Below are 461373 nucleotides of genomic sequence, written 5' to 3' on the forward strand. Positions count from 1 at the left end.
GGTGAGCAGACCATCCTCGATTACCTGATCCAGCCGCTGAACCGGGCCAAGGAGGCACTGGTTTCAAGTCATGCAAAGTACCTGTAGGAGCAGCCTTGTGCTGCGAAGAGGCCATAGCTGGCGAAGATGATCTTTTGCCTTGCCGGCCTCTTCGCAGCACAAGGCTGCTCCAGGGCACCGCGCATGCGCTCAGGACGCCGCCGAGGCCTCTTCAGCGTCCTGCTCACGGCTGGCATAACGCTGCGCCAGCACCGCGCAGACCATCAGCTGGATCTGGTGGAACAGCATCAGCGGCAGGATCATCGCGCCAATACCACTGCCCACGAACAACACCTGGGCCATGGGCACACCCGTAGCCAGGCTTTTCTTGGAGCCGGCAAACAGGATGGTGATGCGGTCCTCCAGGTCGAAGCCCAATGCCTTGCCAAGCACACGGGTGCCAAACAGCACCACCGCCAGCAGAATCCCGCACACGGCGAACAACCCGGCCAGGTGCTGCGGCGATACCGTGTGCCACAACCCCGTGACCACGGCTTCGCTGAAGGCGGTGTATACCACCAGCAGGATCGAGCCCTGGTCCACCACCTTGAGCCAGCGCGCATTGCGCTTGACCCAGGCGCCGATCCAGCGCCGCGCAATCTGCCCGGCAACGAACGGCACCAGTAGTTGCAGAGTGATCTTCAGCACGGCATCCAGGCCAGAACCGGTGTCACCACTGGCGCCCAGTAACATCATCACCAGCAAGGGGGTCAGGAAGATGCCCAGCAGGCTGGACGCCGCCGCGCTGCAAATGGCTGCAGGCACGTTACCGCGGGCCAGCGAGGTGAAGGCGATGGCCGACTGCACCGTGGCCGGCAAGGCGCACAGGTAGAGCACGCCCAGGTACAACTCGTTACCCACCAGCGGCACGAACAGCGGCTTGAACGCTAGGCCAAGCAGCGGGAACATCACGAACGTGCAAGAGAACACCAGCAGGTGCAGGCGCCAGTGCCCGGCACCGGCAATGATCGCCTCGCGCGACAGCTTGGCGCCATGCAGGAAGAACAGCAGGCCGATGGCCAGGTTGGTCAGCCAGCCGAAATACACCGCACCATCGCCCGAGCAAGGCAGCACGGTGGCGATCAGAACCACCCCGAGCAAAGCCAGGGTGAAATTATCGAATAACATGCGCAAATACTTCATCACAGTGTCCGTCTTGTCATTGTGCAAGGGCAGACGATAAGGTCTACGGCTTTTCGGCGCTAACGCCGGAACCCCCATCGGTATCGCTCAACGGACACGTTCCGCACAAGGACCCGCTCATGCCCCTCTCCCGCCCGGCCGCCCTAGCGGCTGTCATCGCACTGGCTCTGGGCCACACCGGCGCCCAGGCCAACGACCAATTACAGGCCAAGGTCGACCAGATCATCCGCCCGTTGATGCAGGAGCAAGGTATCAGCGGGATGGCCGTGGCGATCTACGCCCGCGACCACGCGCACTATTTCAGCTATGGCGTGGCCAGCAAGGCCGACAAGGTGCCCGTCAGCCGAGACACGCTGTTCGAGATCGGTTCGCTGAGCAAGACCTACACCGCCACCCTGGTCGCGCTGGCCAGCGCCGAGGGCAAGCTGGAGCTTGAAGCCCCGGCCAAGCGGTATCATCCTGCACTTGCCGGGGCTCCCCTAGGCGACGCGACGGTGCTGGAACTGGGCGCCTACAGTGCCGACTGCCTGCCCTTGCAGTTCCCCGATGCGGTGCAGACACCGCAGCAGGTCGTCGATTTCTTCCGCCATTGGCAACCCCGTGCCAAACCCGGCACCCAGCGCTGCTATTCGAACCCCAGCCTTGGGCTGTTCGGTGACCTGGCCGCCCGCGCGCAGCAGCAACCGTTTTCTACCCTGATGACCGAGGGCCTGCTGGCGAAAATGGGCCTGAAAAACACCTACCTGCAAGTCCCGGCCAGTGCTCAGGGCCTTTATGCCCAAGGTTACGACGCCGCCGACAAACCGGTGCGCGTCGGCCCCGGCCCGTACGCCGACGAGGCCTACGGCATCAAGACCAGCGCCAGCGACCTGCTGCAGTACGTGCGGCTGCACATGCAGCCGCAGGGCCTGCCACCGGCACTTGCAAAAGCAACCGCCATTACCCAGCAGGGCTACTTCCAGGTCGCCAGCATGACCCAGGGCCTGGGCTGGGAGCGTTATCCCTACCCAGTCACGCTGGGCACCCTGGTAGATGGCAACAGCGCGCGGCTGATCCGTGAACCGCAAGCAACCAAGCGCTTGCAACCGGCCCTGCCGCCGCTGCCAGCGGCCTGGTACAACAAGACCGGTGCAACCAACGGTTTCGGTGCATACGCCGCATTTGTGCCCAGTGAAAAGCTGGCAGTGGTGTTGCTGGCGAATCGCAATTACCCGAACGAAGAGCGGGTTCGTGCAGCCTTCGAGATACTGTCCGGGCTGTAGTGCGAGCAGCGATTGTTGAACAAAACGACAGAAATGTAGTGCTTAAAAATATTCACTACAAAATCATTGACGCCGCTCATCGCCCTTGTGCATGATGAAGCCGTCTCCCTGATCGGGAGCGGTGGCAAGGGTGTTCCAGACGGCTTGCGCGGTAACGCAGGCCGTCCGTGGAGAGGGAACTGTCCAAAAGGCAGCGTGAGAAAGCCCCTGTTGCGATGCTGCTGTAGCAGCGTTGGTAGTGCGCTACACCGTGGTAGCGCCAACTGTGAAAATCACCTACGAATGGGTAATGGGGGCTTTATGATGAACTTGAACAATAATCCAACTATCGATCAACTGGCGCAGCTGTTCGCCGTACGCAAGGACAGCCTTGACGACCATTTGCTGTGGGTCACCCAAACCGGTGAGGTGCGGCTCGACCGCCTGCCACCGAACACTATTGAAGATGAATTTGAAGAGCACCTGCCCAGCATGTGTGCCCGCTTCAAGGTCTACCGCCGTGGCCAGGGCTACGTCGGCAAGAAGGCCGCCGCCGACACCGAGTTCGTTGGCCGCGTCCTGCAGACCCTGCAACAAGAATGGCCCGCCGCCCGTGAGCGGCAGGCAGTCAAGGTGATCGAACCGCTCAACTGAGGGTTCTCACCCTTAACCAAGCCCGGCCCGCATAGGCCGGGCTTTTTCATGCCTGGCGCCGCTGGCGGCGGCTTTGCGGCAATGGCAAGGCCCCGGTAGCCATCGCACGGGCACGGTCGACGCCCCACACCAGAGCGCGGGTCATGGTCTCCCCTGGCCGCGCTGGGTAGTACTCCTCCAGCAATGCCCGCCCATCCCCGGCATACAACCCTAGAAACAGCTGGGTCGCCCCCAAACGTGACAAGCGCACCTGCACATCCAGCGTGGTGCCGTCACTGAGGACTTCGTCGTGGCTGCGGCTGTGCAAATGGGCGTCGGCCCACTGCCAATAAGTCTCTTCCCTGACTCGCATGAGCATTCAATCCTCCGTCGCTGGAATGCCACGACAGAAAACCACAACCACTGCCAGCCGGCGAGCGCTACCCCGCATTGCCATGAGGCGGATCAACAAAGCGCAATAAAAACCCCGCCATTGGGCGGGGTTATGTACTGGGGCGGGATCACTTCTTCAGCGGAACCCGCGGCATGAAGCGGCCTTTTTTACTGCGCTGCAGGTGTGCAGGCTGGAGCTGTTCGGAATCATCCAGCGTCATGTGGGCGAACCCCAGGCGGAAGGCCGCCTGGCCGCAACGCACTTGGCTGTTGATGGGGAACGCATCGTTCAGGTCTTCGAAAAAGGATTCGCTCATGCCCTGTCTCCCTCCAGTGGCAGTCGCGCCGGCAACCAGAAGAGTCGCCCAGAAAACGCGGCCTGTGAAAAGGAGACTAGCTGGTCATTTGCGGACCGCCCGGACAAGAGCCTTGCAGCCGACCAGTGGCAGACCGCTCTACTTCAGGCGCACCGCGGTGCCGGTGGCAAATACCACCACCATGCCACCCTGCACCGACGGCATGCTGATCTCGAAATCCACACCCACTACCGCGTCGGCGCGCAACTGAAGTGCCCGCGCCTTGAGTTCTTCGGTGGCCTGCTCGCGTGCTTCACGCAGGGCGCTCTCCAAGGTTTGCGAGCGGCCGCCGAAAAAGTCGCGAAAACGCGCAAAGAAATCGCGTACGAAGTTGATGCCCTGCACCGATTCGGAGCTGACCACGCCCAGGTATTCGGCAATCGGGCGCCCTTCTAGCTGGCTGGTGGTGGAAATGATCATGAAAGCGCTCCGTTGGCCTGGATAAAGAGAGCGATTCTAACAGAGCGCCGAGCAGCCTATTTGCGCGGTTTACGCGCTGACTGCCCGCAACCTTTGCCCAATACGCGCGCCGAACACGTTCACCAGCAACCCCGCCATCACCAGCAAGGCGCCCCAGCCCTGGATGGCGGTCAGGCGTTCGCCCAGCAACAGCGCCGACGAACTCAAGCCAATCACCGGTACCAGCAGCGAGAACGGTGCCACCTTGCCGGCCGGGTGGCGCGACAGCAGCTTGCTCCACAGGCTGTAGCCGAGCATGGTGGCGACAAAGGCCAGGTACACCAGGGCAAGCACCGAGCTCCAGCTGATGTTGGCCAGGGCATGGCCAATGCGCTCCGGCCCTTCCAGCCACCAGGACAACGCCAGGAACGGCAGTGGCGGTATCAGCCCGCCCCAGATCACCAACGCCACCAGGTCAACCGAGCCAAAACGCCGCGTGATGATGTTGCCCATGCCCCACATGGCACCTGCGCACAAGGTCAGCACCAGCGCCAGCAGGGGCACATGGCCGCCATCTTCGCTGCCAATCAACGCCAGGCCGCTGGCCGCTACCAGCAACCCCAGCACACTGGCCAGGCGCAGCCGTTCACCGAGGAACAGTGCAGCGAACCCCAGCGTGAAGAACGCCTGCGACTGCAGGATCAGCGAGGCCAGCCCAGGCGGCATGCCGCTGTACATGGCCTGGAACAGGAAGGCGAACTGCCCCAGCGAAATTGTCGCGCCATAGGCAATCAACCAGCGCCAGGGCAGTTTCGGCCGCTTGACCAGCAAGATTGCCGGAAACGCCACCAACAAGAAGCGCAGCGCCCCCAGCAACATCGGCGGCAAGCCATCGAGGCCTACCTTGATGACCACGAAGTTGACTCCCCAGGCGACGATCACCACCAGGGCGATGAGCAGGTCCTTGAGCGGCATTGCGACTTCCTTCTACAGGCTTTTTGGACATATTTCGTTACAGCATAAGGCTATTCCTCAAAAGCGGACCAGCACAGTTATGCCCCAGGGTTGCACAACAGTGACTGTTACTGACCTCCAGTACGGGCTCAACTACAGGAGAACATATGTACTCCCCCTGTATACACGAAGTGCCCTTTAGTTACTTGCTCGCCCAGGCATTGAAGCGTTGCTCCAGCTCTTCGCCATGGTCGACCCAGAATTCCACATTCATCGCCAGCGCCCCTTGCAGGTTCTGCGGCGAAGTGGGTACCCAGCTGGCCAAGGCCGGGTCCAGCCTGGCAGCTGCCTGGGTGTTGGTCGGCCCATAAGGAATCTGCTGCACATACCGTACCTGGGTATCCGGCTGGTTGGCATAGGCGATCAGCCGCTTGGCCTGGTCGACATGCCGCGAGCCTTTGATGATGGCCCAGTAGTCCATGCCATACAGGCTTCCAGGCCATACCACGGCCAGCGGGCTACCTTGTTGCGCCGCCACGGCGATGCGCCCGCTGTAGGTCGAAGTCATTACCACATCACCTGCCGCCAGCCACTGCGCAGGCTGGGCGCCGGCGTCCCACCACTGGATATAGGGCTTGAGTTCGCTGAGCTTGGCGAACGCACGTTCAACCCCGGCCGGCGTCGACAGCACCTTGTAGACGTCCTCCACCTTCACCCCATCGGCCAGCAGCGCGAACTCCAGGTTGTACACCGCACGCTTGCGCAAGCCGCGCTTGCCCGGGTACTTGTTCACGTCCCAGAAGTCGGCCCACGAGGCCGGTGCCTCAGCCAGCTTGTTGCGGTCGTAGGCGATGGCCACGCTCCACACCAGCGCAGCCGAACCGCAGTCCTGAGCTGCGTCGGGGATCAGCTCGGCGCCATGGCCCAGGCGCTGCCAGTCAAGGTGCTCGTAGACCCCCTCTTCACAGCCGCGCATCAAATCCGGCCCCTCGATCTGCACCACGTCCCAATCGACGTTGCCGGTGTCGGCCATCACCTGGATCCGCGCCATCTCGCCGTTGTATTCGCTCTGGATCAGCTTGCTGCCATCCTGGGCACTGAAGGGCTTGAAGATGGCCTCGTCCTGGGCCTTCTGGCCGGCGCCTCCATAGCCCACCACGACCATCTGCGGCGCGGCGTGCGCGCTGCCCAGGCCAAGGGCAAACAACGTTGCGCAAAGACCAGGAACACGGGGTATTACCTGCATCGTAGCTTCCTCCTGCCGGTGCCCCAAGGGCCCGTTTTCTTGTTGTTGTGAGGTCACACCCTCGCGGTGAGGGTGATCAAAACCTAGTCGCGCGCCAGTAAAAAAACAAGTTGATTTTTTACTGGAGCTACACTTTCATAAACAAAATAAGAACAACACCGCACCGGAGCCGCCTGTATGCAAACCGCCTTCCCTCACTTGTTCGAAGCTTTGCAAATCCGCGGCAAACGCTTGAAGAACCGCATCATGTCCACCGGCCACGACACCTGCCTGCCCACCGACAACTTGGTCAACGACAAGCTGATCGCCTACCAGCGCGACCGCGCAGCCGGTGGCGTCGGCCTGATCGTGCTGCAGGTCGCGGGGGTGCATGACAGCGCCCGCTATACCTCGCATGTGCTGATGGCCACCGACGATGCCTGCATCGACGGCTACCGGCAGCTTGCCGAGGCCTGCCATGCACACGGCACCGTGGTGCTGTCGCAACTGTTTCACCCCGGGCGGGAGATCATGGAGTCGGCGGACGGCCTGCTAGCGGTTGCCTACTCCGCGTCGTCGGTGCCCAACGAACGCTTCCGGGTGATGCCACGTGCACTGGACCAACCGATGATCGACGACATTGTCCAGGGCTACGCCAGTGCGGCCCGGCGCTTGCACCAGGCCGGGCTGGATGGCGTCGAGGTGGTGGCCAGCCATGGCTATCTGCCCGCGCAGTTCCTCAATCCGCGGGTGAACCTGCGCAGCGACGGCTACAACGGCAGCCTGGAACAGCGCCTGAGGTTCCTGCGTGAAGTGCTGGCCGCCGTGCGCGCCGCCACCGACGAGCAATTCATCATCGGCCTGCGCATAAGCGCCGACGAGCGCGACAGCCAAGGGCTGAGCGAGGATGAGTCGCTGGCCGCTGCGGTTGCCCTGCAGGGCCAGCTCGACTACCTGCACATCGTCGCTGGCACTTCGGCGTCCCTGGGCGGCGCCGTGCACATCGTCCCGCCCATGGCCATCGAGCCGGCCTACCTGGCCCGAGAGGCGGGAACCTTCAAGCAGCAACTGGACATTCCGTTGTTCGTCACCGGGCGCATCAACCAGCCCCAGGAAGCCGAACTGATCCTGGCCCGCGGCCAGGCCGATGTCTGCGGCATGACCCGTGCACTGATCTGCGACCCGCTGATGCCGAACAAGACCGAACGCGGCCAGGTCGAAGATGTACGCGCCTGTATCGCCTGCAACCAGGCCTGCATCGGCCACTTCCATCGTGGCTTGGCCATTTCCTGCATCCAGCGGCCAGAAACCGGCCGAGAATTGCAATATGGGCAGCTGACGCCCACCACCAAGCCCAAACGAATCCTCATCGCTGGTGGCGGGCCCGCCGGCATGAAGGCCGCCGCCGTGGCCGCCGCCCGTGGGCACCAGGTAACGCTGTACGAGGCCGGCCCGCAGCTCGGTGGCCAGGTGCTGCTGGCCCAATTGCTACCGCGGCGCAGCGAGTTCGGCGGCGCCAGCACCAACCTGCAACGGGAAATGGCCCTGGCCGGCGTGGAAGTCGTGCGCAACACCCGGGTGGACCGCGCCCTGGTCGAGCGCGAGCGCCCCGACCTGGTCATTGCCGCTACCGGCGCTACCCCCTATTGGCCGGCGTTCGAGCGCAGCGGCGAGCTGCAGGTGGTGGACGCCTGGCAAGTACTGCGCAACGAAGTGAAGCTGGGGCGTTCGGTGCTGGTGATCGACTGGCGCTGCGACTGGATCGGCCCTGGCATCGCCGAACGCCTGGTGCGCGAGGGGCACCAGGTGCAGTTGGCAGTCAACGGTACCCACTGCGGTGAAAACCTGCCGCTGTACGTGCGTGATCAGCTGGCCGGCGAGCTGCATCGCCTGGGCATCCCCATCACCCCTTATGCGCGCCTGTATGGCAGCGACGACAACACGGTGTACCTGCAACATACCGCCAGCGGCGAGCCGATGATCTTCGAGGGCATCGACACCTTGGTGCTGTGCATGGGCCATCAGCCGGAAGACAGCCTGGCCAGCGAGCTGGCCGGCCTGGTAGAAGTGCGGCGCGTTGGCGACTGCCTCGCACCACGCACCGCCGAAGAAGCGATTCACGACGGCTTGACGGTTGCCTGGTCGCTCTGAGGCTGTACATACTGCGGCTTTTGCGATGGACCGACGTGCATGAGCCAACTCCCCCAGCCCCCCGCCAGCGAAGCCGGGGGCGCCGCGCCGCAGTTCCTGGGCACCCGCATCCGCGGCCTGCGCAAGCGCCGCGGCATGACCCTGGCGGAGCTGGCCGCGCACAGTGAACTGACCGCCGGCTACATCAGCCAACTGGAGCGCAACCTCTCCTACCCGTCGATCCCGGCGCTGTTCAACATCGCCCGCAGCCTGGGTGTGACCATCCAGTGGTTCTTCGCCAGCGAAGCCATCACTGCACCGGAGGACCAGGGCTATGTGGTGCGGCGCAACAGCCGCCTGAGCGTGCACTATGAAGATGGCATCGTCGATCAGCTGCTCACCCCCCAGCCCAACCGCCAGCTGGAGATCCTGCACTCGCGCTTCCCCCCTGGCACCTACAGCCAGCAAAGCTACAGCCATGAAGGCGAAGAAGCCGGCTATATCCTCAGCGGCAGCTTCGAGCTTTGGGTGGGTGAACGGCACTTCCAGCTGGGTGAAGGCGACAGTTTCAGCTTCTCGAGCCAGGAGCCCCACCGCTACGGCAACCCCGGTGAGGTGGATGCCGTGGTGATCTGGGTGATCACGCCGCCAACATTCTGAAGCACTCCTGCAGGCGTTCGTAACACCGTTGACCTGCAATACGGTCTACCTTGTCCACCGAACTTGAAAAGGAGCACAACCATGAAGCAGATCCTGATCATTGGCGCGGGCTTTGCCGGCCTGTGGAGCGCACTCAGCGCCATCCGCCAGCTTGACCTCAACGGTAGCAAGGAGGTCGAGGTCACCTTGCTCGCCCCCCAGGCCAAACTGCATGTGCGCCCGCGCTTCTACGAGCCCGACGTTCACACCATGGCCGCGCCGCTGCAGGACCTGCTCGATGCCGTCAACGTTCGCTTCGTGCAAGGCACGGCATTCCACATTGATGAAGCGGCCCGCCGGGTCAGCTACCGTACCCGCAGCGGCACCCAGTGCGCCCTGCCCTACGACCGCCTGATCATGGCCTGCGGCAGTTTGCTCAACCGGCCTGACATGGTCGGTATCGAGCACGTTTTCGACGTCGACAAGATCGACAGCGCTGCGCGGCTGGAAGCCCACCTCAAGTCGTTGGCCAGCCTGCCCGACACGCCCGCGCGCAATACCGTGGTGGTAGCCGGGGGCGGCTTTACCGGCATCGAGACTGCCACCGAGCTGCCGGCACGGCTCCGGGAAATCCTCGGTGAAGATGCAGCGTTGCGTGTGGTGGTCATCGACCGCGGCGCCAGGATGGGTGCCGCGTTGGGAGACGGCATTCGCCCGGCCATCGAACAGGCTTGCGAGGCGCTGGGTGTCGAATGGGTCAGCGGTGCCACGGTGGCTGCGGTGGACGCAGCCGGCGTATCGCTGGACAACGGCCAGCGCATCGACGCCAGTACAGTGGTATGGACGGTGGGCTTCAAGGCCAACCCGCTCACCGAACAGATCAGCGGCGAGCGCGACCGCCTGGGGCGCCTGCATGTGGATGGCAACCTGAAGGTCAAGGGCAATGATGCGGTGTACGCGGCGGGTGATGTGGCCTATGCCGCCTGTGACGAGCTAGGCAATTACGCAGTGATGTCCTGCCAGCATGCGATTCCGCTGGGCCGCTATGCAGGCAACAATGCCGCTGCCGAGCTGATTGGTGTGGCACCCATGACCTACAGCCAGCCCAAGTACGTCACGTGCCTGGACCTGGGCGCCTGGGGCGCGGTGTATACCGAGGGGTGGGAGCGCACGGTGTCGCCACCGGAGGACAAGGCCGAGGCCAAGGCGCTGAAAGCGCAGATCAACACGGTATGGATCTACCCACCAGCGGCCGATCGCACTGCGGCTTTGGCGGCTGCCGACCCAACCATCCCGGTCGCCTGAAACGGCTCATCGCCGGCAAGCCAGCTCCCACAGGTACTGCGCATGACTCGAAGTCGATGCGTACGGTGTGGGACCTGGCTTGCCGGCGATGAGGCCATGACAGGCCAGCTACCGAGGATCAGGCAGCGGCAAACAGCTCGTTGGCAATCTGCGCCTGTGCAGCATCAATTGCCTGGCTGCGGTGTTCCGGGCCATAAGCCAGACCATGGGCGCGAACGATTTCCAGGTCGGTGACACCGATAAAGCCCAGGAACACTTTCAGGAAGTCTTCATGCCCGGCGCCAGTCGGCTGGCCAGCGTGCAGGCCACCGGCGGTGGACACCAGTACCACTTTCTTGTTGCCGCACAGGCCTTCCGGGCCCGCTTCGGTGTAGCGGAAGGTCTTGCCGGCAACAGCAACGCGGTCGATCCAGGCCTTGAGCTGGGTCGGTACGGTGAAGTTGTACATCGGCGCACCAATCACCACGGCATCAGCGGCCAGGAACTCTTCCAGGGTTTGCGCGCTCAGCTTGGCTTCGAACGCCTGGGCTGCATCGCGCACATCTTCAGGGGTACCTGCAGCGACCAGGGTGGCGGCAGAGAAGTGGGCGATGGCGTCGGCGGCCAGGTCGCGATACACCACTTCCACGCTCGGGTCAGCGGCTTTCCAGGCTTCGACCACTTCACGGCTCAGCTGGCGGGAGGCGGAATTGTCGCCAAGGATGCTCGAATCGATATGCAACAGTTTCATGGGACTCTCCTGTGATTGAAGACCGCAGCGTTGGGCGATCACGATGGAGAGAATCCTACCGGGATGAGTAATGGCTGATAAGTCGGCAAAAATGCGCTAGTTTGTCCCACAGATGGAACAGTGAGACATTCCCATGCAAGATCTCAACGACCTTTTCTACTTTGCCCGCGTGGTCGAAGCCGGCGGGTTCGCCGCCGCCGGGCGTCAGTTGGGCATCCCCAAGTCGCGCCTGTCACGGCGTATTGCCGAACTGGAAGAACGCCTGGGCACCCGCCTGCTGCAACGCACAACCCGACAGTTGAAACTCACCGCAGTGGGAGAGCGCTACCTGCACCACTGCCAGGCCATGCTCCTGGAAGCCGAAGCCGCCGATGAGGCCGTGGCCAGTATGAGCAGCGAGCCGCGCGGGCGCTTGCGGGTGTCTTGCCCGGTGGCACTGGCGCATGCCTTCCTGCCGGATGTAATCAGCCGCTTTCTTGCCCAGTACCCGTTGGTGCAGCTGGACATGGTGTTGCTCAACCGCCGCGTCGACCTGATTTCCGAAGGCATCGACGTCGCGCTGCGCGTGCGAGACCTGGGTGATGAAGACCCGGCCCTGGTCACCCGCCGCCTGCGCCAGGCGCAGATGCAACTGGTGGCCGCGCCCGGTTTCGCCGACCACATCCGCGAACCGGGTGAGCTGGCGTCACTGCCGGTACTGGGCGCCGCCGAGGCAGACCGGCTGGTGCACTTCCGTCTGTTCGGCCCCCAGGGCAAACAGCAGGAAATTGCCCTGGAGCCACGGTTGGCCATCGACGATTTCGTAGTACGTAATGCTGCTGTACGGGCTGGACTAGGATTCACCGCCTTGCCCAGCATGTTTTGTGAAGAAGAACTGGAACGCGGCGAATTGGTGCGCCTGCTGCCAGACTGGTCACTGCCAGGCGGCTATCTGCAGGCGGTGTACCCGCATCGGCGCGGTGTACTGCCCGCGGTGCGGGTATGGATCGATCACCTGGCGGCATCATTCGAGGCCTGTGGAGAGCGGTATGTCTGAAAGGAAGATGAGCGAAGCCCAGGTGGCAGCGTTTTGCCTGAGCCTGCCGGGTGCACGGGAAGACTACAAATGGGGTGGTATCCGGGTGTTCTCGGTGGCGGGCAACAAGATGTTCGCGGTGCTGGACCTGGCAGGTGCAGGGCTGTCGTTCAAAGTGGCCGATGAGCTGTTTCTCGGCTACTGCGACCGCCCAGGGGTGCGGCCTGCGCCGTATCTGGCGCGGGCGCGGTGGATCAGCATGGCGCTGCCCTACCCCATGGGGCGTGATGAGCTGTGTGATTTGTTGCAGCGCTCGCACCAGCTGGTGGTGCGGCGGTTGCCCAAGCGGTTGCAGGTGGGATTGTTGATCTAGTCAGCCTGTACTGGCCCCTTCGCGGGCTTGCCCGCTTGTATGATTAGACTGCACGCTTAGAATTGCACCGACCGAGTGAGCCCGCCGTCTACCAGCAGGTTCGTACCGGTCGTGAAGCTCGCAGCCGGACTGGCAAGAAACACTACCGCCTTAGCCACTTCTTCGGGAGTGGCCATGCGACCCAGTGGATTTTCGGCCAAACACTTCGCGAAAGTTTGCGGTTGGTCGCGCTCGATGTCACCCCATACACCCTCTGCGAAGTACACATTGCCGGGAGAAACGGAATTGACTCGGATTCCTTCGGGCGCATGACGCACCGACAGGGTTTTGCCGTAATGAAGCAGGGCGGCCTTCAAAATGCCGTAGGGCTCGGCGAACATATCGACCTCACGCCCGGATACGCTGGAGATCAGCACAATCGAGGCTGCTTCTGACTGACGCAGCGCAGGCAGTGCAGCTTTTACCATTGCCGCACTGCCCAGCAGATCAGTGTCGAAAGCACGACGCCAAGTGTCGAGATCATCCCCCCCGGCCAATGCGCTCACATTCGGCACGACGATATCCAATCCGCCCATTCTCTGCGCGGCCGAAGTTACCCAGGCGGCCACTTGCTCAGGCTGGGTGACATCGACCGCCGTACCAAATGCACGAGGACCTAACTCAGCGGCAGCGCCTTCGACACCCGCGGCACCGCGCGCGCAGAATGCTACCTGCGCGCCCTCCTGAAGAAACAGCTCAACGATCGCTCGTCCGATGCCTCTCGATGCACCGCTGACCAGCACGCGCTTGTCCTTCAAGCCCAGATCCATGGTTTAACTCCTCCAGCAGTTGTTGCTGCGGCGGGACACAACGTGCGCCGCCGCGCGGATTACTTGCGCAGCTTGTACGCAATAATTTCGTCGCTTGTCCCGGTTTCCATGAAGGCATGGCCCGAGGCGGATATGAGTACGTACTGTTCGCCATTGACCTCATAAGAAATCGGGTTGGCCTGGGCACCGACGTTCAGGACGTCTTCCCACAACACCTTACCAGTGGCGGAATCGATCGCCCGGAACAGGTTGTCGGTGGCCGCACCGACAAAGGTTAAGCCGCCTGCGGTCACTACCGTACCGCCGTTGTTAGGCAGGCCGATATGGAACGGCAGGTGCGAAGGAATGCCGAACGGACCATTCCGGCGCGCGGTGCCCAGTGGCTCATCCCAAACGGTCTTGCCGGTGTCCAGGCTAACTGCACGAATCCCACCGTATGGCGGTGCCGAGCATGGCACGCCGGTACCCCAGTTCCGCCAGCCGGCATTCACGCTGATCGCATAGGGTGCGTTCACTTGAGGGTACACAGAGGCGCCGCCCTCACCCTTGCCCGACTTGCTGCCGGCCTGGTTCAAAGCGGTCTCATCCACCTTCGGTGCATAGATCGGCTTGAGCCCCATCTTGTTGGCCTGATCCCGTGGGATCAGTTGGTTCAGGTTGGGGATGTCGTTGTAGTTGGCGATGATCAAACGGCGCACCGGGTCAATAGCAACCGAGCCCCAGTCTGAACCACCGTTGTAGCCGGGGTACTGAATCCAGGGGCGATCTACCGAAGGCGGTGTCAGGTAGCCCTCATAGTTTGCTTGGCGGAACTGAATCCGGCACATCAGCTGGTCCAGCGGCGAGAAGCCCCACATGTCCGCCTCGGTCTTCGGAGCCTTGCGCAGGGTATGCCACTCGGATGTCGGCTGGGTGTCGGCCAGGTACTCAGGCTCGACCGAACCGCCCCTAGGTGCCTTCACCTCGCCGACCGGGGTCAACGGTTCCCCTGTGGCACGGTTCAGGATATAGATATCGCCCTGCTTGGTCGGCAACAGCACCGCCGGTACCGGCTTACCATCCTTGCCTGGGAAATCGAACATTGTCGGCTGACTGCCCAGGTCGTAATCCCAGACGTCATGACGAATCGCCTGGAAGTGCCAGACGTCTTTGCCGGTCTTCACATCGACCGCCACGAGTGAGTCCGAGTATTTGTTCTCAGCTTCGCTGCGGTTGGAACCGTAGTAGTCGATCGAGGAATTGCTGATCGGCAGGTAAACGTAGCCGAGCTGCTCGTCGCCCACCGCCGCCGTCCACATGTTCGGGGTGCCGCGAGTGTAGGTGCTGCCCTCGGCAGGCCCATGGACATTGTTCTGATTACCCAGGTCCCAAGCCCATGCCATTTTTCCAGTGATCGCGTCATAGCCGCGGATAACGCCAGAGGGCGCATCCTCATCCTGGCCGTCGCGAATCTGCGCGCCGGTCACCACTACACCATTGACGATCGCGGGCGGCGCTGTGACTGCGTACCAGCCAGGGACCTTCTTGCCCAAACCTTCCCAGAGGTCCACCGAGCCGTTCTGACCGAAATCCTTGCACGGCTCGCCTGTGTGTAGGTCAACGGCGATCAGTCTTGCGTCCAGTGTGGCTTCCACGACACGGCTGCGGCACTGAGCGGTCTCTGGCAACTGGGGAGCTGTGTAAACCGCCACCCCGCGGCAGGCTGCCGCATGGGGGATGGCCTGGTCCGGTACGCCCGGATCATGTCGCCAGTTCTCTTTACCGGTGGCGGCGTCGATCGAGATCATGATGTTCTTGGCCGAGCACATCAGCAGATCGTTTCCGACCTTGACCGGTGTGGTTTCCGGCGAGTACCGACTACCCGGATTAGGTAGATCCCGGGTGTGATACACGAACGCGCGTTCCAGGCGCCCCACGTTCTCTGGGGTGATTTGCTTGAGCGGGCTGAAACGTTGGGCGTTGTGGTCACCGCCGTAAAATGGCCAGTCGCTGCCAACCTGTGGCACGTCTTGGGCTTGAGCAAATTGCACCTGAAGGGCGCAAGAAATGGCGAGGGCAAGCGCGCCCCCGCTTTTGACGGAAGTAAACATTACGAACCTCGTTACGCAGCAGTGCGGACAGCGCGTCGTAGCGCCGGCGACAGAATCAGGATCAGCAACAGGATGACGGTCATGGCCACCAGCCGTGGTACCAGTCCCCACCAATTGAGCCCAACCTCCCAAAGGGCCCATATCACGGTAAGCCCCCAGATCACGCCGAACAGGTATATGGCGCTACGCCGTTGTCGCCACAGCAAGACGGCGGTCACCACACAACCTGCACCTGCCAGGCCGTAGTACCAGCTACCACCCAAGGCCATCAACCACACCCCGCCTCCGAACAGAGCCATGCCAAACAGGCCAAGTGTTAATGCCAGTACGATTGTTGCCACCCTCCACTTCCCGCCCATCACAGGCTGCGCCTTGTCGTTGCTGCGGGACACACCAATACGTTGATTCATGACGCTACAGCTTCCTTCCTCACAAGTAATTCAAATCACCGCGTGCTTGGTAGTTGCTGCAAACCCTATCGGGCGACGGGTACAGAACATCGACAGGATCGCGCCAACAACTAACAGCGCGCCGACCACCACGAAGGCCAAGGCGAAGCTGCCAGAGCCAGCGACTACATAACCGGTTACGATGGGTGCCAGCAGGCCGAAGAGGTTACCGACCGCTGTGATAAAGCCTGCGGCGGTACCGACGTCGTCCTCGGAGCGCACCAAGTCGTTGACCAGCGAAAGGTTCAAGGAGATCGCCGAAGCGCAGGTGGCCAGCGACAAGGTGATCACGAACAGAATCGCCCAAGTGCTGTCGATTGCTGGAACCAAAAAGATCACCGAGGATGCGAGCAGTACGCTGGCAACTACCATGCGACGCTGGCCTGTTTCTGCCGCACCTGGACGCATCGCTTTATCGCTAAGCCGGCCAATGACAATGGCGAGAACCGCAGCGCCTAGATAGGGAATGGCGGTATAGATGCCGCTCGACATCACGGTTAGGCCTTTCTCGGCCTGTAAATAACTCGGCAGCCAAGTCAGGAAAAAATAGGTGGCGTAGACCGCGCACCCGTGGGACAGAGCAATCGCCCACATACTGCTGGAGCGCGCCAAGCCCTTGAGGCCAAGCGATACAGGCACCTTTTGCGCGGCAGTAGGTGCAGCGCTACCTTGCGCAATTTCAGCGCGCTCGGCATCGTCTAGCCAAGGTGCCTTCGAAGGATGGTTGTACCACTTCAACCAAGCGGCTAACCAAATGAACCCAAATGCGCCTGCCACGACGAAAGCAATCCGCCAACCAAATGCGCTGATCAGCCAGCCAAAACCAATGGCGCCGATGGCGGGGCCGACGAGACTTCCGCTGTGGAAAACAGCGGTGGCCATACCCCGCTCTTTGAGCGGCATCCATTCGCGGATAACCCGCGCGCCTGCTGGGTAAGTAGTGGCTTCGCCCATGCCCATGATGAGCCGGCAGCTAAGCAGCGAAACGAACCCAGTGGACAATGCGGTACAGGCAGTGGCCACAGACCACACCCCGATCCCGTAGCCATTGACCTTTTTGGGACCGAAGCGGCCTACCAGGTAGCCCATGGGAATGAGCGCGAGGAAATAGAGCCACACGAACGATGAGAACAAATAGCCCATCGCGACCGGTGAGATACCAAACTCTTCCTTGAGTACCTTGGATGCCACCGAGAGTGATACCCGGTCGACATAGTTGATTAATGTCAGGGTGAAGAGAAACGCGTAGATCCAGACGCGCTTTTTCTTCAGAAGACTGGTGTCTTTTTGCATCGCCATCACCTTGTAGTTATTGGGACGATCCAGGTACGAGAACTAGACTTGCTGGCGGCGAAAGCCGCTCACGGCGCCCAGGCAGCGGGCATTGGGTTGTGAGCGGCAGCCGCACGTCTGCTTAGGGTTCAGTTAGCCCAGCCAACGCTGGATGTTTGCGACCATGACGTCTTTGGAGATGCCATATCGATCATGAAGTGTCGGTAGCGCGCCTGCGTCCAGGAACTGGTCCGGCAGTGCAACGTGACGTATTTCGGGTAGAACGCGGGCTTGCACCAGCGCCATGGCAATCGCCTCTCCCAAGCCGCCAATCTGAGTGTGGTTTTCGGCGATAACCACCAGCCGGCCTTCACGTCGGCATTGCTCGATGATGGTCTGCACGTCCAGCGGCTTGATCGTTGGCACGTGCAGCACGGCCGTTTCGATCGTGCTTTTGGCCAGTTCATCAGCCACCTCAAGAGCGCGCATGGTCATCAAGCCCGAGGCGATGACCAGAAGGTCTTTGCCGTCCCTCAGCAGCTTGGCTTTACCCAGTTCGAACTTATAGTCGTATTCGTCCAGAATCAGCGGCACCCGTCCGCGCGGAAGGCGCATGTACACTGGGCCATTGTGCTGCGCGATCGCAGCCACACATTGCTCGGTTTCCAGTGCGTCGCACGGATCGATGACCATCATCTGCGGAATCGCGCGCATCATCGCCAGATCTTCGGTGGCCTGGTGGCTCGGGCCGTAGCCGGTGGTCAGGCCAGGCAGCGCTGCGCAGATCTTCACGTTGAGGTTTTCTTCTGCGATCACCTGGTGAATGAAATCGTAGGCGCGTCGTGTAGCGAACACTGCATAGGTCGTGGCGAACGGGACGAACCCCTCCTTTGCCATACCACCAGCCGCAGCCATCAACAATTGCTCAGCCATGCCCATCTGCAAAAATCGCTCAGGGTATTTCTGGGCAAAGATATGTAGGTCCGTGTATTTCGCAAGGTCAGCAGTCATGCCAACGATGCGTGGATTCTTTTGCCCGGCCTTGATCAGTGCATGTCCGAATGGCGCTGAGGTGGTGCGCTGCCCTTCACTCGCAATCGATGCGATCATCGAGGAAGTCGTGAGCTTAGGTTTGGTAGGAGTGGCGGCAGTCACTGTTGGCTCCTTGGGGCATAGAGCCCATCCAGGTCGTTGATCGCTTGCTGCCACTCATTAGCTTCAACGCGAATGAAGTGGTTCTTATCCCGTGTTTCCAGAAACGGCACGCCTTTGCCCATCAAGGTGTCGAACAAGATGACTCGTGGTTTATCGTCCGGAAGCGCCCGAGCTTGGTCAAATGCGTCAATGACTGCCTGCAAGTCATTGCCGTCGACACGCTGCACATGCCAACCAAATGCCTCCCACTTATCTACCAGTGGTTCAAATTGAAGGATGCCGTGCGATGGACCATCGGCTTGCTGACGATTGATGTCGACCAGATTGATGAGGTTGGAGAGTTTGTGATGCGAAGCTGACATGGCTGCCTCCCAAACAGCTCCCTCATCCAGCTCACCATCGGACATCGAGTTGTAGACGAAGGCATCACTCCCCTTCATTCTCAGCCCCAACGCCTGGCCCACTGCAATCGCCAATCCTTGGCCGAGAGAGCCGCCAGAGATTTCCATACCTGGCGTATACGTGGCCATGCCAGACATAGGCAGTCGGCTATCGTCCGACCCGTATGTTTCCAGTTCTTCCTCTGGCAGCACTCCAGCTTCGAGCAGCGCAGCATAGAGAGCGATCGCATAGTGGCCGTGAGACAACAGGAAGCGATCCCGCCCTTCCCACTCAGGCTCGGCCGAGCGGATATTCATTGCATGGCAGTAGGCAACAGCCAAAACGTCAGCCCAACCCAGCGCTTGACCCACGTAACCTTGACCCTGCACTTCGCCCATCCGTAACGCAAAGCGTCGGATTCGCCAGGCATGCTTCGACAGTCGGGCAAATGGCGTATCAGCCTGCCCATTGAAACTCTCGGTCATCTTGTCCTCCGTTAGTGACCTGGGGTATCTGGACGCACTCATGCAAAACATTCATCTCGCGTCATCCAAATAGAGCAACGCGTTGATCTTCATGTAAAAATACACAGGCGACAAAAGGTTTAAATTCGCCAGTCAATGAACAGGATTCACCAATGAATTGGATCAAGCGGCTGCCGTTGCCGTCTTTGCGAGTTTTCGAGGCTGCTGGTCGCACTTGCTCATTTGTCGAAGCAGCAAGAGAGCTGGATCTTTCGCCAAGCGCAGTCAGTCACTCGATCCGAAAATTGGAATCGGCCACTGGCGTGGTGCTCTTCACCCGTAACACGAGACACACCGCCCTCACAGGCGAGGGAGCGGCGTTGCTTGAGCACGTGCAGCGGGGATTCGGTGAAATGAATCGAGGGCTGGCATTAGTTACGGGTGAGCCGTCCACGCCTCTGCGTGTCCACACTGCCCCGACCTTTGCTAGCCAATGGCTGGTGCCGAGACTTGCCGGCTTCATGAGCGACCACCCGGGAATTGAGCTGCGCATATCAGCGAGCACGGACTATGCAACCTTCGAGGTCGACGACTTCGATCTGGACATTGTTTATGGCGTGCCACTGCACAATTCGCACGAGATCATTCCCTTGGCGATCGAGGAATTGACTCCTTTGTGCAGCCCCGCGTTAGCTTCTGCCCTGACATCCCCGCAGGACTTGTACAACCAGTTGCTCATCCAGAGCGAGGGGCAGTCTGTTCAATGGAAGGGCTGGTTTGCCGCTAACAGCATGCCCATACCTACTAATTTCGGCCTGGCATTTGATCGAAGCTCCATGGGAATTTCTGCTGCGGTCGACGGGCTGGGAGTGGTGCTTGAGTCCACGCTGCTTGCAGAGCGAGAGCTGGCTACAGGAAAGCTCGTCGCCCCCCTCAAAGGTCTCAGTCAATCCGTTCGGTACGTCGCTCACCACCTGGTGCACCCGCGTCGCCCGCGCCAGCAAGAGGCCGTTGCTCAATTCAAGATGTGGCTGTTCAAGGAACTGGCGATCCCCTCATTTGCCCATCCTGTGCTCGATTGATGCCCTGCCTGACGAGAGGCACCAAACTGTCATCGCGGGCGCGGTGGATCAGCATGGCGCTGCCCTACCCCATGGGGCGTGATGAGCTGTGTGATTTGCTGCAGCGCTCGCACCAGCTGGTGGTGCGGCGGTTGCCCAAGCGGTTGCAGGTGGGGTTGTTGATCTAGTCAGCCTATACCGGCCTCTTCGCGGGGTTGCGCGCGAAGAGGCCGGTACAGGTAAACATCAATTGAAGGGCAGATAACGCCCTTCAAAAAACAGCCAGTCCGCCCAAAACACCTGGTGCACCAGCACAATCCCCCAGAATACCAATTGGTACGAAACCTTGCGGGTCTTGTGCCGAAACAGCTGTTGTGCCAGCAAGGCCCCCGGCCAGCCACCCAGTAATTCACTGGCATGCAGCACCTTCTCGGGTGTACGCCAGGCCTGTTTACGCGCCTGCTGCTTATCCTGCCAATACAGCAACAGGCTGATCAGGCTCATCGCCGGGTACAGCGCCAACGGCCACCAGGCATCATCGTTCCAGGCCATACGCGCAGCCCCCAGGCCAGGCAAAAGGCAAAGCAGGCCCAACAGCAGCAGTTTCAGGCGCACATTGCGTACGCCTTCAGCCCGTTGCCCGCGCAATGCCTCAGCCATGTGCGGTGGACCAGTCAACCCAGCCGAACTGCCAGGTCGCCAGAATCAGCAAGCCGAAAACGATGCGATACCAGGCAAATGCCGCGTAGCTGTGGTTGGCAATGAACTTGAGCAGCGCACGCACAGCGATCATGGCGAAAATGAACGAAGTCACGAAACCAATGGCAAACACCGGCAAGTCTGCGGGCTGGAACAGGTCGCGGTACTTGTAGCCCGAGTATACCGCCGCACCGACCATGGTCGGCATCGCCAGGAAGAACGAAAACTCGGTCGCCGCCTTGCGCGACAGGCCGAACAGCAGGCCGCCGATAATGGTCGAGCCGGAGCGCGAAGTGCCCGGAATCATCGCCAGGCACTGGACGAAACCGATCTTCAGCGCATGGCTCCAGCGCATGTCGTCAACGTGGTCAACCTGCACGCTGTGCTCGCGACGCTCGGCCCAGAGCATGATGACACCACCGACCACCAGTGCCGCCGCCACGGTGATCGGATTAAACAGGTACTCGTGAATCAGATCGGCGAACAACACGCCCAGCACCACCGCCGGCAGGAACGCCAACAGCAGGTTGCCGGTGAAACGCCGTGCCTTGGGCTGGCTGGTCAGGCCAAATACCACTTCGAGAATCTTGCCGCGAAACTCCCACACCACTGCCAGTATCGCCGCCAGCTGGATAATGATGTTGAAGGCCATGGCCCGTTCGCCACCAAACCCTATCAAGTCGGCGACGATAATCTGGTGCCCGGTACTGGAGATCGGCAGAAACTCCGTCAGCCCTTCGACCACGCCCAAGATGATTGCCTGGAAGGCAGTCCAAAAATCCATCATTCCCCCGGATGGAGCGCTGCATGTTGCACGCCCCTTGTTCTTGATTTGCTTGAAATTGCCGCACGCGGCCCGGCTGTTTTACAGCGACTGTTGGGCGTAACGCCAGTAGAAAAGTTCACGGCTGCTAAAGGTTTCATCTTGCGCGGCCGAAATCCTTGGAGAGCGCCTTTATATTCGCTTGAAACCACCTGCTGCAGACTATTACAAAGATAGCACTTAGCCATTAGTCGAGTGGGGGCCTGCCGTAAAGCATGCTTGGATGTTCCTCAATAAAAAGAACAATGCGGGAGCTCGTGGATGAAGACCCTGAGATCGATGTCGATCAGCCGTCGCCTGTGGCTGATCCTGGTGGTGGCAGTGGCCATGCTGGTGGTTCTGGGCCTGCTGATGCTGCGCCAGATCCATGGTGACCTGTACCAGGCCAAGGCGGAAAAGACCCGCCACGTGGTGCAGACCGCGGCCGGTGTACTGGCCTATTACCAAGGGCTGGAAGCGGCCGGCGCACTCACCCGCGAAGCCGCCCAGCAACAGGCGCTGCAAGTGGTGCGAGCGCTGCGCTACGACCACGGCGACTACTTCTGGATCAACGACCTGGGGCCCAGGATGATCATGCATCCGGCCAACCCCAAGCTCGACGGCCAGGACCTCTCAGCCATTCGCGACCCCGACGGCTTTGCCGTGTTCAACGAAATGGTCGCACTGGCCCGCCAACAGGACGCCGGCCCGGTCAACTACCGCTGGCCCAAGCCCGGCGCCAGCGAGCCGGTGGCCAAGACTTCCTATATTCAGCTGTTCAAGCCGTGGGGCTGGATCATCGGGTCGGGTGTGTACGTCGATGATGTGCAGGCCGAATTCGTCCGCCAGTTGCGCGATGCCTCGCTGGTGGGCGTGGGCATTGCCCTGCTGATGGCGCTGATGGTCATGCTGATTGCCCGCAGCATCGCCCGCCCTTTGCAGGAGGCCGTGCAGGCGATGGGCAACATCGCCAGCGGCGAGAGTGACCTGACCCGACGCCTGGATACGCATGGCCGTGACGAAATCACCCACCTGGGTGAGCACTTCAACCGCTTCAACGGCAAGCTCCAAGGGGTGGTTGGCCAATTACAGGGCGCCGCCCATGCGTTAGCCCAATCCGCCGGGCACGTTGGTGACAATGCGGGGGCCGCACAACAGCACAGTGCCCAGCAATCGCTACAGATGGACCAGGTGGCCACTGCCGTGAACGAGGTCACTTACGCCGTGCAGGACGTGGCCAAGACCGCCGAACAGGCCGCCGGGGAAATGCGCACCGCGCAGCAGCAGGTAGCGCATGGCCAGCAAGCCATCCATGGCAGCCTGGCGCAGATCGATCGGCTATCGCTGACCATCGACCAGGCCGTGCAGGTGATCCGCGACCTGGCCGGGCACAGCACGCGCATCGGTGGCGTGCTGGACGTAATCCGCTCCATCGCCGAGCAGACCAACCTGCTGGCGCTGAACGCAGCCATCGAGGCGGCACGGGCCGGCGAACAAGGCCGCGGCTTTGCCGTGGTCGCCGACGAGGTGCGCCTGCTGGCCCAGCGCACAGCGCAGTCTACGGCCGAGATCCATACCATGATCGAGCACCTGCAAAGCCAGTCGGACGCGGCGGTCAAGGCCATCGACACCAGCAGCGAAGCCTCGCGCCAGACCGTCGAGCAAGCCCGCGAGGCCGGCGCCAGCCTGGATGCCATCAACCAGGTGCTGAACAACCTCACGGCCTTGAATGCATCTATTGCCAGTGCCACCTTGCAGCAGGCGCATGTGGTCGAAGAGATCAACCGCAACGTACTGGATACCGCCGGATTGTCCCAGCAAACGGCCGACGCGGCACGCCAATCCAGTGATGCCGGGGCGGCGCTGGAGCAGTTGAGCGAGGAGCTGGAACAATTGCTGCGGCAGTTTCGGGTCTAGCCTTTGGACATCGACGCGGCCTTTGTAGGGGCGGCCTTGCGCCGCGAAAGGGCCGCAGCGCGGCCCCAGCAATCTATGTTTTGATGCCGAAATCCCGGGGCCGCTTTGCGGCCCTTTCGCCACGCCAGGCCGCACCCACAATGTGCGCTACAACTTGGCCCAATGACCCGCTACAATCTCGCCCCTTCCCCTAAGCCTCCAAGGATCGCCGATGTCCGGCCTTGAACTCATCGCCGCCGTCCTCGGCGTTACCGCTGTCTGGCTGACCGTCAAACAGAACGCCTGGTGCTGGCCGATCGGCCTGGTCATGGTGCTGATCTATGGCTGGCTGTTCTACGAGGTAAAGCTGTATTCGGGCATGTTGCTGCAACTGGCCTACGCCATTCTGCAACTGTACGGCTGGTGGCAATGGAAGCGCCCCGGTCGTGAGGAAGACGCCCGCCAGGTTTCCCGCCTGCAACGCCCGGCACTGCTCAGTGGCCTGGCTGCCGGGCTGCTGCTGAGCGCGGCGCTGGGCGCGGCCATGGCCAACTGGACCGATGCCGCCCTGCCCTGGCTGGACGCCACCCTCACCGGTTTCAGCCTGGTAGCGCAACTGTGGATGGCCCAGAAGCGCCTGCAATGCTGGCCGCTGTGGGTGGTGGTAGACATCGTCTATGTAGGCCAGTACCTGCACCAGCAGCTGTATTTCACCGCGGGCTTCTTCGCCGTGCTTACCCTGATTGCCGTGCGAGGCTGGCTGGAATGGCGCCGTGACCCGGCGTTGGTGCAGCCATGAGCGCAGAACAGGCCATGAAGGTACTGGTGCTGTGCGGCCCCGAATCCAGCGGCAAGAGCTGGCTCAGTGGCGTGATTCAGGCGCATTTCGGCGGCGTGGTGGTAGCCGAGTACGTGCGCCACTTCATCGAGCAGGAGTGCCGCGATACCTGCTACGCCGATATCCCCACCATCGCCCGGGGCCAACTGGCCTGGGAGGACCGGGCCCGCGAGCAGGCCCCACCGCTGCTCATCCTCGACACCCACCTGCTCAGCAACATGCTCTGGAGCCGCGCCTTGTTCGATGACTGCCCGCCCTGGCTGGAACAGGCATTGCTTGCACGGCGTTACGACCTGCACCTGCTGCTCAGCCCACAAGACGTGGACTGGGTCGCCGATGGCCAGCGCAGCCAGCCCGACCTCAACGACCGCCAACGGTTTTTCGACGACAGCCTGGCCTGGCTGAGGCGCCATGAGCAGGCCCACCAGATACTTGAGGGCAATTGGCCGCAGCGCCAATTGCTGGCCCTACAGGCGGTTGCTATGCTGCTTGATATCGATGCGCCAGCATGCCCCACCGAGTGTTAAGACACTGAAACACAGCAGTGGGGCAAAGCCCCCGAAAATGCGGGGGTTCCCCCCGTCTCGGGGTCAGTGTCAAGCCAGTGATACACCCCTGCAAAAACCCTTCCAGTCAAAGCCACTGCTGGCTTGCCCTGCAATACCCACGGCTACCTGTATCAACCTTGAGACAGAATACGCCGCAGATTCTCATCCCTTTACCTTAACCCGTTGATCTGCAAACGATTCTCAAAAGCGGCACACCTTCTGCTGTGTTGTTCGCATCGCTGAACAGGGCCAGCGCTCAAAGAAGGAGTTGCCGTCGTGAGGAAAAGTGACAAACGCCTCTATCACCTCGTACTGGTGGGTTGTGTATTGGGGTCACTGAGCCTGGCGGCCCAGGCGGACAACGGGATCATCATCATCAAGCGCGACGTGCAGGTGCGCAACGCGACGATCCCCCCCCTGATCCCTGACCCGAGCCCGACCACGGTCAACGCCAACCCTTCTGCCTACGTGCTCAAACAAACCAACGAGCTAAGTGATGGCGACTTCGCCAGCATCAGCAGCGGCGCCGGCATCAGCAACATGATCACTCAGCAGACCAACAACCTGGGCGGCAACCTGGGCAATCAGAACCAACTGCCCAACCTGTCGGGTGGTCGGGGCACGGGGGGATCGGGTAACGGGATCGCGAACATGGTCAACTCAAGTGTTCAGCGCGGGCTCGCTCCGTTGCAGATCCTGACTGGCGGGGGCAAGTGAGATGAAGCACATGCTGCTGATTCTGGCCACCCTGTGCAGTGCGCCAGCCCTCGCCGACTCGCCTGTTCCCGTGATCAATAACGCCAACATCGACAGCTCTGGCAGCCGCTATCAGGGCAACCTCTCTGTCAACCAGGCTGCGGGCGACAAGCAGCAACAGGTCAATGCGCGCGCCATCGCCGTGGGGCCTGAAGCAAACGCCAGCACGCAGATCCGGCAACGGCTGAACACGCCGGCCGACCCCGCAATGGATGCCCGCTCGACCATTCAGGGCAACGCCTTCAGCAACGGCAGTGGCGCACTGGGCGTCAACCAGAGCGCCGGGGCCAACACCCAGCAAGCCAACGCCCTGAGCATCACCCTCAGTGCTCAACCGCAAAGCATCGACGACAGCGTCCTCATGCAACAGAACGTGGCGCTGATCAACAACTCCGGAGCAACTGACATTCCAGCCGGCTATCGCCAGGTCACCACCAGTGACCAGGCATTCACCGGTAGCCGTGGGGTGATTCAGTTGAACCAGAGTGCCGGGGTGGGAAACCGCATGGCCAACACCTTGAGCATCCGGGTCGCGGATTGACCCAATCAGTTAAGAACAACACTTAACCTAATAAAGTACGGAGAATCACCATGAAACCCTCGATGGCAATCAAGCCTCTGGTTTTCGCAATTGCTGCGGTCATGGCTGTTGCTGTACAAGCTGGGCAAAACGATCGGCGTAATGACCACCATAACGGCCACCATAACAATGGTCAGCATACGCCTCCACCCACCAAAATCCCTGTGTATGCAACGGCCAATGCTATAGACACCCAAAGCAGCACCCGTAACACCATCACCAACCAAGGCACCATCAACGAAGCCGAGATGAGCGACTCGGGCCAAGGTTCCAGCGGTAACGTTGGTGTCAACGTGGCGGCCGGTAACGGCAACCAGCAGGACAACGCCGCTGCCATTGCCAATGCTGGCGCCGATTCGAGCCTGGATAACAGCTTCGTGTTCGGTATGGCCGACGCGACTGCAGACGTTCAGCAAACCAGCAGGAACAACCGAGTCGACAACTGGTCGACCCAGTCGTCGGCAGTGATGAGCGGCTCGGCCAGTGGGGCTGAAGGCAATATCGGCATCAACGTGGCCGGTGGCGACCTCAACCAACAGAAAAACACCATGGCAATCGCCAACTCCAATGCACCATTGGGTAATGCCACTGCCACCGCCTCTGCCAACCAGGATGGTCCTGGCCTGACCGTGAACAACGGTGCTGACCGCACCTATCGCGTCGACACGATCACCATTACCACCTCGGCAAGTGGTTCGGCCTCGCGTGATGGCACGTTCAACTCGACTGACGACCGCAGCTCGTCGTCGAGCTTCAGCGTGGCTGGCTCGCAAAGCGCCAGCAACAGTGGTTCGAGCGGCTGGAACTCCAGCGGTTCGAGCAGCTCGAACGCCAGCGGCTCCAACAGTTCCAGTGCAAGTGGCTCCAACAGCTGGGGCCTGAGCGGCTCAGCCAGTGGCAGCAACAGCTCGTCGAGCAGTGCCAACCTGAACGCTTCGCTGGATGCCGCCGCCAACGCTACGCGTACGCTCACCACCGATGATGGTCGTCGCGAGCGCACCCGCTCCAGCACCTTCGACGGTTCGCTGAGTGCATCGCTGGATGTATCGGTCGACAAGTCGCACGAAAGTGCATACGACTCGTCGTTCGAAAAAGCATTCGACTCCAACTACGACAAGTCGCGTGAATCGTCGTACGACAAGTCCAAAGAGTCTTCGTACACCAAGTCTCACGACTCTTCGTACGAGAATGCTTCGGCGTCTGAGTTCTCGAAGTCTGGCGAGAAATCGAAACAATCCTCGAACGACGTTTCGAAGAGCTACAGCGAAAGCAGCGCTTACGACTTGAGCAATACTGTGTCCTTCCAAGTGCTGACCCCGACCGGCTGGGCCAATCCTGTTACCAACACTGCAACCCTTAGCGGTTCGGTAAACGGTGGCAGCGGCAACCTGGGCGTGAACGTGGCAGCCGGTGTGGGCAACCAGCAGAGCAACTCGCTGGCCATCTCCAACACCTCGTTCTAAACGCTGCGCTTGAGGCCCCCTTCGGGGGGCCTTTCTTCAACACACCGTAAGGCGTCCGATCATGCGTATTTTCGCCTTGGCGTTCTTGCTGTGCCTGGCCAGCGTGAGCGAAGCTGCACAAATGCCGCTGTCCGTCCTGCCGGGCGGCGCCGTGGTGTTCAAACCCATCCAGAGCGTGCGCGAACGCAAGTTTGCCGACCTGGTGCAACAGAAAACCGACTTCAGCTGCGGCGCCGCCGCACTGGCCACCATCCTGCGCCAGGCCTACTGGCTGGATGTGGACGAACATCAGATTATCGAAGGCATGCTGGCCCACGCCGACCAGGACCTGGTGCGCACGCAGGGCTTCTCGATGCTCGACATGAAACGCTACGTCGAAAGCTTAGGCATGCGTGCCCGCGGTTATCGCGTAGCGCCCGACACCCTGCACAACGTGCGCATCCCGGTCGTGGTGCTGATGGATGTACGCGGCTACAAGCACTTTGTGGTCATGCAGAAGGTCGACAAAGGCTGGGTGTACGTCGGTGACCCGGTACTGGGCCATAGACGCTACAAAGTCGAAGACTTCCTCAAAGGCTGGAACGGCATCATCTTCGCCGTGATCGGCCAGGGTTACGACAAGAACAACATCCTGCTCGACCCGCCCCTGCCGCTGACCGCCAAGGGCCGCGTGGACAACTTCACCCCCGTGAAGGACAACGAGCTGCTGGACTTCGGCTTCATCAAAAGCGACTTCTTCTAACGACTGTTCTAATGACAAGGAGCATGATGCTCCAGGGAGCATTTCATGAAGACTTCATTGTGGCTGGCCATGGCCTGCCTGGCTGCCAGCCTGCCAAGCCACGCCGAGCCGTTGAAACCCATTGAACTGAAGGACCAGGAGCTGGCGAACCTGCGTGGCCGCTATGTGATGCCGGGACGCATCGTCAGCTTCGGCATCGTCATGAGCAGCACCTGGCAAAACGCCAAGGGCGACGTGATCGGGGCGACGTCCACGCTGCAGGTTCAGCAGTCGACCATCAAGCCCCAGTTCTATGTGTCGATGATTGATGAAAAAGGCACAGGTACGGCGCCGGGCGGTGCGCCTTCTGCCGGGACAGGCGTGGTCACGGGCGGCAATGGCCTTGCCACTACCGAGGGTGTGACCCAGGTGGTACGTGCGGCCGGTGACAACAACGCGGCCTACAACAACGTCGATATCAACGTCACCAAGGCCAACCAGGCCCCTGCCGTGCAACAGCAAGGCCAGGTGCTGGCCGCCGGCCAGACCCTGGTCGGGGAAAACGGCGCCGGCGCGCTCAGTGTGTCTTCCAGCGGTGTAGGTGTGCAGCTCAACATCAATGCCAGCAACAACCAGGGCAGCAGCGTGCAACGCCTGGCCCAGGGCGGCCTGATGCAGAACTCGACATTGCTCGGCAACGGCAACCGGGTCAGCAACATGACATCCTTGAATGTCGTCATGCGTGAGAACGTGCCGACAGCGGCTTCGCTCAACGGCAGCCTTGACCAGCTCAAAGGTCTCCGCACCTTCGGATACTGATCTACGCTCAGTCTCATCAAAAGTAGTTGGAAGGGACGGCAACTCCATGTACCGATCTTTTACGCTCAGAGCTTTTGTGTGTTTGACAACCTTGGCACCCACAGCACTCTACGCAGCCGCCGACCCACAGGTCGAAGCGCTGAAACAGGAACTGATCGAACTCAAACGCCGTTACGAGGCCCAGCAACAGGCGCTGATGGTACTTGAACAGCGCGTGCGCCAGGTCGAGGAGGCCCCGGCAGCAGCGCCGCCCAAACGCCTGGTCAAGTCCCCTGCCGAAGGGGTCAAAGGTGCTCAGACCGTCGCGTCAGGCACGCCGGGCGCTTCGGGCAGCTCATACGGCCAGGCGCTGACGGCCGATTCGGAGCCGGCGCAAAGCGTTTCCAACCTCTATGACGAAGCCAGCGGATTCTTTGGCGGAGGCAAGTTCAGCTTTGAAACGGGTGTTACCTACACCCATTACGATACCCGTGCGCTGACGCTGAATGGCTTCCTGGCGCTGGATTCGATTTTCCTCGGCAGTATCAACCTCGATCGGATCAAGGCGGACAACTGGACCTTGGACATGACTGCCCGCTATAACCTGGCGCAGCGCTGGCAGTTCGACATCAACGTACCCGTGGTGTATCGCGAGTCAACTTACTCCTCCGGCGGCGCTGGGGGCGCCGGGGCCAGTACCTCCGATGCAACCGTTACCCGCGACCCGGAAATCGGCGATATCAACGTTGGCGTGGCGTACAAGTTCCTCGACGAGGACGAGACCTGGCCTGACGCTGTTGCCACCCTGCGGGTCAAGGCGCCGACCGGCAAGGACCCGTATGGCATCAAGCTGCGGGAAGTTGACGGTAACAGCAACCTGTCAGTGCCGGACAGCCTGCCGACCGGCAACGGCGTGTGGTCCATCACACCGGGGATCTCGCTGGTCAAGACCTTCGACCCAGCCGTGCTGTTCGGCAGCCTGTCGTACACCTACAACATGCAGGACTCGTTCAGCGATATCAGCCCGCAGGTCAACAGCAAGGTGCCGGGTGACGTGAAGCTTGGCGACTCCTGGCAAATTGGCGGGGGTATCGCCTTTGCCCTGAACGAGAAGATGAGCATGTCATTCTCGGTGTCTGACCAGTTTGCCCGCAAGAGCAAGATCAAACCCGATGGCGGCGACTGGCAATCGATCTCCAACAGTGATTACAACGCGGCCAACTTCAACGTCGGCTTGACCTTCGCCGCCACCAACAACCTGACCATCGTACCTAACCTGTCCATCGGTCTGACCGACGATGCGCCTGACTTTTCCTTCAGCCTGAAATTCCCCTACTACTTCTGACACTTGCCCTCGGCCGGGCCCGCTTGCGCGGGCCCGGCTTTTGATTACCAGCCTTGTAGCAAACCGCTTTCCCTTCCCCGGCCTGTTATCATCCAGCACAGATGCATGACGATTTAATGGCAAAAGGGAAGTTTTTGTGAAGAACCTGTCAGACCACCCACGTACCCGGCTTGCCGCGTTGGCAACCCTGGTACTGGTGATCCCACTGGGTACGCGCGCCATGCTGGGCTGGTCCAACCCGCTCGGTTACCTGTCCGATCTCGCCCTCGGCAGCCTGCTGATACTGCTGCTGCACCGTCGGCCATGGTGGCTGGCCCTGCCCGTGCTGCTGGCCTGGGCGGCCCTGTGGGTGGCTTCCGCCGAGTTGGTAAGCGCCGTGGGCCGGTTACCCACCAGCGCAGACCTGACCTACCTGGTCGACCCGCAATTCATGGAGAATTCGACCGGTGGCGGCCTGGCCCATGCCTGGCTGCCCTTGACCATGGGTGCCGGCCTGCTGGTCTGGCTGGCCACCGCCTGGCGCAGCCGCAGCCAGCGCAGCATGCCGCTGCCACGCACGGCCTGGGCCATTCCGGTAGTGCTGTTTGGTGCCCATTGGGGTAGCCAGCAGCTGGCACCTACCGACGCCGACCAGTGGCGCCAATACAACCTCACCCACCAACTGATGTCGGCCGGGGTCGGCAGCCTGGAGCGCACGGTCGAAGGCTGGATGGGCCATACGCAAACGTTCACACCGCTGGCCAGCAGTGGCCTGACCCAGTCCGACCTGAACGGGCAGCGGCTGCTGGCCGGGCCAGGTAGCGCTCGCAACCTGCTGGTCATTACCGTGGAGGGCATCCCCGGTGCCTACCTGCGGCCCAACCGCCAGGCCCTGCACAGCCGCTTTGACGAAGATCTGATGCCCAAGGTCAGTCAATGGGCCGAGCGCGGCATGAACACCCCGGATTATGTGCTGCATACCCACCAGACCATCCGCGGCCTGTACGCGATGCTGTGTGGTGATTACGACAAGCTGGCCAATGGCACGCCAAAGGGCGTAGAGCTGCTGACGCAGAACGAACGCAACCAGGCCTGCCTGCCAGCGCAAATGCGCCAGGCCGGTTTCACCACCCACTACCTGCAAGGTGCCGGCCTGCGCTTCATGGCCAAGGACCGCATCATGCCGCATATCGGCTTCGACTCGGTGCATGGGCTGGAGTGGTTCCGCAACAAGAACTACCTGGACTTCCCCTGGGGCAAGGATGACCGCGCCTTCTTCGAAGGTGCCCTGGACTACGTCGGCCAGCTACAGAAACAAGACAAGCCGTGGATGCTGACCCTGCTCACCGTGGGTACCCACCAGCCGTACTCCGCGCCAGCCGAATACCTGAAGCGCTATGACACGCCAAAACAGGCAGCGGTCGCCTACCTGGATGACGCGCTCGGGGCCTTCTTCGACAACCTCGAACGCCAGGGCGTACTCAAGGACACGCTGGTGGTGGTGACCTCCGACGAGTCCCATGGTATCGACGGCGTGCGCCTGGCCTCGTCCTGGGGCTTCAACCTCACCCTGGCGCCGGAGCAGGCGCAGTTGCCGCGTATCAAACGCGGCACCTATGGCCATATCGACCTGGCCACCTCCGTGCTCGACTACTTTGCGCTGCCCATTCCCATGGCGCTTGGCGGCCGCTCGCTGTACCGCGACTACGACACCGGCCGCGAGATGATTTCCTACACCAACGGCATGCTGCGTTACCACAACGGCCAAGGCGTGTTCACCGAGTGTGACTTCCAGCAACGCTGCCGACGGTACGCCAGCGAAGGCTTCATTGCCGATCAGGCCCGCTACCTGGGCCCGGGCGACAGCCTGCTAGGCCAGCAGATCGGCGCCCTGGCCGGGGTGCTCGACCAGTCACTGCTGCAAACCCCGCTCAACCTGCGCTACCAGTTCGGCGGCCCTTCGCCGATCAAGTTGCGCAAGCGCATTCACGATGACTGGGCCGACAACCTGATCGGCGCCCAGTACCTGGAAATGCCAGGAGGCTCCCATACCCGTGTGCGGGTCAAGGTGCGCTCGCTGGACCCCAAGCGTGTGGCCTACATCCAGCTCAAGGCCAAGCAACTGGAGCAGGACGTACCGTTGGGCTTGCCTGCTGAAGTGAAGGTCACCGCCGACGAGCCGCTGGTAATGGAGTTCAGCTTTGACAACCCGACCGAGCGCAAAGCGTTCTCCTTCCACTTGCTGGGCTACGGCGGCGGCAAGGTGGAGGTCAGTGACTTCAGCGTGATCACCGCGCTGCCCGGCGAGGAAGACCCGGCGGATGAACTGACCGAGGGGCATATCGCCCATTCGGGCTGAGCGCCTTACCGCTCATCACCCGGCCACCGGTGCCTGTCGATTCGACCTGGGCGTGCTCGACTAGTGTGTGAATCCCCATCGTGGAGACAGCACCATGAGCACAAGCGAAAGCAGGCACCCGGTGGTTTCACGTAGCCAGTGGCTGGCGGCCCGCCAGCAACTGTGGCTGCACGAAAAAGCCTTTACCCACCACCGCGACGCGCTGGCAGCAGCCCGCCGCGCCCTGCCCTGGGTCAAGGTCGAGCGCAACTATCAATTTCAAGGGCCGGACGGCGAACTGAGCCTGGCCGACCTGTTTGCGGGGCGCAGCCAGTTGTTGCTTTACCATTTCATGTTCGTCGAGGGCTGGAGCGAAGGTTGCCCCGGCTGCTCGTTCCTGGCCGACCATTTTGACGGTGCCAACCTGCACCTGGCTCACCACGACGTGTCGCTGGTGGCGGTATCGCGGGCTCCGTATGCCGAGTTCCAGGCGTTTCGTAGACGCATGGGCTGGCAGTTCCGCTGGTACTCGTCACACGGCAGCGGGTTCAACGAAGACTTTGGCGTCAGTGTCGGCAGCGCGGGTGAGCGGCAGTACAACTATGAGCCGTATGAGGGCAGTGAAATCGAATTGCCCGGTTTGAGTGCGTTCTACCGTGAAGCGGATGGCAGCGTGTACCACACCTACTCGACCTATGCCCGCGGGTTGGACATTCTGGTCAATACCTACAACTTCCTCGACATTGCGCCACAGGGGCGCAACGAAAGCGGGACCATGGACTGGGTGCGGCACCATGACCGTTACGAAGGGCAGCCAGACAAGCCACATTGCTGCCACAGATGATCGAGGCAAGGCACGGTCGTTGTAGGAGCGGCCTTGTGCCGCGAAAGGGCCGCAAAGCGGCCCCGGCAATCTGTGTTGAATTTGCGATCTTGGGGCTGCTCTGCAGCCCTTTCGCGGCGCAAGGCCGCTCCTACACAGACCGCGCATGGCTGTCAGCTCTTTAGCAGCGCACACCCAGCATCCCGCGCTCGACGATAAAATCGATCACCGCCTGCAACCCCTCACCCTTCTTCAGGTTGCTGAAGGTCCACGGCCGCTGCGGGCGCATGCGCTGAGTGTCACGCTCCATCACTTCCAACGAAGCCCCTACATAAGGCGCCAGGTCGGTCTTGTTGATGACAAGGAAGTCCGATTTGGTAATGCCTGGGCCGCCCTTGCGCGGTATCTTCTCGCCTTCGGCCACGTCGATCACGTAGATGGTCAGGTCGGCAAGCTCCGGGCTGAACGTGGCGCTGAGGTTGTCACCGCCGCTTTCGACGAAGATCACCTCCAGGTTGCCAAACTTGCGCGCCAGCGCCTCGACGGCCGCCAGGTTCATCGAGGCGTCTTCGCGGATCGCCGTATGCGGGCAGCCGCCGGTTTCCACGCCCACAATGCGCTCGGGCTCCAGGGCGCCGGCCTCGGTGAGGATGCGCTGGTCTTCCTTGGTGTAGATATCGTTGGTAACCACGGCGATCTGGTAGTGGTCGCGCATGGCCTTGCACAGCGCTTCCAGCAGTGCAGTCTTGCCAGAGCCGACCGGGCCGCCGACACCGACGCGCAGGGGTTGTTGATAGCTTTGCATGTAGGCAGTCCTCAGGAACGGAACAAACGGGTGTATTGGGTTTCGTGACGCGATGAGGCAATGGCCAGTAATGGCAGGCCGCCACCGAGCTGGTCGTCGCCCAAGGCCAGTGCCTGATCGAGGGCCGCGGGCAAGCCGGTGCTCAGGTCGCGCAATAAGGTCTGGGCAGCCTGCTGGCCGAAAGGCACCAGCTTGACCCCGGCCATGACCGCGCCCTCCAGCCAGGCAAAGGCATAGCCAAGGGCCAGCTGGCGCAGCGGGATTGCCCAGTGCACAGCCAACCAGGCCATACCGCCCAGCTGAGTCAGTTCGAGGCTGGCGCGCCAGGCCGAGGCCTGGCCCAATTGCCAGCCGTCAAGCAGCCGCGCAAACGCCGCGCCACGTTGTTGCTCTTCAAGGCGCAGCTCGGTGGTCTCGCGGTTGGCCAGCAGGAAGCGGCTCCAGTGGGCGAACGTCGCGGCATTTTCGGTCTGGCAAGCGTGGTACAGGCGCGCCAGCAGCGGCCAGTCGAGGCAGGCCAGGGTGTCGTCGACCTGCTCGCGCTGCCAGGCAGCGAAACCGTCCACGCCTTTTACCCAGCCCGCCTCCACCGCCCACTCCAGGCCTTGCGAGTAGGTGAAGCCCCCCACCGGCAGGCCGGGGCTGGCCAGCTGCAGCAGTCGCAGCAATGCCATGTCGCTGTCCATCAACCGGCCAGCACCAGCGCGGCGCCGGCCAGCAAGCCACCGCCAAAGGCCTTCTGCAGGCCACTGTGACGGCGCAACAGGCAACCGACCGCAAAGCCCGCCGCCAGCAGCAGGCCGCTGACCGTGACAAAGCCGGCGCTGAATTGCCAGAACGCACTTGGCGTCGCTTCTACGCCATGGGCCCAGCCATGGAACAGGGCGAACACCGGCATGGCCATGGCCAGCAGCAACTGACGGCTCGGCAGCAATACCGCCCCGCCAGCCACCAGCAGCGACAGGGCGATCAAGGTTTCCATGCCCAGCACGTCACCAAACAGGTGGCCACACACTGCCCCGCCAAACATCGCCGCCAGGGTTGCCAGGGGCAGTGTCAGGCTGCGCCCGGTCAATGCAGCGAGTACCCCGGTGCCTAGCAGCATCAGCAGGTGGTCAAGGCCGGTCAGCGGGTGCAGCAGGCCGTCCTGCAGCGGGTTGCTGTCATGGCCAGGGTGGGCGAAGGCTGGCAGGGCCAGCATCAGCAGAAACAGGGCGAACGTCTTTTTCATAGGTTGCTCCAAGGCAGTTCAGGAATGGGCAGGCAGGCGCACGAACGGGTGATCGTGGCCGTGGGCATGGCTGTGGCCGTGCGGTGCGCTCTGATACGCCCCGGCTTCAGGCTCGAATGGTGCCTGTTCCGCTTCTACCGTCAGGCCCAGGCCACGCAGCATGTCGTCCAGCACATGGTCATGCTGGAAGCGCAACAGGCCAGGCTCGATCTGCAGGGGCACGTGGCGGTTACCCAGGTGATAGGCCGCACGGCAAAGCAGGTGCGGATCGGCGCAGCGCACCGTCGACACGGCCTCGGGCGCCGCCAGTACGCGAATCAGCTGGCTGCCTTCGGCATCGGCAAGCAGTTCACCGCCACGCAACAGGTGGCCGCGCTCGAGCATAAGCCCGGCTTCGCGCCCATCGTCCAGGGTGACCCGCAGGCGGCTCTTGATGCGGCTGTCCACGTCCAGGGTGACGGTGCCGCTTACAGCAAGCGTGCCGGGGTCGGTGATACGGCGGTTCAAGACAATCATGGGTGCTCCTTCAAAACAGGAAGTAACGCTGGGCCAGCGGCAGTTCGCTGGCCGGTTCGCAAACCAGTAATTCGCCATCGGCACGCACCTGATAGGTCTGCGCATCGACTTCGATCAGCGGCTGGAGGGTGTTGTGGACCATGTCCGGCTTGCGCACCCGGCGGCAGCCGTTGACCACGCCAATCAGGCTGCGCAGGTTCAGCTCTTCGGCCAGGCCGCGGTGCATTGCCGCCTGGGGCAGGAAGGTCATGCGCGTGGCATGCCGTGCAGCGCCGAGGGCGCCGAACATCGGCCGGTAGTGCACCGGCTGCGGCGTGGGGATAGAGCCATTGATGTCGCCCATGGGCGCGGTGACGATCATGCCGCCTTTGATCACCAGGGCCGGCTTGACCGCGAAGAACGCCGGCGACCACAGCACCAGATCGGCCAGCTTGCCCGCCTCTATCGAGCCCACTTCGTGGCCGATGCCGTGGGTCAGCGCCGGGTTGATGGTGTACTTGGCGATGTAGCGTTTGACCCGGAAGTTATCGCTGTAGGCCGTGTCTGGCGGCAAAGGCCCACGGCGCAGCTTCATCTGGTGGGCAACCTGCCAGGTGCGCAGCACCACTTCGCCGACCCGGCCCATGGCCTGGGAATCAGACGAGGTCATGGCAAAGGCACCCATGTCGTGGAGGATGTCCTCGGCAGCAATGGTTTCGCGGCGGATGCGCGATTCGGCGAAGGCCACGTCCTCGGCGATGCTCGGGTCCAGGTGGTGGCAGACCATGAGCATGTCCAGGTGCTCGTCCACGGTGTTTACCGTGTACGGCAGGGTCGGGTTGGTCGAGGATGGCAGCACGTTGGCCTGCCCCGCAGCGCGTATGATGTCCGGCGCGTGACCACCGCCGGCACCTTCGGTGTGGAAGGTATGGATGGTGCGGTCGCCGACGGCCGCGAGGGTGTCTTCGATACAACCGGACTCGTTGAGGGTGTCGGTATGGATCGCTACCTGGATGTCCATTTCCTCGGCCACGCCCAGGCAGCAGTCGATGGCCGCCGGGGTCGAGCCCCAGTCCTCATGCAGCTTCAGGCCCACCGCACCGGCCGCTATCTGCTCACGCAGCGCTTCCGGCCGCGAGGCATTGCCCTTGCCCAGCAGACCGATGTTGATCGGCAGGCTGTCGGCGGCCTGCAGCATGCGCGCCAGGTACCAGGGGCCGGGCGTGCAGGTGGTGGCATTGGTGCCGGTGGCCGGCCCGGTGCCGCCGCCGATAAAGGTGGTGACGCCGCTGTTCAGGGCCTCATCCACCTGCTGCGGGCAGATGAAGTGGATATGCGAGTCGACACCGCCGGCGGTGACGATCTTGCCCTCGGCCGCGATCACTTCGGTCCCGGGGCCCACCGGTACGTTGACGCCCGGCTGCACATCCGGGTTGCCGGCCTTGCCGATCACTGCGATGCGCCCGTGCTTGATGCCGATGTCGGCTTTGACGATACCCCAGTGGTCGATGATCAGGGCGTTGGTCAGCACCAGGTCCATGGCCTCGGCGGCCAGCATCTGCCCCTGCCCCATGCCGTCGCGGATGACCTTGCCGCCGCCAAACTTCACCTCTTCGCCGTAAATGGTGTAGTCCTTCTCCACCTCTACCCACAACGCTGTGTCGGCCAGCCGCACACGGTCGCCCACGGTGGGCCCGAACATGTCGGCATAAGCCTGGCGGGAAATACGGCTCATACCCTGCCCTCCAGCGGGCCCATCACCTTGCCCTGGAAGCCATAGACTTCACGCTTGCCGGCGTAGGCCACCAGTTGCACGGTGCGCGCCTGGCCCGGCTCGAAACGCACGGCGGTGCCGGCCGGGATATCCAGGCGAAAGCCCAGGGTTGGCGCACGGTCGAACACCAGCGCGTCGTTGACTTCGTAGAAATGGTAGTGCGACCCGACCTGCACCGGCCGGTCGCCGTGGTTGGCCACACTGACACTGACCGTTTCGCGGCCACTGTTCAGCTCGATGTCGCCAGCGGCGACCTGGATTTCACCTGGGATCATGCGGGGCTCCTGGGCTGTTTCAGACGATGGGGTCATGCACGGTCACAAGCTTGGTACCATCCGGGAAGGTCGCTTCGACCTGCACGTCGTGGAGCATTTCGGCGATGCCGGGCATCACCTGCTCGCGGGTCAGCACTTCGCGCCCCTGGCTCATCAGTTCGGCAACGGTGCGGCCATCGCGGGCGCCTTCCAGCACGGCAGCACTGATCAGCGCCACGGCCTCCGGGTAATTGAGCTTAAGGCCACGGGCCAGGCGCCGTTCCGCCAGCAATGCGGCGGTGAACAGCAGCAGTTTGTCTTTCTCTCTCGGGGTCAGCTCCATGGCGCTCTCTCAGGTAGCCCAGATACGCGGTGGGCAGGCTGGCAGGCCGAGGACGGCCGGGCGCAGCACATGCCACAGGCGTTGCAGGGTGCGTTGCAGGTGTTGGTTGTCATGGTCAAGCACACGGATAACCAGCAACGACCCCAGCAGGGTCGCGCCGGCCGGGTTGGCCAGTTCGTCGAGCAGTGGCCGCACCTGCTCCAGTACCGCCTGGTCGGCGGGTGCCGCGCAGAACGTAGCGAGCAGCGGGTGGCCGCCGAGCTTGTCCAGGCGCCCGCCTTCGATACGCAGGCGTTCATGCAGGCCGACTTCGTCGGGTAATTCGATGTGCAAACGACTGTCCAGAGCGCCCTGCTCGAAACGCTCGTTCATCACAGGGCGCCCCAGGCACAGGGTTTCCCAGGCCAGCAGGCGCGCCCCGGGTTCGAGGGTGAAACGGCTGTGCAGGCTGGCGCGGGCGCCGGAAAAGAAGATGCTGTCTTGCGGTAGCCATTCCAGGGTGCTGCCGGCGGCCAGCTGAAAACGTTGGGTCAGCCGCGCGGTGGGGCCGATACTGCGGTAGAACTTGCTGGCACCGGGCATGGTCAGCAGCGCATGGCTGCCGGGTTCCAGATGGATATCCAGGTCAAGGCGGTCGCCGGCGACGATGCCACCCGGCGGGTGCAGTACATAGACATGGCACGGTGCACCTTCCGGGTAGAAAGGCCGCTGCACCAAAAGAGGTCCGAAATGCCTCCGCGCACCAAGGCGGGTCACATCGTCGCGCCTGACAAAGCGCAACTGCAGGTGGGCGCTCCAGCCTGCATCGTCTTGTTGTTGTTCGATCTGCTCCGCGAGCGACATCCTGCGGCCCCTGAAATCCGTGGCCTGCTGGCCGTTTAGAGGGTCCGGCGCGGGCAGCAGCTAGCACGCGCGGCCTGACCACTCGATCAAATTCGCAGGCTGGATATAGCAGGTTGCGGGCCAACTCCGCAGGTGAAGGCAAATGAAACTTTTGCCACGGCCGCTCTGGCATCGGGCATACGGGAGGATGTCGCACAAAGCGGGGGCGTGGGTCGGCCCTGTTTCGGTGCCGGCAGAAGTGCAAAAGGGGCCGCTTTGCAGCCCTTCGCGGGCACGCCCGCTCCCACAGGTTAATCTGCGCCTGGAGGCCCGTGTTATACCTGTGGGAGCGGGCGTGCCCGCGAAGGGCCGCAAAGCGGCCCCAAAACATCAAACCTCAGTAATCGAAACGGTCGACCGCACGCCTACGTTCGTTGTCGTCACGCCGGTCATAGATGGCTGTGGTCTGGATGTTGACATGGTGCGCCAGCTTCTGGGCAATCGACAGGTCGTGCTCTTCGATCACCCGGGTGATGAACGCCCGGCGGAAGTCGTGCGGCATGATTTTCACCCCCACTTGCGCACCGCGCTGGCGGGCAATGTAGTAAATCGCATGCTTGGTGATACGCGCCCGGGTAATGTGGCTACCGCGGCGGATGCGGTTGAACAGGAACAAGTCGTCTTCTGCCCCTGCCGGCAGGTCCTGACGGCGCAAGTCCAGCCACGCCTGCAGCTTTTCGAATGCCCATGGCGGTGCGTACTTGATCAGTTGGTGGTTGCCCTTGCCAACCACCTGCAGGCTGCGCGCCTCGAAATCGACCTGGGCCAGGTCGATGTCCACCGACTCCGACTTGCGCATGCCGGTGCCGTACAGCAAGGCGATGATCGCCGCGTCGCGTACCCCCTGCGGCCGCGGGTCGGATGCACACACATCCATCAGTTCACGAATCAGGCTGCGGCGCAGATTGCGCCCTGGCGGCAGGCGGCTGCCAGTGGCCGGTTTGACCTCGCGAATGCGCAACAGCTGCTCATGGTCGATCAGGCCCTGGCGCCAGGCCTCGTTCATCACCCCGCGAATGGCGTTGACGTACAGCGACGAGCTGTTGGGCGCGTAACCGTCGGCACGCAGGGCCGACACCAAGGCGATCACGTGGCCGGGCTCTAGCCGATGCCAGGGCACGTCGACGACATTGCAGTCGACAAAGCCCAGCCGGTCGGCGGCGTCCTGAAGGATGTAGCGCATGGTTTGCTGGCTGGATGGGGCCAGACGGGCCATGTACTGCAGCAGCGGATTTTTAGGGAGATCGGACAAAAGTGAATCCTGTAGCGAAGCGGCAGCCGGCAGCTAACCTGGCCAACCTTCAAGCGAGTCAAAACGACCTGGAAACAAGTCCCAATGGGCGCCAAGCGCGCATGCCATCAGGACCTTGAACGGTGCCATCACCTTGATATTCAAGGGCTTTGCAACTGGCACGGTTCGTAATCTTACCCCAATTGAGGCCTACCGAACGAACCGAGGATCGCCCATGCCGAGTGCAACCCATCGTTCCTGTTGTAGCCCAGACAGACGGCATGCCCGGCTGACGCGGTCATTTGTGGCAGCGCGAGACAGGGATTGCTAGACGATGGCTGCCGGCCACCATGTCGGAAACATCTGCTGCACGCGGGGCTCGGCAAAGCGTTCGTCTATCAGCACCAGCACGCCCCGATCCTGGTCACCACGGATAACCCGGCCCGCCGCCTGGATCACCTTGCGCACTCCAGGGTACAGGTAGGCGTAATCGAAGCCCGCCCCAAACTGCTGCCCCAGCCGCTGTTTGAACTGTTCGTTGACCGGGTTGACCTGCGGCAAACCCAAGGTGGCGACAAACGCGCCGATCAACCGGGTGCCTGGTAAATCCACGCCTTCGCCGAACGCGCCGCCCAATACGGCGAAGCCGACGCCTTTGCCATCGGCGACAAAGCGGTCAAGAAACCCTTGGCGGGCCGCCTCGTCCATCCCCGGTTCCTGGGCCCACAGGGGAATCCGCCCATGCCGCTCGGCCAACAGCCCTGCCACCTGCTGCAGGTATTCGAAGCTGCTGAAGAACGCCAGGTAGTTGCCCGGCATGCGCTCGTACTGTTGGGCAATCAGCTCGACGATCGGCGCCAGGGAGGCGTGGCGCTGCTGGTAACGGGTGGACACCTGGCTGGCAATCCGTACTTCCAGCTGCTCTGCGCGAAACGGCGCAGCCACTTCCAGCCAGGCGGTATCGGCCGGCATGCCCAGCAAGTCGCTGTAGAAATGCCGCGGGCTCAACGTGGCGGAAAACAGTGTCACGCTGCGCGCCGCCTGCATGCGTGGGGCCAACAGGCGTGCCGGGGTGACATTGCGCAGGCACAGGGTAGCCAGCCGACGCTTGCGCGGGCCCTGACGCTGGCTGATGTCGAACAGAAAGTGCTCGTCGAACAGCTCGGCAACCCGGCTGAACTGCAAGGCCTGGAAGAAGAACTGCAACACCTGCGGGTCCATTTGCGCAGGCGTCTGGTTGATCTGCTCCTGAATCAGCCCGATGCATTGCTGCAGGGCGCGCAGCAGGCCGTCTGGCAGCGACTCGCTGGCTTGATAAGGCGCGCGCTGTTCTTTATACAGGGCGTTCCACTGCCGGTTAAGGCGGTCCAGCGCACTGACCAGCCCAGGCGGTTTGCTCTGACGCAGGGCCAGCAACTGCCCTTGGTCAAGGCTGGCACTGTACATGCCGCGTCCACGCTCAACCAGGTTATGCGCTTCGTCCACCAGTACTGCCACGCGCCACTGGTTGAGCTGGGTGAGGCCGAACAGCAAGGCATGCGCATCGAAGTAGTAGTTGTAGTCAGCGACCAGCACGTCGACCCAACGCGCCATCTCCTGCCCCAGGTAATACGGGCAAACCTGATGCGCCAAGGCCACTTCGCGCAGGTTGGCACGGTCAAGCAAAGGCAGGGCTGCGGCAGCCTCACGCGCTGCCGGCAAGCGGTCGTAGAAGCCTGCGGCCAATGGGCAGGATTCACCATGACAGGCTTTGTCCGGGTACTCACAGGCCTTGTCGCGGGCGATCAACTCCAGGGTGCGCAAGGCAGGTTGCGGCGTGGCATCGGTGATCTGGCGCATGGCATCGAGGGCCAGCGCCCGGCCCGGGGTCTTGGCAGTGAGAAAGAACAGCTTGTCCAGTTGCTGTGGCACCATGGCTTTGAGCAGCGGGAACAAGGTACCGAGGGTCTTGCCAATGCCGGTGCTGGCCTGGGCCATCAGGCAACGCCCGGTACTTACCGCCTTGTACAAGGTTTCGGCCAGCTGCCGTTGGCCCTGGCGGAACTGTGGATAGGGGAAGCTCAGCGCCTGAAGCCCTTGGTCACGTGCGGCCAGACGCCGTTGCTGAAATTGAGCCCAGCCCAGAAAGCGCTGGCACTGGATTTCGAAGAAGGCCCGCAATTCAGCAGCCGTGTAGTGCTCACTGAACAGCGTCTGGTCATCGCTGTCCACGTCCAGGTACACCAGCGCCACCTCGATGGCGGGCAATTGCCGTGCCTGGCACATCAACCAGCCATAGACCTTGGCCTGGGCCCAGTGCAACTGGCGGTGATTGGCCGGCTGACGCGCCAGATCGCCACGGTGCGTCTTGATCTCTTCCAGGCGATTGCTGCCAGGGTCATAACCATCGGCGCGGCCTCGCACCTTGAGGGTTTCGAACTGGCCTTCAAGGGTGATTTCCGACTCGTAGCCCGCAGCACGCCGTGCCACTACCCGCTGATGCCCTTCGATGCCCTCCTGGGCGGTGGGCGACGGCGTAAAGCGCAGGTCCAGGTCGCCGACCTTGGCGCTGAACTCGCACAAGGCACGCACCGCCACGCTGTAGCTCAAGGCGTTTCGCTCCAGCGCACATGGCACACCGCAACGGGCAGGCCGTGTTGCCTGCAGAACTCAAGCCAGCGCAGCTGGTTGTCCTGCAAGCGGTCACCGGGCCCCTTGACCTCGACCATGCGGTAACGGCCCTGCTCGGGCCAGAACTGGATCAGGTCGGGCATGCCGGCGCGGTTGCTGCGAATGTCCTGCAACAAGCGCAGGAAGCACTGTTTCAGCTGGGCAGCCGGCAAGCACGCCAAGGCCTGTTCCAGCAGTTCCTCGCTGAGCATGGACCAGAACACGAACGGCGACTGCAGGCCCTGTTTGCCCTGGTAGCACTCGAGAATCGCCTGACGATGGCTGCCATCGTCGAGCCGCCCCAGGCAGAGATCGAACAGCGCACTGCGCCGCTGCTGGAAGTCACTGTCGTGCAGGTCCTGTGGCGCGGCCTGAAACGGGTTGAAGAATGCGCCAGGCACAGGGGCGAAGATGGCCTCCCAGCACAACAGGCCAAACAGGCTGTTGAACAGCGTGTTCTCCACGTAATGCGCCTGGCCACCTTCTTGCACCAGGTGCTGACGCACAGCTTCCTCCACACCCAACGCAGCGTACTCGCGGGGCAACTCGAGCTCGATCAGCTCCAGCGGTGTGGCACGCTGGCGTCGCTGTGGCGGGCCGCCAAGCTTGCGCGCCAGGCGTGGCAGCATCCGTTCCAGTGCCTGCACTTCCAGCGCGTTGGCCGGTGCCGCCGCGAGCTGTAGTGCCAGCGCATGGGCCTGGGGCCACTGCTCAGTGCGCTCAAGCACCCGCACCTGGCGAATGCGTGCCTGGGCATGGCTGCACTGGCCGTACACTGCCATGGCCTGGTCCCACTCCCCCAGGCGCTCGCATTGCTGGCCCAGGGCGAACTGCAGGCGCGCATGGCGGCGGGCCAGCCACGGGTTGTCACTGTGCAGGCCCTGCAGGGTACCCAGAATCGACACGGGTTCGTCGCCCTGCTCCAGCCGCTCGGCGCACTGGTGCAAGGCCATGGCCAGGTCGACCTCGGCACGTTGCTGCAGGGCTCGCGAGCCCGTGCTGAATGGCACCTGCTCGTAACGCAGCACACCGAGGTCGGCGAGGACGAACTCTGACCAGTCCTGGTACAGGTTGCCGAAGAACAACAGGCGCATGCGGTCGCACAAGGGTTGCAGGCACCACTGGAGGATGCGCACCTCGCTGTCGGGAAACCATTCGGCCAGTGACCGGGCCAGCAGCCCCAGCGGTTGCAGCTGTGCCAACAGCTCATGCTTGGCGGCACGCGGGCGGCTCAGCTGCCGGGCGAAGCAGCGGGCCAGTTCGTCTTTGCGCAGCAAGGCGAACAGCTGTTCCAGGCCCAGTTGCTCGGGTTCCCGCACCCAGCCGAGTTTCTGCAAAGGCTGCAGCGCCAGCGCCGTATCGCCGATTTCGGCGTAGTCGAGCCGGTCGCTGCGAAACAGCTCGCCTTTGCGCATGACCATGCGCACCATCAAGGCCTGGGTTGGCGCTTGCAGTTGATTGAAGGCACGGATGAAGGCCAGTTCCTGGTCATCGAGCAGGTCCTGGTAGCGCTGTTCGACCCACAGCACTACCTGGCGGAAGTTATGCAGGTAGTAGAACGGGTCGTCGACGGAATGGGCGATCACTGGCGGAGGTCAGGTTGCGGTAACAGGCACTGTTTATACATACAGATAACCATGCCTGACAAGAGCCGTGGGTCAGTCCGTTGGCGCTTTGTGTAGGAGCGGCCTTGTGTCGCGATGGGCTGCGCAGCAGCCCCGGCAATTTCTGCTGCGAAGCTGAAATCCTGGGACCGCGTTGCGGTCCATCGCGACACAAGGCCGCTCCTACAGGGATTACGTGGCGTTTCCAGGCTACTTGGTTGCCGGGACCATCTCCCCTGCTTCGTCCTTGGCACTGCCAATCGGCGCCTGCAGCAACAGGAAGTACGCCACCGCCGAGCACAACGCCACCACCGCACTGATCATGAACGCCGTGGTGAACGAGCCCGAGTACTGGATGCTGAAGCCGGTAGCGATCGGCGCCACCGAGCCGGCAATGTAACCGCCGAAGTTCTGGATCGAGCCAAACGAGGCCACGCGCTGGCTGTCGACGATGGTATTGACGATCATCCAGGCAGTGGCACTGGCCATGTTGATGCTGAACAGTGCCAGGCACAGCAGGATGACGCAGCCTGTCAGGCCGGTGACGAACGACAGTGGCAAGGTGAACAGCGCCGCCAGCACCAGGCCGGTAATGACGCTGAACTTGCGGCTGCCCAGCACAGTCATGCCACGCTTCACCAGCCGGTCGCAGAAGCGCCCGGCAACGATTGTACCGGCCGCACCAAAGCCGTAGGCCAGCGACACGACCCAGGCGGTCTTGTACAGGTCCAGGCCGTGTTCACGCTCGAAGTAGCCCGGCAACCAGGTCAGGTGCAGCCACAGCATGTAGATCACACCCATGAAACCCAACACCGCACCCCAGGTGCTGCGGTGCTTGAACAGGTCCAGCCAGCCGGCGAAGTACGAAGCCTTCGGCGTTTGCACCGGGGCCACAGGCGCCTTGTGTTCGGCTGGCAGCGGCTTGCCTTCGGCCTCCAGTTCCGCCAGGTAACGCGCCTTGCTCTTGTAGAACGTCAGCCAGCACACCGCCAGCACCATACCGATCACGCCGGTAATGATGAACATGCCACGCCAGCCGAAGTTGACCATGAACAACGTCAGCAAGGGCGGCGCCAGGCACGGGCCGAGGCAGGTCGACGACCACACCACGCCGGTCGGCGTGCCGCGCTCATTGGCATCGAACCACTCCGACAGGGCCTTGGCCGCCGACGGGAACATGGGCGCCTCGCCAATGCCCAGCAACACCCGCAGGCCCATGAAACCGGCAAAGCTGTTGACCATGCCAAACGCCGCCTGGGCCACCGACCAGCCCAGCAGCGAGGCGCCGAGGGCGACCTTGCTGCCCAGGCGGTCGATGATCATGCCCATGGGCAACTGGGCAAAGGCATAGGCAATGGAAAACGCCGACAACAGGATGCCCATCTGCGACGGGCTGATCATCATGTCTTTCTGGATGGAGGTATTGGCAATCGACAGCGCACTACGGTCCAGGTAGTTGACGATGCCGATCAGCAGCAGGAACACAACGGTGATGCGCTGGTACTTCTTCATAGGGTTCATGTGTCCACCTTTATTATTATTGTTGCAGCGCTGTCAGCGCTTTGGCGATCCATCGATGTTCCTGCGCCCCTCCCTTGCGCAGCGTGTCGCTCAAGGCTGGCGGGCGGTAGCTGCAACCTCCAGCAGGCCACGCCGGCCGAGGTTGTCGATCAACGCGCGCAGGCCAAACGCCCACTGCGGTGCCTGGTCGCTGGTGGTTACGCGGTTGCACAAAGTACCCAGTTGCGGGTTGCTGATGGTCACCACATCACCCGGCTTGTGGGTAAAGCCATTGCCCGGCTGGTCACGGTCCTGCTTGGGGGCGAACAGGGTGCCGAGGAAGAGCACCATGCCGTCGGGGTACTGATGGTTTTCGTTGAGGGTTTGCTGCACCAGGTCTTGCGGGTCGCGGCTGATCTCGCGCATGGAACTGCGGCCAGCCAGGATGAAACCGTCCTCGCCCTCAACCCGCAGGTCCACTTCGGCGTTGCGCACATCGTCAAGGCCGAAGCTTTCGTCAAACAGCCGCAGCAGCGGGCCCAGTGCGGTGGAGGCATTGTTGTCCTTGGCCTTGGACAGCAGCAAGGCGCTACGCCCTTCGAAGTCACGCAGGTTGACGTCGTTGCCGAGCATGGCGCCCTTGATGCTGCCATCACTCGACACCGCCAGCACCACTTCCGGCTCCGGGTTGTTCCAGCTGGACTTGGGGTGGATGCCGATCTCGGCACCGTGGCCAACTGCCGACAGCGGCTGGGCCTTGGTAAACACTTCGGCATCCGGGCCAATGCCCACTTCCAGGTATTGCGACCACAGGCCCTGCTCCACCAGCACCTTGCGCAGCGCTTCGGCCTGGGCCGAGCCGGGCACGATCTGCGACAGGTCTGCGCCGATGCGACTGGCCAGGGTGTCACGGATGGCATCGGCCTTGGCTGGGTCGCCCTTGGCCTGCTCTTCCACCACACGCTCCAGCAGGCTGGTGGCGAAGGTTACGCCAGCGGCCTTCACCGCCTGCAAGTCGACAGGCGCCAGCAGCCATGGCTGACGCGGGTCGCGCTGGGCGGGGTCGCTGTTGTCCAGCAACACCGATAGCGCCACCAGCGGTTCGGCCAGCGGCAAGGCGCGCAGGTAGGCCACCGGGTCGGCCACTTCCAGCAGGGCCGAGACAGTCGCCACGTGGGTGCTGATGTCGTAGACCGCGCCGGCTTTCACCAGCACCACCGCCGGCCCCTGGTCCGCCAGCCACACCCGCCCTACCCAGCTGCCGCTGTCGAACACACTGGCATCCTGGCTCAGCGGCAGCGGTTGATTGGCGTTCGATCGATCAGTCATCTGTGTACCCTTACTGTGCATCATTGGGAAAGTGCCGGCAGTTGCAGTTGGCCGGCCAGGCGATCAAGGTCAGCCAGCAGCTGTGGCGAGAGGCTCACGCCCTGCTGCAGGGCCTGGCGGCGCAGCGCAAGGCCAGCCTGCCCAGGCAAGCGCACCGGGCGCGCAGGGTCGAGCGGGCGGCTGGCGAGTACCAGTCGGCCCAGGAAGCTGGTTTCATCGGTGAACGCTTCCAGGCCGCCGAAGAAGCGCGGGTCGATGACCACGGCAGTGGCCGAGGCGCCCCACTGTTCAGGGGCATCCTTGCGCCCATGGCCTGCCAGGCCGGACGTCAGGGCTTCGACCAGCAGCGCCAGGGCAAAGCCTTTGTGGCCAAAGGCCTGGCCGCCGAGGGGCAGGATGCTGCCTTGCGGGCGGGTGAAGAAATCGACCGGGTCGTCGCTCAGCTGCCCGTCATTGCTCACCAGTACCGGGTGCGGCAGGCGGCTGCCGGCATCGCGGCACTGGCCGACCAGCCCAAGGGTAATGGTCGACATGCTCACGTCCAGCAGGATCGGCTCGCCCTGGGTCGGGATACCGGCAGCAATCGGGTTGGGGGTGTAGATCGGGTCGATGCCACCGTGGGCGCAGACCAGCTCCACCGAGGGGTCCGATGAATAGACCATGGCCACCAGGCCCTGGTCGGTAAAAGGCTTGAGATAGGCGGCCAGGCAGCCAATGTGTGAAGCACGGCGTACCACCGCAATGCCGATGCCCTGCGCGGTCGCACCATTTGCCGCGCATTCCAGGGCACGGCTGACGCAGTAAGGCCCCAACAGGTAATGGCCATCGAACACGCTGGCGATGCCACTGTCCGACACCTGTTCCAGTACCTGTGCACGGGCCTTGACCTTGCCTTCCTGCATGCCACCGATGTAGCGGCTGACGAGGTTCAGGCCGTGGGTACGGTGCCCGAGCAGTTCACCTTCGAGCAGTACCCGGGTCACCACCTGGGCGACCTCGGTATCGGCACCGGCTTTTTCGAACAGTTGCTCGACAAAGGTGGTGAGCGCTTGCACGTTGTGATGTGTGGCTTGAGTCATTGTTGTTATCTCGTAAGCGGGACGGGAGCGGTCAATCAGGTCACTGCGCCGATCTGCCAGGGCACGAACTCGTTCTGCCCGTATCCGTGCTGTTCGCTTTTGCTGCGTTCCCCGGAAGCAATGCGCAGCATCTGCTCGAAGATGTACGCGCCACGCTCCTCGATGCTGGTGGAGCCGTCGGCAATACCGCCGCAATTGACGTCCATGTCCTCTTCCTGGTGTTCGAACACCCGGTTGTTGGTCGCCAGCTTGATCGACGGTGCCGGGGCACAGCCGTAAGCCGAACCACGCCCGGTGGTGAAGGCGATCAGGTTGGCCCCGCCAGCCACCTGGCCAGTGGCCGAGACCGGGTCGTAACCAGGGGTGTCCATGAACACCAGGCCCTGGGCACGCACGGTTTCGGCGTACTGGTACACGTCGACCAGATTGCTAGACCCTGCCTTGGCCACAGCGCCCAGGGACTTCTCGAGGATGGTGGTCAGGCCCCCGGCCTTGTTGCCGGCCGACGGGTTGTTGTTCAGCTCGGCGTTCATGCGCTGGCAGTAGTCTTCCCACCAGCGGATGCGCGCCACCAGCTTTTCGCCCACCTCACGGCTGACCGCACGGCGTGTCAGCAAGTGCTCGGCGCCGTAGATTTCCGGGGTTTCGGACAGGATGGCGGTACCACCGGCCGCCACCAGGCGGTCCACAGCGTTGCCCAGTGCCGGGTTGGCGGTGATGCCGGAGTAGCCATCGGAGCCGCCACATTGCAGGCCGACCACCAGATGCCGTGCGCTGACCGGTTGGCGCTGGACGTGGTTGGCCTCGGCCAGCAGGCTTTTGACCTGCTCGATGCCGGCAGCAATGGTTTTCGACGTACCGCCGATGCCCTGGATGGTGAAGGCCCGCAGCTGCGCACTGGCTTGCAACCCCTGGGTTTCCAGCAGGCTTTCGATCTGGTTGGTTTCGCAGCCCAGGCCAATGATGAGTACGGCAGCAAAGTTGGGGTGCACGGCGTACCCGGCCAGGGTGCGGCGCAGCAAGCCAAGGGCTTCGCCGCTGGGGTCTACTGCGCAGCCGGCACCGTGGGTCAGGGCGACCACGCCGTCGATATTCGGGTAGTCGGCCAGTGCCTCGGGGTGGATGTCACGGCGGAAATGGTCGGCCACAGCCCGGGCCACGGTCGCCGAGCAGTTCACCGAGGTGAGAATGCCGATGTAATTACGGGTGGCAACCCGCCCATCGGCGCGCACGATGCCCTGGAACTGCGCTTCGCTGCCAGGCTGGCTGCGCGTGTCGACACCAAAGGCATAGTCGCGGGCGAAATCCCCCATCTGCACGTTGTGCACATGCACGTGGTCGCCGGCATCAATGGCCTGCGAAGCAAAACCGATGATTTGGCCGTAACGGCGCAACGGCTGGCCCTGCTCCACGCGTTCGGTCGCGATTTTGTGGCCGGAAGGAATCGGCTGACGCACGGTAATCGCCTCGGCATCCAAATGCAGGCCTTGCGGCAAGGCCTGGCGGGCGATAAGCACGTTGTCCAGCGGGTTGAGGCGGATGACGGCAAGGTCACCGGACTTGGCAATCAGTTGCATGGGACCTCTCAGGGCGGTGCGGCGGGCTTCTTTTTATGGCTGTTGCCACTGTAAGAAGCCTTGCGCAGCATTCCCAATGAGATGATCCGATCAATTGATAACCAATGGTTATCGGAAGTCGTGATCGGGCGGTGATCCTTGATCGTCTAATAGACTGCCCAAGTGCTCAAGCCTGCACATATCCTATGGGAGCGGGTTCACCCGCGAACACCGGCGCAGCCGGTGCCATGCACCGCGTCAACTGCTTCGCGGGTAAACCCGCTCCCACGGGGATCGCGTGAACCATCAGGTCTTGTCCAAGGCAGTGGCAGCCGTACCTTCCTGCTGTCGCTGTTTGGCGCCTTCCAGCAAAATCTCGACAAACGCCCGGGCCGAGGCGCTCAGCGGTTCATCCTTGCGGGTGACAACGCCATACTCCAGCGCGGGTACATGCAACGGGCTGCGCAGCTCCTTGAACTGCCCGCTGGCCAGCTGCGCGGCAACCATCGAACGCGGCAACATGGCAATCATCGGCGCGGATTGCAGCAGCTGCAGGAACATCGGCATGGAGATCGTCTCGACGCTGTCGACGGGCGTGGCAATACCTGCCACCCGGAAGGCCTGTTCCAGGCGGTTGCGAATCGGCGTGCCCACCGGGTACAGCACCCACGGCCAGTCGCCCAACGCCGACAGTGGCGGGCTTTCCAGCTGGTTGAGCGGGTGCTCGCTGTTGACCACCAGGCTGAACGGTTCGGGTTCGAGGGGCTGGAAGTCGAACAGCTGGCTGAAGCGCTCTTCGGTGAAACGGCCAATCATGATGTCGAGCTTGTTCTGCTCCAGCATGGTCAGCAGGTGATCACTGGAATGCTCCACCACTTCGATCGACAACAGCGGGCTGCGGGCCTTGATCGCGGCAATGGCCTGCGGCAGTACCAGCGCAGTGGCGGCAAAGATGCCACCGACACGGATAAAACCGTGCCCGCCGTTGCGCAGGCGGTTGACCTGGTCGACGAATTGTTGCGATTCGGCCAACGCACTCTGGGCATAACGCACCACGTATTCACCCAGCTCGGTGGGCGGCATGCTGCGTGGCAGGCGCTCGAACAGGGCAAAGCCGAACTGCTCTTCGAGATCGCGCAGCATCTTGCTCAAGGCCGGCTGGCTGAGGTTCATGCGCGTGGCGGTTGCGTGCATGTTGCGGGTGCGCGCCAGGGTGTCGATCAGCACCAGGTGCTTGTAGCGGATCCAGTTGCAAAAGCTGGAATGGGTCAGGTCCGGCGACATCGGCAGCAGGCCTCAGGCAGGTGAAAAGGCAGGGTTATTGCGCCCGCAGGTAGCGCAGCAAGGTATCCAGGGCAACCGAGTTAGGCCGCGAGCGCAGGGTCAGCACGCCCAGGTTGGCCATGGTCAGCGGCAGCTCTACCGGCAGGATGGCAACCATGCCATAGCGGGCATAATGCTCGGCCACGTCATTGGGTACCACCGCGATCATTTCGGAGGCTTCGAGCATGGCGGTGGTGGCCAGGATCGAGGCGGTTTCAACGATGTCCAGTGACTGCACCATGCCCCCGGCCTGCAGCGCACTTTCGACGCGGCGGCGCATCGGGCTGCCGATGGGGTGCAGGATCCAGGTCAGGGCCACCAGGTCACTCAATTGCAACCCGACAGCCGCCGCCAGAGGGTGCCCGGCGCGGGCAATCACGCGCATCTGCTCACCGCCTTCAAACAGCTCGATGTTCAGGTCCTGGCTGTCGCTCTGGTCTGGCAGGCGGCCCACGACCATGTCGAAATCGCCGCGCAGCAACGCGGGCAGCAAGGTATCGCTGGTACCCACTTCCAGCGAGATACGCACCTTGGGGTGGTCACGCTTGTAGGCCAGTACCGCCTTGGTCAGCACGCCCGGCACCGGGCCCATGACGCTGCCCACCCGCACCAGGCCCAAGGCCCCGCGCGCCAGTTCGGCGATTTGCGCCTGGGCATGCTCGAACTCATGCAGCGCGCTTTGTGCATAGCGGATCATCACCTCACCGTAGAGCGTTGCTTGCATGCCGCGCGGCAAGCGCTCGAACAAACGCACGCCAAGGCGTTCCTCAAGCTGCTGCAGCAACAGGCTGGCCGCCGGTTGCGTGGTGTGCATCGCCGCAGCGGCGCGGCGCAGGTTGCCGAACTCGCCCAGCGCATTGAGCAGCGTGATCTGCCGGCTGGAGATTTTCAATGCACCCAGGCTGGCAGGCGCCTGGGTTGGGTCGAGTGGCAAGCGAGACATATCGGATCCGGTATCGCTGATTAAGAATTGGCGATTATGCCTGTATCGCTCGACAACCTACAGTCATGTCTCCCAGCGCTTGAGCAGAACAAGAGTCGATTATGAGCATACGTATTACCCACCTGAGCGTTCGCGACATTCGTTTTCCTACTTCGCTGTCGCTGGATGGCTCCGACGCCATGAACAGCGCCCCCGACTATTCGGCAGCCTACGTGGTACTGCACACCGACGCCGAGGCCCTTGAAGGCCACGGCCTGACGTTCACCATTGGCCGCGGCAACGAGATCTGCGCGGCAGCGGTGCAGTCACTGGCCCCCCTGATCGTCGGCCTCAGCCTCGAAGAGATTACCGCCGACATGGGCGGTTTCTGGCACCGCTTTACCGTCAGCGACAGCCAACTGCGCTGGCTGGGCCCGGAGAAAGGCGTGATCCACCTGGCCACTGCGGCCATCATCAACGCGGTGTGGGACCTATGGGCCAAGCGCGAAGGCAAGCCGGTGTGGAAACTGCTGGCCGACATGACGCCCGAGCAACTGGTGCACTGCCTGGACTTCAGCTACGTCACTGACGTGCTCACCCCCGAGGAAGCCATTGCCCTGCTCCGCCGCCAGGCCCCAGGCAAGGCCCTGCGTGAGGCGCAGATGCTGCGCGAAGGCTACCCCGGCTACACCACCGCGCCAGGCTGGTTGGGTTACAGCGAAGAGAAGATGCGCAAACTGGCCCGCGAGGCCGTGGAAGATGGCTGGACCCACATCAAGCAGAAGATCGGTGCCGACCTGGAAGAAGACATCCGCCGCGCCAGCATCCTGCGCGACGAAATCGGCTGGGAACGCACCCTGATGATGGATGCCAACCAGGTGTGGGGCGTGGAGGAGTCGGTCGCCAACATGCGCCGCCTGGCCGCCTTCGAACCGCTGTGGATCGAAGAGCCGACCAGCCCGGACGACATTCTCGGCCACGCCACCATTCGCCAGCGCATTGCGCCGATCGGCGTCGCCACCGGTGAACATTGCCACAACCGGGTCATGTTCAAGCAGATGTTCCAGGCCGGTGCGCTGGATTTCTGCCAGCTGGATGCCGCCCGCCTGGGTGGCCTTAACGAGGTGCTGATCGTGCTGCTGATGGCGGCCAAGTATGACGTGCCGGTGTGCCCGCACGGCGGCGGCGTCGGGCTGTGCGAATATGTGCAGAACATCGCCCTGTTCGACTACATCGCCGTGTCTGCCTCGCTGCACAACCGCGTACTGGAGTACGTCGACCACCTGCATGAGCATTTCATCGACCCGGTGGTGATCCGCCGTGGGCGTTACATGCCGCCGCAACGCCCGGGCTACAGCATCGAAATGCATGCCGAGACCCTGGAACGCTACCAGTACCCCAACGGCGCGGTGTGGCTCGATATCAACCGTTCCTGAACACCAGGCCTGGGTGTGCCCCCACAGGGGGCACGCCACCAGCACTTTTCACGGGGAAAAAAACAATGACAACCCTCTCCAGCGCAGCGGCTTCGGCCCCTGCCGCCACTGCAGAGCAGCGCCTGAACGGCCTGCTGCTGCGCAAATTGATGCCACTGCTCATCGTCGTCTACGTGATGAGCTTTCTTGACCGCACCAACATCGCCTTGGCGAAAGCCAGCATGGGCATCGACCTGGGCCTGTCGGCAGCGGCCTATGGCCTGGGTGCCGGCCTGTTCTTCCTGACCTATGCGCTGGCCGAAGTACCCAGCAACCTGATCATGCACCGGGTGGGCGCGCGCTTCTGGATTACCCGCATCATGATCACCTGGGGCCTACTCTCGGCGGGCATGGCCTTCGTCCAGGGAGAAACGTCGTTCTACATCATGCGCCTGCTGCTGGGGGTGGCCGAAGCGGGCCTGTTCCCCGGGGTGATGCTGTACCTGACCTACTGGTTCGACCGTGAACAGCGCGCCCGCGCCACAGGTTACTTCCTGCTGGGCGTGTGCATGGCCAACATCCTCAGCGGCCCGCTGGGCGGTGCCCTGCTGGAAATGGACGGCGTACTGGGCTGGCATGGCTGGCAGTGGTTGTTCGTGCTCGAAGGCTTGCCCGCCGTGGCCCTGGCCTTTGTGGTGTGGAAAAAATTGCCCGATGGCCCAGCCTCGGCGCCCTGGCTATCGGCCGCCGACGCCCAGGACATCGAACGCCGCCTGGCTGCCGAACGGGCGGCCGCGCCCCAGCAGAGCAAGCTGGGACAGATGTTCCGCGACCGGCAGATCTGGCTGGCGATCGCGGTGTACTTCGTGCACCAGATCACCATCTACACCGTGATTTTCTTCTTGCCGGGCATCATCGGCAGCTACGCTGCGCTATCACCCTTCCAGATAGGCTTGGTGACTGCAGTGCCATGGGTTGCCGCTGCCATCGGTGCTGCCACCTTCCCACGTTTGGCCACCTCGCCACGCCGTTGCCGCACCCTGTTGTTCTGTGGCCTGCTGACCATGGCGACAGGGTTGCTGCTGGCGTCACTGGCAAACTCATTCATCGGCCTGATCGGGTTTTCACTGACCGCGCTGATGTTGTTCGTGGTGCAGTCGATCCTGTTTGTCTTCCCGTCCAGCCGGCTGAGTGGCAGCGCCCTCGCGGCGGGCCTGGCGTTCGTCACCACCTGCGGCCTGTTTGGTGGTTTCGTCGGGCCGTCGGTGATGGGCCTGATCGAGCAGGCCACTGGCAGCACCCGCAACGGTTTGTGGATTATCGCCGCGCTGCTGGTGCTGGCTGCGTTGCTCAGTACCCGTTTGCGCCAGGGGCAAGAGCAGACCCACTCAGCGTGAAACGCCGGCAAGTCGCCCACAGCGCGGCTCCAGCGCCTGCGCCAGGCGCTGCACCGCCTGCTGCAGGTCACCCGGCTGGTCACCCAGCCACACCAGTGCCAAGTACCGCTGGTACCGCCCCTGCAAGCTGAACTGCCCGCCCGGCAGTGCATGCAAGGCGGAACCTGCCAACGCGGCAACGATGCAATCCCATTGCAGCGGTTGGCGAAAACGCACCCAAAGCACACGCCCGCCCTGGGGCACCTGCAACGCCACCCGCTGACCGAACTGCAACTCCAGCGCGCGCGCCAAGTGTTGTGTGCGCCTTTGCAGGTCGGTACGCAGCTGTACAAGCTGCTTCTCGATCTGCCTTTTGCCCAACATCAGGGCAAGCGCTTGCAGGCGCAGCGGCGCAAGCCGAAATGCCCGTTCGGCAAACGCCTTGGCCAGTGCGGCGTCATGGCACAGCACATAGGCGTAGGGTGCCTCGGCACCCACTGCGGCTTCGAATGCTCCCAGCACCAAGAGCGAGCGGGGGTCGACCCAGTCACGCAGCCGCGTGTGAGGCGGCCCGGTGTAACAGTGTTCACTGTCCAGGTCGTTTTCCAGCAACCATACAGCATGCTGACCAAGTAGCTGCCCAAGCTGCTGCTGGTAGCGCGGCGACAGCAGCCGCCCTTGCGGCATACCCAGGCAAGACGGCATGACCAGCATGCAAACCGGCTCGCCGCCCAGCAACCGGGCCAAGGCACGCAGGTTAGGGTTGCCGCGGCTATCCGCAGGCACTTCCAGCACCCGCATGCCCGCACGCGCCAACGCGCGCAACACCTGCCAGCAACAGGGCGACTGCACCAGCACCGTCCCGCCCTGCAAGGCAAGCCCCGCGAGCGCCGTCTCCAGCAACGCCTGCACGTCAGGGGCCAGTTGAACGTCCTCCGCCCGCCAGTACTGGCTGGAGGAACGGGTATAACGCTCAGCCAGGGCGTTGCGCAGACGGGTGTCGCCCAGCGTTTCCAAGGCTGCAACGCTGCTGGCACGCTGACGGGCCAAGCGCCGCTCGTGGCCTAGCAGCGCATGCTCCAGCAATGACTGGACCGGCAAGGGTGACTGCGGGCACATGCTCGCTGCCCCTGCCTTTGCAGCGACCTGAGCGAAGTAGCCGGACCTTGGCAGACACTGGACGCGGCCTTCTTCCTCCAGCAGGTTGTAGGCACTCTGCACAGTCGCCAATGACACCCGCAGCCGTCGGGACAATGTACGCAACGACGGCAACTTGCATGGGCCACCGGCTGAAGCCTGCTCGATCAATGCTTCCAGGTAACGGTACACCTTGCGATAGGCGAACTCGCCGGGAACCGCTTGCCCCATCAAGGCAACGCCGCTGGGCCACGGCGGCGCCCCGATGATGGCCGTGGCAGCAACCTGAGGAGCACGTCGCGGCGGGCCAGGTTGCTCTGTAAGCGCCAGGCAGCCAGCGGCATGCGCCCTTCATAGATCGCCCGCAGTTGCACCAGCGGCAGACCACTGGTATTCACCAGCCAGTCCCGTACCGCATCGGGGCAGGGTTTTCCCTGCAAGGCCCGGTGCAGGTACGGCAGCGCTACAAGCATGTCTGCATGCCGGCACTGCAAAAAACGCTCGAGCTTCTTCCCCTGCCTGGCAAACGGGCTGAACAGCAGGCACAGCAGTTGAGTCTGGTTGATACCGTAGGCTTTACCGAGCGCCAGCGTGTGCACATCGCAAGGCTTGCTGTCGTCGAAATGGTCTGCCAGCCGAAGCGCCGGGCGAGCGGCCTGCTGCTCAACGCTGCGTGCACGCAGTTCGTGCAATTGCGCAGGGGCGTGCGGGTCGACGAACGCCGCCAATGGCCAGGCATCTCCGGCCGTTTCGCGTCCTCCACCCAGCATGGCGTCATGTTGCTGCCCTTCAAGCAGTTGCGGCAGCAGGTCATCGATGATAATCGCCCGCAACGGCGCATCTTCCGTGACGGCTTCCGGCGCGGGCTTTGGCAGGCAGCCCGGCAAAACTTCGACAGCGCCGTGCAATCGGCTCAGCCCCTGGGCCAGCGCCGCCAGGCACTGATGCAGCACATGCGGGCCGCGCTCCCCGGCCAGGCGCAGACTACGCCTGGCCCAAGCCAGGTAGCGGCGCCGCTGGCACACGGGAATGGCCGTGATCAAGACGTCGGCCGTAGTCGAAGCCTGCAGCGCAGAGCCCACGGCATCCGCCAGTTCCAGGTGCAGGCGGCTACCCAGCAAAGCTTCGGGCCTGGCATCGACCATGTGCCCGAACATTAGCATGGCGTTCCTTGCCGGTAGCCAGCGTTCAGGCGCTGCCGACGCCCGACGGCTGAAGGGCACCACTTCGCGCCCTTCGATCATCTGCAACTGGACCCGCGGGTCATCCTGCATGAACAGGGCACTGAAACTGCGCTCGTGGCCCTCCAGCGTGTCGCTGGCGGCCACGGGCAGGCTGATTACGAGTACCCGCAACTGGAAAGTTACCGGCGCTCGCAGGGCGATGCTCAGTTGTGCCGCACGCAGCATGGCCAGCAGCCGGGCACTGCGGCCATCGCCGCCTTGCAGCACCAGCACGCGAAACGTACCGATGTACTCGGGCCCACCAGCAGCCACCAGCAACCGTTGTATCAGCAATTGTAAGGACGCTCGCTGCCCCTGTGACATCTGGCTCAACAAGCGCTCGAGCACTTGCTGGTAGATATAGTGCATCGCCTGATCGTGAATAGCCGTCACGAAATCACCTCATCAACTTCATGCAGCCAACGCCTGCTGAGTCCTGTATCCAAGACTCAACACACCCTGTGCTTACCCGGAAAAATTTCCTACAATTCAATTGAAGTAATGACGTAACGCATCACTGTCGCCAGGCCATCGAAAAGAAATTGCCACCGCGACGGCCCGTCGCTATTACACACAGCTCAATCTCAGGCATAGCCATGCTCATTCCACGCTCCTTGCGCAAACTATCATGGCGCCATTATCGGGGGATGCAGAGCGAATAGAAGATACAGATCGGGCTAAAAAAACCATTCAGCAAGACTGCATGGCCACAGTGGACGCCTGGTCGACATCGTTCAAGGCTGAATAGTTGGCGGAATATTTCCACACATCGACAGGCAATCGCCTTATATGTAGTCCACGACCGACTTTAATGTAGGAATGTTCTTATAGTTTGAATCTAAAACAGTCTGCACCAGCCACAAAAAACCCGGGACTTCGCCCGGGTTCATCGGCATTGCAAACAGCCGTCAGTGTTGCGCCATGTCCAGCACCACTCGTCCACCGCAAGGGCATTGGTCCATGTAACGGTGAGCTTCCACCACCTGCTCGAACGGATACACCTTGATGATCTGCGGCGTCAGCAGCTGGTCAGCGGTGAACTGGTTGATATCGCGCAAGGCACGTTGCAGCGCCACCTGGTCCTGGCTGATGCCAAGTTCCGGCTTGCCGGTGAAGTTACCAATGCAATGCACGTAGAACTGGATGTTCTTCTGAAAGGCTGCACAGGCCGGGAACGGCGTCTGGTTACCACCTTGCAGGCCATACAGCACCAGGCTGCCTCGCGGCGCCAGCACATCGCCCAGCAGCGACATCTGCGGGCCGCCCATACCATCCAGGACCATGTCCACGCCGCGGCCATCGGTGTACTTGCCAACCTGCAGCAGCAGGTCCTGTTCTTCGGTGACAATCACCTTGTCGGCCCCCAGGCCCAGCAGGTAATCACGCTGCTCCGGCTCTTTGGTAGCAGCAAACACCTTCAGCCCCAGGGCCTTGCCCAACTGCACGAAGGCGGGGCCGGCACAATGGCTGGCATCGGTCACCAGCGCGGTCTGCCCGGCCTTGGCCCGGGCCAGGTCAACGTAGGCAAAATAGGCGATCAGCAATGGCGTGTAGTGCACGCTCGCCTCGATCGGGGTAAGTACATCCGGGTAGCGGGTAATGGCCGTACGCGGCAACACGATGACATCGCCATACACCGGGTGGTCGTTGGCACTGGTAGCCGGGAAGCTGGCAACCCGGTCGCCTACCGCAATGTCGTCGACCCCTTCACCGACCGCCGTCACCACGCCGGCCATTTCGTGGCCGATGCCTGCTGGCAGGCGTGCCTGGGACGGCGCCAGGTTCTGGCGCCAGAGCACGTCATACCAGCTGACGCCAACCGCCTGGACGCGGATCTGTACCTCGTCGGCAGCGGGTGACGGTTCGGCCTGCTCCTCGCAACGGAGCACATCGGCAGCGCCGAACTTGTGGAAACGGATCATGCGGGACATCGCATACCTCGCCTTTGTGAACCTCTAATTACCACTGACTTTATCCGGGCTTTGGCGGTTAGACCATCAGTGGTCATTAATAGTCGACATGCTTGTCATCGATTGGGCACCTGACTTTCCCTGCAATTGGTCCCCCTAAACCCGTGCAGGGTAACAGCCTTTGGCCGTAAGATTCACCCCTGCCCCACTTTAGGCGAAGCGCACCGATGAATCGAAACGACCTGCGTCGTGTAGACCTCAACCTGCTGATCGTGTTTGAAACGCTGATGCATGAGCGCAGTGTGACCCGCGCCGCGGAAAAACTGTTCCTCGGCCAGCCGGCCATCAGCGCGGCCCTGTCGCGCCTGCGCAACCTGTTCGACGACCCGCTGTTCGTACGCACCGGCCGCAGCATGGAGCCGTCCGCACGGGCCCACGAGATCTTCGCCCTGCTGTCCCCGGCGCTGGATTCGATTTCCACGGCGGTCAGCCGCGCTGCCGAGTTCGACCCCGCCACCAGCAACGCGGTGTTTCGCATCGGGCTGTCGGACGATGCCGAGTTTGCCCTGTTGCCACAGCTGCTCAAGCGCATCCGCGCCGAAGCGCCGGGCATCGTGCTGGTGGTGCGCCGGGTCAATTACCTGCTGATGCCGACGTTGCTGGCCTCGGGTGAGATTTCGGTGGGGGTCAGCTACACCAGCGAACTGCCAGCCAACGCCAAGCGCAAGGTGCTGCGCCGCAGCATGCCGAAGCTACTGCGTGCCGACAGCGTGCCTGGCGGCATCACCCTGGACGACTTCTGCGCACGGCCGCATGCGCTGGTGTCGTTTGCCGGTGACCTGTCCGGGTTCATCGACGAAGCCCTGGAAGAGATTGGCCGCAAGCGCCACGTGGTGCTGGCGGTGCCGCAGTTCAACGGGCTGGGGAGCTTGCTGGCCGGGACAGACATTGTGGCTACCGTGCCGGACTATACGGCCGATGTGCTGACTGCGGCGGGCGGCTTGCGGGCCGAGGACCTGCCGATACCTGTGCGCAGTTTCGAACTGCATATGGCCTGGCGCGGGGCGCAGGACAACGACCCGGCGGAGCGGTGGTTGCGGTCGCGGATACAGATGTTCTTCGGGGACCCTGAGAGTCTTTAGGCGCTTCGCGCATGCTTGTTAGCTGGTCATTTCTGCCTTTTCCTAGCCTCGAACAACCATTTACCTCCAGCAAATTGCTACATTTTGGGCATATATGAGGGCATGCTTTGGATGGTTCGAAAAAGATGCCCTGGGCCTGCCCCGTGACAACCTCCAAGATAGCGATGTAAGTATCGCTTCCTGGCGTCCGTTGTCACGGGGCAGGCCCACCCGTTTTCAAAAAAACACCTACCATCTCCCTCTCGGCACAACCACTTCCCAGCGATCACACTTATTCAAATTCCTGAATTGCTCCTCACCATCCTCTGCAAACCGCACCATGACGGCAGCGACTTCGCATTGATCGAAGCCGATCGGTGGTTGGAATGACTTGGCGGTTCGCCCTACCACGTTGCCTTGCCTGTCGAGGAGTCGATAGCGGCCAGCCTCTTCCTTCAGCGTCAGTGGATCCCCCTCGCGAAGCGCCTCAACCGCCTTATGTATCCGGGCATGCAGTGACTGACGACCGGTAAAACCAATATCGATTTCCTTCAGCGTGAGTTGCTGAAAGCGCACGTCCAACTCAGGAAGAGGTTGCCCCTGAAAACCATGCTGCTGAATATTCGTCAGGCTGCGACTGAATGGATTACCATCAGCGAACTCACACAACGTCAGGGTCTGTTCAGCTCGCGTCATCCCCACGTAATACAAACGTCGCTCATCGGCCAGGGTATTGACCTGAGCGCTCCAACCGCCATCCAGCAAAACGACATGGCGGAACTCCAGCCCTTTGGCCGAATGCACGGTGCCCAGACAGAGGCCTTCCTTCGGCTGCTGGCGCAATTCACGGGCGTAGTCGTACAGCCAGTCGATCAGGGCACCACTGCCAACTTGGCAGTCGCCTAATTCTCCTCGCATTTGCTCAAAGGCCGTATGGAAAAAGCTCTTCCACTCGGCTTCCATCAGTTGGTTACTACCCGACAAACGCTGCCATGCATTAGCCGCGCACACAACGCCTTGGATTTCTCGCAGATAGTCAGTTGCAGCGATAAAAGTGCGCTGCCGAGTAATGGGTAACGCCGTTTCCTTGTCTGCTGCCAGGAAATAAGGAATATCGTGCTGCTCGCACCAAGCCTGGATTGGCCACAGATAGCGGTGCGTCCGAGCCAGAACCGCACAGCCGTTCCAACATCCGGGCTCAAGCTTCACTAACCGCTCCAACTCCTCCATGGACGCCTGAGCCTGCAAATTGCCGCGCTCACGGTCGCTCGAGTCGATCAGCAATCTCAGTACCCGGCCTTTGCGTTGCTCATCCTGCTCTTCCCATAGCCCGCCGGCAGGCAGCTCCTGCCGAGCCTTGTCGATCCGGATAGGGTCGGCCTCTTTCAGTCGCGCCGTATTCTGGCCAATGAGCTGGTTAGCCGCCTCAATGATGCACAGGGAAGAACGGTAGTTATCGACTAGGAAGCTGGTCGACGCCTCATAGTCTTCGCGGAAGCGTTCAATATAACGATTGCTGGTGTCGCGCCAGGCATAGATGTTCTGGTCATCATCGCCTACCGCCATGATGCACAACCGGCCATCCTCTTCGGCGTGTCGCCCAGCTAGAGCACTGACCAGACGGTACTGCAGATCATCAATGTCCTGGTATTCGTCAACCAAGATGTAACGGTATCCGCGCAGCAGTTGCTCGCGGAGGTCGTCCTCGCCCTCAAGATTGCGCCTACCCTCCAGCAACTCGACGGCATCGCTTAATACCTGCTCGAGAGCTCGCTCGTCGACAGTCGCGCTTCGTTCAAAACGGGTTCCGGTCAAGCGCATGGCCATGCTGTGATAAGTCAGAACGCTCACGCCATAGGCGTCGCCCCCGACCAGGGTCAACAGCCGTTTGCGGATCTCGTTTGCCGCATGGCGGTTGAACGTCAACGCCACAATGCTGGTCGCTGGTACTCGCCGCACCCGCAGCAGGTAAGCGATGCGATGCACGATCACTCGTGTCTTGCCGGAGCCCGGTCCAGCCAGCACTAGCCGATTGATATCGTCATCGTCGGCGACGATCAGTTTCTGAGTGGTGCTCAGCGAGTCGATGATCGATTTCCATGACTCCTCACTGGTCGCCAACTTGAGCACGTCCTCTCGCCCATTAAAATGCCGCTTGATGAACGTCTGTTTGGAGTCGGTGAAGTAATCGAGCACCAGGCGCAACGCCTCAGCCATCTCCTTCAGCGCCACTTCGGCATATTCACGCATCACATGAACCTGAACACGCTTCTCGCGGTAGTGCTCGTCGAGTCGCAAGTAGTCCTCCTTGAGAAAGGTCTTGCGCTTGTCTTCCTTCTTGACCTCGATGGTCATAGCCCGGCGCATGACCGTCATGCCATGGTTGAGTGTCAAAATGTCCTGCCTATGCAAATAGAGCAGGACATGCTCAGTCACCTTGCGACGCCTGTTAGGCGGAATCAGATGCGGCAGTTCGAGGTCACTTTCGATCACCCGGAGCAATTCGCCAAAACTTGTTTCGACCAGCAGATCCGAGCCGCGCAATCCTGCCGGTAGTTTACCGACCAACAGTTCCAGGAACTTGCTCGCCAATACGCGCCGCACGTCACCAAAGCCAACGATCTTCGCCCAGGAATGACCACCCTTGATGCGGAGTTTGAGGTAGTCACGATTGAGTTGCCTGAGCTCAAAGCTACTGCGTTGCTGATCATCCGCATCATGATCCTGGGCCAGGCTGCGCAACAGCCGAAGCACATGCAGCGGGAGCAGCTCCTCCAGCCCTGTCGTTGCCTTAAGTTCAGCGGTCAGTGACGGCAGATTCAGATCCTGCCAACCGCCCTGCTCGGCGTCCGGCGCCAACTCTGGCAAGCACCGCAGCAATGCCTTTTCCAGCGCCAGGGTATTATGCAGGCGCTGGCTGGAAGCCCCCGTAACACCATGGCGCACATACAGCGTTATCTGCGAATCATTTACCAGCAGTCCCATCTCCTCCAACTGCTTGAGTGCGCTGGCGACCTCCTCCGATTCCAGGCTGGTCAACTGCATCAACTGGTCGGTATTTACCCGCTCATCAGCATCGGCGCCATAGAGAAAGCGCAGAATAGCCCTGAACTCCTCCAATCGACGTTGCGGCAACGCGGCCTTCAACAAACGTTTCTCGGCCTCTTCCTCGCTCACATCCAGCCGTGCTGGGAAAATCTGCGTATGGTTTTCCTCACGTTTGAGGTAGTCACCACGCTCCAGCCAAGCAACCGCCGTAACGACCTTGGTTTCGGCATCACGCTCATCCGCGGAAAAGCTGGTTTCAACGTTTTCGTCTAACAGGATTTCGCCCGCCGTGATGATCAGCTTGCCACCTTTGCGTCGACTGCTCTCGTTACGCAACTTGCGCAGGATCTGCTGGATGTCACGGATGCTGAGCTTCGAGCGCTCGCTCATGCCGAACTGGGTTTCGATGTCTTGTGGGTCGTACAACAGCACACAACGCGCATCGTCCTGATCACGCCCAGCCCTGCCCGCCTCCTGCAGGTAGTTCTCCAGGGAGCCTGGTATGTCGGCGTGTACAACGAGACGGATATCTGCCTTGTCCACGCCCATCCCGAAAGCGTTGGTAGCAACAATGATTTTCAGTTGCCCAGCCTTGAAATCGTCCTGAATATCCGTTTTGGTGTTGGGCTCGATACCGGCATGGAAGTGTTTGCAAGGCCAGCCTTGGCCAATCAGGAAATCGGACAGTTCCTCAGCACTCTTGCGGCTGGAAACGAAGACAACTGCACCGCCCTCCTGAGCATCCAGGTGCTCACGCAGTAGCCCATCCGTACGCGACCACTTCTCTGCCTTGGTGCAGGGCAGCACGTCAAAATGCAGATTGGTTCGCTCGTGCCCTCCAGGGAAAACCTTGAATTCAATGCCCAGGCTTTCCCTGAAGTGGCTCTGGATATCCGCAAGCACATCGGGCTTGGCCGTCGCGGTAAAACAGCCGATCTGCGCCAGCGGTTGGTCATCGGTGTACTCCCGGATAAAGCGGGACACATAAAGGTAATCTGGCCGAAAGTCGCTGCCCCATTTCGACAGGCAATGCGCCTCATCGAATATCCAAGCACCAACCTGACGCTGACGGATCGCTCGCCGGAAAGCCTTGTTGCGGAACTGCTCGGGCGACGCCAGCAAAATGCCTACGTCGCCCATCTGGATCTTCTCCAGTACCTCCGCGCGCTCCGGCATAGTAAGCAGGCCATTCAGGGCTGCGGCGCACTGGACGTTGCGCTCCAGTAGTCCGTCGACCTGATCCTTCATCAGTGACTGCAACGGCGAAACGATGACGGTAAGACTGCCGTTACGATGGAACCGGTTCAATGCCGGCAATTGATAACATAGCGACTTGCCTCCGCCGGTCGCCAAGATGGCCAATACGTGCTGGCCACGCATGCCGGCCAGCACGATATCGTGCTGAAGACTCTGCCCTGGCCGTTCGTAGCGAAAATCAGGGAAGCCAAAGTAGCGCTTCAGTTCGTGGCGTGGGTCATGAGTCATCTGACAGTACTGACAATCCTCGCGCTCACACGGCACATCACGTAGCTCGGAGATTAGCCGCCCAACCTCTGGAAACTGGTGTCGGACCCAAGGCGCCAACACCGAGTTGCCGCCAGACACCCGGAGCCAGGCCAACACATAGGCCAGTGACCAATGCAATTCTTCCCCTTGAAGGTCGTCGTCGAGCAATTGCTCCAGTCGTGCCCGACATACTTTCAAATCCCGCGTTTGCGAAGGATCCGTCTCTTGCAGCAATTGCGGAACCAGCATTTTGAGCTCGGATACAGATACCAAAGACTGCCCGGTCAAGGATGCGAAGAAGTCTCCCATGTCTCCCCTCATACTCGGCGTCAGCAGCGCCTGATAGCAGAGAAGCTCCATCTGGTTGGTCTCGTTCAACTGCGTGAAGGCCTGGCGTTGATCTTGAAAAAGAACCAACGTCGAGCGGCAGTCGGACAACGGCGAGTTCAGACTGTCACGAATAAGTTTGTAATCCTTGATCAGCCGGTGATACGGGTTTTGTGGAAACGCCAGTGGCGACAAACGCAGAGTATCGATGACCGGCAGAGCATGCAGAGCCATACCAGGCATATGCTCGCGCAAGATAGGCAGATCGTGGTCGATAACATTGTGTCCGAGTACGAAGCTCGCCCCCTCGGACAGGGCATCCAACTGCTGCAAGGCCAGGGACGGGTTTCCAGAAACCTTTAGCTCCAACTCCGCCCCCGAATCAGGCCGAAGGGCACCTACCATCATGATACGTGCAGGTTCATTGTTCTTGGGCGGCACCACCTCAAGATCGAAAATCAGGCCTTTGGATTGAGGAAGTGAAGACATCAAACGGGCATTCCCTGCTCAGTTAGTGCGACAATCATCATTCAACACATGAACGATGGAAGTGATGGGCATCATCATGCCATCAAGCATCGATAAGAGATATCTGGATGCACCCCTACAAGACACTTGGCGCACTGCCCACCTCGCTCGGCTTGCTGAAGCTTAAATCCAACATAGCGTGTACCAAGCCCATTCTGTGCCAGTTAGTCCCCATAATTATAGAATTGACGCCCTGCCCATCAAGCGACTTGATTCCTTGAACCAGTGTCTTATCGCTTAATTTCGAGTTTAACCCTCAGCTCAATGGATTTGGTTTGCTGGAGGCTGATATCCGAAGCGGGCGCAACCTCACCACCCTGCCGGAAGACTTGGCGCAACTATGCTCACCAACACAAACCACAGGCAGCAGACCCCATCCATACGCCGTATTCGAGAGGATGCTGGGCCGGCGAGTGTCCAAATGTTCTTGGGGGCCCCTACAGCCTGTAAGATGCCCTGGCAAGGCGCCCCCAGGCGCAAATTCAGCGCCCGCTTTCATGGCCGACAGGCGCCATAATCCGCAGAATACTTCGTCTTCTGCCCCCCTGAAGGATTTGCTCATGCTGTACGTAGTCATGCTCGGTGGCCGCCATCCACGGGCCAGTATCGAGGTACACGACGTGCTGTTCGCGCAGGCAGACTCACTGCAGCAGGCGTATCCGCAATTGCGTGAGGGTTGGTTCGGCAGCCGTGCAGGCTTGCACATCGACTCGTGGCTGGAAGTCGACGGTATCGATCACTACCGTGTCGCGTTCAGCCAGATGGCGCCAGGGCCGGATGACCCGCGGCTGTTCTTCATCAACCTGGGCGGCTACGAGCCGCAGGTGTTTGGCGAGGCGCACCGCTACCTGCTGGTAGTGGCCAAGGACAAGGCCCAGGCCAAGCAACTGGGCAAGCAACGCATGCAGGCAGGCTGGCTCAAACCGCATACCGATGCAGTAGTGGAGGTAGACGACTGCCTGCCCGTCGACCTGGTGGGTGGGCGTTATGTGCACTTGATCGAAGGCGCACATGGCGGGCTGCGGCAATGCAGCGACTATATCCTGCTGTGAGGATCAAACACGTGAACTGGCGCATCGTGCGCAGGCCATGCCGGCATTCTTCGCTGCCATCAACTGCCTCACCGACGGCGAGGTCATCCCGGTAGCGGGCGGTATCCTCCTGCGCAACACCGATGGCCACCTGCTGGGCGCCATCGGCCTCAGCGGCGATACCTCGGACAATGACGAGCGCTGCGCGCCATTGGCTATCGAAGCGCTGGGGCTGATTTAAACCCCTGGGTCAAACGTCAAGCGCACCACGGTGCAATGCGTTCAGCCTGTGCGCGGCGTCAGCCCCTCCCTCGTCCAGAAGACATAGCGGAATTCCGCTCAAGGCTGGCTGCGGATCGGTCAGCCCCTCGCCAATCACCGCCAGCGGGCACACAATGTCCATCTGCAATGCTCGCAAGCGCTTGGCCAAGGCGGGGCTGACAGGCGACCGGACTTTTATCACCAGTGCCGCAGGCTGCATGGCCGCGCACACCATAGGCAGCTCTTCCAGCGGCTGCCCGCAACCAAGCACTTCGATGCGCTGTTGCTCGCTGCTCAACAGCAGCCCGGCGCACAACACACTCAGTTCGGCTTGCCCATCGGTACCTGCTAGCAAAACCTGCGGCGCATCCACCTGGTTCATCTGCAAACGCAGCAGCAAGCGGGCGCGCAAGAACGTGTCGAGAAACAACCATTGGCTACGCTGGCCAGGCGCGGAGGCTGAAGCCAGCTCATGCCAAACCGGCATCAGCACTTCACGCAGCACGGTGGCCTTGGGCAAGAGCGTGAACAATTGACCATGGATCCCCTCCAGTGCCGGCCCGTCGAATGCCTTGGCTGCGCGCCCCACGGCGGCGCGCCAATCGTCAAAGGCCGAATGCGGCTGCACAGACGCCTCAGGCTGGCCTGCGAGCAGATCGCCGACCTTGCTGATGGGCAGGCCGTTGGCGGTCCAGCGCAAGATGTCGCGTATGCGCTGGACATCCCGGGCCGTGTACAGGCGATGGCCACCCTCGGTGCGCTGTGGGCGTATCAGCCCATGGCGACGCTCCCAGGCACGCAAGGTCACCGGATTGATGCCGGTCAAGCTGACCACATCGCGCATGGGTAGCAAATCAGGTGGGGTGGCGTCTGTCATAACGAGGGGTCATCCGGGTGGTGATACATTCTAAACCCAGATGCACCTTCTGCGGTGAGCCTGCCTGGTTCATCATGCTACAAACGGCGCTGAAGCCTTCTGCACAGAAGCTACGCTGCGCATATCGCACACGAAACGCCTGTAGGTGGGCCCCATGATCAACGCAAAACTCCTGCAACTGATGGTCGAGCATTCCAACGATGGCATCGTCGTTGCCGAGCAGGAAGGCACTGACAGCATCCTTATCTACGTCAACCCGGCCTTCGAGCGCCTGACCGGCTATAGCGCCGAGAATATCCTCTATCAGGACTGCCGTTTTCTTCAGGGCGAAGACCATGACCAGGCGGGCCTGGCAACCATCCGCGAGGCGATCCGCGAAGGCCGCCCCTGCTGCCAGGTGCTGCGCAACTACCGCAAGGACGGGAGCCTGTTCTGGAATGAGTTGTCCATTACCCCCGTGTACAACGAGGCGGACCAGCTGACGTACTACATCGGCATTCAGCGCGATGTCACAGCGCAGGTATTCGCCGAAGAAAAGGTACGCGAACTGGAGGCTGAGGTGGCTGAATTGCGTCGGCAACTGGGTCAGGCCGGTCGCTGACAAAAAACCTGTACAAGATCTTTGACTTGTATAGATTAACGCTTAGGCTTCAGTTATACCTGTACAACAAATCAATTGTGTACAGGATTACCTGGAGCCCAGCATGTCAGCGTACCTACAGCAATTCGCCGAGCGCTTCGCCAGCCTCGATGGGGCTAACCTCGGCACGCTGGAAAAGCTGTACAGCGAAGATGTCACCTTTCGTGATCCACTGCACCAGATACAGGGGCTGCCGGCCCTGCGCGAATACTTCGAGCAGCTGTACGCCAACGCCACCGGTATCCGCTACGCGTTTACCAGCGCCGACGAGGTGAGGCCTGGGCAGGGCTACCTGCGCTGGACACTACAGTTTTGCCACCCACGCCTGGCCCGCGGCCAGCCGATCACCTTGCAAGGGTGTAGCTGCCTGCATTGGCGCGACCGTGTACATTTTCACCAGGACTATTTCGACGCCGGCGCCCTGCTTTATGAACACCTCCCCCTCATGGGCGGTGCCATCCGCTGGCTCAAAGGCAGGCTGGCATGAGCCGCTGCTGGTTGACCGGCGCCAGTAGCGGTATTGGTGCAGCACTCGCACACATCCTTTTGGAGCAAGGCCATCAGGTTGCCTTGGGCGGGCGGCATGCCGATCGCCTTGCCCCTCTGGCCGAAAAATTTCCCGGGCAGGTATTGCTGGCCGTTGGCGATCTTGACAACCCGCAGCAGGTCGCCGGGATCGCCGCGCAGATCGAGCAGGCCTGGGGCGGGCTGGACATGGCCATTCTCAATGCCGGCACCTGCGAATACCTGGAGCCGGGGCATTTCGACCCCGCGTTGGTCGAACGTGTAATGCGCACAAACCTGCTGGGCGTCAGCTACTGCCTGGCGGCGGCACTGCCCCTGCTTCGCAACGGCCAGCGCCCCCACCTGGTGGTGATGGGTAGTTCGGTGACCTGGCTGGCCCTGCCCCGTGCGGGTGCCTATGGCGCGTCCAAGGCCGCGGTGCGCTATTTGGTTGAGTCACAGCGAATCGACCTGGCTCGCGAGGGTATCGCGGTCACTCTGGTCAGCCCCGGCTTCGTCGATACGCCACTGACGCGTCGCAATGATTTCTCCATGCCACAGCTGTGGACTGCACAGCGCGCCGCCAGGCATATCGCCACGCGCCTGCCCCGGCGCCCATTGGAAATCAATTTCCCCGGTCTTTTCACCCTGGTGTTGCGCCTCTTGGGGGCGCTACCCGCGCGCTTGCGTCTGGCACTCGGCCAGCGCCTCGCCCGCCATGAACAGGAATGATGATCCATGCGTATCGCAATCATCGGCAGTGGCATCGCGGGGCTGACCTGTGCCCATCTGCTGTCACGCAAGCACGAAGTAACGGTTTTCGAAGCCGAGCAGTGGGTCGGGGGCCACACGCATACCCTCGATGTGGTCTGGAAGGGCCAGCGCCATGCCATAGATACCGGCTTCATCGTTTTCAACGACTGGACCTACCCACACTTCATCCGGTTGCTCGACCAGCTCAAAGTCGCTTCGCAGCCGACCGAGATGAGTTTCTCCGTGCATGACCCGGTCAATGGCCTGGAGTACAACGGCCACGACCTGAACACACTGTTTGCCCAACGCCGCAACCTGGTGTCCCCGGGTTTCTGGGGCATGATCCGGGATATTCTGCGGTTCAACCGCCAGGCACTGGCCGACCTGGAAAACCAGCGTATCGATGCCAACACCACCCTGGGCGCCTACCTTCAGGCACAGCGCTATGGGCAGCGCTTCATCGACCATTACATCGTGCCGATGGGGTCGGCGATCTGGTCGATGTCCCGCGCCGACATGCTTCACTTCCCCCTTGAGTTCTTCGTGCGCTTCTGTCGCAACCACGGCTTGCTGTCGGTCAACCAGCGCCCACAGTGGCGGGTGATCAAAGGCGGTTCGCGCAGCTATGTCGCGCCGCTGTGCCAACCGTTCGCTGATCGCATCCGCCTCAACTGCAAGGTTCACCGGGTTAGCCGCGACCAAGGTGGGGTGACCCTCGTGAGCGCAGCCGGCACCGAACGCTTCGACAACGTGGTGTTCGCCTGCCACAGCGACCAGGCGCTGGCGTTGCTGGAAAGCCCCAGCACACAGGAGCGCGCCGTGCTCGGCGCCATCGGCTACGCCAGCAACGACGTTGTGCTGCATACCGATACCCGTCTGCTACCGCGCCGCAAGAGCGCCTGGGCCAGCTGGAACTACCGCCTGGGCGGCCCAGAGCAGGCTCCCGCCGCGCTGACCTACAACATGAACATCCTGCAAGGTATCCAGGCACCAACCACCTTCTGCGTGAGCCTCAACCAGACCGCGCAGATCGACCCGGCGCAGGTGATTGCCCGCTTCCAGTATGCCCATCCGCAATACAGCATTGCGGCGTCCGCCGCACAGGCGTGCCAGGCACAGCTGCAGGGCCAGCAGCACAGTTATTTCTGTGGCGCCTACTGGGGCAACGGCTTTCATGAGGACGGGGTGGTCAGCGCGCTGAAGGTGGCTGCGCACTTCGGGGAGCAATTGTGAACAGCAGCCTTTGTCTGGGCTGGATCAGCCACCGTCGGCTGACGCCGCGGCTGCATGCTTTCCGCTATCGGATCGGCATGTTCTACCTGGACCTGGACGAACAAGCCTGGCTGATGGGCCTGTCACGCTGGCTGGGGCGCTGGCGCCTGGCACCGCTGTGCTGGCGCGAAACCGACTACCTGCCAGCGCAGACCCGCCACGGCGAAACCCTGGCCCAGGCCGCACGCTTATTGGTCGCGCAAGCCACGGGGCATATGCCCGAAGGCCCGGTGCGGCTGCTCACGCAACTGCGTTGCTGGGGGCTGTCGTTCAACCCGGTGAGCTTCTATTTCTGCCATGACCGCGACGGCAGCCTGAAAGCGATCCTGATGGAGGTGCGCAACACCCCGTGGCGCGAGCGTTTTCATTACGTGCTGCCGGTGCAAGAGAACCTAGGCAAGCCCTTCACCGTGGCCAAAGCCTTCCATGTTTCGCCGTTCATGCCACTGAACATGGACTATCACCTGCGCTTTTCCCTGAGCGCGGACCATGTACGCATCCACATGCAGAACTGGCAAGACGGCCGCAAGGTGTTCGAGGCCGACCTCGCCCTGCACCGTCAGCCACTGGATGGCATCGGGCTGCGTCGGTACGTCATGACCTTCCCATGGATGAGCCTGCGCACTGTCTCGGCCATCTACTGGCAGGCGTTACGCCTGTTACTCAAGCGCACCCCCGTGCATGACCACTCCACCCGCCAGCATGACCTGGCGCTCGGCCAACCTTGCGAGGACCCTGTCGATGTCGAATCCCACCCTGAGCGTTAGCAAGTTCGCAGGCCTTGCGCCATTGCTCGGCGGGCTGGCACGAAGCGCCGTTCTCGCCCAGCTGGGCAAGCTGCGCCACGGCCACCTGCGCCTGCTCAGGCACGGGCAGCAGTGGAGTTTCGGTGATGCCGAAAGCCCGTTCCAGGCCGAGGTGGAGATCCTCGATGACGCTACCTGGGGCCTGATCGCCGGCAATGGCTCGATCGGTGCTGGCGAAGCCTACATCCACGGCTATTGGCGAAGCCCCGACTTGGCGCTGGTTACGCGCCTGTTCGTCGCCAACCTTGAAGTGCTGGACGCGCTCGAAGGTGGCCTGGCCCGCTTGGGCCGCCCAGCCCTGCGGCTGCTGCACCGGCTCAACCGCAACAACAAGCGCGGTGCCCGGCGCAACATTCTGGCGCACTACGACCTGGGCAATGCCCTGTTCGAACAGCTGCTGGACCCCACCATGATGTATTCGGCCGCGCAATTCGAGCATGCTGGTCAAACACTGGAGCAAGCCCAGTTGCACAAGCTGGAGCGCATCTGCCAGAAGCTTGAACTGCGCCCTGACGACCACCTGCTGGAAATTGGCAGCGGCTGGGGTAGCCTGGCCATCCATGCAGCCAGCCAATTCGGCTGCAGGGTCACCACCACGACGCTGTCCGAGGCGCAGTACAGCCATACCCTGGCGCGCGTCCGGGCCCTGGGGCTGGGGCAGCGCGTGAAGGTGCTGCGCGAAGACTACCGTGACCTGCAAGGCACTTTCGACAAGCTGGTTTCGATAGAAATGATCGAGGCTGTCGGCCATCGGTACCTTCCCGCGTATTTCCGCCAGTGTGCCTCGCTACTCAAGCCCGACGGCCTGATGCTGTTGCAGGCGATCACCATCCGTGACCAGCGCTACGCCCAGGCGCGGCGCTCGGTCGACTTCATCCAGCGCTATATTTTCCCCGGTGGCGCCCTGCCCTCGCTGAGCGTGTTGCTAGACACCGCCAGCCGACACACCGGACTCAACCTCATTCACATGGAGGACTTTGGCCAGGACTATGCCCACACCCTGCGGCACTGGCGTGAAAACCTGCGTCAGGCGCGCACAGCACTGGCAGACCTAGGCTACGACGACATGTTCCAGCGCCTGTGGGAGTTCTACCTGTGTTACTGCCAGGGCGGTTTCGAGGAGCGTACCATCGGCGTTGCGCACCTGCTGTGGGCTGCGCCACTGGCACGGCGCGCGCCCTTGCCTGACGGTGCCTGATGCCCGGGCGCTGGCTGGTCGCCAATGCCATCTGGTTGCAGGCCGGCTGGTGGATTTGCGTGCTAGGCGCCGAAAGACCCTGGCTATTGCTGCTGGTGATTGCGGGTGTGGCGGTACACTTGCGCCTGTGCCCGGACGTTAATGCCGAATTCAGGGCACTGTTGTGCGTCACCTTGGCTGGGTGTGTGCTCGACAGTGTGCTGGGGGCAATGGGCGTGTTCGGTTTCGACGCTTGGCCGCTGCCACTATGGCTGGCGCTACTGTGGCTAGTACTGGCCAGCGGCATGCGCCACAGCCTGGCATGGGCTGGCAGGCGCTGGCGGATCGGTGCGCTGCTGGGCGCACTCGGCGGCCCCCTGGCCTATTTAGGCGGCGCAAGGCTGGCGGATGTGGCCCTGCCGTTGGGCGCGCTGCAAACCGGCCTGCTACTGATGCCGATTTGGGCCTTGGCCCTGCCCCTGCTCGCGCGCCTCGCGGCTCGGCGCTGACCTGCGGCATCGCTCGGAGCAGTAGCGCACCTGTTCCCAACAGCGAGCCCAGCGCTTGCGCCAGTTGAACGGCCGGCCACACACCACGCAGACCTTGCTGGGCAAAAGGCTCTTTTTCATAACGCCTGCTGCGCATCGAGTTGCGCCAACAGTGCCTGGCCACGCTGCCACACGGCGTCTCGCCGGCTAGCCATCATGCCATCGAGGCTACGATAGACCAGGGTCAGACGCGGGTTCGTCGACAGCACGGGGCGATGGCGGATGAGAAAATGCCAGTACAGGGCATTGAACGGGCAGGCCCCCTCCTCGATCACCTGGTCGACCCTGTAACTGCAAGCCTTGCAATGATCGGACATGCGCTGGATGTAACGACCGCTGGCGCAGTAGGGTTTGGACCCCAGGTAGCCGCCGTCGGCGTGCATCACCATGCCAAGCGTGTTGGGCAGCTCGACCCAGTCGAAGGCATCCATATAGACCGCCAGGTACCACTCACAAATCGCGGTGGGTACGATACCGGCCAGCAAGGCGAAGTTGCCGGTCACCATCAGCCGCTGGATATGGTGAGCGTAGCCCAGCCGCAGGGTCTGCCCGATGGCTTGCTCCATACAGCGCATGCGGGTGCGCCCGGTCCAGTAGAAATCAGGCAACGCTCGTTGGTTGCCAAGGTGATTGAGCCCGGCATACTCCGGCATGCGCAGCCAGTAGACACCGCGCACATACTCGCGCCAGCCGATCAACTGGCGAATGAAGCCTTCAGCTGCATTAAGCGGTACCCGCCCCTCGCGCCAGGCCTTGTCGACCTCCTGACACAGACAACGCACATCCAGCAGACCGATATTGAGCGCTGCACTGATGCGCGCATGGAACAGGTGCGGCTCACCCTCGGCCATTGCGTCCTGGTAATCGCCAAAAGCCGCCAGGCCGAAATCCATAAAGTGCTGCCAGAGCTGCTTTGCCTCGGTATGGGTCACGGGGTAGTCGAAGCCGTCGATGGCCCCGTAGTGATCGCTGAAGCGCTGACGTACCAAGGCAACCACCGCTGTCGTGATTCCGTCCTGCGGGAAATGCGCAGCGAATGGCCCACGCAACTGGCGTGGCAATGACTTGCGGTTGTCGCCATCAAAATTCCACGTCCCACCTGCCGGGCTCCCGTCGGGCTCCATAAGCAGGCCGGTTCGCTTGCGCATGCCACGGTAGAAGTGCTCCATACGCAGCTGCCGACGCTCATGGGCCCAGCGCGCGAAGGCTTCGCGGGAGCACAGAAAACGCCTGTCCCGATGCCACACGAGGGGCAATGCGGCATCACGCAAAGCCTGCTCCAGGCGCCACTCCCCGCACTCGGTCAGGTGAATATGCGTGGCGCCCAAGGCGTGTTGCCAGCGACGCAATTCGCCAACGATGCTACCGCTGTTGCCGTCAGCATCAAGCTCGACATAATGCACTTGCCAACCCCGCTCGCGCAGGGCCTGGGCAAAGTGCCGCATGGCGCTGAAGATCAGAACGATCTTCAGCGGATGATGCGGCACGTACCGGGCCTCGCCCTCCACTTCCGCCATCAAGACAGCATCGCGTGCAGGATCAAGGGCCGCCAGGCTTGCCAGGTCGAACGACAGCTGGTCACCCAGCACAAGGCCCAGACGCATCGTTCAGGCTACCACTGGCTGGTGAGCGTTACCGGTACGCGCAGCGGTGCAACGGGGCCGTCACGTTGCCCACACATCTCATCATGCACCCCCTGCTGTACCAGCATGCAGGGCACTGATGGCAGGTCGGCCAGCAATTGCCGCAGCTCGGTAGTGGAGCGCACGCGAACGGGCTGCCCATGGGCATCGCACAATGTCACGGGGCCTGCGTCGGTCAAGGCGCGCAGGAGGTAAAAACCACCCTCCAGCGACAGCAGTTCAAGTTCCTTGGCTTCGCCGGTGGATACCAGCTGGGCAAGCGCGATCAGGTTCATGGTGTGCCCTCTGGCAGGCGGCGGAAGAGCAGGGTGATCTGGCCCACCTCCACGCCCAGCTTGCTCATGCTCGAGCGGTTGATCAGGGTGTCGTCATCCATGAGGTACATCCAGTCGTCCAGGTCTACCTGCCAGTGCCGGCCATCAACGGGCAAGTCCAGCTGGTAACGCCATCGCAGCGCGTTACCCGCCACTTCACCGCGCGCTTCACCGATCACGTCCCCCGCGGTTCCGCGCCAGCGGCCAGGCCCGTCAGGCACCAGCGTCCAGGTACGCTGCTGGCGAGTGCCATCGCTGTATAGAAAATGCTCGTCCAGAATCAGCCGCTCACCTTCGCGGCGGCTGTCGATGCGCACGTGGAAGCGCTTGACCACTTCCCCGGACCGCTTCTGGAACATCCCCCAGGCCTGCACCGGCCGCGAGAAGAATGCCGCCAGGTCGAGTTTCGGTTGCTCCTGGGCATAGTGCTCGACACCGACATTGCCACAGCTGCCCAGAAGCAGGCAGGAAGCCAGCAACAGTACTTTGTACATGTTCATGTTCCTCGGTCGTTGCCAGCCAGCCCCAGTAGGCGCTGACGCAGTTGGGTATCCCTGGCACGGGGGTCGAGCCAGATGGCAAAGAACGCTCGGGCAAAGACCGGGTCGGCGATTTCGCGGCTGAATTTACCGCCGACGTAAAAACGGCAACCCTGCCCCGGCAGGTACAAGCCCGTAATGCGCATGCCGGGGTGCACGTCCACGAATGCCTGTTCAATCGCATGGGTCCACGCCGTGCGTTGTTGCGACGTTATGCTGCCACCGTTGAGGCGGCGCATTTCCTCAAGGGTGGCCTGTACCAATGTGCCCTTGGACAACGATCGGTGATAGAGGAGCTCAAGGGCGAAAGGCTGGTTCCAGTCATGAACTGGCCCTGCTGTCCATAATTGGGCTGTGTAAAGACGCAGGCCAAACCAGGTGAACTCACCCACGCCCAGGCGTTTTGCCGCAGGCAACTCCGCTCGCCAGTCCGCCGCTGCCGTCGACAGGGCAGCCAATAGCAGACAAAGGCAGGTCCAACGAGCACGGTGCGCCATGCTGACCTCGATCACACCCAAATACTGTACAACAATAGCACTTTGTACAGTTATAACGCTGCACTGTATAGATTTTAATGGACGCAGTCACCCTCGATCAGGTGAGTAGCGATATCACCAGGTCCGCAATATTGATAGGTACGAATGCCACGGTAAGCAGCGCATAGGCCTTGCGCGAGCTGGCTGCAAACACACACAGCGGGATCACGATCATAATCACGTCGAAGGCGCCCCAAAGCGCCAGGGGCGAAACGCCGAACAAGAGAATGTTGACGATAAACCCAAGCAGGTAATAGCCCGACAGGAACAGCAGCGCGTATCGGCCATCCTGCTCGAAATACACACGAAGGCCCTCGAGTTCGTCCTCACTTCTGCTGGGCAACACCAGCGCCGAGGAAACAAACAGCGCGAGTGCCAGCAGCACCAGCAGCAAAAACTCCTGGAACGTGAAACTGCCCCTTACTTGCGGCAGCGTATTGACCGCCCACCAGAAATCCATCTGTGTGGTGAACAGCATGACTGCCCAGACCAGGGCTACCCAGTCTGGGGTTGCATTGCGACGGATTCGGAAGACGGTTAACGCCCCCAGAAGCAGGCGTGTGACAGAAAGGCCCAATACCATAGACAGGACAGTAGCAACGATAGGGAAATTGCTCATGGGGCCTCCTGCTGATCACGACTCTGGACAGCGTAGGCGGCGAACAGAAAATGTCGCGCTATTATGGCCCCGGGCTTTTACGGGCGGGGCTCACGGGCGCTGTCTCTGCATCCGGGTAATGGGGCTGCGTTGGGCCCATCCATCGGATGCCAGCGCCTGTATCGTCGAGCCCCATGCCGAACGGGTTGGATTACAAGGCCCTAAGCACAGGGTCTGCGAGTGTCTACCATCAGGAAGCCTTGCGCGGCCGTTTGGCAGCCGGCTTCCCGCCCTTGTCCTTGTCCTTGTCCTTCCCGCCGAGGCTGCGCTTGAGCAGTTCGGTGAGGTCGAGGATATCCGCGCCTTTTTCCGCGCCGGTACCCTCCCCTTTGTCCACCGTCTCGATCTTGCCTTTGCTGGCCTTCTCTTCCACCAGGTCCAGGATCGTCTGGCGAAACGCATCATGGTACTCATCCGGCGCCCATGACCCGCTCATGTCTTCGACCAGGCGCTTGGCCATGGCCAGTTCGCGCTTGTCGACCTTGACATCGGTCACGCTCTTGTCGAGCTCAAGGATGTCCACGCCACGCACCTCCTCGGGCCAGCGCAGGGTGATCAGCACCAAGGCGTCCCCCAGTGGCCGCAGCAGCGCCAGGTGCTGGCGGGTATGCAGCACCACGGTGGCCAATGCCACCTTGCCGGTGCTCTCCAGCGTGTCGCGCAGCAGTGCGTAGACTTTACCGCCGCGGCGGTCGGGGCTCAGGTAATAGGGGGTGTCGAAGTGCTGTAGCGGAATCTCGCCAGCCTCGACAAACGAGAATATATCGATGGTCTGGGTCGCCTCGGGGCGCGCGTCGCGGATCTCTTGCTCACTGATCACCACGTAGCGGCCCTTTTCGTACTCCACACCTTTGACAATGTTGTCCTTGTCGATTTCCTTGCCGGTGACCTTGTTCACCCGCTTGTAGCCCACTGGCTCCATGCTTCGCTTGTCGAGCCAGTCAAAATCAACCCGCTCGGAGCTCACCGCAACGTTGAGCGAAACGGGAATGTGCACCAGCCCGAAACTGATCGCGCCCTTCCAGATGGCCCGCGCCATGTCGACCTCCTATGCCTTCAACAGTGTAACGGCCCCATTAGTGAAATTGGACTGGCGGCAAGTGCGAAGGTTTAGTCTGGTTGCTTGATGGCAATGAGATAGGTCGGCCCCCTTTTCATCATATGGAGACCAACCGCCGAGCATCCCTTCGCACGGCTTGAGGGGGCACACCAAAACCACGGATGAACACCTCCCGCATATGCCGGCGGTCCCTGAAGCCGGTCTCCCTGGCCACTACGTCCAGGCTGTGCAGACTCTGCTCGATCATTAGCCGGGCAGCCTCCAGCCGCAGGCTCTCGACGGCCCTGGCAGGGGATTGTCCGGTCTCGGCGGTAAACACCCGGGTGAACTGCCGCGGGCTCAGGTGCACCACGTCCGCAAGCTCTTCCACGCTCAATGGGCGGCTGAGGTGCTTGCGTGCGTAGTCCAGCGCACTCTGGATACGGTCCGATTTGGGTGAGAGCGTCAACAGTTCGGAGTGTTGGGACTGCCCGCCAGAACGACGTTGGTGCATGACCAGCTTGTGCGCCACCGACCTGGCTATTTCGCTGCCCAAGTCTTTTTCCACCATGCCCAGCGCCATGTCCAGGGCAGCGGTCATGCCAGCGGACGTCCATATCGGCCCATCGACGATGAAAATCCGGTCTTCCTCGACATCGATTTCAGGGTGCAGCTCGCGCAACTTGGGCGCATAAGCCCAGTGGGTGGTCGCGCGCCGGCCATTCAGCACGCCGGCTTGCGCCAGCATGAAACAGCCGGTGCAAAGGCCTGCTGTGCGACGCGCACCGTCGACAAAACCACGCACGCTGGCCAGTACCTCCTCGCTGGGCGGCGTCAGAGGCGTCAGTGTGCCGGTGACCATCCAGGTGTCGGCCAGGCCCGGCGCACCCAAGGGCAGCGTGTCGATATGCATCCCCAGGGATGAGCGCACCGTGCCGCCCTCGATGGAAAAGTTCTGGATCCTGTAAACGGCTTCGCCAGCCACGATATTGGTGAGCTCAAACACGGTTTGCGTCGCCAGGGACATGATCTGGAAGCCTTCGGTGATGAGGTAGCCGACCCGATGCATTGCTGATGCCCTCTGCGCTATGTCCTAAAACCGCACTATATGCGTCGTTCAAGACAAAAACCACCTGCTGCATGATGGCTCCATACCAACCAACGGAGCATCAGCATGACGCAGCAATTCAAAGGCACCGCGCTCATTACGGGCGCCTCAACCGGCATCGGTTCGATCTATGCAGAGCAGCTGGCCCGCCGCGGCTACGACCTGGTGCTGGTGGCACGCAACCGGGACCGCCTCAATGCATTGGCTGGCCGCCTTACCACCGAAACCCGGCAGAACGTGGAGGTGTTCCCGGCAGACCTGGCCAATGCAGATGACCTGGCCAAGGTAGAACGCAAACTGCGCGAAGATGCCAGCATCAGCATGCTGGTGAACAACGCAGGGATCGGCACCCATACCAGCCTGCTGGAAAGTGACGTTGAGCGCATGGCGCAAATGATCACCCTCAACGTCACCGCCCTCACCCGCCTTACCTATGCAGCTGTTCCCGGCTTCGTCGCGCGCAAGCATGGCGCGCTCATCAACATCTCGTCCATCGTGAGCCTGGCACCCGAACTGCTCAACGGCGTGTACGGCGGCAGCAAGGCCTACGTCACCGCCTTCACCCAGTCGCTGAACAGGGAGCTAGCGGACAAAGGCATCAAGGTTCAGGCAGTACTGCCTGGGGCCACCGCGACCGACTTCTGGCAGACCGGTGGCTTGCCAGTCGAGAACCTGGACCCAGGCATCGTGATGTCTGCCCAGGACCTGGTGGACGGTGCCCTGCAGGACTTCGACAACAGTGTGCTGATCTCCCTGCCGTCGGTGCACGACCTGCAGGCCTTCGATCACTACGAAGCCAGCCGGCAAGCCTTGTTCGGCCAGCTGTCCAGCAACCAGCTCGCGAAGCGCTACAGCGCCAAGTGATCAGCAGTCAGAGCAAACGTGGTCGAGGATTGTGAAGCGACCAGCCAGGCCACGGGCGCTTCACACCATTTTCATTGCAAGCGAGAAAGTCTTACTCCACTCAGGCTGTTTTTTGAGTGAATCGAATCGAATAGTCTGAACCCACTTTTCGCATCCCCAGAGGCAGCGCCAATGAAGGCAGTCGTTTACACCCAGCCCGGTTTACCCATCCAGGACCCACAATCGCTGTATGACGCGCAACTGCCCACGCCCCAAACGGGTGCCCGCGATCTGCTTGTCGAAGTCAGGGCAATCGCCGTAAACCCGGTCGATACCAAGATCCGTGCAAGCCGTGGCGGCGAGCAACCACAAGTGCTCGGTTGGGACACAGTTGGGGTTGTCCGCGAGGTAGGGCCGCAGGTAACGTTGTTCCAGCCGGGCGATGAGGTTTTCTACGCCGGTGCCATTGACCGACCTGGCTGCTACAGCGAGCTTCACATGGTGGACGAGCGCATTGTCGGGCACAAGCCCCGCAGCCTGGACGATGCAAGCGCCGCCGCTTTGCCGCTTACCTCCATTACCGCCTGGGAACTGCTGTTCGACCGCCTGGGCGTTGAAGAAAATGGTGGCAAGAACCATAGCCTTCTGGTTATCGGTGCCGCCGGCGGAGTTGGCTCGATCCTGGTGCAACTTGCCCGCAAGCTCACACAGCTCACGGTCATTGGCACCGCCTCAAGGCCAGAAACCCAGGCCTGGGTACAGGAAGCGGGAGCCCATCATGTGATCGACCACCGTGAATCAATTCCGCTTCAGCTCGAAGCGCTCAAGCTGGGCCCGGTCGATTATGTCATCAGCCTGACCCACACTGACACCTACCTCCCGCAATTGGTAGAGGTGCTTCGCCCACAAGGCAAGCTCGCGCTGATCGACGACCCGGCGCAACTGGATGTCATGCCGCTCAAGCGCAAGTCGCTTTCACTGCACTGGGAGCTCATGTTCACGCGTTCGCTGTACAAGACCGAAGACATGATCAAACAGCACCAGTTGCTCGAACGCGTTTCGCGTCTGGTCGATGATGGCATTCTCAAGACGACCTTGGGCGAGCACTACGGCAAGATCAACGCCGAGCACCTCAAGCGCGCCCACGCCATGATCGAGAGTGGAAAAGCACGCGGCAAGCTCGTGTTGGAAGGGTTCTGACGCCCTGTCATGCGCCCGACGGCCACGCCGCGCGCCCGGACACTGCATTGACGCCCTCCAGGGTCGCAAACGAAATGTCTTTCGCCGTGAGCAGAAAATCACTCATGTAAGGCACTTCGAGCATGTCGCTGCGTACCGCCGCGAACAGCGTAGCCTGCAACCCTGCTTCGCCCAGGCGCTTGGCCAGGACATAGCCGCGGGTGGTGTACTCATGCACCGCCCAGTTCGGCAAGCAGCAAACACCCCGGCCGCTGGCCACCAACTGCATCATCATCACGGTCATTTCTGCAGTACGGACTTGGGCAGGTTCGATGTCGGCCGGGTCGAAGAAACGGGTGAAGATGTCCAGGCGGTTTCGCTCGATCGGGTACGTGATCAAGGTCTGGCTGGCAATGTCGGCAGGCTCCAGATACGGCTTTTCGCGCAGGGGATGATGCTTGTCGATGGCCAGCATCGCCTCGTACCCAAACAACGGCACGTAGGTGATACCCGGCAGGGTCACCGGGTCGGACGTCACCACAAGGTCGAGGTCCCCCCGCTCCAGGGCCGGCAGCGGGGCAAACGACAACCCCGACGCCAGGTCCAGCTCAACTTCCGGCCAGGCGCAGCGAAACTCGTCCAGCGAGGGCATCAGCCATTGATAGCAGCTGTGGCACTCGATCGCGATGTGCAGCCGGTCGGCTGTGCCGCCAGCCAGCTTGCTCAGGTTACGCTCCGTGGTGCGGATCAGTGGCAGCACCTGGTCGGCCAGTTGCAGCAGCTTGAGACCCGCAGTGGTGAAACGTACCGGTTTGGACTTGCGCACAAACACGGTCATGCCAACCCGGGTTTCCAGCTCGCGGAACTGGTGCGATAACGCCGACTGGGTCAGGTGCAGGCGTTCGGCTGCCTCGGGCAGGCTGTCCGTTTCGCGCAAGGCATGCAGAGTGCGTAGGTGTCTCAAGTCAATCATGAGCAGAGGGCAACGCTCACGCCGCACCAAGGTTGCTAGAGAGTTCTCTGCGGACGATTTCTGCACCCGCACTCAACGCTCTGAGCTTGCCGCTGGCGACCCTACGCGGTAAGGGCGCCATGCCACAGTTGGTGCAAGGATAGAGCTTGTCTGCCTCTACAAATTGCAGGGCCTTGCGCAGGGTATTGGCCACTTCCTCGGGTGTTTCAATGGTGTGGCTGGCCACATCAATCGCGCCGACCATCACCTTCTTGCCTCGGATCAGCTCAAGCAGGTCCATGGGTACATGGGAGTTGTGGCATTCCAGCGAAATGATATCGATGCTGGACTTCTGCAGCCTGGGGAAGGCTTCTTCATACTGCCGCCACTCTGATCCCAAGGTCTTTTTCCAGTCCGTGTTGGCTTTGATGCCGTAGCCATAGCAGATATGCACAGCGGTTTCACACTTGAGGCCTTCGATGGCCCTTTCCAGGGTGGCAACGCCCCAATCATTCACCTCATCAAAGAAGACATTGAAGGCAGGTTCATCAAACTGAATGATGTCAACACCGGCAGCCTCTAGCTCCCTGGCTTCCTGGTTAAGAATCTTGGCAAACTCCCAGGCCAGTTTTTCGCGGCTTTTGTAATGGCTGTCATACAGCGTATCGATCATGGTCATGGGGCCTGGCAGCGCCCATTTTATCGGCTGCCCGGTCTGCTGACGCAAAAACTTGGCATCTTCGACAAATACCGGCTTTTGCCGGGCCACAGCACCCACCACTGTGGGGACGCTTGCATCATAACGATCACGGATCCGGACCGTCTCGCGTTTCTCGAAATCGACGCCGCTCAGGTGCTCGACGAAGGTCGTCACAAAGTGTTGGCGCGTTTGTTCACCATCACTGACGATATCAATACCGGCGTATTGTTGCTCCTGCAATGCCAAGCGCAGGGCATCCTGCTTGCCTTCAATCAATGCCTCATCTTGCAGTTTCCAAGGTGACCAGAGCGTTTCGGGCTCTGCGAGCCAGGAGGGTTTAGGCAAACTGCCGGCAGTCGAAGTGGGTAACAACTTTTTCACGAGGGAAGACCTTATATAAGTTAATCAGCAGTAATTGGCGGACCACTGCTCAAGCATCGCGTGGTGCGGTTTGATAAAGTGCTCCTCGACAAACTGCCCCTGCTCGATGGCCAACCGGCTACGCTCCTCCCGGTCATAAACAATACGGGTCAGCGAGTAATCCTGATGCTGCAAGCTGGGTTGATAGCATTTACCGGCGGCAGAGTTCGCATTGTAGATTTCGGGCCGATAGATCTTCTGAAAAGTATCCATGGTGCTGATGGTGCTGATCAGCTCAAGGTTGGTGTAATCACTGAGCAAATCGCCGGAAAAATAGAAGGCCAACGGCGCAACACTGTTTGCCGGCATAAAATAGCGCACCTTCAAACCCATCTTCTCAAAATAGGTATCCGTCAACGAATACTCATCCTGCTGATATTCAAAACCCAACACAGGGTGCTGGTTATCCGTGCGATGGTAAGTCTTGCTGCTTGAAACACTCAAACAGATGACGGGAGGCTTGTCGAAGTGCGCCTTGTAAGTACTTGAGTTGACGAAGCGCTTGAACAGCTTCCCATGCAGCTCGCCGAAATGGTCTGGCGTGCTGAACACAGCCTGGTTTGCATTGTGCCCCAGCAGCAGCACGCTAAAATCGTAATCGCGCACGTAGGATGAAAAATTGTTCCCCACCATGCCCGCAAATCGCTCGCCGGTGTGTCGGTCGATAATGCTGGTTTTCAATATTTCAATAAGGGGCAACGCCTGATCCACGCCTTCAGCATCGATACCCATCTCGACAGAAATGATGTCCAGCTCGACGGCGTAGCGGTCGCCCTTGGGATTGTCCCAATGCGCCAATGCGTTGAAGCGGTTATCTATCATCTTCAAGGTGCTGCGCAAGTTCTCTTGCCGGCTCGCACCTCTCGCCAAGTTGGCAAAGTTGGTAGTGAGGCGCGTCTTTTCGGAGGGCTGATAATGCTCGTCAAAGCGAACGCTCTTGATGGAAAAACTGAAATCTTTATTCGTCATGGCGGGCAGCCCACTCAAATATCCATATGCTCTGTAGTTGGCCTGCAGTTTAGGTTGGGGTAGTGACCGTGGGAACTGAATTGATTTCACAGAACCTTTAGTCACGCTCATGACGACCATGGGGAATAACGCGGAAGATGACCTGCCGGGAGAATTTGCGTGGGTTCGCCCCCCCTGCGCCAGGTCGTCTCCAGTCGGCCAGACGGTCATGGCGAAGCGCCTTGAGAGGGCTATCGTTGCTTGTCTGGACAACGACTACCCAGCGAGGGCGGTGCCATGAACACCAGTGATCTACTCGAACAGTTACTTCGGGCGGGGCAAGGTTCACAAGCGCGTCAAGGAAACAGCGGCCTGTCATGGCAAAACGGCCTTGGCGGCCTGGGCGGCTTGTTGGGTGGTTTGTTAGGTGGCCGTGGTGACAGCAGCACGGGCGGCTTGCCTCAGGGGCGCTCCACCGGCGGCACCAATTTCGCGGCGCTGGCGTCGTTGGGCATGATGGTTTTTCAGGCCTACCAAAGCTGGCAGCGCAGCCAGGCGGCAGCTCCGCAACAGGCGCTACGTACTGTTGATCAACTGGCCGGCCCTGAGGCCGAGGACCACAGCCATGCGATCCTGCGAGCACTGATTGCGGCAGCCAAGGCAGACGGCCGCATCGACCCGCAGGAAGAACAGCTGATCTACGCGGAAATAAAGCGCCACACCAGCGACCCGCAACTGCAGCAGTGGCTGGATGACGAAGTCAGCAAGCCACTCGATGTTGCCGAAGTGGCCCAGTCTGCCCACGACCCGGCCATGGCCGCAGAAATGTACCTGGCCAGCGTGATGCTGGTGGATGACCAGCAAGATGCGGAGCGGGCCTACCTTGATGAACTGGCCGGCGCATTGCAAATCGACCCGGCACTGCAGGTGCATCTGGAACAGCAGGCCAAGGCAACGGCCTGAACGAATCTGAAGCCGCTACGCGGCCCGCTCGCACCAGGGTGGCTAGCCACCCTGGTGCACATCAGCGACGATCAGCGGTCTTGGTCACGCTGTGGGTTATCGCGCTGCGACTGCTGACCTCCCATGCGGTCTTTATCAGCCTGGTTCTGCTTGTCGGTCATGCTGTCTTCCTGCCGGCCGCCTTTGCTTCCGGAATCGCGGTCCCAGTCCTTGTTCATCTTGTCCTCGGGCTTCTGCCCTGGCTGGTTCTGACCTTGTTGCTGCTGGTTGGGCATGCCACCACCCGAGCCTTGACCGCCCTGCTGGCCGGTACCTGCGGTGTTGTTGCCAGTACCGCTATTGGCATTGCCCTGGTTGGCGCCCTTGTCTTGATTATTAGCCATGATCGCTTACCTCAAGTCAGACACAGAAAGGCCTGTGTGCTTCATACGACTGCGGCCTTGCAGGCGTGGATGTATTTATTCGCGGCCTTTCGGATGAGCGATACCAAATGCAGCTACTTGATACTGCGCGGCGCTAAATACCGATGTGCCCTAGGACCGGGACGGGGCCTGCAATCGGCAAAAAGGACACGCTTTGGCCAGGAAAATTGGCACAATTCATCTGTTTAGGCTGATCTATGGCGCTGCATGGCATATCCTTGTGCCTCGCAATCAACTTCGAAGCAGTGAATTGAACAATGGGTTTTGAACAACTAGCCGAGCTACGTGACCGCCTGCGGGCGGAGAAAGTGCAGGAAAAGGCCGATAGCACCAAGCAGCCCAAGCGCAAGGCGCCGCCACAGGCCAAGCCTCGTGAGCAGGACCCGGCGGTGGCAGCGATCTGGCCATTGCAGAAGCATTTTCCATTGGCCTTCCCTGTCAATCCGGCCCCCAAGGTTCCGCTCAAAGAGGGCATTTTCAAGGATGCCGAGCAACACCTGGAACTGCTCGGAATTACCCGCGAACAGCTCAAGCTGGGCATTTCTACCTGGTGCAAGGGAACCCGCTACTGGGCAAGCATGGTAGAGAATGCCCCGCGCCTGGACTTGAATGGTCAAGTCGCTGGCATTGTGACCGCCACTCAGGCGATCCATGCCAAGCAACAAGCTGCGCGGCATCGTAGCCAGGAGCGCCGAAATCGTGCGAAGGCGAAAGCGCCTGTTGCGGCCCCCGCTGCCGAGAGCGCAGCGCCGCAGACTTCGGGCTGAATACAGTCGCGCTCTGCCCGGTGCCTGTCAGGATGAAACCCACAGGGAACTGGGCTGGGCGTGTGGCTGAGGGTTGATGAATGCCCGTACATGGGGCCGGCTCAGGCTCTCTTGGCGGGTGACCACGTAATAGGCGAAGCGCGAAGGCCAAGGTCGGTCTACCGCTACCACCAATCGGCCGCTTCGCAGGTCGTCCTCCGCGTGCTGCGCCTGTACCAGCGCGATGCCCGGGCCACTGGCGGCCGCGCTTAGCAAAAGCTGGCAGAAGAAGTACTGCCGCTGTTTCCATCGTTGAGTGAGCCAGAGCCCCATGCGCAAGACTGGTAGCCATTGTGGGTTATCAACGCAGCGCTTACCGGTTGTAAGCCTGACGCTGTAAATTGTGAACGGCTGCTTTCGCCCCATTACACACATCTGGATCCTGGGCCCGCTTCGCGGCCCATCGCCGGCAAGCTCGGCTCCCACAGGTATAGCGCAGGCCTCGGCCTGATCATAGTCCTGTGGGAGCTGGCTTGCCGGCGATGAGGCCGGTCCTGGCAACAGAGCGTGGGATCGGTGTCTATTTTGGGGCGACAGCGGGCGGGTTCAGCGCAATCAGTCCCGCCCGATCTTGTCATTTGCCAAGTCTTAGGGCAGGGTCGATACCACTGACATCTCTGCCCAAGGAGTGACCCCATGTCAACGCTTTATCCCAGTAATGATCCTGAGGGGCTGATCGAGTACTCGGTGGTCTACACCGACCGCTCGCTCAACCACATGTCACAAACCTTTCAAGGCGTGATGAAGAACATTTCCAGCACGCTGAAACAGGTCTATGGCGCCCAGGCTGTTGCGGTAGTGCCGGGCAGCGGTACATTCGGCATGGAATCGGTAGCGCGACAGTTTGCCACCGGCCAGCAATGCCTGGTGATACGCAATGGCTGGTTCAGTTATCGCTGGAGCCAAATCCTTGATGCGGGCAACATCCCAGCGGCCACCACAGTGCTGAAAGCCCGACCAGTCGAGGCGGGACGCCAGGCTGCCTACACGCCCCCGCCGCTGGAGGAAGTGCTGGCGAGCATCCAGGCGCACAAGCCGAAAATCGTCTTCGCCCCCCACGTTGAAACCTCATCCGGGATTATCCTGCCCGACGATTACCTGCGGGCCGTCGGCGACGCGGTGCATGCGGTGGGTGGCCTGTTCGTGCTGGACTGCATCGCCTCCGGCACGCTTTGGGTTGATATGCACAAGTGCGCAGTCGACCTGCTGATCAGCGCACCGCAAAAAGGCTGGAGCGCCTCCCCTTGCTGTGCCCTGGTGATGCTCAGCGCGTTGGCCCTGGAGCGCATCGAGCACACGCAAAGCAGCAGCTTTGCCTGCGACCTGAAAAAGTGGCTCCAGATCATGCAGGCCTACGAACAGGGCGGTCATGCCTACCATGCGACCATGCCCAGCGATTCGCTGGCGCGGTTCAACGACGTGATGAACGAGATGCAAGCCTACGGTTTCGAGAAGCTGCGCAGTGAACAACAGGCGCTGGGTGATCGGGTGCGCGCCATGCTGACCGGCAAAGGTATCAAGAGCGTGGCCGCAGCCGGCTTTCAAGCCCCGGGCGTCGTGGTGAGCTACACCGATGACGCCGACATCAAGACCGGCAAGAAGTTTGCCGATCACGGCCTGCAGATAGCGGCTGGCGTGCCGTTGCAATGCGACGAGCCAGCCGATTTCCAGACCTTTCGCATCGGTCTGTTCGGGCTCGAAAAGCTGCATAACATCGAGCGTACGGTCAGCACCCTTGAGCAGGCCCTTGATGAAGTGATGGCGGACTAAACCATCATCCTCCTGCCATAAGGTCGGGCGCAGGCTGGCGGAAACCTCGTGTGAGCCAGGTTAGGTAGACCACGCCAAGGGTAAGCCAACAAAGCCCAATGACAATCGCGGTCGCGCTTAGCTGGCTTACCAAGTAAAGGTTTACACACATACCCGCAAGGGGGGAAAACAGATAACCGACAAGCCCAAGGCGCTCGCGCCGCCGAGCACGGTAGAAGTAGCAAATGACGCACAGATTCACTGCGGTGAAGCCAAGGAAGGCACCGAAGTTGATGAAGGAAGTTGCCATTTCGAGCGTCAGGTTCAAACCCAGCAACCCGATCACTGCTGTGAGCAACAGGTTGAAAATCGGCGCCCCGGTCTTGGGGTTGAGGGTGCCAAATAAGGGTTTTGGCAACACGCCGGCCCGGCCCATGAAATAAAGCAGGCGGCTGGTGCTGAGTTGCACGATGAGACCAGAGGCAAACCCGGAGACGATTAAACCGAAGTTGAGCCAATCCGCAAACACCTGCCCGCCTACTTTGATGGACATGAGATAGGCAGCGGTCTGAGCATCGTCGAATACGCCGCCGGGATGGACCAATTGCATGATGTACGCCACAAACGCAAACAGCAGGCCTGCCGTCGCCATCACCAGCACCACGGCGCGCGGGATGTTGTCCTTGCGTCGCGCGTTTCCTCCGCCATGGTGGTGACCGCATCGAAGCCCAGATAGGAATATGCCGCCACGGCTGCCGCTGCCGAGACACCCACGAAGGTACTACTGGCGTTCCACAATGGCGCTGTCAGGGACGCCGGAGACTGATACACCAGGTGGATCAGGCACAAAAACACAAACAGCAGCACCAGGGCAATGCCCAACCCTGTCAGCAATTTGTTGGTTCGGTCGGCAAGGCTGAGCCCCAGGACATTTACCAGCGTGGTCAGGCCGATATTGACCAACATCCACCCCAGAACGGTATGCCAGGGAATTGCACATTGAGAAATACCGCCTGCACCAGCCAGGCGACCATGGGCATGAACAGGTAGTCCAGCAACACCAGCCAACCAACCAGAAACCCAAACTGCCCCCCCAGCATTTGCCGGGCGTAGAAATAAGCGGAGCCGGAAACGGGAAACAGCCTTGCCATCTTGGCGTAGCTCAATGCCGACAACAGCATGGCGCCGGTGGCCAGTAGAAAAGCACTGGGCGCTGTGCCGGCGCTACCCTGGGCAATGACACCAAAAATGACCAGCACCAGGCTGGGCGCCATGTAGGCCAGACCGAACAGCACGACCGAAGTCAGGCTGAGGCTGGCGGTCAATTTGACCGGTTTATCGGCCATGGCAGCCCCCCCTTTCAAGCATGAACGAGGGGACGGCGAAGAGGGGCGCCTTGCGACACCCGAAAGCTGCATTGATCACGGTGGTGTTCCTGTTGTTGATGGAGCGGATGCGGCCGCTGCGGGCAGCATCCACCTGCTGGTGTCGTTCAATAGCGGTAGGAGACGAACATTTCTAATGCACTGAAATTGTCGTTGCCGTAGGTTTCGCGGGCGGCTGCAAGGGGCTGGACCCAGCTATAGGAGACGCTGGTGTAGACGCTCGCTGTCGGGGCCCATTCGACGAACAGCACATTTTCGTCGGCGAAGCGTCGATCGCTCACGGCCCCTCCGTTGAGCACTTTTTCATCCAGGTTGAACTGGTAATGAATGCCGCCCAGGCTCACCGTGGGTGTCAGGTGGGTGCGTAGCGCCCACTGGCTTACGCGTTCGTTGCTGTTGAACAACAGATAGTTGCCGACGACGTCGCCCATCAACCAGGTACCCCAGTCGACATACCCTTTGCTGAGCGGGTCCCAGGACTTCTGTTTGCCATCGCTGGGGTCGTCGTCGCCGGAGAAGGCGGCATAGCGATAGCTGAGCAATGGCTGCAGAGGCATGGAGGAAAAGGTGTAGTCGGCCTGGGCATACCAGGCGCTGGCGTCGTAGTGGACACCGGCGCCCGCGCCACGCTGGACGGCGTACTCACCGTGTAGCGTGAGGCCGTCGACAAACGGCAGCTTGCCTTGCAACGCGCGCAGGTTGTACACCTGCATTCCGTCACGCGGGGTCAACCTGTCGGCCTCGTGCGACAGGGCGTCGACCTTCATCGCCATGGCGCCCAGGGCTACCGTATCGACTAAGTCATAGTCGATATTCAAGCCGTTCATACGAAAGTCACCCAGGTCGTCATCCGTGCGCAAGCTGAATGCCTGGGCGCTGAGCGAGCCGTGGCGGTAGCCCAGAAGCGCAGAGTCGCGAAACGCGGTGCGTGGGCCAACCCAGTACGCGGCATCGTCGAAGAGGTCGAGGTTGCCGTCCATGACGATGAAGCCGGTGCCGACCTTGTAGTCTTGGCGCCCGGCGCTGAACGACCAGTCCCCTTTGCGCACGCCGCCATAGAAGGCTTCGATGGCGAGCCCATGATCGGAGCTGCGGGTGTAGCCGCCTGCGTCGCCGTCACCAAACGTTGCAGCCGCCACCGACGACACGCCGCCAAACACTTCAAGATCAGGGCTGATCTCGAAGCGCAGGGTTGCACCGGGTTTCATATACATCTCCTGCCACACAGCCCGCTCGCCGGTATTGTGGCCACTGCGCAGATCCACGCGCCCGACACCAAAATTGACGTCGCTTGCGCGGATATTGGCGATGCCTGCGGCCAGTGTCGCTTCCCCTGAAACGTCGCCAGCTTCGAAGGTATACCCGGCAAAGGCGCACGGGCTGAGTAAGGCGCCTAGCGCTGAAAGCACGCGTGCCTGGTTGATGAAGGACATGCTGAGTTCTCCCGTTTTCTTCTTGTTCTAATGACAAACGCGGTGCCTCGCGCGCGCACTGCTCCCTGGGCCAGAAGGCCCGGGGCGAGATAGAGGGGGTGTGCGTGGCGTGCTTCGCCCCGTTGCGGGGCGAACCGTCAGCCGAAGCCCGGGTCTCGATGCACTTCCTGACCTTCCAGCAGGGTGAGCAAGACCTGGGTCTGGGCTATTTCGCCGGGCGCGACTTCAAACAGGTTGCGGTCAAGCACAATCAGGTCAGCGTACTTGCCTACGCTGAGGCTGCCGGTACAGTCATCCCGCCAGGCGGCGTGGGCTGCATTGAGCGTATAGCCACGCAGCGCATCTTCAATGCTGATGCGGTGATGTGGGTTGTGCACCGGGTCGTCGGGGCTGGCATCGATTGCTTGGCGGGTGACCGCTGATTGCAGGATCTGGAAGGGGTCATAGGTACTCACGCCCCAGTCGCTGCTCATCATGCAGGTCACGCCTTTGCGTACAAATGCACCGATGGGGAAGATCCACTGGCTGCGTTGCTCGCCCAGCATGGCGTGAGCAATGGCGTCGGCTTCAGGTTGCGGCTGTGCCCACAACGGTTGGAAGTTGGCCAGGATGCCCAAGGTGGTGAAGCGGGGAATGTCGACTCGGGCCACCACTTGCAGGTGGGCGAGCTGGTGGCGCGAGTCCCATTTGCCATTCTGTTGGCGGGCGTAGTCAATGCCATCCACCGCGGCACGCACAGCACCGTCGCCGATGGTATGTACGTGCAACTGGAACCTCTCCCGGTCGAAGGCTGCAAAGTACTCGTTGATCTGCGCCTGGGTAAACATCAGGTCGGCATTACCACCGGTGTCACTGCGGGGCTCAAGGAACACTGCCGTACCGCTTTCCAGTACGCCGTCGAGGAAGAACTTGGCCGAGTGCATGCTTACCCTATCGCCCTGGTAGGTGCTGCGCAGGTCCTGGAGCTCGCCAAGCTGCTCGTCCAGCGGCTTGTGCGCGAAGACCTTGGAGGTGGCTCGAACGCGCAGGGTCAGGTCACCGCGCTCATAGGACGCCTGGTAGTTTTTCATGTAGTTGCGGTTGACCATGGCATCCAGTATGCCCGTGATGCCCCGGCGGTTGAATGCCTTGCTGAAGTGCTGCATGGCCGCCAGGTATTCCTCGTCCGTGTACCCGGGGGCGATACGATTCATGGCCCAGATCGCATCCTCCAGCAGCCACCCCTTGGGCGCACCGTCGGCGTTGCGCACATAACTGCCGTTCTGTGGCTCTGGGCTGCCTGGGCGTACACCGGCAATCTCGAAAGCTGCGCTGTTGGCCCAGCCATTGTGGTAGTCGTTGGCGAGCATGAGTGCCGGTCGACCGCCCGTCACACTGTCGAGCAGCTCTTTGGTGAGCACGTCAGGGCCGAACAGGCTGGGGGAAAAGCCGACGCCACGGATCCACGTCTTGTCGGGATGGCGTTCGACGAACTCGCGGATACAGCTCAGCAGCTCATCAAGGGTAGTCGCGGCGTATAGCGAGGCATTGTGATAGAGGTCGGCGCTGCTGAGCTGAAAATGCACGTGGTTGTCTTGCAGGCCGGGCAACATCAGCCGCCCTTGTGCGTTGATGCGGCGCGTATCGACGCCCGCCATGCATTCGATATCCACGTTGGCGCCCACCGCCACGATGCGACCCTGATGCACGGCAATGGCCTGGGCCCTGGGCAGGTCAGGGTCCATGGTGTGGATGTCAGCGTGGGTGATGATCAAGTCTGCAGAGTGAGTCATGAGTACTCCAGTCAAGCGCATTGTTGTTATACGAAGGGTCAGGCGCGCCCCTCAGGTGCCGCTCTTCACCTTGCTCCAGAGGCGGGTACGCAAGCGCTCCAGCTTGAGCGGCAGCGTTTCGAGCGGGTACAGCGTGGCCAGGACATCCTTCGAGGGGTAAACCGCCGGATTGTTGCGCAGTTGCGGATTGATAAAGGCCGTGGCGTCCTTGTTGCCATTGGGGTAGCCGAGGTAGTCGGAGCTTTTGGCTATTACTTGCGGGCGCAGCATGTAGTTGATGAAGTCATAGCCGTGCTGCGGATGCGGGGCGTCCTTGAGCAACACCATGTTTTCAAACCAGACCGGTGCGCCTTCCTTCGGAATGCTGTAGGCCAGCTTGATGCCGTTGTTGGCATGGTCTGCCGTGACCTTGGCGTTGTAGACCGAGCCGCCCCACCCCACCACGGCACAGATGTCGCCATTGGCCAGGTCGGTGGTGAACTTCGAAGAATCGAAATAGCGGATGTACGGCCGCACCTTGAGCAGCAACGCTTCAGCCCTGCGGTAGTCTTCGGGGTTCTTGCTGTTCGGTGGCAGCCCTAGGTAGCTCAGCGCAATAGGCACGATCTCTACGGGCGCATCCAGCATCGCTACGCCGCATTTGCTGAGCTTCGCGATGTTTTCTTCTTTGAATATCAGGTCCCAGGAATTCACCGGCGCGCTCAGACCCAGCAGTTGTCGGACCTTGACCTGATCATAGCCAATGCCCGTCGTGCCCCACATATAGGGCACGCCGTAGCGGTTGCCCGGGTCGTTGCCTTGCTGTTTTGCCAGAATTTCCGGGGCCAGGTGCGACCAGTTGCCCAAGCGCTCACGATCCAGCTCCTGTACCACCCCGGCCCTGACCAAGCTGGGTAACAGGTCGTCCGGCACCATCGCCACGTCATAGCCCGAGCGTCCGGCCATTAACTTGCTCTGCATCACTTCGGCATTGTCGAAGGCGTCCCAGATCAGCGTGATGCCCGTATCTGCCTCGAACTCCTTCGGCGTTTGCGGTGCCAGGAAGTCAGACCAGTTGTAAAGGTGTACGCGGGCAGGCTCCGCGTGGGCAACGTTCAAGCTGGCGCCGAGCAGTGCGACAAGGCCGAACTTCAGTAAAGGGTGAAGCGTCATGGAAGGCTCCTGGCGAAGTGCCGGCTGGAGACCGTGCAGTCCGCTGACTGTCGCTGGATTATTGTTATCGTTGGCGCGATCCCAGTGGCCATGGGCATCACGCCGTGCTCATGGAATGAGCAGTTCGCGTCGGCCATCGGCATGTTCGATACGCTCACCGGGCAGCTGGAAGCGCTGGTCCGCCTGGTAGTGGTAGAGCGCACGGGCCTCGGCCAGTTGGGTCATGTCCAACTCGATGACATGCCGGCACTCCTGACGCCCACTTTCCAGCAACACCTGCCCGAACGGGTCTACCACCGCACTGCCACCGGCGAAGACAGTATTGTCCTCACCCTCCCCGACCCGGTTGACGACAACGGCAAACACCTGGTTTTCCTGCGCGCGGGCGGTAACCGAGGTGCGGTGCACGTGACCATAGGGTTCCATGTTGCCATCGGTAACCAGGATCAGCTCGGCGCCCAGTGCCGCCACAGCCCGGGCGGTTTCCGGGAACTCGGTGTCGTAGCAGATCAGCAGGCCGATGCGCACGCCGCGCCACTCCACTGTGCCGTAGCGGTCGCCGGGCAACACCAGCCCGGGTTCGGATACCCAGAGGTGGGTCTTGCGGTAACTGAGCTGAATACCTTCGGGGGTGATGAACAGCGTCGAATTGTAGTAATGCCCACCGTCGTTCTCGATCAGCCCAACTACCACCGCCACCTGACGCTCACGCGCTGCCTGCTGGATGGCCAGGATACTGGGGCTGTCCAAGGGCAAGGCCTGTTCGGCAATGTTCTGCTGATTCAGAAAACCGGTGACCTGTGCTTCGGGGAAAACGATGATATCGACGCCTGACGCGCAATGGGTGATGGCATCCAGGATACGGCGCAGATTGTAGGCGGTATCGCCATCGCGCCCCGCCAGCTGTACGAGTTCGAGCTTCATATTCGGACCTTGTTATCGGGTGAAGTCCCGGTCAGGAAATAAGTGACTTTTGCAAAAGGTCGATGCAATTATGCGTTTTTCCAGCCTGTTTCCTATCACGTCGAGTGGTTAACCCCAGGGGGTAGATACATGACACCAACGCTCCAGGACATGGCCTGGCATCGCGCTGCCGGCCACGTGATCGAACACCTGGACAAGGCTGATTTCTGGCGAACCTTGAGCCGATTGATAGGCGAATATGTACCGATCGATAACTGGGCGGTGCTGCTGTTCAACGAGGGTTGCCCGTTTGCATTCGCTGAAAGCCCGTATGAGGGAGAGGGCCCCGACCCGCTGTTCCACGACTACATCAAGGGCATGTACCTGCTCGACCCTTTCTACATCGCCAATCGCGAGCACCCGGCAACCGGGCTGTTCCGCCTAGCGGACGTGGCACCGGAGCGTTTCGGGGGGACCGAATATCACGAGCGTTACTTCAACCCATATGTGAAACAGGATGAACTGCACTACAACGTGCGGCTCGATGAGGTGCGTAGCCTGTGCCTGTCTCTGGGAAGCCGGCACTTGTTCACGCCTGAGCAGGTTTCGCTGCTGGAGATGATTCGCCCGTGGGTAGTGGGGCTGATGCGCCAACGCATGTTCTTCGAGCCGACGATGCCCGAAAGCGCGCCTCGCCAGGCGCCTCGCTGGCAAGCCAATCTTGAAGAGGCCATGGTGCGCCTTGGCACGCCTCTGACAGCCAGGGAGCTGGATGTGATCCGCCTGATCCTCAGCGGCTGCTCGAACAAGGAAGTGGCTGCCAAACTGGGTATCTCGGCGGAGACCGTGAAGGTGCACCGCCGGCATGTCTACGCGAAGCTGAATATAAAATCGCCGCAAGAACTGTTTGCGCTGTTCCACAAGGCACAGGTTGAAAGCGCTTGAGTGTGAACCATTCGGAATGCCACCCTGCGCTGAATTCGATTCGAAATAACTACCTGAGTGCTGCTACCGCAGACTCACCACCAGCCTTGAGGCTGAGGAACAACAAGCCCGCGCTCATCACGCGGGCCGCGCAGCAAACAACTCTCGCCTTATCAGTTGTCCAGCTCGTCCTTGATGATCTTGCCGTCATGTGGATCGACCTGGAATTCGTACTGCTTGCCGTCAGCTTTCATGCCCTCACCTTCCCAATGGCCGTCATCGGCCTCGATCTTGGTGATCTGCGTGTAGCCGGCACCTTTCAGGGTCGCCTCTGCCTGATCCTTGGTCACCTTCCAGTCTGCCCCAGGCTGATCAGCCCATGCTGCAGTGCTTGCCAATGCGCCAGCCATGGCCAGCCCGGTGAACAGTCGAGTCATCGCTTTCATCGCTGACATCCTTTTTTCATGAAGTTAAACGCTCTGACTGGCGCGCCAATGCCACCGTTCAGTTTGTTTTCACTTGCAGCCGCAGTCATCAATCGATGAACCAGGAATGTGCGAAAACGGTCAACCGCTTACCTGAAAATGACGGAAGGATGGGTGGAACGAATGGTTTCGTTTGATCTGCAACGGATGCTGATAGGCGAGTTCCCATTTACCTTTCTTCTGGAAGTTGCCGTCCGTGCTTCGGCGGCCTTCCTCGCCGTGTTCCTGTTTCTGAAATTCAGTGGCCGACGCGGGATCAGGCAGCTTTCCCGTTTCGAGCTCGTAGTGATTCTTACCTTGGGCTCTGCCGCCGGCGATGTGACCTTTTACGAAGATGTGCCTCTGCTTCCGGTGGCCCTGGTTTTCATCACCCTGTTTCTGCTTTATCGAGCAACGGTCTACCTCATGAGACGAAGCAGGACCTGCGAGGCCTGGATCGATGGGCTGCCGATCACGGTAGTAAAGGACGGAATGTACGAGATTCATTCCCTGCGTCACATGAACATTTCACCCAATGAACTGTTCATGGAGCTGCGCCAACAAGGCGTCGAGCACCTGGGCCAGGTTCGCCTGGGCCTTCTGGAAACCGATGGCGACCTCAGCCTGTATTTCTACGACCAGGAGGACACACGCCCCGGCCTGTCCGTGCTGCCGTTGGAACACCGCCCGGAGTACCCGTCGCCCCCTGGCGCCGGGATGCATTGCTGCGTCAGCTGTGGTTTCCCAACCTATCATGAGGCGCACGACACAATTGCCTGTACACGCTGTGGCCACACGGTATGGTCACCTGCATTGGTCACCGTGCGTAACCGCTAGCGGTTCGCCCCAAAGGCAAAGGTGCCAGCCTTCTGCCTTGGCAGCAAAGGCTGGCACTGCACGTCAACGGATCAAGGCGTGAAGCCCAGGCCAGCTGAAAGGTCTGAGCCTTGCGGTTTGCCTGCTTGCTGGGTCTGTTGCTGCTGGCCCGCCTGATCGAGCGATTGTTCGACCGATGCCTTCGCCTCGTTGGCTTTTTCCTTGAGCGTGTCGGTCAAACGATCACTGCTGGCGCCCATCAGCTGATCTTCTTTGCGAGTACCGGGCAGAGCCGCCCCCAGGGCCGCGCCCAGGGCGATACCCAGGGCGGCCAACACCAGCGGTTGCTCCTGGAGCAGATGGTCGAATTGCCCCTTCAGCGCCGTTGCCTGGTCTGCGACCTTGTGTGCAGAGTGGCGCAGGGTGTCCGCCGAAGCACCCATGGAATCGCGTACGCCGCTTCCCAGCTCACTGGCCCGGTCGCGCACATCATGGGCTTTCATGCTTACCTGCTGACTGGCATCGTGTACCGCCTCCCCCGCATGCGCAAAAGCATCCTTGACCGTATCCACCGCGTCTGCCAGTTTTTCGCCCAACCCGGGGCCCTGGTGCACAGGGCCGGGATTAAAGGGGCGGTTCTGGTTCAGGCCCAGCCAGACCAGGCCCAGGACAGTCAGGGTAGCCGGTACCGGGTTGTTCTTGACCGTAGTGCCCAGGTTTTGAAAGAACTCGCCGCCACTGCCCTTGCCGTAGGCCAATAGGCGGTCGACCATCTGGCCTGGGCTAAGGCGCTGCTCAAGCGCATCCATCAGGTCGCTGATGTGCTCGCGCTTGGCATTGATTTCCTGCTCGAGCAGGTCCGGGTCTTTTTGCGCGTCATGTTCGAAGGAAGTGGTCATGGCAATTTCCTCTTCAGCGTGTCCTTGTCCTGCTGCATCGCGTGCAACGTGCGCTCAGGGGCCAGGTGCGCGGGCTCGAACTGCTTCTTGCCCGACTGCAGCATGATGAACCCTATTACCACGGTAATCGCGCCCACGATCAGGGCTGCAAGCCAGGGTTCGACCACCATGGCCAAGGCGTAGACCGCCGCCAGCAGCAGGATGATGAAGCCGGCCAGCACCACGATCGCACCCGCCGCAACCGCCGCCGTGCCGGCCTTGAGCGTGGCAAGGTTGTGCTGCAGTTCGGTTTTGGCCAGTGCCAGTTCCTTGGTGAACAAATCCGGTACTTCCCGCATCAACTGGCGCAACAGGCCACCGACGCCGACGCCGACGGCGTCATCTTCCGGCGAGTGCACACCCGGTGTGGCATGCAAGGGATCCTTGTTCATCACTCACCTCCTTTGAGCGGGTCGCGCTCGAACGGGCTGCCGCTGACGGGCGTGCCTGCACCAGGCCCGACCGGGTCGACCGGGGTGTAAGGGTGCCGGGTTGAAACGTCGCTACCGCGATCAGGCGTCACGGCCTGCGCAGGGTGTGACGGGTGCCACTCCTGAGATGGGGCATCAGTTTGGCCCCCATGGCTGGCGCTTGCGCGTATGAAACGCGACACTGCAAACCCGACCGCGACGCTACCGGCCAGGAATAGCGCCGGGTTGCTCCGCGCCAGCTGGGCACCGCGCTGCAGCAGGTGCTCGGCGCTTTCATGGCGTACCTGTTCGGCAAAGTCGCCCATACAGGTGGCTGCCTGGCTTAGGTATTGCGAGAGCCCCAGCGTGTCGTTGTCTTGCAGCGCTGCTGCGGCCGAGCGCACCCCTTCCTCAAGCGAATCAAGCTGATCTGCTGCGCTATCGCGGTAGTGCTCGAATTGCTCGCTGCCTTTCTCCCTGGCCTCACCAAGCAGCGCACCTGCCTCATTGGTGATGGCATGCACATGATCCTGCGTGCTCCCAGGTGGGGACGTTGAGCTTTGATCGGTCTTGTCCATCGTCATGCCCTCGTAGCTGACTGTTGAGCGAATGCCACAACAATGACTGGGCATTCATTCGGGGGACGCAGCCATGACGACGGGAGTTCAGAGTATGTGATCTATGACATTTATCTGAAGGCTCAAAAGAAATGACGCGATTAACCTGGGGCACTGGAGCCGGAGCAGAGGCTTTGGGTGCGCTGGTAATCAGTGCCAGCAGGGGCATTCCGTTGGTCAGTACCGACGCACGGTTCGCCCCCGAGCAGGACGAAGAAGAAGTGAACAACCTAAAGAGGAGATTCACCATGAACATCATCAAGGCCCATTCACTGCTACTCGTACTGTGCATCGGTGCCAGTGCACCGTTGGTGCTGGCGGCCACCGGCATGAACGATCAACGCGCACCTGGTGCGCAGACTCAGGACAACGGCCCCATGGATGGCACCGGCTCCGGCACGCCTGGTGATGGCATGGGGACCGGGTCTGGCGGTACGGGTACCAATGGTACCGACAATACCGGGGGTGACGGCACCGACAACGGCTCGGGCACGGGCACAGGCGCGGGTAACGGCACGGGTGGCGCCGCAGGTAGCGGCGCAGGACCGGACGCCGGCAGCGGAGGCTCGGGCGGTTCTGGTTCTGGTTCTGGTTCTGGTTCTGGTTCCGGCGCTGGCGGTAGTAGCGGTGGTTCAGGCGGTTGAGCCAACCACCCAAATCTGCGTGCGAGCATCCAAATCTGAAAGCTGGCGCGACCCCTCTGGGGGCGAGCAAGCTCGCGAAGCAGACCGCGCGTTGCATGGCACGGGCTTCGCCCGTGTTCGCGGGCATGCCCGCTCCCATAGGAACTCGACAAGCTTCTAGACCCAGGCACGGGCGCTTTACCCAGTTCGGCTGAACGTTTGCACAGCGGGCCCGGTCGCACCACATAGATGCAGTCAACTGTGCAAGACCGACCGTGAGGACCTCCCATGAGCGCAACCGCCCCCGAGGGTGTCATAGAACACCCCATCCGCCTGACCCTCAATGGTCAGCCCCGATCACTGCAGGTGCACCCCTGGACCACGTTGCTCGACCTGCTGCGTGAGCAACTGGACCTGGTAGGCACCAAGAAGGGCTGCGACCATGGCCAGTGCGGGGCCTGCACAGTGTTGCGTGATGGCAAGCGTATCAACGCCTGCCTCACGCTGGCGATCATGTGCGACGGGGCCGAGCTGGTCACCATCGAAGGGCTGGCCAGCGACGGCGAGCTGCACCCCTTGCAACGCGCCTTCATCCGCCATGATGCCTTCCAGTGTGGCTATTGCACGCCGGGGCAGATCTGTTCCGCAGTCGGGCTTGTTAACGAAGGGCATGCCGACAATCGCGAGGCCATTCGCGAACAGATGAGCGGCAACCTTTGCCGCTGCGGTGCCTACGGCAACATCGTTGCGGCAGTGGAAGAAGCCATGCCGTTGATGAAGGACGTGGCCCAGCCGCAAGGCGGGACGAACCCATGACGCCATTCAGTTATCACAAGCCCGCATCGGTCAGCGAAGCTGTCAGCCTGGCAGACGCCAGCTCGCGCTTCATTGCCGGTGGTACCAACCTCGTCGACCTGATGAAGGAAAACGTGGTTTGCCCCAACCGCCTGATCGACATCTCCGGCCTTGGCCTGAACGGCATCCAGCCCACCTCGAACGGCGGCGTGCTGATCGGTGCTTTGGTGAGCAATGCCGACCTGGCCTGGGACCCGATCATCCAACAGCATTATCCACTGCTGTCAGAGGCCATTCTGGCGGGGGCATCACCTCAGTTGCGGAACATGGCCAGCACCGGTGGCAACCTGCTGCAACGCACCCGTTGCTATTACTTCTATGACACCGGCACCCCCTGCAACAAGCGCGAACCGGGCAGCGGGTGCCCGGCCCGTACGGGACTGAACCGTATCCATGCCATTCTCGGCGCCAGCGATGCTTGCGTCGCCACCCACCCCTCGGACATGTGCGTGGCATTGGCGGCGCTCGAGGCTGTGGTGCACGTACAGGGGCCGGCCCGTGAACGCCAGATACCCTTCGCGGATTTCCACCGCCTGCCCGGCGACGCCCCAGAGCGCGACAACCAGCTGGCAACCGATGAGCTGGTGGTCGCCATCGAGTTGCCGCCCCCTGTATTCGAACACCATTACCGTTATTTGAAGATTCGCGACCGCGCCTCCTATGCGTTCGCATTGGTATCAGTCGCCGCGGCATTGAGCCTCGATGGCGGCGTGATCCAACAGGCTCGGCTGGCATTGGGCGGCGTTGCCCACAAGCCTTGGCGGGACACGGCTGTCGAAACGATGCTGGCCGGCCAGGTGCCTTCGCAAGCGCTTTTCACCCAAGCTGCGCATACCTTGCTGCAAGGGGCACAACCCCTGAGCCACAACGGTTTCAAGGTCACACTTGCGCAGCGCGCAATCGTTCGGGCATTGAGCGAGGCAGTGCTCGGTGCCGAAGCCAAGGGGGCAAAGCCATGATCGACACCACACCGATAGTCGGCACGCCCCTGGACCGCGTGGACGGCGTCGCCAAGGTCACGGGGCAGGCGCGCTACGCAGGTGAATACCCACAAGCCGGGCTGCTCCATGGCAGCGTCGTGTGCAGTACCATCGCCTGTGGTCGGGTGCTCGATATCGACCATTCACAGGCAATGCGCGTGCCCGGGGTAGTCGCTGTGCTGGACCATGGCCATCGGCCGCACATTTCCAGTTATGACGACGATTACAGTGACGCCGACTCGGCCGAGGGGTCGCCGTTTCGCCCATTGTTCAACGACCGCGTGCTCTACAGCGGTCAACCCTTGGCGCTGGTGGTAGCCACAACCCTTGAGGTGGCGCGATACGCAGGCTCGCTGATCAGAATCGACTATGCCGAGGAGGCCCACCAGACAGACCTGGGTGCAGCCCGGCAGTCCCATGAGGCACCCGCCGAAACACCAGCACCGCGTGGCGATTTCGCAGGGCAGTTTGCCGCTGCGCCGGTGCAGATAGATGCCACCTACCTGACGGCCAACGAGCATCACAACCCGATGGAGCCACATGCTTCGACCGTGCACTACAAGGTCGACGGCACCCTCGAAATCCACGACAAGACCCAAGGCACGCAAAATTGCCAGGACTACCTGCACAAGGTGTTCGGCCTGCCCAAGGCCAACATTCGTGTGCACGCGGCGTTCGTCGGCGGCGCGTTCGGCTCAGGCCTGCGCCCGCAGTACCAGCTACCGCTGGCCGTGATGGCGGCATTGCATTTGCAACGCTCGGTGCGCGTCACGCTGACTCGTCAGCAGATGTTCACCTTCGGCTACCGCCCCCGCACCGAGCAGCGGCTGCGGCTGGGTGCTGACGCAAGCGGGCGGTTGCTGGCGATCGCCCACGATGCACTTGGCCAGACATCACGCTTCGAGGACTTTACCGAGCACCTGGTGGAATGGAGCGGCATGCTCTACCAGTGCGACAACGTTGCGTTCAGCTATCGCCTGGCGCCGCTCGATGTATATACCCCGCTGGACATGCGTGCACCAGGGGCCGCGTCAGGCATGATTGCCCTCGAATGCGCCATGGATGAGCTCGCCTGTGCAGCCCAGATCGACCCGCTCGACCTGCGCCGGCGCAACTTCGCCGCCAACAATGGCAATGAGGGCAAGCCCTACTCCAGCAAGGAGCTGCTGGCATGCTACCAGCAAGGTGCCGAGCGTTTCGGCTGGCAAAACCGCAACCCGCAGCCGCGCAGCATGCGCAATGGCCACCAGCTGATCGGCTGGGGCATGGCCGGCGGGGTCTGGGAAGCCCTGCAGATGAAGGCCAGCGCCAAGGCCTGCATCGATGCCCAAGGTCACCTGACCGTCAGTAGCGCCACCACCGACATCGGTACCGGCACGTACACCGTCATGACCCAGATCGCAGCCGATGCAGCCGGCATCGGGGTGCAGGATGTCACCTTCGTGCTGGGGGACTCCTCCCTGCCGACAGCACCGCTGCAAGGTGGCTCGTTCACGGTGTCGTCGGTGGGCTCTGCCGTGCGCCAGGCCTGCCTGGTGCTGCGCAGCAAGCTGCTGGAACATGCGCGCAACTCGTATCCCGAAGTGGCCGGCACCCCCATGGAGCAGATCGTCTTCGCCGATGGCTACCTGCATGCGGGCAGCCATCGCCTGGCCCTGGCGGAAATAGTTGCCAGCGCTCCGGGGCGAAGTTTCGAAGTGCAGATAGAAGCTGAGCCGGGTGCCAGGCGCCAACCCTTCTCCACCGCGACACATTCGGCGGTCTTTGTGGAGGTGTATGTTGACGAGGACCTTGGCACCATCAAGGTCACCCGGGTGGTCAGCGCCGTGGCAGCAGGACGGGTAGTCAACCCGAAAACCGCGCGCAGCCAGATCCTGGGCGGCGTGGTGTGGGGCGTGGGCATGGCCCTGCACGAGGAAGCGCTGACCGATCACTGCTTGGGCCGCATCGTCAACCACAACCTGGCGGAGTACCACATCCCGGTCAACGCGGACAGCGGCGATATCGAGGTGATCTTCGTTGAAGAGAACGACGACATCGTCAACGAGCTGGGCTCCAAGGGGGTGGGTGAAATCGGCGTGGTCGGGGTGGCGGCGGCAGTGGCGAACGCTGTTTACCATGCCACGGGCAAGCGTGTGAGGGCTTTTCCGATCACGCTCGACAAGGTGCTGTAATCGAGTACATCAACGCCTCTGCAAGCAGGCCTGGGTCGCCAGTGCGTCGCCCTGGGCCGCTCCGCTTGCGGTGTTGTCGAATACGCACCAGGTCGGTAGTTGCAAGCTGTCGCGCTTCTGCAACTGGGTAGCCAGGCGCTGCAGGTAGTCGCTGCCATAAGCGCTGCGATAAATCTGTGGCTCACCGTGCAAGCGCCAATAGGCCAGGCCCTGCCAGCCGCCTGGCTGGGCATCCACACCAAAGCGCGAGGGGCTGGCCGCGACCTGGGCAACCTGAAAGTCGACGAGCACCGACTGCGCTGCCGCCCATGATCGGTGCCGCGGCTCGACCGCCAGCCCTCCCCCATAACGCGCGCGCAGTTCGGTGAAAAACGCATGAACAACGTCAGCTTCAAACGCCAACGACGGCGGCAACTGCACCAGCAGGCACCCAAGGCGATCGCCTAAATGCCCGCACTCATCGAGAAACCGCTCGAGCAGGCCCGCACAGCCCTGCAAGCGGTGCTCATGGGTGATGGCCTTGGGTAACTTGACGGAAAAACGAAAGTGCTCAGGCACCGACGCAGCCCATCGGGCATAAGTTTGCGACCGATGAGCACGGTAGAACGAGGAGTTGATTTCTACCGCGTTCAATCGGCCCGCGTAACGCTGCAAATGGGTCCCATGCAGGGGAAAGTGCTCGGCATGAAGCCGTGACAGGTTCCAGCCTGCGCAACCAAGATGAATCATCCTGAGCGTCCCTCTTGTGCATCAACAAGGCTGATCGCTTCGTGGCCTCTCGTAGTCGAGGCTCGGGTACCCAGACAGGTTCACTCACAGCACACCAGCGGTCATCTTGTAATTCAGCACGCCACTGGAACCCTTGACCTGAACTTTACAGCGCTCCACGCATTCCCCTGCTTACCCGATGCCTTTGTACACAGCGAAGGTTGAACGCTTGCTGACACACTTCGAAAGGGGTTCTGCACCATGATCGATCAAGCGACAGGCATGAAACCAGGCGAACGCTACTGCGTGGAGAACATCGAACGCGCCCATCAATTCCCCGGTTTCTTTCAGGACGGCAAATATTACCTTGGTCCGGAACTGCTGACTGCAGTCGGCTGGCTCGAAGGGACCACGTTCATTTATGACAGCCTGGATGCAGAAGGCGAGCCCGTCTTTGCGGACCGGGTAGCGGGCACCATCGATGGCTTGAAACTGGTGATGGTCGACGGCACCACCCTTGAGCTCTCAATGATGGAAGCCAGCGCCACCCTCGCGCCTGCGCCTGAGGACATCGAGCCACCCCAGGCTGCCGAGCCTGCACCGCCTGCACCGCCCGTATCGACAAAAGGCCCGTTGCGCGGCAAGGTCGTGGTCATCACCGGCGCTTCAAGTGGCATCGGCAGGGCCGCTGCGCATGCCTTTGCCTGCAAAGGCGCTCGCCTGGTGCTTGCTGCGCGAGATGAGGAAGCGTTATTCGACGTGCTGGACGAGTGCACTGATTGCGGTACGGACGCCGTGGCAATCACTACCGATGTCAGCCGCAGCGAGCAGGTGCAGGCGCTGGCCGAGCAGGCTGCCGAGTTTGGCCATGGGCGGATCGATATCTGGGTCAACAACGCCGGCGTCGGCGCGGTCGGCAATTTCGAGGACACGCCACTGGAGGCGCATGAGCAAGTCATTCAAACCGACCTGATCGGTTACCTCCGTGGCGCCTACGTCGCCCTTCCCTACTTCAAGGCGCAGCGCAGCGGCATCCTGATCAACACGTTGTCACTCGGGAGCTGGATCGCGCAACCCTATGCAGCGGCCTATTCGGCGAGCAAATTCGGCCTGCGTGGCCTGACCGACGCCCTGCGCGGAGAACTGACGGCGTTCCCCGACATCCATGTCTGCGATATCTATCCTGCGGTCATGGACACCCCCGGTTTCAGGGATGGCGGCAACTACACTGGCCACACGCTGACGCCCCCAGGGCCAGTCTACGACCCGGAGTTGGTGGCCAAGGCCATGGTGGTTTGCGCCATCTCCCCTCGCGCGCGTACCACAGTCGGGGCAACCGCTCGCCTTGCTCACCTGGCCAGCTACTTCGTCCCGGGGCTGCCGCTGCTTTCAGGATGGCTGACCCGCTGGGGGTTGAGCCGTAGCCCAAGCGCCGGAACATCGTCCGGTAACCTGTTCGAACCGCCGAGTGACCGGCGCAGTGTGGACGGTGGCTGGCGAACCCGAAAAAACAGGACACCGTTGTTGGTGAGTGCCGCCGTGCTCGGGGCCATTGCCGGGTTTGCGATCACTCATTTGCAGCGCCGAAGCCGGCAAGGGCTCGACCGCTGAACGTCTGAGACAAAGGGCTTGAAGCGCCCTCATGACGTCCGCTGCTTCCACGCTTCGTATCGTGCAAGCAGCGGCTGAACGCTCAACCCATGCAGCAGTATGCTCAACGCTACCACTGACAACACCAGGTTGGTGCTCTGTGCCGCATAGCCTGGAGGCAGCCCATGGTCAAGGGCGTAGAAGAGGTAGTAAAAGCTACCGATACCCCGGATGCCAAACCAGCCAAGAAGCCCACGTTGGCGAATATCCAGCATTCCCCGGACCGGGAAAAGCACAATGCTCAAGGGGCGAATCACCACGAACAGCGCTCCGGCGACCAGCAACGCCCGCCAGTCCCAATGCTCCATCAGCACCACCCCGAGCAAGGTCACGAGAAAAACCTCCATTGCCCGCTCGATCAAGCTGCCGAAGGCCAGCATGTCTCCAAGCATGATCCCCGCTGCAACCTGGGAATCGTCCAGCCCGCGCACATCACCTTTGACAGCCAGTTCGGGCGCCACATGCTGGTGCCCCACCACGGGCTGCACCAGATGCTCGGCCGCCGGCTCCTCCGGGTTGCTGGATGTACTAACTTCCGCCTGGCGCAAACCCAGCCCAGCGGCGAATACCGCGAGAAACCCATAGGCCTGGATCGTTTCGGCAAACACATAGGCCAGCGCGATCAGTGCCAGGGCCAGGTAATCGTTGGGCGATACGGTACTGTCGTCGTTGCGCAGTCGCAGGAAGAGTGTGAGTTTGCCCAGCCCGCGCCCCATCCAGTAGCCAAGCAGAAGACCAGCACTCACTGCCCATAGCATGTCCTTCAGCAACCAGTCGCCGAGCCAGGCCTGCCCGGGGTTCTGCTGCAGGAACAGCCCAAGGATGACGAAGGGAAAGGCCACTCCGTCATTCAAGCCCGCCTCCCCCGACAAGCTGAAACGCACAGGGTCATCGTCCTGGGCATCGGCCACCTGCACAAGTGTTGCAAGCACAGGGTCCGTGGGTGCGAGGATGGCCCCGATCAGCACTGAAATACCCCATTCAAAGTTCAGGCCGTAGTGCAGCAGCAACGTTACGCCACCGATGCAGATCATCATCACAGGCCCCGCCAGGTAAAACGCGCTCCACCATCGGCGGTCGTGCAAGGGCAAGCGCAGTTTCAGGCCGCTGAAGAAGAGCGAAAATAACACCGCGACCTCGGTCAGGTGCTCCATCCATCCCTTGGAACTGCTGACATCCAGGTGGAGAAAACCAAGCCCGGATGATCCCAGCCCGATGCCCAAGGCCAGACACACCACCGAGGATGTCACCGGGATCCAGCGTAAATAGGAGGATGAGAGCGCCAGCAGCAGCAAGACTGCGCCCAGCATGGCGAACCATACGATGAAGGTCATCTGCGCAGTGGCCTTGGTGAAGTGCTCGATTATGGTTTGACTTACCGTGGCGACAGGTCGTTCAGCTGCGATGACCGGTTCCCCGTAAACAACCTGTGGAAGCGGGCTTGCCCCCCAAGCCGGTTGCGCGGTGGTGGCACGGGCTACGCCCGTGATCGCGGGGCAAGCCCGCTCCCACATAGACCGCATCGCGTGCAACTCATGCGCCGTACTTGTGGGAGCGGGCTTGTCCTGCGAACCCAGGCGCAGCCGGGGCCATATTGACCGGCCTTATCCAGGCAGTTGCTGCAAAGTGAACGTCATGTCGCATGACCCAATGCCCGGCGCACCTTGACGAGCAGTTCGCTGATCTGGAACGGTTTGATCAGCAGGTCCATGCCACTGCCCAGAAACGCCTGGCGGTCCAGGGCGGTCTCTGCGTAGCCCGTCATGAACAGCACCGGCAGCCCAGGCCGGTAGGTCCGCGCCATATCGGCCAGCTCGCGGCCGCTTATGCCTGGCAGGCCGACATCGGTCAGCAACAACTGAATGCCGGCATCTTCACGCAGATGGTCGAGTGCCTGCTCGATAGTTTCGGCCAGGACGCAGCGGTATCCTGCATCGGCCAGTACTTCAGCCACTGACAGGCGCACCGAAGCCATGTCCTCGACCACCAGCACATATTCACCAGCCCCTTGCTGGTCGACTTGCGGGCTGGGCTTCTCGCAAGACTCCTGCTGGCTGCTGGCAGGCAACATCAGGGTGACGTCAGTGCCCGACCCCGGCACGCTGTGGATCGACACGTGCCCGCCCGACTGGCGGGCAAAACCGTAGATGGTCGAGAGCCCCAAGCCGGTACCTTGCCCTACCGGCTTGGTGGTGAAGAACGGATCAAATACCTTTTCCAGCAGCTCCGGGGCGATGCCACAGCCATCATCGCGTACCGTCACCGCCACATAGGGGCCATCGCGCAGGTTGGGGTCGCCGAGCGAGTAGGTCGCCGCCGTGTTCACCCAGATATGCCCGCCCTTGGCCAAAGCATCGCGGGCATTGATCACCAGGTTGAGCACCGCGCTCTCCAGCTGGATCGGGTCGACCAGCGCCGTGGTCGGCTCGTGTGACAGCTCCAGCTGCAGCACGATCCGTTCACCGATGGTGCGGTTGATCAGCTCCTCCAGCGAGCGCACCCGCTCGTTGATGTCCACCGGCCGCGTGTCCAGGGGTTGCTGGCGGGCAAACGCGAGCAGCCGATGAGTCAACGAGGCGGCGCTCATGGCAGAACTCAGGGCCGCGTCGGCGTAGGCAGGGACCTTTTCGGTACGGTTCTCTGCCACCCGTTTGCGGATCAGCTCCAGGCTGGTGATGATACCGGTCAAAAGGTTATTGAAGTCATGGGCGATCCCGCCTGTCAGGCTGCCCAGGGCATCCATCTTCTGCAGCTGCAGCAGTTGCGCTTCGGTCTGCTCGCGCTGGGCCGTTTCCCGCGCCAACTGGGTGTTGGCGTCCTCCAGGCGCGCCAGGTGCGAGCGCTCGCGGTGGCGATGCTCGGTGACGTCCTCGACAAACACCAGGCACAAGCCCTGCTCCCGGTAGGGTGATAGCTGCCATTCGGTATCCCTCGGCAAGCCGCCCACGTGCATGCCTAATGTGCCCCGCCAGCGCTGCCCCGCAAGCAGGTGCCGACGCAAATCGGCAATGGCGGCCTGCTGGTCATCGGCGAAGCATTCCTGCAGCGCCTCGGGGTTGCGATTGTCCTGGATCAACTGCTCGAAGGCATGGTTGCATTCATGCACCTTCAGCTCGGCATCCACCACCGCGATGGGGGCTGACACATTGGTGAAGATTTCCCGAAAACTGGCCTCGCTTTCGCGCAAGGCCCGCTCGGTGTCCCGCACACGTAGCAGGGTCCCCAAGGTGGCCACCAGCACATCGGCGTCCACGGGGTGAACCAGGTAGGCGTCGGCGCCTGCATCGAGCCCGGTAATGATGTCACCCGTCTGGATCGACGCCGCCGACACGTGGATCACCGGCAGCAAGGCCGTTTCGGGCCTGGCACGCAGCAACCGGACGATATCGAAGCCGCTCATGTCCGGCAGGTTGACGTCCAGGATCAGCGCATCGAACTGCTCGCGGCCGATCAACGCCAGCCCCTCGCCGCCGGTGCCAGCCTCCATCACCGTGTAGCCATGCAGCGCCAGGCGGCGACGCAGCGCATAGCGTGTGGCTACGTTGTCGTCGACTATCAGCAGACGGATGTCAGCGTTCATCAGCGCTCTCCGTGGCCAGCGCCATCGGCAGGATGACAAAAAAACACGACCCGCTGCCGGGTGTGCTTTCCACCCCCACCTGACCGCCTAGCAGCGCCGCAAAACGCTTGCACAGCGAAAGCCCCAGCCCAGTCCCACGCAGGCGCTTCTGCAGCGGCGAGTCGACCTGGGCAAAATCTTCGAACAAGCCGCCGAGCAGCTCGGGGGCAATACCAATACCCGTATCGCTTACGGCAAAACGCACCTGGTCACTACCCAGAAGCTGCGCCGACACGCGCACTTCACCGCGGGTGGTGAACTTCAAGGCGTTGGAAATGAAGTTGCGAAGGATCTGCGCCAGCTTCTTGTCATCGGTATACATCTTCGGCAGGCCCTGCGGCTCTTCGAAGATCAGGTCCACCATGCCGGTGTCGACGATCGGGCGGAACATGCCGCGCAAGGCCGCGAACAGGTCGAGCATATCGAACCAGGCAGGCGATATGGTGATACGGCCGGCCTCGATCTTGGCTAGGTCCAGCAGGTCGTCGACCATGTCGCTCAGCTCACGCGTGGCGGTACTGATGAACGCCACCTGCAACTGCTGCTCCTTGCTCAACGGCCCGTCTACCTCGTCGGCGAGCAGGCTGGTGATGCTCAGGATCGAACCCAAGGGCGTGCGGAACTCGTGGCTCATGTAGGAAAGAAAGCGGCTTTTCAGGTCCGACGCCTGGCGCAGCTGCTCAGCCTGGCTATCCAGCTCGCCATACAGCGCCAGCACCCCTTGGTTGGTGTCCTCCAGTTCGGCGCGTAACGCCTGGTTTTCAGCATGCAAGCGGGCGACGAGGTCGGCCTGCTCGGCGCTGTTGCTGGACGATGGTTCAGCCATGCACGGTCTCCAGGTCGATGACCAACACCGTCACGTCATCCCGCCCACGGCAGAAATCGCGATGCAGTACGGCAGCGATGACCGCCGGGTGGCGGTGAACAAGCCCGGGGTAAGTTTGCAGGTTCCAACGGGACTGCAGGCCGTCACTGAACATGATCAACAGATTTCCTTTCACTTGAGCGTAGTCGAACACCTGGCCCTTGCGGTATTGCCCACCGACGATGCCCGGGTGCGAGGCGAGGCCGCGAGGCCGCTCGGTGCCGACCAGGGTTGCGCCGATATTGCCGATGCCGATAAACGACAGGCGGTCGCCAGTACCTTCGTACTGGGCGATGGCAGCCGCACCGCCACGGGTACCGGCCATTGCATGATGCATCTCGCCAAGCAAGAGCTCCGGCGCGCTGAAGGGCTCCAGGGCAAAGGCCTGAATGCCCGCCTTGGCCGCACGCTCGGCCTCCTCGCCATGGCCAAGGCCATCGATCATCACGGCGCTTAACCGCTGTTCGGCAAGCGTTACGTGCCAGCTGTCACCGCAGGCCGGGTCATCATGCAGCGAGTGCTGGGTGACGCCGATGCGTATATCCCTGGCCGTATGATCTTGCCGGTAAATGCGCGCCAGTACCACAGCACCCTTCGCGTCGGCGTGCACGTCAAACACTTGCGCCAGACGGCTTACCGCCCCTAGCCCGATACCCTGGGTGCCGCCGGTGGAATAGCCATCAGCCAGGCAGCTGGCAAGGTCGAACCCTTGGGCACGGTCTACCGCCACCAGCTCTACTCCCGGATCGGCGCCATGCGCAAGCACGCGTATATGCAATTCGCCACGCTCTGCATGCTTGAGCACATTGCTGGCAAGCTCGGTGGCAACAATGGCCGCCCTGCCAGCATCGGCGGCAGAGAAACCAAGCTGCTCGGCCAGCTTCTGGACAACACGCCGAGCATGCCCGACCTGGCTGGCCTCATCAAGGCGTAGCACCTGCGTCAAACTCGCTGCCAGGTTCACGCCCATCGGGTGATCGTTACCCGGGTGCCTTGCCCGGGAGTAGTGTCCAGATCGAATTCGTCTACCAGTCGGCGGGCGCCGGTCAACCCCAGGCCAAGCCCGCCACCTGACGTCCAGCCATCGGTGAGGGCCAGTTTGACGTCGGCAATGCCCGGCCCCTCGTCACGAAACACCAGGCGCAGGCCAACCCGCCCGGCTTGTTCGATGACCTCCCAGTCCATGTCACCACCGCCACCGTATACCACGGTGTTACGTGCCAGCTCACTGACAGCCGTGACCAGTTTGGTAAGGTCGACCAACCGCATGCCGCAGTCAGTGGCAATCTTGCGGGTCAGCTGACGGGCCAGTACCACGTCCTGCTCCAGGCGCACCGGCTGGCTGCCGCTTTGGCGGATGCTCATGAGCGGCCTACCCGCTGCCGCAACAGGTGCATGCCGCGGTCGACATTCAGTGCAGTGCTTACCCCGGGCAAGGTCAGGCCAAGCTCCACCAGGGTGATGGCCACCGCGGGTTGCATGCCGACCAGCACCGTCTCGGCATCCATTATCCGCGAGAGGCCGGAGATACTGGCGATCATGCGGCCAATGAACGAGTCGACCATATCCAGCGCGGAAATATCGATCAGCACGCCGCGGGCCGAAGTCTGGTCGATTCGGTCGGTAAGATCGTCCTGCAGGCGTAGCGCCAGTTGGTCGTGCATGTCGACCTGGATGGTTACCAGCAGGAATTCACCCATTTGCAGAATGGGAATACGCTCCATCGCCTCACACCTTCTCGCCAGTGCTGGTACCCAGACGCGAAAGCGCCAGCTTCAAGGCGTCAGCAAGGTTGGACTTGGTGGTCAACGTGCCCAGGTCAAGGCCCAGGTGCACGATGGTCTGAGCGATTTGCGGGCGAACACCGCTGATGATGCAATCGGCGCCCATCAGGCGGATGGCCGTCACGGTCTTGAGCAGATGCTGCGCGACCAGGGTGTCGACAGTAGGCACGCCGGTGATATCGATGATGGCAATCTCAGAGCCGGTATCGACAATGCGCTGCAGCAGCGACTCCATCACTGTCTGGCTGCGTTGCGAGTCGAGCGTGCCGATCAACGGCAGGGCCAGTACGCCCTCCCAGAGTTTGACCACCGGGGTGGAAAGCTCAAGTAACTCTTCCTGCTGGCGCTTGATCACGCCTTCGCGGTTTTTCTGATAGGTGCGGATGGTGTGCAGGCCAAACGCATCCAGCAACTGGGAGATTTCCCACAGTTGTTCGGCCAGCAGCGCTGGTTTTTCTTCGTAATGGGCCTGCAACAACCTGAACAGCGGCCCCTTGAGGGCGAAGATGAAATAGGCGGTCTGGTGCGATTCCTGCCCGACCTGGGCACGGCTGGCGGACAGTTTTTCAAGAAAACGCCGGGCTTCCTCCCAATCTTCCGCGCCAATTTGCGTACCCGCCTCCTTGCGCAGCCCGTCAATCACCAATTGCAGGAAGTCATGCGTTTCCTGGCGCAAGTCGTGTTCACGAATATTGCGCGTCGCGCCGTTGGCCTCCAGGGCGCTGATCCACTCCGCCAGCAACTGCGCCTGATTTCCGACAATTGCTTCCAACGTGCTGTTCTGCAGTGCTGCCATGTGCGCTTCGCTCCTGAAAAATGCCTGGCCGGCTGACCAATGTTTGCGCCGGCTTCCCAATGTTTGCGCCGGCTTCGACAATGACATCTACCGGTGAAAATAGTTGTGGCGCTGGTCAATAATTTCATTGCGCCATCTTCTGTGACGCTAACTGTAGGCCAAGTTATCGGGGCGCGTCACTGCCGCATCCAAGGTCCAATCCATGGCAGTACGAGCCGCCGAGCATCGAGCAGGAACTTTGCGTGCTGTTTGCAGGCCCCTATGGAAGGCCTATTAGTACGAGGAAACACATGATGACTGCACAACTGAACGGCAAGCGCGTGGCCTTTCTGGTCACCGATGGCTTCGAGCAGGTAGAACTGACCGGCCCACGTGAAGCGCTGGAAAACAGTGGCGTGGTAGTGGATATCCTTAGCACCAAGGAAGGCACCGTGCGTGGCTGGAACCACGACAAACCCGCCGACGAATTCAACGTGGATGCTACCTTCGACAGCGCGCAGCTTGACCTCTACGACGCCCTTGTGCTGCCCGGCGGCGTGCAGAACTCCGACACGATCCGCCTTATCCCCGGGGCGCAAAAGCTGGTAAAGAGCCATGATGCGGCGGGCAAGCCGCTAGCGATCATCTGCCACGGTGCGTGGCTGCTGGTGTCGTGCGGGTTGGCCAATGGCAAGCGAATGACCAGCTACAAGACCCTGCAGGATGACATTCGCAATGCCGGCGGCACGTGGGTGGATGAACAGGTGGTGGTGGATGGCAACCTGATCACCAGCCGCCAGCCGGATGATATTCCCGCCTTCAATGAGCAGTTGATCAAGGCGCTGGCCGGCTAAGGCTGATCAACTTCAGCGCGTCTTCTGGTCGCACCGGGTGCCGACCGGGAGGCGCTGGTCACGCCAGCTGGATGTAAACCGAGTAGCTGCCCAGCAAGATCCAGAAGCCGAGGAAAATCCAGGGGGTGCGCAGGGAAAACAGCAGCGATTTGCGGTGCCCCGCCTGAGAGGTTTCAGCCTCGCAGAACAGCGGCGATTCGTCATAAGCCAACCCCATCATCGGCTCGCTGCGCAGCAAGTGGCTTTGCTTCAACTGCCAGTGTTCGATGATCCGGAAGGCCGCGCGAATGCCTGGCCAGGCGTTCAGCGTACTGAGCACGCCAAGCAATGCGAGAAAAGCCGGCACCATCAAGGTGAACATCTCACCCCAGCCCTGGTTCAGGTTATTCATTGCCGAGACGTACGCGATGACCAGAAACGACTGCGCAGTGAGATAGGCATCGGTACGGTTGGCCAGGATGCTGGTCTCGTACTGGATTTCGCGTCGATAGAAGTCCAGCCGCTCTTTCGGCGTACCGAACATCCTTGCATTTTGCTGATCGATCTCATGTTCAGGTGTGCTGGGCGTGATGATTCGAGGCACTGCGGTACTCCTTGAAATCGGGAGCCTTGCCGGTGACAGCGCAAGGCCGGTCAGCGGTAGAACTGCCCAAGCAACGAAAATTCATTGCAATGCGTAGGACAACCGCCCGTCGCACAAAGCCCGGATCCACTTCAACACCGGCTGCGCGCGCCCCCTCGAACGGTAACGAGCGTTTCCGACTGCTGGAGTTACCACCATGAGCGACTACCCTACCCCTCCCTTCCCATCCCAACCGCAAAGCGTCCCCGGTTCACAACGCAAGATGGAGCCGTACCCGGACTGTGGCGAGCAGACCTACACCGGCAACAACCGGCTCGAAGGCAAGATCGCCCTGATCACCGGTGCCGACAGCGGGATCGGGCGCGCGGTAGCGATTGCCTATGCCCGCGAGGGCGCTGACGTTGCCATTGCCTATTTGAATGAACACGAAGACGCGCAGGAAACGGCGCGCTGGGTCGAGGCCGCTGGCCGCCAGTGCCTGCTACTGCCCGGCGACCTGGCACAGAAGCAGCACTGCTACGACATTGTCGACAAGACCGTGGCACAGTTCGGTCGCATCGATATCCTGGTCAACAACGCCGCGTTCCAGATGGCCCATGAAAGCCTGGCCGAAATTGACGACGATGAATGGGTGATGACGTTCGACACCAACATCACTGCCATTTTTCGCATTTGCCAGCGCGCTTTGCCCTCCATGCCCAAAGGTGGTTCGATCATCAACACAAGCTCGGTCAACTCCGACGACCCGTCACCCAGCCTGTTGGCCTATGCCGCCACCAAAGGGGCGATTGCCAATTTCACCGCTGGCCTCGCCCAGTTGCTGGGCAAGCAAGGGATTCGAGTGAACAGCGTGGCCCCCGGCCCGATCTGGACACCATTGATCCCGGCCACCATGCCTGATGAGGCGGTAAAGAACTTCGGTTCAGGTTACCCCATGGGGCGGCCGGGGCAACCCGTTGAGGTGGCACCGATCTACGTCTTGCTGGGGTCGGATGAAGCCAGCTACATCTCGGGTTCGCGCTACGGCGTTACAGGGGGCAAACCTATCCTCTGAATGCCCTGCCGGGGCCTGCATGCGTGGGCCTCAGTGCTTCTGCCTGAACCATTTGCACTGCCAGTGCGTCCACCGCACAACAACCCGTGAGTCGATTCGAAAATGGCGTGCGATCCAGTACTGGCCGTGCTCGGCTACCTCAAAGATCATCAACTGATACTCACCACGGCAGAGTCCTGCACAGCAGGGTGCATGGTGGCTTTGCTGGCGGCTTTTCCAGGTACAGGGGAGGTATTGGAAAGCGGCTACGTGGTGTACTCACCCACTGCCAAGAAGCGCCTGCTAGGGGTGAACCCGGCCACGATCGAGCGCTATGGCCTGACCAGCGAGGCCGTCGCCTGGGAGATGGCCTTGGGGGCGTTGAAGGACAGCGACGCCAACGTGGTCATCGCGACCACGGGTGTAGCCGGGCCAAGCCCGCAATCGGGGATTCTACCCGGCACGTTGTGCTTCGCCTGGGCGTTTGCCGGCGAGCCCATTGCCGTGTTTACCCGCACCCAGCGTTTTTTTGGCGAGCGCTCGCAGGTGATGCACGACGGCGCCGTCTATGGGCTAACCCGACTGGTTCATTATCACGAACGCTGGCTGAGAGGTGAGCGCGCCTGAGGGAGTTGGGCCTGCCGGATCGAGCCTGTGCTACCAGACATCATCAACGTTGAACCCTGCCGTGTACTGCCACTCAACACCAAGGAAGCCATTATCCATTCGCCGCAACGAGGTGACACCATGAATGCTATCGATCTGCTGATTCAAGACCACAAACTGGTCAAGAAGCTGTTGGAAGAGCTTTCCTCGACCACCGAGCGTGCCGTAAAAAAGCGCGCTGATTTGCTGCACCGGATCGAGCAGGAACTGCAGGTTCACACAGCCCTGGAGGAAGACATCCTCTACCCCGCGATCAAGCAGGCCGGTGGCAAGGAAGAAGCCAAGATGTATTACGAAGCCAAGGAAGAGCACCGGACTGTCGACGCCCTGGTGCTCCCTGATCTGCTTCATACAGACACCGGCACACTTGAATTCGCCGGTCGGGTCAAGGTAATGAAGGAGCTACTGGAGCACCACATCGAGGAAGAGGAAGAGGAGCTCTTCCCTACAGCGAAGAAGCTCCTGGGTAAAGCCCAACTGGACGAACTGGGGGCCGCCATGGAAGCCCAGAAAAAACTGCTCAAGGGTGAGCAGCGGGCTGCATGAATAAAAGGCGCCTCGCCAGATCGGGCGCGACCGGTCTGGCGAGGCGCCATGGTTAGTGTCTGGGACTCGTTTCGATGGACAGCTGGATCGAATTGCTGGAATGGCCTGCGATGGCGGTCACTGTGGCAGCAGCCTGGTGCATCGGTTCGTACCGCCCTGGACGACGCATGTTGGGTTTCTGCTGCTTTATCGCCAGCAATATACTGTGGTCGGTATGGGGATGGCATGCCCAGGCCTGGGCGCTGATCGTGCTGCAACTGGTGCTGTGCGCAATGAACCTGAGGGGATGGAGGAAGAGTAAGCGCGCGTCAAGGAAAACTCAGGGTGGTGCCGACACCCCGTCATATCAAGTGCTGCCTGGAACTAGCCGACGGCAGTAGGCAGCCCGCAGCATTTTGCGCCATTGCGACCGTTCCTCGCCTGTTTCTGCCTTGACTGATCGCTGCTCGGGGGCGCTGATCAACTGCGCAAAACGCACGTAGCCGGCTTGCTCCAACGCACTTCATCGCGCTAGCGCCACTGCATCATCAGTGCACCGCCAGTGCCACTGACGGGGTCCTGGTCCGGGCCTGGCACTTTGGCAATCCGTGCCAGCGCCCGCTTGTGTGCTTCTCTATCTGGCCGGTTTATCTCGTAGCTTTCCTGCCCACAGGGATAAGCGCCAACCACCAGAAAATCCTCGCTGTGTTCGATGCAGCAATGGCCGGTTCCCGCGGGCAGTATCAAGACATCACCCATCCTCACGCTCACCCTTTGGCCCGCTTCGCCGCCAAGTATGACCTTGGCCCACCCGCAGGCAATGCCCAATGCCTCATGGGCGTTAGGGTGAAAGTGGTGGTAGTCGAAGATTCCGTTACGCCACAACGGCGCCCAGCGGTGCGCGCTGAACAACCCCTCGAATGCACTGGCATTGTCCGCCGCCGGTTCAAGCGGTAGGCGATACCACAAAACCGGATAGCGGCTGTTCGGCGTGGCGCCGTCGTCTTCGAAATACAGGCTCTGCGCCCGGGCACCTGCAGTATCGATAACGTTCATGCTGCGCTTCCTGGTTTTCTCGTCGATTCACTTGCGAACAGCGCATCTGTAGCAAGGTTCCAGTCGGCAGACCGGCGCGCATACCGTTGAAACTTTACCGACGCGTGCCAAGTCCAGACACCTATCAATCACAGAACGGGAGTAGGCAATGACCGGCACGGTAGGCGACTTTCTGGTCGAGCGTTTGTATCAATGGGGCGTGCGGCGCATCTTCGGTTACCCCGGCGACGGCATCAACGGTGTGTTCGGCGCGCTGAGCCGGGCCAATGGCAAGATCGAATTCATCCAGGCGCGCCACGAGGAAATGGCCGCCTTCATGGCCAGCGCCCATGCCAAGTTCACCGGCGAGCTCGGTGTTTGCATCGCCACCTCCGGCCCGGGCGCTTCGCACCTGCTTACTGGCCTGTACGATGCGCGCATGGACCACCAGCCGGTGCTGGCCATCGTCGGCCAGCAGGCCCGAGCGGCATTGGGCGGGCACTACCAGCAGGAACTCGACTTGGTGTCCATGTTCAAGGACGTCGCCGGTGCTTTCGTGCAACAGGCCTCGACGCCGGAACAGGTGCGCCACCTGCTCGACCGTGCGGTACGGACGGCCGTCGGCGAACGGCGCGTCACTGCCGTGATCCTGCCCAACGACCTGCAGGACCTGCCCTACCACGAACCACCCAGGGCTCACGGTACCGTGCATTCCGGCATCGGCTACAGCAAGCCCAGGGTGTTGCCGTTCGACCAGGACCTGCAGCGCGCCGCGGATGTGCTCAATGCCGGGCGCAAGGTGGCGATACTGGTCGGTGCCGGCGCGCTGCAGGCGACTGATGAGGTTATCGCAGTCGCCGAAACGTTGGGCGCTGGCGTGGCCAAGGCACTGCTGGGCAAGGCTGTTCTACCAGACGACCTGCCGTGGGTTACCGGGTCGATCGGGCTCCTGGGCACCGAACCCAGCTATCAGCTGATGACCGAATGCGACACGTTGCTGATGATCGGCTCCGGCTTCCCTTATTCGGAGTTTCTGCCCAAGGAAGGCCAGGCGCGCGGCGTGCAGATTGACCTGCAGCCAGACATGCTCAGCCTGCGCTACCCGATGGAGGTCAACCTGGTCGGCGATGCCAGTGAAACCTTGCGCGCACTGTTGCCATTGCTGGAGCACAAGACCGAACGGCGCTGGCGCGACAAGGTCGAGACCTGGCGTGCGCAGTGGGACAAGACCGTGGCCAAACGTGCAATGGTCAAGACTGACCCGATCAACCCGCAACGTGTGGTCCATGAACTGTCCCCTCGCCTGCCCGACCACGCCATCATCACCAGCGATTCTGGCTCCTGTGCCAACTGGTTTGCCCGCGACCTGCAGATCCGCCAGGGCATGCAGTGCTCGCTGTCCGGTGGCCTGGCCTGCATGGGCGCTGCCGTGCCCTATGCGATCGCGGCAAAGTTCGCCCACCCGCAACGCGCGGTGGTTGCCCTGGTCGGTGATGGGGCAATGCAGATGAACAACCTGGCTGAATTGATCACCGTGGCCAAGTACTGGCGGCAGTGGGACAACCCGCAGTGGATCTGTGCGGTGTTCAACAATGAGGACCTCAACCAGGTGACCTGGGAACAAAGGGTGATGGAGGGCGACCCCAAGTTCGAGGCTTCGCAGTCCATTCCCGACGTTCCCTACCATTTGTTTGCCATTTCCATTGGCCTGCAAGGTATCTACGTAGAGCGCGAAGAGGACGTCGCTGAGGCGTGGGAACGGGCACTGGCCGCTGATCGGCCGGTTCTTATCGAGTTCAAGACCGATCCGAACGTGCCGCCTTTGCCACCTCACATCAAGCTGGAGCAGGCGAAGAAGTTCGCCAGTACCTTGCTCAAGGGCGACCCGGACCAGGCCGGGGTCATCGTGCAGACGGCCAAGCAAGTGCTCAGCTCAGTGCTGCCCGGGAAAAAATAACGCCTGAAAAGAGCCCGCGCAGTTGCGCGGGCCAGGCGTTTTCCGCACTGGCTATGATCGACCGCGACGTGTACCCAGCGCTATCCAGGCGGGTGCATGGTCGCTGGCCTTGACCTCGTTGCGCACCCAGGCATCAACCCCCGCCTGCTTCAGGTAGGGGGCCAGCTCGCGGTTCAGCAACAGATGGTCGATGCGTAAGCCGGCATTGCGCTGCCAGTGGTTTCGGAAGTAGTCCCAAAAGGTGTAGACCCGCTCGTCCGGGTACAGATGGCGTATGGCATCGACCCAGCCCTGATCCAGCAGTTGCTGGTAACACGCGCGCGACTCAGGCTGTAACAAAGCATCCTTCAGCCAGGAGCGCGGGTTGTAGATATCCATGTCGGTGGGCACGACGTTGAAGTCACCGGCCAGCAGCGTGGGGTGGCCGCTTTCATACAGGCTACGCGCATGCTTGATCAGGCATTCGAACCAGCGCAGCTTGTAATCGAACTTGGGGCCTGGCTGGGGGTTGCCGTTCGGCAAGTACAGGCAAGCCACCAGCACCCCATGTACCGCCGCTTCCAGATAGCGGCTCTGGCTGTCATCCTCCATGCCTGGCAAGCCGCGGCGAACCTCCAGCGGATCGCTGCCCCGCGCCAGGATGGCCACGCCGTTCCATGACGGTTGCCCTTGGTAAAGGCAGCCATAGCCTGCCGCCTCCAGCTGCTCGCGAGGGAACTGCTGATCGGCTGCCTTGAGCTCCTGCAGGCAGGCGATGTCGGGCTGCTCGCGCTCCAGCCAGGCCAGCAACGCTGGCAAGCGGCTGCGGATGCCATTGATATTGAAGGTGGCAATTTTCAGCGCTTTCATGCGTCAGGGTCGCTTACATGGGCCTGCACGGCGTCTTCCAGCGCGCGTATATGCGACTCATCAGCCAGCGCTTTCAGCGCCAACCAGTCATCCCAGTCGATGGCGCCATCGTCGCGCAGGGCCTCTGCTGTGCGAACCAGTTCATGGTGGTAGGCATCCGGTGACTCGCGCCGGTAACTGATGTCATCGTACTGGGCGTACCAGGCTTCCAGTTCGGGAATGCTGCGTTCGATGCTCATGAAGGCGTCCTCGCTGTACCCTTTGCTTGTGAGAGCCCTGGCGTGGCGGGACGTTCAATTGCTGTAGCCCGCGCCCGGGTGGGCTGCTGTGGGGGCCGCGGCCCCCGACAACGGCATCAACGCAGGTAGTCCTGCACCCACTTTACCCAACAATCGGCGCCTATCCTCACCAACGCGTCGTTGAAGTCGTAATGAGGGTTGTGCACCGAGCAACCATGGAACTCGCCCGTACCGTTGCCCAGCATGAAGTAACAGCCTGGCCGTGCCTGCAGCATGTAGGCGAAGTCTTCGGTGCCCATGACTTTCTTGGGCATTTTGTCCAGCATCGCCCCGTCGGCGAACAACGGCCGCAGGCTTTCCCGTAGCAACGCGCTTTCGTGATCGCTGTTGCACAACGCTGGCGCCAGTTGGGTGATTTGCACCTCGATCTCCACGCCAAAGCTTTCGGCGTGCCCCCTGGCCAGGGCGTCAATGCGGCTGTTGATCTTCTGCTGGGTCTCGGCCGTGTCGGTGCGCACGCTCAGTAGCATGCTGGCCTCGTCAGGAATGATGTTATAGACGGTGCCAGCCTGGATCATGCCGATGCTGATAACGGCATAGTCCTCGACGCTCAGGTTGCGCGACTTGATAGTCTGGATGCCACTGATCAGGCTGTTCAACGCCATCACCGGGTCTACCGACAGTTCCGGCATCGCCCCGTGCCCGCCTTTGCCGGTGATACGAATGCTGACCCGCTCGGAGGACGCCATGGTCGGCCCGGCCTGTACCACACAGGTGCCCACCGGCATGCCGGGCATGTTGTGCAGCGCATACACCGAGTCACACGGGAAGCGCTCGAACAGGCCGTCGTCGATCATCGCCTTGGCCCCAGCCAGGCCCTCTTCGTCCGGCTGGAAGATCACGTTCAACGTGCCGTTGAAGCTGCGTGTGGTAGCCAGTTGCGCAGCGGCTGCCAGCAGGATGGCGGTATGCCCGTCATGGCCACAGGCATGCATGCGGCCGGGGATCTTGCTGGCATGCGCGAAGGGGTTTTTCTCACTCATGGGCAATGCGTCCATGTCTGCCCGCAGGCCGATGCTGCACGGGCTGTCCCCTGCTTTCAATACGCCGACTACCCCATGCCCGCCTACGTTGCGATGCACTTCATAACCCCAGGCCTGCAACTTGTCGGCCACCAGCGCCGCCGTGTCGGGGGTGTCGCCGCCAAGCTCCGGCGCGGCATGAATCTGCCGGCGAATCACGACGAACTCATCCAGTTCAGCCACCGGGGCCTGAGATTGGTTGCTCGGGAAAGTAGTCATGTTCAAAGTGCCCATGTCACTCGCATCCTTTGTTTTCGGGGAAGTATTTGAGGCAGGCCAGGCTGACAACGCCGCCGGCCAACAGGAAGTAGGCCGGCGCCATCGGGGTGCCGAGCGCAGCAATCAGCCAGGTCGCCACCAGCGGCGAGAACCCGCCGAAAATCGTCACGCCCAGGCTGTAGCTGACCGAGGTGCCGAACGAGCGCCGCGCTTTTGGGAAGCCCTCCATCATCAGCGCAAAGAACGCACCGGCACCGATGCAGGTCGGCAGGATCAGGACCGCCACGCACATCATGGCCAGGCCCATGTGCTGCACCTGCCCAAGCAGGTAGAACACCGGCAGGGTCAGCACCACCGGCATGGCAACCGTCCACCCCAGCAGGCGCTTGCGCAGCTGGTACTTGTCGGCAAACTTGCCCGCCAACGGGCAGATGACCGCCATGCAGCCGCTGCTGATACAGGCAATCGCCATTGCGCTTCCGGCCGGGTAATGCAAGGCCGTGGTCAGGTAGGTGGGCATGTAGAACACGAACAGGTACATGCCGATGGTCGAACTGGCCATCAGGCCGATGCCCTGTGCGATACGTTTGAGCAGTTTGGCGTCCAGCACCTGGCCGGCCTTGTGCGCCGGGGCGGCCTCATGGGTTTCTGGCAAGCGCGTGCGAATGTACCAACCGACCGGGCCGATCAGCAGGCCGAACATGAACGGTATCCGCCATCCCCAGCTTTCCAGGGCAGCAGGCTCAAGCAACTGGCTGAGGGCGAAGCCAAAGCCGGCCCCCAGCAATGCGGCGTACCCCTGGCTGGCGGCCTGCCAGCTGACGTTCTGGCAACGGTTGCCAACCGCACTGGACTCCATCAGGAACACCGACGCGGTACCCACCTCCCCGCCTGCCGACATGCCCTGGATAAGTCGTCCAGCCACCAGCAGCACGGTTGCAAAAATGCCGATCTGCGAATAGGTGGGCGCAAACGCGATCAGCGCAGTACCCAGGGTCATCAGCCCGATGGTCAGGCTCAATGCCGCCTTGCGCCCGCGCCGGTCGGCATAGCGACCGATCACCATCGCCCCCACCGGGCGCATCAGGAAACCGACACCGAAGGTGGCCAGCGACATCAGCAACGAAGCCATCGCCGACTCGGCGGGGAAGAAATGCTTGCCGATCAGCACAGCGAAAAAGCTGTAGATCGTGAAGTCGTACATTTCCAGTGCATTGCCCAGCGAGCAGGCAATCAAGGTTTTACGTGAGGAAGATGCCTGCGCGGCTGAATGCGCGCCCGTCTGCATGAGGGTCGGTGCGGGTAGCGGTGTAGTCATTGTTATCTCCGATGGCAATTCGCGGCATGCAGCGAATATCGGCCAATCGGGCACCCAACACACTTGCAGTTTAGGCATGTGGCTAACCATTGGTTAATTGACCGGACCGCTCGCTGGCCAATTTGCCCTGAACTGGCGCACAGATTGCCTTGCCTCTGCGCGCTGCCCCTTTAGTGCTCACTCAACCCGGCAGCAAGCGCGGCCTCGCGCGTGTTCGAAGCCTGTCTAGCGCAGACCTTCTCGCCACCCGTAACGCCCCGCAGGGCCTTGATTAACCAAACGGCATGACATGGCCGAATAAGCAATCACGCTGCAACGCGCTGTTCACCGACGCTACAGCCACCACATCACTGTGCTGGCCTGGAGTCGTGAATGAACACTCGCACTACGTCGTTGCTGCTGATGATCCAAGGGGCGTGCCTTGCCGCGCAGGCACAGGCCGAGGGCTTTCCGACGCTCGGCCGGATTGCGCCGGGCTTTGGTTATTACGGGGTGGATAACGGTTTCGATGACAAGCTCAAGGTCTACGGCACCGTGGATGCATTCGCCAGCTATCACGACTCGCAGCACCACTCGGGCTTTCGCCTGGCCGGCGGCGGCGCCTGGACCAACAAGGTCGGGCTATATGCCCGCAAGGGGCTGAACCCCGACACCGTGCTGGAGCTGGACGTCGAGGAAGGTTTCAACGTGAATGGCAAAGCCCTGGAGGGCACCTGGGACACCATTGGTACCCTGCGCTTGGCAACCGTCGCCCTGCGCTCGCGCACCGTGGGCAAGCTTGAGTTCGGCAAGACCTACAGCATGGGCACGCCCACCTACGCTGACCCGTTCCTGGCCACCTACGGCTCACCCTACACCTACCTGGCCCTGCCGGCCGCCGGCACGGGCGCTTTTTACCTGGACCTGCGCCCCAAGCACACCCTGGCCTACACCAGCCCGAACCTGAACGGCTTCAGCATCGGCACCGCGCTAAGCTTCGGCTTCGACGATGCCGCCAGCCAGGGGCGCACCGTGCGTGGCGGCGGCGCCAGGCTGCAATACCGCAACAGCCGGGTGATGCTGCTGGCCTCCTACAACCTGTATTACAGCGACCCTTGGGACGACGCTGGCACTTCACGTCAGACCGCCAACTACTACAAAAGCGTGTCGGCGTTCTACGATTTCGGCCCACTGGCCACCAGCCTGACCTGGCAACGCCAGGACGTAGACCAGGCCGGCACGCCCAGTACCACGCTGTACACCTTCGGGGTGATGGCGCCAGTCGGCGAGCGGGATGTGCTGCGCCTGGCCGTGATGCAACGCGAGGTCACCGCCCGCGACAAGGACGCAGCAGGGGTGATGATCGGCTATGACCATTTCATCAACCCACGCTGGGCCGTCTACGGACGGCTCGGCCTGATTGCCAACCAGCGTGCGTCGTCAGTCACCTACGCCGGCACTCCGGTGGATCAGGTTGGCGACAACCCTGGCAACGTGTCGCTAGGCATGTACTACCACTTCTGACGCCACTGGGCGTGTTTGCCTCAGTACCTGCCCGCGCAAGCTGTGGAACAGCTCCTGGGCAGGCGCCGTAAGGCTGTGGCGGTCGATACAGACCAGGTTGATGGGGTAGTCCGGAATCAGCTCCTGCACGGCCATGGCCACGTACTCGCAATCCACGCCAAAGGTGAACCCCCGGTCCACCGCCAGCTCGCTGATGGTCATCAACGATTCGGTGTTCTTCAGCAGCTTGAGCGCCATCATCACCGAGGTGCATTCAACGGTGTTCTGCGGTACCTGAAGGCCGTTGACCTCGAACAGCTGGTGGAACTGCGAAGCCTGGTCCGACAATTCGTCCAGGCTGATCCAGTGGCCGTACTGCAAGGTGCGCAGTGATTTGGCAAACTTTTGCGCGTTCGACGCGTGACAGATCACCCTGCCCTTGATACTGCCCAGCGCCTCCCAGTCCAGGCTCAGCCGGCTCAGCGGTTGCTGCGAGGTAATGGCAAAGTCCAGGCTGCCGTCGCGCAGGCGTTGCAGGATCTGGCTGGGGCGCAAGTCGGTGATGGTGATCTTCACCCGCGGGTACTTGCGGCGGAACGCCAGGATGCTCTCATCGACACCATCGAGCATCGCCGTCAGCGATGTGACCCCGATCGACACCGCGCCCAGCGCGGCATCCTGAATGCTCGCCGCTTCGATCTGCAGGCGACGGATGCTCTCCACCACGAGGTTGGCGTGGCGGATGACGCGCTTGCCTTCCTCGGTAAGGGCCATGCCTTTGTGGGACCGCTGCAACAGGCTGAAACCGACCTCCCGTTCCAGGTCCTTGATCGAACGGCTCAGCGCAGGCTGGGTAATGTGCATGAGCTTGGAAGCTTCAAGGATGCTGCCTGCGTTGTGGATGGCGACCAGCGCCTTGAGTTGATGCAGTTTCAACCGTCTTTTCCCTTGTTGTTATCGGGTCGGTTTGAAATAGGCTTTGGCGACCCTGACAGGCCCTGACTGAAAGGCCTGGCGGCTACACGTGACGCAACGTGGCCAGCACGCTCGCCGCATCACTGACCTCGAACTTGCCAGGCGCTTCGACAGCAATGTGTTTGACAACCAGGTTGTCGACCACCATGGCGTAACGCAGCGAACGGCGCCCCAACCCACGCGCCGACAGGTCCTGAATCAGCCCCAGTGCGTCGCTGAATTCGCCGTTACCATCGCCGATCATCCTCACCGCTTCGCCCACCTGCAGGCTGTTGCCCCAGGCATTCATGACAAAGGCATCGTTCACGGACACGCAGAGAATCTCGTCAACGCCCGCGGCGAACAACGCTTGTGCCTCAGCGACATAACCCGGGACGTGGCGTTCGGAGCAGGTAGGCGTGAACGCGCCGGGCAAACCGAACACAACCACTTTTTTCTGCTTGCAGCGCTCGTGAATGGAAAAGGCATTGGGGCCGATCGCGCAGGCGCCCTCGTCATTGTTGTACTCGTACAGCGTAACGTCGGGCAGTAGATCGCCAGTGTTGATCATCGTGGTCTCCTGGGTGCGCTGATGGCCGGGCACGCTATGATGCCGCAGTCCACCAGGCCAGGTACACCATGCCCGCCACAAGGTGTGTTCACCGCGCCAATATCGCCTGGGTATGGTCGATGGAAGGAACGGGCACCAGCACACGCCGAGCCGCCAGCCATTCCCGCATGCGCGCCGTGTCGAAAATCTGCCCCTCTTCCATCATCACCAGGATGAGCGCTTGTGACATTCGGTAACATCCACACTGGGAACAATGCCGCTCTTCCCATCCCTGGGTGCACTCGACGGATTGCGCCTGTCCCGCGCAAATCAGACAACTCATGTAAGCCCCCTTTTGTTTTTGTCCATGGAGGTGAGCGCAAGGTTACGAAAATCGTATGCCAAGCGCTGTACATGAGATTTCCATGCCAACTTTTAATTCCCTCCTTTTTCAGAGCGAAATTGGTGCCATGAGCCGCAGGCTCAGCCGGCTTGGGCCAGTTGCACCTGCAGAAACGCCATCAATGCCCCCGCCGCAGGTGACAAGCTGCGCCCCTTGCGGGTGAGCATGCCGATATGCCGCTCTACCTTGGGCTCCACAAGGGGTACGAACGCCAGCTTGTCGTTCTCCTGCGGAAAGGCGAGATACGGCAAGGTGCTGATCCCCACCCCCTCCTCCAGCATGGCGATCAACGAAATCATGTTGGAGATGAACAGCCGGCTGTGCGTCAGCAAACCCTCGGCCTCGGTGCCTGCCAGCAGTTGCGAGGTGCCATTGCGGATCATCGGCAGGCCCTGCAACTGCGCCCAGTGCAGCGGATCACCCGCCTGCGCCAATGGGTGGTCGCTACGGCACACCACGCCCACCTGATCGTTCACGATCGAGGCGAATTCAAGCTGCTCATCGTCCATCCACAGGCTGCTGATGCCGAAGTCCACCTGCCCTTGTGCCAGCAACTGCTGCACACGTTCGGCGGTGCCATCCTGGATGCTGACTTGCACGTTGGGGTGCGCGGCCACAAAGCGGGCCAGCGGCCCTGGCAGCATGCGGCTGGCCACAGAAGGCACGGTTGCAATGCTGACCTGTCCGATTTCATGCCGGGCAAGCAGCGTGGCTTCACGGGCGATACGGTCATGGTGCTCGATCAAGCCGCGAAACAACGGCAGGCAATGCTCGCCGAAGGGCGTCAGCTCTGCCCGCCCCCCGCCCTTCTCGACCAATGCCTGGCCCAGCTTCTGCTCCAGTTCGCGCACGGCAAGGGATATCGCCGGCTGGGTGCGAAAGGCCTGGCGGGCGGCGGCGTGGAAGCTCTTGAGTTCGGCGACCAGTACGAAGTAGCGCAACTGGGCGATCTTCAGCTCGGGCAACATGGTTAGCATTCCTTATCAAAGCATTTTTTTTATTAATTTTTATTTGCTGCATATTGCTCGCATGATGAATGCCATGCAAACAGAGGCGTTCATCCATGTCACACAAGACCTACAACAACTACATTGATGGCCAGTGGTGCGAAGGCCACACCACCCTGGGCAACTACAGCCCCTCGGACACCGGCGACCTGATCGGCCAGTACCATCAGGCCAGCACCGAACAGGCCCGCCAGGCCATCCAGGCCGCCCGCGCCGCACAACCGCAGTGGGCCGCCAGCGGCCTGGAAGCCCGTCAGCAAATCCTGATGGCCATTGGCGACGAACTGATTGCCCGCAAGGATGAGCTCGGCGAACTGCTCTCGCGAGAAGAAGGCAAGCCCCTGGCCGAAGGCATCGGCGAGGTCAACCGCAGCGGCCAGTTCTTCCATTACTACGCCGCCGAAGTACTGCGCCAGATGGGCGAGACCACCGCCTCGGTGCGCGCCGGGGTCGACATCGAAGTGCACCGCGAACCGGTGGGTGTGGTGGGCATCATCACCCCATGGAACTTCCCCATGGCCACCGCCGCCTGGAAAATCGCCCCGGCCCTGGCCTTCGGCAACGCCGTGGTGTTCAAGCCGGCCAACCTGGTGCCGGCCAGTGCCTGGGCACTCACCGAGATCATCAGCCGCCAGGGCTTGCCCAACGGCACCTTCAACCTGGTGATGGGCAGCGGCGCCGACGTCGGCGAAGCCCTGGTGCAGTCTGCCGACATCGATGCCCTGACGTTCACCGGTTCGCTGCAGACTGGCCGGCGCGTGGCGGTCGCCACCGCAGGTAACCTGGTGCGCTGCCAGCTGGAAATGGGCAGCAAGAATGCCTTGGTGGTCATGGATGACGCCGACCTGGACCTCGCCGTGGAATGCGCGCTCAACGGCGCCTTCTTCGGCACCGGGCAGAAATGCACGGCCTCGTCACGGCTGATTGTCTGCGACGCCATCCACGACCGCTTCGTCGAGGCCCTGCGGCTGCGCATGCGCCAGCTCAAGGTCGGCCATGCCCTGGAGGCCGGCGTGCAGATCGGCCCGGTGGCCGACGCGCGCCAGCTGGAACAGAACCTCGCCTACCTGCAGTTGGCCCAGGCCGAAGGCGCAACCCTTATCGAAGGTGGCGAACGCCTGCAACTGGAGAGCGACGGCTACTACATGCGCCCGGCGCTGTTCATCAACAGCCGCAACGACATGCGCATCAACCGCGAGGAAGTGTTCGGGCCCATCGCCTGCGTGATCCGCGTACGCGACTTCGAAGAGGCACTGGCCACGCTCAACGACACCGAGTACGGCCTTACCGCCGGCATCATCACCCAGTCGCTGCGCCACGCCAGCCACTTCAAGCGCCGCGCCCAGACCGGCTGCGTAATGGTCAACCTGCCCACCGCCGGCACCGATTACCACGTGCCGTTCGGTGGCCGCAAAGCCTCAAGTTTCGGCCCACGGGAACAGGGCCAGTCCGCCCGTGACTTCTACACCGTGGTCAAGACCACCTACCTGCGGCCCTGAAGGAGTACACGCCATGCACGACCTCTTGATGATCGACGGCCTGCAGTACTCCAACTGGGGCCCGGAAATATTCCAGCAGATGCAGGCCGGTGGCCTGAGCGCGGTGCACGCCACTATCGCCTACCACGAGAACGCCCGCGAAACCCTGTCGCGCCTGGGCGAATGGAACCGCCGCTTCGAGACCTGGCCCGAGCTGATCCGCCCGGTGCGCTCGGCCAGCGACATCCGCCTGGCGCACGAGGAAGGCCGGGTGGGGATTTTCTTCGGCTTCCAGAACTGCTCGCCGATCGAGGACGACATCGCCCTGGTGGAAGTCTTCCGCCAGCTCGGGGTGTTCGTCATGCAACTGACCTACAACAATCAAAGCCTGCTGGCCAGCGGCTGCTATGAGCGCGAAGACAACGGCATCAGCCGCTTTGGCCGCCAGGTGATCGCCGAAATGAACCGCGTCGGCATGCTCATCGACATGTCCCACAGCGCTGAACGCAGCACCCTGGAGGCCATCGAGCTGTCGAGCCGACCGGTGATCATCTCCCACGCCAACCCAGCCAGCTTCCACGCCGCCAAACGCAACAAGTCCGATGCGGTGCTGCGCGGCATCGCTGAATCCGGCGGGCTGCTGGGCTTCAGCACCTACCCGTTCCACCTCAAGGGTGCCTCGGAGTGCAGCCTGGAAAGCTTCTGCGACATGGTCGCGCGCACCGCCGACCTGATGGGCGTTGAGCATATCGGCATCGGCACCGACCTGTGCCAGGCGCAACCGCTGGCCGTGCTGGAATGGATGCGCAACGGCCGCTGGAGCAAGGACAAGGACTACGGCGAAGGCTCCAAGGATAACGCCAACTGGCCAGCGCCCTTGCAGTGGTTCCGCGACAGCCGTGACTTCGGCAACATCGCCCAGGGCCTGCGCGCCCGTGGCTTTGCCGAACAGGATGTGGCCAACATCATGGGCCTGAACTGGTTGCGCCTGCTGGAGACTGCCACCACGGCACAGGCCTGAGCCCCTTGCACGGACAGCATCAACAATAACAACAATCGCAGGTTCCGGAGGCTTCATGAAAAACCCAACCACCCTGCAGGCTGAAGGCCAGGCCATGGGCCTGCCAATGGCACGCGACATCGACTGGCCGCTGTTCGTGATCAGCGGCGGGTTCCTCGGCGCCTTCCTGCTGGCGGCACTGATCGACATCGACAGCGTGTCGGCGCTGGTCAATACCCTGTTCGCCTGGTCGACCAGGTTCTTTGGCCTCTACTGGCAAGTGCTGATGCTGGCTACCTTCGCCGTCAGCCTGTTCATCGGCTTTTCCAGATGCGGGCGCGTACGCCTGGGCGGCGTCACCCAGCGCCCGGACATCAGCACCTTCAACTGGATCGCGGTGATCATGTGCGCCCTGCTGGCAGGTGGCGGCGCCTTTTGGGCCGCTGCCGAACCCATGATGCACTTTGCCAGCCCGCCGCCCTTGTTCGCCGGCCTGCAACCGCACAGCGAAGCGGCGGCCACCGCGGCACTGGCGCAATCGTTCGTGCACTGGGGCTTTCTGGCCTGGGCCGTGCTGGGCAGCTTGCTGGCAATCGTGCTGATGCACCTGCACTACGACAAAGGCCTGCCGCTGGCGCCGCGCACGCTGCTTTACCCGCTGTTCGGCGAGCGGGCGCTCAAAGGCCCGATCGGCACCCTGGCCGACGCCACCTCGATCATCGCCGTGGTCGCCGGCACCATCGGCCCGATCGGCTTCCTCGGCCTGCAGATCAGCAGCGCCATGCATGCGGTGTGGGGCTTGCCCAACGATATCGTCACCCAGTCGCTGACCATCGTCCTGGTCACGGCCATGTACACCGTCTCGTGCCTGGTGGGCCTCAAGGGCATCCGTTTTGTCAGCGAGATCAACGTCTGGCTGATGATCGGCCTGGCGCTGTTCATGGTGGTTTTCGGGCCGACGCTGTTCATCCTCGGCGGCTTCCCGGCGGCCTTTGCCCTGCATGTGGAGCAGTTTATCCCGATGGCGATGTTCCGCGCCGACCCCAAGTGGCTGGACTGGTGGACGGTGTTCTACTGGGGCTGGTTTATTGGCTACGCGCCCATGGTGGCACTGTACGTCGCACAGATCTCGCGGGGCCGAACCATTCGCGAGATCATCATGACACTGTCGATCATCGCGCCGCTGGTGACCATGTTCTGGTTCACCGTGGTGGGCGGCACCGGTATCGGCCTGGAGCTGCAAACGCCAGGCATCGTCACCGCCCACGGCACCCAGCCCGAGGACCTGCTGCTTGGGGTGACCCAGAACCTGCCACTGGGTGGCCTGATCAGCGCGCTGTTCCTGTTCCTGAGCTTCATCTCGGTGGCCACCAATGGCGATGCCATGGCCTTCACCGTGGCGCTGGCGATGTCCAGCAACGATAAACCGAAAAAATGGCTGTGCGGTTTCTGGGCCATCGGCATGGGCCTGGCAGCGGTGGTGCTGATCACCATTGGCGCAGGCGGCGTGACGGCCCTGCAGTCCTTTATTGTCATTACCGCGGTGCCGGTGTCGCTGGTGATCCTGCCAGCCTTGTGGGATGCAGTGCGCATCGCCCGGCACATGGCCCGCGAACAAGGCGTCTGAACATGATCCATCCAGGTACAACAACAATGCCCAACACCGTGCCTGCAATACCCGCGATGCGCCCTGCCAGCCAGGTCATGGACCTGGCCCGGCTGGGCAGCCACTTCCAGAGCCCGCTGAGCTTCGTGCGCAGCAGCATGCGGCGGATGATGCAGCAGCACTGGCACATCCAGCGCAGCTGCTTCGACCTGGACGGCCAAGGCTTCGGCACCGCGATCTACCGCATCGACACGCCGCATGGCCATTACCACTGCGTGATCTTCTCAGCCTACCTGCCGCCGGAAAAGCGCAGCGACCGGGTCATCGCCGACCAGTGGGATGTTACCTTCGTGCTGGTGAATGGCGATGTCGATGCTGCACAACTGGCCGACCTTCAGCGTAACGTACCGCTGCAGGAGGCGGGCCGCTTCGATGCCCGCGTGCTCGTGTTGTCACGGGCCAACCGCAGCCTGCGCAATTTCGACCGGTTTCTGGCGGCGCTGGCGGAGGGTCACCAGCCCGACCCGCAGCAACTGGCTGAAGTTGGCTACCTGTACCGCACCACGGCGGTGTACGGCAACGGCAAGTTCGGCATCGCCGACTTTGGCTGCCTGCAGGACAACCCGGACTTCAACCAGCCGTTCAGCGCGCAGATGTTCACGGTCTACCTGCTGCGCCATTTCAGCATCGAGCAGATCAACCACATGGCCCAGGCACTCGACTCGCAGCGGGCAGTGCAACTGGCGCCGGCCCTGCAGCGCTACCTGGGGGTCGGCAACGCGACCGGGTTGGGCATGGCCCCGTTCCTGATCAACCACCCGCAACTGGTGGAACGCTGGATCAGCACCCGGGAAACCGCCCTGGCCCTGGTGTTGGCGCAGCCGGCCGACCCTGACCGGTTGGTGCGCCTGCAGGCACTGCTGGCACGCGCCCGCCTGCATTTGGAACAGTCCCGGACCGAAGACCAGCGCCAGCATGAGCAGAACCTGCAAACCTTGGCCGAGCTTGCTTTACTGACCACCTGGCTTGGCGCACAAGCCGCCGACGCGGGCCTTTGGTCGCGCCTGCTGGCCTGGGCTGAGGTACAGGCGGGGGTGGGCTGCCAGGAACTGCTGGCAAGCCTGCTGCTGGAGCTGTACCCCGAGCAGGTCACGCCACTGGCCGAGCACATGGGCGTCAACGAAAGCTGGCAGCTGGACGCGCAGATGCCCCTTGGGCAACTGCGCCAGCTCATCGAGCAGCAGTACGGCTGGGCGCTGGAGTACGACTTCAGTGCCGTGGATGCCGAGCACTTCTTCTGGTACCGCTCGGCCGAAAAAGAGGAGCCGCGCCTGGGCATGCGCGCCGAGGAACCGGGGGCCGAAAAAGAAATGCAGCTGGGCATTGCCCGTAATATCCAGCAGTGCCACGCCGCACTGCTGCAACACCTGCAGCTACAGCCCCAGGCGTTGACCGCGCACTTCCTGATCGCCCAACCGGCGTTCAAGGGCACGGTGCGCCGCCTGCAAGGCATGGCACAGACAACCTACGGTGAAATCCGCGCCAACCTGCTGGCCCGGGACATGCTGCCGATTCACCTGCTGCGCTGCAAACTGGCGTTTTTCGGCGCGGGCAAATTCGACCCCAAGTCCAGCCGCTGGGTGCGTATCACGCTGTTCCAGGGCGCACCGCTGGTCAGCGACATCGGCCAGCCTTTCGCAGACGACTGGAATTTCGCGGTCATGCCGCAAGGGGAGCGTTGACCATGCGTGTGTCCCTTAACGAAATACAGGTGATGTGCCGCAAGGCCTTCGAAGGCATGGGCTTCGCCCCCGGCGACTGCGAGGATGCCGCCGAGCTGGTGGGCTGGCTGCAATTGCAAGGGCTGGATGGCGTGGGTGCGCTGGAAAAGGCCCTACTCTACCTGCAAGCCGAAGCCGCCCAGCTATACGCCCTGAGCCACGAAGATGACGCCCTGCTGGTGATCGACGCCAAAGGCCAGAGCGTGTTGCGCTGCGCCGCCACAGTGGTGGAACTGGCGGTAGCCAAAGCCATGCGCAGTGGGCAGGCCGAGCTGCGCATCCACCACTGCCACAACCGCTTGCTACTGCTGGGTTACCTGAGCCGGGCAGCTGTGCAGGGGCTGCACGTGCAAGCCCGCTGGGAGGACGCCCGTCAGTGCTACCTGGCCGACTTTACTGCCGGGATTCAGCGCCCGGCACTGCTCAGTGAAGCCCGGCCCGCAGCTGATACGGCCGAGCAAGGCATCAGGGTACTGTTCAGCCGGCATGGCCAGACCGCAACGGCGCCAGCCAACCCGCAGAGCACCTTGCAGCAGGGCTTTACAGTCAACGAACACACCTGGCAACGGCTCAAGCAGCTGGCCGAACACATCCTCGTCGAAAGCACCGATGCCTCGCGCCGCCACGGCGCAGGCGGCGGCAGCGATGCTGACTGAACCGACTCACCACTCAGGAAACCATCCCATGAAACATGCGATCAAGACCGAGCTGTTCGCCTCTCGGGCCCCTCTGGAATGGGCAGTGGTCGGCAACGGTACGCTGTACACCGCCCAGATCCCTATCGATGCACAGGGCCAAGTGGTTGAAGGCGGCATCGAGGCGCAGGCCCGGCAGACACTGGACAACCTGCGCCACACCCTGGAGGCCGCCGGCAGTTCGCTGGATGCTGTGACCCAGGTGCTGATCTATGTGACCGACCGCCAATACCTGGCCGCCGTCAACAGCCTGTATGCCGACTACTTCCAGGCCCCCTACCCTAACCGCGCGGCAATCGTAGTGGCGGGGTTGGCACGTGAAGAAATGCTCGTGGAGCTGGTGGTGTACGCCTGCCTTTGAGGGCCTTGAGGGGCTCGCCTGAAGGATTTCGGCGTCTGTGCGATCGAGCGCCGCCCGCGCGGCGCTCGATATACGCACCACATAAACCCCAAGACATGCACCCGGAACACTTCCTTTTTTCCCCGCCAGGCACCGGCCCGTGCCCCATCTCGGTTCAAAACCCTCTCCCTGATCAAAACCGCCCTTTTTTGATGCATCGGCCAAAGCCCCCCCGACAGCACCGGCCCGCAACGCCCCTCGCATTTCCCGCAGCCCCGGCACTGCCAAGCGTTTTCGGCACTTTCATTGCAAAGGCTGTTTGTGCCCAACGCACAGGCAATCAATCGCAACCGAGGCTTACGCCAGACACAGCACCCACTTACCCCAGCAAGGCAGCACCCTGAAATACGCAGATGAACCGCAATGAAGCTGCCGGCGACGGCGGCAAGGAGTGGGTATGTCCCGGGCTTTTTTCAATGAAATGTACGAAGCGAACGGCAGTTGCCGCCCGCATTACCAGGAGTTCGCCCGCTGGCTGGCCAACACCCCGCTGGAGCTGCTGGAACAGCGCCGGCGCGAGGCCGACCTGCTGTTTCACCGAGCAGGCATCACCTTCACTTTGTACGGCGATAGCCAGGACACCGAGCGCCTGATCCCCTTCGATATCATCCCGCGCAGCATCCGCGCCAGCGAGTGGCGCACGGTCGAGCGTGGCTGTATCCAACGGGTGCAGGCCCTTAACCTGTTCCTGCAGGACATCTACCACGACCAGCGCATCCTCAAGGCCGGCATCATCCCGCCTGAGCAGGTCCTGGCCAACGAGGGCTACCAGATCGCCATGCAGGGCCTGGACCTGCACCGTGGGCTGTACGCCCATATCGCCGGCGTCGACCTGGTGCGTGACGGCGATGGCAGCTACTTCGTGCTGGAAGACAACCTGCGTACCCCCAGCGGCGTCAGCTACATGCTCGAAGACCGCAAGATGATGATGCGCCTGTTCCCCGAACTGTTTGCCGCCCAGCGTATCGCGCCCATCGACCATTACCCCAACCTGCTGCTGGACACGCTCAAGAGCGCCAGCCCGCTGGATAACCCCACCGCCGTGCTGCTCACCCCCGGCCGTTTCAACAGCGCCTACTTCGAGCATGCCTTCCTGGCCCGGGAAATGGGCATCGAGCTGGTCGAAGGCGCAGACCTGTTCGTGCGTGACGAGCATGTCTACATGCGCACCACGGCCGGCCCCCAGCAGGTGGACGTGATCTACCGCCGGCTGGACGACGACTACCTCGACCCGCTGTCCTTCAACCCTGACTCGACGCTGGGCATACCGGGGCTTATCTCGGTGTACCGCGCCGGCAATGTGGTGCTAGCCAACGCCGTCGGCACGGGCGTGGCCGACGACAAGTCGATCTACCCGTATGTGGACGACATGATCCGTTTCTACCTGAGCGAAGAGCCGATCCTCAACAACGTGCCAACCTGGCAGTGCCGCAAACCCGCAGACCTGTCCCATGTCCTGGCCCACCTGCCCGAGCTGGTGGTCAAGGAAACCCAGGGCTCCGGCGGCTATGGCATGTTGGTCGGGCCGGCCTCGACCAGCGCCCAGATCGAAGACTTCCGCGCGCGTATCAAAGCCCGCCCGCACGCCTATATCGCTCAACCCACGTTGTGCCTGTCGACCTGCCCGACCTTCGTCGACAGCGGCATCGCGCCGCGCCACATCGACCTGCGCCCGTTCGTGCTTTCGGGCAGTGAAACACGCCTGGTGCCCGGTGGCCTGACCCGGGTGGCGTTGCAGGAAGGCTCGCTGGTGGTCAACTCGTCGCAGGGCGGCGGTACCAAAGACACCTGGGTGGTGGAGGACTGAACCATGCTTTCGCGAACCGCTTCCGACCTGTACTGGATGTCCCGCTACCTGGAGCGTGCAGAAAACCTCGCGCGCATGCTCGAGGTCAGCTATTCGCTGTCGCTGATGCCCCAGGCCGGGCGTAGCGACGGCCATGCCGAGCTTGCGATGTCGCTGCTGGCCTCTGGCACGCTGGACGACTACATCCGCCGGCACACCGAGCTCGACCCCGAGCGCATGCTGCACTTCTTCGCCCTCGACGCGACCAACCCCAGCAGCATCTATTGCTGCCTGCAGGCCGCCAGGACCAATGCCCATGCAGTGCGCGGCCGGATCACCGCCGACATGTGGGAGAACATCAACGCCACCTGGATCGAAATGCGCAACATCGCCAGCAATGGCCTTGGCCGCTATGGCATCAGCCAGTTCTGCGACTGGGTCAAGGAACGCTCGCACCTGTTCCGCGGCGCCACCTCCGGCACCATCATGCGCAACGATGCCTACAGTTTCATCCGCCTGGGCACCTTCCTGGAGCGGGCAGACAACACCCTGCGCCTGCTCGATGCGCGCTACGAAATGTTCGGCGAGGCCTCCGAAGAGGTCAGCGACAGCTCCGCCCGCGGCTATTACCAGTGGAGCGCGCTGCTGCGCGCGCTTACCTCGTATGAAGCCTTCAACGAAATCTATCGCGGCGCACCCAGCGCCCGGCCAGTGTCCGAGCTGCTGTTGTTGCGGGTGGACGTGCCGCGCTCGCTGCATGCCTGCATCGAGGAACTGGACCTGATCCTGGCCGGCCTGCCGGGCAACAGCGGCCGCGCCGCCCAGCGCATGGCCGCCGAACTGAACGCGCGCCTGCGCTACACCGCAATCGACGAAATACTCGACGCCGGGTTGCACCCTTGGCTGAGCGACTTCATCGGCCGCGTCAACCAACTGGGCCAGGCCGTCCATCACTCCTATCTGGAGGTCGTATGAAACTGTCCATTCGCCACGACACCACCTATAGCTACGCCAGCGACGTGAGCAACAGCATTCAGTTTCTGCGCCTGACACCGCGCAGCAGCGAACGCCAGCGCATCGATGAATGGCAACTGGACCTGCCTTGCAAGGTAAAGGGCCAGATCGATCCTTATGGCAACATCCTGCATGTACTGACCCTGGACAAACCCCATGGCCACCTGGCGCTGACCGCCCGCGGCCAGGTCGAGATCGACCCGGACTGCGAACACGAAGCCGAGAGCCAGTCGCCCCTGCCGTTCCTGCGCGGCAGTCACCTGACCCAGGCCGATGACGCACTGATTGCATTTGCCGCACGGCAATGCGGCAGCCACCGCGACCGGGCAGCGCTGATCGCGCTGATGCAAGGCCTGGCCGAACACATGCCCTACAGCCCAGGGGCCACTTCGGTGGGCACCACGGCCATCGAAGCGTTCAGTGGTGGCGCAGGCGTGTGCCAGGACCACACCCACGCCTTTCTGGCCTGCGCACGCAGCCTTGGGGTGCCGGCACGCTATGTGTCCGGTTACCTATGCACCGAGGACGAACAGCACCTGGCCAGCCATGCCTGGGCCGAGGCCTGGGTCGACGACGCCTGGTACAGCTTCGACATCACCAACCGCCTGACACGCCCGGAACGCCACCTGAAGCTGGCAGTGGGCCTGGACTACCTGGACGCCTGCCCGGTCAGGGGCGTACGCCGCGGTGGTGGCGCCGAAGCCATGCAGGCCAGCGTCCACGTACATCGCCAGTGACGGGTTTGCTGAAGGCCGGTCTTGCCGCACGGTGCGGCAAGACCACTCCATACGCAATACAAGGGAAACCCCATGACTTACTGTGTCGCCATGCACCTGGAGGACGGGCTTGTCTTCATCAGCGACTCACGCACCAACGCCGGCATCGACCAGATTTCCACCTTTGCCAAGTTGTTCGTCTTCAACGTGCCGGGCGAGCGGCTGATCGTGCTGCAGACCGCCGGCAACCTGGCGACCTCGCAGTCGGTGGTGAACCTGCTGCGCCAGCGTACCCAGGGCAGCGGCCCTCATCTGCTGAACGTTGCCACGCTCTACGACGCTACGGTGCTGGTTGCCGACATCCTGCGCGAAGTGGTCAGCCGTGACCGCAGCAAGCTTACGGCCGACGTCGACCTGAGCAGTTCATTCATTGTTGGCGGCCAGATAGCCGGCGGGCCCATGGCCATCTACAACGTCTACGCACAGGGCAATTTCTTTCAGGCCACGCCGGATACCCCGTTCCTGCAACTGGGCGAAAGCAAGTACGGCCGGCCAATCCTCGACCGCAACCTGGATTACCGCACCCCGCTCGATGAAGCGCTGCGCTGCGGCCTGATTTCGTTCGACTCCACCATCCGCAGCAACCTGTCGGTGGGTATGCCGCTGGACTTGCTGGTGTACCGCAATAACAGCCTCGAGAGCATTACCCGCCAGCGCATCAGCAGCGAAGATGCCTATTACCAGCAGATTCGCAGGCAGTGGGGTGACGGTCTGAAAACCCTGCTGGCCCAACTGCCAGCGCCGCCTTATGGCTGAATGAGCGAACAGCCCGGAATCTCTGCTGCCTGTACCGGCCTCTTCGCGGGTAAACCCGCTCCCACAGTGGAAGCAGCTGTCTTGCACCCTCACTCAGGCTACCGCATCACCAGGTAGGAGCAGCCTTGCGCTGCGAAGAGGCCGGTAGGGCTGAAGATCATCTTTGGCTGCAATGGCCTCTTCGCAGCACAAGGCTGCTCCTACAGATCCGATACTTGCCTTGGAATCGAGCCAATCAGTTGGACCACGTCAGTGACGTCGATTGCAATGTTCGAGACGCCGTGGGTTATCCTGCACCCTCACCCCTGTCACGAGACTGTCATGTCGTCCGCTGCCACACCGGTGCAAACCCACCGCGCCGACCAAGACTCCCGTAATGCCGCCCAGGTGCTCAGCCTGTGCCTGCCCAGTGACGTACTGCTCTACCTGCTGCTGCCGATGTACGCAGCCGATTTTGGCGTGACCCTGGCCGAGGCTGGCATTCTGCTGGCGGCCAACCGCCTGGTGCGCATCATCGGCTACGGCTGGGTAGTGCGTTTCTATGCCCGCCATGGTGACCGCGCGGCCTGCAGCCTCGCCGCCTTCGCCGCCGCCGTATGTGCACTGGGCAACGCGGTGCTGACCGGTTTCGCCGCGCTGCTGGTGCTGCGCCTGGTCTGGGGCCTGTGCTTCGCCACCTTCAACCTCAGCACCCAGACCCTCGCCACCGCCGAAGCACAGGGTGCGGCGCGGCGTGCCGGGCGTTCGCGGGCGAGCATTTCCATCGGGCCAATGCTGGCCTTGCCGCTGGGTGCGCTGATGGCCCAGGCCTACGGCCCGCGCAGTGTGTTCTTTGTGCTCTGCATCAGTGCCCTGTTCGGGCTGTGGCGGGCGCGTGCCCTGCCCAGCACTGGCCACCCGGTCGCCAGCCGGGGCGGCCGGCGCCTGCGTCTGCCAGACAGCATTGCCACCTGGTCTTTCATCGAAGGGGTGACCCTGGACGGCCTGTTCATCTTTGGCCTTTCGCTTTACGCACAAACCCACCTGGGTGAGTCCGGTGTGCTGGCAGCGGGTGTGCTGATGGCGGTGCGCTACCTGAGCGAAATGCTCTTCAGCCCCTTCGGCGGGCGCCTGGCCGACCGCTTCGGGCCGCTGCGCATGCTGGTAGTGCTGTCACTGGCCACGTCGATGGCGCTGCTGCTGTTTGGCAGCCACTGGCTGTTCATCGGCGCCTTCTTCGTGCTGGTGCTGCGTGCCCTGCAACTGCCGCTGGTGATGACACTGGTCGCCCTGCGCAACCCGCAACAACGCATCCAGGCCCTGGCTGGCAACGCCGTATGGCGCGACATCGGCGCTGGGCTCGGGCCGATGCTTGCGGGGGTATTGCTGCCGCAGGTCCCGGCGATCTGGGCCTATGCCGGGGCGGCGCTGGCGGTTGCCGTGGCAGCCTTGAACTGTGCCTGGTCGGCGCGGGATTGAGCGCGGGCGCCACACATGACATGGACTCATCTGTTGGATGAAGAGTGATCGTTTGAACCCCACAGGCTACTGCACTTCAATTGGGTGCTGTACTGCTATTAGGTGAAATCATGATTCACGGAAAAACCCTGGAAGCCTGGCAACAAAGCCACCCGGTCATCGCCGAGCTGGTGGCCCTGAAGCCAACCAGCTGGTTCAACCCTGGCATCGCCAAGGCTGCAGAAGCCCTGCGCGACGTGGGCCTGACGGCGGCCGACGTGCAAGCCACCAGCGCGCGGCTGCAGCGGTTCGCGCCTTACCTGGCCACCGTGTTCCCCGAGACGGCAGCGGCCGGCGGGGTCATTGAGTCGCACATCACCCCGCTGCCACAGCTGCGCCAGCTGCTTGTCGAGGAGGGTTCGCTGCAGAACGTGGGCAGTTTGTGGCTCAAGGCTGACAGCGACTTGCCTATCTCCGGTTCGATCAAAGCGCGGGGCGGCATCCATGAAGTGCTCAAGCACGCCGAGGACCTGGCCCTGGCGGCCGGCTTGATCACACCAACGGATGACTACACCAAACTGGCGAGCGACCAGGCCCGCGCATTCTTCAGCCAGTACAAGATCGCAGTGGGCTCGACCGGCAACCTGGGGCTGTCGATTGGCATCATGAGCGCCAAGCTGGGCTTCCAGGTGAGCGTGCACATGTCGTCTGACGCCAGGCAATGGAAGAAGGACAAGCTGCGCGCCAACGGCGTAACAGTGGTAGAACACGCCTCCGACTACAGCGTGGCGGTCGAGCAAGGTCGCCAGCAGGCGGCATCAGACCCCAGCTGTTACTTTGTCGACGACGAAAACTCCCCGCAGCTGTTTCTCGGCTATGCCGTGGCCGCCGAACGGTTGGCGCGGCAATTCGACCAGGCGGGCATCGAGGTAAACGCAGATCATCCATTGTTCGTGTACCTGCCGTGCGGCGTAGGGGGCGGCCCAGGCGGTGTTGCGTTCGGGCTGAAGCTGGTATTCGGCGACGCGGTGCACTGCATCTTTGCCGAGCCCACCCATTCCCCCTGCATGCTGCTGGGTGTCTATACCGGCCTGCACGATGAAACCAGCGTGCAGGACTTCGGCATCGACAACATCACCGCTGCCGACGGCCTGGCGGTCGGGCGCCCCTCAGGTTTTGTCGGCAAAGCCATGCAGCGCCTGATCGATGGTTACTACACCGTGACCGACGAAGAACTGTACCGCTTGATGGTCATCGCCCATGAGCAGGACAAGGTCAAACTGGAACCCTCTGCCCTGGCCGGCGTACCCGGTATGCTGCGGGTGCTGCAAGCAGGCGAGTACCTGGCTCGCCAGGGCTTCACCCCAACCCAGCTGCAGCAGGCTACACACCTCGTCTGGGGGACGGGTGGCAGCATGGTGCCGGACGATGAATTCAACGCCTATCTGGCGAAAGGGCGTAGCGTGCAGGCGGCGCCGTGAAACTCAATGGCTCGCACCTGGGCAGCCTGCATGTCTTTCTGGTGGCAGCACGGCACTTGAGCTTCTCGCGCGCCGCCGATGAGCTGTGCCTGACGGCCAGTGCCGTGAGCCATCGCATCAATCGCCTGGAAGATGAGCTGGCGCTCAAGCTGTTCCACCGCATGCCGCGCAAGGTCAGCCTCACCGAAGACGGCGAGCGCCTGTTCGCGGTCATGCAACGGACCATGGATGAGTTGAGCGAGGCCGTGCAGGAACGTGCGCACGCCGAGGTCGCCGGCCAGTTGACGCTGTATGTGCGCCCGTCAGTCGCACAGTGCTGGCTGGTGCCGCGGCTGGCGCAGTTCACCGCCCGTTACCCTGATATCCAGCTGGATATCAGAGTAGGCAACGAGAGCATCGATTACCGCACACGCAAGATCGACCTGGTCCTGTGTTATTCGGATGGCCATCACCCGGGGTTGCAGAGCATCCACTTGATGGACGAGCGGATCGCCCCGGTGTGCTCCCCCCGTTACGCAGAAACCCATGCATTGACCGGTGACCTGCAGCCGCTGGATCAATGCACCGCCCTGCATGACGTAGCGGCCTGGGACAACGCTGCATTCGATGCAGAATGGCAACTCTGGGCCAACACCACGGGTGCTGATATCAGCCTCCCCCGCCGATTCCTCACATTCGATCGCTCCGACCTGTGCACGCTCGCCGCGCTGAATCACGTAGGCATCGCCATCGGCCGCGAACAGCTGGTCAAGGATCGCATTGCACGAGGTGAGCTGGTCTTGCCGTTCGGTGGTTTCGTCAACACCCCCAACTATGGCTATTACCTGGTCCACCCGCATCATGACCCGATGCCCAAACGCCTGCAGGTGTTGATCGACTGGCTTGTCAAAGAAGCCTGCACAGACCTGTAGGAGCGGCCTTGTGCCGCGAAAGGGCTGCAAAGCAGCCCCGGCGATTTATGCATCTGTCTCGAAACCCTGGGGCTGCTTTGCAGCCCTTTCGCAGCACAAGGCCGCTCCTACAAAAGGGCCAGTGCGGGCCGGAAGACAGCATCAGGCCCGGATGCACTGGGCAAACACCGGCTCTTGCAGATAGGCCACGTTCAGCCGGGTCCAGGGTGTCACGGCCTTCTGGTTGGTCTGGAAGATCGCCCCAGGCGCCAGCATTACCCCCCTGCCCTGTACCTCGCGGGTCAGCAGGGCTGTGTCTTCAATCCCCGGAAAACGCGCCCACAGGTACAGGCTCTGTTCCGGTCGGCAGAACACCTCGGCCCCTAATTCGTCCAACACCCGCAGCCCACCGGCAGTGGCTTCCCGCACCCGGTCCTGCAGGCGCATCAGGTGCCGCAGGAAGTGCCCTTCGCTGAGGATCACATCCGCCGTGCGCTCGCACAGTTCCGAACAGCTGGTGTGCAGCATCATCTGCAGGTCGGCCAACTCGTCGATGGCCTCCTTGCTGCCCGCGATGTAACCCACCCGCAAGGCCGCCGACACCGATTTGGAAAAACTGCCGATGTACAGCGACCGGCGCAGCTGGTCGAGCGCCGCCACCTTGAGCGCAGAGCTGGGCTTGAAGTCGGCCAGGGCATCGTCTTCGACCAGCAGCAAGTCGTGCCGCTCGGCCAGTTGCAGCAGGCGGTGGGCCTTGGCCGGGCAGATATCCGAGCCGGTAGGGTTGTGGCACACCGACTGGATGAAGAACAATCGGGGCCGTTCGACACGCAGCATGGCCTCCAGCGCGTCCATGTCCGGCCCATCCGCCAGACGCGGAACGCTCAGCAGCCGCGCGCCGTGGAGTTGCAGCTTGCCGAACAGCGGGTAGTACCCCGGGTTTTCCACCAGCACCGCGTCGCCCGGTACCACGAAGCGGCGGATGATCAGGTCCAGCGCATGGTTGGCGCCGTGGGTGGTCACGATCTGCCGGGGCGTTGCACTGATGGCGTAGCTGGCCAGCTTGCGCACCAGGCTCTGGCGCAGGCCCGGGTTGCCCAGGCGGTTGCCATAGCGGAACAGGTTGCCAGCGCCGCTGCGCATCGCCTGCCGGGTGAATTTGTCGAGGCGCATGTCCTGTAGCCAGGCCACCGGCGCAAAACCTTCACCCAGCGGCGCCAGTCCGGGTTCGCGAACGAATTGCTGACGCATCATCCAGATGGTGTCCATTGCCCGGGTGTAAGGCGGCGTTTCATCCACTTCGGCGGCCTGCACCTGCGCGCCCACGAAAAAGCCCTGGCCGTGGCGCGCCTCCACCAGCCCCTTGGAGGCGAGGATCTCGTAGGCGGTTATCACGGTATTCTTCGAATGCCCGTGCAAGCGCATGTATTCGCGTAGCGATGGCAAGCGATCGCCGACCTTCAGCACCCCAGTACGGATCTGCTGCTCAACCGCATCGGCGACCTGCTGGGCAAGGGTGACACGGGGCATCGGCGGGCTCCTGGGCTGTCAGGGGTACAGTCTGGGTACTGTTGGGCAAAACTGTACCTTTAACCAAGGGCACAGTGGCTGCACATTTAGCACCAAGCCGGCGACGCGCTCAAGCCGCCGCCCAACAACAATGACTCCAACGGAGCCTTCATGAGCCTCGACTCCAGCCTGCCTGCTTTCCGCAACCTGTCCCCTGCCGCGCGCCTGGATCATATCGGCCAGTTACTTGGCCTGAGCCACGACGATGTCAGCCTGCTGGCCAACGCCGGCGCCCTGCCGATGGACATCGCCAACGGCATGATCGAAAACGTCATCGGCACCTTCGAGTTGCCCTTTGCCGTGGCCAGCAACTTCCAGGTCAACGGCCGTGACGTGCTGGTGCCGCTGGTGGTGGAAGAACCCTCGATCGTCGCCGCGGCCTCGTACATGGCCAAGCTGGCCCGCGCCAATGGCGGTTTCATCACCTCCAGCAGCGCCCCACTGATGCGTGCCCAGGTACAGATCGTCGGCGTCCAGGACCCGCTCAATGCACGCCTGAGCCTGCTGCGGCGCAAGGACGAAATCATTGAGCTGGCCAACCGCAAGGACCAGTTGCTCAACAGCCTCGGCGGTGGCTGCCGCGATATCGAAGTGCACACCTTCGCCGATACCCCGCGCGGCCCGATGCTGGTGGCGCACCTGATCGTCGATGTGCGCGATGCCATGGGTGCCAACACCGTCAACACCATGGCCGAGGCCGTGGCGCCGCTGATGGAAGCGATCACCGGGGGCCAGGTACGCCTGCGCATTCTGTCCAACCTGGCCGACCTGCGCCTGGCCCGGGCCCAGGTGCGCATCACCCCGGAACAATTGAAAACGGCTGAGTTCAGCGGCGAGGCGGTGATCGAAGGCATCCTCGACGCCTATGCCTTCGCGGCGGTCGATCCCTACCGCGCGGCCACCCACAACAAGGGCATCATGAACGGCATCGACCCGCTGATCGTCGCCACTGGCAACGACTGGCGTGCCGTTGAGGCCGGCGCCCATGCGTTTGCCTGCCGCAGTGGCCACTATGGTTCGCTGACCACCTGGGAAAAGGACGGTAACGGCCACCTGGTCGGCACCCTGGAAATGCCGATGCCCGTGGGCCTGGTCGGCGGCGCCACCAAGACGCACCCGCTGGCGCAACTGTCGCTGCGCATCCTGCAGGTGAAAACCGCCCAGGATCTGGCGGAGATTGCCGTGGCCGTGGGCCTGGCGCAAAACCTCGGGGCCATGCGCGCCCTTGCCACCGAAGGCATCCAGCGCGGCCACATGGCCCTGCATGCGCGCAATATCGCCGTGGTCGCAGGCGCCCGGGGCGACGAGGTGGACTGGGTTGCCCGGCAACTGGTAGAAAACCACGATGTGCGTGCCGACCGCGCCGTAGCGCTGCTGAAACAGAAGCGCGGCGAATGACCATGGCCCCGGCGCAAGCGGTAAAAGTGTTTGAAGTCGGCCCGCGTGACGGCCTGCAGAACGAGCGCCAGCCGTTGTCGGTGGCCGCCCGCGTAAGTTTGATCGGCGGGCTGGCGGCCACCGGCCTGCGGCATATCGAAGCTGGTGCCTTCGTGTCGCCGCGCTGGGTGCCGCAAATGGCCGGCAGCGAGGAAGTGTTGCGCCAGTTGCCCAACGATGACGGGGTTCGCTACGCAGGCCTGGTGCCCAACCTGCAAGGCTTCCAGGCCGCGCAACGGGCCGGTTGCCGCGAGGTGGCGGTGTTCGCCGCCGCCTCCGAGGCGTTCTCGCGCAACAACATCAACTGTTCCATCGATGAAAGCTTCGAACGCTTCGCCCCGGTGCTGCAAGCAGCCAGACAAGCGTCAATCCGTGTGCGCGGTTATGTATCCTGCGTGCTCGGCTGCCCGTTCAGTGGTGCGGTGGCGCCAGAGGCCGTCGCCAAGGTCGCACGGCGCCTGCACGAACTGGGCTGCTACGAGATCAGTCTGGGCGACACCATCGGCGCCGGCCGGCCAGACGCAACCGCGCAGCTGTTCGAGCACTGCGCGCAGCACGTGCCGGTGGCAGCGCTGGCCGGCCATTTCCACGATACCTGGGGCATGGCCATCGCCAATGTTCATGCCGCGCTAGCGCAAGGTGTACGCACCTTCGACAGTTCGGTCGCAGGCCTTGGCGGCTGCCCCTACTCGCCTGGCGCCAGCGGCAACGTGGCCACGGAAGATTTGTTGTACCTGTTGCACGGCCTGGGCTACAGCACCGGTGTCGACCTGGAGGCCGTGGCACGGGTTGGCGTGCACATCAGCGCCCAGCTGGGCACCGCCAACCGCTCCCGGGCCGGCCTCGCCCTGGCGGCAAGGAGCGCCAGCCAGCACTGATTGCGCCTGTAGCTCCCGAACAAAAACAACAAGCCCGCAAGGGCAGGAGAAAACCAATGACCCTTGAATGCCGCCTGCAGCCCCTCCACCCGGAGGTGGACCATGGCTGACGACAACCTGTATGAAGTCTGGGGCGACACCGTGGACAGCCGCCATCTGCTCGCCGCCATCGCCATCGGCGCCGCCTGCAGCCTGGGCACGTTCTTTCTGGCCGAACACTTGCTGACCGGCTGGGTCGAGTCCAGCCAGATGGCCCGCGCCTACGCCATGTTGCTGGGCATTCTTGGCTCACTGCTGGGCGGCGGGGTCAGCGCATGCCTGTTCAAACCCAAGCGCCATGTGGTCGAGCACGTCGCCGACCCTGCATGGCGCCAGCAGGTGATTGAAGAGCTGCGCAGCGAGTACGGCGGCATCGGCCAGCTCAGCGACCTGCCGCAAGAGGTACGCAACGAGTTGCGTGAACTGGGCCTGGAGCGCCTGTTCGATGAAGCCGAGCCCGCCAACGCAGCCGTCGCCTGCACAAGCACCGCCACCCTGAAGCGAGGTGCCGCCTGATGGACGCCCTGTTCGACCAGGTTCTGATAGCCGTGCTGATGGGCGTGATCGGTGCCGTGGTGTTTGCTGCCATCGGCCTGATCTCCGGCAGCGACGAAACCACCACCCTGGCGCCCCTGACCTTGCTGGTGGTACTGCTGGGCGTGCCCGCTGCCGGGGTGTTCACCTTCTTCCTCGCCGGGGCAGTGGCCAAGCACATGACCCACGCGGTACCCACAGCGTTGCTCGGCATCCCCGGCGACACCATGGCTACGCCACTGATGCGCGAAGCGAACTTCCTGCGCAACCTTGGTGTGCCGCATATTGCCCTGCGCAAGATGATCTCCGGCGCCGTGATCGCCGCCCTGGTGGCAGTCCCGCTGGCGGTGCTGTTCGCCGTGCTGCTGGCGCCCTTCGGCGATGCGATCAAACAGGCGGCGCCCTGGGTGTTCCTCGCTGCCGCCACCACCATTGCCTACTTCTCGGCCGGCCGCTGGGCCTCGGTGCTGGCGCTGCTGCCCTTCGTGCTGGTGATCATTGCCTTGCAGACCCTCACCGGCCAGCACGGCGTCAAACTCAGCGTCAGCTACTTTCTGGGCATCGCCATCGGCCCGCTGATCGCCGCCCTGTTTGCCATGCTCGCCCCGGCAGAGCGGGCGCGGATGAAGCGCAGCGAGCGACGCACCTTTGCCCTGTCGCCAGACGTCAAGGGCTGGGGTGGATGGTTCCCCAACCCGTTGAATGTACTGGACCGCCGCCAGGCCGGCTGGACCTTGGCCACCGCCACGGTGTCCAGTGCCACCTTCGTGTTCAGCCCGGTGGCAATGACGGTAATCCTCGGTGAGGTGGTGGGCTCGCGCATCAAGCACGCCTATCACCGGCTGACTACGGTCATCAGCGTGCGCAATGGTGTTACCGAGTCCACCTACATTGCCGAGGCGCTGATCCCGCTGATCGCCTTTGGCCTGCCGCTAAGCCCCGTCGCCGCCGGGCCGGCGGCACCGCTGTTCAACGCCCCGCCACGCTTCACCGTGGACAGCGCCAGCGGGCAGGTCAACAACCTGCACAACCTGCTCAGCGCAAGCGAGTTCCTCGCCTACGGCATGCTGGCCGTCGTGATCGCCATCCTGATCGCCTACCCCTTCTCGATGAACTTCGCCCACCGCGCCGCCTCGTTCGTGTCCCGGCGCATCAGCCACGAGGCGGTGATCGCCACCTTCGTCGGCCTGATTCTGGTGATCGGCCTGTGGGAAGGCGGCTTGCTGGGCCTGCTGGTGATCCTCACGGTCGGCCTGCTGGGTGGCTTCCTGTACCGCTTCATCGGCTTCAACATTGGCGTGCAATTCATGGGCTACTACACGGCCGTGCTCAGCGTGCCGGCCATCGTCGCCCTGTTCGGCTGAACTGACCCTCCCCTGCTCTGCCACGCAGCCACTGCGGCTGCGTGGTTTCACTAGCTTGCAAGAAAGGAAAATCAGCGATTGGGGCCGCTTTGCGGCCCATCGCCGGCAAGCCGGGCTCCCACAGGTGCGGCGCAAAACTCAGGCATAGCACGTTACCTGTGGGAGCCCGGCTTGCCGGCGATGGGCTGCGCAGCAGCCCCAAAAGCCCCGCACAATCAATGCTCCTGCAGCAACTGGCTCAATACAGCGCGCAATTTCCCAGGCTTGACCGGTTTGTTCAAAAGCGGCGCCCCCAGTTTCTGCAAGCCCCGCCGGCATTGATCGCTGCGGTCGGCGGTGATAATCACCGCCGGTATGGCAACCGCAAAATGCTCACGCAAATACCTGACCACCTCGCACCCCACCACGCCATGGTCCAGGTGGTAGTCGGCCAGGATCAGTTCCGGGGCCTGCCCCTGCAAGGCCAGCAAGGCACCTGCCTGGTCGGTCGCGGTCACCACTTCGCAGCCCCACTGCCCAAGCAGCGCGCCCATGCTCTCGAGGATGCTCACTTCATTGTCCAGTACCAACAGGCGGCGGCCCGGTAGCGGGTTGCCGACGCTTGGCAGCGGCACAGCCTGGTGAGCGGGCAGCGGCACCTCTTTACCCAGCGGGACCTCGATGCTGAACACCGAGCCACGCCCCGGCCACGAACGTACTTCAATCCGGTAGCCGAGAATCTTGGCAATCCGCTCGACGATGGCCAACCCCAGCCCCACGCCCTTGCGATCCGCTGCGCGGCCGACATCCAGTTGGTTGAATTCAAGGAAGATCGCCTGTAACCGGTCTTCGGCAATACCCCGCCCGGTATCCCACACTTCCAGCCGCAAATGACCAGCCCGGCGCCTCGCCCCCAGCAAGATCCGGCCTTCGTCGGTGTAGCGGCAGGCGTTGCTGAGGAAGTTGCGCAGGATACGTGTCATCAGCCGCAGGTCAGTGCTGATGGCACAGTCCGGGATGCGCGCATGCAGCTTGAGGCCTTCCGCATCGGCCACCGAGCGGAACTCCGAGACCAGTGGTGCGAACAACTCGTCGAGGCGGTACACGGCTACTTCCGGCTTCACCGCTGCCTGGTCGAGGCGGGAAATGTCCAGCAGGTCGGTCAGCAAGTCTTCGGCGCCCTCAAGGGCCTGGTGGGTACGCTCCACCAGCACATGCTCGGCCTCTGGCAACGGCCGCTCGCGCAAGGTGGAGATCAGCAGGCGGGCGGCGTTCAGCGGTTGCAGCAGGTCATGGCTGGCGGCGGCCAGGTATTTGTCCTTGCTGCGGTTGGCAGCCTCTGCGGCGTCCCGGGCCTCCAACAATTCATCGGTACGCGCTGCGACCCGTTGCTCCAGTTCGTCATTCAGCTGTTGCAGCCGTTGCTGGGCCAGCTTGCGTTCTGTGATGTCGGCGACAAAACCCTCCACCAGGCCTTCCTGCCCAGGCTTGAGCAGCAGGTTCATCAGCACATCGATGTAGCTGCCATCTTTGCGTCGCAAGCGTGTTTCGTAGCCGTGCAGGCTGCGCTCACGGGCCAGAACCGCAGTAATCTCCTGCAACTCCTCGGCACCGCCGTCGAACAGGTTGGCGGCCAGGTCCGTCAGGGAAAACAGCACCGCTTGCGGGTCGTCGTAGCCGAGCATGCGCGCCAGCGCCGGGTTGGCGGCACGCATGCCGTCTTGCAGGCTGGCCTGGAAAATCCCGTGCACGGCATTCTCGAACAGCCATTTGTAGCGATTGCGCTCTGCCTCCAGTTCGTCCAGGCGGGCGGAAAGCTCCGGGTAGTGGCTTTTGCGCGCCGAGTGGTCACCCAGCCCCAGCAAACCGGCCAGTGCGCGCTGCTGCTCGTCAGAGGGCCTCGCCATAAACCACCTCGACATCACGCTGGCTCGACGCACGGGGGTTGGTGAGGATGCACGGGTCGCCCATCGCATGGTGCGACAGGAACGGGATATCGGCAGTACGCACCCCGTGCAGGCCCAGGGTTTCATGGAAGCCGATGGCGCGCTTCAGGGCAATCAGGTGCTCCACCAGGCGCCCGCAGATCTGCCGGTGGTTGAGGCCGCGGCAATCAATACCGAACACCTCGGCAATCACTTTGAAACGCTCCGGCGCCGAGCTGTAGTTGAACGCCACCACGTGCTCCACCAGCACGGCGTTGCACAAGCCATGTGGCAGGTCGAGGAAGCCGCCCAGGCTGTGGGACATGGCGTGAACCGCGCCCAGAATCGCGTTGGAGAACGCCAGCCCCGCCTGCATGCTGCCCAGCATGATCTTCTCGCGCAGGCCAATATCGGCCGGGTTGGCGATCATCTCGACCAGGTTGCCATTGATCAGTCGCATGGCTTCCAGCGCGTGGGGGTCGGTCAGCGGGCCGTGACCGGTGGAAACAAAGGCTTCGATGGCATGCACCAGCGCATCGATACCGGTGCAGGCCGACAGGAACGGGTCCATGCTCAGGGTGGTTTGCGGGTCGATCAGCGACACGTCCGGCACCACCGCCTTGCTGACGATGGAGAACTTCATGCGTTCCTGCTGGTTGGAGATGATCACGAACTGCGAAACGTCCGCCGAGGTGCCGGCCGTGGTCGGGATCAGAATCAGCGGCGGGCTGGGCACGCGGATCATGTCCACGCCTTCGAATTCGAGGATGCTGCGCCCGTGGGCCACGACGATACCGATGGCCTTGCCGCAATCCATCGGGCTGCCGCCGCCGACGGCGACGATCACATCGCAGTGGTTCTGCCGGTAGATCTCGGCGCCGAGCATCACCTCCTCGACCCGCGGGTTGGGCGACACGGCGGTATACAGGCAGTAATCGATGCCCTGGGCCTGCAAGCTGGCCTCCACGTCCGCCACCCAGCCGGCGGCGATCACGCCCGGGTCGCTGACCACCAGCACCTTGCGGGCACCGAAGGTTTTCGCGTAGTTGGCGACGTTATGCCGGCAGCCGGCACCAAAGATGATTTCAGGCGATACGAACTTGCGAAGTGGGCTGAAACTCTGGCTCATTGGCAAGCCTGTTCTTATTGTTCTGGAAGGTAACCGCCAGCGTAAAGCATCCCGCAGCGAAAGCAACCAGAGCAATGAGCAGCACTGGCTCAGCCACGGGCAGTCAGAGGAACCGGCCACCGTAGTGATGGCCGGGTGGCACATCAACGATTGGCGAAATACATCGTCACTTCAAAGCCGATGCGCAGGTCGGTAAAGGCGGGTTTATTCCACATGGGCAGTCCTCTTCTTGTGCCGGGGGAGTCCGGTAGATGCATTAATGCACGGGGGGCGCCAGGGCCGAATGCTACTTTGGAAGGAATTTGCGGCGTGCGTTGGTACGGGTTGGACGATATCCAATATCTGCGCAATACCGGTAGGAGCGGCCTTGTGTCGCGAAAGGGCTGCGCAGCAGCCCCGGCGATGTTTGTATCACCGCTGAAATCGTGGGGCTGCTATGCAGCCCTTTCGCGACACAAGGCCGCTCCTACAAGGGCTTTGTCAACTCATGCAGTGATGTGAATCAGAAGAAACCCAGCGGGTTGATGTCGTAGCTTACCAACAGGTTCTTGGTCTGCTGGTAGTGGTCGAGCATCATCTTGTGGGTCTCACGGCCCACGCCGGACTTCTTGTAGCCGCCAAACGCTGCGTGCGCCGGGTACAGGTGGTAGCAGTTGGTCCACACGCGGCCGGCCTTGATGCCGCGGCCCATGCGGTAGGCGCGGTTGATGTCGCGGGTCCACAGGCCGGCGCCTAGGCCAAACTCGGTGTCGTTGGCAATTGCCAGCGCTTCGGCTTCGTCCTTGAAGGTGGTCACGCCCACCACCGGGCCGAAGATTTCTTCCTGGAACACACGCATCGTGTTGTTGCCTTTGAGCAGGGTCGGCTGGATGTAGTAACCGCTGCCCAGGTCGCCCTGCAGCTGCTCGGCACCGCCGCCGGTGAGCAGCTGCGCGCCCTCCTCCTTGGCAATCTGCAGATAGGACAGAATCTTGTCGTATTGCTGCTCCGAAGCCTGGGCACCAACCATGGTCTCAGTGTCCAGCGGGTTGCCCCGCGTTATCTTGGCGATCTTCTTCATCACCTCGGCCATGAATGGCTCGTAGATCGATTCCTGGATCAGTGCCCGTGACGGGCAGGTGCACACCTCGCCCTGGTTGAAGAACGCCAGCACCAGGCCCTCGGCGGCCTTCTCGATGAACGCGGGTTCGGCCTGCATGATGTCTTCGAAGAAGATGTTCGGCGACTTGCCGCCCAGTTCGACAGTGGACGGGATGATGTTCTCGGCCGCGCACTTCATGATGTGCGAACCCACCGGGGTGGAGCCGGTGAAGGCGATCTTGGCGATGCGCTTGCTGGTGGCCAAGGCCTCGCCGGCCTCACGGCCGAAGCCCTGGACGATGTTCAACACGCCCGCCGGCAGCAGGTCGGCGACCAGCTCGGCAAAAATGGTGATCGACAGTGGCGTCTGCTCGGCCGGCTTGAGCACCACACAGTTGCCGGCGGCCAGGGCCGGGGCAAGCTTCCATGCGGCCATCAGCAGCGGGAAGTTCCACGGGATGATCTGCCCGACCACGCCCAGCGGCTCATGGATGTGATAAGCCACGGTGCCTTCGTTGATTTCGGCCGCGCCGCCCTCCTGGGCACGGATGCAACCGGCAAAATAGCGGAAGTGGTCCGCTGCCAGCGGCACATCGGCATTGAGCGTTTCGCGCACCGCCTTGCCGTTGTCCCAGCTTTCGGTAACGGCCAGCACTTCCAGGTTCTGTTCGATACGGTCGGCAATCTTCAGCAGCACCAGGGCGCGGTCTTGCACTGAGGTCTTGCCCCAGGCTTCGGCAGCTGCGTGTGCGGCGTCCAGGGCGCGGTCGACGTCCTGGGCAGTGGAACGCGGGAATTCGGCAATCGGCTGGCCATTGACCGGCGAGCTGTTGGTGAAGTACTGGCCAGCCAACGGTTGCACGAACTCGCCATTGATGAAGTTGCCATATCGTGGCTTGAAGGACACGACGGCGCCTGGGGTTCCGGGTTGTGCGTAGATCATGCTGAGCCTCTGCGGGTCGATGCCTGTCCCACGACAGGCGATGGACCGATGGTAAAAAGCCCCGCGTGCCAGGCGAATGCATCGTTGGCAGCGGGGCTCTCGTCATTTGGTAGTAGGGCCGCTTGCCTCAGGCCACTGCATTACGGCTTGGCGCTTGCCGTTTGCTGCAACTGCTTGGGCAGCTTGAAGGTCCAGAGCATGCCGCCCTGGTTGAAGTCCTTGACCCGCTTGGCCACTTCGCCACCCCACAGCGGCACCGCGCCGCCCCAGCCGGAGACCACCGACACGTATTGCTCGCCGTCCATTTCCCAGGTCACGGGCGAGCCAAGCACGCCGGAGCCGGTCTGGAATTCCCAGACCTTGTCGCCGGTCTTGGCGTTGAAGGCCTGCAGGAAGCCTTCCGGCGTGCCGGTGAACACCAGGTTGCCCTTGGTGGTCAGCACCCCGCCCCACAGCGGCGCGTAGTTCTTGTGCCGCCATACTTCCTTGCCACTGATCGGGTCGATGGCACGCAGCACGCCGATGTAGTCTTCGTTGAGCGGTTTGATGGTGAAGCCGGCGCCGAGGAACGCCGCGCCTTTCTTGTAGGCGATGCCTTCGTTCCAGATGTCCATGCCCCACTCGTTGGAGGGCACGTAGAACAGCCCGGTGTCCTTGTTATAGGCCATCGGCATCCAGTTCTTGGCGCCGAGGAACGCCGGGGCGACGAACACCGAACTGCCCTTGGCTTCGCTGCCGGGTGCGCCTGGGCGGCTGGCGTCGTTGTAGATCGGCCGGCCGTCCTTGTCCAGGCCGGTGGCCCAGGTGATCTTGTCGACGAACGGGAAGCCGCGAATGAACTTGCCGTTGGTGCGGTCCAGCACGTAGAAGAAGCCGTTGCGGTCGGCCGTGGCAGCGGCCTTGACCTCCTTGCCGCCATCCTTGTAGTTGAACGAGATCAGTTCGTTGACGCCGTCGAAGTCCCAGCCGTCATGCGGCGTGCTCTGGAAGTGCCACTTGATGGTGCCGTCGTCCGGGTTCAGCGCCAGGCGCGACGAGGAATACAAGTTGTCACCGGGGCGCAGGTGCGAGTTCCACGGTGCCGGGTTGCCGGTGCCGAACAGGATCAGGTTGGTTTCCGGGTCGTAGTAACCGCCCAGCCAGGGCGCAGCGCCGCCGGTCTTCCACAGGTCCCCGGGCCAGGTCTTGCCCGCCTCGCCGCCGGAAATACCGTTTTCGATGGCCTTGCCGTCCTTGTACACGTAGCCCATGTGCCCTTCCACGGTGGGGCGCATCCACAGCAGCTCGCCGTTTTCCGGGTTGTAGGCCTGGATCTTGCCCACCACGCCGAACTCGCCACCGGCGACGCCGGTGATCAGCTTGCCGTTGACGATCATGGGCGCAGCGCTGATGGAATAGCCTTCCTTGTGGTCGGCCACCTTCTTGCTCCAGACCACCTTGCCGGTGTCCTTGTTCAGGGCCACCAGTTTGGCGTCCAGGGTGCCGAAGAACACCAGGTCGCCGTACAGCGCCACGCCGCGGTTGATCACGTCGCAGCAGGGACGGATGTCATCCGGCAGGCGTGCATCGTATTGCCACAGTTTCTTGCCGGTGCGCGCATCCACGGCGAACACCCGCGAGTAGGAACCGGTCAGGTACATCACCCCGTCCTTGATCAGCGGCTGGGCCTGCTGGCCGCGTTGCTTTTCACCACCGAAGGAGAACGCCCACACCGGCCGCAGTTCCTTGACGTTGTTGGCATTGAGCAGGTCCAGCGGGCTGTAGCGCTGGCCCTGCACACCCAGGCCATTGGTCACGATCTGCTGCGGGTTCTTCGGGTCCTGGAGGATTTCTTCATTGCTGACAGCGGCGTGGGCTGCACCGGCAAGCAGCGTGGCGCTGAACACCAGGCTCACGGCGAACATGGGGCGACGCGGGGATCGGGTCATGACGGCTACCTTTGGTTTTTTTGTTGTGCCCGGGAAAATTTCCCGGTGTGCCGGGAATTCTTGGTTGCCGCCAGTTCGCCAACAATTGCCCGCAGTGCGGAGTTTTCTAGTTCCTTGGTACAGGGCTGCGTCCCCAAGACATGCGCGATCCCTTGGGGGTCGCTTCAGGGGTTGGCGTCGACGCGCTGGAGTTGTTGGCGTTCGTAGCGGGGATACAGATGGCTGACACTGCGAATCAGCTCATAACGGGTCAGGCTGATCCCGGCAAAGCGTTCGGGGATGGGGCTGCGGATCATCTCGGGCATGTCGTCGCCACGCGCCGCGCCGTCGCGCATCAGCCCGTCCAGCCAGCCCAGGTAATCACGCATCTGTGCAAACGGCCGGGCATCGCTGGCCACCGGCCCGTGCCCGGGCACAAGCTGTTTCCAGGGCAGGGCTTGCAGGGTGTCCAGGTCCTTTTGCCACACCTGAAGCCCCGGGCTGTTGGGGGTGGTCAAGGCACGCTCGTAGAACACCAGGTCGCCAGCGAACAGCACGCCGGTCTTCTCGTCCAGAATCGCCAGGTCGGCGCCGGTATGCCCGCCTAGCGACAGCAACCGCAGGCGGTGCCCGCCCACCTCGTGGACTCCCGGCTGCAGCACCCGGGCCGGCAGCACCACTTCGGTGCCGCGCATCCAGTCGCCGACCAGGCGGTACATGTTCTCGGCCATGGCCTCGCCCTGCTGGCGCAGCAAGTCGCCGGTACCGGCCAAGGCGCCGATAGGCACATCGGCAAAGGCCTGGTTGCCCAGTACATGGTCAGGGTGATGATGGGTCAGCAGCACTTCCAGCACCGGCTTGTCGGTGGTGGCGGCAATCGCCTGGCGCAACGCTTCGCCGTAACGCTTCGACGGGCCGCTGTCGATCACTACCACACCGCTGTCAGTGACGATGAACGCGGTATTGACGATATTGCCGCCATTGGCCTTGCCGAAGTTGTCAGTGCTGCCCTCCAGTAGCCAGGTGCCCTCCGCTATCTGCCGGGGCGCAAGCCGATAGTCCAGGTCTGCCTGGGCCGGCAGCCCCAGGCACAGCAACAACAGCATGATCCAACGCATGAGGAGCGCCTCTGGTCAGGGGTGAAAACGGGCAATGTGCTCAGGGCACTGCCGCTTCGAACTGGTTGCCGCTGTTGTCCTGCAACAGCAGCCGGGTCGGCCCGGCGTCCTGGATATCGAAGCCCAGGTTGGGGTTTTCGCTGACCGCCGGGTACAGCTCGAGGCTGGCCAGGCGCTGGCCGTTCGCGTCTTGCAACTCGGCATGGTTGAGGAAGAACTCGGGAATACCGCTGACCAGCCCGTTGTCCATCGGGTGGGCCACCTGCAAGCGCAAGCGGCTGCTGTCGCCGCGCGGGTAGCGCCCGCCCAGCACTTCACCGAGGTGTTCTTCCCAACCAGGCTGCGTGCGCACCACGCTGGGCGCGGTACAGCCGCCGCCGGCGGCATCGATCAGGGTCGAGCCGACGTGCCACAGGCCGTCGCGTGTCAGCACAGCGGCGCGCAGCGGGGTGGCCTGTTCGATGCGGATGCGGATCGACAACCAGGGCAACACGCGCTCGCCGGGCTGAAAGTCGACAATGCGCGGCAATGGGTTGAGCTCGGCCCAGGCGATTATCCGCACCACCTCGCCAGCGAATGCCCGGGCGTCGATCTCCAGCGGCACCTGCCGTGCGTCCTCGGCAAAGGGCGGCGCCAGCAGCTTGACCCGGTCATCGAAGACGAACGCGGCCTGGCCCAGCAGCTGCTTGTGGTAGAAGTCCCACATCACAGAGGGCACCGGGTCCGTCTGGGGGGCTGGGGTGGCAGCCTGGGCTGACCAGGGTATCCAGCAGGCCAGCAGGAAAGTCGCTTTCAAGTTCATGATCCGCTCCCATGGATCACCACAGGATCTTCAGGGGTACCAAGGCCACTGTGGGAGCGGGTTCACCCGCGAAGAATCCGACGCGGTGCATGGCACCGGCTTCGCCGGTGTTCGCGGGTGAACCCGCTCCCACAGGGAGTTGTGTTGCCTGCGCGAATCCGCGGGCCTGGGCAATTTGTTACTGATACATCTCCGGAACCTCGTAACGCAGGCCGTAAGTTGCATACATCGCCTTGAGCCGGCCATCGCGGATGATCGCCTCAAGGGCTTCTTCCACGGCATAGGCCAGCTGACGGTTGCTTTCATGGACGGCCATGCCGATTTCCCAGGCCTGCTTGCCCAGGTTGGGGTAGGCGTTTTCCGCCAGGGCCAGTTGCGGGTCGGCGGCCTGGTGCAGCTGCCAGTCAACTTCGCCGCGCATCGCCATTACCGCGTCCACCTGGCCGGCCTGCATGGCGCTAAACGCCTGCTGCACGCCGGGGTAATGGTGGGTTTTGGCACTGAGCATGCCGTTGAACACCGAAGTCAGGTAGAACGAAGGCACGCTGTCCACTTCGACCCCGATCGGGTGCTGCTGGAACACCGCCACACTGGCCACAGACTTCAGACGACGCTGGTCGTAGGCCACCTGCCAGCGCTCTTGCTGATAAGGGCCGAACATCACCACCTGGGCGTTTTCCAGCTCGCCCAGTTCGTTGCGCTTTTGTGCGTAGGCTTGGTCGTAGGGCACCCGCATCATCAGGTCGGCCAGCTGTTGGTGGCGCAGCGGGCTGCCGCGCCAGATATAGTCGCGCAGGTCGTCGTCGAGCTTTTCCCCGGGCGGTGCCCAGACCAGCTGCAAGCGCACCCCCAAAGCGGTGGCCAACGCCTGCGCCAGCTCCACATCGACACCCCGTGGCTTGCCGTGCTCCTCGAAACTGTACGGCGCGAAATCCTTGTATACCGCCACTTTCAGCTCGCCGGCGGCGATGATCGCGTCGTAGTTGCGCACCTGCGCCTGGGCCGTCGTGCAGCACAGCAGCAGGCTACAAAGCCACACGGCAAAGAGACGCATGGCCGTCACTCCTCGACGTGCACGCTGTCCAGATAGGTGCGCACCGCCCACAGGGCTTCCTGGCTGAGGTAGTCGGCCATCTTCGGCATGTACACACGGCCATCGCGGACTGCGCCATGGCGTACCCGTTCGACAAACCATTCATCCCCGGCGTCACCGGCATCGAGCATGCGCAGGTCGGGGGCGATACCGCCGGACTTGGCCTCCAGGCCATGGCAGGCAGCGCAGTTCTGGTTGTAGGCCGAGGCGCCGATTTCCACTGCCTTGTCGTGCTCGGGCGAGCTGCGGTAAGGGTTTACTGCCGCCCAGCCGTCGCCGTCCAGGCTTACGCCTGCGTCCTTGATCGGGGTCAGGCCCTTGGTCTCCACCGCCTGGGGCACCACGTTGCCATGGGCAAAGGCCGTACCGGTCAGCACCACCGCGGCCAGCAGCCCTGCAGCAAGCAACACATTGCGTTTTGTTGTCATTGTTATGCCCTCACCATTGCACGCAAAGCCTCAACCACAGAGGCCGTGCCGCCATCTTAGAAACAGCCTGCGGGCGCTCGAATGCTGCTTTGGTGGCCGGGCCTTACTCCCTTGGTAGTAGGGCTTGTGGCGAAGGGCCAATTGAGGTGCCGCTCGGGAACTATTCCCGGTAAGGGCGGGACTTTTTCCGTATCCCGCGACAGCGCCCCCGCCCCACCCTGTGCAGGCCAAAACCTCCACTGGGAACTGCAACCATGACAATAAGATCGCTACCCGCCCTTTCCCCCCTGGCCCTGAGCGTGCGCGTCCTGCTACTGGCCGGTGGCCTGGCCCTGGGCAATGTGGCAACAGCGGCCACTGCACCTGCTGCACCTGCCGGCAAGAGCGTCACCTGGGAAGACATCGCCAACGACCACCTGACCACCAAGGACGTGCTGCAGTACGGCATGGGCACCAATGCCCAGCGCTGGAGCCCGCTGGCCCAGGTCAATGACCAGAACGTGTTCAAGCTGACCCCGGCCTGGTCGTACTCCTTCGGCGACGAGAAGCAGCGGGGCCAGGAATCCCAGGCCATCGTCAGCGACGGCGTGGTCTACGTCACCGGCTCGTACTCGCGGGTATTTGCCCTCGATGCCAAGACCGGCAAACGCCTGTGGACCTATAACCACCGCCTGCCCGACAACATTCGCCCGTGCTGTGACGTGGTAAACCGCGGGGCGGCCATCTTCGGCGACAAGATCTACTTCGGCACCCTCGACGCGCGGCTCATCGCCCTCGACAAGCACACCGGCAAGGTGGTGTGGAACAAGAAGTTCGGCGACCACAGCGCCGGCTACACCATGACCGGCGCCCCGGTGCTGATCAAAGACAAGACCAGCGGCAAGGTGCTGCTGATCCATGGCAGCTCGGGCGATGAATTCGGTGTGGTCGGCCAGCTGTACGCCCGCGACCCGGACACTGGCGAGGAGGTGTGGATGCGGCCCTTCGTCGAAGGCCACATGGGCCGCCTGAATGGCAAGGACAGCACCCCGACTGGCGACGTCAAGGCGCCATCCTGGCCAGACGACCCAACCACCGAAACCGGCAAGGTCGAAGCCTGGAGCCACGGCGGCGGCGCCCCTTGGCAAAGCGCTAGCTTCGACCCCGAAACCAACACTATCATTGTCGGCGCTGGCAACCCTGGCCCCTGGAATACCTGGGCGCGCACATCGAAGGACGGCAACCCGCATGACTTCGACAGCCTGTACACCTCCGGCCAGGTCGGCGTCGACCCGAGTACCGGCGAGGTCAAGTGGTTCTACCAGCACACCCCCAACGATGCCTGGGACTTCTCCGGCAACAACGAGCTGGTACTGTTCGACTACAAGGACAAGGACGGCAAGGTGGTCAAGGCCACCGGGCACGCCGACCGCAACGGCTTCTTCTACGTGGTGGACCGCAACAACGGCAAGCTGCAGAACGCCTTCCCCTTCGTCGACAACATCACCTGGGCCAGCCATATCGACCTGAAGACCGGGCGCCCGGTAGAAAACCCGGGCCAACGCCCGGCCAAGCCGTTGCCGGGTGAAACCAAGGGCAAACCGGTGGAAGTCTCGCCGCCGTTCCTGGGTGGCAAGAACTGGAACCCGATGGCCTACAGCCAGGACACCGGCCTGTTCTACATCCCGGGCAACCAGTGGAAAGAGGAATACTGGACCGAAGAGGTGAACTACAAGAAGGGTTCGGCGTACCTGGGCATGGGCTTCCGTATCAAGCGCATGTACGACGACCATGTCGGCACCTTGCGCGCCATGGACCCGACCACCGGCAAGCTGGTGTGGGAGCACAAGGAGCACTTGCCGCTGTGGGCGGGTGTACTGGCAACCAAGGGCAATCTGGTGTTCACCGGCACCGGCGACGGCTTCTTCAAGGCGTTCGACGCCAAGACGGGCAAGGAGCTTTGGAAGTTCCAGACCGGCAGCGGTATCGTCTCGCCGCCTATCACCTGGGAGCAGGACGGCGAGCAGTACATCGGCGTGACCGTGGGCTACGGCGGCGCCGTGCCGCTGTGGGGCGGCGACATGGCCGAGCTGACCAAGCCAGTGGCTCAGGGCGGCTCGTTCTGGGTGTTCAAGATCCCAAGCTGGGACAACAAGACTGCGCAGCGCTGACTGCCAGCGGGGAGCGAGCCAGCCTCCTCCCCGCTTTTGCCCACCTTCCGCCAGGAAACTTTTGCCATGAACTACCTGCCATTTGCCTTGCTGTTGGTACTGTCCCCTGCCTTGGCCGTGAGTGCCGAGGACGATAGCAACGATGCCCCCTTGACCATCAATGGCTGCGTCATTGCCGAAGCCAGCCAGTGCCCGGGGGCCAACCTGCGCGGTGCCAAGCTGGCCAACCAGGACCTGCGCAAGATGAACCTGGCCGGCGCCGACCTGCGTGATGCCGACCTGCGCCATGCCCGGCTGGACTTGGCCAACCTGGAGAAAGCCCGGCTGCAGGGCGCCAACCTGACCCGCGCCAGCCTGCAACAGAGCAACCTGCGTGTGGCTGACCTGAGCAACAGCAAGCTGGTGGCCATTCAGGGCTGGGGCTTGTTCGCCCAAGGGGCACAGTTTGAAAAGGCCGACCTCAGTGCAGCCTACTTGCAGTTCGCCAGGCTGTCCGGGGCGAAGCTGCAGCAGGCCAACTTGCAGGCGGCGGACCTGGAGATGGCATGGCTGAGCAAGGCTGATCTGCAAGGGGCCAACCTGAGCGATGCCAACCTGCAAGAGGCCAAGTTTGGCCAGAGCAACCTTGCGCGTGCCGATTTGCGCGGGGCGCGGCAGCATTACGGGAATTTCCAGGAGGCCAACATGGAGGGGTGCAAGGGATGCCCGGATACATGGGACAAATGAGTTCAGTTAGCAGGGGCCGCTTTGCGGCCCATCGCGACACAAGGCCGCTCCCACAATGACCGCGTACACACAGCAGTTGGCATGTACGCGGTCATTGTGGGAGCGGCCTTGTGTCGCGATGGGCTGCGAAGCAGCCCCAGCAAGCGCAGCTGACACACCTCACCCCGCCACCCGCACCACCCCCAGGTTGATGCCCAGGTGCACCAGCTCGGCATGCGAGCTGACCTGCAACTTGCTCTTGAGCAAGGTCAAATGATTGGACACAGTCTTGGCGCTGATGCACAGCTGCTCGGCAATCACCCGCATCGGCGTACCTTTGGCCAGCATCGTGAAAATCTCCAGTTCACGCTGGGTCATGCGCTGCAAGCGCGGGTCGCTGGTGCTTTGTTGCGACATGCACGCCAACTGCGTAGCCAAGGGCTGTTCGATGTAGGCATGCCCGGCCAACACCCGCTGCACCGCCTCGATCAACACCTCGGGCGCCGAGTTCTTGGTCAGGTAGCCCGAGGCCCCCGCCTCCAGCGCTTGGCGCACCAGTGGCAGCTCGTCGTGCATGCTGAAAAACAGCACCCGCAGCTGCGGCAAGCGCTGGCGCAGGCGGCGGGTGGTTTCCAGGCCACTGATACCCGGCAGGCCAAAGTCCATGATCACCAGGTTCGGCACTTGCTCCTGCACCCGGGCCAAGGCCTCTTCACCACTGGCGGCCTCACGCACCTGCATCGCCGGCAATACCGTGCGCAGCAGGCTGGCATAGCCCTGGCGGACCACAGCATGGTCATCGACCAATACGATATTCATCACACCTCCTTGGGGATGTTCAGGGCCAGCGCCCAGCCGCCACCCGGGCGGCTCAAGATGCGCAGCTCCCCCCCAAGGCTGCGGGCGCGCTCGGCCATCGAGTGCAGGCCTACCCCTGGGCGCTGGGGCGGGTGCGCACCGCGGCCATTGTCGCGAATGAAAAGGCGCAAACCCTTGGCACTGCGCTGCAGGCGCACCCGCACCTGGCTGGCGCCGGCATGGCGGGCGACGTTGGTGAGCGCCTCTTGCAGCAAGCGGTACAAGTGCGTTCTGCTCGCCCCGGGCAGCGCCGGCAAGTGCTCGCCAACCCGCAGCCGGCATTCGATGCCCTGGCTGGCCTGCCACTGGCTCACCAGCAGGCCGAACGCCTCGCCCAGCGGCATGTAGTGCAGCGCTACCGGATACAGGTTGTGCACCAGGGCGCGAAAACCTTGCTGGAGGCGCTCGCAATTGAGTTCGAGGTCGTGCGCCGTCTGTGTCACCACCGCAGGTTGCTCGGCCACCATACGCAACAGACAGAGCTGGGCACGAATACCTGCCAGGTACTGCCCCAGGTCATCGTGCAGCGCCTGCGCCAGCTGGGTACGCTCTTGCTCCTGTGCCGCCAGCAGGGCCTGGGTCAGCTGCGCATTGTCGCCCCGAGCCTGTTCCAGCGTCGCGGTCATATGGTTGAAGTAAGCCGCCAGCTGGCGCGCCTCCGGCAGGCCCGCCTCGCGCAAGCGCGCAGTCAACTGCCCGCCCGAAACCTGGCGCAAGGCGCACAGCAGCTCATCCAGCAGGCCCATGGCCCGCCGTACCGCCCAGCGAATGGTCAGCAAGCTCAACAGCAAGGCCAGGCCACACAGGCCAAGCAGTTGCTGCAGAGAGTCCCAGACTTCGTCGATCTCATCCCGCGGATCGACCGCAATCAACACCCGGCGCCCGTCATTCAGCTCCAGCAGCCGACTGCTGCTGGGGCGCTCGCCAAACAGCTGGTGGCCCAGCCAGGCATCCAGCCCGGTTTGCGGCGGTAACCGCGGCGCTTCACCCGGCGCCAGCCAGTGCACCCGCACATGGCGCAGGCTCTGGGTCAGCCGGGGTTGCAGGCTTGCCGGGTCGTGTTCGGCAGTGTCACCGAGGTACGCCACCACCGCTTCGGCAGACTGCAACTCACGTTCTACATCAGCCACCGCCTGGTGCAACAACACGCCGGCACAGGCCAGCGCCACCAAAGCGAAACAGAACGTGACCCACAGGTTGATCCGCCACAGGGCCGACAGGTTGACAAGGCGCACAGGCGATTCTCCTCGGGGCGTCGGGGCCCATCGTGCTCCCCATGCTAAAGCCGCGGCACCCGCGCCGAATTACTACCTTGGTACCGGCCGAGCGCTACTTTCTGCATATTCCCCCCTCCCGGCGGGCTTCCTATGCTGACGCCATCTGCCGTGGAGTGTGTTATGCGCCAGCCTGCCCACCTTGCCCTGACCTGCCTGCTGGCCCTGGCCGCGACTTTGTCTGCGCCCCTGACGGCCGCCGCTCAGGGCCAGCCCGCCGCACCCCTGCAAGTGCGCATCGGCTACCTGGGCTATCGGCCCGACCCCGGCCCGCTGCTGTCCAATGTCATTCCTGAGCCTGCCGACGCCGGGCGGCAAGGTGCCGAGCTGGCGATTGTCGACAGTAACAGCACCGGGCGCTTCCTGAAGCAGCAGTTCCAGCTGAGCAACGCCACGGTCGACAGCCCCGAAGCGCTGCTGCAGGCGGCCAAGGCGCAGCACGACCAAGGCCTGCGGCTGTTTGTGGTGAATGCCCCGGCCGCCAGCCTGCGCGCTTTGTCTGCCGCCCTGCCCGACAGCCTGCTGTTCAACGCCGGCAGCCCCGACGACAGCCTGCGCAGCAGCCAGTGCCTGGGCAATGTGCTGCACAGCCTGCCGGGGCGGGCCATGCTGGCCGATGCGCTGGTGCAATTTCTGGTGCTGCGCAAGTGGCAGCGGGCGCTGCTGGTGGTTGGCCAGACCGAAGACGACCAGGCCTACGCCGCCGCCCTGCGCCGTTCGGTGAAGCGCTTTGGCATGCAACTGGTCGCGGAGAAGACCTGGACCTTCGACAACGACCAGCGCCGCAGCGCCCAGGCCGACATGCCGCTGTTCACCCAAACCGCCGAATACGACGTGGTGCTGGTGGCCGACGAGCGCGGCGACTTTGGCGAGTACCTGCCCTACCAGACCTGGTACCCCCGCCCCGTGGCCGGCACCCAGGGCCTGACCCCCACAGGCTGGCACAAGACCGTGGAAACCTTTGGCGCAGCGCAGCTGCAAAAACGCTTCGAAGCCCAGGCCGGGCGCTGGATGAATGACCGCGACTTTGCCGCCTGGATGGCCGTGCGCAGCATTGCCAGCGCAGCCAGCAAGCTGCGCCAGGCCGAACCCCGCGCGCTACAACAACTGCTGCTCAGCGAACAGTTGCCACTGGATGGTTTCAAGGGCCGCAAGCTCAGCTACCGCCCATGGAATGGTGAACTGCGCCAGCCAATCCCGCTGGTGCAGCCGCGCGCCCTGGTCAGCACTTCGCCGCAGGAGGGCTTCCTGCACCCTTTCAACGAAATGGACAGCCTGGGCTACGACAAGCCCGAAGTGACCTGCAGCTACCCCTGACCCGATAACCACAACAATAAGGAATTCGCCATGCGCCGCCCTCTCTTCCACCGGGCCCTGCTTTACCCCAGCCTGCTGTCGGGCGCCCTGGCGCTGGCCTGCGGGCACGCCATGGCCGCCACTGCCTGGGTCTCCAACGAGAAGGACAACAGCCTCAGCCTGATCGACATGCAAACCCTGGAAGTCACCGAGACCCTGCCGGTGGGCCAGCGCCCGCGCGGCTTGCTACTGTCACACGACAACAAGCTGCTGTACATCTGCGCCAGCGATTCGGACCGGGTGCAGGTGATGGACGTGGCCACCCGCAAGATCATCAAGGAGCTGCCCTCGGGCAAGGACCCCGAGCAGTTCGCCCTGCACCCCAACGACCGCTGGCTGTACGTGTCCAATGAGGACGACGCGCTGGTGACGGTGATCGACACCGTCACCGACAAGGTGCTCGGGCAGATCGACGTTGGTATCGAACCCGAAGGCATGGCGGTGAGCCCCGATGGCAAGTGGGCCGTCAACACCAGTGAAACCACCAACATGCTGCACTGGATCGACACCAGCACCCAGACCCTGGCCGACAGCACCCTGGTCGATCAGCGGCCGCGTTTCGTCGAGTTCGACAACGACGGTTCGCGGCTGTGGGCCTCGGCGGAAATCGGTGGCACGGTGACCATCCTCGACGTGGCCACCCGCCAGGTGCTGAAAACCCTGAACTTCCGGATCAAGGGCGTTCACCCGGACAAGGTCCAGCCGGTGGGCATCAAGCTCAGCGCAGATGGCAAGTACGCCTTCGTCGCCCTGGGCCCGGCCAACCATGTGGCGGTGATCGATGCCAAGACTTACGAGGTACTCGACTACCTGCTGGTCGGGCGGCGGGTCTGGCAACTGGCATTCACCCCGGACCAACGCCAGTTGCTGGCCACCAATGGGGTTAGTGGCGATGTTTCGGTGATCGACGCAAAGAACCTCAAGGTGCTCAAGTCGGTGAAGGTCGGGCGCTACCCCTGGGGCGTGGTGGTAACACCATGAACGCCCTGGACGTCAGTGATGTGAGCTTCGCCTACGGCCAGCGCGAAGCCCTCAAGCAGGTGGGTTTCAGCCTGGCGCCCGGGCGCTTCGCCGCACTGCTGGGCCCCAATGGCGCCGGCAAGTCGACCTTGATCGCCCTGCTTACCCGCCTCTACGACCTGCAGCACGGCGACATCCGCGTGAACGGCTGCTCACTGCGCAACGCTGCACGCCCGGCGTTGCGCCAGTTGGGCGTGGTGTTTCAGCAAAGCACCCTGGACCTGGACCTGAGCGTTGAACAGAACCTGCGTTACCACGCCGCGCTGCATGGCCTGTCGCGGCGCCAGAGCGACCTGCGGGTCGAAGCCGAACTGGCCCGCCAGGGCCTTGGCGAACGCCGCCGCGATCGTGTACGCGAGCTGAACATCGGCCACCGGCGCCGGGTGGAAATTGCCCGCGCGCTGCTGCATGAACCGCGCCTGCTGCTGCTCGACGAAGCCAGCGTCGGCCTGGACCCTGCCAGCCGACTGGCGCTCAACCAGCACCTGCGCGGGTTGTGCCGCGAGCAGCAGCTCAGTGTGCTGTGGGCCACCCACCTGCTGGACGAAGTGCAGCCCAGCGATGACTTGCTGATTCTGCACCAGGGCCGCCTGGTGGCCAGTGGCACCGCCGATGCGCTGAGCCTGGAGCACGGCGGCGACCTCGACAACGCCTTTGCCCGGCTGACCAACGCCCACTCAGGAGCCGATGCCCGATGAACGCTTACTGGCAATGTTTCAACGGCATCATGCTGCGCGAATGGCTGCGCTTCGTGTTGCAGCGCACGCGCCTGCTCAGTGCCCTGGTGCGCCCGCTGCTGTGGTTGCTGGTGTTCGCCGCCGGGTTTCGCGCGGCGCTGGGCATTGCCATCATCGAGCCCTACGACACCTATATTCCTTACGAGGTGTACATCATTCCGGGGCTGGCCAGCATGATTCTGCTGTTCAACGGCATGCAGGGCTCGCTGTCGATGGTCTATGACCGGGAGATGGGCAGCATGCGCGTGCTCTTGACCAGCCCATTGCCCCGGCCTTTCCTGCTGGGCAGCAAGCTGTTGGCGACGTCGTTGATTTCCCTGCTGCAAGTCTATGCCTTCCTCGCCATCGCCTGGCTCTACGGCGTGCAGCCACCGGCTGCCGGCCTGCTGCTGGCGCTGCCGGCATTGCTGCTGGTGGCGTTCATGCTCAGCGCCTTGGGGCTGTTGCTGTCGAACGCGATCCGCCAGCTGGAGAATTTTGCCGGGGTGATGAATTTCGTGATCTTCCCGCTGTTTTTCCTGTCTTCGGCGTTGTACCCGCTGTGGAAGATGCGCGAGGCCAGCCAGTGGTTGTACTGGCTGTGTGCTGTGAACCCGTTTACCCATGCCGTGGAACTGGTGCGGTTTGCCCTTTATGAGCGGCTGAACCTGCTGGCGCTGGCGGTGTGCCTGGGGTTGACCGCCTTGTTTACCCTGCTGGCGATACTCACCTTCAACCCCCAGCATGCGGCGCTGCGCAAGCCACGCTGAGCTTCTGTTGCTTGCTCTGTGTAGGAGCGGCCTTGTGTCGCGATGGGCTGCGCAGCAGCCCCCGGGATTTCAGCTGCACTGCTTGAATTGCCGGGGCTGCTGCGCAGCCCATCGCGACACAAGGCCGCTCCTACAAGGGTCCGCGTCAGGGCTGAAGGGGCAGCTCCCTTTCTAACCGCAAGCTACTACTTTAGTACTGCCTTTGCTGTCTAATCGTCGCATTCACAACGCACCGCCACTGGCATGTAATGGGCCTATAACAAAAAGGATAAAACCATGCCACGTGCCCTGCGCCCTTTGTTGGCTGCCCTTTCGCTGAGCCTGTCGCTGGGCGTCGCCCACGCCGACACCACGCCGCTGTTCTCCGCCGAAGGCTATCGCACCACCCTCTATCGCAGCCCGACCCCGCAACAGGTCGAAGGTGGCCAGGTCATCGACACCGCCACGCTGCAACGCCTGCTGGCCCAGACGCCCAGGCCGGTGCTGGTTGACGTCTACCGCCGGCAATGGCTGCAAGGCCGGTTCATCGAAGACGAACCACACAGCAACCTGCCCGGCAGCATGTGGCTGGCCAACACCGGCGACGGCGAACTGAGCCCGGCCTGGCAGGACTACTTCGTGCGTAACCTGCAAAAAGCCACTGCCGGGCACCCGGAGCAACCGCTGGTCTTCTACTGCCGCTCCGATTGCTGGTTAAGCTGGAACGCGGTAAAACGCGCAAAAGCCCTGGGCTATGACAACCTGTACTGGTACCGCGACGGCCTGGACGCCTGGCAGCAGGCCAACCTGCCGCTGCAGCCGGCGCAGCCCGTGCCCTTCCCCTGAAACACTTGCCTGCGAACGCGTGCCCATCCAATAAAAACAAGGTGAAAAGGCCATGTACAAAATTCTGATTGCCGACGATCACCCCCTGTTTCGCGAAGCCATCCACAACGTCATCAGCGATGGTTTTCAAGGCAGCGAGGTCATGGAGACGGCCGACCTGGACAGCGCCCTGGCATTGACCCAGGCGCACGATGACCTCGACCTGATCCTGCTCGACCTGAACATGCCCGGCATGCACGGCCTCAATGGCCTGATCACCCTGCGCAACGAGGCGCCGACCACCCCGGTAGTGATCGTTTCGGCCGAGCAGGAAAAGCAGATCGTGCTGCAGGCCATCACCTACGGTGCCGTGGGCTTCATCACCAAGTCCTCGCCACGCTCACAGATGATCGAAGCGATCGAGCAGATCCTCAATGGCAATGTCTACCTGCCACCGGACATCATCCGCGCGCAAAAAAGCAGCACCAGCCGGCGCCACAACGATACCCCGAGCTTCCCGCCGGAAATGCTCCAGGCGCTGACCCGCAAGCAGCTGCTGGTGCTTGAGCGCATGACCAAGGGCGAATCGAACAAGCAGATCGCCTACACGCTGGATATCGCCGAAACCACGGTCAAGGCGCATGTTTCGGCTATCTTGCGCAAGCTCAATGTGCACAACCGGGTACAGGCGATCCTGAGTGCCGGCGATATCGATTTTGCTGATTACTTGCGCCGCTGACCTGTTCCGGCCTCTTCGCGGGTGAACCGCTCCCACAGAAGCCCGCGAAGAGGCCAGCGGCTATGTCATGCTGCCGGCCAACAAGTGGCTCATCGCCGTCTTGAGCTTCATCGGCCGCACCGGTTTGTGCATCAGGGTATGGCCCAGCTCGCGGATCTGCTGCTTGAGGTCGTTGCTGTAGTTGGCGGTGATCATCAGCGCCGGCAGCGGCTGAGCGCGGCGGGCATTGATCCGCGCCACGGCATCGACACCGTTGCAGTCGTTGTCCAGGTGGTAATCGGCAATCAGCAGGTCGGCCTCGGCGTGGTAATTGTCCACCTGGCGCGCCAGGTCTTCCTCCGACAGCGCCGTGACCACCTGGCAGCCCCAGCCCTCCAGCAAGGTGCGCATGCCGGCGCAGATCGCCGCATCGTTATCCAGCACCCACACCCGCGCCCCACGCAAGCGTTCGAGCATCGGCTCGCACATCACCGGGCTTGGCTGGGCCTTGGGCGCGGTGGCGCTCAGCGGCACTTCGACGGCGAACACCGAGCCTTTGCCGAGCCATGAACGCACCCGGATCCGGTGGCCGAGGATACCGGCGATCTTTTCCACGATCGCCAGGCCCAGGCCCAACCCGCGGTCCTGGTCCGGGCGCTGGACATCACCGCGCTTGAACTCCTGGAACATTTCTTCCAGGTGCTCTTCGGCAATGCCGATACCGCTGTCCCACACTTCGATCCGCAGGCCGCCACGCTGGCGCCGGCAACCCAACACAACGCGCCCGCTGTGGGTGTAGCGGATGGCGTTGCTAAGCAGGTTGCGCAAGATGCGCGCCAGCAGCTGGATGTCACTGCGCACCACCGCCGAACAGCCCACAAAATGCAGTTCAAGCCCTTCGCAGCGCGCCACCTGGGCATATTCGGCAGCCAGGTTGTCCATCAGTTCGCTGAGGGCGAACGGGGCGACATCGGCCTTGATCACCCCGGCATCGAGCTTGGATATATCCACCAGGGTGCCCAGCAGGTTCTCTACATCCTCCAGCGAGTTGCTGACATTTCGAACGAGGTGGGCACTGTCTTGCGGCTCGCGGCGCTCTAGCAGCGCGCTGGTGAACAGCCGCGCCGCATTCAGCGGTTGCAGCAGGTCGTGGCTGACCGCAGCGAGGAATTTGGTTTTCGACAGGTTGGCCTGTTCGGCCTCGCGCTTGGCCTCGCGCAGGCGCGACTCGGCCCGGCTACGCTCCTCGATCTCACGTAGCAACTGGTCGTTGAGGCTGGTCAGTTCAGCGGTGCGTTCGCGTACCCGTTGCTCCAGGTGTTGATAGGCCTGGTGCAGCGCCTGGGCGGTATTGCGGCGCTCGGTGATGTCGCGGATCAATACGAAGATACCCACCACGTCACCATTGGCCAGGCGGTTGGGTACGTAGGAGCGCAGCATGTAGCGCTCCTGGCCATTGATGTTGGTTTCGGCAAATTCGAAGGTGACGCACTCCCCCGCCAACGCCCGCGCCACATAGGCTTCCAGGCGCTGGTAATGCTGCTCGCTGTGGGCTTCTCGCAGGCTCTGGCCCAGCATCACGCCGTGCGGCCAGCAATACCATTCTTCATAAACCTTGTTGGTGAATTCGTAGACCAGATCGGCATTCAGGTAAGCGATCAGCGCTGGGACATTGTCGGTAATCAGGCGAATCTGGTGCTGGTGGGCGGTCTCGGCCCGCTGTCGGGCTTCGCTCAGCAGCCGGTTGACGGCCTTGAGCTCAGCCATGGCCTGGTTCAGGGCATCGGTGCGTTCACGCACCTGCTCGGCCAGCACCACCGAATGCTGGAACGCCGCATAGGGGTCGTTGCCCCGCGTTACCCCCGACTCGATGCGTTCAATCAACGCGCCGTTGATCCGCTGCAACTTGTGGTTTTCGTGCTGCAACCGGCTGACCTCGGCCTGCAGTTCAGCGCCCGACAGGAGGCCGGTTGCGGGCAATGGCGACCCCGGTGAAGGTCTGGTTGATATGCATGCCATTGAACTGTTCTCCGTAGGTGTTGAAGCCGATCACCCGCTGCTCGCGCAAGAACGCACCCACCGGCTCCAGGCCGTGATGGGCTTCCAGCTCCAGGCGCCGCAGAAAGCAATCGCAACCGATGGTCAGCAGCAGCGGGCCAAGGCGCTGGTGCAAACCGTCGAACAGCTGGTGCAGGTTCGGCAACAGCGGGCCCGGGGTCATGGCTGTGAGCACGATGCCGTTTTCTACCGCGCAGTAGAAACTCAGGCTCAGGTCCGGGTGCACTTGCTGGATCGCCCGCACGTAATACTGATCATGAATGCGCACGGCCAGCGGATGTGCGGCAAATACCCGGTAGTCGAGCGCAGCCACCGGCACGCCGATGTGCCGGGCGTACTCCTCGGCAGCAGGCTCGGCATTCAGCTCGTAGACCCGACGCTGGGCGCTGTCGGCGCCGGTTACTACCAGTTTTTCCTGCCGTGGCAGGATGTGGTGGGTGGTGAACACCTCGAAATCGAGCCAGGTATTCACCAGCACCACCACTGCGGCACCGTTGTGGAACGCGCCACCGAAATACACATGGGTACGGGTCAGGTAATTGTCGTCGCCGGCCGAACCGCCAAAATGCGGGATGTCCCCCAATGCCGCGCTGAGCGCGGCGAGCACCATCTCCTCGCGGCTGGACAGGCCGTCGAGCAGGGTCAGGGCAAAGCTGTGGCCCTTGATCGGCGCCAGGGTGTTGCTGCGGCAGGTGCCGACCAGGCGCTCGACCATCTGCTGCGCGTCGATCAGGCTGAAGTGCTCCATCTCATCGATGAGCTCGGTGGCGATGGAAAAATGCCGGTGATCAAAGCCCACCGCCGTGACGCAATTGCGGCCGTAGCCCAGCGGTGTGATTTCGCCGGCGCTGGTGCAGCCGACCAGGCGGATGCCGCCGAAATCCTGTTCCAACGCTTCGCCTAACGCCTGCAAGTCGTATTCGGCGGAACAAAAGAACAACACGAAACCCAGGTGCGGGTGCAGCAACTGCCGCGCCAGGTCCTGGGCGGCCAGCCGTGCATCGGTGGCCTGGGACATGGCACTGACCACACCGTCGTTTTGAGCCTGCTGCATCGTGGTCTCCGGCGCGGGTGGCTGAGGGGTCAGTGTACGAAGGTGAGCAAGGGGGACGAATGCTACTTGGGTAGTGGGTGGGCGGTTCCATGGATGTAGTTCAGGCAGGATGCGCAGGCCCCTGTAGGAGCGGCCTTGTGTCGCGAAAGGGCTGCAAAGCAGCCCCGGAAACTTGTGCATCAGTGCTGAAATCCTGGGGCCGCCTTGCGGCCCTTTCGCGACACAAGGCCGCTCCTACAATGACCGTGGCAACCGGGCAGATCACTACCAGGTCAACACCGCACCCACCGCAAAGGTATCGGTGTCTTCGTTCTGCGCGCTGGTGTCATGCCCGTCGATGGAAAACTGGTTGTACTCGGCCACCAGCTTCAAGTGGTCGTTGACATCATGGAACAGCGCCACGCCGCGGGTCTCGTAGTCCGCCCCGCTGCCTACCGCGCCATTGCCATCGTCCTTGGTCTTGCCGTAAGACAGCGCCACGCGGTTCTTGCCGAACTTGTACGAGCCCTGCAGCAGGTAGCCGTCACTGTCGACATTGCGCAAAACCGGTTCGCCCGCGTTGTTGGTGAAGAACGGGTTGATGCCCTTGGCCTGGAACCCAGAGCCGGTCAGCGACAGCCCGCCCATCTTGGCCTGAACGCCATAGCCGACACCTTTGGAGGTAATAGACTCCACCGTCGAATCGGTATTGTCGGAGGTCTGGTAGCTGCCGTTGACCCAGCTGTAGATCTGCGCCCCGCCCAGGTCGAACTGGTAGGTGATCTCGCTTTCGGTGCGCGGGTTTTCCTGGTAGGCCTTGCCGGTCGGGCTGCTGTCGTTGGTGTCTACCGGGTCCATGATGCCCACCGCCACCCGCAGGCCGTCCATCACCGGGGTGCGGTAGGTGATCTGCGAGGTGGGGAACGGGTACGGGTAACCACTGCCGATGTTGCCGAACGACACCCCGCCGCCGTCCACCAGCCCCAGCGTGTCGCTGACCTGGCCATAACCGGCCAGCAGCTCGTCCAGCAGGATGTTGGAGCGGGCGAACAACCCGAAGTCCTTGCCGATCAGCACCTCGCCCCACGCGGGGTTGGCCACGGTACCGTAGAACTGGCGCACGTCGATGGCGGTGTCGGTGCCGTTGGTTTCACTGTCATTGATGGTTACCCAGAACGAGGCACGCGCGCCGAGTTTCAGGTCATCCACCTGCTTGCCCATGTTGAAGCCCAGGTAGTTGGGCAAGAAGCCCATTTTCACCCGCGACTGGCGGCGGTCGAACTGTTCGCCCTCACGGTCGACCTCGCTGTTGACGTAGAAGGCGTTGATGTAACCGTCGGTGGAAAACGTTGTCTGGTCCTTGTCGTACAGCATGATCTCGGCCTCGGCGATGCCGCTCAGGCCCAGGGCAGAAAAGCTGGCGATGGCGGCTGCGAGGAAACGAGGCGGCAGTTGCTTATTGTTGTTGTGCATGGCGCGCTCCAAACGGGGACTGGATGTCGGAGGCGATTATCGGAAGTGGCCAAATGGCCAGATACGCTGCTTTGGGGGGAGCGGGTAGCGGCCTTGGGCTGGCGAATGCGGCGTGATGATTTGGTCGCGCTACCGGGTCTGGCCAGGAGGCAAGACCTAAGGTGTACGCATGAATAGCAGGCGGGTATCAATACAACTGTACGAACTGGGGCCGCCTTGCGGCCCTTCGCGGGCTTGCCCGCTCCCACAGGGATCACGCATCTCTTGAACTCAGCGCCAGACCTGTGGGAGCGGGCAAGCCCGCGAAGGGCTGCAAAGCAGCCCCATTGATACCGATTGCGCTGACCACTGCCTTCAGGAAGCAAGCGCCTGCGAACGCTGGCGCACGGGCATCTCATAACGGTGCGGTTGCTGCCAGGCCAGCCGTGCCTGCACGTCGACCGCCGCGTCCATCACCTTCTGTGCCCAGTTTTCGTCTTTCGGGCACACCACCACAACGCGAAAACCGTGGTCGACGCCTTCCAGCCGCACACCTTCGGAATCATCGACATGCAGGTCGATATCGAACGCCGAGGGCAACTTCGAGGGCGAATGCTCAAGGCCGTTCTGGGCCAGGATATGCTGGTGCCGGTCGCTGTTGACCACACCATCGACATGGATGCCATAAAGCATCAGCCAGCGCCGGATGTACGCCGGGGTGCGCCCCGACGAGGTATAGATCCAGATGCTGCAACCCTGGCGGCGCAGGTCGCGGATCAGCGAGCGCGTGCCACTGCGCAGGGGCTCGCCCAACCAGCGATGGACGAAACCTGGCAGCTTGCTGTCCTCGGCGGCAGCGTGCTCGGGCAGGCAGGCGAGCGTGTCGTCGATATCGAACGAAATGCGTACCTGGCCACGCTTGAGCTTGCGTTCAAGGGCTTGGCGCCCGCGTGCGAACATGGAGTAACGTTGCATCAGCGGCGCCCCTCGCAGGCAGGCACGGGCGTGCCGCTCAGGAAGAACTTGCCGGGCTCAGGCGCCTTCTCTTCAAGGAAAGCGGCGTACTTTTTCTTGATCTTGGGTAGTTCGTACAAAGCCTTTACACCGTGTTTAGCGGAGTTGCGTATGACCGAGGACGGGTTGAAGTAACCCTCGGCGTTGTCCAGCGACAGCACGAAAGGCGGCAAGCCGGCACGCATCAGCAGGTAGCTGACGATGAGCGAACCTGTACGGTTGTTGCCTTCGATGAACAACTGCGGCTTGCTGAGGATTCGTACATAAACACCGGCTGCCCGCTTCCAGACCGAATCGCTGCGGTACGAGCAGTACCAGTTGTACAAGTCCTTGATGCCACCTTCGACGTTGTTGAAAAAGTGCGCCTCGGTTGCGGCGAGGTGCGGGGCATATTCCAGGCGACGGGCCGGGTCGCTGCCGCACAGCACGGTGGCATTGATTTCCAGCATCAGGTTCAGCTGTTGCAGGTCGAAGAGGTCGATACCGCGAGCGACATAGTCGTCAATCAGGGCGTAGCCTTCAAGCACGTTCAGCAGCACCTCGTCGGTAAACGGGTCCCGCGGTTCGGTGAAATGCCGGCTGAGTTCGGCAAAGCGGCCCTGCACCTCGCGCAGTGCGCGCTCTACCGCTGAAAGATCAAGACGACGCGTTGCTCGCATTGGAAATCCCGGGTAACACTTTAACGGAAGGTAACGCGGCCGGGTGCTGCAACCTCCCTGGCTGCAACACCCGGCCACCTTGGGCGTGCTGACTCAGCTGAACTTGCCGCTGATGTAGTCGCTGGTCAGTTGCTCGCGTGGGTTCTGGAAAATCTGCGCCGTAGGGCCCATCTCGACCAGGTAACCAGTGCGGCTGCCCTGAGAAATATCGACCGAGAAGAACGCCGTGGTGTCGGCCACACGAATCGCCTGCTGCATGTTGTGGGTCACCAGGGCGATGGTGTAGTCCTTCTTCAGCTCGACCATCAACTCTTCCACGCGACGGGTGGCAATAGGGTCGAGTGCCGAGCAGGGTTCGTCCAGCAGCAGCACTTCGGGCTCGGTGGCGATGGCACGGGCAATGCACAGACGCTGCTGCTGGCCGCCGGACAGCGACAGGCCGCTGACCTTGAGCTTGTCCTTCACTTCGTCCCACAGCGCGGCGCCTTGCAAGGCGTGCTTCACGCGGTCACCCAGGTCGCCCTTGTAGCGGTTCAGGCGCAGGCCGAAGGCGACGTTGTCGAAGATGCTCATCGAGAACGGGTTGGGCTGCTGGAACACCATGCCGATGTAGCGGCGCACGACCACCGGGTCAACACCCTTGCCGTAGACATCCTGGCCCAGGAAGTGCACATGGCCTTCAAACCGGAAGCCCTTCACCAGGTCGTTCATGCGGTTGAGGCTACGCAGCACGGTACTCTTGCCGCAGCCCGACGGCCCGATGAAGCCGGTGATCTCGTTCTTCCTGATCGGCACATGGCTGTCACGCACGGCCATGAAGTTGCCGTAGAAAATCTTGTCCAGCTTGCAGTCCATGACGATGGGGGTTGCTTCACTGACCATGGGAGCGGCTCTTTGCGCAGTGGATACGTTCAAGTTGGATGCTCCCTTTCTCAATACTTGGGCTTGCCGAAGACTCGGCTCAGAATGTTGATTACCAGCACGATCATTACCAGCACCAGCGAGGCCGCCCAGGCGAGCTCGAGCTGGTTGTCGAATGGCATGCCGGAGAAGTTGTAAATCAGTACGGCGAGCGAGGCCGTAGGGTTCATGACCGCCAGGCTGCCGTCATGGTAGATCCAGTAGTTGCTGAACAATGCGGTGAACAGCAGTGGCGCGGTTTCGCCAGCGGCGCGTGCCACGGCCAGCATGACGCCGGTGAGGATGGCCGGCAGGCCGGTGGGCAGGACGATCTTCCAGATCACCTGGGCACGGGTGCAGCCCATGCCGTAGGCGGCGTCTTTCATGATCTTGGGCACCATCTTCATCGACTCTTCAGCGGTCAGCACCACGATCGGCAGCATCAGTACTGCCAGGGCCACACCCCCAGCCGGCGCCGAGTAGGTACCGGTGGTCATCACCACCAGGGCGTAGGCAAACACCCCGGCCAGGATCGACGGCAGGCCGGTGAGCATCTTGGCGGCAAAGCGCGCGGCGTTGGCCAGCTTGCTGTCGGGGCCGAGTTCGGCCAGGAACACCGCGGCGAGGATACCGACCGGTACCGCGATGGCTGCGGCAATGCCGACCATGACGAAGGTACCGGCCATGGCGTTACCAAAACCGCCACCCATCTCGAAGCCGGTCGGCGGCAGCTCGGTGAACACTTCCAGGCTAAGGCGTGCACCGCCGCGGGTGATCAGCATGTACAGCACGGAAATCAGCGGCACGCTGGCCACCAGCGCCGCGAGCCATGCCAGGGTAGTCAAAAGCACGCTGCGCAGGGCACGGCCTTCCAGCTTGCGTTGCAGGCTGGGCAATGCGGCTACAGGGGTCGTCAGGTCAGTCATTGTTTGTTACCCCGCTGGGCGTAGAGCATGATCATCGAGCCGAGCACGTTCACCAGCAGGGTGATGAACATCAGGACCAGTGCCGCGTACATCAGCACTTCGACCTCGTTGGGGCCGGCTTCCGGGAAGTTCAGCGCCAGCAGCGCCGCCAGGGTGTTGGCCGGGGCGAACAAGGAAAGGGAAATGGTGTTGGCGTTGCCGACCAGCATGGCCAGCGCCATGGTTTCACCGAGCGCGCGGCCCAGGCCCAGTACCAGCGAACCAAAGATGCCGGTAGCAGCCGATGGCACCATCACCTTGAGGATGGCTTCCCAGTGGGTAGTACCCATGCCGTAGGCAGCCTGCTTGGTTTTCATCGGTACGCTGGTCAGCGCATCCTGGGAAACGGCAGCGATGGTCGGCAGGATCATGATCGCCAGTACCAGCGCAGCAGGCAGCAGGCCAGGCCCGCTCAGGGAGGTGCCGAAAAACGGGATCCAGCCCAGCTCGCTGTTCAACCAGGCGGTCAGCGGGCGAATCGCCGGGATGACCACATAGATGCCCCACAGGCCGTAGACCACGCTGGGGATGGCGGCGAGCAGTTCGACGATGGTGCGAAACACCGCGGCGAGCTTGGCCGGAAGGAAATCCTGGGTGAGGAAAATGGCCATGCTGACGCCGAAGAAACCGGCGATCAACAGGGCGATGAAGGCACTGTAAAGCGTGCCCCAGATCGCTGGCAGAATACCGTACTTGCCTTGGTTGACGTCCCAGACGCTGCCGAACAGCACGTCAAAGCCGTGCTTTTCGATGCCGGGCAGTGCCTTGCGGCCCACTTCGTAGACCAGCGCGAAGACCAGCGCCAGTACCAGCACCACACCAATGCGTGCAAGCGCACGGAAGGTGCGATCGACCAGGAAGTCTTTCGCAGACGGTGGCTGGCACGCGGAATCGGGGTTATCCGGTATGGCAAAGGGTGTGTTCATGGGCAAGTTCCGGGACAAGGGACAAACACCCCCGGCATGGCTTCATGCCGATACCGGGAGCGCCTGGGTATTACTGGATGTTGGCAGACGCTTTACGCACCTGGTCGACAACCGACGCAGGCAGCGGGATGTAACCCATCGAGTCGGCGATGGTCTGGCCTTTGGTCAGGCTGTACTCGACCATTTCACGCATGGCCTTGGCTTTTGCCGGGTTGCCGTTGTCCTTGCGGAAGATCATCCAGGTGTAGGAAGTGATCGGGTAGGACTTGGCACCGTCCGGGTCAGGCAGCCAGGCCACCAGGTTTTCCGGCATGTTCACCGCAGCCAGTGCTTCGGCACCGCTCTCTGCGTTTGGCACAACGTATTGGCCAGCCTTGTTCTGCAGCACGGCGAAGTCGACCTTGGCCAGCTTGGCGAAGCCGTATTCGATGTAGCCGATGGCGCCCGGGGTCTGGCGGACGGTGGCGGTTACGCCATCGTTCTTCGGCGACTTGATGAACTTGTCGGTGGCCGGCCAGTTGACGGTGTTGCCCTCACCCAGCCCTTGCTTGAAATCAGCGTTGATGGCCGACAGGTGCTTGGTGAAGACCGCAGTGGTACCGCTGGAGTCAGCACGCACGACCACGGTGATCGGGGTAGCTGGCAGTTTCAGCTCAGGGTTGGCCGCGGCGATTTGCGGGTCGTTCCACTGGGTGATCTTGCCCAGGAAGATGTTTGAGTACACCTCGCGCGGCAGCTTCAGCCCTTTAGGGTTGCCCGGCAGGTTGTAGGCCAGGACGATTTCACCGGCGGTCATTGGCAGCAACTGCACGCCTTCGCCAACCTTGGCAATGTCTGCTTCGCTCATGGCCGAGTCGCTGGCGGCGAAGTCGACGGTCTTGTTCAGGAAGTCCTGAACGCCCGCTCCGCTGCCCTTGGACTGGTAGTCAACGGTAACGCCAGCAGTGTTCTTGCTGAAGTCCTTGAACCAGGTCAGGTAGATCGGTGCAGGGAAGCTGGCGCCGGAACCTGTCAGGCGAACGTTTTCTGCAGCAAAGGCTGCCGAAGTGGCGCAAAGGGAGACCGCAACGGCGATTGCAGCAGACTTCATCAGGCGTTTCATCAAAAAGTGCTCCTTGTGATGGCCGGCACACTTTGCATCAGCTGTGTTACAGCTTTGTGACTGTTGAGTGGCAGGCCGCACGGTAGAGCTTTTTGCCTGTGCCATGACGCACAGACAAGCAGAAGCGCAAGGCCGAGCACATAGAGGCGAGTTACGAAGACAGGGGTTTGTCGAAAGAAGAGGCCGAAGCCCGCGCCTGGGCCACCGTCAACGAACAGTGAAGCGCTGCGTGAACAAGGTTGAGGGCGCGATGCCTGGCACCGGCTGCGCCGGTGTTCGCGGGTGAACCCGCTCCCACAGGGTATGGTGTTGCATTCAAGACCGGCGTGGTGCCTGCGCAGTCAGCCGCCTTGTTCACAGAGCTTGAAGCCTGCGCGATCAGTGTGGGAGCGGGTTCACCCGCGAACACCGGCGTAGCCGGTGCCATCAATAAAGATATCCCATCCCTTACCTGGGCTTCACCGAATCAGCCAATACCGACAATACCCGCTTCATCGCCTTCCGGGCTGCGGTTGCGGCACGCGCACTCGAACTCGGCCTGGGCCCGTGTGGAAAAGTTGAGGCTCAAGCGCATCTTTTCTTGTGTGTCGTAAAGGTCATAACCCTCCCCAAGTGCGGCCGGAAAGCCAAGGCGCCGTGGGTAAACCTCTCTGTTTATTGGCACTGCAGGAACCACAACGAAGCGCGTCTGCATGATCATCCCTCTTCGGCAGTGCTTAAGTATTAGTACTGCTATGTGAATGCATCAAGATGACTCATGCAATATTTTGGTTCAGTTACCTGTGCTCGCAGTAATGAGTGCGCAGAAACCCAACAGGCCGACAGCCCCGATTGCTCATGGCTGACGCCCCCCGGCAACGCCTCTGTTGACGAGATACAACAGCGGCCCCGCCGAAACGAATACAGCCGTCAGCAACAGGTAGGGCAGCAACGATATCCCCTTCCCGCCCCGCATACGGTTGTCCCTCACCATCCAGACGCAGGCCAGCCCCGCCATCAGGTACAGGTCAATGACCACCTGGGCAGTGCCTGGCCGCGACAGCAGCGTTAGCCCAAACGCCAGCAGCGACTGCTCGGCAATCAGCATCGTCCAGCCGGTATACAGCGAAAACAGCACCAGCAACGCCAGCGCGCAGATACGCAAGCCCATCGTCCTTTCCTCGGTAGGGTTTGCCGGCACAGTAGTGATAGGGTTGCCTGCGCTCAATGACCTGTGAGGTCATGGACGCTGCAATCAAGGACGATAAGGATCAAGGCATGAGTCATCATCTGTTCCATCGCAAAAGCCCTGCGCCGGATACTTCGGCAGGCCAGCATCTGCGCCACTTGCGCCAGCAGGCCGGGCTCAGCCAGTTGGCGCTTTCGCTATTGGCTGGCGTATCGCAGCGCCACCTGAGCTGCCTGGAAACCGGGCGCGCCAAGGCCAGCCCTGGCACCTTGCATGCCCTGCTTTCGGCCCTTGGCGCGCCACTGGAGCACTGCAACGAAGTGTTCACTGCCGCCGGGTACGCGCCCCGCTACGCGGCCTCGCCGCTCGACGCGCCTGAACTGGCATTGGTGCATGCCGCCATCGAACACATCCTGCAGGCGAACAACCCTGCACCTGCAATCGTCATCGACAGCAACTGGCAGGTCATCGCTGCCAATGCCAGTACCGGCCTGCTGTTGGCGATGGTGGGTGTTGCGGCACAGGCGGCGCCTGGCCTTAACCTTCTGGATACGCTGCTGCGCCCTGGCGGCCTGGGCGATCATCTGGCCAATGCGCAGGAAATTCGTGCCGTTGCCTGGCAACGTGCATCCAGGGAGGCAGTGGGCAACCCGACGCTGGCAGAACACTTGCGCAATCTTCCAACCCCGGCCAACCCAGAGCAGGCGGCAGGTATCGCGCCCGTGTTGCTGACCCGCGTGAGCACCCCTATGGCGAGCTCAGGTTCCTGTCGACCTTCACCACCTTCGGCATGCCGCTGGATATCACCGTGGAATCATTGCGGATCGAGCACCTGATCCCCGCCGACCCACAAACCCGGCAGAGGATGCAGGCGGCGTTTGATCAATGGTCGGTGGTTACAGCGTGAACGACAGCGCCTGGCCAAGGAACCTGGCGCTAACCTGATGGCCTGTTTGATTCAGGTCGAACGGCTGGCACATGGCCCCCGTGGTCACCACATCACCTGCCTTCAATGTCTGGCCGCGTTCGGCAGCATGGGCATACAGGTGGGCCAGCGACACCAGCGGGTCGGTCGCAGCATCGCCAGACAAGCCGCGGGCGCGTAATTCGCCGTCTACGTACACCTCGGTGGTCTCGGCCAGGTCTGCAAGCAAGGGTACGTTGATGCCTGCCCCGAGGCTGTTGCCCACGACCAACGCTTCAAAGCCCACGTTGTCCGCCACGAAGCTTGGCCAACCGACGCTCTTGCGGTCGACGAAGCGTGAGCGCACCACCTCGAAAGTGACGCAGGTTGCGCGGATATCCTCGCTGGCCGGCAGCCGTCCCGCTTGCGGGGGGATATCGCGGTCAAGCACGAAGGCAATCTCGCATTCGATGGTTACAGGTGTCACCGCCGGCAGCTCGATGCGCACACCATCAGCGTGGCAGCGCTTTGCTTCCAGTTGGCCAATCAGCGGCCGGGACAGGTTGGCCGCACGCATGCCTGCGGGGCTGCCGACACCCAGCTTCCACCCGGCACGCTGACCAGCGGCGGCGGCGAAGAACTGATCCTGGCTGTCATAGCCTTGTTTCAAGGTTTCGGGCCTGAGGCTGGCAGGCAGTTCCGCCAGCAAGTCACCGCTGCGCCAGTGCTGCAGCAACAGGGCCGCGGTACGTTGGGGTACGAAAAGCGAACTGTTCATCAAGACCTCATGGAAATGGGCGATGCCGGGCAACCGATGCTAGGGCCTGAAATTGATAAGGATAAATATATTGTCATGATGCCTGGCATCACAAACCGTTATGAAACGACTTCTGGAAGCTGATGCGATCCTTGTGGGAGCGGCCTTGTGTCGCGATTGGGCCGCAACGCGGCCCCATCGGTCTCGACGGTCCTGCAAGGATCCTGGGGCCGCTCTGCGGCCCAATCGCGACACAAGGCCGCTCCCACAGGGATTGCACAGGCCTGGCGATCACTGGTCGGCAGAAACCGGCTGCTTCAGCAGCAGTACATAAGCCATCGCCGCCACCGCCGCCACCGCAGCACTGATCAGGAACGCCGAAGCAAACGACCCGGTCTGCTGGATGCTGAACCCGGTCACGATCGGTGCCACCGAGCCTGCCAGGTAGCCACCAAAGTTCTGGATCGAGCCAAACGAGGCCACGCGCTGGCTATCGACCACGGTGTTGGCAATCATCCAGGCGGTAGAGCTGGCCATGTTCACGCTGAACAGTGCGCAGCACAGCAGCGCAACGCTGAGCATGAAGCCGCTGCCGAACGACAGCGGAACGGTAAATGCCGCCGCCGCGAACAACGCAGCCACCACTACCCGCTTGCGGCTACCCAACACGCTGGCGCCGTTCTTCACCAGGCGGTCGCAGATGCGGCCCGCGACAATGGTGCCCAACGCGCCGAATACATAGGCCAGCGAAACCACCCAGGCCGTCTGGTACAGGCTCAAGCCATGTTCGCGCTCGAAGTAGCCCGGCAGCCAGGTCAGGTGCAGCCACAGCATGTAGATCACCCCCATGAAGCCCAGTACGGCGCCCCAGGTGCTCTTGTGGCGAAACAGCTCGGCCCAGGCCGCCAGTTGTGCCCGCAGGCTCGGCCTGGCACTTGCCACCGGCTGTTTATGGGCCTGTGTCGCCAGCAGCCGCTCACGTTCCTCGGCAGGCAACTCGGCCAGGTAACGCGCCTTGCTTTTGTAGAAGGCAAACCAGCAGGCGGCGACCAGGATGCCGAATACCCCAGTGACAATGAACATGCCGCGCCAGCCCCAGGTGATCATCAGCAGGGTCAGCAACGGTGGCGCCAGGCACGGCCCGATGCAGGTCGATGACAAGACGATGCCCGTCGGTGTGCCGCGCTTTTCGGCCTCGAACCACTCCGCCAGGGCTTTCGCTGCCGACGGGAACATCGGTGCTTCGCCAATCCCCAGCACCACCCGCAACCCGATGAATGCGGAAAAGCTGTTGATCAGGCCGGAGGCTGTCTGTGCCACCGACCAACCCAGCAGCGCCGCCCCCAGCGAGATCTTGCTGCCCAGGCGGTCGATGATCATGCCCAGCGGCAGCTGCGAGAAGGCATACGCCAAGGAAAACGCCGACAGCAAAATGCCCATCTGTGACGGCGTGATGCCCATGTCGCGCTGGATGGACGTATTGGCGATCGACAGCGCACTGCGGTCGACGTAATTGATGATGCCGATCACCAGCAACAGGCTGACGGTGATGACCTGGTACTTTTTGAACGGGTTGGAGTTGGCGACCGCTTCCCCTGTGGGGGCAAGCTCGGCTTGCGCGTACTTGGTATTCATGGGCGTTCACTTTTGTTGTTATTGATTGAACAGCGGATTGGCGCCTTACATCGACGCTTCAAGCAACCACTGGTAGTCCTCGGCAGACGCCTCACGCGGGTTGGTCCGATGGCTGTGATCGGCCAACGCGCCCTGGATTATGCGTGGGAACTGCTCTTCGCTGACACCCAGTTCGCGCAGGCCGGTCGCCAGGCCCAACGCGCGGGTCATGTCGTGAATGGCCTGTTCGATCTGGCTTTCGTCTGCCAGCCCCATCGCCTGGGCGATACGCGCCATCTTGTGCTCGTTCAGCACGGTGTCGGCCTTGCGGTTGAAGGTGATGACAGCAGGCAGGAAAATCGCGTTGAGGGTGCCATGGTGCAGGCGCGGGTTGATCCCGCCCAAGGCATGGCTAAGGCTGTGCACACAGCCCAGGCCCTTCTGGAAGGCCAGCGCACCTTGCAGCGAAGCGCTCATCATGTTGATACGCCCATCGAGGTTCTGCGGGTCTCGGGTCGCGCTTTCGATGAAGCGCCAGGCGCGCCACAGGCCGTCCAGGGCGATGCCGTCGGCAGGTGGGTTGAATGCAGGTGCCATGAAGGTTTCCAGGCAGTGGGCAATCGCATCCATGCCGGTGGCCGCGGTAAGTTGCGCGGGCAGGCCAAGGGTCAGCGCCGGGTCGCAGATGGCCGCCTTGGGCACCACATGGGGCGAGATCACGCCCACCTTGCGCCCGTCATCGAGAATCAGAATGGCGCCCCGCCCTACCTCGCTGCCGGTCCCGGCCGTAGTGGGTACGGCAATCACCGGCGCAGTTGCCGGCGTGATTCGCGCCAGGCCGCCTTCGATCACCGCAAAGCTTTTCAATGGCCCTTCGTGCCGGGCACACACCGCCACACCTTTGGCCAGGTCGATCGCCGAGCCGCCGCCAATGGCAATGATGCCGTCACAGCCGCACTCCTTGAACATGGCCACGGCTTCACGCACCGCGGTCTCGTTGGGGTTGGGTGGCGTACCGTCATAGATCGGCAGTTGGGCAGCGCTGTCGGCAAAGGTGTTCAACGCCGTATCGACGATACCGGCAGCGCGCACGCCACGGTCGGTCACGATCAAAGGCCTGGTTATACCAATGCGCTCGCACTCGGCAGGCAAGAGGGCAATGGCGCCGATATCGAATTGGATCTGGGTGATGTAGTTGATCAGGGACATAAGGCTCAGCAGGCTCCTGGCATTGTTGTTCTGGGCGGTTCAGCCGCACTGAATGCGACACCGTGCAGCGCCAGTATAGGAATGCGCGCCTGGCCATGGTATTGAGAACAATCCATAGCGGTATAACCAGAGCGCATACCCGATGACCCCATCACTTAACTCGATCATGTCCAGGCTGCATGCCCGCCACCTGCGCCTGCTCATCGAGCTGGACGAGCACCGCTCGCTGCTGGGTGCAGCAGGCAGCGTCGGGCTTACCCAGCCCGGTGCCAGCAAGGCGCTGCAGGAAATCGAAACCACCTTCGGCACGGTGCTGTTCAACCGCACCAACCGCGGGCTGGAGCCCACTGCCGCGGGGCACTGCGCCATCCGCTACGCGCGCGTGGTGCAAACCGATATTTCCAACCTGCGCCATGACCTGGATGCCATCCTGCGCGGGGTGGGCGGCCGGCTGGCGGTGGGCGCCATCATGGGCGCTGTGCCATTGCTGATGCGGGCCGTATCACAGCTGGCCAGTATCCAGCCGCAGATGTCGTTCGAGATCATCGAAGACACCAGCCAGTCGCTGCTGGCACAGATCGAAAGCGGCCGGCTGGACATTGCCCTGTGCCGCACCAGCGTCAGCAATACGCCGCAACTGTTTGCCAGCACCTTTGTCCAGGATGAGACGCTGGCGGTAATCGCCAATGTCGACCACCCGCTCAAACACGCCCAAACCGTCAGCCTTGCCGAATTGGCCGAGAGCCGCTGGATCGTATACCGGGCCAACATGCCGATGCGCGTGCAACTGGAGCGCGAATTCCACGACGCCGGGCTGCGCTTCCCGCTGCACCTGGTTGAAACCACCTCGATCCTGGCGACCCTGTCGCTGCTGCAGGACCGCCCCGACTTTGTGGCGTTGGTGTCGATTGACGTGGCCCGGCAATGCGCGATGAACCAGCAAGTGCGCATGCTGCCCCTGACCATGGGCTCGGTCAGCGACCCCTACGAGCTGGTCACCCGCAAAGGCAGCCAGACGACGCCGGCCATGGACACACTCACCCAACTGCTGTTGCAAGGCGGACAGCACAACAACAGTTAGTTGCGTTTTCAGGCAGGAACAGCCCATCTCAGGCATCTAAAAGCCTGATTTTACTGGACTAAAACATTGGCACAGCAGCTGCAATGCAAGGTCATCCGACTGCATTCGAGCTGCTCATGCCTGACTTGACCGTATCTGCCACTTACGAAATCCGCCCACCGGCGGCGCACATCATTCGCGACGACGCCGAAGCGTTGGCCGTCGCTCATCAAGTTGCCGGACTGCTGCGCGAGGGCGCCGCCGAGCGCGACCGCAACCGCGAAGTACCCGCCGACATCGTCGACGCGTTTTCCAACAGCGGGCTGTGGGGCATCACCGTGCCACGGGCCTATGGTGGCGCCGAGGTATCGTTCGCCACACTCGCCCGGGTGATCGCCATCGTCTCCGCTGCCGACCCTTCGCTTGGGCAGATTCCGCAAAACCACTACTGCCTGCTCGAAGACATCCGCCTGCAAGGCACCGCAGAACAGCAACGCTTCTTCTACGAGCTGGTACTGCAAGGCCATCGCTTTGCCAATGCCCTGTCGGAAACCGGCGGCAAGACCGTGCAGGACATTCGCACGCGCCTGGTCGCCGAGGGTGACGGCTACCGCATCGACGGGCGCAAGGGCTACTGCACCGGCTCGTTGTACGCCCATTGGCTGGGCGTGCTGGCGCTGGACGAGCAGGACCGTGCCCAGTTGGCCTTCGTCCAGCGCGGCAGCGCCGGGCTGGTGATTGTCGACGACTGGAGCAGCATGGGCCAACGCACCACCTCCAGCGGCACGGTGCTGCTCGACGGCCTGCGGGTGCCGGCGTTCAACCTGTTCCCCAGCTACCGCTCCTACGAAAGCCCGACCCTCGCCGGGCCTTTCGCCCAGTTGACCACCGCAGCCATCGACGCCGGTATCGGCCGCGCAGCGCTGGACGACACCATTGCCTTCGTGCGCGAACATGCCCGGCCGTGGATCGATGCCCAGGTCGACAAGGCCAGCGAAGACCCGCTGACCATCATCCAGGTCGGCTCGCTGGAAATTCGCCAGGAGGCCGCCGAGGCACTGCTCGAACGTGCAGGCCAGGCCCTGGATGCGGCCAGGCCCGCACCGAACGAAGACAACGTGGCCCTGGCTTCGATTGCGGTGGCCAAGGCCAAGGTACTGACCACCGAGGCCGCCATCGAGGCCAGCAACCGCCTGTTCGAACTGGGCGGCACGCGCTCGTCGATGACCCGCCACAACTTTGACCGCCACTGGCGCAACGCCCGCGTGCACACCCTGCACGACCCGGTCCGCTGGAAGTACCACCTGGTCGGCAACTGGGCACTGAACGGCATCAAGCCGCCTCGCCACGACTGGAACTGAGGCCACGCCAATGAACGACCTGCTGACCAACGTCGACTGGGCGGAAATCGCCCAGGCCTGCCTTGAAACACTGAGCATGCTGGGCGCCGCGCTGGGCTTTACCGTGCTGTTTGGCCTGCCCCTTGGCGTACTGCTGTACCTCACCGGGCAGCGCCAGTTGCTGGCCCACGGCCCGCTGTACCGAAGCCTGTCGGTGGTGGTCAACGTGCTGCGCTCGCTGCCGTTCATCATCCTGCTGATCGTGCTGATTCCGCTGACCACCCTGTTGACCGGCACCTCGCTGGGGGTCAAGGGCACCATCCCGCCGCTGGTGGTCGGCTGCACGCCGTTCTTTGCGCGGCTGGTTGAAACCGCCCTGCGCGAGGTGGACCGCGGCCTGGTCGAGGCCAGCCAGGCCATGGGTGGCAGCATCGCGCAGATCATCCGCTACACCCTGCTGCCCGAAGCGCGCACCGGGCTGATTGCGGCGGTCACCGTCACTGCCATCGTGCTGGTCGACTACACCGCCATGGCCGGGGTGATCGGCGGTGGCGGCCTGGGCGACCTGGCGATCCGCTTTGGCTACCAACGCTTCCAGACCGATGTGATGGTGGTCACCGTGCTGCTGCTGATCCTGCTGGTGCAGGCGCTGCAGATGAGCGGTGACCGCCTGGTAAGGCATTTCACCCGCCGCTGAGCCCCTACACTTCTCAGGTACCGACCATGAAAAAGACCCTCACTGCCCTCGCCGCTTTCCTCGCCTTCAGTGCCCAGGCCGCCGAACACCTTGTGGTCGGCGCTACGCCGGTACCGCACGCGGAAATCCTCGAATTCGTCAAACCGGCCCTGGCCAAACAAGGGGTCGACCTGGACATCAAGGTGTTCAACGACTTCATACAGCCCAACCTGCAACTGGCGCAAAAGAACCTGGACGCCAACTACTACCAGTACCGGCCATTCCTGAACGACTTCAACAAAACCCGGCACACCGACCTGGTGCCAGTGGTGGGCGTGCACATCGAACCGTTCGGCGCCTACTCGGCCAAGTACAAGAACCTGGCAGAGCTGCCCGATGGCGCCAGCGTCGCCATCCCCAACGACCCGGTCAACACCGGCCGTGCCCTGGTGCTGCTGGCCGAGGCCGGGCTGCTCAAGCTGAAGGACCCGGCCAACCCGCAGTCCACCCAGCGCGACATCACCGACAACCCCCGCCACCTGAAAATCCGCGAGCTGGAGGGCGCCATGCTGGCGCGCTCGGTGAAACAGGTCGACCTCGCCTTCGTCTTCGCCAACTACGCCCTGGAGGCCGGCATCGATACCAACAGCGCGCTAATCGTGGAGAAAGGCAAGGACCTGTACGTGGAATATCTGGTCGCCCGCCCCGACAACCTGCAGGACCCCGGCATCCAGAAGCTGGCCAAGGCGCTCAACTCGCCTGAAGTGCGCAACTTCATCCTGACCCGTTACAAAGGCCAGATCGCCCCTGGCTTCTGACCCCTGACGCCCTCTGGTGACAGAGGGCATGGAACCCGAACATGAGCCGTTACCAGCAGCAAATCCAGCCAACCGATGCGCAGCTGTGCCTGCGCGGCATCCACAAACACTACGGCGCGGTCAGTGCGCTGGACAATATCGACCTGCAGGTACGCCGTGGCGAGGTGTTCGGCATCATCGGCCGCAGCGGTGCGGGCAAATCCTCGCTGCTGCGCCTGCTCAATCGCCTAGAAGCCCCCAGCGCTGGCCAGGTACTGATCGACGGCCAGGACATCGCCGGGCTGCACGGCAAGCCCTTGCGCGCGCTGCGGCGCAAGGTGGCAATGATCTTCCAGCACTTCAACCTGCTGGCCAACAGCACCGTGGCCGAGAACATCGAGTTGCCGATGCGCATGGCCGGGGTGGCGCAGGCACAGCGCAGCGCCCGGGTCGAGGAACTGTTGCGCCTGGTCGGCCTGGCCGGCCGTGGCGGCGCTTACCCCGCACAACTTTCCGGTGGCCAGAAGCAGCGCGTGGGCATTGCCCGGGCACTGGTGCTGGAGCCACAGATTCTGTTGTGCGACGAAGCCACGTCGGCGCTGGACCCGGAAAGCACCCAGGCGATCCTCGACCTGCTGCGCAGCATCAACCAGCGGCTGGGCCTGACCATCGTCCTGATCACCCACGAAATGCAGGTAATCCGCGACCTGTGCGACCGTGTAGCCGTGCTGGAACAAGGCCGCATCGTCGAAACCGGCGCGGTGTGGGAAGTGTTCGGCAACCCCCGGCACGCCGTCAGCCGCATTCTGCTCAGCGAGGCCGCGCCGGCCGCACAGGCCAGTACTGCCGGCAAGCGCTACCTGGACTTGCACTACACCGGCGGCAAAGGGCTGAAGCCCGACCTGGCGGCCATCGGTGCCGCACTGGGCGATGGGGTGAGCCTGTTCTCGGGCTCGATCGCGCCGATCCAGGGGCGGTTCCTTGGGCAACTGCGTCTGGCCATTGCCAGTGCGACGCCGGATGACGAGCTGTTGCGCCAGGCCAGGCTGCTGGCAGACCGCGCCGAGTGGGTCTGAATCAAGCATTGACCTCAAGACATACACAACTCCAGGTAGGAGCAGCCTTGTGCTGCGAAGAGGTCATCACTGCCGAAGCATATCTATTGCCTTGCCGGCCTCTTCGCAGCACAAGGCTGCTCCTACAAGGACATGGCAAGCCTGACCGATTGGGCCATTGCCGGCAAAATTGCCATGGTGGATATCCGCACCGGTGAGCAGACCATCCTCTATTACCTGATCCAGCCGCTGAACCGGGCCAAGGAGGCACTGGTTTCAAGCCATGCAAAGTACCTGTAGGAGCAGCCTTGTGCTGCGAAGAGGCCATCACTGCCGAGGCATCTCTATCGCCTTGCCGGCCTCTTCGCAGCACAAGGCTGCTCCTACAAGGACATGGCAAGCCTGACCGATTGGGCCATTGCCGACAAAATTGCCATGGGGGATATCCGCACCGGTGAGCAGACCATCTTCGATTACCTGATCCAGCCGCTGAACCGGGCCAAGGAGGCACTGGTTTTCAGCCATGCAAAGTACCTGTAGGAGCAGCCTTGTGCTGCGGAGGCCATCACTGCCGAAGCATATCCATTGCCTTGCCGGCCTCTTCGCAGCACAAGGCTGCTCCTACACGGTAACGAGGCAGACCGAGCACAGGGCATTACGACTACACCGGCAGCTCGGTGGTCAGCTTGATCTTTTCCATCGGCACTTCGGTCTTCACGTTCTGCACCACGCTCAGGCTGGTCAGGTGCTTGATCTGGAAGCGTCGATAGGCTTCCAGGTCTGCCGCCACCACCCGCAACAGCAAGTCGCAATCGCCCGCCATCACATGGCACTCCACCACCTCAGGCAACTGCCGCACGGCCTCGACAAACTCGTCGGTGGTGTCCTGGTCCTGGCGCTTGAGCCACACCCGCACGAACAGGGTCAGGCCCAGCGCTACCTTGGCCGGGTCCAGCAACGCCACATAGCGTTCGATCACGCCTGCCTCTTCCAGCAGGCGCACCCGTCGTAGGCACGGCGAAGCAGACAACCCCACCTGCTTGGCCAGCTCCTGGTTCTGCAACCTGCCGTCGCGCTGGAGCGCGCGCAGGATGCGCCGGTCGATGGCGTCGAGCTTGATTGGCATCTATAGACCTCTTTATCGATATTGTCGGTAGCAGATGCCAAATGCTCGACGCATCAGCGCAACTACGCAAGCCAATTCCAGCTGCACATTGGAATAATTTGCCTCCACTGGAGGTGGCCATGAATACCCATGAACCTGTACTGAACGATCCCCCCGCCACCCTGCCGCAAAGCGAACCGCGCCGCGGCGCGGTTGCCGCATTGCCGGCGCTGCTGGGGTTCATCCCTTTTGCCCTTGTCCTCGGCGCGCAGGTCGGGCCGCTGCTCGGGGACCTGCGCAGCTATGGCTTTGACATCGCCTGCGCCGCGGTCTTCCTGGTGCTGCTCAAGGGTATGTGGAGGGGCGTACACGGCGCCCTGGCCTGGCTGTTCAGCCTGATCACTGCCGCACTGTTCTACCTGCTGATTCCCGGTGGCTGGTACGTACTCGCGGGTACCGTGGCCGGCCTGGTGACCGCTTACCTGTGGGCCAAGCCATGCATGGCCGTGGACACCAACCTGACTCGTGCGCTGGGCTTTTTACTGCTGCGCAACGGCACCCTGGGACCGCAGCTGACCCAGGTACTGAACGCCGCGCCCGGCTGCGTGCTGATTGCCGTGATCGCACCCAAGTTCGTTTCCGGGGACCCGGCCGACCTGATTGCGCTGGGGCTTACGGTGTACGCAGCTACGCGGTTTTCCCTCTTGCCGGTGGTGGTGTTTGCCATCGTGATGACGGGGGTGCTGCGCCTGTTGTTGCCGGCATGATCCGCTGCGGCACCTACACTCCATTGACACAAATCAAGCCGTCGCGCCGGGTTCGCGCGACGATGGCTGCAAGCAAGGAATGACTCAAGCACCGCCAGGCGCACAGTGCACAACCCTCGAACACTGTGCGCGGCCTTGGACAAGGAGCCCCACATGAACCCGCTGAAACACGTACTGGTAGCCACCGACCTGTCCCCCCATGCCCGCAACGCAGCGGAGCGCGCTGCCTACCTGAGCAAAGCGCAGCAGGCCTCACTGGACCTGCTCTACGTTGCCAACCCGGCGCCCTTCGAACGCCTCAAGCAGTTGGTGGCGCCTGATGACGACCTGCTGAAGCGCGTGCTGGCTAGCGCCGCCGAGAAAACCCGCGCACTGGCAGCCCTGCTGTTCCAGCGCTATGACATTTCCGCGGGCGTGCAGGTTGCCAGCGGCTCGGTGATCACGGAAATCAACCGGGTGGTGCAGGACAAACGCAGCGACCTGCTGGTGTGCGGCGCCAAGGGCCAGAGCGTGGCGCGGCGCCTGCTGCTGGGTTCGACCGTGCAGAAAATGCTCAACCACATGCCCTGCCCTTTGCTGGTGGTCAAGCCGGCCCCTCGTGACGCCTATCGCAGCGTGCTGGTGCCAGTCGACTTCTCACCCGTTTCGCTGCGCGCCATCAAACTGGCCAAGGCCATTGCCCCACAGGCCGAAATCATTCTGCTGCATGTGTACGAAGCCCCGTTCGAAGGCAGCGTGCGCTTTGCCCATATCGACCACGACACGCTCACCCATTACCGCAATGTCATCCGCAAGGATGCAGCGGCGCAACTCGCTGCGTTGAGTGAGGCTGCCGGCATGGCCGACGCGCGGCAGATCCTGGTGCACGGTGACCCTGGCTGGCGCATTGCCGAACAGGAACAGGAGCTGGAGTGCGACCTGATCGTGGTCGGCAAGCAGGGTGCCAGCGCGCTGGAGGAGCTGTTGGTGGGCAGCGTCACCAAGCATGTACTGAACGAATCGCAGTGTGATGTGCTGGTGGCCCCATAGGCTGCAGGAGGGCTGAGCACCGCTATTCCAGGTACTGCTGCAGTGCCCGCGTCAGCCCGTCGAATACCTGCACAACCCGCCTTACCCGGCGCAAATCATGGTGCATGGCAACCCAGATATCGACGCGGAAAGCCACTTCACCCGGCAGCACCTGCACCAGCCCGTGCTGCCTGGCCAACTGGTTGGCACATACGCCAATACCGAGCCCCGCCCTGAGCGCTGCAAACTGGGCCAGATGGCAGTCGGTGCGGACAACGGTGCTCGCCAGGCTGCAGGCAAGGCCCTGCTGCCCCAGAAACGCAAGCTCTGTCAGGTTGCGGTCGGGCCCAATCAGCGGGTAGCGGCCCAGGTCATCGAGACTGCGCGGGGTGCCTTTGTGCGCAAGCAACGCTTCGGTTGCGTACAGCCCCACCCGCAGGTCCCCCACATGCCGCGTAACGACCGTCGCCTCGGTGGGCCGACGAATGCGCACTGCTACATCGGCCTCCTGCAACGCCAGGTCTTCCATGCGATTTGAAACGCTAAGCTCCAACGCCAACCCGGGGCTCGCTTCGCGCAGCGCTCGCAGCATTGGCGGCAGCACCTCGACACCCAGCAGCTGGCTGGCAGTGACCCGTACGGTGCCGCCGGCCTCACTGGCCTGGGCGGAAGCCGCGCGGGCGAAGGCTTCGGCGGCCAGCGCCATGGACTCGGCATGGGCGACCAGATCCCTGGCCGTGTCGGTCGGCATCAACCCTGCTGGCGAGCGGACAAACAGGCTGGTACCGACGCTGTGCTCCAACGCGTCGATCCGGCGCCGCGCCGTAGCCTGGGCGATCCCCAGCGCACGGGCGGCGGCAGAAAGGCTGCCAGTTCGAAGGACGGCGAGGAAAACCCGCTGGGTCTCCCACTGTAATTGCGGGGCGTTCATACATTTCCTATGAGCAGGTAGGCAGCTTTGATCAGTTTCAATCAAGCAGGATCTGCCGCATCCTTTACCGAACCTGCTACATCAATCAAGCGCCCCAGGCGTGAACAAGGAAGAAAACACCCATGCAACTTGCCGGTGAGTGCCGCTGCGGCGCTGTTACCTACCACTCCACAACCACGCTGCAGGCGGCGGTGTATGCCTGCCATTGCCAGCATTGCCAGGCATGGAGCGGCAGCAGCTTTGCGCTGCACGCCCTGCTACCAGAAGACGCGTTCACGCTGAACGGCCCCATGGTCGAATATCAGTACGAGCAGATGGGGCAGCAATCGCGGCACTACCTGTGCGCGACCTGCCACACCCGCATCTACAACACCACCTCGGCCGCACCCGGGCTGTGGGTACTCAGGGCTGGCACACTGCATGAACGCGCTGCGTTGCAGCCTGTTGCGCATATCTGGGTCAGGCACAAGCAACCTTGGCTGGCGTTGCCTGCCGGTATACCGGCCTGGGAAGAAAGCCCTACTGCGGAAGCATTCGCGGCTGCGTTAAGTGGGCATCGCACGTAAATTCGCCGCCGCGGCCCTCAGCTTTCGGGGGCCGTGAGTGCCTGGTCGGCGCGAAACTTACCAACGAACTGCAGCACTTTCCGCTCTATGCCAGGCGTTTCATCGATTGCACTGATGATTACTATCAAGCGGCCTGCCTGTCGGTCTGGCAAGGCCATCCCTATAATCGCCTGCAAATCCCTCCGCTCCTGCGCCTGCTACAGGCGACATCCCTCATGGAACCGACCCCCATGCCAAGCAACCGCCAGGCCCCTCGCGGCCTTCCCGAACATAATCAACAAAGTGTCACGCAGCAATGGCTGGCAATCCTCTCGGTCGCCGTGGGTGCCTTCGCCCTGGTCACCAGCGAGTTCCTCCCGGGGGGGTACTCAACGATGTGGCCAGTGACCTTGGCATCAGTGCAGGCCTTGCCGGCCTGATGGTAACGCTGCCCGGTATCATGGCCGCGCTAGCCGCCCCATTGATTTCCGTGGGGGTCGGCGCGCTGGACCGGCGCTACCTGCTGATCGGCCTGACGCTGATCATGATCATCGCCAACACCATCGTGGCCTACGCCGTCGACTTCAACCTGCTGTTGGTCGGCCGCGTGCTGTTGGGTGTCAGTATCGGTGGCTTCTGGGCGACCGCCATCGCCCTCAGCGGCCGCCTGGCCCCAGACGGCATGGGCGTGGCCAAGGCCAACTCGATCATCATGGCTGGCGTAACCCTGGCGACCGTAGTGGGCGTGCCCGTGGGCACCTGGCTCAGCGGCCTGATGGGCTGGCGCATGACTTTCCTGGTCACCGCACTGGTGGGCATACCCGTGCTGCTGGCGCAGGTATTGCTGCTGCCGCGGCTGCTGCCGGAAAAGGCCATTCGCATCAGCGACCTGCCAGCCTTGTTCATCAACCCTCAAGCGCGGGTGGGGCTGATTGCCGTGCTGCTGATCGGCCTGGCGCACTTTGCCGCGTACACCTATGTTGCCCCGTTCTTCAAACAGAATGCCGGCTTTGACGGGCCTACGATTGGCTCGCTGTTGCTGCTGTATGGCGTAGCCGGGTTCATGGGCAACATTTTTGCGGGCTACGCTGCCAACCGCAGCGTGCGGCATACCCTGATGCTGGTCGCGCTCATGATTGCTGTCAGCACCGCCCTGTTCCCGCACTTCGCCACCGGCATGACCGGCGCCGCGATGCTGATCGCGTTGTGGGGCTTCGCCTTCGGTGCGTTCCCGGCCTGCGCCAATATCTGGATGTTTGTGGTGGCGCCCAAGGATGTTGAACGTGGCATGCCGCTGTTCGTGGCCATGTTCCAGGTGATCATTGCACTGGGCTCGTTCTTCGGCGGGCAGGTGGTCGACCATATGGGCACCGCAGTGCTGTTGAGCCTGGCCACCGCGTTGGTGGGCTGCGGCTTTGTCACCGTGCTGGTGCTGGGGCGCAACGTGAGCAACAGCCTGGCCGCGCAGCCAGGCTGAGTAGCCGCCTGGAGCGACTGCGCAAAGCTTGAGCTGTCGAAAACCGACGCGCTTGCTTCTCGGGCACGCCCGCTCCCAAAGGTGCCGTGCCCGCTTCAGGCTTACGCAGGCCCTGTAGGAGCGGCTTTAGCCGCGAACACCGGCGAAGCCGGTGCCATCCACCGCGTTGGATTCTTCGCGGGTGAACCCGCTCCCACAGGGCTAGTGGCAGACAGGCTTATCCCACGCCAGGTTCATCCCGCTCGGGCCGCCGTGGTTGCCTGCCGCAGATCACCGGAACCTCCGCGCCGCGAGCCCTGGCCAGCAGTTCCTCGGTGTCGTCGCCCCCAGGCAGCGCGAGCAACAGATCAGGGCGGCTGTCATTGAGCATGAACAGGTTGCGCAGGCGTTCGGCCTGCTTGCCGTGCAACTGCCAGTTCGGCGGGTAGCGCACCAGATCGGCCCCGTGCTCGCGTGCCCAGCTTTCGATCTCGCCGCCGAGGAATTGGCTGCCACCGTGGATCAACACCCGGATCGGCCGTTGGCGCTGAACGTCATCCAGGGCCTGGCGGCAGCGCCGGGTGTCGGCATAGTTGCGTCCCGCACAGATCAGTACTCGCATGGCTTGCTCTCCTCGCCTCGCTCAGAACCACTGCCCGAAGCGGCGGATGTAGAGGGTCTTCATCCCTTGCGCGACCACGCAATAGCCCAGCAGGGTAGCAACCAGCCAAGGGAAGTATTCCCACGGCAGCGGCACTAGGCCGACCATCGCGCCCACCGGCGAGAACGGGATGTAGATACCCAGTGCCATCACCAGCCCCGTTGCCAGCACCACCGGCAGCGCAGCGGTGCTCTGGAAGAACGGCACCTTGCGGGTGCGCAGCATGTGTACCACCAAGGTCTGTGACAGCAACCCTTCGATGAACCAGCCAGACTGGAACAGCGCCTGCATCTCGACGCTGTTGGCGGCGAACACATACCACATCAGGGCAAAGGTGGTGATGTCGAAGATCGACGAGGTAGGGCCGATCCACAGCATGAAGCGGCCGATGTTGCGGGCATCCCATTTGCGTGGCTTGCTGAGAAACTCCTTGTCCATGCGGTCCCATGGCAGCGACAGCTGGGAGAAGTCGTACATCAGGTTCTGCAGAAGCAGGTGGATCGCCAGCATCGGCAGGAAGGGAATGAACGCACTGGCCACCAACACCGAGAACACGTTGCCAAAGTTGGAGCTGGCAGTCATGCACAGGTACTTCATGATATTGCCGAAGGTTTCGCGGCCTTTGAGCACCCCCTCCTCCAGCACCATCAGGCTCTTTTCCAGCAGGATGATGTCGGCCGACTCCTTGGCGATGTCGGTGCCGCTGTCCACCGAGATACCCACGTCGGCATCGCGCAGGGCTGCGGCGTCGTTGATGCCGTCGCCGAGGAAGCCCACAGTGTGACCATTGGCCTGCAGGGCCTTGAGCACACGTGACTTCTGCAGCGGAGTGAGTTTGGCAAAGACCGTGCGTTCCTCCACCTGAAGCTTCAGGGTGGTGTCGTCCATGCGCTCGATGTCCTGGCCGAGCAGTGGCAGGCCTGGCTCCAGGCCCACCTCACGGCAGACCTTGCAGGTAACCACCGGGTTGTCGCCGGTCAGCACCTTCACCCGCACACCCATGTCACGCAGGGCGGCAATGGCCGGGCCGGCGGTTTCCTTGGGTGGGTCGAGGAAGGTCAGGAAGCCCTGAATCACCAGGTCGCGCTCATCCTCGGTGTGGTACTGCGCCTTGCCTTCGGCAGCCGGGATCTCGCGGGTGGCGACCACCAGCACACGGAAGCCATCCTGGTTGTAGGCATCGGCGCTGGCCAGAAGCTGCTGGCGGCGGAGCGAGTCCAGTGCAACGACGCTGTCGCCTTCCTGCACATGGGTGGCGATGGCGAGCATTTCCTCGACCGCACCCTTGCTGACCAGCAGGTGGTCACCCAAGGCGTTTTTCACCACCACCGACAGGCGACGGCGGATGAAATCGAACGGCAGTTCGTCGACCTTTGCGTAGGCGTAAGGCACCTGGAACTCACGGTCCTGGCCAGCGAAATGCAGCACGGCCTGGTCCATCAGGTTGCGGATGCCGCTCTGGTGATGGCTGTTGAGCCAGGCCAGTTCAAGGATGTGCTTGTCGGTTTGGCCGTCGAAGCGCACATGGTGCTCGAGGATGATCCGGTCCTGGGTGAGCGTGCCGGTCTTGTCGGTGCACAGTACGTCCATGGAGCCCAGGTTCTGGATGGCGTTCAGGCGCTTGACCACCACCTTGCGGCGGGCCATGGCCACGGCGCCCTTGGCCAGGTTGGCGCTGACGATCATCGGCAGCATTTCCGGGGTCAGGCCCACTGCCACGGCAAGCGCGAAGAGGAAGGCATCACCCCAGTCGCCCTTGACCACACCGTTGATCATGAACACCACCGGCACCATCACCAGCATGAAGCGGATCAGCAGGCTGCTGACGCTGTTCACGCCGCGGTCGAAGGCGGTCTGGCTACGGGAGCCGGCAATGGCTTTGGCCAGCGAGCCGAAGTAGGTACGTCGACCGGTGGCGACCACCACGGCGCGGGCGCGGCCGCTGACCACGTTGGTGCCCATGAAGCAGATGTTCGGCAGCTCGAGCAGGTTGCCCTGGTCAGCGCCATGCCCAGTGGCGGACTTCTGCGCGACATTGCCCAAGGTGTCGTACTTCTCGACCGGCAGCGCTTCGCCGGTGAGCACCGCCTGGCTGATGAAGAGGTCGCGCGATTCGAGCAGACGAATGTCGGCGGGGATCATGTCGCCTGCAGAAAGCTGCACGATGTCGCCGGCGACCAGTTCGTCCATGGGCACTTCGCGCAGGCGCGGGGCCTGCCCGACCTGCTCGCGGCGCAGCACGGTGGCGGTGGTGCGCACCATGGCCTTGAGCGCGTCGGCGGCCTTGTTCGAGCGGTATTCCTGCCAGAAGCGCAGCAGGCTGCTGAGGCTGACCATGGTCATGATGATGATGACCTTGGTCAGGTCGGCGTCGTCCGTTTCGCCGGCGCTGACCGGCAGCCAGTAGTCGGTGACGAAGCTGATCCCGGCCAGGGTCAGCAGTACATAGATGAACGGGTTGTGCAGGGCCTTGAGCAACTGCACCAGGGCGTGGGGTTGCGGGTCGTGGTCGACCTGGTTGGCCCCATCGCGCTCCAGGCGCTTGGCAGCCTCGTGCTCGGTCAGGCCGTGTTCGCTGGCATCCAGGTTGGCGAGGGTGACAGCCAGGCCATTGCGCGCTTCACGGGCGGCGCGGGTAGACAGGCGGGTTTCGCGTTCGGCCTTGGCCGATGAGGTGTTGCGGTGTTTGACAGTCATGTTGCTGTGCTCCTGCCGCTGCGGCGGCACGACACACAGACGTTTCACTCAGGCGGTGAACGAAGGCATGCCGGGCCGCAGAAAAATACTGGGCTTTTCCGACAGTTGTCTGTCCGCTGCCGAGGGTCGGAAGTTGTTTCGGCAGCGAACTTTCTACTCGCGCAGTCCATGGTTTGATTCCTTTTGATAAATACCGGGCAATAACTGCCCGCGAACTTCTAATTTAAAAAGTTCGAGAGCAAAGATACCGTTTAATATCTTTTATTCAGTGAGAAGTATGGGGGCTCAAACGGGCATGAAGACACGCCAGCCGCCCGCATCTACTGGGGGGCTCCTGGCTGTCGTCAGGGTACCCGTGCAGGCGGGACGGCCGGGCACGGGCCTGCTGCGGCGCAAGGCCGGCGAACAGACAATGTGAAACGAATGAAGTGAGGTTCATGAGCTTGCCTCCAACCGGCAGACACCGGTGGCGGCAAGTCACGACGGAGCATCAGGCTCTGGCGCGGCTTGCCCGACCAGGGTGTCGGGACCGGTGTTCCGGTTCAAGTGCCTGACCCGGCCATACGGCAGGGGTCAGGCAGCGACTAGATACTGTGTCCATTGAAATCTTCAGTGAATGGAAAAAAGGCCCTTTCTCGGGGCGATCGAACTTTATTCAAGCGTAGTATCGAAGTCAACCCGCAAGGGGAACTTTAAATAAGTTTCACCCACTTTTAATGTAACAATGATCAGGTTCGAGTTTGACGCCCGTCGCCCGGCGAACCTTACACCCTGAACCGCCCCACCAATGCCGTCATTTCCCCCACCAGCCCCGACAGCGCCTTGCTCGCCTCGCTGGTCTGCTGCGCTCCCGTCGCCGAGTTGATCGACAGCTCGCGAATGTTCAGCAGGTTGCGGTCCACTTCCCGCGCCACCTGAGCTTGCTCTTCGGCCGCACTGGCGATGACCAGGTTGCGCTCGTTGATTTCGCCAATCGCACTGTAGATACCTTCCAGCACCTGCCCCGAGGCCAGGGTCACGTCCAGTGTCGACTGCGCTCGGTTGGTGCTGGCCTGCATCGACGCCACCGCCGCTTCGGTGCCCGCCTGCACGCGGCCGATCATCTGTTCGATTTCCTGGGTCGATTGTTGCGTGCGGTAGGCAAGCGTGCGGACCTCATCCGCCACCACCGCAAAGCCGCGCCCGGCCTCACCGGCACGGGCCGCCTCGATGGCAGCATTGAGCGCCAGCAGATTGGTTTGCTCGGACACCGAGCGGATCACTTCCAGTACCTTGCCGATATCGCGCACCTGCCCGACCAGTTGCTCCAGGTGCGCACTGCTGGCCTGGATCTCGCGGGTCATGGCCTCGGTGCCGTCGATGTTTTCGCTGACTTGCTGGCGGCTTTGCGCGGCCAGCTGGTTGGACTCGCTGGTGGTTTGCGAGGTGGTGATGGCGTTGCGCGCAACCTCCTCCACGGCCGTGGTCATTTCGGTCACCGCGGTGGCTGCCTGCTCCAGCTCCTGCCCCTGCTGGCGCAGGTTGTTGGCGCTTTCCTCGGTAACCGCGTTCAACGCCGTGGCAGCGGCGTCCAGCTGCCGGGCACAGTGGTTGATCTGCCCCAGGGTGTCGCGCTGGCTCTGTTGCATGCGCTGCAGTTCGTGGAACAGCTGGCCGATCTCGTTGTTGCCCTGCCCTTGCACCGGCACGCTCAGGTCGCCACCGGCAATGCGCTGGAAATGCCGACCGGCTTCGCGCAGGGGGTGCAAAACACGCTGGGCAATAAAGGCCCAGCACAGCGCCGCCAGCGCCAAGGTCACCGCCAGCAGCCCCAGGCTTAGCAGTTGGGCGCGGGCCAGGCGCCGGTCAGACTCAAGCATGATCTGCTGGCCACGTTCGCTCAGTGCGCCCACCAGTTGCTGGCGCAGCGCTTGTAGCCGGCCCATGGCATTGCCGGCATCGCCGTTGACCCTGAAGTACTGCTCGAGCGAGCGCTGGCGGGTTGCCTCACGCTGCCCGGCCACCGCCTTGGCGTAATCGGCAAAGGTAGCCTGCAGCTGGGTTGCCAACGTGCGCAGGGCTGGATCGCGGGTGTTCTCGACAAATTCGTCGACCAGCGTCTGGCTCTTGTCGTTCAGCTCGACCGACAGCGCCATGCGCTTGGCTGCACTCTCGTCATGGCCACCCAACTGCTCGATGAAGCCCGAGGACACATTGGCGCTGGCGCGAATCGCCATCAACAAGGCGTTGTTCAGCCGGTCGGACTGGTGTGCGGTCTGGTCCAGTTCGGTGATCTGCTGGTCGCTGCCCACCGCTGCCCGCCAGGCACTGACGGTAGAGAACAGCAGGGTCAGGCTGAACAGCGACAGCACCCAGAACATTCCGGTACGTATTTTCAGGTTGGCAAGCATGCGGGCAGTACTCCTTGTTGGCACCACTTCTGGTCGAGATTCGACGGTGGGTGTGCTGCTATCGGAGGTGCCCGCGCAGGCTTGAGGCGCAGGGAGCCGGTTATGGGCGGTAACCGAACAGATGTTGCCGGGCGCAGGCTGCGCCACGGCCAACCTCAGCGATCGAGGAAGTCGACTACCGCCTGCGCGAAGGCCTGCGGTTGGTCCAGCATGACGAAGTGGAAGCTGCCATCGATACGTTTGAAGCTGATGTTTCGCGTCCCGGCATAGGCGTTTGCGAAGGTTGCATCGACGCTGGCAGCGGGTATGCCATACAAGGGGTCATAGGCATAGACGACCTGCACCGGCGACTGGATGCCGCCAAGCTCCGGGCGCAGGTCGGTGGTCATCAGTTCATAGGTGGCCTCGGCTACCACCTTGCGGTCCGAGCGTAGCGCGGCGTCGACCAGTGCCGGCCGGGCCGCCGCGGTCTTGGCCAGCCGGTCGATGGCTGTGCGCTGCATGGCTTCGGCCTGCGCTGCCGGGGCCAGCAGCATCCCATCACGGAATGCCGCAGCCTGCGGTGCAGCCTTTTCGGCAGTTGCCGTGGGGTCGATCAATAACGTGTAGAACGGCAGCGCATCGACAACCATCAGCCGCCCTACCCGCTCGGGGTGGCGTGCGCCAAGCATCAGCGCCACCTCACCGCCCAGCGAATGGCCAATGATGGCCGGTGCCTCAAGGTGCTGGCTGCGGATATAACCTGCAACCGCCTCGGCCACGGGGGCGGCCACGCGCCCGTCCACAGTGGCCACGGCAGGCGAACCGGCAAAGCCTGCAACCTGCACCAGGTGCAGGCGATGCTGTTGGCGCAGTGTGCTGGCCAGCCCCGCCCACACCTCACGGGATGAAGCCAGCCCGGGGATCAGGATGACGTCTGGCCCGGTACCCTCGACCATTACCGAAATACGTTCGCCAGCCACAGGTACTGGCTGGCTTGGCGCGGCCAATGCCGAGCCCAGCGACAAGCTGGTGCCGATTGCTGCAAGCAGGGTGCGTATGCGCATGGTCGCCATTCCTTTGACTTCAACGGAGAAAAGCCCGCCACTATAAGGCGCACGGCAACCCACGGGGAAACTATCGTTTGCAACCCGCTGCGCTGCACCGTTAAAGTCGGGGCCTGGGCGCCGGCTGCGCCTGCGGTCCGCGCGAAGGGGTTGCCCGAGCCATGCGTCACTCCATTTCCATACCAGCTCCCGGCTTGTCGGCGGACCGAGCCCCAAAGGAGTTGGCATGCCCGCCATGAATGCTTCACGCCACCACGGTTTGCTCGACCTGCCCGCCTTGCGCAAACGCGCCAAGCGCTTGCTGAGCCAACTGAAAAACCACCAAGCCGACGACGCCCGCGAGCAATTGCGCACGCTTGGCCTGCCCGGCCCCGACTACCGGCTTGCCGATACCCAATGGCTGGTGGCCCGCGAGGCCGGCTTTGCCAGCTGGCCCAGGCTCAAGGCCCATGCCGACGCCGTGGCTTTCGCAGCACGCCACCCCGGTTTTTCCGCCGATGACGAGGCCAGCGTGCAGCACTGGCGCTGCGGCAACGACATCGCCCACAGCTTGCGCACCGCCGGGTTTGCCGGCGCCTTCCAGATGTTCGACGACCCGATGGTCATGGGGCCTGTACCAGCGCTGCCCGATGAGCAGTACTGGCAGGTGCGCAGCGCCTACGTGCAACAGGCGTTCAAGCTGAGCCCCCAGGACCTTGAACAGCGCCAGGCGGCGCAGCGTAGCGCATTGGCCGGGCTTAACCGCGACAGCGAAATAGTGCTGTGGTGCGAGGCTGACGCTTACGACCAGCTGTTCCTGATTCGCGTGCTCGCCAGCCTGCCCGGCCTGCCGCGTCGGCTGGAACTGATCGAAATTGACCAGGTGCCCGGTATCGAGCGTTTCATCGGCATCGGGCAACTGGCCCCCGACCTGTTGGCCTGGCTGTGGCCGCAACGTCGCGCACTGGGTGAGGATGCACTGGCCCTGGCCCGCGAGGCATGGGCGGCCTACACCGCACCCAATCCAAAGACCTGGGCAGGCCTCGCTGACCACACGCACTCGGCCTTGCCGTTGCTCGGCGGGGCACTGGCGCGCCAGCTGCAGGAGCTGCCGGGGGCACAGGATGGATTGAGCCTTACCGAACGCCTGCTGCTGCGCGTGCTGTCTTCACGCGGCGAGCTACCGGCCGGCCGCGTGTTTGGCCAGTTGATGATGCAGGATGACCCGCTGCCTTACCTCGGTGACCAGATGTTCCATGTGCTGCTGCAGCCGTTGATCCACGCGCCACAGCCGCTGCTGCTGGAAGGCCCGGGAGAGGCCTGGGCGCAGCGACCGCTGCGGCTGACCCCGCTTGCCGAGCAAGTGCTTGAAGGCAAGGCTCACTGGCTTGATCACAACCCTGCACAGCGCTGGGTTGGCGGGGTGCTGGTGGATGCGGCTGACAGGCCTTGGGTAGTGACCGAACAAGGGGAGGTGTGGCGACGTTGATGATTCCTCAGGGTTAGCAAGCCCCTGTGGGAGCGGGTTTACCCGCGAAGCAGGCGACCCGGTGTATGGCACCGGCTATGCCGGTGTTCGCGGGTAAACCCGCTCCCACAGAGCCCTCATCCGGGCTTGCATGTTGATTTTATCCCGCGGCAATAGCGCTCCACGCCTGTGCCAAACGCTGGGTGGCCTGCCGGATCTCATCCACATCCAGCGAAGCAAAGCCCAGGCGCAAGGCATTCTCGGCATGGCCAAACGGCGAGAACTGCCGACCGCTGCGCACCACTAGGTCCAGTTCCAGCGCCTTGGCTACCAACTGGTCCACATTGATCGCGTAGGCAAACCGCACCCACAGCGCCAGCCCACCTTCCGGCTCCTGCACGGTAATCTGCTCGCCAAACGCCTCGTGCAGGCAAGCCAACAGGGTCTGCCGACGTCGACGGTACTCGCGGTTGACCCGGCGCAAGTGCTTCTTCAGCTCGCCATCGTTGATCAAGTCCGCCAGCATCCGCTGCATCACCGCATCGCCCTGCCCCAGGGTCAGCGTCGCCCTGCGCTCCAGCACTGCGGTTACCTCTACCGGCGCGACGATATAGCTGCAACGGAACGTGCTGCCCAAGGGCTTGGACAGTGTGCCGATGTAAATCACATGCCGCTGCTGACGGTCGCTGGCCAAAGGCAGGTAAGGCCGCCCGGAAAAGTGGTATTCGTAGTCGTAGTCTTCCTCGACCACGCAGAAGGCGTGCTGCCGCGCCAGCTCCAGCAACTGCTGCCGGCGCCCGGCTGGCAAGCTGACCGTGGTCGGAAACTGGTGATGGGGCGTTATGTACATCATCCGCACCTTGTGCTGCCGGCACAGGGCATCGATCTGATCGACCCGGCAACCCTCATGGTCCAGGTCCACGGTCACCAGTCGGGCCCCCAGCTGGCGGAAAATCTCCCACGCCGGCGGATAGCTCAGGCGCTCCACCAGCACGGCATCCCCCGGCTTGAGCAGCACGCTGGCCAACAGCGACAGCGACATCTGCACGCCTTGGGTCAGGCAGATATGCTCGGCGCCAACGTTCAGGCTGCGATTGTGCCTCAGCATGTCGGCCAGGGCGGCGCGCAGGTAGAGGCTGCTGCAATCGCTGCCATGGCGCACGCTGTTGCTGGTAAAGCTGCTGCGCAAGGCATTGCGGTAATAGCGATGCAGAACTGCCTGGGGCAACAGCCGGTGGTCACAGGCGCCGTTGTCAAAGAACAAGGCCCCTGGCCGCCCCTGCTGCGCTGCAGCCCGTTCGTTCGCCTCGAAGTAGGCAACGGCAGGCTCCTCTGGCAACGCCAGGGCGAAGGGCCCCGTGGTAGCGGGCTCGGTGGGTGTGCCGGCGGCCAGCTGTTGGCTGACAAAGGTGCCCCGGCGCTGCACGCTCTGCAGCCAGCCTTTGGTCTCGGCTTCCTCGTAAGCAAGGATCACCGTCTTGCGGTTGACGTTCAACAGTTGCGCCATTTCCCGCGTGCCCGGCAGCGGCGTGCCAGGGCGCAGGCGGCCCTCGCTGATCGCGGCCACCAGCCCCTCGACGATCTGCCGGTACGAAGACTGCGCCCCATCAAGCTTGAGCAGCGGCTGCCATTTGCGAAGCTGGACCATGTGAATTATCCAAAACTGGAGGTTCTGCTGGTCCTGGACTATAGCAACAATCGAACCTTCATTTGCCCCCCGAGGTGTTCATGCAAAGCCGCCACATCATCGAATTGTCGCCCTCGGGCAAAACCTTCGAAGCCAGCCAGGAGCTGCTGCTCGATGCCATGCTCGCCAGTGGTCTGCCGGTACCTTTCTCCTGCCGCCGCGGCGCCTGCGGATCCTGCAAGGTGAAGGTGATATCGGGGCAATATCAGGACAAGCAACGGGATGCGGACACCCCCGCGCCCTCCTACCCCTTGGCCGCCGACGAGATGCTGCTGTGCCAGAGCCACGCCTGCAGCGATATGCGCCTGGCGATCCCTGGCTGGTCCCTGGACGCCCCGTCACTGGCGTTCCAGGCGCAGGTTCTCAGCCAGCGCGAGCTGAGTGCAGATATCGTCGAACTGGTGCTGCAACCTGCTCACCCGCTGGAAGTGCGGGCTGGCCAATACGTAAGGTTCCAGCTCGACAACGGTGACAGCCGCTGCTTCTCCATCGCCAACCTGCCCGTTCAGGACCAGGGGCAACTGGTGTTTCACATCCGCAAGGTCAGCGGCGGCGTGTTCACCGAAGGCCTGCTGCCCACCCTGCAAGCAGGTGCCGTACTGAACCTTGAGGGCCCGGTGGGCGCCTGCACCTGGCAGCATGAAGACCAACGCCCACTGGTGCTGTTTGCCACCGGCACAGGTTACGCCGGCATCAAGCCCTTGTTGCTGACAGCCCTGGCCCGCGGTGCCAAGGTCACGCTGTACTGGGGTGGGTCATCGACGGCGGACTTCTATGACCGTGCGTTTCTCGAGCAGGCCAGCCATGAACACCCACACTTTCGCTGGCACCCGGTTCTCTCGGCTGAGGCACGCGTGCAGCAGGTGGCGTTGGGCCAGGCGCATCGTTGGGCCGACACCCAGGTCTATGCCTGCGGCAATACCGCAATGATCAGCCAGGCCCGGGAACTGTGCCTTGCCGCCGGCGTACAACCCCACCGATTTGTCGCGGAGGCCTTTGTCGCCAGCGGCGCACTGGCACCCCAGGCTGCAACCGCCAACACCCTGCACCCAGAGCTGGAAAAGGTCGGCCCACGCTACTCGCTGGATGGCATGCTCGCTGCCCGCGAGCAGTCAGTGCGGTCCGTGGCCGCGATCGCCAGCCAACTGCGCGTTGGCATGACCACCGCCCAGGCACTGGAGATGGCTGCGCAAACCTTGCAGGCAATGGGCGCGTCCCACACCTGGCACCCCACCTACATCCGCTTCGGCGACGACACCGTGCGTACACCGCGGCAAGGCATCGACCTGCAACGTGTATTACGTACTACAGATATTGTCGTAGTGGACGTCGGCCCGGTATGGGATGGCTACGAAGGCGACTATGGCGACACCTTCGTGTTTGGCCAGCACGACCTGTACCACGCCTGCGTGAAGGCACTGCACGAGGTGTTCGCCGAAACCCGCCAGGCCTGGGGCCGTGGGCTGACCGGACGCGAGCTGTATGACTTCGCCGAGCACAGTGCCAAGTCCAAAGGCTGGCAGCTGGAACGCAACCTGGCCGGGCACCGCGTCGCCGATTTCCCTCATGTGCTGTATGGGCAGGACAAACTCGCCGAAGTGGAAATCGTCCCGAGCGAGGTGGTGTGGGTGCTGGAAATACAGCTGTGCCACCCCACCGAGCCGGTCGGCGCGTTTTTCGAAGACATCCTGATTGGGGAAGGCAAGCCGTCCATGGCAAGGGTCGCCTGACCGCCCCTGCAATACCGGGCGCGTGTCGATCAATCCGGATTTAAAGGCCGGGGGCGCTGTTCTTGCAAAACCGTCTGTTCCACCTGCTGCTCGAACCACTTCAGCACGGCTTGGCACGCGGGATGAGCAACGCCGCTATCCCGTAACCACAGGGCATATACACCCCCTGTCTTCAGCGCCTCGCCGAACGGCACCACCAGGTCGCCGCGTACCAACGCATCGTGGGCCAGCATTCGGTCGGTCATGGCGATGCCCATGCCTCGTGTCGCAGCATCCAGTGCCAGGTCGTCAAGGTTGAATAACAGGTCCTGGTACTTGTGCTGGGCCGGGGCCTGCTGGGCCTTGAGCCACAGGTTCCATTCGTAGCGCGAAGTGGAGCCGTGGATCAGCGCATGGTCGAGAAGCTCCGCCGCACACTTGGGTGGGGCGCGGCCGTCGCCCAGCACGGGGGCGCAGACCGGGATCAGGTACTCGTCGAACAGCGGCGTCAACGGGCGTTCGTCCAGGCCGCCCGGTAGGTAAAGCACATACGCGTCGCAGTCGCCGCCGGTGTCTACCAGGTCGCCGCCGACCGTTTCAATCGACAAGGTCAGGCCTGGGTTGAGCGCATAGAACGAGGTCAGCCGCGGCAGCAGCCAGCGTACCGCCAGCGACACGAACATGCGCACGCGAAATGGGCGGTCCAGCGGCGTCGGCGCCAGCTTTTCCTCCAGCGTGCGCAGGGTTTGCAGCATGCCCTTTGCCACCCCGTACACCTCGTGCCCATGGGCGGTCAGCGCGACCTTGCGGCTGGTGCGGTCGAACAACGTGGTCTGGAAATGCTCCTCCAGTTGCTGGATCTGCCGGCTGATGGCGCTCTGGGTCAGGTGCAACTGGCGTGCAGCCTCGGTGAAGTTGCTGGTGTCGGCGACCCGGACCAGGGCCTGCAACGCCTGGAACGATGGCACACGAAGGTTCCTATCCATGCAAATTCCGAATGGATGAATGAATTATTAGCGTTAGAAATTGCGCTTTGGTCCTCGTAAATTGGAGCCAAGACGCGCTTTCGCGGGCAATAGCCAATAACGCCTGTGCATCGATACTGAAGGAGTGACACGCAATGAACAACCACTGTGGCTGGATTGCGCTGGCCGGTGAGTCACCGCAGCGGCCGCGCCTGCAAGGCACTCATAAGGCCGATTGGCTGATCATCGGCGGCGGCATAACCGGCCTGTCCGCAGCCCATGCCTTGGCGCGCCGTTTTCCGTCGCAGCGGATCGTACTGCTGGAGCGCCAGCGGGTCGCCCAGGGCGCTTCGGCACGCAACTCTGGTTTCGTGGTCAGCCACGAGCTGCCAGGTGCTGGCGAACTGATCGGTACAGCAGGTTTTTCCGGCTATCAGGTCGCCTCGCGCATCGGTGTCGCGGCGGGTAATGAAGTGCGCCAGCAAATCCAGGCGCTGGCTATCGACTGCGAGCTCAGCGACCATGGCTACCACTTCGCGGTACACGAGCCTGCCCATTTGCAGCAGGCCGAGCAGGCACTGGAAACCCTGCGTGCCGTGGGTGCCCAGGCAAGCTACCAAGAGGGAGAAGCGCTGCAACGGCGCCTCGGTACCGCGTTCTACTCACGCGCGATCCATTGTGCGGGCGGCAACGGCCTGATGCAGCCGGCGCGCTACGTCAGAGGGCTGGCCGACGGCCTGCCAGAGCAGGTGGAAGTGTTCGAGCAAAGCGCTGTGACCGACTTGCGCCGTCGCCCTGGCAAGGGCTGGACTGCCCGCACCGAGGCTGGCGAGGTCGAGGCCCGGCAGGTACTGGCCTGTGTCGGAGCGTTCCTGCCCAGGGTCGGGCTCAAGCGCAGCGGCACTTTCCCGCTGGAGCTGAGCGCAAGCATCACCCGCCCGTTGACCGGGGCGCACTGGCAACAGCTGTTCGACGAACAGGGCTGGGGCGTGCTGTCTACCTTGCCGGGCGGCTGCACCCTGCGCCTGCTGCCGGGGCGCCGCCTGCTGATTCGCAACACCGTGGAATACCGTCAGCACGACATCGACCGCCGTGGCCTGGTGGTGCGCCAAGGTGCACACCTGCAGGGTTTGCAGAAGCGCTTCCCCGGCATCACCGCACAAGATCTGCAATACACCTGGACGGGCCACCTCAGCGGCACCCGCACAGGCGAGCCGTATTTCGCCCTGGTCGCCGACGGCCTGCATGCCGTGGCCGGCTGCAATGGGTCCGGCGTCGCCCGCGGCACCTTGTGGGGCCGCCTGCTGGTCGAAATGGCACTCGGCATCGACTCGCCGTTGCTCAGCGACGTGCTGGCTCAGGCCAGCCCTGGCTACCTGCCACCCCGGCCGTTCTTCGACCTGGGCGCCAAGGTGCGCATGGCCTGGGAAGTACGCCGTGCGCGGCTGGAACGCTGACATTCAAGTTACCTCGCAAACAAGAACAAGAGAGCTATCCCATGATCAAGCACACTTGCGTGGCGCTGTTGTCCTCGGCCTTGCTGGCTGCGGCAGTGCAGGCCGAAGAACGGGTCAACATTGCCAACTGGAGCGGCTACATTGCCGACGACACCCTGGCCGAGTTCACCCGGCGCACGGGTGTCCAGACCACCTACGACCTGATCGACAGCAATGAAACCACCGAAGCCAAGCTGATGACCGGCAACAGTGGCTACGACCTGGTGAGCCCGTCCAACCATTTCCTGCCGCGGCTGATCAAGGCGGGTGCCATCGAGGAGCTGGACCGTAGCAAGCTGCCTGGCTGGCACAACCTCGACCGGAAGCTGATGAAGATCCTGGAGGCAAGCGACCCGGGCAACCGCTATGCGATCCCGTATATGTGGGTTACCACCGGCATCGGCTACAACGCCGACAAGATCAAGGCCATCTTCGGCAGCACCGAGGTGACGCAATCCTGGAGCCTGCTGTTCAAGCCGGAGAACATCCAGAAGCTGAGCCAGTGCGGCGTGGCGTTCCTCGACAACCCGACGCAGATCATCTCGATCACGCTCAGGACCCTGGGCCTGGACCCGCACAGCGAAAAGCCAGAGGACCTGAAAAAGGCCGAAGCGGCACTGCTGGCGGTGCGGCCCTACATCAGCTATTTCCATCAGTCCAAGTACGTCAGCGACCTGGCCAATGGCAACATCTGCGTAGCGATAGGTTTCAGCGGCGATGTGCTGCAGGCCATGGGCAGCGCGCAGCAGGCAGGCAACGGGGTGAACGTGGGCTACAGCATTCCGCGCGAGGGCTCGACCCTGGCGGTGGACATGGTGGTAATGCCCAAGGGCGCACCGCATCGGGAGAATGGGTATGCGTACCTGAACTACCTGCTGGAGCCGAAGGTCATCGCCAGTATCAGCAATACGGTGAAGTACCCCAACGGCAATGCCGCGGCGCTTGAGTACATCACGCCTGAGCTGCGCAACAACCCGGCGGTCTACCCGCCCGAATCGGTCCTCGATACGCTGTTCCCGGTCAAGACATTGTCGCCGGCAGGGATGCGCTCGAGCACCCGGCTGTGGACCCGAGTGACTAGCGGGAAGTGATGTAACGACCCAAATTCGTCCAGCCCCTCCATGGTGTGCCACAGCGGCGCGTTGGACATCGGCGATACAGCCCGTGCGCAGGCCAAGGCGGGTCTGTTCGCTACCGTACAGACGCTGCCCGGGCAATCGCCGCAGACTGAATGCTGAAAGGCCAGATCGGCAACCCGGCATACCATGGACAATCCTTGGCTTCTCGCACGCAGTTACCTCCGCCGCCTGTACGCCCATGCGGGGCGCTGGCGCTCGCCCCGGCACACCTTCACCTATGAAAGCCTACTGCGCTCCGAGCTGTACAACGCCGACCAGATGGCCGAGCACGGTCTGCGGTTGGCCCATCAGCACCGCTTGAGCCAGCGGCCGGCCAACGACGCCCTGCTTGACCGCCTGGCCGACAACGAACGCATGCTCTCTGCAAGCTGCACCGCCCTCGCCGCCGCCCTGCCCGGCTCCCGCCCGGCGCTACCCGCCGCGCAGTGGCTGCTCGACAACTTTTACCTGGTCGAAACCCATATCCGCATTGCCAAGCACGACCTGCCGGCCAACTACAGCCTGCAGCTGCCGCAGCTGGACAACGGCGCCTCCACCGGCCTACCGCGTGTCTACGACATTGCCCTGGAGACCATTTCCCACGGTGACGGGCGGATCGACGCTGAGAGCTTCAGCCGTTTCGTCGAGGCTTATCAGCAGGCCTGCACCCTGACCCTTGGTGAGCTCTGGGCCATCCCGATCATGCTGCGCCTGGCCCTGATAGAAAACCTGCGCCGTGTAGCGGCGCGGGTCATGGCCAACTGGGCTGACCGCGACCTGGCCAATGTCTGGGCCGACCGGCTCGGCGAAACCGCCGAGCGCGACGCCAAGAGCGTGGTCCTGGTGGTCGCCGACATGGCCCGCTCGCAACCGCCGATGACCGCCGCCTTCGTCGCCGAGCTGGCCAGGCGGCTGCAGGGCCACAGCGCTTCACTGACCCAGCCGCTGCTGTGGGTGGAACAGATGCTCAGCGAGTCGGCGCGCAGCATTGAGGGCCATGTGCAGCTCGATGCCCAGCAGCAGGCCATTGACCAGGTGTCCATCAGCAACAGCATTGGCAGCCTGCGCCTGCTGTCGACCATCGACTGGAAGGCGTTCGTCGAACACCTGAGCCATGTCGAACAGGCGCTGCACCGCGACCCGGCGACCATTTACCCCGCCATGGACTTCACCAGCCGTGACCACTACCGGCACAGCGTCGAGCGCCTGGCGCGCCATAGCGCATTCAGCGAAGTCGCGGTGGCGCGCATGGCCATCGAACTGGCCCAGGCAGCAGGCGCCGCGCCGGGTGAACCGGCTGAGCATGTGGGTTTCTACCTGGTGGGGGGCGGCCTGCCGTTGCTGGAGCAGCGCCTGGCCGTACGGGTGCCGCTGGGCGAGCGCTGGCAACGCCTGCTGCACCGGGCGCCGCTGGCATTCTACCTGGTACCAGTGATGCTGCTGTCGTGCCTGCTGGCGTGGGGCTTCATGCGCGCCATTGGCCAGGAGGGCTGGCCTTTGGCGGTGCTGGCCGCCATGGCCCTGCCGGTTCTGCTGAGCACCAGCCGTCTGGCCATCGGCCTGGTGAACTGGCTGGTGACACTGACCGTCAAACCCTCCTTTCTGCCACGGCTGGACTACACCACGGGTATTCCCGCAGACGCCCTCACGCTGGTGGTGGTGCCCACCCTGCTGGCCAATGCCGGCGATGTCGAAGAGCTGGTCGAAGGGCTGGAAGTACGCTTTCTGGCCAACCGTGACGAGCACCTGCACTTTGCCCTGCTCAGCGACTTCATGGATGCCCGTGAACAAAACCAGCCCGAAGACCAGGCACTGCTCGACCTGGCCAGCGAAGGTATCGGTGCCCTCAACCACAAGTACCCCAGCACGGGCGGTGCGCGCTTTTTGCTGTTTCACCGGCCTCGCGTATGGAACGCCGCCGAGCGCTGCTGGATGGGCCGCGAGCGCAAGCGCGGCAAGCTTGCCGAGCTCAATGCAGTGTTGCGCGGGCACGGCCACGCGTGCTTCATGCGGATCGTCGGCGACCTGCAAGCACTCGGCCACGTGCGCTATGTCATCACCCTGGACACCGACACCCAATTGCCTCGCGGTGCCGCCCGGCAATTCATCGGCGCCATGCAGCACCCGCTCAACCGCCCTCGCTTCGACGCACATACTGGTCGCCTCGACGCAGGCTACGCGATTCTACAACCGCGGGTGGGCATCAGCCTGCCCAGCGTGTCGCGCTCGCGCTATGCGCGCCTGTTTGGCAGCGATGCCGGTGTCGACCCGTATACACGGGCCGTTTCGGATGTTTATCAGGACCTGTTTCTCAGCGGCTCCTTCATTGGCAAAGGCATCTATGCGGTGGACGCCTTCGAGCAGTCACTGGAGGGCCGTTTTGCCGACAACCGTGTACTCAGTCATGACCTGATCGAAGGCTGCTACGCACACTCGGGCCTGCTCAGCGATGTGCAATTGTTCGAAACCTACCCGGCCCGCTACAGCGCCGACAGCAAACGCCGACACCGCTGGATACGCGGCGACTGGCAGCTGCTGCCGTGGCTGGTGCCCTGGCTGCACACCGGCACCCATGGCCTGGCGCTAAGCCCGCTCAGCGCTTTGTCGCGCTGGAAGATTTTCGACAACCTGCGCCGCAGCCTGGAGCCGGCGGCGCTGCTGACCCTGCTGCTGTGGGGTTGGCTGGCCAGTGCCACGCCGCTCGCCTGGACACTGGCCCTGCTGGCCTTGCTGCTGACGCGCCCAATGCTGGACTCGCTGCTCGAACTGCTGGGCAAGGCCACTGATGTACCTGTGGCAGAACACCTGCTGGCAGCGTTGCACACCTCGGGCAGCTGTTTCTTGCGCGCCGGCCTTTCACTGGCCTGGTTACCCTTCGAAGCCTGCTACAGCCTGGATGCCATCCTTCGCACTTTGTGGCGGCTGGGCGTCAGCAAACAACGCCTGCTGCAATGGAACCCCTCACGCGAGGACGAACGCTGCAGCGCAGATACCCTGCAGGCGGTGTATCGCCAGCAATGGGGGCAACCGGCCCTGGTGTTTGTGCTGACCGGTGCCTTGGCGATGCAGCCGACGGTACTGCTGATCGCCTCGCCGGTGCTTGTCCTGTGGCTGCTCGGCCCGGCCCTGGCCTGGTGGCTCAGCCGCCCAAGTGACCGGACCGCCCTCACGCCGGACACCGACGACCTGGTCTTCCTGCATCGGCTCGCCCGCGCCAACTGGGCCTTCTTCGACAGCTACGTCGGCCCTGCCGACAACTGGCTGCCACCCGATAACATCCAGGCGCCGCCCTTCGCCAACATCGCTCACCGCACCTCACCGACCAACATGGGCATGGCCCTGCTCTCGCACCTGGCGGCCCATGACTTCGGCTACCTCAGTGCGGGCCGCCTGTTCGAGCGCCTGGCCTGCATGCTCGACAGCATGGCCCGCCTGGAGCGCTTCAAAGGGCACTTCTACAACTGGTACGACACCCAGACTCTCAAGCCACTGTCACCGCTGTATATTTCGAGCGTGGACAGCGGCAACCTCGCCGCCTTGCTGTTGACACTCAGGCCCGGCCTGCTGGAAATGGCCGACACGCCCCTGCTCGACCGGCGACTGACCCAGGGGTTGCTCGACACCCTCGACACGTTGCTGGACGCCTATGCCCGCACAAGTGCGGACACCCAGCCGATCACGGCCCTGCGCGAGCAGGTGCGGCTCGCCCATGGCCAAGTGGGCGACGGATACGCCACGCTGTTGCCGATGCTGGTCGAACAGTTGCAGCCACTGATCACGCAACGGGCTGCCTTGGCGCCTGGCACAGAAGCTGCTGACGATTGTACTTTCTGGCTGAATGCCCTGAATGAGCAATGCCTGGACCTGAGCCGCGAACTGCAGCAGCTGCAATTGCCCCCCGGTAACGATCATGCCCCCCACGCTCCGCTGACCTGGCGCCAGCTGGCACAGCTCGACGCAGACCAGTGGCCGCCCGCCGAGCGCCTGGCGGTGGCCAACGTCAGGGCAGTCGCCCGCCAGCGCATCGCCCAGGCACACGCCCTGGCCAACCGTATTGAAGCGTTGGCCAGCATGGACTTCACCTTCCTGTACGACAACCACCGCGACCTGTTCGCCATCGGCTACAACGCCGACGAACACCGCCTGGACGCCGCGTTCTATGACCTGCTCGCGTCCGAGATGCGCCTGACCAACTTCGTCGTCATCGCCCAAGGCCAGGTGCCCCAGGACAGCTGGTTCGCCCTGGGCCGGCTGCTCACCAGCAATGCCGGCGTGCCTGTGTTGCTGTCCTGGTCCGGCTCGATGTTCGAGTACTTGATGCCGCTGCTGGTGATGCCGAACTACGAAGGCACGTTACTCGACCAGACCTGCCACGCCGCCGTCAAACGGCAGATCGAACACGGCAAGCTGTCGGGCCTGCCCTGGGGTGTCTCGGAATCGGCCTATAACGCGCTGGACGCACACTTCAACTACCAGTACCGGGCGTTCGGCGTACCGGGGCTGGGCCTCAAACGTGGCCTGGGTGAAGAGCGCGTGGTGGCGCCCTATGCCAGCGCACTGGCCCTGATGGTGGCGCCCGCTGCCGCCTGCCGCAACCTGCAACGGCTGGCCACGCTTGGCCTGGCTGGCCGCTTCGGGCTGTACGAGGCCGTGGACTACAGCGAGGCACGCCTGCCCCCCGGGCAAGACGCCGTCGTGGTCCGCTCGTTCATGGCCCACCATCAGGGCATGAGCTTCCTGGCCCTGACCGCTTTGCTGCTGAACAAGCCCATGCAACGGCGCTTCGCCTCCGACCCGCAGTTCCAGGCCAGCATGCTGCTGTTGCAGGAGCGCGTGCCGAAAACCGCTGCGCCCTACCTGCATACCCTCCAGGCCCCGGCCGAGGACACCGCCGAGCGCGACCCCGAGGCACGGCTGCGGGTGTTCAAAGAGCCGAACCGGGCGCAACCGGCCGTACAACTGCTGTCCAACGGCCGCTATCACGTCATGGTCAACCACGTGGGCAGTGGCTACAGCCAGCGCAACACGCTGGCGGTGACCCGCTGGCGCGAAGACGCCAGCCGCGACGACCTGGGCAGCTTCTGCTACCTGCGCGATGTCGCCAGCGGCGCCTACTGGTCCACCTCCTACCAGCCGACACGGCACCGCACAAAGCTCCAGGAGGCGATCTTCAGCGACGGCCGCGCGGAGTTTCGCGTGCGCGAACGCGACTTCGACTGCCATACCGAAATTGCCGTGTCGCCCGAAGACGACATCGAACTGCGACGCCTGCACCTGACCAACCATGGCGACCTGCCCCGCACCCTGGAGCTGACCAGCTACGCCGAAGTGGTGTTGGCACCGGCCTTGAGCGATGCCCTGCACCCGGCTTTCAGCAAGCTGTTCATCCAGACCGAACTGATCCGCCCGCTGCAAGCCATTCTCTGCACGCGACGGCCGCGCTCGCAGCAGGACGCCGTACCGTGGATGTGCCACGTACTCGCGGTGCACGGGGCCGACATCGAGGCGCTGTCCTACGAAACCGACCGGGCCCGCTTTATCGGCCGCGGGCGCAACCTGGCGCGGCCGGCGGCCATGGACCAAGACAACCAGGCGTTGTCCGATAGCGCGGGGGCGGTACTGGACCCGATCGTGGCCATCCGCTGCCGCATCACCCTGATGCCCGGCCATGCGACCACGGTTGACCTGGTCACAGGCGTCGCCGACAGCCGCGACGCCTGCCTGCAGCAAGTCGCCAAGTACCGCGACCGGCACTTGGCCGATCGGGTGTTCGACCTCGCCTGGCCACACAGCCAGGTTTTGTTGCACCAGCTCAACGGTTCGCTGGCCGACGCCCGGCTGTTCGAACAGATGGCCGCCTCGGTGCTGTACCCCAATGCCAGCCTGCGGCCCAACGCAGCGTTGCTGGCCAGCAACCGGCGCAACCAGTCCGGCCTGTGGGGCCAGGGGGTGTCGGGCGACCTGCCGATCGTGCTGGTACAGATCGGCGACCCCGCCAACATTCATCTGGTCAAGCAAATGGTGCTGGCCCATGCCTACTGGCGCCAGAAGGGGCTCGCGCTCGACCTGCTGATCTGGAACGAAGACCAGGCCGGTTACCGCCAGCAACTGCAGGACCTGATCATGGGGATCGTCACCTCCGGCAGCGAAGCGGCCCTGCTCGACCGCCCCGGCGGCATTTACGTAAGGCCTGCGCAGCAACTGTCTGCCGAAGACCGGCTGCTGACTTTGTCGGTAGCCCGGCTGGTGCTCAACGACAATCTCGGCACGCTGGAAGAGCAACTGCACCTGCGCCGCCAGCCAAAGGTCCCGGCGGCTGTTCCGGCCAACCCTGTCAGCCGCCGGCCGGCACCTGCCAGCCACTCGCCGGCCGAGCAACCCACGGTGAGGCTGGGCAACCGTTATGGCGGGTTCAGCACCGACGGCCGCGAGTACGTCATTGCGCTGCTACCCGGCTCACCGCCACCAGCGCCATGGGTCAATATCCTGGCCAACCCGCAGTTCGGCAGCGTGGTCTCCGAGGCCGGCAGCGCTTACACCTGGTATGAGAACGCCCACGAATACCGGTTGACGCCCTGGCACAACGACCCGGTTACCGACGCCAGTGGCGAAACCTTCTACCTGCGCGACGAGGACACCGGCGAATACTGGTCACCGACGCCGCAGCCCTGCCCAGGCCCTGGCCGTTACTGCACCCGCCACGGCTTTGGCTACAGTGTGTTCGAGCATGTCGAGCAAGACCTGCGCAGCGAGCTGTGGGTGCATGTGGCGCAGGATGCGCCGGTCAAGTTCAGCCGGCTCAAACTGCACAACACGTCGGCACGGGTACGCCGTTTGTCGGTGACCTGCTTCGTCGAGTGGGTGCTGGGCGACCTGCCCGGCAAAACCGCCATGCACGTGGTCAGTGAGACCGATGCTTTCAGCGGCGCGCTGTTTGCCCGCAACAGCTACGCAGTGGAATTTTCCACGTACGTGGCGTTTCTCGATTGCGACTTGCCGATACAGGGCCTGACCTGTGATCGCGGCGAATTCCTTGGGCGCAACGGCGATTGCCAGGCGCCTTTGGGCATGCGCCAGTCGCGGCTGTCGGGGCGTACCGGCGGCGGTCTGGACCCCTGCGCGGCATTGCAGGTGGCGCTGCAGCTGGAGCCCGGCGAAAGCCGGGAGGTGGTGTTCCGCCTGGGCGCTGCCCGGGACGCCCGCGCCGCTACGCGCTGCGTCCAGCAGTACCGGGGGTTGCAGGCCGCCATGGATCAGTTCGACAAGGTCAGCGCCTTCTGGCGGCGCACCCTGGACACCGTGCAGATCGAGACGCCGGAACCTGCACTGGATGTGCTGGCCAACGGCTGGTTGATGTACCAAGTGATCGCCTGCCGGTTCTGGGCGCGCAGCGGCTTTTACCAGTCTGGCGGTGCCATCGGTTTTCGCGACCAGCTGCAGGACAGCATGGCCATGGTCCATGCCGCGCCGGCGGCGGCGCGCCAACACCTGCTGGCCTGCGCTGCGCACCAGTATGCCGAAGGCGACGTGCAGCACTGGTGGCACCCACCGCTGCAACGCGGTGTGCGTACCCGCTGCTCGGACGACATGCTGTGGCTGCCGCTGGCCGCCAGCCGCTACGTGGAAGTCACCGGGGACTACGCCGTGCTTCACGAGCCGGTCGGCTATCTTGAAGGGCGCCTACTCAATCCCGGTGAAGAGTCCTACTACGACCTGCCCGCCCACTCGCCCCTGATCGAGAGCCTGTACCAGCATTGTCAGCGCGCCCTCGCCCACGCCCTGCAGTGCGGGGCCCACGGCCTGCCGTTGATGGGCAGCGGCGACTGGAACGACGGCATGAACAGGGTCGGCGAACAAGGGCAAGGCGAAAGCGTGTGGCTGGGCTTCTTTGGCCACGAGGTGCTGCGGGCATTCGGCTGCGTCGCCTTGCGCCAAGGCGACAGCGCCTTTGCGTTGCGCTGCACCACCCAGGCCGCCGCACTCGCCGAAAAACTGGAGGCGCACGCCTGGGACGGCGGCTGGTATCGCCGCGCCTGGTTCGACGACGGTCAGGTACTGGGCTCGGCGAGCAACCAGGAATGCCGCATCGACTCGCTGTCGCAGAGCTGGGCAGTGCTGTCGGGCGTCGCTTCGCCTGAACGTGCCCGCCTGGCCATGGCGGCGCTGGACAGCCACCTGGTACGCCGTGACATCGGCATCGTCAAACTGCTCGATCCACCCTTCGACCAGGGCCACCTGGACCCTGGCTACATCAAGGGCTACCTGCCGGGGGTGCGCGAAAATGGCGGGCAGTACACCCATGCGGCCATCTGGGCGAGCATGGCCTACGCGCAGATGGGCGATGCCGACAAGGCCTGGGAACTGCTGCGCCTGATCAACCCGGTGCGCCAGGGCTGCGACGCGTTGATCGATACCTACAAGGTCGAACCTTATGTGATGGCCGCCGACGTCTATGCGGTTGCGCCCCACGCCGGGCGGGGTGGCTGGAGCTGGTACACCGGCTCTGCCGGCTGGATGTACCGTTTGATCGTCGAAAACCTGCTGGGCCTGCAACGCAGTGGCGACACCCTGAGCCTGCAGCCGCTGTTGCCGGCAGGCTGGCCGGGTTATGTCCTGCACTACCGCTTTGGTAGCACCCACTACCGCATCGAGGTACGCAACGGCAACGGCAGCGAACTGAGCCTGAGCCTGGACGGCGAGCGGCTTGCCGACGCCAAGCTGCGGCTGAAGGATGACGGGTGCGAGCACCACGTCATCGCCGAGTGTCAGGCCTGCACGTTGCCTGCCATCTGAACCGTTGGGCGCGTCACGGCAGCGCTGGCGCAAGCCTTGGCCCCGCTAGGCTAATCTTGTTCCGACAGCCGCTGCCATCGATGGTCCCACGCATGCAACACACGGTAAAACCCCAGAACAACCACTTGCTGGCTGCCCTGTCGCCAGAGGCGTTCAGCCGGTTAGCGCCGGACCTGGAGCACGTCAACCTGCCCTTGGGCAAGGCGCTGTACGAGTCCGGCGACACCCTGTGCCACGTCCACTTCCCGGTCGATGCCATCGTTTCGCTGCTGTATGTGATGGAAAACGGTGCCTCGGCCGAAATATCGGTGGTCGGTAACGAAGGGCTGGTCGGCATCGCCGTGTTCATGGGCGGCGAAAGCACCCCCAGCCGGGCCATCGTGCAAAGCGCCGGGCATGCCTACCGTCTGCCCGTGCAAAAGATCAAGGACGAGTTCAACCGCCATGGCGAGTTGATGACCTTGATGCTGCGCTACACCCAGGCACTGATCACCCAGATGGCACAAACAGCGGTGTGCAACCGGCATCACTCCATCGACCAGCAATTGTGCCGCTGGTTGCTGTTGTCGCTCGACCGCCTCCCGGGCGACCGCTTGTGCATGACCCAGGAACTGATCGCCAACATGCTCGGCGTGCGCCGCGAGGGTGTGACCGACGCCGCCGGCAAGTTGCAACGCCTGGGGGTGATCGAATACAACCGCGGGCAGATCAGGGTGCTGGACAGGGCACGCCTGGAACTGCTGAGCTGCGAATGCTACGCAGTGGTGAAGAAAGAAACCGAGCGACTGCTGCCCTACCTGCCGGGCACCCAAGGTTGAAGCCTTGGGGGGGCCTTGGGCTATCGACCTGCCAGGCCACTCAGCTCGTGTCATCTCCCAAATGACCCTGCGCAACGGGTTGGCAACTGCTTTGGGAACCCGCATGATGATCCGACAGGCTTCACGCATGTAGCGCATGCGGATCATCCAATACCCACGGCATCAATATTGGTAGCGTAGGGTGACTGCGACATTGCGCGGATCACCATAGTACAGGCCACCAAAGTTGTTTGAAGTTGGCAAGGACTGGTAATAGACCTTGTCCAAGGCGTTGTTGAGGTTGTACTGCACGCTGAACTGTTGATTGATTTGATAATGGGCGTGCAAGTTGAGCAAGGCGTAGCCACCTTGTTTGATGGCATACCCGCTGACATCGGCGGCGGTGCGGCTCTGGGCATACACGTCGCCACCCACGCGCCACTGGTCGAGGGCACCGGGCAAGCGGTAGTCCGTCGACACCTTTAGCAGGCGGCGCGGGATCTTGCGATAGTAGTCCGAGCCCTTGCTACTGCCAGCCACATATTCTGGATCGCTGTAGGTGTATCCAGCGCTAAGGTTCCAGTTCTCCAGTGGTTCGCCTGAAATCTCTAGTTCAAAGCCGCGGTTACGCACTTTCGCGCCGGCTTCATAACATTTGCTGGTACCCGTCACGCCACAGGTTGGCGACACCGACAGGGCTTCGGGCATGTTCTCCAGGTTGGTCTGGAAAATGGCCAGCGTGGTGTTCAGGCGGCCATCGAAATACTCACCCTTGATGCCGGTTTCGTAGTTGTCGCCCTCGATAGGGTCAAGCAAGGTGTTACCGACACCGTAGTAACTCTGAGTCTTGTAGATCTCGGTGTAGCTGGCATACCAGCTGTGATGCTTGTCCAGGTCGAGTACCAGCCCGGCATACGGCACCAACCGGCCATTCTCCCGGTATCGATCATTGGTGTACGGGCTGGCCACCTCGTAGTCCGACCAACTCACCCGCGTGCCGAGGATCAGGCTCAGGTCATCCGTGAGGCTGAAGCGCGAGGCACCGTACAGGCCTCGCTCCTTGCGCTTGTAGTTGTAGTCCGAGCCGATCGCATTGAGGATGGGGCTGGGCAGAGCGCTGTAGTCGAAGTCGGTGATGGTGATCGTGGGGTTGTTGACCGCGCTCTTGATGACGGCAGTGAACTCGTCCTGGCGACTGTTGGCCCCCAACATCAATTGGTGCCTGCGCCCGAACAGCTCAAAGGGCCCGGTTGCATAGAGGTCCAGCGCGAACTGGGTGTCTTCGTAGTCAGCCTGGGAGACGGTCATGCGATAGTTGTCGCCCGATACCCGGCTCGGATAGGCCGAAAGGAAATCGGCGTTCGACCAGATCGCGTTCATGGCCAAGGTCAACGTCCATTCGTTGTCAAACTTGTGCGTGACATCGCCGAACAGTGTGTAGTTGTTGCGATCCAGGTGAGCCCACTTGCCGTTGAGGTTGGTGGAGCGCGAGAGCGGGTAGAAGGAGCCGTCACTGCGGGTATTCAGGCCGCCCCAGTCATAGCCGTTCTGGTTGTCCTTCTGAAGGGTGGCGCCTAGCGTCAGCACGGTGGAGTCGTTCAGATCCGCCTCGCCGACCAGATACAGCAACTGGTTGTCCCGCTCGGCGCCGTCCCGGTAGCTGTTGGCGTTGTTGTAGTAGGCTACTGCGCGGCCGCGAATATTACCCGTGGCGGTCAATGGTCCGGAAACATCCACCTGACTCCGGTAGTTGTCCCAGGAGCCTGCACCCAATTCCGCGCCCAGGCGAAAGTCCTGGGTCGGCCGCTTGCGCACGAGGTTGATCGCCGCCGACGGGTTGCCCGTGCCCTGCATCAGGCCGTTGGCCCCGCGTACAACTTCGACACGGTCGTAGAGGGCCATGTTCGACGTGGACATGACGTCCATCGAGTAGTTTTCCGAGATGTTGGTCGGAATCCCGTCGTATTGCAGATCGCTGATCTCGAAGCCACGCGCGTAATAGGTGGAGCGGTCAGTGCCGATCTTGGTCAGGGTGATACCGGTTGCCGTGCGCGCGATATCGTCCAGGTTCTGGATGTTCTGGTCGTCCATCTTCTTGCGGGTGATCACCGTCACCGATTGCGGGGTTTCCCGCAGGCTCAGGGCCATCTTGGTCGCCGTATTGGTCGATCCTGTGGTGTAGGAGCCGCTATCCTCGGTAATCGAACCGGGTGTATTGCCGGCAATGGTGGTCGCTGCAAGGTTGACTGCGCCTGTGACCGGTGCGGCCTGCTGGAGTTGATAGCCATCTTCGGTTGGGCTCGCTACCAGTCCAGAGCCCGACAGTACCTGTGCAAAACCGTCATCGATGGTGAAGCTGCCGTGCACACCGGGGCTGGTCAATCCTTGCACCTGGCGGGACTCAAAAGAGATAGGCGTTGCGCTGGCCTGGGCGAACCGACCCAGGGCTTCGCCCAACGGCCCGGCAGCGATGTCATAGCGCTGCAGGGATTGCTCGGCCAAGGCACTGGCAGGCACTGCCAGTGGTGCCGTACAAAGGGCCAGGCGCACGGCCAGGTAAAGGCCGTGCGCGGTAGAAGGGGTCAGCGCTCGAATCGGCGACTTCATGTTTTCGATACTCCTATGGTGTTGGCCATGGGAGGACGGAGGAAATTCGAAAACACGAAATGTTTATTGAAACTATTTCCGCTCCGCATCGGGCTTCAGGGTTACCCGGGTTATCCAAGGGGTGTACTGGCTGACCTGGATCGGCAAGGTGCGTTGCAGCAGCCGCAATGCCTGGCGCGGATCATCCAGCGGCAGCATCACCGTCACCTGTAGCCCTGCGAGGGCAGCATGATCGGCCCACAGCAGGCCTGGGTAGTGGCGCGACAAGCGCGTCAGCACATCGCTCAGTGGCTCATCTTCGGCTAGCAGCTGGTGCTTGTGCCAAGCCTGTTCAAGGGCATCTGCCCGTACCTGTTCGACGTTGCCTGGGCCTTGTGCGCCAAGACGTACGCGCTGGTTGGCCGTCAGCTTCAGCGAGTGGCCGGCACTGCTGATGGCGGTGGTCGACTCGATCATGGTCACTTGCGTCGAGTCGCCCTGCCGCTCCACCGTGAAGCGCGTGCCAAGCGCCCGCACACTGCCATGTGCAGTCACTACCAGGAATGGGCGAGGGTCCTTGGCCACATTGACCAGCACTTCGCCACGCAGCAGCTCGACCCGGCGTTCACCTGCATCAAAATGCACGTTCACGGCCGAGTCCCCGTCCAGATGGATTTCACTGTCATCGTCTAGTCGGCGATCAAGCCAAGCGCCCCCTGAGGTGCTCAGGTCTGCCAGCAGATATCCCTGTTGCCAGCAAGTCGTGGTGATCCAGGCCATGGGAAGCAGGGCCAGCGCCAAGGCCAGGGCTTGCATCTTGCTGGCCTGGGGCGCGCGTGGTGCGTGGCGGAGGGCTTTTCCGGCAGCCTGGCGGGGTAGTTGCTGCAACGAACTCAGACGCCCTTGCAAGCGCGCGACCGCTGCCGCATGTTCAGGGGCCGCGCTGATCCATGCCTGGAATTGCGCCTGTAACTGCACGTCGGCCTGGTCGTCGAGTAACACCAGCCAGCGCGCAGCCTCGCGCAGGACCGAATCGGCAGTCTGGTCAGGCATCGCTTACCTCCATGGCAGCGTCGCAAGCCAGCATGGCCTCGACTAAATCGGCCTGTACAGTCCTCACCGAAATGCCGTGATGACGTGCTATGTCATCCTGGGACAAGCCTTCAAGGTGACGGAGGATAAAGGTTTCGCGAACTCTGTGCTTCATGCGTGACAGCGCTCGGTCGATACATTCCAGCAGCTCTATGGCCTGCAGGATTTGCTCGGGCGAGAACGCCTGCTCCATATGCTCGACACTGGCCTCAAGCGCCTCCCTGTATGCCTGCTCCAGACGCAAGCGGCGGCCGTTGTCGATCAGGATACGGCGCGCAATGGTCGCAAGAAATGCACGAGGCTCACGAGGGGAAGCATACTGCCCGGCGGTGAGTACACGGTAGAACGTGTCCTGGGCGAAGTCCGAAGCCTGATGCGGACATTGCAGGCGCCGCCGCAGCCACGCCACCAACCAGGGGTGGTGCCCCGCATACAGCTCGCCAATGGGATCGGAAGAAGGTGATCGAGGTCGGTCCATGACAAATGGCTGCAAATGAGAATTAATCTAAGTTATCACTTATGCAGGAGCCTCGCCATATCCTTGTCAACCGCTGGCGGATGACCACCGTCGACCCATTGCGGACGGTACATGCCTTGGCGATAGTGCGGTGTTCGGACGTGTTCGCCGGGAAATTTACAGCGCCTGTCAGATCGAGCGCAGATGATGTCACGGTGAACGTTCGCAATGGGTCGAAAGCGGTCGATCGCGAAGCGGCCCCTCCATGCCGGGTAGGTGTCCGCTTCAGACCTGAAGGCAGCTAGCCAATATTACAGACGTCAACTCAGATCCAGACGTCATTCACAGCCGTTCGCTCCCCCCCTTCATGACCGGTATTCAACACGCCTCGCGGCTCGATCATCATGAGTTTCGTCTCCGTCTCTGCTGCTGTTCTGTGCTCTACACCACGCGGCACCACATACAGTTCGCCCGGTTTCACATGCACGCAGCCCTCTGGGAGATCGATGCGCAAGAGGCCTTCGAGTACCAGAAACGCTTCATCGGTCTCGGGGTGCGAGTGCCAAATGAATTCACCTTCGATGCGAACCACCTTGAATTGATAGTCGTTCATTTCCGCGACCACCCGTGGACTCCACTGTTGCTCGATAAGCGAAGCTTTTTGAGTCAGGTTCACAGGTTGCGGTACGCATTGCTGATGTAAGCCGGACATGGCAGACCCTCTCTAGTTGGAGCGACCAGCCTATCGAATGGGAAACACGCCTTTCTTGTACGATCCTGCAACTCAGCGAGAGGCACGCAAGCGTTCCAGCCAACGCAGAGGCGGCACGCCGTAGCTGCGAGTGAAGTGCCGGGTCATGTGGCTTTGATCGTGAAAGCCTGCGGCGAGGGCGGCATCGACCAGGGTGAAGCCATCCAGGATCAGCCTGCGAAAACTATCCAGGCGCCGTAGCGTGACAAACCGGTAAGGGCTGGTGCCGTAGAGGGCGCGAAAGTCCCGCGACAAGCTCCATTGCTCACGCCCGCTGGCCTGTTCGAGCATCTCCAGCGTGATGCCTACGTGCAGATGCTCCATGATGAACGCTCTGGCCCGCTCGGCGCTGCGGTAGTCCAGGCGTTTGCGGCCACGTGGCTTACCGCCGACGGCACGCAGCGCCATTGCCAGGTCATACACGGCGTCCTGCTCCTCCAGTGTTTCCAGAGGATGGTCCAAGGCTTGTACGAACGCCTCGCTGGCGCGGTACAAACGCGGGTCGCAGGAGAGCCCGCCGGCAATGAAAGGCAACGGTTCACCCCCGAGCACGTTCTGGATCAACGACGGGGCGATGTAGGCCATCCGGTAGCGAAAGCCCACCTCCGTGCCGGCCATGCCGTCATGTACTTCATCCGGGTGCAGCACCAGTGTGTTGCCTGGCACGCCGTGGCACAGCGCCCCCTTGTAGTGAAAGCTCTGAACTCCGGCAAGGGTACGGCCTATCCAGTATGTGTCATGGCGATGCGGGTCGTAGCCATGGCCACCAAACCAGGCTTCGATGCGCTCCACGCTGCCAGGCGTGGTGCTGCGTATGACCCAGTCAGAAGTGGATGACGGGTTTGCTTTTCGAACCATGAGTATACTGCCGCTATTGAGCCATCTCGGATGGGGTGTTTGACCGCCTCGTGCTTCAGGATTCCCACCCGCGGCGGCGTTGATCAATCTTGCGCCTCAGGCGCACGGAAGGCCTTGCTGTAGTAACCAGACGGGTCGAAACAGCAAACGTGCTTCTTGCCGGAGGCAAGCATATCGCATGCATTGGCTATTCGTTTTGCGCGCGTCTGGGCCTGCTTGGCTGACGTGATCCAGTGTACCCAGTCTACTCGTGCGAGGGTCGTCGTATTGGTCCAGACCAGACGAGCCTCAGGCGTGGCTGCTAGTGCCTGCTGGAAATCGGGAGGGATGTCAGGTTCGGGCTCCTTCAGCACAGGGCTCAACTCCAGTGTAACGATGTCGCCAATTGCAGCATTTGCAGCTTCGAGTAACGTAGAGCTGATCTGCAGCCAATGGCTCAGTTGACCATCCGGTTCAAGGGTTACCTGGAAAGGGTATCCATTCAATGTGCCTTCAACTGTCGTCCTTCCTCGCCTGGGAAGCTGTGCACTCGCCTCTTTTGGCAGTACCACGAATACCCATGACGGATCATTCCCAGTGTTTGCCGGACGAAGAAGCGTTGCTTCGAAGCGGAATTTCACAACGGCCTTTGTCATTGCAACGCCTCCAGTCACGATGCCAGGTTCAATCGCAGTAAAGACACTTTAACCCGGCAGGGCCGCCAGCACCGCACCCACCATGCTGTTGAACGCAGCGGGCGAGTCCACGACGCGCGCATTGGCTTTTACCTCGCCGTCGGCACGGGTGGCGCGCCGGGCCTGATCGGCCGTTGCTGACAGCTTCACGATCACCACTTCGCGGCGGGGGTTGATATAGATTTTCTGACCGAAGCGCCCACTGGCCTCGACCGAACCGTCACCGTCGTTCTTCTGGTACCAGTAATTGCGGTAGCCGTAACCAGGGCGACCGGGGCCGAGGTTGCCGTTGGCGAACACCGCCGGGTCCGCAGGCTGGAATGTGCTGTGCACCGCCTGGTTGAAGCTGTCGCCTTCGGCATCGCGGGCCAGTTCGCGGCGCACCAGCTCGGCGAAGCGGGCGGTGTCACGCAGGTTACAGCTGATGCCGCCACTGGCCATTTCGGTGCCTAGCGGGTCGACCTGCACGTAGGCATCGTCCTCGGCGAAGCGTGACCACAAACGCTGCTCGACCAGTTGCGCCCAGTTGAGCCCGGTGATGCGCCGCAACGCCCATGCCAGCGCTTCCGGTGAGCCGTTCTGGTAGAAGAACGGCGCCTGGTTACCCGCGTGCGGCGCCTGCTGCACCTGCTGGAGGAAGCTATAGATATCCCCTGGCATGCCCTCGCGCCGCGGTATCAGGCCGGTGGCGGCAAACAGGCCGAGGTCCGGCGGCATCTGTGGTGGGTACTCAACCGCCACCTGCATGTCCAGGTTGGCCTGCACCGTCGCCTCGCCGAATGGCGTGCCGCGCAGTTCCGGCACGTAATGCGCCAGTGTGCGCTGCGGGTCCAGCGCACCTTCGGCGATCAACTGGGCGGCGATCAGGCCGGTGACCGACTTGGTCATTGACGCCCAGATATGCGCCTGGCCGGGTTGGAACCCTTCCAGATAATGCTCATACACCACCTTGCCCTTGTGCAGCACGATCAGGCCGTCCGTGCTGGTTTGCTGCAGGTAACCGGCCAGGGTCAACGGCTGGCCGCCAGCACTGAAGGCCAGTTGGTCGAGCGCCGCCGCGCTGCCTTCGGCCAAAACCAGCGGTGTGGCCGCGCGGCCGATGCCACGGGTGGGCGACACCTCGCGGGCGTGGCGCATGGACCAGCGCAAGTACGGTGGCTGAAAGGCGTTGGCCTGGTTGACGCGAAATTCCGGTGCTGGTGGGAACCCCTGCATCACGCCCTGCCCGGTCGGTGCCCCGACCGCCAGCCCTGGTGCCAGCGCACCGGCCAGTATCAGGGCGATGCCGGGCAGGTTGGCGGATGAAGGCTGCATGCTGCGCTTGGACATTGTCTTGCTCCTTGGTTGTACTAGAAATTGGCACCCACACTGAACGCGACATAATCGCGGTCGCCGCGGGTGCCGTAATCGCCGTCGAGGTAATCGGTGTAGGCCAGGCTTGCCCAGTACTGAGTGGCCAGGCTGACGTCCACGCCCAGGCTGATCGAGCGCGAGCCTTCGTTGAAGGCCGAGCCGTCAGCGGGTGAGTAACCTTTCACGTCATGGGCCCAGGCCAGGCTGGGGCGAATGTCCAGGCCCTGGACAAGGTTCGGGTAGCTCCAGGTCGCGCGCAGCCGGTACCCCCAGGAAAAAGGCGTGACAAAACCCTCGCCGTTGCAGTCGCCCGGGCTTTTCGAAATCGACAGGCACAGGCTGTTGTCAGCCAGTTCGCCGTTGCCATAGGCACCGGAGCGCCCATAACGCGCCCCGAAACGCCCCTCCAGCCCACCGACGTAGGTGGCACCCACCTCACCCATCAGCAGCAACTGGTTGGCGCCCATGACCTGGCTGAACGCTTGCACGGCCGACACCTGGGCCTGGGTTACCGGCTTGCGCCGATAACCATCGAACGGCGTGTCGTCGGTTGCCGGGCGCAGGCCATCGGCGTTCAGCGGGCTGCGGCCAGGGGCATTGAGCAACGACTGCAGCACATCGTTGCCGTTGAGTTGTACCGGCATGTTCGGCCGGTAGCTCACCTCCCCTTGCACGGCGGTACCGTTGCGCAGGGTGGTGGCGAAGGTGAGGCCGTACAGGCGGATGTCCTCCGGGTATTGCGCCTGGTACCGGGAAGTGCCCATGCGCAATGCACCCGCCAGGGTCTGCCCATTGCTGGAAGCCAGGAAGGCGCCGCAGTTGGCCAGCGCCACACCGACATTGCCGCACAGCTCCCTGGCAAAACCCGTATTGGCGTAGTAGCGGCTGCTGACCGTGCCCAGGTAGGGGGAGCGGCTGTGGTAGTTGGCGGCGAACAGGCCGAACTCGGTATCCAGCCTTTCAACGTACCAGTGCAGCGAAAAACCCCATTGGCCGCCATTGCGCGGATCCTGGTCGGCGCCCCGGGGCACACGCACGCCCTCCTCCGTCAGCGTCACACCGAACGGGGCCAGGGCCTGCGAAACGGCCGGGTTGGTGACCATCTGCCCGCCGACATCCAGGCCTCGGCAGCCCTCGGGCATGAAGTCGTTGCCGGAAAAGAACGTTGCGCAGTTGTCCAGCCGGACCTGTTCCCAGTCCAGCTGGTAAAAAGCGTCGAAAGACAGCGCCTGATTGAGGTTTTGCGTGACATACACCAGGTTGACCGGCGCCAGGGCGTCTTTCACCTCGGAGCCTGGCCGACGCAGCGCCGCCTGGTTGAAGGGGTTGATCACGTTCAGCCCGCCTTGGATGAACAGGCTTTCCCCCCAATTGACCACCTGTTTGCCCAGGCGCAGCGAACCGGGCTCGCCGTCGATGTCGTAGAGGGCATAGGCGAAGGCATCTAGCAGCTCCGCGCCTGCGGTTTTCGCCGATACCTGGCGATCGTGGTCGTCGATATCGACTGCGCGCTGGCTGTGGTCACGCTGCGCGGTGTCGTACCAGTAGCTGCCGCGCAGGAACACACCGAGGTTGTCGCGCCGCAGCTCCAGGTCGTGGGTGCCTTTGAAGATCGCCGAGAACACATCGCCCGCCCGGTAGTTGCGTCGCCCGTCGTTGCCATTGGCCGCCTGCAACTGCTGTTTGTCGGGGTTGGCGGTGCTGACTGCGCTGCCGAACGACAGGGCCGAGTCGAAACGCCCCTGTAACGGGCCAACGTCGAATTGCACGCCCGCCACCGGGGTGGCGAGCAGGCAGCACAGTGCCGCCAGCGGCGCGCGGCGCCGGCAGAAAAGTAGGGTTGCGCTCACTCTTAACCTCTTGTTGTTTTATTAGAGAGGGAAATGATGGGTTCAGCGCGGACGCGCCGGCCGCCCAGGCCGGCGGTGTCGGTGACCAGAAGTATCAGATAGGTTGAACGCCCCTCACAAATAGCGTCTTCGGATCAATGCCATGCCGGTTCGTTATGGCTGGATGGGTCGGGCGACGCGAGCAGGCTGCCGAGAGCGCTGCGCAGCCTGGTGGGGATGGCGACCGGGCGGTTGTCGCGGCGGTCGACGAAAACGTGGGTAAAACGGCCGGCCGCGCAGGCTTCAGGTTCGCCCTCGACGAACACGGCCAGCGCGTAGTGCACCGAACTGTTGCCCAGACGCTCGACGGCGATGCCCACTTCGATGCGTTGCGGGAAGGCAACGGCGGCAAAATAGTCGCAGGCGGACCCGGCCACGTAGGCCACCACCGGGTCGTGGTGAATATCCAGGCCGGCATGTTCGATCAGCCAGGTATTCACGGCACTGTCGAAAAACCCGTAATAGACGACGTTGTTCACATGCCCATACACGTCGTTGTCATGCCAGCGCGTGGTGATCGGCTGGAAGTGGCGGTAGGCGCCGCGCAGCGGGCGCTCCCTGGCCATGGTCAGAACGCCGCCTGGTAGAGGGCCAGGGCATCGGCAAGGGTGACCTTGCGCGGGTTGTTGACCAGCAGCCGTTGCTGTTGCAGGGCATCCTCGGCCAGCAGCGGCAGGCTGTGCCGCGGTACACCGACATCACGCAGCCGGCTGGGCAGGCCGCAGCGTGGCGCCAGCTGCGCAAGCTCATCGATGAACTGGCTGCACAGGTCATGGGGGTCACCAGGCACCAGCCGGTCGCCCAGCAGTGCCGGGGCCAGCGCGGCATAGTCGGCGAACGCTTCGCGACGGTTGAAGCGCATCACGTGGGGCAGCACCAGCGCATTGGCCAGCCCATGCGGCACGTGGTAACGCGCCCCCAACGGGTAGGCCAGCGCATGCACCGCCGCCACCGGCGCGTTGGCAAACGCCTGCCCGGCCAGGCAGGCGCCCAGCAGCATGGCCTGGCGCGCCGCCAGGTTGCCACCGTTGTGTACCGCCTGGTCGAGGTTGCCGGCCAGCAGCCTCAACGCTTCGCGGGCCAACAGGCTCGACATCGGGTTGCGCTTGAACCGGCTGGTGGTGGCCTCAATGGCATGGACCATGGCATCGATACCGGTGGCCGCAGTGATCGCCGGTGGCAGGCCCAGGGTGCGCTCGGCGTCGAGCAGCGCCAGGTCGGGCAGCAACAGCGGCGAAATGACCGCCATCTTGGCCGCCTCGCCGGTGGTGATCACAGCGACCGGGGTGACCTCGGAGCCGGTCCCGGCGGTGGTCGGCACCTGGATCAGTGGCAGGCGCTGGCCCTTGGCCTGGTCGATGCCATAGACCGCCTCCAGGGTCTGGTCACAGGCGGGGTGTGCCAGCAGCGCCACCAACTTGGCGACATCCATGGAGCTGCCGCCACCGAAACCGACGATCAGCTCGGCGCCGATATGCCGCGCCCGGCCCACCGCCGCCAGCACGCAGGCATGGCTGGGGTCGGCGCTTACCTCACCGAAGATCGCCACGCTCAGGTGAGCCTGGGTGAACCCTGGCAGTAAGTCATCGAGCATGCCCAGGTTGACAATGCCCGGGTCGGTCACGATCAGCACACGGCGCACGCCGCGTTGCTGGCACAGCTGCGCCAGGCGCCCGGCGGCACCGGCTTCGCACAGCAGCTGAGGGGTGGTGGCAAAACTGAAAGGCTGCATGCTCATGTTCCTCTTGTTGTTGTGGGTGAACAGCTGGGCAGGGTCAGAAGGCGAAGTGCGCTTCATCCAGGCTCATCAGGCACTGTGCGCCGCCGCGCAACGCCTCGCAGTGGGCATTTGCGCGCGGCAATACCCGCCGCCAGTAGAAGCCTGCGGCGTGCAGCTTGGCTTGGTAGAAGGCACTGTCTGCGCTGCCTGCGGCCAGTGCCGCGCTGGCCGTTACGCCAGCGCGCAGCCACAGCGCGGCCAGCAGCACATAGCCCGAGTAGGCAAGGAAGTCCACCGACACTGCGCCGATTTCCTGCGGGTCACAGCGGCAGGCATCGACCACCTCGGCGCTCAGGTTGCGCCATTCCTGCAGGCGCTGGACGACCGCCTGGGCCATCCCGGCCAGCTCGTCGGCAGCGCAGCCATGAGCCGCTTCGAGCAACTCATCGATGAGCAGGCGCAACTGCTCGCCACCATCGCCAAGCACCTTGCGGCGGACCAGGTCCAACGCCTGGATGCCGTTGGTGCCTTCGTACAACTGGGTGATACGGCTGTCGCGCATCAGTTGCTCCATGCCCCATTCGCGGATATAGCCATGCCCCCCGTACAGCTGCACCCCCAGGCTGGCGACCTCCTGGCCGACATCGGTGAGAAAGGCTTTGACGATGGGGATCAGCAACGCCGCCCGCCGCCCGGCGGCCGCTTGCACGTCTGACTGCGGGGCACCGTGCTCCTGATCCAGCGCTTGCGCTGCAAAGGCCGCCAGCATGCGGCAGCCCTCGCTGAGGGTTTTCTGGGTCAGCAGCATGCGCCGCACGTCCGGGTGGCAGATGATCGGGTCGGCATTGCGCTCGGGTGCCACGGGCCCAGCCAGGCTGCGCGACTGCAGGCGCTCGCGGGCATAGGCCAAGCCACCCTGAAAGGCTGCCTCGGCGATGCCCAGCCCCTGCAGGCCAACCTGAAACCGCGCATCGTTCATCATGGTGAACATGCAGGCTAGGCCCTGGTTGGCCTCACCCACCAGCCAGCCGCGGGCGCCCTCGAAGTTAATCACGCAGGTCGCTGCACCCTTGATGCCCATCTTGTGCTCGAGCGCACCGCATTCGACGGCGTTGCGCGCGCCTAGCCCACCGCTACCGGTGCATTCGAACTTGGGCACCAGGAACAGGCTGATGCCACGCACACCGGCCGGCGCATCCGGCAGGCGCGCCAGCACCAGGTGGACGATGTTGTCGGTCAGGTCCTGGTCGCCGCCGCTGATGAAGATCTTGCTGCCGCTGATGCGGTAGCTGCCATCGCCTTGCGGCTCGGCGCGGGTGCGCAGCAGCGCGAGGTCAGTGCCGGCCTGTGGCTCGGTCAGGCACATGGTGCCGGCCCATTCGCCGCTGACCAGCTTGCCGAGGTAATCGCGCTTGAGCGCTGCGCTGCCATGCCGATGCAAGGCCAGCACGGCGCCCTCGGTCAGGCCGGAATAGATCCGAAACGATAGGGACGCGCCCATCAGCATTTCGTGAAAGCACGCCGCGACCATTTGCGGCAGCCCCTGGCCATCGTGCTCCACGGGGCCGGTCATGCCACCCCAGCCCTGCTCCACATATTGCCGGTAGGCCCGGCGAAAGCCATCGGGGGTGCGCACAGTGCCTTGCTCCAGGCGGCAGCCCTGCTCATCGCCCTGGCGGTTAAGCGGCGCAACCACCTCGCCGGCAAACCGTGCGCCTTGTTCGAGAATGCCATCAATGGTTTCGCGGTCCAGCTCGTTGCCCAGGCGGGCACAGTGCGCCGTCACATCGAACAGTTCGTGCAGGACGAAATGCATGTCACGCAGGGGGGCTCGGTAGCTCATGCGCGGCCCTCGCGCACATCGGCCAGCTGCTTGCCCCCAGCCACCAGGCGCATCAGCAGCCCGGCCGGGCGCCAATGTTCACCGAACAGGCCTTGCAGGCGTTCCAGCCGCGCCAGCAGCAGGCTCAACCCCTGCTGGTCGGCCCAGCGCATCGGCCCACCGACCTCTATCGGGAAGCCATAGCCATGCAGGTACACCCGGTCGATGTCGGCGCTGCAGCTGGCCACCGACGCCTCGAGAATCTTCGCCCCTTCGTTGACCAGCGCCAGCAGGCAGCGCTCACGGATTTCCTGGTCGTCGATCACCCGCCGGTGCACGCCCAGGTCCTGGGCGACCTTGAGCACCAGTGCATCGACCTCGGGGTCGTGCATAGCCTCGCGGCTGCCGGGGGCGTAACGGTAGTAGCCGTGGCCGGCTTTTTGCCCGAAACGCCCCAGCGCGCACAGGGCATTGTCGACCTGCAGCAAAGGCGCATCCATGGCTTTGCCGGCCAGCTGGCGTGCCCGCCACTCCAGGTCGATACCGACCACGTCATACATGCGGAACGGGCCCATGGCCATGCCGAACGCTTGCAGCGCCTCATCCACCTGCCGCGGCGTGGCGCCTTCGAGCAGCAGCTTGCGCGCCTCGGCCGCGTAGGTGGCGAGCATGCGGTTGCCGATGAAGCCCGGGCAGTTGCCGGCCACCACCACTTCCTTGCCCATGCGCTGCCCCAGGGCTTGGGCCGCATCGAGCACTGCGGGCGAGGTGCGCTCCCCGCGCACCACTTCCAACAACTTCATCACATGGGCCGGGCTGAAAAAATGCAGCCCCAGTACCTGTTCGGGCCGACGGGTCACGGCAGCGATGGCATCGATGTCCAGTGCCGAAGTGTTGCTGGCCAGGATGGCTTCGGCTTTGAGCGTGCTGTCCAGGGTGCGGAAAATCTCCTGCTTGAGCGCAAGGTTCTCGTACACCGCTTCGATCACCAGGTCGGCTTCGGCGAGGTCGGCATAGGCCGTAACCTGGCGCACCCGCGCCAGGCAGGCGTCGGCCCCGGCCTGGTCAATACGCCCCTTGGCCACCTGCTGTGCCCAGGTCTGCGCAAGCATCGCCAGGCCGGCTTCGGTAGCCCGCGGGTCGTTATCCAGCCATAGCACCGGTAGGCCTGCACGGGCCAGGCTGATGACTATGCCGCGGCCCATGGTGCCGGCACCGATCACCGCCGCCAGCTGAATGTTATAGGGAGTACTCACGGGTGACGCTCCTGATGACTGTTATGAAGGCATTGCCCTCACCCTAGTCAGGCGCCTACTATTTTTGAAATTCTCATTTTCCATCCCATGTATTTTTTGCATGAATATAGCCAACTTCGACCTCAACCTGCTGCGCGTACTGGACATGCTGCTGCGTGAACAGAACGTTTCCCGCGCCGCCGAGCGCCTGGCCCTGACCCAGCCGACGGTGAGCAATGCCTTGGCCCGCCTGCGCGACCTGCTCGGCGACCCGCTGCTGGTGCGCGTGGGCCGGCGCATGCGCCCCACCCCGCGCGCCCTGGCCCTGGAAGGCCCGATCCGCGCGGCGCTGCAACAGATCGAGCAGACCCTCGGCGCCGGCGACAGCTTCGACCCGCAGCGCAGCCACCGCCAGTTGCGTATCGCCCTCACCGACTTCGCCGAACAACTGTGCATGCCCGGGTTGCTGGCCACCTTGCAGACCCAGGCGCCGCATTTGCGCGTGGACGTGCTGCACCTGACGCCCAACCTGCCGGCCGAAGCCCTGGACCGAGGCGAACTCGACCTGGTGCTGGGGCGCTTCGATGATGTGCCCGCGCGCTACGAGCGGCGCCACTGGCGCAGCGAAACCCTGCACGTGGCGGTGCGCCAGGGCCACCCCGAAGTGGATGGCGCGCTCGACCTGCAAGCCTTCCTGGGCCTGCGCCACCTGTGGGTGCACGGCGGTCAGACCCGCGGCATGGTTGACCAGTGGCTGGGTGAACAGGGCCTGGCTCGTCGCATCGTCTACACCACGCCCAATTACCTGCAGGCCGCACACCTGGCCGCAAGCTCCGACCTGTGCGTGGTGCTGCCCACCGCACTGGCGCGCCATTTCGCCCGGCTGCTGCCGCTGCAGGTATTGGACCTGCCGTTCGCCCTGCAGCCGTTCCAGCTAGAGCTGGTGTACCTTGCTCATCGCCAGCACGACCCGGCACTGGCCTGGCTGGTGGCGCGCATCATGGAGATTGGTGCCAGCTGAGCCATCGCATTTGGGCATGGGTGGCCATGCAAGAGTGGTATTGGTTCGCCAATGAGCTCTGTCCTTAGAGTGTTCGCCCTCAGAACAACAAGGACCACCCCATGCGCCTACGCACATTGCCCTGCCTGCTGGCCCTGGCCCTGCCCTTCGCGGCACAGGCCGACGGCCCAGCCAAAGACGCCACCGACCTCACCCGCCAGAGCAATCAGCAATGGTTGCAGCGCCTGCCCTTCGCCGACCGCAGCGATTTCGACAATGCCCGCCGCGGCCTGCTCCAAGCCGCCGACCAGGCCGTGGTCAATGCCGACGGCAAAACCGTCTGGGACCTGCAGCGCTACGCCTTCCTCGCTGGCGAGGCACCGGCCACGGTCAACCCGAGCCTGTGGCGCATCGCGCAGCTCAATACCATTGCCGGGTTGTTCAAGGTCACCGACGGCATCTACCAGGTGCGCGGCCTGGACCTGGCCAACATGACCCTCATCGAAGGCGAGCACGGCCTGATCGTGATGGACCCGCTGCTGTCGGTGGAAACCGCCCGGGCCGGGTTGGCGATGTACTTCCGCCATCGCCCGCAGCGGCCGGTGGTGGCGGTGATCTATACCCACCCGCACGTCGATCACTTCGGTGGTGTGCGTGGGGTGATCGACGAGGCCGAGGTCAAGGCCGGCAAGGTGCAGGTCATCGCCCCGCAGGGGTTCTTCGAGCATGCCATCAGCGAAAACGTGCTGGCCGGGCCGGCGATGAAGCGCCGTGCGCAGTACATGTACGGCGCGCCGTTGCCACGCGGGCCACGCGGCCAGGTGGATGCCGGCCTGGGCAAGGGAGTGCCGGCCAATGCCACGGTCAGCCTGATCGCCCCCACCCGGCTGATCGAAAAACCCTTCGAGACCCTGCGCATCGATGGTGTCGATATCGAGTTCCAGCTCACCCCTGGCACCGAAGCACCTGCTGAAATGAACCTGTGGTTCCCCCGCTTCAAAGCCTTGTGCATGGCCGAAAACGCCTCCCACGTGCAGCACAACGTGCTGACCCTGCGCGGCGCCCAGGTGCGCGATGCCAAGGTGTGGGCGCACTACCTGGACCAGTCGCTGTTGCGCTATGGCCAGCAAGCCGAAGTGGTGTTTGCCCAGCACCACTGGCCCACCTGGGGCGGCGCGGCGATCCGCGATTACCTGGCCGATCAGCGCGACATGTATGCCTTCATCGACAGCCAGACGCTGCGCCTGATCAATCGCGGCCTTGGCCCCACCGAAATCGCCGCCGAACTGACCACCTTGCCGCCACGGCTGGCCAGCAAATGGTACAGCCGCGACTACTATGGCTCGCTCAGCCACAACGTGCGGGCGGTGTATCAACGCTATATGGGCTTTTACGACGGCAACCCGGCAACCCTCAACCCATTGCCGCCTGCCGACGCCGGGGCCCATTACGTCAAGGCCCTGGGCGGTGCCGAACGGGTGCTGACACTGGCCCGTGAGGCTTACGGCAATGGCGACTACCGCTGGGTTGCCGAGCTCACCCGGCACCTGGTGTTCGCCCAGCCCGACAACAGCGCAGCGCGCGAGCTGCAGGCCGACGCCCTGGAGCAACTGGGCTACCAGAGCGAGAACGCCACCTGGCGCAACGCCTACCTGACCGGTGCGCACGAGCTGCGCAACGGCGTGGCCCCGGCCGCAAGCAAGGGCGGCAGCGCCGACGACCTTGTGCGCGCCCTGACCCCGACGCTGTTCTTCGACTACCTGGGGGTACGCGTGGATGCCGCCAAGGCCGCCGAGCAGGACCTGACCATCAACTGGCACTTCACCGACCTGAACGAAGACTACGCCCTGACCCTGCGCAACGGTGTGCTCACCCACCGCGACCTCACTCGCCACGGGCAGGCGGATGTCGAGGTGAACATGAGCAAGGCCACCCTCGACCGCATCGCCCTGAAGCAGACCGGCTTTCTCAAGGAAGCGACCCTTGGGGACATCAACATCAGCGGCGAGCGCATGAAGTTCATGCGCTTCATGGCCGGGCTGGACGAGCCGGATGGGCGCTTCAATATCGTCACCCCCTGAAGCACCCGCAGCGCCGCTCTAGAACGAGCGGCGCAACCACACGCCCAGCACCAGGCCCGCCACCCCCAACGTACACAGCGGCACGCTCCAGGCGGCGGCGTGGCCCTGCTCGCGGCGCAGCATGCCCAAACCACGGCGGTAGACGCCGCGTTCACGCGCCCGGCCAAGCAGTGCCAGCAGCACCGCCATGCCAGCAACCACCGGCATTTCGCCACGCCACGCCAGGCAGGCGACCAGCAACAATGCCACCTGCGTGCGCCGCCAGGCCAGCACCGTACGTTCGGCCTGCAGCCCGGTGCCGCCCGTGGGTTCAGCCATGCCAACGCGCCCATAGCAGGCCCACCAGCGCCACACAGGCAAGCCCGCACGCCACGCTCAGCAGCGGCACCAGGCGCGGCAGCGGCAATGGCGCCTCGCGGCGCAGTGCGCGTTCCACCGCCAGCCAGCGCCAGCCTGCGCCCAGGCTCACCAGCAAGCTGGTGGCCAGCAACGCCAGCTCCATCGCCACCCGCCCCGACGTGGGCCAGGTATGGGCGGCGAAGGTTTCGATGGCGATGGCGCCGCCGAGCAACGCCAGGGCGGTGCGGATCCAGGCAAGAAAGGTGCGTTCATTGGCCAGGGTGAAACGCGGGTCGGGCGCCTTGCCTTGCCCCAGCAACCAGCGCTCCCAAGGGCTGTGACGGTGATCGGAATTCATCGGGGGTCCTGTGTCAGCGCAGCCCTTGGCTGCGCAATGCGCCGGGTGAGAAGTACGAAGCACTGGTGCGCACATCGAAAGCGTACGGCCTTGGCTGCTCGTTGGTCAGGCCCGACAGCTGATAGCGGCCACTGCGCAGGTCATAGATCGCCTCCATGGCATTGACCAGCGCCTGCCCGGTGACGTGGTAATAGCTGTGCGCCTGGGCAGTGCGCCATAACTGCCCCTGGTGATCGAAGAAGTCCGCCTCGACGATGGCCCAGCTGTCCTCGTCCAGGTAGTAGCGGCGGCTGGCATAGATATGCTTCGCCCCAGGCTTGAGGGTGCCCACCACTTCCCACACCCGGTGCAGCTCGTAGCGGGTGGGCTGCGGGTTGACGTGGCCCGGCCCGATCAGCGCGGCATAACCGAGCAGTGGCGATGCCAGGCGATAGCTGTTGTAGGGCACGTGCAGGGCCTTCTTGCCCACCAGGGTCCACTGGTAGAGGTCTGGTGCACCATTGAACATGTCGCGGCTGTCGGCGGTGCGCAGGCCGGCCGTGCCCGGGGTGATGCTGTCATAGGCCAGCGCCGGGGCGCGCCGCACCCGCCGCTGGCTGCTGCTGTACAGCCACGAAAGGCGTGGCTGCGCGACCTGATCGAGGGTTTCGTGCAGCACCACGGCATCGCCCGCCAGGCGCGACGGCGCGGTCATGCGGTAGCTCAGGTAGTACAGCACGTTACCCGTCTGGCCATCGTCAAGCACGTCGGGACGGGCAAACGTCTGTTGCAGGCTCATCGTGGCAAAGCGCCCATCGCCACGCGGTGTGATGCTGTCCGAAGCCAGGCTGAAACTGCCGTTGCGTGGCCGGGTGAGGTGGTTCCACAGCACCTGCAGACCGTTGTCGGGCCTGGGGAATGCCAGCACGCCGTTAAAGCCTTCCACGCCGTTGCCGTGATTGACCAGGCGAGCGCTGGCAGCATTGTGCCGGGCCCATTCGCCTACCTGAGGCGGTACCGCGACGCTGCGGTGCGACGGGTACACCGGCAGGCGAAACGTCTTGGGGTAGCGCTGGATCAAGGCCACCTGCCCCGCCGTCAGTTGCTCACGGTACTGCCCGTAGTTCTGCGCCGTGATCACGTACAGCGGCTGCTCATCGGCGTATGGGTCCAGCGGCGTGCCGTTGACCGCCAGCGACACCTGCCCCGCTTGCAGGCCCCCGCGCCAGGCCGGAATGCGGCCGTCGCTGCTGGGCCCGCGTTCAGCCCCCACCGGCGTCAGGTCTGGAAGCAGCGGCGTGGCCGCGACATGCAGGGCCAGCAGACTGGCGTTGATAAGCAGAATACTGCGTAGCAGGGCGACAGGTTTCATCGGGCTTGGCCTCTTGTTGTTGTGTTGTCCTGGCCGGGCTTGCCTTGGCCCGCCCTTTCGGGGTGATACTAGGAGCCGCGCTTCGAACCCAACAAATAACGTGTTCGGATACGTGCCATATCAGTTCGGCATACCCTTGGAACCGCTCCGATGACCCTGAAACAGCTCCGCTACCTGATCGCCATCGTCGAAGCCGGCAGCTTCTCTTCGGCTTCACGTCGCGCCTACATTGCCCAGCCGGCGTTGAGCCGGCAGATCAGCCTGCTGGAAAGTGAGCTGGAGATGCAGCTGCTTGACCGCCAGCACGACGGCATCGCCCTGACCGATGCCGGGCGCCAGCTTTACGAGGTGGCCCGCCAGGTGGTGCAGAAACTGGACTCGGTGAAGGACGAGCTGAAATCCAGCCGCGGCGACCCCAAGGGCCACGTGGCCATTTCCATTCCGGCCACCGCGGCCGACCTGCTGCTGCCGGAAATCCTCAGGCGCGCCGAACAGCGCTTCCCGGGCGTGACCCTGACGGTGTGGGACGGCCTCAGCCGCGAGGGCGGCCAGGCCATCGAACTGGGCAAGGTGGACTTTGGCGTGGTGCCCAATGCCGAGGAACTCGACCATGTCGAGGCCGAGCCGATTTTCACTGAGGCGCTGTACTGGGTCGGCGCATCAGCACCGGGCACACCCGACACCATCACCCTGGCCGAAGCCGCCGCCACCCGGCTGGTGCTGCCGCCCCGGGCGCTGCACCTGCGCCGGCGCATCGAGCAAGCCGCCATGGAGGCCGGGGTGCCATTGACCGCAGCTTACGAACAACAATCGGCGCCCGGCATCGCCAGCCTGGTGCGTGCCGGCCTGGCGGCGACCATCAGCAACTGGCCGCCGTTGAGCGAACTACTCGAACCCACGGCGGCGCGGCGCATCGTCGAACCGCGCATCAACCGCACCATCGCCTTGGCGCACTCCCAGCACAAACCCCTGTCGTTCGCCGCCGGTTGCCTGCGCGACCTGGTGCGCGGCGTGCTGATCGACCTGGTCAACAGCGGCCGCTGGCGCGGCGAACTCATCGGCAAAGAGCCCGAACCGCTGGAGGCCGTCCTGGGCGTTCAGCTGGCAGTTTGAGCGCGCGCCTGCCCGTCCCTTGCAGCCGACTCGCGCAGGCGTTGTCGGGTGCGCTGTGGGTTCAAGGTGGCCAGGCCGACCAGCCCGGCCACCACCAGCACCGCGCCGCATACCAGGAACCCCTGGGCATAGCCCGCCGGGTGTTGGGCACCCGCGCCCTGCACCAGCAAGCCGGTCACCACCGGCGCTGCCAGCCCGGCCAGCGAGGCGATGCCGTTGCCCATGGCGAGGATGCCGCCGCGCTGGGCCGCTGGGGTGAACTCGGCGAGCATCGCCGGGCCCACGGAATACATCACCAACGCCAGGCCACCACTCAAAGTCAGCGCGGCGACCCTTGCGGCCGTGCCCAAGCCAGGCAGCATCAGCGACGCCGACAACAACCCGCCCAGTATCAGGCACACCGAAACGAACACGCCGCGTGCCACCCGTGACTTCACGCCGCGACGCATCAGGCGCTGGGAGAACCAGGCCAGCAGCAAGCTCAGCGGTGTGGTCACGACCACGAACATGACGAAGATGCGCCCGGTCTGCAGCGGGTCGATACCCAGGCCCACTTGCAGGTAACTGGGCACCCAGGTCAGGGTCAACGCCAACGACCAATTGGCAGCGAAGTGGCACAGGTAGTTGCCCAGCACACTGGCGTCGCCCAGCAGCCGGCGATAAGGGATTGCCGGCTCATCGGCCTTGAGCTGGCTGCTGCGCAGGCGCTCCAGGGTGCCCTCCTGGCCCAGCCGCCACCACAGCAGGCACCAGACCAGGCCGATCAGCGCAAGGATGATGAAATTGCTGCGCCAGCCGTAATGCAGGCTGACCCAGGGGATCATCGCCCCGGCCACCAGCAGCCCCATGGCACTGCCAGCATGCAGCAGGGCCACCGGCAGGTTGCGCCGATCGTTAGGGAACCACTTGTACAGCGCATGGGTGGCCACAGGCGATGCCGGCCCCTCGCCGATGCCCAACAACACCCGGCACGCCACGATGGCCCACAGTGAGGTGGCAAACAGCATCGGCAGCTGGATCAGCGCCCAGAACAGGCCCATGCCCAACAGCAAGGTGCGGGTGGGGCGCCGGTTGGCCATGAAGCCACCGACCACGGCGGAGATCGCGAAAAACCAGTGCAAGGCACCGCCGATCAGGCCGAACTGGGTGGCCGTCAGGCCCAACTCGGCGCTCATCGGCACCGCCACCAGGCCGATCACCACCTTGTCGAGAAAGTTGACCAGCATCAGCAGGGCCAGCAGCGCTGCCACCAGCCAGGCAGTACGGGGGTTGGGCAGGGAAGAATCCGCAGTCATGGCGAGTACTCTTGTTATTGTTGTAGGTGTTGCCAAAAGGCCGCCGCAGGGGCGGCCCGATGGTCAGGCAGGCATCAGCACACCTTTGGCGATGGTGTTGCGCTGGATCTCGCTGGTGCCGGTGAGGATACGCATCATCCGCGTGGCGCGGAAAACCCACTCCACCGGGTGGCCCTGCATCAGCCCGGCGCCGCCATGCACCTGCACCGCCTTGTCAGCGATGCGGAAGGCGGCCTCGGAGACGAACAGCTTGCACATCGGCGCCTGGGTACGGATATCGCCCCCGGCGTCGCTCACCTGGGCCGTGGCGTAGACCATGCTGCGCGCAGCGTGCAGCTCGGTGGCCATGTCGGCGATCATATGGTTGACCGCCTGGAACATGGCGATTGGCTGGCCGAACTGCTTGCGGCTGCGCGCATGCTCGATCGACAGGTTCAGGGCCAGGCCGGCCATCCCCAGCAGGGTCGGGCAATGCAGCAGGCGGTTGAGGGTGATGCGCCCCATGGCCAGCTTGAACCCCTGCCCTTCGTCACCAATCAGGTTGGCCGCTGGCACGCGTACATTGTCGAGCACGATGTCACCATGGGCACCCCCGCCGGACATCACCGAATAATCGCTCTCGATACGGACGCCCGGGGCCTTGAGGTCGACGAAGAACGCCGAAATACCCTGGGCGCCCTGCCCTGGCCCGGTCACTGCCAGCAGCACCGCCAAGTCGGCGTAGGTGGCCCCGGAGATATAGCGCTTGCTGCCGCTGAGCACATAGTGGTCACCGTCACGGCGCGCCTGGGTGCGAATGGCGGTCGCATCCGAACCGGCCTCGGCTTCGGTCAGCGCAAAGCACACGGCTTTTTCAGCGCGGCACACGGGCTTCAGGAAGGCCTCGACCTGATAGGGGCTGGCCACCTTGAACAGGTGGCCGACCCGCGGCGGCCCAGACAGCTCGCCCAGCACATGCGGGGCCAGCATGGAGCCTGTCAGCACCGTCGCTTCCTTTACCGCGCACAGGTCGGCCACGTTCAGGCCGGCCCCACCCATGCTTTCAGGCAACATGATGGTGTACAGGCCTTGTTCGCTGGAACGCTTCCATACCTGCCGCAGCACCGCCTGCGGGTGCGGCCGCGCCCAGTCCAGGTTCGCCTGCTGCTCCAGCGGGCGAACCTGGTCACGGACGAAACCCTCGATCGCTTCGATGATCTGCGCAGCCTTTGCACTTGGTTGATACATGGTGATGCTCCCTGGTCAGATACGACGTTCGCTGTGTTGCCAGTAGGTGTCCCGGACCAGGCGGCGCACCACCTTGCCGTTGGGGTTTTTCGGCAGTTCGCTGACAAAGTCCACGCCGCGCGGCTTCTTGAACCCGGCCAGCGCACGCCCGCAACGCTCGATCAGCTCGGCGGCCTCCAGCTGCGCACCGGGCTTGAGCACCACGACCGCGCGTACCGCTTCACCCCACTGCGCATCGGGCACGCCGACCACTGCTGCTTCGAACACTTCGGGGAAGCTGTAGATGACTTGCTCCACTTCGCTGGGGTATACGTTGAACCCGCCGGAAATGATCATTTCCTTCTTGCGATCGACGATGAACACGTAACCCTGCGCATCCACCTTTGCCAGGTCGCCGGTGAGGTAGTAGCCGTCACGCATGACTTCGGCGGTGAGCGCCGGGGCGCGCCAATAGCCCTGCATCACGTCCGGGCCCTTGACCACGATCTCGCCGACTTCGCCGGGGGCCACATCTTCGAACGCGTCGTTGACCACCCGCAGGTCGGTCTCGAAGTAGCACCGCCCGCAGGAGGCCAGGCGTTGATAGTCGCCGTCTTCCACCAGGTGGTCATGCTCGGTCAGCACCGTGACCAGCGAGCAGGTTTCACCGGCGCCGTACCCTTGCACCAGAATCGGCCCGAACAGTTCGATGGCCTTCTTCACCAAGGCTGGCGCCATGGGCGCGGCACCGTACATGACCAGCTTCAGGCTGGACAGGTCGAAGCGCTCGACGCCGGGGTAATTGACCAGCCGGTTGATCATCGCCGGCACCAGGAACAGCCGCGTCACCCGTTCACGCTGGATGGTCTCCAGCAACAGGCGGTCATCGTAACGATCAAGCAGCAAGTTGCAGGCGCCCACCGCCAGCAGCGGCATGATCTGCATGCCGCTGGCATGGGTGATGGGTCCCACGTGAGCCATGACGTCGTCGGGCCCGGAGCGCCGTGTGGGGCTGGCGATGCTCTTGCGCACCAGCGCCTTGCGGTTGCCGAATGACAGCATGGCGGCCTTGAGCACGCCCGAGCTGCCGGAGGTGTAGTGCAGCACGGCCAGCGCATCGTCGGCCGGGTCCAGGCCCAGCGCTGCTTCGCTGCCGCGCTCAAGCAGCGCGGCATAACCCAGGTCACCGCCCTCGCCCTCCAGCACGATGAGCTGTCGCAGCAGCGGCAACTCCGCACGCCGCGTCGCCAGCGCCTGGGCAAAGCTGGCGTCGGTGATCAGTGCAACGCTGCAGGAGTCTTCCAGCACCCGCACCACTTCATCCAGTGACAGCCGCGCATTGATCGGCACCTTGACCATCGCCGCCTTGTACAGCGCCACTTCCGCTTCCACCAGCTCCACGCGGTTGGCGGCGAGGATCGCCACATGCTCGCCCACGGCCACGCCCAGCGAGCCCAGCCCAGAGGCCAGACGGTTGCTGCGGCGCTCCAGCTGGGCGTAGGTGACACGTGTCTGGCTGTCCGCCACGGCGATGTGGTCCGGCCAGTAGCGGGCACTTCGGGTAATGATCTTTCCAAGGTTCACGTTGTTGTTCTCGTCGACAGGAAGACATCGACGATGCTAAACAGCCATGCGCGGGCAGATGTAATACAAGATTCAGATGCCGGCCATAACGTTATTAGCTGGCGCAATGCATGAGACGTGCTCGAACTGCCGCCCGGTGTGCGTGCTGGAATACGTCGACCACCCGCTAGGCCGTATGATCGAAGGCAATGGCCAGCGCAAGGGCCATTTCAAGGAAGCTGAGCTAAGACCTCAGATCATCATTAGTAATCAATCAGATAGAGATCTTGCAACATGGGGTCGTCATGTGACGGTCATACCTGATGGACACCCATTCAAGGTTCGATCGTCTGTGCTGGCCTCATCGCCGGCAAGCCAGCCCCCACAGCAATATCACCAGCCTTCAGGCGAGTGCTGGACTTGTGGGAGCCGCGCTTGCCGGCGATGGACCGCTCATTGTCGACGGATTTCAACCTGAAGTCCTTCCTCCTCACGTGGCGCGCGAAAGTAGCTTGTGATCAGATCGAACTCCGCGTCGGTCGCCGCAAATTCATGTTCGCCACGGTGGTTGCGAAGATGCAACCTGCCTCGACAAGTATCATCGTCCACTTCAAGGTAGTGGACGCAGTGTGCAGCCTCGGCTGCATCAGCCAAGCTGCGCAGCCATTGTCGATCTTGAGGTGTATTGGCAGGAAAATCCAAAACCACAGTCGCTCCAGCACCCAGCATATCGATGACAAGCGGGCCAACCACCTCCCGAATCTGACGTGCAAGGCGCACATAATCGCTGATCGATTTGATCTGACCAGGGTACAGCCGTGAGAGCCAATGATCCTCGCTCAGCAGAATCGCTGATTCTTCAGCTGCCAAGCTTTTGGCCAGCGTTGACTTGCCGGATGCAATCTTCCCTGAGATCAGATGTAGCACGGGTTTAGGCATAGAGACGTCTCCTTGTCGAAGTCTGATGATGCTCATTGAAACGCGCCGAAGCAATCACTGAGCCGTCCGCTAGAACTGCACGACCAATTCCCCAGGCCTGAGCCCTCAGCCGGCTATCTGCCTTTGAGCATGGGCAGCGTCGCATGCCGTGCTGACGGTGTTCGCCAAGAGCATGATGGAAACCGGTGAATCCGCCTAACCTGCCAGTCTGCCTATGGCGTAATCCTTGAAAACCAGGTACCCGATCCCTTGGGAGCACTGTACATGCTTATCGACTTCAGACCCGCTCAAGCCTCGGATGCGCAAGATATTGCGCGCTTCTTTCAACTGACATCGGAGGGCATGGCCGATTACATATGGAGCAAACTTGCAACACCGGGAGAAGCATTGCTGAGTGTCGGCACGTCTCGCTATGCCAGGGAACAGGGCGACTTTTCCTACAAGAACTGCCTGATGGCCATTTTCGAAGGGCGCGTCATCGGCATGATGCATAGCTATGCCTTGCGCGAGACCCCTGACAGGCCTGTCGAGACAGACCCGGTCCTCGCGCCGTATTCCGACATGGAAATACCCGACACCTTATACATATCCAGCCTGGCCCTGGATGAAGCCTGGCGCAGCCAAGGGCTGGGCGTCCAGTTTCTTCGCCACGCTCAGCAACGCGCTGAGGACTCTGGCCTGGATGGGCTATGCCTGATTGATTATGCAGAAAACCACGGTGCACGACGCTTCTACGAACGTCACGGTTTTCAAATTGTTAAAACCTGCCAGATCGTTCCGCACCCGATGCTGAGCGTAACCGGTGAAGCCTATTTGATGTATCGCCCTACCCACAACGTGCTCGAGAAAAAACCATGAACAAGAAGCTGACCGTCTTCCGCGAACTGGATATCCAACCGGTGCGCGACCTTCCTTTTTTTGAAGAGGTCGTGGAAGGCACCCCTCATACGCTGACCTCCAAGTATTATCACGATGAACAGCAAGGTCGCATTTCCGGAGAATGGGAAGCCAGCACTGGAGCGTGGCGCATCGACTACAAAGTTTGGGAGTTCTGCCATGTCTTGAGTGGATGCTGCGTCATCGAGCTTGAGGGTTGCGCCCCCATCACACTGGCCGCTGGCGACACGTTCATTATCGAACCGGGCGCCAAGGGCAAATGGACCGTACTGGAAGACATGAAAAAGAACTTCGTGATCCTCTTGCCCGCAAATTAGGCACCGGGTGACGTTTCATCGAGCGCAGCGCAAAGCCAGTGTGCATGCTGGCCTTCTGGCGGCGCTCGAATGTTCTTCGGCAGGCCACAGCAGCCCTTTACCTCATGGCTGCGCTGTGGCGCATAGAACCAAGCGTTCGGCAAAGCCACCTAGCCACTGAGACCCACATCTAGTGCTCTTTCGTCCACTCCAAGGTGCCAGGGAACGTCGCGACGAAGCGCGTGCCGTCCTCAGGCGTAGAGGTTACTGACAGCGTCCCGTTGTGACCCGTTACTATCTGAGATGCAATATACAAACCGAGCCCCAGCCCCTCCCCGCGACCACCACCTGCTGACCGTTTGAACGGCTGGAACAGTAGCGGTAACAAAACGTCGGGGATTTCTGGGCCATGGTTCATCACTGACAGAACTACATGATTTTCTTGCATGCTTGCGATCACCTCTATCGGAAGATCACGCGCCCCATGAGCAACGGCATTGCCCAATAGGTTTGAAAGCAATTGCCCCATTCTTCCAGCATCACAGAAGACCCCAGGTGAAATGATCACCTCTTGACGGATTTTGACGTGGGGATGACTCGTCATGATTTCATTGATGACAGCAATAAAAACGTCACCCAGGTTGTCCACCAAAGTCCGTTTGACCGGAATGCCTCCCCCCAGCTTTCCTCGAGAAAAATCCAGCACATCTTCAATCAAGTTATTCATCCGCTGCGAGCTTTGTCGTATTGCAATGGCAAGCTGCTGCTCGCGACCGGCGGGCAGCCTGGCCTCCAGTAAATCAGCGCTCATTCTGATAGCGCTCAGTGGCGAACGGAGGTCATGCCCCAGTGCGGCAATGAACTGCTCCCGGACAATGCCGGCCTCAGCTGCATTGACCAGCTCAATCGTTCTGGCCTCAAGGTCCGCCAGAACGTCGAGTTGAACAGCGGAACGGCCTCGATCTTGGCAATCGTACTAATGTCATGTGAGAGGTCAGACGGATAAGGCATCAAGTCGCCGATTGGATGAATGACAAATGGGCATTAAAGCGCAAGCCCAGCGTTTGACAATGAACCCGCGCAGGGTAAGCGCCGTCAACATGGGCATGCGGTTACAATCGATATAGGAGGCTGTCTGTCAGATCCAGTTATGTGGCAGGCGTTGGTCGATTCAGGTGCCCGCTGGGTTGGCAGGGATGCGAGAAATGACAATTTGGCTTGCCATCCACCAACGGCAGCTCTGGGTCGGTCGCAGTCGGTCTCCACTGGCCCCTAACGACCCAAAGCAGACATCTGTAACCGGGGCCGCTTCACGGCCCATCGCCGGCAAGCCGGCTCCCACAGGTACAGCGCATGGCTAAAGGCCGGTGATATTCCTGTGGGAGCCGGCTTGCCGGCGATGAGGCCGGTACTGACTAAAGAGCTTTGGATCGCTGGCAGCTATAGGTCGAAAGCGGTCACCTCGATCAGCCCCCCCATTTCAGGCTAGGCTGCAAGTTGATCCGCCATTGCGGCAGGCGCCCGCCGCCATCTAACGACCTTGCACAACCCCATCAGGCTGCGTGCCCATGCTTGCGAGAAAAATCTCGGTCTCCCGATTGGACCGCAGGCAGACCACGCGAAACCCCACGGCACCGTCGCCACGAATCGCTTCATCGCCTTGCGAGACGAGGTTTTCGTCCGCCACATGAACCTGAAAAACTCCGGCAGGTTGGCCAGCAGTTCCGGGCAGTCATCCGGTTGAAAGGCTCCAGGTTTTGCAAATGGACCCGCGTACCGGCCGGAAGCACCAGGTCACCGAGCACTTGCTCGTGCTCAAGGCGGGGATTGTGCGCACGCCAGTCCTGCCAATGCTCGTAGATGAACTGGACATACAGTCCGCTGCCTGCAGCCAGCAGCACCATGAGAATGCCGAAGCGCCAACGCCTGGCCAGCATATAGCGCCGGCAACGGGGATCAGCAGTGCCAGCAGGCAGGCGATCAGCAACCAGAGAAAGACTTCGGAAAAGAGGTAGATCATGTAGCCGAGCAGCATGGCCGGCATGGAGACAGGAATCATGGGACCGTCCTTGTGCACCCTGATGGAGACGGCGCAGAACAAATCAAGCTCGGCGCTGTCCCAAGCCCTGATCCTTCAAGGAACCCACTTGGCATGATGCCCCATGAGTCAAAAGCCCACTGCGCAAATGATTGCTACTGATAGGTTTGGGCCTCACCGAACATAAGGCCCTGCAACCTCATCGAAGATTGCATGACTGATTGCTTTCAGTTGATTAAGTAACCCTTAACGTATCGCACTGTGTTCTCCAAGGTGCGTGTCATGTCGGGATGCGTTAGCTGATACCTTTGTTCCAGTTGCTTGCTATGGCGCATATCGAAGCGCTGCGCCTGAATGAAATTCAATGATTCGGCGCTGATCGCGAATCGGGCCGCCAGTCCAGGAATCGACAAAAGCCAGCGAAGCAAACCTATCGCTACATGGCGGCGGGGTGCCTTGACCTCCAGCATTTTTGCCAGCTGGCCAAGCATTTCCTGCAAATGGGGCGTGCGCTCATAGAGTGCCAGCACCTGCTGGTTGGCCATCAAGGGGTCGAACGCCACGCAGGTTATCATCGCCACCAGATAGTCGACGCTGACCACTGGCAACCAGTGCTCGGGGGAACCGGGGACAGCTTTGAACCTGCCTTGTGCCAGATTTCGAATGAGTTCGACCAGGGGTTGTCCTTCCAGGATGTGCCCACTCTCACTGTGGCCACACACCGTAGCAGGATGAACGACCGTGTAATCGGCGCCCGCTTCCTGCATGTAGCGCGTAACTGCGAAATGGGACTCAAGCTTGCTGCCTTCGTAGCCACCCACCCGGTCGTAGACTGCGGGCCAGTTTGTGTTTTCAGGGCGCTCATGATCAACCCCGATACTGGCAAGGTGGGTAAGGTTTTGCAGCATGTAGCCGCCCACCATCAGTAATCGAATGCGCTGGTTTGCCGTAAGCCTGGCGACCCTCAGCGCCCCCTGCACATTGACTGCGTGGGCGTGCTCCATGCTTAGCCCCCAGGTAAATTGCGCCGCGAGGTGAAAGGCCACAGCGGCCGAAGACACGCGCTGCTTGTCTGCCTCGCTGAGCCCAAGCGCCTCCCTGCTCATGTCGCCCTCAACGGCATGAACATATCTAGGGTTACCGCCCAGTTGCTCCACTTGTTGTCTGAGCCGCCCAATGTTTTCAGGGCTGCGCATAAGTACCCAGGTCTTGTGTCCTGTCGCAGTAAGACGGGCCAGCAAATGTTGACCCACAAACCCAGTGCCGCCGGTAACGAAGCATTCCACACTCATGCCTGACTCCTTGTTTGGATGATGGGTGCAGGCTAAGGTGTAGAGTCTGCTCTACAGTCAAGGGAATTTACTGTGAACGTTGGAGAGTTGGAGCGCCGAAGTGGAATTAGCCGCCATGCATTGCGCTATTACGAAAAACTCGGGCTTATCGTGGCCCAGCGGCAGGCCAACAACTACCGCAGCTACAGCGATCAGACGGTTGTCGATCTGGGTTTTATTCAGAATGCCCAAAGCATGGGTTTTTCCCTCTCGGCAATCGGCGAAATCCTCGCCGCCAAACGGGGTAATACCATCGATTGCGCACAAGGCGCTGCCCTGGTCGCCAGCAAGATGGCTGAAATTCAAGCGAAGATCAGCACTCTGCAAGCCACGTATGGTTTTCTCGATGCAGAGCGTGTGAAGCTTGAAGCCAGTGCCATAGCCCAGGGACTGACTATTTCTTACCCTCCCCTCCCTGGGCATGCGTCGAAGCCATAGCACTGTCCATCCTTTGCTCTCAACGCGTTTTACTCCCTCTTTCGTGAAGTTAGCGCTGAGGGTCGTTACTCGGCACGGCCAAGCCAATCAGCCGCGGACTCAGGTGAAAATCTGCCAGTGGTGAACGAGCTACGGCCAAGGTATGCGGGCGAGGTGAGGTTGCAGGCAAAAGAAAGCCCGCTGCTAGGCGGGCAAGGTCTATCACACGTAGGGATGGTGGTAATGTCTCCCAAGCGATGTGAAAAATTAGTCAAGGAAACGTCCAAGCAATCTCATCGCCGCAACATTGAGCCAAGGCCAGCGTTGCAGCGACGGGCTGCTGCTGCCGCGTCAGTGACTATTCACCCAGTACAGATAGCACACCACCTGGGCTACAGAATCCTGAGGCCATGCGGCGTTTCGAGACCCAATGCCCCCGGTAGTGAGCGGCCAGCAGCCCAAAGCGCACACCGGCCCTTTAGTCATTTTCGTGAATCCGGTACCAGTTCGCTGTTCTTGATGTTAGCGATTGGCCCTAATATCGAGGGATCGAACTCATTCAAGCGTTGTGTGTTGGCGAATCGTCGAGGTAGATCGGGATTTGCCAGCGCAGCCTTACCTATTGCGATGATGTCGGCGCCCTCTTCCAGCACGGATGAGGCGTGCTCTGCCCTGTGCAGGTCCCCGTTTGCAATCAAAGCTATCTCTGGAGCATAGCGACGTGACAACGATACAAGACTGCTGTGGCCATTAATGAATGCCGGTTTCCAGGCTTGATGTTCAGTGACGTGAATGAAGTCGACGGCCGCGTCACTCAGTGAACCAAAGATGACCTCCGCAGCCTGCTCACCCTCAGCCCATTTATGATCGAAGTCGTTGACCTTACTCTGCGAGATTCTTACACCCACCGGCAACGTTCCGACTGCCAGCCTTACCGCTCTCACAACTTCAAGGGTTAGGTTCATACGGTCTCGCAGCCCCCCTCCCCAACGGTCATTACGATGATTTGTGTAGTCAGTCAGGAACTGATCAAGCAAATACCCGTTGGCACCATGGATCTCGATACCATCGAAACCTGATCTCGGCATCGAAGCCTTTGCTGACGATCTTGCCACCGGCCTCATAGCAGCATGGGTTGCCGATCACGGTTTCGGCGTTGAGCAGCATGACCTCGTTCTCGCGCTTGGTGTAGTACACCGCAAGCGAGAGATTGGCTTTCTTGTCGAACAGCTCAGCTTTGGTACCTAGCTCGTAAGTGTCGCCGGTCATCGGCTTGAGAGACTGGTGATCGGTGCCCAGGTAATTGGTCTGCGGGGTGTAGATCTGGCTGTAGCTGGTGTACAGCGACCACTGCTCGTTCAGGGTGTAGACAAGCCCACCGAACGGGGTGATCACCCCGCTTTCCTTGCCGCCAGTTGGGTAAACCTTGCCATCGGATGGGGTCACGCTGGTGATGTTGTCGTCGTAATCCGAGTAACGTGCGCCAACGATCAGTTTCAACGGCTCGGCCAACTGCGCGCGCAGGGTCGCGTAAGCGCCACTCTTGCGCTGGTTCCACGCGGGGAAGTTGATGTACATCCCGGGCATGGCACCTTCAGGCTGATTGCTGATGTCGTCCTGACGTGGGTCGACCGGGATGTTGGCCATGCCTAGACGGAATGACTCGAAACCGCGCCGGGTTTCCTGATGGTCGATACCGAACAGCACCTCGTGCTCCAGGCCGAATGCACGAAAGCGCCCGGAGACGTTGGCGTCGTAAAGGTCTTGGTCAATGGTGTAATTGCGCCCCCAGCGTGAGAACAGCGAGCCTCTTCCAGTCGTGCTGTCGAGGGTACCGGTTGCCTGGCCGATGTTCTGGGTGATGTCTTGGCTGTAACGTGTATTAACTGCCGTTGACCTTCCAGTCTTCATTGAAGGCGTGCTCCAGTTTGACCAACAGCTCGTTGGTTTCGTAGTTTGCTGTGGACCAGTCCGCGCCCAGTGATGTGTCGCGGGACAAACCAATGTCGTCGCCAGTGTTGTACCGAGGCAGTCCACTGTCCCAGTAACCCTTTATCTTGCGCCACTGGTGACTGCCGCCAAACGTCAGCAGCGTATCCGGTGTGAGGTCGGCTTCAAGGATCCCATAGTAGATTTCTTTGTTGCTGTTGGTGGTGTCGTAGAAATAATCGCGATCTTCGACGGCGACCACACCTCGCCCACGCAAGCGACCATCTAAACCGAGCGGCCCGGTGACATCGACCTCCTGGCGATAGTTGTCCCAGCTGCCCGCCGAGATGTTGGTCTTGAGCTGGTTGAACGCCAATGGCTTCTTACGCACCAGATTGAGGGTGCCGCCAGGCTCACCGGTCCCGCTGAACAGGCCATCAGAGCCTCGCAGGATCTCGATATGGTCATACATGGCCATGTCTGGCAACGACTGATAGTTCTGCTGGCGGATCGCCGGAGCACCGCCGTCAGTCTGCACGCTGGTGACCTCGAAACCACGGGAGTAGAACTTGGTATCTACGCCGCTTGGATGAATGGGAACCGTTAGAAAGTCATCCGCATATTACGGTTCAGACAATGCTCTGGATCGGAAACTGATCCCCAGAGTTACCTACTAGCGGCGTGTCCGCTATGGGTAAGCAGACATCCGGCTGCTTCTTCAACTGGGAACCTAATAACGGAAAGCCAACACTTCTCCTGCTGCGATGCGTGAGAAAACAACGTGAGGATCTGTTTGGCACCAGTATCTAAAGAAAAAAAGGAGAGGTTCATCCTCTCCAAAAACCTGCGTCACTGGGCTCTCAATTGGTAACACCAGTTTGGGCGCCTCCCATTGCTGTGCGAGAACACCAATTGGTTGGCCTGACGCGCAGATAATCCAGGTAGCTTCATCTCCACTTATGCTGGGCAGGTAGTGCATGGTCTGTATGGCTTCTAACGCTGTACGCAATGTTGCAGTCGGATCCAGCTTGACTGAGTTGGCATGGCTGATCAGATCGTCACCCGCGTGGACGCTGTCTCGATCAATGGCAAGTATCAGCATCATGACCCCCTGAGAAAATTGTATTCAGACTACACAGCGTATGGGGCTGAACGGGGAGCTGTCCACAGTCTGCTGCTCGGCCATACAAAGCTGGAGAGCACCGTTCGATATTTGTGTATTGAGGTCGATGACGCTCTGGAGATGGCGGAACAGACTGAGGTTCGACAATGCATAGCGACGGTCGAGATCAGACCGTCGCTAATCGACCCAAAGCAGGCATTCTGTGTCCTTGTCGGCAGCCCAATAGTCACATATGATACTAAGTCTCATTTGCATCGTTCTTGTGGCCGCCAATGGCATCCGTCGATACCGCTCAGTTCACTGCTCTATACGAACAGCAACACCGCTGGTTGCGCAGCTGGCTGTATCGGCAATTGAGCTGCTCACACCGCGCTGCTGATTTGATGCAGGACACCTTCATGCGTCTGTTGGCCAGTAACGAGGTGATTGAAGTCCGCCAGCCTCGGCCTTTCCTGGCCAAGGTGGCACGCAGTGTCCTGTCAAACCACTACCGCCGCACACGCCTGGAAAAAGCCTATCTGGATGCGATCCAGACGGAAGACGAAAACGTGCTGCCGGACCTGGCGACCCAATTGATTATTTTCGAGACGCTGGTTCGACTCGACGAAGCACTCTGTCAGTTGGATGTCGCCGTCAAAAAGGCATTCCTCTGGTCGCAACTGGATGGGCTGAGCCACGGGGAAATTGCCGAGCGGCTGGGTATTTCAATCGCTACCGTCAAGCGCCACATCATCAAGGCAGGTGCGCAGTGCATGCTGGTGACGGAAGCGCTGGAATGACGATCACCGAAAGCGCGTTTACCCGAGAACCCACGCCATCACAGCAAATGTATGAGGAGGCGATGGCGTGGTGGCTCGATATGCAGGAAGCCAATTTCGATTCACCCGCACAGGCCGCTTTCATGGCATGGCGTAGTGAACACCCCTTGCATGAACTGGCCTGGGAGAAGGCCTTGGCCCTGGCTGCGCAGCTGGACTCATTGCGCACCCGAGGCGATCCAAACCTTGCCCGACAGGCCCTGTTGCTTTCTTCTCAGGAAGGGCTGAGCAGACGACGTGCCATCAAGGGCCTGGCCTTGCTGCTGACCACAAGCGCGGGTGCCTGGTTGGCCAGAGACAGCGAAGTGGTTTCGCGCTTGAACGCCGATTACGCCACGGGCGTTGGCGAGCAGCGACGCGTCGCGCTGAATGCCAATCTGTCGTTTGATCTCAATACCCGCAGCGCGATAAATGTTCGTCATACAGATCATAGCTGGCACCTTCGATTGCTCAGCGGCGAGATCCTCGTCGACACGGTTTTGACCCAGACACTTTCCATCGAAGCCCCTCAGATCCGCGCGCAGGCGTCCTCGGCGCGCTTCACGGTACGCCAGTTGGACAATGGTTCGACTCAGTTGGCGGTCTATCGTGGCTCACTTCAGGTAAACCCGGCAAAAGCGAGCACGTGGACTTCCTTGCAGGCAGGGCAACTGGCTCGTTTCGGGCCGCTCGGGCTGCTGGATCAGGATGCACTGCAAGCAAACGCTGCGGCCTGGACAGAAGGCATGATCGTCGCCAACGGCCAACCGCTCCGGGCTTTCCTGGATGAACTGGGTCGGTATCGTCATGGGCATCTCGGGTGCGACCCCGCATTGGCAAACCTGCGTGTATGGGGCACCTTCCCGCTGGCAGACAGCGATCGAATCATCGATGCCGTTGCCCAGACGCTGAAACTGGATGTCCAGCGTTTCACTCGCCTATGGGTCAACTTGCGCGCCTTGCCGGCAACCGTTTGAACTTTTTTCGTCTTCGATGAGCCGTTTTGATTTCTGGCGAGACTTATAGGCCATACATCAAAAAACATCGGGGAACTTCACATGCATCACCGCAGTATTTCGTCGTGCTACGCAACCCCGCTCGCCAGCACCCTGGGTTGCGCCGCGGCGGTTCTGATTGCCAGTTCATCGCCAGTGTGGGCAGCCGCCGATAGCAGCGTGCAACACTACGAAATCCCCGCGGCCCCGCTGGGCACTGCGCTCAATCACCTGGGCCAGCAAGCCCATTTGTTGTTGTCGTTTCCCAATGAATTGATTGCCGGACAAAACAGCTCTGCCTTGAAGGGTGATTACACGGTCGACGGTGCGTTACACGCGCTGCTTGAGGGCAGCCAGCTCATAGCGGTGCGCCAGCCGGATGGGCGATACATCCTCCAGCGAGCGCCGGCCTCAACCGCGCTGGAGCTTCAAAGCATTTCAATTTCGGGCAAAGCACCCGGGTCTACTACAGAAGGTACCGGGCTCTACACCACCTACTCATCCAGCAGTTCGACCCGTCTGAACCTGACCCCCAAAGAGACCCCGCAGTCGCTGACCGTCATGACCCGCCAGCGCCTGGATGACCAGCGCCTGACCAATCTAAGCGATACCCTCGATGCCACACCGGGCATCATCGTGTTGCGCGACGGGCTGGGTGCCGAATCCGATGGTTACTTCTCGCGCGGCTTCGAGGTTCAGAACTTTGAAATCGATGGTGTGCCCACCGTCAAGCGCATGGACAATTACACCCAGAGCATGGCCATGTATGACCGGGTGGAGGTGGTGCGCGGTGCTACCGGCCTGATCAGCGGCCTGGGCAGCCCTTCAGCGACGATCAACCTGATCCGCAAACGTCCTACCTCCGAGGCTCAGGCCAGCGTCACCGCAGAAGCTGGTAACTGGGACCGCTACGGAACCGGCTTTGATGTATCTGGCCCGCTGACCGAAACCGGCAACGTACGCGGTCGTCTGGTCGCCGACTTCAAGACCGAGCAGTCATGGGTAGACCGCTACAAGCAGGACTCGCAGCTGATCTACGGCATTACCGAGTTCGACCTGACTGAAGACACCCTGCTGACGATGGGCTTCAGTTATCAACGCACAGACGTTGACTCGCCCATGCGCTCCGGCCTGCCGACCCGCTTTACCGACGGGTCTCGCACCAACCTCAAACGCTCGCTCAATTCGGCTCAAACGTGGTCTTACAACGACCATGAACAAACCAGCTTTTTCACCTCGATCGAACAGCAGTTCGTTAATGGCTGGAGCGGAAAGATCGAGCTGACCCACTCCGAAAACAAGTTTGATGAAGTCTTCAACTACGTCAACGGCAGCCTCAACCCGGACGGGAGCGGCACCACACAGTTGCCAGTGCGCTTCTCCGGCATCCCACGCCAGAACAACATCGATGCCTACCTGACCGGCCCGTTCGGTCTGTTGGGCCGCGAGCACGAATTGATCGCCGGCGTAACCTTGTCCAACTACTACGAGAACGTGCCAAGCTACGGCGGTTGGAAATACGACTATTCCGGCTCTCCGGCTGGCGCGATCGACAACCTGCTGAACTGGAACGGCGGCTCGCTCAAACCGGAATTCGACGTCACTGGCAAATCCACTGTCGACGAAACCCAATACGCCGCTTATCTCGCTACGCGCCTGCACGCCACCGACAATCTCAGTGTCTTGCTGGGTAGCCGCGTGATCGATTGGCATCGTGACATCGAGGATAAACCCTACAACGCCGAGCAGACCAAGACCAAGGAGTCGGAAACCGGCGTCTACATTCCGTATGCTGGCGTGGTGTATGACGTCAACGATACGTGGTCGCTGTATGCCAGTTATACGAAAATCTTCAACCCACAGTCGTCCTGGGTTCGCGACATCGACAACAAACCACTGGATCCGATGGAGGGCACCGGGTATGAAGTCGGCGTCAAGGGCAGCCACTTCGACGGCAAGCTGAACTCCAGCGTCGCGCTGTTCAAGATCGAGCAGGACAACCTGGCGATCTGGATCGATACTCCAGGCGGTAACACGTATAAGTCGGAACAGGGAACCACTACCAAAGGCGTTCAATTCACCCTGGACGGAGAGCTGGCCGAAGGCTGGCAGGCATCTGCCGGTTATGCTTATGCCGTCAGCACTGACGCTGACGACCAGCGTATCGTTACCACCTTGCCTCGCCACAGTCTCAAGACCTTCACCAGCTATCGCCTGCCGGGGATTCTGAACAAGCTCACCCTTGGCGGCGGTGTGAACTGGCAGAGCAAAACCGGTGCCGACCTGCACACCTTCACTCAGGGTAACTACGCCGTCACCAACCTCCTGGCTCGCTACGACTTCAACCAGCATCTAAGTGCGTCCGTCAATCTGAACAACGTGTTCGACCGTGAATACCTCAGCTATGCCGGTGACCACGGTATGTACGGTGCTCCAAGAAACATCATGACGGGTCTCAAGTACAACTTCTGACGTTCACGCGCTTCGTGCTGAACCGGAGCCATCTGTTTCAATCCAGTATCGACGCCCGCAAATCCATGGGCAATCGGCACCATTGGAATCGATGGCTCGGGAGAGTGTGGGCCCACGCCGGCGTTCAGAGGTTCTGGGCGGAGCAATCCAAACATGCCCTGGATGAGTCATAGGCGGTTGCATGCAACCGCTGGCAGTGACATTGGCAGGGCAGGAGCTGTCAGAAACTACCCTTCAAGGTCACCATGTAGTTGCGCTGCCATCGATCCAGGCGTCAAGGGCCAGTTCGGCGCCCCGCCACTGGCGGTCGTGGTAGTCGTGGGCTTCAAAGCGTAATCCATCCCGTAACCAGCCCATGTAAAGCTACGATCGCCCCTGCCACGGTGGCCACAAAAATGAAACGCTCAGCGCCGTTGAAAACAGGTAAGGCTTGTTCACGCCGGGCCTTTATGTAGAGCAACGTGCCCGGCGCGTAAATCACCGCAGATAGCAGTAGGTACTTCAAACCTCCCGCATACAGCATGAGCAGTGCATAGGCCGTCGCCAGGACGGCGATTACCAGATCCTTCGCGCGAGTTCCTCGATCCAGCACGTATGTTTCGCGGGCTCTGGCGAGTTTGAGCGCATACGCTGCCACCAAAAGGTACGGAACCAGCGTCAACGAACTCGTCAATTCCAGTGCCAAAGTAAACGCGTACTCGGTGAAGAACGTCAAAACCAGAAAGAACTGCACCAGCAGTGTTGTCAGCCAGAGTGCGGCAGCGGGTACTTTGTGGGCATTTTCACGGCTCAGGAATTGCGGCATTGCCTTATCATGGGCTGCCGAGAAAAGCACCTCTGCCGCCAGCAAGGTCCAGGACAGGTAGGCCCCTAGCACCGACACAAGCAAACCAACGCTAATGAAGATTGCCCCCCAGCGCCCCACGATCGCCTCCAGTACTCCGGCCATGGAAGGTTGGCGCAAGTCGGCAAGTTCGGGGCGAAGCATCACCCCGTAACTCAGCAGGGTGATCAGCATCAGGAGGCATAACACGCCCAAAAATCCCAGTACTGTCGCAACGCCGACATCTTTGCGATTGGCTGCGTAGCGTGAGTAGACGCTGGCACCTTCGATGCCCAAGAACACAAATACAGTGACCAGCATAGTGGCGCGCACCTGCTCGAACAGTGAGCCGTCGGCAGCCTGCGCGGCCTCGACTGCCGCATGACCCACGCGGCCGTAATCGTCTGGATGCGCGAGGTCGGGCGACGTGACCGTGAGGGCGTCACCCCAGAAGTTCAGCATGAACAGATTGCGGTCGAAGGCCGCGACGAGCACCACGACGAAAACCACGATGGGAATCATCTTGGCGATGGTAGCAACCGTGTTGATCACCGTAGCCTGCTGCACCCCTCGAAGGACGAGAAAGTGAAACCCCCACAGCAGCACGGATGATGCAGCGATTGCGGCAAGCGTATTGCCGTCGCCGAATACTGGAAAGAAGCTGCCCAGTGTGGACTTGATCAAAATAAAGTAAGAAACGTTTCCGATGCATGTGCCGGCCCAGAAGCCGAACGCAGAGGCAAAGCCAAGGTAGTTGCCGAAGCCCGCTCTTGCGTACGCATAGATGCCGGAGTCCAACTCTGGTTTTCGGCGTGCGAGGTTCTGGAAGACGAATGCCAGCATCAGCATCCCGACGCCAGCGATTGTCCAGGCAATGATTGCGCCCAAACCACCTGTGGACCTTGCAAAGGTCGCAGGTAGCGAGAAAATTCCTGCACCTATCATGGAGCCCACGACAAGTGCAGTCAGCGCTACGGCATTGAGCTTTCCTTCGGTAGGCGCGCTCATCAGGTCTATCCTTGACGTTCGACTCGCTGATTAAAGACGATGCTCGCCGATTGATCCAACCAAAAGCAGTTCTCGGCCGAAATCAGCGTGTTACAACAGCTTTGGCTGGCGAGTTGCCGTTGGCGAGCGTCCGCGTCCGACCCATTGCGCACGTTCAGTCCTGATGTCCTTGCACAAAACATATGGAAATTCGTATATTCGAATTTCCATATTAATTGGTGCAGCCATGATTACACCACCTGATGTGTTCAAAAGCCTGTCCGACGAGACCCGTGCTCGCGCCACCCTGCTGATCGTCAGTCTCGGTGAGCTATGTGTCTGCGAACTGATGTGCGCGCTGAACGACAGCCAACCCAAGATCAGCCGCCACCTCGCACAGCTGCGCAGCAATGGCATGCTGTTGGATCGCCGCCAGGGGCAATGGGTGTATTACCGTCTAAACCCCGAGCTGCCAGCCTGGGTGCATGAAATGTTGCAGGTGACCTTGCAGGCAAATTCGCAATGGTTGGCCGACAACTCTCTTCGGCTGAAGAACATGGACGGCCGCCCCGTCCGTGACGCTGCCTGCTGCTGATCAACATCGAGCGAGATCTTCATGCTGGTCGCCATTGCAGTCTTTGTTTTCACTCTCATCCTGGTCATCTGGCAACCGAAAGGGCTTGGCGTTGGCTGGAGTGCCGCGCTCGGTGCCCTCATTGCCCTGGCGGCGGGTGCCGTCTCGCTGCACGACATCCCGACCGTGTGGGCCATTGTCTGGAATGCCACCGCCACCTTCATCGCCGTCATCATCATCAGCCTGCTGCTGGACGAGGCCGGTTTCTTCGAGTGGGCCGCACTGCACGTGGCCCGCTGGGCAGGCGGTAGCGGCTACCGCCTGTTCGCCTTCTGCGTCCTGCTCGGTGCTGCCGTGTCGGCGCTGTTCGCCAACGATGGTGCGGCGCTTATCCTCACACCCATCGTCATGTCGATGCTGCTCGCGCTAAGGTTCTCGCCCGCCGCAACGCTGGCCTTCGTCATGGCCGCTGGCTTCATCGCCGACACGGCGAGCCTGCCGCTGGTAGTCTCCAACCTGGTGAACATTGTCTCGGCCGACTACTTCAGGCTGGGCTTCAGCGAATACGCCTCGGTGATGGTGCCGGTGAATTTCGCCAGCGTGGCTGCAACCCTGCTGGTGCTGTTCGTGTTCTTCCGTCGTGATATCCCGAGGCAGTACACGGTCGCGGCCCTGAAGACGCCAAGCGAGGCGATTCATGACCGCGCTACCTTCAATGTCGGTGGCTGGGTGCTGCTGGTGATGCTGATCGGCCTGTTCGCCCTGGAACCACTGGGTATCCCGATCAGTGCGGTCGCTGCAACTTGTGCGGCAATCCTTTTTGCCGTCGCCGCTCGCGGGCACCGCATCTCCACCCGTCGTGTGCTGCGCGAAGCGCCTTGGCAGGTGGTGATCTTTTCTCTTGGGATGTACCTGGTGGTCTACGGGCTGAAGAACGCCGGCCTCACCGATATGCTCACCCACTTGCTCAACCGACTTGCGCAGCAAGGGCTGTGGGCTGCCGCCATCGGCACCGGGTTGATCGCTGCATTGCTGTCCTCGGTCATGAACAACATGCCCAGCGTGCTGGTCGGCGCCTTGTCGATCCAGGCCAGCGAGGCGCAAGGGCTGGTGCGCGAGGCGATGATCTACGCCAACGTCATCGGCTGCGACCTCGGCCCGAAAATCACACCCATTGGCAGCCTCGCCACCCTGCTCTGGCTGCATGTGCTGGAGCGCAAAGGCATGCGCATCACCTGGGGTTACTACTTCAAGGTCGGCATCCTGCTGACGCTACCGGTGCTGTTGATCACCCTTTCGGCCCTGGCATTGCGCCTGAGCCTCTGACATCCGCCACGAAGCGGAGGAGCCCCCATGCGAGTCCTGTTCATGTGCACGGCCAACAGCTGCCGCAGCATCCTTTCCGAGGCCATGTTCAATCACCTGGCGCCTCACGGATTTGAAGCCGTCAGCGCCGGCAGTTTCCCGAAAGGCCAGGTGCTGCCTCGCAGCCTGATCACCTTGCAGCATGCGGGCATCTCTACTGAAGGGCTGAGCAGCAAGGGCAATGACGCGTTCCAGGGTTGCCCTCCTGACATTGTCATCACCGTTTGCGACAAGGCTGCCGGCGAAGCTTGCCCGGTGTATTTCGGCCCTGCACTGAAGTCGCACTGGGGACTGGAGGACCCGTCCGATGTCGTGGGTGATATGCCGTCGGTAGACGCTGCGTTCCGCGCCACGCTGGCCCGGATCGAGTCACGCTGCCAAGCATTCTTCGCACTGCCTTTCGATAACCTCGACCATGAGCAGCTCAAGCATGAGCTGGATCGCATCGGTACCCTTTAAGCAGGAGGAAACATGTCCGAGCAACTGCCCAATCTCGACCTTGCCCTGTTCGATGTATCGCCAGCGGCAACCCGTTCCAGCGTGCACAAACCGCGCATCCTGCTGCTATATGGGTCGACCCGCGAACGCTCTTTCAGTCGCTTGCTGGTGGAAGAAGCCGCACGCCTGCTGGAGCACTTCGGTGCAGAAACGCGGGTGTTCAATCCGTCGGGCCTGCCGCTGCCTGACGATGTACCTGTCGACCACCCCAAGGTGCAGGAACTGCGTGATCTGGTGCAGTGGTCGGAAGGCCAGGTGTGGTGCTCTCCAGAGCGTCATGGTGCGATGTCTGCGGTTTTCAAGGCACAGATCGACTGGATCCCCTTGGCGCTGGGAGCGCTTCGCCCCACCCAGGGCAAGACCCTGGCAGTCATGCAGGTGTGTGGCGGCTCGCAGTCGTTCAACGTGGTCAACCAACTGCGCGTGCTCGGGCGCTGGATGCGGATGTTTACCATCCCGAACCAGTCCTCGGTACCCAAGGCCTACCTGGAGTTCGACGACGCCGGGCGTATGAAGCCTTCGCCGTACTACGATCGCGTTGTGGATGTGATGGAGGAACTGGTGAAGTTCACCGTCCTGCTGCGTGATCGCCAGGAATTCCTGGCGGATCGCTATTCGGAACGCAAGGAAAACGCCGAGCAACTCTCTGCCCGTGTGAACCAGCGCTCGATCTGAGGGTGTGCCCGGAATGTCCGCTATGGGTCAAAAGCGACCTGTCGTGAATTGCCGATTTCGACCCATTAGCGATCGTCAGGCCGCCTGCTGGATCAGTGCCTGACGCAGGACGTCCGCCAAACGCTTCAGGCCTTCATCCAGCTTGTCGGGAGCAACATGGCTGAAGTTCAGCCTCAGGTGCCCTGGATGTTTGTCAGGCTCTGGGAAGAAGGGCTCTCCGGGCATGAACGCCACATTGGCCGCCAATGCCGGTTCGAGCAATGCCCGGGTATCGATGGGGTGCTTGAGCGTCAACCAGAAGAACAACCCTCCCTCTGGCATCTGCCACTCGGCCAGGTCGGCGAAGTGCGTCTCCAATGCGGCCTGGAAAGCGTCTCGACGACCCCGGTAATAGCGGCGTAACGCTTCAAGATGACGCTCAAGCCTTTCTGTTTCCAACCATTGAAGCACCTGCCATTGCCCAACCCGACTGGTGTGCAGGTCCGCCGATTGCTTGAGCCGCAGCAAGTGCGGGAACAGGTCGGGGCTGGCAATCAGGTACCCAACCCGCAAGCCGGGCAGCAAGGTCTTGGACACAGTGCCGGTATAAATCCAGCTGGTGGTGTTCAGACGGCTGACAACCGGCATGGCCGCGACGCCGTCGAAGCTCAGCTCTCGATACGGCTCATCTTCGATCAATGTGACGTTGAACTCATCGAGAAGCGCCGCGACTTCGTCCCTTTTTCTGTCGCTGTAGCGCAGCCCCGACGGGTTCTGAAACGTTGGAATCAGATAGATGAACGCCGGGCGGTTCTGGCTCAGCAGTTCGCGCAACGACTCCAGATCCGGGCCATCGCGCTCCATCGGCAGCGAAAGGCAGTGCGCACCGAAGAACTGGAAGCTTTGCAACGCAGCCAGATAAGTAGGGGCTTCCAGCAACACCGGCGTCCCTTTGTCGATATACAGTTTTGATGTCAGGTCCAGAGCCTGCTGCGAGCCGCTGAGAATCAGCACTTGGCTAGCCTCGCACTTGATTCCCAACGCCCGGGCTTCCCTGGCCAGCGCCTCACGCAACATCGGCTCACCCTCGCTCATCCCGTACTGGCCCATGCTGGTGGGCATTTCAGCCCAGTCCACAGAGGGCAGCATCTCCTCTGCCGGCAGGCCCCCTGCAAAAGACATCATCCCTGGGCGCTGCGCGGCGGCCAGAATTTCACGAATCAAAGAGCTTTTAAGGCGCGAAACACGTTCAGAAAATGCCATGGATCACCTCTGGCCAAGCGCGAACAATATAGGTCAAACTCCTTTACCTAAAGTAGAACGCTCGTCGAGAATAAGTCAACATGATTGACCTAAAAAACCAGGAAGCACAGCAGCAGGCCATGGAAGCGTTTTTCTTTGGCTATCAGGCGTTCACCACCAAGGCCGACGAGATGCTTGAGCGCAGGGGCTTGGGCCGTGTGCATCAGAGGATCGTTTTTTTCATAGCCCGGCACCCGCACCTCAGCGTCAAGGAGCTGCTGGCCCTGCTCGGCGTGACCAAGCAGGCGCTGAACATACCGCTACGGCAATTGGCAGAGATGGGATTAGTGGACAGCGCGGCATCGCACACCGACAAACGGATGCGTTTGCTTCAGCTGACCAAAGAAGGCTCGCGACTTGAGCAAATGCTGCGACGTGAACAAGTAAAGCTGCTTGAGCGGGCATTCGGTGAGGCCGGAGAGGCGGCAGTAGCGGGATGGCTGGCTGTTAATGCGGCATTGGGCAAGATACAACATTCAACGTGAACCCGGATGCCCGGAACATGCGCATAATGCCAAAGCCGCCCATTATGGCCCTTGCCCTAATTCCACTCAGCTTCAGATGGCAGCCGACTGCCTCAACCTCCGACTCAACCCAGGCGTCTTACCCGTAACACGCTTGAACGCCCGACTGAACGCCGCCTGAGACGTATAACCCAAACGCTGCGCGACCTCTTCAATAGGCAACCTTTCCAGCGTCAGCCACTGGCTGGCAAGCCGCATTCGCACTTCGGTGACGTAGCGCAGCGGGGTCATGCCAATCGTCAATTGAAAACGCTCCGCAAAGACCGAGCGGGACGTATTGCATTGCTCCGCCAACTGCTCGACGGTCCAGTCGCGGCCCGGTTGTTGATGCAGCGCCAAAAGTGCACCTGCCAGCCGCGGATCGCGCAGGGCCGCAACCAGGCCGGAGGCGTTACCGCAGGCGCACTCGACCCAACCTCGAACGACCATGGCGGCGACCACGTCAGCCAATCGCGCGAGGATGCCGGCGAAACCGACGCGTGCAGCGCTGACTTCGCGCTCCATGGTGGTGAGAATAGGCACCAGCCCGGGGTACCGCTGGCCACCCGCATCAATCAGCATCAGGCCCGGCATCAGCTTGCCAAGGCCATGGAGGCTGCCTAATTCGAACTCCATGCATCCACTGAAAAAAAGCGTGGTCGGCATGGGGCCGGCATCGGTCCCGGTATTCACCGCGCTGACGGCGTCGCCGAGAGGCTCGCCGTCCAGAAGGTCAATTTCCTGCACGGGCACGTGCGTATGCGAGAGCAATTGATGGGCCGCACCATGGGAGATGAAGACGGCGTTACCGGCGGACAGCGCATAGGTTGTCCCGTCTTCCATGCGCAGCACCGCGTTGCCGACCGCCAGGAAGTGGAACCAGGCATGCCCGGGTTTGCCAGCGAAGCCCAAGCCGAAGGCCGGGCCCGCTTGGATACGCCGGTAGTCGACACCGCGCAGGCGCATGCCGCGCAACAGCTCGTTGATGAGATCGGAAGAAAGGGAAAATGGGTCTTTCGGCATTATCCAGGTGTTTTGGTCAAAAAATTGAGTTTTTAGATCATAGATCATCCAAATTCTCGCGCCTAGACTACGGGTCAATTGAAGATTGGGAGATCCGTGCAATGACTGACCTTGTATGCAAGGCCGTACCCGGCGCCGGGCCGGATGCAGAACCTGCAACCCCCGCGTGGATGGCTGTATTCTCGTTGGCCATGGGCGTGTTTGGCTTGCTGACCGCTGAGTACCTTCCGGCCAGCCTGTTGACGCCCATGGCGACCGAGTTGGGGGTATCCGAAGCGCTGGCTGGCCAAGCGGTAACGGTGACAGCCGTGGTGGCGCTGTTCGCCGGCCTGTTGGTGCCAGGCCTGACTCGCAGTATCGATCGCCGCTGGGTGTTGCTGGGTTTTTCCACGTTGATGATCGCTTCCAATCTGTTGGTCGCCGTTGCCTCCAGTTTCGCGGTGATGTTGTTGATGCGTATCTTGCTGGGCATCGCGCTTGGCGGGTTTTGGAGCATGGCGGCGGCGGTGGCGATGCGTTTGGTGCCGGGGGCTTTGTTACCGCGCGCACTCTCGATCATTTTCAGTGGCATCGCCATCGGGACGGTGGTTGCGGTCCCGCTGGGCAGTTATCTGGGTGGGCTATATGGCTGGCGCAGCGCGTTCTTTGCAGCGACGGCGGTGGGTGTGGTGACCCTGGCTTTCCAGGCACTCACGCTGCCGAGCCTTGCGCCGCGTCGGCCGGCACGCCTGCGCACGGTGCTTGAGGTGTTGCAGCGTCCAGGCATTGCTATGGGGATGTTCGGTTGTGTGCTGGTGCACAGCGGCCACTTCGCGATGTTCACCTATGTTCGGCCATTCCTCGAAGGTACGACCGGCATTGGCCCGCAGGGGCTGTCGCTGATGTTGCTGGGTTTTGGTGTGGCGAACTTTGTCGGCACATTGGTGGCCGGGTGGATGCTTACTCGTCACCCGTTGGCCACCCTGGTGTTGATGCCCGCGCTGGTGGGCGTTGCGGCACTGGCCCTGGTCCTGCTGCCGGCGTCGGTGCCAGGGCAGGCCTTACTGCTGGCGGTCTGGGGCCTGGCCTTTGGGGGTGTGCCGGTGGCGTGGTCGAACTGGGTCGCCAGCGCGGTCCCTGACCAGGCGGAAAGCGCCGGGGGCATGGTGGTAGCGTCTGTACAGTCGGCCATCGCCACAGGCGCAGCCGCTGGTGGGGCAATGTTCAGCCTCGGAGGCAGCGCAGGCGTATTCATGGCGGCGGCCGTGCTGATGCTGCTGGCCGCGTTGCTTATTGCACTGCGTGTGCAAGTTCCTTCGGTAGATGGCGCTTTGCTGAACGGGTCCGCACGCCATTGAGAACTTAGCTCTCAAAGCGGCTTTTCAGGCGCAGGCCCTTGGCTTGCCCCAACGGCTGGTGCAGCGAGTCTAGCTCGGTCAACAGCGCGTTCAGGGAAAACGGCTCGATGGCCGGTTGCGACTCGCCACTGGTAAACACTTCGCGCAGGCCGGTGAACAGGGCGCTGATTTCCCGCCCGGACACTTCGATATCGTGGAAGATCTCCATCAGGCGTTCATGCTGGCCCTGTTCGACCATACGCTCGCCGACGTACGCCAGGGAGGCAATCGAGGCCAAGGGTTGCATGGTGCCGTGGTAGGCCGCACGCACAAATCGCGTGCTGGCTTCAGCCTTTTCACGGACTTCCACGGCTTTTTTCGCCTCCTGGTCAAACAACGCCTTCAGGGCATCATCCGCTTTCTGTTTCTCGCGGTGGACGCGAAAGTTCGCTTGCTCCAGGCTGTCGTTCTATCTGTTAAGTGCGAGGGATTTAACATAGCCCTCCCGCGCAGGTAGTGTGCTGCTTGGCCTGGCCGGCGCGGTGCATGCTGAAGACGGATCCCAACGGGCTGAACAGTTCAAGCAGAACTTCCTGGCGGAGCAAGCTCGCCTGTGGGGCAATGATGCGGCCGAGCAGAAACCGCAGATCGCCCAGGTACAGGCCAAACAACAGCAGCAACAAGCCCACCCACAAACGGCAGTAAGCAAAGACTTCTGATAGTAAAAACTGCCCAGCATTATTGGGGCTGCTTTGCAGCCCTTCGCGGGCTCGCCCGCTCCCACAGAACGTAATAGCGCACCGAGCACACAACCTGTGGGAGCGGGCGAGCCCGCGAAGGGCCGCATCGGGGCCCCAATTGCTTAACTGACTGGTATCAGGCTGATGCCTGGCTTTTTCGTGGGAGCCAAAGGCTGGGCCATCGCCTACAGGGCATCGGGTAGCGCCAGCACCGCCAGCAGGTTGTCTCTGGTCGTTTGAGTGCAAGGCTGCATCGGCTCGCGCAGCTCGTCAGTCATCAAGCCCTGTAACTGCAATGCCGCCTTGACCACGGCCGGGTTGGGCTCGGCAAAGGCCATCCTGATCCAGGGCAGCAACTGGTAGAACGTGCCACGCGCAGCCGCCCAGTCGCCGCTATCCACCTGCCGCAGCATCCGCACGTAAAGGTGCGTATGCACATGGGCCGAAGCCGAAATGGCCCCTGCACCGCCCAGGCACAGGTTGTTGAATATCTGCAGGTCTTCACCGGCCAGCACTTGGGCATGACCGTCCTGGATCAAGGCCATGGTGGTTTCGCTGTCGCCGCTGCAGTCCTTGACTGCCGCGATACGGGGGTGGCGCACGATCCGGCGCAAGGTTTCGCGCTCGATGCGCACGCCGGTGCGGTAAGGGATGTCGTATACGATCAACGGCACGCTGGCGGCATCCGCTACGGTATTGAAGAAGACCTCTATGCCGGCCTGCGAAGGGCGGATGTAGCAAGGCGCCGGTACCAGAAGCCCAGCAATGTCACGCCGCTGGATTTCGGCCTGGAAGGCCAGCAACTCACGCAGGTTGTAACCCGACAGGCCCATCACCACCTGGCCTGGCGCCACCCAGGCCAGCACGGCATCCAGCACAGCCAGCTGCTCGGCCTTGGACAGTGCCGCCGCCTCCCCCGTGGTACCGCACACCACAAAACCGGCCACGCCGTCTTCGAGCAGCTTCTTCACCAGCTGTTCCAGGGCGGCGAAGTCAACTTCATTGGCGCGCATGGGTGTGACGAGGGCGATCCAGATACCACGGAAATTCGACATGCAAAAACTCCTGATGTTGACCGAAAGTCAGCGTCAGGGGATGAAGAGTCGAAGTGGTCTGGCAGGGATACCTGGCGCCTTCTGTCTCGTCAGCCCATCTGACGAGACAGCGCGCCTCGGTCAGATGAGCGGCTGTTTCTTGGATTTCTTGGCAACGGCAACGCACGCCCCTGCCAGGGCAATGAAGCCCGAAGCGGAAATGGCGCGGTTGAATGTGGACATCATGAGAAGGCCCGTTGCGTAGGTATGGCTGGATAATGGTGGGGCGGCGGACCAGATGTCAACCTTGTGTTGCCCAGGTAGAGCATCCCGATGTGCGGTATGGTTACCAGTCAGGCAGATGCTGATTTACCGGAGACACGCATGCTTCGCATTTTTGAACGCTGGCTAGACCCCTTTCCCCCTGACGAAGTACCGCCGCCACCAGTTGGCCTGCTGCGCTTCATGTGGGCCTGCACCCGTGGCGCCCGCGGCTACATTCTTGCCTTGGCGCTGCTCAGTGCCGGGGTGTCGATTTACGAAGCCTGGCTGTTTGCCTTTCTCGGCCAGGTGGTCGACCTGCTCTCGGCCTGGCAGGCCGGTGGCGCCGCCGCCAGCACGCAGGAAAGCCATGTGCTGTGGGGGATAGGCATCGTCCTGGTTACCAGCATCGGGCTGGTGGCGCTGCGCACCCTGGTGCAGCACCAGGTGCTGGCAATCAATCTGCCGCTGCGCCTGCGCTGGGACTTCCACCGCCTGATGCTGCGCCAGAGCCTGTCGTTCTTCTCCGACGAGTTCTCTGGCCGGGTTACCACCAAGGTGATGCAGACAGCGCTGGCGGTGCGCGAAGTGTTGTTCACGCTCATCGAAATCCTGCCCGGCATCGGCGTGTACTTCATTGCAATCATCGCCCTGGCCGGCGGCTTTGCCTTGAAGCTGATGCTGCCGTTCATTGCCTGGCTCGTGCTGTTCGGGCTGGCCATGCTGTATTTCGTGCCACGCCTGGGCAAGGTCGGGCAAGAACAGGCCAACGCACGGTCGTCGATGACCGGGCGGATTTCCGATGCCTACACCAACATCACCACGGTGAAGCTGTTCTCGCACTCCAAACGCGAAGCGCACTTTGCCCGTGCAGCCATGGAGGACTTCAAGCAAACCGGCTTTCGCCAGATGCGCCTGGTCAGCCAGTTCGAAATCGTCAACCAGGCACTGGTAGTGGGCTTGATCTTTGGCGCAGGCGGCTACGCGTTGTGGCTGTGGCACCAGGGCCAGGTCGGCACAGGGGCGGTTGCGGCCATTACCGCCATGGCCCTGCGTATCAACGGCATGTCGCACTGGATCATGTGGCAGATGACCTCGCTGTTCGAGAACATCGGCACCGTGCAAGACGGCATGGCCACCCTCACCCGCGGCCCCAAGGTACAGGATGCGCCGGATGCCACCGAGTTGGTAACCCGCGGCGGCGGGGTGAGCTTCGACAAGGTCAGCTTCAACTACAACGGCGAGCGCCAGGTGCTCAACGACTTGACCCTGCATATTCGCCCAGGCGAAAAGGTGGGGCTGGTCGGCCGTTCCGGCGCCGGCAAGTCCACCTTGATCAACCTGTTGCTGCGCTTCTACGACGTGGACAGTGGCGAAATCCGCATCGATGGGCAGAACGTCGCCAAGGTGACGCAAGACAGCCTGCGCAGCGCCATCGGCATGGTCACCCAGGACACCTCGCTGTTGCACCGTTCGATTCGGGACAACATCGCCTATGGGCGCCCGGACGCAACCGACGCGCAAATCCGCGCCGCTGCTGCAAATGCCCAAGCCGATGGTTTCATCAGCCAGCTCAGCGACCGCCAGGGCCACAACGGGTACGACACCTTGGTGGGCGAGCGCGGTATCAAGCTGTCTGGCGGCCAGCGCCAGCGCATCGCCATTGCCCGGGTCATGCTGAAGAACGCACCGATCCTGCTGCTGGACGAAGCCACCAGTGCGCTGGACTCGGAAGTGGAAGTGGCGATTCAGGAAAGCCTGGACGAAATGATGCAGGGCAAGACCGTCATCGCCATCGCCCACCGGCTGTCGACGATTGCCGCCATGGACCGGCTAATCGTGATGGATGAAGGGCGCATCATCGAGCAAGGTACCCACGCCGAATTGCTGGCGAAGAATGGTACCTATGCCCGGCTGTGGCAGCACCAGAGTGGTGGGTTCCTGGGTGAAGACCAGGGCGTGGCCGAGGCGGTTGAATAGGCTCACCTGAAGCTGACGCGGGCATTGTGGGAGTGACCTTGCCGGGGCGCTCCCACAAAAATCGCGCCTACCAGAATCTGGTACTTCAGCCAAACACATGCGAAGGCCGGCGCAGCACCGGGTCGAACGGGTTCACCCGTTCGCCAATCGCCGCCGCCTCGCGCTTGAGCAATGCCACCACGGTCGGCATGCGGTTGGGCCCTAGGCGGTCGCTGATGGTCGCCACGCTCAACGCTGCCACCGCATGGCCGTTACGGTCCAGGATCGGCACTGCCAGGCCGGCCATGCCGTCGAGTACTCCGGTGTTGCGCCCGGCGTAGCCGAGGGTGCGCACGTTGTCGATTTCGGCACGCAGCAACACTTCGTCGTAATGGTGAAAGTCCTTCAACCGCGGCAGGTTGTAGCGGATCACCTCGTCCCGCTCCTCCTCAGGCAGGAAGGCCAGGATCGCCAGGCTGCCCTGCCCCACGCCCAACGCCACGCGGCCGCCGATGTCGCCGGTAAAGGTACGGATCGGGTACGGCCCTTCGCTGCGGTCCAGGCACACGGCATCGAACCCCGAGCGCGCCAGCAAAAACAGCGAATCGCCCAGCGAAGCCGACAACCGCAGCAAGCTGGGGCGCACCACATCGCGCAGGTTGCCTGCCTGCCCGGCCTTGGCCGCCAGGGCGAAGAAATCCAGGCTCAGGCGATAACGCTTGCTGGCGGCGCACTGGTCGACCATTCCTTCCTCGATCAGGCTACGCAACAGCCGGTGGGTAGTGGGCTGCGCCAGGCCAACTCGCTGGGCCAGCTGACTGACCTTTTCGCCCTCGCCGCTGCAATCACCCAGTGCACGCAACACGGCAAACAAACGGGACACCGCACTGACGCCAACTTCCCTGGCCTGTTCATTTCGTTTACCGGAATCCATTTTTCGTTAAACCCACAGTAATTTCATTGAGTGGAATAATTTCAAAATAGCTGTCACTCAGTGAAATTACTCTTTGTCGCCATCCTAATCATTGCCCTACTCTCCGGTCCATAGGGCGATATCACAACATCGGCCGCCGCCATAGAAGCGAGCGCCAACGTCCGTAAAAGCTTTGCTTTTCGCCGCTGGCGCTCTGCCCACCCTGAAACTGCCGGGTTACCCCGGTTCCGTTTGCGATGGAGCACAGCCATGACCTTTCTGTTGATCGACAAGCTTTGCAAGCGCTATGGCGCTACGGAGGCAGTGGCCAGTTCGTCACTGGCCATCGAAAAAGGCGAGTTTGTCTCCCTGCTCGGCCCTTCCGGCTGCGGCAAGACCACCACCCTGCAGATGATTGCTGGCTTCGTCGAGGTCACCAGTGGCCGCATCGTCCTCGACGGCCGCGACATCACCCACGCCAAGCCGGCCAGCCGGGGCCTGGGCGTGGTGTTCCAGAGCTACGCGCTGTTCCCGCACATGACCGTGCGCGACAACGTTGCCTTCGGCCTGCGCATGCGCAAGGTGGCCAACGCCGAGATCGCTCGGCGCGTCGACCAGGCGTTGGCGTTGGTACGCCTGGACAAGCACGCCGAACGTTACCCGCGTGAACTGTCCGGCGGCCAACGCCAGCGTGTAGCCCTGGCCCGCGCACTGGTGATCGAACCGCCGGTGCTGCTGCTGGACGAGCCGCTGTCGAACCTGGACGCACACCTGCGCGAAGAGATGCAGTTCGAAATCTGCCGTATCCAGAACGAAGTAGGCATCACCACCCTGATGGTCACCCACGACCAGGCCGAAGCCCTGTCGATCAGCGACCGGGTAGTGGTGATGGAAGCCGGGCGCATCACCCAGATCGATGACCCTTACCGCCTCTACGAGCACCCGGGCACGCCGTTCATTTCCGACTTTGTCGGCAAGGCCAACCGCCTGCATGGCGTCACCGGCCCCGGCGGGTTACCACAGGCAGCCGCCCAGGGCCCGCTGACCCTCAGCCTGCGCCCAGAGAAGATCAGCCTTGAAGCAGCCGGCAGCGGCAAGCTGGCAGGCCGCGTCAGCTGCCGTTACTTCCTTGGCAGCCAGTGGCTGTACCGCGTCGATACCGCCTTGGGCAACCTGGCGGTGGTCCGCGCCAACGATGGCAGCGCGCCGCTGGACGAAGGTACCCAGGTGGGCCTGGACTGGAACGATGCCCTGCTGCGGGTGCTGAACACAGCCGAGGTGGCCGCATGAGTACGGCAAAACTGCGCAGCAACACCTGGGGCTACGGCCTTAGCAGCCCGGCCCTGCTGTTGTTCCTGGCGTTGCTGGTGATGCCGCTGGGGCTGACTGTGCTGTTGTCGTTCAACGCGTTCGACTACACCAGTGGTATCCAGGCCGGCCAGTACACCTTCAGCCATTACCTGAGCCTGGTGACCGACACCTATTACTACGAAATCTTTTTCCGCACCTTCTGGATCAGTGCCCTGGTCACCTTGTTGTGTGTGCTGATCGGCATCCCCGAAGCCATGGTCCTCAGCCGCATGGGCGCGCCGTGGCGCTCGATCTTCCTGATCCTGGTGCTGACCCCGCTGCTGATTTCGGTGGTGGTGCGCGCCTTCGGCTGGAGCCTGCTGCTGGGCTCTGACGGCCTGATCAACCAAGGCATCAGCGCCCTCGGCGGGCAGCCGGTGAAGCTGCTGTACACCCCGTTTGCGGTGATCATCGGCCTGGTACACGTGATGCTGCCGTTCATGATCATCCCAGTGTGGACCTCGCTGCAAAAGCTTGACCCGGCCGCCGAGCAGGCCGCGCTGTCGCTGGGCGCCAGCCAGTGGACGGTATTCCGCCGCATCGTGCTGCCACAGATCATGCCCGGTGTGCTGTCGGGCACGCTGATCGTGTTCGGCCTGGCCGCCAGCTCGTTCGCCATCCCGGGCCTTCTGGGCGGGCGGCGGCTGAAGATGGTCGCCACCATGATCTACGACCAGTACCTGGCCGAACTGAACTGGCCCATGGGCGCCACCATCGCCGTCGCCCTGCTGCTGATCAACCTGCTGGTGATGCTCAGCTGGAACCGGCTGGTCGAACGCCGCTACAAACGCGCACTTGGAGTGTGAACCGATGACCCGTAACGGCCCGCTGGCCCTGTCCTTTCATGCCTTGGTGATGCTGTTCATGCTCGCCCCGCTGGTGGTGGTGTGCCTGGTGGCATTCACCCCGGAAAACACCCTGAGCCTGCCCACTGCCGGCTTTTCGCTGCGCTGGTTCAGCGCTGTGTTCGAGCGTGCCGACTTCCTCGACGCGTTTTACAACAGCCTGAAACTCGCCGCCCTGGCGGCCTCGCTGGCCACCCTGATCGCCGTGCCGGCAGGCCTGGCGCTGACCCGCTACAGCTTCCCTGGCCAGGGCTTTGTCAACGGCCTGCTGCTGTCGCCGATCATCATCCCGCACCTGGTGCTGGGTGTGGCCTTGCTGAGGTTGTTTGCCCTGATTGGGGTCAATGGCAGCTTCACCTGGCTGGTGTTCGCCCACGTGGTGGTCATTACTCCGTACGTGCTGCGCCTGGTACTGGCTGCGGCCATCGGCATCGACCGCAGCGCCGAACAGGCCGCGCAAAGCCTGGGCGCCGGGCGCATCACGCTGTTCTGCAAGGTCACCCTGCCAATGATTCTGCCCGGCGTGGCCGGTGGCTGGCTGCTGGCGTTCATCAACAGCTTCGACGAAGTCACCCTGTCGATCTTCGTCACCTCGCCTGCTACCCAGACCCTGCCGGTGCGCATGTACGTATACGCCACCGAGTCCATCGACCCGATGATGGCCGCCGTCTCGGCGCTGGTGATTGCCGTCACCGCCCTGACCATGATCGCCCTGGACCGCGTGTATGGCCTGGACCGCGTACTGGTGGGCAAGCAATGACAAGGAATGCCCCTATGCCGCTGTTCAAGCGCGTGGCCGAACACGACCGCGAACCGCTGCCCTTCCTGCTCGACGGCCAACCGGCTCAGGGCATGAACGGCGACACCCTGCTGACCGCCATCCTGACCAACGCCACCCACCTGCGTGGCAGCGACTTCAGCGCCGAACCGCGCGCCGGTTTCTGCCTGATGGGCGCCTGCCAGGACTGCTGGGTACGCCTGCAGGACGGCCGCCGGGTGCGCGCCTGCTCGACCTTTCTGGAACCGGGCCAATGTGTCACCCGCGAACCGGGGCGCCAGGCATGAGCGCAACCGTCATCATTGGTGCCGGCCCCGCCGGCATCCGCGCCGCGCAAACCCTCGTGGCCCATGGCGTGCGCCCAGTGCTGCTGGACGAAGCCAGCCGTGGCGGCGGGCAGATCTACCGCCAGCAGCCGGCCAACTTTCGCCGCTCGGCCAAAGCGTTGTACGGCTTCGAGGCGGGCAAGGCCCAGGCCCTGCACAACACCCTTGAACAACTGCGCGAGCAGATCGACTACCGCCCGGAAACCTTGGTGTGGAATGCCGAGCAGCAAGTGCTGGACACCTTGCAGCAGGGCCAGTTGGCCGACCGCCTGGCATTCGACCGGGTGATCGTCGCCACTGGCGCTACCGACCGCGTGTTGCCGATCCCCGGCTGGACCTTGCCCGGGGTGTATACCCTGGGCGCGGCGCAGATCGCGCTGAAGTTTCAGGGCTGCGCCATCGGCGAGCGGGTGGTGCTGGCTGGCAGCGGGCCGCTGTTGTACCTGGTGGCCTACCAGTACGCCAAGGCCGGCGCCACTGTCAGCGCAGTGCTCGACACCTCGCCGTTCAGCGCCCAGGTCCGCGCCCTGCCGCGCCTGTTACTGCAGCCGGGCACCTTTGCCAAGGGCCTGTACTACCGCGCCTGGCTCACCCGCAAAGGCGTGCCGGTGCAACAGGGAGTGACCCTGCTGGGCATCGAAGGCGAGCAACGCGCCAGCGCCGTACGCTGGTCGCGCAATGGCCAGCAACATACCTTGCCGTGCGACGCCGTGGCATTCGCCCACGCCCTGCGCAGCGAAACCCAGCTGGCGGACTTGCTGGGCTGCCAGTTTGCCTGGAACACCCTCAACCGCGCCTGGCTACCGGTACGTGACGCCCAGGGCCGCGCCAGCAGTCCCGGTGTGTACCTGGCTGGCGACGGCGCCGGCATCCTCGGTGCCGACGGCGCCGAAATGACCGGTGAACTGGCCGCCCTGACGCTGCTGGCCGACCTCGGCAAACCTGGCAACCCGCAACGCCAGCAACAATTGGAAAAACGCCTGGCCACCCTGCAGCGCTTTCGCCAGGGCCTGGAACAGGCCTTTCCGTTCCCCGAGCAGTGGGCCCGGCAGGCCCCGGACCCGTTGACCGTGTGCCGCTGTGAACAGGTCAGCGCTGGCGAAATCCGCGCCACGGTGCGCGCCGGGCACTGGGAAATCAACCGGGTCAAAGCCATGTGCCGGGTCGGCATGGGCCGTTGTCAGGGCCGCGTGTGCGGGGCCGCCGCCGCCGAACTGATTGCCTGCGAAAGCGGTCGGCCCATTGACCAGGTTGGGCGCCTGCGTGGCCAGGCACCGGTCAAGCCCCTGCCCTTCGGCCTGGAGATCAAGCCATGAAGCTGATCGAGGTGGACGCCATTGTTGTCGGCGGTGGCATCGTCGGCAGCAGCGCTGCATTGACCCTGGCCCGCGGTGGCAAACAGGTGGCGCTGCTTGAACGTGACTTCTGTGGCTCGCACTCCAGCGGGGTGAACTATGGCGGGGTCCGTCGCCAAGGCCGCTCGCTGGCCCAGCTGCCACTGTCGATGCGTGCCCATGCCATCTGGGGGCAGTTGCGCGAGTGGATCGGCATCGACGGCGAGTACGCCCGCAGCGGCCACCTGAAGCTGGCGCGCAGCCAAACCGACTTCGACGCCTTGAAGGCCTATGCCCGTCGGACCCAGGCCTTTGACCTGCGCCTGCAACTGCTGGAGCACCACGAACTGCGCCAGCGCTTCCCTTGGGTGGGCGATATCGCCGTCGGTGCGTCGTATTGCCCCGAGGACGGCCATGCCAACCCGCGCCTGGTGTCACCCGCTTTCGCCCAGGCGGCCCGGCACAGCGGCGCCCAGTTGCACGAGCAATGCAAAGTGCTGGAGGTAGACCACGACGGCCAGCGCTTCACCGTGCGCACCAGCACAGGCCAGTGCTTCAGGGCGCCCTGGCTGCTGAACTGCGCCGGCGCCTGGTCGGCGCAACTGGCCGAATACTTCGGCGAACCGGTGCCGCTGACGGCGGCCCACCCGGCGATGCTGGTCACCGAGCCACTGCCGCTGTTCATGACCGCCAGCACCGGGGTCGAAGGCGGCGGTATCTACGCCCGCCAGGTGGCGCGCGGCAACTGCGTGCTGGGCGGTGGGCGCGGCTTTGCCCTGACCCCAACCACCGCCCGCCCGGGGCAAGCCGCAGTGCTCGACATCCTGCGCAATGCCACCGAGCTGTACCCGGCATTGGCCGGCGCCCAGGCGATTCGCACCTGGAGCGGCACCGAAGGCTACCTGCCCGATGACGAACCGGTGATAGGCCCCAGCCTGCGCCAACCCGGCCTGCTGCATGGCTTCGGCTTTGCCGGCGCTGGCTTTCAGATTGGCCCGGCAGCCGGTGAAGCCTTGGCGCAATGCGTCCTTCATGGCGCGCCGGCCATCAGCCTGGCGGCCTTTTCCATCAACCGTTTTCAGCCCCACCACCACTACAAGGAAAACCTGTCATGACGCACAAGCAACGTTTGCTCGCCCTGTTCTGCGCCGTACCTGGCCTGTTCGCCTGCCTGCCCGCCATGGCGCAACCCACGCTGTACCTGGGCATGAACGGCGGCACCATGGAGCGGCTGTTCAGCGACAACATCCTGCCCCCGTTCGAGAAGGCCAACGGGGTGAAAGTGGTGATCGTCCCCGGCACTTCGGCCGACATCCTGGCCAAGGTCCAGGCCACGCCGAACAAGCCGGCGATCCACGTGATGGTGCTGGATGACGGCATCATGTACCGCGCCATCGGCATGGGCCTGTGCAGCACCCTCAAGCCCAACCCGACGCTGGCCCAGCTGCCGGAAAAGGCCCTGATCAAGGACAAGGCCGCCGCCGTCAGCCTGGGCGTGACCGGGCTTGCCTACAACAGCCGCCTGTTCAAGGAAAAAGGCTGGGCAACACCCACCTCGTGGAACGACCTGGCCGACCCGCGATTCAAGGACAAAGTGGTGTTCCAGTCGATGGCGTCGTCCACCTTCGGCTTGCACGGTTTCCTCATGTACAACCGCCTGCACGGTGGCAGCGATACCGACGTCAACCCGGGCTTCATGGCCTGGAAGAAGAACGTTGGCCCGAACGTACTGGAGTACATCCCCAACTCGGCCAAGCTTTCGGAAATGGTGCAAACCGATGAGGCCGCGTTGTTCCCGCTCACCCCTACCCAGGTGACGGCGCTGAAGCTCAAGGGCATCCCGGTGGAATACGCCGCGCCCAAGGAAGGCGCCGTGGTGCTCAACCAGGCCGAATGCGTCACCGCCAACAACGACCAGCCGGAGCTGGCGCAAAAGCTTGCCGAGTTCCTGCTCAGCCCTGAGGCGCAGGCACCGGCACTGGAGCTGGGTGACCAGATCCCGTCCAACCCCAATACCCCGACCAGCGACAAGACCCGTAGCCAGGTCGAGGCCATGCAGACCTACCTGCAAACTGCCGTGACCATCGACTGGGACCAGGTCAACACCCAGCGCCCGGAATGGAACGCCCGCTGGAATCGCCAGATCGAGCGATAGGCCGAGGCCCTGGCCCGCTGCCGGCCCTCAGGTGCCGGCTAGCGGGCGCTGCCACGTGGCCTACATGGCGCCTCAATCCAGCACTGGCCGCAACAACGCCTGCGCCTCGTACAGTGGCGGCAAATAGCGCATGCGGATTTCATCCACACTCAACCGCGAAGCGTGGGTGGTGATGGTCAGCGTCGCTTTCAGCTGCCCGGCACGGTCCAGCAACGGTACACCCAGCACCCGCATACCCATCTCATACTCCTGATCGACGATACAGAAACCCTGATCCTTCACCCGTTGCAATTCCGCCTCCAGTTGCACGCGGTCTGTCTGCGTATAAGGCGTCAACGCCCGCAACGGGTTATGTGAGAAGTACTCATCCCGCTCCCCCTCACCCAGCCAGGCCAGCCAGATACGCCCGCCGGCGGTGCAATACATTGGCACCCGCGAACCGGGCCTGATCGACAACGAAGCCACATGGCTATAGCGGCTGCGCACCAGGTGGATGATCTCGTCACCATCGCGGGTACCCACCGACACATGCTCCTGGGTCTGGCGCGCCACCTGCTCGACAATCGGCCGCAGCATGCGCGGCAGTTGCGCCGAGTCCACGTACGCCTGGCCAATACGTAAAGCCTTGGGCGTCAGCCAGTACTCGCGGCTGTCGGTTTCGGCAAAGCCCTCGTGCACCAAGGTCAGCAAAAAACGCCGTGCGGCGCTGGGCGTAAGGCCAGACAACCTGGCTGCCTGCGGCACGCTCAGGCGCGGTTGCTCGGCGCTGAACAATTGCATCAGGGCGAGGCCTTTCTGCAAGCCGGCGATCAAATCGCGGGGGTGGGTGGCGGGCGTGTTCATCTTTACGACTCGCAAGTGGGCAAAAACAGCCGATTACTGCGATAACCGGATCATGATTGCGATTATCGCATCAAAAGCCCGATCAATGCATTGTTGCTCTCCCGCCTCTGCATCACGCTTGCCTCCACAACAACATCAATAAGGAGGTCAGCATGATTCGTGGTTCCACTGAGCTGGTTGCCATCGTCGGTTCGCCCATTGCCCAGGTGAAGTCCCCCGAGAACTTCAACACCTGGTTCGCCAACAACAACTGCAACGTCGCCATGCTGCCCATCGACCTGCACGAAGCCGCGCTGGCCAGCTTTGCCGACAGCCTGCGTGGCTGGCAGAACCTGCGCGGCTGCGTGGTCACCGTGCCCTACAAGCAGGCCCTGGCCAGCCGCCTGGATGGTTTGAGCGAACGTGCGGCTGCCTTAGGTTCGGTCAATGTGATACGCCGCGAGCGCGACGGGCGCCTGCTGGGTGACAACGTAGACGGCGCCGGCTTCCTCGGTGCTGCGCGCAAGCATGGCTTTGATCCGGCGGGCAAACGGGCGCTGGTGATCGGTTGCGGCGGTGTTGGCAGTGCCATCAGCTACGCATTAGGCGAGGCAGGTATCGGCAGCATTACCCTCAGCGACACCAGCACAGCGCGCATGGGCGCTGTGTGCGAACTGCTCGGCAATGCCTTCCCGGGGCTTTCGATCAGCACGCAGTTCAGTGGGCTGGAAGACTTCGACCTGGTGTCCAACGCCTCCCCGGTCGGCATGGGCACAGGCGCAGAACTGCCGTTGTCCGCTGCCCTGCTGGCCACGTTGCAGCCAGACACCCTGGTCGCCGACGTGGTCACTTCGCCCGAAATCACCCCGCTGCTTAACCGCGCGCGCCAAGTCGGCTGCGCGACCCAGACCGGCCCGGAAATGGCCTTCGCCCAACTCGGCCACCTTGGCGCCTTCATGGGCGTGACGCCGCTGGAGATCTGAGGCCATGGCAACTCTTGAACACTTACAACACAGCTTTGACCTGGTGGTATTGGGCAGCGGCGCTGGCGGTTTTGCAGCTGCCGCCACGGCGGCTCGCCGCGGGCTGAAGGTGCTGGTAGTGGAAAAGGCCGAACGCTTTGGCGGCACCTCGGCGATATCCGGCGGCGCGGTGTGGCTGTACGGCACCGATCAAGCCCGCGCCGCGGGGGCCAAGGATTCACCCGAGGCCATGCGCACCTACCTCAAACATGTGATCGGCGACGGCTACGACCCTGCCCTGGCAGATGCCTTCATCGAGCACGGCCACCAGGCGCTGCGCTGGCTGGAACAGCACACCGAGCTGCGCTACGCCCTGCGCCCGCACTCACCGGATTATTACCCCGATGCCCCAGGCGCCACCCAGTTTGGTCGGGCGCTGGAAATGGTCGAGTACGACGGCAAGCACCTCGGCCCCCGCTTCAAGGACCTGCAAATGCCACCGCCCGGCATGCTGTTGTTCGGCGGCATGATGGTCAACCGGGTGGATATCCAGCATTTTCTCAGCATTCGTCGCTCACCCAAGTCGCTGTGGCACTGCCTGAAACTGATGGCACGTTACGCACGGGACCGCCTGCAGCATCCGCGTGGTACCCGGCTGACTACCGGCAACGCGCTGATCGCCCGCCTGGCCACCAGCGCCTTTGCCCATGGCACACAGCTGTGGTTGCGCAGCGAGGCCCTGGAACTGATCGTTGAACAGGGCGCGGTCACGGGCGTGGTGGTACAGCACGAGGGGCGCCGCGAACGGGTACTGGCCCGCGGCGGTGTGGTGTGCGCCATGGGTGGGTTCGCGGCGGGCGCACTCGCCGCTGGCTACCGGCCAGCCCAGCAAGCACCGCACCTGACCATGTCACCCGCTGCCAACGACGGCGCTGCCCTGCGCCTTGGCCAGGCTGTGTCGGCGGCTCAGGGCGAGGGCCTGGCGGCCAACTTCTTCTGGGCGCCGGTTTCCGAACTGCGCCACGCCAGTGGCGAGCGTGAGCGCTTCCCGCATCTGGTCACCGACCGCGCCAAACCCGGCGTGATCGCGGTGAACCCGGCCGGGCGGCGCTTCGTCAACGAGTCCGACTCCTACCACCACTTCGTGCAGACCATGTTCGCCAACGGCCTCGCCAGCTGCTGGCTGGTCTGCGATGCCGAGGCCATGAACCGCTATGGCCTGGGCCTGGCGCGGCCAAAACCGGTGAACAACCAGGCGCTGATCGACGCCGGTTACCTGTATCAGGCGGCAACACCGCAAGCCCTGGCCGAGGCCATCGGGGTCGACCCGCAGGTATTCGGGCACACCCTGGAGCAATTCAACGCCGACGCCTGCAACGGCATCGACCGCGCGTTCGGCAAAGGCGGCAACAGCTACAACCGCTACATGGGCGACCCGCAGCACACGCCCAACCCCTGCCTGGCGCCACTGGCAAGTGGGCCGTTCTACGCCATTCGCATTCACACCGGCGACCTCGGATCGGCCTGCGGCCTGGTGACCAACGCCGATGCCAACGTGCTGAACCGCACCGGCCAGCCGATTGCCGGGCTGTACGCGGTCGGCAACGACATGAACTCATTGATGAAAGGCACCTACCCCGGCCCCGGCATCACCCTGGGCCCTGCCCTCACCTTCGGCTGGCTCGCTGCCAACCACATCACCGCGCGCCTGCAGGCGCCGGCCACACAAACGGAGACCCCTGCATGTACTACGAACTGAGAACCTACACCCTCGACCCACTGAAAATGGCCGACTGGCTGGCCCTGTACCAAAGCCATGCGCTGGAAGTGCAAAGCGAGCACCTGGGTAACCTGGTGGGCTTTTTCACCAGCGAGTTCGGCGACGTCAACCAGGTGGTGCACATCTGGGGCTATGCCAGCCTCGACGAGCGCATCGCCCGCCGCGCCGCAATGGCAGCCGACCCGCGCTGGGCGGAATTCTCGCGGCGCAACCGCGAACTGGCGGCAGTAGTACGCCTGCAATCGCGGCTGATGCGGCCCACCGGCTTTTCGCCGCTGCAGTAAACCCTAAGCCACCTCCTACCAACGCCTGAGCGGAACCCTTGCATGCAACCCCTCGAATGCGACGTACTCGTCATCGGTTCCGGTGCCTCTGGCCTGGCGGCCGCCGTTACCGCCGCGCATCACGGCCTGCACGTGATCGTTGCGGAAAAATCCAGCCAGCTGGGCGGCACCAGCGCCTGGTCGGGGGGCTGGCTGTGGGTACCGCGCAACCCGCTGGCCGTTGCCGAAGACATCGTCGAAAACGACGATGCCCCAGAACGCTACCTGCGTGCGCAAACCCATACGCACGAGCTGGACCCACGCCAGCGTGCATTCCTGCGCCACGGCCCGGAAATGGTGGCGTTTTTCCAACAGCACACCGCCGTACAGTTTCAATCCGGTAGCCGCATGCCCGACATGCGCGAAGGTGACGGCAGCGCAAACGGCGGCCGTTCGCTGTGCGCACTGCCCTACGACGGCCGCCTGCTCGGCCCTTGGCTGCACAAGCTCCGCCCGCCGCTAGACATCGTCAGCCTGGCCGGCATGGGCATTGCCGGCGGCGCCGACATGGCCGCCTTTTTCAATGCCACACGCTCGCCCAAGGCAGCGCTGCATGTGGGCAAGCGCCTGCTGCGTCACGGGCGCGACCTGCTGCTGCACCGACGCGGCCAGCAACTGGTCAATGGCAACGCACTGGTGGCACGCCTGCTGCGCAGCGCGCTGGACCTGGGTGTGACGCTGCTGACCGACAAGCCGGCCAGCCGCCTGTTGGGGGAAGGCCGGGTCAGCGGCGCGCTGTTTGCCGATGGCCAGGCGATCCACGCACGCCGGGGGGTGGTGCTGGCCTGCGGCGGCTTCCCCCACGACCGCGAGCGCATCGCTCAATTGATAGCGCACGCGCCAGATGGCACCCGGCATTACTCTGCAGCGCCCAAAGAAAACAGCGGCGACGGCCTGCGCCTGGGTGAACAGGCCGGTGGTCTGGTAAGTACCAAGCTGGCGCAATCCGGGGCCTGGGCACCGGTTTCGCGGGTACCCCGCAGTAATGGTACCTTCGGCCATTTCCCACACCTGATCGACCGCGCCAAACCCGGCTTCATCGCCGTGCGCCGCGATGGCCGACGCTTTGTCAACGAAGCCGATTGCTACCATGACTTCATGAACGCACTGTTCGCTGCCACGCCGCAAGGCGAGCCACCTGAAGCCTGGCTGATCTGCGACCACGCCGCGCAACGCCGTTACGGCATCGGCTGGGCCAAGCCGTTTCCCTTCCCCACCCGCTTTTACCAACGCTGCGGCTACCTGCACAGCGGCGCTACGCTGGCACAGTTGGCGCAGCGCTGCGGGATCGATGCCGCGCAGTTGCAGCGCACGGTGGACGGTTTCAACTACTGTGCGGCACAGGGTGAAGACCCGACCTTCCAGCGCGGCGCGTCCGCCTACAACCGGGCCCAGGGCGATCCGCAACAGGCACCCAACCCGTCGCTTCGGCCGTTGTTGAAGGGGCCGTTTTACGCGGTGAAACTGCTGCCAGGCAGCCTTGGCACTTTCGCTGGCCTGGGCACCGACGCCTCGGCCCGGGTGCTGGACCACGCGGGGCAGCCGATACCCGGGCTGTTTGCGGTGGGTAACGACATGCACAGCGTGATGGGTGGGTACTACCCGAGTGGGGGTATTACCCTTGGGCCAGGGATGACCTTTGGGTATCTGGCCGGTAGAGCATTAAGTGGCCTGCGTTCAAAGTGAACACCGCAAGGGCCGATTTTCATAAAGGCTGCCCATGCGCCTGCTCTACCTGAGCCACCTTGGGCGACTGTTGCAACAACCCTCGCGGCAATCGGAAGCTTTTGAACGGTTGCTGGGTAATGGGATTGAAGGCTTTTTCAGCATTCAGTCGATAGCGCATCACGCCATCGCCGGTCCGGAAGCTCAGGTCTACGCTGGTTGGCGTCCGCCCATTGAGTGAGCCGCGGCTGAGCAAGCGGAACATCGACCATGGCCCGCGGTACTCCAGGCTGCTGCTGTTACCGTTCTGCCTCAGCAAGGTAAGGTTGCTGCGCACCTGCTGCCCCAAAGTATTGGGCCAGACGATCCCGGTGATCTGGCTCGGCCCATGGGTGTAGGAAATCAGCTGACCATCGAGGTCCAGCAGACTGGTACGCTGGTTAGCGCTGAGGCCCAACGGCTCGATGCTGAACTGCACACTCAGGTTGCCGCGCTGATCGAAGAAGGTTTCGCGGATGCGATCTGCCAGCTCGAGTTGCTCGATCACGTCGGCGCGAATCAACGAGCGCCCTTGCTGGCCGGCCTGCAGGGCTTCAAGGTTGTCCTTCAGGAAGACCTTCAGGTACTGATCGTTGAACTGCTGCAGCCGCCCCTTGGGCCCGAAGAACGCCTCAAAGTCGTCCAGGGAGGCGTCAGGTGCTCTCACTACGAAGGGATAGCGCCCTGCCAGGCGCTGCTGAAAGAAGCTGTACACCTCGGCATCCCAACGCCGCTCCAGCTCGCGCAGGGCTTCGACGTTGAGCACTTGTGCCGTTTGATCGGCCAATTTCCTGACCTGGTGGTTGATCGGCTCTGGCAACCCGGTAGAGACTCGCTGCAAGGTACCAATAGGATCCTGACCCGTCATCGAGAAGCGTTGATGCACAGCCTGGAGTGCAGCTTTGCCTCTGTCGGGGCTGTCCTGCACCGCCTTGGCGTAATCATGAACGGCGGTAATGGCGCCAAGGGTTTCATCGTAGTAGCTGGGCTTCTCACCGGTTCCTCGCAGCATGGCGCTCAGCCCGACAAATGCGCGCTGGATGGCCCAGGCCTGTTGTTGCTCGGGCTTGCTGGCTGGCGGTGCTAGCGCTTCAGCATCTTCAGGTGTCTCAACGCCCATGGCTGGTGACAGCGAAGTGTTGTCCTTGACAGTGTCCAACAATCGATGGAGTGGTGCCGCTGGGCCGGTGAACTGCTGCAGAACTGCCACCCCATGGTCCAGATCGCGGAAGTCAGTCACCGAAATTGCGTTCAAGGCGCGCCGCCAACTGTCGATGAAATCCGCGCTGTACAAATTGCGCAGCCGCTCGCTCAGCGCCGCACGATCAGCGTCAGAGTAATCGAGCTGGCCGCGCTCACCCAGCGCCCACTGGTCGATCATCGCCATGTCAGCAAACCGCTGGCTGCGCGGTTCGAAGTACTCCTTGAAACCTTTAGCGGTGAGCATCGGTGCCAGCACGACATCATCGCCTTTCCTGGAACTGCCAGCTGACTGATACACCACATCAAAGGCCGGCCCCACCTGATTACGCAGGTCCAGGCCGATGTGCAACTGCTCCTCAGCCTGCTGTTTGAGGCTCGCATAGACCCGCTCGGCAAGCGGGACCCTGCGCAAACTCTGCTGCACCTCGGCGATGCGCTGACGATACTGGGGCAGATCGGCGTCGGCATAGGCCAGCGCATACTTCAAGTGCCGCATCAGGTCGCGTTGCAATTGCCCTTGGCCTGGGAATTTTTGCTGCCACTGGCGAGCCATCCAGTCCTCGACCCAGTCGGGCCGTCGGTTCTGACGGTCCTCCAGCATCCGGTAAACCCTGAGGGTAGCCATTTGTTGCTCACTGCCAGGCTGTGCCGCGGCCATGGCATCGATTACCCCACTGGCCAAGGCTGGCAGGAAACGCTTGGAGAGCAAGCTAAGGTAAGCCTCATCCACGCGTGGACCTATGGCCCGTCCTTGATACAGACCTAAATCAGCTACACCCGGCCACGCTGCACGATAGTCGCCAAACACAGCCACCGCGTCGCGGATCTGGTCCAGTGGCTCCAACAGGTTGCGCCCGGTCGGGTCCAGTCGCTGGTCGATTTCGTGATGACTATACTCCCTGCTCTTGGCGAGCACATTGGCGGCCTTGGCGCCATTGATATCGAAGTAGCGTTGCCAACTGGCGATGCCAACCCACAAAGCCAGGACGCCTACACCAGAGCCTACCCAGAGCAGCTGGCGCTTGTTGCGCGCCACTTTGATGTTGTCCCCAGCGAGCCCAGATTCCGGATTGATGACGCGCCTGAACGCGTGCTGGATGAAATAGGCCAGAGCCTTGCCCTGCGCCTTGCCTTCAAACAGTGGAAGCTTGGTCTTGTAGGGCTGTGCCGCCTCCCGAACAAAGGCGTTGAGCATGTCGCCCTGCTGCATCACCGAAGACCAATACACGCCACGCACCAAAGCAGGCGTTGTATAGCGGTCGCTGGCAAGTGTTTCTTTGAGAAAGCCCAATAGTATTGGGCGCAAACCGATCAACTGGGCATGCAATGAGAACACGCGGGCTCGCAGCAGCGCACCGTCCAGTGCATCCAGGCGTTCTACCATCTGTTCGAACAACTCGCTGATCATCCGACCGTACTGTTCGCCATATTCTTCTAGCCAAGCGTCGAACGTACCGATCGCATCCAGTTTGAACGTGAAGCCCAGCATCTTTTCCCGCGAAGCGGCGGGAAGGCCGGCGAAAAGCTGGTCAAAACCATCCAGCAGATCGAACTTGCTCAGAACCACATACAGCGGCAATCGCGAACCCAACTGACTGCTCACCTCGTACAGCCGCGTGCGCAACACATGCGCCAATGCAACGCGTTGTTCGGACGTGCCGTGCAATAACGCAGGCAAGTCGATCACCAATACCAAGCCGTTAAGGGCGCGCCGACTGCGGTTGCGCACCAGCCAACCCAGTAAGTGCTGCCACAACCTGGCCGGTGTAGCGGGTGGTACCTCCGGTGCGTCTGCTTCCCCGGCTGGTGAAATTGAGGGCGAATATTGGCGGATGAAGGCGCCGGGCGGATCGATGACCACCGCGTCGTTGCTGACCCACCAACCAATCGGGTATGCCAGCGCTTGCGCCTGTCGGCCGCGCTTCTGTGTCTTGTCGATGCGAGTCAGCGAGAAATCTTGTTCGGTACGGTCAATGAAGCTCGTCTTGCCAGCACGCTGATCACCCACCACCAGATACCAGGGCAATCGGTACAAGGCGCGTCGGCCGCCAGCGTTATGCAAAAACCGCGAAAGCCCTTGGTCCAACGCCTGCTCTTGCGCTTGAACGTACGGCAATACCCGATCCAGCTCGACGGCTGCGGCCTGATTGCGCTCTGCTTGCAGACGGCGATTGCGCTTGCGCAACACAACGAGCCAACACAGTAGCGACACCAGCACGAGTACCAGACTGGCCAGCCCTCGATGGGCCATGCTGGCCAACGGCTGCTGTTCACGCCACGTCCATTGCGGGCCGAGCCACCAGATGGCCACCAGTATCAATGCAGCACCCAGCCCGAGCAGCAGCGGCATGGCCAGACCAATACGAGTCACCAGGGGCAAGCCCCAACGTTTGAGGTGCTTCCATAGTTGATTCATCGTGACTCCCGCTCCTTGTTCCGATCAGCCTCTATCTGAGGTACCGCATACTGCTGAAGACGTTGAAAAACCTCTGGTTCCCAGGCACTGGCGGTGGTTTCCTGCATCGTTCTAGCTACACCTGCGCACAAGTCCCGCGCCAGCCAGGACACGCCCCGGGCGGCCAACAGGTCTGCGGCAATGACAGTGGTATGGCAACGCTCACGGGGCGCGTGGAGATCCGCCTGCATCCCCTGTAGCCTGAGCAAGACGGGTTCCACGCCACCTGCTTCCAGCTGGCTTACCAATTCTTCACGCAGGTTGGCAAACTCATAGGCGGCCGCTTGTTGGCCGGATGCGCCATGTGCCCCCTTGAGCCATGCCAGGCATTGATCATCGACAAACACCTTGCCGTCGCTGAAGCACAGTTGCTGCAATGCCGGCATGCGTTGCACGAACCGCGCGGTCGCGGCGCGAATGGCCTCTGCCACTTCGCCCATTGCCAGCCGGCTGGCAGCGGTTGCCGCCAGGAAGCTGCCGCGTATCCAGTAGGGGCAAGCGGTCACACTTTTTTCGATACGCAGGAGCAATGCCGCGTCAATCCCGGTGCCTGCAATGGCCTCTTCATAATCCCCGGCGATATCCTGTGGCACGGCCATCAGCTCTGTACGGTTGCCTTGCTTGGTTTGAGGTGCTGCCTGCATATGGGCCCACAAGCCGAATCGACGTAGCTGGTAGCCCGTCGGGTCGTAAGGGTCCTGCTGATTGATCAGTTCGGCCATGGTCAGCACGGCCCGGCGTGATTCACGCTCGTTGCCCAGCGATACGCGGGGCATTGGTGTAGCAATGACCTCAGCCAGCGGCGCAGGCTTGCTCGCCGAAGAGGCCGTGGCTAAGGATGAGGTTGTAGTCGGCTCGCCCACACCGTTGGCCAGCCCTGTGTGCTTAGCAAGCTGGCGCTCAAGTTCACCCAAAAACGCTTCATCCAATTGCGCTGCAGCTTGCTGCCGTTGCATCCGTTGCAAGGCATCCTGTGCCGACACCGCATGAGCGGGGGTGTACGTGAATCGGTCCAGCCGTGGCAGCGCTTCGGTCAAACGATTGAGTATCAGCGCAACCAACTTGCGTTTACCAAGGAAGCCTTTAGGGCCAGGCTTCGGATACGAGCTTTCCCAATACTGTTCGATTAGGCCAGCGAGCATCGCCAAGGTAAAAACCCAACGCTCCCAGCATCCGCTGCGCAGCCAGGCGGCACTCAGATGCGCGGCGATGCGCAAATGCTTGCACTGCTGGCCCAGATACTGCCGGGACGCTTCCTCGATGTAGGCCCAGTCAATTGAGGCCTCCTGCAGCCCGCCCAGCTTGACCATTTCCTGGTCTATGGCCTGGTAGGTTTCGTCCTCTACATCGAACAACCCGGCAGGACTCTGAGCGTCGATGGGAGCAAGCAACCGGGCAATTTCCTGCGGGTTGACCTCTGCTACCAGCGACATGCTTTACGCGCCTCATCGATGAGTGGGTCCAGCCCCTGAGCGTCAAAGACCAGGCCGTCAACGGCCGGGTTGTCACTCTCGACGTGAATACGATGGGCCTTTATCAGTTTTTTGATCTGCTCGATGCCCGGCAAGCCCCTGCCGGCATCAAGCACCTGACCGTTCTCCATCACCTGCCAAGGGGTAGGAGCAGTTGAGCCACGATCCCCCTTCAATTGCACGATCACGCGACCGGTATCGATGGGTTGTGCGGCGACCAATTGCAACCTGGAAATGTTTTGCAGACAGCTGATCACCAGATAGGAATGCTGTGCGGCCGAAGCAATCGCAGGCGCCGATATCATCAGCCCATCATCTTCAGCCCTGAGGCGAAACATCAGGTCCTCTGGCGACCGCCCCACCTCATTGGTCAAGACACGACGCAACGTGGTCGAGTCCTGCTCCGGTGCGGACCATTGCACAGGCACAAGATGAGCAGGAGTTCCGGCTGATCTATCGAAACAGGCCAAACGCTCCAGATTAGAAACGATGTGCCGACAATCCTGATAGGAATACGCGGGCATCGATAGAAAGTTCAATACCAGCACAAGACTTATTCCATAAGATTTTTTACCAGTCATCGCAAGAATATTCTCTCTCAATAACACACACGCCCCATTTAGCCGACGAGCGCAAGAACCCCGATTACTTTGAGCGCCCAAAACTGACAAGAGCCTAGCCCATAAAAAACAGGTGATACAAACAAATATTTTTTAACATTTTCGTGCTCGACCAAGCGCCACCACCGAGCGCATGGTTTTTAAAGGACCCATCTAGTCCGACCAACTTTGTTTATAAAAACCAGTCAGACCTGTTTAAACGATACGTCAATATCAGCGAAATTTCCTACAAGTCACTCAAGACATACTTAGAGAACTTCCACGGAAAATTCCTACATACCAAGGAGAGTTTCTGCGATGTCAAAAGCCATGGGATCGGTTGCACCTAAAGAACGTATCAACATCAAGTACGTACCCGCCACGGGCGATGAACAGGCCGAAGTAGAGCTGCCACATAAGATGCTGGTGCTTGGTGATTTCGGGCTGGAAGACACCCGTGCCTTGGAAGACCGTTCGGTCATGCGCATCGATAAACACACCTTCAACAATGTGTTGAACGATGCCGGTGTCAGCCTGGCCATGTCCGTACCCTCTGCGCTCAACACAGCCCCGGATGCGGAGCTGGCGGTCAACCTGCAGTTCAAGGCCATCAACGATTTCGGGCCAGACAGCATCGCCCGCCAAGTACCGGAGCTGAACACGCTGCTGGAGCTTCGCGAAGCATTGGTCGCCCTTAAAGGCCCCTTGGGCAACGTGCCCACGTTCCGCAAGCAACTGCAGCATCTGTTGAATGACGAGCAAGCGCGCAAACAACTGGCCCAAGAACTGAACCTGGTGCTCGAAGCGCCGAAAGAAGACTGAGACAACGGAGCGTCCCATGCCAAAGCAAAACAACACGACCGTCACGGTTGAATCGACAACGGAGATACTGAGCAACGCCACCCTGCTCGACCAGATCATGGCAGAAACCAGGTTGGTGCCCACTCAAGAGGGCTATCAAGTCGCTCGCCAAGGTGTATCTGCCTTTATTGCCGAAATCATTAAAAGCCCTGATCCAGATCAACTGATCAACAAACATCGCGTCGATCAGATGATTGCTGAACTGGATCGAGTCCTCAGCAGACAGATGGATGCCATTCTGCATCAGCCTGAGTTCCAGCAACTTGAGTCAGCCTGGCGCAGCCTCAAACTTCTGGTCGACCGTACGGACTTTCGCGAGAACATCAAGCTTGAAGTGCTGCATGTCAGCAAAGAAGACTTGCTTGATGACTTCGAGAACGCGGCCGATATCACGTGCAGCGGAATGTATAAACACGTTTACACCGCAGGTTACGGCCAGTTTGGTGGCGAGCCAGTTGCGGCCATGGTCGGCAATTACAGCTTCGGCCCCTCTTCCCCCGATATCAAACTATTGAGCTACATGGCCTCCGTCGGTGCGATGTCGCATGCCCCATTCCTCGCCGCACCCTCCCCTGAATTCTTCAACCTCAGCAGCTTTGAAGAGCTGCCCAACCTGAAGGAGATCAAGGACATTTTCGCCGGCCCACGGCATGCCAAGTGGCGTGCGTTTCGTGAAAGTGAGGATGCCCGCCATGTTGGGCTGACAGGACCGCGCTTCATGCTCCGCTCTGCCTATCATCCGCAAGACAATCCGGCCAAGAGCTATCACTACCGCGAAGACATCGACGGGCGGCACGATAATTACCTGTGGGGCAGCTCAGCCTTCCTGCTGGCCAGCTGCATCAACGACAGCTTTGCCCGCTACCGCTGGTGCCCCAACATCATCGGCCCACAATCGGGTGGTGCCGTCGAAGGCCTGCCGGTGCATCTGTACGAATCATTGGGTCAGCTGCAGGCCAAGATTCCTACCGAAGTACTGATTTCCGACCGCAAGGAATTCGAGCTGGCTGAAGAGGGCTTTATCGCCCTGACCATGCGCAAGGACAGCGACAACGCCGCGTTCTTCTCAGCCAACTCGGTGCAGAAGCCTAAAAATTTCCCCAAGACACCCGAAGGCCTGCAAGCACAGACCAACTACAAGCTCGGCACCCAACTGCCCTACCTGTTCATTGTCAATCGCCTGGCCCACTACATCAAGGTGTTGCAGCGCGAGCAGATCGGGAGCTGGAAGGAGCGACGAGACCTTGAATCCGAACTCAACAAATGGATCAAGCAATACGTCGCCGACCAGGAGAACCCCTCTGCCGATGTGCGCAGCCGTCGCCCGTTGCGTGCTGCAAAGGTCGAGGTTTCGGATGTCGCCGGTGATCCGGGCTGGTACCAGGTGTCCCTCGCCGTGCGCCCGCACTTCAAGTACATGGGAGCGAACTTCGAAATCTCCCTGGTTGGTCGGCTTGATACCCAATGAGTGGCTTTTTCGATGGTTTGGTGACCAACCAGTTCGCAAGCCGGGTGCCGTCCAGGCAAGAGAACGCTACCCAGAAGTTCGCCGCCATCAAGCGCCACCTCGAAACGCTGCTCAACGCTCGCCAGGGTTGCTCACAGAGCAGCCCTGAGCTGGGCCTGCGCGACTTCAACGGGCACGACGTAAGCAGTGGCGACCTCCTGAAGCAAGTGAGCGCAGACATCCGCCGCACCATTCAGCGCTTTGAGCCACGTGTGCACGTGCGAACGCTCAAGGCAGTGCCCGATTGTAATGCCCCGTTGGAGCTCCATTTCAGGCTGGACTGCCACGTGCAGGTCAACAACCACACGGAGCAGCTGCAACTGGAGCTGCTGGTCAACGGCCATAACCGCCACACCCGCGTGAGGTGACCCATGTCACTAAAGGATCGATTCAGCGAAGAGTTGCGTTATCTCCATGAACTGGGGAACGACTTCGCTCAGGACAACCCACAACTTGCCCGTCTGCTCGGCAAGGGTGGTAGCGACCCGGATGTCCAACGCCTGATGGAAGCCTTTGCCTTCCTGACGGCCAAGCTGCGGTTGAAACTGGAGGACGACCTGCCCGAGCTGACGCACCCGATGCTGCAGCTGCTGTGGCCCAATTACCTGCGGCCTCTGCCGAGCGCCACGATCATCCAGTTCACCCCGCGCAAGCAAGCGCTCAGCCAGTCGCAGCGTATTCCCAAGGGCTCGCGGTTGTTCTCCAAACCTGTGGATGGTGTGCCCTGCGAATTTCGGACCTGCACGGCGGTGGACATCCATCCGTTCGAGATCGACGCAGTGAGTGCTAGCCAGACACTGGACAGTTCGGTGGTTCGGCTCAACTTGAGAACCTTGGTCGAGCGGCCATTGAACACCTTGGGCTGCGCCAGTCTCGATTTTCACTTGAGCGGTGATACTCAAACTGCCCGCACCCTGTATCTGTGGATTGCGCAATACCTCAAACATGTCGAAGTGACGGTCAATGGCGAGGGCCGCCGGCTGACGGCCAGCAGCATCATCCTCCCAGGCTTCAGCCCGGTTGAAGCCTTGCTGCCTTACCCACAGAATGTCTTCGACGGCTACCGGATTCTGCAGGAATACTTCATATTTCCCGAGCGTTTCCACTTCTTCAGCGTGGCCGGACTGAACAAAGTATGGCCCGATCAGACGACCCAGCAGGTCAGCCTCGAATTTCACTTCACCCGACAGTTACCTGATTCGCTGCGTGTCGGCAGAGCAGACTTCAGCCTGTTCTGCACCCCTGCGGTAAACCTGTTCAGTCACAGCGCCGAGCCTATCGACCTGTCCAGCCAGTCCGCCCAGGCTGAGCTCACGCCCAGAGGTGAGGCGCGACACGCCTATGAAATCTTCAGTGTCGATCAGGTCATCAGCACCCGCACGACAACAGACGGCAGTACCGGTGAACACCTGCGAACCTTCCGGCCCTTCGAGTCGTTCGCCCATGAGATCGAGCATGTGCAGGGGCGCACAGCGCTGTACTACCGCTACACGCTTGAAGAATCCCTGCGCGAGGATAGCGTCACTCACCGCATCGCATTTGTCCGCGCAGACGCCAACGCCTACATCGGCGAGCTGGAAACTGCCTCCATCGACCTGACCTGCACCAACCGCGACCTGCCACGGGCGTTGGCTATCGATGACATCAATGTGATTTCCGAGGTCACGCCGCCCCTGGCTACCTACACCAACATCTGTGCTCCAACCCGCCCCTATCGGCCGGTACTGGACGGCCAGTTGCAGTGGGCCCTGATCTCCAACATGTCGCTGAACTACCTGTCGCTGCTCTCTGCCGAGCCGCTTAAAGCGGTCATCAATGCCTATGACTTCGCCGCCCTGCATGACATCCAGCAAACCCGTATCACCCGCAAGCGCCTCGACGGCATCCGGGATGTTCAAACAGAACCCCTCGATTGGCTGATCAAGGGGCAGCCCATTCGCGGTCTGCGCACGCGGCTGAAGCTGGCCCAAAGCGCATTCCTCTGCGAAGGCGACCTGTATCTGTTCGGTTGCGTGCTCGCCCACTTCTTCGCCCTGTACGCCAGCATCAATTCCTTCCATCAACTGGAAGTGATCAACACCACCAACAACGAGCACTACACATGGCCAATCCAGACCGGCAAACAACCGCTGATCTAGCCGACAAGCTGCTCGCCGAGGCGCACCAGTACAACTTCTATCAATTGCTGGAGCGCCTGCACGGCTTGCACGGGGATGACCTGGAACCGCGTTGGCCCGATCCCGCCATCCGACGGCGCGTGCGGCTTGCCAGCGACCCGCGGCTGACCTTTCCTGTGTCCGACGTGCACAAGGCCGAACGCATGCGTGAAGCGGACGACCGCTATCGCGTGTGCACCACCTTCATGGGCCTGCACGGCACTGACTCGCCTTTGCCAACCTATTACCTGGAAGAAGTGTCGTACGAGCATGCTCACGGCATTGGTATACGACCGGCGTTCTTCGACTTCTTCAATCACTACTTGCTCAGCCTGTTGCACCGCATCTGGCGCAAGTACCGCTATTACATCCGCTTCCAGCCGGGCGCGACCGATGGCTTCTCGCAGTACATTTTCGCCCTGCTCGGATTGAATGACAAACAACTGCGCGGCGACACGCCGCTGCCTTGGAGCCGGTTGCTCAGTTTCGCCGGGGTCATCGCCAGCCGCAGCCGCGCGCCGGGCACTGTCGCCGGCATCATCGCCCACTGTTTCGACTTGAAGCAGGTGCACATCCGCGAGTTCGAAACCCGCTCGGTTCCCACCACGGCCAAACAGCTGGTAAGCCTTGGCCGCAGCAACGGCGAGCTTGGCAGCTCGTTCATGGTCGGCAGCCGTACGCGAACCCGCAGCAGCAAGTTCACCATCGTGATCAGCGAGCTCGATCAGGAACAGTTGCGTGACTTGTTGCCCAGCGGCCTCAATTTCAATCGCTTGCGTGCACTGATCGACTTCCTGTTGCGAGACGGACTGGCCTATGACCTGGAGCTGCGTCTGAAGCAGAACGCGCTATCGCCCTTCTGCCTGCACCGTAGCCAGGGCGCCTACCTGGGCTGGACCAGCTTTATCGATGACCGCCACGGACAGATCAGCCCCGTCGTGCGGTTCCGGGGGCGCTCATGAGCACATTGATCTTGAGCATCACCAACCTTGATCAGTTGCAACACAACGTCACTGCCCGACATCGATTCGATTGCACAGGCGGCACCCTGGGCAGCGCCGGGGCCACCTGGCGGATCAACGATCGTGAGCAGACCGTTGCGCCGATTCACTGCGAGATTCGCTGGATGGAGGGCAGCTTCTGCGTCATTGACCGTTGCCAGGGTACCTACCTGAACGACAGCCACGACAGCGTGGGATCGCTCGCCCCCAGGCGACTGCTGGACGGCGACCAACTGCGCATTGGCGCCTATCGACTGCAGGTTCAACTTTCGCAGGCCGATGCACGTTCTCTGGAGGACTTGTTCAGTCCGGAACAGCGAACCCTTGATCACTGGCTACTGGAAGCGCCAGCCAATGCTTGGCGCCCCATTTCAGCCCCCAAGCACGTCGTCGCAGACATCTGCTCGGTCTTCGCGCCAGGTATCGGCAACGATCCCTTGGCGGCACTGGACACAGTGACAGGGGCAGCCCAAGAGAGCCCGCTGGAACACCTGATTGCAGGAGAACGTCCATGACGCGACATTCATTAGTGGCCGGTCTGCTGATTGCGCTGCTCGGGATTTCGGGTTGCAACTCCCTGAACAAAATCGGCCAGGTGGTCATGGACCCCTCGATACCCGTCGGAGCGCCCAAGGATCACCCTACCCAGGTGGCGTTCAGCATCAATGCCAGCCCAACACTCAATGGCAATCCAAACAGCGTTGTGATGGCGCCCGAGCTGGAGCCCGTCATCGAGCCCAACCCCTATGCCGTTAGCCTGAGCGCAGGTGATCCCTACGTGCTGACTGAAAAAGTCGGGGCTTTGTTCGAATACCTTCAGGAACACTTCCCCGCGATGTCGCCCGTCGATATACCAGTGGACGACGGCGAGGAGCCTGCGCGCTCCCCCCTGGAGGAAAATGCCCCCGGCAACTACGACGATCCGACCGTTGCCCTGACCTTGCCGCGCACCACCACCCTGGCTGCCGAGCCCGTCGCCACGCCTATGGCCATCAAGATTCTGCAACTGCGCGACGATTCACTGCTGCGCAACAGTGTTTATGAGCTGCTGGACAAGGACCCTGCCGAGGCGCTGCGAAGCACTTACATCCGCGATGACGACTACTTGGTGCGCCCCGGCCAGTTCAAGTTCATCCCTTTTGCGCCCATCGAACCCGAAACGCGCTTCGTCGCGGTGATCGCCGACTACCGCAACCAGGAGGACGCCACCTGGAGCCAGGTGCTGCGCATTCCGCCCCGCGGCCACCAGATCATTCTATCGGTGTTGCTCAACGACATGCAGGTTTTGCTCAAGGGGGAGGACTGATGGCGCCTTTACCCCTGCCCTTCTCGCTTACTCACGCTGACATGGAGCGCTCATGAGTTCACGTAATCCCGTCTTGTGGCCTGAAGGCCTATTCGTCAAACCGCAACATTTTCAGCAGGCTGCCCGTGCCGCCGAAGCAGCGTTGCATCAGCGCCTTGGCATCCTGAACGCAGCCTTCTATGGCTTCAGCGAACTGCAGTTGAATGACGAGTACCTAAGCCTGGGCAAGATCGCCATCACCCGCGCGCGCGGCATCATGCCGGACGGCACCGTGTTCGATATCCCTGCTGACCTGCCGCCACCTCCACCGTTGGAAATCGAGGACGACGGCGGCAAAGACAGCGAGATCTTCCTGTGCCTGCCACTGCGTACCGAAGGTGGCCGCGAGGTGAGCTGGCCCGACGATGCCGCCAACTTCCGCTACCGCGCTCAGGCAGAGGAAATCAAGGACACGCACAGCGCCGACGGCGACCTGGTGCAGGTTGACCTGGCAGTGCCAAACCTGCAGCTCAAACGCAAGGCCGACGACAGCAGCGCTTACACACGACTGGCCCTGGCACGCATATTGGAACGCCGCCCGGATGGGAGTCTGCAACTGGACGAAGGCTTCTATCCCACCAGCGTTTCAGTGCGTGCCGTACCCGCACTGCAACGCTTCCTGGAGGAAATCACCCACTCCCTGCGCGAGCGGGCGCGCAACCTCGCCGCCCGTATTGGTGCCTCAGGGCAATCCGGCATCGCGGACATCCGCGACTTCAACCTGCTGCAGGCTATGAACCGCTGGTGGCCATGCTTCCAGCATCTGGCCAGGCAAGGCCAGACACACCCTGAGCAACTGTACCTGTGCATGAGCCAGGCCTGTGGCGAGTTCGTCACCTTCACCGACGAGACCCGCCTGCCGCAGGAATATCCCGCCTATCACCACACCGCGCTGCGCACGTCGTTCAAGCCCTTGGAAGACACCCTTCGCCGGGCATTGAGCACGGTACTGCAACCTCGGGCGGTTTCGCTGCCACTGGAGACGCTGGAGTTTGGGGTGATGACCACCACACTGGAAGACCGTCGCCTGATCGACCAAGCCGATTTCATCCTGGCCGTGCGCGCCAATTTGCCACCGCAAACGTTGCGCCAGATGTTTGTGCAAAAGGCCAAAGTCGTTTCGCTGGAATCGTTGAACGAGGTCGTGCCGCTGCAACTGCCCGGTATTCCACTGGTGCCGCTGCCCGTGGCCCCGCGGGATCTGCCTTTCCATGCAGGCTTCACCTACTTCGAACTGGACCGCCGCGACCCGACCTGGGCGGCCATGAAGACCTCCAATGGCTTCGGTATTCATGTCGCAGGCGAGTTCCCTGGACTTGAACTGCAGTTCTGGGCGATCAGGAGTGAATGACATGGTAGATAACAAAACCGTCCCCACTGATGCTGCACAGATTGAAAGCAAAAAACTGCAGACGATGATTGAGGAGTCCTTGTCCGGCGACTCAGCCGCACCCGCAGAAGCTGGAGATTCCGATCAGAAAACCAAGTCAGAGCCTGTTTATGCAGGCTACGCACCTGACCCGGACTTCCAACTGCGCGGCGGTTACGAAAACCTGATGCTGGATGCCGCTGCCCCTCTGTTCGGCCTGGTGATACGTCTGCGCACCCTGGACGCGTTGCCCAATATCAAGGACGTGCACCAGCAAGTACGCAACCAGATCGACAACATTCGCGAGGAGATACGCCAGCACGGCTACGAACCCACTCAGTTGCTGGCGTACTCCTACGGCTTGTGCCTCTTCATCGATGAAGCAGTCATGGAAAGGCCCTGGGGCAAGGCCAGCTGCTGGAGTCAGGAACCCCTGCTCAGCATCTTCCACGACGAAACCTGGGGTGGGGAGAAAATCTTCACTGTGCTCTCGCGCCTGATGCAGGAGCCCGAGCGCTATCAGGACGTGCTTGAGTTCATGTACTTAGCCCTGTGCCTGGGCCTGAAGGGCAAGTACGCCATCGCGCCGAAAGGCGAAGAGTCACTGAACGCGCTTATTCACCAGCTTCACGGGATCATCCGCGAACTGCGCGGACCCGTGCCGGAGTCGGTCGGCGATCCCTACACCAACGTAGCCCCGCGCAATTTCCGCATGAACCGGCAATGGCCGTGGTGGAGCCCGCTGGCTATCTCCGCACTGGTTATGGCGGTGGCCTACGGCATCTACAGCTACCGGCTGCACCTGATAACCACCGAAGTGCTGGAGTCGCTCAACGGCATTTTGCAGCAGTAGAAAGGCACAAGCCGGAGCAACCGAATTCAACGAATTGACGAGGCAATTGCTTCGTTGACAAGCCCATCGTTCTCGATGGCCACGCCACCCTGAGTGCGCGTGTTTAATCCACATGGACGCAGGAGAAACTGCCATGCCAACACCCGCTTACATCACGATCACTGGAGAGAAACAAGGCCTGATCACTGCTGGTGCATTCACTGCCGACTCGGTCGGTAACGTTTACCAGCAAGGTCATGAAGATCAAATCCTGGTTCAGGAAATCAAGCATGAAGTGACCACACCCACTGATCCACAGAATGGTCAGCCGAGCGGCCAGCGCGTACACAAGCCGTTCAAGTTCACCAGTTCACTCAACAAGGCGACGCCTCTGATGTATCAAGCGTTGGTCGACGGCGAAATGCTGTCGATAGTCGAAGTCAATTGGTACCGCACCTCGACGGAAGGCAAACAAGAGCACTTCTTCTCAACCACGCTGGAAGACGCAACTATTGTCAGCATCAACACTGTCCTCCCTCACGCTCAAGACAAGGTGAACGAGAACTACACGCAGCTGGTCGAGGTCGCGATGACCTATCGAAAGATCGTCTGGGAGCACACCGTAGCGGGTACCGGTGGCTCTGATGATTGGCGAGCACCAGTCGCCTGATATTCATGAATGCTCCGGGCGGGTTTACCTGCCCGGACTTTGTGTCACCTCAGACGGCGGACAAGGATTGCTTATGCCTAGCCAATCTGATTTGCGTTACAGCTTCCAGCCGCTGGTTGGTAAAGCTGAATTCGAAGTGGTGTCGTTCGAACTCCGAGAAGGGATCAGCACACCTTTCGAACTGGAGCTGAAGTTGATCAGCTTCGAAAACGATATCGATTTCGGCCACCTGCTCGACAAACCCGTACTCTTCACCATCTGGGAAGCGGAACGCCCGGTGCGTTACGTGCACGGTCTGGTCAGCCGCTTCAGCCAGGCGGAAAGTGGCTTCTACCGCACCTACTATCACGCGCTGATCGAGCCACAGCTGGCTCGCGCCAACCTGCGCTCGAACTGGCGCATCTTCCAGCAGAAGACCGTGCCGCAGATTCTTGAATTGATGCTCCAGCGCCAAGGTATCAACCAGTACGAATTGCGCGCCAACATGGACCATCAGGTCCGCGAGTTCTGCGTTCAGGCCGGCGAGACGGACCTGGCGTTCATCGCCCGCCTGGCTGCTGAAGAAGGCTTCGTCTACCGCTTCGCGCACAGTGCAAAGCTGCACAAGCTGATCATTACCGATCGGTTGCAATCACTCGGGTTGATCAGCCATGGGGCCGTCAAGGACGAGGATGAAGACGAGGGCTTCTTTGATGCCGACGAGTCCGTACACCCTGACACCGTCCTGTACCAAGCGAACAGCGGTGGCGATCAAGCCAAACCCTGCCTTCGCCGCTTGCGCTACAGCGAGCAGGTGCGGACTGCCCGCCAAGTGCAGCGCGACTATACCTTTACCAACCCTGCCTACCGCCAGGAGCACAGAGCCGCCGGCCCCTTCCTGGAGCATCAGTCCAAAGAGTACGAATACTTCGAATACCCAGGCCGCTATAAACGCGATGCCGTGGGCAAGCCGTTCACTGAAAACCGCATCACAGCGCTGCGCCATGACGTCCGTATTGCCGAGGTCCAGGGCGATGACGTGCGCCTGCAACCGGGCCTTGGCTTCACCCTGACCGGTCACCCGCGTGAAGACCTCAATGCGCACTGGCGGGTGAACACCGTTATTCATAAAGGCACCCAGTTCACCAGCCTGCAGGAAGAAGCCGCCGACGTCGATGCAAGCACGCGCTACGAGCAGACCGCCGTGCTGGTCCCCGGTCGAACCGAATGGCGCCCTGCGCCATTGGAAAAGCCGCGAATCGACGGCCCACACATGGCCACCGTCGTCGGCCCACCGGGCGAAGAGATCTATTGCGATGAATGGGGCCGGGTAAAAGTCAGTTTCCCCTGGGACCGCGAAAGCCAGAACAACGAGTTCAGTTCCTGCTGGCTGCGCGTATCGCAAGGTTGGGCCGGTGGCAGCTGGGGCTCGATGGCCATCCCGCGCATCGGCCAGGACGTGATCATCCAGTACGTCAATGGTGACCCCGACCAACCGATGATAACCGGGCGCACCTACTGCGGTGACCAACTGCCGCCCTACGACCTGCCCGATCACAAAACGCGCATGACCATCAAGAGCCAGACCCACAAGGGGGATGGTTTCAACGAGCTGCGTTTCGAGGATGAGTTAGGCCGTCAGGAAGTATTCATCCATGCCGAAAAAGACCAGAACAACGTCGTCAAAAATAACGAAACCACCTTCGTTGGCAACAACCGCAGCGAACGCGTAGACCACAACGAAACCATTTCCATTGGTGACCACCGTACCGAAGACGTTGGCAAGAACGAAACCATCAGCATCGGCGCCAACCGCAGTGTGACCATCGGGGCGAACAAGACTGAGACCATCGCGCTGGCCAAGGCGGAGACGATCGGACTGGCGAAGGCGTTGACCATTGGGGCGGGGTATCAGGTCAGTGTAGGCGCGGCCATGAACACGACGGTTGGCCTCAGTCAAAGCGAACAGGTCGGCATCCACAAGTCCGTGATAGTCGGCAACCGCTTCAACATCACCGCAGGCGACGAGCTCACTATCACGGTGGGCAAACCCACGTTGGTCATGAAGTCCGATGGGACCGTGCTGATCAACGGCAGCAACTTTGACTTCAGTGCCACAGGGCCTGTGCAAATCAACGGCAAGGACGTCGATATCAACTGAAGGGGTAACCCAACATGGAATTTCGCAACCTGACGCCGTTTGACGTCATGTGCTTCAGTGCGCTCGCGCCTGACGGACAGGAACATCCGGTTATCGCGATGAAGGTCGGCTACCGCCTTGAACCGATTGAAAATCAGCCAGGACACTGTCGCGCTATCGTCGTTGATGAAGACCCGCTGCGACTATGTACAGCCGATACCTACCATGGTGAACCCGGCTTCAGCTCTGTACTTGAAGAAAGCGACCTAGCGCCCTTCAAACCCCGCTGCGATGTGATCGTAGTCGGCCACTCACACGCACCTGCAGGACGTCCGGCACTCACTTGGGAGGCTGGGTTACGCATCACATCCACCCGCCCCAGAATCGAACTACCTGATCCAGCGCCGCCAAAGCGTGCACCGGGTGTTTGCCTCACCGCCGCCGAACTGCAAGAGCATCAGGCCAATATCTTGGACGTGCGGCGACGTAATAGGGAGCAGCGCACGCCGCAGTTGTTATTGGACAAAACACTTCGCTTTACCGGCCCGCGTGAGTTTCGCCATGGGCTACTAGGTTGGCGTTTGTCCGAACCAGAACTCGCCACCCGCGTACCGCTGCGCTGGGAGCGGGCTTTTGGGGGAACGAGCCAAATCGCCAACCCACAATTTGGGCGCGCATCCGATGCTCCCGAGTTTCTACTCAACGAAGTCTGCTTTAGCAACCCATTAGGCCGTGGATGGCTCGAGCACCACCATGGAAAGCTGCATTACGAGCTGACGGGCGACTTCCTTGAGCGCTTGCCGGGCCCCCAAATAGAACATTTGGACGATCCCATTGAACGCCTCGTTCGCACACGGCGCCCTGCGGGCCCGCTGGATGCATACGCTATGGCCGATGTGGCCAATGGGTATGGCTACACGCCCGCAGGCTTTGGCGTCATTGGCCGTGCTTGGTCACCACGTCTGGCACTCGCCGGCACCTATGATCAAACCTGGCAAGACAATCACTGGCCAGGTCTGCCGCAAGACTTCGACTTCACCTACTGGAACGGTGCCCCCTCCGATCAACAGGTCACTCACCCGGCGCCCAATGCGCGCATCACGCTGTTCAATCTGACCGACCCATCATTGAGCGCTGACGGACGCTGTGACTTCCAGTTACCTGGGCACAGACCTTTCGTACTCATGCGTATGACCAACGGTGTGATGCTCCCGCTGCCCATGCTCACCGACACGCTACGTATCGATACCGATGCCATGACGCTGTCGATGACCCACCGCATCAGCCTGCCAGGGTCGCTCGATATCCGTGTCCTCGAAGCACGGTTTGAGACCAACCCTGACGCTCCCATCATCCGGCGCGCAAAACGCGGCGATAGGGAGCAGGTGTGACATGGCCGACAACGTAATGGCCCGCCAACAGGGCAAATGGACGGTCGTCAGCATCGCCCCCGATGTTTGCAAAACGCCCATGGGAAGCAGCACTCCACCGGTGCCCTATCCAGTTACAGCAGAGCTCGATACCAGCACTGGGGTTGCCAAGAGCGTACGCGCCAATGGCCATCCGGTTGTGGTCTACAAACGTAGCTTTACACCCAAGACCATCGGCGACGCAGCTGGCAAGGCCAAAGGCCTCAAGAGCGGCACTGTCGAGGGCAAGTGTCACCCACTGGAGCACAGCAGTTCCGTGCGTGCCGAGGGGCGTTACCTGGTTCGTCATGGCGACCTGTTCTGGATGAATGGGAGTTGATGCCATGAGTGAACAGCCCATTCAACTGGACACACTGCATGTCCAGGTAAAGGAAGTGCCTCTACGCAAGCTCCCAGGAGGCCCGGACCGAATGTTCGTGCAGACTGACGGCACCGGCAAGGTGCTGGTTGATTTCGCCGATGGGGTCAACGAGTGGGGCAAAGCCCTGACACTGAGTGAAAAGGAGTATGAGGCCCTTCGTCAGGAGGCGTTCCGCAGGGAACTGACTGACTTGGAAGACATACCGACCTACACTCAACTCTACCCATCATCGAAGAACAGCGGTGCGACCACAACACCAAATGGCAACACCCTCGGTAGAGTAAGTGGCGAAACGCCCCCCACCGGCGCTGCTGCGGATTACTCCAACCCGAAGGTAGAAAGCGAAACATCGGCAGAGGGTATTACAGGCAATGAAATACTGGATGGCCTGCAGCTAGGATTGGACGTTGTGGGTCTGATCCCGGTGTTCGGCGAGCTAGCCGACGTAGCCAACGCCGGCATCAGCCTTGCACGGGGTGACTATGCGGGTGCGGCGCTGTCTTTGCTTTCAGCTATTCCTTTTGTAGGCTATTTGGGTACAGCTGGCAAAGTCGGGCGGCACGGCGCGAACGCAGTGGCTGAAGCATCAGCCAAAGGTGCTAAAGAAGCCACTGAGAGAAATGTCCGCAATGAGACTGCTGAAAAATTCGAACAGAAGGTTCAAAGCGATACAGCCAGTAACGGTAAAAATGATAAAGACCCTGGCGGCAAGAGCAAACCCAAAGCCCAACTTAAATGTGGACAGAAGGGAAGTTACAGCGAATTGGTCAACTTTGATGCTATCGGTGCGGGAATGGAGCGTGATCACATCCCCCCCCAAGCTGCACTGCTCCAACAAGCAAAGAATCTTCTTGCGAAGACAGGGCAGACGCTAGATGACGAGCAGCTGAAAACTTTAAGGAGGAAAATTGAGCGCCACGGCCAAGCAGTGAGTATCCCCGAGAAAATTCATCGCGATGGGATCACAAACAGCAACCCAGACAATAAAAGTCACGCAAGAGATTTACAGAAAATCGCAAGAGACGAAAGCAGAAACCACCGCGAAAACATGAGGCGAAGCGACAAAAACCATCAATGCCTTAGCGCCCTCCAGCAAGCCACCGGAGAGATAGGCAAAATAACCAACAAACAATATGATGATTTCCTAATAAAGCTTTTGACCGATACAATAACCGGAAAGAAAACGACCAACCCTTGGAAAAATATACTTTAGGAGATCCAAATGAGCACAATCAATACCGAAGCACTAGTCAAAGCAGTAGGCAAAAATTCGCGATCGGAGCCCGCTCAGAAGATGCTTTCCGAGTTAAACATCAGCGAACAGGACCTGAAACCACACCCATTAGGTCTCGTGGGGCACCGATTTTGGTCGAACGATGAAAAAGGATTGCAACTTGAATTCGAAGATATTGGCTTACTCGAAAACATCCCATATCATGACATAGATGACGGCCCATGGACATTGACGAAACTAGTATTCTGGGGAGTTAGAAAGAAAAAGCCTACATACTCGAGCATACTCCCTTATGGATTGAATTTTTATACCTCTAGAGAAGCGACAAGAAAAAAATTTCGTGACGACGGATTCGGAGAAGCCACACAAATGGGCTTAAGCGGAGAGGTAGACATGTGGAATATTGGATCAACAGAAATAACAATTGACTTTTCAGGAGATGAAAAGGCAATTCGCTGCATAGCCATTGGAGTACCTATTAACCGCAATGAAATATAAGAGCGACCCTAGCGAGAAATACATATGAAAATCCAAGACATTGTAAAACTCTTTGGCAAGAGCTCTTCAGACCCAGCAATTGAAGAGATGTTTCAGTCACTTGAAGTTAAGCGAAGACCTGAATTAGCTCGACCAGCGAAAAGTCCTTACGAGGCAATATTAAAAATAAAGGCAAGAGGGATGCTTCTTTCTTTCAGCGAACGCAACTACTGGGAAGGCTTTCAGGTTAGGTCTTATGGCAGAAGCAACACGCTCATCCTTACAAATGTCGCCATCACCGCCGGGATACCTGGTGTCATGCGACGTTTTCCAGACAGTGAATTACCATTCGATTTACGATGGAATGATGATCGACTTTCAGCTCGCGGCAAGCTTGCAGCTGCAGGGTGGGATCATCATCTTCATGCTTACAAACGCGACGCTTGGTGGCTGCCTGACTATCACATCCGACTAACCTATCAACCGGGCGATATCAACCAACAGGAAGAGCATGGAATTTTTGACATTAGCTTGGGAATTCCAATGCCAGCATCGAAAACACCCGTTCCCCCAAGGCGATACCCCACTCCTGACCAAGTATATGCCCTCTTTGGAAGCTCTCCTGCCGCCGCCGCATTCCAAGCCGCATTCCAAGACTTTGAGCCTACCAACTTAGTTCTTGAAGCAGAACAGGAAATTGTAGAAAGAAAACACGAATACGGCTTCGCTCTATACTTCGACAAAGCAAGGCCAGCTGCCGATGGACGCCCTTCATTCAGCGGCATTAACATGTGTCGCGATCGGCTAGGACGTTCAACAGCTTGGAGAGGAACCTTACCATTCGACATAAACTTTGATGAATCGCCATCGAAACTGGAAGAAAGGATTGGCAAGAACGCTAACTACTGGCACGACAGTAAAACTTCTGGGGTTTGCCAATGGCTTCTACCCAAGCTATCGGTGCTGATCAACTTCGACAATCTTGACAACTGCATTGAGTCTATTCGAATTCTACGTACCGGATATAGAAGTGATCTGCTCGACTAGGTTCTCTACGAAAAGAGATGTCGCTAACACCGCGTGGAGCAAGCCAGTGAGACCTTGGCGGCATAATTTTCGGAGCTTGTCGAAGCGTGTCACGATCCGGCGGTTCTCTTTCAGACAGCCGGGAACTGGGACCGTCAAACGGTCTGTGCAAATCAAGGTTTAGATTGCGCTTCTTTGGAAGCGGCGAAATAACAGGCTGCTTTCGATAGGTTGCATCAGCAACGTAACACTTTAGCACCGTGCTCTTCTCGGACAAGCCACCGTCAAGATCTGCTGTCTGCGCCACATTCTATCGTAAGCGCTCCATGAACCCCACACTCAAAGCGTCTAGGCCAGCAACTGGAGCAAGTTGGAACGCGCGTTGAACACGATCTATAACAACGCAGCCGAACGTACCATCCGGCCGTTTGTCATTGGCATAAAGAACTGGTTCTTCAGTGACACGCCCAAAGACGCCACAGCCAGCGCACAACTTTACAGCCTGGTCAACGGTCAAGAGCCATAATGCGCGGCTGCGCCACACACTGGAATGCTTACCGCATGCGTCCTCAGTGGGTGTCTGCACAATGAGCCACACGTTCGGCCTGCTCCTCACTGATTCAGAGAGTTGTAAGCGCTCCATAAACCCCACCGATCTTAATATGGCTGGCGCGGTCAGCTAGGCGATGCGGGTGAGCCGTTCCACGGCAGCAAGCTTCGTAATCTTCAACCGATCTTGCCGTTGGCAGGCGTTCCAGTGCGTGGCGCAGCCACGCATAAGGCTCTTGGCCGTTGGCTTTGGCAGTCTCGACCAAACTGTAAAGTTGAGCACTGGCCGTCGCGCCCTTGGGCGTGTCGCTAAACAGCCAGTTCTTTCTTCCGATCACGAAGGGGCGGATCGCGCGTTCAGCGGCGTTATTGTCCAGCGGCAGGTAGCCTTCCTCGATGTATCGCTCCAGCCTGCTCCAGTTACTGGCGAGGTAACTGATAGCTTTGTCCAGGGCGTTCTGAGCAGTGACCTGTGGCAGCGTCTTTTCGATCCAACTTTTCAACTGAACCAGTATCGGCAGGCTTTGTTCGTGACGACCGATCTTACGTTCAGCGTCGCCGCAAGCCTTTTGGTCGCGTTCGATGCCGTAAAGCTTGTTGATCAGATTCAGCGCGATATCCGCGCGCCCCGTTTACCTTTGGGCTGCACTTTCTGTGCTTCAACGAACTCGCGACGCGCATGGGCCCAGCATCCTAAGCGCTCAACTCCAGCTTGGGCGCCCAGTGCGTTGTAACCGGCATAATCATCGGTCATGACGTAACCACGATAGCCACCGAGCAGGCGCGTAGGCACCCCCTGCGCTCGGCTGGTGGAGTAGTCAAAATGGATCACCGGCTTATCCGGCGGGCCGCCGGTTTGCACCCACATCCATGACTGGCTGCCTGGCTCGCGGTCAGGCTCTTTCAACACCTGCACCCGCGTTTCATCGCAATGGATGACCCGGCTGGCCAATAGGCTGTCGCGCATTAAATTCAGCAGCGGCTGGAAGTGTTCGCCGCACTGGATAACCCAGCGTGCCAAGGTCTGGCGAGGGATATCGATGCCGTGGCGGCCCAGTACTTTTTTCAAAGCGGTGAAGCGGCAAACCGTCCACATATTTAGTGGTCAGCAGCATCGCCAGAACGCTCGGGCTGGCCATGCTTTTTTCAATCACATGAGCCGGCTTGTCTGCAGTGACCGGTGAAGTCTCGCAGTCGCGGCAACCCTAGACGTTACGAACGTGTTTAATCAACCGTATCTGCATCGGGACGATTTCAAGTTGCTCGCTGACTTCCTCGCCAATGGCGTGTCTGCGGCAACCGCAGGTACAAGTCAGCTCATGCTCGGGCAGTTCGTGGATGACTTCGATGCGCGGTAGATCGGCAGGCAATGGGTTACGCTTGCCACGGCGCTTTGCGGGTGCGACGACCTCTTCTTCAGTGGTCTCGCACGCCAATTCGACCTCGTGCTCCGCTTCATTGCACAACGCCGTTTGAGGCGTTGCCGGACCGACGGCCTGCTCTGATTTTCGGCCGAACAGGCGCTGCCTTAGTAGTGCAACTTGCTCTTCGAGCACGCCCATTCTGGACTGCATCTTCGCAAGCGTCTGCTTGAGCAATTCAGGATCATCAGGAAGGTTGTCGGGCACGAAATTCATGCCCGGGATTATACCGAATCAGGCTACGAATCGTGGCGTCAAAACCGGATGGGGACGGTTACGCCAAAGGTCAAAGCCGTCGAGCATCCAATTGAGCTCCTGGACATTCAGGACAATTGCTTCGTCGGTCACATCGGGCGATGTTTTGAAACGCTCAGACTCCAGGCGCTTGAGCCAAAGGCACAAGCCGTTGCGCTCCCAATACAAGATCTTCACGCGATTGCGTGGCTTGTTGAAGAAGACGAAAAGCACAGGGTCGAACACCGCGACCTTGATGTCCAACTCGACCAAGGCTGCCAGACCGTCGATGGATTTTCGGAAGTCGACGGGCTTGGAGTACAGATACACTTTTTCGACTTTTGCATCGGGACGCATCATGGTTGGCGGGTTCCAGAAATAAATCGGGAGCACAGCATCCGGGATCAAGCAGCGGCTTTGAATGTGGGGTTCATGGAGCGCTTACAGACCGTTTGCGTCTGAGCGCATTGGTGACCCCGACCAACCGATGATAACCGGGCGCACCTACTGCGGTGACCAACTGCCGCCCTACGACCTGCCCGATCACAAAACGCGCATGACCATCAAGAGCCAGACCCACAAGGGGGATGGCTTTAACGAGCTGCGGTTCGAGGATGAGTTGGGCAAGGAGGAAGTGTTCGTTCACGCCCAGAAAGATCAGAACACCTTAGTCAATAACAACCAGTCCCTCTCCGTGGGCGTCGATCGTACCCACCAGATTGGCCAGGACGAATCGGTCGCCATCGGCCGCAATCGCCTGCGCGTCGTAAAAGCCAACGACACCTTGAAAGTAGGTGGCGGCAAGAACGACCTCATCGCGGGCGACTATGAAGTCGAAGCAGGCAACACCCTGCGCCTCAAGTGCGGCAAGACCCTGATCGAGATGCAGGCCAATGGCACGCTGAACATCAGCTGCGAGACCTTCAACTTCACCGCACAGCAGACCGGGCAGATCAACACCTTGGCGGCAAAGCTAGACCTCAACCCCACTGGCGGTTCGGCAGGCGCGGGAGCAAACGGGCGCGACAGCGGCTCTATCGAGGCCGACGTGGATGGGCATTTCGAATAGCGCTCTCGCTGCCGCCCAGCATTGAACTGAAAAGGACTCCCCGAAATGACCGAATACTTGACGCACGATGTGATCCTCAATCTGGGTGACGAGGCCCCCGAGGATCTGACGCTGAACATGCTGCGCTTTGCCAGCAGGCAAACCACGTTGGTGATAGCGCGTAGCCCTGTCGAAAACAACAAGACCCTGGACGCGGCCCTAGACGACCAACTGAAGATATTACGCAGGAAATCACAGGCGTTGACCCTCACCCCCGCGCAAGTGACTCGCCTTGGAAGAAATGAGCATCACGTGGACGGGCGGGAAATGGCGATTCAAATGATGGTCGGCGACAAGCCCCACTACCAGCTTCAGGCGGCCTGCCTGGTTCCGGGGCAGCAACGGATGCTGGTGCTCAACTACAGCAAGCCCGGGCCTTTGAGTGACGACGATATCAGCCACTGGCGCGCTATCAAAGGCGAGCTCCGCTTTGCCTGAACCACTCCATGGTTCAAGACAAGGACTTTCGGATAGCTAGGAGCTACAGCCAATGGCGCAGACTGTTCATGCCGCCCGGATGGGCGACGCAATTCTTCATCCATCGCTTGCCGCCGAAATGCTCAGCGCGGTTGCCGAGGCCGTGATCTATGCTGCGGCCACCGCAGCGGTAGCCGCCGCCATCAGCTTGGCCGTTGTCGGCACCGTAGCTACGGGCGGTGCGGCGGGGTTCGCCATCGCTGCGGTCGCAGGTGTGGCCGTCGGTGCGATGAGCACCCTTACCGTCGGCGAAGACCAGACTATCGGCGATGCCATTTCCAGCTTTTGCGACGGGCTTGGCAACAGCGTGGACGCCCCTGATCCCTACGGCAAAATCGAGAGTGGGTCAGGCAATGTTTTCATTAACAGCGAGCCCGCTGCTCGCGCGGCCGGCACCACCGGCCCACCTGGAGGCGGCACAGCCGATGCTGATCAAGAGGAACCCTCCATCCTGGAGAACGTTGGTTCCATGGCCATGGCCGCAGTGCCATATCTGATCCCTTTCGTGGGGCTGGGTATGGCCATACGTGACATCTTCAACCCGCCAGTGACGACACCGGCCGCCCCGGGTTCAGAGCCCGAGGAAGATGACAAGATCAGCTGTTCCCGCCACACGCCACTGCCCGAAAACTTCATTGCGCAGGGCTCGGACAAGGTATTCATCAATGGCCAGCCCGCAGCGCGCGCAGGTGATAAAACCACCTGCGATGCCACGATTGATGTGAATGAAAATGTATCACCCAATGTACGCATCGGCGGCGGTACGGCGACGGTCCGGGATATTCGCAACGGCAAGAGCAAGATTGCGATGTTTACCGGGATTATTGCGGGGATGCTGGTTTCACGGAGAATCAGGCTGCCCCGTAGACGCCCCACAACCGCACCAGTACCAAGACCCAAATCCAAAAGTTGCCCATATAAGGGTAGCCCCGTGCTGGTTTCCGCGGGTAGCAAGGTCCTTGTAGGCTCCGAGGAAATCGACTTCAGTCTTCCCGGCTTGGTGGGTATTGAATGGGCCCGAAGCTACGACAGCAATGATAGACGTCCCGATGGCCTATTAGGCATGGGATGGAGCGTACCGTATGAGGTTGAGCTCGTACGTGTACAACATCCCCATGGGGGTGAACTGTGGATTTACATTGACGAGGAAGGTAACCGACTGGAACTGGGCCGCCTCAGCGCCGGTGTCGCTTTCGTCAGTGTCGTGGACGGCTTGGCCTTCTTCCAGCTGGAGGACGGTCAGACCGTTGTCGAAGATATCCATGACGGGCTTTATCGGGTCTTCGATACCGACCCGCTGAACCCGAAACGCTCACGGCTGATCAGGCTCGGCGACCGCAATCTCAATTGCATAGACCTGCTGTACGACGAACAAGGGCGCCTGAAAGCCCTCTATGAAAAGTACGGCCAAACGGTCGTGCAGCTTCATTATGACGCCAGGCATTCCCGACGGGTCAGAGACATATCGCGGGTGTTCCTGAAGGGCGGAACACCGACTGTAGAACACAGCGAACTGCTGGTTAGCTATCGCTACACCGACAGCGGGCAACTGCACGAGGTACTGGATGCGACGGAGCAACGGGTCCGCCGCTTCACTTACACCCCCGAGGGCTATCTCAATAGCCATCAACTGGCTAGCGGTGCTGTCCGTGAATACGAATGGGCTCGCTTCGACACTCCCTCAAAGCGCCCTACTCCCAAGCGCTTAGACGGTACGCCCTACCGCTTGCCACCGCTGCTGGAACCCCAACCCGATCACGAGTGGCGGGTGATTCGCCACTGGGGGAGCGATGGAGAAGAGTACCGGTTCGAGTACAACCTGGAAGACGGCGAAACCCTCGTCACGGACAACCTCAACCGTCGTGATCACTACTACTGGGGCCCACTGTACGAGGTCTACAAACACATCGACCCTGTGGGCAACTGCTGGCAGGCGGAAGTTGTCGCGGGGCAGCTAATCAAGCGCATCGACCCACAAGGAGGCGAATGGCGCTACAGCTACGATGATATCGGTCGCCTGATCGAAACCCGCGATCCCCTCGGCCGCAGCGATCACATCAAATACTTGCGACATTGGGCATTGCCGGTCCAGCTCACCGATACAGGCGGGCGGACTCGGCAATACGGCTACGACAACCACGGCAACCTGCTTTGGCAGCAGGACCCGCTGGGCCGCAAAACACAGTATCAGTACAACCCGGAAGGCCGCGTTACCCAGATCACTGATGCCCTCGAAAAGAACAAGTACCTGAGTTGGAACACCTGCGGTCAGTTGCTCAGCTACCGCGACTGCAGCAATGCCCAGACGCTGTATCACTACGACGCCCATGGCCGCTTGCGCGAAAGCATCAACGCCCGGGGCGAACATACCCACTTTCACTATGACGCACGTGGCTATCTGGTAGAAAGCGAACGCCCGGACGGTCGCATCGATCGCTATGAAATTGACGTCGCTGGTCAACTGACGCGCTATATCGACCCTGCGCAAAAAAGCCTGCAGTTCCGCTACAACCGCAGCGGCCGGTTAGTCGAGCGTACGGACGCCATGGGTTACAGCGTCAAGTTCCGCTACGACGCCTATGGTCGGTTACTGCAACTCACCAACGAGAATGGCGAGTCATACCGCTTCGGCTGGGATGAACTGGACCGGCTGGTCGCGCAACAGGACCTGGATGGCAGTGGCCGCCTCTATGCCTACAACGTGCTGGATGAGGTCACTGGCCTTACCCATGTGCCCTCGCCTGACGAACAGCTGCCACTGTCCGACAACGCTCCGCCGACACGCACGACCGCCATCCGTCATGACTTCGAGCGCGACGCAATCGGCCGTCTTCTCAGCAAGCGCACTGAAGATGGCACCACCGACTACGGCTACGACGCTGCCGACAATCTGCTGTCCATCACCTTCACGGACAACAAAGGAGAACAACAGCAACTCGACTACACCTATGACGCCAACGGGCAATTGCTCAGCGAAACCAACAGCGCTGGCCTGCTGCAGTACCGCTATGACGAGCTGGGCAACCTGCAGACGCTGGTCCTGCCCGACCAGCGCGAACTCAACCACCTGTACTACGGCAGCGGGCACCTGCACCAGATCAACCTCAACGGGCGGGTCATCAGTGATTTCGAGCGCGATGCGGTGCATGACGAAGTCCTGCGCACTCAAGGCAAGCTGGTCACGCGCACGCACTACGACAGCAGCGGTCGCCTGGCCGGCAAGGCCATCCATTACCGCGACGCCCCTGCTGAAGTGCTGCCGCTGCTGGACAAGGCCTATCGCTACGATGCCAGCGACAACCTGGTGGCCGAGGTACTGACCCAGACCCAGCGCCGGGGCATGACCAACGCTGCCAACGATGAGAGCGCGCATCTCGAACGGATCATCGGGTGCTTCAATGACCTGCCACACACCGGCAAGAGCTACTCGGGACGCAACCGTTACGGCTACGACCTCAACGAGCAACTGCAAACCGTCCAACAGTCACGCCCCCACTGGCAAGCCACGCAGGTCGAGGATTTCAAGTATGACAAGGCCGGCAATCTGTTCGACGGGCCCAAGCTCAATGGCCTGATCAAGCACAACCGGGTGTTGGTGTATCAGGACAAGCGCTACCGCTATGACCGCTTTGGGCGGTTGTGCGAGAAGCGGATCGGCAGCAACTGGGTGCAGTATTTCGAGTATGACGCCGAGCAGCGGCTGGTTTGCGTGGAGCAGTACCGCAGTGGGGAGCGGGAGCGTGTAGTGTTTGCCTATGACCCGTTGGGGAGGCGGATCAGCAAGGAGGTTTATCAGAAGGGTTACCCAGAGCCGCGTCGGCGGGTGCTGTTCCACTGGCAAGGGCTGCGCTTGCTTCAAGAAGTGCAGAGCGGGCTGGCCAGCTTGTATGTGTATGCCAATCTTGAGAGCTATGACCCGCTGGCGCGGATCGACGGCAGACCGGGTGGCGAGGCAATTCACTATTTCCACACCAACCTGGCAGGCCTGCCAGAGCAGTTGACTGACGCTGATGGCAATGCAATCTGGCGCAGCGACTACCAGGGATGGGGGAAGACGCGGGAGGAGTGGCATAGTCCATGTCAGGCGAGAGAGCAGAACCTACGGTATCAAGGGCAGAGTCTTGATCGAGAAACGGGACTGCACTACAACACTTTTAGATTTTATGATCCAGATATAGCTCGGTTTATACAGACAGATCCGATAGGACTAGCGGGCGGCACAAACCTATACTTATACGCATCAAACGGTCTCACTTGGATCGATCCATGGGGGTGGAATAAGAACAGCCACAGCTCTATCGGTGACTGGGTATTGTACGACATAATTGACCCGGTGGGTGGTCATGGAAAAACTGGCATCGGCAAAGCAGAAAATGTCATGGCTAATGGGGCAAATAGAAGAGCTCATGCAAGCGCAAGGAAAGTGCGAAAAGACCTTACCTTCGAGAATGCATACGCCAAAATCATCAGCACGCACCAAAGCATCACCAAGGGCGAAATGAAAGAAATTGAAGCAGAGAGAGTTCGCACCCTTAGAAATCAGGGGCTTGCGTTACCGCACAATAAAGAGCGAGATAACCGCTACAATCCTAAACCGTGCCCTTAGTTGAACCAAAATCTGAACAACCCCAGAGGACAACCATGCCAAACTCGATAAAATGCATTATCTCCAATGAAGCACCATGCATTAACGATTCAATCAACATCAAGGACCTTACTGACCGAATCAATCAATACATAGCAAAAATGCGACCAACTATAAACACTGAACAGCTTAATGGGTGGAATATTTTAATCTCCGCCACCATTAAAACCACTGATAAGATTGGCATTTACAAGCGCACAACAAGATACCCATCTGACAACGAATTTGAAATCTCAATCTCCATCCCAGCCCCCAGCATTGAAAACGCATTATATGGCCTACCCCCAAAGGAACTCGGTTACTTCCTAGCTATAGACGAGAAAAAATTTATAGCAATTACACCTCAATACTCAAATTACAAAAGCCTTGACGAGTTCATCACAGACAGCATCGAACTAGCAATAAGAAAAATATTTGAAACCGGCATAACATGTCACGGCGTCAAAATTCAATTTGAGGAATAAGATTAAATTCTGTTTTGCCACCCGACCCGGCACCTCTAGTACGGCAAGATCTTCGTCATCGATAGCCTTGGCCAACACCCTTCGTTGTTATTGGAGGGCGATGTACAAGGTGTACAAATACACCGCCCTTTCGGCAATTGCTGGCAAGAGGAGACCGTCAGCGGCCAACTGCTGAAAAGCATCGACCCACAAGGGGGCGAATGGCGCTACAGCTACGATGATATCGGCCGCCTGATCGAAACCCGCGACCCCCTCGGCCGCAGCGAACACATCAAATACTTGCGACATTGGGCATTGCCGGTCCAGGTCATCGATACAGGCGGGCGGACTCGGCAATACGGCTACGACAACCACGGCAACCTGCTCTGGCAGCAGGACCCGCTGGGGCGCGAGACACAGGATCAATACGACCCGGAAGGCCGTGTTACCCAGGTCACCGATGCCCTCGAAAAGAACAAGTACCTGAGCTGGAACACCTGCGGTCAGTTGCTCAGCTACCGCGACTGCAGCGTAAGCGATCCATAAACCCCACCCGTTACATGAGGGGCAGGGAAGTCAGGTCTGCGAGTCGGGCATCTGCCCCGCTTTAGTCCTTAACCCGAACAATTGGTCTGCTAGCTGCCGGCCTCGCTCCATTCCCTCAGTCGTCAACCAGATGGATTTGTTTCTGTTAACTGGATCACTGATGAAACCCTGTTCATGCAGTCGATTCATGATCTCGAAGTCGAATCCTTTCCAGGCGTTACCTTTGTCGGAGCTATAGGCTGCCAACAGCGCAAGCACTGCGTCTTCAATCAATTTATCATCGTAGTCCATGGTTACTCCGCTCTTATTCTTCAAACGTTTCGTAGGCCCGGCCTGACCCGCGATGGGTAAAGCACTTAGCTATGTATTTTAGACGTGCAATTCCATGGCAGCAGCGCTTGGTAGTCCTCCACTGAGGACGCGAGCGGCAGGTGTTCCAGTGCGTGGTGCAGCCACGCATAGGGCTCTTGGCCGGTGGCTTTGGCCGTCTCGACCAGGCTGCAAAGTTGCGCACTGGCCATCGCCCATCTGAGCGAGTCACTGAACAACCAGTTCTTTCTGCCGATGACAAACGGGCGGATGGCACGTTCGGCTACGTTGTTGTCGATCGGCAAAGAACCGTGCTCGACGTAGCGTTCCAACCTGCTCCAGTTGCGCCTGGCGGGTGAGCTGGCGATCTTCATCGCTGCCGTCCTTAAGGTCGCGCTCGATACCATAGAGCTTGTTGATCCAATTCAGTGCGATGTCTGCCCGCCCGGTTCTGCCCTTGGGTTGCACTTTCTGTGCTTCAACGAACTTGCGCCGTGCGTGCGCCCAGCAGCCCAATCGCTCCACGCCGTCCTGCGCGGCCAGCGCGTTGTAACCGGTATAGTCGTCGGTCATGACATAGCCGCGGTAATTTCCTGAAACCATCAGTTCCTCCGGCGTCGGAATATCCTTACACAAAGCTCATGAAGCTAAACAACTCCACGAAAAACAAAGCCATGGTGGTTTACCAAGAAAAATCCTTCAAATTATTTCGCCGCTTGCATTTCCGTTCGGCAACCTCTAACACTAATCCCATCACCCGATGGAGGTTAACCATGTCCCGCCTCGCCGAGTTCCGCGCCCTCGAACGACTACTCGCGACCAAAAAGTCCGAACTCTCATTCATAAAAATCGACCCGCGCCTCATCCGCGAATTCGAATTTGAAAGCAAACTCCACAACCTGCTTGCCGAATATCAGTTCAATCTATCGAACATACTGGCCATCATCGAGAGTGAAATCGCAACCCAGGATTACGATGCCTATCAACAACCGCCCCCTGTCGTATCGTCCGCACGTTACAGGGCTCGGCAAAGCAAATACTACATAAACCCTCATACCGGGGAGGAAGTAGAAGCAAAAAGCACCCTGCACAAAACCGTAAGGTTGTGGATTCAGCAGTACGGCCGCGCCGAGGTCGAAAGCTGGGCAACTGCATGGTCGGTGTGCACGCACAAACCTGGCCTGTAGTCATGCTGTGCAGCACAGCCTGCCCTTGAGTGCTTGGCCTGCGCCCATCAAGCAACAAGGGTGAAAGCCTTCTACCCTTTATTGACGTGAATCCCTGCCGCGCCCACAGGGCAACGCAACCGTTCGGTAACCGAACAGTAGCCCGTCTCTCGAATTGACGCTGCCGCCTTCACTGCGCACCATGCACCGGCCTTGCGTGCCCCCCTGCCTGGGACTTGGTCACGCACCTGTAGCACCGCAGCTGAATACAATTTCAAGAAACGAGCAGTTTATGAACCACACCAAGACCACCCCCGCCGCGCCCCGGATGCATCAGGGTTCGATTGGCGACAAGCTTCGCGGCGCCTTTGGCGTCGGCAAGACCCGTTGGGGCATGCTTGCCCTGGTGTTCTTCGCCACCACCCTGAACTACATCGACCGCGCCGCCCTTGGCATCATGCAGCCCGTGCTGGCCAAGGAGATGAGCTGGACGGCGATGGACTACGCCAACATCAACTTCTGGTTCCAGGTCGGCTATGCCATCGGCTTTCTGCTGCAGGGCCGGCTGATCGACAAGGTTGGGGTAAAACGCGCCTTCTTCTTCGCCGTACTGCTGTGGAGCCTGGCCACTGGCGCCCATGGCCTGGCCACTTCGGCGGCCGGCTTCATGGTCTGCCGTTTCATCCTGGGCCTGACCGAGGCCGCCAACTACCCGGCCTGCGTGAAGACCGTGCGGTTGTGGTTCCCGGCGGGTGAGCGGGCCATCGCTACCGGCCTGTTCAACGCCGGCACCAACGTCGGCGCCATGGTCACCCCGGCCCTGCTGCCGCTGATCCTCGCCGTGTGGGGTTGGCAGGCAGCGTTCATCGCCATGGGCTGCCTGGGCCTGGTGTGGGTGGTGTTGTGGGTGTTGAAGTACTACAACCCTGAAGACCACCCCAGCGTGCGCCAGAGCGAGGTGCAGTACATCCAGCAGGATGACGAGCCCGAGCCGACCCGTGTGCCGTTCAGCCGTATTTTGCGCCTGCGGGGCACCTGGGCGTTTGCGGTGGCCTATGCGATAACCGCGCCAGTGTTCTGGTTCTACCTGTACTGGCTGCCGCCGTTTCTCAACCAGCAATACAGCCTGGGCATCAACGTGACCCAGATGGGCATCCCGCTGATCATCATCTGGCTGACGGCGGACTTTGGCAGCATCGGCGGCGGCATCCTGTCATCCTGGCTGATCGGCCGTGGCGTGCGCGCCACCACCGCGCGGCTGGTGTCGATGCTGATCTTTGCCTGCACCATGGTCAGCGTCGTCTTTGCCGCCAACGCCAGTGGCCTTTGGGTCGCCGTGGCCGCCATCTCGCTGGCGGTAGGCGCGCATCAGGCGTGGACAGCGAATATCTGGAGCCTGGTGATGGACTACACGCCCAAGCACCTGGTGAGCACGGTGTTCGGCTTCGGCAGCATGTGCGCGGCCATTGGCGGGATGTTCATGACGCAGATCGTCGGCAGCGTGCTGACCGCCACCAACAACAACTATGCCGTGTTGTTCACGATGATTCCGGCCATGTATTTCCTGGCGCTGGTGTGGATGTACTTCATGGCACCGCGCAAGGTCGAGAGCGCCTGAGTGCGCTAGCCACTTACCTCTACGGGGCCCTTGCGGGCCCTTTTTTTGGTCTGATTATCAGACCGTGAAAGTGCGTTTTCTGTCGGGGCAGCGTTGATTGCAAGGGGAATACAAGTCCTGTAGGAGCAGCCTTGTGCTGCGAAGAGGCCATTGCAGCCGAAGATAATCTTTAGCCTTACCGGCCTCTTCGCAGCACCAGCCTGCTCCTACAGGGGTGAAGCGGCAGACTGCGTGATGGTTCCGAAATCAGACGGTGGCCAGCACAGGAGAGCGCCTGAGGGCGCTAGCGACTTACCTCTATGGGGCCCTTGCGGATCCTTTTTCTGGGCTGATGATCAGACCGTGAAAGCGCGTTTTTTGTCGGGGCAGCGTTGATTGCAAGGGGAAGCACAAGTCCTGTAGGCGAAGCCTTGTGCTGCGAAGAGGCCATTGCAGCCGAAGATAATCTGTAGCCTTACCGGCCTCTTCGCAGCACCAGCCTGCTCCTACAGGGGTGAAGCGGCAGACTGCGTGATGGTGCCGAAATCAGACGGTGGCCAGCACAGGAGAGCGCCTTACGGCGCTAGCCACTTACCTCTACGGGGCCCTTGCGGGCCCTTTTTTTGGTCTGATGATCAGACCGTGAAAGCGCGTTTTCTGTCGGGGCAGCGTTGATTGCGAGGGGAAGCACAAGTCCTGTAGGCGAAGCCTTGTGCTGCGAAGAGGCCATTGCAGCCGAAGATAATCTTTAGCCTTACCGGCCTCTTCGCAGCACAAGGCTGCTCCTACAGGGGTGAAGCGGCAGACTGCGTGATGGTTCCGAAATCAGACGGTGGCCAGCACAGGAGAGCGCCTGAGGGCACTAGCCACTTACCTCTACGGGGCCCTTGCGGGCCCTTTTCCTGGGCTGATGATCAGACCGTGAAAGCGCGTTTTCTGTCGGGGCAGCGTTGATTGCAAGGGGAAACACAAGTCCTGTAGGAGCAGCCTTGTGCTGCGAAGAGGCCATTGCAGCCGAAGAATATCTTTAGCCTTACGGCCTCTTCGCAGCACAAGGCTGCTCCTACAGGGGTGAAGCGGTAGACTGCGTGATGGTGCCGAAATCAGACGGTGGCCAGCACAGCCATGGCTTTCTCCAGCGCCATGCGCGCGCGCTGTTCACCGCTGATGCCTTGCTCCAGCAGCTGCCGTGTGGGGATTTCCAGGCTCAGCGGCACGGTGGGCGGCAGGCCGCGCAGCAGGCTGACCAGGTCGGCATCGCCGTCACCGGGGAAGCGCCGCTCGTTTCGCGCCTGGCGCAGAATCTCGTCCATGTCGGCCGGTACCGGGCCGGCGACGTCGCACAGCTGGGCGTAGCGCATGCGCTGCGGCGCCAGTTGGGTCAGATCGTCCAGCGAAGAGCCGGAGCGATTGAAGTGGAAGGCATCCACCAGCACGCAGCCATTGCTGCGGTCGGCGTTGGCCACCACCCGCATGGCCTGGCTCAGGTCGCGTACATCAGTCCAGGGCATGAACTCCAGATGCGGGTAAATGCCATACCCCGCTGCCAGGTCACACAACGCGGCAAAGCGCTCGGTCAGACGGGCTTCATCCGGGTCGTTGCCGGCCACCAGCAGCTCTGTGCCACCCAGCTCGGCGCCTACCGCCAGAATCGGTTCGAAATCGGCCACGCAGGTTTCGGGCTTCAGGCGCAGTATCTCCAGGTCGAGCACCTTGATACCGGTGTCGCGCAGGCGCGCCTGGGTGTGCCGGCGCAGGTCGGCGTCGGCCACCAGCGGGAAATGCTGCTCCTGTTCGGTGGCCGGCACCAGGCGCAGGCCAACGTGGCTGTAACCGGCGCGGGCAGCTGCCTCGACCATGTCCGGCGGGGACAGTTCGAGGACCGTCAGGGCGGCGAGGGAGAAAATTCGATCAGTCATTGTTCGTCACCAAAAATAAGTCAAGGTCGGCTTAGGCAATCTGCTCGGGCGCACAGGCTCGGCCGCTTTGTGAGGCCTGGCGAATGGCTTCGACCAGCGCCAGGGTGCGGCCAGCGTCGGCAGCGTCGATCAGCGGCGCCTGCTCACCGCGGGCAACCCGCACGAAATGCTGCAACTGCAAGGTCAATGCCTCGCCGCTAGGAATGGTTTCTTCGCTCTGCAGCAGCGGCGTGTGCCAGCCCGACCCCGCCTCGGCGTAGTGCCAGCGCTTGAGCTGGGGAATACTCAGCGCCCCGTGGGTGCCGGCCAGCAGGTAGCACGGCTGGCCATCCTGGCGCGGGTATATCGGGCTTTCGCCAGAGTCCAGCTCCCAGCTCCACGGGGCGGCCACCGCGTCGGAGCCAGTCAGGCTACCCAATGCGCCGTTGGCGAACTGCAACAGCACTGCGGCGCTGTCTTCGTTGGCAAAACCGCGTACATCGTTACGGGTGAACGCCTGCACCTGCACCACCTCGCCGCACAGATGGCGCAGCAGGTCGAGGTCGTGGATCAGGTTGGTCAGCAAGAAGCCCGCCCCCGGCTCGCGACGCCATGGGGTTTCGAAGTAGCTATCAGGTTTTTGCAACTGCCACAGTGCGGTGACATTGATCAGCCGGCCCAGCTTGCCGTCGGCAATCACCTGGTGGGCCCGGGCGATCAGTGGGTTGTGGCGCCGGTGATGGCCAACCAGCACGGGTACATCCCGACTACGCGATGCCTCTACCAACGCACGGACTTCATCCAGGTGCACGCCCACCGGCTTCTCGACCAGCACTGGCACACCGGCCTCAATGCAATCCAGGGCGGTAGCCACATGCAGGTTATTCGGGTTGGCAACGATCACAGCCTCGGGGCGCACACGCTCCAGCATCTGCCGGTGGCCGGCAAAACAGGGCACGCCACATTCGGCAGCAAAAGCTTCGGCCTGCGGACCGGGGTCAGCCACCGCACACAGTTGGGCTTGCGGCACGTTACGCAAGTGCTGGTAGTGCTGGCGGCCCATGATGCCGGCGCCGATCAAGGCGATACGAAGGGGTGCGTTCAACAGCCTGTCCTCTTGTCATTGTTGTTTTACTGATTCTGGGACCAGATTCCAGAATCAGCACTCAACAATTTAGAACCAAGTTCAGCTTTTCAGAAGAACCTGTGAGACAGACTGTGCGGTAATCGACCAGTAATGTGCCTTCAGGCAAACAATTCGCTTGCCCGGCTGGCTGCGGACAGCTCCTGCGCCGCCGCCAGCAACAGCGGCGCAAGCTCTGCCAGGCGGCTTTGTGCCATGCGTGCACTGGGCCCGGCGATGCTCAATACGCCGATCACTTCGTCAGTTTGCGGGCGACGCACCACAGCCGCCAGGGCCGAGGTACCGATGGCCGAGGTTTCCTCGACCCAGGCATATCCCTGCTCGCGGGCACGGTGCAGGTAGGCAAGCAGCTCCTCAGTGGAACGTGGCGCATTCGGGCCGAACTGCGCAGGGTCGGCAATGCCTTGGCGCAACACCATCTGCAACGCCTGCTCATCGTCCAGGCTGGCCAGCCAGGCATGCCCGGACGCGGTGTAGAACAGTGGCGCATCGCGGCCCATGTCCGGGTCGTAGCGCAGCCCGGAGCGGGCGCCCTGGGACTTGGCTATCCAGGTCTGCCGGGCACCGTCGATCACGCCAAGGCGCACCAGTTCGCCGCTGTCCTGGGCCAGGCGGTCGAGAATCGGCTGAATGATGTCGGCACCGTTGCTCGACAGGTATCTAAACCCCAATGCCACCAGCTTGGCCGACAGCTGATAGCGGCTGTTGTCGCGGTTCTGCCGCACGTAGCCCAGCCGCACAAGCTCGGTGAGCATGCGGTGGGCCGCGCTCTTGGGAATGTCCAGGCGCTCTGCCAAGGTCTGCAATGGCAGCCCCTGGGGTTCACCGGTAAGGCTTTCTACAAGACTGAAGGCGCGTTCGATCTGACTACCAGCCATGACACAGGTCCCTGAATTTTTGCGGATTCTAGAAGATGATTCCATATGAGCGGTAGCGGGCGCAGCCAGCGCGCCGTGAAATGTCCGGTTATCGCCCAGTAGTTGGCCGGCCAAGCTGCCACGCTCTTGCAGGCTGCGGCACTGCGGATAAAAATGTGGAACCTTGTTCTAATAACAAACAGGAACGCCGCAATGCCTTCTGCAGCTCTCGATACCGAATACGATGTACTGGTCATAGGCTCCGGCGCCGCCGGGCTGGCTGCGGCCGTGACGGCAGCCTGGCATGGGCAGAAGGTGATCGTGCTGGAGAAGGAGCCCGTGTTTGGCGGCGCCACCGCCTGGTCTGGCGGCTGGGCCTGGGTGCCACGCAACCCCTTGGCACAGCGGGCTGGCATTGTGGAAGACATCGAGCAGCCACGCACCTACCTGCGCAATGAGCTTGGGGCGTATTACAACGCCGAGCGCGTGGATGCCTTCCTCGAAGCCTGCCCGCATATGGTGGCGTTCTTCGAGAAGCACACAGCGCTGCAGTTTGCCGACGGCAACGGCATCCCGGACATGCATGGCGACACGCCAGGTGCGGCCCAGGGCGGGCACCAGGTGATCGCCGCGCCGTACGACGCCCGCCAGGTTGGCGCCTTGCTGCCACGCCTGCGCAAGACCCTGCGCGAAACCTCGTTCATGGGCATGCCGATAATGGCCGGCGCCGACCTTGCCGCCTTCCTCAACATGACCCGCTCGCCCAAGGCCTTGCTGCACGTGTGCAAACGTTTTGGCCGGCACCTGTATCACTTGGCCCGCCATGGCCGGGCGATGCACCTGGTCAACGGCGTTGCATTGGTGGCACGCCTGGCCAAATCGGCACAAGACCTGGGCGTGCACCTGCAGGAGTCGGCGCCGGCCAAACGCCTGCTGATCGAAGAGGGCCAGGTACGCGGGGTGCTGGTGGGCACACCGCAGGGTGATCGGCAGATCCGGGCCAAGGCCGTGGTACTCGCGGCAGGTGGCTTCCCCAACGATAACGCCCGGCGCCGGCAGCTTTTCCCGCGTGATGCCAGTGGCCACGACAACCTGGCCCTGCCGCCGCAGGGTTGCTCCGGTGACGGGCTGCGCCTGGGCGAGTCGGCGGGTGGCGTGGTCGCTACCGACCTGAAATCGCCAGTGGCCTGGGCACCGGTTTCGCAGGTGCCGCACCGCGACGGCAGCGTCGGCCACTTCCCGCACATCATCGAGCGCGGCAAGCCCGGCATCATTGGCGTGCTGGCCGACGGCAAGCGCTTTGTCAACGAAGCGCATGGCTATTACGACTATGTGTCAGCCATGGTCGCGGCGGTGCCGCCGGATAAGGAAGTGTGCTCGTGGCTGGTTTGCGACCATCGCTTCTTGCGCCGCTATGGCCTGGGTTACGCCCGCCCGGCACCGCTGCCGGTTGGGCCGCATGTGCGCAGCGGCTACCTCAAGCGCGGCGCCACGCTCGAACAACTCGCCCAGGCGTGTGGCATCGACCCGTCCGGGTTACGCGCCACGGTCGATGACTTCAACGGCTACGCCCGCAACGGCCAGGACCCGGCATTCGGCCGTGGTTCCACACCGTTCAACCGCAAGCAGGGCGACCCGCAGCACGAAGGGCCCAACCCTTGTGTAGCGCCCATTGAGCATGGGCCGTTCTATGCGGTGAAGGTGAAGCCTGGCTGCTTTGGCACCTTTGCCGGGCTGCGCACCGATGGCAGTGCCCGCGTGCTGGACGAGGCCGGGCAGCCGATCCCGGGGCTGTATGCTGCAGGTACCGACATGGCCAGCGTGTTTGGTGGCTGGTACCCGTCAGGTGGCATCAACCTGGGCCCGGCGCTGACCTTTGGTTATGTGGCCGGGCGGCACATTGCCGGGGTGCAAGGGTACGAGTGAGGTACGCCGAAAGGTTTGCAGCGTTTATGCGATCGAGCGCCGCCCGCGCGGCGCTCGATCTCACAGGCGCTGAAACTGCTGCGGCGGACGCCTGTCAGCCTTATCTCCGGTCAGTTGCGGTCAGCGCTTCGAAGATGTCGGCAATCGCCATCACCCGTTCGGCAATTGGTTTGCGTTCACCCCAGGGCACGCGGTGCTCCGCCGCACGGCCAGCAGGGGTTCGTCTACATAGGGTTCAAACCCGCTGTTCCAGCATGACCAACGCCCCGACAATCAGCGCCTGCATGCCCTCATGCAACTCCACTTCCATCTCCGATTCTTCGCCAGCCCGGTCGGCCTCCAGCAGCGGCTCGCGCCCCGACACCGTGTACACCGTATCGGCCACCGCAAAGCCATGGAACGCCACCGTCGACAACAACCAGCGCGCCTGTTCCAGGCTCAGGCCATAGGCCTGGGCGATGTGTGCCTGGTGGTCATTGATCTTGTCGATCATCGCTTCTGTGGCTGCCAGCCTGCGGATCACATAGGGCGTCAGACCCGGGTGGGCCTTCACGAATGCCTGTATCGACGTGGCAAAGCGCGTCAGGTAGGCGTGCAACCCTTCTACACAATCCCCGTCTGCCCTGGGGATTTGCCAGCGCTGAAAGATCTCCTCGGCCACCAGGCACTTGAGTGCTTCGATGTTCGGCACATGCTTGTACAGCGCCATGTGGCTTACGCCCAACGCAGCGGCCACGCCAACGAACGTGAGGTTGGGCAAGCCGATGGCGACGCTCACGTCGGCAATCCGTTCACGGGTGATGGTGCGAGGGCGACCGCGTCCGGGGGTGCGTAGTGGTGGTTGCATCGGTTCCTCCAGGCTTTGTGAAGACAGTCTTGTAGCTGTCTTGTCGAGTTTTCGCAAATTAGTTTATAGTCATGCAACTAATTAATTTGCAGCTTTCCAGGCCCGCTTCATGTCCGATTCATCAACGCCCCTTGACGATGCCGCCCCCTCAACAAACAAAGCCCGCAGCCCGCTCAGCCGTGTGCTTTCCCCCATTCGCGGGCGGCTGGCGCTGTCGGCGGTGCTGGCTGCTGCAGGTTCGATGCTGGCATGGGTACCGCTGGCAGGCATTGCGCACATCGCACAGCTGGCCTTGAGCGAGACCGCCACATCGGGCGCCATTGGCCGGGCCATCGCAGCCAGCATCGCCAGCCTGTTCACTGGCATGGCCCTGATCACCGCAGCCGAAATACTGGCGCACCAGGCCGACAACCACATCACCCATCACCTGCGCGTGGCGATCGGCCAGCGCCTGATGCAAGTGCCGCTCGGCTGGTTCAGCGAGCGGGCATCAAGCGAAGTGAAACGGGCCATGCAGGACGACATCGGCACACTGCACAGCCTGACCGCGCACTTTTTCACCACGCTGGGCCGCGCCGTGGGCGCCGTGCTGATTTCCGTGGCCTATCTGTTCGCCATGGACTGGCGCCTTGCCGTGGTCGTGCTGCTGCCCTTCCCGGCGTTCTTCCTGTTTCTGCACCGTGCCATCAAGGCCAGCGCAGCGCATATGGGTGATGTGGTTGCGGGCATGGGGCGCATCGACAACGCGGTGGTCGAGTTCGTCAATGGCATGCCGCTGGTCAAAGCATTCGGCGGGCGCGGCAACGCGCAGGACCGCTACCATGCAGCGGTCGATACCTTTGCCGAAACTTTCACCGGATTCACCCGCCCACTGGTTGCGGCGATGGCACGGGCCAATGCCTTGATCGCCCCGGTGACAGTACTGGGGGTGGTGCTGCTGGCAGGCATGCTGTTCGTGGCGTTGGGCTGGATCGAGCCGCAGCAGATCGTGCCTTTTGCCCTGGTCACACCCGGGTTGTGCGCGCCGCTGCAGCTGTTGCATTACATCACCCACGACCTCAATAACGCCGTGGCGGCGGCCCAACGGGTGCAGGCCCTGCTGGACACTCCGGTGCTGCCGGCCCCTGCGGTGGGCGCCCTGCCCAACGGCAGCGAAATACGCGTGGAGCAACTGAGCCATGCCTACGCCCCCGGCAACAACGTGCTCCATGACGTCAGCTTCACCTTGGCCCCCGGTACCACGACCGCCATCGTCGGCCCCTCTGGCGGCGGCAAGTCGACCCTGGCGCGCTTGCTGCTGCGGTTCTTCGACCCCGACGCCGGGCGCATCACCCTGGGCGGCGTCGACCTGCGGCGGATCGAGAGCCGCGAACTGTACCGACGCATAGGTTTCGTGCTGCAGGAGGTGCGGCTGATCCATGCAAGCGTGGCCGACAACATCGCCCTGGGTAAACCGACTGCAACCCGCGAGCAAGTCGAGGCGGCTGCGCGCCTGGCCAACATTCACCCCCGCATCCTGCAACTGCCGCGTGGCTATGACTCGGTGGTGGGCGAGGACGCGCAATTGTCCGGGGGCGAACAGCAGCGCCTGAGCATTGCCCGCGCCGTGCTGCTCGACCCGCCCGTGCTGGTGCTGGACGAGGCCACCGCAGCCGCCGACGCCGAAAGCGAAGCGGCCATCCAGGATGCCCTGTCGCGTTTCGCCCGGGGTCGCACCCTGCTGGTCATCGCCCACCGGCTGGACACGGTGATGCATGCCGACCAGATCCTGGTGCTGGACCAAGGCGCCCTGTGTGAACAAGGGCGCCACAGCGAATTGCTCACCCGCCAAGGCCTTTATGCACGGCTGTGGGCGCAGGGTGGGTATCAGGACACCGTGAAAAAGGCGCTGCCAGCATGCTGAAAACCTTCCTCCGACTGCTGGGCGAAAGCGCCCCGGCGTGGCGCCGTTACCTGCTGATGACCGTGCTGTACGGGGTATTCAGTGGCCTGACCATCAGTACCCTGGCGCCGCTCATGCTGCACCTGCTGAACAGCGAAATACGCGCTGCCAGTGCCTGGTTGGCCGTGCTGGCCGCCGGCACGATGCTGTGCTGGGCGTGGCGACGCCAGGTGGAACAGGCCGGCATAAGCTTGGCGGTAGCGGTGCTGCAAGGCGGCCGCCAGCACATTGGCGCCCAGGTGGCACAGCTGCCACTGGGTTGGTTCACCCCCGACAACACCGCGCGGCTCGGGCATGTGATCACCCAGGGCACGATGGCCGTGGCCCAACTGCCGGCCCATGTGCTCACGCCGTTGATCAGTGGCAGCGTCACGCCGCTGGTGCTGTTGGTAGCGCTGTTCACCCTGCACCCACCGCTGGGGCTTGTCGCGCTGCTAGCGCTGCCGGCGCTCGCCGCGGTACTGCTGTTCAGCGCACGCCTCGGGCGCCGCGCCGATCAGCCCTTTCACCAGCACTTCGCCGCCGCCAGCCAGCGTATGGTGGAGTTCGCCCAGGCACAGTCGGTGCTGCGGGCCTTCAATGGGGAGGGTGGTGGCACACGTTTGCTGGCGCAGAGCCTGGAGCGTCAGCGCAGCAGCGGCATGGGCCTGATCATTCGTGCTTCGCTGTCAGCATTGCTCAACAGTTGGGCCGTGCAGGCAACATTTGCCGCGCTGTTGGTGGCCGCCGGCCTGTGGTTTGGCGATCAGGCGGGTGGCCAGGCGCAGGACGCAGTCGCGGTGATCGTGGCACTGGTGCTGGTGTGCCGCTTCATCGACCCGCTGCAGGACGTGGCCAGCCATGTCGAGATCCTGCGCGGGGCCCATGGCCAGCTGCAGGAAATCGAACGGGTCCTGGCCGCCAAGCCATTGCCAGAACCCGCCTCGCCCCAGCGGCCGGTGGGCGGCGCAATCAACCTGCAAGGGGTGAGCTTGCGCTACAACCCCTCCGGGCCCGACGTGCTGCAAAACGTGAACCTGCACATCCCGGCAGGCAGCATGACCGCCGTCATCGGCGCCTCGGGCTCGGGCAAGACATCACTGATGCGCCTGATTGCACGGTTCTTCGATACCACCGAAGGCAGTGTGCGCATTGGCGGCGTCGACGTGCGGCAAATGGCCCGCGCCAGCCTGACCGACACGGTCAGCCAAGTACTGCAGGACACCTGGTTGTTCCAGGGCAGCATCGCCGACAACATCCGTATCGGCAAACCCGATGCCAGCGACGCCGAGGTACTGCAAGCGGCGCACATGGCCGGCTTGGCACACACCCTCGAACGGCTGCGCGGGGGCCTCGATACGCCCGTGGGCGAAGGGGGTGCACGGCTTTCCGGTGGCGAGCGCCAGCGTGTGACCATTGCCCGTGCGCTGATCAGGCAAGCACCAATACTGCTGGTGGACGAAGCCACCGCCGCCCTTGATGCCGAGAACCAGGCCGTGATTGCCCAGACGCTGCACAGCCTGCATGGGCATTGCACCTTGGTGGTCATCGCACACCAGCTCAGCACCGTGGCCATGGCCGACCATATCGTGGTGCTGGATGCCGGGCAGGTTGTCGAGCAAGGCGCACCGGCCACACTGCGCGCCAGTGGCGGGCACTATGCACGCATGCTCGAACAGCGTCACGCCGCCAACGGCTGGCGCATCGGGGCACCGAGGGTGGAACACGACTGATGCGTGTTGCATGGCTCATCCTGTTCCTGCTGTTGTGCGCGGCCTCACTGGCGGTCGGCGTTCGTGAGCTGGCCTGGTCTCAGCTGCTCACCCTGCAAGGCGACGCCTGGCTGACCTTGACCGCAAGCCGCCTGCCACGGCTGGCCGCATTGCTACTGGTGGGTGTCGGGCTGGCGGTATGCGGTGTGATCCTGCAGCAGATCGTGCGCAACCGTTTCGTCGAGCCCGGCACCACCGGCGGGCTCGATGCCGCGCGCCTGGGCATCCTGCTGTCGCTGGGCATGGCGCCCGCGGCCGGGGCACTGCTGCGCATGCTGTTCGCACTGGCCGTGTGCTTTGCCGCCAGCCTGCTGTTTGTCACCCTCATCCGCCGCATACGCGCCCGCAACGCGGTGCTGGTGCCGGTCATCGGCCTGATGTACGGCGGCGTGCTGAGTGCACTGGCCGAGTTCTACGCCTACCGCTTTAACCTGCTGCAAAGCATGCAGGGCTGGTTGCTGGGTGATTTTTCCAAGGTGGTGCAGGACCGCTACGAAATCCTCTACCTGATTGTACCGATCGTGCTGCTCACCTACCTGTACGCACAGCGCTTCACCGTGCTGGGCATGGGCGAAGGCATGGCCACCAGCCTGGGCCTGAACTACACCGCCAACGTGACGTTGGGCCTGCTGCTGGTAGCAGTGACGGTGTCGGCCAGCGTGATCATCGTCGGCGCCATCCCCTTCGTCGGCCTGGTGGTGCCCAACCTGGTCGCCCTGCGCCATGGCGACAACCTGCGCCGCACCCTGCCACTGGTGGCGCTGGGCGGTGCGGCCTTACTGCTGGTCTGCGACCTGCTCGGGCGGTTGCTGATCTACCCGTTCGAAGTGCCCATCGGCCTGACTGCAGGCGGCCTGGGCGGGCTGATCTTCCTCGGGCTGATCATCTGGAGGCAGCGATGAAAGGCCGACACTGCATGTGGCTGGCCGTGGTCGCCCTGGCCACGCTGTTCGTGTTCGTCAACGTCGGGGCGGATTTCGCCTACCTCATCCCCAAGCGCCTTGTGCGCCTGGCGGCCATGGTAATCGGTGGCGTTTGCGTGGCCTGCTCCGCCATCGCCTTCCAGACCCTTTCCGGCAATCGCATCCTCACCCCGGCGATCATGGGCTACGAAGCCGTGTACCTGCTGCTGCAGGCGCTGCTGGTGCTGGGCATGGGCGTGCAGGGGCTGATGGTACTCGGCAGTGAGGGCAATTTCCTGCTCTCGGTGCTGCTGATGCTCGGCTACTCCTGGGCCCTGCACCGCTGGCTGTTTCGTGACGGCAAAAACAATGTGTACTTCCTGCTGCTGGTCGGCCTGGTGCTGACCATGGTCATGGCCACATTCACCCAGTTCGTCCAGCTTAAAGTCAGCCCCGGCGAGTTCTCGATGCTGCTGGGCTACACCCAGGCTTCGTTCAACCGGGCATCGCCGCAGTTGCTGCTGTATTCGGCCGTGCTGGTGGCGGGCGTGTGTGTGCTGCTGGCCCGGGCCGTACCGGTGCTGGACGTGCTGGCACTCGGGCGCGACCAGGCCATTTCGCTGGGCGTGGACTACCGGCGCAACGTGCGCCTGCTGCTGGCGCTGATCGCCGCGCTGGTCGCGGTGTCGACCAGCCTGTTGGGGCCCACGGCATTCATGGGCGTGTTCGTCGCCAACATCACCTATGCGATGGCCGGTACCTTCCGCCACCGGGTCACCCTGGGCCTCGGCAGCGCCGTGGCCATTGCCGTGTTCATTGCCGCCCAGTTGCTGGTCGAGCATATCTTCAACTACAGGACCACCGTCGGCATCCTCGTGAACCTGGTGTGTGGCACCTACTTCCTCGCCCTGATGGTGCGCAACCGGGGAGCCGCATGATTACTGTTCACGACCTGCACAAAACCTATGGCAGCAAGGTGGTGTTGAGCGGGGTAAGCGCCAGCTTCCCGCGCGGGCAGCTGACCTCGCTGATCGGCCCCAATGGCGCCGGCAAGACCACCTTGCTGATGATGCTGGCCCGGTTGCTGGCGCCTGGCAGCGGTGACATACGCCTGGACGGGCAAAGCATCGACAACATCGCCATTGGCGACTATGCCCGACGCGTCGCCACCCTGCGCCAGTCGGTCGACTTCAACCTGCGCCTGACCGTCGACGAGCTGGTCGCGTTCGGCCGCTTCCCCTACAGCCGTGGTGCGCTCACCGCTGCAGACCGTCGGGCCATCGACCAGGCCATTGCCTTTCTGTCCCTGGAGCCGCTGCGCCAGGCTTATCTCGATGAACTCAGCGGCGGCCAGCGGCAAATGGCCTTTCTGGCCATGACCATCGCCCAACAGACCGACTACCTGCTGCTGGACGAGCCGTTGAACAACCTCGATATGCGCCACGCCGTGCAGATCATGCGCGCCTTGCGCCGGTTGTGCGACGCGTTCGGCCGCACGGTGATCCTGGTAGTGCACGACATCAACTTCGCCGCCGCCTACTCAGACTACATCGTCGCCATGCAGGGTGGCCGTGTGCATTGCAGCGGCAGCGTCGAGCAGGTTGTGACCGAGCAACAGCTGCACGCGCTGTACGGGCTGGATTTCGACATCACCCACGGCGCGCGCGGCCGCCTGTGCAACTACTTCAACCCACCCGGAGAACAGCAATGAACCGCAACCACCCCGCCAGCGGCTGGCCATTGGCACTACTGCTAGGCGCCACCCTCGCCCTGCACGGCTGCGACCAGCCCACGGCAACCACGGCGGCAACCGTGAAAACCGCGCAGCATGGCGACTACACGGCGGTTACCGTGCAACACAAGCTGGGCACCACGGTGATCAGTCAACTGCCACAGCGCACGGTGGCACTGGACATGAACGAAGTGGACTTCCTCGACCAGTTGGGCGTGCCCGTGGCGGGCATGCCCAAGGACTTCGTGCCGGACTTTCTTGCACGCTACAAGGATGCCGGGCAAACGGCAGATGTCGGCTCGATCGTGCAGCCCAACCTGGAGCGGGTGCATGCGGCGCGGCCTGACCTGATCCTGATCACCTCGCTGCAGGCCAACCACTATGGCGAACTGAGCGAAATGGCCCCGACCCTGCACTTCGATGTGGACTATCGCGACAGCGAAACCGGGCATGTCGCCATGATCAAGCAGCACCTGGTCAGCCTGGGCCAGGTGTTCGGCAAGCAGGACCTGGCCCAGCGCCAGGTTGACGCCCTGGAGGCCAGGCTGGCCCAGGCGCGCAGCGTCACCCGTGACCGCCCGGAGCGGGCCCTGGTGGTGCTGCACAACAACGGCGCCTTCAGCGCCTTCGGCGTGCAGTCACGCTACGGTTTCATCTTCAACGACCTGGGCGTCAAGCCGGCCACCACTACCCTGGATACCGGCCTGCATGGCCAGCCGATTTCCAGTGAGTTCATCCAGCAGGCCAACCCCGACATCCTCTATGTGGTGGATCGCACCGCCGTCATGGAGCACCGCCCGCTGATGACGCCTGAAACGCTGGGCAACCCGCTGCTGCGCCAGACCAACGCGTGGAAGCACGGCCGCGTGGTGTTCGTCGACCCGCAGGCCTGGTACGTCACGGCCGCCAGCCCGACCTCACTGGCCTTGATCGCGGCTGACGTGATCAAGGGCTATCAGGACTAGGCACTGCCTTTTTGCAAATGCCTGCCACTGCGTTAGCGCGTGATTCTCGTTTGCCTTACGTCTTCGTTTTGTAAAACCAAAAACACCAACCTGCCATCTGTCCCTCTGGAGCCATCGCGTGTCCATCCGTCCCTTGCACACACTCTCGTCCCCTGCCCTGACATTGCCTGCGCTACCGCGCACCCCGCTGGCACATGCCGTATTCATCGGCTTGGCCTTCGGTAGCTGCACAATGGCACCAATCCCCGTACACGCCGAGACCGGCAACCCCCGCCCCCGCTTGGCTACTGAAGAGAAACCCGCCACCCCGGAGCTGGCTGCCACCCTGATCGACGCCCAGGCCAGCGCTGTCGATCCACTGCCACCGGTGTATGCCGGCGGCCAGGTGGCCACCGGCGGGCGCGTAGGCCTGCTGGGCAACAAAGACTTCATGGAAACGCCGTTCAGCACCGTCAGCTACACCGACACCTACATTCAGGACCTGCAGGCCCGGGACATCACCGACGTCATCGCCGCCACCGACCCGTCGGTGTTCAGCAACGGCCTGACCGGCACCTACAGCGAGAACTACTCGATCCGCGGCTTCCAGACCAGCGTCAGTGACATGACTGTCGATGGCCTGTTCGGCATGGCCCCCTACTACCGCGCCTCACCCGAAATGTACGAACGCATCGAAGTACTCAAAGGCCCGTCGGCGCTGCTTAACGGCATGCCGCCCGGCGGTTCGGTGGGCGGGGTCGTCAACCTGATTCCCAAGCGCGCTGGCGACACGCCGCTGACCCGGCTGACCGCCACCTACGCTTCCGATGCCCAGCTTGGCGGCCATGTCGACGTTGGCCGGCGCTTCGGTGAGGGCAACCAGTTTGGCGTGCGATTCAACGGCATGTACCGCGACGGCGACACTGCCATCGACGATCAACGCCAGCGCAACGTGCTGTCTTCTCTGGCCCTGGACTGGCGTGGCGAACGTGGCAAGCTGTCGCTCGACCTGTTCGATACCGACGACCACATCAGCGGCCAGAACCGCGGCATGGGCCTGGCCGCTGGGGTGCCAGTCCCCAAACCGCCAAAAAACGACACACTGCTCAACCCCGACTGGGCTTATGTGGAAACCAAGGACAAGGGCGTCATCCTGCGCGGCGAGTACGAGCTGAACGAGCAGTTGCTGGCCTATGGCGCGGTCGGCACCAGCAAGACGGACTATCGCTACAGCGGCGCACTCACAGCTACGGTGAACAACAGCGCCGGTGATTTCACCACCGCGATGGGCCAGTTGCAGATGGAGATCCACAAGACCTCTGCCGAGGTCGGGCTGCGTGGCCATTTCGACACCTTCGGCATCAACCACCAATGGTCGGTCAACGCCACCCAGTACAGCGACACGCAAAAGGACTTCGGCCGCCGCGCCGCTGGCTCGAACTGGACGACCAATATCTACAACCCGGTCTGGGGCCCGAAGGTATCGGAGGCCTGGCCGCTGATCGCCCACACGGAGAACGACCTGAAAAGCTATGGCATCGCCGACACCCTGTCGGTGCTGGACGACCGCGTGCAACTGACCCTCGGCGTACGTCGCCAGGAAGTGGTCACCGACACTTACAACACCAATACCGGTGCCCGCAACAAACCAGGCTATGACACCCACGCCACCACCCCCGCCGGGGCCATCCTGTTCAAGCTGACCGATGAGCTATCGCTGTACGCCAACTACATCGAAGGCCTGAGTAAAGGCGCGGCCGCACCGATCACCGCTGCCAACTATGGCGACGTGTTCGCGCCATACAAATCAAAACAGAAGGAAATCGGCCTCAAGCTCGACCTGGGCACCTTCAGCCACACCTTGGCGCTGTATGAAATCAAGCGCCCGGGCAGCTACACCGACCCGGTCACCAACATCTTTTCGTTCGGTGGCGAGCAGCGTAACCGGGGCGTGGAATGGAGCTTCTTCGGTGCCCCTCTGCCCGACGTGCGCCTGATGGGGGGCGTGGCTTATGTCGACCCCAAGCTGACCAAGACCGCAGGCGGTGCCAACGATGGCAAGACCGCCACGGCCTACCCCAAGCTGCAGGGTAAGCTGGGCATGGAGTGGGACATCCCCGGCCTGGATGGGCTGACCCTGACCGGCAACGTGACCTCACAGTCCAAGCAATACATCAATGCCGAGAACAGCCTGTCGATTCCGGGTTACACGATCCTCGACGTGGGCGCCCGTTATGTGACCCAGGTCGCCAGCAAGCCGGTCACCTTGCGAGCGAACATAGCCAACCTGGGGGACAAGGACTACTGGGGTGTGCCACTGACCCAGACCCTGGGGTTGGGGGCGCCGCGGACCTATCAGCTGTCGGCTAGCGTGGACTTCTAACCGACAATTGTGCGGTGCCTGTGGGGGCCTCTTCGCGGGTGAACCCGCTCCCACAGGTACTGCACCGGCCTCAGGTGCAGTGCGATACCTGTGGGAGCGGGTTAACCCGCGAAGAATGTGACGCGGTAAAAGGTGGTGATATCAGCCGCGCAACTGGTACCAGGTGGTCTTGAGCTGCGAATACTTGTCGAACGAATGCAGCGACAGGTCGCGCCCGAACCCCGACTGTTTGCCACCGCCGAACGGCACCGTCACATCCAGCGCATCGACCGTGTTCACCGACACAGTACCGGCCTTCAACGCCCGCGCCACTCGGTGCACCTGGTTGAAATCATCGCTCCACACCGAGGCCGCCAGGCCATAGATGCTATCGTTGGCCAGGCGCACCGCCTCTTCCTCCGTGTCGAAGGCGCTGACTGCCAGCACCGGCCCGAACACTTCCTCCCGCGCAAGGCTCATGCGGCCATCGACACCGGCAAAAATGGTCGGCTCGATGTAGTTGTCCGACCCTTCGATGGTCAGGCGCCGGCCGCCACACACCAACCGTGCGCCCTCTTGCCCGGCGCGCGCAATGGCGGCTTCGATGCGGCCGGTTTGTTCGGCATCGACAATGGCACCCGCACGGCTCGCCGGGTCCAGGGGGTTGCCCGGCAACCACTGGCGGGCTTTGGCTTGCAGGCGTTCGATGAACTCATCATGGATGGAGCGCTGTACGTACAGCCGCGAGTTGGCCGAGCACACCTCGCCCTGGTTGAAGAAAATACCGAATGCGGCCTTTTCCGCCGCCAGGTCCAGGTCCTGGCAGTTTTCGAACACCAGGTTGGGGCTTTTGCCGCCACACTCCAGCCACACCTGCTTGAGGTTGGACTGCGCCGAGTACTGCATGAAGTACTTGCCCACCTGGGTGGAGCCGGTGAACACCAGGCAATCCACATCCGGGTGCAGGCCCAGCGCCTGCCCAGCCTGCTCGCCCAAGCCAGGCACGACGTTCAGCACGCCTTCCGGCACACCGGCTTCCAGCGCCAGCTGGGCCAGGCGCAGGGCCGAGAACGGTGATTGTTCGGCAGGTTTGAGCACCACGCTGTTGCCGGCAGCCAGCGCCGGGGCGAGCTTCCAGGCGGCCATGTCGAGCGGGAAGTTCCATGGCACCACGGCAGCGACCACGCCGAGGGCTTCGCGGGTGATGGTAGCCAGCGCATTGGCAGCAGTGGGCGCCACCTGGTCATACAGCTTGTCCAGCGCCTCGCCGTACCAGGCGAACACATGGGCAGAGCCCGGCACGTCGATGTTGTAGGCGTCCATCACCGGTTTGCCCATGTTCAGCGAGTCCAGCAGGGCCAGCTCCTCGCGATGGGCCATGATCAGCTCGGCCAGACGCAGCAGCACCTTCTTGCGCTCGCCGGGGGCCATGCGCGGCCAGGGGCCTTGTTCGAAGGCCCGACGTGCGCTGGCCACGGCAAGGTCGACCTCGGCCTGGCCGCAGGCAGCGACCTGGGCCAGTACGCTGTTGGTGGCGGGGTTGATGGCGGCGAACGTGGCGCCATCCTGTGGGTTGACGGGTTTGCCGTTAATCAGCGCCTGGGATGGCAGGTACAGGTCCGAGGCGCGTTGTTGCCAGAATTCGAGGGTGTACATTTGTACTCCAGGCGACCGCCATCGCGGTCTCTGTTGCTCGTAAGGTGCAGTGCCGTAGAGCCCTGTAGGAGCGGGTTCACCGAGGCGTCGGACCGCCGCGAACACCAGCAAAGCCGGTGCCATGCACCGCGTCGCATTCTTCGCGGGTGAACCCGCTCCCACAGGGGTGGGCGGTGGGCTTGGGGATGGTTAGAGCTTGCCGACCAAGCGGGCCGTACGGTCCACGGCAATGCGGGTTTTCTCCACCAGCTCATCCAGCTCGCTGTGGTTGGCGATCAAGGCCGGTGCCATTATCATCCGGCCCAAGGTCGAGCGAATGATCACCCCTTCCTCGAAACCAAAGGTGCGGCATTGCCAGGCCAGGTCGTTCTCGTTGGCAAAGCGTTTGCGCGTCGGCTTGTGCTCGGCGAACTGCAACGCTGCCACCAACCCGGCGCCCTGCACCTGGCCGATCAACGGGTGGTCGGCGAACACCTCGCGCAGGATGCGCTGCAGGTACGGCCCGGTGTCATCCTTCACCTGGGAGACGATGCCTTCGTCGCGCAGCGCCTTCAGGTTGGCGATGGCCACCGCCGCCGCCACCGGGTGGCCGGAATAGGTGAGGCCGTGGGCAAACACCCCGCCACGTTCCACCAGCGCCTCGGCAATGCGCTTGCTCAGCACCAGGCCACCCATGGGCACATAGCCGCTGGTCAGGCCCTTGGCGATCGACAGCGTGTCGGGCTCGAAACCGAAGTATTCATGGGCAAACCACTCGCCGGTGCGGCCAAAGCCACCAATCACCTCATCGGCGCACAACAGCACGTCGTACTGGCGGCAGATGCGCTGGATTTCCGGCCAGTAGCTTTCCGGCGGGAAGATCATGCCGCCTGCGCCCTGGAACGGCTCGGCGATAAAGCCGGCAACATTCTCGGCGCCCAGTTCCAGGATCTTTTCCTCCAGCTGCAAGGCGCAGCGGCGGCCGAACTCGGCCGGGGTCAGCTCGCCCCCCTCGGCGTACCAGTACGGCTCGTCGATGTGCGCCACATCGGGGATCAGCCCGCCCATTTCGTGCATGAACTTCATGCCGCCCAGCGCCGTGGCCGCCAGGGTCGAGCCGTGGTAACCGTTCCAGCGGCCAATCATGACCTTCTTGTTCGGCTGGCCGACCACTTGCCAGTAGCGGCGTACGGTACGGATCAACACTTCGTTGGCTTCAGAGCCGGAGTTGGTGTAGATCGCGTGGCTGTAGTGGCCCGGCAACAGGCTGAACAGCAGCTCGGACAGTTCGATCACCGCCGGGTGGGTGGTGTGGAAGAACATGTTGTAGTAGGCCAGCTGGTCCATCTGCGTGGCGGCGGCGACAGTGAGGTCGCGGCGCCCGTAGCCGAGCTGGGTGCACCACAGGCCAGACATGCCATCCAGGTAGCGCTTGCCCTCGCTGTCCCACAGGTGCAGGCGTTCGCCACCGACGATCACCCGAGGCCCTTCGGCATTCAGCGCTTTCTGGTCGAGGAAGGCATGGATATGGTGCGCGGCATCGGCTGCCTGGTAGTCGCGGGTCTGGCGTTGCGGGGCGAAAGGCGCATTCATTGTTGGTTTTCCTTTGCGGTGGGGTTGCAGGGTGGCTGGCACTCAGCGCAGCTTGCCCATGTAGCTTTCCAGCGGGTCCTTGCCCAGCACGCCCTGGGCATTGGCCAGGGCGTCGATGAACAGGGAAAACAGCTCGGACTGGGTACCGATGTCGAGCTTGGCGTAGACGTTCTTGCGGTGCGATTTGATGGTGTCTTCCGACACCCCCAGGCGCTCGGCCAGCGACTTGGTCGAGTGGCCACGCAGGATCAACTGGGCGATACGGCATTCACGTTCGGTGAGCAGCGAGCTGCCAAAGTTGTTCAGCGCCGCGTGGATGCGTTGTTCGAGGATGTTCTCGAAGCGCCCGGTGCGGCTGTCCAGCCCGGCGAAGTGCTTGCTCAGCACCGCGAGCACCCAGGGCGTGATGCGCCCGTACAGCTCGCGGGTGTGCGCATCCAGCTTGTCGGTGAACGCCAGCGACACCGCCAGGCTCTGCCCCGGCGCAACCTGCAGGATGTAGTTGAGCTCATCCTCCAGGTGCGAGTGCCGGTAGAACGACTGGTAGTATTCGCTGACCTCGAAATGGTCGGGCGCTACTTCGAACAACCCATAGCACCCCGACGCTACCTGCTCCACACAGGCACCGTAGAACGGGTCGAGCAGGTAGAAGCCGGACAAGTAGCGGCTGACATTGCCCTCAGGCTGCCAGGGCGCCTTGTCGTCCTGCTCGAACAGCGCACAAGGCATGCCGTCGTGCGGGTACAGGTACACCGTGGTCGCCTGGATCGGCCGGATAACGCCAAGTGCGGCAAACAGGTTGGCGGCAAAGCCCGGTCGGCCGATTGCCTCGGTGACCTTGGCCAGGTGCTCGAACCACTGTTCTGAAAGCAATTGATTAGTCACTGTGGGCCTGCCGTTTCTATTCAGTGGCACCGCCGCCAGTGCGGTGCGTTGTTGACCAGATACTCCCACGCCACTGCAGACGCCGAAATCACCCTTTGGGGTGAGCCGGGCAAGGCCGTACCCGCTCACCCCAAAGGGTGATTCCGGGTACCTGCAGGGTGTGGGAGCATCAACCCGCCCCAGCGCTGCGAGCCTTCCGCTCGACCTCCTTGCACTTCACCCACCGGTAACGAGCCTGCTCGCGTACTGCGGTGTCTTGCATCCTCTTCCAGGAGTTAGCAATGCATACAACAACAAGTACAGCCCATAGCCCCTCACATGACACCGTCGCGCATCCCGGCGCCAACACCGGCCGCTTCCGCAAGTCCATGGGGCTGACGGCCCTGGTCCTGTTCGGCCTGGCCTACATGGTGCCCCTTGCCGTATTCACCACCTACGGGCTGGTCACCCAGATGACCAAAGGGCATCTGCCCACCGCTTACCTGCTCACCCTCGCCGCCATGCTGCTGACTGCCTACAGCTACGGCCGAATGGTCCAGGCCCACCCCTACTCCGGCTCGGTCTACACCTATACGCGCAAGGCCTTCGGCAGCCACATCGGCTTTATTACCGGCTGGACACTGCTGCTCGACTACATCTTCCTGCCGCTGCTCAGCTACCTGCTGATCGGCATCTACATGTCGGAATACTTCCCGGCCATCCACGCCTGGGTGTGGGTGGCAGGCTCCATTGCCCTGGTCACCTTCCTCAACCTGATCGGCATCGAGTCCATCACCCGGGTCAACTGGATTCTGGTGGTGGTGCAGCTGGTGTTCATCGTCGTCTTCGTCGCCCTGTCCGTGCTCAAGCTCAGCGGGCAGGCGGAGCCGGTGTCGCTGCTGGCGCCCTTCCACCACGAAGGCTTCAGCGTGCCGCTGATCATGACCGGCGCCGCTGTGCTGTGCCTGTCCTTCCTGGGGTTTGATGCCGTCTCGACCATGGCCGAAGAAACGACCAACCCGACCTACCGCATTCCGGTGGCGATCCTGGCGGTTTCGCTGATCGGCGGCTTGCTGTTCTTGGTGGTGTCGTACTGCGCGCAGATGGTGTTCCCCGACTGGGGCAGCTTCGTCGACCCGGATTCGGCCTCGGTGGATGTGATGCGCCGTGTCGGCGGCGAACTGCTGGTAACGGCCTTCACTGCCACCTACGTGGCCGGCTGCTTCGCCTCGGCCATGGTGTCCCAGGCCAGCGTGTCGCGCGTGCTGTTCGCCATGGGCCGCGACGGCGCGTTGCCGCGGGCGTTCGGCCAACTGGTGACGAAAAAACGCGTGCCAGCCACTGCCATCCTGGTGGTCAGCCTGCTGTCGCTGATCGCCCTGGTAATCACCCTCGACACCGTGGCCAACATGATCAGCTTTGGCGCGCTGTTCGCCTTTTCGGCGGTGAACCTGGCGGTGGTCAAGCACTATCTGGTCGACCAGAAACTGCGCGGTGGCCGCAACTACCTGCTGTACGGCGCCATCCCCGGCCTGGGCTTTCTCAGCACGCTGTGGCTGTGGAGCAGCCTGACCAGCCTGTCGTTCACCATCGGCCTGTGCTGGATGGGCATGGGCCTGGTAGTGCTGATGGGGCTGACCCGCGCGTTTCGGGTGAAGCTGCCGGAATTGCAGATGGCGGAGTGACGCTACACGCTGGGTGATAACTGGTCGTTATCACCCGATCCGCATTAATCATTATTCAGCCCCCCGTTTGCCCCCTACAGTCCCAGTGCAACGACTGTCATTGCCAACGGGAAACGAAATGTCCATCGAACATCGCCTGAACCATATCGCCGGCCAACTCAGCGGCAACGGTGACGTGCTGCTGAACAGCGTCGACGCCCACACCGGCGAGCCACTGCCTTACGCCTTCCACCAGGCGACCGGCGACGAAGTAGAGGCTGCCGTGCAGGCCGCCGACGCCGCCTATCCCGCCTACCGCAGCACCAGCCCGGCCCAGCGTGCCGCTTTCCTCGACGCCATTGCCAACGAGCTGGACGCACTGGGTGACGACTTCATCCAGCATGTGATGCGCGAAACCGCGCTGCCCGAAGCCCGCATCCGTGGCGAACGCAGCCGTACCAGCAACCAGCTGCGCCTGTTTGCCGAGGTGGTGCGCCGAGGCGACTTCTACGCCGCGCGCATCGACCGTGCCCTGCCCCAGCGTACCCCGCTGCCGCGCCCAGACCTGCGCCAGTACCGCATCGGCGTGGGCCCGGTGGCCGTGTTCGGTGCCAGCAACTTCCCGCTGGCCTTCTCCACTGCTGGCGGGGACACTGCCTCGGCGCTGGCCGCTGGCTGCCCGGTGGTGTTCAAGGCGCACAGCGGGCACATGCTCACTGCCGCCCATGTGGCTGGCGCCATTGACCGCGCGGTGGCCAGCAGTGGCGTGCCGGCAGGCGTCTTCAACCTGATCTACGGTGCCGGCGTGGGCGAGGCGCTGGTCAAGCACCCGGCCATCCAGGCGGTCGGTTTTACCGGCTCGCTGCGCGGTGGCCGCGCCCTGTGCGACATGGCGGCAGCACGCCCGCAGCCGATCCCGGTGTTTGCCGAAATGAGCAGCATCAACCCGGTGATCGTCCTGCCCCAGGCGCTGCGAGCCCGTGGCGAGCAGGTAGCCGGCGAACTGGCTGCCTCGGTGGTGATGGGTTGCGGGCAGTTCTGCACCAACCCTGGCCTTGTGGTGGGCATCCAGTCGCCGCAATTCGAGCATTTCGTGCAAACGCTGGTGGCACGCATGGCCGACCAGGGCCCGCAGACCATGCTGAACGCCGGCACCCTGCGCAGCTACCAGAACGGTGTGCAGCACCTGCTGGCGCACCCGGGTATCCAGCACCTGGCCGGGCAGCCACACACCGGCAACCAGGCCCAGCCACAGCTGTTCAAGGCAGACGTAAGCCTGCTGCTGAACGGCGACCCGCTGCTGCAGGAAGAAGTATTCGGCCCGACCACCGTAGTGGTGGAGGTGGCCGACGCCGAGCAACTGGCTGAAGCGCTGCGCCACCTGCAAGGGCAACTGACCGCCACGCTGATTGCCGAGCCTGATGACCTGCAAGCCTTCGCCTCCCTGGTGCCGTTGCTGGAGCGCAAGGCCGGGCGCCTGCTGCTCAACGGCTACCCGACCGGTGTGGAGGTTTCCGATGCAATGGTGCATGGCGGGCCTTACCCGGCCACCTCTGACGCACGCGGCACCTCGGTCGGTACCTTGGCCATCGACCGCTTCCTGCGCCCGGTGTGCTTCCAGAACTACCCCGATGCACTGCTGCCGGATGCATTGAAAAACGCGAACCCGCTGGGGATTGCGCGGTTGCTCGATGGCCTGAACAGCCGCGACGCGGTGTGATACGGCGCATGTTGAGCAGGCACGGTGCAGCTTAGCCGTGCCAGGCTTGCAGGCAACGCTGAAACGACGCAATTACCTGGCTGCTCTGCCGATCAGCCAGGCAATACAGGTAAGTCTCTGTGTACACCGGGTCCTGCGCGATGCGGATCACCTTCAAGCGCGGGTCGCCAATGTATTCCGCCTCGGACACCGCGCCAATGCCGATGCCACGGATCACCGCCTCGCGCAGCGCCTCGCGGCTGCCGATTTCCATGGCGATGCGCGGTGTTACCTGCGCCGCTTCCAGCGCATTGTCCAGCGCCAGCCGTGTAGTCGAACCCTGCTCACGGCGCAGCAACGGCTGCCCCTGCAGGGCTTGCAGCGGCACCTGATCGTAGCGGGCAAAAGGGTGATCGGCGCGGGCGAACAGGATCACCGGGTGCCTGGCATAACGTTGTGCGACAAACGCCGGGTCATGGTGCAGCCCCGCCAACACACCGATGTCGGTCACATAGCCCTGCAGATCGGCCAGCACTGACGCCGAGTTGCCCACGCGGATGGACACATCGATCTGTGGGTACGCCTGCCGATAGCGGTCAACCATTTCGATCACATGAAACGGTCCCACTGCACCGATCTTCAGCTCACCACGGTTTAGCTGGCCACTGTCGCGCAGCAGGCTGGTCGCCTCGGCTTCGAGCATCGACATCTGCTGGGCAATGGGCAGCAAGGCGCGGCCAACGGCGGTCAGCTCGATGCGCCGACCGCGGCGGTGAAACAGCTCGACATCAAATTCGCGTTCCAGCCCCTGGATCTGGTTGGTCGCGGTCGGCTGGCTGAGGCCGATGGCCCTGGCCCCGGCGCTGAAGCTGGCGTGCCGGGCCACGGCAAGGAAGGTGCGCAGGCGAGCGGTAGACATCCATAGATCCTTTGAATGATTAGCTGGCCAAACGCATATTGAATTGATGCTGTGACTGTCACATGACAGCCCTAGCTTTGGCGCTACCGACAACAACCACTCCGGTATTGCCATGACACCCTTCCCGAAACTGTTGCGCTGTGCCCGCCTCGCCCTGTTGCCACTGCTGCTCGCCCCCGCCGTGCAGGCACAGCAGGTGCTGACCGTCGGCCTGATCCCGTCGGAAGACTCCCAGGCCATGATCAAGAGCAGCCAGCAGGTGCTCGACCAGTTGCAAGCGCGCCTGGGCATGCCGGTCAAGCCATTCGTCGCGACTGACTACAACGGGGTGATCGAAGCCCTGCGCGCCGGCAAGCTGGACGTGGCCTATCTCGGCCCGTTTTCCTACGTACTGGCCAACCAGATCGCCGGTGCCGAAGCCTTTGCCGTGGCGGTGACCAAAAAGACCGCCAGCAGCGCCTACCACAGCCTGATCATCGCCCGCCGGGATAGCGGTATTCGTACGCTCGACGACCTCAAGGGCCACACCTTCGCCTTCGTCGACCCCAGCTCGGCCTCCGGCCATCTGTTCCCCAAGGCCGGCCTCGAGCACGCTGGCCATGACCCGAAAACCCTGTTCTCACGGGTGATCTTCTCCGGCTCGCACGATGCCAGCATCCTCGCCGTGGCAAACCGCAAGGTTGATGCAGCGGCTGTGGCCGACCGTATCCTGGCCGGGGCTGTGAACAACGGACAGGTTCAGCAGCAGGACTTCCAGGTGGTGTGGACCTCCCCGGACATTCCCGAATCACCGATGGTCTGGCGCAACAACCTCGACCCCGAACTGCAGGCCAGGCTGCGTACCGCGTTTGCCGGGATCAAGGACGTGCCATGGGGCGATCAGGGCATGCTCAATGGCTTCCAGCCGACCACTGACGCGGCCTACAACGTGGTTCGTGACACCGCCAAAGTGCTCGACCTCGACCTGCGGAGCCTGAAATGATCCGTATCCGCCAACTGACCAAGGGCTACGCCGACAACCCGGTACTGCGCGGCATCGACCTGGATGTTCAGGCCGGTGAATTCGTGGTGATCCTCGGCCAGTCCGGCGCCGGCAAATCGACCCTGCTGCGCTGCATGAACCGGCTGGCCCAGGCCGACACCGGCGAGCTGCAGGTGGCCGGGGTTAACGCCATGCGTGCAGCCGACCAACGCGCACTGCGCCGGCAGGTCGCGATGATCTTCCAGCATCACAACGTGGTAGCGCGGCTGTCGGTGCTTAAGAACGTGCTGACCGGCCGTCTCGGCCACTGCAGCACGCTCGCCTCGCTGCTACAGCTGTTCCGCCGCGACGACGTGGCCCTGGCGCGTGATTGCCTGCGCCGGGTCGAGCTGGAGCACAAGGCCTTGTCGCGCACCGATGCGCTGTCTGGGGGGCAGATGCAGCGGGTGGGTATCGCCCGTGCGCTGGCCCAGCGACCACAGGTGATCCTGGCCGACGAACCGGTGGCTAGCCTCGACCCGAACACCGCGCATGTGGTCATGCAGTACCTGCGCGAAGCCAGCCGCACCCTCGGCATAACCGTGGTGTGCAACCTGCACCAGGTGGAACTGGCGCGGGCATTCGCCGACCGCATCGTCGGCCTGGCCAACGGGCGCCTGGTGTTCGACGGCCAACCCGGTCAGCTCGACGAAGCCGCGCTGCAGCGCATCTATCACAACCCATCTGCCAATGAGCCTGAGCAGGCAATGGCTGCACCACGGCCAATGCTGGCCACTGGCACAGGAGCCTCGGCATGACCCCGCAGAGCCACCAATGGCTGGTTAAAACACCCACTCGCGCCCGCAGCTGGCTGGGCACTGGCGCGCTGTTGCTGGCGATCATCCTGTTGCTGCAGTGGAGCGCCGAAGGGGCACAGCTGAGCTGGGGCGAACTGGCCAACGGGCTGCCACAGATCGGCGACTTCCTTGGCCGCTCGCTACCGCCAGACCTGAGCATAATGCCCAGTTTGTGGCGCCCGGCCCTGGAAACCCTGCAAATCGCGCTATGGGGCACCCTGCTGGGGATCGTTCTCGCCGTGCCGCTGGGCTTTCTGGCCGCGCGCAACCTGCATGGCAACCGCTGGCTGTACCAGGCCACCCGGCAGCTGCTGAACGTGATCCGCAGCATCAACGAGCTGATCCTGGCCTTGGTGTTCGTCTCGGCGGTAGGGCTGGGGCCCTTCCCAGGCGTGCTGGCCCTGGCGCTGCATGGCGTGGGCATGCTCGGCAAGTTCTTTGCCGAAACCATCGAGGAAATCGACCAGGGGCCCATTGAAGCGCTGCGGGCCACCGGTGCGCGGCCACTGCAGGTGATCGCCTTCGGCGTGCTGCCGCAAGTGATCACCGCCTGGATCGCCGTGGTGCTGTACCGCTTCGAGGTGAACCTGCGTTCGGCCACGGTGCTGGGCATGGTCGGTGCCGGTGGCCTGGGCTTCGAGCTGGTCAGCAGCCTGAAGCTGTTCAAGTACCAGGAAACCGCCACCTGCATCCTGGTGATCACTGTGATGGTGGTGCTTGCCGACCTGGTCTCCAACCGCCTGCGGCACGCCATTCAGGGCAACGCCCGCCACTGATTCGCCGCCCATCCAACCCCTTGCCACGTGCGCCCGGTGGGCGCGCGACGGGCAGACCATGCCTGGAGGTCAAGCCCATGCACTTTGTGTCCGTTATCGGCTCAGCCGATAGCACCCTGCAATCAATCGATTGGATCGAAACCCGCCAGCCGACGAGCATGGCTGCACCTTCCAACAACAATAAGGAACTGCCCATGCCTGCCTGCTTCCACAACCCGGTCACCACCGTTTTCGGCGGTGGCAGCCTGGACCAGATCGCCCGACACTGCCCCGGCAAAGTCGCCCTGGTCACCTTCCCCGAGGCCGAACAGCTCGGTTTGGTTGCGCGGGTACGCAGCCTGCTGGGCGAGCGACTGGTGTGCGTGATCGACAACGTGCAACCCAACCCCGATGTCGCCTGGCTGCGGGGTGTGCATGAAGCGTTCTGGGCACGGCACGGCGACTGCGATACGGTGCTGGCGCTAGGCGGTGGCAGCGCCATCGATACCGCAAAGGCGTTGATCGTCGGTACCGCTTCTGGCCACTTCGATGAACTGCTCGAGCTGCTGGCCAGCGGCAAACCGTTTACCCCGGCCCGACACAAGACGCTGGTGGCCGCGCCGACCACGGCAGGCACTGGCAGCGAGGTGACGCCATGGGCCACGCTGTGGGACGCTGGCCAGCAGAAGAAGTACTCGCTGCACCTGAGCTGTACCTGGCCCAGCGTGGCGCTTATAGACCCGGAACTGATGCTCAGCGTGCCGGCCGGGGTGACGGTATCCACCGGGCTGGATGCCTTGTCCCACGCGCTGGAATCCATCTGGAACCACAACGCCAATCCGCTCTCCGATACCTTCGCGCTGTCGGCCATCGACGACATTCTCGACTGCCTGCCACGCCTGCAGCAGGACTTGGGCAACCGCGAGCTGCGGGCACGCATGGCGTTGGCTGCACTGAAGGCCGGGCTGGCCTTTTCCAACACCAAGACTGCCCTGGCCCACTCCATTTCCTACGAAATGACCTTGCGCCACGGCCTGCCCCACGGCATCGCCTGCTCCTTCACCCTGCCGCTGGTGCTGGGCCTGGCCTGGGGCCGTGATGCCGGGCGTGACCAGATCCTGCAGAAGGCCTTCGGCCGCGACCTTGCAGCGGCCCAACAGCGCTTGCGAGCATTTCTTCATCAACTGGGCGTGCGCACCGAGTTCGCAGACTACGGCGTGACAGCCGCCGAGGCCCAGGCGATGATCGACGCCGCCATGCAGGGCGCCCGTGGGCGCAATTTCATCGGCGCGCAAGCCGCCTGACATTCCGCGTTTTTCCTGTAGCACCTTTCAAGAGTGCCGACTCGCCGTGCCCCTTGGGCCGGCGCCAGAGAACAAAAGGAAACCGTCATGAACCGTGCACAAACCCTGACTGGCGCGCTGCCCAGCACCATGCCGTTTCGCCTCGCGCAATGGCGCATGCTGCTGGCCGCGATGTTCTGCTACCTGTTCTTCTACACCGGGCGCCAAACTTTCGGTTTCGCCATCCCCGGGATCCAGGCCGAGTTCGGCCTGAGCAAGGAAACCCTCGGCTGGGCCTCCACCGCCATGCTGTGGATGTATGCCATTGGCCAGGCCATCAATGGCAACCTCGCCGACAAGTTCGGCGGCCGACGCATCATGAGCATCGGCGCCGTGTTGTCATGCGGCGCCAACTGGGTCACCAGCTTTGCCGGCGGTTTTCTCAGCCTGATCCTGCCGTGGGGCGTCAACGGCTACTTCCAGGCCCTGGGCTGGGCGCCCGGCAGCCGCTTGCTGTCAAACTGGTGGGGCGCTGCCGAGCGCGGCAAGGTTTATGGCTTCTATGTGTTCGCCGCCGGCTGCGCGTCGGTGCTGTCGTACGTCACCTCGGTGGTGGTGATTGATGTACTGCACCTGGAGTGGCGCTGGATCTTCCGCCTGCCGGTGCTGCTGATGCTGGCCGGTGGGATCGTGTTCTACCTGGTCGCCCGGGAACGCCCGCAGGACATGGGCTACCCCGCGCTGGACGACACCGGCGTAGCCAACGCCGAAGACAGCGCCAACGCGGCCACCCAGGGCGGCGAAGAAACCTCGCGCCAGCGTTACCTTGCCGTTCTGAAAAACCCGCGTCTGCTGGTGGCCGCAGTGTCGCTGGGCTTCCAGAACGCTGCGCGCTACGGGCTGATCGTCTGGGTGCCGGTGCATTTCCTGGGGGCCAACTGGCAGAAAGGCGACAGTTTCATCGACCCGAAGTGGATCACCATCGCCTTGCCGGTGGGCATGGCCGTGGGCGCGCTGAGCAACGGCTGGGTGTCGGACAAGCTGTTCGGTAGCAAGCGCTACAAGGCAATCATGCTGTACATGGTGTTGGGCGCGCTCACCAGCCTGTGGATGTGGAGCCTGCCTGCACACAGCGCGGTAGGCCTGCTGGCGCTGTTCCTCTGCGGTTTCTTTGTCTATGGCCCTGCATCGAGCTTCTGGGCGTTGTGCCCGGACCTGGTCGGCGCGCGCCGCGCCGGCACCGCCACAGGGATCATGAATTTCGCATCGTACCTGTTCGCCGGGCTGGCGGAGCCGCTGATCGGACGTATGCTCGATACCACCGGCAACACCTCGCTGATCTTCGTCGTGGTCACCACAGCCTGCGCCTGCAGTGCCTTGGTGGCACTGTTCGTGCGCCGCTGAGGTTGCCTGCCATGTCGTCCGTGCCATTGCCAGAGAGGTGTCATGTACCAGTACCACAAGTGGTTGCGCTCCTTCCATGCCGTGGCACGGACCGGCAGTTTCACCCAGGCCGCCGAGCTGCTGAGCATCGGCCAGCCGACTGTCAGCGAGCAGGTCAGCGGCCTGGAAAAACGCTTTTGCGTGGAACTGTTCCACCGCCGCGGGCGCTTTATCGAGCTGAGCCCGGCAGGCCGCCAGCTCTACGAAATCACCCAGGGCCTGTTCGGCCAGGAGGACGAAGCGCTGCAACTGCTGCACAGCTTCCAGCAACGCAAGCAAGGCATGCTGCGCATCGGCGCGGTGTCGCCGCCGATCGCCATGAGCCTGACGTACGAGCTGATGCAGCGCTACCCGCAGATCGAACTGGAAACCTCGTTCAGCAGCGAAGCCGGGACACTGGAGCGGCTGTACAACTTCGACATCGACCTGGCCATCCTCGCCCTGTCGGAGTTCGACCAGCGCCTGAGCACCCGGCTGTACCGCACCTGCCCGATTCTGGCGGTGGTGCGCGACGACCATCCCTGGGCCGGGCAGACGAGTGTCAGCGTGAGGGACATTGCCGGTCAGCGCGTGGTGCTGCGCGAGGCGGCATCGCGCACTCGCCAGCTTGTGGAGGAAGGCTGCCGCCGGCATGGCGTTTCACTGGACTGCGCGATGCAGTTGAACAGCCGCGAGGCCATTGTGCATGCGGTGGTACACGGCATCGGCGTGGGCTTTGTCTCGGCGGTGGAATATGCCGACCGGCCCGGCACGCGCTCTGTCGCCTTTATCGAAGACCCGTTCCACATCAGTTACTACCTGTGCTGCCTGGGCATCCGCCGTAACCGGGCGATCATCGCCGAACTGTTCGACGCGCTCAACGCGCACTGATGCACCACTGACTAGCGCGAGCCTGCCAATGCGTCGGGCGGGCCGCGCGCACCCTGAGTTTTTACCCACTGGAGCTTTGCCATGCACTATCAGCACCCCAAGCAACTGCAGGCCGCCATTCTTGACTGGGCCGGCACCGTGGTGGATTTCGGCTCGTTCGCCCCCACCCAGATCTTCGTCGAGGCCTTTGCCGAGTTCGGCGTGCAGGTCAGCCTGGAGGAAGCCCGCGGGCCCATGGGCATGGGCAAGTGGGACCATATCCGCACCCTGTGCGATGTGCCCGCCATTGCCGCGCGCTACCAGGCCGCATTCGGCCATACGCCAAGCGACGATGATGTAACAGCCATCTACGAGCGCTTCATGCCCTTGCAGATCGAGAAGATCGCCGACCATTCGGCGCTGATTCCAGGCGCCCTGGACGTCATCGCCCAGTTGCGCCGGCAAGGGCTGAAAATCGGCTCCTGCTCAGGCTACCCTGCAGTGGTGATGAAAAAGGTGGTGGCCCTGGCCTTGAGCAACGGCTACAGCGCCGACCACGTTGTGGCTACCGACGAGGTACCGAATGGTCGCCCCTACCCCGCGCAGGCACTGGCCAACGTGATTGCCCTGGGGGTCAGCGATGTAGCGGCTTGCGTCAAGGTCGACGACACTTGGCCGGGCATTCTCGAGGGCCGCAGCGCGGGAATGTGGACCGTGGCCCTGACGTGCTCGGGCAACGCTCTCGGGCTGACCTACGAGCAATACAAGGCCCTGCCCGAGGCGGAACTGGAACAGCAACGCCGGCGCATTGGCAGCCTGTTCGAAGGTGCGCGACCGCATTACCTGATCGACACCATCGCCGAACTGCCTGGCGTCATCGCCGATATCAATGCCCGCCTGGCGCGTGGAGAAATGCCGCAAGGCTGTTGAACCTGACGGCATGGCCTGGTTTGTCCGCGAACAACGCGTCATCCGTTTCGCGGGCAAACCCGCTTCCGCGCGAAGGGCTGAGACACACAGATGCCATTGATGAAATGTCCTTGTCAGCATTCAATATGCTGCACTGACAATGGAACCCAATTCATCAAAAAGGCCAGCCATGTACTCCTCCGAACGCCTGAAAGGCATCGACGTATTCGTTGCCGTCGCTGATCTGGGCAGCTTCACGGCAGCCGCCGAGCGGCTCAACCTCACCAGCTCGGCCATCAGCAAGAGTGTGGCCCGGCTGGAGGCCCGCCTGGGTGCACGCCTGTTCAACCGCACCACACGCACGTTGTCGCTCAGCGAGGCTGGCGTCATCTTCTACCGTACCTGCACCTCGGTCCTGGCCGACCTGGAAGAGGTCGAGCACGCACTGGTCGCCAGCGACAACGAACCCCATGGCAAGGTCCGGATAGAACTGCCAGCCTCCTACGGCCGCCTGCATGTGCTGCCCTTGATTCTGGACTTCATCCGCCTGCACCCATTGCTGCAACCGCACGTGTCTTTCTCCGACCGTTTTGTCGACCCGGTGCACGAAGGTATCGACATCGTGGTGCGAATCGGTGGCCCGGATGCCTGGCCGGCCGCACTTGGCCACCAGTACTTCGGAGCCCAACGCCTGATGTTCTGTGCCGCGCCTGGCTACCTGGAAAAACACGGTGTGCCGCAAGACGAACGCGACCTGGAACACCACCACTGCGTCGGCTATGGGCACACCGATGGCATGGTCAGCCCCTGGCTGTTCAAGGGCCGCCAGCCTGGCGAGATGGAGCGACGCACCGTACAGCCACGTATCGCGGTGGGGGACGGCGAGGGGGAAGTTGCAGCAGTGCTGGCCGGTCATGGCATCGGCCAGCTACCCACTTGGCTGACCCAGCAACTGCTCGATCAAGGGCGCCTGGTGGAGGTGCTGCCAGAGCTGGCCACCGACGGCCTGCCGATGAACCTGGTGTGGCTCAAGAGCCGCGAGGGGCTACCCAAGGTCCGCGCCCTGCTCGACTACCTGCTGCCGCGGCTGGCGCCTCATGGTACCCGGGCCAGCGATGCGCGCTGATGCGCAAGGCCGCCGACCAGCGGCACAAGCCCCAGCGCCACCACGGCCACGCCTGCGGCTACGTAGCCCAGGTATTCGATACCCAGGCCAGGGATGGTCAAGCCACCGAGGACGGCGCCCAGGCCAATGCCCGCATTGGCCGCCGACACATTGGTGCTACCGGCCAAAGCCTGGGCATGCGTCACAGACCCCATCACCCGTACCTGGCTGATGGGGTATAGCGCGGTGTTGGCCACACCCCACACCCCCAGTGCCAGGCAGAACACCAGGCCTGCATGGGCCAGCGGCACGATCGCCGCCATGCCGATGGCCAGCAACAGCAGAAACAGCGCCGTCGCCCTGAGCGGTGAACGGTCCACGACCCGTCCACCAATCCAGTTGCCGAGCAGGCCCACTGCGCCAAAGCCCATCAGCCACCAACCGGTATGCGCGGGTGGTACACCCGCAACCCGCTGCAGCAGCTCGGCCAGGTAGCTGTAGCCTGTGAACATCGCGGTGAACACCACCACCGAAAGCAAAACATTGGCGAGGAAATAGCGCTCTTTGAAAATGCGTGCCTGCTGCATGAAGTCGACTTTTGCCGCGCGGGCAACGTGCGGCATCCACACCCACATGGCCAGCGCCATCAGCAACGACAGCGCGGCCAGTATCCAGAATGCGCCACGCCAACCCACGGCATTGGACGCCACGGTGCCCAGCGGAATACCCAACAGCATCGCCGCCGAGATGCCCAGGTACACCTTGGAAATGGCTTGCCCTGCTTTATCAGGCCCGGCCAACTGGCCGGCCGTTTCACTGGCCGTGCCCCAGAACACCGGCAACGCCAGTGCCGGGACAACCCGCGCAATGGCCAGCACCCAGAAACTGGTCGAGGCCGCAGCCAATGCATTGGCTGCGGCAAATACCAGCAGAATGGTGATGAATAAACGCTTGCGGTCCAGGTGCGCCAATGCCGCAGTCAGGAACGGGCCGGCAAGCATCACAGTAAAGGCAAACAGCGTGACCAACTGGCCCGCCATCGAAATGGAAACCCCCAGGTCCTGGCTGAGCGCGGGCAACAAGCCGACAATCAGGAATTCGGTGGTCACGATCAAAAAGGCCGAAAAGGCAAGGACCGCGACGCTGATTGCAGCAATACGGCCGGTGGGGGTAGCCCCAAGGCGGGGTTCAAAAGCAGACATCAAGACAGGCTCCGATAAAGATGCTGCCAGTCTATTGGTAAATAAAATTCCTATTTTTGGTTATTTTTCACGAATTGAATGAACTCAAATCATTAATTGCACTTGAATGTATACAACTTACAGGTTTCCTGATTACATTATCCCTCGCCTACGACCTCGGTAATCGCCAAGGCGTATTGCAACGGGCTTAAGCCATGTTATCTGCAACCGGTAAGAAAACCCTCCTCGTCAAAAACGCTGCACTTCTGGTCACCATGGACGGCGAACGCCGCGAGATCAAGAACGGCGGCCTGTACATCGAAGACAACCTGATCAAACAAGTCGGCCCCACCGATACCCTGCCACAACAGGCCGACGTCATCCTCGACATGGCCGGCAAAGTGGTCATCCCAGGCCTGGTCAACACTCACCACCACATGTACCAGAGCCTCACCCGCGTGGTGCCGGCAGCCCAGGACGGCGAGCTGTTCAACTGGCTGACCAACCTGTACCCGATCTGGGCACGCCTCACGCCCGAAATGATCGCGGTGTCGACCCAGACCGCCATGGCCGAGCTGATCCTGTCGGGCTGTACCACCTCCAGCGACCACCTGTACATCTACCCCAACGGCTGCAAGCTCGACGACAGCATCCACGCTGCCGCCGAGATCGGCATGCGCTTCCACGCCGCGCGCGGCAGCATGAGCGTCGGCCAGAGCCAGGGCGGCCTGCCGCCTGATTCAGTGGTGGAAAAGGAAGCTGACATCCTCAAGGAATCCCAGCGCCTGATCGAGGACTACCACGATGCCAGCCACGGCTCGATGCGCCGCATCGTGGTAGCCCCCTGCTCGCCATTCTCGGTCAGCCGTGACCTGATGCGCGAAGCCGCCGTGCTGGCACGCCAGTACGGGGTGTCGCTGCACACCCACTTGGCCGAGAACGTCAACGACATCGCCTACAGCCGCGAAAAGTTCGGCATGACCCCTGCCGAGTACGCCGAGGACCTCGGCTGGGTCGGCCACGATGTATGGCATGCCCACTGCGTGCAGCTCGACCAGCACGGCATCGAGCTGTTCGCCCGCACCGGCACCGGCGTCGCCCACTGCCCATGCTCGAATATGCGCCTGGCCTCGGGCATTGCCCCGATACGCAAGATGCGCGACCACGGCGTACCGGTGGGCCTTGGGGTCGACGGCTCTGCCTCCAACGACGGCGCCAGCATGATCGGTGAAGTGCGCCAGGCCCTACTGCTGCAGCGGGTAGGCTTCGGCCCCGACGCCATGACCGCCCGCGAAGCACTGGAAATCGCCACCCTCGGCGGCGCCAAGGTGCTCAACCGCAATGACATCGGCGCCCTGGCCCCGGGCATGGTCGCCGACTTCGTCGCCTTCGACCTCGGCCACGTCGCCTATGCCGGTGGCCACCACGACCCGCTGGCGGCACTGGTGTTCTGCACCCCGACCCAGGTGCACACCAGCGTGATCAACGGCCGCGTCGTGGTGAAAGACGGCCAGCTGGCCACCGTCGACCTGCCACGCGTGCTGGAGCGTCACAACCAGTTGGCACACCAGCTGGTCAGCGGCAACTGATGTACCCGGGCTGCTGCGGCCAAGGCCGGTTGCAGTAGCCCACACCTCCCATTCAAACCCAACGAATGCGACTGAGACCGTGCTGTTAGACGCATAAAATAACAAAGCGAGCTACTCACCATGACTTCTCCCGCTTCACCTCGTCCGGAAGACGAGAACCTCGGCGTGGGCGCCAACCTGGCCTATGGCCTGCAACATGTACTGACCATGTACGGCGGCATGATCGCCGTACCGCTGATCATCGGCCAGGCCGCAGGCCTCAGCGCTGGCGATGTCGGCCTGCTGATTGCCGCCTCGCTGTTCGCCGGTGGCCTGGCAACATTGCTGCAAACCTTGGGCATTCCCTTCTTCGGCTGCCGCTTGCCACTGGTGCAGGGGGTTTCCTTTGCCAGCGTCGCCACCATGGTTGCGATCATCGGCAATGACGGCACCGGCGGCATGCAGGTGGTGTTCGGCGCAGTGATCGTGTCGTCACTGGTCGGCCTGCTGATCACCCCGCTGTTCTCGCGCATCATCAAGTACTTCCCGCCCCTGGTGACAGGCATCGTCATCACCACCATCGGCCTAACCCTGATGCCGGTTACCGCGCGCTGGGCCATGGGCGGCAACAGCCAGGCCGCTGACTTTGGCAGCCCGGCGAACATTGGCCTGGCGGCGTTCACCCTGGCCTCGGTACTGCTGCTGAGCAAGCTGGGCAGTGCCAGCTTGTCGCGCCTGTCGATCCTGCTGGCAATCGTTATCGGCACACTGGCAGCGATGGCCACCGGCATGGCCGATTTCTCCCAGGCGCTGCAAGGGCCGTGGGTGGCCATGCCCGAGGTGCTGCACTTTGGCGCACCGCAGTTCCAGGTGGCGGCGATCCTGTCGATGCTTATCGTCATCGTGGTGACCATGGTCGAGACTTCGGCAGACATCCTGGCCGTGGGTGAAATCATCGGCACACCGGTCGACTCCAAGCGCCTGGGCAATGGCCTGCGTGCCGACATGATCTCCAGCGCCCTGGCGCCGTTGTTCGGCTCGTTCACGCAGAGTGCCTTCGCGCAGAACGTCGGCCTGGTCGCCGTGACAGGGGTGAAGAGCCGTTACGTGGTGGCCAGTGCCGGCCTGATCCTGATGACGCTGGGGCTGCTGCCGGTGATGGGCAGGCTGGTCGCCGCAGTGCCTACTGCCGTGCTCGGCGGTGCCGGGCTGGTGCTGTTCGGCACGGTCGCGGCCAGCGGCATCCGCACCCTGGCCCAGGTGGACTACCGCAACAACATGAACCTGATCATTGTCGCCACCTCGATCGGCTTTGGCATGATCCCGATTGCGGCGCCGGGTTTCTATCACCACTTCCCGACCTGGTTCGAGACCATTTTCCACTCCGGCATCAGCTCGGCGGCGATCATGGCGATTCTGCTCAACCTGCTGTTCAACCACCTGCGTGCCGGCAACTCCGACCAGCAGTCGGTGTTCGTCGCCGCCAGCGAGCGCACCCTGCGCTACCGGGATATCGCCGGGCTGAATGAAGGTGATGTGTTCCGTGATGGCAAGCTGTATGACCGCGATGGCAACGAGGTGCCGATCATGGAGCCTGATGAGGGGCACTTCAAACCGGCCAAAGCGCCAGTGGCACACATGCACTGACAATACATCCCTAAAGCCTGGCGCGGTCTCCTGTAGGAGCGGCCTTGTGTCGCGATCGGGCTGCAAAGCAGCCCCGGCAATTGCTGCGTTGACGCGCCATCCGGGGGCCGCTGCGCAGCCCGATCGCGACACAAGGCCGCTCCTACACAAGGGCAGCGTCAGCCTATCGGGCCAGTCACTGCTGCTGCCGGGTAGCGCACACCACGATTTCGCGGATGCACACGGACTGCGGCTGGCCATAGGCAAAGCCGATGGTCTCGGCAATGGTCTCGGCCGTGAGCACCCCGCCCATCTCCTGCTTCCAGTCGTTGTACCCCGCCTTGATGGCGTCATCGGTCGTGTGGCTGAGCAGTTCGGTGTCGACTGCACCCGGCTCGATGGTGATCACCCGCACATTGCTCGGTGCCAGCTCTTCTCGCAGGTTTTCCGACAGGCCGGTAACAGCAAACTTGGTACCGACGTAGGCGACGTGGTTGGGAAAGGCCTTGCGACCGGCCACCGAACTGACGTTGATGATAGTGCCCTGCCTGCGCTCGACCATGCCGCTGGCGACAGCATGAATGCCGTTGAGCAGGCCACGCACGTTCACGTCGAGCATGCGGTCCCACTGTTCCGGGTCCTGGGTGGCGATACTGCCCAGCAGCATCACCCCAGCATTGTTGATGATCGCGTCTACCGGGCCAAACCGTGCTTCGGCCTCAGCGACGGCTGCCAGCACCGCAGCGCGGTCGGTGATATCGACCGCCAGTGCCAGGGTATTGGGCAGCTGCAGTTGCTGCATCGGCGCCAGGCGCCGGGACAGCAGCAACAGGGCGTGGCCACGGCTGGACAGCAGCTTGGCGGTGGCCAGGCCGATACCGGAGCTGGCACCGGTAATGACTACCAAAGGTTTAAGGGTGTTGGTCATGGTCACCATCCTGTTATCCGATTTGCCTATGGGTAAGAAGTAGAGCGAGTATAGAAGCTGGTTTTTCTTGCGAAAAACGGGAAATTCTTTTCGCAGCCATCGGCATCACTTATGGGTAATTCATGGATTATCGCCAACTTCGCGCCTTCATCGCCGTGTTCGAAGAGCGCAACATCACTGCCGCCGCGCGTTCGATACACCTTAGCCAACCGGCGCTTTCCGGCAGCATCCGAGCACTGGAGCAGGCCTTGGGCACCACGCTGTTCGTGCGCCAGGCCCGCGGCGTCGAGGTGACCGAGGATGCCCGCGCGCTCTACCCCGAAGCGCAGCGCATGGTCGCCGACGCCAATCGCCTGCTCGGCCGCTTCAAGGGGGATCGTGAGCGCGCGCCGTTGCAGATCGGCGTGGAGCAGGATGTGAGTGCGGCGGTACTGGGCAAGGTGGTGCTGGCAGCCGCTGCCATCCAGCCCCCGGTGCGCCTGCAACTGGCGACCGGCTGCATGGGCGCGGTGCGGCTGGCCAGCGAAGAACTGCGCTGTGAGGATGAGTTGTTTCTGCCGCTGCACAGCGACCCGTTCGTGCTGGCGGTTGCGCAGCAGGCAACCACCGAAGCGCGCTGGATCACCTGCCCGTCACAGCCCAGCCATCAGCGCCTGCAACCTTTCTACAGCGGTATTCTGGTGGCAGAGGCAGACACCTTTGCCCTGGCCCTGGAGCTGGTTGCGGCGGGCCTGGGTGTCGCGATCGTGCCAGAATCGCTGGCCACCGAGCACCCCGGCGTGCGCATCGAGCCCCTGCCACAGCTGGACCTTCGCCGGCGTACCGGCCTGTGCTACTCGGCCCAGGCGCTGGCGCTTGATGGCGTCGTCAAGCTACGCGATACCTTGCAGAGTTGAATGGGTGCGAAGCAGGGCCGTGGTTTCAGGTGCGCAGCACTTGTTCCCCGGCGTTGCCTGGCAAGCGCATAGCATCCGCCAACGCCACGCAGGCAATCAAAGCAACGCCAATCAACGCCCAGTGGAAGTCGCTGACTGTCATCTCGGCTTCGCCGCCCCGCACCATCATCGCCACGCGCAACAGCAGTGCCACCACCGCCACACCCAACGCCATCGCCAGCTGGAAGCACATGCTGAACAGTGTCGAAGCCTCGCCCATCTGCTGCTTGGGCACATCGGCAAAACCGACAGCGTTGTACGTGGTGAACTGCATCGAGCGCGAAAGCCCGCCCACGAACAACACCACGGCCATCCAGTACCACGGCATGCCTTGCTGCAAGCCCAGGCAGGCCAGAATGCAACCAACGCCAATCAGCCCGTTGACCAGCAACACGCGGCGGAAACCATAGCGGCGCAGCAACCTGGTGGTAAACGGCTTCATCGCCAGGTTGCCGGCGAAGATCGCCAGTACCAGCAGCCCGGCATCCACCGGCGACAAGCCGAAACCAATCTGCAGCAGCAACGGGATCAGGAACGGCAAGGCGCTGATCGACAGGCGGAACAAGGTTCCGCCAACGATGCTGACCCTGAACGTGGGGATAGACAGGGCATTCAGTGGCAATAGCGGCGAAGGATGGCGCCGGCAATGACGAATCGCCAACCAGGTCAGCAAGCCGCCCAGCGACACCAGTGCCAACCCGGCGCCCAGGCTGCCACCCGCCAGCGAGCCGAGCATTTCCAGGCCGACCAGCCACGCCGCACAAGACGATGCCAGGAAAACGAACCCCAGCGTGTCGAAACGGCGTTTTTCATCTGACCGCGCATTAGGAATCAGCACCCAGGCAGCCGCAATGGCCAGCAACCCGAGGGGGATGTTCAGGTAGAAGATCCAGGGCCACGACCAATGCGTGACGATCAGGCCGCCGAGTGGCGGGCCCAATACGGGCGCCACCAGGCCGGGCCAGGTGATCACTGCGAGCATTTTCACCAGGTCCTTCTTCTCGGTCGTGCGCAGCACCACCAGCCGGCCCACCGGTACCATCAGGGCACCGCCAATGCCCTGAAGCACCCGGGCGGCGACGAAGGTTTCCAGGGTCGGGGCCATGCCGCACAGCAACGACGCCACGGTGAACAGGCCGATGGCCCCGGCAAATACCTGTCGCGGTCCGAAGCGGTCGGCCACCCAGCCACTGAGCGGAATGAACACCGCAACTGCCAGCAAGTAGGCACTGATGCCGATGTTCAGGCTGACAGCGCTTTCACCGAAGTCACTGGCCATTTGCGGCAATGCCGTGGCAATCACGGTGGCGTCGAGGTTTTCCATGAAGAAGGTGATAGCGACCAGCAGGGCGATGCAGGTGGCTTGGCGGGAGGTGTAGACGGCTGCCGGGTTGGCCAAAGCTTCAGGTCCTTCTGATGGGTGAGTGCGGCTCAAGCAAACCGAGGTTTCAGAGGCCCATGACCATCTCATGCCAGGCCATGCCGCCATGATCCGACGGCGACGGTTTCACGTACTGATACCCCATCTTCTGATACAGCGCCACATGCTGCTGCTTGCACATCAGGTGAATGGTCTGCTTGCCCGATGCTTTCATGCGGGCGATGAATTCGTCCATCAAGCGCTTGGCGTAACCTTTGCCTTGGTGCGCCGGGTCCACCACCACCGACATGATCACCACGTTCGGTGCTGCCGGGTCATGGCCGATCAGTTCCTTGAATTCTTCATCAGACATGACTACTTCGTGGGCGCAACCGCTATTGATGAAGCCGACGATTTCACCCATGTTCTCCAGGATGAGGAAGCCTTGCGGATACTCCACGATGCGGGTGCGGATTTTCTCCAGCGTGGCCGCTTCATCCCCTTCATAGGCGCCGATTTCAATGGCGTAGCAGCGCTCGGCGTCTGCAACAGTGGGGGTGCGGAACTGCGTGGTATTCATGGCTGACTCCTTGGAAACGTGAAAGCGTCAGGCATGGTAAACCAGTAGCGTTGCACTTGCCGCCTACCTGGGATGGCACGCATCATGGGCGCATTGCCTACTCGCTCACGGACACGCCTATGATCGCTGCCCCACTCCCTCTCACAGAGCCAGGACGCTGCAAACGCCTGAAAGCGGCCAGCAGCAGCGACCATGACAACGTCGACGAACTGGTGATGGCGGCGCGGCCCTTCGCAGACCGCGAACGTTATGCCTGCTTCCTGCAGGTGCAGCACCGTTTCCACGGCAGCCTGTTGTCGCTTTACCGCGACGAGGCGCTCAACCTGCGCCTGCCGGGGCTGGTGCAGCTGTCGCGCTTTGCGGCGGTCGAGGACGATCTGCGTGATCTCGGCCTGCCGCTGCCTGAGTTGCCCCGGCAGGTTTGCGCCAGTGCAGCCCAGGCCTTGGGCTGGCTGTATTGCAGTGAAGGCTCCAACCTGGGTGCAGCGTTCCTGTTCAAGCAGACCCAGCGCCTGGGCCTGAATGGCGATGAGGGTGCCCGCCACCTGGCGCCACACCCCGATGGTCGGGCACTGCACTGGCGCGAGTTCGTGGCCAGGCTTGATGGCCTGGCGCTGGATGAGGGGGAAGAAGCAGAAGTTGTGACGGGGGCGATTGCTGCGTTCGACAGCTATCGGGCACATTTGCGTGAGGTATTCGCACAGATATAACGGCGTGGCGTGGCGTGGCATGGCACCGGCTGCGCCGGTGTTCGCGGCTGAAGCCGCTCCCACAGGTACTGCATAAGCCGCAAGCCAGTGCTGTACCTGCCGGCGCCGCGAAGGAGGTAACGCAGGGCCTCACACCCTGTGCTACACACCAGATCTCAATGGTACCCCTCGCCATCCTTGACCTTGCCGCGAAACACGTAATACGACCAGGCCGAATAGCCGAGGATGAACGGGATGATCAGCAGCGCCCCGACCAGGGCGAAGCCCAGGCTCTGGGGCGGCGCTGCAGCTTCCCAGAGGGTCAGGCTGGGCGGCAGCACATACGGCCAGATGCTGATCACCAAACCGGTGAACCCGAGGAACACCAGCAGCAGCGACCAGACGAAAGGCCCGGCATGTGGCGCGCCGCGCAAGGACCTGAGGATCGCCCAGGTCGCCACCAGCACCAGCACCGGTACCGGCAGGAAGAACCAGAAGTTCGGCAGGCTGAACCAGCGCTCGAAAATGGCCGGGTGGGTCAGTGGCGTCCAGATGCTGACAATCAGCATCACCGCAACTGTCGCCAAGGTAATCGGCGAGCACGCGCGTATGATGCTGGCCTGCAACCGGCCTTCGGTTTTCAACACCAGCCAGGTGGCACCCAGCAGCGCATACGCCACCACCACCCCGACCCCGCAGAACACATTGAACGGTGTCAGCCAGCTCATCACGCCGTTGGTAGCCACGCCATCGACAATCGCGTGCCCTTCGATGAACGCCCCCAGCATCACCCCCTGGAAAAACGCCGCCGCGTAGGACCCGCCCATGAACGCCCTGTCCCAGAACGGCTTGTGCGCCTCATCGGCCTTGAAGCGGAACTCGAACGACACGCCACGCCAGATCAACCCGGCCAGCAGGCCGAGCGCGGGGATGTACAGCGCGCTGAGCAAAATGGCGTAGACCTTGGGGAACGCCGCCATCAACCCTGCCCCACCCAGCACCAGCCAGGTTTCGTTGCCATCCCACACCGGTGCCACGGTGTTGACCATGGTGTCGCGGTGGTCGCGGTCGGTGATGAACGGGAACAGGATGCCGATACCCAGGTCGAAACCGTCCATGATGACGTACATCATCACGCCAAAGCCGATGATCAGGAACCAGATCAGCGGAAGATCAATACCCATGACAACGTCTCCGGTCAGTCAGTGTAATTGGGCGAATGCGGATACAGCGGGTCGTCCACTGCCGACAACGGGCGGGCGGGCCTCTGGTTGGGGGTGACTGGCTGCTCGTGGTCGTCGTGCGCCTGCGGCCCCTTGCCCACCAGGCGCAGCATGTAGGCGACGCCAGTGCCAAATACCCCGATATACATCACCACCAGAACCACCAGGCCCACCGACAAGGTCAGCGCAGAGTGGTCTGAAACTGCGTCCTTGGTACGCATCAGGCCGTACACCACCCAGGGCTGGCGGCCGATCTCGGTGACGTACCAGCCGGCCAGCAAGGCCACCAGGCCCGAGGGCCCCATCCACAGGGCAAACCGCGCCAGCCCCCGCGACTCGTACAAGCGCCCACGCCAGCGCTGCCAGGTGCCATACAGGCCAAGCACGACCATCAGCAGCCCCAAGCCGACCATGACGCGGAAGCACCAGAACAGGATGGTCGCGTTGGGCCGGTCCTCTTTCGGGAAGTCCTTCAACGCAGGGATCTGCCCGTGCAGGCTGTGGGTCAGGATAAGGCTGGCCAGGTTAGGGATCTCGACCTTGTAGCGGGTGGTTTCCGCTTCCATGTCCGGGATGCCGAACAGGATCAGCGGTACACCCTGCCCCGGGGTGTTGCTCCAGTGGCCTTCTACTGCGGCAATCTTTGCAGGTTGGTGCTTGAGCGTGTTCAAGCCATGCACGTCACCGATCAGCACCTGCAGCGGCGCGGTGAACAACAGCATCCACAGGGCCATCGAGAACATCCGCCGCACCGCCGGGGTGCGGTTGCCACGCAACAGGTGCCAAGCGGCCGAAGCGCCGACGAACAACGCGGTCGACAGCATTGCAGCAGTGACCATATGTGCCAGGCGGTACGGGAACGATGGATTGAAGATGATGGCGAACCAGTCCACCGGCACCACCACGCCATTGATCACTTCATGCCCTTGCGGGGTCTGCATCCAGCTGTTCGACGCCAGGATCCAGGTGGCGGAGATCATCGTGCCCACGGCTACCATGACGGTGGCGAAAAAGTGCAAGCCCCGGCCGACCTTGTGCCAACCGAACAGCATCACCCCGAGGAAACCCGCTTCAAGAAAGAAGGCCGTCAGCACCTCGTAGGTCAGCAACGGGCCGGTGATACTACCGGCGAACTGCGAGTAGAAGCTCCAGTTGGTGCCGAACTGGTACGCCATGACCAGCCCCGAAACCACACCCATGGCGAAGTTGACGGCGAAGATCTTCGACCAGAAGTGGTACAGGTCAAGGTAGGCGTTGTCCTTCTTCCACAGCCATAAACCTTCCAGAACCGCCAGGAATGCCGCAAGGCCAATGGTGACGGCCGGGAAGATGATGTGAAAGGTAATGGTGAAACCGAACTGTATACGGGCCAGCTCCAGGGCTGTAAGGCTGAACATGGCTATGCCTCGCTCCGTTGGGAAAGACGTTGCAGCAGGGTGCGTGGACGGGCCTGGCGATGGGCGGCCGCGGCGTCCTGCCAGCGCTGCGGCGGCACGCTGGCCGAAACCCGTACGCTGGTGAACCCGCACTGCAACAACATGGCGAACTGGTCGGGCAGCAAAGGCCCGGTGGCGCGCAGGTCACCGCTGAAGCCGTGGCGCTCGCGCAGCAGCCTGGCAAGGGTGAAGCCGCGGCCATCACGTGACTTGGCGAACTCGACCACGATCAAAGCCAGGTGGCCGAGCAACGGCAGCACCTGCACCGGGTCCTGGTCGGCCGCCAGCCACAGGCCTTCGGCCGGTTGGCCAAAACGCATGTGGTAGTGATCCCACTGCTGCGGCTGCAGCACGGTCTGCGGCGCGTAGGTCGGCATTTCTTCACTGCCCAGGTAGCGCCAGCTGTCGGGCTGCACCCGGCCATCACGATCAACGAGCATCACGCAACACCTCCTTGAACGGCTCGATACCGACGCGGCGATAGGTATCAAGGAAGCGCTCGCCGTCCTCGCGCAATTGCAGGTAGAGGCCAACGATCGCCTCGACGATGTCGGGCACCTCCTCGAAGGGCACCGAACGGCCCAGGATGGTCCCGACCGCAGCGTCTTCTTCGGCGCTGCCGCCCAGAGTGATCTGGTAGTTTTCGTGGCCGGCCTTGTCCAGACCGAGGATGCCGATATGCGCCACATGGTGGTGGGCGCAGGCATTGATGCAGCCGGAGACATTGAGTTTCAGTTCGCCGATGTCCTGTTGCCGGGCCGCGTCGAAACGCAAGGCGATGCGTTGGGCAACCGGCACTGAACGGGCAGTGGCCAGGCTGCAGTAATCCATGCCCGGGCAGGCGATGGCGTCGGACAACAAACCGATATTGCTGGTCGCGAGCCCCACCTGGCGCAAGGCCTGCCATACGCTGTACAGGTCGCCCTGGCGGATGTGCGGCAGCACCAGGTTCTGCTCGTGCGACACGCGAATCTCGTTCAGCGAGTAGGCCTCGGCCAAATCGGCCAAGGTGAGCATTTCCTCGGCGCTGATATCGCCGGGGATGCCACCTGGTGGCTTCAGCGAGATGACCGCGCTGATGTAGCCACGCTGTTTGTGCGGGTGGGTATTGGTGCGTACCCAGCTGGCGAACGCGTTGTCGTCGGCCCGCGCACGCAGGAAGCTGTCACACAACCCAGGCAACGCCTCGAAGGCCGGCTGCACGAAGCGGGCACGGATACCTTGGACGATGGCCGGCTCCAGGTACTGGTGATCCGCCGGCAGGCTGGCGAACTCGTGCTCGATCATTTCAATGAAACGGCCGGGCTTGAGCTCGCGCACCAGTATCTTGATGCGTGCCTTGTACAGGTTGTCGCGCCGGCCCAGGGCGTTGTAAACCCGCAGGATGGCTTCGACATAACGCAGCAGTTCGCGCTCGGGTAACCACTCCCGCACTCGGGTGCCAACAATCGGCGTACGCCCCAGGCCGCCCCCGGCATACACCTGGAAGCCCACCTCACCCTGCGCATTGTGCTGCGCCAGAATGCCAATGTCGTGGAAGCGTACAGCGGCACGGTCCTTGGGGCTGCCGGTTATGGCGATCTTGAACTTGCGTGGCAGGTAGGTGAACTCGGGGTGGTCGGTGGACCACTGCCGGAGGATCTCGGCATGCACCCGTGGGTCCAGCACCTCATCCTCGGCGGCCCCGGCAAAGTGGTCGGTGGTAACGTTGCGGATGCAGTTGCCACTGGTCTGGATGCAATGCAGGTCGGCATCGGCCAGTACCGACAGGATTTCTGGCGTGTCGGCCAGGCGGGGCCAGTTGAACTGGATGTTCTGCCGGGTGGTGAGGTGGCCGTAGCCCTTGTCATAGGTGCGGGCCACATAGGCCAGCTGGCGCAGCTGCACTGCGCTCAAGGTGCCATAGGGGATGGCCACGCGCAGCATGTAGCCGTGCAATTGCAGGTACAGGCCGTTCATCAGCCGGTATACCTTGAACGCCTCTTCGTCCAGCTCGCCGCTCAAGCGGCGGGCAACCTGCTGCTCGAACTGGCGGGCGCGGTCCTTGAGGAACTCACGCTCGAACGGGTCGTATCGGTACACCCCCGCCTGCCCCGCCGCCACCGGCAGCAGCGGGCGCTCGCCCTTGCCACCTTGCGGCGACGTGCCTGCGGCCTGCTTGCCGAGGTCGCTGCGCACCGACGGGCCACGCGAGCGCAGCTGTTCACGCAGGCTTTTCGGCTCTGGCAGGCCATCGACCAGCCGGGCTTCACAGGGCTTCGGCGCAACCACCTGGTTGGCCAGCACGGCAGCCTCGGCGGCGAGGGTTGCCGTTACCAGACCCTGCGCATCGAAGGTGCCGGCCTGTTGCAGTGTCTCTACCCACTCGTGCCCGGCATCAAGCCAGACCACAGCCCCATCGTCGAGGCGATTGGCGCAGATCAGATGACAGTCATACATCAAACATCTCCATGACTGGCAGCCCGGAAGCGCTTATCGTTGCAACCCTGCCGCGCCGTTCCGGTGCACATCAAATAAACCATACACTTTCCATACTGTATGGATTTGTTAACAACCGTATGTCATGATATTCCTATGTGTATGGACTGACAACCGGGAGGAATACCTATGCCTCTAGCCGAAACGCCAAGAGAAGCTGCTCAGATGCGCTGGACAAAGCCTTTCAAGCCAAAAGCAGGGCCGAGATACATACAGATTGCAGACATGCTTGCAGAATCCATACAGGCTGGGGTTTTGCAGGATGGCGAGCAAATTCCGCCGCAGCGCGCACTGGCTGCGCATCTGGGTGTCGACCTGACCACGGTGACCCGCGCTTACGCCGAAGCGCGCGACCGTGGCTTGATTGCCTCCTACAGTGGCCGCGGCTCCTTTATCCTGGGCAGCCGCGAAACGCCCACCCTGGCCGGCATCGACCTGACCATGAACATCCCGCCGCAGCCGGCCAATGGCTCGATGGCTCAGCTGGTGAGCGCCGGGCTGGAACAGGTACTAAAGCGCTACCGCATCGAAGCACTGTCGCCCTACCAGGACGAACCCGCCACCCGCTCGCTGCTGCAGGCCGCACAGGGCTGGCTCAGACCGGCCTTGGGCGACCTGGACAGCCGCGGCCTGGCGCTCTGCTCGGGGTCGCAAGCGGCTATCTTTGCCATCCTCAGCGCTCACGCCCGCGCGGGTGACGCCATTCTCTGCGACCCACTGACCTACCCCGGCCTGCTGCTGGCAGCCCAGCAATTGGGGTTGCGCATTGTCGCGGTGGCCAGTGATGCCGACGGCATGCGCCCCGACGACCTGGAACAGGCCTGCCAGGAGAGTGGTGCACGCCTGCTGTACCTCAATCCCACTTTCCACAACCCCACCGCGCATACCATGCCCGCGGCCAGGCGCCAGGCAATTGCCGCGTTGGTGCTCAAGCGCGGTATCACGTTGATCGAGGATGACCCTTACCGTTACCTGCTCGACGATGCGCCAGCGCCCATCGCCTGCCTGACCGGGGGCGCCAATACGTACTACCTGGCGTCGCTGTCAAAGTGCCTGTGGCCAAGCCTACGCACGGCCTTTGTGCTGCCACCGCGTGGCGATGACGGGCAAGGCCTGCTCCATGGCCTGCGCGCATCGAGCATGGGCTGCTCGGCCTTGCTGCTGGCGCTGGTCGAGCAGTGGATCCGCAGTGGCACCGCCAGGGAGCTGGTACAGGAAATCCAGCGCGAAGCCCGCGCCCGCCAGCAGCTGGCACGCACGCTTTTGAGCCATGAGTTCCAGGCGCACCCCACCGGGCTGCACCTGTGGTTGCCACTGCCAGCACACTGGCACCAGGAGCGGTTTACCCAGGCCTTGGAGGATGTGGGGGTGAGTGTGGCCGGGGCGGGCTCGTTCAGCGTGGCGACACAGGGGCCGGATGCCGTGCGTATCTCGCTGGGTGGCGCGTCGGACCAGGCCATGCTGGGGCAGGCGTTGCGCAAGGTTGAGGGGTTGCTCAAGGAAGACCGCCGGCGTGGTGGACGGGCGTTTGTGTAAAGGGGGGCTGAGGCATCAAAGTTCTACAAGTTGTTGCTGTAGCGAACTTTTTCCCGTTTGCCGGTCTATGTGGAAGGTACAGAAAGGTTGCGGAACGCGACACAAGGTTCGCCCCACACCTGCTGGCCAGATGGCTCAATTGTTATCAAAGGTTGGCTTCGCTCATGAAAATACATGTCGCAAGGTTGGTGCTGCTCGGCCTGTTCTCGTTCGCGGCGGTGGGCTCGGCATCGGCAACACAAATGAAAGCACCGGTGCCAACGTCACCGGCCGTTCAGTCACCGTTGCAGCCTGCCGGCAACCCCTGGACGAGGGTGGCCAGTGTCGCCGATACACAGCCGGCCACGCTGCTGGCGCACGACGACGACCGCTGGCATGACCACAGAAGCGACTGGCGGCGTGAGCAGTGGCGGCGCGAGCAAGCCCGGCGGGACTGGGAACGGCGGCGTGATTGGGAACGGCGCCGTGATTGGGAGCGCCGCCATGAGCGTGCCCTGCACCAACGTCACCATGACGAGCACCGTTATTACCGCCGTTGAAGCCGACCGATCCCTGTAGGAGCGGCCTTGCGGCCCGTTCGCGACACAAGGCCGCTCCTGCACAGTCCGTTTCAATCGGCCAGCTGAGAGCTATCCCCCGCCGCCTCTGCTTCCATCTTCAAGCGGTCTGCCTTGCAGATGTACTTGGGCTTGCGCGGCGCCAGTTTGGCATTGGCTTTTTTGGCATGCGCCTCCAATAGCTGCTTGATCTTCTTACGACGGTTCATAGTCCACAGGGCCTGTCAGTGCGGTTTTGCTGACCACATCATACCTGTGCGGCCTGCGCATTGCGCCAGTAAACATTGCGCCGGGTTACCCGCCGGCCCCTATTCCTCGCCATCTTGACGTTATTTTCACACGCCGCAGATTAGCGTCACGCCCTTTCCGGTCACGGGCACATCCGCTGGCCGCCAAGGTACGACGAGGCATACGTGTCACACACTACATCCCCCGCCGCGCACACGCGCGTGGACTGGGCCGGCCTGGGCTGGCTGCTGCTGTTCTTCTGGTACTTCTCCGGCGTCACCCAGGCGCTGCTGCTGTTCAGCGGGACTACCGGCTTCGCCGGTTTTCGCGATGCGTTCTTCCTCAGTAGCCTGTGGCTGGCCCCGGTGCTGCTGCTGCCCCGCTTCACCCGCGCCACGGCGGCAGTCATCGGCCTGGTGCTTTGGGCTGCATCGCTGGTGGGCTTGAGCTACTTCGGCATTTATCGCCAGGAGTTCTCGCAAAGCGTCATCTTCGTCATGTTCGAGTCCAACACCGCCGAAGCCGGTGAATACTTTAGCCAGTACTTCAGCGTGTGGCTGGGCCTGGCGCTGCTGCTGTACACGCTGGTGGCGGTGCTGCTGTGGAAGCGCGTGCGCCCGGTCAGCCTGCCCCTGCGCAGCCGCCTGCCAGTGGTGGCGCTGTTGCTGGTAGCCAACCTGGTATACCCGTTCTACAAGCAGATGGTGACCCAGGAGCGCAACTTCGCCGATGCAGCCGAAAAAGTGCAGCAGCGCATGGAGCCTGCAGTGCCCTGGCAACTGCTGGTCGGCTACCGTCAGTACCTTCAGCAACTGGACAACATGCAGAAGTTGCTGGCGCAGAACGCCGCGCTGCCGCCCCTGCAAAACCTGCGTGACAGCAGCGGTACGGCGCCACGCACCTTGGTGCTGGTGCTGGGCGAGTCCACCACCCGCGAGCACATGCACCTGTACGGCTACAACCGCGACACCACGCCCAACCTCGACGCGCTGGCCGCCAGCGACAAGGGCCTGACGGTGTTCCGTGACGTGGTATCGCCGCGCCCGTACACCATCGAAGTGATGCAGCAGATCCTCACCTTTGGCAACGAGCAGAACCCGGACCGCTTCCTTACCGACCCGTCGCTGATCAACCTGATGAAACAGGCAGGCTACAAGACCTTCTGGATCACCAACCAGCAGACCATGACCAAGCGCAACACCATGCTGACCACGTTCTCGCAGCAGACCGACGCGCCGGTATACCTGAACAACCAGCGCAACCAGAACGCCAGCCAGTACGATGACGTGGTGCTGGCACCGTTCGAGAAGGCCCTGCAAGACCCTGCGCCGAACAAGTTCATCATCGTGCACCTGCTGGGCACGCACATGGACTATCGCTTCCGCTACCCGAACGACTACGCGCACTTCACCGACAGCCAAGACGTACCGAAAGAGCTGACGCCAGACCAGGTAGAAACCTACAACTTCTACGACAACGCGGTGCGCTACAACGACTACGTGGTATCAAGCCTGATCAAGCGTTACTCGGCCGGCAGCCCCAATGGTTTCCTGGTGTACCTGTCCGACCATGGCGAAGACGTGTACAGCTCCGGCAACCACGACCGCCTGGGGCGCAACGAAGGCGCGCCGACCCGGCCGATGTACACCATCCCGTTCCTGCTGTGGACCTCGCCCAGCTGGCAGGCCGAGCACCCACGTGATTTGCAGGCCATGGCCAACCGCGCTTACAGCAGCTCGCACCTGATCCATACCCTGTCCGACCTGGCCGGGCTGAGCTATGACCGCTTCGAGCCGGCCAAGAGCCTGGTGAGCCCGCAATTTGTGGTGGCACCGCGCTGGATCGGCGACCCGTACCGCAAGGATGGCTTGCGCGAGTTCGACCACCTGCCGCTGGACAAGCCCGAGCGGGTGCAGGCAACGGCCAGTAATCACCAGTAGATCGTCACGTGTAGGAGCAGCCTTGTGCTGCGAAGCGGCCGGTATTGGAGCCATACGGATGTGTGGCCTGTACCGGCCGCTTCGCAGCACAAGGCTGCTCCTACAAGAATCGCGATAGGCCGTTTGCCGTATAAATTAAATTTAAATTGATTTTAAATTAAGCCTCAGCCACGCTCTGCCCATATTCCCGGTTTGCAGAGTACCCACCATGTCCGCAGCCCCCCGCGAACCCCGCAAGGACGGCGCCGTCACCCGTACGCGCATCCTCGAAGCCGCCGGCGAGCTGTTCGCCGCGCTCGGTTACGCCGAAACCAGCAACAAGGCCGTCGCGGCCAAGGCCGAAGTCGACCTGGCCTCGATCAATTACCACTTCGGCAGCCGCAACGGCCTGTACCTGGCCGTGCTCGACGAGGCCCGCCAACGCTTCCTCGACCTCAGCGACCTACAGCGCATCACTCAAGGCAACCACGCGCCAGCCGAAAAGCTGCGCGTGCTGGTGGAACTGGTGGTGCACAAGGCCACCCAGGCTCGGGACAACTGGCATTTGCGGGTACTGGCCGCAGAAATCCTCGCCCCCAGCCCTCACGGCCAGGCGCATCTGCAGGCCGCCGCGCCACTGCGCCTGTCACTGCTCAAGGGGCTGTTCAGCGAGGTCAGCACCATCCCCGTCGACGAACCGGCCCTGACCCGCTGCATCCTGTGCGTCACAGCGCCTTGGGCAATGCTGCTGATCGGCCCGCGCGGCGGCTCCGGGGCGCTGCACGAGATTCTGCAGATGCCCAGCGAGGCCGTTGCAGCGCAGCTTTACCGCTTTGCCCTTGCAGGCCTGCAAGACGCTGGCCAGCAGCATGCCCAGGCCAACGCCACCCCCAGCTGAGGTAAGCACCGTGCAACCTGTATCCACTGATACCTCCCCCGCGGCAACGGGCGCGCAAACCTCCATCCCGCTGCTGCTGGCAGCGCTGATGCTGGTGATGTTCCTGGCCGCCCTCGACCAGACCATCGTCTCGACCGCACTGCCAACCATCGTCAGCGACCTCGGTGGGCTGCGCTGGCTGTCGTGGGTGGTCACCGCCTACCTGCTGGCCTCCACGGTGGTGGTGCCGCTGTATGGCAAATTCGGTGACCAGTTCGGCCGCAAGCGTGTGCTGCAGGTGGCCATCGTGCTGTTCCTGCTGGGCTCGGCCTTGTGTGGCGCAGCACAGGACATGGCCCAGCTGATCGTCTTCCGTACCCTGCAAGGGCTGGGTGGTGGCGGCTTGATGGTGGTGGCGATGGCCGCCATCGGTGATGTCATCCCGCCTGCCGAACGTGGCCGCTACCAGGGCCTGTTCGGTGGCGTGTTCGGCCTGGCCACCGTGGTAGGGCCGCTGATCGGCGGTTTTCTGGTCGAACAGCTGTCGTGGCACTGGATCTTCTACATCAACCTGCCCCTGGGCCTGCTGGCGCTGCTGGTGATCGGCAGCGTGTTCCGCCCGCACGTGGCTTTGGTACGGCATACGGTGGACTACATCGGCGCGTTCTTCCTTACCGTGGCCTTGGCTGCCCTGGTGCTCATCACCAGCCTCGGCGGCAGCCTGCTGGCGTGGCAGTCGCTGGACATGCTGTGCCTTTCGCTGTTCGCCCTGATCGGTCTGGTCGGCTTCGTCCTGGGACAACGCCGCGCCGCCGAGCCAATCATGCCGCTGCACCTGTTCCGCCACCGCACCTTCGTGCTCGCCGGGTTGATCGGCTTCATCGTCGGGGTGTCGCTGTTCGGCGCGGTCACCTTCCTGCCGCTGTACATGCAGGTGGTGAAGAACGCCACGCCCACCAGTGCCGGGCTGCAGATGCTGCCACTGATGGGTGGCCTGTTGGTGGTGTCGGCGATTACCGGACGGCTGATCAGCCGCTGGGGGCGTTACCGGGTGTTCCCGATCCTCGGCACCCTGCTGCAAGTGATTGCCCTGGGCCTGCTCAGCCGGCTACAGCTGGACACGCCCATGGCGCTGATGAACCTGTACATGGGCTTGCTGGGTGCCGGCCTGGGTATGGTCATGCAGGTGCTGATCCTGGCCGTGCAGAACAGCGTCGAATTGCGCCACATGGGCGTGGCGACCTCCGGGGCCACCTTGTTCCGCTCGATTGGCGGTGCCATCGGTGTGTCGCTGTTCGGCGCCTTGTTCTCGCACAGCTTGCTGGGCGGCCTGGGCAGTGACTTTGCCGCCAGCGCCGGGGGTGCCGCGAGCCTTTCGCCGGCCGCCGTGCATGCCCTGCCCGCTGCCCTGCAGCACAGTTACCTGCAGGCGTTTTCCGGGGCAATGCATGGCGTGTTCCTGCTGGCCGGGGTGATCACCAGCGTGGCTTTCGCACTGTCCTGGCTGCTGCGCGAGGTGCCGCTGCGCAAGGCCACGCAGGCGTGAACACAGGTCGACAGGCCTTCAGGCAGATGGCGAGCAGCTACCCCGAGCGGCACTGCCCCGCACTGCCTCGGCCAGTTTGCGCAGGTTGACCTGGTGCGCATTTACCAGGCTGGTGATGCTGTTGTCAGCCGCAGTCTGCACCGAGGTGCGGCAGCTCAGCTCAGCCTGCCCCACCAGCTTCAGGCGCCACACGGCTTGCAGCGAGGCATAGCGCCCCGGCACCGTATCGAAGCGCTGTACGTCCACCCGCACTGCCGCTTTGGCGTCACCTGCCGGCCCACCCAGCTGGTCCTGCAAGGCGCTGCGAAACTCATCCACCAGGTTGGCACCCCACCATTCCGTCTCCAGAATGGCCAGGCCACTCTGCCCTTGCCGCACCACCAGTTGCGGGCGGTCCACCTGGGGCGGCACGACCACCCGGGTCACCCGGATGTGCTGCCCGCTGTCACGCATCGGCTCGTTCGGCACCAGCGTGTGGTAGTTGTTCGGCGTACTGCTGCAGCCCCCGAGCCACACCAGCAGGCTGGCCACACACACATTGCGCAGTCGTTGCATCGGCTGTCTCCTCAGGGTTCAAGCTCTGCGGCCCCGGCCGCTTTCGGCCGCCCGCGAATCAGCGACTCGGGGTGCCGGCCCAGGTAGTCGGCAAGGTCGCGCAGCGAACGCGACATGCGCTCCAGTTCGTCCAGCGTTTCGCCCATCCGCTCGCGCTGCGGGGAGTCCTCGGAAATGGCCGCATTGGCCGTGCGCAGGGTCTTGTGCACTTCGTCCAGCGCCACCTTCACATCCGGCAGCGTCTGGCCATTGAACTGTTTGAGGCTGGCGCGCAGCTCACGCAGGCTGCCGTCCAGGTTGCTGGCGATGCTTTCCAGCGGCAGCTTGGCAATGCGCCCGACCACCCGCTGCAGCTGCTCTTGCAACTGCTCCAGGCTGCCGGGCAATGTGGGGATGGTGATGGGGTCGGCGGCCATGTCGAAGGCCACCTTGGGAGTATCCGGGTAAAAGTCCAGGGATATGAACATCTGCCCGGTGATCAGGTTGCCGCTACGCGCCTGGGCCCGCAGCCCGTGCTCGACGAAGGTGCCTATCAGCCGCCGCGCCCCATCCACATCGCCCTCGGCGTGCTTGAACACCGCCAGCATCTTGCGGTGCACCGGCCCCAGCCGCTGTGGGTACACCACCGCATCGACCACCACCGGGAAGGTCTGCCGCTCGGCATCGTAGTCAAGCTTGATCGAGGTGACCCGGCCAAACTCCACGCCCTTGAACTCCACCGGCGCACCCACCGACAGGCCGCGCATGGCCTGGTCGAAGCGCAGCTGCAGGTATTGCGCCTGGCCATTGGGCGGGGCCAAGGCAGAGTCTCGGTCGGCAAACAGCTGGAAGCGGGCCTGATCGGCAGCAGGCTCGGCCTGCGGGGCAAAATCGGGCGAGCCAAAGGCCAGCCCGCCCACCAGGATCGATGACAGCGATTCGGTATCGACTTTCAGGCCATTGGCGCCAATCTGCATGTCGACGCCACTGGCATTCCAGAAGCGGCTGTCAGTGGTGACAAAACTGTCGTAGGGGGCCTGCACGAACACGCCTATCTCCACCCCTTTGCCATCGTCCTGCAGGGCAAAGGAGACCACCTCACCCACCGGGATCTTGCGGTAGTAGATCGACGAGCCGACATCCAGCGAACCCAGGTCGCTGGCGGTGAGGAAGAAACGCTTGCCCTTTTCGTCGAAGGTAATAGGCGGCGGCAGTTCCAGGCCGACAAAGGACTTTTCCGGTACTTTCGATTCGCCGGAATCAGCCCCGATGAAACTGCCCGACAGCAACGTATCCACCCCGGAGATTCCGCCCACGCCAATGCGCGGGCGCACCACCCAGAAGCGCGCGCCCTGAGTGGCGAACGCGCGGGCATCATCGGTCAACTGCACCTTGGCGACCACGCTTTTCTTGTCATCGGCCAGGTCCACCGTCGTGACTTCGCCAATCACCACGCTGCGGTACTTGACCTGGGTCTTACCCGCCACCAGCCCTTCCCCGGAGTGGAAGGAGATGGCAATGACCGGGCCCTGCTGCATCCAGTTGCGCACCACCAGTGAAGCGCCAATCAGGATTGCCAGGATCGGCACGATCCACACCAGCGACACACTCCAGCGCCGGGTGCGTACCTCAACCTGCCCCGCGCCTTCGCGCTCGTCAGTCTGCTGCCCCATCAGTGCGGCCTCCCCTCGTTGGCATGGCTATCCCAGATCAGGCGTGGGTCGAAGCTCATCGCAGAAAACATGGTCAGCACCACCACCATGCCAAAAAACAGGATGCCCACCCGCGGCTCGATGGTGCCCAGCCCGCGCAGTTGCACCAGCGCCGCCACCAGCGCCACCACCATGACATCGAGCATCGACCAGTACCCGATCAGCTCGACGAAGCGGTACAGTTGCGAACGCTGACGACAGGCCCAGGTGGAACGGTGCTGGGCGGTGAACAGCAGCAGGGCGAGCGAGAAGAACTTGATGGCAGGCACCCCCACGCTGGCAATGAAGATGATCAACGCGATGTCCCAGGCGCCGGCCTCCCAGAACTCCAGCACACCACCGCCAATGGTGCTTTCACTGCCACTGCCAAGCATTTCGGTGTGCATCACCGGCAGCAGGTTGGCCGGGATGTAGAACACCAGCGCCGCCAGCAGAAACGCCCAGCCACGAGCGATGGCATTGGCCTTGCGCCGGTGAATGGCTGCGCCGCAGCGCGTGCAGGTGTGGGCACCGCTGCTCAGGTCACAGGCCTGGCCGCAGCCATGGCACAGGCACAGCCCCAGTTGGTCGGCGTTGGCCGGGTGACTCATACCTGCACCCACAAGTCGCGAATATCCTTACCGGCGATACGGATGATCAGCATGCTCAGCGCCGCCAGGGCCAGCAGGCCGATACCAGGGATGACATCGAGCAGCCCGGCCAGCTTGATCACCGCCACCATCGCCCCCAGCAGGCATACTTCCAGCATGCTCCACGGTCGCAGGCTTTCCAGGCCACGCATGCACAGGGCAAAACCGGGGGCACGCTGGCCGGCCAGGGCAAAACTCAACACCCAGCACAACATGGCAATCTGCAGCAAAGGCGCAAAGATGATCGACAACGCCATGACCAGGGCGATGAAGGTGATGCTGCCGTGGCTGAGGATCTGCACCGCGTCCCATAACGTCGCCGAATGGGTGAGGCCCTGCATGCCGATGGTCATTACCGGGTAGGCGTTGGCGAACACCAGCAGGATGCCGCCGGTCACACTCAAGGCCAGCCGCTGCTCGATGGTCAATGACGTATGCCGGTACAGCACGCCACCACAGCGCTGGCAAAGGGCGCGCTGGTGCTTGAGCAAAGGCGTACGTTGGTACACCGTGTCGCAGTACTCACAGATGATCAGATCCTGGGGCTGGGTCATGGCGTGTCCACGGTTAGCCCGACGTGGGGGTCACATGCAATGGCGAACTCTGATATCCGGTGTAGACCATGCAGACAAATACGCCATCCCCAACCGATGACGGACTATCCTGTGAAACGGGCTTTCTGCCCGGTGGAGGTGTGCCATGCGTACATTCACGTGGAGTTACCTGCTGGTGCTGCTGTGTGCGGCATCGGCAGCCCAGGCACAGTCGGTAGTGCCGCTCAAGGGCCAGAGCAGCCAGCAGATGCAACTGGATATGAATGATTGCAACACCGTCGCTACCAATGCCGCGAACAGCACCGCGACGTCCAGCGAAGCCCATGTCGGTGGCCGGGTGCGTGGTGCGGCGGCAGGCGCCGCCGCCGGTGCCGTGGGCGCGCAAGTGCGCGGCAACCAGCACGAAGAGCTGTATGACCGGGCCAGTGACGATGCCAAGCAGCAATACCGGCAGAACCGTGCCGGCGAAACGGCCGCCGCCGGTGCGGCGGTCGGCGGCATGCGCCAGCGTCAGGACCGGCGCCAGGATCGGCGCAGCGAAGGCGAGGCCAAAACCCAGGCCCATGCCAGTGCCTACAGCGGTTGCCTGCAAGGGCGCGGCTATCAGATCAATCCTTGATCAGCGGGCACGCCATGCCCCTAGATGTACAGCATGGCGTGCCGCCTTCAGAACTTCGCCAGCTCTTCCCGACAGAACTCCACAAACAACTGTGCAGGCTTGGTCAGTTGCACCCGCTTCAACCAGGCCGCCGCCAGCCCCGACAGCGCCACCGGCTCGGCGATATCCAGCAGCGCCAGGCGTTGGCCGTCGTAGGTGTATTGCGAATGGGGTCGGGTCACCAGCAGCGAAAAACCGAAGCCCTGCCCGACCATGCCACGCACCATCTCGATCGACGGCGAGCTGAAGACGATGTTCGGCGTCAGGCCCATCTCGTTGAACAGGCTGACGAAGTAGGTGCGGCTGGGGGCCACGTCCAGCAGGATCATCGGTTCCGGGCAAAGGTCGCGTAGCGATACCTGGGCCTGCCCGGCAAAGCGGTGGTTTTCCGGCAGCAGCACGTAGGGTTTTTGCGGCGGCATCAGCGGCTCGGCTTCGATGGTGCCGTCCAGGTCATGATCGTACAGAAACGCCAGGTCGAATGTTCCCGCCGTCAGGCCCTGGATCAGCTCCTGCTGCTCGCCGTCGCGCAGGCGGATATCCACGCCCGGGTAGCGCTGGCGAAAGCCGGCGATCAGGCGCGGCAGATACAGCGGTGCCACGGTTTCGAAACAGCCGATGTCGATCTGCCCGGCCACGGTGTCATTGTCGGCCAGGGCGTTCTGCTCGAATTCATGGGCCATCTGCAGCAGCGATCTGGTCTTGGCGTAGAAGCGCTTGCCGCTGGGTGTCAACGATACGCCCTGGGCGTGGTGGCGAATGAACAACTGCACGCCGAAGCTTTCTTCCAGGCTCTTGATGGCCGTGGAAATGGACGGCTGGGCGATGTACAGCTGGCGCGAGGCCTCGGCAACACTGCCGGCCTCCACGGTGGTGACGAAGTACTTGAGTTGTCGCAAGGTATAGGCAGCCACGGGCACCTCTTTGACGCCGGTCTGGGCGCGCTGGGATCTTGCCTGACACTTTAACTCCGTGCGCTGGCGGAAGGGGGCCGGGTAACGAAGGATTTAGCTATGGCTTGAGCAGTTTTTTTGTAGCGCGATGGCCTGAACCCAGGAAGAGCGGCTGGCCAAATACACCCAAGCGTCTTTACTGATACCCAACGGCCTCAGCAATACGGTGTACGCCTATGAAGATCGTGGTCACCAGCATTCTCGTCGACGACCAGGCCAAGGCCCTGGCCTTCTACCACTACGTACTCGGTTTCGAACCCAGGCACGATATCCCCATGGGCCGGCACCGCTGGCTGACCATGACCTCGCCCAACGATCCCAATGGCGTCGAACTGCTGCTGGAGCCCGACGCGCACCCGGCGGCCAAGGTGTATAAGGCCGCGCTCAAGCAGGACGGCATCCCCGCCACCTCGTTCGGGGTACGCGATATCCAGGCCGAATACACGCGGCTGTGTGCAGCCGGCGTGCAGTTCACCCAGCCGCCCACCGCCATCGGCCCCGTCACCGTGGCCGTGTTCGATGACACCTGTGGCAACCTGATCCAGATCGCCCAGAAACACTGACACCCCGCCGCGCACCAATAAGGAAAACAAATGCGCCACGAATTCAGCGAAGTACTCAACGACCTGGTCGATTACTTTCTGCTGGGCGATATCCAGCTGCTCGAGCGCTTCAAGCAAGAACATGCGCTACCGGACGACCTGGCGTACGCCTTCACCCATGACGACAGCGGCGACAAGGCGGTGCGTGAAGGCGTCGTGCTGCCGCTGGCCGGGGTCGACAACCTGCCCTACCGCATTCTGTTCACCCTCGATGGCCATACCCCGGCCCTGCGCGAAGCCGGCAGCCGCCTTAAGCACCGGCGCAATGGTTATGTGCTGCGGGTCGAGCACGGGGCGCTCATGCTGTACACCTGGCGCATCCTGCAGCACTTCACGCCCAAGACCCTGGGTGACCTGATTGCCCGCTACCAGGTGCCGGGGCGGCCGATCATCGAGCTGGACAATGGCTGGTACGACGTTGAGGTGCTGGCGGGGGCACTGGTGCGCGACGGGTTGTACGAGCCGGCGTTCGAATTCGTGCTGAAGAAGCGCTGGAGCCGGGGTGAGGCCGCGCAGGTGGATACCGGGTATGCCTTTGGCTTGCGTGGTTACTTCGACTGATTGATGGCCTGTACCGGCTTCTTCGCGGGCTTGCCCACGAAGAAGCCGGTACAGCTGCCCCATCAGTTGATATCCCGGTCCTTGGTCTCCGGCAGGAACAGGATCCCCAACACCGCCGTCATTACCGCGATCACGATCGGGTACCACAAGCCGTAATAGATATCCCCGGTAGCCGCCACCATGGCGAACGCAACCGTCGGCAGAAAGCCGCCGAACCAGCCATTACCGATGTGATAAGGCAACGACATCGAGGTGTAGCGAATACGCGCCGGGAACAGCTCCACCAGCCAGGCGGCGATTGGCCCGTAGACCATGGTCACGTAGATCACCAGGATGGTCAGCAACAGCAGCACCATCGGGTAGTGAATCTTCGCCGGGTCGGCCTTTTCCGGGTAGCCTGCTTCTTTCAAAGCACCACTCAAGGTGGCGGTAAATGCCTCGCTTCGCACCTTGAAGTCCGCAGCAGCCATGGTGCTGCCTTCAAAACTCGGCAATACCCGCTCACCGATCCGGATCTGCGCCACGCTGCCTGGTTCGGCCGCCTGGTTGGTATAGGGAATGGCGCGCTTGGCCAACAGGCTCTTGGCAATGTCGCAGGAGCTGGTGAATTTGGCCTTGCCCACCGGGTCGAACTGGAACGCGCACTGGCCAGGGTCAGCCACCACCACGACCGGGTTCTGCTCCTGGGCGACGAACACATCCGGGTTGCCGTACTCGGTCAACGCCTTGAAGATCGGGAAATAAGTCAGCGCAGCGATGATGCAGCCGGCCATGATGATCTTCTTGCGGCCAATGCGGTCAGACAGGCTGCCGAAGAGGATGAAGAACGGCGTGCCGATCAGCAACGAGCCGGCAATCAGCAGGTTGGCCGTCTGCGGCTCGATCTTGAGCATCTGCAACAGGAAGAAGAGTGCATAGAACTGCCCGGTGTACCAGACCACGGCCTGCCCGGCGGTGCCGCCCAGCAGCGACATGATCACCACCTTGAGGTTATCCCAGCGGGCGAACGACTCGGTCAACGGTGCCTTGGATGCCTTGCCCTCGGCCTTCATCTTAAGGAACACCGGCGACTCGTTGAGCTGCATGCGGATGTACACCGAAATCGCCAGCAGCAGGATCGACAGCAGGAACGGCACCCGCCAGCCCCAGGCCTCGAACACCTCAGTACCCATGACCGTGCGGCAGGTCATGATCACCAGCAGCGACAGGAACAGCCCCAGGGTCGCGGTGGTCTGGATCCAGGCGGTAAAGAAGCCGCGTCGGCCCTTGGGCGCATGTTCAGCCACATAGGTGGCCGCGCCGCCGTACTCGCCACCCAGGGCCAGGCCCTGCAGCAAACGCAAGGTGACCAGGATGATCGGCGCGGCCACGCCAATCGCGGTGTAGCTTGGTAGCAGGCCCACCAGTGCCGTAGACAGGCCCATGATGACGATGGTGATGAGGAAGGTGTGCTTGCGCCCGATCATGTCGCCCAGGCGACCGAACACGATAGCCCCGAACGGTCGTACGGCAAAACCGGCGGCAAAGGCCATCAAGGCGAAGATGAACGAGGTGGTTTCATTGACACCGGCAAAGAAGTGCTTGGCGATGATCGCGGCCAGTGAACCATACAGGTAGAAGTCGTACCATTCGAACACCGTGCCCAGGGACGAGGCGAAGATGACCTTGCGCTCCTCCTTGGTAATGCCGCGTTGGGGCGCGCTACTGCCCGTGGATGCGCTGTCGATAACCGCCATGGGTTGCCTCCGTCTTGTCGTCATGCAGGCCGGAGCACCTCACAGGGAGTAAGTCACATCCCTTCCACCGTCGCACCCAGGCCCTAGGGCTTGCTTTGGTTGCGCGAAGCACGACGAGGCGGGCCGCCTCGGATCGCAGCAAGGTAACTGAAGCATAATCGGGTTTGCCGGGATATCCACCCGCCAGGCCAGCCATCAAGACCGACTATGTCCGCAAAGGCATCAACGCGCCGCCAAGCCCTGCTGTGCCTCGCATTCGACAAAACCCAGGCGCAACCTGCCCGGATGCGCGTCGGAACGACCAAAGCCCAAGCGGTCGTAGGCGATTACCCGGTGCCCGGTGGCTTGCGCCAACTGCGCTGGGAAGTCGCGCCACAACGCCACACACCCCAGCGAATCATGCAGCAGGACAATGGGCGCCCCCTGTGCCTGCAACGGCGTCCAATCCTGGGCGAACAACTTGCCTTGCGCGGTGTCGACCCAGTGCTCGCGCATGTGCAGGTTGCTCATACCCCCTCCGCGACCGGCCCTTTCAACTCCACCTGGTTGCCATCCGGGTCATAGCAGTACAGCGAAAGCCCCTCGCCTTCAGCGCCATAACGCTTTTCTGCCGGCTCCACTTTTACCCCGGCGGCTTCCAGGTAGGCGATCAAGGCGGCCTCATCGAACGGTTCGATACGCAGGCAGAAATGGTGCAGGTTGCGCCCTTCCACCCCCGGTGCCGCCCCGCCCGGCCGGCCCAGCGGGCCGTCCAGGGTCACCAGGTCGATCATCGCTGTGCCGGTTGCCAGGTGCACCATGCCCAGGTCTTCGCGCACGCGGCTGACTGCGCAGCCGAGCAACTCGGTGTAAAAAGCAACGCTGCGCGGCAGGTCGCTGACCCGCAACACAAGGTGATCGATGTGCTTGATGGTGAACGGTCGCATGCCTGGGCTCCTTCTTGGCGTTTCACGCAATGACGTTCGCCACCATAGCCCAGGTCGCTGGAGCGTGGCCAGAATCAGCTACTCGTTCACCAAGCGTTGCAGCACGCCCCCTTCATGGTGCGCCAGGATACGCAACAGCTGGTCGACCAGCGCCCGGTCCGGGGCATCCAGGTGGAAGTGGTGCCCGCCTGGGTGCCAGGAGACCTTCGCCTGGCTGGGCAAGGCGGCCTGACGCCGGGTAAAGGCCTCCCCGGTGAATGCCCCCTGGCGGCCGAACAGCAGATACAACGGGCAGCGGATCTGGCTTAGCAGGTCGCACGCTTCGCGCTCGGTCAGCGGCATGGGTTCGGGCAACACCAGCCGCGGGTCGTGGCGCCAGCAATAGCCATCGCCCAGCTGCAGCAGGTCGCGCAATGCCAGCAGCCGTGCGGCACCTTCCGACAGTTCGGTGTCAAGGCGCTCGCGCCGTTGCGCCAGGGCGGTGTCCAGGTCGTCGAAGCGGCCGACCTCCGGCTCGGCAAAGCCCGGCAGCTGGCTGCGCTGGACCATGCGTTTGAGCCGGTAGGCCCGCGCCAGGTGCTGCACGCGGTCATCCTCGGCCACCGTGAACGGGGCACCCATGCCGTCGAGGAAGGTCATGCTGGCAATGCCACTGGTCATGGCCGCCAGTAGCGACGCCACACCGGTGCCCATGCCATGGGCCAGCACATGGAATTGCGCCAGGCCCAGGCTGTCGGTCACCGCCAGCATGTCTTCGGCATGCTCCCACAGGTAATAGCCACTGTCGCGGCGGCGATGGTCCGAACGGCCATGGCCGACCAGGTCGGGGGCCACCACAAAGCAACCGTCCAGCATCGGTGCCAGGCGTTCGAACGATGCAGCGTTATCCAGCCAGCCATGCAAGGCCAGTACGGGAATACCGTCTTCGGCGCCCCAGGTGCGGACCGCTATTTCAATACCATCGAGGTCGAGCAGGTGATCTTTCGGGCTGCACAGCGAACGCATTGCAATTCTCCTTGGCTGCCTGCGTCTTGGCCTGCCCCACTCTCTCGCACATCCCCCCTCGCCGCCAGCCCCTCACCGACCCGCGCATGCGCAGTACCGACCCTTGACGACAACTATCTACCGCACCATGGCGCCTTGATGAGCGTGGACTATTCGCCCCAACGCAAGAGACCGTTGCCATGACCAACCCCACGCCGTTACACGAGAGCCAGATAACCCGAACATTACCGAAATGGAGCAAGGTTCTTCAGCCCGCCCATACGCACAAAGTGCTGCAATGCCTGCGCAAGGAGTATCTGGATGAAGATGGCTCCCCTTACTCTTGGTACGCCACTGCCGATGAGCCAGCGCGTGAGCAATTGCACAGTGCTATCGAAACGCGGAACAAACGCCTGGTACAAGTCAGGCAGGCACTGGCGGGTTTCCAGGACATCATCGGCTTCTGCACCCCTCTGCTGACCGAGCGCCTGAAAGTGAGCGTGCCCGTAGACAGGGCGCAATATGTGTTCCAGCCCTTTGAATCAGACGCCAACATCTGGGTCGGCGTACCCGACGTCGAAACGCCCTTGGTCCCGGACCTTGAGGTGGATGTCCTTGCCACCCGCCCCGTGGGCGAACCGCAAACACGCAGCTTGCTGGAGGCGGCCCTGCACAACTTCGAGGGCCTGGCCGAAGTAGGGGCTTACAGCAGACTCACCAGCGCTGCAGGCAGCACTACGCCCCTACCGGACCTGACGATGGCGGACTTCGTCAACCATTGCCGGGCGCTGGACCTTGGCAAACGCTATCAAGAGCACCTGCTGGCAACCCATGAGGGCGTCAATCGCGCCGAAGTCCAGCGCCGGTCGATAGCAGCAAGTCGCGAGGCCCTGAGGGTCCAGGCACTGATTGCAAAGCTCAAAGGCCTGCTGAGCAAACCTGGACTCGATGCGCTTGGCCAACTGTGCGATGACGAGCCTCACCCCACCTATGAAAAACAGCCACTGCATTGCTGGAACTTCAGCCTGTTCGGTATCCCCGTCCACGAAATGCTGTTCATCGGGCCAGACAATCCTGACCGGAAAAACCCCTGTGTCCTGTATATGCCTGGCGACAGCGAGCACCCTATAAGGGAATTTGCTTCTCGTCAGGAAGCCGGCAAACACCTACGCAGCCGGCTATTGCAAAGCGAGTTTCGCCGAACCGTGGTGCATTTCGCCTACAAGGACAGGCAAAAGGAACTGGCCGACAAACTGGAGCATGCGCTGTTCGAACAGGATGAAGCAGGCAGACGCAAGCCCCGAAACATGCCCGTGCTCCATTTCACCCCCTCGCCAATCAGAACCGACCCTTGGGCGACCTTGTACAACGCACACCTTGCACGCATGAAGGCCGACGCAAAAACCATTGCCGTCCCCACCGCCGAGGTCGACGCCAGGGCCCGTGACAAGCGTCTTAAGCAGTGGCTTGAGTTGGGCATGAATGTGCTGAACGTCGCCGCGTTTTTCGTGCCTGGGTTGAACACGGTCATGCTTGGCGTTTTCGCTTTCGATCTGATGAGCTCGGTGTTCACCGGCTTCGAGGCGTGGGAAGAAGGCGATACCCGCCAAGCACTGGCGCAACTGGAGTCGTTGGCAATCAATGCGGCGGTGATTGCCGGTTTTGCCACAGGCGCCAAGCTCGTCCAGGCGTCAGGCTTTGTCGATGCGCTGACAAGTGTGTGGCATGAAGACAAAGAACTGCTCTGGCACCCCGACATGAAGCCCTATGCGAGCACAACGGCTATCCCTGATGGGGCCCAACCTGACTTGCTCGGCCATGTGCACATCGATGGGAAGACCTTTCTCAAGCTGGACGGGACGCTGTACGAAGTGTTTCAGGGCGCAGAACAACAATGGCAGGTGCGCCACCCCGATGACGCGCAGGCTTATGCCCCACGCTTGCTGCACCATGGTAACGCCCGCTGGCAACTGGCTCATGAACAGCCACTGGAATGGGACCGAGTACAACTCATGCGCCGCCTTGGCGGCTATGGCGCAGGCCTGGATGAGCGCGAACTGGACAATGCCATGCGCAGCACCGATACCGATCCAGACGTAGTGCGCCGTGCTCACGCAGCCGGCCTGCGTCCACCCGCCTTGTTGCTCGACACGCTACAGCGCCTGCAACTGGATAACCAGGCACAACAGATCATCACCCGCGTACGCCATGGGCTGGCGCTGGCTGCGTACGAAAACTTTGCCTTGCCTGAGTTGCTGCGCCTGCCGGGGTGGCCTGAGGGGCATGTGCTCAAGGTTTACCAAGGGCCAGAACCTTGGGGCGAAGCTGTGCACTACGGCCCTGTTGACACGGTTGGCCAGGTAGAAATAGACGTTACCCGTAACGACCTGGACAATGGCCAGTTGAGCCAGACAGTGTTAGCGCAGATGGATGAGGAAGCCATTCTACAGTTGCTGGGCGACACGCCGACCGAGCACCGATCATTCGCATTGAACAACACGCTGGCAGAACACCTGGAACAACATCGCGGCGCTCTGCTAACCAGCCTGCAGCAAAGTCACCGCCCCACCCTCCCCCCAACCGCGCAACCCCTCGCCCGGCAGTTTCCCGGCCTGCCGGACAGCGCCCTTGAAGAATTGCTGGCCAACATCGGCAACGCCGAACGGGAAAGCCTGAGAAACGCACGGGTGCCTCTTCGCATTGCCGAAGAAGCTCGCCTTCTGCAAGCTCGAGCGCGGCTTGACCGCGCCATCCTCGGCATTTTCAGGCCCAGCCTGGCCAACGACGACAGCCTATGCCTGATACAGGCGCTGCAAGCCGAGCACCCGCAGGCAGACTCGGCGCAGTTGCTGGAGCTGGCCCTTGGAAATCGCCAGCACTGCGCCTCGCTGCTCGGCCAGCAACCCATCAATCCCAGGTTCCGCTCCCCGTTGCGATTGGCCAACGGCCAGCTTGGCTATCCCCTGAGCGGCCGTGGCTTGCAAGGGCGCGTCTTGCCGGCCGCGCGTCGACTTCGGGCCCTCTACCCCGAACTCAGCAGCCAGCAAATCAGCGCACTGCAAACCGAGCTTGCCCAGGGAGGCGACCTGGGTAGCGCAATCAGACAACTGGAAGCCGAGCAGCGCACCCTCAACCGTGATCTCAACCGCTGGGTTAGCACCTCGCGCACCCTGGATGAACGCTTTGATCGCCAGCAATTCACCGAGCGGCTGATGAGTGCTTCGCGGCGTGAAGGCGGCGCACAACGCGCAGTGCTGGTGCTGAGCCATATGCAACTTGAAGCGCTGCCAGCGTTCACTGCCCGAATGCCGCATATCCGGCAACTCGTCCTTGATGGGTTGCAGATGCGAGGCCTGGAGGGTGGCTTCCTGGCAAACTTCCCTGACCTGGAAACCCTGGAAATCATCAGCAACCCGGATATGGACGCCGAAACATTGTTCGAGGCGCTGAAGTCTGTGCCACGGCTACGCGAACTGAGCCTGACAGGCAATGGTTTAACTACCATTTCAGCCACAGCCAGACAAGCCATCGGGGCGATGCCCAGCCTGCGGGTACTGGGCCTCGGCCGTAACCGGCTGCAGCTCGATGACGCCAGCCTGGCCTTCCTGACGCGCTTGCCCCTGGATGCACTCGGCCTAAGCAACAATCAAATCACGCTTGATGAAAGCCTTGCCGCTCAGTTTCAGGACATGGTCCACCCTAAGGTACTGGACATGACTGGCAACCCACTGCGACTGGCGCCAGACCTGCGCTTCATGGCCCGCCTCAGCCACCTGAACCTCGACCGTTGCGAACTGCAGCAGTGGCCCGACAGCCTGACAATCCTCATGAGCCAGCCCCAGTACCAGCTGCGCTATCTGAACCTCTCCTCCAACCGCATTCGTACCCTGCCAGACTTGCCAGGTGTACTGCGCACCCCGTTCGCCCGCGATGTCGCCGCGCGCTTGCCTGAGCGCCGCTGGCTGTTCAACTACAACACGCTGGAAGCCGAGGCACGTGCGCGCTTGGGCAGCAGTGGCGTCAATGTATTCGAGCACGCCGAAGACGTCCCCCCGTGGCAAGGCTTTTTCCGTGACGGGGCGAGCAGTGCCGAAGAGCAGCTGTGGAGCAATCTGTTTGATCAAGGTGAAAACGCAGCGTTGCTGGGGGTACTCGAGCGTCTTGCCCAGTCGGCAGAAGCGCGGCGTGATGCCCAGGCCCTGGGGGCGCGTGTATGGGACCTGCTGGATGCCGCTGCCCACGACACCGTGCTGCGCGAACGCCTCGCCACCGTGGCCGGGGACTTCCCCCCAACCTGCGGCGACGCAGGTGCCGACGCCTTCAGTGCCTTGGAAATAGAAGTGCTGGCCCATCACGCTGCTGGCCATGCCGGTAGTCGACCGGCCGACCTGCTGAACCTGTACCGAAAGTTGTATCGACGCGATCAGGTCAATCAACTGGCCGACCGCATCAGCTGGAAACGGTCCTTGCGCAAGCAGGCGTTGCTCGATGATGTCTTCGATGAAGATCTCCCCTCATACGATGAGCTCGACGAGCCCTCTGCCTTTCCGGACACAGATTTGGAAACGGGGCTTGTGGACGATATCGAGCTGCGCCTGGCCTTGCGCCAGTCCCTGGCTACCGCGCTGGACTACCCTGAGCCGAGTAGCGGCATGTTGTACCGCAGCACGGCCAGGATCAACCAGACAATCATTGACAGGGTGAAGGCTGCGGTGCTTGTTCTGGATACCGATGCCACCGCTCGAGAGCAATGGTTGAACCAGCAGCCGGGCTGGGTTGCGTACCTGAAGCGAGAGCATGCGGCGCAGTTCAACCTGATCACCGACTTTTGGCGGCCAGGCTTGGACTACCTGTATCACTGCCTGGATGAAACAGCAGACCCGGTGACGTCCCTGGACAGTTCTTTGCTACGAGCCCTGGCCAGCGTCATGCCTGAAAACCCGTTGGATGCTAGTGGCACTCTGCAACGCGTGGCGATCAACGAGCAGCAGTATCGCCAAGCCGTGGACGTGCTGAGCGCCGAGCAGCAACAGGTTGAAACCGGTGTGCTGACCAGCCTCACTCGCCAGCTGCAGACACTCGGCAATTAAACCCTGCTCGCTGGACGCGCAGGTCTTCAAAGAAGGCCTGCCGACCATTTACCTGGCAGAAGACATGCCGACAACCCCATACGCATGACAGACCTGGGCAGGCAATTATCTACCGCACAGGCCGCCAGCGTATGCGGCCCCATAGCGGCTCCCGTCCACGGAGTGCCGACATGAGCCACACCCCTTATCACCACGTGCAAATGGTGCGTACCCTGCCCGGCTGGAGCAAGGCGTTGCACAGCGAGCATGCCAGCCAGATCATGGCGCGTTTGCACAAGGACTACCAGGACAGCCAGGGTAATACCTGCGCCTGGTATCAACAGGCAGACGAACCCACCCGCCAGGCCCTGCAGCGCGCCATCGCCAAGCGTGATGCCAGCAACAGGGCCGTGCACGCGGCGCTCGGCAACTTGCAGGGCGTGACCGAATTCTGCGCCCCGTTACTGCAAGAACAGCTCAACATCGACACCCCGGTAACCCAGGCGCAATACGTTTATCAAGCCACCACTGTGAAGCAACCACAGGGGGTGCCCGGGGGCCCTGCCGTGCCGCATGAGCGGGCCGAGGTTGTGTCCAAGGGTGCCCCGCAGTACCGCAGCCTGCTCGAAGCGGCCCTGCACAATTTCGAAGGCCCGGCCGACACCACGCGGTTCAGTCGCCTGCAACACAGCCGCCATGACATCAGGTTCATGACTGGGCTGACGGTGCCAGGTTTCATCGACCAATGTCGGGCGCTGAACCTGGGTCGGCGCTACCAGCAGCACCTTGACCAGATCTTCGACGGAGCAAACAAGAACGAGCTGCAGCAGCTGGCCATCAACGCCCGGCGCGACGAGTTTCGCGTGCAAACCCGTATCGCTGCCTGCAAAGGCTACCTCAGCCCCGCCGGCTCGCGCGCGCTGCATGGCCTGTGCGCCGACAACGCCGACGCCACCTATCAAGGCCGCCCCCTGCGCTGCTGGCAACTGCAGTTGTTTGGCATCCCGATCCACGAACTGCTGTTCATCGCGCCCATGCAAAACCGCAAGCATGACCCGGTATTTCTCTACAACCCGGTGGATGGCGATGCGCTCAGGGAGTTCGCCTCGCTGGGCGATGCACGCAAGTACTTGCGCCAGCAACTGCTGCAGGACGACTACCGCAAGCGTTTCGTCGCCCTGGCACTGCAATCACAAAAGGCGACGTTGAACAAGCGGCTCGCGCGCGCCCTGTACAGCAACGCCGACCAGGAAGACGGGGCGCAGCTGAAACCTCGCAAGTCGATACACCTGGAATCCATCGACAGAAACCTGCCAGATGCCCCTTGGGCATTATTGGAATCCAGCCACCTTGCCCGCCTGAGAGCTGATGCTCGCCAGATCGCGGTGCCCACCGAAGATGTCGACGCCAGAGTACGCTTGCAGAACATCGAATACTGGCTGGACCTGGGCATGACCGTGCTGAATGTGGCAGCGATGGTCGTGCCATGCCTGAACCCGATCATGCTGACCCTCGGCGCCGCGCAGATCATGGGCAGTGTATTCGAGGGCATCTCGGCCTGGGAGGAAGGTGACAATGCTGAGGCTGCAGCCCAGCTAGAGTCGGTGCTGCTGAACATTGTCACGGTCGCTGCCGTAGGTGGCGGTGCCGTGGCGCTGAAGGCTTCGGGCTTCGTCGATGGCATGCAGAGCATCGTCAAGGGTGGCAAGGACTACCTGTGGAACGCCACGCTGCAGGACCATGCCAGCCCGGTGTCGATTGCCGAAGACCTCGAACCCGATGTTCAGGGCCGCTATACGTTGGACGGGCGCCACTACATACGCATCGAGGGTGCTGTGTACGAACAGTTGCAGGAACGCGGCCAATGGCGGATTCCCCACCCGCAAGACCCGCAGGCCTATCGGCCAGTGGTTCGGGACAATGGCGCAGGCGCCTGGCGCGCGGCACATGAAGATCCACTCGAGTGGGATGACTTACGGTTGGTGCGGCGCTTGGGGCCGATCAGTGAAGGCCTGGATGACGGCGAGTTGCAGGCTGCACTGCAGTGCTCAGGCGTGCAAGGCGGTGAACTTCGCCAAACCCAGGTTGCCGCACAGCCTCCCCCCGCCCTGCTGGCCGACGCACTCGACCGGCTGCAAACCCGTGACCAGGTCAGCCTGCCCGAAGAAGCCGGGCCCCTGGCCCGGCAGTTCCCGGGCCTGCCGCAGCGTGCCATTGGGCAGATCATGGCCAGGACCTGCGCCCGTGAACGTCTGCTATTGGGACAAGGCAGGGTACCCTTGCGCGTCGCCGAAGAAGCCCGGGCTTTGCAGGCACACGCTCGCCTGAGCAGGGCCTTGCTGGGGCTCTGGCGACCTGATCTGGCCACCGCCGACAGTGGCGTGCTGGATGCCGCGCTCAAAGCCGAGCACCCTGGCCTCGATGCAAGCCAACGGTATGAAATGGCAGTCTCCGATCGGCTGCATGCAGCCAGGCTGATCGGACAGCAACCGATCAGGCCAGGCTATCGATCGCCCATGCGTCTGGCCGACGGTCGCGTTGGCTACCCACTCAGTGGAAGGCTGCATTGGGCCAGTACCGCAGATCGACGTCTGCGTGCACTCTACCCTGCCCTGAGCGCAAGCGAGCGCAATGCCTTGCGGCGTCAACTAAGCCAACGTGGCAGCGTCACAGCACAGCTCAGGGCGCTGGAGATCGAGCGTGACGCCCTCGACGTCACGCTGCGCAACTGGGTGAATCAGAGCACTGAAACCCAACGCGAGAGCAGCGGCGTGGTCCGCGACCTGGTAAATGCAGCCTGGCGTCGTGACGACCCTGACAACCTGACGCTGCAGCTGCTGCACGTCGACACGCTGCCATCGTTGCCGGCTCGCTTCGATCACATCACCACCCTGAACATTCGCGCCATCGGCATCCGCCAGCTACCCGCAGACTTTTTCCAGAGCTTCCCCTCCCTGCGCACACTGTGCCTGGCGCTAAGCCCTGAACTCGACTTCGAAGGCCTGTTCCAGGCATTGGCCTTTACCCCTCAACTGGAAGTACTGGAGCTGGGCAACAACCAGCTCGGCAGCCTGACCGAGGCAATGCGTGAGCGCCTGGGTGGCCTCACTCACCTGCGCAGGCTGAGCCTGCGCCTGAACACGTTGCAGCTTGCCGAAGCCGACTTGCAGACCCTTGCCCAGCTACCCCTCGAAGACCTTGATCTGGAGAACAACCACATTGTGCTGAGTGAAGCGCTGGCTGCGCGTTTCGCCGACATGCGCAGCCTGCGCGACCTGCGCCTGACCAACAACCCGCTGGGGCAGGCGCCTGACGTGACCGGCCTGACATCGCTGGCCAACTTGCAACTGCGCCACTGCAGTCTGCGTGAATGGCCGCGTGGCCTTACATCATTGATGGCGCAGGCCGACCTGCAATTGCGTCACCTCAGCCTGAGCGACAACCCGATCGGCCAGGTGCCGGACCTCGATCAGGTGCTGACCAGCCCCTTTGCCGACGCCCTGCGTACGCCAGGTCGCGATACCTTCTGGGACTTCAACGAAAACGCTCTGGACGCCGACAGCCGCCGTCGCCTGCGCACGGCTGGCGTGGACCTGCATGGCGACGATGAGCTGTCGGATGCCAGCGTGGACTTCTGGCTCGTGGATGCCAGCCCGGAACAGGCGCAGCTCTGGGACGAGCTGTTCGAGGGTGACGCAAACCGGCATTTGCGCGAAGTGGTCGAACGCGTAGCGCGCTCGCGGCAAGCCGAGCGCAACCTGCGAGCGCTGGCCCAGCAGGTCTGGCAGCTGCTTGAACAGGCGGGGCGAGACGAGGCGTTGCGCACCCATCTGGACAATGTCGCGCAAGGCTACCCGCCCACCTGTGGCGACGCCGGTACCGATGCGTTCAGTGCCCTCGAGCTCGAAGCCCAGGTGTTCAGGCAACTGGCCGAGGAAGCGGAGCGCCCTGCCTACCTGTTCAACTTTTTCCGAAACCTCTACCGCCGCGAAATGGTCAACGCCCTCGCCGAACGGATCCAGCTCGCCCGCCATGCCCGCCAGGCGCGCTTGCTGGAGCTGGAACGGCTGCCCGCCCAGGCTCAGCCCGCAAGGCTCGACGTGCCTGAGCTGGACCGCCTGGACGAACTGAGTGACAACGCCCTGCTCAATGGCGGCACGGACCTGATAGAAATACGCCTGGCCTTGCGCCAGTCACTGGCAGAACCGCTCAATTTCCCGGAAACCAGCCAAGGCATGCTCTATCGCCAGGAAGCGATGATCTCGGCACGTGTGGCCCACAATGTCGAACGCGCGGTCCTGCGGCTCGACGATACCGCTACGGAGCGCAGGGCCTGGGTTGCGCGACAGCCCAGCTGGCAACGCTACCTTGCCCAGCGCTTCGCCAGCCGTTTCGCAGCGCTGGACGCGCGTTGGTACCAAGGCATGCAGTACCTGGATTATTGCCTGGATGCCGAAGGCGAAGCAGTTACTTCACTGGATCGCGCGGTGCTGCAAACCCTTACCGAGGTACTGCCCGCGCCACCGCTGGATGCAACCGGCCAATTGCACAGAATGAACCTGGGCAGCCAGGCTTACGACCAGGCCAGCCGGCGCCTGAATGCCGGGCGTGACCAGCAGCGCGAAGCGTTGTTCGAAACGCTCACGCGCGCGCAAGACCCCAACAACTAACCCTGCTACTGCCCACGCAGGTCTTCGAAAAAGGCCTGCCTGCCATCTACCTGGCTGGAGGCCCGCGGGGCGGCGGCTGCATCTGCATTGGCGGCCTCGACATGCCAGTAGCAGTGCTGCACCGCGCGGGTCACCGCCACGTAGGCCAGGCGTTGCACTTCTTCCTTCTGCGCCGTATCGAACGGTTGGGCATCACCGGCCTTGCCCAGGCCGGCCTGGCGGTACACCTGGTTCTTGTAGGGCGAGCTGGTCAGGTACTGGCAGTCGCCCAGCATGAACACCGCATCGGCCTGCAAGCCTTTGGCACTGTGGTAGGTCAGCTGACGCAGCCGGCGCTGCTCGGCCGGCAATGCCGCCTCGGCGTGCAGCACGCTTTGCAGGTGGTCGTTCATCAAGGCCCTGTCGCTGCCCTTGCGGTACAGCATCATCACCGTCTCGCCCCGTTGGTAGTGCTCGATCAGCGTTTCACCCAAGGCGGCCTCGTCACGGTCGAACACCTTGACCGCAGAGCCCGGCAATTCGGCTGCCGGGCCACTGGCGCGGGCTTTCTTGCCGGCAATCGCCGGGGTGCCTTTGACCAGGTGCTCGGCCGCGTCGATCACCTGCTGCTGGCAGCGGTAGTTGTCGACCAGCATCACCCGCGTGTTGGCCGGCGACGGGAAGGCTTTGGTGAATTCCATGAAGTACTTGGGCGAACTGCCACGCCAGCCATAGATCGACTGCCAGTCGTCACCCACGCACAGCAGCGACGAATGCTGGGCGTGGCGCCCGGTGTGCATGGCTGGGCCACGGCGGCGGATTTCAGCAAGGCTGGCACGCAACCAGCTGACGATCTGCGGCGACACGTCCTGGAACTCGTCGATCATCAGGTGCGCCAAAGGCCGCAACAACGGGTCGGGCAGCAGTTGCAGGTTTTCCGGGTTGTTCTCGCTGAACAGGGCGAACATGCGGTTGTAGCTCATCACCGGCGGCGACTGATCCAGCAGGTGTGCTTCCAGGGCCTTCCAGTACAGGGCCAGGGCCTCGAAAAACAAGGCATCGCTGTCGCCAGACGGGAAGCTCATCGCCGCCACCGCGTTGTTCACGTCCAGGCCAAGGTTCTCGATGAAGTTGGCCGCGCCGACAAAGGCGTCCAGCAACGGCGCCGGTGCCAGTTCACCCTTGACCTTGTACTCGAACCCCGGGCCGGCCACGGCATCGCCAGCCAACGAGGCCGCCAGGCGCCGGGCCATGGCATAGTTGTCGAGCCAGATCAGCGGCCGGTCGCAGAAGGCCTGCAACAGGGTTCGTTTGACCGCCCACTCGGCACGCACCGCCAACTTGGCGCCGGGGCGCTGGTACTGCGCGCTTTCAGCCGGGTCGAAGCCCAGCACCACCAACGGCCCCTGGCCAGCCAGGCGGCCATGAACATGGAAGCGGCTGCCACGGATGTCGACAGTTTCGCGGCAAGGCTCGATGCCCTTGATCGGCCAGGCGCCGGCGGCGAACCACAGGTCCTCGATTACGTCGCACAATTCTTCGTCGCGCTGGGCCGCCAATTGGGTCACCTGTGCGCGCTTCTGTACGTCGGGGTTGTTCGGGTCCAGTGGTTTCAGTTGCAAGGCTTCGCTGCGCAACAGGCCGACCAGCTCGGCAAAACGCGGGCTCTCACCCAGCACGCTGCTATAGCACTGGTTCAGTTGCTGGCGCTGGGCATCGTTCAGGCGCAGGTCGAACGGGTTGCTGTCGGCCTCGGCCTCACGCCCGGCAGGCATCTCGTTGCCCAGCGTCTCGAAGGCGCGCACCTGGCCGAAGCCCGGCAGGCTGCGTACCAGCGGCAGGATGCGCGAATGGAAGGTACGCACCAGCTCGCGAGCCTGCACCGGTTGCAGGCTGATCTGCCACAGGGCGAATACCTGCAACAGGCGCTTGATGAAGTCCTTGCGCGACTCGCGGGTGAACGTGACCACGGTCATCGCGTCCAGTTCGTAACCCAGATAATGGCGCAGCAGCAAAATGCGCAACACCAGCGACGTGGACTTGCCTGCCCCGGCGCCGGCCACCACACAGGTGGACGGGGTGTCACTGAAGATCAGCTTCCACTGCGCGGCGCTGGGTTGCACCTCGGCGGGCAGGCGCTGGGCGACATCGGCTTTGAAGCGCTTTTTCAGCTCGGCCGTCAAGGGCAGGCGCCAATCGTCGAACAGGTTGTCGTCCTGACCGGGCACAGCAGCGATGTCAGGCCGGGTATCGCGGATCACCAGCACCTGGCGCCCGGCTTCGTAACCCTCCACCCGCCCGCGGTCGAACCCTTCACGCACGCCATCGGCGTGGCCACTGCGCTGGCCTGTGGCGTGGCCGAGGAACCAGGAATCACGGTGCTGGGCTTGCAGACGGGTCAGGCCACGCCCCAGCAGGCGGGCGGCCAGGCGGCGAAACCAGGGCAATTGCGCGGGAGGGGTAAGGTCGGCGGGGGCCTGGGGTTGCTCGTGGGCCACGGTCACTCCGTTGGAAAACAAAAACAGCTGGCATGTTCGCCGCATCGACAGAAAATCGCCAGCGAATGCTTGCAGATCAGTGGATTAGGCGATGAAGCGAATCAAGCATGGCAGCAATTAATATCGAATAATATGATTATTTTAAGCCGATATTTACGCTTATTTTCGATGTTTCTTTAGCGCATCATGGCGTCATTCCACTGATTCAAGGAGCACGACCATGCTGCAACTGCGACCCTTTGAAGGCCTCGGCCACGCCAACCACGGCTGGCTCGATGCCCACCACCATTTCTCGTTCGCCGAATACTACGACCCGGCGCGCATGCACTGGGGCAACCTGCGGGTGTGGAACGACGACCTGATCGCGGCTGGCAACGGCTTCCCGCCGCACCCGCACCGCGACATGGAAATCATCACCTATGTGCGTGAAGGCGCGATCAGCCACCAGGACAGCCTGGGTAACAAAGGCCGCACCGAAGCCGGTGACGTGCAGGTGATGAGCGCCGGTACCGGCATCGTGCACAGCGAGTACAACCTGGAAGACGTCGATACGCGTATTTTCCAGATCTGGATCGTGCCTGAGCGCACCGGTGAAGCACCGCAGTGGGGTAGCCGGCCGTTCCCCAAAGGGGAGCGTGGCGAAGGCTTCGTGACCCTGGCCAGCGGCCGTACCGGTGATGAAGACAGCCTGCAGATTCGCACCGATGCGCGACTGGTAGCTGCCACTTTGCGTGCCGGTGAAACCGCCGAGTATCGCTTCGATGCCGCACGCCGGGGTTACCTGGTGCCGGCCAAGGGGCTGGTGGAAGTCAACGGGCTGCGGGCCAAGGCGCGCGATGGGGTGGCGATCGAGCAGGAGCAGGTGCTGCGGGTGACCGCCATCGAGGACAGCGAGATCGTGCTGGTGGATGTGGCTTGATGAATCGGGCCAGTGCAGGCTGCCGTGCAATACCTGTACTGGCCTCATCGCCGGCAAGCCAGCTCCCACAGGGACCGCACAGGCCCCGGGCCCACGCTATATTTGTGGGAGCCGCCTTGTGTCACGATAGCGGCGCGCAGCGTACCCGACTGTCGACAAGCAACGCCCAATCCCGCTGAACATTGGCGCCATCGGCCACCCTGCACTAGCGTTGTGCTACCAGCCAGCCCCAACGTTCAGCGGAGGCCTCACCCACCATGCCGGACCTGCGCCCGAACCCGACGCTGCGCCTGGAATACCGTGCCGAACACCCCATTCACCACGCCTTCCTCGACCAGGCCAGCCGCTGCCCGGATGCCACCGCCATCCTTGCCCGGCACACCCGCTGCAGCTATGCCCAACTGGCGCAGATAAGCCAGGGCATTGCCGCGTATCTGGTAGAAAACGCTGCCAGTGGCAACGATCGTGTGGTCATCGTCGCCAGTCGCTGCGCCGCCCTGGTGTACGCCATGCTCGGCTGCCTGCGTGCCGGCCTGGCCTTTACCGTGGCCGACGCTGCCTACCCTCCCGCGCGTATCGGGCAGATCATCCGTACACTGGCGCCTGCCGTGGTCCTGCGCTGTGGCGAGGCATCCCTCGACGCCTCCGGCCCCGTTGTGGTTACGGTGCCGGAAGCCCCCGCTGAGGCACTGCGAGCCTTTCCCTGGCAACAGGTCGCGCTGCCCAGCGTCAACCCCGAGCAACCGGCTTACATCACCTTCACCTCGGGCAGCACCGGAGAACCCAAGGGTATCGTTACTCACCACGCGCCCCTGGTGCACTTCATTGACTGGCATGTGCGCCAGCATGGCTTTACCCAGGCTGATACCTTCTCCCTGCTTTCCGGTCTGGGCCACGACCCGGTGTACCGCGATGTGTTCACGCCCCTGTCGATAGGCGCGACCATCGCCTGCCCTGCCCAGCCAACCCTGACCGACCCGTCACAGCTGGCAGGCTGGATTCACCAGCACGGAGTGAGCGTGATCCACCTCACCCCGCCGCTGGGCAAGCTGATCGAGACCGGCGCACACATGAATGGCCAGGTACTCGATCAACTGCGCTACCTGTTCTGGGGCGGCGATGCGCTAAGCCCTGCGCTGTACCAGCAGATCCGTGCCATTGCGCCGTGTGCTGTCAGTGTCAACTTCTATGGCACCACGGAAACGCCACAAGCCATGGCCTTCCATACCCTCTCCCCTGACTGGGACAGTTCACGGGTGCCCTTGGGCAAAGGTATCGCCAATGCGCAGTTGCTGGTGGTCAACGCGGCCAACCAGCTGGTCAGCGTGGGCGAAACCGGTGAAATCCTGATCCGCAGCCCCTATCTGTCGCAGGGTTACTGGGGCGACCCGGCGCTGACCGAGGCCAAGTTCATCGTCAACCCGTTCACCGGCGACGCAGGCGACCGCTGTTATCGCACCGGTGACCTGGGCACCTACCTGGCCGATGGCAGCGCCAGTTTCCTGGGGCGCGGTGACAGCCAGGTGAAAATCCGTGGCCACCGCATCGAGCTGGCGGAAATCGAGAACGCCATCACCCGTCACCCGCACATCGGCCAATGCGTGGTCGTGGCCAACCACGACAGCGCGTCGATCCGGCTGGTGGCCTATTGCGTTGGTCAAAAGCCGACCAGCGCCGATGAACTGCGCCAGGCGCTCGCCGGCCAGCTGCCGGACTACATGGTGCCAGCGCTATTCATGTTCCTCGACGTCCTGCCGCTCACCCCTAACGGCAAGGTGGACAAACGCGCCTTGCCTGCGCCATTTGACGACAGCGCCAGCCTTCCCTTGTCCCCCTTGGCCGAAAAACTGAGCACGGCCTGGGCGCGCATCCTCCAGGTGCCGCGCCTGGATGCCAGGTTGAGCTTTGTCGAACTGGGCGGCGACTCGCTGTCGTTCGTGCAAGCCTCGCGGGCGCTGGAGGAACTGATCGGCCACCTGCCACAGCGCTGGGAAACGCTGCCGGTGTGCCAGCTGGCCGAGCTGAATGCGCCCCCGAAAAGCGCGTGGCGGGTGATGGAGATACCGGTGTTCGTGCGGATGCTCGCCATCATCCTGATCGTGGTCGGCCACCTGAGCGAGTTCGACCATTGGTTGATCGTCGGCGAAACGTCGGTGTTGTTCCTTGTCTCCGGCATCAGCCTGGCGCGGTTCCAGCTCAAAGCCATCGAAGAACGTGGCGATGCACGCACGCTGCTCAGGTCGCTGGCGGCCATCGTGGTGCCCACGCTGTTGTACACCGCGCTGATCCAGCTGGTGTTCGACCGGTTGCACTGGCAATCGCTGCTGCTGGTGTCCAACTGGTTCCCGGCCAGCGAAGTCAGCCTGTTCAATTACTGGTACATCGAAGTGCTTGTACAGATGATCCTGATCATCGGTGTGGTGCTGTCGATCAGGCGCGTGCGCCAAGCCGTCCTCGCCGACCCGTTCCGCTGCCTGATCATTGCGGCCTGTGCGCTGGTGGCGCTGGATGTGCTGCTCAGCCGCTTCGTGTTCGACGCCAGTGCGCTGCTCAACCGGGTACCGCAGCACTTTCTGGCGGTCATGGTGCTGGGCATGGCCGTGCACCATGCCGACACCACCGCGCGCAAGTGGGTGGCCAGCGCTGTAGCCGTGCTGGTGGTCGGCGAGCTGGACCTGATGGCGGTTGCCGACGTTGGCTGGGAGGCTTTCTCGCGTTATATCGATATCGCCCTGCCGGCGATGCTGGCCCTTATCTGGTTCCGGTCGGTGCCAGTGCCCGCCCTGGTAGCACGGGTAGGTGCGGTCATCGCATCGTCAACCTTGTTCATCTACCTGACGCATTTCCAGTTCCAGTCGCTGGCGGACCATATCTTCAGGCACCCGCTGTTCGAGGTAGCCATGGCACTCGCCGGAGGGGTACTGGTGGGTTACTGCTGGAACACCCTGTTGCGTCTGCTGTTTACGCGATGGAACAAGCAAAACCGGGCGCGTGGAGCCGATGCAACCGAGCGTGCTACCTCTGCTTGAGTTGACCTGCCGGCAATGGCGCTGCGATTGCAAACCCTGAAACACTCTGCCTAAAATGCGAACCATTAACATTTGTAAACATTTTCAGGCGGCATGGATGAGCATCCCGGATATAGCTTTTACTTCTCAAGTCAGCCAGCTATACCGCGCCCAGAGCAAATGGTTGCATAACTGGCTGAAACCGCGGGTGAACTGCAGCCACCTGGCAGCAGACCTTGTCCAGGATGTGTTCGTGCGTGTCATGTCTGCCGCCGACGCCGCCGCAAAGCTCGACGCCGTACGCGAACCCAAAGGCTACCTGGCAACCATCGCTCGCCGCCTGATGATCGATCACCTGCGCCGGCTGCACCTGGAAAGGGCCTGGCTGCAGGTGCTCGCCGAGCAACCCGAAGCACTGGACATCTCACCTGAGCAACGCCTGGCGTTGCTGCAAACCTTGTTCGAGCTCGACGCCATGCTAGCCGCGCTCGGGCCCAAGGTACGTGAAGCGTTTTTGCTTTCGCAGATTGATGGCATGCCCTACAAACACATCGCCACCCAGCTGGGTATTTCCGAAGTCAGTGTGCGCCGCTACATTGCCAAGGCGGCCGAGCACTGCATGATCTACAGCCTTGGGCATGGCCACTGAGCATGAACCTGAATGCCGAGCAACTGGCTTCGTTGCGCCAGGCCGCGCACTGGTTCAGCCAGCTCAACAGCGGTGAGGTGCAGGCCAGTGATTATTCGGCCTGGCAGCTGTGGCTGAATGCGACCCCCGTCAATGCCTGGGCCTGGCAGCAGGCCGAGCGCCTGCAAACGCGCATGGCAGCCAGCGAAAACCCGGCGTCTGCACGCGTACTGGCGCTGGCAGCCCATGGCCGCAACGCCAGCCGTCGGCGGGTGGTCAAGGCTGGCTTGATACTGCTGGGCGGCGGCGCGCTGGGCCTGGGGGGATACCGGGAGGTCAAGCAGTCTCCACTACTGGCAGACGTGCGCACCGGCGTGGGCGAACAACGTTCGCGGATCCTGAGCAATGGCACTGCGCTGATGCTCAATACCGCCTCTGCAGTCGATGTGGATGACGCGCGCGACCCTGCGCGCTTGCGCCTGCGCCAAGGTGAGGTCATGGTCACTGTGCCGGCGCGCCAGCACTGCAACGTCAGCACCCGAAACGGCACGGTCGAAGCAGGCGAAAGCCGCTTTGCCCTGCGGTTGTTCGATGACGGCAGCAGCCTGGAGGTATTTGCCCGGCAGGCGCGTGTAACCCTGAACTCGGGCCAGACCCTGCTGGTAAACAGTGGCGAGCGCTGTCGGTTCAACGACCAGGGCTTCGCCGCGCTGGAAACCGTCCCCTTGGCCGCAGATGCCTGGGGCCTCGGGTTACTGATTGCCAATGACCAGCGCCTCGACGCGTTCATCAGCAACCTTTCACGCTACCGCCCGGGCTGGCTGCGCTGCGCACCGGCCGTGGCAGGGCTGCGCATCAGCGGCACCTACCGGCTCAACGATACCGACCAGATACTGCGCGCGCTGACCACGTCACTGCCTGTGCAGGTACAGGTGCGTACGCGTTTCTGGGTCACCATCACGGCGGCGTAAAAAAAATGCTGGGCGCCTGATCACTTTGCCAGGGCTTATCCGACTCATAGGTATCCCGACTTTTACCTATCAGAGAAACGCGACGATGACCTGCCGCTTCAACACCAGGCCTTTCACTGCGCCAGGCCTGCGCACCTGCCTGCTACTGACTGCACTGCTCGCGGGGCCTGGCGCTGCCAGCGCCGCGCAAGCCCATGACTACCACCTGCCGCAGGGCGACCTTGGCGAAACGCTGACGCAGTTCGCTGCCGAGTCTGGCATCGTGCTGTCCTTCGACACCCACTGGACGCGAGGTAAACGTTCGCCTGCGCTTGAGGGGCGCTATGACGTCGACCAAGCCTTGCAGATTCTGCTCAGTGGCACCGGGCTACAGGCCACGCGGGAAAGTGACGGGCGCTATTCGCTGCTGTTGACCACCGGCCAGGGCGATGCGCTGGAGTTGGCCCCCAGCCGCGTCGATGCCCTGGGGCTGGGTAACGTCACCGAGGGTACCGGCGCCTACACCACCGGCGGTTCTACCAGCGCAACCAAGCTGCCGCTGACCCTGCGCGAAACGCCGCAGTCGGTCAGCGTAATCACCCGGCAGGTTATCGACGACCATGGCTCGCAAGACATCGGCGACGTGCTGCGCAACACGCCCGGGGTTTCGGTCCAGGCTTACGACAGCGAACGCATGGAGTACTCCGCACGCGGGTTTGCCATTACCAACTACCAGTACGATGGCATCAACACCATCTACGACGGCGTTTACGATGAGGGCGTGACCCACGTCGACATGGCCGCCTACGACCGCATCGAAGTCATCAAGGGTGCGACCGGCCTGATGACCGGCTCTGGCGACCCCTCGGCGACGGTCAACCTGGTGCGCAAGAAGCCCACTCAAGACTTCAAGGCGTCGATCACCGCCAGCGCAGGGTCCTGGGACAACTACCGTACCGAAGGTGATATTTCGGGTTCGCTCAACGACAGCGGTAGCGTACGTGGCCGCCTGGTGGGGGCCTACCAGGACCGCAAGTCGTACCTGGACCACTACAAGCAGAAAAAGGATGTTTACTACGGCATTCTTGAAGCCGACCTGACGCCAGATACCCTCCTCACCTTCGGCATCGACAACCAGGCCACGACCCCGCGTGGCTCGTCGTGGACCGGTAACCCGACTTACTTTTCCGATGGCAGCCGCACCGACTTCTCGCGCTCGCACAACCCGGCGGCAGACTGGAGCCGCCGCGACTTCCAGTCCACCACCTACTTCACCTCACTGGAGCAGGCCCTGGCCAACGACTGGAAGGTCAAAGTCAGCCTCAACCACATGATCAGCGATCATGACACGCGCCTGGCGTCTGCCAGCGGCGGCAACCCGGACCCGGCGACCGGCGAGGGCATGTTCCTGTACTGGGGGCGCTGGGAAGGTCACCGCGTGCAGAACACAGCAGACGTGAATGTCTCCGGCCCGTTCACCCTGTTCGGCCGCGAGAACGACCTGGTGGCAGGCTTCATGACCTCGCATTCGAAGCAGACCGGCGACACCTTCGACAGCAGCGCGTTCGCCCTGGTGCCCGGTTCCATCTTCGACTGGAACGGTAAACTGCCGGAGCAGAACTTCCCGAAAAACGGCGATTACACCACCACGCAAAGCCAGAATGGCGCCTACGTGGCCACCCGCCTGAGACCGACCGACAAGCTCTCGGTCATCCTCGGCACCCGGGTCAGCACCTTCAAGTACAACGATGATCAGGACTATTACGCCACGTCGTCGCTGAGCGATACCCATGCAAGCTACAAGGAACACGGTGTGGTCACCCCCTATGCGGGCGTGGTCTATGACCTGGACGACACCTACTCGGTGTATGCCAGCTACACGTCGATCTATCAGCCGCAGGTTTACAAGGACATCAACGGCGCCACCCTCGCGCCCGTCGAAGGCGATGGCTATGAAGCCGGGCTGAAGGCTGCCTGGTTCGACGGCAGGCTGAACGGCACCCTGGCGTTCTTCCGCATCGAGCAAGACAACGTCGCCTCCAATATCGGCACCAACCCGGTGACCAACGAAGGCATCTACAAGGCCATCGACGGCGCCACCACCAAAGGCGTCGAGTTGGAACTGGCCGGCGAACTGGCGCCCGGCTGGAACGTCACCGCAGGCTACACCTATGCCCGTACCCGCGACGCCGACGACCAACGGATTTTCGGCTTCCCGATGGCAACCACCAAGCCTGAGCACGTAGTGCGGCTGTTCAACACCTACCGCCTGCCTGGCGCATTCGATCAGGTGACCGTGGGCGGTGGGCTGCGCTGGCAGAGCGGCTTCTACGGCAACATCTACAGCCCGATCGCCAACGACTATACCCGCATCAAGCAAGGCGGCTACACCCTGGTGGACCTGATGGCCCGCTATCAGTACAGCGAGCACCTGAGCTTCACGGTCAATGCCAACAACGTGTTCGACAAGGTCTACCTGACCGGGCTGGGCAACTTCGATACCACGTACTACGGCGAACCACGTAACCTGATGGTCACGACCCGCTGGGACTTCTGACAGGGCGTTGAATCAACGCCCAGCCATTTGTGGGAGCGGGCTTTTCCCGCCAAGGGGGCTATGCGCTGCATGGCACCGGCTTTGCCGGTGTTCGCGGGGCAAGCCCGCTCCCACAGGACTGCCAGACTAGCCTGCCTGCACGATGATCTGGCTTTGCAGGTCGCGGATCATCGCCTCCAGCACCGGTTTCATCTCCCTGAAGTCGTCAGGCGAGCAGACTACATCCGGGTGGCTGAACTTGAAGCGCCGCTCCACCACCACAGCGTTGCCCTCCTGGGAGTAGCGCGCACTGTAGTCCACATCGCCATCATGCAACTGCACAGGCTTGGGGATCGCCAACACATTGACCTGGGCCGGGAACTCGAACCGCGACGTTTCCACCGTGTCGTTGCCAATGCACACGAAGCTCTGGCTGCGTTCCTTCTCCAGGGTGAAGCTGTACACGTTCTGCGAGATACCGCCCGCCAGGCTGGTAAGGGTCGCCACACCAACCGGCCCTGGCAGATTGACCAGGTTTTCCGTGTGCCCATTCACATTGCTGACAAAGTCGCCGTTGGCGGGTGGCGGCTCGACCTTGAACGAACCACTGCCACGCTGCCCATAGGCGGCCAGCACCCTTTCGACCAGCATTTCGCGGTCTTCCGGTTTCATCGACTTCAAGCCGAAGCGGCTCATCTCGCTGGCCCAGCCCTTCACCGTCGAAACATTGGTAAATTCGGCACCGCCATCGGCCTTGACCTTGAACAGCAAGTCACTGGAAACCTGGTTCAGTTGCATGGCCGGGGTTTTGCCAAACTCGCCAGTGGCAGTCAGCAGCACTCGCTTGTTCAGCACGGTCAAGGGCAGGTAACCGGCAGCAATCGAAGGGTCGGTCGAGTCCAGGTACAAGTCCAGGCCCGGCACATAGGTGATCACATGGTTCAGCACACCCAAGGTGGGCACTTTGGGGAACACATAGGCAGTGCCCTGGTTCACCAGCGCCGGGGTGCTCTTGATGCCTGCCGCGCTCAGCAGCGCTTCCAGCAGCGCAACATGGTCCTTGCAGTCCCCGTAGCGGTTGTCCAGTACGGTTTGCGCGGCATGCGGTACTACCCCGCCAGCACCAACGTACACCGCGACATAGCGGATGTTCTCGCGTACCCAGTCACTGAGGGTCAGGGCTTTTTCCCGCGCGGTTGGCAGACCGGCCGTCAGGCGCTTCGCCAGTTCGCTGATCTGTGGGGTGACCTCGACAGTGGCCCTGGCCTGATAGGCCTTGGCAAAGTCCTTGAAGCCGGAGAAGGTCGAAACCGCCAGGTAGTGGCCGTAGTCCAGGTAAGACACGGCCCCCGTCTCGATCCGCGCCCGCGCCGCCGGTACATAGTCCCAGCGATACACCGTGCGCCCTTCCCCGCTGGCGGGTGACGACGCCTTGAAACCACGGGCATCGGCCTGCAACGGCATGCCCTGGGGCAGGTCGTAGGTCAGCGAGAACTGCCCCACCGGGTAGAACTGCGGCACGGTGATGTCTTCGAACTGCCCAGGGAAAAGCGGTGTAGCGCGGTTGCGTTGATAACGCAGCACCAGCCGGTCCCCCACCGCAACCTCGGGGAAGATGACCACCTTGTTGACCGAGTCCTGGAACATCGGCGCCTGCGCCGAGCCCTGCTCCTGCTGCTCCTTGATGTGCGCGGCATCCACCTGCACTTTGCGGCCGTCGGGCTTTTGCGTGTAGGCCTCGACCACCTCCAGCGTCTCCAGCGAACGGTTGTAGCTTACCGGGTGCTGGGCATTGGTCTTGATGGCGCGTTCTTCGTTGATCAGCATGACGCTGTCGACATCTAGACGGAAGCTGCCGTCCTTCTGCACGACGAACGTCTGCGCGACCTTTTCCAGGGTGATGGAACGGTCGACACCATCGGTAAAGGCGTGGGCAAGACCCGCCCAGAGCATTGTGACAGGCAGCAGGACAGCTGCCAGGTATGGCTTTTTAAGCATGGAGATCCTTCTCGATCAGCGGACAACAATCGGCAATGATACGCATTGGCGCTGCATGATGGCAAAGTGACAATGTTGCCTAGCGGTGCTCCGCCAGGTCGGCCAGCACTTCAGCCGAGGTCGTGACATGGCGGAAGTGATGCTGCCACAGTTCGATACCCAGCTTGGCCGACCGGTCCAGCGAAGACCCTACCGTCATGTCTGTCACCAGGGTGGGCGTCAGCCCCGCATCGAACAGGGCAAAGCCAGCGGCCAGCACACAGGTTTCGGTCTGCAGCCCACACACCAGCACCCGCTCCACACCCAGTTGCCTGATGTACTCGATGGCTTCGGCGCTCTGCCCGTAGCCATGCTTGATGAACACCTGGTCGGCCTCGACCAGGCTTTCGTCCTCGGCCGCCGGGTGCCAGCCGAGCTGCCGCTCGAACGGGGTGACCTGTTCGTCGTGCAACTCGACCGAGGCGATGGTAGGAATGTTCGCTGACAACCGCCGCAAGCCATCGACCAGCCACTCGGGCGGGCTGAAGGTGGACTGTACATCGACGATGAGCAAAACCTGGCGCATAGCGTTCTCCCGCCATTGGCAAAATGGCGCGGAGTATACCGCGTGGCACGGGGGCTTGATCACCAGTCGTAGGTCATCTCCACCGACGCAACCCGCTCCTGTCCGTAATAGCAGCCAAACGCATAGTTGCAGTCCGATACGTACTCGCGATCGAAGATGTTCTGCACGTTTACGCTGGCCTGCAGGCCGCGCAGGCTTGGGTCGAGCTTGGCCAGGTCGTAACTGACAGTGGCGTCATACACGGCATAGGCCGGTACTTCGAAGGTATTGGCCGAGTTACCCTGTTTGCGGCCGGTATAACGTGCCCCGGCGCCAAAGGTCAGGCCATTGAGGGTGGCCTGGGTGAAGTGGTAATCCACCCACAGAGTGGCAGAAACCGGGGCCTGCGCCTCGTTGCGGTTGCCCTTGTCGCCATAGGTGCTTTTGGTATAGAACGAGTCGATGTAGGTGGCAGCGGCCAGTACATCGACACTCTCGATGCTGGATTTGAGCTCCAGCTCCACACCACGCGAGCGCACCTCGCCATTTTGCGTCTGGTACTGCGGATACTCGGTATCGCCGGTCAGCATGTTCTTCTGCTTCACCTGGAACACCGAAGCGGTGAACAAGGTGCCGTCGACTGGCTGGTACTTCAGCCCCACCTCGTATTGCTCACCTTCACTTGGCTCGAACGCCTTGCCGCCGCGCTCGGGTGCTGCCGTGCCCACGGTTGGCAAGAACGACTGGGAATAGCTGACATACGGCGCCAGGCCAAACTCGGTGACATAGGTCAGGCCGATGCGCCCGGTGAACTTGGTGTCGCGCTGGGAGGCAATGCTGTGCGCCAGCAGATCCTTGTTGTCGACTTCCGCCCAGTCCTGGCGCCCGCCTACGGTCAGGATCCAGTTGTCCAGCTTGATCTGGTCCTGCACGTACACCCCGGTCTGGCGCAGCGTGTTGTCCCAACGGGTATCCAGCACCGGCGTCACGTTGCTGGTGGGGTAGTTGTTCTTGCCATACAGGTCGACAGGCAACACGTTGTAGGCGTTGTAACCATCGTACTTGCGCGAGAAGTGACGGTAGTCCGCACCGGCCAGCAAGGTGTGCCGCAGTGCGCCCGTGTCGAAGGTGTACTCCAGATTGTTATCGATGGTGTAGGCGATGTTGTGCTGGCGCCAGTCAAGCTTGACCCGGTTGGCGCGGGTGTAGTCGACCACATCGCCATCCGTCACAAAGCTGCGCAGGTAGAAGCCCTTGTAGCGGTCGCGCACATCGGTGTATCGCGCCGTTGAGCGCCAGGCCAGGTCTTCGTTGAAACGGTGGCTGAAGTCATAGCCAAAGATGTACTGGTTGCGCTTGTAATCGTTGTACCGCGAGTCCCCCGAAAAGAAGTCCCGGTCGATATGCTGGCCTGTCGGGCCACGCTTGAGCGAGCCGATCATCGGCAACGTCTGATAATCGGGCTCGCCATCATCACGCTGGACTTGGGCGAGCAGCGTCAGGGACGTGTCTTCGGTTGGCGCCCAGGTCAGGCTAGGCGCCAGCAACAAGCGCTCGCTGTGGGTGTGAGCGACCATTTCGTTACCTTTGTCGGCAACGCCGACCAGGCGATAGGTAAAGGCCTTCTGCTCGTCCAGCGGGCCGCTGGTATCGAAGGCACCGTTGACCCGGTTGTAGCTGCCGGCGCCAAGCTTCACCTGGCTACGCTGCTCGCGAGTGGGGCGCTTGGAGACCATGTTGATCAGCCCGCCCGGCTGGTTTTGCCCGTACAGCACCGAAGAAGGGCCTTTGAGCACTTCGATACGCTCCAGCGTGTAGGGGTCGATCTGAGGTGCGCCCCCGAGGCTACCGGCGTACGGCAGGTACGCGCCGTCCAGGTACAGCGGGGTCGGGGTAAAACCGCGGCTGGTGATTTCGTCGGCAATGCTGTTGCGATCGGTGAAACCGCCGGTAGCCAGGCCCGGGGTATAGCGCAGCGCCTGGGTCAGGTTGCGCGCCCCTTGGGCTTGCACCTGGTCGGCGGTGATCACGTTGATGGCCTGGGGGATCTCCAGGATGGGCGTGTCAGTCTTGGTGCCGGTGGCACTGCGGCTGGCAACGTAGCCAGTCACCGGCCCATAGGCAGACTCCACGGGGGCACCGGTCACGCTGGTGGTATCAAGCTGCAGGGTCGAATCGTCACCGACCATGGGCAGCAGCGAGTAGCTGCCATTGGCCTGCTTCAACACCTGCAACCGGTTACCCGCCAGCAACTGGCGCAGCCCGGCATCGGGGCTGTAGCGGCCACGCAGGCCGGGCGACTTCAACGCCTGTACCGAAGACGGCTCGAATGACACCGTCACCCCGGCTGCCGAAGCAAATTGCGTGAGCGCTGTGGCCAGCGGGCCCGCGGCAATATCGAATGAAGCTTCAGCCTGGCTTTGGGCAATGGCAGGGCTGGCGACCATTATCGTTGCCAATGGGGTCGCCAGCGCCACGCTGAACAATGCGCGATTCACGGTACGCGCCAGTTTGGTCCTGGTCGAGTTGATCAATAGGATGCGGTTGCAATCGTTGACAGCGAGCATGCGGTTTCCTTTCGCCCTGCGGCAGTTTTTTCATTGCGCTTGGTGCGCGTCTACCTACAAGTCGAACGAGAACGACAATCGATAACCCCCTCAGGAAAAAAAAATCGATGGGCTTCATGCAGCCTCGACGCGCGTCCAGTACCGACTGAAGCGACGAATACGCACAGGCAGCGTGGTGGTCAGGTTTTCCAGGACAATATCGATGTCGCCCAAGTGAAACGCCCCGGACAGTCGCAACCCGCCCACGGCCTCATCACAACCCAGGTACCCGGGCCGATACCGCTGCAATTCGCTCACCACATCAGCGAGGCGCCAGTCATCCACGATCAACATCTCGCGGGACCAGGCGTCTGCCATCGCCGCTAGCGGTGTCACGCTGCCCATCTTTTTGGTGCTGAATTGCAACTGTTGCCCGGCCTCTACCCGCACAGCCGCCATGGTCTGTGCACTGCGCACTTGCACCGCATGCTGCAGCACGCACACCCGGGTAACGTCGTCGTCGCAGCGCACGATAAAACGCGTACCCAGTGCGCGGACACTCCCCTGGCCGGTATGCACGATGAACGGGCGGGATAATGCATCCGATGCGGTCTGCACCAGGATCTCGCCTTTCAGCAACTTAAGTGCGCGCCACTGGCCGTCGTAGCGGATATCAACCGCGGTGTCGGTGTTCAGTTGCAACTGGCTGCCATCGTCCAGCCGCAACGAACGCTGCTCGCCAACGCCTGTGCGCACGTCGGCCATCAACCCCGCAACGCCGCCATCACGCAACACCACACCCCCTGTCGCGCCCGCGACCAGCAGCACCGACAATACCTTGAGTACCTCACGCCGCTTGGCCCTGGCACTGCTTAACGTCGGCCGTGCAATACCGGGTGAGACCTGCGCCAGCTTGCCCTGCAAGCGTGCCAGGCGCTCCCAGGCCTGCAAGTGTCGCGGGTCGCTCAGCAACCAGCGCTGATGCGCCGCTCGCGTGCTGTCATCCGCCTCGCAGCGCAGCTCCACATACCAGCGTGCGGCAGCCTCCAGTGTGTTGCGGTCCAATGGTTCAGCACCCGCCATGGCTCAGGCCTCGGCCAGCATCAGGCAGTGGGTCAGTGCCCGCACGGCGTGTTTTTTGACGGTGGTGAGCGAAACATCCAGGCGCCGCGCGATTTCCACATAGCTCAAGCCATCGAGCTGGGCCATGAGGAAGATCTCGCGGGTACGCGTGCCCAGGCCATCGAGCAGCCGATCGATTTCCAGCAGGGTCTCGATAATCAGCAGGCGCGCCTCGGGTGAAACCTCTACCTGCTCGGGCCGTGCCGCGAGGGTTTCCAGGTAGGCCTGCTCCACGGCACGCCGGCGGAACATGTCGATCATCAGGCTACGGGCGACACTGCTCAGATAAGCCCGTGGCTGTTGCAGCTCTGCCGCCTTGCGCAGGGTCAGCACCCGCATGAACGTGTCCTGGGCCAGGTCGGCGGCATGCTCCATACACCCAAGCTTGCTGCGCAGCCACCCGCACAACCAGGAATGGTGGTCCTCGTAAAGCGTGTGCACGGCTTTTTGCAGGGAAGGGTCAGCACAGGACATGGTAGAACCGATCAGAGCGTCTTTAATAATGACTCTCATTTAACCCGAGTCTGACCGGATTTCGCAATTGCTTTGCGCAACTGACTCGAAACACAGCTTGCGAAACGTGAACCAGGGTTCGAAAGGAGCCTAGGCCACAATACTTCTGTTCAACCCCAAGGCCCATGCAGTGGCCATCCTCTCCCCGACAGGCTCGAAGGCCGGATGGCTGTCGCGATAATCTGAAAGCTCCGACATCGCACGGTTCATGCCGACTTCCACTCGGTTGAGCAACTCCTCGCAGCGCGCTTGCGTGAGGTTGCAGGCGGTGCGCCCGAATTGCACCAGCATCTTGCGCTTGGGCCACGCTTTCGACCCGCCCAGCAACAGCCCCATGATGTCGTGGCTGTTGTACACCGTCGTGGTCACCAAGTCATACGCAGGCGCCAGCCAGATGTCGGCGTGCTCGGCACAGTTCTCGTAGAGCAGGCCGAAATTCTTCAAATGTGCATCACCGTTCTGGATACCGGCGCACAACGCGACCATGATGAAAAAGTCTTCCAGCGCACGAGGTACCCGCCCAGGTGTGACATACAGCTTGATCAACTGCGCGCAGCCTTGGTAGCTGCCATCATACTTCTTGCGAGTGCCCCACCCCGAAAGCACGCACATGTCCTCAAAGCCCAGGTAGGCGTTATCGCCGACGTCAAAGCGTTGAACCACCAGAAACCTCCCCTGCTGACTAAGCTGGAGTTCAGGTACTTGCAGGCCGCAATGCAACGCCGCACGCATGCAGAAATACTCGTTGGCCGCCAACTGAGGAAAATCTGATTCGTTGAATGCCTTGACCAGGTGTGTGGCCCCGCGGTGGGTGATCCGGTCTACATCAGGGGTGCTGGCATCGATATCGCGCACCAGCACCTTGGGCTGAACACCGGATACGCCTGAATAGGCCGCGTATGTACTCAAAAGCTCGGCAAACAGGTCTTTTGCACCGTCGTGAACCAGCAAGCTGGACAGCTTCATGGCCGGCACGGGTTCGTCACCGAGATGCTGGGCGATGCTGATCCGACCCAGTTGGTGAGGGCCAACAATGCCTAACAAGGCGAAGTCATCAAACCCGCGCACCGACTTGCTGAACCGCCGCATCAGCTCTTCCTTGAGGTGCCCTTCCGGAAGGTTCATCTCGAACAAGGGGTGAATTCCATACTCCCACTTGTAACTCTCCAGGCGCGTTGGCATGGTCAGAGAGACGGCTTGCGCCTCACCAGCCGATGGGTTGTAAGTGAAGACCGTGTCACGCGGATTTTCGTTACTGCGCCCCAGAGTGCCGACAGTGGCGTCGCCCGCGCCGACGTACAAGCGATCACTCGAACTGATCATGGATACCCCCGGCCTTTAGCTCATCGAGTGTTCTACGCCGGCGCTTGGGCGTGGCCGTCAGTTCGTATCCCAAACCCTCCAGGATCGCTGCAACCTTGCGAATGCCGACTTCTGGGATCGAGTTGTTCTCGATCCCAGAAATGGTCGCACGACTCATGCCGTGACGCTGCGCGAGCTGGGCTTGTGAAAGCCCGGCATCCTTACGCAGCTTCTTGATCAATTTGCCCAATTCATCCATACATTTATGCACCGCATACAATGCATATCATCCAAAAAACATACTAATGCATCGTATTTGATTCAATAAAGTCTGTACAGGCGTTTCTTTACGGCCCTGTAAAGTCAAGGTTATCGGGTGCAATACCGTACAAGCGCAAGGCCTGCCCCACCACGCTGCTGAAGACTGGCGCCGATACCAACCCGCCGTAATAGCCCTGCTTCGACGGGTTGTCGAGCATGACCACCACCACGAATCTGGGCCTGCTGGCGGGCGCAAAGCCGGCGAATATCGCCCTGTAGGCCTTGCCCTGATAGCCATGGCCCTCAACTGCAGTTTTTCTCGCCGTACCGCTTTTGCCACCCACATGGTAGCCGGCCACTTTGGCCCGGTAGATCCCTCTCGGCGCCTCGACTACCTGCACCAGCATGTGCTTGAGCGCATCCGCCACTGGCGGTGCAATGGCCTGAGCCGTCGCTGGTGGCTGCGTCACCTTGAGCAGCGACACCGGTACACGCCTGCCGCCATTGACAAGGGTGGCGTAGGCACTGGCCAGTTGCACGGCCGTGACCGACACTCCATAACCGTAGGACAGCGTCGCTGTCTCGGTGGCCCGCCATTGCCGCCTGAGCGGCAGCAGCCCCGAACGCTCCCCCGGAAAGCCCGAGCCACTCGCCTGCCCCAGCCCTACACCTTGCAAGGTGTCTTGAATGGTCTGGCCACCGATATCGAACGCCACCTGGCTGATCGCAACGTTGCTGGAGCGCACCAGGATGCCGGTCATGTCCAGCCGCTCGCCTGCCGTGCGCGACGCATCGTGAATGGTAAAGCGGCCAATCTTCAGGCTGCCGGTTTGCACCAGCACGCTATCGGAGGCCTGCCAGCGGCCGCTTTGCAGGGCTGCGGCAACGGAGAACGGCTTGAGTGTCGACGCGGGCTCGAACACGTCCACCAGCGCGCGGTTACGCATCGCCGCCGGGCTAACATGCGCCCGGTTGTTCGGGTTGTAGGTCGGGTAGTTGGCCACGGCCAGCAGCTCGCCCGACTGCACATCCAGCACCACCACGCTGCCCGCCTCGGCACCGTTGTCCACGATGCCCTTTTTCAGTTCGCGACTGGCCAGGTATTGCAACCGCAGGTCCAGGGACAACGCCAGGGCTTGGCCCGGTTTTGCCGGCAGGCTCACACCCAGGTCCTCGATCACATGACCACGCCGGTCCTTCAGCACCTGCTGCTTGCCGCGCTCACCGCGCAACACGGCATCGTAAGCCAGCTCAATGCCTTCGCTGCCGTTGCCGTCGATATCGGTAAAGCCGACCAGTTGCGCGGCAACTGAGCCGGCCGGGTAAAACCGTCGCGGCTCCTCCAGGCTGTACACACCCTTGACGTGCAAGCGTTGCACCGCCTGCAACAAATGCTGCGCCAGTTCGGGGGCAAGGCGCCTGCGCAGGTAGATGAAAGCTTTGCCGGTGCTGCGCTGCAACAACGCTTTCAGTCGGTCGCGTGGCATGCCCAATGCATCGGCGAGCGCCGGCCAGCTTGGCTTTTCCATGGCCAGTTCCCGGCCATTGGCCCACAGCGTCACCACCGGCGTGCTGACCGCCAGCGGCTGGCCGTTGCGGTCGGTTATCAGCCCGCGCGGGGCAGCAATGTCCAGATAACGCAGGCTGCGCGCATCTCCCTGCTGGCGCAGGAAGCGGTTATCCAGCACCTGCAGGCTGACAATGCGCCAGCACAGGACCGAGGACAACAGCAGGACCAGGAAAATGACCAACCTGAAGCGCCACGGGTAACCCGGCGAAGTTGTTGTAGCGAATGCCATGGCTTGGGTTCACAACCGTTCAGTGCTGCATCCAGTGCGGCGGCGCAATGCCAAGCACGTTCAGCGTGGGCAGGTTGACGCTGCCAGTGAGGGGCAGCTCATGCGCCATTTGCAGCAGGTAAAGTGCTTCCTGTGTACCCGCTCCGATCAGCCCATCGATTTCACCCTGATACAAGCGCAGCTCCGACAATGCCAGCTGTAGCTGCTTCACCAGTTGCGTGCCCGGTGCTGCTGCCTGGCTTTCTTCAGGCAACACGTCCGGCACGTGCGGGGCAGCACTCGAAAGGTTGGCGCAGAGTGCCAGCACCACGAGGCAAACGCCTTGCATCAGCACCACACCATTACTGAAGCGGGTCATAGCCAAACGCATCGCTGTGGCTGTTCCATTCCACCACCACCCGCCGGTTGTATTGCATGGTCTCTGCACCACTGCCCTCGTGCGCCGGGTAGCGCTCGCCGTAGGCACGCGTGTTCAGCTGATCGTACAAAGCCCCGTATTTCACCAGGTAATAGGCGATCATATCGGCGCGAGCCTGGGCCAGTACCACGTTCTGCTCAGGCGAGCCCTCGTCATCCGTATGGCCTTCGATGAACACCTCGGCCTGTGGGTGGGCAAGCAGAAAGACCGCTACCTGCCCCAACCTGGCGATGTCCTGGTCGGTAACGGCCGCGCTCTCCGTGGCGAAGTACACGACCAGGCCCCCGGCCGTTTCGCGCTCATCCGACTGCAGGCGCAGCGCGCGTTCATTGAAGGCATCGGCCTCGTCCGCGGTCACCCACAAACGGTGCTCGCTGGCAGCGTGGTCGGTACTGCAGGCTGCCGTGGCGAGCATGCACATGGCAGGCAGCAGGTAACGCAGGCAACTGTTCATAAGCCCCCCTCGCCGTTGCACAACAGGCACACACCCAGCCACTGATAGAGCTTCAGCAGCAGAAAGTCCCAGGCACGGCTGAACCAGCCGCCCTCGTCGACCGTCTCCATCACGACCAGGGGCTTTTCCGCGATGTGCCGGGAACCGATCTGGAAATTGATCACACCCACCACCTGCCCCGCCTGCAACGGCGCATGGAGTTCGGGGCTGTCGAGGATGGCACTGACGCTCACTTCAGCGGCCTGCCCATAGGGCACGCTGATGGCCGGGTGTGCGCCTGCATTGAGCTTTACGCTGTGCGTATCACCAAACCAGACACGCTTGCTTACAAACACTTCGTCAGCCTTGATCGGGGTAACCGTCTCAAATGCTCGAAACCCCCACTTGAGCAGCTTTTCACTCTCCTGAAACCTCAGCCGGTCCGACTCGGCGCCCAGCACCACGGCAATCAGCCGGCGCCCGTCGAGCACCGCCGAAGTCACCAGGCTGTAGCCACCCGCAGCGGAATTGCCGGTCTTAAGACCGTCGACAGCCAGGCTGGTACTCCACAACAGCCGGTTGCGGTTGCGCTGAACCACCTGGTTGAAAGAAAACGCCTTTTTCTTGTACAGGGCATATTCAGCCGGCAATTGTTCAATCAGTGCCCGGCTCAATAACGCCATGTCCCGCGCGCTGCTGTATTGCCCTTCGGCGGCGAGACCATGCACGGTCTTGAATTGGGTATTGAGCATGCCCAGTTGGCGGGCCTGTTCATTCATGGCATCAACAAAGGCCTGTTCACTGCCGGCCAGGTAATCTGCCACCGCGATACAGGCATCATTGCCAGATTGAATGACAATGCCCCTGTTCAAATCATCAATCGTCACCCGGTCACCGGGTTTCAGAAACATCAACGACGACCCCTGCAACTGCGCGTTGCCAGCCGCCGAAGCGTCGGTGTCGATCGTTACTCGGTCATTCCCGTCGACAGTGCCACCCTGCAGAGCCTGGCCCAGCACGTAACTGGTCATGATCTTCACCAGGCTGGCCGGGTCTACCCGGGCGTCGGCATTTCCCTGCGCCAGCACTTCGCCGCTTTCAGGGTCCATCAACAACCACGATTGCGCAGCAACACCCGGTGCTGGCAGATAATCTTCGGCCTGCGCCAACCCTATATTCAGCACTAGCAACTGTGCAACTAACGCCCCCAACAACCCGCCGACAACTCGAATACCTTTCATACACTCCACAACCTGAAACACATCACAACTCATACATTCAGAACACACCTGAAGTACGCCCCTGAATTATTTGTCGGTGCATTCTGCGAGTGCGTATACTATAAATCAATCAACTATCAGGATATCTGATATGCATTATATTGATATCGATAGCGTCGACCTGAACCTGCTTCGGGTATTTGTCGCGTTGATCGAAGAAGGTGGCGCCAGCCGCGCTGCACTACGCCTAGGCGTCACCCAACCCGCCGTCAGCGCCGCCCTCGCCCGCCTGCGGGAGGTCTACGCCGACCCGCTGTTCGAACGTACCGGCCGAGGCCTGCGGCCTACCGTGCGGGCCAACGAGCTGGCGCCACTGATTGGCGAGGCACTCAACCGCTGCCGGCAAGCCTTGGCACTGTCGGTGGCAGGCAAGGACATCAAAGGCCGCACCATCACTGTCGGGCTTTCGGACGATGCCGAAATCGCCCTAGGGCAAGGCCTGCTGGCATTGGTCGACAAACACCTGGGCGGGTTGCGTATCCTGTTCAGGCAAACCCATAGCGGCCTGGTGCAGGACATGCTGATGCGCCACCAGGTGGATATCGCCGTGTCTGCAGGTGGGTTGTCCTCACCCCTGATTGCCCGGCAGCGCCTGGGCAGGGGCAATTACCTGGGCATTGCCGATGCGCACAACACCCCGCCGGTCAGTGCAGAGGACTATGCCCAGCGGCCGCACCTGCTGGTGTCATCGGGTGGTTTTGTCGGCATCGTCGACGAAGGCCTGAATGCTGCCGGGTACAAGCGCAGCATTCGTGCCTCTACCTCACACTTTGCCGCCGTGCCGTTCCTGCTGGTGGGCTCGGAGCTGATCACCACGGTGCCTACCCACGCCGCACGCGCCATGGAGCGGGTGTCGACGCTCAAGACCTTTCCTTGCCCGGTAGCGCTCCCCTCCTACGACCTGGAGATCGGCACGCGGGTCGGCAGCAAGCACGACAGCACACTGCAAACGGTCAAGGCTTTGATCATCGAGCTGGTTGAGCAGTCGTTCTGCCTGTCGTGACGGCCGTGCCCTCGATCAGCCGCGCCGGTATGGCAAGGATCAGCACCGTTGCCCCCAGGGTGAGCGCACCGGCAAACACATACAGGCCAAGGTCGAGGCTGCCGGTGCTGGCCTTCACCGCCCCCAACACCGTCGGGCTGGTGAAGCCGCCGAACAGGGCCAGCGAATTGATCAAGGCAATGCCCCCGGCGGCCACCTGGCCACCCAGGTAGCGCGTGGGGATGGTCCAGAACAATGGCATCGAGGCATACAACCCCACCGCTGCCACGCTCAAGGTCACCAGCCCAGGAACCAACTGCCCCGGCACCCAGGTACAGGCAACCAAGGCACAGGCCGCCAGTACCATGCAGCTTGCCAGGTACCAGCGGCGCTCACCCACCGCATCGGAGTGCCTGCCGATCACAATCATCCCCACACCACCGGCAAGGTACGGCACGGCCGTAAGCAGGCCGGTGTGCAAAGGGTCTGTCACGCCATAGCCCTTGATCATGCCCGGCAGCCAGAAGCCCAGGATGTACAGCCCGGCCATCACCGAAAAGTACACCAGTGCCAGGGCATAGACCCGCGGGTCGCGCAGCACCGCACCCAGCCTGTGGCTGCTGCCGGCAACGGGCGCTTCGACCTCCTGGGCAATGCGCGCGCGTTCCTCGGCACTTAGCCATTTGGCGTCTTCGGGCCTGTCGATCAGCAGCAAGGCCGCCAGGATACCCAGGACAATCGCCGGCGACCCTTCAAGCAGGAACATCCACTGCCAGCCATGCAGGCCATGCACGCCATCCATGGCCCCGATGATCCAGCCGGATAACGGCCCGCCCAGCACCCCGGCGATGGCGATGGCAGACATGAACACAGCGATCACACTGCCGCGCAGGCGTGCCGGGAACCAGAAGGTCAGGTAAAGGATGATGCCAGGGAAGAACCCGGCCTCGAACACACCCAACAGGAAGCGGGCGATATAGAACTGCTGTGGGGTCTGGACGAACATCATGCTGGACGACACCAGGCCCCAGGCAATCATGATGCGCATGATCGTCCTGCGTGCACCGATACGCGTCAGCAACAAGTTGCTGGGCACTTCAAACAATACATAACCAATAAAGAAGATACCTGCGCCCAGCCCATATACAGCATCACTGAAACCCAGGTCCTGTTGCATGCGCAACGCCGCAAAGCCGATGTTCACACGGTCCAGGTAAGAAACGATGTAACTGACAAACAGCAAGGGCAAGATCTTCCAGGCGATCTTGCGGTACAACAGGCGCGAATCGTTGTTCATTTCTGAAAAGCCTCGGATGTTTTTTTATTGGTGCAGGGCTGCGTAATGCACAGAAACGTGAATCGGCCCCTGCCGGGCGGCAGCGCGACGCCAGGCAGGGGCCGATTCAACGGTGTCGCGTGTTCAGGTCACTGCTGGAACTTGACGGAGGCCTTGGCCCGTTCATCGACGATCAGGGTGAATACGTCGGGCCGCGAGTAGTGGCCAACCACATCGAAGTCGTAACGCGCCTTGACCAGCTCGGCCGAATCAATCTGCGCCACCAGCAAGCCCGGGCCGTTTTTCAGCGGGCCGGCAATCACCTCGCCCATGGGGCCGATGATCACGCTGTTGCCCTGCATCAGCAGGCGGTCATCGTCCCAATGCGGCAGGCTCACCCCAAGGTCGCGCGGTGAGGGCTGGAACTGGCAGGCACTGACCAGGAAGCAGCGCCCCTCGTGAGCGATATGGCGCATGGAAACCTGCCAGTTGTCGCGCTCGTCCACAGTCGGTGCACACCACACCTCGATGCCTTTGGCATACATGGCCGTGCGTAGCAGCGGCATGTGGTTTTCCCAGCAGATGGCAGCACCGATCTTGCCGACCGGGGTGTCGATCACCGGCAGTGTAGAGCCGTCGCCCTGCCCCCAGATCAGCCGCTCACTGCCGGTTGGCATCAGTTTGCGGTGGTTGCCGACCAGCCCCTGTTCCGGCGAGAAGAACAAGGCCGAGCAGAACAGCGAACTGCCCGCACGCTCGATCACGCCGACCACCAGAAGTGCACCGGTGCGTTGTGCCAAGGCTGCCAGCTCGGCAGTTTCAGCGCCCGGTACATCAATGGCATTGTCGAAATAGCGCTGGAAAGCTTCGCGGCCTTGAGGCAGGCGATAGCCCATGTAAGTGCCGAATATTTCACCTTTCGGATAACCGCCGAGCAAGGCTTCCGGCATGACGACCAATTGCGCGCCAGCGCGCTTTATTTCGTCTTCATAAGTCAGGATTGTTTCCAGCGTTTGTTGTTTGCCGTCAGGGTGAGAGCCAATTTGCAGTGCGGCTACAGTCGAGATAGTCGTGGTTTTTTATTTTTCAGGTGGTGGATGTTCTGCATAGGTTCCACTTACCCGCGATATCGAGCAATTCGCATTGCTTTAGATCTGCTATCAGCTCTATTTATATCCTTAACAATGGCACGCTGTTACTGTGCCCCTCCCATGGACATCATCCCTGGCCTATGCAGCTCGCGGTAGGAGCAGCCTTGTGCGGCGAAGAGGCCATTGCCGCCGAAGATGATCTTCAGCCCTGGCGGCCTCTTCGCAGCACAACGCTGCTCCTACAGGTCCTGTGCTTGCCTTGGGAAATGGCGCAGCTGCCACGCCGCCTGGCTGTCGTCCTGGCGGAAGAACGTCCTCAAGTGCTCGACAAAACACGACACCTTGGCCGACAGGTTCAGGCGCTCCAGGTACACGGCATAGATATCCGCAGGCGGCGTCTGGTAATCGCCCAGCACTTCCACCAAACGCCCGCTGCGCAGGTGGTCGGCCAAGTTCCACTCGGCCCGCATCAGGATGCCTTGCCCATCGAGAGCCCAGTTCAGGGCAACTTCGCCATCATTGGTGCTCAGGCTGCCACGTACTTTTACCGACTCGCTCTGCTTGCCGCGGCTGAGCCGCCAGATGCCGAACGCGGCATCGTTCTGGCGCAACACGATGCAGTTGTGGCTGGCCAGGTCTTTTGGCGCTTCTGGGGTGCCGCGGGCCTCCAGGTAACCGGGCGCCGCGCACAACCGGCGGCGGTTGGCAGCGATCTTGCGGGCGATCAGACGCGAATCAGGCAGCTCACCAAAGCGGATGGCCACATCGATAGCGTCGTTCGGCAGGGCGATCGGGCGGTCAGTCAGGTGCAACTGCACCTCCACCTCGGGGTAGCGTTTGGCAAACGACGACACCGCTGGCCCCACATGCGTACGACCAAAACCCAGCGGTGCATTGACCCGGAGCAAGCCCTTGGGCTCGGCACGGCTGCTGGACACCTGGCGCTCCATTTCCTCGATCTCACCCAGTATCCGCCGGGCATTCACCAGGTAGGTCTCGCCCTCGGCGGTAAGGCTGATGCTGCGTGTTGTGCGGTTAAGCAGGCGCACACCCAGGCGCTGCTCCAGCTGCGCCAGGCGCTTGGAGACTGCGGGCGGCGTCAGGTTCAGTTCGCGCGCGGTGCCCGCCAGGCTGCCCACCCTGATCAGCTGGGTGAAGAACGCCAGCTCCGATACCGGATTCATAATTAACCTGAGGGAAACAATGAGTTGAATTTCATTGTATTACAGCATTTTGGAAAAACCATTACCTTTTGCCCTGCGTGATTAACCACAAAGAAGCTGGGCTTTTCGGCCGCCAAGGCCAGGTGTGACCTGCACCCCACGATCAGCCCGGCCGCCAGATAAATCCGACTCACAACAATAATTCGGAGACGGCAATGGCCAAGCGATTGTTCGGCAAGCTTTACGTACAGGTATTGATCGGCGTAACCCTCGGGGTGCTGATCGGGGTGTTCTGGCCCCAGGTGGGCGCAGACTTGAAGCCCATCGGCGACGCCTTCATCAAACTGATCAAGATGGTCTTCGCCCCCATCATCTTCGCCACCGTGGTGCTGGGCATCGCCAAGATGGAAAACATGAAGGAACTCGGCCGCGTGGGTGTGCGTGCGCTGATCTACTTCGAAGTGCTGTCCACCTTCGCCCTGGTACTGGGGTTGGTGGTGGTCAACATCGTACAGCCCGGCCAGGGCATGAACGTCGACCCTGCCACCCTCGACGCCAAGAGCATCTCGACCTACACGGCTGCCGCAGCCGGCAACAGCGGCGGCTTCATCGACTTCATGCTGCATGTGATACCCGGCAGCGTGACCGACGCCTTCGCCAAAAACGAGATCCTGCCGATCCTGCTGTTCAGCACCCTGTTCGGCATCGCCCTCTCGCACCTCGGCCCTCGCGGCAAGCCCATGGTGGATGTGCTGGAGGCGTTCTCCCACGGCATGTTCTTCATCGTCGGCATGATCATGCGTGTAGCCCCGCTGGCCGCCTGCGGCGCCATGGCCTTCACCGTCGGCAAATACGGCCTGGGCTCCATCGTGTCGCTGGGCAAGCTGATGGCAACCATGTACCTGACCTGCTTCCTCTTCGTGGTGATCGTGCTGGGCACCATTGCCCGGTTGTCCGGCTTCAACCTGTGGAAGTTCCTCAAGTACCTGAAGGAAGAGCTGTTCACGGTACTGGGCACCAGCTCGTCCGAGTCGGTGGTGCCGCAGTTGATGAACAAGCTGGAAAAGGTCGGCGTGTCCAAACCGGTGGTGGGCCTGGTGATCCCCTCGGGCCTTACCTTCAACCCGGATGGCCAGTGCATCTACTACACCATGGCCGCCATCTTCATCGCCCAGGCCACCAACACCCCGTTGACCCTGATGGACCAACTGCTGGTGCTCGGCGTGCTGCTGCTCACCTCCAAGGGCTCCGCCGGGGTGACCGGTTCGGGCTTCATCACCCTGGCCGCAACCCTGGCGACCATGGACAACATTCCAGTGGCCGGCATGGTGCTGCTGCTGGGCGTGGACCGCTTCATGTCCGAAGCCCGCGCCATCACCAACACCATTGGCAATGCCGTCGGCACCGTGGCTATCGCCAACTGGGTCGGTGCACTGGACAAGCAACGCATGGCCCAGGCCCTGGACGGCCAGCTACCGGCAGAACCACAACCCACCGAGACCCGCCCTGCCCTTGCACAACTGGAGGCCGGCACACCCACACCCTGACCTATCGATAACAGCAAAAAGAACCCGCCTTGTGATGCAGTGAGGAAATAATCATGGACAAAGAAACCGCCGTGTCATCGCTTACCGACGTGATGGCCAAGTTCACCGCCTATATCGGCAAACGCCTGCCCAAAGACGTGAAGGAAAAGACCGCCAAGTTACGCGCCGCCGAAACCAACCCGCTGGCCATCGCCGTGTACGACTCGATGGCCGACAACCAGGAGTACGCCGACAAGCTCAACCGGCCCAGCTGCCAGGACACCGGCGTGATCCAGTACTTCGTCGCGGCCGGCGCGCGCTTCCCGCTGCTGGGTGAGATGGAAAGCATCCTCGAAAACGCCACCAAAGAAGCCACCATCCAGGGGCCGTTGCGCCACAACGCAGTGGAAACCTTCATCGAGAAGAACACCGGCACCAACACGGGCTCGAAAATCCCGTGGCTGGACTGGGAAATCATCCCCGATGCCGACTACGCCATCGTCGATGTGTACATGGCCGGTGGCGGCTGCACCTTGCCAGGTTCGGCCAAGGTGCTGATGCCGGGGCAAGGCTATGAAGGGGTGACCGAGTTCGTCTTCGATGTGATCACCTCTCGCGGTGTCAACGCCTGCCCGCCGCTGCTGGTGGGGGTCGGGGTTTCGACTTCGGTGGAAACTGCAGCACGCCTTTCGAAGAAGGCCATCCTGCGCGAGGTGGACTCCAGCCACCCCAACGAAAGCGCGGCAATGATGGAAAAGCTGCTGGAGGACGGCCTGAACGAAATCGGCATCGGCCCGCAGGGGCTCACCGGCAATAGCAGCGTAATGGGCGTGAACATCGAGTCCTCGGCCCGCCACCCCTCCACCATCGGCGTGGCAGTCTCCACCGGCTGCTGGGCGCACCGCCGCGGCAAGATCCGCATCAACGCCGACCTGACCTACGACATCCTCTCGCACGAAGGGGTAGTACTGTGAAAAAGATCCTGAGCACACCGATCAGCGACGAAGACCTGGCCAACCTCAACGTCGGTGATGTCGTCTACCTAACCGGCCAACTGGTGACCTGCCGTGACGTGGCACACCGGCGCCTCATCGAACTGGGCCGCGAACTGCCGGTTGACCTGCGTGGCGGCGCAATTTTCCACGCCGGCCCCATCGTCAGGAAGAAAGACGATGGCAGCTTCGAGATGGTTTCCATCGGCCCGACCACCAGCATGCGCATGGAAAAGTTCGAGAAGCAGTTCATCGAGCAGACCGGTGTGAAGCTGATTGTCGGCAAAGGTGGCATGGGGCCTGAAACCACCACCGGCTGCCTGGAAAACAAGGCGGTGCATGCGGTGTTCCCGGGCGGTTGTGCAGTGCTGGCTGCAACCCAGGTGGAAGAGATCGAGCGTGCGGAGTGGCAGGACCTGGGCATGCCGGAGACGCTGTGGGTGAACCGTGTTCGCGAGTTCGGGCCGCTGATCATCTCCATCGATACCAAGGGCAACAACCTGTTCGAGCAGAACAAGGCACGCTTCAACGAGCGTAAAGGGGCAGTGATCGAAAAGATCAACAGCCAGGTGCGCTTCATCAAATAAACCTCGGCTGCTGGCTACGCGGTCCCACCTGACCTGTATTTCAAGGCAAACACAGGCCCGGTAGGAGCAGCCTTGTGCTGCGAAGAGGCCGGTAAAGATCACATAACAGTATGATCCGTACCGGCCTCTTCGCAGCACAAGGCTGCTCCTACAGGGGGGGCCGCGCCCCTTACGCTTTTGTCAGTTCGCCAATCTTCTCCAGCCGCGCCCGCACGATGTTGCGGCTGATGTTAAGCAACCGCCCTGTCTGCAACTGGTTGCCGTGGCAATACCGATACGCCGCCCTGAACACCGTCTCCTCGATGTGCTCATACAAATTCGGCACGTTCTGCTCGAACAACGCCAGCAACGCGCTTTCCAGGTCAGGTGGTGCTGCGCTAGCTGCAGGCAAGTACGCATGGGCCGCAGGCGCCGCCACCTGTGGCCGCATATCGACCAGGTGCAGGTCCGCCGGCGCCACCACCTGATACCGGCACACCAGCAACGCATGGTGAATGGCATTTTCCAGCTCGCGGATGTTGCCCGGCCAACTATGCGCCAGCAATTTGCGCTCGGCATCCGGGCTCAACGAAGCACGCTCGTAACCCAGGCGTCGGCAATGCTCTTCGATGAAAAATTCCGCCAGCGGCAGGATGTCCCCCGGCCGCTCGCGCAGCGGCGGCAAGCGAATCGTCGCCACATGCAGGCGGTAGAACAGGTCTTCACGAAAGTGCCCCGCCACCACCGCATCGGCCAGGTTGACGTTGGTCGCCGCCACCAGGCGCACGTTGATCGGGATAGGCGTACGTGAGCCTAGGCGCACCACTTCACGCTCCTGCAACACCCGCAGCAACTTCACCTGCATGTTCAGCGGCAGGTCGCCGATTTCATCGAGGAACAACGTGCCGCCATTGGCCGCCTCGAACCAGCCGGCCTTGTTGCTGGTGGCGCCTGTAAACGCGCCTTTCTCGTGGCCGAACAGCTCGCTCTCCACCAGGGTTTCGGCAAAGGCACCGCAGTTCACAGCCACGAATGGCTCACGCCCACGGCGGCTGAGGTGGTGGATATGACGGGCAACCAGCTCCTTGCCAGTGCCGGTTTCGCCGATGATCAGGGTATTGGCCTCGCTGGGCGCCAGGCGCTCGATGCGGCTGAGCAGTTCCTGGGAGCGCGGGTCCTTGAACACGAGCACGGTGGCACGTACCGACTTGGTCAGCTCGCGGGCATTAGGGTGGGTGATCAGCGACATAGGGGCATTCCTGGCAGTTGACGCGCAGGCCCATAGTGCATGAAACAAATTAGATCAAAAAATTATTAATTAATATTTAGATATTCGAATTGGGAATATTAAAATTTCCAGCAACCGATTGCTGCTACAGCAGCAACCCGGCAGCACTCGCCTGCCCGCCGACCAGCAGGCCTTTAATCACACACCCACTTGCTAATGGCTGGAGCCCCTGTAAATAAAGGGCTGTAGCCCTTTCATGGCATGCTGGCATGCATTTCGCTCCTGGCCTGTAGAACCTTTGCCTGGAGCTGCACATGAACAATCCCTGGCGTAATGCCCTCGCCCTGCTGGGCGGCCTGTTCCTCAGCCTGGCTGCGCTGGCAGCCGAGCCACCGGCGGCGGTGCGCATTGCCATTGTCGCGTTCACCCAGGGTGGAGCGCCGGTGTTCGGCGGCATCCCCGGGCGAGTGATCGAAGAAGGCTGGCTGGAACAGCAACTGGCCGCCCGCGGCGTGAAACTGCAATGGACCGCCCTGCCCCACGCCGGCGCCGGGCCGCAAATCAACGAAGGCTTCAGCAACAACAGCCTGGACTTTGCCGTACGCGGCGACCTGCCTTCGGTCATCGCCGGTGCCGGCCAGGTGCCGGGCAAGCTGGTGGTACCGGGCGGCAGCGGCAACAACATCTACCTGGTAGTACCGAGCGACTCGACGGTGCGCAGCATCCAGGACCTCAAGGGCAAGCGCCTGGCCTTGCACCGCGGCCGCCCATGGGAGTTCGCCTTCAGCAACTTCCTGCAAAGCAAGGGCCTGGCACTCAGCGACTTCAAGATCGCCAACCTCAACCCACAGGTGGGCGCCGCTGCGGTGTCCGCCGGCAAGGTCGACGCCGCCGTGCTGCTCAACGAAGCCTATGCCCTGGAAGACAAAGGCGTGGCGCGCATCCTCTGGTCGACCAAGCAAGGCGCCAACGACTGGCGGCTCGTCTCGGACCTGTGGGGCACTGACCGCTTCGTGCAGCAGCACGCCGACCTGACGCAACTGGTGGCCACCGCCTGGGTGCGCGCGGCCTGGTGGATCTCCCAGGAGCAGAACCGCGACGCCTACTACGGGCTGTCTTCGCGTGCCGGTGTGAGCGAAAGCGTGCTGCGTCGGGACGACCAGGACGACCCGGTCGCGTGGAAGGCGCGCTGGGCGCCGAAAAGCGATGCCCAGCTCAAGGCCCACTACGACGCCCTGGGCCAGTACGCCCTGGCCAACCGGCTGATCCGCACGCCCTACGACATCACCAGCGACCTGGCCACGGGCTTTACCCGCCAGGCGCTGATCGACCTGCAACTGACCCACTACTGGCCGTCCCTCGACGCCCAGATCAGCCAACAACCTTGAGAGCCTTACCCATGAAACTGCCTGCTTCGCTCATCTTCGGCCTCAGCGCCCTGGCCCTCTCCATCGGTGCCTCGGCCGCCGAAACGTACGCGCCCAAACCTGACCCGCAACAGGGCGATGGCCGTGTGTCGGCGTTCTACACCTGGAGCAAGGCCATCCCCGCCACGCCCGGTAAACTGCTACGCAGCGAACCGTTGGACCAGGCGCTCAGCCTGCCCAATGCGGCCAGCGCGCAACGCATTCTGTACACCTCGCTGGATGGCATCGACGGCAAGACCCCGATCGTGGTTTCCGGCGCATTGTTCATACCCAAAGGCAAGGCACCTGCGGGCGGCTGGCCGGTCGCCAGCTGGGGCCATGGCACAGTCGGCGTGGCGGATATCTGCGCGCCGTCCTGGGCTGGGCGTAGCTACCGCGACGTGCAATACCTCAACCGCTGGCTCGAGGAGGGCTACGCCATCGTCGCCACCGACTACCAGGGCCTCGGTGTGCCGGGCGGCCACCCGCTGCTGAACAACCGCATGGCGGCCTACGGCATTCTCGATGCTGCCAAGGCTGTGGTAGCCGGCGTGCCGGGGCTAGCCGACAAGGTGCTGATCATTGGCCAGTCGCAAGGTGGCGCGGGGGCCTTTGCCGCGGGTGCCTATGCGGCGACCTATGCGCCCAAGCTGGGCGTCAAGGGCAGTATCGGCACGGGGGTGATCTACACCGTGGGCTCGAAGAATGTCGGTGAACAGGACCAGGACAAGGTCGACCCGGCCCTGGCCTATGGCTTCTACACCCTGCTGGCGGCGCAGCAGTACGACCCGAGCATCGACCCCCGCGACTTCTACACCGACAAGGCCTTGCCGCTGTTCGAGCAGGCGCGCACCAGCTGCCTGTCAGCCTTGGTCAGCGACGTGGTCGGCACAGGCCTGACCCCGGCCAACGCCAAGAAAGACTACAAGGGCGACCAGCTCAAGCCATGGCTGGCGCAGGTGTCGTACCCGACCCTGAAACTGGCCCAGCCGATCTTCATCGGCACCGGCGCCGAGGACAAGACCCCCGCCGCCGCCACCCAGGTGGCGCTGATGCAGGACGCCTGCAAGGCCGGCTCGGTGGTGCAGGGCCACCTGTACAAGGGCCTGGGCCACAGCGAAACGGTGAATGCCTCGCTGAAGGACTCGATCCCCTTCGCCCGCCAGGTCATCAGCGGCCAGCCGGTTACCCCCAATTGCAGCCCAAGCGTCCAGTAAGGAGGCCCGCCCATGAGTATCGAATTCTTCACCCGCCTGCCCTTGCATGGCGAAACCCAGTTCCTCCCCGGCGACCCACGCAACCGTGGCGACTGGCATGCGGGCGGGGCCAGCACCGGCGCGGTGTCGGGGTTTGCCGTAGGAGACCACTTCACCTATATCGACTACCTCGGCCAAATCGCCCGCGCCGCGGAAATAAACGGCTTTGGTGGCGCGCTGATGGTCAACGCCCCCACCGGCGAAGAGCCATGGACGGTGTGCTCGCTGCTGGCCCGGGAAACCCGCACGCTGAAATTCGTCACCGCGTTCCAGCCCTATCACTACACCCCCTGGGTGGCCGTGCAGCAGGCCGCGACCTACCAGCGCGCCACCGGCAACCGCCTGGTGTGGAACATCATCAACGGCGGTTCCGATGCCATCCAGCGCCAGGTCGGCGACTTTGAAGACCATGACCAACGCTACGCCCGCGCCACCGAATTCATGGACGTGGTGCGCGGCTATTGGCATAACGAGCAGTTCCACTACGAAGGCACCTACTACCGCGCCGAGGGCGGTGGGCTGCGCGGCCCGCTGAAAAAAGCCGAGTTGCCGCTGATCTGCACCGCGGGCTCGTCGGTGGCAGCGCGGGAGTTCGCCGCCAAGCACGCCGACTTCTACCTGATGCGTGCCGAGCACCCGGACGAGATCGCCGCGCTAATCGCCGACATCCGCGCCCGCGCGCTGAAGTGGGGCCGTACCGACATCCGCTTTGGCCTGTCCATCGACGTGATCGCCCGCGAGACCGAAGCAGCCGCACTGGCCGAGGCCAAGCGTTTCTTCGACGAAGGCGTGGCCAAGGGCACGGTCAAGGCCCGCGCCGCCCACGCCGGCCTGCGCACGGCGCGCAAGCTGAGCTACGAGCACGGCTACAGCGACCATGACGAGCAGCAGGCGTTCGACGACTTCTTCATCCACCCCAATGTGTGGACCGGTTTCGGCTACATCGGCGTCCCGCCGGGCTGCGCGCTGGTGGGCAGCTATGCCAGTGTGGTGGCGCGTATCCGCGAGTACCACAGCATCGGTGTCGACCTGTTCTTCCTCGCCGGCTACCCGCATTTGGAAGAGGCCTACCGCATCGGCGAGCATATCCTGCCGCACTTCCGTGCACAGCGCGCTGCCCTTGCCCGCCCGCTAGCCGAACCCGTGCAACTGCACGCCAGCAACGGGGCCTGACGCCATGGCCAGGGACGGTTACCCACTGAGCCGGCGCGGCTTCCTCGGCCACGCCGGCGTGCTGGCGGGCGGGCTGCTGGCCGGCTGCGGCCCCGCCGACAGCCCGACCCATGCCGCCTCCGACCAGCCGCGCCATGGCGGGCGCCTGCGCCTCGGCATCATCGACGGCAACCAGAGCGGCAACCTCGACGCCCACAAGCCCATCGGCAGCGGCATCGTGCGTGGCTTTGCCCTGTACAGCAAGCTGTGGGAATGGGACGAGCAGATGCAGCCGCGCCTGGCCCTGGCCGAATTCGCCGAGCCCAATGCCGATGCCAGCAGCTGGACGTTGCGGCTGAAACCGGGGCTGGAATTCCACCACGGCAAGACCATCGACGCCGACGACCTGATCTTCTCCATCCGCCGCCTCACCGACCCGCAGTTGGCCTCGCCCTATGCGGCGCTGCTGCACTGGGTCGACCGCGACAACCTGGTCAAGCTGGACGACCGCACCGTGCGCCTGGGCTTTCGCGAAGGGCGCAGCTACCTGCCGCTGCCGGAAACCTGGGTCAACTTCGGCGGCATCGTGCCGGTGGATTACCACCCGGTCACCAACCCGGTCGGTGCCGGGCCGTACAAACTGAAAAGCTTCACCCCGGGCCAGCGCTCGCTGTTCACCCGCTTCGACAACTACTACAAGCCTGGCAAGCCCTACGCCGATGAACTGGAGATCATCGACTTCAAGGACCAGACCGGCCGGCTGGCGGCGTTGCGTGCGGGGCAGATCGACATGGCCAACGTCATGTCCACAGAGCACCTGCAAGTGCTGCAGGCCGACCCACGGCTGCGGCTGCTGAAGTCGGTGAGCGGCAACTGGCTGTCGTTCGACATGAATATCGCCAAGGCGCCGTTCGACGACCCGCGCGTGCGGGAGGCGTTCCGCCTGCTGGCCGACCGCGAGGAACTGGTGCGCCGTGCGCTGAACGGCCAGGGCCGGGTGGCCAACGACCTGTATGCACCGTTCGACCCCACCTTCGACCACAGCATCGGCCCGCGCCCCTACGACCCACAGCGGGCAGCGCAGTTGCTGCGCGAAGCCGGCCATGAACAGTTGCAGGTGGAACTGGTGACCACTCCAGGGCCGGGGCTGGCTTCGGCCCTGGTCTTGGCCGAGCAGGCCCGACGTATCGGCGTCACCCTCAACGTGCGCCAGGTCGACCTGGCCACCTTCCAGGGCCCGCAGCGCGACGACTGGACATTAAGTACAGGGGGCAGCATTGGTGCGCCGTTCCTGGCCAGTGCCATCCACACCGACGCGCCGTTCGCAGTAGCCAACAAGACCCACTTCCACGACCGCGAATTCAGCGAGGCCTTCCTCGCTGCCATGGCCCAGCCGGACCTGGAGCAACGCAAGGCGCTGGTGCACCGTGCGCAACGCATCCAGTACGAGCGCGGCGGCATGCTGATATGGGGCTTTGCCGACCTGCTCGACAGTGTCAGCACACGTGTGGGTGGTGCACAGGCGGAGCAGTCGCTGTTCAGTACATGGCGATTCGAGAGCCTGTGGCTGAAAACCTGATCCCGTTACTACGCGGTCCGCTTTCTGTAGGAGCGGCCTTGTGTCGCGATAGGGCCGCAAGGCGGCCCCAGGATTTCAGCATCGATACATAGATTGCCGGGGCCGCTTTGCGGCCCTATCGCGACACAAGGCCGCTCCTACAACGACCGTGCCAGACCAGACATATCAACCGCAGGCGCGGCTGCGCCCTCGCTTCTCCCACATTCCTGCTATTGAACGAGGCCCAGCCAATGCCCCGCGTTACCTTGCTGCACCCCAAATTCCAGACCAGCGCACTGGCGCTGGCCATTCTGGCCGCCAGCGCGACGCTGGCCCACGCCGAAGACACCCAACTGCAAACCGTCACCGTGCAGGCCGAACAGACTGACGACGATGCCCTGCCCACCCGGCCGCCCGCCTCGATCTACGGCGGCCTCGAAGCCAAAGTGCTGGACACCCCGCGCTCGGTCACCCAGATAAACGCCGAACAACTGGCCAACGACCCGATCCGCAGCTCCGACGACCTGGTGAAGTACGCCCCCGGCATCACCCGCGGCGGTGGCCAGAACGCCGGCATCGCCCCGCAGATGCGCGGGCAGAATACCGAGGTGTTCCAGGATGGCCAGCGCGCCTACGGCGTGCGCCACCCGGCCAACTTCAACGCCTACGAAGGCGCCGACATCGTCGCCGGGCCGTCGTCGGTGACCTACGGCTCGGTCAGCGGCAGTGGCGGCTACGTCAACTACCTGAGCAAGAAGCCCGACTTCAACCGTTTCCGCACCAAGCTGAGCGGCGAAATCGGCAGCTGGATCCCCGATGGCGAATCACGCGATGCCACCAAGTTCAGCATCGACAACACCGGCCCGCTGACGGACAACCTGGCTTACCGAGTGAGCATCACCCGCCAACGCCAGGAAGACTTCTACGACAATGTCGAGAACAACTTCGACGCCTTCTACGGTGCCCTCGCCTGGCGCAACGACAACCTGCGGGTGGACTGGAACGCCGCCTACGACGACTACTACGACTACAACATCACCCACGGCTGGAACCGCGCCACCCAGGACCTGGTCGACCACGGCAAGTACTACGCCGGCCGCGCCACACCGATCATCCAGAACGGCAACACCCTGTGGTCACCGGTGCTGTCATCCGGTGCAGCCGACGCGCAGGTGCTCGGCTGGGTGCAGCGCCAGCGCAATGCCCAGGGCCAGTACCAGGTGGTCAACGGCAGCTTCCAGGGCGCGTCGCCCAACACCCAGGCCAACCCCGGCAGCCTGCGTGGCTGGGTCTATGACCCGTCGCTGGCGGGCAACGGCCTGACCTCCTTATCGTCACAAACCGGCCAGCGCGCGCAGGACGAAAACCGTTCGCGGCGCTTTACCACGCAGCTGCGCGTCGAAGGCGACCTGACCCCGTCGATCACCTTGGCCAACAGCACCTTCTACCAGCACTCCACCGACACCACCGATGCCGTCGGGGCGTTCCAGGTACAGGGCAAGGACGACATCTTCGACAACCGCTTCGAGTTCCGCGCCCGTGGCCAATTTCAGCTGGGCGACCTGACCCTGATCGACGACAGCAACACCGGGCTGATCTACCGCCGCGAGCGCAACGAGTCGATCGCCGCCAACAACAGCTTCGGCAGCACCATCAACGCCTATGACCTGACCCTTGACCCGACTTTGAAGAACCCCGGCGACCTGCTCGGCCTGAGCGGCCGCAACCCCGCCGGTGGCAACGCTGCCTGGATCGGCCAACCCGGCGTGCCGCAATTTTCCAACTACTACGGCTGGCTCAACCTGCCCGCCATGTACCCGGCCGGGCATGGCCTGTATGCCGAATCGGTAGCGCCCTACACCGCCGACAGCACCTGGACCACCAAGACCCTGTTCAGCCAGCACAACCTGCGCCTGGGCGAGCGCGTGGGCCTGAACGTAGGCGCCAGCCGCAGCTGGATCGACGCACGTATCGAAAACCCCTTCGTGCTGCCCGGCGGCAACCCGCGCAAGGACTCGGACAATTACCGGCTGTTCTCGGTGCAGGTCAGCCCCTATTTCAAACCCACCGAAAACAGCACGCTGTACTACACGTTCGACCGTTCCCTCGCGGTGAATACCGGCTTCTTCACCAACGGCCTGGGCTGGGGCAGCGGCACGGGGGCCAACCAGCTCAACCCACTGGCCTTCGAGAGCCTGAGCGTGTTGCATGAGGTCGGTTTGAAGGTGGAGGCTGTGCCCGACCAGCTGTTCTTCACCCTGGCTGCCTACAAACAGGCGCGCGACCAGTCGCCGGACAGCAACAACAACATTGCCCGGCTGATCGTCAAAGGCTGGGAAGCGACCCTGCGCTACCAGGACCAGCACCTGCGCGGCGGCCTCAACCTCAGCCGCATCAGCGCCTACAACGAGTTCACCAGCCAGGCCGGGTTCGCCTCGGCCGGTTTCATCCCCGACAACGGCACTGTGTTCGGCGACAACAACAGCCTCAACCAGCGCCCGTCCGGCAAGTTCGATGCGGTGCAGATCCCCGAATACAACGCCGGCGGGTATGTCGACTACCGCTTCGACTCAGGGTTTGGCGTCGAGCTTTCCGGCTGGTGGACCAGCAGTTGGTACCTGAACCTGAGCAAGACGGTGAAAGTGCCGGACGAATACAACCTCGATCTTGCCGTGTACTACCGCCAGCCGCAGTGGGGCGTGACGGTGCGCATGCTCAACGTTACCGACGAGCTGAATTTCGTCAGTGGCCTGGCTGGCTCCACCAACACCTTCTTGCAACCGATGCCGGGCCGCACGCTGCTGGCCCAGGTCGATTACCAATTCTGATTCCTCCTCAACCTGAAAGGCCTTAGCCATGTCCATTGAATTTGTCGGCATGATCTTCCCCCGCCAGTGGTCCGAGACCCGTGGCGTACGCACACCCGACTTCGACCTGCCGTTCATCCGTCACCACGCCCGCGCCCATGAGCATGCGGGGTTCGACCGGGTGCTGATCGCCAGCGGTCCCGGCAGCGCCGACAGCCTGCAGATTGCCGCTTATGCTGCCGCGCACACCGAACGCCTGGGTTTCATGATCGCCCACCGCCCGGCCCTCACCGCCCCAACGGTGGCCGCACGGGCATTCGCCACCCTCGACCACACCACCGGCGGCGGGCGTATCCGCCTGCATGCAATCACCGGTATCACCGCCGAGCCGCAGGAGGGTGACACCCTGCTGGACAAGACCGAGCGCTACCGGCGTGCCGACGAATACCTGGAGATTGTTCGTCGCACCTGGACGGCCGAGGAGCCGTTCGACTTCGAGGGCCGCTACTTCAATATCAAGGGTGCCTTTTCACCGGTGAAGCCGCTGCAGCAGCCGCATATCCCGATTTCCTTCGGAGGCTCGTCCGACATCGCCTACCAGATCGCCGTCAAACATGCTGATCTGTATGCCCTGTGGGGTGAGCCGCTGAGTGGCGTCGCCGAGCAGATCGGCAAACTCAAGGCTGCCGCAAACGCTGCAGGCGTGGCGGCGCCAAGGGTCAGCTTGTCGGTGCGGCTGATCCTGGGTGCCACCGAGGAGCAAGCCTGGCAGCGTGCCGAGCAGATCCTCGCGCAGATCAAGGCCAACCCGCAATTTGCGGCCGACAGCCCTTGGCAGAAACGCATCAAGGGCACCGGCTCCGAACGCCTGCTCGCCGCTGCCGCCCGCGCCGACCGGCATGACCGGGCGTTGTGGATGCCGACGGCGACTGCGGTGGGCGCCTATGGCGATACCACCGCGCTGGTGGGCACGCCGGAGACGGTAGCCCAGGCGCTGCTCGATTATGTCGACCTTGGGGTGACCACCTTTCTCAACCGGGGCTATGACCCGCTGTATGACACGGTGGATTACGGGCGCTGGGTGATTCCGGCGGTGCGCGAGGAGGTGCGGCGGCGCCAGGCCCGGTTTGTGGGGTGAAGGTGGGGGGTATGGCTTTGGGTGCATCTGGGTTGCCGGGTGCATGCCTTGGGTTGCTTGGCGCCTGTGAGATCGAGCGCCGCCCGCGCGGCGCTTCGCAGCACAAGGCTGCTCCTACATCTGTTTCGGGCCAATTTCTCCTGTGAAGGTGGCGCGCGGCCCCTTTGCGTCCACCTCGATATGGTGCCGGACGAACAAGGCGGCCGCGCGCGTTGGTGCAGGCGTCACTGGCCCGAAACAGATGTAGGAGCAGCCTTGTGCTGCGAAGCGCCGCGCGGGCGGCGCTCGGTCTCACAGGCACCGCACAACCCAAGGCATACACCTAGAGGCCAACCCGCAACCTGGGCGAATGCTCCACCAGCGTGCGGGTATAAGCATCAACCGGTCGCCCCAGCACCTGATCGGCAATACCCTGCTCCACCACCCGCCCCTGGCGCAACACCAGCACGCGGTCGGCAATCGCCCGCACCACCCCAAGGTCATGGGTGACGAACAACAACGTCAGCCCCTCCCCCTGCAACCGCTGCAGCAAGGCCAGTATCGACGCCTGCACCGACACATCCAGCGCGGAAGTGATCTCATCACACACCAGCAACTTCGGCTCGCAGATCAACGCCCGGGCAATCGCCACGCGCTGGCGCTCGCCACCGGACAAGCTGTGCGGATACAAACCAGCCACACGCGCCGGCAGCGACACCCGCTCCAGCACGGCCTCGACCCGCTCGCGCGCTTCACCACCGCGTACCCCGAAAAAGTGCGCCAACGGCGCGCTGAGCGTTTGCCCGATGGTCTGCCTTGGGTTCAACGCCCGATAGGGGTTCTGGAACACATACTGGATCTGGTGACGCAGCCGGGCATCGCGTTCGCGCGCGGCAAACGCCAAAGGCTCGCCGGCGTAGCTCATTTGCCCCTGAACGTTTTCGCCCAGCCCGGCAATGGCCCTGGCCAGGCTGGTCTTGCCCGAACCCGACTCGCCCACCAGCGCCAGGCACTCCCCTTGGCCCACCCGCAAGGAAACATCGAACAGCACCTGCCGATCGTAAGCGACATCCAGCCCGCAGACCTCCAGCAACACCGCGTCGCCCGGCGCAGCAGCGGCCTCGGCAGCCACCTCACCAATGGGCAGCGGCTCTCGGTGCGGCACCAGGCAGGCCACCCGATGCCCGCCGTCATGCGCCAGCAACGGCGGCTCGATCACTGAACACTCTGCACGACGCCTGCCGCAGCGCGGCGCAAATGCACAGCCGTCCGGGCGCTGCCCTGGTGCTGGCGCATGCCCGGCAATCGCCTGCAACGGCTGGCGCCGGGCAATGTCGGGAATGGCCGCGAGCAACGCGCGGGTGTAGGGATGCGACGGCGCGCGGAACAACGCCTCACGCCCGGCCACTTCCACCAGCCGCCCGGCGTACATCACCATCACCCGGTCGACCAGGTCACGCACCACCGCCAGGTCATGGGTGACGTACAGCGCCGCCACACCTTGGTCACGGCACAGGCGCTTGAGGGTCTGCAGCACATGGGCCTGGGTAGTCACGTCCAGTGCGGTGGTGGGTTCGTCGAGTACGATCAGCTTTGGCCGCAAGACGAACGCCAGGGCCAGCATCACCCGCTGTTGCTGCCCGCCAGACAGTTGATGCGGGAACCGCCGCAGGAAGGCCTCGTCATCGGGCAGGCCCACATCCAGCAGGGTTTCGCCGATGCGCTGGCGCACTGCCGCACGCGACAGCGCAGGCTGGTGCGCCAACAGGGTTTCACGCAACAAGGCCCCCAGGCGCAGCGCAGGGTTCAGCGCCGTGGCCGGGTCCTGGGCCACGTAGCCGACCAGCCCGCCACGGGCCAGGCGCAAGGCCTCGCCTTCGAGCTGGAGCAGCGACTGCCCGGCCACCACCACTTGCCCGCCAACAATGCGCGCACCCTGCCGGGCATGGCGCAGCAACGCCGTGGCCAAGGTGGTCTTGCCGGAGCCGGACTCGCCCACCAGGCCAACAATTTCGCCTGCTGCAAGGCTGAACGACACCTCGGCCAGCACTTCGACCTGCCCCGCCAGCTCTACCCGCAGGTCGCTGACCTGCAACACTTCACTGGCCACATTCAACAGCGCGCTCATGGCTGCTTCTCCCCAATCCTTGCACTGGCCCGGCCAATCCCTTCGGCCAGGATGTTGGTGCCATAGGCAAACACCCCGATCAGCAATGCAGGTGCCAGCACGGCCCAGGGCTGCACCAGCAGGCCGGCCTGGTTTTCGTTGATCATCAAACCCCAGTCCGCCGCCGGCGGTGCCACCCCGTAGCCCAGAAAACTCAAGCCGGACAGCATCCCCACCGCCCAGGTCAGCATGTTGCCGAAGTGCACCAGCAGGGGCGTGAGGATGTTCGGCAGGATTTCATGAAAAAGGATGCGCCAACGCGGGTAACCCATCATCTGCGCCGCCTCGACGTACTCCTGCCCGGCCACCGCCACGGCACTGCCACGGGCCAGACGGATTACCCCCGGGGTAAAAGCGATGGCCACGGTCAGCACGATCAGCCAAGGTGCACGGCCGAGCATGGACACGATCAGCAGCACCAGGATCAGGTCCGGAAACGCCAGCGATACGTCCGCCGCCCAGCTGATCGCCTGGTCCAGGCGCCTGCGCGAGAACCCGGCCAACAGGCCCAGGCTGCCGCCCACCAGCAGTGCAAGGGTGGCTGCCGCCACCGACATCCATAGCACCGACAGGCCGCCGCTGAGCAACCGCGAGAGCAGGTCGTGGCCCAGAAAATCGTGCCCCAGCGGTGCCCCGGCAGCCGGGGGGCCGTACACCGGCCCGACCATCGCCGTGGGCGCATTGGGTGCCAGCCAGGGGCCGAAAGCGGCCAGCAGCGCCACCAGCAAGGTGATCACAGCGCCACGCCGCACCTGTGGGTCGGCCAGCCAACGGGATTCAATCATGGGTCGCCTCCTGGGCAGGGGTGCTGCGTGCGCGTCGCCACCAGGGCCGAATGCCGCGCCGGATACGGCGGATCATCCGCACCCGGCGCGCCGTGCGCAGCTTGGGGGTGAGCAATACGGTCAGCAGGTCGGCCAGCAGGTTGATCAGCACCACCGCCAGGGTAATGACCAGCACCACACCCTGGATCATCGGCAGGTCGCGCATCTGGATCGCCGCGTTCAATGCAGTGCCGATGCCCGGGTAGCTGAAGATCACCTCGGCCAGCAGCGCGCCGCCGACCAGTGTGCGCAGGGTCAGTGCCACGCCCTGGATCGCCGGGGTCAGGGCATTGGGCAAGGTGTGCCGCCAGACGATGCGCCGCTCGGGGATACCACGCAGGCGCGCGGCAATCACATACTCGGACTCCAGCGCCTCGATCATCGAGGCCCGCACCATGCGCGTGAGGTACGGCAGCGCCGTCAGGCTCAGGGCCAGCACCGGCAGCACCAGCGACGGCCACTGCCGCCACAGCGGCAACTGCGGGTCGAGGATCGACACCGCCGGCAGCCAGCCCATGCCCGGCATGGAGAACAACAGCACCAGGCCGATGGCCAGCAAAAAGCCCGGCGTGGCCTTGAGCAGAATTAGCGCCGACAGCCCCCAGCGGTCCAGCCGGCTGTCGCGGCGCAGGGCCAGGCTCACCCCCAGCAGCAGGGCCACCGGCACCACCAGCGCCAAAACCCCGGCCAGCAGGGCAAGGGTGTGGCCCAACCGGCCGAACAGCAGCTGCGCCACCGGCACCTGTGAGTCCAGTGAAATGCCCAGGTCCCCACGTAGTGCTGCGCCTAGCCAACGCAGGTACTGCACCAGGATCGGCTGGTCGAGGCCCAGTTGCCGTTGCAGGGTGAGGATGCTTTCCAGCGGCGCATCCGGGCCGAGAATCACCCGCGCAGGGTCCGACGGCAGCGCCTGGGTGGCGATGAACACCACCAGGCTGATCACCCATGCCGTGAGCAACCCGTAACCGAGGCGGCCGATGAACCAGGCCAGCCAGGCCGGCGTGCGTGGCGTGTGTCGAGGATCAGGCATTGGGGTTCAACCAGAGTTCGTCAAAGCGCCAGGAGGCGAAGGTGGTCTGTTCCGGGGCAAGCCCGCCAACCTTGGCCGACGCCGCATCGAGCACGTCGGAAAAGCCCCAGATCAGCAACCCGCCACGTTCGTGCTGGATGGCCTGGGCTTCGTGGACCAAGGCCGTGCGCCGCGCCAGGTCGGGTTGGGCCAGGGCCTGCTGGAACAGTTCGGTGAAGCGCGGGTCGTGGAAGTTGCTACGGTTGTAGATGGCCTGCGGTGCATCGTTGTGCAGCGCCGAGGCCAGAAAGCCGCGCGCCGGGGTCGAGCCCGGCGACAGCTGCCATTGCTCACGTTGCGGGCCGTTGAAGACGGACCCGTCCACCTGATTGACCTTCACCTGCACCCCGGCCTTCAGGGCCTGCTGGGCAAACACCAGCGCGGCGTTGACGCCAGGCCCTGGCGTGGTGGTCAGTTCCACACGCAAATCGTCCTGCCCCGCCTGGCGCAGCAGCGAGCGCGCCTGGTCCAGGTCGTATGGGCGCTGGGCAATGGCGTGGTTGTAGGTGGGGTCGTGGGGCGAATACAGGTCGTTGGCCACCCGTCCAAAGCCATTGAGCCCGCGTGCCACCAGTTCCTGGCGGTCGGCCAGCAAGCGAAATGCCTGGCGTACCCGTACGTCCTGGAACGGCGCCTTGGCCAGGTTCAGGTTGAAGCCGGTGAACGAGGTGCTCGGTGAGGCATACAGGCGCAGCCGTGGGTCGGCCTTGAGCAACGCGCTGTGCTCGGCCTGCACGCCACTGGCCACGTCGATCTGACCGGCGCGCAGCGCTGCGGCCCGCGACACCTGGTCCTTGAATTCGATGATTTCCAGCTCGTCCGCATAGGGGCGGTTGGGCTTGTAGTAGTTTTCAAAACGGGTGTAGAGCGAGCGCTGGCCAGGTATGAAACTTTTCAGCCGATACGGCCCGGCACCGACCGGGTTGGTCACCGGGTGGTAGTCGGTGGGGACGATGCCGCCGAAGCTGATCAGCGTTTCATCCAGCGGGTAGAAGCTTTGCCCCTGCTTGAAACGTATTTCGACAGTGCGCTCGTCCAGCTTGCGCAGGGCCTGCCGATCGATAGCGCCGACCAGCCCGGCGAAGGGCGAGGCCAGCTGCGGGTCGGTCAGGCGCAGGATGGAAAACAGCATGTCGTCGGCGGTGATGCTTTTGCCGTGGTGAAACTCCAGCCCAGGCTTGAGGCGGATAGTCCAGGCGCTGGCGTCGGCATTCGGCTCGGCGAACTCGGCCAGTGCCAGGCGTGTGCTGACGTCGGCGTTCCATTCCCAGAACTTGGCGTAAAGCGCCCAGCCACGGATGATGCCGCCGCCCACCGGCTTGTGCGCATCAAGGTTGCCGGCCTGGTCGCCATCGATAATGCCCACCCGCAAGCGCCCACCGCGCACCGGCGTGCCCGGCAGCGCCGCACTGGCGGCTGCCGGCGCGCCGCTGTCGCAGCCACTGAGCAGCCCGCCGCCGAGCAGCAGGCTGCCGCCAACGGCCAGGCTGTTGCCGAGAAACACCCGGCGCGAAAACAGCTCGCTCATCACCCTCTCCTTACGCCGGTTGCGCCACGCCGGGCTTGCTGACTGCGCCCAGGCGCGGCACCTCGAAGCCATGGTCCAGGTCAAGCAGCGGGAATAGCAGGTCTGCCACCCGGTGCGCCTCATCGATCAGCGGGAAGCCCGACAGGATGAATGCCGACGTGCCTTGGGCCTCATACTCACGGATGCGCTCGGCGACCTGTTCGGCGCTGCCGACCAGGTAAGTGCCGGCGGCAGGGCCGAGGATGTTGAAGCCGAACAGGCTGGGGCCCAGCCAGACGTTGGGGTAGATCTCCAGCTCGCGGGCCGTGGGCAGGCGCCCGGCGCGGATGCTGTCGAGGTTACGCTGGATGCGCGGGTCGTCGCTGACGTAGCTGTCGAAGGTTTGCCCGGCAGGCAACTGGCGTTCGATGGCCGCGCGCGCGGTGGCCAGCGAGGTGCGCTGCAACAGGCGCTCTGCATGGGCCCAGGCCTCTTCCTCGGTTTCGCGCACAATCACTTGCAGGCGGGTGCCGTAAGTCAGCTCACGGCCGATCTTCGCCGCCTCGGCCGCCACCCGGCGGAACTTGTCGCCGAGCTTTTGCGGGGTGTCGGCGAAGCTCAGGTAGACATCGAGCAGTTGCACCGAATGGGCCACGCCCGGTGCCGACGTGCCGGCGCCCCATAGCGGGATGCCGGGCTTTTGCCTGGGTGGGTGCCAACCGCCCAGCGGGTGATGGGCTGCGGCGGGCGAACGGGGTGACAGCTTGACGTATCGGCCGTCGTAACCCGCCGTTTCGCCTGCGTAGAAGCTTTGGAAGGCGCGCCAGTATTCCAGGCTGAAGTCGTAGCGTTCGTCGTGCGGGTAATGCACGCCCAATGTGGCCAAGCCTGCGTCATTGCCGTTGACCACGTTGAACAGCAGGCGGCCGTTGGAGAACTGGTCGAAGGTGAGCGCCCATTTGGCCAACACCGCTGGCGACAACTCGCCTGGGTGCTGGGCGACCAGAAAGCGCAGGCGCTTGGTGGCGTCGATCAGCGCTGCCGACACGGCCAGGCTTTCGTTGGGGCTGGAGCCGAGCAGCGAACCGTAGTAGCCCAGGCGGTCGGCGGCGATAGCCAGTTGCTTGAGGTGTTCGAAATCGGTGTGCCAGCGGCCTTCGGGCTCCCAGGGATAGGGGCCGTCGGGGGTGGTGAGGTACCAGAGGATTTTTACTGCCATGGGGCGGGTCCTTGCTTGAAATGGTGGATCAGGCTGCCAACGCGGTCCTGTAGGAGCAGCCTTGTGCTGCGAAGAGGCCGGTACTACCGATGCAGATGCAGTGCCTGGACTGGCCCTTTCGCAGCACAAGGCTGCTCCTACAGAGTGCGTGGGCGGGCTGAAACGGGGTCAGTTACGCCGATCGATGCCAGGCACCAGGCCCAGTTCGGTTGCACGGTCGTACAACCCGCTCATCTTCCACTGCTGGGTCAGCACCCCCGGCCCGTAAGGCCGCGACCCGCCCAAGGCATCGGCCAGCAACTGGATCTGCGCCCCCTCCTCCAGCAACAGGATGAACTCCGCCGTGGCCCGCAGCCCCTGCTTGCCCCACACCGTGGCGCCGCCGTTGGCTTCCAGGATTGCCAGGTTGAACGGGTTCTCGGCGATCTTGTCGAGGATGAAGTCCACCTCGGCCTGGCGCCGGTCGATGTACACCGGCAGCTCGCGGGCCAGCTGGTAGCGCTGTACCGGCACGTAGTGGAACGGCAAGGTGCGGTGGGTTTGCGCCCAGGCACCCAGGTACGGGCTGTGCACGTGCGACACGGTGGTGACGTCGGGGTGGGTCTGGAACAGCTTGGTGTAACGGCCCAAACCGCCTTTACCCTTGCCGACGATGACGTTGCCGGCAAAGTCGGTGACGGTGGCCTGCAGCGGCTTGCGGTAGTTCCACGGCCCGCCGTAGTTCACCGACACCAGCAGCTCTTCACCCGGCACACGCTCGATGAAGCCGACCGTGCCGTTGGCGGTGATGGTGTTGGTTTCGCGAAATACGGTGAAGGCCGCTTCGGCTTCGGCCACTACCTGGTCGATGAAGGCTTGCAGTTCGGCAGTGACGGGGCGTTCGTTGATCAGTACGGTCATGTTCAATCTCCAGTCAGGTCAGGCGCGGCGCTGGGCCAGCAGTTCGTGGGCAGCTTGCAGAGGCCGCGGGTCGACCCAGTCGGCGATGTCGAAATCGGCTTCGAGGAAACCGTGCAGGTACAGGAAGGCCTTTTGTGTGCCGAGGAAGGCCAGTCGCTGTGCGGACAGGTCCGGCGCCAGGGTGGTGTGGAAGTCACCGCGGTAGGCCTCGGCCACGCCCTGGCTGCCCGCACGGGTTTCTTCTTCGAGAATGCGGTTGAGCGCGTCGCGGTTGCCGGCTGCCCACTCGGCGGCACGCAAGGTCTGGGCAAGGAAGCGCACCACCAGGTCGAAATGGTTGTCGAGCAGGCGTTGATGCACGGTGATCGGCCGCGGGGTGCCGTTGTTGATGCGGTGGCGTGGGTCGGGCAGCAGATCGAGGTCAACGCCGACCACCAGGCCCAGCCGGCGTGCGGCATCGGCGGCGGCCGCGCCTTTCACGTACACGGCATCGACTTCCCCGCGCGCCAGGTATTCCAGCCCCGACCATAGCCGCTGCAAGCCCAGCTCCGAGGTGGCGGCACTGGCCTGGTCGAGCAGGGCCACTTCCACCAGTTGCACGTCATCGAGGTGCAGGCCTGCCGAGGCCAGGGCGCCTTTGTAACCGTGAAGGCTCATGGCCCGGGCAATGCTGCCAGGCCGGCTGTCGCCCCAGGCCGGCAGCGCCAGGCGTTTGCCGCGCAAGTCTGCGGCGCTGCGGATGCCGGAATCCGGGCGGACCAGGATGGTTTGCCATTCCTCGATCCAGGTCAGGCCGATCAGCCGGCTGGGCGAGCCAGCCGCACGTGCTGCCAGCGCCGGCACATTCCCGCCTTCGCGAAACAGCCCGGGCAGCTGGTGATCGTAGTGGTGATGGCCAAGCTGACGGGCCTCCTGCAGGGTCGAGACAGGCAAGCCATCGGCGGCGAACTCTTGCTCAAGCCAGCCGAGCTTGTAGGCCAGGCCTGAGGCGGTGGGCACCGGGCAACGCGTGAACCAGATGCGTTCCAGGGCGGAGGGGTCGTCTGCCAGGCGTTTTGCTGTGGGGGTTGCGAAGGTCATGGGGGGCTCCTTGGGCGTCGTGCAAGCACCATTGCAGTGTGCGTGCCAACCGCTGGAGGCCTTGATTTACCTGGGATTGGTTGTTTCGCCAGGTGGTTGGGTGCTTGGCTGGGAGCAGGATTGCGGGCGGGGTGCTGCCAGATCAGCAACATGACTGCTGCGCAGGCAGCAAAATGCTGTGAAAGCCGCGCAGGATGCGGTCTGGGGAGGGGTGGCAAAGATATTGCTCAGGAGGTTGGGACCGCAGCCTCTGTGGGAGCGGGCAAGCCCGCGAAACAGGCGCACTGGCCCTTCAGACAATTCGAGACCCCTCCATGAGTGCCATAGAACCTTCCCCTGCCCGCCGCCTCACCAGCGAAACCGAAGCCATCGAAACCGCCCGCCAGGTCGCCGCGCAAATCGCCGAACTGGCCGCCGATCCGCGCAATAATGGCCAGCTCCCCCACCGCCAGGCCGAGTTGTTGTCCAGCAGCGGCCTGACCGCCATCGCCGTACCGGCCGAGTTCGGCGGCCTCGGTGCCTCGGTGCAGACCGTGGTCGAAACCGTGCGCCTGATCTCCACCGCCGACGGCGGCGTCGGCCAGTTGCTGCAGATTCACAACGTGATGCTGCGCGGCATCTTCGCCGGTTACCCCGATGAAGTACGCGACCGGCTGATTGCCGACGTGCTCGCTGGCAAGCGCTTCGGCAACGCCCTGGCTGAAGTCGGCGGCAAGAACAAATTCGCCCTCAAGACCCGCGTCGAGCGCCGCGCCGATGGCCAGTGGGTACTCAACGGCAGCAAGTTCTACTCCACCGGTTCCTACCTGGCCGAGTGGATCTCGCTGACCGCCGCCAGCGAAGACGGCGGCGTCGGCGTGCTGCTGCATCGCGACACACCCGGGCTGACCCTGATCGATGACTGGCAAGCCTTCGGCCAGCAGAACTCGGTAAGCGGTACGGTAAATTTCGACAACATCGTGCTCGACGAGCGCTACCTCACCCGCCGTAGCGGGCCGATGAAGCGCACCGGCCTGACCTTCCCGCAGATCCTCCACGCCGCCATCGACACCGGCATCGCCGCTGGCGCCTTGCAGGCCGCTGTCGAGTACCTGCGCGAGCATGCCCGGGCCTGGGTGGAGAGCGGCGTCGAGCGCGCCAGTGACGAGCCGCATGTCATTCGCCAGATCGGTGAGTATGCCGTGGCGCTGCGCGGCGCCGAGTCGGTGCTGCGCGAAGCGGCGCGGGTGTTCGACGAACACGAGCGCGACCCGGAGAACAAGGCGTTGCAGGATGAGCTGATCTTGTCGGTAGCTACCGCCCGTGCGCATTCCGATGCGGCATCGCTGAAGATTTCCAGCGACCTGTTCTCGTTGCTGGGGGCCAGCGCTTCGCTGAGCAAGTGGAACCTCGACCGCTTCTGGCGCAATGCCCGGGTACACACCACCCACGACCCGATCCGCTGGCGGCTGCACAACGTGGGCAACTACTACCTGAACGGGGCCGACCCGGGGGAGTACACGGCGGTGCTCAATGCCAAGGAGAGCCAGGGCGCTACCCGCCGTTGAATCCATTTGGGGCCGGGGGGCGTGTCGCGCCCCATTCGCGGCACAAGGCCGCTCCTACAAGCGCGGCGTCGCATTCTGATCGAGCATCAACATGAACCACCCGCTTCTTCGGGCATTGGCCATCTACCGCGAAATGCCTTGGCGCTTTGCTCTGGTCGCTGCCTTGTACATTGCCGGCAACCTCGGCCTGGCCTGGCAGCAGTGGCTGATCGGCCATGCGGTCGATGATGTCAGCGCCGGCCGCGCCGTGCTGCGCCTGGCCGACGGCAGCCTGGACGCCCGCGTGGCCTGGCACTGGTTGTGGCTGCTGCTGGCCATCGCCCTGGGCCGCGGCCTGCTGCAATACGCCGCCGCCGTGCTGTCGCTGGTGCTTAGCCAGGCCCTGCTCACGCGCCTGCGGGAACGCATCCTCAGCCAGGTGCAGCGCCTGCACCTGGGCTATCACTGGCAGCACGGCATGGGCGAATTGGTCACCCGCACCACCCGCGATGCCGACAAAGTGCGCGACGCGCTGATCACCTTCTGGCGGCAGATCATCGAAACCCCGCTGGTGGTAATCGTCGCGGTGGGCCTGTTGAGTTGGTACGACCCGCTGCTGGGGCTGGTGCCACTGCTGCTGACCGGCGCCGGGCTATGGCTGTTCGTGGTGCAGACCGATCGCCTGGTCACCCTCGACCGCGCCGTGGGCGCCGCCTATGACCAGGTCAGCCAGGACCTCGCCGAAGGCATCGGTGGCGTGCGGGTGATCAAGGCCTTTGGCCTGGAACAGCAGCGCATTGCCCGCTTCGCCCGGCAGGTGGAGGTGTTCACCGGCCATGCCCGCGCCGCCCTGGCCTACGCCAGTTCGCGCATTCCGCTGCCGCAGGCGGTGGTGGCGCTGGGGCATGTGTGGATCCTGGTGTACGGCGCCCATCGCGTGGCGGCCGGCGCGCTGGGCATCGGCGAGCTGGTCACTTCGCTGCTGGTGGCCACCACGCTGGTGTTCCGCATCGAAGGCATAGGCCGGGTAATGCAGACCTTCGCCGATGCCCGCGCCAGCGCCGAACGCATCTGGCAACTGCTGGACGAACGCCCGGCCATCGTCGGCGGCCATGCCACCCTGCCCGAAGGGCCGTTGGGGCTGAAGCTGAACCAGGTGCAAGTCAGTGCAGCAGAAGCTGGCCGGCCTATCCTGCAAGATTGCTCGCTGACCCTGCTGCCCGGTGAGGTGGTGGCGCTGGTCGGCGCCACCGGCACAGGTAAAAGCCTGCTGGCCAGCCTGCTGCCACGTTTGGCCGATGTACAGCACGGCAGCGTCCAGGTCGGCAGCGATACTGCAGGTTGGCACGACGTGCGTGACCTCGACCTGGCCGACCTGCGCCGCCGCGTGCAGGTGCTGGCCCAGGAGAGCTTTCTGTTCTCCGACAGCCTGGCCGCCAACCTGCGCCTGGCCGCACCGCAGGCCAGTGACGCCCAGTTGCGTGAAAATATGCGCCTGGCCGCTGCTGAGGACGTACTGGAACGCCTGCCCCACGGCCTCGACACGCCGCTGGGCGATCGCGGCGTGACCTTGTCCGGCGGCCAGCGCCAGCGCCTGTGCCTGGCCCGGGCGCTGCTCGGCGCACCCGATATCCTCTGCCTCGACGACGCCACCAGCGCCCTGGATGCCCTGGGCGAACGCCAGGTGCTGCACAACATCCGCCGCCTGCACAGCGCCAGTGGCCAAGGCCCGACCTTGCTGCTGATCACCAGTCGCCTCTCCACCCTGCTGCTGGCCGACCGCGTGCTGATGCTGGAAAACGGCCGCATCACTGCCAACGGCAGCCATGCCGAGCTGTGCACGAACAACGCCCATTACCGCGACTTGCTGGGGATCGACCATGACTGATGCGCAGCACACCCCCGCCAGCGATATCGACATCGAACAACGCCTGGCCCGCCAGGCGCTGGACCGGGGCATGTTCCACCGTTTGCTGCCGCTGCTGCAGCCCATTCGCGGGCAGATCCTTGCCGTGATCGGCATCGAACTGCTGCTGGTGTTCACCGTGTTCCTGCGCCCGTGGTTCGTGCGCGAACTGCTGGACAAAGGCCTGGTGCCCAGCGCCGACCACTGGCTGCTCGACGAACGCCTGGTGCTGTGGCTGGGCCTGGGGCTGGCCGCGAGCTGGCTGGGGCGCTTTCTGCTGGCCGGGGTATCGCAGTTCATTGCCGGGCGCGCGGCGATCGGCGTGCTCAACGCCCTGCGGGTGAACGTGTTCGCCCATGTGCAGGCGCTGTCGGTGAGCTACTTCGACCAGACCCGTGCCGGGCGCATCATTTCCCGTGCCGACCGGGACGTGGATGCGCTGGAGCCCTTGCTGGTACAAGGCCCGCCCGAGCTGCTCGGCGCCTTGCTGCGCTGCGGCCTGGCAGCGGTAATGCTGTGGCGCATCGACCCCAGCTTCTTTTACAGCCTGGCTGCCACGGTACCGTTGCTGGTCGTGGCCACCTGGCGCTTCAAACGGGTTTCGCAGCGCAACTGGGCCAAGGTAGCCGAGCAGCGCAGCCGCTTCACCGCGCACCTGGTGGAAAGTGTGAGCGGGGTGCGGCTGATCCAGCAATGCGGGCAAGAGCAGACCAACCAGGCACGTTACCGACGCCTGCTGGAAGACTTCAACCAGGCGCTGATCCGCGGCAGCCTGCGCGCCGGCTGGTTCGCCCCGTTTACCGCGTTACTCAGCACCGCCGGCATGGCCGTACTGTTGCTGGTCGGCGCTCATGGTCTGGCCGAGGGCAAGGTCAGCGTGGGCCAGGTGGCCGAGAGCCTGTTCTACGTGTTCCTGTTCCTTGGGCCGCTGCAAGAGCTGTCGGACCTGTTCGAGCGCTACGCCACCGGCAGCGCTTCAGCCCAGCGCATTTTCCTGCTGCTCGACACCCGCGCACAAGTGCTCGACCCGCCAGCGCCACACGCCCTGACCCGGGCGCGCGGCCAGGTGGACTTCGACGCGGTCGGCTTTGCCTATACCCCTAACAGCTCGCGCCCGGTGATCGACGGGCTCGACCTGCATATCCGCGCCGGTGAAGTGCTGGCCATCGTCGGCCCCTCCGGGCATGGCAAGAGCACCCTGGTGCAGTTACTGACGCGCTTCTACGAAGTGCAGCACGGCGCCGTGAAGCTGGACGGCATCGACCTGCGCGCGCTGGCCCAGCACGACCTGCGGCGCAACGTGGGCGTGGTGCTGCAGGACAACGTGCTGTTCAGTGGCAGCATCCTCGACAACCTGCGCCTGGCCGCGCCAGCTGCCGACGATGCACAACTGGTGGCCGCCGCCCGTGAGCTGGGTGCCGACGAGGTGCTAGAGCGCCTGCCGCAGCGCTACCACACCGAAGTCGGCCCGCTGGGCGCGCACCTGAGCCATGGCCAGCGCCAGCTGGTATGCCTGGTGCGGGCCTACCTGGCCGACCCGGCGGTGCTGGTGCTGGACGAAGCCACCTCGGCAGTGGACGTGCACACCGAGCGACGTATCCAGCGCGCGCTGCGTAGGCTGTGCCAGGGGCGCACGGCCATCATCATCGCCCACCGGCTGGCGACCATTCGCGATGCCGACCGGATTGCCGTGGTCCGGCACGGAAAGGTGGTGGAGCAAGGGCCGCATGCCGAGTTGATCGGTCGTAGTGGGGCGTATGCAGCGCTGTACGACGCGTACCTGCGCAGTGCTGGAGAGGTTGTAACCGAGGAGATCGAAGTCTGACTTGCCGGCCTCTTCGCGGGTAAACCCGCTCCCACAGGATCACCACAGCATTCAATACCTGTGAGGTACCTGTGGGAGCGGGTTCACCCGCGAAGAGGCCGGGCCTGTTCATGCTGCTACCCCAGCATCCATTGCTGCCCCACTGCTGCCACAGCAGCACCCCTCTCCCCGTCTGCTCCTCAAACCCCCGCCCCACAGGCCATGCAGCACGCATGGCACAGCCGTTGCACCTCCCTCCCCATCCGCACACCTCCCCCTTCAGGAGCCCCCATGACCACCGAATTCTTCTGGCGCCTGCCCTTGGGCACCGACGGCCCGCAGCTGTCCACCGACCGCCATAACCGCGGCAACCCCGCGCACCGCCCAGGCAACATCGCCCCCGGCCGCCTGCCCGATGGCCAGGCCGATGGCTTCACCTACATCGACTACATCGCCCAGGTCGCCAAGGCCGCCGAGCTGGCCGGGTTCGAAGGTGCGTTGCTGCCCACCGGCCCGGAACCGTGGATAGCCGCCGCCGCGCTGGCCCGCGAAACCCGGCGCATCCGCTTCCTGATCGCCTTCCAGGCCACCTGGACCCTGCCCGCCTACGCCGCCCAGCAGGCGGCAATCCTGCAGAACCTCAGCGGTGGCCGGCTGGACTGGAACATCATCACCGGCGGCAACCCGGCCAGCCAACGGGCCAATGGCGACTTCCTGGAGCATGACTTGCGCTACAAGCGCACCGGCGAATTCCTCGACGTGATCCAGGGCCTGTGGACGCAGGACAAGTTTTCCTACGAAGGCGATATCTACCGCCTGGAAAACGGCAGCCTGCCGCCGGGCCTGCAACACGAACGCAAACCAGGCGTGTACTTCTCCGGCTTTTCCGATGCGGCGCTGGACGTGGCCGCGCGCCACGCCGATGTGTACCTGAACTGGGCCGAGCCGATCGACAAGCTCAAGCCGCATATCGAACGCGTGCGCGAGTTGGCCGACAAGCAGGGCCGCACCGTGCGTTTCGGCCTGCGTGTCGACCTGTTCGCCCGCGAGACCGAAGAACAAGCCTGGCGCGAGCTGCGCCAGCAGTTCGAGCGCCTGGAAGGCAAGGCCAGCGCCAGCGCCAAGGGCTTTGTGACCGGCTCGGACTCTGTCGGCGGTGCACGCCAGGCGGCCTATCACCAAGGCTTGCAGGGCTTCGACGAACTGATCCTGGCGCGCAACCTGTGGGCCGGCTTCGCCAAGGCCAAGCCCGGCCCCACCGTGGGCCTGGTGGGCAGCCATCAAAATATCGCCGAACGCCTGGCTGAATACCGCGATGCCGGTTTCAGCACCTTCATCCTCGCCGCCAACCCGCACCTGGAAGAGGCCCTGCGCATCGGCCAGGAAGTGTTGCCGCTGGTGCAGCAGGCTGCCACCACCACCCCTTTGCAGGCCAGCGCCTGAACCCGACCGGAGCTGAACATGAGCCAACCCCTCGATACCCTGTGGTACACCCGCTGTCCGGTGCCCACCGGCCTGGGCATTGCCGTGCAGCAAGGCTGGCTGCAGCAAGACCTGGCCGGCCTCGGCACCCAAGTGCAGTCCCTGCGTGAAGCCGACCAGCAGGCGGTGCGCGAATCGCACTTCGACCACAGCCTGCTCAATTCGGTACGCCACGGCGGCAGCATTCCGGCCATCTGGGCCCGCGCCCAGGGCCGCGACACCCGGGTCATCGGCCTGTCGTGGGCCGATGAAGCGCAGTTGATCCTGACCCGGCCAGACAGCGGCATCCACACCGTAAAAGACCTCAAGGGCCGCCGCTTCGGCCTGCCCGACTGGGCCGCCGCACAGATCGACTTCACCCGTGCCCAGGCCCTGCGCGGGCTGGAAAACGCCCTCAAGCTCGCAGGCTTGCAAGTGGGCGACGTGGACTTGGTCAACTACCGCTACGACGGCACCTTCAGCGACCGCCCGGTGCGCAACGTGGCCGGCACGCCGGTGTCCAGCACCCAGAGCGAAGGCCGCAACCTGGAGCTGGCCGGCTTGCTGCGCGGCGAGGTCGATGCAATCTTCCTCAAGGGCGCCAGCGCCGTGCAGCTGGCCCACGCCTTTGCCCTGCACACGGTGATCGATACCGGCAGCCACCCCGACCCGCTGATCCGCAGCAACAACGGCACGCCACGCACCCTGGCGGTGGACAGCCACCTGCTGGCGCAGCACCCGCAAGTGGTGCGCACCCTGCTCGGCTCGGTGCTGCGCGCCGAACGCTGGGCCCACCAACACCCCGACGAAACCCGCCGCTACCTGGCGCGGGAAACCAACAGCAGCGAGTACTGGGTGCAAGTGGCTTACGGCGCTGACGCCCACCTGCGCCTGAGCACGCGCCTGGACGAGCAGGCCATCGATGCCTTGCAGGACTTTGTCGAGTTTCTCAAGCGCTGGCGCTTCATCCCGGCGCGCTTCGAGGTGCGCGACTGGATCACTCGCCAACCACTGGACCAACTGCTGGCCCCCCTCCAAATGGACAGGAAACCCGTTACCCCATGACCAAGCCCCTGGAAACGCTCTGGTACACCCACAGCCCCGTGCCCACCGGCCTCGGCATCGCCGTGCAGTCGGGGCGGCTGGCCGAGGCCTTTACGCCGTTTGGCACCAATATCCAGTCGCTGCGCGAGTCCAGCGAACGCGAGGTGCGCGAAGCCCACTACGACCATCACCTGCAGAACTCGGTGCGCCACGGCGGTAACATCCCGGCAATCTGGGCCTACGCAAGCGGCGTCGAGACCCGCGTGCTGGGGCTGTCGTGGAGTGATGAGGTGCAGTTGATCCTCACCACCGAAGAAAGCGGCGTACGCAGCATTCGCGACCTGAAGAACCGCCGTTTCGGCATACCCAAGTGGGCCAACGTACAGATCGACTTCACCCGTGCCCAGGCCCTGCGCGGGCTGGAAAACGCCCTGAAGCTCGAAGGCCTGGCGGTAGCCGATGTGGAGCTGGTCGACTACCCCTACGGCGGCACCTACAGCGACGACGCCAAGCAGCACCTGTACGGCGCCGAAGTGAGCCTGGACACCAGCCGCTTCAGCCGCCGCAACAATGAGCTCATCGGCCTGCTGCGTGGCGACATCGACGCCATCTTCCTCAAGGGTGCGCATGCGGTGCACCTGGCCCACGAGTTCGGCCTGCGCGTGGTGGTCGACACCGGCAGCCACCCGGACCCGTTGATCCGCAGCAACAACGGCACCCCGCGCACGCTGACCGTGGACCGGCACTTGCTGGAAAACCACTTTGATGCCAGCCGCACGCTGGTCGACACCGTGCTACGCACCGAGCAATGGGCCTGGGCTAACCCGGAAGAGACCCGGCGCTTTCTGGCGCGCGAGCTGAACACCAGCGAGTACTGGGTGGCAGCGGCCTATGGCGACGACGCGCACCGGCGCTTGCGCACAACCCTGGACAGCCGCTCGATCGAGGCGCTGCAGGACTTTACCGAGTTCCTGTTCAGGTGGGGGTTCATACCGCGGCGTTTCGATGTGCGCGAGTGGATTGATTTTCGCGTGCTGGAGAGTGTGATCGGTTCGACTTCGCGGTTGGCGGTTTGAGATTTTTGGGGCTGCTGCGCAGCCCTTTCGCGGCACAAGGCCGCTCCTACAAGGGCCTGGCTTACGCTGAACAATTGTAGGAGCGGCCTTGTGCCGCGAAAGGGCCGCAAAGCGGCCCCAGCAATCTCAGCCCCACCACTGCTGCCCCAGCAGCACCCGCCCAGCACCCCACTGCTGCCCAATCTGCAACACCCTCTCAAAACCCAAATAAAAACGTTAAATTTCAATGAGTTAATAACATGGCACAGTCCCTGCTCTAACTCTCCCCAACAACGCTTTACACTCGGGGAGATCCACCATGCACCAGCTCAATCCACTCGCCCGCCAGATCAGCCTCGCGCTGCTGCTGGCCGGCACCGGCAGCCAGGCCATCGCCGCCAACGAAGACACTAAAAACGAACCGGCCCTGGAAACCGTCACCGTCACCGCCCAGCACCGCGAACAGACCTTGCAGGAAGTACCGGTGGCCGTGTCGGCCATCAAAGGCACCAGCATCACCGCCGATGGCGTGCGCTCGATGGGCGACATCACCACCTTCGTGCCCAACGCCTCGGCCAAGAACCCCGACGGCGACGGCCGCCCGCGTTGGTACATCCGCGGCTTGGGCACCGGCGACACCGGCGCGGCGACGGTCTTCCCGGTGGGCATCTACGCCGATGACGTCTACCTCAACGCCCCCATCGCAGGCGGTGGGCCGCTGTTCGACCTGGAGCGCATCGAAATCCTGCGTGGGCCCCAAGGCACCCTGTATGGCAAGAACACCACTGCCGGTGCAGTGAACGTGATCTCGAAGAAGCCCACCTTCGACACCGACGGTTATGGCACCGTAGGCTTTGGCAGCAAGAACGAACGCATCGTCACCGGCGCCATCGGCGGCGCGCTGGTGGACGAAAAGCTGGCCGGGCGAGTGGCGCTGTATTCCGAGGAGCGTGACGGCTTCCAGAACAACGACTTCGACGGCAACACCTATGGCGATGTGAACAAGAAAGCCATCCGCCTGCAGTTTCTGGCCCAGCTCAACCCCGACCTGGACGCCCTGCTCAAGGTGCACAGCCGCCAGTTCAAGGGCGACGGCAGCAATGGTTCGCTGCCCGTAGGCCGCTACTACAACGTCGGCTACGAACGCCCGCATGGCCGCGACATCTCGCTGAACGTCAACGAAGACTACCGCCTGGACCACGACGGCGCCTCGCTGACGTTCAACTATTACCTGGGCGACTACACGCTGACCTCGATCAGCGCCTACGACTACATCCGCAACCGCTCCACCAGCGACGCCGACTATACCCCCTACGAGGTCAACGGCGCGTCGATCACCGACAACAGCTACCGCCAATGGTCGCAGGAGCTGCGCCTGGCCTCGCCGGAAGACCGCCCGCTGCACTGGCTGCTGGGTGCGCACTACTTCCACGAAGACCTCGACAGCTCGGCACAGCGGGTAGTAACCCCGGGGCCGACGCCCAACGGTACCGGCTCGAACCAGGTGGGCACCACGGCGTTCCGCGACATGGGCTTCGATCACCGCACCGACAGCTACGCGCTGTTCGGCAACCTGACCTACGACTTCACCGATGATTTCAGCGTCACCGGCGGCCTGCGCTGGACTCAGGAGAAAAAGGACATCGACCTGGACCTGGTGCAATTGACCCGCGCCACCGCCAACGGCCCGCTGGTTCCGCTGGGTGGCGTGGGCACCAACGGCAATCGCCAGGAAGACAAGACCTGGGAAGCCTGGACCTACGACCTGACGCCCGAGTACCGCATTAACGACAACCTGCGGGTGTTCTTCCGTTACGCCCACGGTTTCCGCTCGGGCGGCTTCAACACCGGGCTTTCGACCAGCCTGGCGCAGCTGACCACGGTCGACCCGGAAGAGCTGGATGCCTATGAGCTGGGGCTGAAGTCGGAGTGGTTCGACCGCCGCCTGATCGTCAACGCCAACCTCTTCTACTACGACTACTCCGACATCCAGGTGAACATGCTGACGGTGAACAATGGCGTGCTCACCACCGCACTGACCAACGGCGCCAAGGGCAAGGTCAAGGGTGCGGAGCTGGAGATCGAAGGCCAGCCGACCGAGCGCCTGCACCTGCGCGCGGCGGTGTCGTTCCTCGACACCGAATACACCGACTTCAAGAACACCAACCCCACCACTGGCGCGGTAACCGGCGATTACAGCGGCAACAGCTTCGTGCGTTCGCCGCGCAACGTGGTGTCGCTGGGTGCCGACTACACCATTCCGCTGGAAGTGGGCGGCAAGCTGGTGGCAGGGGGCGACGTGAGCTTCCGTGACAAGGAGTACTTCCTGGCCGACCGCCAGAGCAGCGCCGACGAAACCCTCAGCCAGCCCCACTACACGTTGGCCAATGCCCGCCTGAGCTGGTTCAGCCACGACGACAAGCTAAGCGTGACCGGTTTCGTCAACAACCTCACCGACCGCCGCTACCAGGTGCATGGCCGGCCCAACGGCACCGCCGGGCAGTACGTGATCACCTACGGCGACCCACGCACCGTCGGGCTCAGCGTTACCAGCCGGTTCTGATTGAACACCATTGGGGCCGCTGCGCTGCCCCACAGCATCACGCTGTATAAAAGGATTACTCCATGCCCCACCACACCCCCTTGGCCAGCGCCATCGCCCTGGCCATCGCCGGCCTCGCCGTGCCCGCATTCGCCGCCGAAACCGCCGACCGCCTCGACACCGTGGTCGTGGTCGGCACCCACCGCAGCGACGTCACTGCCCTGCAAAGCGCCGCCCCGGTCGATGTGCTGAGCGGTGAAAAACTCCAGGAAACCGGCGCCAGCGACCTGTCCGCAGCACTCACCGCGCTCTCACCCTCGTTCAGCTTCCCGCAGTCGCCCCAGGGCGCCTTTGCCGGGTCCATCGCCCAGGGCGCCTCGCTGCGCGGCCTGGCTTCGGATCAGGTGCTGGTACTGGTCAACGGCAAGCGCCGCCATACCAGCGCCAACGTCACCCGCCAGGGCCTGGTCAACGCCCGTGGCGCGGCAGCCGTGGACCTTAGCCTGATCCCGCTGTCGGCCATCGAACGGGTGGAAATCCTGCGCGATGGCGCAGCCGCCCAGTACGGCTCGGACGCCATCGCCGGGGTGATCAACATCGTGCTCAAGGAGCGCGACGAAGGTGGTAACGCCGGCTACCGCTTCGGCGGCTACAAGAAAGGCGACGGCCTGCAACGCAAGCTCAGTGGCTGGAAGGGCTTTGCACTGCCCAACGACGGCTTCCTGACCCTGGCCTTCGACGCTGGCAGCCAGGACCCCGCCAGCGACACCCGCGACGACAACCGCCTGTTCTACCCCGGTTCCACCAGCATCGACACCGCGCGCGAGCAGAACAACCGCTACCGCAACTGGCGCTGGGGCTCGGGCAATGTTTCGGACCAGTACAACTTCACCGCCAACGCCGAAATGGGTTTGAGCGAGGGGTTGAGCGCCTATGGTTTTGCCACCTATGCGCACAAGAACACGGATGCCGAGAACTTCTTCGACCCGCCCACCACGCTGCGCAACAACTACGGCAGTGTAGCCCTGGCGCGCTACCCGGACGGCCGCCTGCCGGTCACTCGCTACGGCCTGGAAGACTTTGCCGTCACCGGTGGCCTGCGCTTCGAGGACCAGGCCCTGGGCAAATTCGACCTGGCGCTGAACTACGGCAATAACCGTGTCGATTCCACCGACCGCGACGCCATCAACCCCAGCTGGGGCAGCGCCAGCCCGTCGACCATCTACACCGGCCGCCGCGAAGCCGACCAGACCAACCTGACCCTGGACTGGACCCGCGACTTCGCCAACGACTGGCTGTTCAAGCCGCTGACCGTTTCCGCCGGGCTGGCCTGGCGCCAGGAAAACTACGATCTCAGCCAAGGCGACGCCGCCGGCTGGTCAAACGGGGCGCTGTTCAACACCATCGACCCTATCACCGGCAGGCGCATACCCGGTTACTACTCGGGCATTACCCAGGTCGATGCCGTGTCGCTGGACCGCCGCGTGATCGGTGCCTACTTCGATGTCGAAGCCCAGCTGACCGAAAAATTCCAGGCGGGCGTGGCAGTGCGCAGCGAGCATTATTCAGACTTTGGCGATACCACCAACGGCAAGCTGTCGCTGCGCTACGACTTCACCCCGCAGATTGCCGCGCGCGCCAGCGCCAGTACCGGCTACCGTGCGCCTTCGCTGGTGCAGAGCGGGTTGTCATCGTTTAGCGTACAGGTGGTAGAACAGCCCCCAGGCAGTGGCAACTGGGTCGAGGTGCAGCAGCGCACCCTGCGTGCCGACAGCCCGGAAGCGGCCCTGCTTGGCGGCAAGGCGCTGAAACCTGAGGAATCGACCAACTTCTCCGTGGGCCTGGTCTGGCGGCCATTGCCCAACGCCTCTGTCACACTCGACGCCTACCGTATCGACATCGACAACCGCATCACCCTGTCCGATCAGCTGCCTGCGTCGGTGGTGGGCCCGATCTTCGCCGGTACCCCTTACGCCAACATCCAGAGCGCGGCGTTCTACACCAACATTGCCGACACACGCACCGATGGTTTCGAGTTGGCCGGGCATTACCAGCTTGAGGCAGGTCGCTGGGGGAGCGTGGACTTCAACGGGGGCTACGCGCGCAACAACACCCGTATAACCGGGCTGGATGATGTGGGCGGCATCCCCGGCAGCCAGATCATCGGCCGCAACACCCAGGGACTGATCGAAGACGGCACCCCCGAGGACAAGCTGACCCTCAGTGCCAACTGGCTGTATGACGGCTGGAGCGTCACCGTCGCCCAGCGCCGTTACGGTGAATGGAAGAACCGCAACGCCGCCAACCCCACGCTGGACCAGACATTCAGCCCGCAATGGGTGACCGACCTGGACGTGTCGTACCGTTTCGACCTGGGGCTGACTTTGTCGGCGGGCGCGATCAACCTGTTCGACAGCCACCCGGACAAAGCGAAGGGTGCACAGCTGTATGGCGTGCCCAAGTACTCCATCACCAGCCCGGAAGGGGCCCAAGGGGCGTTCTACTACACCAGCGTGAGTTACGACTTCTGATAGAAGCCCCTATGGCGACCTGCTCGGCGATTGGCTGCACAACAGCCCTCCCCGTGCAGGTTGTCATCATCTGCCAATGGCTTGGTCTGACTGAACCTTTGTGATGTCCCGATGTTCGGCAAGTGGCAAGGCCAGCAGGGCGTACCCTTCGAAAATACCGAAGTCACCGCTGTCATAGGTTGCGCTGATCAATGCGAAGCGGGCTGTATCGTCATTGCCCGGTGTGTAGACGCCAGCCGGGGCTTCACCTGGGCCATAGAGCACGTCCCAATTGATCTTGTCCGGCGCGACCACGTTTCCATTGACCCTCGCCTCCAGCACCGCCTTTGCACCTGCAGGGTCAACATTGGCGCTCACAGCCATAGGTATTTTCCTCGCCATCTCGGTGATCAGCACACACGTGCTGGTCTGTTGGCTTTCAGGGTCTTTCACCTGGACTTCTTCGACGACAAAGGCAACCGTGCCAGGGTCGGCTGGGCAAGTGACCGTCACGCTTTGGCCCTTGCCCAAGGCCTTGTTCTGGTACTGCCACTCCAATGCAGCGGCGTCACCGAGTGCCCAGGCATTGAAGTCGACCTTGCTGCCTGGCTGGGCAACCACGACCGAGGGGTTGGCCTGCAGCGTTTCGCGAACCACGGTAATCAAGGCCCTGGACTGAATTGCCGGGTTTAAAATACTGGTGGCCGTAACTAGCAATTGCGCGTACGGCTTTGTCATATCGCGGGCACGCGGCGCGGTAAAGAGCCCCAAGATGATGGAAAAGCGTGCACCTTCTGCCAGGCCGGACACTGCTTCAACGGACCAGCGCACAAGGCCCGACGCGGGCTCCGTCACAAATTTCCTGGTTGTACCTGCACGCAGGGAAGTTTCCATCGGGCTGATGGTGAAGTAGTTGGTAGCAGGGTTTACCAGGCCGAAATAAGCTGTGTCGAGCGGTACCGCGAGTCTTGTAGCTATGAGGGTGCGATGAAAATTAAACCTCAGAACATCGCGTGCTATTTTCGATGCGCCAGGCAATAAAACCAGGTCGTTTCTCAGCTTTCCTACCAGTAAACCCTGCAAAGAGGTAAAACCGACAGGCCAGAGACTGCTAACAGTCGCCCCGAGCTTGGTCGTCATATTGGCGATTGCCGGGTTCAGCACAAACGCGATCAAATCGTCGGCAGGATTCATGGTGTCACTTGCGCGGGGAGGGCTTATTGCGCCAAAAACCGGTTGAAAAGCCATGCGCTCGTTAAATTCATGCGATTCGCTAACCAGTTGTATTTTATCCTGACGTTCAAAACTGTAGACAAACTCTGCGTCATACTGGAAACCTGCCTGCACAGGCTTGTGGAAATCAGCCATGCCGTACCCTTCTCTGACCAGCCTCTCGCGTAGTACGCCTTTGAAGTCATCGATATCATCGCACCTGACCGTCAGGCTGCCACGTAAAGACAGGCTCATTTTCCACTGGTCACCCACCTTGCTGATGGACAACGCATCGCGCATGTTTATTCTGGCTTCATCAAACTCAAATTGCCCCTTAACAATCCACAAGTCGTTGTCAGATCCACGGGTAACCGCTTGCTCTTCCCTCCATTGCCTCGGCAATGAAATATATCCAGCCTTGCAAGAAACTGACGGCGGCTCATCACCGCGCCGGCGCCATTCAAAGTCAGCATCCGTGATTACGCTGCCCAAAGCGCTTACCAACTGAGCAAGCAACAGCCGCTCCGTATCGAATAGAATGGTTGCCGAATAGTGTCCGTCATTGGGTATCGCATACTTGTAATCCGCGCCCGGGTAGGCTCCTCCGGCCCCATCCTTCATGTCGACAAGCAGCACTACAGCACCTTCCACATCGGTGGGCGTCCTTCCCCGGGCCTGGGTACGCAGGCCGTATGAGACCGGTTGATGCAACTCGACATTGCGCTTTGCCAACTGGCCAATCGGAAACTGACGCTGTTCATCGGTCAGCGCTGAAAACTTCTGCCTGAAAAATTCGGTCAGCAGACGCGTTTCGCCGGCGTAGCACGGCATGGAAAAATTTTCAGTTCTACTGAGGTCAAGTTTTATCGTGTCATCTTCATCCACGCTGCCGCCCGATTCCTCCAGGTCGATATCCAGGCTCAGCGAAGCTTCTTGCAAGGGGCCCATCACATCCAGCTGACGCACATACCACTGATTGCCCTTGTTCATCAGCGAATACGCATTGGCTTCGGCAATTACCATTGGCATGTGCGCCTTGTGCCCGGCAAGCGCCACATCGAAAACCAGTCTCGGCAATGACAGATTGCATCTGGACAAGGCAAAACGGTAGTCAGCCCCATTGCTGATATACCCGGAAATGGATGGCATATCACTCGCCGTACCGAAGCGCCTGAACGACTCTTGCTTTAACATCGCATTGATCTTGCTTCCATCAATAAAAATCACCATGTCCCAGCCCAGAAGACGTGTTTTCTCAGCTAACCAACTAAGCAGCTCGGCGGTTGAATGATCCATGACTTTCTCCAGAGGGTGAGCTTTCGGCGCCAGACTCCCGACCGAGGGGCGGGGCAACAGCGCTTCATTTGAAGCGCACAGGGCCCTTGCTACAACTGGCAGTTTTGCCAGGTGCACGCCCCTGCGACAGTCGTCAAACTGCTGCAGTGCTGCTGCTGTAGCAGCACTTCGTTGTTGCTCCAGCACCAGCGCTTCCTGCCAGCTCCGCAGTCAGGGGGCCGGCCCCTTGGCACAGCTCTTGCGATAGAGCTTCGTCCCCTTCATTTCCAAGGCCAGCCATGCGCGCGCTCTCCCCTCTTTCCTGGCTCCTCTCGCCCTTGGCCCTGCTCGGCCTCTGGGCGGTGGTCGCCAATGCCGGGCTGTTTCCCGCCAACGTGTTGATCCCGCCACAAGAGGTCTGGCTCAGCCTTGCCGAATTGCTGAACACCGGCGAGTTACAGGAACATCTGACCGGCAGTCTGTCGCGGCTGGCACTTGGCTTTACCGGCGGTGCGCTGGCCGGCCTTGGCTTTGGTGCCGCACTGGCCTTGTCGAAAACCATAGAGGCCTACTGCGCCCCGCTGTTCCATACCCTGCGCCAAGTGCCCAGCATCGCGCTGATTCCGATGTTCGTGCTGCTGTTTGGCGTGGATGAGACCTTCAAGGTGGTCATCGTCGCCAAGACTGCGTTCTTCCCGGTGGCACTGGCCACCTGCGAAGGTATCCGCGCGATCCCTCGCAGCCATTTCGAAGTGGCTGCGGTATACCGCCTGCGCTGGCCCACGCTGGTAGGGCGGATCGCCCTGCCCGCTGCGGTGCCGGCGATCGTCACCGGCATACGTGTAGCCCTGACCCGCGCCTGGGTGGTGCTGGTGGCTTGCGAGCTGCTGGCGGCCGACAGCGGTCTGGGGCAGATGATCGAGATGGGCCGGCAGATGCTGCGCATCGATGTAGTGATGGTCGGGGTAGTGCTGACGGGGCTGATCGGCTTCACCCTGGACTTCACCCTGCGACGCGTGGAACGCCATTTGTCCGCCTGGCAAAGCCGTTGAGGAGGCTGTGATGAAACGACCTGATTTGCGTGGCCTGGTACTGCCGCTGTTGCTGCTCGGCGCCTGGGAGTACGCCTCACGCCAAGGTGCAGCCGGGGCCTACGCCTTCGTGCCGCTGGCGCAGGTGGGCACAGCACTGGCCGAACTGCTGGGCAGCGGTGAATTGCTGATCAACCTGTGGGCCAGCCTGTTGCGTACATGCAGCGGTCTGGCCATCGGCATTGTCGGCGGGGTCGGACTAGGTGCGTTGATGGCCCTGTCCACCCCCGCGAACCGCCTGATCGCGCCGCTTTTCCATGCCTTGCGCCAGGTGCCGATGCTGGGCTGGATCCCGCTGATCGCCCTGTGGCTGGGTAACGGCGAAAGCGCCAAGCTGCTGATCGTCAGCCTGGCGGCGCTGTACCCGATGGTACTCAACACCTTCGAAAGCCTGCGTCAGGTGGCTGGCCAACACCGCGAAGCGGCCCGGGTGCTGATGCTCGGCCGCTGGCAGCAGCTTTGGCTGATCCTGTTACCCGCGGCACTGCCAGGCATTGCCGCCGGGGTACTGCAAGCCTTGGCCTTTGCCTGGGTAACCTCGGTGGGCAGCGAGCTATTTTTGTCTGCCGGGGCCGGCCTTGGCAGCCTGATGATGAACGCCGAAGCC

General features: G+C 62.5%; 398 protein-coding genes and 14 pseudogenes (1 of these 412 only partly in view). 208 read left to right on the forward strand and 204 right to left on the reverse strand.

The genetic code is table 11. The annotated features are described in order from the left end of the window. Positions 1-189: 189 nt before the first annotated feature. Complete coding sequence (locus tag ABI582_RS00005; protein WP_028613790.1) at positions 190-1182, reverse strand: bile acid:sodium symporter family protein; 993 nt, start codon at positions 1180-1182, stop codon at positions 190-192. Positions 1183-1301: 119 nt separating this feature from the next. Here ABI582_RS00005 and ampC point away from each other — a divergent pair, with 119 nt between their 5' ends. Both ampC and ABI582_RS00015 read left to right on the forward strand, forming a co-directional pair. Then, complete coding sequence (gene ampC, locus ABI582_RS00010) at positions 1302-2444, forward strand: class C beta-lactamase (protein WP_442117996.1); 1143 nt, start codon at positions 1302-1304, stop codon at positions 2442-2444. A gap of 300 nt (positions 2445-2744) precedes the next feature. Then, entirely contained in the window at positions 2745-3077 is a 333-nt protein-coding gene (locus ABI582_RS00015; RefSeq protein ID WP_258910065.1) for a hypothetical protein, read from the forward strand. A 46-nt stretch (positions 3078-3123) separates the two neighbouring features. On the opposite strand, the gene ABI582_RS00020 is transcribed toward ABI582_RS00015, so the two are convergent. From ABI582_RS00020 to ABI582_RS00040, 5 genes are all read right to left on the reverse strand, one after another. After that, positions 3124-3435: a hypothetical protein gene (locus tag ABI582_RS00020; protein ID WP_258910064.1), complete on the reverse strand. Its 312-nt coding sequence runs from the start codon at positions 3433-3435 to the stop codon at positions 3124-3126. 142 nt (positions 3436-3577) lie between these two features. Beyond that, entirely contained in the window at positions 3578-3766 is a 189-nt protein-coding gene (locus ABI582_RS00025) for a hypothetical protein (protein WP_003253897.1), read from the reverse strand. Between the two features lie 138 nt (positions 3767-3904). Next, positions 3905-4225, reverse strand: coding sequence for a YbjQ family protein (locus ABI582_RS00030; protein ID WP_016500011.1), 321 nt, complete (start codon positions 4223-4225; stop codon positions 3905-3907). 69 nt (positions 4226-4294) lie between these two features. Next, positions 4295-5179 (reverse strand): EamA family transporter, encoded by an 885-nt coding sequence (locus ABI582_RS00035; protein WP_061202663.1) that lies wholly within the window; start codon positions 5177-5179, stop codon positions 4295-4297. Positions 5180-5360: 181 nt separating this feature from the next. Beyond that, a complete protein-coding gene (locus tag ABI582_RS00040; RefSeq protein WP_442117997.1) occupies positions 5361-6404 on the reverse strand; it encodes an ABC transporter substrate-binding protein in 1044 nt (347 codons plus the stop codon). A 177-nt stretch (positions 6405-6581) separates the two neighbouring features. Between ABI582_RS00040 and ABI582_RS00045 the strand changes: the two genes are divergently transcribed. The 3 genes from ABI582_RS00045 to ABI582_RS00055 all read left to right on the forward strand — a co-directional run bounded on the left by ABI582_RS00045 (position 6582) and on the right by ABI582_RS00055 (position 10457). Further along, on the forward strand, positions 6582-8534 hold the full coding sequence (locus ABI582_RS00045) for an oxidoreductase (RefSeq protein WP_442117998.1): 1953 nt from the start codon (positions 6582-6584) through the stop codon (positions 8532-8534). Between the two features lie 39 nt (positions 8535-8573). Beyond that, positions 8574-9173 (forward strand): helix-turn-helix domain-containing protein, encoded by a 600-nt coding sequence (locus tag ABI582_RS00050; protein ID WP_028613784.1) that lies wholly within the window; start codon positions 8574-8576, stop codon positions 9171-9173. 81 nt (positions 9174-9254) lie between these two features. Continuing rightward, positions 9255-10457 (forward strand): NAD(P)/FAD-dependent oxidoreductase, encoded by a 1203-nt coding sequence (locus ABI582_RS00055; RefSeq protein ID WP_442117999.1) that lies wholly within the window; start codon positions 9255-9257, stop codon positions 10455-10457. Between the two features lie 118 nt (positions 10458-10575). On the opposite strand, the gene ABI582_RS00060 is transcribed toward ABI582_RS00055, so the two are convergent. Next, positions 10576-11187 (reverse strand): FMN-dependent NADH-azoreductase, encoded by a 612-nt coding sequence (locus ABI582_RS00060; RefSeq protein WP_338747227.1) that lies wholly within the window; start codon positions 11185-11187, stop codon positions 10576-10578. A 133-nt stretch (positions 11188-11320) separates the two neighbouring features. On the opposite strand from ABI582_RS00060, the gene ABI582_RS00065 reads away from it, so the two are divergent. Together ABI582_RS00065 and ABI582_RS00070 are read left to right on the forward strand one after the other, a co-directional pair. After that, a complete protein-coding gene (locus ABI582_RS00065; protein WP_016500019.1) occupies positions 11321-12223 on the forward strand; it encodes a LysR substrate-binding domain-containing protein in 903 nt (300 codons plus the stop codon). After that, the gene (locus ABI582_RS00070; RefSeq protein WP_028613769.1) at positions 12216-12575 is read left to right on the forward strand and encodes an MmcQ/YjbR family DNA-binding protein; all 360 of its coding nucleotides are present in this window, start codon (positions 12216-12218) and stop codon (positions 12573-12575) included. The genes ABI582_RS00065 and ABI582_RS00070 overlap by 8 nt, the downstream gene beginning before the upstream one ends. Before the next feature lie 56 nt (positions 12576-12631). Here ABI582_RS00070 and ABI582_RS00075 read toward each other — a convergent pair whose 3' ends face one another. The 6 genes from ABI582_RS00075 to ABI582_RS00100 form a co-directional block, all read right to left on the reverse strand. Beyond that, positions 12632-13384 carry an SDR family NAD(P)-dependent oxidoreductase gene (locus tag ABI582_RS00075; protein WP_258657033.1) on the reverse strand — a complete coding sequence of 251 codons (753 nt, stop codon included), beginning with the start codon at positions 13382-13384 and terminating at the stop codon, positions 12632-12634. 59 nt (positions 13385-13443) lie between these two features. Further along, positions 13444-15474 carry a pyrroloquinoline quinone-dependent dehydrogenase gene (locus ABI582_RS00080; protein WP_442118000.1) on the reverse strand — a complete coding sequence of 677 codons (2031 nt, stop codon included), beginning with the start codon at positions 15472-15474 and terminating at the stop codon, positions 13444-13446. A gap of 11 nt (positions 15475-15485) precedes the next feature. Continuing rightward, on the reverse strand, positions 15486-15884 hold the full coding sequence (locus tag ABI582_RS00085; RefSeq protein ID WP_442118001.1) for a glucose dehydrogenase: 399 nt from the start codon (positions 15882-15884) through the stop codon (positions 15486-15488). Positions 15885-15914: 30 nt separating this feature from the next. After that, positions 15915-17216 (reverse strand): MFS transporter, encoded by a 1302-nt coding sequence (locus ABI582_RS00090; RefSeq protein WP_442118002.1) that lies wholly within the window; start codon positions 17214-17216, stop codon positions 15915-15917. A gap of 132 nt (positions 17217-17348) precedes the next feature. Next, positions 17349-18305 (reverse strand): transketolase family protein, encoded by a 957-nt coding sequence (locus tag ABI582_RS00095; RefSeq protein WP_442118419.1) that lies wholly within the window; start codon positions 18303-18305, stop codon positions 17349-17351. A gap of 41 nt (positions 18306-18346) precedes the next feature. After that, positions 18347-19216 carry a transketolase gene (locus ABI582_RS00100; protein ID WP_442118003.1) on the reverse strand — a complete coding sequence of 290 codons (870 nt, stop codon included), beginning with the start codon at positions 19214-19216 and terminating at the stop codon, positions 18347-18349. A 152-nt stretch (positions 19217-19368) separates the two neighbouring features. On the opposite strand from ABI582_RS00100, the gene ABI582_RS00105 reads away from it, so the two are divergent. Together ABI582_RS00105 and ABI582_RS00110 are read left to right on the forward strand one after the other, a co-directional pair. Beyond that, positions 19369-20277, forward strand: coding sequence for a LysR substrate-binding domain-containing protein (locus ABI582_RS00105; protein WP_338747222.1), 909 nt, complete (start codon positions 19369-19371; stop codon positions 20275-20277). A gap of 32 nt (positions 20278-20309) precedes the next feature. After that, positions 20310-20444 (forward strand): annotated as a pseudogene (locus tag ABI582_RS00110) (MmcQ/YjbR family DNA-binding protein); the annotation flags it as partial. 58 nt (positions 20445-20502) lie between these two features. Here the strand turns inward: ABI582_RS00110 and ABI582_RS00115 are convergent. Further along, positions 20503-20916, reverse strand: coding sequence for a DUF1294 domain-containing protein (locus tag ABI582_RS00115; protein ID WP_442118004.1), 414 nt, complete (start codon positions 20914-20916; stop codon positions 20503-20505). Beyond that, entirely contained in the window at positions 20909-21739 is an 831-nt protein-coding gene (locus ABI582_RS00120; RefSeq protein WP_338747220.1) for an undecaprenyl-diphosphate phosphatase, read from the reverse strand. Before ABI582_RS00120 ends, ABI582_RS00115 begins: the two co-directional genes overlap by 8 nt. Before the next feature lie 300 nt (positions 21740-22039). Between ABI582_RS00120 and mcpP the strand changes: the two genes are divergently transcribed. From mcpP to ABI582_RS00175, 11 genes are all read left to right on the forward strand, one after another. Continuing rightward, a complete protein-coding gene (mcpP, locus tag ABI582_RS00125; RefSeq protein WP_338747219.1) occupies positions 22040-23674 on the forward strand; it encodes a methyl-accepting chemotaxis protein McpP in 1635 nt (544 codons plus the stop codon). A 211-nt stretch (positions 23675-23885) separates the two neighbouring features. After that, on the forward strand, positions 23886-24452 hold the full coding sequence (gene pnuC, locus ABI582_RS00130) for a nicotinamide riboside transporter PnuC (protein ID WP_338747218.1): 567 nt from the start codon (positions 23886-23888) through the stop codon (positions 24450-24452). Then, positions 24449-25018, forward strand: a complete 570-nt coding sequence (locus tag ABI582_RS00135; protein WP_442118005.1) for an AAA family ATPase — start codon at positions 24449-24451, stop codon at positions 25016-25018. The genes pnuC and ABI582_RS00135 overlap by 4 nt, the downstream gene beginning before the upstream one ends. A 297-nt stretch (positions 25019-25315) precedes the next feature. Beyond that, positions 25316-25756 (forward strand): hypothetical protein, encoded by a 441-nt coding sequence (locus ABI582_RS00140; protein ID WP_442118006.1) that lies wholly within the window; start codon positions 25316-25318, stop codon positions 25754-25756. Between the two features lies 1 nt (position 25757). Beyond that, a complete protein-coding gene (locus tag ABI582_RS00145) occupies positions 25758-26336 on the forward strand; it encodes an adhesin (RefSeq protein ID WP_442118007.1) in 579 nt (192 codons plus the stop codon). Positions 26337-26386: 50 nt separating this feature from the next. After that, positions 26387-27838 carry a hypothetical protein gene (locus ABI582_RS00150; protein ID WP_049273408.1) on the forward strand — a complete coding sequence of 484 codons (1452 nt, stop codon included), beginning with the start codon at positions 26387-26389 and terminating at the stop codon, positions 27836-27838. Between the two features lie 61 nt (positions 27839-27899). Beyond that, positions 27900-28580: a C39 family peptidase gene (locus ABI582_RS00155; protein WP_234225162.1), complete on the forward strand. Its 681-nt coding sequence runs from the start codon at positions 27900-27902 to the stop codon at positions 28578-28580. A gap of 45 nt (positions 28581-28625) precedes the next feature. Then, positions 28626-29378, forward strand: a complete 753-nt coding sequence (locus tag ABI582_RS00160; RefSeq protein WP_442118008.1) for a hypothetical protein — start codon at positions 28626-28628, stop codon at positions 29376-29378. 46 nt (positions 29379-29424) lie between these two features. Then, complete coding sequence (locus ABI582_RS00165) at positions 29425-30702, forward strand: hypothetical protein (protein WP_338747214.1); 1278 nt, start codon at positions 29425-29427, stop codon at positions 30700-30702. Between the two features lie 136 nt (positions 30703-30838). After that, a complete protein-coding gene (locus tag ABI582_RS00170; protein WP_442118009.1) occupies positions 30839-33040 on the forward strand; it encodes an LTA synthase family protein in 2202 nt (733 codons plus the stop codon). A gap of 94 nt (positions 33041-33134) precedes the next feature. After that, positions 33135-33863: a DUF899 domain-containing protein gene (locus tag ABI582_RS00175; protein ID WP_442118010.1), complete on the forward strand. Its 729-nt coding sequence runs from the start codon at positions 33135-33137 to the stop codon at positions 33861-33863. 160 nt (positions 33864-34023) lie between these two features. On the opposite strand, the gene ureG is transcribed toward ABI582_RS00175, so the two are convergent. The 17 genes from ureG to ABI582_RS00260 form a co-directional block, all read right to left on the reverse strand. Next, positions 34024-34647 carry an urease accessory protein UreG gene (gene ureG / locus ABI582_RS00180; RefSeq protein WP_049277655.1) on the reverse strand — a complete coding sequence of 208 codons (624 nt, stop codon included), beginning with the start codon at positions 34645-34647 and terminating at the stop codon, positions 34024-34026. Between the two features lie 11 nt (positions 34648-34658). Then, positions 34659-35333 (reverse strand): urease accessory protein UreF, encoded by a 675-nt coding sequence (locus ABI582_RS00185; RefSeq protein ID WP_442118011.1) that lies wholly within the window; start codon positions 35331-35333, stop codon positions 34659-34661. Further along, complete coding sequence (locus ABI582_RS00190) at positions 35333-35878, reverse strand: HupE/UreJ family protein (RefSeq protein WP_338747210.1); 546 nt, start codon at positions 35876-35878, stop codon at positions 35333-35335. Before ABI582_RS00190 ends, ABI582_RS00185 begins: the two co-directional genes overlap by 1 nt. 18 nt (positions 35879-35896) lie before the next feature. Then, positions 35897-36394 (reverse strand): urease accessory protein UreE, encoded by a 498-nt coding sequence (gene ureE / locus ABI582_RS00195; RefSeq protein WP_442118012.1) that lies wholly within the window; start codon positions 36392-36394, stop codon positions 35897-35899. Between the two features lie 10 nt (positions 36395-36404). Beyond that, positions 36405-38108: an urease subunit alpha gene (gene ureC, locus ABI582_RS00200; RefSeq protein WP_442118013.1), complete on the reverse strand. Its 1704-nt coding sequence runs from the start codon at positions 38106-38108 to the stop codon at positions 36405-36407. After that, positions 38105-38422: an urease subunit beta gene (locus tag ABI582_RS00205; protein ID WP_063423948.1), complete on the reverse strand. Its 318-nt coding sequence runs from the start codon at positions 38420-38422 to the stop codon at positions 38105-38107. The genes ureC and ABI582_RS00205 overlap by 4 nt, the downstream gene beginning before the upstream one ends. Positions 38423-38441: 19 nt before the next feature. After that, on the reverse strand, positions 38442-38744 hold the full coding sequence (locus tag ABI582_RS00210) for an urease subunit gamma (RefSeq protein WP_016486440.1): 303 nt from the start codon (positions 38742-38744) through the stop codon (positions 38442-38444). A 9-nt stretch (positions 38745-38753) separates the two neighbouring features. Continuing rightward, the gene (locus ABI582_RS00215) at positions 38754-39587 is read right to left on the reverse strand and encodes an urease accessory protein UreD (protein WP_174369434.1); all 834 of its coding nucleotides are present in this window, start codon (positions 39585-39587) and stop codon (positions 38754-38756) included. A 376-nt stretch (positions 39588-39963) separates the two neighbouring features. Further along, entirely contained in the window at positions 39964-40878 is a 915-nt protein-coding gene (locus ABI582_RS00220) for a site-specific integrase (protein WP_338747207.1), read from the reverse strand. A 306-nt stretch (positions 40879-41184) separates the two neighbouring features. Next, positions 41185-43446: an ATP-dependent DNA helicase gene (locus ABI582_RS00225; protein WP_442118014.1), complete on the reverse strand. Its 2262-nt coding sequence runs from the start codon at positions 43444-43446 to the stop codon at positions 41185-41187. Beyond that, on the reverse strand, positions 43443-45092 hold the full coding sequence (locus ABI582_RS00230; protein WP_442118015.1) for a VRR-NUC domain-containing protein: 1650 nt from the start codon (positions 45090-45092) through the stop codon (positions 43443-43445). Before ABI582_RS00230 ends, ABI582_RS00225 begins: the two co-directional genes overlap by 4 nt. Before the next feature lie 228 nt (positions 45093-45320). Continuing rightward, positions 45321-46622, reverse strand: a complete 1302-nt coding sequence (locus ABI582_RS00235; protein ID WP_442118420.1) for an MFS transporter — start codon at positions 46620-46622, stop codon at positions 45321-45323. Between the two features lie 99 nt (positions 46623-46721). Next, the gene (locus tag ABI582_RS00240; RefSeq protein WP_442118016.1) at positions 46722-47939 is read right to left on the reverse strand and encodes a fumarylacetoacetate hydrolase family protein; all 1218 of its coding nucleotides are present in this window, start codon (positions 47937-47939) and stop codon (positions 46722-46724) included. A 20-nt stretch (positions 47940-47959) separates the two neighbouring features. Beyond that, positions 47960-49018 carry an Ldh family oxidoreductase gene (locus ABI582_RS00245; protein WP_442118017.1) on the reverse strand — a complete coding sequence of 353 codons (1059 nt, stop codon included), beginning with the start codon at positions 49016-49018 and terminating at the stop codon, positions 47960-47962. 35 nt (positions 49019-49053) lie between these two features. Then, on the reverse strand, positions 49054-50595 hold the full coding sequence (locus tag ABI582_RS00250; protein ID WP_442118018.1) for a UxaA family hydrolase: 1542 nt from the start codon (positions 50593-50595) through the stop codon (positions 49054-49056). Between the two features lie 285 nt (positions 50596-50880). Further along, entirely contained in the window at positions 50881-51858 is a 978-nt protein-coding gene (locus tag ABI582_RS00255) for a LysR family transcriptional regulator (RefSeq protein WP_338747201.1), read from the reverse strand. Positions 51859-51892: 34 nt separating this feature from the next. After that, positions 51893-52840 carry a LysR family transcriptional regulator gene (locus ABI582_RS00260; RefSeq protein ID WP_426807902.1) on the reverse strand — a complete coding sequence of 316 codons (948 nt, stop codon included), beginning with the start codon at positions 52838-52840 and terminating at the stop codon, positions 51893-51895. A gap of 101 nt (positions 52841-52941) precedes the next feature. On the opposite strand from ABI582_RS00260, the gene ABI582_RS00265 reads away from it, so the two are divergent. Together ABI582_RS00265 and ABI582_RS00270 are read left to right on the forward strand one after the other, a co-directional pair. Continuing rightward, complete coding sequence (locus ABI582_RS00265) at positions 52942-54255, forward strand: L-fuconate dehydratase (protein WP_442118019.1); 1314 nt, start codon at positions 52942-52944, stop codon at positions 54253-54255. A 65-nt stretch (positions 54256-54320) separates the two neighbouring features. Then, the gene (locus tag ABI582_RS00270; RefSeq protein ID WP_442118020.1) at positions 54321-55631 is read left to right on the forward strand and encodes an MFS transporter; all 1311 of its coding nucleotides are present in this window, start codon (positions 54321-54323) and stop codon (positions 55629-55631) included. On the opposite strand, the gene ABI582_RS00275 is transcribed toward ABI582_RS00270, so the two are convergent. The 3 genes from ABI582_RS00275 to ABI582_RS00285 form a co-directional block, all read right to left on the reverse strand. Further along, positions 55623-56978 carry an aminotransferase class I/II-fold pyridoxal phosphate-dependent enzyme gene (locus ABI582_RS00275; protein WP_442118021.1) on the reverse strand — a complete coding sequence of 452 codons (1356 nt, stop codon included), beginning with the start codon at positions 56976-56978 and terminating at the stop codon, positions 55623-55625. The two genes, ABI582_RS00270 and ABI582_RS00275, sit on opposite strands and share 9 nt — an antisense overlap. Next, positions 56978-58363 (reverse strand): hypothetical protein, encoded by a 1386-nt coding sequence (locus tag ABI582_RS00280; protein ID WP_442118022.1) that lies wholly within the window; start codon positions 58361-58363, stop codon positions 56978-56980. Before ABI582_RS00280 ends, ABI582_RS00275 begins: the two co-directional genes overlap by 1 nt. A 515-nt stretch (positions 58364-58878) precedes the next feature. Continuing rightward, on the reverse strand, positions 58879-59901 hold the full coding sequence (locus ABI582_RS00285; RefSeq protein ID WP_338747195.1) for a zinc-dependent alcohol dehydrogenase family protein: 1023 nt from the start codon (positions 59899-59901) through the stop codon (positions 58879-58881). A 206-nt stretch (positions 59902-60107) separates the two neighbouring features. Between ABI582_RS00285 and ABI582_RS00290 the strand changes: the two genes are divergently transcribed. Further along, on the forward strand, positions 60108-61022 hold the full coding sequence (locus ABI582_RS00290; RefSeq protein ID WP_442118023.1) for a LysR family transcriptional regulator: 915 nt from the start codon (positions 60108-60110) through the stop codon (positions 61020-61022). 228 nt (positions 61023-61250) lie between these two features. Here the strand turns inward: ABI582_RS00290 and ABI582_RS00295 are convergent, their stop codons facing one another. After that, the gene (locus tag ABI582_RS00295; protein WP_442118024.1) at positions 61251-66371 is read right to left on the reverse strand and encodes a RecQ family ATP-dependent DNA helicase; all 5121 of its coding nucleotides are present in this window, start codon (positions 66369-66371) and stop codon (positions 61251-61253) included. A 308-nt stretch (positions 66372-66679) separates the two neighbouring features. Between ABI582_RS00295 and ABI582_RS00300 the strand changes: the two are divergent. From ABI582_RS00300 to ABI582_RS00310, 3 genes and pseudogenes are all read left to right on the forward strand, one after another. Next, a pseudogene (locus tag ABI582_RS00300) lies at positions 66680-66748 on the forward strand (type II toxin-antitoxin system PrlF family antitoxin); the annotation flags it as partial. Between the two features lie 222 nt (positions 66749-66970). Beyond that, positions 66971-67462, forward strand: a complete 492-nt coding sequence (locus ABI582_RS00305; protein WP_338747187.1) for a DUF1543 domain-containing protein — start codon at positions 66971-66973, stop codon at positions 67460-67462. 10 nt (positions 67463-67472) lie between these two features. Further along, positions 67473-67682, forward strand: a pseudogene (locus ABI582_RS00310) (heme-binding protein); the annotation flags it as partial. Positions 67683-67691: 9 nt separating this feature from the next. On the opposite strand, the gene ABI582_RS00315 reads toward ABI582_RS00310, so the two are convergent. Next, complete coding sequence (locus tag ABI582_RS00315) at positions 67692-68579, reverse strand: MerR family transcriptional regulator (RefSeq protein ID WP_442118025.1); 888 nt, start codon at positions 68577-68579, stop codon at positions 67692-67694. 154 nt (positions 68580-68733) lie between these two features. On the opposite strand from ABI582_RS00315, the gene ABI582_RS00320 reads away from it, so the two are divergent. The 7 genes from ABI582_RS00320 to ABI582_RS00350 all read left to right on the forward strand — a co-directional run bounded on the left by ABI582_RS00320 (position 68734) and on the right by ABI582_RS00350 (position 74240). Further along, the gene (locus tag ABI582_RS00320; RefSeq protein WP_442118026.1) at positions 68734-69180 is read left to right on the forward strand and encodes a PAS domain S-box protein; all 447 of its coding nucleotides are present in this window, start codon (positions 68734-68736) and stop codon (positions 69178-69180) included. 103 nt (positions 69181-69283) lie between these two features. Next, the gene (locus tag ABI582_RS00325; RefSeq protein ID WP_338747184.1) at positions 69284-69706 is read left to right on the forward strand and encodes a nuclear transport factor 2 family protein; all 423 of its coding nucleotides are present in this window, start codon (positions 69284-69286) and stop codon (positions 69704-69706) included. Continuing rightward, positions 69703-70455 carry an SDR family NAD(P)-dependent oxidoreductase gene (locus ABI582_RS00330; protein WP_338747183.1) on the forward strand — a complete coding sequence of 251 codons (753 nt, stop codon included), beginning with the start codon at positions 69703-69705 and terminating at the stop codon, positions 70453-70455. The genes ABI582_RS00325 and ABI582_RS00330 overlap by 4 nt, the downstream gene beginning before the upstream one ends. Positions 70456-70461: 6 nt before the next feature. Further along, positions 70462-71709 (forward strand): NAD(P)/FAD-dependent oxidoreductase, encoded by a 1248-nt coding sequence (locus ABI582_RS00335; protein WP_442118027.1) that lies wholly within the window; start codon positions 70462-70464, stop codon positions 71707-71709. Continuing rightward, on the forward strand, positions 71706-72515 hold the full coding sequence (locus ABI582_RS00340; RefSeq protein ID WP_338747181.1) for a DUF1365 domain-containing protein: 810 nt from the start codon (positions 71706-71708) through the stop codon (positions 72513-72515). The genes ABI582_RS00335 and ABI582_RS00340 overlap by 4 nt, the downstream gene beginning before the upstream one ends. Continuing rightward, positions 72490-73752, forward strand: coding sequence for a class I SAM-dependent methyltransferase (locus ABI582_RS00345; RefSeq protein ID WP_442118028.1), 1263 nt, complete (start codon positions 72490-72492; stop codon positions 73750-73752). Before ABI582_RS00340 ends, ABI582_RS00345 begins: the two co-directional genes overlap by 26 nt. Beyond that, the gene (locus ABI582_RS00350; RefSeq protein ID WP_442118029.1) at positions 73752-74240 is read left to right on the forward strand and encodes a DUF2878 domain-containing protein; all 489 of its coding nucleotides are present in this window, start codon (positions 73752-73754) and stop codon (positions 74238-74240) included. Before ABI582_RS00345 ends, ABI582_RS00350 begins: the two co-directional genes overlap by 1 nt. Here ABI582_RS00350 and ABI582_RS00355 read toward each other — a convergent pair. The 8 genes from ABI582_RS00355 to ABI582_RS00390 all read right to left on the reverse strand — a co-directional run bounded on the left by ABI582_RS00355 (position 74178) and on the right by ABI582_RS00390 (position 80077). Further along, entirely contained in the window at positions 74178-74360 is a 183-nt protein-coding gene (locus ABI582_RS00355; protein WP_442118030.1) for a DUF2256 domain-containing protein, read from the reverse strand. The genes ABI582_RS00350 and ABI582_RS00355 overlap by 63 nt on opposite strands. Then, positions 74357-75883: a cryptochrome/photolyase family protein gene (locus ABI582_RS00360; RefSeq protein ID WP_442118031.1), complete on the reverse strand. Its 1527-nt coding sequence runs from the start codon at positions 75881-75883 to the stop codon at positions 74357-74359. Before ABI582_RS00360 ends, ABI582_RS00355 begins: the two co-directional genes overlap by 4 nt. A gap of 8 nt (positions 75884-75891) precedes the next feature. Continuing rightward, positions 75892-76197: a DUF6482 family protein gene (locus ABI582_RS00365; protein ID WP_338747176.1), complete on the reverse strand. Its 306-nt coding sequence runs from the start codon at positions 76195-76197 to the stop codon at positions 75892-75894. Continuing rightward, on the reverse strand, positions 76194-76730 hold the full coding sequence (locus tag ABI582_RS00370; protein WP_442118032.1) for a DUF3833 domain-containing protein: 537 nt from the start codon (positions 76728-76730) through the stop codon (positions 76194-76196). Before ABI582_RS00370 ends, ABI582_RS00365 begins: the two co-directional genes overlap by 4 nt. A 2-nt stretch (positions 76731-76732) precedes the next feature. Further along, on the reverse strand, positions 76733-77272 hold the full coding sequence (locus tag ABI582_RS00375) for a chalcone isomerase family protein (RefSeq protein ID WP_442118421.1): 540 nt from the start codon (positions 77270-77272) through the stop codon (positions 76733-76735). A gap of 97 nt (positions 77273-77369) precedes the next feature. Continuing rightward, complete coding sequence (locus tag ABI582_RS00380) at positions 77370-77930, reverse strand: hypothetical protein (protein ID WP_442118033.1); 561 nt, start codon at positions 77928-77930, stop codon at positions 77370-77372. 229 nt (positions 77931-78159) lie between these two features. After that, positions 78160-79008 carry a non-homologous end joining protein Ku gene (ku, locus tag ABI582_RS00385; protein ID WP_442118034.1) on the reverse strand — a complete coding sequence of 283 codons (849 nt, stop codon included), beginning with the start codon at positions 79006-79008 and terminating at the stop codon, positions 78160-78162. Positions 79009-79126: 118 nt separating this feature from the next. Continuing rightward, positions 79127-80077, reverse strand: coding sequence for a GlxA family transcriptional regulator (locus tag ABI582_RS00390; RefSeq protein WP_442118035.1), 951 nt, complete (start codon positions 80075-80077; stop codon positions 79127-79129). A gap of 105 nt (positions 80078-80182) precedes the next feature. Between ABI582_RS00390 and ABI582_RS00395 the strand changes: the two genes are divergently transcribed. Continuing rightward, complete coding sequence (locus ABI582_RS00395; protein ID WP_338747174.1) at positions 80183-80980, forward strand: SDR family NAD(P)-dependent oxidoreductase; 798 nt, start codon at positions 80183-80185, stop codon at positions 80978-80980. A 171-nt stretch (positions 80981-81151) separates the two neighbouring features. Continuing rightward, positions 81152-82159, forward strand: coding sequence for a zinc-binding alcohol dehydrogenase family protein (locus ABI582_RS00400; protein WP_442118036.1), 1008 nt, complete (start codon positions 81152-81154; stop codon positions 82157-82159). 7 nt (positions 82160-82166) lie between these two features. On the opposite strand, the gene ABI582_RS00405 is transcribed toward ABI582_RS00400, so the two are convergent. The 3 genes from ABI582_RS00405 to ABI582_RS00415 are packed head-to-tail and all read right to left on the reverse strand — an operon-like array spanning position 82167 to position 85179. After that, a complete protein-coding gene (locus tag ABI582_RS00405) occupies positions 82167-83111 on the reverse strand; it encodes a LysR substrate-binding domain-containing protein (RefSeq protein WP_442118037.1) in 945 nt (314 codons plus the stop codon). A gap of 16 nt (positions 83112-83127) precedes the next feature. Continuing rightward, a complete protein-coding gene (locus ABI582_RS00410) occupies positions 83128-84171 on the reverse strand; it encodes a methionine synthase (RefSeq protein WP_338747171.1) in 1044 nt (347 codons plus the stop codon). Positions 84172-84195: 24 nt separating this feature from the next. Then, positions 84196-85179 carry a DUF1852 domain-containing protein gene (locus tag ABI582_RS00415; protein WP_442118422.1) on the reverse strand — a complete coding sequence of 328 codons (984 nt, stop codon included), beginning with the start codon at positions 85177-85179 and terminating at the stop codon, positions 84196-84198. Positions 85180-85455: 276 nt separating this feature from the next. Here ABI582_RS00415 and ABI582_RS00420 point away from each other — a divergent pair, with 276 nt between their 5' ends. After that, complete coding sequence (locus ABI582_RS00420) at positions 85456-86121, forward strand: tellurite resistance TerB family protein (RefSeq protein WP_442118038.1); 666 nt, start codon at positions 85456-85458, stop codon at positions 86119-86121. Between the two features lie 71 nt (positions 86122-86192). Here the strand turns inward: ABI582_RS00420 and ABI582_RS00425 are convergent, their stop codons facing one another. Next, positions 86193-86504 (reverse strand): hypothetical protein, encoded by a 312-nt coding sequence (locus tag ABI582_RS00425; protein ID WP_019473310.1) that lies wholly within the window; start codon positions 86502-86504, stop codon positions 86193-86195. Between the two features lie 296 nt (positions 86505-86800). Between ABI582_RS00425 and ABI582_RS00430 the strand changes: the two genes are divergently transcribed. After that, complete coding sequence (locus tag ABI582_RS00430; RefSeq protein ID WP_442118039.1) at positions 86801-87310, forward strand: ProQ/FinO family protein; 510 nt, start codon at positions 86801-86803, stop codon at positions 87308-87310. A gap of 27 nt (positions 87311-87337) precedes the next feature. Here ABI582_RS00430 and ABI582_RS00435 read toward each other — a convergent pair whose 3' ends face one another. Further along, complete coding sequence (locus tag ABI582_RS00435; protein ID WP_442118040.1) at positions 87338-87724, reverse strand: LysR substrate-binding domain-containing protein; 387 nt, start codon at positions 87722-87724, stop codon at positions 87338-87340. Between the two features lie 261 nt (positions 87725-87985). Between ABI582_RS00435 and ABI582_RS00440 the strand changes: the two genes are divergently transcribed. Then, a complete protein-coding gene (locus ABI582_RS00440) occupies positions 87986-89119 on the forward strand; it encodes an aminotransferase class V-fold PLP-dependent enzyme (protein ID WP_442118041.1) in 1134 nt (377 codons plus the stop codon). 4 nt (positions 89120-89123) lie between these two features. Here ABI582_RS00440 and ABI582_RS00445 read toward each other — a convergent pair whose 3' ends face one another. From ABI582_RS00445 to ABI582_RS00475, 7 genes are all read right to left on the reverse strand, one after another. After that, positions 89124-89750, reverse strand: a complete 627-nt coding sequence (locus ABI582_RS00445) for an APC family permease (protein WP_442118042.1) — start codon at positions 89748-89750, stop codon at positions 89124-89126. Further along, on the reverse strand, positions 89750-90064 hold the full coding sequence (locus ABI582_RS00450; RefSeq protein WP_442118043.1) for an amino acid permease: 315 nt from the start codon (positions 90062-90064) through the stop codon (positions 89750-89752). The genes ABI582_RS00445 and ABI582_RS00450 overlap by 1 nt, the downstream gene beginning before the upstream one ends. After that, a complete protein-coding gene (locus ABI582_RS00455; protein WP_442118044.1) occupies positions 90043-90444 on the reverse strand; it encodes a hypothetical protein in 402 nt (133 codons plus the stop codon). Before ABI582_RS00455 ends, ABI582_RS00450 begins: the two co-directional genes overlap by 22 nt. A 146-nt stretch (positions 90445-90590) precedes the next feature. Further along, positions 90591-91916, reverse strand: coding sequence for an alginate export family protein (locus ABI582_RS00460; RefSeq protein WP_442118045.1), 1326 nt, complete (start codon positions 91914-91916; stop codon positions 90591-90593). A 137-nt stretch (positions 91917-92053) separates the two neighbouring features. Continuing rightward, the gene (locus tag ABI582_RS00465; RefSeq protein WP_442118046.1) at positions 92054-93688 is read right to left on the reverse strand and encodes an amidohydrolase; all 1635 of its coding nucleotides are present in this window, start codon (positions 93686-93688) and stop codon (positions 92054-92056) included. Positions 93689-93739: 51 nt separating this feature from the next. Continuing rightward, positions 93740-94840 carry a polyamine ABC transporter substrate-binding protein gene (locus tag ABI582_RS00470; protein WP_442118047.1) on the reverse strand — a complete coding sequence of 367 codons (1101 nt, stop codon included), beginning with the start codon at positions 94838-94840 and terminating at the stop codon, positions 93740-93742. Positions 94841-94948: 108 nt separating this feature from the next. Beyond that, positions 94949-95764 (reverse strand): carbon-nitrogen hydrolase family protein, encoded by an 816-nt coding sequence (locus ABI582_RS00475; RefSeq protein WP_442118048.1) that lies wholly within the window; start codon positions 95762-95764, stop codon positions 94949-94951. Between the two features lie 129 nt (positions 95765-95893). Here ABI582_RS00475 and ABI582_RS00480 point away from each other — a divergent pair, with 129 nt between their 5' ends. After that, positions 95894-96688 carry a response regulator transcription factor gene (locus tag ABI582_RS00480; protein WP_442118423.1) on the forward strand — a complete coding sequence of 265 codons (795 nt, stop codon included), beginning with the start codon at positions 95894-95896 and terminating at the stop codon, positions 96686-96688. Positions 96689-96840: 152 nt separating this feature from the next. Here ABI582_RS00480 and ABI582_RS00485 read toward each other — a convergent pair whose 3' ends face one another. Beyond that, positions 96841-97113 carry a PepSY domain-containing protein gene (locus ABI582_RS00485; RefSeq protein WP_338747158.1) on the reverse strand — a complete coding sequence of 91 codons (273 nt, stop codon included), beginning with the start codon at positions 97111-97113 and terminating at the stop codon, positions 96841-96843. A gap of 162 nt (positions 97114-97275) precedes the next feature. Between ABI582_RS00485 and ABI582_RS00490 the strand changes: the two genes are divergently transcribed. After that, entirely contained in the window at positions 97276-97968 is a 693-nt protein-coding gene (locus ABI582_RS00490; RefSeq protein WP_338747498.1) for a DUF421 domain-containing protein, read from the forward strand. A gap of 71 nt (positions 97969-98039) precedes the next feature. Here the strand turns inward: ABI582_RS00490 and ABI582_RS00495 are convergent, their stop codons facing one another. Genes ABI582_RS00495 through ABI582_RS00505 form a run of 3 tightly spaced genes read right to left on the reverse strand, consistent with a single transcriptional unit; the run spans position 98040 to position 99819 of the window. Then, positions 98040-98846, reverse strand: coding sequence for a DUF3618 domain-containing protein (locus tag ABI582_RS00495; protein WP_338747157.1), 807 nt, complete (start codon positions 98844-98846; stop codon positions 98040-98042). After that, the gene (locus tag ABI582_RS00500) at positions 98843-99277 is read right to left on the reverse strand and encodes a phage holin family protein (RefSeq protein ID WP_442118049.1); all 435 of its coding nucleotides are present in this window, start codon (positions 99275-99277) and stop codon (positions 98843-98845) included. The genes ABI582_RS00495 and ABI582_RS00500 overlap by 4 nt, the downstream gene beginning before the upstream one ends. Then, a complete protein-coding gene (locus ABI582_RS00505; protein WP_338747155.1) occupies positions 99277-99819 on the reverse strand; it encodes a hypothetical protein in 543 nt (180 codons plus the stop codon). Before ABI582_RS00505 ends, ABI582_RS00500 begins: the two co-directional genes overlap by 1 nt. Before the next feature lie 341 nt (positions 99820-100160). Between ABI582_RS00505 and ABI582_RS00510 the strand changes: the two genes are divergently transcribed. The 4 genes from ABI582_RS00510 (at position 100161) to ABI582_RS00525 (ending at position 104544) form a co-directional block, all read left to right on the forward strand. Beyond that, entirely contained in the window at positions 100161-100556 is a 396-nt protein-coding gene (locus ABI582_RS00510; protein ID WP_442118050.1) for a hypothetical protein, read from the forward strand. 267 nt (positions 100557-100823) lie between these two features. Beyond that, positions 100824-101351, forward strand: a complete 528-nt coding sequence (locus tag ABI582_RS00515; RefSeq protein WP_338747153.1) for a (2Fe-2S)-binding protein — start codon at positions 100824-100826, stop codon at positions 101349-101351. Then, a complete protein-coding gene (locus tag ABI582_RS00520; protein ID WP_442118051.1) occupies positions 101348-102349 on the forward strand; it encodes an FAD binding domain-containing protein in 1002 nt (333 codons plus the stop codon). Before ABI582_RS00515 ends, ABI582_RS00520 begins: the two co-directional genes overlap by 4 nt. Then, positions 102346-104544: a xanthine dehydrogenase family protein molybdopterin-binding subunit gene (locus ABI582_RS00525; protein ID WP_442118052.1), complete on the forward strand. Its 2199-nt coding sequence runs from the start codon at positions 102346-102348 to the stop codon at positions 104542-104544. The genes ABI582_RS00520 and ABI582_RS00525 overlap by 4 nt, the downstream gene beginning before the upstream one ends. A 9-nt stretch (positions 104545-104553) precedes the next feature. On the opposite strand, the gene ABI582_RS00530 is transcribed toward ABI582_RS00525, so the two are convergent. Next, positions 104554-105273: a DUF72 domain-containing protein gene (locus tag ABI582_RS00530; protein ID WP_338747150.1), complete on the reverse strand. Its 720-nt coding sequence runs from the start codon at positions 105271-105273 to the stop codon at positions 104554-104556. A 240-nt stretch (positions 105274-105513) separates the two neighbouring features. On the opposite strand from ABI582_RS00530, the gene ABI582_RS00535 reads away from it, so the two are divergent. After that, positions 105514-106863, forward strand: coding sequence for an SDR family oxidoreductase (locus ABI582_RS00535; protein WP_442118053.1), 1350 nt, complete (start codon positions 105514-105516; stop codon positions 106861-106863). 29 nt (positions 106864-106892) lie between these two features. Here the strand turns inward: ABI582_RS00535 and ABI582_RS00540 are convergent, their stop codons facing one another. From ABI582_RS00540 to ABI582_RS00570, 7 genes are all read right to left on the reverse strand, one after another. Then, positions 106893-108236, reverse strand: coding sequence for a cation:proton antiporter (locus ABI582_RS00540; RefSeq protein WP_442118054.1), 1344 nt, complete (start codon positions 108234-108236; stop codon positions 106893-106895). Between the two features lie 299 nt (positions 108237-108535). Continuing rightward, positions 108536-110482 carry a response regulator gene (locus tag ABI582_RS00545; protein ID WP_338747147.1) on the reverse strand — a complete coding sequence of 649 codons (1947 nt, stop codon included), beginning with the start codon at positions 110480-110482 and terminating at the stop codon, positions 108536-108538. Next, the gene (locus ABI582_RS00550; RefSeq protein WP_338747146.1) at positions 110472-111347 is read right to left on the reverse strand and encodes a sensor histidine kinase; all 876 of its coding nucleotides are present in this window, start codon (positions 111345-111347) and stop codon (positions 110472-110474) included. The genes ABI582_RS00545 and ABI582_RS00550 overlap by 11 nt, the downstream gene beginning before the upstream one ends. Further along, entirely contained in the window at positions 111340-112356 is a 1017-nt protein-coding gene (locus ABI582_RS00555; RefSeq protein ID WP_338747145.1) for an ATP-binding protein, read from the reverse strand. Before ABI582_RS00555 ends, ABI582_RS00550 begins: the two co-directional genes overlap by 8 nt. Further along, positions 112347-112751 (reverse strand): anti-sigma regulatory factor, encoded by a 405-nt coding sequence (locus ABI582_RS00560; protein WP_019473915.1) that lies wholly within the window; start codon positions 112749-112751, stop codon positions 112347-112349. Before ABI582_RS00560 ends, ABI582_RS00555 begins: the two co-directional genes overlap by 10 nt. Next, positions 112748-113110: an STAS domain-containing protein gene (locus ABI582_RS00565; RefSeq protein WP_338747143.1), complete on the reverse strand. Its 363-nt coding sequence runs from the start codon at positions 113108-113110 to the stop codon at positions 112748-112750. The genes ABI582_RS00560 and ABI582_RS00565 overlap by 4 nt, the downstream gene beginning before the upstream one ends. A gap of 4 nt (positions 113111-113114) precedes the next feature. Beyond that, on the reverse strand, positions 113115-113966 hold the full coding sequence (locus ABI582_RS00570; protein WP_138736549.1) for an STAS domain-containing protein: 852 nt from the start codon (positions 113964-113966) through the stop codon (positions 113115-113117). A 293-nt stretch (positions 113967-114259) separates the two neighbouring features. Between ABI582_RS00570 and ABI582_RS00575 the strand changes: the two genes are divergently transcribed. Then, positions 114260-114799, forward strand: coding sequence for a type 1 glutamine amidotransferase domain-containing protein (locus tag ABI582_RS00575; RefSeq protein WP_442118055.1), 540 nt, complete (start codon positions 114260-114262; stop codon positions 114797-114799). Between the two features lie 58 nt (positions 114800-114857). On the opposite strand, the gene ABI582_RS00580 is transcribed toward ABI582_RS00575, so the two are convergent. After that, positions 114858-115382 carry a hypothetical protein gene (locus tag ABI582_RS00580; RefSeq protein WP_306380852.1) on the reverse strand — a complete coding sequence of 175 codons (525 nt, stop codon included), beginning with the start codon at positions 115380-115382 and terminating at the stop codon, positions 114858-114860. Positions 115383-115578: 196 nt separating this feature from the next. Here ABI582_RS00580 and ABI582_RS00585 point away from each other — a divergent pair, with 196 nt between their 5' ends. The 4 genes from ABI582_RS00585 (at position 115579) to ABI582_RS00600 (ending at position 118007) form a co-directional block, all read left to right on the forward strand. Then, positions 115579-116436, forward strand: a complete 858-nt coding sequence (locus ABI582_RS00585) for an SDR family oxidoreductase (protein WP_306380854.1) — start codon at positions 115579-115581, stop codon at positions 116434-116436. A 102-nt stretch (positions 116437-116538) separates the two neighbouring features. Continuing rightward, positions 116539-117042, forward strand: a complete 504-nt coding sequence (locus ABI582_RS00590) for a CinA family protein (RefSeq protein ID WP_368976259.1) — start codon at positions 116539-116541, stop codon at positions 117040-117042. A 120-nt stretch (positions 117043-117162) separates the two neighbouring features. Further along, positions 117163-117627, forward strand: a complete 465-nt coding sequence (locus ABI582_RS00595; RefSeq protein ID WP_338747139.1) for a hemerythrin domain-containing protein — start codon at positions 117163-117165, stop codon at positions 117625-117627. Positions 117628-117701: 74 nt separating this feature from the next. Further along, positions 117702-118007: a hypothetical protein gene (locus tag ABI582_RS00600; RefSeq protein ID WP_338747138.1), complete on the forward strand. Its 306-nt coding sequence runs from the start codon at positions 117702-117704 to the stop codon at positions 118005-118007. Between the two features lie 130 nt (positions 118008-118137). On the opposite strand, the gene ABI582_RS00605 is transcribed toward ABI582_RS00600, so the two are convergent. Further along, the gene (locus tag ABI582_RS00605) at positions 118138-118662 is read right to left on the reverse strand and encodes a cupin (protein WP_442118056.1); all 525 of its coding nucleotides are present in this window, start codon (positions 118660-118662) and stop codon (positions 118138-118140) included. A 148-nt stretch (positions 118663-118810) separates the two neighbouring features. Here ABI582_RS00605 and ABI582_RS00610 point away from each other — a divergent pair, with 148 nt between their 5' ends. Continuing rightward, the gene (locus ABI582_RS00610) at positions 118811-120598 is read left to right on the forward strand and encodes a thiamine pyrophosphate-requiring protein (RefSeq protein ID WP_442118057.1); all 1788 of its coding nucleotides are present in this window, start codon (positions 118811-118813) and stop codon (positions 120596-120598) included. A 51-nt stretch (positions 120599-120649) separates the two neighbouring features. Here the strand turns inward: ABI582_RS00610 and xth are convergent, their stop codons facing one another. From xth to ABI582_RS00630, 4 genes are all read right to left on the reverse strand, one after another. Further along, complete coding sequence (xth, locus tag ABI582_RS00615) at positions 120650-121447, reverse strand: exodeoxyribonuclease III (protein WP_338747135.1); 798 nt, start codon at positions 121445-121447, stop codon at positions 120650-120652. Continuing rightward, the gene (locus ABI582_RS00620; RefSeq protein WP_338747134.1) at positions 121444-121686 is read right to left on the reverse strand and encodes a hypothetical protein; all 243 of its coding nucleotides are present in this window, start codon (positions 121684-121686) and stop codon (positions 121444-121446) included. Before ABI582_RS00620 ends, xth begins: the two co-directional genes overlap by 4 nt. Positions 121687-121802: 116 nt before the next feature. Further along, entirely contained in the window at positions 121803-122987 is a 1185-nt protein-coding gene (locus tag ABI582_RS00625) for a M20 aminoacylase family protein (RefSeq protein WP_442118424.1), read from the reverse strand. 16 nt (positions 122988-123003) lie between these two features. Continuing rightward, positions 123004-124305, reverse strand: coding sequence for an MFS transporter (locus tag ABI582_RS00630; RefSeq protein WP_442118058.1), 1302 nt, complete (start codon positions 124303-124305; stop codon positions 123004-123006). A gap of 372 nt (positions 124306-124677) precedes the next feature. On the opposite strand from ABI582_RS00630, the gene ABI582_RS00635 reads away from it, so the two are divergent. Then, on the forward strand, positions 124678-125808 hold the full coding sequence (locus tag ABI582_RS00635) for a porin (RefSeq protein ID WP_442118059.1): 1131 nt from the start codon (positions 124678-124680) through the stop codon (positions 125806-125808). On the opposite strand, the gene ABI582_RS00640 is transcribed toward ABI582_RS00635, so the two are convergent. The 4 genes from ABI582_RS00640 to ABI582_RS00655 all read right to left on the reverse strand — a co-directional run bounded on the left by ABI582_RS00640 (position 125785) and on the right by ABI582_RS00655 (position 128662). Beyond that, the gene (locus ABI582_RS00640; RefSeq protein ID WP_442118060.1) at positions 125785-126723 is read right to left on the reverse strand and encodes a LysR family transcriptional regulator; all 939 of its coding nucleotides are present in this window, start codon (positions 126721-126723) and stop codon (positions 125785-125787) included. The genes ABI582_RS00635 and ABI582_RS00640 overlap by 24 nt on opposite strands. Positions 126724-126805: 82 nt before the next feature. Continuing rightward, on the reverse strand, positions 126806-127312 hold the full coding sequence (locus tag ABI582_RS00645) for a peroxiredoxin (protein WP_338747129.1): 507 nt from the start codon (positions 127310-127312) through the stop codon (positions 126806-126808). Between the two features lie 88 nt (positions 127313-127400). Next, positions 127401-127541: a hypothetical protein gene (locus tag ABI582_RS00650; protein ID WP_016486219.1), complete on the reverse strand. Its 141-nt coding sequence runs from the start codon at positions 127539-127541 to the stop codon at positions 127401-127403. Positions 127542-127774: 233 nt separating this feature from the next. Further along, complete coding sequence (locus ABI582_RS00655; protein WP_442118061.1) at positions 127775-128662, reverse strand: LysR substrate-binding domain-containing protein; 888 nt, start codon at positions 128660-128662, stop codon at positions 127775-127777. Between the two features lie 95 nt (positions 128663-128757). Between ABI582_RS00655 and ABI582_RS00660 the strand changes: the two genes are divergently transcribed. The 13 genes from ABI582_RS00660 (at position 128758) to dsdC (ending at position 143822) form a co-directional block, all read left to right on the forward strand. Beyond that, on the forward strand, positions 128758-130200 hold the full coding sequence (locus ABI582_RS00660; RefSeq protein ID WP_442118062.1) for an aldehyde dehydrogenase family protein: 1443 nt from the start codon (positions 128758-128760) through the stop codon (positions 130198-130200). Between the two features lie 13 nt (positions 130201-130213). Next, positions 130214-131200: a dipeptidase gene (locus ABI582_RS00665; RefSeq protein WP_442118063.1), complete on the forward strand. Its 987-nt coding sequence runs from the start codon at positions 130214-130216 to the stop codon at positions 131198-131200. 55 nt (positions 131201-131255) lie between these two features. Further along, the gene (locus ABI582_RS00670; RefSeq protein WP_442118064.1) at positions 131256-132806 is read left to right on the forward strand and encodes a BCCT family transporter; all 1551 of its coding nucleotides are present in this window, start codon (positions 131256-131258) and stop codon (positions 132804-132806) included. Positions 132807-132832: 26 nt separating this feature from the next. Next, a complete protein-coding gene (locus ABI582_RS00675) occupies positions 132833-134527 on the forward strand; it encodes a hypothetical protein (RefSeq protein ID WP_442118065.1) in 1695 nt (564 codons plus the stop codon). A 2-nt stretch (positions 134528-134529) separates the two neighbouring features. After that, positions 134530-135222, forward strand: a complete 693-nt coding sequence (locus ABI582_RS00680) for a DUF3726 domain-containing protein (protein ID WP_442118066.1) — start codon at positions 134530-134532, stop codon at positions 135220-135222. Between the two features lie 28 nt (positions 135223-135250). After that, positions 135251-135622 carry a RidA family protein gene (locus tag ABI582_RS00685; protein WP_442118067.1) on the forward strand — a complete coding sequence of 124 codons (372 nt, stop codon included), beginning with the start codon at positions 135251-135253 and terminating at the stop codon, positions 135620-135622. A gap of 436 nt (positions 135623-136058) precedes the next feature. Next, positions 136059-137468, forward strand: coding sequence for a circularly permuted type 2 ATP-grasp protein (locus ABI582_RS00690; RefSeq protein WP_028613670.1), 1410 nt, complete (start codon positions 136059-136061; stop codon positions 137466-137468). Positions 137469-137471: 3 nt separating this feature from the next. Then, entirely contained in the window at positions 137472-138422 is a 951-nt protein-coding gene (locus ABI582_RS00695; protein WP_258656796.1) for an alpha-E domain-containing protein, read from the forward strand. Next, entirely contained in the window at positions 138419-139198 is a 780-nt protein-coding gene (locus tag ABI582_RS00700) for a transglutaminase family protein (RefSeq protein ID WP_338747120.1), read from the forward strand. Before ABI582_RS00695 ends, ABI582_RS00700 begins: the two co-directional genes overlap by 4 nt. A gap of 72 nt (positions 139199-139270) precedes the next feature. Then, on the forward strand, positions 139271-139993 hold the full coding sequence (locus ABI582_RS00705; RefSeq protein WP_442118068.1) for a peptidase: 723 nt from the start codon (positions 139271-139273) through the stop codon (positions 139991-139993). Positions 139994-140314: 321 nt separating this feature from the next. Then, a complete protein-coding gene (locus tag ABI582_RS00710) occupies positions 140315-141451 on the forward strand; it encodes an MFS transporter (protein WP_442118069.1) in 1137 nt (378 codons plus the stop codon). 110 nt (positions 141452-141561) lie between these two features. After that, positions 141562-142911, forward strand: coding sequence for a D-serine ammonia-lyase (locus ABI582_RS00715; protein WP_442118070.1), 1350 nt, complete (start codon positions 141562-141564; stop codon positions 142909-142911). Then, the gene (gene dsdC, locus ABI582_RS00720; RefSeq protein WP_442118071.1) at positions 142908-143822 is read left to right on the forward strand and encodes a DNA-binding transcriptional regulator DsdC; all 915 of its coding nucleotides are present in this window, start codon (positions 142908-142910) and stop codon (positions 143820-143822) included. Before ABI582_RS00715 ends, dsdC begins: the two co-directional genes overlap by 4 nt. 141 nt (positions 143823-143963) lie before the next feature. Here the strand turns inward: dsdC and ABI582_RS00725 are convergent, their stop codons facing one another. After that, positions 143964-145331, reverse strand: coding sequence for an aminotransferase-like domain-containing protein (locus ABI582_RS00725; RefSeq protein WP_442118072.1), 1368 nt, complete (start codon positions 145329-145331; stop codon positions 143964-143966). Positions 145332-145475: 144 nt separating this feature from the next. Between ABI582_RS00725 and ABI582_RS00730 the strand changes: the two are divergent. From ABI582_RS00730 to ABI582_RS00745, 4 genes and pseudogenes are all read left to right on the forward strand, one after another. Further along, positions 145476-146768 (forward strand): annotated as a pseudogene (locus ABI582_RS00730) (hydroxymethylglutaryl-CoA reductase, degradative); the annotation flags it as partial. 2 nt (positions 146769-146770) lie between these two features. Continuing rightward, on the forward strand, positions 146771-147685 hold the full coding sequence (locus ABI582_RS00735) for a hydroxymethylglutaryl-CoA lyase (RefSeq protein WP_258910165.1): 915 nt from the start codon (positions 146771-146773) through the stop codon (positions 147683-147685). A gap of 102 nt (positions 147686-147787) precedes the next feature. Further along, on the forward strand, positions 147788-148240 hold the full coding sequence (locus ABI582_RS00740) for a hypothetical protein (protein WP_442118073.1): 453 nt from the start codon (positions 147788-147790) through the stop codon (positions 148238-148240). Further along, the gene (locus ABI582_RS00745; protein ID WP_442118074.1) at positions 148240-149622 is read left to right on the forward strand and encodes a tripartite tricarboxylate transporter permease; all 1383 of its coding nucleotides are present in this window, start codon (positions 148240-148242) and stop codon (positions 149620-149622) included. Before ABI582_RS00740 ends, ABI582_RS00745 begins: the two co-directional genes overlap by 1 nt. A gap of 215 nt (positions 149623-149837) precedes the next feature. Here the strand turns inward: ABI582_RS00745 and ABI582_RS00750 are convergent, their stop codons facing one another. The 9 genes from ABI582_RS00750 to pedF all read right to left on the reverse strand — a co-directional run bounded on the left by ABI582_RS00750 (position 149838) and on the right by pedF (position 160026). Then, positions 149838-151508 carry a PAS domain-containing hybrid sensor histidine kinase/response regulator gene (locus tag ABI582_RS00750; protein WP_442118075.1) on the reverse strand — a complete coding sequence of 557 codons (1671 nt, stop codon included), beginning with the start codon at positions 151506-151508 and terminating at the stop codon, positions 149838-149840. Beyond that, a complete protein-coding gene (gene ercA, locus ABI582_RS00755) occupies positions 151492-152655 on the reverse strand; it encodes an alcohol dehydrogenase-like regulatory protein ErcA (RefSeq protein WP_442118076.1) in 1164 nt (387 codons plus the stop codon). The genes ABI582_RS00750 and ercA overlap by 17 nt, the downstream gene beginning before the upstream one ends. 143 nt (positions 152656-152798) lie before the next feature. Continuing rightward, positions 152799-152870, reverse strand: a complete 72-nt coding sequence (gene pqqA, locus ABI582_RS00760; RefSeq protein ID WP_010455123.1) for a pyrroloquinoline quinone precursor peptide PqqA — start codon at positions 152868-152870, stop codon at positions 152799-152801. A 287-nt stretch (positions 152871-153157) separates the two neighbouring features. Continuing rightward, complete coding sequence (gene exaC / locus ABI582_RS00765; protein WP_442118077.1) at positions 153158-154678, reverse strand: acetaldehyde dehydrogenase ExaC; 1521 nt, start codon at positions 154676-154678, stop codon at positions 153158-153160. 140 nt (positions 154679-154818) lie between these two features. After that, positions 154819-156606, reverse strand: a complete 1788-nt coding sequence (pedH, locus tag ABI582_RS00770; protein ID WP_442118078.1) for a PQQ-dependent alcohol dehydrogenase PedH — start codon at positions 156604-156606, stop codon at positions 154819-154821. A 164-nt stretch (positions 156607-156770) separates the two neighbouring features. Further along, complete coding sequence (locus tag ABI582_RS00775; protein WP_442118079.1) at positions 156771-157703, reverse strand: quinoprotein relay system zinc metallohydrolase 1; 933 nt, start codon at positions 157701-157703, stop codon at positions 156771-156773. A 40-nt stretch (positions 157704-157743) separates the two neighbouring features. Further along, a complete protein-coding gene (locus ABI582_RS00780; protein ID WP_442118080.1) occupies positions 157744-158505 on the reverse strand; it encodes a quinoprotein dehydrogenase-associated SoxYZ-like carrier in 762 nt (253 codons plus the stop codon). Between the two features lie 178 nt (positions 158506-158683). Further along, positions 158684-159559 (reverse strand): substrate-binding periplasmic protein, encoded by an 876-nt coding sequence (locus tag ABI582_RS00785; RefSeq protein WP_442118081.1) that lies wholly within the window; start codon positions 159557-159559, stop codon positions 158684-158686. A 5-nt stretch (positions 159560-159564) separates the two neighbouring features. Further along, positions 159565-160026, reverse strand: a complete 462-nt coding sequence (gene pedF, locus ABI582_RS00790; protein ID WP_442118082.1) for a cytochrome c-550 PedF — start codon at positions 160024-160026, stop codon at positions 159565-159567. Positions 160027-160280: 254 nt separating this feature from the next. Here pedF and exaA point away from each other — a divergent pair, with 254 nt between their 5' ends. After that, complete coding sequence (gene exaA, locus ABI582_RS00795) at positions 160281-162176, forward strand: quinoprotein ethanol dehydrogenase (RefSeq protein WP_338747107.1); 1896 nt, start codon at positions 160281-160283, stop codon at positions 162174-162176. A 66-nt stretch (positions 162177-162242) separates the two neighbouring features. Continuing rightward, positions 162243-162902, forward strand: coding sequence for a pentapeptide repeat-containing protein (locus ABI582_RS00800; RefSeq protein WP_442118083.1), 660 nt, complete (start codon positions 162243-162245; stop codon positions 162900-162902). 159 nt (positions 162903-163061) lie between these two features. Here the strand turns inward: ABI582_RS00800 and ABI582_RS00805 are convergent, their stop codons facing one another. Beyond that, positions 163062-163700, reverse strand: a complete 639-nt coding sequence (locus ABI582_RS00805) for a response regulator transcription factor (protein ID WP_442118084.1) — start codon at positions 163698-163700, stop codon at positions 163062-163064. Beyond that, the gene (locus ABI582_RS00810) at positions 163700-164974 is read right to left on the reverse strand and encodes a histidine kinase (RefSeq protein WP_442118085.1); all 1275 of its coding nucleotides are present in this window, start codon (positions 164972-164974) and stop codon (positions 163700-163702) included. Before ABI582_RS00810 ends, ABI582_RS00805 begins: the two co-directional genes overlap by 1 nt. A 162-nt stretch (positions 164975-165136) precedes the next feature. Here ABI582_RS00810 and ABI582_RS00815 point away from each other — a divergent pair, with 162 nt between their 5' ends. From ABI582_RS00815 to ABI582_RS00840, 6 genes are all read left to right on the forward strand, one after another. Beyond that, the gene (locus ABI582_RS00815; RefSeq protein ID WP_442118086.1) at positions 165137-166330 is read left to right on the forward strand and encodes an ABC transporter substrate-binding protein; all 1194 of its coding nucleotides are present in this window, start codon (positions 165137-165139) and stop codon (positions 166328-166330) included. Positions 166331-166360: 30 nt separating this feature from the next. Beyond that, entirely contained in the window at positions 166361-167350 is a 990-nt protein-coding gene (locus ABI582_RS00820; RefSeq protein WP_442118087.1) for a YVTN family beta-propeller repeat protein, read from the forward strand. Continuing rightward, positions 167347-168087, forward strand: a complete 741-nt coding sequence (locus ABI582_RS00825; protein ID WP_442118088.1) for an ABC transporter ATP-binding protein — start codon at positions 167347-167349, stop codon at positions 168085-168087. The genes ABI582_RS00820 and ABI582_RS00825 overlap by 4 nt, the downstream gene beginning before the upstream one ends. Next, positions 168084-168875, forward strand: coding sequence for an ABC transporter permease (locus tag ABI582_RS00830; protein WP_442118089.1), 792 nt, complete (start codon positions 168084-168086; stop codon positions 168873-168875). Before ABI582_RS00825 ends, ABI582_RS00830 begins: the two co-directional genes overlap by 4 nt. Before the next feature lie 276 nt (positions 168876-169151). Next, positions 169152-169700, forward strand: coding sequence for a PQQ-dependent catabolism-associated CXXCW motif protein (locus ABI582_RS00835; RefSeq protein WP_442118090.1), 549 nt, complete (start codon positions 169152-169154; stop codon positions 169698-169700). A 52-nt stretch (positions 169701-169752) separates the two neighbouring features. After that, the gene (locus ABI582_RS00840) at positions 169753-170418 is read left to right on the forward strand and encodes a response regulator transcription factor (protein WP_016500232.1); all 666 of its coding nucleotides are present in this window, start codon (positions 169753-169755) and stop codon (positions 170416-170418) included. A gap of 60 nt (positions 170419-170478) precedes the next feature. On the opposite strand, the gene ABI582_RS00845 is transcribed toward ABI582_RS00840, so the two are convergent. From ABI582_RS00845 to pstS, 9 genes are all read right to left on the reverse strand, one after another. Then, positions 170479-172377: a PAS domain-containing hybrid sensor histidine kinase/response regulator gene (locus ABI582_RS00845; RefSeq protein WP_442118091.1), complete on the reverse strand. Its 1899-nt coding sequence runs from the start codon at positions 172375-172377 to the stop codon at positions 170479-170481. Further along, the gene (gene nosP, locus ABI582_RS00850) at positions 172346-173509 is read right to left on the reverse strand and encodes a nitric oxide-sensing protein NosP (protein WP_442118092.1); all 1164 of its coding nucleotides are present in this window, start codon (positions 173507-173509) and stop codon (positions 172346-172348) included. Before nosP ends, ABI582_RS00845 begins: the two co-directional genes overlap by 32 nt. A gap of 264 nt (positions 173510-173773) precedes the next feature. Then, the gene (locus ABI582_RS00855) at positions 173774-174961 is read right to left on the reverse strand and encodes a porin (protein ID WP_442118093.1); all 1188 of its coding nucleotides are present in this window, start codon (positions 174959-174961) and stop codon (positions 173774-173776) included. A 354-nt stretch (positions 174962-175315) separates the two neighbouring features. Then, the gene (locus tag ABI582_RS00860) at positions 175316-175915 is read right to left on the reverse strand and encodes a hypothetical protein (RefSeq protein ID WP_338747096.1); all 600 of its coding nucleotides are present in this window, start codon (positions 175913-175915) and stop codon (positions 175316-175318) included. Then, a complete protein-coding gene (locus tag ABI582_RS00865) occupies positions 175915-176613 on the reverse strand; it encodes a hypothetical protein (protein WP_442118094.1) in 699 nt (232 codons plus the stop codon). Before ABI582_RS00865 ends, ABI582_RS00860 begins: the two co-directional genes overlap by 1 nt. 93 nt (positions 176614-176706) lie before the next feature. Then, positions 176707-177495: a phosphate ABC transporter ATP-binding protein PstB gene (pstB, locus tag ABI582_RS00870; RefSeq protein ID WP_016500238.1), complete on the reverse strand. Its 789-nt coding sequence runs from the start codon at positions 177493-177495 to the stop codon at positions 176707-176709. 50 nt (positions 177496-177545) lie between these two features. Next, on the reverse strand, positions 177546-178439 hold the full coding sequence (pstA, locus tag ABI582_RS00875; RefSeq protein WP_016486166.1) for a phosphate ABC transporter permease PstA: 894 nt from the start codon (positions 178437-178439) through the stop codon (positions 177546-177548). Next, positions 178436-179404, reverse strand: coding sequence for a phosphate ABC transporter permease subunit PstC (pstC, locus tag ABI582_RS00880; protein ID WP_016486165.1), 969 nt, complete (start codon positions 179402-179404; stop codon positions 178436-178438). Before pstC ends, pstA begins: the two co-directional genes overlap by 4 nt. Positions 179405-179474: 70 nt before the next feature. After that, positions 179475-180506, reverse strand: coding sequence for a phosphate ABC transporter substrate-binding protein PstS (gene pstS / locus ABI582_RS00885; RefSeq protein WP_442118095.1), 1032 nt, complete (start codon positions 180504-180506; stop codon positions 179475-179477). Between the two features lie 140 nt (positions 180507-180646). Here pstS and ABI582_RS00890 point away from each other — a divergent pair. Beyond that, positions 180647-180724 (forward strand): annotated as a pseudogene (locus ABI582_RS00890) (termination factor Rho); the annotation flags it as partial. A gap of 248 nt (positions 180725-180972) precedes the next feature. Here ABI582_RS00890 and ABI582_RS00895 read toward each other — a convergent pair. Both ABI582_RS00895 and ABI582_RS00900 read right to left on the reverse strand, forming a co-directional pair. Next, a complete protein-coding gene (locus tag ABI582_RS00895) occupies positions 180973-181206 on the reverse strand; it encodes a hypothetical protein (RefSeq protein ID WP_338747093.1) in 234 nt (77 codons plus the stop codon). 135 nt (positions 181207-181341) lie between these two features. After that, complete coding sequence (locus ABI582_RS00900; protein WP_442118096.1) at positions 181342-181656, reverse strand: DUF2834 domain-containing protein; 315 nt, start codon at positions 181654-181656, stop codon at positions 181342-181344. 107 nt (positions 181657-181763) lie between these two features. On the opposite strand from ABI582_RS00900, the pseudogene ABI582_RS00905 reads away from it, so the two are divergent. Next, a pseudogene (locus tag ABI582_RS00905) lies at positions 181764-182581 on the forward strand (MmyB family transcriptional regulator). Here ABI582_RS00905 and ABI582_RS00910 read toward each other — a convergent pair. The 3 genes from ABI582_RS00910 to ABI582_RS00920 all read right to left on the reverse strand — a co-directional run bounded on the left by ABI582_RS00910 (position 182571) and on the right by ABI582_RS00920 (position 186158). Further along, complete coding sequence (locus ABI582_RS00910) at positions 182571-183356, reverse strand: 2-keto-4-pentenoate hydratase (RefSeq protein WP_442118097.1); 786 nt, start codon at positions 183354-183356, stop codon at positions 182571-182573. The pseudogene ABI582_RS00905 and the gene ABI582_RS00910 overlap by 11 nt on opposite strands. Before the next feature lie 270 nt (positions 183357-183626). Further along, positions 183627-184970 carry an MFS transporter gene (locus tag ABI582_RS00915; RefSeq protein WP_442118098.1) on the reverse strand — a complete coding sequence of 448 codons (1344 nt, stop codon included), beginning with the start codon at positions 184968-184970 and terminating at the stop codon, positions 183627-183629. 45 nt (positions 184971-185015) lie between these two features. After that, entirely contained in the window at positions 185016-186158 is a 1143-nt protein-coding gene (locus ABI582_RS00920; RefSeq protein ID WP_442118099.1) for an iron-containing alcohol dehydrogenase, read from the reverse strand. Between the two features lie 142 nt (positions 186159-186300). Here ABI582_RS00920 and ABI582_RS00925 point away from each other — a divergent pair, with 142 nt between their 5' ends. The 7 genes from ABI582_RS00925 to ABI582_RS00955 all read left to right on the forward strand — a co-directional run bounded on the left by ABI582_RS00925 (position 186301) and on the right by ABI582_RS00955 (position 191626). After that, a complete protein-coding gene (locus ABI582_RS00925) occupies positions 186301-187239 on the forward strand; it encodes a LysR family transcriptional regulator (RefSeq protein WP_442118100.1) in 939 nt (312 codons plus the stop codon). Between the two features lie 116 nt (positions 187240-187355). Next, positions 187356-188579, forward strand: coding sequence for an SfnB family sulfur acquisition oxidoreductase (locus ABI582_RS00930; RefSeq protein ID WP_442118101.1), 1224 nt, complete (start codon positions 187356-187358; stop codon positions 188577-188579). Positions 188580-188589: 10 nt separating this feature from the next. Beyond that, complete coding sequence (locus ABI582_RS00935) at positions 188590-189255, forward strand: methionine ABC transporter permease (protein WP_019472129.1); 666 nt, start codon at positions 188590-188592, stop codon at positions 189253-189255. 26 nt (positions 189256-189281) lie between these two features. Next, a complete protein-coding gene (locus tag ABI582_RS00940; protein WP_338747085.1) occupies positions 189282-190052 on the forward strand; it encodes a MetQ/NlpA family ABC transporter substrate-binding protein in 771 nt (256 codons plus the stop codon). Positions 190053-190093: 41 nt separating this feature from the next. Further along, positions 190094-191107, forward strand: a complete 1014-nt coding sequence (locus ABI582_RS00945) for a methionine ABC transporter ATP-binding protein (protein WP_442118102.1) — start codon at positions 190094-190096, stop codon at positions 191105-191107. Positions 191108-191239: 132 nt separating this feature from the next. Next, positions 191240-191386 (forward strand): hypothetical protein, encoded by a 147-nt coding sequence (locus ABI582_RS00950; protein WP_442118432.1) that lies wholly within the window; start codon positions 191240-191242, stop codon positions 191384-191386. A 93-nt stretch (positions 191387-191479) separates the two neighbouring features. Then, positions 191480-191626 carry a hypothetical protein gene (locus tag ABI582_RS00955; RefSeq protein ID WP_442118433.1) on the forward strand — a complete coding sequence of 49 codons (147 nt, stop codon included), beginning with the start codon at positions 191480-191482 and terminating at the stop codon, positions 191624-191626. Positions 191627-191747: 121 nt separating this feature from the next. On the opposite strand, the gene ABI582_RS00960 is transcribed toward ABI582_RS00955, so the two are convergent. Further along, complete coding sequence (locus ABI582_RS00960) at positions 191748-192212, reverse strand: Lrp/AsnC family transcriptional regulator (RefSeq protein WP_012272789.1); 465 nt, start codon at positions 192210-192212, stop codon at positions 191748-191750. Between the two features lie 479 nt (positions 192213-192691). On the opposite strand from ABI582_RS00960, the gene ABI582_RS00965 reads away from it, so the two are divergent. Next, positions 192692-192958 (forward strand): AzlD family protein, encoded by a 267-nt coding sequence (locus ABI582_RS00965; protein WP_442118425.1) that lies wholly within the window; start codon positions 192692-192694, stop codon positions 192956-192958. A gap of 153 nt (positions 192959-193111) precedes the next feature. Then, a complete protein-coding gene (locus ABI582_RS00970; RefSeq protein ID WP_442118103.1) occupies positions 193112-193987 on the forward strand; it encodes a universal stress protein in 876 nt (291 codons plus the stop codon). 22 nt (positions 193988-194009) lie between these two features. Here ABI582_RS00970 and ABI582_RS00975 read toward each other — a convergent pair whose 3' ends face one another. After that, the gene (locus ABI582_RS00975) at positions 194010-194897 is read right to left on the reverse strand and encodes a LysR family transcriptional regulator (protein ID WP_442118104.1); all 888 of its coding nucleotides are present in this window, start codon (positions 194895-194897) and stop codon (positions 194010-194012) included. A gap of 122 nt (positions 194898-195019) precedes the next feature. On the opposite strand from ABI582_RS00975, the gene ABI582_RS00980 reads away from it, so the two are divergent. Beyond that, positions 195020-195463, forward strand: a complete 444-nt coding sequence (locus ABI582_RS00980) for a GFA family protein (protein ID WP_442118105.1) — start codon at positions 195020-195022, stop codon at positions 195461-195463. A 230-nt stretch (positions 195464-195693) separates the two neighbouring features. Beyond that, positions 195694-196919 (forward strand): annotated as a pseudogene (locus ABI582_RS00985) (MFS transporter). A gap of 217 nt (positions 196920-197136) precedes the next feature. On the opposite strand, the gene ABI582_RS00990 reads toward ABI582_RS00985, so the two are convergent. The 4 genes from ABI582_RS00990 to ABI582_RS01005 form a co-directional block, all read right to left on the reverse strand. Further along, a complete protein-coding gene (locus tag ABI582_RS00990; protein ID WP_016486148.1) occupies positions 197137-197520 on the reverse strand; it encodes a DUF2493 domain-containing protein in 384 nt (127 codons plus the stop codon). A gap of 21 nt (positions 197521-197541) precedes the next feature. After that, complete coding sequence (gene mgtA / locus ABI582_RS00995) at positions 197542-200256, reverse strand: magnesium-translocating P-type ATPase (RefSeq protein WP_442118106.1); 2715 nt, start codon at positions 200254-200256, stop codon at positions 197542-197544. Positions 200257-201020: 764 nt separating this feature from the next. Further along, positions 201021-202646, reverse strand: coding sequence for a methyl-accepting chemotaxis protein (locus ABI582_RS01000; RefSeq protein ID WP_442118107.1), 1626 nt, complete (start codon positions 202644-202646; stop codon positions 201021-201023). Positions 202647-202801: 155 nt separating this feature from the next. Then, a complete protein-coding gene (locus tag ABI582_RS01005; RefSeq protein WP_442118108.1) occupies positions 202802-203692 on the reverse strand; it encodes an alpha/beta fold hydrolase in 891 nt (296 codons plus the stop codon). A 226-nt stretch (positions 203693-203918) separates the two neighbouring features. Between ABI582_RS01005 and ABI582_RS01010 the strand changes: the two genes are divergently transcribed. After that, positions 203919-205160, forward strand: a complete 1242-nt coding sequence (locus ABI582_RS01010; protein WP_442118109.1) for a DUF1835 domain-containing protein — start codon at positions 203919-203921, stop codon at positions 205158-205160. Positions 205161-205299: 139 nt separating this feature from the next. Here ABI582_RS01010 and pdxR read toward each other — a convergent pair whose 3' ends face one another. After that, a complete protein-coding gene (pdxR, locus tag ABI582_RS01015; RefSeq protein ID WP_442118110.1) occupies positions 205300-206787 on the reverse strand; it encodes a MocR-like pyridoxine biosynthesis transcription factor PdxR in 1488 nt (495 codons plus the stop codon). Between the two features lie 80 nt (positions 206788-206867). On the opposite strand from pdxR, the gene ABI582_RS01020 reads away from it, so the two are divergent. After that, entirely contained in the window at positions 206868-208556 is a 1689-nt protein-coding gene (locus ABI582_RS01020) for a M24 family metallopeptidase (RefSeq protein WP_442118111.1), read from the forward strand. A 29-nt stretch (positions 208557-208585) separates the two neighbouring features. Here ABI582_RS01020 and ABI582_RS01025 read toward each other — a convergent pair whose 3' ends face one another. Then, the gene (locus ABI582_RS01025) at positions 208586-209521 is read right to left on the reverse strand and encodes a LysR substrate-binding domain-containing protein (RefSeq protein WP_442118112.1); all 936 of its coding nucleotides are present in this window, start codon (positions 209519-209521) and stop codon (positions 208586-208588) included. Between the two features lie 134 nt (positions 209522-209655). On the opposite strand from ABI582_RS01025, the gene ABI582_RS01030 reads away from it, so the two are divergent. The 4 genes from ABI582_RS01030 to ABI582_RS01045 all read left to right on the forward strand — a co-directional run bounded on the left by ABI582_RS01030 (position 209656) and on the right by ABI582_RS01045 (position 221725). Then, positions 209656-210957, forward strand: a complete 1302-nt coding sequence (locus ABI582_RS01030; protein WP_442118113.1) for an NAD(P)/FAD-dependent oxidoreductase — start codon at positions 209656-209658, stop codon at positions 210955-210957. Between the two features lie 41 nt (positions 210958-210998). After that, positions 210999-212087: a polyamine ABC transporter substrate-binding protein gene (locus ABI582_RS01035; RefSeq protein WP_442118114.1), complete on the forward strand. Its 1089-nt coding sequence runs from the start codon at positions 210999-211001 to the stop codon at positions 212085-212087. A 174-nt stretch (positions 212088-212261) separates the two neighbouring features. Continuing rightward, positions 212262-220907: a GH36-type glycosyl hydrolase domain-containing protein gene (locus tag ABI582_RS01040; protein WP_442118115.1), complete on the forward strand. Its 8646-nt coding sequence runs from the start codon at positions 212262-212264 to the stop codon at positions 220905-220907. Positions 220908-220999: 92 nt separating this feature from the next. Further along, positions 221000-221725: a Crp/Fnr family transcriptional regulator gene (locus ABI582_RS01045; RefSeq protein ID WP_019472148.1), complete on the forward strand. Its 726-nt coding sequence runs from the start codon at positions 221000-221002 to the stop codon at positions 221723-221725. Between the two features lie 162 nt (positions 221726-221887). Here the strand turns inward: ABI582_RS01045 and ABI582_RS01050 are convergent, their stop codons facing one another. The 12 genes from ABI582_RS01050 to ABI582_RS01105 form a co-directional block, all read right to left on the reverse strand. Continuing rightward, positions 221888-224311 (reverse strand): TonB-dependent siderophore receptor, encoded by a 2424-nt coding sequence (locus ABI582_RS01050; RefSeq protein WP_338747073.1) that lies wholly within the window; start codon positions 224309-224311, stop codon positions 221888-221890. Positions 224312-224383: 72 nt separating this feature from the next. Further along, on the reverse strand, positions 224384-225343 hold the full coding sequence (locus tag ABI582_RS01055; protein ID WP_442118116.1) for a FecR family protein: 960 nt from the start codon (positions 225341-225343) through the stop codon (positions 224384-224386). Beyond that, positions 225336-225860: a sigma-70 family RNA polymerase sigma factor gene (locus tag ABI582_RS01060; protein WP_132840024.1), complete on the reverse strand. Its 525-nt coding sequence runs from the start codon at positions 225858-225860 to the stop codon at positions 225336-225338. The genes ABI582_RS01055 and ABI582_RS01060 overlap by 8 nt, the downstream gene beginning before the upstream one ends. A 304-nt stretch (positions 225861-226164) precedes the next feature. Continuing rightward, a complete protein-coding gene (locus ABI582_RS01065; RefSeq protein ID WP_442118117.1) occupies positions 226165-226551 on the reverse strand; it encodes a cupin domain-containing protein in 387 nt (128 codons plus the stop codon). A gap of 72 nt (positions 226552-226623) precedes the next feature. Further along, positions 226624-227448 carry an AraC family transcriptional regulator gene (locus ABI582_RS01070; RefSeq protein WP_442118118.1) on the reverse strand — a complete coding sequence of 275 codons (825 nt, stop codon included), beginning with the start codon at positions 227446-227448 and terminating at the stop codon, positions 226624-226626. A gap of 83 nt (positions 227449-227531) precedes the next feature. Then, complete coding sequence (locus ABI582_RS01075; RefSeq protein WP_442118119.1) at positions 227532-228083, reverse strand: YdeI/OmpD-associated family protein; 552 nt, start codon at positions 228081-228083, stop codon at positions 227532-227534. A gap of 48 nt (positions 228084-228131) precedes the next feature. Continuing rightward, on the reverse strand, positions 228132-229451 hold the full coding sequence (locus ABI582_RS01080; RefSeq protein ID WP_442118120.1) for a serine hydrolase domain-containing protein: 1320 nt from the start codon (positions 229449-229451) through the stop codon (positions 228132-228134). A 20-nt stretch (positions 229452-229471) separates the two neighbouring features. Next, positions 229472-231325 (reverse strand): DUF1302 domain-containing protein, encoded by a 1854-nt coding sequence (locus ABI582_RS01085; protein ID WP_442118121.1) that lies wholly within the window; start codon positions 231323-231325, stop codon positions 229472-229474. Between the two features lie 134 nt (positions 231326-231459). After that, positions 231460-231930, reverse strand: a complete 471-nt coding sequence (locus ABI582_RS01090; protein WP_442118122.1) for an acyl-CoA thioesterase — start codon at positions 231928-231930, stop codon at positions 231460-231462. Between the two features lie 2 nt (positions 231931-231932). After that, positions 231933-233096 carry an iron-containing alcohol dehydrogenase gene (locus tag ABI582_RS01095; protein ID WP_442118123.1) on the reverse strand — a complete coding sequence of 388 codons (1164 nt, stop codon included), beginning with the start codon at positions 233094-233096 and terminating at the stop codon, positions 231933-231935. 43 nt (positions 233097-233139) lie between these two features. Further along, complete coding sequence (locus ABI582_RS01100; protein WP_442118124.1) at positions 233140-234927, reverse strand: acyl-CoA dehydrogenase C-terminal domain-containing protein; 1788 nt, start codon at positions 234925-234927, stop codon at positions 233140-233142. Beyond that, complete coding sequence (locus ABI582_RS01105; protein ID WP_442118125.1) at positions 234924-236162, reverse strand: 3-hydroxyacyl-CoA dehydrogenase NAD-binding domain-containing protein; 1239 nt, start codon at positions 236160-236162, stop codon at positions 234924-234926. The genes ABI582_RS01100 and ABI582_RS01105 overlap by 4 nt, the downstream gene beginning before the upstream one ends. Before the next feature lie 100 nt (positions 236163-236262). Here ABI582_RS01105 and ABI582_RS01110 point away from each other — a divergent pair, with 100 nt between their 5' ends. Together ABI582_RS01110 and ABI582_RS01115 are read left to right on the forward strand one after the other, a co-directional pair. Beyond that, a complete protein-coding gene (locus ABI582_RS01110) occupies positions 236263-237162 on the forward strand; it encodes a LysR family transcriptional regulator (protein ID WP_442118126.1) in 900 nt (299 codons plus the stop codon). A 101-nt stretch (positions 237163-237263) separates the two neighbouring features. Then, positions 237264-239222, forward strand: a complete 1959-nt coding sequence (locus ABI582_RS01115) for an alkyl/aryl-sulfatase (protein ID WP_442118127.1) — start codon at positions 237264-237266, stop codon at positions 239220-239222. An 18-nt stretch (positions 239223-239240) separates the two neighbouring features. Here ABI582_RS01115 and ABI582_RS01120 read toward each other — a convergent pair whose 3' ends face one another. Genes ABI582_RS01120 through ABI582_RS01130 form a run of 3 tightly spaced genes read right to left on the reverse strand, consistent with a single transcriptional unit; the run spans position 239241 to position 241270 of the window. Then, a complete protein-coding gene (locus ABI582_RS01120; protein WP_442118128.1) occupies positions 239241-239540 on the reverse strand; it encodes a DUF202 domain-containing protein in 300 nt (99 codons plus the stop codon). Then, on the reverse strand, positions 239533-239919 hold the full coding sequence (locus ABI582_RS01125) for a YidH family protein (RefSeq protein ID WP_338747061.1): 387 nt from the start codon (positions 239917-239919) through the stop codon (positions 239533-239535). Before ABI582_RS01125 ends, ABI582_RS01120 begins: the two co-directional genes overlap by 8 nt. 13 nt (positions 239920-239932) lie before the next feature. Next, positions 239933-241270 carry a DUF1329 domain-containing protein gene (locus tag ABI582_RS01130; RefSeq protein ID WP_442118129.1) on the reverse strand — a complete coding sequence of 446 codons (1338 nt, stop codon included), beginning with the start codon at positions 241268-241270 and terminating at the stop codon, positions 239933-239935. 150 nt (positions 241271-241420) lie between these two features. On the opposite strand from ABI582_RS01130, the gene ABI582_RS01135 reads away from it, so the two are divergent. Next, entirely contained in the window at positions 241421-242383 is a 963-nt protein-coding gene (locus ABI582_RS01135; RefSeq protein WP_338747059.1) for a LysR family transcriptional regulator, read from the forward strand. On the opposite strand, the gene ABI582_RS01140 is transcribed toward ABI582_RS01135, so the two are convergent. The 4 genes from ABI582_RS01140 to ABI582_RS01155 form a co-directional block, all read right to left on the reverse strand. Continuing rightward, complete coding sequence (locus ABI582_RS01140) at positions 242368-243678, reverse strand: MFS transporter (protein WP_442118130.1); 1311 nt, start codon at positions 243676-243678, stop codon at positions 242368-242370. The two genes, ABI582_RS01135 and ABI582_RS01140, sit on opposite strands and share 16 nt — an antisense overlap. A gap of 63 nt (positions 243679-243741) precedes the next feature. Beyond that, positions 243742-244905, reverse strand: a complete 1164-nt coding sequence (locus ABI582_RS01145) for an acyl-CoA dehydrogenase family protein (protein ID WP_442118131.1) — start codon at positions 244903-244905, stop codon at positions 243742-243744. 15 nt (positions 244906-244920) lie between these two features. After that, entirely contained in the window at positions 244921-246468 is a 1548-nt protein-coding gene (locus ABI582_RS01150; RefSeq protein ID WP_442118132.1) for an AMP-binding protein, read from the reverse strand. Between the two features lie 432 nt (positions 246469-246900). Then, positions 246901-247386 (reverse strand): AAA family ATPase, encoded by a 486-nt coding sequence (locus ABI582_RS01155; RefSeq protein WP_442118133.1) that lies wholly within the window; start codon positions 247384-247386, stop codon positions 246901-246903. Between the two features lie 264 nt (positions 247387-247650). Between ABI582_RS01155 and ABI582_RS01160 the strand changes: the two genes are divergently transcribed. Beyond that, positions 247651-248244, forward strand: a complete 594-nt coding sequence (locus ABI582_RS01160) for a GNAT family N-acetyltransferase (RefSeq protein ID WP_442118134.1) — start codon at positions 247651-247653, stop codon at positions 248242-248244. Beyond that, a complete protein-coding gene (locus ABI582_RS01165; RefSeq protein WP_019472176.1) occupies positions 248241-248600 on the forward strand; it encodes a cupin domain-containing protein in 360 nt (119 codons plus the stop codon). Before ABI582_RS01160 ends, ABI582_RS01165 begins: the two co-directional genes overlap by 4 nt. A 169-nt stretch (positions 248601-248769) precedes the next feature. Here ABI582_RS01165 and ABI582_RS01170 read toward each other — a convergent pair whose 3' ends face one another. From ABI582_RS01170 to ABI582_RS01185, 4 genes and pseudogenes are all read right to left on the reverse strand, one after another. Further along, positions 248770-249510, reverse strand: coding sequence for a sensor histidine kinase (locus ABI582_RS01170; RefSeq protein WP_442118426.1), 741 nt, complete (start codon positions 249508-249510; stop codon positions 248770-248772). A 600-nt stretch (positions 249511-250110) separates the two neighbouring features. Beyond that, positions 250111-250319 (reverse strand): annotated as a pseudogene (locus ABI582_RS01175) (AAA family ATPase); the annotation flags it as partial. Beyond that, positions 250312-250638, reverse strand: coding sequence for a hypothetical protein (locus ABI582_RS01180; RefSeq protein WP_442118135.1), 327 nt, complete (start codon positions 250636-250638; stop codon positions 250312-250314). The pseudogene ABI582_RS01175 and the gene ABI582_RS01180, both read right to left, overlap by 8 nt. A gap of 206 nt (positions 250639-250844) precedes the next feature. Beyond that, a complete protein-coding gene (locus tag ABI582_RS01185; protein WP_442118136.1) occupies positions 250845-251909 on the reverse strand; it encodes an SDR family oxidoreductase in 1065 nt (354 codons plus the stop codon). A 72-nt stretch (positions 251910-251981) separates the two neighbouring features. On the opposite strand from ABI582_RS01185, the gene ABI582_RS01190 reads away from it, so the two are divergent. After that, positions 251982-252386, forward strand: a complete 405-nt coding sequence (locus ABI582_RS01190; RefSeq protein ID WP_338747050.1) for a MerR family transcriptional regulator — start codon at positions 251982-251984, stop codon at positions 252384-252386. 461 nt (positions 252387-252847) lie between these two features. Here ABI582_RS01190 and ABI582_RS01195 read toward each other — a convergent pair. The 3 genes and pseudogenes from ABI582_RS01195 to ABI582_RS01205 all read right to left on the reverse strand — a co-directional run. Continuing rightward, a pseudogene (locus ABI582_RS01195) lies at positions 252848-253477 on the reverse strand (oxidoreductase); the annotation flags it as partial. Then, positions 253395-254276: a TonB-dependent siderophore receptor gene (locus ABI582_RS01200; RefSeq protein ID WP_442118137.1), complete on the reverse strand. Its 882-nt coding sequence runs from the start codon at positions 254274-254276 to the stop codon at positions 253395-253397. The gene ABI582_RS01200 and the pseudogene ABI582_RS01195, both read right to left, overlap by 83 nt. Beyond that, complete coding sequence (locus tag ABI582_RS01205; protein ID WP_442118138.1) at positions 254248-254832, reverse strand: TonB-dependent siderophore receptor; 585 nt, start codon at positions 254830-254832, stop codon at positions 254248-254250. The genes ABI582_RS01200 and ABI582_RS01205 overlap by 29 nt, the downstream gene beginning before the upstream one ends. Positions 254833-254840: 8 nt before the next feature. Between ABI582_RS01205 and ABI582_RS01210 the strand changes: the two are divergent. Further along, positions 254841-254951: pseudogene (locus ABI582_RS01210) on the forward strand (GNAT family N-acetyltransferase); the annotation flags it as partial. A 73-nt stretch (positions 254952-255024) separates the two neighbouring features. Here the strand turns inward: ABI582_RS01210 and ABI582_RS01215 are convergent. After that, complete coding sequence (locus ABI582_RS01215) at positions 255025-255399, reverse strand: hypothetical protein (RefSeq protein WP_442118139.1); 375 nt, start codon at positions 255397-255399, stop codon at positions 255025-255027. Positions 255400-255689: 290 nt separating this feature from the next. On the opposite strand from ABI582_RS01215, the gene ABI582_RS01220 reads away from it, so the two are divergent. The 3 genes from ABI582_RS01220 to ABI582_RS01230 all read left to right on the forward strand — a co-directional run bounded on the left by ABI582_RS01220 (position 255690) and on the right by ABI582_RS01230 (position 259681). Then, positions 255690-256196 carry a sigma-70 family RNA polymerase sigma factor gene (locus tag ABI582_RS01220; RefSeq protein WP_338747023.1) on the forward strand — a complete coding sequence of 169 codons (507 nt, stop codon included), beginning with the start codon at positions 255690-255692 and terminating at the stop codon, positions 256194-256196. Continuing rightward, the gene (locus ABI582_RS01225) at positions 256193-257191 is read left to right on the forward strand and encodes a FecR domain-containing protein (RefSeq protein ID WP_442118140.1); all 999 of its coding nucleotides are present in this window, start codon (positions 256193-256195) and stop codon (positions 257189-257191) included. Before ABI582_RS01220 ends, ABI582_RS01225 begins: the two co-directional genes overlap by 4 nt. Positions 257192-257272: 81 nt before the next feature. Continuing rightward, positions 257273-259681: a TonB-dependent siderophore receptor gene (locus ABI582_RS01230; RefSeq protein ID WP_442118141.1), complete on the forward strand. Its 2409-nt coding sequence runs from the start codon at positions 257273-257275 to the stop codon at positions 259679-259681. Positions 259682-260006: 325 nt separating this feature from the next. Here the strand turns inward: ABI582_RS01230 and ABI582_RS01235 are convergent, their stop codons facing one another. Continuing rightward, positions 260007-261512 carry an amino acid permease gene (locus ABI582_RS01235; protein ID WP_338747020.1) on the reverse strand — a complete coding sequence of 502 codons (1506 nt, stop codon included), beginning with the start codon at positions 261510-261512 and terminating at the stop codon, positions 260007-260009. A 226-nt stretch (positions 261513-261738) separates the two neighbouring features. Between ABI582_RS01235 and ABI582_RS01240 the strand changes: the two genes are divergently transcribed. Genes ABI582_RS01240 through arsH form a run of 4 tightly spaced genes read left to right on the forward strand, consistent with a single transcriptional unit; the run spans position 261739 to position 264603 of the window. Beyond that, a complete protein-coding gene (locus ABI582_RS01240; RefSeq protein WP_442118142.1) occupies positions 261739-262086 on the forward strand; it encodes a metalloregulator ArsR/SmtB family transcription factor in 348 nt (115 codons plus the stop codon). 21 nt (positions 262087-262107) lie between these two features. Next, complete coding sequence (locus tag ABI582_RS01245; protein WP_442118143.1) at positions 262108-263391, forward strand: arsenic transporter; 1284 nt, start codon at positions 262108-262110, stop codon at positions 263389-263391. Between the two features lie 27 nt (positions 263392-263418). Continuing rightward, positions 263419-263889 (forward strand): arsenate reductase ArsC, encoded by a 471-nt coding sequence (locus ABI582_RS01250; RefSeq protein WP_442118144.1) that lies wholly within the window; start codon positions 263419-263421, stop codon positions 263887-263889. Positions 263890-263901: 12 nt separating this feature from the next. Next, a complete protein-coding gene (gene arsH, locus ABI582_RS01255) occupies positions 263902-264603 on the forward strand; it encodes an arsenical resistance protein ArsH (protein ID WP_338747016.1) in 702 nt (233 codons plus the stop codon). 75 nt (positions 264604-264678) lie between these two features. Here the strand turns inward: arsH and ABI582_RS01260 are convergent, their stop codons facing one another. Further along, on the reverse strand, positions 264679-265845 hold the full coding sequence (locus ABI582_RS01260) for an aminotransferase-like domain-containing protein (RefSeq protein WP_338747015.1): 1167 nt from the start codon (positions 265843-265845) through the stop codon (positions 264679-264681). Positions 265846-265925: 80 nt separating this feature from the next. Between ABI582_RS01260 and ABI582_RS01265 the strand changes: the two genes are divergently transcribed. Then, on the forward strand, positions 265926-266369 hold the full coding sequence (locus ABI582_RS01265) for a MarR family winged helix-turn-helix transcriptional regulator (RefSeq protein WP_338747014.1): 444 nt from the start codon (positions 265926-265928) through the stop codon (positions 266367-266369). Between the two features lie 72 nt (positions 266370-266441). On the opposite strand, the gene ABI582_RS01270 is transcribed toward ABI582_RS01265, so the two are convergent. Then, positions 266442-267410, reverse strand: a complete 969-nt coding sequence (locus tag ABI582_RS01270; RefSeq protein WP_442118427.1) for an AraC family transcriptional regulator — start codon at positions 267408-267410, stop codon at positions 266442-266444. A 101-nt stretch (positions 267411-267511) separates the two neighbouring features. Here ABI582_RS01270 and ABI582_RS01275 point away from each other — a divergent pair, with 101 nt between their 5' ends. Then, the gene (locus ABI582_RS01275; protein ID WP_442118145.1) at positions 267512-268747 is read left to right on the forward strand and encodes an MFS transporter; all 1236 of its coding nucleotides are present in this window, start codon (positions 267512-267514) and stop codon (positions 268745-268747) included. Between the two features lie 4 nt (positions 268748-268751). Here ABI582_RS01275 and ABI582_RS01280 read toward each other — a convergent pair whose 3' ends face one another. Continuing rightward, on the reverse strand, positions 268752-269096 hold the full coding sequence (locus ABI582_RS01280; protein WP_442118146.1) for a hypothetical protein: 345 nt from the start codon (positions 269094-269096) through the stop codon (positions 268752-268754). 148 nt (positions 269097-269244) lie between these two features. Here ABI582_RS01280 and ABI582_RS01285 point away from each other — a divergent pair, with 148 nt between their 5' ends. Further along, a complete protein-coding gene (locus ABI582_RS01285) occupies positions 269245-269445 on the forward strand; it encodes a hypothetical protein (protein ID WP_306378836.1) in 201 nt (66 codons plus the stop codon). A 206-nt stretch (positions 269446-269651) separates the two neighbouring features. Here the strand turns inward: ABI582_RS01285 and dapA are convergent, their stop codons facing one another. After that, a complete protein-coding gene (dapA, locus tag ABI582_RS01290) occupies positions 269652-270521 on the reverse strand; it encodes a 4-hydroxy-tetrahydrodipicolinate synthase (protein ID WP_442118147.1) in 870 nt (289 codons plus the stop codon). On the opposite strand from dapA, the gene ABI582_RS01295 reads away from it, so the two are divergent. Together ABI582_RS01295 and ABI582_RS01300 are read left to right on the forward strand one after the other, a co-directional pair. Further along, positions 270520-270765, forward strand: a complete 246-nt coding sequence (locus tag ABI582_RS01295; protein WP_442118148.1) for a hypothetical protein — start codon at positions 270520-270522, stop codon at positions 270763-270765. The genes dapA and ABI582_RS01295 overlap by 2 nt on opposite strands. A 119-nt stretch (positions 270766-270884) precedes the next feature. Further along, positions 270885-272741, forward strand: coding sequence for an ABC transporter ATP-binding protein (locus tag ABI582_RS01300; RefSeq protein ID WP_338747000.1), 1857 nt, complete (start codon positions 270885-270887; stop codon positions 272739-272741). Between the two features lie 85 nt (positions 272742-272826). Here the strand turns inward: ABI582_RS01300 and ABI582_RS01305 are convergent, their stop codons facing one another. Beyond that, complete coding sequence (locus ABI582_RS01305) at positions 272827-273654, reverse strand: IclR family transcriptional regulator (RefSeq protein ID WP_442118149.1); 828 nt, start codon at positions 273652-273654, stop codon at positions 272827-272829. Positions 273655-273903: 249 nt separating this feature from the next. Here ABI582_RS01305 and ABI582_RS01310 point away from each other — a divergent pair, with 249 nt between their 5' ends. From ABI582_RS01310 to ABI582_RS01340, 7 genes are read left to right on the forward strand one after another with little or no spacing between them, the layout of a single operon-like run. Further along, positions 273904-274923, forward strand: a complete 1020-nt coding sequence (locus ABI582_RS01310; protein ID WP_442118150.1) for an ABC transporter ATP-binding protein — start codon at positions 273904-273906, stop codon at positions 274921-274923. Next, positions 274920-275789: an ABC transporter permease gene (locus ABI582_RS01315; RefSeq protein WP_016500285.1), complete on the forward strand. Its 870-nt coding sequence runs from the start codon at positions 274920-274922 to the stop codon at positions 275787-275789. Before ABI582_RS01310 ends, ABI582_RS01315 begins: the two co-directional genes overlap by 4 nt. 4 nt (positions 275790-275793) lie before the next feature. Further along, a complete protein-coding gene (locus ABI582_RS01320; RefSeq protein WP_338746998.1) occupies positions 275794-276588 on the forward strand; it encodes an ABC transporter permease in 795 nt (264 codons plus the stop codon). 14 nt (positions 276589-276602) lie between these two features. Continuing rightward, positions 276603-276893: a (2Fe-2S)-binding protein gene (locus tag ABI582_RS01325; protein WP_442118151.1), complete on the forward strand. Its 291-nt coding sequence runs from the start codon at positions 276603-276605 to the stop codon at positions 276891-276893. Further along, positions 276890-278248 (forward strand): FAD-dependent oxidoreductase, encoded by a 1359-nt coding sequence (locus ABI582_RS01330; protein ID WP_442118152.1) that lies wholly within the window; start codon positions 276890-276892, stop codon positions 278246-278248. The genes ABI582_RS01325 and ABI582_RS01330 overlap by 4 nt, the downstream gene beginning before the upstream one ends. After that, positions 278245-279381, forward strand: a complete 1137-nt coding sequence (locus ABI582_RS01335; RefSeq protein WP_442118153.1) for an NAD(P)/FAD-dependent oxidoreductase — start codon at positions 278245-278247, stop codon at positions 279379-279381. Before ABI582_RS01330 ends, ABI582_RS01335 begins: the two co-directional genes overlap by 4 nt. Next, positions 279378-280421: a polyamine ABC transporter substrate-binding protein gene (locus ABI582_RS01340; protein WP_442118154.1), complete on the forward strand. Its 1044-nt coding sequence runs from the start codon at positions 279378-279380 to the stop codon at positions 280419-280421. The genes ABI582_RS01335 and ABI582_RS01340 overlap by 4 nt, the downstream gene beginning before the upstream one ends. Before the next feature lie 72 nt (positions 280422-280493). Here ABI582_RS01340 and ABI582_RS01345 read toward each other — a convergent pair whose 3' ends face one another. Then, on the reverse strand, positions 280494-281264 hold the full coding sequence (locus ABI582_RS01345; RefSeq protein WP_442118155.1) for an IclR family transcriptional regulator: 771 nt from the start codon (positions 281262-281264) through the stop codon (positions 280494-280496). Positions 281265-281416: 152 nt separating this feature from the next. Here ABI582_RS01345 and ABI582_RS01350 point away from each other — a divergent pair, with 152 nt between their 5' ends. The 4 genes from ABI582_RS01350 to ABI582_RS01365 are packed head-to-tail and all read left to right on the forward strand — an operon-like array spanning position 281417 to position 285994. Then, entirely contained in the window at positions 281417-282226 is an 810-nt protein-coding gene (locus ABI582_RS01350; RefSeq protein WP_442118156.1) for a shikimate dehydrogenase family protein, read from the forward strand. A 4-nt stretch (positions 282227-282230) separates the two neighbouring features. Continuing rightward, positions 282231-283964, forward strand: a complete 1734-nt coding sequence (locus tag ABI582_RS01355; RefSeq protein ID WP_442118157.1) for an FAD-dependent oxidoreductase — start codon at positions 282231-282233, stop codon at positions 283962-283964. Next, entirely contained in the window at positions 283949-284269 is a 321-nt protein-coding gene (locus ABI582_RS01360; RefSeq protein WP_016500295.1) for an NIPSNAP family protein, read from the forward strand. The genes ABI582_RS01355 and ABI582_RS01360 overlap by 16 nt, the downstream gene beginning before the upstream one ends. Positions 284270-284311: 42 nt before the next feature. Then, a complete protein-coding gene (locus tag ABI582_RS01365) occupies positions 284312-285994 on the forward strand; it encodes an FAD-dependent oxidoreductase (RefSeq protein ID WP_442118158.1) in 1683 nt (560 codons plus the stop codon). 19 nt (positions 285995-286013) lie between these two features. Here ABI582_RS01365 and tssM read toward each other — a convergent pair whose 3' ends face one another. The 3 genes from tssM to vasI are packed head-to-tail and all read right to left on the reverse strand — an operon-like array spanning position 286014 to position 291690. After that, complete coding sequence (tssM, locus tag ABI582_RS01370; protein WP_442118159.1) at positions 286014-289631, reverse strand: type VI secretion system membrane subunit TssM; 3618 nt, start codon at positions 289629-289631, stop codon at positions 286014-286016. Continuing rightward, positions 289628-291103, reverse strand: a complete 1476-nt coding sequence (gene tssA / locus ABI582_RS01375; RefSeq protein WP_442118160.1) for a type VI secretion system protein TssA — start codon at positions 291101-291103, stop codon at positions 289628-289630. Before tssA ends, tssM begins: the two co-directional genes overlap by 4 nt. Further along, positions 291091-291690: a type VI secretion system-associated protein VasI gene (vasI, locus tag ABI582_RS01380; protein WP_442118161.1), complete on the reverse strand. Its 600-nt coding sequence runs from the start codon at positions 291688-291690 to the stop codon at positions 291091-291093. Before vasI ends, tssA begins: the two co-directional genes overlap by 13 nt. 369 nt (positions 291691-292059) lie before the next feature. Here vasI and tssB point away from each other — a divergent pair, with 369 nt between their 5' ends. The 17 genes and pseudogenes from tssB to ABI582_RS01465 all read left to right on the forward strand — a co-directional run. Further along, complete coding sequence (gene tssB, locus ABI582_RS01385; protein ID WP_442118162.1) at positions 292060-292563, forward strand: type VI secretion system contractile sheath small subunit; 504 nt, start codon at positions 292060-292062, stop codon at positions 292561-292563. Positions 292564-292579: 16 nt separating this feature from the next. After that, positions 292580-294070 carry a type VI secretion system contractile sheath large subunit gene (gene tssC, locus ABI582_RS01390; protein WP_442118163.1) on the forward strand — a complete coding sequence of 497 codons (1491 nt, stop codon included), beginning with the start codon at positions 292580-292582 and terminating at the stop codon, positions 294068-294070. Then, positions 294067-294477, forward strand: coding sequence for a type VI secretion system baseplate subunit TssE (gene tssE / locus ABI582_RS01395; protein ID WP_442118164.1), 411 nt, complete (start codon positions 294067-294069; stop codon positions 294475-294477). The genes tssC and tssE overlap by 4 nt, the downstream gene beginning before the upstream one ends. Before the next feature lie 3 nt (positions 294478-294480). Then, entirely contained in the window at positions 294481-296247 is a 1767-nt protein-coding gene (gene tssF / locus ABI582_RS01400) for a type VI secretion system baseplate subunit TssF (RefSeq protein WP_442118165.1), read from the forward strand. Continuing rightward, positions 296211-297227, forward strand: a complete 1017-nt coding sequence (gene tssG / locus ABI582_RS01405; protein ID WP_368978242.1) for a type VI secretion system baseplate subunit TssG — start codon at positions 296211-296213, stop codon at positions 297225-297227. Before tssF ends, tssG begins: the two co-directional genes overlap by 37 nt. Beyond that, positions 297224-297781, forward strand: coding sequence for an FHA domain-containing protein (locus ABI582_RS01410; RefSeq protein WP_442118166.1), 558 nt, complete (start codon positions 297224-297226; stop codon positions 297779-297781). Before tssG ends, ABI582_RS01410 begins: the two co-directional genes overlap by 4 nt. Beyond that, positions 297778-298572 carry a type VI secretion system lipoprotein TssJ gene (gene tssJ / locus ABI582_RS01415; protein WP_442118167.1) on the forward strand — a complete coding sequence of 265 codons (795 nt, stop codon included), beginning with the start codon at positions 297778-297780 and terminating at the stop codon, positions 298570-298572. The genes ABI582_RS01410 and tssJ overlap by 4 nt, the downstream gene beginning before the upstream one ends. A gap of 52 nt (positions 298573-298624) precedes the next feature. Further along, positions 298625-299962, forward strand: coding sequence for a type VI secretion system baseplate subunit TssK (gene tssK / locus ABI582_RS01420; RefSeq protein WP_442118168.1), 1338 nt, complete (start codon positions 298625-298627; stop codon positions 299960-299962). Position 299963: 1 nt separating this feature from the next. Beyond that, a complete protein-coding gene (icmH, locus tag ABI582_RS01425) occupies positions 299964-300833 on the forward strand; it encodes a type IVB secretion system protein IcmH/DotU (RefSeq protein ID WP_442118169.1) in 870 nt (289 codons plus the stop codon). 133 nt (positions 300834-300966) lie between these two features. Next, positions 300967-301482 (forward strand): Hcp family type VI secretion system effector, encoded by a 516-nt coding sequence (locus tag ABI582_RS01430; protein ID WP_442118170.1) that lies wholly within the window; start codon positions 300967-300969, stop codon positions 301480-301482. A 73-nt stretch (positions 301483-301555) separates the two neighbouring features. After that, positions 301556-303622, forward strand: coding sequence for a type VI secretion system Vgr family protein (locus tag ABI582_RS01435; RefSeq protein WP_442118171.1), 2067 nt, complete (start codon positions 301556-301558; stop codon positions 303620-303622). Positions 303623-303636: 14 nt separating this feature from the next. Further along, entirely contained in the window at positions 303637-304992 is a 1356-nt protein-coding gene (locus ABI582_RS01440) for a DUF2169 family type VI secretion system accessory protein (protein ID WP_442118172.1), read from the forward strand. Position 304993: 1 nt separating this feature from the next. Then, positions 304994-305350 carry a DUF4150 domain-containing protein gene (locus tag ABI582_RS01445; RefSeq protein ID WP_442118173.1) on the forward strand — a complete coding sequence of 119 codons (357 nt, stop codon included), beginning with the start codon at positions 304994-304996 and terminating at the stop codon, positions 305348-305350. A gap of 4 nt (positions 305351-305354) precedes the next feature. After that, on the forward strand, positions 305355-306605 hold the full coding sequence (locus ABI582_RS01450) for a hypothetical protein (protein ID WP_442118174.1): 1251 nt from the start codon (positions 305355-305357) through the stop codon (positions 306603-306605). A gap of 9 nt (positions 306606-306614) precedes the next feature. Then, a complete protein-coding gene (locus ABI582_RS01455) occupies positions 306615-307124 on the forward strand; it encodes a hypothetical protein (protein ID WP_442118175.1) in 510 nt (169 codons plus the stop codon). A gap of 24 nt (positions 307125-307148) precedes the next feature. After that, positions 307149-308150 (forward strand): hypothetical protein, encoded by a 1002-nt coding sequence (locus ABI582_RS01460; RefSeq protein ID WP_442118176.1) that lies wholly within the window; start codon positions 307149-307151, stop codon positions 308148-308150. 331 nt (positions 308151-308481) lie between these two features. Next, positions 308482-308812: pseudogene (locus ABI582_RS01465) on the forward strand (IS66 family transposase); the annotation flags it as partial. Here the strand turns inward: ABI582_RS01465 and tnpC are convergent. Next, positions 308805-310315: pseudogene (tnpC, locus tag ABI582_RS01470) on the reverse strand (IS66 family transposase). The pseudogenes ABI582_RS01465 and tnpC sit on opposite strands and share 8 nt — an antisense overlap. An 18-nt stretch (positions 310316-310333) precedes the next feature. Beyond that, positions 310334-310693, reverse strand: coding sequence for an IS66 family insertion sequence element accessory protein TnpB (tnpB, locus tag ABI582_RS01475; RefSeq protein ID WP_442118177.1), 360 nt, complete (start codon positions 310691-310693; stop codon positions 310334-310336). Positions 310694-310889: 196 nt separating this feature from the next. Between tnpB and ABI582_RS01480 the strand changes: the two genes are divergently transcribed. From ABI582_RS01480 to ABI582_RS01500, 5 genes are all read left to right on the forward strand, one after another. Continuing rightward, positions 310890-311402 carry a bacteriophage T4 gp5 trimerisation domain-containing protein gene (locus ABI582_RS01480; protein ID WP_442118178.1) on the forward strand — a complete coding sequence of 171 codons (513 nt, stop codon included), beginning with the start codon at positions 310890-310892 and terminating at the stop codon, positions 311400-311402. Between the two features lie 45 nt (positions 311403-311447). After that, positions 311448-311879 carry a DcrB-related protein gene (locus ABI582_RS01485; protein WP_442118179.1) on the forward strand — a complete coding sequence of 144 codons (432 nt, stop codon included), beginning with the start codon at positions 311448-311450 and terminating at the stop codon, positions 311877-311879. A 52-nt stretch (positions 311880-311931) separates the two neighbouring features. Continuing rightward, the gene (locus ABI582_RS01490) at positions 311932-316524 is read left to right on the forward strand and encodes an RHS repeat-associated core domain-containing protein (protein ID WP_442118180.1); all 4593 of its coding nucleotides are present in this window, start codon (positions 311932-311934) and stop codon (positions 316522-316524) included. Between the two features lie 35 nt (positions 316525-316559). Beyond that, complete coding sequence (imm9, locus tag ABI582_RS01495; protein ID WP_442118181.1) at positions 316560-317027, forward strand: Imm9 family immunity protein; 468 nt, start codon at positions 316560-316562, stop codon at positions 317025-317027. Between the two features lie 84 nt (positions 317028-317111). Beyond that, on the forward strand, positions 317112-317552 hold the full coding sequence (locus tag ABI582_RS01500; protein WP_442118182.1) for a hypothetical protein: 441 nt from the start codon (positions 317112-317114) through the stop codon (positions 317550-317552). A gap of 30 nt (positions 317553-317582) precedes the next feature. On the opposite strand, the gene ABI582_RS01505 is transcribed toward ABI582_RS01500, so the two are convergent. Together ABI582_RS01505 and ABI582_RS01510 are read right to left on the reverse strand one after the other, a co-directional pair. After that, on the reverse strand, positions 317583-317843 hold the full coding sequence (locus ABI582_RS01505) for a DUF6429 family protein (RefSeq protein ID WP_442118183.1): 261 nt from the start codon (positions 317841-317843) through the stop codon (positions 317583-317585). A gap of 65 nt (positions 317844-317908) precedes the next feature. Further along, a pseudogene (locus ABI582_RS01510) lies at positions 317909-318449 on the reverse strand (IS66 family transposase); the annotation flags it as partial. Between the two features lie 185 nt (positions 318450-318634). Between ABI582_RS01510 and ABI582_RS01515 the strand changes: the two are divergent. Further along, positions 318635-319048: a histone-like nucleoid-structuring protein, MvaT/MvaU family gene (locus ABI582_RS01515; RefSeq protein ID WP_442118184.1), complete on the forward strand. Its 414-nt coding sequence runs from the start codon at positions 318635-318637 to the stop codon at positions 319046-319048. 307 nt (positions 319049-319355) lie between these two features. Further along, positions 319356-320645 carry an MFS transporter gene (locus ABI582_RS01520; protein WP_371855216.1) on the forward strand — a complete coding sequence of 430 codons (1290 nt, stop codon included), beginning with the start codon at positions 319356-319358 and terminating at the stop codon, positions 320643-320645. Between the two features lie 1082 nt (positions 320646-321727). Here the strand turns inward: ABI582_RS01520 and ABI582_RS01525 are convergent. From ABI582_RS01525 to ABI582_RS01535, 3 genes are all read right to left on the reverse strand, one after another. Continuing rightward, a complete protein-coding gene (locus tag ABI582_RS01525) occupies positions 321728-322543 on the reverse strand; it encodes a sugar phosphate isomerase/epimerase family protein (RefSeq protein ID WP_338746970.1) in 816 nt (271 codons plus the stop codon). 31 nt (positions 322544-322574) lie between these two features. After that, positions 322575-323627, reverse strand: coding sequence for a Gfo/Idh/MocA family protein (locus ABI582_RS01530; protein WP_338746969.1), 1053 nt, complete (start codon positions 323625-323627; stop codon positions 322575-322577). Between the two features lie 140 nt (positions 323628-323767). Then, the gene (locus ABI582_RS01535) at positions 323768-324544 is read right to left on the reverse strand and encodes an IclR family transcriptional regulator (RefSeq protein ID WP_442118185.1); all 777 of its coding nucleotides are present in this window, start codon (positions 324542-324544) and stop codon (positions 323768-323770) included. A 192-nt stretch (positions 324545-324736) separates the two neighbouring features. Here ABI582_RS01535 and ABI582_RS01540 point away from each other — a divergent pair, with 192 nt between their 5' ends. After that, on the forward strand, positions 324737-326449 hold the full coding sequence (locus ABI582_RS01540; protein WP_442118186.1) for an FAD-dependent oxidoreductase: 1713 nt from the start codon (positions 324737-324739) through the stop codon (positions 326447-326449). 235 nt (positions 326450-326684) lie between these two features. On the opposite strand, the gene ABI582_RS01545 is transcribed toward ABI582_RS01540, so the two are convergent. Then, positions 326685-327296: a TetR/AcrR family transcriptional regulator gene (locus ABI582_RS01545; RefSeq protein WP_442118187.1), complete on the reverse strand. Its 612-nt coding sequence runs from the start codon at positions 327294-327296 to the stop codon at positions 326685-326687. Positions 327297-327405: 109 nt separating this feature from the next. On the opposite strand from ABI582_RS01545, the gene ABI582_RS01550 reads away from it, so the two are divergent. The 7 genes from ABI582_RS01550 to ABI582_RS01580 all read left to right on the forward strand — a co-directional run bounded on the left by ABI582_RS01550 (position 327406) and on the right by ABI582_RS01580 (position 336950). After that, positions 327406-329199 carry an ABC transporter ATP-binding protein gene (locus ABI582_RS01550; protein WP_442118188.1) on the forward strand — a complete coding sequence of 598 codons (1794 nt, stop codon included), beginning with the start codon at positions 327406-327408 and terminating at the stop codon, positions 329197-329199. Then, positions 329193-330950, forward strand: coding sequence for an ABC transporter ATP-binding protein (locus tag ABI582_RS01555; protein ID WP_442118189.1), 1758 nt, complete (start codon positions 329193-329195; stop codon positions 330948-330950). Before ABI582_RS01550 ends, ABI582_RS01555 begins: the two co-directional genes overlap by 7 nt. Then, the gene (locus ABI582_RS01560; protein WP_442118190.1) at positions 330950-331891 is read left to right on the forward strand and encodes an ABC transporter permease; all 942 of its coding nucleotides are present in this window, start codon (positions 330950-330952) and stop codon (positions 331889-331891) included. Before ABI582_RS01555 ends, ABI582_RS01560 begins: the two co-directional genes overlap by 1 nt. Further along, positions 331888-332829 (forward strand): iron chelate uptake ABC transporter family permease subunit, encoded by a 942-nt coding sequence (locus ABI582_RS01565; RefSeq protein ID WP_442118191.1) that lies wholly within the window; start codon positions 331888-331890, stop codon positions 332827-332829. Before ABI582_RS01560 ends, ABI582_RS01565 begins: the two co-directional genes overlap by 4 nt. Then, positions 332826-333602 (forward strand): iron ABC transporter ATP-binding protein, encoded by a 777-nt coding sequence (locus ABI582_RS01570; protein WP_338746961.1) that lies wholly within the window; start codon positions 332826-332828, stop codon positions 333600-333602. The genes ABI582_RS01565 and ABI582_RS01570 overlap by 4 nt, the downstream gene beginning before the upstream one ends. Beyond that, the gene (locus tag ABI582_RS01575) at positions 333599-334588 is read left to right on the forward strand and encodes a siderophore ABC transporter substrate-binding protein (protein ID WP_442118192.1); all 990 of its coding nucleotides are present in this window, start codon (positions 333599-333601) and stop codon (positions 334586-334588) included. Before ABI582_RS01570 ends, ABI582_RS01575 begins: the two co-directional genes overlap by 4 nt. Before the next feature lie 118 nt (positions 334589-334706). Next, the gene (locus ABI582_RS01580) at positions 334707-336950 is read left to right on the forward strand and encodes a TonB-dependent receptor (protein ID WP_442118193.1); all 2244 of its coding nucleotides are present in this window, start codon (positions 334707-334709) and stop codon (positions 336948-336950) included. A 141-nt stretch (positions 336951-337091) separates the two neighbouring features. Here the strand turns inward: ABI582_RS01580 and ABI582_RS01585 are convergent, their stop codons facing one another. From ABI582_RS01585 to ABI582_RS01595, 3 genes are all read right to left on the reverse strand, one after another. After that, positions 337092-338585 carry an aldehyde dehydrogenase gene (locus ABI582_RS01585; RefSeq protein WP_442118194.1) on the reverse strand — a complete coding sequence of 498 codons (1494 nt, stop codon included), beginning with the start codon at positions 338583-338585 and terminating at the stop codon, positions 337092-337094. Positions 338586-338774: 189 nt separating this feature from the next. After that, entirely contained in the window at positions 338775-340157 is a 1383-nt protein-coding gene (locus ABI582_RS01590) for an aspartate aminotransferase family protein (protein WP_442118195.1), read from the reverse strand. Positions 340158-340199: 42 nt separating this feature from the next. Further along, complete coding sequence (locus ABI582_RS01595) at positions 340200-341042, reverse strand: helix-turn-helix domain-containing protein (RefSeq protein ID WP_063422942.1); 843 nt, start codon at positions 341040-341042, stop codon at positions 340200-340202. A gap of 281 nt (positions 341043-341323) precedes the next feature. Here ABI582_RS01595 and ABI582_RS01600 point away from each other — a divergent pair, with 281 nt between their 5' ends. Both ABI582_RS01600 and ABI582_RS01605 read left to right on the forward strand, forming a co-directional pair. Next, positions 341324-342706: an APC family permease gene (locus ABI582_RS01600; RefSeq protein ID WP_442118196.1), complete on the forward strand. Its 1383-nt coding sequence runs from the start codon at positions 341324-341326 to the stop codon at positions 342704-342706. Between the two features lie 118 nt (positions 342707-342824). Beyond that, positions 342825-344405 (forward strand): aldehyde dehydrogenase (NADP(+)), encoded by a 1581-nt coding sequence (locus tag ABI582_RS01605; protein WP_442118197.1) that lies wholly within the window; start codon positions 342825-342827, stop codon positions 344403-344405. 31 nt (positions 344406-344436) lie between these two features. Here the strand turns inward: ABI582_RS01605 and ABI582_RS01610 are convergent, their stop codons facing one another. Further along, the gene (locus ABI582_RS01610; RefSeq protein WP_442118198.1) at positions 344437-345303 is read right to left on the reverse strand and encodes a LysR substrate-binding domain-containing protein; all 867 of its coding nucleotides are present in this window, start codon (positions 345301-345303) and stop codon (positions 344437-344439) included. Positions 345304-345415: 112 nt separating this feature from the next. On the opposite strand from ABI582_RS01610, the gene phnD reads away from it, so the two are divergent. The 8 genes from phnD (at position 345416) to ABI582_RS01650 (ending at position 353486) form a co-directional block, all read left to right on the forward strand. Further along, positions 345416-346285: a phosphonate ABC transporter substrate-binding protein gene (gene phnD / locus ABI582_RS01615; protein ID WP_442118199.1), complete on the forward strand. Its 870-nt coding sequence runs from the start codon at positions 345416-345418 to the stop codon at positions 346283-346285. Continuing rightward, positions 346282-347082 (forward strand): phosphonate ABC transporter ATP-binding protein, encoded by an 801-nt coding sequence (phnC, locus tag ABI582_RS01620; protein ID WP_442118200.1) that lies wholly within the window; start codon positions 346282-346284, stop codon positions 347080-347082. The genes phnD and phnC overlap by 4 nt, the downstream gene beginning before the upstream one ends. After that, positions 347079-347897, forward strand: coding sequence for a phosphonate ABC transporter, permease protein PhnE (phnE, locus tag ABI582_RS01625; protein ID WP_442118201.1), 819 nt, complete (start codon positions 347079-347081; stop codon positions 347895-347897). Before phnC ends, phnE begins: the two co-directional genes overlap by 4 nt. Before the next feature lie 194 nt (positions 347898-348091). After that, positions 348092-349180 (forward strand): iron-containing alcohol dehydrogenase PsrA, encoded by a 1089-nt coding sequence (gene psrA, locus ABI582_RS01630; RefSeq protein WP_174371314.1) that lies wholly within the window; start codon positions 348092-348094, stop codon positions 349178-349180. 87 nt (positions 349181-349267) lie between these two features. Further along, positions 349268-350563, forward strand: a complete 1296-nt coding sequence (locus ABI582_RS01635) for an MFS transporter (RefSeq protein ID WP_016500320.1) — start codon at positions 349268-349270, stop codon at positions 350561-350563. Positions 350564-350605: 42 nt separating this feature from the next. Continuing rightward, positions 350606-351472, forward strand: coding sequence for a LysR substrate-binding domain-containing protein (locus tag ABI582_RS01640; protein ID WP_442118202.1), 867 nt, complete (start codon positions 350606-350608; stop codon positions 351470-351472). Positions 351473-351553: 81 nt separating this feature from the next. Further along, positions 351554-352381, forward strand: a complete 828-nt coding sequence (phnX, locus tag ABI582_RS01645) for a phosphonoacetaldehyde hydrolase (protein ID WP_442118203.1) — start codon at positions 351554-351556, stop codon at positions 352379-352381. A gap of 169 nt (positions 352382-352550) precedes the next feature. Next, positions 352551-353486 (forward strand): LysR substrate-binding domain-containing protein, encoded by a 936-nt coding sequence (locus tag ABI582_RS01650; RefSeq protein ID WP_442118204.1) that lies wholly within the window; start codon positions 352551-352553, stop codon positions 353484-353486. Here the strand turns inward: ABI582_RS01650 and ABI582_RS01655 are convergent. Beyond that, positions 353456-354574, reverse strand: coding sequence for an MFS transporter (locus ABI582_RS01655; RefSeq protein ID WP_442118205.1), 1119 nt, complete (start codon positions 354572-354574; stop codon positions 353456-353458). The genes ABI582_RS01650 and ABI582_RS01655 overlap by 31 nt on opposite strands. On the opposite strand from ABI582_RS01655, the gene ABI582_RS01660 reads away from it, so the two are divergent. The 3 genes from ABI582_RS01660 to ABI582_RS01670 all read left to right on the forward strand — a co-directional run bounded on the left by ABI582_RS01660 (position 354567) and on the right by ABI582_RS01670 (position 357861). Continuing rightward, positions 354567-354749: a hypothetical protein gene (locus ABI582_RS01660; RefSeq protein ID WP_442118206.1), complete on the forward strand. Its 183-nt coding sequence runs from the start codon at positions 354567-354569 to the stop codon at positions 354747-354749. The genes ABI582_RS01655 and ABI582_RS01660 overlap by 8 nt on opposite strands. Positions 354750-354861: 112 nt before the next feature. Continuing rightward, positions 354862-356235 carry an 8-oxoguanine deaminase gene (locus tag ABI582_RS01665; protein WP_338746946.1) on the forward strand — a complete coding sequence of 458 codons (1374 nt, stop codon included), beginning with the start codon at positions 354862-354864 and terminating at the stop codon, positions 356233-356235. A 120-nt stretch (positions 356236-356355) separates the two neighbouring features. After that, positions 356356-357861 carry a nucleobase:cation symporter-2 family protein gene (locus ABI582_RS01670; protein ID WP_442118207.1) on the forward strand — a complete coding sequence of 502 codons (1506 nt, stop codon included), beginning with the start codon at positions 356356-356358 and terminating at the stop codon, positions 357859-357861. Positions 357862-358036: 175 nt separating this feature from the next. Here the strand turns inward: ABI582_RS01670 and ABI582_RS01675 are convergent, their stop codons facing one another. Continuing rightward, a complete protein-coding gene (locus tag ABI582_RS01675; RefSeq protein ID WP_063422928.1) occupies positions 358037-358768 on the reverse strand; it encodes an SDR family oxidoreductase in 732 nt (243 codons plus the stop codon). Between the two features lie 122 nt (positions 358769-358890). Here ABI582_RS01675 and ABI582_RS01680 point away from each other — a divergent pair, with 122 nt between their 5' ends. Beyond that, on the forward strand, positions 358891-359664 hold the full coding sequence (locus ABI582_RS01680) for a LysR family transcriptional regulator (protein ID WP_442118208.1): 774 nt from the start codon (positions 358891-358893) through the stop codon (positions 359662-359664). Between the two features lie 25 nt (positions 359665-359689). On the opposite strand, the gene ABI582_RS01685 is transcribed toward ABI582_RS01680, so the two are convergent. Together ABI582_RS01685 and ABI582_RS01690 are read right to left on the reverse strand one after the other, a co-directional pair. Further along, entirely contained in the window at positions 359690-361102 is a 1413-nt protein-coding gene (locus tag ABI582_RS01685) for an MFS transporter (protein ID WP_442118209.1), read from the reverse strand. Positions 361103-361151: 49 nt separating this feature from the next. Continuing rightward, positions 361152-361643 carry a GNAT family N-acetyltransferase gene (locus tag ABI582_RS01690; protein ID WP_338746942.1) on the reverse strand — a complete coding sequence of 164 codons (492 nt, stop codon included), beginning with the start codon at positions 361641-361643 and terminating at the stop codon, positions 361152-361154. A 119-nt stretch (positions 361644-361762) separates the two neighbouring features. Between ABI582_RS01690 and ABI582_RS01695 the strand changes: the two genes are divergently transcribed. After that, positions 361763-362353, forward strand: coding sequence for a biliverdin-producing heme oxygenase (locus ABI582_RS01695; protein ID WP_442118210.1), 591 nt, complete (start codon positions 361763-361765; stop codon positions 362351-362353). Positions 362354-362508: 155 nt separating this feature from the next. Here the strand turns inward: ABI582_RS01695 and cydB are convergent, their stop codons facing one another. From cydB to ABI582_RS01715, 4 genes are read right to left on the reverse strand one after another with little or no spacing between them, the layout of a single operon-like run. Next, positions 362509-363516 (reverse strand): cytochrome d ubiquinol oxidase subunit II, encoded by a 1008-nt coding sequence (cydB, locus tag ABI582_RS01700; RefSeq protein ID WP_338746940.1) that lies wholly within the window; start codon positions 363514-363516, stop codon positions 362509-362511. Between the two features lie 14 nt (positions 363517-363530). Continuing rightward, entirely contained in the window at positions 363531-364952 is a 1422-nt protein-coding gene (locus ABI582_RS01705) for a cytochrome ubiquinol oxidase subunit I (protein ID WP_338746939.1), read from the reverse strand. 2 nt (positions 364953-364954) lie between these two features. After that, the gene (locus ABI582_RS01710) at positions 364955-365431 is read right to left on the reverse strand and encodes a DUF934 domain-containing protein (RefSeq protein WP_442118211.1); all 477 of its coding nucleotides are present in this window, start codon (positions 365429-365431) and stop codon (positions 364955-364957) included. Beyond that, the gene (locus ABI582_RS01715) at positions 365421-367430 is read right to left on the reverse strand and encodes a DUF2849 domain-containing protein (protein WP_442118212.1); all 2010 of its coding nucleotides are present in this window, start codon (positions 367428-367430) and stop codon (positions 365421-365423) included. The genes ABI582_RS01710 and ABI582_RS01715 overlap by 11 nt, the downstream gene beginning before the upstream one ends. Before the next feature lie 204 nt (positions 367431-367634). Here ABI582_RS01715 and ABI582_RS01720 point away from each other — a divergent pair, with 204 nt between their 5' ends. Both ABI582_RS01720 and ABI582_RS01725 read left to right on the forward strand, forming a co-directional pair. Then, entirely contained in the window at positions 367635-369005 is a 1371-nt protein-coding gene (locus tag ABI582_RS01720; RefSeq protein WP_442118213.1) for an aminotransferase-like domain-containing protein, read from the forward strand. Between the two features lie 164 nt (positions 369006-369169). Continuing rightward, on the forward strand, positions 369170-369544 hold the full coding sequence (locus tag ABI582_RS01725; protein WP_442118214.1) for a hypothetical protein: 375 nt from the start codon (positions 369170-369172) through the stop codon (positions 369542-369544). A gap of 71 nt (positions 369545-369615) precedes the next feature. Here ABI582_RS01725 and ABI582_RS01730 read toward each other — a convergent pair whose 3' ends face one another. After that, positions 369616-369771 carry a DUF2986 domain-containing protein gene (locus ABI582_RS01730; protein WP_442118215.1) on the reverse strand — a complete coding sequence of 52 codons (156 nt, stop codon included), beginning with the start codon at positions 369769-369771 and terminating at the stop codon, positions 369616-369618. A 204-nt stretch (positions 369772-369975) separates the two neighbouring features. Between ABI582_RS01730 and ABI582_RS01735 the strand changes: the two genes are divergently transcribed. The 3 genes from ABI582_RS01735 (at position 369976) to ABI582_RS01745 (ending at position 374132) form a co-directional block, all read left to right on the forward strand. After that, positions 369976-371730, forward strand: coding sequence for a phosphoethanolamine transferase CptA (locus ABI582_RS01735; protein WP_442118216.1), 1755 nt, complete (start codon positions 369976-369978; stop codon positions 371728-371730). 208 nt (positions 371731-371938) lie between these two features. Continuing rightward, positions 371939-372607 carry a TetR/AcrR family transcriptional regulator gene (locus tag ABI582_RS01740; RefSeq protein WP_197897996.1) on the forward strand — a complete coding sequence of 223 codons (669 nt, stop codon included), beginning with the start codon at positions 371939-371941 and terminating at the stop codon, positions 372605-372607. Between the two features lie 10 nt (positions 372608-372617). Continuing rightward, complete coding sequence (locus ABI582_RS01745; RefSeq protein ID WP_442118217.1) at positions 372618-374132, forward strand: MDR family MFS transporter; 1515 nt, start codon at positions 372618-372620, stop codon at positions 374130-374132. Between the two features lie 18 nt (positions 374133-374150). Here ABI582_RS01745 and ABI582_RS01750 read toward each other — a convergent pair whose 3' ends face one another. Genes ABI582_RS01750 through ABI582_RS01765 form a run of 4 tightly spaced genes read right to left on the reverse strand, consistent with a single transcriptional unit; the run spans position 374151 to position 377561 of the window. After that, positions 374151-374687 (reverse strand): PqiC family protein, encoded by a 537-nt coding sequence (locus ABI582_RS01750; RefSeq protein WP_338746932.1) that lies wholly within the window; start codon positions 374685-374687, stop codon positions 374151-374153. A gap of 11 nt (positions 374688-374698) precedes the next feature. Then, positions 374699-376339, reverse strand: a complete 1641-nt coding sequence (locus ABI582_RS01755) for a PqiB family protein (RefSeq protein WP_442118218.1) — start codon at positions 376337-376339, stop codon at positions 374699-374701. After that, the gene (locus tag ABI582_RS01760; RefSeq protein ID WP_338746930.1) at positions 376339-376968 is read right to left on the reverse strand and encodes a paraquat-inducible protein A; all 630 of its coding nucleotides are present in this window, start codon (positions 376966-376968) and stop codon (positions 376339-376341) included. The genes ABI582_RS01755 and ABI582_RS01760 overlap by 1 nt, the downstream gene beginning before the upstream one ends. Continuing rightward, on the reverse strand, positions 376965-377561 hold the full coding sequence (locus tag ABI582_RS01765; protein WP_338746929.1) for a paraquat-inducible protein A: 597 nt from the start codon (positions 377559-377561) through the stop codon (positions 376965-376967). Before ABI582_RS01765 ends, ABI582_RS01760 begins: the two co-directional genes overlap by 4 nt. A gap of 145 nt (positions 377562-377706) precedes the next feature. Between ABI582_RS01765 and ABI582_RS01770 the strand changes: the two genes are divergently transcribed. Next, positions 377707-378180: a YMGG-like glycine zipper-containing protein gene (locus tag ABI582_RS01770; RefSeq protein WP_086976328.1), complete on the forward strand. Its 474-nt coding sequence runs from the start codon at positions 377707-377709 to the stop codon at positions 378178-378180. A 47-nt stretch (positions 378181-378227) separates the two neighbouring features. Here the strand turns inward: ABI582_RS01770 and ABI582_RS01775 are convergent, their stop codons facing one another. Next, complete coding sequence (locus ABI582_RS01775) at positions 378228-379133, reverse strand: LysR family transcriptional regulator (RefSeq protein WP_338746928.1); 906 nt, start codon at positions 379131-379133, stop codon at positions 378228-378230. A gap of 215 nt (positions 379134-379348) precedes the next feature. On the opposite strand from ABI582_RS01775, the gene ABI582_RS01780 reads away from it, so the two are divergent. Both ABI582_RS01780 and ABI582_RS01785 read left to right on the forward strand, forming a co-directional pair. Then, on the forward strand, positions 379349-379735 hold the full coding sequence (locus ABI582_RS01780) for a VOC family protein (RefSeq protein WP_338746927.1): 387 nt from the start codon (positions 379349-379351) through the stop codon (positions 379733-379735). A gap of 30 nt (positions 379736-379765) precedes the next feature. After that, the gene (locus tag ABI582_RS01785; protein WP_442118219.1) at positions 379766-380335 is read left to right on the forward strand and encodes a hypothetical protein; all 570 of its coding nucleotides are present in this window, start codon (positions 379766-379768) and stop codon (positions 380333-380335) included. 62 nt (positions 380336-380397) lie between these two features. Here the strand turns inward: ABI582_RS01785 and ABI582_RS01790 are convergent, their stop codons facing one another. The 4 genes and pseudogenes from ABI582_RS01790 to ABI582_RS01805 all read right to left on the reverse strand — a co-directional run bounded on the left by ABI582_RS01790 (position 380398) and on the right by ABI582_RS01805 (position 384002). Then, positions 380398-382071 (reverse strand): MFS transporter, encoded by a 1674-nt coding sequence (locus ABI582_RS01790; protein WP_442118220.1) that lies wholly within the window; start codon positions 382069-382071, stop codon positions 380398-380400. A 228-nt stretch (positions 382072-382299) separates the two neighbouring features. Further along, positions 382300-382581, reverse strand: a pseudogene (locus ABI582_RS01795) (alpha/beta fold hydrolase); the annotation flags it as partial. Continuing rightward, the gene (locus ABI582_RS01800) at positions 382578-382997 is read right to left on the reverse strand and encodes a VOC family protein (RefSeq protein WP_338746924.1); all 420 of its coding nucleotides are present in this window, start codon (positions 382995-382997) and stop codon (positions 382578-382580) included. The pseudogene ABI582_RS01795 and the gene ABI582_RS01800, both read right to left, overlap by 4 nt. Before the next feature lie 78 nt (positions 382998-383075). Continuing rightward, positions 383076-384002, reverse strand: a complete 927-nt coding sequence (locus ABI582_RS01805) for an alpha/beta fold hydrolase (RefSeq protein WP_338746923.1) — start codon at positions 384000-384002, stop codon at positions 383076-383078. A 179-nt stretch (positions 384003-384181) separates the two neighbouring features. Between ABI582_RS01805 and ABI582_RS01810 the strand changes: the two genes are divergently transcribed. Next, positions 384182-389071 (forward strand): NEL-type E3 ubiquitin ligase domain-containing protein, encoded by a 4890-nt coding sequence (locus ABI582_RS01810; protein ID WP_442118221.1) that lies wholly within the window; start codon positions 384182-384184, stop codon positions 389069-389071. A 170-nt stretch (positions 389072-389241) separates the two neighbouring features. Continuing rightward, a complete protein-coding gene (locus ABI582_RS01815) occupies positions 389242-393720 on the forward strand; it encodes an NEL-type E3 ubiquitin ligase domain-containing protein (RefSeq protein ID WP_442118222.1) in 4479 nt (1492 codons plus the stop codon). Positions 393721-393725: 5 nt separating this feature from the next. Here the strand turns inward: ABI582_RS01815 and ABI582_RS01820 are convergent, their stop codons facing one another. Continuing rightward, a complete protein-coding gene (locus ABI582_RS01820) occupies positions 393726-396242 on the reverse strand; it encodes a UvrD-helicase domain-containing protein (RefSeq protein ID WP_442118223.1) in 2517 nt (838 codons plus the stop codon). 175 nt (positions 396243-396417) lie between these two features. On the opposite strand from ABI582_RS01820, the gene ABI582_RS01825 reads away from it, so the two are divergent. The 5 genes from ABI582_RS01825 to ABI582_RS01845 all read left to right on the forward strand — a co-directional run bounded on the left by ABI582_RS01825 (position 396418) and on the right by ABI582_RS01845 (position 404259). Continuing rightward, the gene (locus ABI582_RS01825) at positions 396418-397116 is read left to right on the forward strand and encodes a pirin family protein (protein WP_338746919.1); all 699 of its coding nucleotides are present in this window, start codon (positions 396418-396420) and stop codon (positions 397114-397116) included. Between the two features lie 257 nt (positions 397117-397373). Beyond that, positions 397374-400145 carry an amino acid adenylation domain-containing protein gene (locus ABI582_RS01830; protein WP_442118224.1) on the forward strand — a complete coding sequence of 924 codons (2772 nt, stop codon included), beginning with the start codon at positions 397374-397376 and terminating at the stop codon, positions 400143-400145. A 97-nt stretch (positions 400146-400242) separates the two neighbouring features. Further along, on the forward strand, positions 400243-400773 hold the full coding sequence (locus ABI582_RS01835; protein ID WP_086976340.1) for a sigma-70 family RNA polymerase sigma factor: 531 nt from the start codon (positions 400243-400245) through the stop codon (positions 400771-400773). A 2-nt stretch (positions 400774-400775) separates the two neighbouring features. After that, positions 400776-401723: a FecR domain-containing protein gene (locus ABI582_RS01840; protein WP_442118225.1), complete on the forward strand. Its 948-nt coding sequence runs from the start codon at positions 400776-400778 to the stop codon at positions 401721-401723. Positions 401724-401808: 85 nt separating this feature from the next. Then, positions 401809-404259: a TonB-dependent siderophore receptor gene (locus tag ABI582_RS01845; protein ID WP_442118226.1), complete on the forward strand. Its 2451-nt coding sequence runs from the start codon at positions 401809-401811 to the stop codon at positions 404257-404259. Between the two features lie 126 nt (positions 404260-404385). Here ABI582_RS01845 and ABI582_RS01850 read toward each other — a convergent pair whose 3' ends face one another. The 11 genes from ABI582_RS01850 to ABI582_RS01900 form a co-directional block, all read right to left on the reverse strand. After that, complete coding sequence (locus ABI582_RS01850; RefSeq protein ID WP_442118227.1) at positions 404386-406236, reverse strand: DUF3857 domain-containing transglutaminase family protein; 1851 nt, start codon at positions 406234-406236, stop codon at positions 404386-404388. A gap of 79 nt (positions 406237-406315) precedes the next feature. Then, positions 406316-406801: an isochorismatase family protein gene (locus ABI582_RS01855; RefSeq protein ID WP_442118228.1), complete on the reverse strand. Its 486-nt coding sequence runs from the start codon at positions 406799-406801 to the stop codon at positions 406316-406318. A 59-nt stretch (positions 406802-406860) separates the two neighbouring features. Continuing rightward, positions 406861-409347 (reverse strand): TonB-dependent siderophore receptor, encoded by a 2487-nt coding sequence (locus tag ABI582_RS01860; RefSeq protein ID WP_442118229.1) that lies wholly within the window; start codon positions 409345-409347, stop codon positions 406861-406863. A 114-nt stretch (positions 409348-409461) separates the two neighbouring features. Then, positions 409462-410409 (reverse strand): FecR domain-containing protein, encoded by a 948-nt coding sequence (locus ABI582_RS01865; protein WP_442118230.1) that lies wholly within the window; start codon positions 410407-410409, stop codon positions 409462-409464. A 3-nt stretch (positions 410410-410412) separates the two neighbouring features. Next, positions 410413-410922: a sigma-70 family RNA polymerase sigma factor gene (locus ABI582_RS01870; protein WP_338746911.1), complete on the reverse strand. Its 510-nt coding sequence runs from the start codon at positions 410920-410922 to the stop codon at positions 410413-410415. A gap of 129 nt (positions 410923-411051) precedes the next feature. Continuing rightward, on the reverse strand, positions 411052-412284 hold the full coding sequence (locus tag ABI582_RS01875) for a type II toxin-antitoxin system HipA family toxin (RefSeq protein WP_442118231.1): 1233 nt from the start codon (positions 412282-412284) through the stop codon (positions 411052-411054). Continuing rightward, the gene (locus ABI582_RS01880) at positions 412268-412522 is read right to left on the reverse strand and encodes a helix-turn-helix domain-containing protein (RefSeq protein ID WP_043196736.1); all 255 of its coding nucleotides are present in this window, start codon (positions 412520-412522) and stop codon (positions 412268-412270) included. The genes ABI582_RS01875 and ABI582_RS01880 overlap by 17 nt, the downstream gene beginning before the upstream one ends. An 88-nt stretch (positions 412523-412610) precedes the next feature. After that, positions 412611-414323 carry a peptidoglycan D,D-transpeptidase FtsI family protein gene (locus ABI582_RS01885; RefSeq protein ID WP_442118232.1) on the reverse strand — a complete coding sequence of 571 codons (1713 nt, stop codon included), beginning with the start codon at positions 414321-414323 and terminating at the stop codon, positions 412611-412613. 19 nt (positions 414324-414342) lie between these two features. Beyond that, complete coding sequence (locus ABI582_RS01890) at positions 414343-414681, reverse strand: peptidoglycan-binding domain-containing protein (protein WP_442118233.1); 339 nt, start codon at positions 414679-414681, stop codon at positions 414343-414345. Further along, positions 414665-415195 (reverse strand): OmpA family protein, encoded by a 531-nt coding sequence (locus ABI582_RS01895; protein ID WP_442118234.1) that lies wholly within the window; start codon positions 415193-415195, stop codon positions 414665-414667. The genes ABI582_RS01890 and ABI582_RS01895 overlap by 17 nt, the downstream gene beginning before the upstream one ends. Further along, on the reverse strand, positions 415192-416415 hold the full coding sequence (locus tag ABI582_RS01900; RefSeq protein ID WP_442118235.1) for a serine hydrolase: 1224 nt from the start codon (positions 416413-416415) through the stop codon (positions 415192-415194). The genes ABI582_RS01895 and ABI582_RS01900 overlap by 4 nt, the downstream gene beginning before the upstream one ends. Positions 416416-416545: 130 nt before the next feature. Here ABI582_RS01900 and ABI582_RS01905 point away from each other — a divergent pair, with 130 nt between their 5' ends. After that, positions 416546-417457, forward strand: coding sequence for a LysR family transcriptional regulator (locus tag ABI582_RS01905; protein ID WP_442118236.1), 912 nt, complete (start codon positions 416546-416548; stop codon positions 417455-417457). Here ABI582_RS01905 and ABI582_RS01910 read toward each other — a convergent pair. The 3 genes from ABI582_RS01910 to ABI582_RS01920 all read right to left on the reverse strand — a co-directional run bounded on the left by ABI582_RS01910 (position 417420) and on the right by ABI582_RS01920 (position 420987). Continuing rightward, positions 417420-418733, reverse strand: a complete 1314-nt coding sequence (locus ABI582_RS01910) for an MFS transporter (protein ID WP_442118237.1) — start codon at positions 418731-418733, stop codon at positions 417420-417422. The genes ABI582_RS01905 and ABI582_RS01910 overlap by 38 nt on opposite strands. A gap of 128 nt (positions 418734-418861) precedes the next feature. Further along, the gene (locus ABI582_RS01915) at positions 418862-419779 is read right to left on the reverse strand and encodes a carbon-nitrogen hydrolase family protein (RefSeq protein ID WP_442118428.1); all 918 of its coding nucleotides are present in this window, start codon (positions 419777-419779) and stop codon (positions 418862-418864) included. Positions 419780-420042: 263 nt separating this feature from the next. Further along, positions 420043-420987: a LysR substrate-binding domain-containing protein gene (locus ABI582_RS01920; RefSeq protein WP_442118238.1), complete on the reverse strand. Its 945-nt coding sequence runs from the start codon at positions 420985-420987 to the stop codon at positions 420043-420045. A gap of 194 nt (positions 420988-421181) precedes the next feature. On the opposite strand from ABI582_RS01920, the gene ABI582_RS01925 reads away from it, so the two are divergent. From ABI582_RS01925 to ttdB, 3 genes are read left to right on the forward strand one after another with little or no spacing between them, the layout of a single operon-like run. Further along, positions 421182-422513, forward strand: a complete 1332-nt coding sequence (locus ABI582_RS01925) for a dicarboxylate/amino acid:cation symporter (protein WP_442118239.1) — start codon at positions 421182-421184, stop codon at positions 422511-422513. Between the two features lie 53 nt (positions 422514-422566). After that, positions 422567-423466, forward strand: coding sequence for a L(+)-tartrate dehydratase subunit alpha (ttdA, locus tag ABI582_RS01930; protein ID WP_197898015.1), 900 nt, complete (start codon positions 422567-422569; stop codon positions 423464-423466). Continuing rightward, complete coding sequence (gene ttdB / locus ABI582_RS01935; RefSeq protein ID WP_003259286.1) at positions 423463-424071, forward strand: L(+)-tartrate dehydratase subunit beta; 609 nt, start codon at positions 423463-423465, stop codon at positions 424069-424071. Before ttdA ends, ttdB begins: the two co-directional genes overlap by 4 nt. A 169-nt stretch (positions 424072-424240) precedes the next feature. On the opposite strand, the gene ABI582_RS01940 is transcribed toward ttdB, so the two are convergent. Then, positions 424241-425299 (reverse strand): sigma-54 interaction domain-containing protein, encoded by a 1059-nt coding sequence (locus ABI582_RS01940; RefSeq protein WP_338746907.1) that lies wholly within the window; start codon positions 425297-425299, stop codon positions 424241-424243. A 293-nt stretch (positions 425300-425592) separates the two neighbouring features. Here ABI582_RS01940 and ABI582_RS01945 point away from each other — a divergent pair, with 293 nt between their 5' ends. From ABI582_RS01945 to ABI582_RS01970, 6 genes are all read left to right on the forward strand, one after another. Continuing rightward, entirely contained in the window at positions 425593-426666 is a 1074-nt protein-coding gene (locus ABI582_RS01945; RefSeq protein ID WP_442118240.1) for an ABC transporter substrate-binding protein, read from the forward strand. 11 nt (positions 426667-426677) lie between these two features. After that, positions 426678-427901, forward strand: a complete 1224-nt coding sequence (locus ABI582_RS01950; RefSeq protein ID WP_442118241.1) for a lipase family protein — start codon at positions 426678-426680, stop codon at positions 427899-427901. 12 nt (positions 427902-427913) lie between these two features. Continuing rightward, positions 427914-429113, forward strand: coding sequence for an LLM class flavin-dependent oxidoreductase (locus ABI582_RS01955; RefSeq protein WP_442118242.1), 1200 nt, complete (start codon positions 427914-427916; stop codon positions 429111-429113). Between the two features lie 4 nt (positions 429114-429117). Beyond that, positions 429118-430671 carry an ABC transporter substrate-binding protein gene (locus tag ABI582_RS01960; protein WP_442118243.1) on the forward strand — a complete coding sequence of 518 codons (1554 nt, stop codon included), beginning with the start codon at positions 429118-429120 and terminating at the stop codon, positions 430669-430671. A 230-nt stretch (positions 430672-430901) separates the two neighbouring features. Continuing rightward, the gene (locus ABI582_RS01965) at positions 430902-433478 is read left to right on the forward strand and encodes a TonB-dependent receptor (RefSeq protein WP_442118244.1); all 2577 of its coding nucleotides are present in this window, start codon (positions 430902-430904) and stop codon (positions 433476-433478) included. 28 nt (positions 433479-433506) lie between these two features. After that, positions 433507-434595 carry an LLM class flavin-dependent oxidoreductase gene (locus tag ABI582_RS01970; protein WP_016500375.1) on the forward strand — a complete coding sequence of 363 codons (1089 nt, stop codon included), beginning with the start codon at positions 433507-433509 and terminating at the stop codon, positions 434593-434595. Between the two features lie 322 nt (positions 434596-434917). On the opposite strand, the gene ABI582_RS01975 is transcribed toward ABI582_RS01970, so the two are convergent. The 7 genes from ABI582_RS01975 to ABI582_RS02005 all read right to left on the reverse strand — a co-directional run bounded on the left by ABI582_RS01975 (position 434918) and on the right by ABI582_RS02005 (position 443340). Next, complete coding sequence (locus tag ABI582_RS01975) at positions 434918-436702, reverse strand: dipeptide ABC transporter ATP-binding protein (RefSeq protein WP_442118245.1); 1785 nt, start codon at positions 436700-436702, stop codon at positions 434918-434920. Continuing rightward, positions 436699-437526 carry an ABC transporter permease gene (locus ABI582_RS01980; protein WP_442118246.1) on the reverse strand — a complete coding sequence of 276 codons (828 nt, stop codon included), beginning with the start codon at positions 437524-437526 and terminating at the stop codon, positions 436699-436701. The genes ABI582_RS01975 and ABI582_RS01980 overlap by 4 nt, the downstream gene beginning before the upstream one ends. Then, on the reverse strand, positions 437519-438595 hold the full coding sequence (locus ABI582_RS01985) for an ABC transporter permease (protein ID WP_442118247.1): 1077 nt from the start codon (positions 438593-438595) through the stop codon (positions 437519-437521). Before ABI582_RS01985 ends, ABI582_RS01980 begins: the two co-directional genes overlap by 8 nt. After that, positions 438588-440162 carry an ABC transporter substrate-binding protein gene (locus ABI582_RS01990; RefSeq protein ID WP_442118248.1) on the reverse strand — a complete coding sequence of 525 codons (1575 nt, stop codon included), beginning with the start codon at positions 440160-440162 and terminating at the stop codon, positions 438588-438590. The genes ABI582_RS01985 and ABI582_RS01990 overlap by 8 nt, the downstream gene beginning before the upstream one ends. A 10-nt stretch (positions 440163-440172) precedes the next feature. Further along, entirely contained in the window at positions 440173-441360 is a 1188-nt protein-coding gene (locus tag ABI582_RS01995; protein WP_063422876.1) for an LLM class flavin-dependent oxidoreductase, read from the reverse strand. 168 nt (positions 441361-441528) lie between these two features. Beyond that, the gene (locus ABI582_RS02000; protein WP_442118249.1) at positions 441529-442260 is read right to left on the reverse strand and encodes a class II aldolase/adducin family protein; all 732 of its coding nucleotides are present in this window, start codon (positions 442258-442260) and stop codon (positions 441529-441531) included. 18 nt (positions 442261-442278) lie between these two features. After that, complete coding sequence (locus tag ABI582_RS02005) at positions 442279-443340, reverse strand: ABC transporter substrate-binding protein (RefSeq protein ID WP_442118250.1); 1062 nt, start codon at positions 443338-443340, stop codon at positions 442279-442281. 314 nt (positions 443341-443654) lie between these two features. On the opposite strand from ABI582_RS02005, the gene ABI582_RS02010 reads away from it, so the two are divergent. The 8 genes from ABI582_RS02010 (at position 443655) to ABI582_RS02045 (ending at position 457209) form a co-directional block, all read left to right on the forward strand. Then, the gene (locus ABI582_RS02010) at positions 443655-444887 is read left to right on the forward strand and encodes an acyl-CoA dehydrogenase family protein (RefSeq protein ID WP_442118251.1); all 1233 of its coding nucleotides are present in this window, start codon (positions 443655-443657) and stop codon (positions 444885-444887) included. A gap of 91 nt (positions 444888-444978) precedes the next feature. Continuing rightward, positions 444979-446754 (forward strand): ABC transporter ATP-binding protein, encoded by a 1776-nt coding sequence (locus ABI582_RS02015; protein WP_442118252.1) that lies wholly within the window; start codon positions 444979-444981, stop codon positions 446752-446754. Then, on the forward strand, positions 446747-448597 hold the full coding sequence (locus ABI582_RS02020; protein ID WP_442118253.1) for an ABC transporter ATP-binding protein: 1851 nt from the start codon (positions 446747-446749) through the stop codon (positions 448595-448597). The genes ABI582_RS02015 and ABI582_RS02020 overlap by 8 nt, the downstream gene beginning before the upstream one ends. Before the next feature lie 270 nt (positions 448598-448867). Then, positions 448868-450019 (forward strand): LLM class flavin-dependent oxidoreductase, encoded by a 1152-nt coding sequence (locus ABI582_RS02025; RefSeq protein WP_234225674.1) that lies wholly within the window; start codon positions 448868-448870, stop codon positions 450017-450019. An 18-nt stretch (positions 450020-450037) separates the two neighbouring features. Continuing rightward, positions 450038-451102 (forward strand): ABC transporter substrate-binding protein, encoded by a 1065-nt coding sequence (locus tag ABI582_RS02030; RefSeq protein ID WP_338746893.1) that lies wholly within the window; start codon positions 450038-450040, stop codon positions 451100-451102. Then, positions 451099-452157, forward strand: coding sequence for an ABC transporter substrate-binding protein (locus ABI582_RS02035; RefSeq protein WP_016486035.1), 1059 nt, complete (start codon positions 451099-451101; stop codon positions 452155-452157). Before ABI582_RS02030 ends, ABI582_RS02035 begins: the two co-directional genes overlap by 4 nt. Before the next feature lie 298 nt (positions 452158-452455). Then, positions 452456-454699: a TonB-dependent receptor gene (locus ABI582_RS02040; protein ID WP_442118254.1), complete on the forward strand. Its 2244-nt coding sequence runs from the start codon at positions 452456-452458 to the stop codon at positions 454697-454699. Positions 454700-454761: 62 nt separating this feature from the next. Beyond that, complete coding sequence (locus ABI582_RS02045) at positions 454762-457209, forward strand: TonB-dependent receptor plug domain-containing protein (RefSeq protein ID WP_442118255.1); 2448 nt, start codon at positions 454762-454764, stop codon at positions 457207-457209. Between the two features lie 66 nt (positions 457210-457275). Here ABI582_RS02045 and ABI582_RS02050 read toward each other — a convergent pair whose 3' ends face one another. After that, positions 457276-459696, reverse strand: a complete 2421-nt coding sequence (locus tag ABI582_RS02050; RefSeq protein WP_442118256.1) for a hypothetical protein — start codon at positions 459694-459696, stop codon at positions 457276-457278. Between the two features lie 278 nt (positions 459697-459974). Between ABI582_RS02050 and ABI582_RS02055 the strand changes: the two genes are divergently transcribed. After that, entirely contained in the window at positions 459975-460727 is a 753-nt protein-coding gene (locus ABI582_RS02055; protein WP_338746888.1) for an ABC transporter permease, read from the forward strand. A gap of 10 nt (positions 460728-460737) precedes the next feature. Continuing rightward, positions 460738-461373 carry the 5' portion of an ABC transporter permease gene (locus tag ABI582_RS02060; RefSeq protein WP_442118257.1) on the forward strand. Its footprint extends 120 nt past the window's final position, so only the first 636 of its 756 coding nucleotides appear in the window; it begins with the start codon at positions 460738-460740; its stop codon lies beyond the right edge, outside the window.

The sequence above is a fragment of the Pseudomonas sp. SAS7 genome (assembly GCF_052112345.1).
In the GTDB taxonomy this organism is placed as follows: Bacteria; Pseudomonadota; Gammaproteobacteria; order Pseudomonadales; family Pseudomonadaceae; genus Aquipseudomonas; species Aquipseudomonas putida_Q.

Coding starts and splice junctions, on each gene's coding strand:
- ABI582_RS00005 (WP_028613790.1), bottom strand. CDS start 1,182: ATGAAGTATTTGCGCATGTTATTCGATAATTTCACCCTGGCTTTGCTC.
- ampC (WP_442117996.1), top strand. CDS start 1,302: ATGCCCCTCTCCCGCCCGGCCGCCCTAGCGGCTGTCATCGCACTGGCT.
- ABI582_RS00015 (WP_258910065.1), top strand. CDS start 2,745: ATGATGAACTTGAACAATAATCCAACTATCGATCAACTGGCGCAGCTG.
- ABI582_RS00020 (WP_258910064.1), bottom strand. CDS start 3,435: ATGCTCATGCGAGTCAGGGAAGAGACTTATTGGCAGTGGGCCGACGCC.
- ABI582_RS00025 (WP_003253897.1), bottom strand. CDS start 3,766: ATGAGCGAATCCTTTTTCGAAGACCTGAACGATGCGTTCCCCATCAAC.
- ABI582_RS00030 (WP_016500011.1), bottom strand. CDS start 4,225: ATGATCATTTCCACCACCAGCCAGCTAGAAGGGCGCCCGATTGCCGAA.
- ABI582_RS00035 (WP_061202663.1), bottom strand. CDS start 5,179: ATGCCGCTCAAGGACCTGCTCATCGCCCTGGTGGTGATCGTCGCCTGG.
- ABI582_RS00040 (WP_442117997.1), bottom strand. CDS start 6,404: ATGCAGGTAATACCCCGTGTTCCTGGTCTTTGCGCAACGTTGTTTGCC.
- ABI582_RS00045 (WP_442117998.1), top strand. CDS start 6,582: ATGCAAACCGCCTTCCCTCACTTGTTCGAAGCTTTGCAAATCCGCGGC.
- ABI582_RS00050 (WP_028613784.1), top strand. CDS start 8,574: ATGAGCCAACTCCCCCAGCCCCCCGCCAGCGAAGCCGGGGGCGCCGCG.
- ABI582_RS00055 (WP_442117999.1), top strand. CDS start 9,255: ATGAAGCAGATCCTGATCATTGGCGCGGGCTTTGCCGGCCTGTGGAGC.
- ABI582_RS00060 (WP_338747227.1), bottom strand. CDS start 11,187: ATGAAACTGTTGCATATCGATTCGAGCATCCTTGGCGACAATTCCGCC.
- ABI582_RS00065 (WP_016500019.1), top strand. CDS start 11,321: ATGCAAGATCTCAACGACCTTTTCTACTTTGCCCGCGTGGTCGAAGCC.
- ABI582_RS00070 (WP_028613769.1), top strand. CDS start 12,216: ATGTCTGAAAGGAAGATGAGCGAAGCCCAGGTGGCAGCGTTTTGCCTG.
- ABI582_RS00075 (WP_258657033.1), bottom strand. CDS start 13,384: ATGGATCTGGGCTTGAAGGACAAGCGCGTGCTGGTCAGCGGTGCATCG.
- ABI582_RS00080 (WP_442118000.1), bottom strand. CDS start 15,474: ATGTTTACTTCCGTCAAAAGCGGGGGCGCGCTTGCCCTCGCCATTTCT.
- ABI582_RS00085 (WP_442118001.1), bottom strand. CDS start 15,884: ATGAATCAACGTATTGGTGTGTCCCGCAGCAACGACAAGGCGCAGCCT.
- ABI582_RS00090 (WP_442118002.1), bottom strand. CDS start 17,216: ATGCAAAAAGACACCAGTCTTCTGAAGAAAAAGCGCGTCTGGATCTAC.
- ABI582_RS00095 (WP_442118419.1), bottom strand. CDS start 18,305: ATGATCGCATCGATTGCGAGTGAAGGGCAGCGCACCACCTCAGCGCCA.
- ABI582_RS00100 (WP_442118003.1), bottom strand. CDS start 19,216: ATGACCGAGAGTTTCAATGGGCAGGCTGATACGCCATTTGCCCGACTG.
- ABI582_RS00105 (WP_338747222.1), top strand. CDS start 19,369: ATGAATTGGATCAAGCGGCTGCCGTTGCCGTCTTTGCGAGTTTTCGAG.
- ABI582_RS00115 (WP_442118004.1), bottom strand. CDS start 20,916: ATGGCTGAGGCATTGCGCGGGCAACGGGCTGAAGGCGTACGCAATGTG.
- ABI582_RS00120 (WP_338747220.1), bottom strand. CDS start 21,739: ATGGATTTTTGGACTGCCTTCCAGGCAATCATCTTGGGCGTGGTCGAA.
- mcpP (WP_338747219.1), top strand. CDS start 22,040: ATGAAGACCCTGAGATCGATGTCGATCAGCCGTCGCCTGTGGCTGATC.
- pnuC (WP_338747218.1), top strand. CDS start 23,886: ATGTCCGGCCTTGAACTCATCGCCGCCGTCCTCGGCGTTACCGCTGTC.
- ABI582_RS00135 (WP_442118005.1), top strand. CDS start 24,449: ATGAGCGCAGAACAGGCCATGAAGGTACTGGTGCTGTGCGGCCCCGAA.
- ABI582_RS00145 (WP_442118007.1), top strand. CDS start 25,758: ATGAAGCACATGCTGCTGATTCTGGCCACCCTGTGCAGTGCGCCAGCC.
- ABI582_RS00150 (WP_049273408.1), top strand. CDS start 26,387: ATGAAACCCTCGATGGCAATCAAGCCTCTGGTTTTCGCAATTGCTGCG.
- ABI582_RS00155 (WP_234225162.1), top strand. CDS start 27,900: ATGCGTATTTTCGCCTTGGCGTTCTTGCTGTGCCTGGCCAGCGTGAGC.
- ABI582_RS00160 (WP_442118008.1), top strand. CDS start 28,626: ATGAAGACTTCATTGTGGCTGGCCATGGCCTGCCTGGCTGCCAGCCTG.
- ABI582_RS00165 (WP_338747214.1), top strand. CDS start 29,425: ATGTACCGATCTTTTACGCTCAGAGCTTTTGTGTGTTTGACAACCTTG.
- ABI582_RS00175 (WP_442118010.1), top strand. CDS start 33,135: ATGAGCACAAGCGAAAGCAGGCACCCGGTGGTTTCACGTAGCCAGTGG.
- ureG (WP_049277655.1), bottom strand. CDS start 34,647: ATGCAAAGCTATCAACAACCCCTGCGCGTCGGTGTCGGCGGCCCGGTC.
- ABI582_RS00185 (WP_442118011.1), bottom strand. CDS start 35,333: ATGGACAGCGACATGGCATTGCTGCGACTGCTGCAGCTGGCCAGCCCC.
- ABI582_RS00190 (WP_338747210.1), bottom strand. CDS start 35,878: ATGAAAAAGACGTTCGCCCTGTTTCTGCTGATGCTGGCCCTGCCAGCC.
- ureE (WP_442118012.1), bottom strand. CDS start 36,394: ATGATTGTCTTGAACCGCCGTATCACCGACCCCGGCACGCTTGCTGTA.
- ureC (WP_442118013.1), bottom strand. CDS start 38,108: ATGAGCCGTATTTCCCGCCAGGCTTATGCCGACATGTTCGGGCCCACC.
- ABI582_RS00205 (WP_063423948.1), bottom strand. CDS start 38,422: ATGATCCCAGGTGAAATCCAGGTCGCCGCTGGCGACATCGAGCTGAAC.
- ABI582_RS00210 (WP_016486440.1), bottom strand. CDS start 38,744: ATGGAGCTGACCCCGAGAGAGAAAGACAAACTGCTGCTGTTCACCGCC.
- ABI582_RS00215 (WP_174369434.1), bottom strand. CDS start 39,587: ATGTCGCTCGCGGAGCAGATCGAACAACAACAAGACGATGCAGGCTGG.
- ABI582_RS00235 (WP_442118420.1), bottom strand. CDS start 46,622: ATGAAGAAGTACCAGCGCATCACCGTTGTGTTCCTGCTGCTGATCGGC.
- ABI582_RS00240 (WP_442118016.1), bottom strand. CDS start 47,939: ATGACTGATCGATCGAACGCCAATCAACCGCTGCCGCTGAGCCAGGAT.
- ABI582_RS00245 (WP_442118017.1), bottom strand. CDS start 49,018: ATGACTCAAGCCACACATCACAACGTGCAAGCGCTCACCACCTTTGTC.
- ABI582_RS00250 (WP_442118018.1), bottom strand. CDS start 50,595: ATGCAACTGATTGCCAAGTCCGGTGACCTTGCCGTCATCCGCCTCAAC.
- ABI582_RS00255 (WP_338747201.1), bottom strand. CDS start 51,858: ATGTCGCCGGACCTGACCCATTCCAGCTTTTGCAACTGGATCCGCTAC.
- ABI582_RS00260 (WP_426807902.1), bottom strand. CDS start 52,840: ATGTCTCGCTTGCCACTCGACCCAACCCAGGCGCCTGCCAGCCTGGGT.
- ABI582_RS00265 (WP_442118019.1), top strand. CDS start 52,942: ATGAGCATACGTATTACCCACCTGAGCGTTCGCGACATTCGTTTTCCT.
- ABI582_RS00270 (WP_442118020.1), top strand. CDS start 54,321: ATGACAACCCTCTCCAGCGCAGCGGCTTCGGCCCCTGCCGCCACTGCA.
- ABI582_RS00275 (WP_442118021.1), bottom strand. CDS start 56,978: ATGGGGCAAGCGGTTCCCGGCGAGTTCGCCTATCGCAAGGTGTACCGT.
- ABI582_RS00285 (WP_338747195.1), bottom strand. CDS start 59,901: ATGTCCCGCATGATCCGTTTCCACAAGTTCGGCGCTGCCGATGTGCTC.
- ABI582_RS00290 (WP_442118023.1), top strand. CDS start 60,108: ATGAATCGAAACGACCTGCGTCGTGTAGACCTCAACCTGCTGATCGTG.
- ABI582_RS00295 (WP_442118024.1), bottom strand. CDS start 66,371: ATGTCTTCACTTCCTCAATCCAAAGGCCTGATTTTCGATCTTGAGGTG.
- ABI582_RS00305 (WP_338747187.1), top strand. CDS start 66,971: ATGCTGTACGTAGTCATGCTCGGTGGCCGCCATCCACGGGCCAGTATC.
- ABI582_RS00315 (WP_442118025.1), bottom strand. CDS start 68,579: ATGACAGACGCCACCCCACCTGATTTGCTACCCATGCGCGATGTGGTC.
- ABI582_RS00320 (WP_442118026.1), top strand. CDS start 68,734: ATGATCAACGCAAAACTCCTGCAACTGATGGTCGAGCATTCCAACGAT.
- ABI582_RS00325 (WP_338747184.1), top strand. CDS start 69,284: ATGTCAGCGTACCTACAGCAATTCGCCGAGCGCTTCGCCAGCCTCGAT.
- ABI582_RS00330 (WP_338747183.1), top strand. CDS start 69,703: ATGAGCCGCTGCTGGTTGACCGGCGCCAGTAGCGGTATTGGTGCAGCA.
- ABI582_RS00335 (WP_442118027.1), top strand. CDS start 70,462: ATGCGTATCGCAATCATCGGCAGTGGCATCGCGGGGCTGACCTGTGCC.
- ABI582_RS00345 (WP_442118028.1), top strand. CDS start 72,490: ATGTCGAATCCCACCCTGAGCGTTAGCAAGTTCGCAGGCCTTGCGCCA.
- ABI582_RS00350 (WP_442118029.1), top strand. CDS start 73,752: ATGCCCGGGCGCTGGCTGGTCGCCAATGCCATCTGGTTGCAGGCCGGC.
- ABI582_RS00355 (WP_442118030.1), bottom strand. CDS start 74,360: ATGAAAAAGAGCCTTTTGCCCAGCAAGGTCTGCGTGGTGTGTGGCCGG.
- ABI582_RS00360 (WP_442118031.1), bottom strand. CDS start 75,883: ATGCGTCTGGGCCTTGTGCTGGGTGACCAGCTGTCGTTCGACCTGGCA.
- ABI582_RS00365 (WP_338747176.1), bottom strand. CDS start 76,197: ATGAACCTGATCGCGCTTGCCCAGCTGGTATCCACCGGCGAAGCCAAG.
- ABI582_RS00370 (WP_442118032.1), bottom strand. CDS start 76,730: ATGTACAAAGTACTGTTGCTGGCTTCCTGCCTGCTTCTGGGCAGCTGT.
- ABI582_RS00375 (WP_442118421.1), bottom strand. CDS start 77,272: ATGGCGCACCGTGCTCGTTGGACCTGCCTTTGTCTGCTATTGGCTGCC.
- ABI582_RS00380 (WP_442118033.1), bottom strand. CDS start 77,930: ATGAGCAATTTCCCTATCGTTGCTACTGTCCTGTCTATGGTATTGGGC.
- ku (WP_442118034.1), bottom strand. CDS start 79,008: ATGGCGCGGGCCATCTGGAAGGGCGCGATCAGTTTCGGGCTGGTGCAC.
- ABI582_RS00390 (WP_442118035.1), bottom strand. CDS start 80,077: ATGCATCGGGTCGGCTACCTCATCACCGAAGGCTTCCAGATCATGTCC.
- ABI582_RS00395 (WP_338747174.1), top strand. CDS start 80,183: ATGACGCAGCAATTCAAAGGCACCGCGCTCATTACGGGCGCCTCAACC.
- ABI582_RS00400 (WP_442118036.1), top strand. CDS start 81,152: ATGAAGGCAGTCGTTTACACCCAGCCCGGTTTACCCATCCAGGACCCA.
- ABI582_RS00405 (WP_442118037.1), bottom strand. CDS start 83,111: ATGATTGACTTGAGACACCTACGCACTCTGCATGCCTTGCGCGAAACG.
- ABI582_RS00415 (WP_442118422.1), bottom strand. CDS start 85,179: ATGACGAATAAAGATTTCAGTTTTTCCATCAAGAGCGTTCGCTTTGAC.
- ABI582_RS00420 (WP_442118038.1), top strand. CDS start 85,456: ATGAACACCAGTGATCTACTCGAACAGTTACTTCGGGCGGGGCAAGGT.
- ABI582_RS00425 (WP_019473310.1), bottom strand. CDS start 86,504: ATGGCTAATAATCAAGACAAGGGCGCCAACCAGGGCAATGCCAATAGC.
- ABI582_RS00430 (WP_442118039.1), top strand. CDS start 86,801: ATGGGTTTTGAACAACTAGCCGAGCTACGTGACCGCCTGCGGGCGGAG.
- ABI582_RS00435 (WP_442118040.1), bottom strand. CDS start 87,724: ATGTGTGTAATGGGGCGAAAGCAGCCGTTCACAATTTACAGCGTCAGG.
- ABI582_RS00440 (WP_442118041.1), top strand. CDS start 87,986: ATGTCAACGCTTTATCCCAGTAATGATCCTGAGGGGCTGATCGAGTAC.
- ABI582_RS00445 (WP_442118042.1), bottom strand. CDS start 89,750: ATGGCGACGGCAGGCCTGCTGTTTGCGTTTGTGGCGTACATCATGCAA.
- ABI582_RS00450 (WP_442118043.1), bottom strand. CDS start 90,064: ATGTTGGTCAATATCGGCCTGACCACGCTGGTAAATGTCCTGGGGCTC.
- ABI582_RS00455 (WP_442118044.1), bottom strand. CDS start 90,444: ATGGCCGATAAACCGGTCAAATTGACCGCCAGCCTCAGCCTGACTTCG.
- ABI582_RS00460 (WP_442118045.1), bottom strand. CDS start 91,916: ATGTCCTTCATCAACCAGGCACGCGTGCTTTCAGCGCTAGGCGCCTTA.
- ABI582_RS00465 (WP_442118046.1), bottom strand. CDS start 93,688: ATGACTCACTCTGCAGACTTGATCATCACCCACGCTGACATCCACACC.
- ABI582_RS00470 (WP_442118047.1), bottom strand. CDS start 94,840: ATGACGCTTCACCCTTTACTGAAGTTCGGCCTTGTCGCACTGCTCGGC.
- ABI582_RS00475 (WP_442118048.1), bottom strand. CDS start 95,764: ATGAAGCTCGAACTCGTACAGCTGGCGGGGCGCGATGGCGATACCGCC.
- ABI582_RS00480 (WP_442118423.1), top strand. CDS start 95,894: ATGACACCAACGCTCCAGGACATGGCCTGGCATCGCGCTGCCGGCCAC.
- ABI582_RS00485 (WP_338747158.1), bottom strand. CDS start 97,113: ATGAAAGCGATGACTCGACTGTTCACCGGGCTGGCCATGGCTGGCGCA.
- ABI582_RS00490 (WP_338747498.1), top strand. CDS start 97,276: ATGGTTTCGTTTGATCTGCAACGGATGCTGATAGGCGAGTTCCCATTT.
- ABI582_RS00495 (WP_338747157.1), bottom strand. CDS start 98,846: ATGACCACTTCCTTCGAACATGACGCGCAAAAAGACCCGGACCTGCTC.
- ABI582_RS00500 (WP_442118049.1), bottom strand. CDS start 99,277: ATGAACAAGGATCCCTTGCATGCCACACCGGGTGTGCACTCGCCGGAA.
- ABI582_RS00510 (WP_442118050.1), top strand. CDS start 100,161: ATGAACATCATCAAGGCCCATTCACTGCTACTCGTACTGTGCATCGGT.
- ABI582_RS00515 (WP_338747153.1), top strand. CDS start 100,824: ATGAGCGCAACCGCCCCCGAGGGTGTCATAGAACACCCCATCCGCCTG.
- ABI582_RS00520 (WP_442118051.1), top strand. CDS start 101,348: ATGACGCCATTCAGTTATCACAAGCCCGCATCGGTCAGCGAAGCTGTC.
- ABI582_RS00525 (WP_442118052.1), top strand. CDS start 102,346: ATGATCGACACCACACCGATAGTCGGCACGCCCCTGGACCGCGTGGAC.
- ABI582_RS00530 (WP_338747150.1), bottom strand. CDS start 105,273: ATGATTCATCTTGGTTGCGCAGGCTGGAACCTGTCACGGCTTCATGCC.
- ABI582_RS00535 (WP_442118053.1), top strand. CDS start 105,514: ATGATCGATCAAGCGACAGGCATGAAACCAGGCGAACGCTACTGCGTG.
- ABI582_RS00540 (WP_442118054.1), bottom strand. CDS start 108,236: ATGACCTTCATCGTATGGTTCGCCATGCTGGGCGCAGTCTTGCTGCTG.
- ABI582_RS00545 (WP_338747147.1), bottom strand. CDS start 110,482: ATGAACGCTGACATCCGTCTGCTGATAGTCGACGACAACGTAGCCACA.
- ABI582_RS00550 (WP_338747146.1), bottom strand. CDS start 111,347: ATGGCTGAACCATCGTCCAGCAACAGCGCCGAGCAGGCCGACCTCGTC.
- ABI582_RS00555 (WP_338747145.1), bottom strand. CDS start 112,356: ATGGGCGTGAACCTGGCAGCGAGTTTGACGCAGGTGCTACGCCTTGAT.
- ABI582_RS00560 (WP_019473915.1), bottom strand. CDS start 112,751: ATGAGCATCCGCCAAAGCGGCAGCCAGCCGGTGCGCCTGGAGCAGGAC.
- ABI582_RS00565 (WP_338747143.1), bottom strand. CDS start 113,110: ATGGAGCGTATTCCCATTCTGCAAATGGGTGAATTCCTGCTGGTAACC.
- ABI582_RS00570 (WP_138736549.1), bottom strand. CDS start 113,966: ATGGCAGCACTGCAGAACAGCACGTTGGAAGCAATTGTCGGAAATCAG.
- ABI582_RS00575 (WP_442118055.1), top strand. CDS start 114,260: ATGACTGCACAACTGAACGGCAAGCGCGTGGCCTTTCTGGTCACCGAT.
- ABI582_RS00585 (WP_306380854.1), top strand. CDS start 115,579: ATGAGCGACTACCCTACCCCTCCCTTCCCATCCCAACCGCAAAGCGTC.
- ABI582_RS00590 (WP_368976259.1), top strand. CDS start 116,539: ATGGCGTGCGATCCAGTACTGGCCGTGCTCGGCTACCTCAAAGATCAT.
- ABI582_RS00595 (WP_338747139.1), top strand. CDS start 117,163: ATGAATGCTATCGATCTGCTGATTCAAGACCACAAACTGGTCAAGAAG.
- ABI582_RS00600 (WP_338747138.1), top strand. CDS start 117,702: ATGGACAGCTGGATCGAATTGCTGGAATGGCCTGCGATGGCGGTCACT.
- ABI582_RS00605 (WP_442118056.1), bottom strand. CDS start 118,662: ATGAACGTTATCGATACTGCAGGTGCCCGGGCGCAGAGCCTGTATTTC.
- ABI582_RS00610 (WP_442118057.1), top strand. CDS start 118,811: ATGACCGGCACGGTAGGCGACTTTCTGGTCGAGCGTTTGTATCAATGG.
- xth (WP_338747135.1), bottom strand. CDS start 121,447: ATGAAAGCGCTGAAAATTGCCACCTTCAATATCAATGGCATCCGCAGC.
- ABI582_RS00620 (WP_338747134.1), bottom strand. CDS start 121,686: ATGAGCATCGAACGCAGCATTCCCGAACTGGAAGCCTGGTACGCCCAG.
- ABI582_RS00625 (WP_442118424.1), bottom strand. CDS start 122,987: ATGACTACTTTCCCGAGCAACCAATCTCAGGCCCCGGTGGCTGAACTG.
- ABI582_RS00630 (WP_442118058.1), bottom strand. CDS start 124,305: ATGACTACACCGCTACCCGCACCGACCCTCATGCAGACGGGCGCGCAT.
- ABI582_RS00635 (WP_442118059.1), top strand. CDS start 124,678: ATGAACACTCGCACTACGTCGTTGCTGCTGATGATCCAAGGGGCGTGC.
- ABI582_RS00645 (WP_338747129.1), bottom strand. CDS start 127,312: ATGATCAACACTGGCGATCTACTGCCCGACGTTACGCTGTACGAGTAC.
- ABI582_RS00650 (WP_016486219.1), bottom strand. CDS start 127,541: ATGTCACAAGCGCTCATCCTGGTGATGATGGAAGAGGGGCAGATTTTC.
- ABI582_RS00655 (WP_442118061.1), bottom strand. CDS start 128,662: ATGTTGCCCGAGCTGAAGATCGCCCAGTTGCGCTACTTCGTACTGGTC.
- ABI582_RS00660 (WP_442118062.1), top strand. CDS start 128,758: ATGTCACACAAGACCTACAACAACTACATTGATGGCCAGTGGTGCGAA.
- ABI582_RS00665 (WP_442118063.1), top strand. CDS start 130,214: ATGCACGACCTCTTGATGATCGACGGCCTGCAGTACTCCAACTGGGGC.
- ABI582_RS00670 (WP_442118064.1), top strand. CDS start 131,256: ATGAAAAACCCAACCACCCTGCAGGCTGAAGGCCAGGCCATGGGCCTG.
- ABI582_RS00675 (WP_442118065.1), top strand. CDS start 132,833: ATGCCCAACACCGTGCCTGCAATACCCGCGATGCGCCCTGCCAGCCAG.
- ABI582_RS00680 (WP_442118066.1), top strand. CDS start 134,530: ATGCGTGTGTCCCTTAACGAAATACAGGTGATGTGCCGCAAGGCCTTC.
- ABI582_RS00685 (WP_442118067.1), top strand. CDS start 135,251: ATGAAACATGCGATCAAGACCGAGCTGTTCGCCTCTCGGGCCCCTCTG.
- ABI582_RS00690 (WP_028613670.1), top strand. CDS start 136,059: ATGTCCCGGGCTTTTTTCAATGAAATGTACGAAGCGAACGGCAGTTGC.
- ABI582_RS00695 (WP_258656796.1), top strand. CDS start 137,472: ATGCTTTCGCGAACCGCTTCCGACCTGTACTGGATGTCCCGCTACCTG.
- ABI582_RS00700 (WP_338747120.1), top strand. CDS start 138,419: ATGAAACTGTCCATTCGCCACGACACCACCTATAGCTACGCCAGCGAC.
- ABI582_RS00705 (WP_442118068.1), top strand. CDS start 139,271: ATGACTTACTGTGTCGCCATGCACCTGGAGGACGGGCTTGTCTTCATC.
- ABI582_RS00710 (WP_442118069.1), top strand. CDS start 140,315: ATGTCGTCCGCTGCCACACCGGTGCAAACCCACCGCGCCGACCAAGAC.
- ABI582_RS00715 (WP_442118070.1), top strand. CDS start 141,562: ATGATTCACGGAAAAACCCTGGAAGCCTGGCAACAAAGCCACCCGGTC.
- ABI582_RS00725 (WP_442118072.1), bottom strand. CDS start 145,331: ATGCCCCGTGTCACCCTTGCCCAGCAGGTCGCCGATGCGGTTGAGCAG.
- ABI582_RS00735 (WP_258910165.1), top strand. CDS start 146,771: ATGGCCCCGGCGCAAGCGGTAAAAGTGTTTGAAGTCGGCCCGCGTGAC.
- ABI582_RS00740 (WP_442118073.1), top strand. CDS start 147,788: ATGGCTGACGACAACCTGTATGAAGTCTGGGGCGACACCGTGGACAGC.
- ABI582_RS00745 (WP_442118074.1), top strand. CDS start 148,240: ATGGACGCCCTGTTCGACCAGGTTCTGATAGCCGTGCTGATGGGCGTG.
- ABI582_RS00750 (WP_442118075.1), bottom strand. CDS start 151,508: ATGGCGAGGCCCTCTGACGAGCAGCAGCGCGCACTGGCCGGTTTGCTG.
- ercA (WP_442118076.1), bottom strand. CDS start 152,655: ATGAGCCAGAGTTTCAGCCCACTTCGCAAGTTCGTATCGCCTGAAATC.
- exaC (WP_442118077.1), bottom strand. CDS start 154,678: ATGATCTACGCACAACCCGGAACCCCAGGCGCCGTCGTGTCCTTCAAG.
- pedH (WP_442118078.1), bottom strand. CDS start 156,606: ATGACCCGATCCCCGCGTCGCCCCATGTTCGCCGTGAGCCTGGTGTTC.
- ABI582_RS00775 (WP_442118079.1), bottom strand. CDS start 157,703: ATGCGTTGGATCATGCTGTTGTTGCTGTGCCTGGGGCTGCCGGCCCAG.
- ABI582_RS00780 (WP_442118080.1), bottom strand. CDS start 158,505: ATGAACTTGAAAGCGACTTTCCTGCTGGCCTGCTGGATACCCTGGTCA.
- ABI582_RS00785 (WP_442118081.1), bottom strand. CDS start 159,559: ATGCGTCTCTTTGCCGTGTGGCTTTGTAGCCTGCTGCTGTGCTGCACG.
- pedF (WP_442118082.1), bottom strand. CDS start 160,026: ATGACAACAAAACGCAATGTGTTGCTTGCTGCAGGGCTGCTGGCCGCG.
- exaA (WP_338747107.1), top strand. CDS start 160,281: ATGACAATAAGATCGCTACCCGCCCTTTCCCCCCTGGCCCTGAGCGTG.
- ABI582_RS00800 (WP_442118083.1), top strand. CDS start 162,243: ATGAACTACCTGCCATTTGCCTTGCTGTTGGTACTGTCCCCTGCCTTG.
- ABI582_RS00805 (WP_442118084.1), bottom strand. CDS start 163,700: ATGAATATCGTATTGGTCGATGACCATGCTGTGGTCCGCCAGGGCTAT.
- ABI582_RS00815 (WP_442118086.1), top strand. CDS start 165,137: ATGCGCCAGCCTGCCCACCTTGCCCTGACCTGCCTGCTGGCCCTGGCC.
- ABI582_RS00820 (WP_442118087.1), top strand. CDS start 166,361: ATGCGCCGCCCTCTCTTCCACCGGGCCCTGCTTTACCCCAGCCTGCTG.
- ABI582_RS00825 (WP_442118088.1), top strand. CDS start 167,347: ATGAACGCCCTGGACGTCAGTGATGTGAGCTTCGCCTACGGCCAGCGC.
- ABI582_RS00830 (WP_442118089.1), top strand. CDS start 168,084: ATGAACGCTTACTGGCAATGTTTCAACGGCATCATGCTGCGCGAATGG.
- ABI582_RS00835 (WP_442118090.1), top strand. CDS start 169,152: ATGCCACGTGCCCTGCGCCCTTTGTTGGCTGCCCTTTCGCTGAGCCTG.
- ABI582_RS00840 (WP_016500232.1), top strand. CDS start 169,753: ATGTACAAAATTCTGATTGCCGACGATCACCCCCTGTTTCGCGAAGCC.
- nosP (WP_442118092.1), bottom strand. CDS start 173,509: ATGCAGCAGGCTCAAAACGACGGTGTGGTCAGTGCCATGTCCCAGGCC.
- ABI582_RS00855 (WP_442118093.1), bottom strand. CDS start 174,961: ATGCACAACAACAATAAGCAACTGCCGCCTCGTTTCCTCGCAGCCGCC.
- ABI582_RS00860 (WP_338747096.1), bottom strand. CDS start 175,915: ATGCAACGTTACTCCATGTTCGCACGCGGGCGCCAAGCCCTTGAACGC.
- ABI582_RS00865 (WP_442118094.1), bottom strand. CDS start 176,613: ATGCGAGCAACGCGTCGTCTTGATCTTTCAGCGGTAGAGCGCGCACTG.
- pstB (WP_016500238.1), bottom strand. CDS start 177,495: ATGGTCAGTGAAGCAACCCCCATCGTCATGGACTGCAAGCTGGACAAG.
- pstA (WP_016486166.1), bottom strand. CDS start 178,439: ATGACTGACCTGACGACCCCTGTAGCCGCATTGCCCAGCCTGCAACGC.
- pstC (WP_016486165.1), bottom strand. CDS start 179,404: ATGAACACACCCTTTGCCATACCGGATAACCCCGATTCCGCGTGCCAG.
- pstS (WP_442118095.1), bottom strand. CDS start 180,506: ATGAAACGCCTGATGAAGTCTGCTGCAATCGCCGTTGCGGTCTCCCTT.
- ABI582_RS00895 (WP_338747093.1), bottom strand. CDS start 181,206: ATGATCATGCAGACGCGCTTCGTTGTGGTTCCTGCAGTGCCAATAAAC.
- ABI582_RS00900 (WP_442118096.1), bottom strand. CDS start 181,656: ATGGGCTTGCGTATCTGCGCGCTGGCGTTGCTGGTGCTGTTTTCGCTG.
- ABI582_RS00910 (WP_442118097.1), bottom strand. CDS start 183,356: ATGAACAGTTCGCTTTTCGTACCCCAACGTACCGCGGCCCTGTTGCTG.
- ABI582_RS00915 (WP_442118098.1), bottom strand. CDS start 184,970: ATGAATACCAAGTACGCGCAAGCCGAGCTTGCCCCCACAGGGGAAGCG.
- ABI582_RS00920 (WP_442118099.1), bottom strand. CDS start 186,158: ATGTCCCTGATCAACTACATCACCCAGATCCAATTCGATATCGGCGCC.
- ABI582_RS00925 (WP_442118100.1), top strand. CDS start 186,301: ATGACCCCATCACTTAACTCGATCATGTCCAGGCTGCATGCCCGCCAC.
- ABI582_RS00930 (WP_442118101.1), top strand. CDS start 187,356: ATGCCTGACTTGACCGTATCTGCCACTTACGAAATCCGCCCACCGGCG.
- ABI582_RS00935 (WP_019472129.1), top strand. CDS start 188,590: ATGAACGACCTGCTGACCAACGTCGACTGGGCGGAAATCGCCCAGGCC.
- ABI582_RS00940 (WP_338747085.1), top strand. CDS start 189,282: ATGAAAAAGACCCTCACTGCCCTCGCCGCTTTCCTCGCCTTCAGTGCC.
- ABI582_RS00945 (WP_442118102.1), top strand. CDS start 190,094: ATGAGCCGTTACCAGCAGCAAATCCAGCCAACCGATGCGCAGCTGTGC.
- ABI582_RS00950 (WP_442118432.1), top strand. CDS start 191,240: ATGGCAAGCCTGACCGATTGGGCCATTGCCGGCAAAATTGCCATGGTG.
- ABI582_RS00955 (WP_442118433.1), top strand. CDS start 191,480: ATGGCAAGCCTGACCGATTGGGCCATTGCCGACAAAATTGCCATGGGG.
- ABI582_RS00960 (WP_012272789.1), bottom strand. CDS start 192,212: ATGCCAATCAAGCTCGACGCCATCGACCGGCGCATCCTGCGCGCGCTC.
- ABI582_RS00965 (WP_442118425.1), top strand. CDS start 192,692: ATGGCCGTGGACACCAACCTGACTCGTGCGCTGGGCTTTTTACTGCTG.
- ABI582_RS00970 (WP_442118103.1), top strand. CDS start 193,112: ATGAACCCGCTGAAACACGTACTGGTAGCCACCGACCTGTCCCCCCAT.
- ABI582_RS00975 (WP_442118104.1), bottom strand. CDS start 194,897: ATGAACGCCCCGCAATTACAGTGGGAGACCCAGCGGGTTTTCCTCGCC.
- ABI582_RS00980 (WP_442118105.1), top strand. CDS start 195,020: ATGCAACTTGCCGGTGAGTGCCGCTGCGGCGCTGTTACCTACCACTCC.
- ABI582_RS00990 (WP_016486148.1), bottom strand. CDS start 197,520: ATGCGAGTACTGATCTGTGCGGGACGCAACTATGCCGACACCCGGCGC.
- mgtA (WP_442118106.1), bottom strand. CDS start 200,256: ATGACTGTCAAACACCGCAACACCTCATCGGCCAAGGCCGAACGCGAA.
- ABI582_RS01000 (WP_442118107.1), bottom strand. CDS start 202,646: ATGCTTGCCAACCTGAAAATACGTACCGGAATGTTCTGGGTGCTGTCG.
- ABI582_RS01005 (WP_442118108.1), bottom strand. CDS start 203,692: ATGCGCATACGCACCCTGCTTGCAGCAATCGGCACCAGCTTGTCGCTG.
- ABI582_RS01010 (WP_442118109.1), top strand. CDS start 203,919: ATGCCCGCCATGAATGCTTCACGCCACCACGGTTTGCTCGACCTGCCC.
- pdxR (WP_442118110.1), bottom strand. CDS start 206,787: ATGGTCCAGCTTCGCAAATGGCAGCCGCTGCTCAAGCTTGATGGGGCG.
- ABI582_RS01020 (WP_442118111.1), top strand. CDS start 206,868: ATGCAAAGCCGCCACATCATCGAATTGTCGCCCTCGGGCAAAACCTTC.
- ABI582_RS01025 (WP_442118112.1), bottom strand. CDS start 209,521: ATGGATAGGAACCTTCGTGTGCCATCGTTCCAGGCGTTGCAGGCCCTG.
- ABI582_RS01030 (WP_442118113.1), top strand. CDS start 209,656: ATGAACAACCACTGTGGCTGGATTGCGCTGGCCGGTGAGTCACCGCAG.
- ABI582_RS01035 (WP_442118114.1), top strand. CDS start 210,999: ATGATCAAGCACACTTGCGTGGCGCTGTTGTCCTCGGCCTTGCTGGCT.
- ABI582_RS01040 (WP_442118115.1), top strand. CDS start 212,262: ATGGACAATCCTTGGCTTCTCGCACGCAGTTACCTCCGCCGCCTGTAC.
- ABI582_RS01045 (WP_019472148.1), top strand. CDS start 221,000: ATGCAACACACGGTAAAACCCCAGAACAACCACTTGCTGGCTGCCCTG.
- ABI582_RS01050 (WP_338747073.1), bottom strand. CDS start 224,311: ATGAAGTCGCCGATTCGAGCGCTGACCCCTTCTACCGCGCACGGCCTT.
- ABI582_RS01055 (WP_442118116.1), bottom strand. CDS start 225,343: ATGCCTGACCAGACTGCCGATTCGGTCCTGCGCGAGGCTGCGCGCTGG.
- ABI582_RS01060 (WP_132840024.1), bottom strand. CDS start 225,860: ATGGACCGACCTCGATCACCTTCTTCCGATCCCATTGGCGAGCTGTAT.
- ABI582_RS01065 (WP_442118117.1), bottom strand. CDS start 226,551: ATGTCCGGCTTACATCAGCAATGCGTACCGCAACCTGTGAACCTGACT.
- ABI582_RS01070 (WP_442118118.1), bottom strand. CDS start 227,448: ATGGTTCGAAAAGCAAACCCGTCATCCACTTCTGACTGGGTCATACGC.
- ABI582_RS01075 (WP_442118119.1), bottom strand. CDS start 228,083: ATGACAAAGGCCGTTGTGAAATTCCGCTTCGAAGCAACGCTTCTTCGT.
- ABI582_RS01080 (WP_442118120.1), bottom strand. CDS start 229,451: ATGTCCAAGCGCAGCATGCAGCCTTCATCCGCCAACCTGCCCGGCATC.
- ABI582_RS01090 (WP_442118122.1), bottom strand. CDS start 231,930: ATGGCCAGGGAGCGCCCGCTGCGCGGCGCCTACCGCCACTTCCAGCCG.
- ABI582_RS01095 (WP_442118123.1), bottom strand. CDS start 233,096: ATGCAGCCTTTCAGTTTTGCCACCACCCCTCAGCTGCTGTGCGAAGCC.
- ABI582_RS01100 (WP_442118124.1), bottom strand. CDS start 234,927: ATGAGCTACCGAGCCCCCCTGCGTGACATGCATTTCGTCCTGCACGAA.
- ABI582_RS01110 (WP_442118126.1), top strand. CDS start 236,263: ATGAATATAGCCAACTTCGACCTCAACCTGCTGCGCGTACTGGACATG.
- ABI582_RS01115 (WP_442118127.1), top strand. CDS start 237,264: ATGCGCCTACGCACATTGCCCTGCCTGCTGGCCCTGGCCCTGCCCTTC.
- ABI582_RS01120 (WP_442118128.1), bottom strand. CDS start 239,540: ATGGCTGAACCCACGGGCGGCACCGGGCTGCAGGCCGAACGTACGGTG.
- ABI582_RS01125 (WP_338747061.1), bottom strand. CDS start 239,919: ATGAATTCCGATCACCGTCACAGCCCTTGGGAGCGCTGGTTGCTGGGG.
- ABI582_RS01130 (WP_442118129.1), bottom strand. CDS start 241,270: ATGAAACCTGTCGCCCTGCTACGCAGTATTCTGCTTATCAACGCCAGT.
- ABI582_RS01135 (WP_338747059.1), top strand. CDS start 241,421: ATGACCCTGAAACAGCTCCGCTACCTGATCGCCATCGTCGAAGCCGGC.
- ABI582_RS01140 (WP_442118130.1), bottom strand. CDS start 243,678: ATGACTGCGGATTCTTCCCTGCCCAACCCCCGTACTGCCTGGCTGGTG.
- ABI582_RS01145 (WP_442118131.1), bottom strand. CDS start 244,905: ATGTATCAACCAAGTGCAAAGGCTGCGCAGATCATCGAAGCGATCGAG.
- ABI582_RS01155 (WP_442118133.1), bottom strand. CDS start 247,386: ATGCCTAAACCCGTGCTACATCTGATCTCAGGGAAGATTGCATCCGGC.
- ABI582_RS01160 (WP_442118134.1), top strand. CDS start 247,651: ATGCTTATCGACTTCAGACCCGCTCAAGCCTCGGATGCGCAAGATATT.
- ABI582_RS01165 (WP_019472176.1), top strand. CDS start 248,241: ATGAACAAGAAGCTGACCGTCTTCCGCGAACTGGATATCCAACCGGTG.
- ABI582_RS01180 (WP_442118135.1), bottom strand. CDS start 250,638: ATGATTCCTGTCTCCATGCCGGCCATGCTGCTCGGCTACATGATCTAC.
- ABI582_RS01185 (WP_442118136.1), bottom strand. CDS start 251,909: ATGAGTGTGGAATGCTTCGTTACCGGCGGCACTGGGTTTGTGGGTCAA.
- ABI582_RS01200 (WP_442118137.1), bottom strand. CDS start 254,276: ATGAAGACTGGAAGGTCAACGGCAGTTAATACACGTTACAGCCAAGAC.
- ABI582_RS01215 (WP_442118139.1), bottom strand. CDS start 255,399: ATGATGCTGATACTTGCCATTGATCGAGACAGCGTCCACGCGGGTGAC.
- ABI582_RS01220 (WP_338747023.1), top strand. CDS start 255,690: ATGGCATCCGTCGATACCGCTCAGTTCACTGCTCTATACGAACAGCAA.
- ABI582_RS01225 (WP_442118140.1), top strand. CDS start 256,193: ATGACGATCACCGAAAGCGCGTTTACCCGAGAACCCACGCCATCACAG.
- ABI582_RS01230 (WP_442118141.1), top strand. CDS start 257,273: ATGCATCACCGCAGTATTTCGTCGTGCTACGCAACCCCGCTCGCCAGC.
- ABI582_RS01235 (WP_338747020.1), bottom strand. CDS start 261,512: ATGAGCGCGCCTACCGAAGGAAAGCTCAATGCCGTAGCGCTGACTGCA.
- ABI582_RS01240 (WP_442118142.1), top strand. CDS start 261,739: ATGATTACACCACCTGATGTGTTCAAAAGCCTGTCCGACGAGACCCGT.
- ABI582_RS01245 (WP_442118143.1), top strand. CDS start 262,108: ATGCTGGTCGCCATTGCAGTCTTTGTTTTCACTCTCATCCTGGTCATC.
- ABI582_RS01250 (WP_442118144.1), top strand. CDS start 263,419: ATGCGAGTCCTGTTCATGTGCACGGCCAACAGCTGCCGCAGCATCCTT.
- arsH (WP_338747016.1), top strand. CDS start 263,902: ATGTCCGAGCAACTGCCCAATCTCGACCTTGCCCTGTTCGATGTATCG.
- ABI582_RS01260 (WP_338747015.1), bottom strand. CDS start 265,845: ATGGCATTTTCTGAACGTGTTTCGCGCCTTAAAAGCTCTTTGATTCGT.
- ABI582_RS01265 (WP_338747014.1), top strand. CDS start 265,926: ATGATTGACCTAAAAAACCAGGAAGCACAGCAGCAGGCCATGGAAGCG.
- ABI582_RS01270 (WP_442118427.1), bottom strand. CDS start 267,410: ATGCCGAAAGACCCATTTTCCCTTTCTTCCGATCTCATCAACGAGCTG.
- ABI582_RS01275 (WP_442118145.1), top strand. CDS start 267,512: ATGACTGACCTTGTATGCAAGGCCGTACCCGGCGCCGGGCCGGATGCA.
- ABI582_RS01295 (WP_442118148.1), top strand. CDS start 270,520: ATGCAAAAACTCCTGATGTTGACCGAAAGTCAGCGTCAGGGGATGAAG.
- dapA (WP_442118147.1), bottom strand. CDS start 270,521: ATGTCGAATTTCCGTGGTATCTGGATCGCCCTCGTCACACCCATGCGC.
- ABI582_RS01300 (WP_338747000.1), top strand. CDS start 270,885: ATGCTTCGCATTTTTGAACGCTGGCTAGACCCCTTTCCCCCTGACGAA.
- ABI582_RS01305 (WP_442118149.1), bottom strand. CDS start 273,654: ATGGATTCCGGTAAACGAAATGAACAGGCCAGGGAAGTTGGCGTCAGT.
- ABI582_RS01310 (WP_442118150.1), top strand. CDS start 273,904: ATGACCTTTCTGTTGATCGACAAGCTTTGCAAGCGCTATGGCGCTACG.
- ABI582_RS01315 (WP_016500285.1), top strand. CDS start 274,920: ATGAGTACGGCAAAACTGCGCAGCAACACCTGGGGCTACGGCCTTAGC.
- ABI582_RS01320 (WP_338746998.1), top strand. CDS start 275,794: ATGACCCGTAACGGCCCGCTGGCCCTGTCCTTTCATGCCTTGGTGATG.
- ABI582_RS01325 (WP_442118151.1), top strand. CDS start 276,603: ATGCCGCTGTTCAAGCGCGTGGCCGAACACGACCGCGAACCGCTGCCC.
- ABI582_RS01330 (WP_442118152.1), top strand. CDS start 276,890: ATGAGCGCAACCGTCATCATTGGTGCCGGCCCCGCCGGCATCCGCGCC.
- ABI582_RS01335 (WP_442118153.1), top strand. CDS start 278,245: ATGAAGCTGATCGAGGTGGACGCCATTGTTGTCGGCGGTGGCATCGTC.
- ABI582_RS01340 (WP_442118154.1), top strand. CDS start 279,378: ATGACGCACAAGCAACGTTTGCTCGCCCTGTTCTGCGCCGTACCTGGC.
- ABI582_RS01345 (WP_442118155.1), bottom strand. CDS start 281,264: ATGAACACGCCCGCCACCCACCCCCGCGATTTGATCGCCGGCTTGCAG.
- ABI582_RS01350 (WP_442118156.1), top strand. CDS start 281,417: ATGATTCGTGGTTCCACTGAGCTGGTTGCCATCGTCGGTTCGCCCATT.
- ABI582_RS01355 (WP_442118157.1), top strand. CDS start 282,231: ATGGCAACTCTTGAACACTTACAACACAGCTTTGACCTGGTGGTATTG.
- ABI582_RS01360 (WP_016500295.1), top strand. CDS start 283,949: ATGTACTACGAACTGAGAACCTACACCCTCGACCCACTGAAAATGGCC.
- ABI582_RS01365 (WP_442118158.1), top strand. CDS start 284,312: ATGCAACCCCTCGAATGCGACGTACTCGTCATCGGTTCCGGTGCCTCT.
- tssM (WP_442118159.1), bottom strand. CDS start 289,631: ATGAATCAACTATGGAAGCACCTCAAACGTTGGGGCTTGCCCCTGGTG.
- tssA (WP_442118160.1), bottom strand. CDS start 291,103: ATGTCGCTGGTAGCAGAGGTCAACCCGCAGGAAATTGCCCGGTTGCTT.
- tssB (WP_442118162.1), top strand. CDS start 292,060: ATGTCAAAAGCCATGGGATCGGTTGCACCTAAAGAACGTATCAACATC.
- tssC (WP_442118163.1), top strand. CDS start 292,580: ATGCCAAAGCAAAACAACACGACCGTCACGGTTGAATCGACAACGGAG.
- tssE (WP_442118164.1), top strand. CDS start 294,067: ATGAGTGGCTTTTTCGATGGTTTGGTGACCAACCAGTTCGCAAGCCGG.
- tssF (WP_442118165.1), top strand. CDS start 294,481: ATGTCACTAAAGGATCGATTCAGCGAAGAGTTGCGTTATCTCCATGAA.
- tssG (WP_368978242.1), top strand. CDS start 296,211: ATGGCCAATCCAGACCGGCAAACAACCGCTGATCTAGCCGACAAGCTG.
- ABI582_RS01410 (WP_442118166.1), top strand. CDS start 297,224: ATGAGCACATTGATCTTGAGCATCACCAACCTTGATCAGTTGCAACAC.
- tssJ (WP_442118167.1), top strand. CDS start 297,778: ATGACGCGACATTCATTAGTGGCCGGTCTGCTGATTGCGCTGCTCGGG.
- tssK (WP_442118168.1), top strand. CDS start 298,625: ATGAGTTCACGTAATCCCGTCTTGTGGCCTGAAGGCCTATTCGTCAAA.
- icmH (WP_442118169.1), top strand. CDS start 299,964: ATGGTAGATAACAAAACCGTCCCCACTGATGCTGCACAGATTGAAAGC.
- ABI582_RS01430 (WP_442118170.1), top strand. CDS start 300,967: ATGCCAACACCCGCTTACATCACGATCACTGGAGAGAAACAAGGCCTG.
- ABI582_RS01435 (WP_442118171.1), top strand. CDS start 301,556: ATGCCTAGCCAATCTGATTTGCGTTACAGCTTCCAGCCGCTGGTTGGT.
- ABI582_RS01440 (WP_442118172.1), top strand. CDS start 303,637: ATGGAATTTCGCAACCTGACGCCGTTTGACGTCATGTGCTTCAGTGCG.
- ABI582_RS01445 (WP_442118173.1), top strand. CDS start 304,994: ATGGCCGACAACGTAATGGCCCGCCAACAGGGCAAATGGACGGTCGTC.
- ABI582_RS01450 (WP_442118174.1), top strand. CDS start 305,355: ATGAGTGAACAGCCCATTCAACTGGACACACTGCATGTCCAGGTAAAG.
- ABI582_RS01455 (WP_442118175.1), top strand. CDS start 306,615: ATGAGCACAATCAATACCGAAGCACTAGTCAAAGCAGTAGGCAAAAAT.
- ABI582_RS01460 (WP_442118176.1), top strand. CDS start 307,149: ATGAAAATCCAAGACATTGTAAAACTCTTTGGCAAGAGCTCTTCAGAC.
- tnpB (WP_442118177.1), bottom strand. CDS start 310,693: ATGATGCGTCCCGATGCAAAAGTCGAAAAAGTGTATCTGTACTCCAAG.
- ABI582_RS01480 (WP_442118178.1), top strand. CDS start 310,890: ATGACCATCAAGAGCCAGACCCACAAGGGGGATGGCTTTAACGAGCTG.
- ABI582_RS01485 (WP_442118179.1), top strand. CDS start 311,448: ATGACCGAATACTTGACGCACGATGTGATCCTCAATCTGGGTGACGAG.
- ABI582_RS01490 (WP_442118180.1), top strand. CDS start 311,932: ATGGCGCAGACTGTTCATGCCGCCCGGATGGGCGACGCAATTCTTCAT.
- imm9 (WP_442118181.1), top strand. CDS start 316,560: ATGCCAAACTCGATAAAATGCATTATCTCCAATGAAGCACCATGCATT.
- ABI582_RS01505 (WP_442118183.1), bottom strand. CDS start 317,843: ATGGACTACGATGATAAATTGATTGAAGACGCAGTGCTTGCGCTGTTG.
- ABI582_RS01515 (WP_442118184.1), top strand. CDS start 318,635: ATGTCCCGCCTCGCCGAGTTCCGCGCCCTCGAACGACTACTCGCGACC.
- ABI582_RS01520 (WP_371855216.1), top strand. CDS start 319,356: ATGCATCAGGGTTCGATTGGCGACAAGCTTCGCGGCGCCTTTGGCGTC.
- ABI582_RS01525 (WP_338746970.1), bottom strand. CDS start 322,543: ATGACTGATCGAATTTTCTCCCTCGCCGCCCTGACGGTCCTCGAACTG.
- ABI582_RS01535 (WP_442118185.1), bottom strand. CDS start 324,544: ATGGCTGGTAGTCAGATCGAACGCGCCTTCAGTCTTGTAGAAAGCCTT.
- ABI582_RS01540 (WP_442118186.1), top strand. CDS start 324,737: ATGCCTTCTGCAGCTCTCGATACCGAATACGATGTACTGGTCATAGGC.
- ABI582_RS01545 (WP_442118187.1), bottom strand. CDS start 327,296: ATGCAACCACCACTACGCACCCCCGGACGCGGTCGCCCTCGCACCATC.
- ABI582_RS01550 (WP_442118188.1), top strand. CDS start 327,406: ATGTCCGATTCATCAACGCCCCTTGACGATGCCGCCCCCTCAACAAAC.
- ABI582_RS01555 (WP_442118189.1), top strand. CDS start 329,193: ATGCTGAAAACCTTCCTCCGACTGCTGGGCGAAAGCGCCCCGGCGTGG.
- ABI582_RS01560 (WP_442118190.1), top strand. CDS start 330,950: ATGCGTGTTGCATGGCTCATCCTGTTCCTGCTGTTGTGCGCGGCCTCA.
- ABI582_RS01565 (WP_442118191.1), top strand. CDS start 331,888: ATGAAAGGCCGACACTGCATGTGGCTGGCCGTGGTCGCCCTGGCCACG.
- ABI582_RS01570 (WP_338746961.1), top strand. CDS start 332,826: ATGATTACTGTTCACGACCTGCACAAAACCTATGGCAGCAAGGTGGTG.
- ABI582_RS01575 (WP_442118192.1), top strand. CDS start 333,599: ATGAACCGCAACCACCCCGCCAGCGGCTGGCCATTGGCACTACTGCTA.
- ABI582_RS01585 (WP_442118194.1), bottom strand. CDS start 338,585: ATGTACACCCTCGAATTCTGGCAACAACGCGCCTCGGACCTGTACCTG.
- ABI582_RS01590 (WP_442118195.1), bottom strand. CDS start 340,157: ATGAATGCGCCTTTCGCCCCGCAACGCCAGACCCGCGACTACCAGGCA.
- ABI582_RS01600 (WP_442118196.1), top strand. CDS start 341,324: ATGCATACAACAACAAGTACAGCCCATAGCCCCTCACATGACACCGTC.
- ABI582_RS01605 (WP_442118197.1), top strand. CDS start 342,825: ATGTCCATCGAACATCGCCTGAACCATATCGCCGGCCAACTCAGCGGC.
- ABI582_RS01610 (WP_442118198.1), bottom strand. CDS start 345,303: ATGTCTACCGCTCGCCTGCGCACCTTCCTTGCCGTGGCCCGGCACGCC.
- phnD (WP_442118199.1), top strand. CDS start 345,416: ATGACACCCTTCCCGAAACTGTTGCGCTGTGCCCGCCTCGCCCTGTTG.
- phnC (WP_442118200.1), top strand. CDS start 346,282: ATGATCCGTATCCGCCAACTGACCAAGGGCTACGCCGACAACCCGGTA.
- phnE (WP_442118201.1), top strand. CDS start 347,079: ATGACCCCGCAGAGCCACCAATGGCTGGTTAAAACACCCACTCGCGCC.
- psrA (WP_174371314.1), top strand. CDS start 348,092: ATGCCTGCCTGCTTCCACAACCCGGTCACCACCGTTTTCGGCGGTGGC.
- ABI582_RS01635 (WP_016500320.1), top strand. CDS start 349,268: ATGAACCGTGCACAAACCCTGACTGGCGCGCTGCCCAGCACCATGCCG.
- ABI582_RS01640 (WP_442118202.1), top strand. CDS start 350,606: ATGTACCAGTACCACAAGTGGTTGCGCTCCTTCCATGCCGTGGCACGG.
- phnX (WP_442118203.1), top strand. CDS start 351,554: ATGCACTATCAGCACCCCAAGCAACTGCAGGCCGCCATTCTTGACTGG.
- ABI582_RS01650 (WP_442118204.1), top strand. CDS start 352,551: ATGTACTCCTCCGAACGCCTGAAAGGCATCGACGTATTCGTTGCCGTC.
- ABI582_RS01665 (WP_338746946.1), top strand. CDS start 354,862: ATGTTATCTGCAACCGGTAAGAAAACCCTCCTCGTCAAAAACGCTGCA.
- ABI582_RS01670 (WP_442118207.1), top strand. CDS start 356,356: ATGACTTCTCCCGCTTCACCTCGTCCGGAAGACGAGAACCTCGGCGTG.
- ABI582_RS01675 (WP_063422928.1), bottom strand. CDS start 358,768: ATGACCAACACCCTTAAACCTTTGGTAGTCATTACCGGTGCCAGCTCC.
- ABI582_RS01680 (WP_442118208.1), top strand. CDS start 358,891: ATGGATTATCGCCAACTTCGCGCCTTCATCGCCGTGTTCGAAGAGCGC.
- ABI582_RS01690 (WP_338746942.1), bottom strand. CDS start 361,643: ATGAATACCACGCAGTTCCGCACCCCCACTGTTGCAGACGCCGAGCGC.
- ABI582_RS01695 (WP_442118210.1), top strand. CDS start 361,763: ATGATCGCTGCCCCACTCCCTCTCACAGAGCCAGGACGCTGCAAACGC.
- cydB (WP_338746940.1), bottom strand. CDS start 363,516: ATGGGTATTGATCTTCCGCTGATCTGGTTCCTGATCATCGGCTTTGGC.
- ABI582_RS01705 (WP_338746939.1), bottom strand. CDS start 364,952: ATGTTCAGCCTTACAGCCCTGGAGCTGGCCCGTATACAGTTCGGTTTC.
- ABI582_RS01710 (WP_442118211.1), bottom strand. CDS start 365,431: ATGCTCGTTGATCGTGATGGCCGGGTGCAGCCCGACAGCTGGCGCTAC.
- ABI582_RS01715 (WP_442118212.1), bottom strand. CDS start 367,430: ATGTATGACTGTCATCTGATCTGCGCCAATCGCCTCGACGATGGGGCT.
- ABI582_RS01720 (WP_442118213.1), top strand. CDS start 367,635: ATGCGCTGGACAAAGCCTTTCAAGCCAAAAGCAGGGCCGAGATACATA.
- ABI582_RS01725 (WP_442118214.1), top strand. CDS start 369,170: ATGAAAATACATGTCGCAAGGTTGGTGCTGCTCGGCCTGTTCTCGTTC.
- ABI582_RS01730 (WP_442118215.1), bottom strand. CDS start 369,771: ATGAACCGTCGTAAGAAGATCAAGCAGCTATTGGAGGCGCATGCCAAA.
- ABI582_RS01740 (WP_197897996.1), top strand. CDS start 371,939: ATGTCCGCAGCCCCCCGCGAACCCCGCAAGGACGGCGCCGTCACCCGT.
- ABI582_RS01750 (WP_338746932.1), bottom strand. CDS start 374,687: ATGCAACGACTGCGCAATGTGTGTGTGGCCAGCCTGCTGGTGTGGCTC.
- ABI582_RS01755 (WP_442118218.1), bottom strand. CDS start 376,339: ATGGGGCAGCAGACTGACGAGCGCGAAGGCGCGGGGCAGGTTGAGGTA.
- ABI582_RS01760 (WP_338746930.1), bottom strand. CDS start 376,968: ATGAGTCACCCGGCCAACGCCGACCAACTGGGGCTGTGCCTGTGCCAT.
- ABI582_RS01765 (WP_338746929.1), bottom strand. CDS start 377,561: ATGACCCAGCCCCAGGATCTGATCATCTGTGAGTACTGCGACACGGTG.
- ABI582_RS01770 (WP_086976328.1), top strand. CDS start 377,707: ATGCGTACATTCACGTGGAGTTACCTGCTGGTGCTGCTGTGTGCGGCA.
- ABI582_RS01780 (WP_338746927.1), top strand. CDS start 379,349: ATGAAGATCGTGGTCACCAGCATTCTCGTCGACGACCAGGCCAAGGCC.
- ABI582_RS01785 (WP_442118219.1), top strand. CDS start 379,766: ATGCGCCACGAATTCAGCGAAGTACTCAACGACCTGGTCGATTACTTT.
- ABI582_RS01790 (WP_442118220.1), bottom strand. CDS start 382,071: ATGGCGGTTATCGACAGCGCATCCACGGGCAGTAGCGCGCCCCAACGC.
- ABI582_RS01800 (WP_338746924.1), bottom strand. CDS start 382,997: ATGCGACCGTTCACCATCAAGCACATCGATCACCTTGTGTTGCGGGTC.
- ABI582_RS01805 (WP_338746923.1), bottom strand. CDS start 384,002: ATGCGTTCGCTGTGCAGCCCGAAAGATCACCTGCTCGACCTCGATGGT.
- ABI582_RS01810 (WP_442118221.1), top strand. CDS start 384,182: ATGACCAACCCCACGCCGTTACACGAGAGCCAGATAACCCGAACATTA.
- ABI582_RS01815 (WP_442118222.1), top strand. CDS start 389,242: ATGAGCCACACCCCTTATCACCACGTGCAAATGGTGCGTACCCTGCCC.
- ABI582_RS01820 (WP_442118223.1), bottom strand. CDS start 396,242: ATGCGGCGAACATGCCAGCTGTTTTTGTTTTCCAACGGAGTGACCGTG.
- ABI582_RS01825 (WP_338746919.1), top strand. CDS start 396,418: ATGCTGCAACTGCGACCCTTTGAAGGCCTCGGCCACGCCAACCACGGC.
- ABI582_RS01830 (WP_442118224.1), top strand. CDS start 397,374: ATGCCGGACCTGCGCCCGAACCCGACGCTGCGCCTGGAATACCGTGCC.
- ABI582_RS01835 (WP_086976340.1), top strand. CDS start 400,243: ATGAGCATCCCGGATATAGCTTTTACTTCTCAAGTCAGCCAGCTATAC.
- ABI582_RS01840 (WP_442118225.1), top strand. CDS start 400,776: ATGAACCTGAATGCCGAGCAACTGGCTTCGTTGCGCCAGGCCGCGCAC.
- ABI582_RS01845 (WP_442118226.1), top strand. CDS start 401,809: ATGACCTGCCGCTTCAACACCAGGCCTTTCACTGCGCCAGGCCTGCGC.
- ABI582_RS01850 (WP_442118227.1), bottom strand. CDS start 406,236: ATGCTTAAAAAGCCATACCTGGCAGCTGTCCTGCTGCCTGTCACAATG.
- ABI582_RS01855 (WP_442118228.1), bottom strand. CDS start 406,801: ATGCGCCAGGTTTTGCTCATCGTCGATGTACAGTCCACCTTCAGCCCG.
- ABI582_RS01860 (WP_442118229.1), bottom strand. CDS start 409,347: ATGCTCGCTGTCAACGATTGCAACCGCATCCTATTGATCAACTCGACC.
- ABI582_RS01865 (WP_442118230.1), bottom strand. CDS start 410,409: ATGGCGGGTGCTGAACCATTGGACCGCAACACACTGGAGGCTGCCGCA.
- ABI582_RS01870 (WP_338746911.1), bottom strand. CDS start 410,922: ATGTCCTGTGCTGACCCTTCCCTGCAAAAAGCCGTGCACACGCTTTAC.
- ABI582_RS01875 (WP_442118231.1), bottom strand. CDS start 412,284: ATGATCAGTTCGAGTGATCGCTTGTACGTCGGCGCGGGCGACGCCACT.
- ABI582_RS01880 (WP_043196736.1), bottom strand. CDS start 412,522: ATGGATGAATTGGGCAAATTGATCAAGAAGCTGCGTAAGGATGCCGGG.
- ABI582_RS01885 (WP_442118232.1), bottom strand. CDS start 414,323: ATGGCATTCGCTACAACAACTTCGCCGGGTTACCCGTGGCGCTTCAGG.
- ABI582_RS01890 (WP_442118233.1), bottom strand. CDS start 414,681: ATGACCCGCTTCAGTAATGGTGTGGTGCTGATGCAAGGCGTTTGCCTC.
- ABI582_RS01895 (WP_442118234.1), bottom strand. CDS start 415,195: ATGAACAGTTGCCTGCGTTACCTGCTGCCTGCCATGTGCATGCTCGCC.
- ABI582_RS01900 (WP_442118235.1), bottom strand. CDS start 416,415: ATGAAAGGTATTCGAGTTGTCGGCGGGTTGTTGGGGGCGTTAGTTGCA.
- ABI582_RS01905 (WP_442118236.1), top strand. CDS start 416,546: ATGCATTATATTGATATCGATAGCGTCGACCTGAACCTGCTTCGGGTA.
- ABI582_RS01910 (WP_442118237.1), bottom strand. CDS start 418,733: ATGAACAACGATTCGCGCCTGTTGTACCGCAAGATCGCCTGGAAGATC.
- ABI582_RS01920 (WP_442118238.1), bottom strand. CDS start 420,987: ATGAATCCGGTATCGGAGCTGGCGTTCTTCACCCAGCTGATCAGGGTG.
- ABI582_RS01925 (WP_442118239.1), top strand. CDS start 421,182: ATGGCCAAGCGATTGTTCGGCAAGCTTTACGTACAGGTATTGATCGGC.
- ttdA (WP_197898015.1), top strand. CDS start 422,567: ATGGACAAAGAAACCGCCGTGTCATCGCTTACCGACGTGATGGCCAAG.
- ABI582_RS01940 (WP_338746907.1), bottom strand. CDS start 425,299: ATGTCGCTGATCACCCACCCTAATGCCCGCGAGCTGACCAAGTCGGTA.
- ABI582_RS01945 (WP_442118240.1), top strand. CDS start 425,593: ATGAACAATCCCTGGCGTAATGCCCTCGCCCTGCTGGGCGGCCTGTTC.
- ABI582_RS01950 (WP_442118241.1), top strand. CDS start 426,678: ATGAAACTGCCTGCTTCGCTCATCTTCGGCCTCAGCGCCCTGGCCCTC.
- ABI582_RS01955 (WP_442118242.1), top strand. CDS start 427,914: ATGAGTATCGAATTCTTCACCCGCCTGCCCTTGCATGGCGAAACCCAG.
- ABI582_RS01960 (WP_442118243.1), top strand. CDS start 429,118: ATGGCCAGGGACGGTTACCCACTGAGCCGGCGCGGCTTCCTCGGCCAC.
- ABI582_RS01965 (WP_442118244.1), top strand. CDS start 430,902: ATGCCCCGCGTTACCTTGCTGCACCCCAAATTCCAGACCAGCGCACTG.
- ABI582_RS01970 (WP_016500375.1), top strand. CDS start 433,507: ATGTCCATTGAATTTGTCGGCATGATCTTCCCCCGCCAGTGGTCCGAG.
- ABI582_RS01975 (WP_442118245.1), bottom strand. CDS start 436,702: ATGAGCGCGCTGTTGAATGTGGCCAGTGAAGTGTTGCAGGTCAGCGAC.
- ABI582_RS01980 (WP_442118246.1), bottom strand. CDS start 437,526: ATGATTGAATCCCGTTGGCTGGCCGACCCACAGGTGCGGCGTGGCGCT.
- ABI582_RS01985 (WP_442118247.1), bottom strand. CDS start 438,595: ATGCCTGATCCTCGACACACGCCACGCACGCCGGCCTGGCTGGCCTGG.
- ABI582_RS01990 (WP_442118248.1), bottom strand. CDS start 440,162: ATGAGCGAGCTGTTTTCGCGCCGGGTGTTTCTCGGCAACAGCCTGGCC.
- ABI582_RS01995 (WP_063422876.1), bottom strand. CDS start 441,360: ATGGCAGTAAAAATCCTCTGGTACCTCACCACCCCCGACGGCCCCTAT.
- ABI582_RS02000 (WP_442118249.1), bottom strand. CDS start 442,260: ATGACCGTACTGATCAACGAACGCCCCGTCACTGCCGAACTGCAAGCC.
- ABI582_RS02005 (WP_442118250.1), bottom strand. CDS start 443,340: ATGACCTTCGCAACCCCCACAGCAAAACGCCTGGCAGACGACCCCTCC.
- ABI582_RS02010 (WP_442118251.1), top strand. CDS start 443,655: ATGAGTGCCATAGAACCTTCCCCTGCCCGCCGCCTCACCAGCGAAACC.
- ABI582_RS02015 (WP_442118252.1), top strand. CDS start 444,979: ATGAACCACCCGCTTCTTCGGGCATTGGCCATCTACCGCGAAATGCCT.
- ABI582_RS02020 (WP_442118253.1), top strand. CDS start 446,747: ATGACTGATGCGCAGCACACCCCCGCCAGCGATATCGACATCGAACAA.
- ABI582_RS02025 (WP_234225674.1), top strand. CDS start 448,868: ATGACCACCGAATTCTTCTGGCGCCTGCCCTTGGGCACCGACGGCCCG.
- ABI582_RS02030 (WP_338746893.1), top strand. CDS start 450,038: ATGAGCCAACCCCTCGATACCCTGTGGTACACCCGCTGTCCGGTGCCC.
- ABI582_RS02035 (WP_016486035.1), top strand. CDS start 451,099: ATGACCAAGCCCCTGGAAACGCTCTGGTACACCCACAGCCCCGTGCCC.
- ABI582_RS02040 (WP_442118254.1), top strand. CDS start 452,456: ATGCACCAGCTCAATCCACTCGCCCGCCAGATCAGCCTCGCGCTGCTG.
- ABI582_RS02045 (WP_442118255.1), top strand. CDS start 454,762: ATGCCCCACCACACCCCCTTGGCCAGCGCCATCGCCCTGGCCATCGCC.
- ABI582_RS02050 (WP_442118256.1), bottom strand. CDS start 459,696: ATGGATCATTCAACCGCCGAGCTGCTTAGTTGGTTAGCTGAGAAAACA.
- ABI582_RS02055 (WP_338746888.1), top strand. CDS start 459,975: ATGCGCGCGCTCTCCCCTCTTTCCTGGCTCCTCTCGCCCTTGGCCCTG.